Annotated in this window: 449 protein-coding genes, 5 tRNA genes and 8 pseudogenes (1 of these 462 running past the window's edge); 247 read left to right on the top strand and 215 right to left on the bottom strand. The window is 64.1% G+C overall.

Annotation, left to right across the window (positions count from 1 at the left end):
• From GRI47_RS12995 to GRI47_RS12985, 3 genes are all read left to right on the top strand, one after another.
• Positions 1-245 carry the end of a hypothetical protein gene (locus GRI47_RS12995; protein ID WP_160661776.1) on the top strand. 925 nt of this gene lie to the left of the window's left edge, so only the last 245 of its 1,170 coding nucleotides appear in the window; its start codon lies beyond the left edge, outside the window; its stop codon occupies positions 243-245.
• 184 nt (positions 246-429) lie between these two features.
• Positions 430-5,106 carry a glutamate synthase large subunit gene (gltB, locus tag GRI47_RS12990; RefSeq protein ID WP_237452797.1) on the top strand — a complete coding sequence of 1,559 codons (4,677 nt, stop codon included), beginning with the start codon at positions 430-432 and terminating at the stop codon, positions 5,104-5,106.
• A gap of 151 nt (positions 5,107-5,257) precedes the next feature.
• Positions 5,258-6,694 (top strand): glutamate synthase subunit beta, encoded by a 1,437-nt coding sequence (locus GRI47_RS12985; protein WP_160661775.1) that lies wholly within the window; start codon positions 5,258-5,260, stop codon positions 6,692-6,694.
• A 4-nt stretch (positions 6,695-6,698) separates the two neighbouring features.
• Here GRI47_RS12985 and GRI47_RS12980 read toward each other — a convergent pair whose 3' ends face one another.
• Positions 6,699-7,379, bottom strand: a complete 681-nt coding sequence (locus GRI47_RS12980) for a uracil-DNA glycosylase (RefSeq protein ID WP_160661774.1) — start codon at positions 7,377-7,379, stop codon at positions 6,699-6,701.
• A gap of 79 nt (positions 7,380-7,458) precedes the next feature.
• Here GRI47_RS12980 and GRI47_RS12975 point away from each other — a divergent pair, with 79 nt between their 5' ends.
• Genes GRI47_RS12975 through GRI47_RS12965 form a run of 3 tightly spaced genes read left to right on the top strand, consistent with a single transcriptional unit; the run spans position 7,459 to position 9,351 of the window.
• Positions 7,459-8,082 (top strand): ribonuclease D, encoded by a 624-nt coding sequence (locus GRI47_RS12975; RefSeq protein WP_160661773.1) that lies wholly within the window; start codon positions 7,459-7,461, stop codon positions 8,080-8,082.
• A 7-nt stretch (positions 8,083-8,089) separates the two neighbouring features.
• Positions 8,090-8,770: an LPS export ABC transporter periplasmic protein LptC gene (locus GRI47_RS12970; RefSeq protein ID WP_160661772.1), complete on the top strand. Its 681-nt coding sequence runs from the start codon at positions 8,090-8,092 to the stop codon at positions 8,768-8,770.
• 2 nt (positions 8,771-8,772) lie between these two features.
• Positions 8,773-9,351 carry an LptA/OstA family protein gene (locus GRI47_RS12965; RefSeq protein ID WP_160661771.1) on the top strand — a complete coding sequence of 193 codons (579 nt, stop codon included), beginning with the start codon at positions 8,773-8,775 and terminating at the stop codon, positions 9,349-9,351.
• A 16-nt stretch (positions 9,352-9,367) separates the two neighbouring features.
• Here GRI47_RS12965 and GRI47_RS12960 read toward each other — a convergent pair whose 3' ends face one another.
• The 4 genes from GRI47_RS12960 to GRI47_RS12945 are packed head-to-tail and all read right to left on the bottom strand — an operon-like array spanning position 9,368 to position 13,905.
• On the bottom strand, positions 9,368-10,408 hold the full coding sequence (locus GRI47_RS12960; protein ID WP_160661770.1) for a DNA polymerase III subunit delta: 1,041 nt from the start codon (positions 10,406-10,408) through the stop codon (positions 9,368-9,370).
• Positions 10,405-10,908, bottom strand: a complete 504-nt coding sequence (gene lptE, locus GRI47_RS12955; protein WP_160661769.1) for an LPS assembly lipoprotein LptE — start codon at positions 10,906-10,908, stop codon at positions 10,405-10,407. Before lptE ends, GRI47_RS12960 begins: the two co-directional genes overlap by 4 nt.
• Complete coding sequence (gene leuS, locus GRI47_RS12950; RefSeq protein WP_160661768.1) at positions 10,908-13,433, bottom strand: leucine--tRNA ligase; 2,526 nt, start codon at positions 13,431-13,433, stop codon at positions 10,908-10,910. Before leuS ends, lptE begins: the two co-directional genes overlap by 1 nt.
• Before the next feature lie 19 nt (positions 13,434-13,452).
• Entirely contained in the window at positions 13,453-13,905 is a 453-nt protein-coding gene (locus GRI47_RS12945; RefSeq protein ID WP_160661767.1) for a DUF3576 domain-containing protein, read from the bottom strand.
• Positions 13,906-14,312: 407 nt separating this feature from the next.
• Between GRI47_RS12945 and GRI47_RS12940 the strand changes: the two genes are divergently transcribed.
• Both GRI47_RS12940 and phbB read left to right on the top strand, forming a co-directional pair.
• The gene (locus GRI47_RS12940; protein WP_237452796.1) at positions 14,313-15,122 is read left to right on the top strand and encodes a hypothetical protein; all 810 of its coding nucleotides are present in this window, start codon (positions 14,313-14,315) and stop codon (positions 15,120-15,122) included.
• 173 nt (positions 15,123-15,295) lie between these two features.
• The gene (gene phbB, locus GRI47_RS12935; RefSeq protein WP_160661766.1) at positions 15,296-16,018 is read left to right on the top strand and encodes an acetoacetyl-CoA reductase; all 723 of its coding nucleotides are present in this window, start codon (positions 15,296-15,298) and stop codon (positions 16,016-16,018) included.
• A 139-nt stretch (positions 16,019-16,157) separates the two neighbouring features.
• On the opposite strand, the gene GRI47_RS12930 is transcribed toward phbB, so the two are convergent.
• Positions 16,158-17,222, bottom strand: a complete 1,065-nt coding sequence (locus GRI47_RS12930) for an endonuclease/exonuclease/phosphatase family protein (protein ID WP_160661765.1) — start codon at positions 17,220-17,222, stop codon at positions 16,158-16,160.
• A 93-nt stretch (positions 17,223-17,315) separates the two neighbouring features.
• On the opposite strand from GRI47_RS12930, the gene fumC reads away from it, so the two are divergent.
• Entirely contained in the window at positions 17,316-18,713 is a 1,398-nt protein-coding gene (gene fumC, locus GRI47_RS12925; protein ID WP_160661764.1) for a class II fumarate hydratase, read from the top strand.
• Here the strand turns inward: fumC and GRI47_RS12920 are convergent, their stop codons facing one another.
• Complete coding sequence (locus tag GRI47_RS12920; protein WP_237452795.1) at positions 18,714-19,505, bottom strand: helix-turn-helix domain-containing protein; 792 nt, start codon at positions 19,503-19,505, stop codon at positions 18,714-18,716.
• A gap of 44 nt (positions 19,506-19,549) precedes the next feature.
• Between GRI47_RS12920 and GRI47_RS12915 the strand changes: the two genes are divergently transcribed.
• Positions 19,550-19,834: a ribbon-helix-helix domain-containing protein gene (locus tag GRI47_RS12915; RefSeq protein WP_160661763.1), complete on the top strand. Its 285-nt coding sequence runs from the start codon at positions 19,550-19,552 to the stop codon at positions 19,832-19,834.
• Positions 19,831-20,655, top strand: coding sequence for an alpha/beta hydrolase (locus tag GRI47_RS12910; RefSeq protein ID WP_160661762.1), 825 nt, complete (start codon positions 19,831-19,833; stop codon positions 20,653-20,655). The genes GRI47_RS12915 and GRI47_RS12910 overlap by 4 nt, the downstream gene beginning before the upstream one ends.
• A gap of 10 nt (positions 20,656-20,665) precedes the next feature.
• Here GRI47_RS12910 and GRI47_RS12905 read toward each other — a convergent pair whose 3' ends face one another.
• The 9 genes and pseudogenes from GRI47_RS12905 to GRI47_RS12865 form a co-directional block, all read right to left on the bottom strand.
• The gene (locus GRI47_RS12905; protein WP_160661761.1) at positions 20,666-20,893 is read right to left on the bottom strand and encodes a hypothetical protein; all 228 of its coding nucleotides are present in this window, start codon (positions 20,891-20,893) and stop codon (positions 20,666-20,668) included.
• A gap of 69 nt (positions 20,894-20,962) precedes the next feature.
• Positions 20,963-22,246 carry a UDP-N-acetylglucosamine 1-carboxyvinyltransferase gene (murA, locus tag GRI47_RS12900; RefSeq protein ID WP_160661760.1) on the bottom strand — a complete coding sequence of 428 codons (1,284 nt, stop codon included), beginning with the start codon at positions 22,244-22,246 and terminating at the stop codon, positions 20,963-20,965.
• A gap of 122 nt (positions 22,247-22,368) precedes the next feature.
• Positions 22,369-24,144 carry a flotillin family protein gene (locus GRI47_RS12895; protein ID WP_160661759.1) on the bottom strand — a complete coding sequence of 592 codons (1,776 nt, stop codon included), beginning with the start codon at positions 24,142-24,144 and terminating at the stop codon, positions 22,369-22,371.
• Between the two features lie 19 nt (positions 24,145-24,163).
• On the bottom strand, positions 24,164-24,802 hold the full coding sequence (locus GRI47_RS12890) for a YqiJ family protein (protein WP_160661758.1): 639 nt from the start codon (positions 24,800-24,802) through the stop codon (positions 24,164-24,166).
• 170 nt (positions 24,803-24,972) lie between these two features.
• Complete coding sequence (locus GRI47_RS12885; protein WP_160661757.1) at positions 24,973-26,511, bottom strand: acyl-CoA synthetase; 1,539 nt, start codon at positions 26,509-26,511, stop codon at positions 24,973-24,975.
• A gap of 148 nt (positions 26,512-26,659) precedes the next feature.
• A complete protein-coding gene (locus tag GRI47_RS12880) occupies positions 26,660-27,349 on the bottom strand; it encodes a M23 family metallopeptidase (protein ID WP_237452794.1) in 690 nt (229 codons plus the stop codon).
• 130 nt (positions 27,350-27,479) lie between these two features.
• Positions 27,480-28,292 carry a DUF455 family protein gene (locus GRI47_RS12875; RefSeq protein WP_160661755.1) on the bottom strand — a complete coding sequence of 271 codons (813 nt, stop codon included), beginning with the start codon at positions 28,290-28,292 and terminating at the stop codon, positions 27,480-27,482.
• On the bottom strand, positions 28,289-28,765 hold the full coding sequence (locus GRI47_RS12870) for a peroxiredoxin (protein WP_160661754.1): 477 nt from the start codon (positions 28,763-28,765) through the stop codon (positions 28,289-28,291). The genes GRI47_RS12875 and GRI47_RS12870 overlap by 4 nt, the downstream gene beginning before the upstream one ends.
• Positions 28,762-31,467, bottom strand: a pseudogene (locus GRI47_RS12865) (bifunctional [glutamine synthetase] adenylyltransferase/[glutamine synthetase]-adenylyl-L-tyrosine phosphorylase); the annotation flags it as partial. The pseudogene GRI47_RS12865 and the gene GRI47_RS12870, both read right to left, overlap by 4 nt.
• A gap of 99 nt (positions 31,468-31,566) precedes the next feature.
• Here GRI47_RS12865 and GRI47_RS12860 point away from each other — a divergent pair.
• On the top strand, positions 31,567-32,556 hold the full coding sequence (locus GRI47_RS12860; RefSeq protein ID WP_237452793.1) for an agmatine deiminase family protein: 990 nt from the start codon (positions 31,567-31,569) through the stop codon (positions 32,554-32,556).
• A 58-nt stretch (positions 32,557-32,614) separates the two neighbouring features.
• Positions 32,615-32,743, top strand: coding sequence for a hypothetical protein (locus GRI47_RS15210; protein WP_272916524.1), 129 nt, complete (start codon positions 32,615-32,617; stop codon positions 32,741-32,743).
• Positions 32,744-32,763: 20 nt separating this feature from the next.
• On the opposite strand, the gene GRI47_RS12855 is transcribed toward GRI47_RS15210, so the two are convergent.
• The 3 genes from GRI47_RS12855 to GRI47_RS12845 all read right to left on the bottom strand — a co-directional run bounded on the left by GRI47_RS12855 (position 32,764) and on the right by GRI47_RS12845 (position 37,429).
• Positions 32,764-33,510 (bottom strand): sulfite exporter TauE/SafE family protein, encoded by a 747-nt coding sequence (locus GRI47_RS12855; RefSeq protein ID WP_160661752.1) that lies wholly within the window; start codon positions 33,508-33,510, stop codon positions 32,764-32,766.
• 9 nt (positions 33,511-33,519) lie between these two features.
• A complete protein-coding gene (gene thrS, locus GRI47_RS12850) occupies positions 33,520-35,535 on the bottom strand; it encodes a threonine--tRNA ligase (protein WP_160661751.1) in 2,016 nt (671 codons plus the stop codon).
• A 238-nt stretch (positions 35,536-35,773) separates the two neighbouring features.
• On the bottom strand, positions 35,774-37,429 hold the full coding sequence (locus tag GRI47_RS12845) for an alkaline phosphatase D family protein (protein ID WP_160661750.1): 1,656 nt from the start codon (positions 37,427-37,429) through the stop codon (positions 35,774-35,776).
• A 177-nt stretch (positions 37,430-37,606) separates the two neighbouring features.
• Between GRI47_RS12845 and GRI47_RS12840 the strand changes: the two genes are divergently transcribed.
• From GRI47_RS12840 to GRI47_RS12805, 8 genes are all read left to right on the top strand, one after another.
• Positions 37,607-37,792 (top strand): hypothetical protein, encoded by a 186-nt coding sequence (locus tag GRI47_RS12840; protein ID WP_160661749.1) that lies wholly within the window; start codon positions 37,607-37,609, stop codon positions 37,790-37,792.
• A 1-nt stretch (position 37,793) separates the two neighbouring features.
• The gene (locus GRI47_RS12835) at positions 37,794-38,384 is read left to right on the top strand and encodes a hypothetical protein (RefSeq protein ID WP_160661748.1); all 591 of its coding nucleotides are present in this window, start codon (positions 37,794-37,796) and stop codon (positions 38,382-38,384) included.
• Entirely contained in the window at positions 38,381-38,572 is a 192-nt protein-coding gene (locus GRI47_RS12830; RefSeq protein ID WP_160661747.1) for a helix-turn-helix domain-containing protein, read from the top strand. The genes GRI47_RS12835 and GRI47_RS12830 overlap by 4 nt, the downstream gene beginning before the upstream one ends.
• Positions 38,573-38,617: 45 nt before the next feature.
• Positions 38,618-39,376, top strand: coding sequence for an alpha/beta fold hydrolase (locus GRI47_RS12825; RefSeq protein ID WP_419957003.1), 759 nt, complete (start codon positions 38,618-38,620; stop codon positions 39,374-39,376).
• A gap of 17 nt (positions 39,377-39,393) precedes the next feature.
• The gene (locus tag GRI47_RS12820) at positions 39,394-40,275 is read left to right on the top strand and encodes a tetratricopeptide repeat protein (RefSeq protein WP_160661745.1); all 882 of its coding nucleotides are present in this window, start codon (positions 39,394-39,396) and stop codon (positions 40,273-40,275) included.
• Positions 40,272-41,255 carry an LLM class flavin-dependent oxidoreductase gene (locus GRI47_RS12815; RefSeq protein WP_160661744.1) on the top strand — a complete coding sequence of 328 codons (984 nt, stop codon included), beginning with the start codon at positions 40,272-40,274 and terminating at the stop codon, positions 41,253-41,255. The genes GRI47_RS12820 and GRI47_RS12815 overlap by 4 nt, the downstream gene beginning before the upstream one ends.
• A 128-nt stretch (positions 41,256-41,383) precedes the next feature.
• Complete coding sequence (locus tag GRI47_RS12810) at positions 41,384-46,156, top strand: NAD-glutamate dehydrogenase (RefSeq protein ID WP_160661743.1); 4,773 nt, start codon at positions 41,384-41,386, stop codon at positions 46,154-46,156.
• A gap of 43 nt (positions 46,157-46,199) precedes the next feature.
• The gene (locus GRI47_RS12805) at positions 46,200-47,426 is read left to right on the top strand and encodes an NAD(P)/FAD-dependent oxidoreductase (RefSeq protein ID WP_160661742.1); all 1,227 of its coding nucleotides are present in this window, start codon (positions 46,200-46,202) and stop codon (positions 47,424-47,426) included.
• On the opposite strand, the gene queG is transcribed toward GRI47_RS12805, so the two are convergent.
• Complete coding sequence (queG, locus tag GRI47_RS12800) at positions 47,410-48,462, bottom strand: tRNA epoxyqueuosine(34) reductase QueG (protein WP_160661887.1); 1,053 nt, start codon at positions 48,460-48,462, stop codon at positions 47,410-47,412. The genes GRI47_RS12805 and queG overlap by 17 nt on opposite strands.
• A gap of 44 nt (positions 48,463-48,506) precedes the next feature.
• Here queG and GRI47_RS12795 point away from each other — a divergent pair, with 44 nt between their 5' ends.
• The 4 genes from GRI47_RS12795 (at position 48,507) to msrB (ending at position 52,702) form a co-directional block, all read left to right on the top strand.
• Positions 48,507-49,493: an ABC transporter ATP-binding protein gene (locus GRI47_RS12795; protein WP_160661741.1), complete on the top strand. Its 987-nt coding sequence runs from the start codon at positions 48,507-48,509 to the stop codon at positions 49,491-49,493.
• Positions 49,490-50,689: an ABC transporter permease gene (locus GRI47_RS12790; protein ID WP_160661740.1), complete on the top strand. Its 1,200-nt coding sequence runs from the start codon at positions 49,490-49,492 to the stop codon at positions 50,687-50,689. Before GRI47_RS12795 ends, GRI47_RS12790 begins: the two co-directional genes overlap by 4 nt.
• Before the next feature lie 119 nt (positions 50,690-50,808).
• Positions 50,809-52,146 carry a cytochrome P450 gene (locus GRI47_RS12785; RefSeq protein ID WP_160661739.1) on the top strand — a complete coding sequence of 446 codons (1,338 nt, stop codon included), beginning with the start codon at positions 50,809-50,811 and terminating at the stop codon, positions 52,144-52,146.
• A gap of 61 nt (positions 52,147-52,207) precedes the next feature.
• The gene (gene msrB, locus GRI47_RS12780) at positions 52,208-52,702 is read left to right on the top strand and encodes a peptide-methionine (R)-S-oxide reductase MsrB (RefSeq protein ID WP_160661738.1); all 495 of its coding nucleotides are present in this window, start codon (positions 52,208-52,210) and stop codon (positions 52,700-52,702) included.
• A 29-nt stretch (positions 52,703-52,731) separates the two neighbouring features.
• Here the strand turns inward: msrB and GRI47_RS12775 are convergent, their stop codons facing one another.
• From GRI47_RS12775 to GRI47_RS12760, 4 genes are all read right to left on the bottom strand, one after another.
• Positions 52,732-53,358: a PilZ domain-containing protein gene (locus GRI47_RS12775; protein WP_160661737.1), complete on the bottom strand. Its 627-nt coding sequence runs from the start codon at positions 53,356-53,358 to the stop codon at positions 52,732-52,734.
• 146 nt (positions 53,359-53,504) lie between these two features.
• A tRNA-Leu gene (locus tag GRI47_RS12770) sits at positions 53,505-53,589 on the bottom strand.
• Between the two features lie 74 nt (positions 53,590-53,663).
• Positions 53,664-53,948, bottom strand: coding sequence for an integration host factor subunit beta (locus tag GRI47_RS12765; RefSeq protein ID WP_160661736.1), 285 nt, complete (start codon positions 53,946-53,948; stop codon positions 53,664-53,666).
• Positions 53,949-54,142: 194 nt separating this feature from the next.
• The gene (locus GRI47_RS12760) at positions 54,143-54,484 is read right to left on the bottom strand and encodes a GntR family transcriptional regulator (protein ID WP_160661735.1); all 342 of its coding nucleotides are present in this window, start codon (positions 54,482-54,484) and stop codon (positions 54,143-54,145) included.
• A 262-nt stretch (positions 54,485-54,746) separates the two neighbouring features.
• Between GRI47_RS12760 and GRI47_RS12755 the strand changes: the two genes are divergently transcribed.
• The 5 genes from GRI47_RS12755 (at position 54,747) to GRI47_RS12735 (ending at position 60,528) form a co-directional block, all read left to right on the top strand.
• Positions 54,747-56,435, top strand: coding sequence for a peptide MFS transporter (locus tag GRI47_RS12755; RefSeq protein WP_160661734.1), 1,689 nt, complete (start codon positions 54,747-54,749; stop codon positions 56,433-56,435).
• 236 nt (positions 56,436-56,671) lie between these two features.
• Complete coding sequence (locus tag GRI47_RS12750; protein ID WP_160661886.1) at positions 56,672-57,940, top strand: amidohydrolase; 1,269 nt, start codon at positions 56,672-56,674, stop codon at positions 57,938-57,940.
• Positions 57,937-59,310 (top strand): amidohydrolase family protein, encoded by a 1,374-nt coding sequence (locus tag GRI47_RS12745; protein ID WP_160661733.1) that lies wholly within the window; start codon positions 57,937-57,939, stop codon positions 59,308-59,310. The genes GRI47_RS12750 and GRI47_RS12745 overlap by 4 nt, the downstream gene beginning before the upstream one ends.
• Before the next feature lie 5 nt (positions 59,311-59,315).
• Positions 59,316-59,816, top strand: a complete 501-nt coding sequence (locus tag GRI47_RS12740; RefSeq protein WP_160661885.1) for an FKBP-type peptidyl-prolyl cis-trans isomerase — start codon at positions 59,316-59,318, stop codon at positions 59,814-59,816.
• 37 nt (positions 59,817-59,853) lie between these two features.
• Positions 59,854-60,528: an NnrU family protein gene (locus GRI47_RS12735; protein WP_160661732.1), complete on the top strand. Its 675-nt coding sequence runs from the start codon at positions 59,854-59,856 to the stop codon at positions 60,526-60,528.
• 1 nt (position 60,529) lies between these two features.
• Here the strand turns inward: GRI47_RS12735 and GRI47_RS12730 are convergent, their stop codons facing one another.
• The 7 genes from GRI47_RS12730 to rpe all read right to left on the bottom strand — a co-directional run bounded on the left by GRI47_RS12730 (position 60,530) and on the right by rpe (position 69,070).
• Positions 60,530-61,330: a crotonase/enoyl-CoA hydratase family protein gene (locus GRI47_RS12730; protein WP_160661731.1), complete on the bottom strand. Its 801-nt coding sequence runs from the start codon at positions 61,328-61,330 to the stop codon at positions 60,530-60,532.
• Positions 61,327-63,249, bottom strand: coding sequence for a 1-deoxy-D-xylulose-5-phosphate synthase (dxs, locus tag GRI47_RS12725; protein WP_160661730.1), 1,923 nt, complete (start codon positions 63,247-63,249; stop codon positions 61,327-61,329). Before dxs ends, GRI47_RS12730 begins: the two co-directional genes overlap by 4 nt.
• Positions 63,250-63,353: 104 nt before the next feature.
• Positions 63,354-63,821: a Fur family transcriptional regulator gene (locus GRI47_RS12720; protein WP_160661729.1), complete on the bottom strand. Its 468-nt coding sequence runs from the start codon at positions 63,819-63,821 to the stop codon at positions 63,354-63,356.
• Between the two features lie 61 nt (positions 63,822-63,882).
• Positions 63,883-64,554: a peptide-methionine (S)-S-oxide reductase MsrA gene (gene msrA / locus GRI47_RS12715; RefSeq protein ID WP_160661728.1), complete on the bottom strand. Its 672-nt coding sequence runs from the start codon at positions 64,552-64,554 to the stop codon at positions 63,883-63,885.
• 261 nt (positions 64,555-64,815) lie between these two features.
• Complete coding sequence (purH, locus tag GRI47_RS12710) at positions 64,816-66,405, bottom strand: bifunctional phosphoribosylaminoimidazolecarboxamide formyltransferase/IMP cyclohydrolase (protein ID WP_160661727.1); 1,590 nt, start codon at positions 66,403-66,405, stop codon at positions 64,816-64,818.
• A gap of 5 nt (positions 66,406-66,410) precedes the next feature.
• The gene (locus GRI47_RS12705) at positions 66,411-68,387 is read right to left on the bottom strand and encodes a heparinase II/III family protein (RefSeq protein WP_237452792.1); all 1,977 of its coding nucleotides are present in this window, start codon (positions 68,385-68,387) and stop codon (positions 66,411-66,413) included.
• Positions 68,384-69,070 carry a ribulose-phosphate 3-epimerase gene (rpe, locus tag GRI47_RS12700; protein ID WP_160661883.1) on the bottom strand — a complete coding sequence of 229 codons (687 nt, stop codon included), beginning with the start codon at positions 69,068-69,070 and terminating at the stop codon, positions 68,384-68,386. Before rpe ends, GRI47_RS12705 begins: the two co-directional genes overlap by 4 nt.
• Positions 69,071-69,384: 314 nt before the next feature.
• Between rpe and GRI47_RS12695 the strand changes: the two genes are divergently transcribed.
• Positions 69,385-69,888: a DUF2141 domain-containing protein gene (locus GRI47_RS12695; RefSeq protein WP_160661726.1), complete on the top strand. Its 504-nt coding sequence runs from the start codon at positions 69,385-69,387 to the stop codon at positions 69,886-69,888.
• A 9-nt stretch (positions 69,889-69,897) separates the two neighbouring features.
• Here GRI47_RS12695 and GRI47_RS12690 read toward each other — a convergent pair whose 3' ends face one another.
• Both GRI47_RS12690 and GRI47_RS12685 read right to left on the bottom strand, forming a co-directional pair.
• Positions 69,898-70,806 carry a hypothetical protein gene (locus GRI47_RS12690; protein ID WP_160661725.1) on the bottom strand — a complete coding sequence of 303 codons (909 nt, stop codon included), beginning with the start codon at positions 70,804-70,806 and terminating at the stop codon, positions 69,898-69,900.
• Between the two features lie 12 nt (positions 70,807-70,818).
• The gene (locus GRI47_RS12685; protein WP_160661724.1) at positions 70,819-71,889 is read right to left on the bottom strand and encodes a diacylglycerol/lipid kinase family protein; all 1,071 of its coding nucleotides are present in this window, start codon (positions 71,887-71,889) and stop codon (positions 70,819-70,821) included.
• A gap of 164 nt (positions 71,890-72,053) precedes the next feature.
• Between GRI47_RS12685 and GRI47_RS15080 the strand changes: the two are divergent.
• Together GRI47_RS15080 and GRI47_RS15075 are read left to right on the top strand one after the other, a co-directional pair.
• Positions 72,054-72,359: pseudogene (locus GRI47_RS15080) on the top strand (AAA family ATPase); the annotation flags it as partial.
• A gap of 142 nt (positions 72,360-72,501) precedes the next feature.
• Positions 72,502-72,708: a hypothetical protein gene (locus GRI47_RS15075; protein ID WP_237452833.1), complete on the top strand. Its 207-nt coding sequence runs from the start codon at positions 72,502-72,504 to the stop codon at positions 72,706-72,708.
• Here the strand turns inward: GRI47_RS15075 and GRI47_RS12675 are convergent.
• Positions 72,705-73,100: a hypothetical protein gene (locus GRI47_RS12675; RefSeq protein ID WP_160661722.1), complete on the bottom strand. Its 396-nt coding sequence runs from the start codon at positions 73,098-73,100 to the stop codon at positions 72,705-72,707. The genes GRI47_RS15075 and GRI47_RS12675 overlap by 4 nt on opposite strands.
• Before the next feature lie 358 nt (positions 73,101-73,458).
• Between GRI47_RS12675 and GRI47_RS12670 the strand changes: the two are divergent.
• Positions 73,459-73,680, top strand: a pseudogene (locus tag GRI47_RS12670) (nucleotidyltransferase); the annotation flags it as partial.
• Between the two features lie 36 nt (positions 73,681-73,716).
• Here GRI47_RS12670 and GRI47_RS12665 read toward each other — a convergent pair.
• Positions 73,717-74,256, bottom strand: coding sequence for a hypothetical protein (locus GRI47_RS12665; protein WP_054527112.1), 540 nt, complete (start codon positions 74,254-74,256; stop codon positions 73,717-73,719).
• Between the two features lie 51 nt (positions 74,257-74,307).
• On the opposite strand from GRI47_RS12665, the gene GRI47_RS12660 reads away from it, so the two are divergent.
• Positions 74,308-75,375, top strand: a complete 1,068-nt coding sequence (locus GRI47_RS12660) for a hypothetical protein (RefSeq protein WP_160661721.1) — start codon at positions 74,308-74,310, stop codon at positions 75,373-75,375.
• A 254-nt stretch (positions 75,376-75,629) separates the two neighbouring features.
• Here GRI47_RS12660 and GRI47_RS12655 read toward each other — a convergent pair whose 3' ends face one another.
• A complete protein-coding gene (locus GRI47_RS12655; RefSeq protein WP_156323767.1) occupies positions 75,630-76,145 on the bottom strand; it encodes a hypothetical protein in 516 nt (171 codons plus the stop codon).
• Between the two features lie 542 nt (positions 76,146-76,687).
• Between GRI47_RS12655 and GRI47_RS12650 the strand changes: the two genes are divergently transcribed.
• The 4 genes from GRI47_RS12650 to GRI47_RS12635 all read left to right on the top strand — a co-directional run bounded on the left by GRI47_RS12650 (position 76,688) and on the right by GRI47_RS12635 (position 80,996).
• The gene (locus GRI47_RS12650; RefSeq protein ID WP_255351898.1) at positions 76,688-77,008 is read left to right on the top strand and encodes a transposase; all 321 of its coding nucleotides are present in this window, start codon (positions 76,688-76,690) and stop codon (positions 77,006-77,008) included.
• A gap of 87 nt (positions 77,009-77,095) precedes the next feature.
• Positions 77,096-78,850 (top strand): copper resistance system multicopper oxidase, encoded by a 1,755-nt coding sequence (locus GRI47_RS12645; protein WP_054527110.1) that lies wholly within the window; start codon positions 77,096-77,098, stop codon positions 78,848-78,850.
• Positions 78,847-80,022 carry a copper resistance protein B gene (locus GRI47_RS12640; RefSeq protein ID WP_054527109.1) on the top strand — a complete coding sequence of 392 codons (1,176 nt, stop codon included), beginning with the start codon at positions 78,847-78,849 and terminating at the stop codon, positions 80,020-80,022. Before GRI47_RS12645 ends, GRI47_RS12640 begins: the two co-directional genes overlap by 4 nt.
• 392 nt (positions 80,023-80,414) lie before the next feature.
• Complete coding sequence (locus GRI47_RS12635; RefSeq protein ID WP_160661719.1) at positions 80,415-80,996, top strand: cytochrome b/b6 domain-containing protein; 582 nt, start codon at positions 80,415-80,417, stop codon at positions 80,994-80,996.
• 527 nt (positions 80,997-81,523) lie between these two features.
• On the opposite strand, the gene GRI47_RS12630 is transcribed toward GRI47_RS12635, so the two are convergent.
• A tRNA-Arg gene (locus tag GRI47_RS12630) sits at positions 81,524-81,600 on the bottom strand.
• 40 nt (positions 81,601-81,640) lie between these two features.
• A tRNA-Arg gene (locus GRI47_RS12625) sits at positions 81,641-81,768 on the bottom strand.
• Between the two features lie 104 nt (positions 81,769-81,872).
• Between GRI47_RS12625 and GRI47_RS12620 the strand changes: the two genes are divergently transcribed.
• From GRI47_RS12620 to GRI47_RS12575, 10 genes are all read left to right on the top strand, one after another.
• The gene (locus GRI47_RS12620) at positions 81,873-82,292 is read left to right on the top strand and encodes a hypothetical protein (RefSeq protein WP_160661718.1); all 420 of its coding nucleotides are present in this window, start codon (positions 81,873-81,875) and stop codon (positions 82,290-82,292) included.
• A gap of 77 nt (positions 82,293-82,369) precedes the next feature.
• Positions 82,370-82,912, top strand: coding sequence for an MmcB family DNA repair protein (locus GRI47_RS12615; RefSeq protein WP_160661717.1), 543 nt, complete (start codon positions 82,370-82,372; stop codon positions 82,910-82,912).
• Between the two features lie 113 nt (positions 82,913-83,025).
• Positions 83,026-83,709, top strand: a complete 684-nt coding sequence (locus GRI47_RS12610) for a sterol desaturase family protein (protein ID WP_160661882.1) — start codon at positions 83,026-83,028, stop codon at positions 83,707-83,709.
• A complete protein-coding gene (locus GRI47_RS12605) occupies positions 83,706-84,185 on the top strand; it encodes a DUF2141 domain-containing protein (protein ID WP_160661716.1) in 480 nt (159 codons plus the stop codon). The genes GRI47_RS12610 and GRI47_RS12605 overlap by 4 nt, the downstream gene beginning before the upstream one ends.
• 108 nt (positions 84,186-84,293) lie before the next feature.
• Positions 84,294-86,219: a PAS domain-containing protein gene (locus GRI47_RS15360; protein WP_202387520.1), complete on the top strand. Its 1,926-nt coding sequence runs from the start codon at positions 84,294-84,296 to the stop codon at positions 86,217-86,219.
• 39 nt (positions 86,220-86,258) lie between these two features.
• Positions 86,259-87,404 carry an App1 family protein gene (locus GRI47_RS12595; protein ID WP_160661715.1) on the top strand — a complete coding sequence of 382 codons (1,146 nt, stop codon included), beginning with the start codon at positions 86,259-86,261 and terminating at the stop codon, positions 87,402-87,404.
• Positions 87,401-88,399, top strand: coding sequence for an alpha/beta hydrolase (locus GRI47_RS12590; RefSeq protein WP_160661714.1), 999 nt, complete (start codon positions 87,401-87,403; stop codon positions 88,397-88,399). The genes GRI47_RS12595 and GRI47_RS12590 overlap by 4 nt, the downstream gene beginning before the upstream one ends.
• 10 nt (positions 88,400-88,409) lie before the next feature.
• Entirely contained in the window at positions 88,410-89,765 is a 1,356-nt protein-coding gene (locus GRI47_RS12585) for a M48 family metalloprotease (RefSeq protein ID WP_160661713.1), read from the top strand.
• Positions 89,766-89,781: 16 nt separating this feature from the next.
• Positions 89,782-90,486: a DsbA family protein gene (locus GRI47_RS12580; RefSeq protein ID WP_160661712.1), complete on the top strand. Its 705-nt coding sequence runs from the start codon at positions 89,782-89,784 to the stop codon at positions 90,484-90,486.
• Positions 90,486-91,448 carry a M48 family metalloprotease gene (locus tag GRI47_RS12575; protein WP_160661711.1) on the top strand — a complete coding sequence of 321 codons (963 nt, stop codon included), beginning with the start codon at positions 90,486-90,488 and terminating at the stop codon, positions 91,446-91,448. The genes GRI47_RS12580 and GRI47_RS12575 overlap by 1 nt, the downstream gene beginning before the upstream one ends.
• Before the next feature lie 18 nt (positions 91,449-91,466).
• On the opposite strand, the gene GRI47_RS12570 is transcribed toward GRI47_RS12575, so the two are convergent.
• Positions 91,467-92,078 carry an HD domain-containing protein gene (locus tag GRI47_RS12570; protein WP_202387518.1) on the bottom strand — a complete coding sequence of 204 codons (612 nt, stop codon included), beginning with the start codon at positions 92,076-92,078 and terminating at the stop codon, positions 91,467-91,469.
• An 83-nt stretch (positions 92,079-92,161) separates the two neighbouring features.
• Between GRI47_RS12570 and GRI47_RS12565 the strand changes: the two genes are divergently transcribed.
• From GRI47_RS12565 to GRI47_RS12540, 6 genes are read left to right on the top strand one after another with little or no spacing between them, the layout of a single operon-like run.
• The gene (locus GRI47_RS12565) at positions 92,162-93,406 is read left to right on the top strand and encodes a sensor histidine kinase (protein WP_160661710.1); all 1,245 of its coding nucleotides are present in this window, start codon (positions 92,162-92,164) and stop codon (positions 93,404-93,406) included.
• Positions 93,403-94,200 (top strand): LytR/AlgR family response regulator transcription factor, encoded by a 798-nt coding sequence (locus GRI47_RS12560; protein ID WP_160661709.1) that lies wholly within the window; start codon positions 93,403-93,405, stop codon positions 94,198-94,200. Before GRI47_RS12565 ends, GRI47_RS12560 begins: the two co-directional genes overlap by 4 nt.
• 22 nt (positions 94,201-94,222) lie before the next feature.
• Complete coding sequence (locus tag GRI47_RS12555; RefSeq protein WP_237452791.1) at positions 94,223-95,332, top strand: AI-2E family transporter; 1,110 nt, start codon at positions 94,223-94,225, stop codon at positions 95,330-95,332.
• A complete protein-coding gene (nadC, locus tag GRI47_RS12550) occupies positions 95,329-96,198 on the top strand; it encodes a carboxylating nicotinate-nucleotide diphosphorylase (protein WP_160661708.1) in 870 nt (289 codons plus the stop codon). Before GRI47_RS12555 ends, nadC begins: the two co-directional genes overlap by 4 nt.
• A 42-nt stretch (positions 96,199-96,240) precedes the next feature.
• Positions 96,241-96,678 carry a hypothetical protein gene (locus GRI47_RS12545; RefSeq protein ID WP_160661707.1) on the top strand — a complete coding sequence of 146 codons (438 nt, stop codon included), beginning with the start codon at positions 96,241-96,243 and terminating at the stop codon, positions 96,676-96,678.
• Complete coding sequence (locus tag GRI47_RS12540) at positions 96,656-97,399, top strand: ribonuclease T2 family protein (protein WP_237452790.1); 744 nt, start codon at positions 96,656-96,658, stop codon at positions 97,397-97,399. The genes GRI47_RS12545 and GRI47_RS12540 overlap by 23 nt, the downstream gene beginning before the upstream one ends.
• Positions 97,400-97,537: 138 nt before the next feature.
• Here the strand turns inward: GRI47_RS12540 and tadA are convergent, their stop codons facing one another.
• Positions 97,538-97,993, bottom strand: a complete 456-nt coding sequence (tadA, locus tag GRI47_RS12535; RefSeq protein ID WP_160661706.1) for a tRNA adenosine(34) deaminase TadA — start codon at positions 97,991-97,993, stop codon at positions 97,538-97,540.
• A 153-nt stretch (positions 97,994-98,146) separates the two neighbouring features.
• Here tadA and rpmB point away from each other — a divergent pair, with 153 nt between their 5' ends.
• The gene (gene rpmB / locus GRI47_RS12530) at positions 98,147-98,437 is read left to right on the top strand and encodes a 50S ribosomal protein L28 (RefSeq protein WP_067682990.1); all 291 of its coding nucleotides are present in this window, start codon (positions 98,147-98,149) and stop codon (positions 98,435-98,437) included.
• 22 nt (positions 98,438-98,459) lie between these two features.
• On the opposite strand, the gene GRI47_RS12525 is transcribed toward rpmB, so the two are convergent.
• The 4 genes from GRI47_RS12525 to xseA are packed head-to-tail and all read right to left on the bottom strand — an operon-like array spanning position 98,460 to position 102,130.
• Positions 98,460-99,485, bottom strand: coding sequence for an esterase-like activity of phytase family protein (locus GRI47_RS12525; protein WP_160661705.1), 1,026 nt, complete (start codon positions 99,483-99,485; stop codon positions 98,460-98,462).
• Positions 99,486-99,494: 9 nt separating this feature from the next.
• A complete protein-coding gene (locus GRI47_RS12520; protein ID WP_160661704.1) occupies positions 99,495-100,421 on the bottom strand; it encodes a peptidoglycan DD-metalloendopeptidase family protein in 927 nt (308 codons plus the stop codon).
• Entirely contained in the window at positions 100,418-100,648 is a 231-nt protein-coding gene (locus GRI47_RS12515; RefSeq protein ID WP_160661703.1) for a DUF2093 domain-containing protein, read from the bottom strand. Before GRI47_RS12515 ends, GRI47_RS12520 begins: the two co-directional genes overlap by 4 nt.
• 24 nt (positions 100,649-100,672) lie before the next feature.
• Positions 100,673-102,130, bottom strand: coding sequence for an exodeoxyribonuclease VII large subunit (gene xseA / locus GRI47_RS12510; protein ID WP_160661702.1), 1,458 nt, complete (start codon positions 102,128-102,130; stop codon positions 100,673-100,675).
• Here xseA and purD point away from each other — a divergent pair.
• On the top strand, positions 102,129-103,415 hold the full coding sequence (gene purD / locus GRI47_RS12505) for a phosphoribosylamine--glycine ligase (RefSeq protein WP_160661701.1): 1,287 nt from the start codon (positions 102,129-102,131) through the stop codon (positions 103,413-103,415). The genes xseA and purD overlap by 2 nt on opposite strands.
• 4 nt (positions 103,416-103,419) lie before the next feature.
• Here purD and GRI47_RS12500 read toward each other — a convergent pair whose 3' ends face one another.
• A complete protein-coding gene (locus tag GRI47_RS12500) occupies positions 103,420-104,442 on the bottom strand; it encodes an adenosine kinase (protein ID WP_160661700.1) in 1,023 nt (340 codons plus the stop codon).
• A 123-nt stretch (positions 104,443-104,565) separates the two neighbouring features.
• On the opposite strand from GRI47_RS12500, the gene GRI47_RS12495 reads away from it, so the two are divergent.
• Together GRI47_RS12495 and GRI47_RS12490 are read left to right on the top strand one after the other, a co-directional pair.
• The gene (locus GRI47_RS12495) at positions 104,566-105,273 is read left to right on the top strand and encodes an EI24 domain-containing protein (RefSeq protein ID WP_202387516.1); all 708 of its coding nucleotides are present in this window, start codon (positions 104,566-104,568) and stop codon (positions 105,271-105,273) included.
• Positions 105,260-105,721: a hypothetical protein gene (locus GRI47_RS12490; RefSeq protein WP_202387514.1), complete on the top strand. Its 462-nt coding sequence runs from the start codon at positions 105,260-105,262 to the stop codon at positions 105,719-105,721. Before GRI47_RS12495 ends, GRI47_RS12490 begins: the two co-directional genes overlap by 14 nt.
• 7 nt (positions 105,722-105,728) lie before the next feature.
• Here GRI47_RS12490 and GRI47_RS12485 read toward each other — a convergent pair whose 3' ends face one another.
• From GRI47_RS12485 to GRI47_RS12445, 9 genes are all read right to left on the bottom strand, one after another.
• Positions 105,729-106,085: a HesB/IscA family protein gene (locus tag GRI47_RS12485; protein ID WP_160661699.1), complete on the bottom strand. Its 357-nt coding sequence runs from the start codon at positions 106,083-106,085 to the stop codon at positions 105,729-105,731.
• Entirely contained in the window at positions 106,082-106,594 is a 513-nt protein-coding gene (locus GRI47_RS12480) for an SUF system Fe-S cluster assembly protein (protein WP_160661698.1), read from the bottom strand. Before GRI47_RS12480 ends, GRI47_RS12485 begins: the two co-directional genes overlap by 4 nt.
• Before the next feature lie 9 nt (positions 106,595-106,603).
• Positions 106,604-107,821 (bottom strand): SufS family cysteine desulfurase, encoded by a 1,218-nt coding sequence (locus GRI47_RS12475; RefSeq protein WP_160661697.1) that lies wholly within the window; start codon positions 107,819-107,821, stop codon positions 106,604-106,606.
• A complete protein-coding gene (locus tag GRI47_RS12470) occupies positions 107,818-108,591 on the bottom strand; it encodes a SufD family Fe-S cluster assembly protein (RefSeq protein ID WP_160661696.1) in 774 nt (257 codons plus the stop codon). The genes GRI47_RS12475 and GRI47_RS12470 overlap by 4 nt, the downstream gene beginning before the upstream one ends.
• Entirely contained in the window at positions 108,588-109,352 is a 765-nt protein-coding gene (gene sufC / locus GRI47_RS12465) for a Fe-S cluster assembly ATPase SufC (RefSeq protein WP_160661695.1), read from the bottom strand. Before sufC ends, GRI47_RS12470 begins: the two co-directional genes overlap by 4 nt.
• A gap of 130 nt (positions 109,353-109,482) precedes the next feature.
• Positions 109,483-110,481 (bottom strand): DUF559 domain-containing protein, encoded by a 999-nt coding sequence (locus GRI47_RS12460; RefSeq protein WP_337190695.1) that lies wholly within the window; start codon positions 110,479-110,481, stop codon positions 109,483-109,485.
• Positions 110,478-111,959 carry a Fe-S cluster assembly protein SufB gene (gene sufB / locus GRI47_RS12455; protein WP_160661694.1) on the bottom strand — a complete coding sequence of 494 codons (1,482 nt, stop codon included), beginning with the start codon at positions 111,957-111,959 and terminating at the stop codon, positions 110,478-110,480. Before sufB ends, GRI47_RS12460 begins: the two co-directional genes overlap by 4 nt.
• Before the next feature lie 226 nt (positions 111,960-112,185).
• The gene (locus tag GRI47_RS12450) at positions 112,186-112,590 is read right to left on the bottom strand and encodes an SUF system Fe-S cluster assembly regulator (protein ID WP_160661693.1); all 405 of its coding nucleotides are present in this window, start codon (positions 112,588-112,590) and stop codon (positions 112,186-112,188) included.
• Between the two features lie 350 nt (positions 112,591-112,940).
• Positions 112,941-114,776: a DUF885 domain-containing protein gene (locus GRI47_RS12445; RefSeq protein ID WP_419957000.1), complete on the bottom strand. Its 1,836-nt coding sequence runs from the start codon at positions 114,774-114,776 to the stop codon at positions 112,941-112,943.
• A 332-nt stretch (positions 114,777-115,108) separates the two neighbouring features.
• On the opposite strand from GRI47_RS12445, the gene GRI47_RS12440 reads away from it, so the two are divergent.
• The 3 genes from GRI47_RS12440 to GRI47_RS12430 all read left to right on the top strand — a co-directional run bounded on the left by GRI47_RS12440 (position 115,109) and on the right by GRI47_RS12430 (position 119,847).
• A complete protein-coding gene (locus GRI47_RS12440; protein ID WP_160661874.1) occupies positions 115,109-116,155 on the top strand; it encodes a quinone-dependent dihydroorotate dehydrogenase in 1,047 nt (348 codons plus the stop codon).
• Positions 116,156-116,165: 10 nt separating this feature from the next.
• On the top strand, positions 116,166-117,911 hold the full coding sequence (gene ggt / locus GRI47_RS12435; protein WP_160661692.1) for a gamma-glutamyltransferase: 1,746 nt from the start codon (positions 116,166-116,168) through the stop codon (positions 117,909-117,911).
• 130 nt (positions 117,912-118,041) lie between these two features.
• Positions 118,042-119,847 carry an AMP-dependent synthetase/ligase gene (locus GRI47_RS12430; RefSeq protein WP_202387512.1) on the top strand — a complete coding sequence of 602 codons (1,806 nt, stop codon included), beginning with the start codon at positions 118,042-118,044 and terminating at the stop codon, positions 119,845-119,847.
• Between the two features lie 16 nt (positions 119,848-119,863).
• Here the strand turns inward: GRI47_RS12430 and GRI47_RS12425 are convergent, their stop codons facing one another.
• The 7 genes from GRI47_RS12425 to GRI47_RS12395 form a co-directional block, all read right to left on the bottom strand.
• The gene (locus GRI47_RS12425) at positions 119,864-120,979 is read right to left on the bottom strand and encodes a calcium:cation antiporter (protein ID WP_160661690.1); all 1,116 of its coding nucleotides are present in this window, start codon (positions 120,977-120,979) and stop codon (positions 119,864-119,866) included.
• A gap of 67 nt (positions 120,980-121,046) precedes the next feature.
• On the bottom strand, positions 121,047-121,574 hold the full coding sequence (locus GRI47_RS12420; RefSeq protein ID WP_160661689.1) for a hypothetical protein: 528 nt from the start codon (positions 121,572-121,574) through the stop codon (positions 121,047-121,049).
• 93 nt (positions 121,575-121,667) lie between these two features.
• Complete coding sequence (locus GRI47_RS12415; RefSeq protein ID WP_160661688.1) at positions 121,668-122,075, bottom strand: (2Fe-2S) ferredoxin domain-containing protein; 408 nt, start codon at positions 122,073-122,075, stop codon at positions 121,668-121,670.
• Positions 122,072-124,258 carry an alpha/beta hydrolase family protein gene (locus tag GRI47_RS12410; RefSeq protein WP_237452789.1) on the bottom strand — a complete coding sequence of 729 codons (2,187 nt, stop codon included), beginning with the start codon at positions 124,256-124,258 and terminating at the stop codon, positions 122,072-122,074. The genes GRI47_RS12415 and GRI47_RS12410 overlap by 4 nt, the downstream gene beginning before the upstream one ends.
• Positions 124,259-124,317: 59 nt before the next feature.
• Positions 124,318-124,857, bottom strand: a complete 540-nt coding sequence (locus tag GRI47_RS12405; RefSeq protein WP_160661687.1) for a DUF2497 domain-containing protein — start codon at positions 124,855-124,857, stop codon at positions 124,318-124,320.
• Between the two features lie 66 nt (positions 124,858-124,923).
• Positions 124,924-126,411, bottom strand: coding sequence for a TolC family outer membrane protein (locus GRI47_RS12400; protein ID WP_160661872.1), 1,488 nt, complete (start codon positions 126,409-126,411; stop codon positions 124,924-124,926).
• A gap of 56 nt (positions 126,412-126,467) precedes the next feature.
• On the bottom strand, positions 126,468-127,100 hold the full coding sequence (locus tag GRI47_RS12395; RefSeq protein ID WP_160661686.1) for a protein-L-isoaspartate O-methyltransferase family protein: 633 nt from the start codon (positions 127,098-127,100) through the stop codon (positions 126,468-126,470).
• Between the two features lie 207 nt (positions 127,101-127,307).
• Between GRI47_RS12395 and GRI47_RS12390 the strand changes: the two genes are divergently transcribed.
• The 3 genes from GRI47_RS12390 to GRI47_RS12380 all read left to right on the top strand — a co-directional run bounded on the left by GRI47_RS12390 (position 127,308) and on the right by GRI47_RS12380 (position 130,953).
• Complete coding sequence (locus GRI47_RS12390) at positions 127,308-128,825, top strand: fumarate hydratase (protein WP_160661871.1); 1,518 nt, start codon at positions 127,308-127,310, stop codon at positions 128,823-128,825.
• A gap of 85 nt (positions 128,826-128,910) precedes the next feature.
• Positions 128,911-130,176: a sensor histidine kinase gene (locus GRI47_RS12385; protein WP_237452788.1), complete on the top strand. Its 1,266-nt coding sequence runs from the start codon at positions 128,911-128,913 to the stop codon at positions 130,174-130,176.
• Positions 130,177-130,215: 39 nt separating this feature from the next.
• On the top strand, positions 130,216-130,953 hold the full coding sequence (locus GRI47_RS12380) for a LytR/AlgR family response regulator transcription factor (RefSeq protein WP_160661684.1): 738 nt from the start codon (positions 130,216-130,218) through the stop codon (positions 130,951-130,953).
• A 121-nt stretch (positions 130,954-131,074) separates the two neighbouring features.
• Here GRI47_RS12380 and GRI47_RS12375 read toward each other — a convergent pair whose 3' ends face one another.
• The gene (locus GRI47_RS12375) at positions 131,075-131,419 is read right to left on the bottom strand and encodes a UrcA family protein (protein WP_160661683.1); all 345 of its coding nucleotides are present in this window, start codon (positions 131,417-131,419) and stop codon (positions 131,075-131,077) included.
• Positions 131,420-131,611: 192 nt separating this feature from the next.
• On the opposite strand from GRI47_RS12375, the gene GRI47_RS12370 reads away from it, so the two are divergent.
• The 4 genes from GRI47_RS12370 (at position 131,612) to GRI47_RS12355 (ending at position 133,961) form a co-directional block, all read left to right on the top strand.
• Positions 131,612-131,890: a hypothetical protein gene (locus tag GRI47_RS12370; protein ID WP_160661682.1), complete on the top strand. Its 279-nt coding sequence runs from the start codon at positions 131,612-131,614 to the stop codon at positions 131,888-131,890.
• A gap of 39 nt (positions 131,891-131,929) precedes the next feature.
• Complete coding sequence (locus GRI47_RS12365; RefSeq protein WP_160661681.1) at positions 131,930-132,784, top strand: diacylglycerol/lipid kinase family protein; 855 nt, start codon at positions 131,930-131,932, stop codon at positions 132,782-132,784.
• On the top strand, positions 132,774-133,658 hold the full coding sequence (locus tag GRI47_RS12360; protein ID WP_160661680.1) for a metallophosphoesterase family protein: 885 nt from the start codon (positions 132,774-132,776) through the stop codon (positions 133,656-133,658). The genes GRI47_RS12365 and GRI47_RS12360 overlap by 11 nt, the downstream gene beginning before the upstream one ends.
• A 102-nt stretch (positions 133,659-133,760) precedes the next feature.
• Positions 133,761-133,961 carry a hypothetical protein gene (locus tag GRI47_RS12355; protein ID WP_160661679.1) on the top strand — a complete coding sequence of 67 codons (201 nt, stop codon included), beginning with the start codon at positions 133,761-133,763 and terminating at the stop codon, positions 133,959-133,961.
• A 132-nt stretch (positions 133,962-134,093) separates the two neighbouring features.
• Here the strand turns inward: GRI47_RS12355 and rpsI are convergent, their stop codons facing one another.
• The 4 genes from rpsI to GRI47_RS12335 all read right to left on the bottom strand — a co-directional run bounded on the left by rpsI (position 134,094) and on the right by GRI47_RS12335 (position 137,155).
• Positions 134,094-134,714: a 30S ribosomal protein S9 gene (gene rpsI / locus GRI47_RS15065; protein WP_160661678.1), complete on the bottom strand. Its 621-nt coding sequence runs from the start codon at positions 134,712-134,714 to the stop codon at positions 134,094-134,096.
• Complete coding sequence (rplM, locus tag GRI47_RS12345; protein ID WP_160661677.1) at positions 134,714-135,193, bottom strand: 50S ribosomal protein L13; 480 nt, start codon at positions 135,191-135,193, stop codon at positions 134,714-134,716. Before rplM ends, rpsI begins: the two co-directional genes overlap by 1 nt.
• A 162-nt stretch (positions 135,194-135,355) precedes the next feature.
• Positions 135,356-136,117, bottom strand: coding sequence for a hypothetical protein (locus GRI47_RS12340; RefSeq protein WP_160661676.1), 762 nt, complete (start codon positions 136,115-136,117; stop codon positions 135,356-135,358).
• Between the two features lie 3 nt (positions 136,118-136,120).
• Positions 136,121-137,155 carry a COX15/CtaA family protein gene (locus tag GRI47_RS12335; RefSeq protein ID WP_160661675.1) on the bottom strand — a complete coding sequence of 345 codons (1,035 nt, stop codon included), beginning with the start codon at positions 137,153-137,155 and terminating at the stop codon, positions 136,121-136,123.
• Between the two features lie 140 nt (positions 137,156-137,295).
• Here GRI47_RS12335 and GRI47_RS12330 point away from each other — a divergent pair, with 140 nt between their 5' ends.
• On the top strand, positions 137,296-137,691 hold the full coding sequence (locus tag GRI47_RS12330; RefSeq protein WP_419956999.1) for a MerC domain-containing protein: 396 nt from the start codon (positions 137,296-137,298) through the stop codon (positions 137,689-137,691).
• Positions 137,692-137,710: 19 nt separating this feature from the next.
• The gene (thiS, locus tag GRI47_RS12325; protein WP_160661674.1) at positions 137,711-138,703 is read left to right on the top strand and encodes a sulfur carrier protein ThiS; all 993 of its coding nucleotides are present in this window, start codon (positions 137,711-137,713) and stop codon (positions 138,701-138,703) included.
• A gap of 6 nt (positions 138,704-138,709) precedes the next feature.
• Here thiS and GRI47_RS12320 read toward each other — a convergent pair whose 3' ends face one another.
• Complete coding sequence (locus tag GRI47_RS12320; protein ID WP_160661673.1) at positions 138,710-138,979, bottom strand: hypothetical protein; 270 nt, start codon at positions 138,977-138,979, stop codon at positions 138,710-138,712.
• 127 nt (positions 138,980-139,106) lie between these two features.
• On the opposite strand from GRI47_RS12320, the gene GRI47_RS12315 reads away from it, so the two are divergent.
• The 3 genes from GRI47_RS12315 to xth are packed head-to-tail and all read left to right on the top strand — an operon-like array spanning position 139,107 to position 140,749.
• Entirely contained in the window at positions 139,107-139,538 is a 432-nt protein-coding gene (locus GRI47_RS12315) for a CBS domain-containing protein (protein ID WP_160661672.1), read from the top strand.
• A gap of 42 nt (positions 139,539-139,580) precedes the next feature.
• Positions 139,581-139,925 carry a HesB/IscA family protein gene (locus GRI47_RS12310; protein WP_160661671.1) on the top strand — a complete coding sequence of 115 codons (345 nt, stop codon included), beginning with the start codon at positions 139,581-139,583 and terminating at the stop codon, positions 139,923-139,925.
• 38 nt (positions 139,926-139,963) lie between these two features.
• On the top strand, positions 139,964-140,749 hold the full coding sequence (gene xth, locus GRI47_RS12305; protein WP_160661670.1) for an exodeoxyribonuclease III: 786 nt from the start codon (positions 139,964-139,966) through the stop codon (positions 140,747-140,749).
• Between the two features lie 104 nt (positions 140,750-140,853).
• Here xth and GRI47_RS12300 read toward each other — a convergent pair whose 3' ends face one another.
• The 9 genes from GRI47_RS12300 to GRI47_RS12260 all read right to left on the bottom strand — a co-directional run bounded on the left by GRI47_RS12300 (position 140,854) and on the right by GRI47_RS12260 (position 146,981).
• Positions 140,854-141,447: a cell wall hydrolase gene (locus GRI47_RS12300; RefSeq protein WP_337190694.1), complete on the bottom strand. Its 594-nt coding sequence runs from the start codon at positions 141,445-141,447 to the stop codon at positions 140,854-140,856.
• A 295-nt stretch (positions 141,448-141,742) separates the two neighbouring features.
• Positions 141,743-142,075 carry a DUF1491 family protein gene (locus GRI47_RS12295; RefSeq protein ID WP_160661668.1) on the bottom strand — a complete coding sequence of 111 codons (333 nt, stop codon included), beginning with the start codon at positions 142,073-142,075 and terminating at the stop codon, positions 141,743-141,745.
• A 4-nt stretch (positions 142,076-142,079) separates the two neighbouring features.
• Positions 142,080-142,568 (bottom strand): PaaI family thioesterase, encoded by a 489-nt coding sequence (locus tag GRI47_RS12290; RefSeq protein ID WP_160661667.1) that lies wholly within the window; start codon positions 142,566-142,568, stop codon positions 142,080-142,082.
• 62 nt (positions 142,569-142,630) lie between these two features.
• Positions 142,631-143,212, bottom strand: a complete 582-nt coding sequence (gene hpf / locus GRI47_RS12285) for a ribosome hibernation-promoting factor, HPF/YfiA family (RefSeq protein WP_160661666.1) — start codon at positions 143,210-143,212, stop codon at positions 142,631-142,633.
• An 82-nt stretch (positions 143,213-143,294) separates the two neighbouring features.
• Positions 143,295-143,999, bottom strand: coding sequence for a DNA polymerase III subunit epsilon (gene dnaQ, locus GRI47_RS12280; RefSeq protein ID WP_160661665.1), 705 nt, complete (start codon positions 143,997-143,999; stop codon positions 143,295-143,297).
• A 45-nt stretch (positions 144,000-144,044) separates the two neighbouring features.
• Positions 144,045-144,650 carry a dephospho-CoA kinase gene (coaE, locus tag GRI47_RS12275; RefSeq protein WP_160661664.1) on the bottom strand — a complete coding sequence of 202 codons (606 nt, stop codon included), beginning with the start codon at positions 144,648-144,650 and terminating at the stop codon, positions 144,045-144,047.
• Positions 144,647-145,516 (bottom strand): shikimate dehydrogenase family protein, encoded by an 870-nt coding sequence (locus tag GRI47_RS12270; RefSeq protein ID WP_160661663.1) that lies wholly within the window; start codon positions 145,514-145,516, stop codon positions 144,647-144,649. Before GRI47_RS12270 ends, coaE begins: the two co-directional genes overlap by 4 nt.
• Positions 145,513-146,133: a Maf family protein gene (locus GRI47_RS12265; protein ID WP_237452787.1), complete on the bottom strand. Its 621-nt coding sequence runs from the start codon at positions 146,131-146,133 to the stop codon at positions 145,513-145,515. The genes GRI47_RS12270 and GRI47_RS12265 overlap by 4 nt, the downstream gene beginning before the upstream one ends.
• On the bottom strand, positions 146,130-146,981 hold the full coding sequence (locus tag GRI47_RS12260) for a pyruvate, phosphate dikinase/phosphoenolpyruvate synthase regulator (RefSeq protein ID WP_160661662.1): 852 nt from the start codon (positions 146,979-146,981) through the stop codon (positions 146,130-146,132). The genes GRI47_RS12265 and GRI47_RS12260 overlap by 4 nt, the downstream gene beginning before the upstream one ends.
• A 325-nt stretch (positions 146,982-147,306) precedes the next feature.
• On the opposite strand from GRI47_RS12260, the gene hemE reads away from it, so the two are divergent.
• The 3 genes from hemE (at position 147,307) to rho (ending at position 150,319) form a co-directional block, all read left to right on the top strand.
• On the top strand, positions 147,307-148,323 hold the full coding sequence (gene hemE, locus GRI47_RS12255) for a uroporphyrinogen decarboxylase (protein ID WP_160661661.1): 1,017 nt from the start codon (positions 147,307-147,309) through the stop codon (positions 148,321-148,323).
• Positions 148,324-148,386: 63 nt separating this feature from the next.
• Positions 148,387-148,830: a CopD family protein gene (locus tag GRI47_RS12250; RefSeq protein ID WP_160661868.1), complete on the top strand. Its 444-nt coding sequence runs from the start codon at positions 148,387-148,389 to the stop codon at positions 148,828-148,830.
• Positions 148,831-149,053: 223 nt separating this feature from the next.
• A complete protein-coding gene (rho, locus tag GRI47_RS12245; protein ID WP_160661660.1) occupies positions 149,054-150,319 on the top strand; it encodes a transcription termination factor Rho in 1,266 nt (421 codons plus the stop codon).
• A gap of 86 nt (positions 150,320-150,405) precedes the next feature.
• On the opposite strand, the gene GRI47_RS12240 is transcribed toward rho, so the two are convergent.
• Complete coding sequence (locus GRI47_RS12240) at positions 150,406-150,570, bottom strand: YegP family protein (protein ID WP_160661659.1); 165 nt, start codon at positions 150,568-150,570, stop codon at positions 150,406-150,408.
• 161 nt (positions 150,571-150,731) lie between these two features.
• On the opposite strand from GRI47_RS12240, the gene GRI47_RS12235 reads away from it, so the two are divergent.
• On the top strand, positions 150,732-151,199 hold the full coding sequence (locus GRI47_RS12235; RefSeq protein WP_160661658.1) for a MerR family transcriptional regulator: 468 nt from the start codon (positions 150,732-150,734) through the stop codon (positions 151,197-151,199).
• On the opposite strand, the gene GRI47_RS12230 is transcribed toward GRI47_RS12235, so the two are convergent.
• The 3 genes from GRI47_RS12230 to GRI47_RS12220 are packed head-to-tail and all read right to left on the bottom strand — an operon-like array spanning position 151,196 to position 153,908.
• Positions 151,196-151,597: a nuclear transport factor 2 family protein gene (locus GRI47_RS12230; RefSeq protein WP_160661657.1), complete on the bottom strand. Its 402-nt coding sequence runs from the start codon at positions 151,595-151,597 to the stop codon at positions 151,196-151,198. The two genes, GRI47_RS12235 and GRI47_RS12230, sit on opposite strands and share 4 nt — an antisense overlap.
• Positions 151,594-153,165: an FMN-binding glutamate synthase family protein gene (locus tag GRI47_RS12225; RefSeq protein WP_202387563.1), complete on the bottom strand. Its 1,572-nt coding sequence runs from the start codon at positions 153,163-153,165 to the stop codon at positions 151,594-151,596. Before GRI47_RS12225 ends, GRI47_RS12230 begins: the two co-directional genes overlap by 4 nt.
• 41 nt (positions 153,166-153,206) lie before the next feature.
• A complete protein-coding gene (locus tag GRI47_RS12220; protein WP_160661655.1) occupies positions 153,207-153,908 on the bottom strand; it encodes a dienelactone hydrolase family protein in 702 nt (233 codons plus the stop codon).
• Positions 153,909-154,024: 116 nt separating this feature from the next.
• On the opposite strand from GRI47_RS12220, the gene GRI47_RS12215 reads away from it, so the two are divergent.
• The 6 genes from GRI47_RS12215 (at position 154,025) to GRI47_RS12190 (ending at position 159,916) form a co-directional block, all read left to right on the top strand.
• Positions 154,025-154,294 (top strand): DUF6489 family protein, encoded by a 270-nt coding sequence (locus tag GRI47_RS12215; RefSeq protein WP_160661654.1) that lies wholly within the window; start codon positions 154,025-154,027, stop codon positions 154,292-154,294.
• 31 nt (positions 154,295-154,325) lie between these two features.
• A complete protein-coding gene (gene mnmE, locus GRI47_RS12210) occupies positions 154,326-155,603 on the top strand; it encodes a tRNA uridine-5-carboxymethylaminomethyl(34) synthesis GTPase MnmE (protein WP_160661653.1) in 1,278 nt (425 codons plus the stop codon).
• A 68-nt stretch (positions 155,604-155,671) separates the two neighbouring features.
• A complete protein-coding gene (gene mnmG / locus GRI47_RS12205) occupies positions 155,672-157,528 on the top strand; it encodes a tRNA uridine-5-carboxymethylaminomethyl(34) synthesis enzyme MnmG (RefSeq protein ID WP_160661652.1) in 1,857 nt (618 codons plus the stop codon).
• The gene (gene rsmG / locus GRI47_RS12200) at positions 157,525-158,154 is read left to right on the top strand and encodes a 16S rRNA (guanine(527)-N(7))-methyltransferase RsmG (protein WP_160661651.1); all 630 of its coding nucleotides are present in this window, start codon (positions 157,525-157,527) and stop codon (positions 158,152-158,154) included. Before mnmG ends, rsmG begins: the two co-directional genes overlap by 4 nt.
• Positions 158,151-158,927: a ParA family protein gene (locus tag GRI47_RS12195; protein ID WP_160661650.1), complete on the top strand. Its 777-nt coding sequence runs from the start codon at positions 158,151-158,153 to the stop codon at positions 158,925-158,927. Before rsmG ends, GRI47_RS12195 begins: the two co-directional genes overlap by 4 nt.
• A complete protein-coding gene (locus GRI47_RS12190) occupies positions 158,924-159,916 on the top strand; it encodes a ParB/RepB/Spo0J family partition protein (protein ID WP_160661649.1) in 993 nt (330 codons plus the stop codon). Before GRI47_RS12195 ends, GRI47_RS12190 begins: the two co-directional genes overlap by 4 nt.
• A 27-nt stretch (positions 159,917-159,943) precedes the next feature.
• Here the strand turns inward: GRI47_RS12190 and GRI47_RS12185 are convergent, their stop codons facing one another.
• Positions 159,944-160,783: a glycine zipper domain-containing protein gene (locus GRI47_RS12185; protein WP_160661648.1), complete on the bottom strand. Its 840-nt coding sequence runs from the start codon at positions 160,781-160,783 to the stop codon at positions 159,944-159,946.
• A gap of 139 nt (positions 160,784-160,922) precedes the next feature.
• Positions 160,923-161,417, bottom strand: coding sequence for a GAF domain-containing protein (locus tag GRI47_RS12180; RefSeq protein WP_160661647.1), 495 nt, complete (start codon positions 161,415-161,417; stop codon positions 160,923-160,925).
• 64 nt (positions 161,418-161,481) lie between these two features.
• Here GRI47_RS12180 and GRI47_RS12175 point away from each other — a divergent pair, with 64 nt between their 5' ends.
• Positions 161,482-162,945 carry a PQQ-dependent sugar dehydrogenase gene (locus GRI47_RS12175; RefSeq protein WP_160661646.1) on the top strand — a complete coding sequence of 488 codons (1,464 nt, stop codon included), beginning with the start codon at positions 161,482-161,484 and terminating at the stop codon, positions 162,943-162,945.
• A 1-nt stretch (position 162,946) separates the two neighbouring features.
• On the opposite strand, the gene GRI47_RS12170 is transcribed toward GRI47_RS12175, so the two are convergent.
• A complete protein-coding gene (locus GRI47_RS12170; RefSeq protein WP_160661645.1) occupies positions 162,947-164,686 on the bottom strand; it encodes an acyl-CoA dehydrogenase family protein in 1,740 nt (579 codons plus the stop codon).
• A gap of 49 nt (positions 164,687-164,735) precedes the next feature.
• Between GRI47_RS12170 and GRI47_RS12165 the strand changes: the two genes are divergently transcribed.
• Entirely contained in the window at positions 164,736-165,704 is a 969-nt protein-coding gene (locus GRI47_RS12165) for an L-threonylcarbamoyladenylate synthase (RefSeq protein WP_160661644.1), read from the top strand.
• Between the two features lie 115 nt (positions 165,705-165,819).
• Here the strand turns inward: GRI47_RS12165 and GRI47_RS12160 are convergent, their stop codons facing one another.
• The 7 genes from GRI47_RS12160 to GRI47_RS12130 all read right to left on the bottom strand — a co-directional run bounded on the left by GRI47_RS12160 (position 165,820) and on the right by GRI47_RS12130 (position 171,907).
• A complete protein-coding gene (locus GRI47_RS12160; RefSeq protein ID WP_160661643.1) occupies positions 165,820-166,158 on the bottom strand; it encodes a hypothetical protein in 339 nt (112 codons plus the stop codon).
• Positions 166,159-166,207: 49 nt separating this feature from the next.
• Positions 166,208-166,954, bottom strand: a complete 747-nt coding sequence (locus GRI47_RS12155; RefSeq protein WP_160661642.1) for a head GIN domain-containing protein — start codon at positions 166,952-166,954, stop codon at positions 166,208-166,210.
• 154 nt (positions 166,955-167,108) lie between these two features.
• Complete coding sequence (locus GRI47_RS12150; RefSeq protein WP_160661641.1) at positions 167,109-167,645, bottom strand: CarD family transcriptional regulator; 537 nt, start codon at positions 167,643-167,645, stop codon at positions 167,109-167,111.
• Between the two features lie 206 nt (positions 167,646-167,851).
• Positions 167,852-168,718: a YihY/virulence factor BrkB family protein gene (locus GRI47_RS12145; protein WP_337190693.1), complete on the bottom strand. Its 867-nt coding sequence runs from the start codon at positions 168,716-168,718 to the stop codon at positions 167,852-167,854.
• Positions 168,663-169,001: a ferredoxin FdxA gene (fdxA, locus tag GRI47_RS12140; RefSeq protein WP_160661640.1), complete on the bottom strand. Its 339-nt coding sequence runs from the start codon at positions 168,999-169,001 to the stop codon at positions 168,663-168,665. The genes GRI47_RS12145 and fdxA overlap by 56 nt, the downstream gene beginning before the upstream one ends.
• Positions 169,002-169,060: 59 nt before the next feature.
• Complete coding sequence (locus GRI47_RS12135) at positions 169,061-169,354, bottom strand: RNA-binding S4 domain-containing protein (protein ID WP_160661866.1); 294 nt, start codon at positions 169,352-169,354, stop codon at positions 169,061-169,063.
• Between the two features lie 21 nt (positions 169,355-169,375).
• Positions 169,376-171,907, bottom strand: a complete 2,532-nt coding sequence (locus GRI47_RS12130; protein WP_160661639.1) for a helicase-related protein — start codon at positions 171,905-171,907, stop codon at positions 169,376-169,378.
• 118 nt (positions 171,908-172,025) lie between these two features.
• Between GRI47_RS12130 and GRI47_RS12125 the strand changes: the two genes are divergently transcribed.
• From GRI47_RS12125 to GRI47_RS12100, 6 genes are read left to right on the top strand one after another with little or no spacing between them, the layout of a single operon-like run.
• A complete protein-coding gene (locus GRI47_RS12125) occupies positions 172,026-173,741 on the top strand; it encodes a M23 family metallopeptidase (protein ID WP_160661638.1) in 1,716 nt (571 codons plus the stop codon).
• Positions 173,742-173,792: 51 nt separating this feature from the next.
• The gene (gene hemB / locus GRI47_RS12120; protein ID WP_160661864.1) at positions 173,793-174,788 is read left to right on the top strand and encodes a porphobilinogen synthase; all 996 of its coding nucleotides are present in this window, start codon (positions 173,793-173,795) and stop codon (positions 174,786-174,788) included.
• Entirely contained in the window at positions 174,781-175,338 is a 558-nt protein-coding gene (locus GRI47_RS12115; protein ID WP_160661637.1) for a GNAT family N-acetyltransferase, read from the top strand. Before hemB ends, GRI47_RS12115 begins: the two co-directional genes overlap by 8 nt.
• Positions 175,331-175,888: a GNAT family N-acetyltransferase gene (locus GRI47_RS12110; protein WP_160661636.1), complete on the top strand. Its 558-nt coding sequence runs from the start codon at positions 175,331-175,333 to the stop codon at positions 175,886-175,888. Before GRI47_RS12115 ends, GRI47_RS12110 begins: the two co-directional genes overlap by 8 nt.
• Positions 175,870-178,110: a fused MFS/spermidine synthase gene (locus GRI47_RS12105; RefSeq protein ID WP_237452785.1), complete on the top strand. Its 2,241-nt coding sequence runs from the start codon at positions 175,870-175,872 to the stop codon at positions 178,108-178,110. Before GRI47_RS12110 ends, GRI47_RS12105 begins: the two co-directional genes overlap by 19 nt.
• Positions 178,107-178,673, top strand: a complete 567-nt coding sequence (locus tag GRI47_RS12100; protein WP_160661635.1) for a gamma carbonic anhydrase family protein — start codon at positions 178,107-178,109, stop codon at positions 178,671-178,673. Before GRI47_RS12105 ends, GRI47_RS12100 begins: the two co-directional genes overlap by 4 nt.
• On the opposite strand, the gene rhuM is transcribed toward GRI47_RS12100, so the two are convergent.
• The 8 genes from rhuM to GRI47_RS12060 all read right to left on the bottom strand — a co-directional run bounded on the left by rhuM (position 178,674) and on the right by GRI47_RS12060 (position 188,779).
• Positions 178,674-179,693, bottom strand: a complete 1,020-nt coding sequence (rhuM, locus tag GRI47_RS12095) for a RhuM family protein (RefSeq protein ID WP_160661634.1) — start codon at positions 179,691-179,693, stop codon at positions 178,674-178,676. It lies immediately after the preceding gene.
• 104 nt (positions 179,694-179,797) lie between these two features.
• The gene (locus GRI47_RS12090; RefSeq protein WP_160661633.1) at positions 179,798-180,448 is read right to left on the bottom strand and encodes a YoaK family protein; all 651 of its coding nucleotides are present in this window, start codon (positions 180,446-180,448) and stop codon (positions 179,798-179,800) included.
• A gap of 20 nt (positions 180,449-180,468) precedes the next feature.
• Positions 180,469-182,076 (bottom strand): cisplatin damage response ATP-dependent DNA ligase, encoded by a 1,608-nt coding sequence (locus tag GRI47_RS12085; RefSeq protein ID WP_160661632.1) that lies wholly within the window; start codon positions 182,074-182,076, stop codon positions 180,469-180,471.
• 204 nt (positions 182,077-182,280) lie between these two features.
• Complete coding sequence (locus GRI47_RS12080) at positions 182,281-183,312, bottom strand: ligase-associated DNA damage response exonuclease (protein ID WP_160661631.1); 1,032 nt, start codon at positions 183,310-183,312, stop codon at positions 182,281-182,283.
• Positions 183,313-183,458: 146 nt separating this feature from the next.
• Positions 183,459-184,961 carry an ABC transporter permease gene (locus GRI47_RS12075; RefSeq protein ID WP_160661630.1) on the bottom strand — a complete coding sequence of 501 codons (1,503 nt, stop codon included), beginning with the start codon at positions 184,959-184,961 and terminating at the stop codon, positions 183,459-183,461.
• The gene (locus GRI47_RS12070; protein WP_160661629.1) at positions 184,958-185,899 is read right to left on the bottom strand and encodes an ABC transporter ATP-binding protein; all 942 of its coding nucleotides are present in this window, start codon (positions 185,897-185,899) and stop codon (positions 184,958-184,960) included. The genes GRI47_RS12075 and GRI47_RS12070 overlap by 4 nt, the downstream gene beginning before the upstream one ends.
• 156 nt (positions 185,900-186,055) lie before the next feature.
• Complete coding sequence (gene clpA, locus GRI47_RS12065; RefSeq protein WP_160661628.1) at positions 186,056-188,443, bottom strand: ATP-dependent Clp protease ATP-binding subunit ClpA; 2,388 nt, start codon at positions 188,441-188,443, stop codon at positions 186,056-186,058.
• 135 nt (positions 188,444-188,578) lie between these two features.
• A complete protein-coding gene (locus GRI47_RS12060) occupies positions 188,579-188,779 on the bottom strand; it encodes a DUF1192 family protein (protein WP_160661627.1) in 201 nt (66 codons plus the stop codon).
• 120 nt (positions 188,780-188,899) lie between these two features.
• On the opposite strand from GRI47_RS12060, the gene GRI47_RS12055 reads away from it, so the two are divergent.
• From GRI47_RS12055 to GRI47_RS12035, 5 genes are all read left to right on the top strand, one after another.
• Entirely contained in the window at positions 188,900-189,886 is a 987-nt protein-coding gene (locus GRI47_RS12055; RefSeq protein ID WP_237452784.1) for an NAD(P)H-quinone oxidoreductase, read from the top strand.
• 117 nt (positions 189,887-190,003) lie between these two features.
• Entirely contained in the window at positions 190,004-190,948 is a 945-nt protein-coding gene (locus GRI47_RS12050) for a UDP-2,3-diacylglucosamine diphosphatase (protein WP_160661863.1), read from the top strand.
• 131 nt (positions 190,949-191,079) lie between these two features.
• Positions 191,080-192,072, top strand: a complete 993-nt coding sequence (locus GRI47_RS12045) for a glycosyltransferase family 4 protein (protein ID WP_160661862.1) — start codon at positions 191,080-191,082, stop codon at positions 192,070-192,072.
• Between the two features lie 130 nt (positions 192,073-192,202).
• Positions 192,203-192,925, top strand: a complete 723-nt coding sequence (locus GRI47_RS12040; RefSeq protein ID WP_160661625.1) for a DUF1013 domain-containing protein — start codon at positions 192,203-192,205, stop codon at positions 192,923-192,925.
• A gap of 113 nt (positions 192,926-193,038) precedes the next feature.
• Positions 193,039-194,751, top strand: coding sequence for a long-chain-fatty-acid--CoA ligase (locus GRI47_RS12035; protein WP_160661624.1), 1,713 nt, complete (start codon positions 193,039-193,041; stop codon positions 194,749-194,751).
• 50 nt (positions 194,752-194,801) lie between these two features.
• On the opposite strand, the gene GRI47_RS12030 is transcribed toward GRI47_RS12035, so the two are convergent.
• On the bottom strand, positions 194,802-195,188 hold the full coding sequence (locus GRI47_RS12030; protein WP_160661623.1) for a bactofilin family protein: 387 nt from the start codon (positions 195,186-195,188) through the stop codon (positions 194,802-194,804).
• A 10-nt stretch (positions 195,189-195,198) separates the two neighbouring features.
• Positions 195,199-196,335: a M23 family metallopeptidase gene (locus GRI47_RS12025; RefSeq protein ID WP_337190692.1), complete on the bottom strand. Its 1,137-nt coding sequence runs from the start codon at positions 196,333-196,335 to the stop codon at positions 195,199-195,201.
• A 272-nt stretch (positions 196,336-196,607) separates the two neighbouring features.
• Between GRI47_RS12025 and GRI47_RS12020 the strand changes: the two genes are divergently transcribed.
• From GRI47_RS12020 to wecB, 9 genes are all read left to right on the top strand, one after another.
• Positions 196,608-197,336: a nicotinate-nucleotide adenylyltransferase gene (locus GRI47_RS12020; protein ID WP_160661622.1), complete on the top strand. Its 729-nt coding sequence runs from the start codon at positions 196,608-196,610 to the stop codon at positions 197,334-197,336.
• A 109-nt stretch (positions 197,337-197,445) separates the two neighbouring features.
• The gene (rsfS, locus tag GRI47_RS12015; RefSeq protein ID WP_160661621.1) at positions 197,446-197,814 is read left to right on the top strand and encodes a ribosome silencing factor; all 369 of its coding nucleotides are present in this window, start codon (positions 197,446-197,448) and stop codon (positions 197,812-197,814) included.
• Between the two features lie 368 nt (positions 197,815-198,182).
• On the top strand, positions 198,183-198,602 hold the full coding sequence (locus tag GRI47_RS12010; RefSeq protein ID WP_160661620.1) for a 23S rRNA (pseudouridine(1915)-N(3))-methyltransferase RlmH: 420 nt from the start codon (positions 198,183-198,185) through the stop codon (positions 198,600-198,602).
• Positions 198,603-198,621: 19 nt separating this feature from the next.
• On the top strand, positions 198,622-199,869 hold the full coding sequence (locus tag GRI47_RS12005) for a murein hydrolase activator EnvC family protein (RefSeq protein ID WP_160661619.1): 1,248 nt from the start codon (positions 198,622-198,624) through the stop codon (positions 199,867-199,869).
• Positions 199,870-199,986: 117 nt separating this feature from the next.
• The gene (locus GRI47_RS12000) at positions 199,987-201,348 is read left to right on the top strand and encodes a S41 family peptidase (protein WP_160661618.1); all 1,362 of its coding nucleotides are present in this window, start codon (positions 199,987-199,989) and stop codon (positions 201,346-201,348) included.
• A gap of 16 nt (positions 201,349-201,364) precedes the next feature.
• The gene (locus GRI47_RS11995; RefSeq protein ID WP_237452783.1) at positions 201,365-201,865 is read left to right on the top strand and encodes a disulfide bond formation protein B; all 501 of its coding nucleotides are present in this window, start codon (positions 201,365-201,367) and stop codon (positions 201,863-201,865) included.
• Positions 201,852-202,400, top strand: coding sequence for a demethoxyubiquinone hydroxylase family protein (locus GRI47_RS11990; RefSeq protein ID WP_160661616.1), 549 nt, complete (start codon positions 201,852-201,854; stop codon positions 202,398-202,400). The genes GRI47_RS11995 and GRI47_RS11990 overlap by 14 nt, the downstream gene beginning before the upstream one ends.
• 92 nt (positions 202,401-202,492) lie before the next feature.
• The gene (locus GRI47_RS11985) at positions 202,493-203,056 is read left to right on the top strand and encodes a hypothetical protein (protein WP_160661615.1); all 564 of its coding nucleotides are present in this window, start codon (positions 202,493-202,495) and stop codon (positions 203,054-203,056) included.
• A gap of 74 nt (positions 203,057-203,130) precedes the next feature.
• Positions 203,131-204,246, top strand: a complete 1,116-nt coding sequence (wecB, locus tag GRI47_RS11980) for a non-hydrolyzing UDP-N-acetylglucosamine 2-epimerase (protein WP_160661614.1) — start codon at positions 203,131-203,133, stop codon at positions 204,244-204,246.
• 9 nt (positions 204,247-204,255) lie between these two features.
• On the opposite strand, the gene GRI47_RS11975 is transcribed toward wecB, so the two are convergent.
• Complete coding sequence (locus tag GRI47_RS11975; RefSeq protein ID WP_160661613.1) at positions 204,256-205,257, bottom strand: NAD-dependent epimerase/dehydratase family protein; 1,002 nt, start codon at positions 205,255-205,257, stop codon at positions 204,256-204,258.
• Between the two features lie 110 nt (positions 205,258-205,367).
• On the opposite strand from GRI47_RS11975, the gene wecC reads away from it, so the two are divergent.
• Positions 205,368-206,627, top strand: a complete 1,260-nt coding sequence (gene wecC, locus GRI47_RS11970; RefSeq protein WP_160661612.1) for a UDP-N-acetyl-D-mannosamine dehydrogenase — start codon at positions 205,368-205,370, stop codon at positions 206,625-206,627.
• Positions 206,628-206,659: 32 nt separating this feature from the next.
• Here the strand turns inward: wecC and fabI are convergent, their stop codons facing one another.
• Genes fabI through GRI47_RS11955 form a run of 3 tightly spaced genes read right to left on the bottom strand, consistent with a single transcriptional unit; the run spans position 206,660 to position 209,499 of the window.
• Complete coding sequence (gene fabI, locus GRI47_RS11965; protein WP_160661611.1) at positions 206,660-207,487, bottom strand: enoyl-ACP reductase FabI; 828 nt, start codon at positions 207,485-207,487, stop codon at positions 206,660-206,662.
• A complete protein-coding gene (locus GRI47_RS11960; RefSeq protein ID WP_160661610.1) occupies positions 207,484-208,518 on the bottom strand; it encodes a YihY/virulence factor BrkB family protein in 1,035 nt (344 codons plus the stop codon). The genes fabI and GRI47_RS11960 overlap by 4 nt, the downstream gene beginning before the upstream one ends.
• 3 nt (positions 208,519-208,521) lie before the next feature.
• Entirely contained in the window at positions 208,522-209,499 is a 978-nt protein-coding gene (locus GRI47_RS11955) for a DnaJ C-terminal domain-containing protein (RefSeq protein WP_160661609.1), read from the bottom strand.
• A gap of 118 nt (positions 209,500-209,617) precedes the next feature.
• On the opposite strand from GRI47_RS11955, the gene pdxH reads away from it, so the two are divergent.
• The 3 genes from pdxH to GRI47_RS11940 are packed head-to-tail and all read left to right on the top strand — an operon-like array spanning position 209,618 to position 211,967.
• Positions 209,618-210,226 (top strand): pyridoxamine 5'-phosphate oxidase, encoded by a 609-nt coding sequence (gene pdxH / locus GRI47_RS11950; protein ID WP_160661608.1) that lies wholly within the window; start codon positions 209,618-209,620, stop codon positions 210,224-210,226.
• Entirely contained in the window at positions 210,223-211,170 is a 948-nt protein-coding gene (locus GRI47_RS11945) for a cation diffusion facilitator family transporter (protein WP_160661607.1), read from the top strand. The genes pdxH and GRI47_RS11945 overlap by 4 nt, the downstream gene beginning before the upstream one ends.
• On the top strand, positions 211,167-211,967 hold the full coding sequence (locus tag GRI47_RS11940; RefSeq protein WP_160661606.1) for a PhzF family phenazine biosynthesis protein: 801 nt from the start codon (positions 211,167-211,169) through the stop codon (positions 211,965-211,967). Before GRI47_RS11945 ends, GRI47_RS11940 begins: the two co-directional genes overlap by 4 nt.
• Before the next feature lie 3 nt (positions 211,968-211,970).
• Here GRI47_RS11940 and GRI47_RS11935 read toward each other — a convergent pair whose 3' ends face one another.
• Complete coding sequence (locus GRI47_RS11935) at positions 211,971-213,083, bottom strand: serine hydrolase domain-containing protein (RefSeq protein WP_419956998.1); 1,113 nt, start codon at positions 213,081-213,083, stop codon at positions 211,971-211,973.
• 65 nt (positions 213,084-213,148) lie between these two features.
• Between GRI47_RS11935 and GRI47_RS11930 the strand changes: the two genes are divergently transcribed.
• The gene (locus GRI47_RS11930; RefSeq protein ID WP_160661604.1) at positions 213,149-213,505 is read left to right on the top strand and encodes a hypothetical protein; all 357 of its coding nucleotides are present in this window, start codon (positions 213,149-213,151) and stop codon (positions 213,503-213,505) included.
• Here the strand turns inward: GRI47_RS11930 and GRI47_RS11925 are convergent.
• Together GRI47_RS11925 and mnmA are read right to left on the bottom strand one after the other, a co-directional pair.
• Positions 213,472-214,425: a hypothetical protein gene (locus GRI47_RS11925; protein ID WP_160661603.1), complete on the bottom strand. Its 954-nt coding sequence runs from the start codon at positions 214,423-214,425 to the stop codon at positions 213,472-213,474. The genes GRI47_RS11930 and GRI47_RS11925 overlap by 34 nt on opposite strands.
• Positions 214,422-215,612: a tRNA 2-thiouridine(34) synthase MnmA gene (gene mnmA, locus GRI47_RS11920; protein WP_160661602.1), complete on the bottom strand. Its 1,191-nt coding sequence runs from the start codon at positions 215,610-215,612 to the stop codon at positions 214,422-214,424. The genes GRI47_RS11925 and mnmA overlap by 4 nt, the downstream gene beginning before the upstream one ends.
• 137 nt (positions 215,613-215,749) lie before the next feature.
• Here mnmA and GRI47_RS11915 point away from each other — a divergent pair, with 137 nt between their 5' ends.
• From GRI47_RS11915 to GRI47_RS11890, 6 genes are all read left to right on the top strand, one after another.
• Positions 215,750-216,085 (top strand): hypothetical protein, encoded by a 336-nt coding sequence (locus GRI47_RS11915; RefSeq protein ID WP_160661601.1) that lies wholly within the window; start codon positions 215,750-215,752, stop codon positions 216,083-216,085.
• Positions 216,082-216,381: a CtrA inhibitor SciP gene (gene sciP / locus GRI47_RS11910; RefSeq protein WP_160661600.1), complete on the top strand. Its 300-nt coding sequence runs from the start codon at positions 216,082-216,084 to the stop codon at positions 216,379-216,381. Before GRI47_RS11915 ends, sciP begins: the two co-directional genes overlap by 4 nt.
• A 123-nt stretch (positions 216,382-216,504) precedes the next feature.
• Entirely contained in the window at positions 216,505-216,771 is a 267-nt protein-coding gene (locus GRI47_RS11905) for a GlsB/YeaQ/YmgE family stress response membrane protein (protein ID WP_160661599.1), read from the top strand.
• Positions 216,772-217,034: 263 nt separating this feature from the next.
• Positions 217,035-218,240, top strand: coding sequence for an efflux RND transporter periplasmic adaptor subunit (locus tag GRI47_RS11900; protein WP_160661598.1), 1,206 nt, complete (start codon positions 217,035-217,037; stop codon positions 218,238-218,240).
• Positions 218,241-218,274: 34 nt separating this feature from the next.
• On the top strand, positions 218,275-221,712 hold the full coding sequence (locus tag GRI47_RS11895; protein WP_160661597.1) for an efflux RND transporter permease subunit: 3,438 nt from the start codon (positions 218,275-218,277) through the stop codon (positions 221,710-221,712).
• An 82-nt stretch (positions 221,713-221,794) separates the two neighbouring features.
• Entirely contained in the window at positions 221,795-223,000 is a 1,206-nt protein-coding gene (locus GRI47_RS11890) for a DUF445 domain-containing protein (protein WP_160661860.1), read from the top strand.
• 12 nt (positions 223,001-223,012) lie between these two features.
• Here GRI47_RS11890 and GRI47_RS11885 read toward each other — a convergent pair whose 3' ends face one another.
• The 5 genes from GRI47_RS11885 to sucC all read right to left on the bottom strand — a co-directional run bounded on the left by GRI47_RS11885 (position 223,013) and on the right by sucC (position 228,156).
• Positions 223,013-223,936, bottom strand: a complete 924-nt coding sequence (locus tag GRI47_RS11885) for a TonB family protein (protein WP_160661596.1) — start codon at positions 223,934-223,936, stop codon at positions 223,013-223,015.
• 14 nt (positions 223,937-223,950) lie between these two features.
• Entirely contained in the window at positions 223,951-224,889 is a 939-nt protein-coding gene (locus GRI47_RS11880) for an energy transducer TonB (protein WP_160661595.1), read from the bottom strand.
• 143 nt (positions 224,890-225,032) lie between these two features.
• Positions 225,033-225,962 (bottom strand): electron transfer flavoprotein subunit alpha/FixB family protein, encoded by a 930-nt coding sequence (locus GRI47_RS11875; RefSeq protein WP_160661594.1) that lies wholly within the window; start codon positions 225,960-225,962, stop codon positions 225,033-225,035.
• A gap of 28 nt (positions 225,963-225,990) precedes the next feature.
• Positions 225,991-226,737, bottom strand: coding sequence for an electron transfer flavoprotein subunit beta/FixA family protein (locus tag GRI47_RS11870; RefSeq protein WP_160661593.1), 747 nt, complete (start codon positions 226,735-226,737; stop codon positions 225,991-225,993).
• Between the two features lie 219 nt (positions 226,738-226,956).
• Positions 226,957-228,156, bottom strand: a complete 1,200-nt coding sequence (gene sucC / locus GRI47_RS11865; RefSeq protein ID WP_160661592.1) for an ADP-forming succinate--CoA ligase subunit beta — start codon at positions 228,154-228,156, stop codon at positions 226,957-226,959.
• A 127-nt stretch (positions 228,157-228,283) separates the two neighbouring features.
• On the opposite strand from sucC, the gene GRI47_RS11860 reads away from it, so the two are divergent.
• The gene (locus GRI47_RS11860) at positions 228,284-229,075 is read left to right on the top strand and encodes a 3'(2'),5'-bisphosphate nucleotidase CysQ (RefSeq protein ID WP_160661591.1); all 792 of its coding nucleotides are present in this window, start codon (positions 228,284-228,286) and stop codon (positions 229,073-229,075) included.
• An 84-nt stretch (positions 229,076-229,159) separates the two neighbouring features.
• Here GRI47_RS11860 and GRI47_RS11855 read toward each other — a convergent pair whose 3' ends face one another.
• A complete protein-coding gene (locus GRI47_RS11855; RefSeq protein ID WP_160661590.1) occupies positions 229,160-229,855 on the bottom strand; it encodes a YiaD family glycine zipper/OmpA-like lipoprotein in 696 nt (231 codons plus the stop codon).
• Between the two features lie 191 nt (positions 229,856-230,046).
• Here GRI47_RS11855 and GRI47_RS11850 point away from each other — a divergent pair, with 191 nt between their 5' ends.
• Positions 230,047-231,375: a CNNM domain-containing protein gene (locus GRI47_RS11850; protein ID WP_160661589.1), complete on the top strand. Its 1,329-nt coding sequence runs from the start codon at positions 230,047-230,049 to the stop codon at positions 231,373-231,375.
• Between the two features lie 139 nt (positions 231,376-231,514).
• Here GRI47_RS11850 and GRI47_RS11845 read toward each other — a convergent pair whose 3' ends face one another.
• The 9 genes and pseudogenes from GRI47_RS11845 to GRI47_RS14835 form a co-directional block, all read right to left on the bottom strand.
• A complete protein-coding gene (locus tag GRI47_RS11845) occupies positions 231,515-231,928 on the bottom strand; it encodes a DUF3035 domain-containing protein (protein ID WP_160661588.1) in 414 nt (137 codons plus the stop codon).
• Positions 231,925-232,485: a signal peptidase II gene (gene lspA / locus GRI47_RS11840; protein WP_160661587.1), complete on the bottom strand. Its 561-nt coding sequence runs from the start codon at positions 232,483-232,485 to the stop codon at positions 231,925-231,927. Before lspA ends, GRI47_RS11845 begins: the two co-directional genes overlap by 4 nt.
• Positions 232,482-235,457, bottom strand: coding sequence for an isoleucine--tRNA ligase (gene ileS, locus GRI47_RS11835; RefSeq protein ID WP_160661586.1), 2,976 nt, complete (start codon positions 235,455-235,457; stop codon positions 232,482-232,484). Before ileS ends, lspA begins: the two co-directional genes overlap by 4 nt.
• Before the next feature lie 233 nt (positions 235,458-235,690).
• The gene (locus tag GRI47_RS11830) at positions 235,691-236,617 is read right to left on the bottom strand and encodes a bifunctional riboflavin kinase/FAD synthetase (protein WP_160661585.1); all 927 of its coding nucleotides are present in this window, start codon (positions 236,615-236,617) and stop codon (positions 235,691-235,693) included.
• On the bottom strand, positions 236,614-237,114 hold the full coding sequence (locus GRI47_RS11825; RefSeq protein WP_160661584.1) for a dihydrofolate reductase: 501 nt from the start codon (positions 237,112-237,114) through the stop codon (positions 236,614-236,616). Before GRI47_RS11825 ends, GRI47_RS11830 begins: the two co-directional genes overlap by 4 nt.
• Positions 237,111-238,172, bottom strand: a complete 1,062-nt coding sequence (locus GRI47_RS11820) for a 5-(carboxyamino)imidazole ribonucleotide synthase (protein WP_160661583.1) — start codon at positions 238,170-238,172, stop codon at positions 237,111-237,113. The genes GRI47_RS11825 and GRI47_RS11820 overlap by 4 nt, the downstream gene beginning before the upstream one ends.
• Positions 238,173-238,384: 212 nt before the next feature.
• A pseudogene (purE, locus tag GRI47_RS11815) lies at positions 238,385-238,879 on the bottom strand (5-(carboxyamino)imidazole ribonucleotide mutase); the annotation flags it as partial.
• A 1-nt stretch (position 238,880) separates the two neighbouring features.
• Positions 238,881-239,570, bottom strand: a complete 690-nt coding sequence (gene gpmA, locus GRI47_RS11810) for a 2,3-diphosphoglycerate-dependent phosphoglycerate mutase (RefSeq protein ID WP_160661582.1) — start codon at positions 239,568-239,570, stop codon at positions 238,881-238,883.
• Positions 239,571-239,613: 43 nt separating this feature from the next.
• Positions 239,614-239,778, bottom strand: coding sequence for a hypothetical protein (locus GRI47_RS14835; protein ID WP_202387502.1), 165 nt, complete (start codon positions 239,776-239,778; stop codon positions 239,614-239,616).
• Between the two features lie 112 nt (positions 239,779-239,890).
• Here GRI47_RS14835 and GRI47_RS11805 point away from each other — a divergent pair.
• Positions 239,891-239,965 (top strand) — tRNA-Thr (locus GRI47_RS11805).
• A 185-nt stretch (positions 239,966-240,150) separates the two neighbouring features.
• Positions 240,151-240,570 carry a hypothetical protein gene (locus GRI47_RS11800; RefSeq protein WP_160661581.1) on the top strand — a complete coding sequence of 140 codons (420 nt, stop codon included), beginning with the start codon at positions 240,151-240,153 and terminating at the stop codon, positions 240,568-240,570.
• 209 nt (positions 240,571-240,779) lie between these two features.
• Here the strand turns inward: GRI47_RS11800 and rfbA are convergent, their stop codons facing one another.
• From rfbA to rfbC, 4 genes are read right to left on the bottom strand one after another with little or no spacing between them, the layout of a single operon-like run.
• Positions 240,780-241,649 carry a glucose-1-phosphate thymidylyltransferase RfbA gene (gene rfbA / locus GRI47_RS11795; protein ID WP_160661580.1) on the bottom strand — a complete coding sequence of 290 codons (870 nt, stop codon included), beginning with the start codon at positions 241,647-241,649 and terminating at the stop codon, positions 240,780-240,782.
• Complete coding sequence (rfbD, locus tag GRI47_RS11790) at positions 241,646-242,557, bottom strand: dTDP-4-dehydrorhamnose reductase (protein ID WP_160661579.1); 912 nt, start codon at positions 242,555-242,557, stop codon at positions 241,646-241,648. Before rfbD ends, rfbA begins: the two co-directional genes overlap by 4 nt.
• A gap of 48 nt (positions 242,558-242,605) precedes the next feature.
• Entirely contained in the window at positions 242,606-243,658 is a 1,053-nt protein-coding gene (gene rfbB / locus GRI47_RS11785) for a dTDP-glucose 4,6-dehydratase (protein ID WP_160661578.1), read from the bottom strand.
• Between the two features lie 10 nt (positions 243,659-243,668).
• Positions 243,669-244,235 carry a dTDP-4-dehydrorhamnose 3,5-epimerase gene (gene rfbC / locus GRI47_RS11780; protein WP_160661577.1) on the bottom strand — a complete coding sequence of 189 codons (567 nt, stop codon included), beginning with the start codon at positions 244,233-244,235 and terminating at the stop codon, positions 243,669-243,671.
• Positions 244,236-244,419: 184 nt separating this feature from the next.
• Here rfbC and GRI47_RS15290 point away from each other — a divergent pair, with 184 nt between their 5' ends.
• From GRI47_RS15290 to GRI47_RS11720, 12 genes are all read left to right on the top strand, one after another.
• Positions 244,420-245,703, top strand: coding sequence for a sugar transferase (locus tag GRI47_RS15290; RefSeq protein ID WP_202387498.1), 1,284 nt, complete (start codon positions 244,420-244,422; stop codon positions 245,701-245,703).
• Between the two features lie 30 nt (positions 245,704-245,733).
• On the top strand, positions 245,734-246,666 hold the full coding sequence (locus tag GRI47_RS15205; protein WP_160661575.1) for a WxcM-like domain-containing protein: 933 nt from the start codon (positions 245,734-245,736) through the stop codon (positions 246,664-246,666).
• On the top strand, positions 246,663-247,763 hold the full coding sequence (locus GRI47_RS11765; protein ID WP_160661574.1) for a DegT/DnrJ/EryC1/StrS family aminotransferase: 1,101 nt from the start codon (positions 246,663-246,665) through the stop codon (positions 247,761-247,763). The genes GRI47_RS15205 and GRI47_RS11765 overlap by 4 nt, the downstream gene beginning before the upstream one ends.
• 10 nt (positions 247,764-247,773) lie before the next feature.
• The gene (locus tag GRI47_RS11760) at positions 247,774-249,048 is read left to right on the top strand and encodes an O-antigen translocase (RefSeq protein WP_160661573.1); all 1,275 of its coding nucleotides are present in this window, start codon (positions 247,774-247,776) and stop codon (positions 249,046-249,048) included.
• A gap of 19 nt (positions 249,049-249,067) precedes the next feature.
• A complete protein-coding gene (locus GRI47_RS11755; protein ID WP_237452814.1) occupies positions 249,068-250,183 on the top strand; it encodes a glycosyltransferase family 4 protein in 1,116 nt (371 codons plus the stop codon).
• The gene (locus GRI47_RS11750) at positions 250,180-251,202 is read left to right on the top strand and encodes an EpsG family protein (protein ID WP_160661571.1); all 1,023 of its coding nucleotides are present in this window, start codon (positions 250,180-250,182) and stop codon (positions 251,200-251,202) included. The genes GRI47_RS11755 and GRI47_RS11750 overlap by 4 nt, the downstream gene beginning before the upstream one ends.
• 30 nt (positions 251,203-251,232) lie before the next feature.
• Positions 251,233-252,033 carry a 2OG-Fe(II) oxygenase gene (locus GRI47_RS11745; protein ID WP_160661570.1) on the top strand — a complete coding sequence of 267 codons (801 nt, stop codon included), beginning with the start codon at positions 251,233-251,235 and terminating at the stop codon, positions 252,031-252,033.
• 10 nt (positions 252,034-252,043) lie between these two features.
• Entirely contained in the window at positions 252,044-253,003 is a 960-nt protein-coding gene (locus tag GRI47_RS11740) for a glycosyltransferase family 2 protein (RefSeq protein ID WP_160661569.1), read from the top strand.
• Entirely contained in the window at positions 253,000-254,064 is a 1,065-nt protein-coding gene (locus GRI47_RS11735) for an acyltransferase family protein (RefSeq protein WP_160661568.1), read from the top strand. The genes GRI47_RS11740 and GRI47_RS11735 overlap by 4 nt, the downstream gene beginning before the upstream one ends.
• Positions 254,065-254,088: 24 nt before the next feature.
• Positions 254,089-255,192 carry a glycosyltransferase family 4 protein gene (locus tag GRI47_RS11730; protein ID WP_160661567.1) on the top strand — a complete coding sequence of 368 codons (1,104 nt, stop codon included), beginning with the start codon at positions 254,089-254,091 and terminating at the stop codon, positions 255,190-255,192.
• Positions 255,189-256,334 (top strand): glycosyltransferase family 4 protein, encoded by a 1,146-nt coding sequence (locus GRI47_RS11725; RefSeq protein ID WP_160661566.1) that lies wholly within the window; start codon positions 255,189-255,191, stop codon positions 256,332-256,334. Before GRI47_RS11730 ends, GRI47_RS11725 begins: the two co-directional genes overlap by 4 nt.
• Before the next feature lie 91 nt (positions 256,335-256,425).
• The gene (locus GRI47_RS11720) at positions 256,426-257,745 is read left to right on the top strand and encodes an alkaline phosphatase family protein (RefSeq protein WP_160661565.1); all 1,320 of its coding nucleotides are present in this window, start codon (positions 256,426-256,428) and stop codon (positions 257,743-257,745) included.
• A 50-nt stretch (positions 257,746-257,795) separates the two neighbouring features.
• Here GRI47_RS11720 and asnB read toward each other — a convergent pair whose 3' ends face one another.
• Positions 257,796-259,742: an asparagine synthase (glutamine-hydrolyzing) gene (gene asnB / locus GRI47_RS11715; RefSeq protein ID WP_160661564.1), complete on the bottom strand. Its 1,947-nt coding sequence runs from the start codon at positions 259,740-259,742 to the stop codon at positions 257,796-257,798.
• Between the two features lie 56 nt (positions 259,743-259,798).
• Between asnB and GRI47_RS11710 the strand changes: the two genes are divergently transcribed.
• The 3 genes from GRI47_RS11710 (at position 259,799) to GRI47_RS11700 (ending at position 263,642) form a co-directional block, all read left to right on the top strand.
• Complete coding sequence (locus GRI47_RS11710; RefSeq protein WP_160661563.1) at positions 259,799-261,229, top strand: right-handed parallel beta-helix repeat-containing protein; 1,431 nt, start codon at positions 259,799-259,801, stop codon at positions 261,227-261,229.
• 65 nt (positions 261,230-261,294) lie between these two features.
• Positions 261,295-262,353: an SDR family oxidoreductase gene (locus tag GRI47_RS11705; protein WP_337190691.1), complete on the top strand. Its 1,059-nt coding sequence runs from the start codon at positions 261,295-261,297 to the stop codon at positions 262,351-262,353.
• Positions 262,350-263,642: a nucleotide sugar dehydrogenase gene (locus GRI47_RS11700; RefSeq protein WP_160661562.1), complete on the top strand. Its 1,293-nt coding sequence runs from the start codon at positions 262,350-262,352 to the stop codon at positions 263,640-263,642. The genes GRI47_RS11705 and GRI47_RS11700 overlap by 4 nt, the downstream gene beginning before the upstream one ends.
• Positions 263,643-263,751: 109 nt before the next feature.
• Here the strand turns inward: GRI47_RS11700 and GRI47_RS11695 are convergent, their stop codons facing one another.
• The 5 genes from GRI47_RS11695 to GRI47_RS11675 all read right to left on the bottom strand — a co-directional run bounded on the left by GRI47_RS11695 (position 263,752) and on the right by GRI47_RS11675 (position 269,791).
• A complete protein-coding gene (locus GRI47_RS11695) occupies positions 263,752-264,102 on the bottom strand; it encodes a hypothetical protein (protein WP_160661561.1) in 351 nt (116 codons plus the stop codon).
• Positions 264,103-264,119: 17 nt separating this feature from the next.
• Entirely contained in the window at positions 264,120-265,385 is a 1,266-nt protein-coding gene (locus tag GRI47_RS11690) for a hypothetical protein (RefSeq protein ID WP_160661560.1), read from the bottom strand.
• Positions 265,385-267,607: a GumC family protein gene (locus GRI47_RS11685; RefSeq protein WP_160661559.1), complete on the bottom strand. Its 2,223-nt coding sequence runs from the start codon at positions 267,605-267,607 to the stop codon at positions 265,385-265,387. Before GRI47_RS11685 ends, GRI47_RS11690 begins: the two co-directional genes overlap by 1 nt.
• A 14-nt stretch (positions 267,608-267,621) precedes the next feature.
• The gene (locus GRI47_RS11680) at positions 267,622-268,335 is read right to left on the bottom strand and encodes a polysaccharide biosynthesis/export family protein (protein WP_160661558.1); all 714 of its coding nucleotides are present in this window, start codon (positions 268,333-268,335) and stop codon (positions 267,622-267,624) included.
• 67 nt (positions 268,336-268,402) lie between these two features.
• On the bottom strand, positions 268,403-269,791 hold the full coding sequence (locus tag GRI47_RS11675) for an O-antigen ligase family protein (protein WP_160661557.1): 1,389 nt from the start codon (positions 269,789-269,791) through the stop codon (positions 268,403-268,405).
• Positions 269,792-269,968: 177 nt separating this feature from the next.
• Here GRI47_RS11675 and GRI47_RS11670 point away from each other — a divergent pair, with 177 nt between their 5' ends.
• Genes GRI47_RS11670 through GRI47_RS11660 form a run of 3 tightly spaced genes read left to right on the top strand, consistent with a single transcriptional unit; the run spans position 269,969 to position 273,206 of the window.
• Positions 269,969-271,138, top strand: coding sequence for an acyl-CoA dehydrogenase family protein (locus tag GRI47_RS11670; RefSeq protein WP_160661556.1), 1,170 nt, complete (start codon positions 269,969-269,971; stop codon positions 271,136-271,138).
• Positions 271,139-271,182: 44 nt separating this feature from the next.
• A complete protein-coding gene (locus GRI47_RS11665; protein WP_160661555.1) occupies positions 271,183-271,650 on the top strand; it encodes a PH domain-containing protein in 468 nt (155 codons plus the stop codon).
• Positions 271,647-273,206 carry a PH domain-containing protein gene (locus GRI47_RS11660; RefSeq protein WP_160661554.1) on the top strand — a complete coding sequence of 520 codons (1,560 nt, stop codon included), beginning with the start codon at positions 271,647-271,649 and terminating at the stop codon, positions 273,204-273,206. Before GRI47_RS11665 ends, GRI47_RS11660 begins: the two co-directional genes overlap by 4 nt.
• Positions 273,207-273,221: 15 nt before the next feature.
• On the opposite strand, the gene GRI47_RS11655 is transcribed toward GRI47_RS11660, so the two are convergent.
• Complete coding sequence (locus GRI47_RS11655) at positions 273,222-273,551, bottom strand: GNAT family N-acetyltransferase (RefSeq protein WP_160661553.1); 330 nt, start codon at positions 273,549-273,551, stop codon at positions 273,222-273,224.
• A 69-nt stretch (positions 273,552-273,620) separates the two neighbouring features.
• Here GRI47_RS11655 and GRI47_RS11650 point away from each other — a divergent pair, with 69 nt between their 5' ends.
• Positions 273,621-274,616 (top strand): threonine aldolase family protein, encoded by a 996-nt coding sequence (locus GRI47_RS11650; protein ID WP_160661858.1) that lies wholly within the window; start codon positions 273,621-273,623, stop codon positions 274,614-274,616.
• Complete coding sequence (locus GRI47_RS11645; RefSeq protein ID WP_160661552.1) at positions 274,613-275,557, top strand: DMT family transporter; 945 nt, start codon at positions 274,613-274,615, stop codon at positions 275,555-275,557. Before GRI47_RS11650 ends, GRI47_RS11645 begins: the two co-directional genes overlap by 4 nt.
• Positions 275,558-275,567: 10 nt before the next feature.
• On the opposite strand, the gene GRI47_RS11640 is transcribed toward GRI47_RS11645, so the two are convergent.
• Positions 275,568-276,356: a Rossmann-fold NAD(P)-binding domain-containing protein gene (locus GRI47_RS11640; RefSeq protein ID WP_160661551.1), complete on the bottom strand. Its 789-nt coding sequence runs from the start codon at positions 276,354-276,356 to the stop codon at positions 275,568-275,570.
• 49 nt (positions 276,357-276,405) lie between these two features.
• On the opposite strand from GRI47_RS11640, the gene pepN reads away from it, so the two are divergent.
• The 8 genes from pepN to GRI47_RS11600 all read left to right on the top strand — a co-directional run bounded on the left by pepN (position 276,406) and on the right by GRI47_RS11600 (position 286,005).
• Entirely contained in the window at positions 276,406-279,060 is a 2,655-nt protein-coding gene (gene pepN / locus GRI47_RS11635) for an aminopeptidase N (protein ID WP_160661550.1), read from the top strand.
• The gene (pgeF, locus tag GRI47_RS11630; RefSeq protein WP_237452781.1) at positions 279,053-279,715 is read left to right on the top strand and encodes a peptidoglycan editing factor PgeF; all 663 of its coding nucleotides are present in this window, start codon (positions 279,053-279,055) and stop codon (positions 279,713-279,715) included. Before pepN ends, pgeF begins: the two co-directional genes overlap by 8 nt.
• Before the next feature lie 278 nt (positions 279,716-279,993).
• The gene (gene petA / locus GRI47_RS11625) at positions 279,994-280,575 is read left to right on the top strand and encodes a ubiquinol-cytochrome c reductase iron-sulfur subunit (RefSeq protein WP_160661548.1); all 582 of its coding nucleotides are present in this window, start codon (positions 279,994-279,996) and stop codon (positions 280,573-280,575) included.
• An 18-nt stretch (positions 280,576-280,593) separates the two neighbouring features.
• Positions 280,594-281,886, top strand: coding sequence for a cytochrome b (locus tag GRI47_RS11620; protein ID WP_160661547.1), 1,293 nt, complete (start codon positions 280,594-280,596; stop codon positions 281,884-281,886).
• Between the two features lie 34 nt (positions 281,887-281,920).
• On the top strand, positions 281,921-282,766 hold the full coding sequence (locus GRI47_RS11615) for a cytochrome c1 (RefSeq protein WP_160661546.1): 846 nt from the start codon (positions 281,921-281,923) through the stop codon (positions 282,764-282,766).
• Between the two features lie 79 nt (positions 282,767-282,845).
• On the top strand, positions 282,846-283,382 hold the full coding sequence (locus GRI47_RS11610) for an adenine phosphoribosyltransferase (RefSeq protein WP_160661545.1): 537 nt from the start codon (positions 282,846-282,848) through the stop codon (positions 283,380-283,382).
• 110 nt (positions 283,383-283,492) lie between these two features.
• Positions 283,493-285,361, top strand: coding sequence for a cation:proton antiporter (locus tag GRI47_RS11605; RefSeq protein WP_160661544.1), 1,869 nt, complete (start codon positions 283,493-283,495; stop codon positions 285,359-285,361).
• Positions 285,358-286,005, top strand: coding sequence for an OmpA family protein (locus GRI47_RS11600; protein WP_160661543.1), 648 nt, complete (start codon positions 285,358-285,360; stop codon positions 286,003-286,005). Before GRI47_RS11605 ends, GRI47_RS11600 begins: the two co-directional genes overlap by 4 nt.
• On the opposite strand, the gene GRI47_RS11595 is transcribed toward GRI47_RS11600, so the two are convergent.
• Genes GRI47_RS11595 through cysD form a run of 3 tightly spaced genes read right to left on the bottom strand, consistent with a single transcriptional unit; the run spans position 286,002 to position 289,569 of the window.
• The gene (locus GRI47_RS11595; protein ID WP_160661542.1) at positions 286,002-286,754 is read right to left on the bottom strand and encodes a 3'(2'),5'-bisphosphate nucleotidase CysQ; all 753 of its coding nucleotides are present in this window, start codon (positions 286,752-286,754) and stop codon (positions 286,002-286,004) included. The genes GRI47_RS11600 and GRI47_RS11595 overlap by 4 nt on opposite strands.
• The gene (gene cysN / locus GRI47_RS11590) at positions 286,751-288,667 is read right to left on the bottom strand and encodes a sulfate adenylyltransferase subunit CysN (RefSeq protein ID WP_160661541.1); all 1,917 of its coding nucleotides are present in this window, start codon (positions 288,665-288,667) and stop codon (positions 286,751-286,753) included. The genes GRI47_RS11595 and cysN overlap by 4 nt, the downstream gene beginning before the upstream one ends.
• Entirely contained in the window at positions 288,667-289,569 is a 903-nt protein-coding gene (gene cysD / locus GRI47_RS11585; protein ID WP_160661540.1) for a sulfate adenylyltransferase subunit CysD, read from the bottom strand. The genes cysN and cysD overlap by 1 nt, the downstream gene beginning before the upstream one ends.
• Positions 289,570-289,760: 191 nt before the next feature.
• On the opposite strand from cysD, the gene GRI47_RS11580 reads away from it, so the two are divergent.
• Positions 289,761-289,834: transfer RNA gene (locus tag GRI47_RS11580), tRNA-Gly, on the top strand.
• A gap of 9 nt (positions 289,835-289,843) precedes the next feature.
• Here GRI47_RS11580 and GRI47_RS11575 read toward each other — a convergent pair.
• The 15 genes and pseudogenes from GRI47_RS11575 to GRI47_RS11505 form a co-directional block, all read right to left on the bottom strand.
• The gene (locus GRI47_RS11575) at positions 289,844-290,185 is read right to left on the bottom strand and encodes a TrbC/VirB2 family protein (protein WP_337190690.1); all 342 of its coding nucleotides are present in this window, start codon (positions 290,183-290,185) and stop codon (positions 289,844-289,846) included.
• A 2-nt stretch (positions 290,186-290,187) separates the two neighbouring features.
• On the bottom strand, positions 290,188-291,165 hold the full coding sequence (virB11, locus tag GRI47_RS11570; RefSeq protein WP_160661539.1) for a P-type DNA transfer ATPase VirB11: 978 nt from the start codon (positions 291,163-291,165) through the stop codon (positions 290,188-290,190).
• Positions 291,162-292,211 carry a TrbI/VirB10 family protein gene (locus tag GRI47_RS11565; RefSeq protein WP_237452780.1) on the bottom strand — a complete coding sequence of 350 codons (1,050 nt, stop codon included), beginning with the start codon at positions 292,209-292,211 and terminating at the stop codon, positions 291,162-291,164. Before GRI47_RS11565 ends, virB11 begins: the two co-directional genes overlap by 4 nt.
• Positions 292,208-292,930, bottom strand: coding sequence for a TrbG/VirB9 family P-type conjugative transfer protein (locus GRI47_RS11560; RefSeq protein WP_160661538.1), 723 nt, complete (start codon positions 292,928-292,930; stop codon positions 292,208-292,210). The genes GRI47_RS11565 and GRI47_RS11560 overlap by 4 nt, the downstream gene beginning before the upstream one ends.
• Complete coding sequence (locus GRI47_RS11555) at positions 292,927-293,664, bottom strand: VirB8 family type IV secretion system protein (RefSeq protein ID WP_160661537.1); 738 nt, start codon at positions 293,662-293,664, stop codon at positions 292,927-292,929. Before GRI47_RS11555 ends, GRI47_RS11560 begins: the two co-directional genes overlap by 4 nt.
• Positions 293,661-294,851: a type IV secretion system protein gene (locus tag GRI47_RS11550; RefSeq protein ID WP_160661536.1), complete on the bottom strand. Its 1,191-nt coding sequence runs from the start codon at positions 294,849-294,851 to the stop codon at positions 293,661-293,663. The genes GRI47_RS11555 and GRI47_RS11550 overlap by 4 nt, the downstream gene beginning before the upstream one ends.
• A 4-nt stretch (positions 294,852-294,855) precedes the next feature.
• Entirely contained in the window at positions 294,856-297,231 is a 2,376-nt protein-coding gene (locus GRI47_RS11545; protein WP_160661535.1) for a VirB4 family type IV secretion/conjugal transfer ATPase, read from the bottom strand.
• A complete protein-coding gene (locus tag GRI47_RS11540; protein WP_160661534.1) occupies positions 297,210-297,497 on the bottom strand; it encodes a VirB3 family type IV secretion system protein in 288 nt (95 codons plus the stop codon). Before GRI47_RS11540 ends, GRI47_RS11545 begins: the two co-directional genes overlap by 22 nt.
• A gap of 356 nt (positions 297,498-297,853) precedes the next feature.
• Positions 297,854-298,225: a hypothetical protein gene (locus tag GRI47_RS11535; protein WP_160661533.1), complete on the bottom strand. Its 372-nt coding sequence runs from the start codon at positions 298,223-298,225 to the stop codon at positions 297,854-297,856.
• Between the two features lie 3 nt (positions 298,226-298,228).
• Positions 298,229-299,371 carry an RHS repeat-associated core domain-containing protein gene (locus GRI47_RS11530; protein ID WP_160661532.1) on the bottom strand — a complete coding sequence of 381 codons (1,143 nt, stop codon included), beginning with the start codon at positions 299,369-299,371 and terminating at the stop codon, positions 298,229-298,231.
• A gap of 6 nt (positions 299,372-299,377) precedes the next feature.
• A pseudogene (locus GRI47_RS11525) lies at positions 299,378-299,509 on the bottom strand (VirB3 family type IV secretion system protein); the annotation flags it as partial.
• A gap of 658 nt (positions 299,510-300,167) precedes the next feature.
• Positions 300,168-301,310, bottom strand: a complete 1,143-nt coding sequence (locus GRI47_RS11520; protein ID WP_160661530.1) for an RHS repeat-associated core domain-containing protein — start codon at positions 301,308-301,310, stop codon at positions 300,168-300,170.
• 33 nt (positions 301,311-301,343) lie between these two features.
• On the bottom strand, positions 301,344-301,565 hold the full coding sequence (locus GRI47_RS11515; protein ID WP_160661529.1) for a hypothetical protein: 222 nt from the start codon (positions 301,563-301,565) through the stop codon (positions 301,344-301,346).
• A gap of 10 nt (positions 301,566-301,575) precedes the next feature.
• Entirely contained in the window at positions 301,576-305,736 is a 4,161-nt protein-coding gene (locus GRI47_RS11510) for an RHS repeat domain-containing protein (protein WP_160661528.1), read from the bottom strand.
• A gap of 89 nt (positions 305,737-305,825) precedes the next feature.
• Positions 305,826-306,032 (bottom strand): hypothetical protein, encoded by a 207-nt coding sequence (locus GRI47_RS11505; RefSeq protein WP_160661527.1) that lies wholly within the window; start codon positions 306,030-306,032, stop codon positions 305,826-305,828.
• A 282-nt stretch (positions 306,033-306,314) separates the two neighbouring features.
• Here GRI47_RS11505 and GRI47_RS11500 point away from each other — a divergent pair, with 282 nt between their 5' ends.
• Both GRI47_RS11500 and GRI47_RS11495 read left to right on the top strand, forming a co-directional pair.
• Complete coding sequence (locus tag GRI47_RS11500) at positions 306,315-307,367, top strand: mannose-1-phosphate guanylyltransferase (protein ID WP_337190689.1); 1,053 nt, start codon at positions 306,315-306,317, stop codon at positions 307,365-307,367.
• A complete protein-coding gene (locus GRI47_RS11495; RefSeq protein WP_160661525.1) occupies positions 307,364-308,173 on the top strand; it encodes a class I mannose-6-phosphate isomerase in 810 nt (269 codons plus the stop codon). The genes GRI47_RS11500 and GRI47_RS11495 overlap by 4 nt, the downstream gene beginning before the upstream one ends.
• On the opposite strand, the gene panC is transcribed toward GRI47_RS11495, so the two are convergent.
• Complete coding sequence (gene panC / locus GRI47_RS11490; protein ID WP_160661524.1) at positions 308,170-309,021, bottom strand: pantoate--beta-alanine ligase; 852 nt, start codon at positions 309,019-309,021, stop codon at positions 308,170-308,172. The two genes, GRI47_RS11495 and panC, sit on opposite strands and share 4 nt — an antisense overlap.
• A 94-nt stretch (positions 309,022-309,115) precedes the next feature.
• Here panC and GRI47_RS11485 point away from each other — a divergent pair, with 94 nt between their 5' ends.
• From GRI47_RS11485 to GRI47_RS11465, 5 genes are all read left to right on the top strand, one after another.
• Complete coding sequence (locus GRI47_RS11485; RefSeq protein ID WP_202387496.1) at positions 309,116-309,964, top strand: division plane positioning ATPase MipZ; 849 nt, start codon at positions 309,116-309,118, stop codon at positions 309,962-309,964.
• Positions 309,961-310,263 (top strand): DnaJ domain-containing protein, encoded by a 303-nt coding sequence (locus GRI47_RS11480; RefSeq protein WP_160661522.1) that lies wholly within the window; start codon positions 309,961-309,963, stop codon positions 310,261-310,263. The genes GRI47_RS11485 and GRI47_RS11480 overlap by 4 nt, the downstream gene beginning before the upstream one ends.
• On the top strand, positions 310,260-311,663 hold the full coding sequence (pgmG, locus tag GRI47_RS11475; protein WP_160661521.1) for a phosphoglucomutase/phosphomannomutase PgmG: 1,404 nt from the start codon (positions 310,260-310,262) through the stop codon (positions 311,661-311,663). Before GRI47_RS11480 ends, pgmG begins: the two co-directional genes overlap by 4 nt.
• A gap of 22 nt (positions 311,664-311,685) precedes the next feature.
• Complete coding sequence (locus tag GRI47_RS11470) at positions 311,686-312,552, top strand: DUF2059 domain-containing protein (RefSeq protein ID WP_160661520.1); 867 nt, start codon at positions 311,686-311,688, stop codon at positions 312,550-312,552.
• A 70-nt stretch (positions 312,553-312,622) separates the two neighbouring features.
• Positions 312,623-315,097 (top strand): ligase-associated DNA damage response DEXH box helicase, encoded by a 2,475-nt coding sequence (locus GRI47_RS11465; protein ID WP_160661519.1) that lies wholly within the window; start codon positions 312,623-312,625, stop codon positions 315,095-315,097.
• A gap of 199 nt (positions 315,098-315,296) precedes the next feature.
• Here the strand turns inward: GRI47_RS11465 and GRI47_RS11460 are convergent, their stop codons facing one another.
• From GRI47_RS11460 to GRI47_RS11440, 5 genes are all read right to left on the bottom strand, one after another.
• Complete coding sequence (locus GRI47_RS11460; RefSeq protein WP_160661518.1) at positions 315,297-315,722, bottom strand: ExbD/TolR family protein; 426 nt, start codon at positions 315,720-315,722, stop codon at positions 315,297-315,299.
• 210 nt (positions 315,723-315,932) lie between these two features.
• On the bottom strand, positions 315,933-316,379 hold the full coding sequence (locus GRI47_RS11455) for an ExbD/TolR family protein (RefSeq protein WP_160661517.1): 447 nt from the start codon (positions 316,377-316,379) through the stop codon (positions 315,933-315,935).
• A gap of 54 nt (positions 316,380-316,433) precedes the next feature.
• Entirely contained in the window at positions 316,434-316,964 is a 531-nt protein-coding gene (locus tag GRI47_RS11450) for an ExbD/TolR family protein (RefSeq protein ID WP_202387490.1), read from the bottom strand.
• 119 nt (positions 316,965-317,083) lie between these two features.
• On the bottom strand, positions 317,084-317,896 hold the full coding sequence (locus GRI47_RS11445; RefSeq protein ID WP_160661516.1) for a MotA/TolQ/ExbB proton channel family protein: 813 nt from the start codon (positions 317,894-317,896) through the stop codon (positions 317,084-317,086).
• Positions 317,897-317,942: 46 nt separating this feature from the next.
• Positions 317,943-318,641, bottom strand: a complete 699-nt coding sequence (locus GRI47_RS11440; RefSeq protein ID WP_160661515.1) for a TonB family protein — start codon at positions 318,639-318,641, stop codon at positions 317,943-317,945.
• A 358-nt stretch (positions 318,642-318,999) separates the two neighbouring features.
• Here GRI47_RS11440 and GRI47_RS11435 point away from each other — a divergent pair, with 358 nt between their 5' ends.
• From GRI47_RS11435 to GRI47_RS11425, 3 genes are read left to right on the top strand one after another with little or no spacing between them, the layout of a single operon-like run.
• Positions 319,000-319,884 (top strand): hypothetical protein, encoded by an 885-nt coding sequence (locus tag GRI47_RS11435; protein ID WP_237452779.1) that lies wholly within the window; start codon positions 319,000-319,002, stop codon positions 319,882-319,884.
• Between the two features lie 58 nt (positions 319,885-319,942).
• Positions 319,943-320,383 (top strand): acyl-CoA thioesterase, encoded by a 441-nt coding sequence (locus GRI47_RS11430; protein WP_160661514.1) that lies wholly within the window; start codon positions 319,943-319,945, stop codon positions 320,381-320,383.
• Positions 320,376-321,698 carry a homoserine dehydrogenase gene (locus GRI47_RS11425; protein WP_160661513.1) on the top strand — a complete coding sequence of 441 codons (1,323 nt, stop codon included), beginning with the start codon at positions 320,376-320,378 and terminating at the stop codon, positions 321,696-321,698. Before GRI47_RS11430 ends, GRI47_RS11425 begins: the two co-directional genes overlap by 8 nt.
• On the opposite strand, the gene GRI47_RS14830 is transcribed toward GRI47_RS11425, so the two are convergent.
• The gene (locus GRI47_RS14830; RefSeq protein WP_202387487.1) at positions 321,658-322,293 is read right to left on the bottom strand and encodes a hypothetical protein; all 636 of its coding nucleotides are present in this window, start codon (positions 322,291-322,293) and stop codon (positions 321,658-321,660) included. The two genes, GRI47_RS11425 and GRI47_RS14830, sit on opposite strands and share 41 nt — an antisense overlap.
• Positions 322,294-322,416: 123 nt before the next feature.
• Here GRI47_RS14830 and glpX point away from each other — a divergent pair, with 123 nt between their 5' ends.
• Complete coding sequence (glpX, locus tag GRI47_RS11415) at positions 322,417-323,400, top strand: class II fructose-bisphosphatase (protein WP_160661512.1); 984 nt, start codon at positions 322,417-322,419, stop codon at positions 323,398-323,400.
• Positions 323,401-323,601: 201 nt separating this feature from the next.
• Positions 323,602-324,537, top strand: coding sequence for a ribose-phosphate pyrophosphokinase (locus tag GRI47_RS11410; protein ID WP_160661511.1), 936 nt, complete (start codon positions 323,602-323,604; stop codon positions 324,535-324,537).
• 41 nt (positions 324,538-324,578) lie between these two features.
• Here the strand turns inward: GRI47_RS11410 and GRI47_RS15285 are convergent, their stop codons facing one another.
• On the bottom strand, positions 324,579-325,580 hold the full coding sequence (locus GRI47_RS15285; protein ID WP_160661510.1) for a helix-turn-helix domain-containing protein: 1,002 nt from the start codon (positions 325,578-325,580) through the stop codon (positions 324,579-324,581).
• A gap of 218 nt (positions 325,581-325,798) precedes the next feature.
• Here GRI47_RS15285 and GRI47_RS11400 point away from each other — a divergent pair, with 218 nt between their 5' ends.
• The 13 genes from GRI47_RS11400 to GRI47_RS11340 all read left to right on the top strand — a co-directional run bounded on the left by GRI47_RS11400 (position 325,799) and on the right by GRI47_RS11340 (position 338,538).
• A complete protein-coding gene (locus GRI47_RS11400; protein ID WP_160661509.1) occupies positions 325,799-326,635 on the top strand; it encodes an inositol monophosphatase family protein in 837 nt (278 codons plus the stop codon).
• A 25-nt stretch (positions 326,636-326,660) separates the two neighbouring features.
• On the top strand, positions 326,661-327,428 hold the full coding sequence (locus GRI47_RS11395; RefSeq protein WP_160661508.1) for an SDR family NAD(P)-dependent oxidoreductase: 768 nt from the start codon (positions 326,661-326,663) through the stop codon (positions 327,426-327,428).
• A 16-nt stretch (positions 327,429-327,444) separates the two neighbouring features.
• Positions 327,445-328,185: an SDR family oxidoreductase gene (locus GRI47_RS11390; RefSeq protein WP_160661507.1), complete on the top strand. Its 741-nt coding sequence runs from the start codon at positions 327,445-327,447 to the stop codon at positions 328,183-328,185.
• Positions 328,186-328,320: 135 nt separating this feature from the next.
• Positions 328,321-328,524, top strand: a complete 204-nt coding sequence (rpmI, locus tag GRI47_RS11385) for a 50S ribosomal protein L35 (RefSeq protein ID WP_160661506.1) — start codon at positions 328,321-328,323, stop codon at positions 328,522-328,524.
• A 59-nt stretch (positions 328,525-328,583) separates the two neighbouring features.
• Positions 328,584-328,943 (top strand): 50S ribosomal protein L20, encoded by a 360-nt coding sequence (gene rplT / locus GRI47_RS11380; RefSeq protein ID WP_160661505.1) that lies wholly within the window; start codon positions 328,584-328,586, stop codon positions 328,941-328,943.
• Between the two features lie 85 nt (positions 328,944-329,028).
• Positions 329,029-330,132, top strand: coding sequence for a phenylalanine--tRNA ligase subunit alpha (gene pheS, locus GRI47_RS11375; protein ID WP_160661504.1), 1,104 nt, complete (start codon positions 329,029-329,031; stop codon positions 330,130-330,132).
• Positions 330,129-332,570 (top strand): phenylalanine--tRNA ligase subunit beta, encoded by a 2,442-nt coding sequence (gene pheT / locus GRI47_RS11370; protein WP_160661503.1) that lies wholly within the window; start codon positions 330,129-330,131, stop codon positions 332,568-332,570. The genes pheS and pheT overlap by 4 nt, the downstream gene beginning before the upstream one ends.
• A gap of 1 nt (position 332,571) precedes the next feature.
• Positions 332,572-333,321: an SDR family NAD(P)-dependent oxidoreductase gene (locus tag GRI47_RS11365; protein ID WP_160661502.1), complete on the top strand. Its 750-nt coding sequence runs from the start codon at positions 332,572-332,574 to the stop codon at positions 333,319-333,321.
• Between the two features lie 97 nt (positions 333,322-333,418).
• Positions 333,419-334,954 (top strand): peptide chain release factor 3, encoded by a 1,536-nt coding sequence (locus GRI47_RS11360; RefSeq protein ID WP_160661501.1) that lies wholly within the window; start codon positions 333,419-333,421, stop codon positions 334,952-334,954.
• A gap of 115 nt (positions 334,955-335,069) precedes the next feature.
• Positions 335,070-335,939, top strand: coding sequence for an alpha/beta fold hydrolase (locus tag GRI47_RS11355; protein WP_160661500.1), 870 nt, complete (start codon positions 335,070-335,072; stop codon positions 335,937-335,939).
• A 4-nt stretch (positions 335,940-335,943) separates the two neighbouring features.
• Positions 335,944-336,639 carry an endonuclease/exonuclease/phosphatase family protein gene (locus tag GRI47_RS11350; RefSeq protein ID WP_160661499.1) on the top strand — a complete coding sequence of 232 codons (696 nt, stop codon included), beginning with the start codon at positions 335,944-335,946 and terminating at the stop codon, positions 336,637-336,639.
• Between the two features lie 151 nt (positions 336,640-336,790).
• On the top strand, positions 336,791-337,129 hold the full coding sequence (locus GRI47_RS11345; protein ID WP_160661498.1) for a P-II family nitrogen regulator: 339 nt from the start codon (positions 336,791-336,793) through the stop codon (positions 337,127-337,129).
• A 26-nt stretch (positions 337,130-337,155) separates the two neighbouring features.
• The gene (locus GRI47_RS11340) at positions 337,156-338,538 is read left to right on the top strand and encodes an ammonium transporter (protein WP_160661497.1); all 1,383 of its coding nucleotides are present in this window, start codon (positions 337,156-337,158) and stop codon (positions 338,536-338,538) included.
• Positions 338,539-339,198: 660 nt separating this feature from the next.
• On the opposite strand, the gene GRI47_RS11335 is transcribed toward GRI47_RS11340, so the two are convergent.
• From GRI47_RS11335 to GRI47_RS11315, 5 genes are read right to left on the bottom strand one after another with little or no spacing between them, the layout of a single operon-like run.
• Positions 339,199-340,782, bottom strand: a complete 1,584-nt coding sequence (locus tag GRI47_RS11335) for a GMC family oxidoreductase (protein ID WP_160661496.1) — start codon at positions 340,780-340,782, stop codon at positions 339,199-339,201.
• A gap of 25 nt (positions 340,783-340,807) precedes the next feature.
• Positions 340,808-341,758, bottom strand: a complete 951-nt coding sequence (locus GRI47_RS11330) for a sterol desaturase family protein (RefSeq protein WP_160661853.1) — start codon at positions 341,756-341,758, stop codon at positions 340,808-340,810.
• Between the two features lie 10 nt (positions 341,759-341,768).
• Positions 341,769-342,170 (bottom strand): hypothetical protein, encoded by a 402-nt coding sequence (locus tag GRI47_RS11325; protein WP_202387481.1) that lies wholly within the window; start codon positions 342,168-342,170, stop codon positions 341,769-341,771.
• Between the two features lie 9 nt (positions 342,171-342,179).
• Positions 342,180-342,620 (bottom strand): protein tyrosine phosphatase family protein, encoded by a 441-nt coding sequence (locus tag GRI47_RS11320; protein WP_160661495.1) that lies wholly within the window; start codon positions 342,618-342,620, stop codon positions 342,180-342,182.
• On the bottom strand, positions 342,617-343,456 hold the full coding sequence (locus GRI47_RS11315; protein ID WP_160661494.1) for a TerC family protein: 840 nt from the start codon (positions 343,454-343,456) through the stop codon (positions 342,617-342,619). Before GRI47_RS11315 ends, GRI47_RS11320 begins: the two co-directional genes overlap by 4 nt.
• Positions 343,457-343,737: 281 nt before the next feature.
• On the opposite strand from GRI47_RS11315, the gene GRI47_RS15200 reads away from it, so the two are divergent.
• The 7 genes from GRI47_RS15200 (at position 343,738) to GRI47_RS11280 (ending at position 350,696) form a co-directional block, all read left to right on the top strand.
• A complete protein-coding gene (locus GRI47_RS15200; protein WP_160661493.1) occupies positions 343,738-344,517 on the top strand; it encodes a cold-shock protein in 780 nt (259 codons plus the stop codon).
• A 150-nt stretch (positions 344,518-344,667) separates the two neighbouring features.
• Positions 344,668-345,861 carry an aspartate aminotransferase family protein gene (locus GRI47_RS11305; RefSeq protein WP_160661492.1) on the top strand — a complete coding sequence of 398 codons (1,194 nt, stop codon included), beginning with the start codon at positions 344,668-344,670 and terminating at the stop codon, positions 345,859-345,861.
• Positions 345,858-346,814 (top strand): ornithine carbamoyltransferase, encoded by a 957-nt coding sequence (gene argF / locus GRI47_RS11300; protein ID WP_160661491.1) that lies wholly within the window; start codon positions 345,858-345,860, stop codon positions 346,812-346,814. The genes GRI47_RS11305 and argF overlap by 4 nt, the downstream gene beginning before the upstream one ends.
• Before the next feature lie 55 nt (positions 346,815-346,869).
• A complete protein-coding gene (hslO, locus tag GRI47_RS11295) occupies positions 346,870-347,811 on the top strand; it encodes an Hsp33 family molecular chaperone HslO (RefSeq protein ID WP_160661490.1) in 942 nt (313 codons plus the stop codon).
• A 96-nt stretch (positions 347,812-347,907) separates the two neighbouring features.
• Complete coding sequence (locus GRI47_RS11290) at positions 347,908-348,324, top strand: DUF3617 domain-containing protein (protein ID WP_237452778.1); 417 nt, start codon at positions 347,908-347,910, stop codon at positions 348,322-348,324.
• A 48-nt stretch (positions 348,325-348,372) separates the two neighbouring features.
• Complete coding sequence (gene queC, locus GRI47_RS11285; protein WP_419957002.1) at positions 348,373-349,071, top strand: 7-cyano-7-deazaguanine synthase QueC; 699 nt, start codon at positions 348,373-348,375, stop codon at positions 349,069-349,071.
• Positions 349,072-349,082: 11 nt separating this feature from the next.
• The gene (locus GRI47_RS11280; RefSeq protein WP_202387478.1) at positions 349,083-350,696 is read left to right on the top strand and encodes an MFS transporter; all 1,614 of its coding nucleotides are present in this window, start codon (positions 349,083-349,085) and stop codon (positions 350,694-350,696) included.
• 45 nt (positions 350,697-350,741) lie between these two features.
• Here the strand turns inward: GRI47_RS11280 and GRI47_RS11275 are convergent, their stop codons facing one another.
• The 12 genes and pseudogenes from GRI47_RS11275 to GRI47_RS11220 form a co-directional block, all read right to left on the bottom strand.
• A complete protein-coding gene (locus tag GRI47_RS11275) occupies positions 350,742-351,290 on the bottom strand; it encodes a superoxide dismutase family protein (protein WP_202387475.1) in 549 nt (182 codons plus the stop codon).
• A gap of 119 nt (positions 351,291-351,409) precedes the next feature.
• Positions 351,410-352,528: an OmpA family protein gene (locus tag GRI47_RS11270; protein WP_160661488.1), complete on the bottom strand. Its 1,119-nt coding sequence runs from the start codon at positions 352,526-352,528 to the stop codon at positions 351,410-351,412.
• A gap of 190 nt (positions 352,529-352,718) precedes the next feature.
• Positions 352,719-353,177, bottom strand: coding sequence for a DUF2793 domain-containing protein (locus GRI47_RS11265; RefSeq protein WP_160661487.1), 459 nt, complete (start codon positions 353,175-353,177; stop codon positions 352,719-352,721).
• Positions 353,178-353,201: 24 nt separating this feature from the next.
• Entirely contained in the window at positions 353,202-355,379 is a 2,178-nt protein-coding gene (locus tag GRI47_RS11260) for a GTA baseplate fiber-binding domain-containing protein (protein ID WP_160661486.1), read from the bottom strand.
• Positions 355,380-355,385: 6 nt separating this feature from the next.
• On the bottom strand, positions 355,386-355,805 hold the full coding sequence (locus GRI47_RS11255; RefSeq protein WP_160661485.1) for an NlpC/P60 family protein: 420 nt from the start codon (positions 355,803-355,805) through the stop codon (positions 355,386-355,388).
• Positions 355,802-356,617: a DUF2163 domain-containing protein gene (locus GRI47_RS11250; protein ID WP_160661484.1), complete on the bottom strand. Its 816-nt coding sequence runs from the start codon at positions 356,615-356,617 to the stop codon at positions 355,802-355,804. Before GRI47_RS11250 ends, GRI47_RS11255 begins: the two co-directional genes overlap by 4 nt.
• Positions 356,614-357,639, bottom strand: a pseudogene (locus GRI47_RS11245) (DUF2460 domain-containing protein); the annotation flags it as partial. The gene GRI47_RS11250 and the pseudogene GRI47_RS11245, both read right to left, overlap by 4 nt.
• Positions 357,573-357,803, bottom strand: coding sequence for a hypothetical protein (locus GRI47_RS11240; RefSeq protein ID WP_160661482.1), 231 nt, complete (start codon positions 357,801-357,803; stop codon positions 357,573-357,575). The gene GRI47_RS11240 and the pseudogene GRI47_RS11245, both read right to left, overlap by 67 nt.
• A complete protein-coding gene (locus GRI47_RS11235) occupies positions 357,796-357,987 on the bottom strand; it encodes a phage tail assembly chaperone (RefSeq protein ID WP_160661481.1) in 192 nt (63 codons plus the stop codon). Before GRI47_RS11235 ends, GRI47_RS11240 begins: the two co-directional genes overlap by 8 nt.
• Complete coding sequence (locus GRI47_RS11230; RefSeq protein ID WP_160661480.1) at positions 357,984-358,316, bottom strand: GTA-gp10 family protein; 333 nt, start codon at positions 358,314-358,316, stop codon at positions 357,984-357,986. Before GRI47_RS11230 ends, GRI47_RS11235 begins: the two co-directional genes overlap by 4 nt.
• Positions 358,313-358,720 (bottom strand): phage major tail protein, TP901-1 family, encoded by a 408-nt coding sequence (locus tag GRI47_RS11225; RefSeq protein ID WP_160661479.1) that lies wholly within the window; start codon positions 358,718-358,720, stop codon positions 358,313-358,315. The genes GRI47_RS11230 and GRI47_RS11225 overlap by 4 nt, the downstream gene beginning before the upstream one ends.
• Positions 358,717-359,769: a phage portal protein gene (locus tag GRI47_RS11220; RefSeq protein WP_160661478.1), complete on the bottom strand. Its 1,053-nt coding sequence runs from the start codon at positions 359,767-359,769 to the stop codon at positions 358,717-358,719. The genes GRI47_RS11225 and GRI47_RS11220 overlap by 4 nt, the downstream gene beginning before the upstream one ends.
• Before the next feature lie 301 nt (positions 359,770-360,070).
• On the opposite strand from GRI47_RS11220, the gene GRI47_RS11215 reads away from it, so the two are divergent.
• A complete protein-coding gene (locus GRI47_RS11215) occupies positions 360,071-360,577 on the top strand; it encodes a hypothetical protein (RefSeq protein ID WP_337190688.1) in 507 nt (168 codons plus the stop codon).
• Here GRI47_RS11215 and GRI47_RS11210 read toward each other — a convergent pair.
• Both GRI47_RS11210 and GRI47_RS11205 read right to left on the bottom strand, forming a co-directional pair.
• On the bottom strand, positions 360,570-361,943 hold the full coding sequence (locus tag GRI47_RS11210) for a DNA-packaging protein (RefSeq protein WP_160661477.1): 1,374 nt from the start codon (positions 361,941-361,943) through the stop codon (positions 360,570-360,572). The two genes, GRI47_RS11215 and GRI47_RS11210, sit on opposite strands and share 8 nt — an antisense overlap.
• Positions 361,930-362,445 carry a hypothetical protein gene (locus GRI47_RS11205; RefSeq protein ID WP_160661476.1) on the bottom strand — a complete coding sequence of 172 codons (516 nt, stop codon included), beginning with the start codon at positions 362,443-362,445 and terminating at the stop codon, positions 361,930-361,932. Before GRI47_RS11205 ends, GRI47_RS11210 begins: the two co-directional genes overlap by 14 nt.
• A gap of 278 nt (positions 362,446-362,723) precedes the next feature.
• Between GRI47_RS11205 and GRI47_RS11200 the strand changes: the two genes are divergently transcribed.
• Positions 362,724-363,377, top strand: coding sequence for a YqaA family protein (locus GRI47_RS11200; protein ID WP_160661475.1), 654 nt, complete (start codon positions 362,724-362,726; stop codon positions 363,375-363,377).
• The gene (locus GRI47_RS11195) at positions 363,374-364,084 is read left to right on the top strand and encodes an MIP/aquaporin family protein (protein WP_160661474.1); all 711 of its coding nucleotides are present in this window, start codon (positions 363,374-363,376) and stop codon (positions 364,082-364,084) included. Before GRI47_RS11200 ends, GRI47_RS11195 begins: the two co-directional genes overlap by 4 nt.
• Here the strand turns inward: GRI47_RS11195 and GRI47_RS11190 are convergent.
• The 4 genes from GRI47_RS11190 to GRI47_RS11175 form a co-directional block, all read right to left on the bottom strand.
• Positions 364,074-364,505 carry an OsmC family protein gene (locus tag GRI47_RS11190; RefSeq protein WP_160661473.1) on the bottom strand — a complete coding sequence of 144 codons (432 nt, stop codon included), beginning with the start codon at positions 364,503-364,505 and terminating at the stop codon, positions 364,074-364,076. The two genes, GRI47_RS11195 and GRI47_RS11190, sit on opposite strands and share 11 nt — an antisense overlap.
• 86 nt (positions 364,506-364,591) lie before the next feature.
• A complete protein-coding gene (gene spt, locus GRI47_RS11185) occupies positions 364,592-365,842 on the bottom strand; it encodes a serine palmitoyltransferase (RefSeq protein WP_160661472.1) in 1,251 nt (416 codons plus the stop codon).
• A gap of 7 nt (positions 365,843-365,849) precedes the next feature.
• Positions 365,850-366,098, bottom strand: a complete 249-nt coding sequence (locus GRI47_RS11180) for an acyl carrier protein (protein ID WP_160661471.1) — start codon at positions 366,096-366,098, stop codon at positions 365,850-365,852.
• A 146-nt stretch (positions 366,099-366,244) separates the two neighbouring features.
• Positions 366,245-366,613, bottom strand: coding sequence for a response regulator (locus tag GRI47_RS11175; protein WP_160661470.1), 369 nt, complete (start codon positions 366,611-366,613; stop codon positions 366,245-366,247).
• A gap of 51 nt (positions 366,614-366,664) precedes the next feature.
• Between GRI47_RS11175 and GRI47_RS11170 the strand changes: the two genes are divergently transcribed.
• The 5 genes from GRI47_RS11170 to GRI47_RS11150 are packed head-to-tail and all read left to right on the top strand — an operon-like array spanning position 366,665 to position 369,947.
• Positions 366,665-366,970, top strand: a complete 306-nt coding sequence (locus tag GRI47_RS11170) for a DUF3572 family protein (protein WP_160661847.1) — start codon at positions 366,665-366,667, stop codon at positions 366,968-366,970.
• Positions 366,967-367,596 carry an HAD family hydrolase gene (locus GRI47_RS11165; RefSeq protein ID WP_160661469.1) on the top strand — a complete coding sequence of 210 codons (630 nt, stop codon included), beginning with the start codon at positions 366,967-366,969 and terminating at the stop codon, positions 367,594-367,596. The genes GRI47_RS11170 and GRI47_RS11165 overlap by 4 nt, the downstream gene beginning before the upstream one ends.
• Positions 367,593-368,051: a RidA family protein gene (locus GRI47_RS11160; protein WP_160661468.1), complete on the top strand. Its 459-nt coding sequence runs from the start codon at positions 367,593-367,595 to the stop codon at positions 368,049-368,051. The genes GRI47_RS11165 and GRI47_RS11160 overlap by 4 nt, the downstream gene beginning before the upstream one ends.
• Positions 368,032-368,823: a glycerophosphodiester phosphodiesterase family protein gene (locus GRI47_RS11155; RefSeq protein WP_160661467.1), complete on the top strand. Its 792-nt coding sequence runs from the start codon at positions 368,032-368,034 to the stop codon at positions 368,821-368,823. The genes GRI47_RS11160 and GRI47_RS11155 overlap by 20 nt, the downstream gene beginning before the upstream one ends.
• A complete protein-coding gene (locus GRI47_RS11150) occupies positions 368,820-369,947 on the top strand; it encodes a GNAT family N-acetyltransferase (protein WP_160661466.1) in 1,128 nt (375 codons plus the stop codon). Before GRI47_RS11155 ends, GRI47_RS11150 begins: the two co-directional genes overlap by 4 nt.
• 29 nt (positions 369,948-369,976) lie before the next feature.
• Here GRI47_RS11150 and GRI47_RS11145 read toward each other — a convergent pair whose 3' ends face one another.
• On the bottom strand, positions 369,977-370,303 hold the full coding sequence (locus GRI47_RS11145) for an SEL1-like repeat protein (RefSeq protein WP_160661465.1): 327 nt from the start codon (positions 370,301-370,303) through the stop codon (positions 369,977-369,979).
• 310 nt (positions 370,304-370,613) lie between these two features.
• Between GRI47_RS11145 and dksA the strand changes: the two genes are divergently transcribed.
• The 8 genes from dksA (at position 370,614) to GRI47_RS11105 (ending at position 376,738) form a co-directional block, all read left to right on the top strand.
• Positions 370,614-371,072 carry an RNA polymerase-binding protein DksA gene (dksA, locus tag GRI47_RS11140; RefSeq protein ID WP_160661464.1) on the top strand — a complete coding sequence of 153 codons (459 nt, stop codon included), beginning with the start codon at positions 370,614-370,616 and terminating at the stop codon, positions 371,070-371,072.
• A 92-nt stretch (positions 371,073-371,164) separates the two neighbouring features.
• A complete protein-coding gene (locus GRI47_RS11135) occupies positions 371,165-371,530 on the top strand; it encodes a PilZ domain-containing protein (RefSeq protein ID WP_160661463.1) in 366 nt (121 codons plus the stop codon).
• 88 nt (positions 371,531-371,618) lie between these two features.
• A complete protein-coding gene (locus tag GRI47_RS11130) occupies positions 371,619-373,163 on the top strand; it encodes an ABC transporter substrate-binding protein (protein ID WP_160661462.1) in 1,545 nt (514 codons plus the stop codon).
• Positions 373,164-373,171: 8 nt separating this feature from the next.
• Positions 373,172-373,666: a DUF4112 domain-containing protein gene (locus tag GRI47_RS11125; protein WP_160661461.1), complete on the top strand. Its 495-nt coding sequence runs from the start codon at positions 373,172-373,174 to the stop codon at positions 373,664-373,666.
• A 25-nt stretch (positions 373,667-373,691) separates the two neighbouring features.
• Positions 373,692-374,483, top strand: coding sequence for a tryptophan 2,3-dioxygenase (locus tag GRI47_RS11120; protein WP_160661460.1), 792 nt, complete (start codon positions 373,692-373,694; stop codon positions 374,481-374,483).
• Positions 374,480-375,109, top strand: coding sequence for an arylformamidase (kynB, locus tag GRI47_RS11115; protein ID WP_160661459.1), 630 nt, complete (start codon positions 374,480-374,482; stop codon positions 375,107-375,109). The genes GRI47_RS11120 and kynB overlap by 4 nt, the downstream gene beginning before the upstream one ends.
• Complete coding sequence (gene kynU / locus GRI47_RS11110; RefSeq protein WP_160661458.1) at positions 375,106-376,326, top strand: kynureninase; 1,221 nt, start codon at positions 375,106-375,108, stop codon at positions 376,324-376,326. The genes kynB and kynU overlap by 4 nt, the downstream gene beginning before the upstream one ends.
• A gap of 133 nt (positions 376,327-376,459) precedes the next feature.
• The gene (locus GRI47_RS11105; RefSeq protein WP_160661457.1) at positions 376,460-376,738 is read left to right on the top strand and encodes a hypothetical protein; all 279 of its coding nucleotides are present in this window, start codon (positions 376,460-376,462) and stop codon (positions 376,736-376,738) included.
• Positions 376,739-376,858: 120 nt separating this feature from the next.
• Here GRI47_RS11105 and GRI47_RS11100 read toward each other — a convergent pair whose 3' ends face one another.
• Positions 376,859-377,452, bottom strand: a complete 594-nt coding sequence (locus GRI47_RS11100) for an HNH endonuclease (RefSeq protein WP_202387542.1) — start codon at positions 377,450-377,452, stop codon at positions 376,859-376,861.
• A gap of 204 nt (positions 377,453-377,656) precedes the next feature.
• Here GRI47_RS11100 and gluQRS point away from each other — a divergent pair, with 204 nt between their 5' ends.
• From gluQRS to GRI47_RS11075, 5 genes are all read left to right on the top strand, one after another.
• Entirely contained in the window at positions 377,657-378,496 is an 840-nt protein-coding gene (gene gluQRS, locus GRI47_RS11095; protein WP_160661455.1) for a tRNA glutamyl-Q(34) synthetase GluQRS, read from the top strand.
• A 9-nt stretch (positions 378,497-378,505) separates the two neighbouring features.
• Positions 378,506-378,736, top strand: a complete 231-nt coding sequence (locus GRI47_RS11090; protein ID WP_160661454.1) for an HIG1 domain-containing protein — start codon at positions 378,506-378,508, stop codon at positions 378,734-378,736.
• 18 nt (positions 378,737-378,754) lie between these two features.
• Positions 378,755-379,333, top strand: coding sequence for a cob(I)yrinic acid a,c-diamide adenosyltransferase (locus GRI47_RS11085; RefSeq protein ID WP_160661453.1), 579 nt, complete (start codon positions 378,755-378,757; stop codon positions 379,331-379,333).
• 74 nt (positions 379,334-379,407) lie between these two features.
• Entirely contained in the window at positions 379,408-380,277 is an 870-nt protein-coding gene (locus tag GRI47_RS11080) for a 3-hydroxyacyl-CoA dehydrogenase NAD-binding domain-containing protein (RefSeq protein WP_160661846.1), read from the top strand.
• Positions 380,278-380,342: 65 nt separating this feature from the next.
• Complete coding sequence (locus GRI47_RS11075; protein WP_160661452.1) at positions 380,343-380,723, top strand: hypothetical protein; 381 nt, start codon at positions 380,343-380,345, stop codon at positions 380,721-380,723.
• On the opposite strand, the gene mutS is transcribed toward GRI47_RS11075, so the two are convergent.
• Positions 380,720-383,356: a DNA mismatch repair protein MutS gene (gene mutS / locus GRI47_RS11070; RefSeq protein WP_160661451.1), complete on the bottom strand. Its 2,637-nt coding sequence runs from the start codon at positions 383,354-383,356 to the stop codon at positions 380,720-380,722. The two genes, GRI47_RS11075 and mutS, sit on opposite strands and share 4 nt — an antisense overlap.
• A gap of 138 nt (positions 383,357-383,494) precedes the next feature.
• Here mutS and GRI47_RS11065 point away from each other — a divergent pair, with 138 nt between their 5' ends.
• Complete coding sequence (locus GRI47_RS11065; RefSeq protein ID WP_160661450.1) at positions 383,495-385,756, top strand: NADP-dependent malic enzyme; 2,262 nt, start codon at positions 383,495-383,497, stop codon at positions 385,754-385,756.
• Positions 385,757-385,759: 3 nt separating this feature from the next.
• Here GRI47_RS11065 and GRI47_RS11060 read toward each other — a convergent pair whose 3' ends face one another.
• Complete coding sequence (locus tag GRI47_RS11060; RefSeq protein WP_160661449.1) at positions 385,760-386,428, bottom strand: SDR family NAD(P)-dependent oxidoreductase; 669 nt, start codon at positions 386,426-386,428, stop codon at positions 385,760-385,762.
• Between the two features lie 128 nt (positions 386,429-386,556).
• Here GRI47_RS11060 and GRI47_RS11055 point away from each other — a divergent pair, with 128 nt between their 5' ends.
• Positions 386,557-387,162, top strand: coding sequence for an outer membrane beta-barrel protein (locus GRI47_RS11055; RefSeq protein ID WP_160661448.1), 606 nt, complete (start codon positions 386,557-386,559; stop codon positions 387,160-387,162).
• Positions 387,163-387,373: 211 nt separating this feature from the next.
• Here the strand turns inward: GRI47_RS11055 and GRI47_RS11050 are convergent, their stop codons facing one another.
• Entirely contained in the window at positions 387,374-388,624 is a 1,251-nt protein-coding gene (locus GRI47_RS11050; RefSeq protein ID WP_160661447.1) for a HipA domain-containing protein, read from the bottom strand.
• Positions 388,625-388,630: 6 nt separating this feature from the next.
• On the bottom strand, positions 388,631-388,855 hold the full coding sequence (locus tag GRI47_RS11045; protein ID WP_008601437.1) for an XRE family transcriptional regulator: 225 nt from the start codon (positions 388,853-388,855) through the stop codon (positions 388,631-388,633).
• 504 nt (positions 388,856-389,359) lie between these two features.
• Between GRI47_RS11045 and GRI47_RS11040 the strand changes: the two genes are divergently transcribed.
• The 16 genes from GRI47_RS11040 to GRI47_RS10970 all read left to right on the top strand — a co-directional run bounded on the left by GRI47_RS11040 (position 389,360) and on the right by GRI47_RS10970 (position 405,434).
• Positions 389,360-389,602, top strand: a complete 243-nt coding sequence (locus tag GRI47_RS11040; protein ID WP_160661446.1) for a hypothetical protein — start codon at positions 389,360-389,362, stop codon at positions 389,600-389,602.
• A 215-nt stretch (positions 389,603-389,817) separates the two neighbouring features.
• Complete coding sequence (locus GRI47_RS11035) at positions 389,818-390,723, top strand: DUF7146 domain-containing protein (RefSeq protein ID WP_160661445.1); 906 nt, start codon at positions 389,818-389,820, stop codon at positions 390,721-390,723.
• A gap of 75 nt (positions 390,724-390,798) precedes the next feature.
• Positions 390,799-391,221, top strand: a complete 423-nt coding sequence (locus tag GRI47_RS14825) for a hypothetical protein (protein ID WP_202387588.1) — start codon at positions 390,799-390,801, stop codon at positions 391,219-391,221.
• A 59-nt stretch (positions 391,222-391,280) separates the two neighbouring features.
• Complete coding sequence (locus GRI47_RS11030; protein WP_047822024.1) at positions 391,281-391,550, top strand: type II toxin-antitoxin system Phd/YefM family antitoxin; 270 nt, start codon at positions 391,281-391,283, stop codon at positions 391,548-391,550.
• The gene (locus tag GRI47_RS11025; RefSeq protein ID WP_160661444.1) at positions 391,551-391,910 is read left to right on the top strand and encodes a type II toxin-antitoxin system RelE/ParE family toxin; all 360 of its coding nucleotides are present in this window, start codon (positions 391,551-391,553) and stop codon (positions 391,908-391,910) included.
• Between the two features lie 324 nt (positions 391,911-392,234).
• Positions 392,235-393,188 (top strand): CDF family Co(II)/Ni(II) efflux transporter DmeF, encoded by a 954-nt coding sequence (gene dmeF / locus GRI47_RS11020; RefSeq protein ID WP_160661443.1) that lies wholly within the window; start codon positions 392,235-392,237, stop codon positions 393,186-393,188.
• A 124-nt stretch (positions 393,189-393,312) separates the two neighbouring features.
• Entirely contained in the window at positions 393,313-393,687 is a 375-nt protein-coding gene (locus GRI47_RS11015) for a hypothetical protein (RefSeq protein WP_156843013.1), read from the top strand.
• Between the two features lie 63 nt (positions 393,688-393,750).
• Positions 393,751-395,004 carry a TolC family protein gene (locus GRI47_RS11010; RefSeq protein WP_156843014.1) on the top strand — a complete coding sequence of 418 codons (1,254 nt, stop codon included), beginning with the start codon at positions 393,751-393,753 and terminating at the stop codon, positions 395,002-395,004.
• An 11-nt stretch (positions 395,005-395,015) separates the two neighbouring features.
• Complete coding sequence (locus GRI47_RS11005) at positions 395,016-396,164, top strand: efflux RND transporter periplasmic adaptor subunit (protein WP_156843015.1); 1,149 nt, start codon at positions 395,016-395,018, stop codon at positions 396,162-396,164.
• A gap of 43 nt (positions 396,165-396,207) precedes the next feature.
• A complete protein-coding gene (locus GRI47_RS11000; RefSeq protein ID WP_156843026.1) occupies positions 396,208-399,471 on the top strand; it encodes an efflux RND transporter permease subunit in 3,264 nt (1,087 codons plus the stop codon).
• Between the two features lie 22 nt (positions 399,472-399,493).
• Positions 399,494-399,865 (top strand): SpoIIAA family protein, encoded by a 372-nt coding sequence (locus GRI47_RS10995; protein WP_156843016.1) that lies wholly within the window; start codon positions 399,494-399,496, stop codon positions 399,863-399,865.
• The gene (locus GRI47_RS10990) at positions 399,862-400,491 is read left to right on the top strand and encodes a cation efflux transmembrane domain-containing protein (RefSeq protein WP_156843017.1); all 630 of its coding nucleotides are present in this window, start codon (positions 399,862-399,864) and stop codon (positions 400,489-400,491) included. The genes GRI47_RS10995 and GRI47_RS10990 overlap by 4 nt, the downstream gene beginning before the upstream one ends.
• Positions 400,488-401,357 carry a hypothetical protein gene (locus GRI47_RS10985; RefSeq protein ID WP_156843018.1) on the top strand — a complete coding sequence of 290 codons (870 nt, stop codon included), beginning with the start codon at positions 400,488-400,490 and terminating at the stop codon, positions 401,355-401,357. The genes GRI47_RS10990 and GRI47_RS10985 overlap by 4 nt, the downstream gene beginning before the upstream one ends.
• Positions 401,357-402,310: a cation diffusion facilitator family transporter gene (locus GRI47_RS10980; RefSeq protein WP_156843019.1), complete on the top strand. Its 954-nt coding sequence runs from the start codon at positions 401,357-401,359 to the stop codon at positions 402,308-402,310. The genes GRI47_RS10985 and GRI47_RS10980 overlap by 1 nt, the downstream gene beginning before the upstream one ends.
• Before the next feature lie 92 nt (positions 402,311-402,402).
• On the top strand, positions 402,403-404,043 hold the full coding sequence (locus GRI47_RS10975) for an acetolactate synthase large subunit (protein WP_156843020.1): 1,641 nt from the start codon (positions 402,403-402,405) through the stop codon (positions 404,041-404,043).
• Positions 404,040-405,434 (top strand): aldehyde dehydrogenase family protein, encoded by a 1,395-nt coding sequence (locus tag GRI47_RS10970; protein WP_156843021.1) that lies wholly within the window; start codon positions 404,040-404,042, stop codon positions 405,432-405,434. Before GRI47_RS10975 ends, GRI47_RS10970 begins: the two co-directional genes overlap by 4 nt.
• Before the next feature lie 137 nt (positions 405,435-405,571).
• Here GRI47_RS10970 and GRI47_RS10965 read toward each other — a convergent pair whose 3' ends face one another.
• Entirely contained in the window at positions 405,572-405,970 is a 399-nt protein-coding gene (locus GRI47_RS10965; protein WP_082347972.1) for a MerR family transcriptional regulator, read from the bottom strand.
• A gap of 75 nt (positions 405,971-406,045) precedes the next feature.
• On the opposite strand from GRI47_RS10965, the gene GRI47_RS10960 reads away from it, so the two are divergent.
• Together GRI47_RS10960 and GRI47_RS10955 are read left to right on the top strand one after the other, a co-directional pair.
• Entirely contained in the window at positions 406,046-406,663 is a 618-nt protein-coding gene (locus tag GRI47_RS10960; protein WP_010240550.1) for a cation efflux transmembrane domain-containing protein, read from the top strand.
• 96 nt (positions 406,664-406,759) lie between these two features.
• Positions 406,760-408,712 (top strand): cytochrome c/FTR1 family iron permease, encoded by a 1,953-nt coding sequence (locus GRI47_RS10955; RefSeq protein ID WP_160661442.1) that lies wholly within the window; start codon positions 406,760-406,762, stop codon positions 408,710-408,712.
• Positions 408,713-408,729: 17 nt separating this feature from the next.
• Here the strand turns inward: GRI47_RS10955 and GRI47_RS10950 are convergent, their stop codons facing one another.
• The 9 genes from GRI47_RS10950 to GRI47_RS15195 all read right to left on the bottom strand — a co-directional run bounded on the left by GRI47_RS10950 (position 408,730) and on the right by GRI47_RS15195 (position 420,637).
• Positions 408,730-409,221 (bottom strand): hypothetical protein, encoded by a 492-nt coding sequence (locus tag GRI47_RS10950; RefSeq protein ID WP_224801916.1) that lies wholly within the window; start codon positions 409,219-409,221, stop codon positions 408,730-408,732.
• A gap of 29 nt (positions 409,222-409,250) precedes the next feature.
• A complete protein-coding gene (locus tag GRI47_RS10945; RefSeq protein ID WP_160661441.1) occupies positions 409,251-411,590 on the bottom strand; it encodes a heavy metal translocating P-type ATPase in 2,340 nt (779 codons plus the stop codon).
• Between the two features lie 13 nt (positions 411,591-411,603).
• Positions 411,604-413,145, bottom strand: coding sequence for a multicopper oxidase family protein (locus GRI47_RS10940; RefSeq protein ID WP_160661440.1), 1,542 nt, complete (start codon positions 413,143-413,145; stop codon positions 411,604-411,606).
• A 58-nt stretch (positions 413,146-413,203) separates the two neighbouring features.
• Positions 413,204-413,590, bottom strand: coding sequence for a copper-binding protein (locus GRI47_RS10935; protein WP_224801918.1), 387 nt, complete (start codon positions 413,588-413,590; stop codon positions 413,204-413,206).
• A complete protein-coding gene (locus GRI47_RS10930) occupies positions 413,569-416,736 on the bottom strand; it encodes an efflux RND transporter permease subunit (protein ID WP_156843025.1) in 3,168 nt (1,055 codons plus the stop codon). Before GRI47_RS10930 ends, GRI47_RS10935 begins: the two co-directional genes overlap by 22 nt.
• Positions 416,733-418,229: an efflux RND transporter periplasmic adaptor subunit gene (locus GRI47_RS10925; protein WP_119511744.1), complete on the bottom strand. Its 1,497-nt coding sequence runs from the start codon at positions 418,227-418,229 to the stop codon at positions 416,733-416,735. The genes GRI47_RS10930 and GRI47_RS10925 overlap by 4 nt, the downstream gene beginning before the upstream one ends.
• A gap of 8 nt (positions 418,230-418,237) precedes the next feature.
• A complete protein-coding gene (locus GRI47_RS10920) occupies positions 418,238-419,473 on the bottom strand; it encodes a TolC family protein (RefSeq protein ID WP_119511743.1) in 1,236 nt (411 codons plus the stop codon).
• 669 nt (positions 419,474-420,142) lie between these two features.
• The gene (locus tag GRI47_RS10915) at positions 420,143-420,451 is read right to left on the bottom strand and encodes a hypothetical protein (RefSeq protein WP_160661439.1); all 309 of its coding nucleotides are present in this window, start codon (positions 420,449-420,451) and stop codon (positions 420,143-420,145) included.
• Positions 420,452-420,514: 63 nt separating this feature from the next.
• Positions 420,515-420,637 carry a hypothetical protein gene (locus tag GRI47_RS15195; protein ID WP_263615426.1) on the bottom strand — a complete coding sequence of 41 codons (123 nt, stop codon included), beginning with the start codon at positions 420,635-420,637 and terminating at the stop codon, positions 420,515-420,517.
• 171 nt (positions 420,638-420,808) lie between these two features.
• On the opposite strand from GRI47_RS15195, the gene GRI47_RS10910 reads away from it, so the two are divergent.
• The 5 genes from GRI47_RS10910 to GRI47_RS10890 all read left to right on the top strand — a co-directional run bounded on the left by GRI47_RS10910 (position 420,809) and on the right by GRI47_RS10890 (position 426,692).
• Positions 420,809-421,267: a MerR family DNA-binding protein gene (locus GRI47_RS10910; protein WP_160661438.1), complete on the top strand. Its 459-nt coding sequence runs from the start codon at positions 420,809-420,811 to the stop codon at positions 421,265-421,267.
• A gap of 575 nt (positions 421,268-421,842) precedes the next feature.
• Entirely contained in the window at positions 421,843-422,268 is a 426-nt protein-coding gene (locus GRI47_RS10905; protein ID WP_237452777.1) for a CBS domain-containing protein, read from the top strand.
• A gap of 85 nt (positions 422,269-422,353) precedes the next feature.
• Positions 422,354-424,939 (top strand): NAD-dependent epimerase/dehydratase family protein, encoded by a 2,586-nt coding sequence (locus GRI47_RS10900; RefSeq protein ID WP_160661436.1) that lies wholly within the window; start codon positions 422,354-422,356, stop codon positions 424,937-424,939.
• 136 nt (positions 424,940-425,075) lie between these two features.
• Positions 425,076-425,738, top strand: coding sequence for a peroxiredoxin (locus GRI47_RS10895; RefSeq protein WP_160661435.1), 663 nt, complete (start codon positions 425,076-425,078; stop codon positions 425,736-425,738).
• 552 nt (positions 425,739-426,290) lie between these two features.
• Positions 426,291-426,692, top strand: coding sequence for a hypothetical protein (locus GRI47_RS10890; protein WP_156842684.1), 402 nt, complete (start codon positions 426,291-426,293; stop codon positions 426,690-426,692).
• A 358-nt stretch (positions 426,693-427,050) separates the two neighbouring features.
• Here the strand turns inward: GRI47_RS10890 and GRI47_RS14820 are convergent, their stop codons facing one another.
• The 10 genes from GRI47_RS14820 to GRI47_RS10840 all read right to left on the bottom strand — a co-directional run bounded on the left by GRI47_RS14820 (position 427,051) and on the right by GRI47_RS10840 (position 434,689).
• Positions 427,051-427,218, bottom strand: coding sequence for a hypothetical protein (locus GRI47_RS14820; RefSeq protein WP_182849628.1), 168 nt, complete (start codon positions 427,216-427,218; stop codon positions 427,051-427,053).
• A 162-nt stretch (positions 427,219-427,380) separates the two neighbouring features.
• On the bottom strand, positions 427,381-428,733 hold the full coding sequence (locus GRI47_RS10880; protein WP_156842685.1) for an MBL fold metallo-hydrolase: 1,353 nt from the start codon (positions 428,731-428,733) through the stop codon (positions 427,381-427,383).
• Positions 428,734-428,776: 43 nt separating this feature from the next.
• Positions 428,777-429,481 (bottom strand): NAD(P)-dependent oxidoreductase, encoded by a 705-nt coding sequence (locus GRI47_RS10875; protein WP_119511735.1) that lies wholly within the window; start codon positions 429,479-429,481, stop codon positions 428,777-428,779.
• A 108-nt stretch (positions 429,482-429,589) separates the two neighbouring features.
• Complete coding sequence (locus GRI47_RS10870) at positions 429,590-430,078, bottom strand: DUF6692 family protein (RefSeq protein WP_009823998.1); 489 nt, start codon at positions 430,076-430,078, stop codon at positions 429,590-429,592.
• Positions 430,075-430,539 carry a DUF305 domain-containing protein gene (locus tag GRI47_RS10865; protein ID WP_008603933.1) on the bottom strand — a complete coding sequence of 155 codons (465 nt, stop codon included), beginning with the start codon at positions 430,537-430,539 and terminating at the stop codon, positions 430,075-430,077. The genes GRI47_RS10870 and GRI47_RS10865 overlap by 4 nt, the downstream gene beginning before the upstream one ends.
• A 70-nt stretch (positions 430,540-430,609) precedes the next feature.
• Positions 430,610-431,026 (bottom strand): potassium channel family protein, encoded by a 417-nt coding sequence (locus GRI47_RS10860; protein ID WP_008603934.1) that lies wholly within the window; start codon positions 431,024-431,026, stop codon positions 430,610-430,612.
• Complete coding sequence (locus tag GRI47_RS10855) at positions 431,023-431,754, bottom strand: glutaredoxin family protein (RefSeq protein WP_156842710.1); 732 nt, start codon at positions 431,752-431,754, stop codon at positions 431,023-431,025. Before GRI47_RS10855 ends, GRI47_RS10860 begins: the two co-directional genes overlap by 4 nt.
• A gap of 130 nt (positions 431,755-431,884) precedes the next feature.
• On the bottom strand, positions 431,885-433,237 hold the full coding sequence (locus GRI47_RS10850; protein ID WP_009823996.1) for an APC family permease: 1,353 nt from the start codon (positions 433,235-433,237) through the stop codon (positions 431,885-431,887).
• A gap of 286 nt (positions 433,238-433,523) precedes the next feature.
• Positions 433,524-433,988, bottom strand: a complete 465-nt coding sequence (locus GRI47_RS10845; RefSeq protein ID WP_156842686.1) for a DUF411 domain-containing protein — start codon at positions 433,986-433,988, stop codon at positions 433,524-433,526.
• Positions 433,985-434,689, bottom strand: a complete 705-nt coding sequence (locus GRI47_RS10840) for a class I SAM-dependent methyltransferase (RefSeq protein WP_160661434.1) — start codon at positions 434,687-434,689, stop codon at positions 433,985-433,987. Before GRI47_RS10840 ends, GRI47_RS10845 begins: the two co-directional genes overlap by 4 nt.
• 133 nt (positions 434,690-434,822) lie before the next feature.
• Between GRI47_RS10840 and GRI47_RS10835 the strand changes: the two genes are divergently transcribed.
• The 17 genes and pseudogenes from GRI47_RS10835 (at position 434,823) to arsB (ending at position 447,838) form a co-directional block, all read left to right on the top strand.
• Complete coding sequence (locus GRI47_RS10835; RefSeq protein ID WP_009823994.1) at positions 434,823-435,119, top strand: hypothetical protein; 297 nt, start codon at positions 434,823-434,825, stop codon at positions 435,117-435,119.
• A gap of 3 nt (positions 435,120-435,122) precedes the next feature.
• Positions 435,123-435,557, top strand: coding sequence for a Spy/CpxP family protein refolding chaperone (locus GRI47_RS10830; RefSeq protein ID WP_008603940.1), 435 nt, complete (start codon positions 435,123-435,125; stop codon positions 435,555-435,557).
• Between the two features lie 6 nt (positions 435,558-435,563).
• Entirely contained in the window at positions 435,564-436,124 is a 561-nt protein-coding gene (locus tag GRI47_RS10825) for an RNA polymerase sigma factor (protein WP_160661433.1), read from the top strand.
• 55 nt (positions 436,125-436,179) lie between these two features.
• On the top strand, positions 436,180-437,988 hold the full coding sequence (locus GRI47_RS10820; protein WP_160661432.1) for a copper resistance system multicopper oxidase: 1,809 nt from the start codon (positions 436,180-436,182) through the stop codon (positions 437,986-437,988).
• Positions 437,985-439,301: a copper resistance protein B gene (locus GRI47_RS10815; protein WP_160661431.1), complete on the top strand. Its 1,317-nt coding sequence runs from the start codon at positions 437,985-437,987 to the stop codon at positions 439,299-439,301. Before GRI47_RS10820 ends, GRI47_RS10815 begins: the two co-directional genes overlap by 4 nt.
• Positions 439,302-439,325: 24 nt before the next feature.
• Positions 439,326-439,844 (top strand): YybH family protein, encoded by a 519-nt coding sequence (locus GRI47_RS10810; RefSeq protein WP_160661430.1) that lies wholly within the window; start codon positions 439,326-439,328, stop codon positions 439,842-439,844.
• Positions 439,845-439,871: 27 nt separating this feature from the next.
• Positions 439,872-440,603, top strand: a complete 732-nt coding sequence (locus GRI47_RS10805) for a PepSY domain-containing protein (protein ID WP_160661429.1) — start codon at positions 439,872-439,874, stop codon at positions 440,601-440,603.
• A gap of 230 nt (positions 440,604-440,833) precedes the next feature.
• Positions 440,834-441,505: a DUF2231 domain-containing protein gene (locus GRI47_RS10800; RefSeq protein WP_160661845.1), complete on the top strand. Its 672-nt coding sequence runs from the start codon at positions 440,834-440,836 to the stop codon at positions 441,503-441,505.
• Positions 441,506-441,519: 14 nt separating this feature from the next.
• Positions 441,520-441,927, top strand: a complete 408-nt coding sequence (locus GRI47_RS10795) for a hypothetical protein (protein ID WP_039388607.1) — start codon at positions 441,520-441,522, stop codon at positions 441,925-441,927.
• Positions 441,928-442,213: 286 nt separating this feature from the next.
• The gene (locus GRI47_RS10790; RefSeq protein ID WP_010240464.1) at positions 442,214-442,567 is read left to right on the top strand and encodes a hypothetical protein; all 354 of its coding nucleotides are present in this window, start codon (positions 442,214-442,216) and stop codon (positions 442,565-442,567) included.
• 71 nt (positions 442,568-442,638) lie between these two features.
• On the top strand, positions 442,639-442,908 hold the full coding sequence (locus GRI47_RS10785; protein WP_160661428.1) for a hypothetical protein: 270 nt from the start codon (positions 442,639-442,641) through the stop codon (positions 442,906-442,908).
• Between the two features lie 269 nt (positions 442,909-443,177).
• A pseudogene (locus GRI47_RS10780) lies at positions 443,178-443,384 on the top strand (single-stranded DNA-binding protein); the annotation flags it as partial.
• Between the two features lie 49 nt (positions 443,385-443,433).
• Positions 443,434-444,729, top strand: a complete 1,296-nt coding sequence (locus tag GRI47_RS10775; protein ID WP_160661427.1) for a DUF3363 domain-containing protein — start codon at positions 443,434-443,436, stop codon at positions 444,727-444,729.
• Between the two features lie 74 nt (positions 444,730-444,803).
• On the top strand, positions 444,804-445,235 hold the full coding sequence (locus GRI47_RS10770) for an antitoxin Xre-like helix-turn-helix domain-containing protein (protein ID WP_067679896.1): 432 nt from the start codon (positions 444,804-444,806) through the stop codon (positions 445,233-445,235).
• Positions 445,222-445,923, top strand: coding sequence for an RES family NAD+ phosphorylase (locus GRI47_RS10765; protein ID WP_054527877.1), 702 nt, complete (start codon positions 445,222-445,224; stop codon positions 445,921-445,923). Before GRI47_RS10770 ends, GRI47_RS10765 begins: the two co-directional genes overlap by 14 nt.
• A 100-nt stretch (positions 445,924-446,023) precedes the next feature.
• Positions 446,024-446,701 (top strand): annotated as a pseudogene (locus GRI47_RS10760) (type IV secretory system conjugative DNA transfer family protein); the annotation flags it as partial.
• A 66-nt stretch (positions 446,702-446,767) separates the two neighbouring features.
• On the top strand, positions 446,768-447,838 hold the full coding sequence (arsB, locus tag GRI47_RS10755; protein WP_054522831.1) for an ACR3 family arsenite efflux transporter: 1,071 nt from the start codon (positions 446,768-446,770) through the stop codon (positions 447,836-447,838).
• A gap of 12 nt (positions 447,839-447,850) precedes the next feature.
• Here the strand turns inward: arsB and GRI47_RS10750 are convergent, their stop codons facing one another.
• From GRI47_RS10750 to GRI47_RS10735, 5 genes are all read right to left on the bottom strand, one after another.
• A complete protein-coding gene (locus tag GRI47_RS10750; RefSeq protein ID WP_054522830.1) occupies positions 447,851-448,177 on the bottom strand; it encodes a YnfA family protein in 327 nt (108 codons plus the stop codon).
• 81 nt (positions 448,178-448,258) lie between these two features.
• The gene (locus GRI47_RS10745; protein ID WP_054522829.1) at positions 448,259-449,620 is read right to left on the bottom strand and encodes a dihydrolipoyl dehydrogenase family protein; all 1,362 of its coding nucleotides are present in this window, start codon (positions 449,618-449,620) and stop codon (positions 448,259-448,261) included.
• Between the two features lies 1 nt (position 449,621).
• A complete protein-coding gene (locus tag GRI47_RS15190; protein WP_272916523.1) occupies positions 449,622-449,852 on the bottom strand; it encodes a GDCCVxC domain-containing (seleno)protein in 231 nt (76 codons plus the stop codon).
• Positions 449,849-450,190 (bottom strand): heavy-metal-associated domain-containing protein, encoded by a 342-nt coding sequence (locus GRI47_RS10740; RefSeq protein WP_047819462.1) that lies wholly within the window; start codon positions 450,188-450,190, stop codon positions 449,849-449,851. The genes GRI47_RS15190 and GRI47_RS10740 overlap by 4 nt, the downstream gene beginning before the upstream one ends.
• A gap of 11 nt (positions 450,191-450,201) precedes the next feature.
• Complete coding sequence (locus tag GRI47_RS10735) at positions 450,202-450,564, bottom strand: mercuric transporter MerT family protein (protein WP_010240364.1); 363 nt, start codon at positions 450,562-450,564, stop codon at positions 450,202-450,204.
• A 59-nt stretch (positions 450,565-450,623) separates the two neighbouring features.
• Here GRI47_RS10735 and GRI47_RS10730 point away from each other — a divergent pair, with 59 nt between their 5' ends.
• Together GRI47_RS10730 and GRI47_RS10725 are read left to right on the top strand one after the other, a co-directional pair.
• The gene (locus GRI47_RS10730; RefSeq protein WP_010240361.1) at positions 450,624-451,046 is read left to right on the top strand and encodes a MerR family transcriptional regulator; all 423 of its coding nucleotides are present in this window, start codon (positions 450,624-450,626) and stop codon (positions 451,044-451,046) included.
• A gap of 139 nt (positions 451,047-451,185) precedes the next feature.
• Positions 451,186-451,590, top strand: a complete 405-nt coding sequence (locus tag GRI47_RS10725; protein ID WP_010240358.1) for a response regulator — start codon at positions 451,186-451,188, stop codon at positions 451,588-451,590.
• Here the strand turns inward: GRI47_RS10725 and GRI47_RS10720 are convergent.
• A partial coding sequence (locus tag GRI47_RS10720; RefSeq protein WP_160661426.1) for a sensor histidine kinase occupies positions 451,583-452,705 on the bottom strand: 1,123 nt, incomplete at its 5' end. The genes GRI47_RS10725 and GRI47_RS10720 overlap by 8 nt on opposite strands.

Raw genomic sequence — 452,705 nt, 5'->3', positions numbered from 1 at the left:
CGCTTTCGCTACCCGAACTGGTCGCGCGTCTCGAACTCGCGATCGATGCTCTGGGGGGTAAGACCGCCGCCGATCGCTCGACGCAAAAGGCTCGCGAGCAGGGGGACGAGGTGGTTTCCTTTCCGGGCAATGAAGCGCCGCGCGCAGATCAAAAGACGACAAATGCGGATAGCGGCGCCGGCGATCCCCAGGCGATGCTCAGGGCCGCTCTCGCCAAGCTCGACCAGGTGGGCAACGGCTCCTGACGCCCCTCCCCTGATCAGCTTTTGCCCCGCGAAATAATCCTTCGCCTCTCGCAGTTGCAAAAATTTCTTCCGATCGTCACAAGGGCTTTTCACGACATTTAAGCTGTGCCCGACCGGTACGGCGAGAACGGTCGAGTCGTGAGGTCGCATTCGCCTGCTTCCTCGCGCCCGACGGCCACGAAGGATGCGAGTGACGCAAGCGATGACGACCACCGGTTTCCCGCCGCCCGCCAGCGGGCTTTACGATCCGCGTAACGAACACGATGCCTGCGGTGTCGGCATGGTGGCGCATATCGCGGGCGGGAAAAGCCATTCGATCGTCACCCGCGCGCTGGAAATCCTCGCCAATCTCGACCATCGTGGCGCCGTGGGCGCGGACCCCTTGCTGGGCGATGGCGCGGGTATCCTGCTGCAATTGCCCGATCCGCTGTTCCGCCGCTGGGCCGAGCAGGAAGGCGTCGACCTGCCGATGCCGGGCCAATATGCGGTCGCCCAGTGCTTCCTCCCGCAGGACGAGGAGGCGGCCCGTTTCGTCGCCGACCAGCTGGAGAAATTCGCCGCCAAGGAAGGCCAGCGCGTGCTCGGCTGGCGCGACGTGCCGACCACGCTCGACGGGCTGGGCCAGGCGGTGATCGATTCCATGCCGGTGATGCGCCAATGCATTGTCGCGCGGGGCGAGAACTGCGCCGATCAGGACGCCTTCGAACGCAAGCTGATCGTGATCCGCAAGCAGACGCTCAATCCGCTGGCGAAACTGGCCGAAAAGCACGGCCTTCCCGATCTTCCCAAGGCCTATATCCCGAGCTTTTCCAGCCGCACCATCGTCTATAAGGGGCTGCTGCTGGCGAACCAGGTCGGCAGCTTCTACGACGATCTGCGCGACGAGGCCTGCACCTCCGCTTTCGGGCTCGTCCACCAGCGGTTCTCGACCAACACCTTTCCCAGCTGGCGGCTCGCCCACCCCTATCGCTTCACCGCGCATAATGGCGAGATCAACACGGTTCGCGGCAATGTGAACTGGATGAATGCGCGCCGCCGGACGATGGAAAGCGAGCTGCTCGGCGTCGATCTCGACAAGATGTGGCCGCTGATCCCGCATGGCCAGTCGGACACGGCCTGCCTCGACAATGCGCTCGAACTGCTGCTGGCGGGCGGCTACAGCCTCGCCCATGCGATGATGGTGCTGATCCCGGAAGCCTGGGCCAAGAACGACCTGATGGATCCGGGCCGCCGCGCCTTCTACGAATACCATTCCGCGCTGATGGAACCCTGGGACGGGCCCGCCGCGGTCTGCTTCACCGACGGGCGCCAGATCGGCGCCACGCTCGATCGCAATGGCCTCAGGCCCGCGCGCTATTGCGTGACGCAGGACGGCCACGTCATCCTCGCGAGCGAGAGCGGCGTGCTCCCGGTCGAGGAAGAGGAAATCGTCCGCAAATGGCGCCTCCAGCCCGGCAAGATGCTGCTGATCGATCTCGAACAGGGCCGCATCATCGAGGATGACGAGCTGAAGTCGCAGCTCGCCGCCGAACATCCTTACGAGGAATGGCTCGACCGCGCGCAGTACAAGCTGGAAGACCTCTCGCATATCGAACCCGAATTGTCGGAGCTTCCGAGTGCGAAAACCTCGCTGCTCGAACGCCAGCAGGCCTTCGGTTACACGCAGGAGGACCTCTCGCGCTTCCTCGAGCCGATGGCCGCGAATGGCGAGGACCCGGTGGGATCGATGGGCACCGACACGCCCATCGCGGTGCTGAGCGCGCGCCCGCGCCTGCTCTACGATTATTTCAAGCAGAACTTCGCCCAGGTCACCAACCCGCCGATCGACCCGATCCGCGAGGAATTGGTGATGAGCCTGATGTCGATGATCGGCCCGCGCCCCAATCTGCTCGGGCGCGAGGCGGGATCGCACAAGCGGCTCGAAATCGCGCAGCCGATCCTGACCAACGAGGATCTGGCCAAGATCCGCTCGGTCGAAGTCGCGCTCGACGGTGCGTTCCGCACCGCGACGATCGACACGACTTGGGATGCCAGCACCGGGGCCGAGGGCCTCGCCATGGCGATCAAGGAAATGTGCTGGGCCGCGACCGAGGCGGTGTTGCAGGACCACACGATCCTGATCCTGTCCGACCGCGAACAGGGGCCGGACCGCATCCCGATGCCTGCCCTGCTGGCGACCTCCGCCGTGCACCATCAGCTGGTGCGCCAGGGCCTGCGGATGCAGACCGGCCTCGTCGTCGAAACCGGCGAAGCGCGCGAAGTACACCATTTCTGCGCATTGGCGGGCTATGGCGCGGAAGCGATCAATCCCTATGTGGCCTTCGAAACGCTCGAAAACCTTCGCGCCACCAAGCTGCCGTATCTCGACGCGAAGAAGGTCGAGGCGAATTTCGTCAAGGCGGTCGGCAAGGGCATCTTGAAGGTCATGTCCAAGATGGGCATCTCGACCTACCAGTCCTATTGCGGCGCGCAGATCTTCGACGCGGTCGGGCTGGCGCAGGATTTCGTCGACGATTTCTTCACCGGCACCGCGACCACGATCGGCGGCGCCGGGTTGGCCGAAATCGCGGAAGAAGCGGTGCTGCGCCACGGCCAAGCCTATGGCGACAGCCCGCTCTACGAAGGGATGCTCGATGTCGGCGGGATCTACCAATATCGCCTGCGGGGCGAGGATCACGCCTGGACGCCGGAAACGGTCGCCAATCTCCAGCACGCGGTGCGGGGCGACAAGCCCGACAATTACGCCGCTTACGCCAAGGCGATCAACGAGCAGTCCGAACGCCTGCTGACCATTCGCGGGCTGATGGAGCTGAAACCGGCGGACCAGCCGATCCCGCTCGAGGAGGTCGAACCGGCGGTGGACATCGTCAAGCGGTTCAGCACCGGAGCGATGAGCTACGGCTCCATCAGCCGCGAGGCGCACACCACGCTCGCCATCGCGATGAACCGTATCGGCGGGCGCTCCAACACCGGCGAAGGGGGCGAGGAGCCCGACCGCTTCGTGCCGATGGACAATGGCGATTCGATGCGCAGCCGGATCAAGCAGGTCGCCAGCGGCCGGTTCGGCGTCACCACCGAATATCTCGTCAATTCGGACGATATCCAGATCAAGATGGCGCAGGGCGCGAAGCCCGGCGAAGGCGGGCAATTGCCCGGCCACAAGGTCGACAAGGTGATCGGCAAGGTGCGCCATGCGACCCCCGGCGTGGGCCTGATCTCGCCGCCGCCCCACCACGACATCTATTCGATCGAGGATCTCGCCCAGCTGATCCACGATCTGAAGAACGTGCAGCCCAAGGCGCGCATTTCAGTGAAGCTCGTCAGCGAAGTCGGCGTCGGCACCGTGGCGGCGGGCGTTTCGAAGTGCAAGGCGGATCACGTCACCATCTCGGGCTACGAGGGCGGGACGGGCGCGTCCCCACTGACTTCGCTGACCCATGCGGGTTCGCCCTGGGAAATCGGCCTGGCCGAGACGCAGCAGACGCTGATGCTCAACGATCTGCGTTCGCGCATCGCGGTGCAGGTCGATGGCGGGCTCAGGACCGGGCGCGACGTTGCGATCGGCGCGCTGCTCGGCGCGGACGAATTCGGCTTCGCCACCGCTCCGCTGATCGCGGCAGGCTGCATCATGATGCGCAAATGCCATCTCAACACCTGCCCGGTCGGCGTGGCGACGCAGGACCCGGTCCTGCGCAAGCGCTTCACCGGCACGCCCGAACACGTCATCAATTATTTCTTCTTCGTCGCCGAGGAATTGCGGGCGATCATGGCCGAGATGGGCTTCCGCACCGTTGAGGAGATGGTGGGCCGCGTCGACCGGCTCGATACGGCGCGCGTCCATCGCCACTGGAAGGCGCGCGGGATCGACCTGTCGCGCCTGCTCGCCCAGCCGCAGGTCGCCCAGGGCGTGCCGCTCCGGCATACGCTGACGCAGGATCACGGGCTCGGCGCCGCGCTCGACAACGATCTGATCGAGGCCTGCCGGGATGCGATCGACAACCGCACGCCGGTCACGATCGAACGGCCGATCCGCAACGTCAACCGCACCACCGGCGCCATGCTGTCGGGCCGGATCGCGGAACAGTATGGCCATGCTGGCCTGCCGCCCGAAACCGTCCGCATCGCCTTCACCGGGGTCGCCGGGCAGAGCTTCGGCGCATGGCTGGCCCACGGCGTCACGCTCGACCTGACGGGCGATGCCAACGACTATGTCGGCAAGGGCCTGTCGGGGGGCCGCATCGCGGTTCGTCCGCCCGATAACGCGCCCCGCACGGCGGACGAGAACATCATCGTCGGCAACACCGTCCTCTATGGCGCGATCGCGGGCGAGGCCTATTTCGCCGGCGTCGCGGGCGAACGCTTCGCAGTCAGGAATTCGGGCGCCGTCGCGGTGGTCGAAGGCACGGGCGATCATCCATGCGAATACATGACCGGCGGCGTGGTCTGCGTGCTCGGCAAGACGGGCCGCAATTTCGGCGCGGGGATGAGCGGCGGGATCGCCTATGTCTACGATCCCGACGGCACTTTCGAACAGCGCGTCAATCCGGCGCAGGTCGATGTGTTCGCGGTATCGACGGACGAAGTCGAAGGCGCCGAAAAGAGCTGGGGCCAGCCGCAGCAGCGCGGCCTCTCGGTCGAGAATAACGGGATGGGCGATCCGCTCTATCACGATGCCGAGCGGCTGCGCATTCTGGTCGAACGCCACCAGCTGCACACCGGCTCGAAGCTCGCGACCAGCCTGCTTGAGGATTGGGACGCGGCGCTGCCGAAATTCAAGAAGGTGATGCCGCGCGATTACGCCAAGGCGTTGAAAGCGCTGGAAGACGAACGCGAACAGGCTGCGATGGAGGCGGCGGAATGAGCCCGTCCTATAGCCCTTGTCGTCATCGCGAGGAGCGAAGCGACGCGGCGATCCAGAGCGGTACGGCAAGGCGCTGGATTGCTTCGTCGCCTTCGGCTCCTCGCAATGACGAGGAGTTTGATCATGGCGTTTTTTGTTTGGGATTCATCTGATGGGCAAGGAAACCGGCTTCCTCGAATACGACCGCGAGGATCGCACCTATGCCGATCCGCAGGAGCGGCTGACGCATTACAAGGAATTCACGATTCCCCATGCGGAAGGCGCGCTGCGCAAGCAGGCCGCGCGGTGCATGAATTGCGGGATTCCGTACTGCCATAACGGCTGCCCGGTGAACAACATCATCCCGGACTGGAATCACCTCGTCTATGAAGACGACTGGAAGAACGCGCTCGCCGTCCTTCATTCAACCAACAATTTCCCCGAATTCACCGGCCGGATCTGCCCCGCCCCGTGCGAGGCGGCCTGCACGCTCAACATCGTGGACGAGCCGGTGACGATCAAATCGATCGAATGCGCGATCGTCGATCGCGGCTGGAAGGAAGGCTGGGTCGAACCGCAAATTCCCGAAAAGCAGACCGGCAAATCGGTCGCAGTGGTCGGCAGCGGCCCCGCTGGCCTCGCCTGCGCCCAGCAATTGGCGCGCGCGGGCCATGCGGTGACGGTGTTCGAGAAGAGCGACCGGATCGGCGGATTGCTGCGCTACGGAATTCCCGACTTCAAGATGGAGAAGCACCTCATCAACCGCCGCGCGGTGCAGATGGAGGCCGAAGGCGTCCAGTTCCGCACCAGCGCCGAGGTGGGCGTGGAGGTCAGCTTCCAGGCCTTGCAGGACAATTTCGACGCGGTGGTGCTGGCAGGCGGGGCGGAAGAGCCGCGCCGGCTCGACATTCCGGGGGCCGAGCTTTCGGGCGTGCGCCTGGCGATGGAATTCCTCACCCAGCAGAACAAGCGCAATGCGGGTGACGACGAAGTACGCGCCGCGCCGCGCGGCACGTTGAGCGCCAAGGGCAAGCACGTCATCGTGATCGGCGGCGGCGACACGGGAAGCGACTGTGTCGGCACCTCCAACCGCCAGGGCGCAGCCAGCGTCACGCAGCTCGAAATCATGCCCAAGCCTCCCGAAAAGGAGGACAAGGCGATGACCTGGCCGCACTGGCCGCTGAAGCTGCGCACCTCGTCCAGCCACGAGGAAGGGGCGGAGCGCGACTGGGCGGTGCTGACCAAGCGCGTCGTCGGAGAGAATGGCGACGTCACCGGCCTCGAATGCGTGCGGATCGAATGGGACGGCCGCTCCTTCGAGGAAGTGCCGGGCAGCGAATTCACGCTGAAGGCGGATCTCATCCTCCTGGCCATGGGCTTCACCGGTCCCAAGCGCCGCGGCCTGCTCGACAAGGCGGGCGTCGCATTGTGCGAGCGCGGCAACGTCAAGGCCGATACCCAGCGCTACGCCACCGATCAGGACGGCGTCTTCGCCTGCGGCGATATGCGGCGCGGTCAGAGCCTGGTCGTCTGGGCCATCCGCGAAGGCCGCCAATGTGCAAGAGCGGTGGACGAAGCGCTGATGGGCGTGACGGACCTGCCGCGTTAGGTTCTCACACCCGCCAATCGACCGCGCCGCGTCCCTTTTCCTCGAGAAACGCGTTCGCGCGGCTGAAGGGGTGTGAGCCGAAGAAGCCGCGGCGCGCGGAGAGCGGGCTGGGATGCGGGCTTGCGATCACGAGATGGCGCGGCGCTGCGATCTCGGGAATCGTCTTGCGTTTCGTCTGCGCGTGGGCTCCCCAGAGGATGAAGACGCTCGGCTCGGCGCGCGCCGCGACCGCTCTTACGCAGGCGTCGGTGATCGCTTCCCACCCCTTCCCCGCATGGCTGCCTGCCCGCCCCGCCTCGACCGTCAAAGACGTGTTGAGCAGCAGGACGCCTCGCTCGGCCCATCGGGTCAGGTCGCCATGCGACGGGGGCGCGATGCCGAGGTCGCTTTCCAGCTCCTTGTAGATATTGCGCAGGCTCGGCGGGATTTTGACGCCTTCGGGCACGGAGAAGCTCAGGCCCATCGCCTGGCCCGGCCCGTGATAGGGGTCTTGCCCCAGGATCACGACCTTCACCGCGTCGAGCGGCGTCAGCGCGAGCGCGCGCAGGCGGGTGCCGCGCGGGGGATAGATCGGTTTGCCCGCCGCCTCCTCGGCGCTCAGCCAACCGCCCAGACGCCGCGCCTCCCCGCTCGCCAGAACGGGATCGAGCGCGGCGCGCCAGCTTGCGGGAACGGGGTCGGACATCCCCGCTTCGATACGGTGCGCAGGGCCCACGATCCAGCGCCCCTTTCCCTCAATCCCCGATGCGCCTAAGGCCCGCTGCATGGCCGTATATTTCCACGAAGAAGACCTGCCCGCCGATGTCGTCCTTGAAGGGCCCGTCGCGGTCGATACCGAGACCATGGGGCTGATAACCCCGCGCGACCGCCTGTGCGTGGTGCAGATCAGCGATGGCGGGGGGGACGAACATCTCGTCCGCTTCAATCCCGACAGCGAATACGAAGCGCCCAATCTGGCCGCCATTCTGGGCGATCCCGATCGGGTGAAGCTCTATCATTTCGCCCGCTTCGATCTCGCCGCGATCGAACATTATCTCGGCGTGACCGCCGCGCCGGTGTTCTGCACCAAGATCGCGAGCAAGCTGGTGCGCACCTATACCGATCGCCACGGCCTCAAGAATCTGGTCGAGGAATTGCTGGGCGAGAACCTCTCCAAGCACCAGCAGAGCTCCGACTGGGGTGGCCCCGTCATCACCGAGGCGCAGCGCGATTACGCGGCATCGGACGTGCGCTATCTCCACCGGCTGAAGGACGAGCTGGAAAAGCGGTTGAAGCGCGAAGGCCGGATGGAGCTGGCGCAGGCCTGTTTCGATTTCCTGCCCCATCGCGCGCGGCTCGATCTCGCCGGCTGGCCCGATCACGACATATTCAGCCACGCCTCCGCATAGCCCCGCGATGGCGAGCGTAGAGGCCACCGGCCGACGCCGGATCGAAACCGAACAGGCAGCCGAGAGGCGCAGCCGCCGCCAGCATTTCGCCGCGCCCGGCGGACGGCACGACCGTCTGGTCGGGTTCCTTGCCAAGGCCCTGCCCATGGCGGTCGGCGTGGTCGCCGCACTGATGGTCATCACGCCGCTGAGCCCGCGCGGGGAGATCAGCTTCCTGCTCGATCGCAACAAGGTCGCCGTGATCGACGAGCGGCTGCGCGTCGACAATGCGCTGTATCGGGGCCGGGACGATAGCGGGCGCCCCTTCTCGCTGACGGCGGGCGAGGCGGTGCAGCGCTCCAGCCTCGAAGGTATCGTGCGGATGGACGATATGCGTGCCCGCATCCTGTTGCGCGACGGGCCTGCCCAATTGCTGGCGCCCGGCGGAGCCTACGATATCGATGCCGCCGCGATGCGCGTGCCGGGCGCGGTGCGGATGACGGCGGCGGACGGGTATTCGATGCTGCTGCGCGATGTGCTGATCAGCCTTTCCAGCAAGACCGTGGTGGGAACCGGGGGCGTCTCCGGCGCTATTCCCGCAGGGACCTTTTCCGCCAACGAGTTGGAAGCCGATCTCGACGCGCGCACCGTCGCGCTCGAAGGGAATGCCAGGCTGCGGATGATACCCGGCCGATTGAGGATGCCGTGACGATGACGACCAGGACCACCTCACTAACGAAGACCGCCACGCGCTGGGCAATCGGCGGATTCGCCGCCACGATCGCGCTGATGGCGGGCATCCAGTCGAACGCGCAGGCGCTCGCGGGCCATAATTCCAACGCGCCGGTCGATTTCGCGGCCAACCGGATCGAATTGCAGGATCGCCAGAACCGCGTCGTCCTGTCGGGCAATGTGGTGATCGAACAGGCCGGATTGCGGCTGACGGCGGCGCGCACGCTGGTGAATTATTCGGACGCGGGCTCGCTCAGCATCCAGCGCATCATGGCGACCGGCGGCGTGGTGGTGACGCGCGGGGACGAACGCGCGGCAGGCGACAACGCCGTCTATGATTTCAACCGCCGGATCATCACCATGGCGGGGAACGTGCGCCTCAAACGCGGCAGCGACACCTTGAACGGCGGACGGCTGGTGATCGACCTGCGCAGCGGCGTCTCCAGCGTGGACGGCGCGGCGAGCGGATCGTCCAGCGTGGCGGGCGAGGATGGCGGCGTCACGACCACCAATACGGGAGGTCGCGTGACGGGGACCTTCTCGGTTCCCCAGGACTAGGCCCCCAGAACAGGCCCTATCGCCGCCCCGGCCTGCGCGCCATGCCCGCCAGCGCCTGCGACAGCAGCAGTTCCGCCGCCTGGCTGTTCGCCAGCAATTCGCGATGCAGTTCGACCAGCCGGGTGGTCAGGCGATCGAGCCGTGCGCCGCGCCAATAGGCGAGCTGGGTGCGGATATCGCGCTCTTCCTTGAAGAAGATGCCGAGCGAGGCCTTTTCCCCGCGATTGAGTTCGTCGAGATTCTGGCGCGGGCCGAGCCGCGCGGCGATCTTCGCCAATTGCGCGGCGCGCCGTTCGAAGGCCAGCAACAGCCCGACCGGGTTCAGCGAAACCTCGCGCATCCGCTTCAACTCGCCCGACAGCTTCGCCTGTTCGCCCGAAAGCACGGCGTTGACGAGCGGCATGAACCCGTCCTCCTCGCTGCTCGCGCCGATCAGGTCGAGATCCTCGGCGCTAGCCTGGCGCGGCGCCTGGGGCGCGGCGTCGAGATAGAGGGCGAGCTTGGTGACTTCCGACTGCGCCAGCCGCACGTCGAGGGCAGCGGCGCGCGCGATCCGCTCGGCCAGCGCGCCGGAGAGAGTCACCCCCGCCGCATCGCCCATCGCGCGCACCTGATGGGTGACGCTTTCGAGATTGGGCGGGTAGAACATCGCCACCACCGCATCCTTGCGCTTTTCGAGCAGCTTGGCCGTGCGCGATTTATCGGTGGCGGAGGTGGCGACGACCACGACCGGGCAGGCCTCGCCCGCGCCCATGTCGCCCGTTTCGGTCAACAGTTTGAGCGCGTCATGGGCCTCGTCCCCCGAGACACGCGCGTAAATGTGGCGCTTGTCGCCGAACAGCGAGGAGGAGCGCGCCTCGTCGCCCAGCAGCGCCGGATCGGAGCGCAATTGCGCGCCCGTCATCTCGACCCGCTCGCCCGCCTCTGGCAGCATGGCGATGAGCGCCTGCGCCGCAGCCGAAGCGCCCGCCTCGTCCTGTCCGCAGAAGAAGAAGATCGCCGCATTGCGCGCCGCGTTGGGCGCTTTCGACGCGAAGTCTTTCTGCGTGAGTTTCACTCGGCGACCCGCGCAGGGCCCTCGCGCAATCGCAGGGCGATCCGCGCCACGATCCGGTCGGCGACCTCGCGCGAGAGATTTTCGAGCGCGGTCTGTTCCGCCGCGATCACGGCATATTCGCTGGAGACGACATCGATCCCCGCATCGCTGCCCGCCGTCGCGTCGAGCAGGATCTCTCCGTTCGAGACGTCGACCAGCTGATAACGGGCGCGCAGGGTCCGTCGCTCGCGCGAGACGGTGTCGTCGCCGAGAACGCCAAGACCTTCGAGCTGGTCGTCCAACCGCACGTCTAGGCGATAGCGGGCTGGCGCATTGCCTCCCGCGCCCAGCCGGTCGACCAGTTCGTTGCGCACCAGCCAGCCGGCGCGGCCCGGTATCGCGGGCACTTCGACTGCCGCGAGGCCCTGCGCCACCGCGCCATTGCCGCCACCCGCATACATCGGCTGGAGGCCGCAGGCGGAAAGCCCGAGAAGGGCGAGGGAGGCGAAGATGGCGCGCATCAGGTGACGATATTGACCAGCCTGTCGGGCACCACAATCACCTTGCGGATCGCCGCGCCGTCGATCGAGCGCTGCACCTTGTCGCTGGCGAGCGCCAGTTTTTCGAGATCGTCCTTCGACGCGCCCTTCGGCGCGGTCAGCGTGTCGCGCAATTTGCCCATGTGCTGGACCGCGATGGTGACCTCGTCCTCGACCAGGAGAGCGGGATCGACCTCGGGCCAGGGCGCATCGGCGACGAGGCCCGTCTCGCCGAGATTGGCCCAGGCTTCCTCGGCCAGATGCGGCATCATCGGCGCGACCAGTTGCACCAGCGTGCGGATCGCGGCGCTGCGGCTGGCGGACGGGGCCGCTTTCTCGACCGCGCCGGTCAGTTCGTAGATGCGCGCCACCGCCTTGTTGAAGCCTAGCGATTCGACATCCGCTGCCACCGCCGCGATCGTCTGGTGGGTCTTGCGGTCGAGCGGTTTGTCCGCGCCGCTCGCGCCTGCGTCATATTGGCCGAACAGGCGCCACAACCGATGGACGAAGCGCGAGCAGCCTTCGATCCCGGCTTCCGACCACGGCAGGTCGCGTTCGGGCGGGCTGTCGCTCAACATGAACCAGCGCACCGCATCCGCGCCGTAGCGGTCGATGATCGTGTCGGGATCGACGACGTTCTTCTTCGACTTCGACATCTTGATGACGCGGCCGATCTCGACCTCGCCGCCGTCGCTTTTCAGCAGCGCCCGCTGCGCCTCGCGGCTGATCTCGTCGGGCGCGTAATAGACCGTCTTGCCCCCGTCGCGGCGCGAATAGGTCTCGTGCGTCACCATCCCCTGCGTGAACAGGCTGGCAAAGGGCTCGGTCACGTCGATCAACCCGATGCGATTGAGCGCGCGGGTCCAGAAGCGGGCGTAGAGCAGGTGCAGGATCGCGTGTTCGATCCCGCCGATATACTGCTCGACCGGCAGCCATTTGGCGATCTCGTCACGATCGAAGGGCTTGTCCTTGGGCTGGCTTGCGAAGCGGAGGAAATACCAGGAGGAATCGACGAAAGTGTCGAGCGTGTCGGTCTCTCGGTTCGCCTCGCCACCGCATTTAGGGCAATCGACGTGCTTCCATCTCGCGTGGCGTTCCAACGGATTGCCAGGCGTCTGGAAATCGACGTCCTCGGGCAAAGTGATCGGCAGGCTGGATTTGGGCGCCGGAACCACACCGCACGAATCGCAATGGATGAAGGGGATCGGCGTGCCCCAATAGCGCTGGCGCGAAACGCCCCAATCGCGCAGGCGCCAAACGGTCTTGCCCGCGCCGCACCCCTGCTGCTCGATCCGGGCGATGATTTCGCGCTTGGCGTCATCCACGCTCATTCCGTCGAGGAAGTCGGAATTGACGATCACGCCCTCTCCGCTCTCCGCCTCGCCAGTGACCGGCTGGTCCGCATCTTCGATGCTGGCGGCGACGACGCGCGGGATCGGCAGGCCGTATTTGGTCGCGAATTCGAAGTCGCGCTGGTCGTGTCCGGGCACGCCCATCACCGCGCCGGTGCCGTATCCCATCAGCACGAAATTCGCGATGTAGACCGGCAGGTCCGCCCCGGTGAACGGGTGCTTCGCGGTCAGGCCGGTGTCGAAGCCGAGCTTTTCCGCCGTCTCCAGCTCCGCCGCGGTCGTGCCGCCCTTCTTGCACAAAGCGATGAAGTCCTGCGCCGCCTGACTGTCGAGCGATTGCGCCACCGGATGATCCGCCGCCACGGCGACGAAGCTCGCCCCGAAGATCGTGTCGGGCCGGGTGGTGTAGACGGGCAGCGTGTCACCGTTCGACAGGTCGAAGCTGAACTCCAGCCCCTGCGACTTGCCGATCCAGTTTTCCTGCATCAGCCGGACCTTGTCGGGCCAGTTCTCGAGACCGCCCAGCCCTTCGAGCAATTCCTCGGCGAAGTCGGTGATCTTGAGGAACCACTGGCTGAGCTTCCGCTTCTCGACCTCGGCACCCGAACGCCAGCCCTTGCCGTCGATCACCTGCTCATTGGCGAGCACGGTCATGTCGACCGGGTCCCAATTGACCTCGCTCTCCTTGCGATAGACGAGGCCCGCTTCGTAGAGGTCGAGGAAGAGCGCCTGTTCGTGGCCGTAATAATCGGGCTCGCAGGTCGCCAGCTCGCGGCTCCAGTCGAGCGCGAAGCCGAGGCGCTTCAGCTGCGCCTTCATGTGTTCGATATTGTCGCGGGTCCAGCCGCCGGGGTGGACGCCCTTTTCCATCGCGGCGTTTTCCGCCGGCATCCCGAAGGCGTCCCAGCCCATCGGGTGCAGCACCTCGTGCCCGACCGCCTTCTTGTAGCGCGCGAGCACGTCGCCCATCGTGTAATTGCGGACATGGCCGATATGGATGCGCCCGCTGGGATAGGGGAACATCTCGAGCACGTAGCTCTTCGGCCTGTCGCTATCGCTGTCGGCGCGAAAGGTCTGCGCCTCGTCCCAGCGGGCCTGCCAGTTCGCATCCGCAATAGCCGGATCGAAGGGCGCGCCGAAGCCCGTCTCGCTCATCGTCTGGCCCCCGATCGGATCAGCCGGCGATCGTCTGGCGGCGGAATTCGCGCGCCTTCGTCAGGATGATGTCTTCCAGCTTCTGTACCGTGGCGGCCTGCACCGGCGCATCGACCCAGCTATTGCCCTGCGCGACCTGGCGGCTGGCAGCAACGCGCAGCGCATCGGCGCGCAGATCGGTGTCGAGGATGGTGACCGTCATCTTGACCCGCTCGCCGGGGTTTGACGGGTTCGCATACCAGTCGGTTACGATCACGCCACCCGCGCTGTCCGCCTGGAGCAGCGGCGCGAAGCTCACCGTTTCGAGCGCGGCGCGCCACAGATAGCTGTTCACCCCGATCGTGTTGACCTGCGCCGCGGCAAGGTCGGCAACCGGGCGCTCGCGCCCTCCGCAGGCGGCAAGCGCCGCAGTGGTGCCCAGCAGCAGGGCGGCGCGGGCGATGATGCGGGGAGATGCGGAAAGACGGGTCATGCTGATCCTTGGTCTGTCGGTCGGACGCTTAATTTAAGACCGGGGCTCTATAGACTGGGTGGCGAGGGGAGCAAGCTTTGGGGCACGCTGTCCCGTGCTGCCCGCCCGTTTCTGCCCGCCCATTTCTGAGCGCCTGTGCCGTGAACCGATTGTGAATTCCAAGACCGAACAGAAGGCGGCTTCGCGTCCGGTCCCCTGGCACATCGGCAAGTCGCCCAACCTGTTGAGACATTGCAACACAGAATCAGTCACATCGGCCTCCCGACCGGATTCGGCTGGCGGCAGGGCCCGCGCGTTCCTATCACATGATTCGCGAGGAGTGCCGCGCGGCGGGTTTTCAGGAACCGTTCAGCCGCATCGGCGTCTAAGCGAACGAAACCCGGCGCTTTTTCATTGGCAAATTCGCTATGGGTTTCAGGTTGATAGGGGCAGAGGTAGCGACCGTGACGATCAAGCGGCAGGGCAGCAAAGGCAAGGGGCGTTTCGTCCCCGCTGCGCTCGTGGCCGCTGGACTCGGTCTCGCGCTTCCCACCGCCGCCGCGCTTGCGGTCGGGCAGAGCGCCACTGTCGCAGACGCTTCGATCTCTGGCGAATCGCTCGATTTCCTGCCCTTCACACCGGCGCGGCTCGATCCCGGCCTGGTCCGCGAAGTGGCCTCGTCCATCGGCGTCGATGCGCTGCGCTTCACGCCCGCCGCCCGCCCGGCGCGCAAGGACCGGACGCTGACCGTCGCCGTCCGGGTCGATAATGCGACCGCGCGGGCGATCTCGGTGCGCAAGCCGCTCGAACGCCTGAGCGAACCGGGCCTCGGCACCACAAATTCGGTCGCGGTCGATTCGACGCGGTACAATCTCGGCATCGCGCGCGGCTATCAAGGCTTCGCCCAGCCCAAGCCGGTGGAACTGCCCGCTGGCGTGCGCGATCTGACCATGCCCGATCTCGAACGCTTCTCGCTCGAGAAGACCACGCGGGACAAGCCGGATCGCTTCCAGCCGCGCGTCGCGCTCGAATCGGTCCAACCCAGCGGCCCGACCCCGCGCGTGCTCGATTCGCGCAGCAGCCGGAGCGTGGAAGTGGGCGGCGCCTATCGCGTCGTCGGTAATCTCAACGTGACCGCGGGGGTCCGCCTCTCGCAGGAACGGGACCGCCTGACTCCGCTGACCGATGGCGTCGAGGACAGCCAGGCGGTCTATGTGGGCACGCAGCTGCGCTTCTGACCCGTCACGGTTCCGATCCGGCCAGCCGGATAGCGGTGCTTTTCCAGTATCACGTATTTCTCCGCCGACTGCGATTATCCCGGTTGTCGAGCGCGCAAGCGTCGGCTTAAGGTCTCCCTGACGCTACGGAATGGAGGGGCAGGAGCGGCCCTTCACAATAAGGGAGAGCGCGAATGGGAAGAGTGGCCATCGTTACGGGCGGAACGCGCGGCATCGGCAAGGCGATTTGCGAACATCTTAGCGAGGACGGCTTCACCGTCGTCGCCAATTACGCCGGAAACAGCGAAGCGGCGCAGCGATTTACCGACGAAACCGGGATCAAGGCCTATCGCTTCGATGTCGGCGATCACGAGGCGGTGATCGAGGGCTGCAAACAGATCGAGAGCGAGATCGGCCCGATCGACGCGGTGGTCAACAATGCCGGCATCACGCGTGACGGCACGCTGCTGCGCATGACCTATGAGGACTGGCAGGATGTCATGCGCATCAATCTCGGCGGCTGTTTCAACCTCGCCAAGGCGACATTCGAGGGGATGAAGGAGCGCGGCTGGGGCCGGATCATCAATATCGGTTCGATCAACGGCCAGGCCGGGCAATACGGCCAGGTGAACTACGCCGCCGCCAAATCCGGCATCCACGGCTTCACCAAGGCGCTCGCCCAGGAAGGCGCGCGCTACAAGATCACCGTCAACGCGATCGCACCCGGCTATATCGACACCGACATGGTCGCCGCCGTGCCCGAGCCGGTGCTGGAAAAGATCGTCGCCAAGATCCCGGTCGGCCGCCTCGGCCAGGCGAGCGAAATCGCGCGCGGCGTCAGCTTCCTGTGCAGCGAGGAAGCGGGCTTCGTCACCGGATCGACCATGAGCATCAATGGCGGCCAGCATATGTATTGACGGTGGCAGGCGAGCAGGCCCGTCCTGCTCGCCGGTGGCGCCGTCGGCGCCAGCCATCGGCTCGGCCGACGGGTTGTCGGTATAGCCGACAAACCCGTTCGACGTCAGGGCGGCGGCTTCGCCGTCGCCCTCGTGGCCACTATCTTGATGGAACGATCCCCACCCCGTCCGGCATATCCGAATCGGGAGCCATCGGATCGACGCACACCCGTGCCATCAGCGGCAGATGGTCCGATCCGACATTCTCGCCGATCTCCAGCCAGTCCACCTTGACCCCGTCCTTCACCATGATCTGGTCGAGCGGCCAGCCGATAAGGGCGTAGTCCGCCGGGAAGGTCGGGAAGCTGCCGCGTCCGGCGCGCGGATCGAGATACTTGCCTTCCTCGCGAAACCGCTCGGTGGTGCGCGACCAGGGTACGTCGTTGAAATCGCCGATCGCCAGCACATTGCCCAGCCCGTCAGGCGTCAGCGCACCGGCGCGGGCAATGGTCGCGTCGCGCTCTTCGGTGCTTTCGCCCGGACGCGGCGGGCGCGGATGCAGGCCGACGAGCTCGAACCGCGCACCGTCGCCCATCCGCAAGGTCGCATAGAGCGAGGGCGTCCCGCTCTCGGGATCGACCGGCATTTCCGCCCGGTCCACGGTCAGGCGAGTGGCGAAGATCATCCCATATTTGTTGTCGAGCGGGCGCGAGAGGCGATAGCCGAACCCCGCCAATTGCGGTTCGAGCGCGCGCGCCCAGACCGGGTCCGTCTCCATCAGGAGCAGGATATCGGGATCGAGTCGCTCGATCAGCGCGGCTGTCTCGGCGTGGCGATCGTTCGACTGGAGGACGTTGAAGGAGAGCACTTTGGCGCAGCTCATCCCGTCGATTGCGTCCGGCAGAGGAACCTGCGCGGGCGCGAGCATCGTATAGGGCCATAGCCGCGCGAAATTGACCAGGGCCGCGCCGCCGCACAGCGCGACGGCGATCCAGCGGCCCTTTCCGGCGAACAGGGCCGCCAGCACCGCGACCAGGCCGGTGAGATAGATCATCGGCTCGCGCACGAAGTCGAGCATCCGCACGATGCCGCGATCGGTCGGCCACAGGGACAACAGGGCCAGCGCCAGCAGCAGGCCAGCGACGCCGGCCGCGATTTTCGCTCTCAGATCGGATGTTGCGATTGGTCTGCCCCCTGTCCCGTGGCGACGCTCTAGGCTCGCCATCGGGCCAGGTCCACCAGTGGGGGGAAGAAAAGCGCGGACCGGGATCGGCTGCGATGCGTTGGCCGGGTAGGACGAGACCAGAAAGGACGCGCAATGGCCGCCACCCGCCGCGAAACCGACAGCATGGGCGCGATCGAAGTGCCCGCCGACAGCCTCTGGGGCGCGCAGACCCAGCGCAGCCTCCAGAACTTCGCCATCGGGGAGGAAAAGATACCGCGCGAGATCGTCCACGCGTTGGGCATCGTCAAACAGGCGGCGGCGCGCACCAATCGCAAGCTCGGGACGCTCGATGCCGTGCTCGCCAACACGATCGAGGATGCGGCAGAGGCCGTGGCCGCAGGCGACATGGACGCGCAATTCCCCCTCTCCGTCTGGCAGACCGGATCGGGCACCCAGTCCAACATGAACGCCAACGAGGTGATCGCCAATGTCGCCAGCGAGGCGCTGGGCGGCACGCGCGGCGACAAGGCGCCGGTCCATCCAAACGATCACGTCAATATGGGCCAGTCCTCGAACGATACCTTCCCCACCGCGCTGCACATCGCGGCGGCGCGGATGGTGACCGACCGTCTCCTGCCTGCCCTCCATGCCATGCAGGCCGATCTCGAAGACAAGGCCGCGAAGTGGGACGATATCGTCAAGATCGGGCGCACGCACACGCAGGACGCGACGCCGCTGACGCTGGGGCAGGAATTTTCCGGCTATGCCGCTCTGGTGGCCGACGGAGTCGCCCGGATCGAGCTGGCCCTGCCGGGCATCCTGAAACTCGCCCAAGGCGGCACGGCGGTCGGCACGGGGCTCAATGCGCCGAAGGGGTTCGCCGAAGGGATCGCGGAGGAGATCGCGGAGCTGACCGGCCTTGCCTTCGAAAGCGCACCCAACAAATTCGCCGCCCTGTCGGGGCAGGACGCGCTTCTGTTCCTCCACGGCGCGATCGAGGCGGTGGCGATGAGCCTCTACAAGATCGCGAACGACATCCGCCTGCTGGGGTCCGGCCCGCGCTCAGGGCTGGGCGAGCTGGCGCTGCCCGCGAACGAGCCGGGCAGTTCGATCATGCCGGGCAAGGTCAATCCGACGCAGGCCGAAGCGCTGACGCAGGTCTGCGTGGCTGTCCACGGCAATCAGGCGACCCTGTCCTTCGCCGCGAGCCAGGGCCAGTTCGAACTCAACACCTATCGCCCGCTGATGGCGCATGTGTTCCTACAAAGCGTGCGCCTGCTCGCCGATGCGAGCGACAGCTTCACGCGGCACCTGCTCGCAGGACTGGAGCCGCGCGAAGATAACATAGCGCGCGGGGTCGATAATTCGCTGATGCTGGTGACGGCGCTGGCGCCCGAGATCGGCTACGATGCGGCGGCCAGGATCGCCAAGACCGCCCACGAAAACGACCAGACCCTGCGCGAGGCGGCGATTGCCAGCGGCAAGGTCAGCGAAGAGGAATACGACCGGATCGTCCGGCCTGAAACGATGCTCGGGCCGGACCGGAACTGATTACTCGATGATATAGGAGACGACCCGCCATGCGCCGCCTTCGCGCTCCAGCGTGACGGTTTCGACCGCGTCGGGCTTGCCGCCGAAATCGGTGCGGAATGTGACCACGCGATACCCGTTCGGCGGCGCATAGACCTCCTGATAGCCCGTCGCTTCGCGCGAAGAGACGGCGCCGAGCGGGATGCGGACCTTGTCGGACGCATCGCTCCATATCTTGAGCGTGTTTCGGCTGCGGAACTGCGATCCGGTTGCCGCGTAGCTCGCCTCCCAGTCATAGGCATCGACATCGGCGAGAAATTCGCGCGCCGCGGCTTCGGTCGCATGGTCGAGGGCAATCCTCTCCGCCGAACTGTCGGGAGGGGTTGGGTCATGCGTGATGCCAGACCCGGCAAGGGCAAGGGCGACGAGAGCGGTTAAAGCCGACATGACGAAGAGACCTCCGATTAAGCGTCGGCGTCCGGGGCGGGCGCCGTTCGATAGATCGGTGTCTGAGCCAGCCCCGCCGCTCGATGCAGCCCCCAAACTCTCGCCTGCAAGAAATTCGGGGCCTTCATCGGCGAGCAGCATCCGCGCCGCTTCCTTGCTGCTGGTGACGCCCAGCTTGCGCCGCGCATCGCGCAGCCGCCCGTTCACCGTATGCACCGACAGGTCGAGCGCGCGGGCCGAGGATTTGGCATCGTGCCCGCGCAGGATCAGCCGCAGCGTCTCCTTCTCCTTCGGCGTCAGCGCCTCGGTCGCATCCTCGCTCATCGGTTCGCGATAGGCCCGCGCGGGCAGACGCCGCCACCCCAAAAAATTGGTATGTGCGCCATGCCGCCGCCGGTTAGGATAGGGCGATGGACATCCCCTATCATCCGCCGGTCAAACGCTCGCTGGCGATCCACGGGCATCGCACCTCGATCAGCCTCGAACCGATATTCTGGGACCTGCTCAAGCGGGCAGCGCAGGAGGAGGGCCTGGCCCTCGCCGCGCTGGTCGCGCGCATCGATGCCGAGCGGATTCAGGCCGAAACCCCGCCGGGTCTGGCTGGCGCGATCCGGGTGTGGCTGGCGGCGCGGATCATCGCCGGTTCATCCCCTGAGGCGGATTCGGGCGGTTCGATTGGGGAGATCGAACAATGAGGCTTTCGGTTCTTTTCGCAGCGATGGGCGCCGCGCTGGCTCTGGCCGGATGCGCCGGAGCGATCCGCGACCGGATCTATTTTCCCGCCTCGCTCGCGGAAACGCCGGTGACCTTCGCCGGGGAAACGCCGCAGGATGTCACGGCGCGTACGGGCGACGGGCTGGATCTCGCAGGCTATTACTGGCCCGCAGCGAGCGGGACCGACACATTGGTCGTCTATTTCCACGGCAACGGAAACAACCAGCTCGTCGGGGCCGCACGCGCCGAACCGCTTCGGAAAGGCGGACACGGCGTGCTGGTCGCGTCCTATCGCGGGTATGGCGGCAATCCCGGCTCGCCGTCCGAGACAGGGCTGTTTGCGGATGGCGAAGCCTGGATGGCGAAAGCGCGCGAACTGGCACCGGGGGCGAAGATCTACCTGTTCGGCCATTCGCTCGGCGGGGCGGTGGCGCTGGAAATGGCGGCACGGCACGAGGTCGCTGGCGTGGCGACGCTGGGCATCTTCGCGCGGCTCAAGGATCAGGCGCCGGCCATCGCGCGCGGCATCCTGCCCGACCGATATGACAATGTCGCCGCGATCCGGCGGGTTAGCGAGCCGGTCCTGCTGCTGCACGGAACCGAGGACGATGTCGTTCCGATCGCGGCGGGCGAGGAACTGGCGAAAGCGGCTCCCAATGCCACTCTCGCGCGTATGACCGGCGCAGGCCATGAGGTCGATCTGGCGCAAATTGCCGATCGACTGTGGGAGGTATGGAGGCCGTGGTACATCTCATACGAAAAGGGCGACGCCGCAGCGCCGCCCGATATTTCGTCGAAGTGATGACGAACCGTCAGTATTTCGCGGTCGCGTCGCTTGCCGGGTAGGTCTCGTCGAGAGCCTCGTCGGTCCGGCTCATCGTATCGCCCGGCGTGCGGGTTGCCTCCGATCCGGCATCGCGGAATGCGCCGTCCGGCTGGCCGCTGGCGAACGCGACGCCGTTATTTTCGGCGACGTTCTTTTCGTAATATTTGTATCCGGCGTAACCGACGGCGCCGAGTGCTGCGAGCTTCAAAAGCATGGGGTAACCCTTTCGTGTCTGTTCACCGTCTCAACGGCGCAACACGCTAAAAGGTCCTGCCAATTCAGCCTATTCGTCGCCGACCCGTTCGATATCCGCGCCGACCAGCGAAAGTTTCTCCTCCAGCCGCTCATACCCCCGGTCGAGGTGATAGATGCGGCGCACCACCGTCTCGCCCTCAGCAGCGAGCGCGGCGATGATGAGGCTCATGGAAGCGCGCAGATCGGTCGCCATGACCTCGGCGCCGGTCAGCCGCTCCACCCCGCGCACGATCGCGGTGCGTCCCTCGGTCTCGATATCCGCCCCCATTCGCGCCAGTTCGGGCACGTGCATATAGCGGTTCTCGAAGATCGTTTCCTTGAGGACGCTGGTGCCTTCCGCCTTGCAGAGCAGGCTCATCAATTGTGCCTGCATGTCGGTGGCAAGGCCCGGATAGGGCGCGGTCGAGAGGTTCGTAGCCTTCAGCGGACCGTCGGCGGAGACGCGGATGCCGCCCTTCACCTCCTCGATCGCGACTCCGATATTGCGCAGCGCGTGGAGCGTCGCCTGCATCTCGCTCGCATTGGCACCGTCCAGCGTCACGTCGCCGCCCGTGATCGCGGCGGCGCAGGCATAGGAGCCCGCCTCGATCCGGTCAGCCATCACCTTGTAGGTCGCGCCGTTCAGTTTCTTCACGCCGTGGATCGTCAGATCGGACGTGCCGATCCCTTCGATCTCGGCGCCCATCGCGACGAGGAGATTGCAGAGATCCACGATCTCGGGCTCGCGCGCGGCGTTGAACAGCCGGCTGGTCCCGTTCGCCAGCACCGCCGCCATCAGCGCGTTCTCCGTCGCGCCGACCGAGACGACCGGGAAATCGAAATCGCCCCCCGGCAGGCCGCCATCGGGCGCCGACGCCTTCACATAGCCCGCCGCCAGCTCGATATGCGCGCCGAAGGCTTCCAGCGCTTTCAGGTGAAGGTCGATCGGGCGATTGCCGATGGCACAGCCGCCGGGCAGCGACACCGTCGCCTCGCCCGTGCGGCCCAATAGGGGCCCGAGCACCAGGATCGAGGCGCGCATCTTCCTGACAAGCTCATACGGCGCGACGTTCGATGTGATCCGCATCGCTTCCAGCGTAACCACCCGCCCGAATTCCTCGGGCCGCTTGCCGGGGATCGTGTGGCTGACGCCGAACTGTGTCATCAGATGCTGGAACCCGTCGATATCGGCGAGGCGCGGGAGATTGCGCAGCGTCACCGGCTCTTCGGTCAGCAGCGCGCAGGGCAGCAGGGTGAGAGCGGAGTTCTTGGCGCCGGAGATCGGCATGGTGCCGGCAAGGCGATTGCCGCCGCGAATGATGAGCTTGTCCATGATGGAGCGTTTACCGCATTCGCCTGCGCAGGCAAGGCGCGCCCATCAAGAGCGAGCGCCATCAGCGCGCGGAACGAAAGGCCGGGGAGCGCGACCGAACTCGCGCTCCCCTAAGCCTCGGTTCAAGCGTCGGCGGGCTCGCGATCCTCGCCCTGCGACTTGTCGCCCTTGTCCGCTTTGCGGTCCGAGCCAGCGCCGCGCTGGCTGGCGACCAGCGCCTTGGCATCCTTCGGCGCGGCATCGCCGGTGAAGGTGTCGCCAGCGTCTTCGTCGAACGCAGCCCCTTTGACGAGGCCGGAGAGGTTGGACCCGTCGAGGCCCAGTTCCTTCATCAGCCCGTCGAGGACGGGAGCCTGTGCGCGATAGGCGAGCGCCGCGCTGACCGCGTCGGTAGCGAGATTGCCGGAACTTCCCGCGCCCGGCGAGCCGCCCTGCCCCTTTCCGCCGCCATTCGTCAGCCCGTCGACCTGGACGATCTTGATCGAATCGATCGCCTCCATCGGCTTGGCGCTTTCGCGGATGACTTCGGGGAGGACCTTCAGCAGAGCGAGTTTCGTCTGCAGGCTGATCTGCTCCATCGAGAGGATGTTCGCCGCCTCATTGATGGCGCGCTGGCCCGCAGCCTCGACTTCGAAGCGCACGCGCGCGGCTTCGGCGCGCAGCTTCTCGGCCTCCGCCTCGCCCTCGGCTTCGCGACGGGCGGCTTCGGCGCGGTTCTGGGCCGCGTCCTTCTCAGCCTCTGCATCGACGCGGATCTTGATCGCGTCACGCTCGGCCTGCTTCGAGGCTTCGATCAGTTCGATGCGCTTCTGGCGCTCGGCGATCTCGGTCTCGCGGCTGGTGGCCACCTGTTCTTCCGCAGCGACCGCCTTGGCACGTGCCTCGTCGGCATTGGCCTTGGCCTGGCTTTCCTCGCGGCTCTTGTTCTGGACCGCGATCTGCTGTTCCTGCCGCGCGATTTCGAGCGCGCGCTGCTGGTCGATGCGGGCTTCCTCGACCAGGCGATCGGCCTCGATCTGCTGGGCGTCGACTTGCTTCTTGGCCTCGATCCGCGCGGCATCGGCTTCGCGCGTCCGCTCCGCCTGGGTGCGGGCGATTTCGGATGCCTGAGCGGCGCGGCGCACTTCGACCTCGCGCTCCTGCTCGAGCCGGGCATATTCGGTGTCGCGGCTGATCTCGAAACTCTTCTGCGCGGCTTCGAGGTTCTTGGTTTCCATCTGGACGCGCGTGTCCTGCTCGATGTCGTTCCTGAGCTTCTTGCGCGCCTCGATCTGCTCGGTCAGCTTGGTGAGACCCTCGGCGTCGAAGGCGTTGTTGGCGTTGAAGTGTTCGATCGAGGTTTGGTCGAGCCCGGTCAGCGAGACCGATTCCAGTTCGAGCCCGTTCATCGCGAGATCGTTGGAGCTGACCTGCTGCACCTTCTGGACGAAATCGGCGCGCTGTTCGTGCAACTCGTTCATGGTCATGCCCGCCGCGACCGAGCGCAGCGCGTCGACGAACTTGCCCTCGACCAGGTCCTTGAGCATTTCGGGCTGCATGGTGCGTTGGCCCAAAGTCTGCGCGGCCATGGCGATCGCCTCGCTATCGGGCTTCACGCGGACGTAGAATTCGGCCTTCACGTCGATCCTGAGGCGATCGAGCGTGATCAAGGCCTCGCCATCGCGGCGCACCACGCTGAGGACCAGCGTGTTCATGTTGACCGGCATGGTTTCGTGGAAGACGGGAAGCACCAGCGCGCCGCCATTCATAACGACCTTCTCGCCGCCGACGCCGGTCCGCACGAAGGCGATTTCCTTCGAGGCGCGGCGATACATCTTCAAAAGGAAGGTGATCACGATGAGCGCGAAGATCACGCCCCCGACCAGCACCACCAGAGACGTTCCGAACAGGTCTTCCATCAACACCCCCTAGTTGAAATCAGTTTGGCGACAGGCGGCGCTCGGCCAGCGCGGTCGCGTAGAATTGGTCCTTTTCGCGGCGGACGAGCAGGACCTCGTCGCCCGAATGCAGTTCGCTCGATTGCTCGTGCGGCTCCACCATCACGTAATGCGCCTGCCCATGCACGTCGCGGACGCGGGCCCGCGCGGGCGATCCGGCGCGTGCGACACCATCGGTGATCGTGGCGCGGCGACCGATCAGGCTTTCGGTGCGCACGGCGGTCGTATGATCCTTGGGCAACACCGCGCCGAGCGGACGCGCGAGCACGCCCGTCACCGGCAGCGCCGCGCCCCCCGCGATCACCGCCGCAAGCCAGGAATAGAGCGGCGCGCCGGTCAGGTTCTCCGCCAGTTCCTGCACGCTGAGGCCGATACCGGCGAACATCAGCAGGAACAGCGCAAGCCAGATCGTCAGGGGCACGCGTCCCAACCCGAGCAGGGTCAGGAACCCTTCCATCATACCCGGCTGGAGCGCGGCGTCGCCGTCCGCGCCGGTCTCGAGATCGAAATCGGCGTCCCCGCCCCAATCGCCGAGGCCGAGCAGCTGGACCAGCGCCAGCAGCACCATCAGCCCCATCGCGATGGCGAAAGGCAGGTTGTGCGGTTCGAGCAAAGTCATGATTCCCCCCTCTCGCTTATGGGCCTGAACACCCGCTTCCACCACCGAAACGAGCGCATCGGCCTACTGTGTTAGCGATGTGGATCACCTAGCAGAAATCGGTCATTTTCCGTAGGAATATGCGACGAACGGAGTTCGATTTTCGCACCCGAAAGGCGGCTTCGCGGCGCTCAGGCGCCCGCCTGCGCACGGGCGGCAAATTCGTCGCGCAATTCGCGCTTGTAGAGCTTCCCGTTCGCCTCGCGCGGCAGTTCGCTGCGGAATTCGAACAGGCGCGGCATCTTGATCCGGCTCAATTCCGGTTCGAGATAGGCGCGCAATTCCGCTTCCAGCTGCTCGCCGGCCTCGTCCATCGTCACCGGCTGGACCACGGCGACGACCTGTTCGCCCAGATCGGGATCGGGCGCGCCGATGACGGCGGCGTCCATTACCTTGGGATGGCTGACGAGAAGGTTCTCAACCTCCTGGGGATAGACGTTGACCCCGCCGCTGATGATCATGTGGCTCTTGCGGTCGGTGAGGTAGAGATAGCCCTCCGCATCGACATGGCCGATATCGCCCAGCGTCATCCAGCCTTCGGGATGCATCGCCTCCGCCGTCTTGGCGGGATCGTTGTGATAGGTCGGCAGGATCTCGTTCTCGAAATAGATCAGGCCGTCCTCCCCCGGCGGCAGTTCCGCGCCGTCCGGCCCGCAGATATGAAGCTTGCCGAAGATCGCCTTGCCCACCGTTCCGGGCCGCTCCAGCCATTCCTGCGCCTTGACCAGCGTCATCCCGATCCCTTCGGACCCGGCGTAATATTCGTTTACGATCGGCCCCCACCATTCGATCATCGCCTGCTTCACCGGCACCGGGCAGGGCGCTGCGGCATGGAGCGCGCGCTGATGGCTCGACAGGTCGTAGCCCGCGCGCCGCTCCGGCTCCAGTTTCAGCATACGGACGAAATGGGTGGGCACCCACTGGCTGTCGGTCACGCTATAGCGCTCGATCGTCTGAAGGGCGGCTTCGGGGTCGAATTTCTCCATCACGACGAGCGTGCCGCCGAGCCTGTGGACGGTGGTGCCCCAGCCGAGCGGCGCGGAGTGATAGAGCGGAGCGGGCGAGAGATAGACCGCCGAACCGTCGGCAGGCACGCCCGCCCCCATCACCGCGAGGCCGACAAGGGGAACCGGCGCCTGGACATCGTCGCTGTCCGGCGCGCGCGGGCGCACACCCTTGGGGCGCCCGGTGGTTCCGCTGGAATAGAGCATATACTGGCCGGGCGACGGGTCATCGAGTGGTGTGTCCGACTGTCCGGCGAGAGCGGCGGCGAGATCTTCCTCCCCCTCCCCGTCCAGCACCAGGAACTCGCATTGCGGGCAGAGCGCGCGCAGAGCCTCGATCCGATCCGCGAAACGGGCCGAAGTGACCAGCAGCCGCGCGTCGGAATCATTCAGGATATAGGCGATTTCCGGCGCGGTTAGCCGGGTGGAAATCGGCACCATCATCGCGCCCGATCGCTGCGATCCCCAGACCAGCTGGAGATAGAGCGCGTTGTTCTCCATCAGCAGGCCGAAATGCGCACCCTTGCCCACGCCGCGCGCGCGCAACAGCCGGGCGAAGCGATTGGCGGTCTCATCCAACGCGCGATAGCTGACCGTCTCGCCGCTGCCCGCCATGATGATGGCCGGATGGTCCGGGCGCGCCTGTGCGTGCGCGATGGGATGCATGTCTCTCTCCCGCAAAGGCGCTCCCGGCTTGTCCCGGTGCACGCGATCTGGTTGCAGGCCGAAACCTAAACCATGGATCGGAAGGGGGCAAAGCAAAAGGCGGCCGGGGTTGCCCCCAGCCGCCTTTGGTGCCGAATGGTTTCTTCGCTTATTCGGCGGAAAGCAGCGCCAGAGCGTGATCGCGGTGATCGTCCGATGCGACCATGTAGGGCGACGGATCGACCGCGACGCCATCGACGCGGACTTCGTAATGCAGGTGCGGGCCGGTCGAACGACCGGTCGAACCGACATAGCCGATCAGATCGCCCTTCTTCACCTTGTCGCCCGCCGACACGACCATGTCGGACAGATGGGCGAAGCGCGTCTGGAGCGAGGCGCCGTGTTCGATCGAAATATACTTGCCGTAGCTCGAGAACCAGTCGGCCTTGCTGACGAAGCCGTCCGCCGTGGCATAGACCGGCGTGCCGGTCGGCGCGGCGAGGTCGACACCCTTGTGGCCGCGCATCCCGCCCAGCACCGGGTGATTGCGCATCCCGTACCCGCTCGAAAGCCGCGCATCGGTCAGCGGCATGGCGGAGGGAACCGAGACCGGCGTGGTCGCGATGCCTGCCGAAACCTTGTCCATGCGTTCCCAGCTGGCAAACAGCTGTTCGAACTGGCGATCGCCGTCAGCGGTGGTGACGGTGGATCCGGCCGTGTCCTTCGCCGGCATATCGACCGCCGGAACCATCGCAGCGGAGTTCGCGCTTTCGGCGGCGGCGGGCGCGGCGGCCATCAGGCCGGCGGCACCCAGGCCGAGTGCGAGCGTCCGCAAAGCGTGGTTGAAAAGCTTCGTCATATGTGACCCGTCCATATTTCGAAGGCCGTAAAGGCCCCGATCGGCTCCCAATCCCGTGGATCACCGATCTATTTTCATCACCGCCGGAACCCCCCGACGTCTCGTGCATTCTGGGGTGGCGGAGAGAAGTTTACGAAGCAAGTGCGCCGTAGAACTCTAGCGACAAACCGGCTGATCGACGCGCTGAGTCGTTGAATGGCGGTTTGATAACCCCTGCAAAATGGCTTTCGACCAATTTTCGCCACAATTCCGGTGGGTTTTCGCCGCGCGCCGCCGCGACGCGCGAAAAGTGCTTGGTGCCCAGCGACACATGGCGGATTTCGTCGTCAAGGATGCGTTGCAGGATCGCGGCGCCGCGCGAATCGCCCGATGACGCCACGCGGTCGCGAGTCGCGGGCGTGACGTCGAGGCCTCGCGCCTCCAGCACCATCGGCACCACGGCGAGCCGCGCCCCGACATCGCCCGCCGTATCACGCGCCGCCTGCCACAACCCGTCATGCGCGGGCAGCGCGCCATAGTGCGAACCGAGCGATGCGAGCTTGCGATCGAGCAGGGCGAAATGCATCGCCTCGTCCGCCGCGACACCGAGAAAGTCCGACGCGAACGCCTCGCCCATCTGGCCGCCGAAACGCCCGACGATATCGAGCGCCAGATCGATGGCGACGAATTCGATATGGGCGAGGGCGTGCCACAGGGCGATCCGCCCCCGCTCCGACCCACCCTTGCCGCGCTTGGGCATCTGCGAGGGCGGCAGCAGATCGAGATCGTCGGGCCAGGCGGGGCGATCGGGCATGGGCGCGGCGTCATCATCCCCCAGATCGAAGCGTAAACGTCCCAGCCGCCAGTCCCGCGCCACCTGCCGCGCAGCGAAGACTTTCGCGCTCGCCTCTCCGGTCAGCAGCGCCGCGCGGATCGCGTGCGACAAGCCGGGTCGTTCGCTCACGCCTCGCGCGCCGCGGCCAGCACCTCTTCGGCGTGGCCCTTCACCTTCACCTTCGGCCAGACGCGCAGGATGCGCCCATCCTCGCCGATCAGATAGGTCGTGCGGACCATGCCCATGAAGGTCTTTCCGTACATCTGCTTCTCGGTCCAGATACCGAGCGCGTCCGACATGCCGCCTTCCTGCGCATCGGTCGCGAGATCGACGGTTAGATCGTGCTTGGCGATGAAATTCCTGTGCTTCTGGCTGGAATCCTTGCTGACGCCCAGCAGGGCCACGCCCGCCGCGTCGAAATCGCGCCGCAGCGCGGAGAAATCCTTTGCCTCGGTGGTGCAGCCGGGCGTGTTGTCCTTTGGATAGAAGAAGAGCACCAGTTTGCGCCCCTCGAAGTCGGACGGCTTCACTTCGCTACCGTCGATCGTTTCGAGGGCGATATCGGGCAGAGTGTCGCCGGGGCCGAAAACCGTGTCCGTCATGTGATCTCCAATTCTGTGTTGAAAACGCGCGCCCAGTGGTCCGCGACGCAGGTCCGCGCCCGGTCGAGCGCGGCCAGAACGGCGGGGAAATCGTCGCATCTGACGAGGCGTGCCAGAACCTGCCGCGCTTCCCCGCCGGGCGGCTGCTGATCGGGCGCGAGCAGGCGTGCGCCAACGAGCAGGCGCGTGAGGAAGCGATGCGCCTCGCGCAGATCCTCGTCCACCAGCCCTCCTCCGGCCAGTTCTTCCAGCGCCGCGGTCAGATCGGGCGTCAGCGCGGTGCGATCGCGCAATTGCAGGAAGTGGACGAGGAATTCGAGATCGACCAGCCCGCCGCGCAGCAGCTTGGCGTCGAGCGGACCCTTGGAGGCTTTGTGCGACGCCATTTCGCTGCGCATGGCGAGGACGTCCTCGCGCAATTTTTCGGGATCGCGCTGTATAGTGGCGATCTCGCGCACGATCCCCTCGATCTGCGCGCGCGCCGCGTCCGATCCGGCCACCACGCGGCTCCGCATCAGCGCCATGTGTTCCCAGGTCCAGGCATCCTCGCGCTGATAGCGGGCAAAGCCGTCGATCCCCACGGCCAGCGGCCCCTGCGCGCCCTGGGGCCGCAACCGCGTATCCACCTCGTACAGCGCGCCCTCGGCAGTCGGGACGCTCAGCGCGGCGCTGACCCGCTGGGCGAGGCGGTTGAAATAGAGCGTCCGTCCCAAGGGGCGGCCCCCATCCGATTCCGCTCCGATCGCGCCGTCCGTGAACAGATAGACGATGTCGAGATCGGACGCATGGGTCAGCGCCCCTCCGCCCAATCGCCCGAGGCCGAGCACCACCAGCTCGCCATCCAAAAAGCGGCCATGACGGGCTGCGAATTCCTCCTGCGCCGCATCGAGCGCGACGTTGAGCGCCGCCTGCGCCACGCGCGACAGGGCGCTGGCGACATCGAGCGGGTCCTGCTGCGCCTCGATCAATTGCATCCCCAGGGCAAAGCGCTGTTCGCCCGTGACCACGCGGATGCGATCGAGCTTGCGTTCGTAATCGTCGCCCCGCTCGCCCCGCGCCATCCGGTCGTTGAGAGACGCGACATCGCCGGGAAGGTCGAAGGCCGAGCGGTCGATCAGCGCATCGAGCAGGTCCGGCCTGCGCGCCAGTTCGTCGGCAAGCGGCGGGGCGAGCGTCAGGCAGTCGACCAGCAGCTGGAACAGGCCGGGACGCGCTTCGAGCAGGCGGAAGAGGTTGATCGCGCTGGGCAGTTTCTCGAGCAGGGTCTCGAACCGCGCGAGCGCGTGGTCGGGCGCCTCGCTTTCGGCGATTGCCTCGATCAGGTCGGGCAGGATCGCCTCGAACGCGCTGATCGCCGCCGCGCTGCGCAGCGCGCGATAGCGGCCATCGCTCCAGCGCGCGATCCGCTGCGAAACGGTTTCGGCATCGGTGAAACCCAGCTCTTCCAGCCGATTCGGCGCGGCGGGAGAGGCAGGCGCGCCGCCATCTTCCGCGATCAACTCGCCGAACAGCTCCGCCACGGGGGCGCAGGTCCTTGCCACCAGATCGACCAGAGCCGCGCCATTTTCAAGCCCATGCAGATGCGCGACATTCTCCAGCGCTTCGCCTTCGGGAAGGCTGTGCGTCTGGCGGTCCGCGACCATCTGAAGTCTGTGTTCGATCGTGCGCAGCCGGTCATAGGCCTCGCCCAATATGCGCGCGGTGTCGGGCGGGATATGCCCCGTCGCCGCCAGCGCGTCGAGCGCGGCGCGCGTGCCCCGCCCCCGCAGCGAGGCATCGCGCCCGCCATGGACCAGCTGATGGGTCTGGGCGAAGAATTCGATTTCGCGAATGCCGCCGCGCCCGAGCTTGAGATTGAAGCCCGGCCCCGCCTCTGTCGGCCCCGAATGGCTGTCGCGGATGCGCGCGGTCAGCCGCCGGATTTCGTCGATCGCGCCGAAATCGAGGCTGCGCCGCCATACGAAGGGGCGGATCGCATCGAGGAAGCGCTCGCCCGCCGCGATGTCGCCCGCCGCCGCCCGTGCGCGGATGAAGGCGGCGCGCTCCCATGCAAGCGCCGAGCTTTCGTAATGCGTCGTCGCCGCGCCGATCGGGATTGCCAGCGGGCTGACTTCGGACGCCGGACGCAAGCGCAGGTCGACGCGGAAGACATATCCCTCGGGCGTGGTCTCGGACAGGAGCCGCACCGTTTCGCGCGCATAGCGCTGCGCCGCCTCGCCCGGCTCGTCGCGCTCGCGAAGGGGCAATGTGTCGGGATCGTAGATCAGGATCGGATCGATGTCCGAACTGTAATTGAGTTCGCCCGCCCCATGCTTGCCGAGCGCGAGGCCGATCATGCCATCGGGCGCGGCTCCCGGCACACGCCGCGCGATCGAAGCCGCGATCGCCGCGTGGAGCGCGCGGTCGGCAAAGGTCGACAATTCGCGCATCACGCGATCGAGTTCGAGCCCTCCGGCGAGATCGCCCACTGCCAGGGCCAATGCCAAAGCCAGCCGTTCGCGCCTCAACGCGGCGCCGGTGTCCTCGATATCCTCGCCCGCCGCCTTGGCCGCGAGCAGCGCCTCCTCGATTTGGCCCTTTTCCAAAAGCGCCTCGATCGCGGGCAATCGCTCCAGCGCGCGCGACAGGAACGGGGAATGCGCGCGCGCCCGCGTTAAGGCTCCGGCCCAGTCGGGAGAGGATGAGAGTGCGGCGGCCATCGCCCGATCGCATGGACGCCGCGCGCTTGCCCCGCAAGGTGCGAGGTGCGAGAGGGCGCCCGCCCGTCACCCTCTTTGCCCGCCCATTACCGGAGCCTGCCGATGCCTCTCGATACCCCGATCATGCCGCCCGAATGGGCGAAGCAGGACTGGCTCTGGATCGGCTTCCCCCATGCTGCGGATGAATGGCCTGACGTTCTGGGCCGCGCGCAGGAACAGATCGCGGCATTCGCCAATGCGGTCGCGGAAAGCGGGCAGGCGGTCCGCCTGCTGGTGCGCGACGCCGCCAACGAAGCGCGCGCGCGCCAGCTGACGAGCGCGGCGGTCACGCTGGAGCGGCGCGCATACGGCGATGTGTGGCTGCGCGATACCGGGCCGCTGGTCTTGAGCGACGGCGATGCGCGTGTCGCACGGCGATTCCAGTTCAACGGCTGGGGCGGCAAATATCTGATGGAGGGCGACCAGACGATCGGGGCCGAACTGGCCGAGGATGCGGGCCTCCCGCTCGAAATCGCGGACTGGATTCTCGAAGGCGGGGCGATCGACGGGGACGGAACCGGCCTCGTCGTGACGACCGAGCAATGCCTGCTCAATCCCAACCGCAATCCCGATCTCTCGCGCGCGGATATCGAGGCGCGGCTGAAGCGCGATCTCGGCTTCACGCGCGTGCTTTGGCTGGGCGACGGGCTGGTCAACGACCACACGGACGGGCACGTCGACAACCTCGCGCGCTTCGCGGCGCCGGGCCGGATCGCGCTGCCGCAGGCGACGGGGAAGGACGATCCCAATGCCGCGATCTATGACGACGCTGCGCAGAGGATCGAAGCGGCGGGAGTCGAGCTCGTCCGCATCCCCTCCCCCGGCCTCGTGACCAGCGGCGATCATGTCGAACCGGCGAGCTACGCCAATTTCGCCATCACCTCGAACCTCGTCGTGGTGCCCACCTTCGGCAGCCCCTATGACGAGGACGGGGTGGCGGCGATCGGCGATCTGTTCCCCGACCGCGCCACCATCGGCCTGCCCGGCGATGCGGTGCTGGCGGGCGGCGGCGGCTTCCATTGCGCCAGCCAGCAGATGCCCGCGGCGAGATAGGGGCTGGCGGAATGGCGCGCTTAAGACTTTTTTAGCATTCTCGCGCGACAACGGGAGCATGGCCAAGGCTATCGCTCTCGTCCGCACTCCTTTCGCCGCGCTGCGTCCCACGGACCTGCTGCGCTCACTGATCATCGGCGCCTGCGGCCTCGCGCTCGCCTTTGCCGGGCCGATCCTGCCGCTCTGAGCGGCTTCAGCCGGCCACCTTCACCCAACCGCTTTTATCAGCGCCGCCACCGCCGCCGCGCCCAGCACCGCGCCCACGCAGATCCGCCAGGTCCGGTCCGCGATCCGGCCCGAAAGCCTGTCGCCCAATCTGTTGCCGAGCAAGACGGCCGGGAACAGCAGCGCCGCGAGCAGGGCCAGATTCCATTCCAGCACACCGAGCGCCGTGCCGCTGACGAGGCCCGCACTCGACGCGCAGGTGAAGATCAGCAGCATCGAGGCCTTGGCCGTCTCGCGCGGGATGTCGCGCCCGACATAATAGGGCACGACCGGCGGCCCCGGCATCCCGGCATAACCGGTCATCAATCCGCTCAAAATACCGACACCGCCGGTCGTCGCCGGGTGATGATCCAACGCGCCCCGTCGCGGCAGGAGGATCGCGACGAAGGCCGACAGGGCGATGAAGGCAATGACGACTCGCGCGATGGCGGGCGTGGTCAGGCTGAGCGCATAGAGCCCCAGCGGCGTCGTCACCGCGACGAGCGCGATGATGACCCATGCCGACTTTTCCGCATTCCGCAGCAGCCTGCGGATTTCCGACAGACCGATGAAGACCGACAGGAAATTGGTCAGCAGCACCGCATGGACGGGCGAAAGCGCCAGCGCCAGGATCGGCACCAGCAGGATCGCCATCCCGAACCCGGTCAATCCGCGCACGAAGGCCGAGCCGAACGCAGCGAGTAGCGCGGCGATGATCGCCGCCGTGCCATATCCGGCCAGCAGGTCCATCGCGAAGGCCTAGCCCTGTTTCAGATCCGGCGGAGTCGCGGCGTCCTTCAGCATGGCGATCGCTTCGTCGAGGGGCATCACCTTCTGCTGCTGTTCGCCCAGAGTGCGGACGGCGACAGTGCCTTCCTCCGCCTCGCGATTGCCGACGACGAGGAGATGCGGGACCTTGGCGTGCGAATGTTCGCGAACCTTGTAGTTGATCTTCTCGTTGCGCAGGTCGCTTTCGACGCGGATGCCCGCCGCTTCCAGCTTGGCCACGACCTCCTTCGCATAGTCGTCCGCATCCGAAACGATGGTCGCGACCACGGCCTGGACCGGGGCGAGCCAGACGGGGAGGCGCCCGGCGAAATGCTCGATCAGGATGCCGATGAAGCGTTCATACGACCCGAAGATGGCGCGGTGGAGCATGACGGGGCGATGCTTCTCGCCATCCTCGCCGACATAGCTCGCATCGAGCCGGTCGGGCAGCACGCGGTCGCCCTGGATCGTGCCGACCTGCCAGGTCCGCCCGATCGCATCGGTCAGGTGCCATTCCAGCTTGGGGGCATAGAACGCGCCTTCGCCGGGCAATTCCTCCCAGCCGTACTCCGCGTTCGCCATGCCCGCTTCGGCCACGGCGTCGCGCAATTCCTGTTCGGCCTTGTCCCAATCGGCCTCGCTGCCGAACCGCTTTTCGGGGCGCAGCGCGAGTTTGACTTGATAGCTGAAGCCGAAATCCTTGTAGACCGCATCGGCCAGCGCGCAGAACTTGCGCACTTCCTCCACCACCTGCTCCTCGGTGCAGAAGATATGCGCGTCGTCCTGCGTGAACTGGCGCACGCGCATCAGGCCGTGGAGAGCGCCATGCGGTTCGTTGCGGTGGCAGCAGCCCATTTCGCCCAGCCGGATCGGCAGGTCGCGATAGCTGGTGATGCCCTGCTTGAACACGAGGACATGCGCCGGGCAGTTCATCGGCTTGATCGCCATCCAGTCGGCGTCCTTCGCCACCGAGGGATGCGATCCGGCGCCGCTATCGTCGACTTCGGGCACCATGTCGGGCACCGCGAACATGTTCTCGGCATATTTGCCCCAGTGGCCGGATTGCTCCCACTGGCGCACATCCATCAATTGCGGCGTCTTGATCTCGCGATAGCCGCCATTGTCCATCCTGCGGCGCATATAGGCTTCGAGCTCGCGCCAGATGCGATAGCCCTTGGGATGCCAGAAGACCGATCCGTGCGCCTCTTCCTGCAAATGGAACAGGTCCATCTCGCGGCCCAATTTGCGGTGGTCGCGCTTGGCGGCTTCCTCCAGCCGCGTGAGATGCGCGTTCAGCTGCTTCTTGTTGAGCCAGCCGGTGCCGTAGATGCGCGTCAATTGCGCATTCTTCTGGTCACCGCGCCAATATGCGCCCGCGACGCGCATCAGCTTGAAAGCGTCGGGGTCGAGCTTGCCGGTCGAGGCGAGGTGGGGGCCGCGGCACATATCGAGCCAGTCCTCACCCGACCAGTAAACCGTCAGCTCCTCGTTCTCGGGCAATTCCTTCGCCCATTCGGCCTTGAAGACCTCGCCCTCGCTCTCCCACTTTTCAATCAGCTGCTCGCGGCTCCAGACCTCGCGCTTCAGCGGCTTGTCGGCCTTGATGATGCGGCGCATCTCCTCCTCGATCGCGGGAAGGTCGTCCATCGAGAACGGGTCGCGATTTTCCGGCGCCTTGACGTCGTAATAGAAGCCATCGTCGGTCGAAGGGCCGAAGGTGATCTGCGTGCCGGGATAAAGCGACTGGACCGCTTCGGCGAGGACATGCGCGTAATCGTGGCGCGCGAGTTCGAGCGCGTCTTCCTCGTCGCGCGCCGTCACCAGCGCCAGCTCGGCATCGCCGTCGAAGGGGCGGTTGATGTCGCGCAGCTCACCATCCACGCGCGCCGCGATCGCCGCCTTGGCAAGGCCGGGGCCGATCGCGGCGGCGACATCGGCCGGGGTCGATCCGGCCTCCATCTCGCGCACGGACCCATCGGGCAGGCTGATCTTAAGCAATTCCGTCATCGTCACATTCCCTCGCTGCCGGGGGCCATGGCACAGCGGCGCGCCCGGTCAAGCCGCGGCGTATCGTGGAGTAGGATCGGGAAGGACGCCGCACCACCCGACCGGGACCGTGGGCCGGGAAGCGGGCGAGGCGTCAGCCTGCGCGCGCGCACCCCGGCGCGGTGGTAGTCGAAATAGAGGTGCGAGCATTCGTCATGCGCGGCAGATAGCGGCTGCAGGCCGTTTGCTCAAGCCGGTGTCACACCGCCTCGAGCCGCTTCTGCCCCGCCAGCGCGGTGATCCGCTTGGTTCCAGCCAGCGTGGTCCCTCTCCGCTTCGCGCCCATCAGGCGATATTCGCTGGTCGCGCTGCCCGGCGTCAGTTCCACCGCCATGTAGCCGCGATGCGACGCGTCCATCCATTGCAGCTCGGGATTGAAGCGTACGGTCTCGCGCTCCAACTCGGCTGTCGGCACGTAAGTTACGTAGTTCTCAAGCCCCGGCGAGGTGACCGACTGGCCGCCGAATTCGACGCCCACCTGCGCCCCGTCCTGCGTAAGATCGAAGGCCCAGGCGTTATGGGTATCGCCCGCCAGGCTGACCAGGTTGGCATCCGCTTCGAGCGCGGCGCGCAGCACCCGCTCGCGCGCGGCGGGATAGCCGTCCCACGCGTCGAGGTTGAGCGGCAATTCGTTGCGCGAGGCCATTGCGCCCGCCTCGACATAGCGGCGCGTGCGCTCGGCCATGTCGGACGGGAGGTTTTCGGCAAGGCGCGGCGCGGTGGCGAGCTTGCCCATCAGCACCTGCTGGACGAGGACCTGCCACGGCTTGCCCGCCCGCGCCGAGCGCATCAGCCCTTCGGCAAGCCAGGCCTGTTGCCGCGCGCCGAGCATTTCGCGCGCGGGATCATTATAGACACCGCCGCGGAACGCCACGAGCGCCGCCGACGCGCTTTCGGGTGTTACCTTGCCTGACAGGATCGAGGCGTAATCGAACTGTTCGGAACGCGCCTCCAGCCGGGTTTCCAGGCGGAACAGCGTGGCGAGATCGCCGATCTCGTAGGCCGCCCAGGGCGCGTCCGACACCGGCATCCATTCGCGATAGGCGCGCATCGCCGCTGCCTTGCGGACGCTCCACGGCCCTTCGGTTTCCGGCTGGTGGTTTTGCGCCCCACCCTTCCAGCTGTCATTCGCGCTTTCGTGGTCGTCCCAGCCCGAAATCATCGGATAGACCTGATGCAGCCGCTGGAGATCGCGATCGCTGCGATACTGGGCATAGCGCATCCGGTAATCGGCCAGCGCCACGATCTCGCGTGGCGGATCGGGCTGGCGCATGGCGAAATCGGGATTGTCGTAGGTCCCCGGCCCGTATTCGTAGAAATAATCGCCCAGATGCAGCGCGCAGTCGAACTGGTTCGATTCCGCCGCATGGGCATAGGCGTTGAACCAGCCGAAGCCCATGTTCGAACACGAGAACACCGCCATGCGGAAGCGCGATGTCGGCCCCACGGGCAGAGTCCGCGTGCGGCCTTCGTCGGACTGCGTCCCGTCGGGCGCGGTGAAGCGGTAATAATACCACTTGCCCGGATCGAGCCCGGTAACCTGCGCCTTGCAGCAGAAATCGCTGGTCGGGGAGGCGGTAGCGCGCCCTTCGGCGACCACGCGGCGATTCGCGTCCGCCTCCATCACCCGCCAGTCCAGCTGCGTATCCTGACCCGCGACGAAGCGCGTCCACAGCAGGACACCGTCCGCCCCCGGCTCGCCACTGGCGACGCCATGGGTGAAACCGCGCTGGGCGCTCAGCTGGGCGGAAAGCGGTGCCGACAGCGCGCCTGCCGCCAGAATGCCCCCTTTCAGGACATGGCGACGGTCGAGCGCGGGAAGCAGGGCGGCGGCGGGCGGTTCGGTCGGGAACATAGTGGCGATCTCCTCGATGGCGGGGCGTGGACCCGCTTCGTGACAGGATCAAGACCGATGCGCGCCGAGACGCAGATACGCGCCACGACAAGGGAACGCGCCATTATGGAAAGTGAGCTTGACAATAACTACAGTCGGACGTAAAGCGTCATTGACACACAGAAAAGGACCCTTGCCATGACGACCACACGCTCCGCCCTTTTGCTCGCCGCCGCGATGATCGGAATCGCCCTCCTCGCCATCGTGGATGTCGTGCCGGAGAGACTGGCGCAGTTCGCACCGCTCGCGCTCCTGGCGCTGTTCCCGCAGGCATGGCTGGGCCGGTCGCGCGTTTGCGGGCGCGCCGTCAAAGCCGAGCGCTGACATGGCCACCCGGTCAAAGCCGGTGCGGATCGGCTTCGCGATCTCGGCGCTCCTGTCGGCCCTTTCTATCCTGATGCTCGCCGAAACATCCGCGATCGAGCGCGAGACGGCCTGGATCCTCGCGATCCTTCCGGTCTCGCTGATCGCGCTCGCTTTGTTCGCGGGCGCGCGCGCCGGGTCGACCAAGCCCGCCGCCTCGCAACGCTATTTTCTGCGCATCGGGGGTCTGATGGCCTTTTACCTCGTCAGCCTCTTCGCCGCCGAGATCCTCATCGAGGATCACGGCCTGACGGGGGCTCCGGCCGTCATCCTCGCCGTGCTGCCCGGCCTCGCCTTCGCGGGCGTGGTGTGGGTGTTCGGCGCGCTGATCGTCGAGGAGAAGGACGAATTCATGCGCCTGCTCCATATCCGCCAGGGCCTGATCGGCACCGGCATCGCGCTGACCTGCGCGGCGGTATGGGGATTTCTCGAAACCTACGGCTTCGTGCCCCATGTCGCCGCCTTCTGGTGGCCGACCATCTGGTGCTTCGGGCTGGGCCTCGGCGCGTTCGCCAACAAGATCGCCTATGGTTCGTGGGGAGAGGTCCGGTGAAGAACCGCCTCAAGGTGCTGCGCGCCGAACGCGACTGGAGCCAGCAGGACCTTGCCGAGCGGCTGGAGGTCAGCCGCCAGAGCGTCAACGCGATCGAGACGGGCCGCTACGACCCCTCGCTCCCGCTCGCCTTCCGCATCGCCGATATTTTCGGCCTCGCGATCGAGGACATCTTTCTGCGGGAGTGATCGCGGGCGGGCCGGGCGCTTGCATTGCCTCGCCCTCGTCCCGAGATGGACGGGATGAGCGTATTGACCGAGTATTTCGACGGACCCCAGGGACGGCGCATCGCCTATCGGCACATTCCCGGAAACGGCCCGGCCCTGGTGTTTCTGCCCGGCTATATGTCCGACATGGCGGGCAGCAAGGCGACTGCGCTGATCGACTGGGCGCGCGAGACGGGGCGCGAATGCCTGCTGCTCGATTATTCCGGCTGCGGCCAGAGTGACGGCGCGTTCGCGGACGGAACCTTGTCCCGCTGGCGCGACGAGGTGGTGGCGCTGGTCGAGGATCGGATCGCGGGCGATGTGATCCTCATCGGATCGTCGATGGGCGGCTGGCTGATGCTGCTGATGGCCGAGGCGCTGGGGGATCGGATCGCAGGCCTCGTCGGGATCGCCGCCGCGCCGGATTTCACCGAATGGGGATTGGACGCCGACCAGAAGGCACAACTCGAGCGCGGCGAGACCGTGTTCGAGGACAATCCCTACGGCCCCGACCCGACGCCGACCCATCCCGGCTTCTATCGCGACGCGCAGGCCTTGTGCCGCCTCGATGGTGCCATCGCGCTCGATAGCCCCGCGCGCCTGATCCACGGCCAGCGCGATGCCGACGTGCCGTGGGAGATCGCCCTGCGCCTCGCCGACAGATTGCGTTCGGACGACATACAGGTGACGCTGGTTAAGGATGGCGACCACCGCCTCTCGCGCCCGCAGGATATCGCCCTGCTGCTGCGCGTCATCGGCGATCTCGCCGCGCCTTCCCCTTCCTGACGATCGGACCCGCCCCGATGATCACATCCATCCTCTCGCTCATGCTGGCCCAGGTCGGACCCAATCCGAACGTCTCGGAGCCGATCACCCCGCCCGAAGTCGCCGAACAACGCCGCCAGACCGCCGAGCGCGAGCGACAGGCGACGGCAAGCGTCGCAGCGCAGAACGCCGCCGCGCCCTCGCGCCTTTCGGAATGCCTCGCCAGCGCGGCGCAGGACGCGGAAACGGGCGAGGCGTTCGCCCGTGCGTGGCTGGAAACCGCCACGCCCGAAGACCGCGCGCTCGCCCTGCATTGCCTCGGTCTGTCGCTTGTCAGGCAGGACCGTTTCGCCGATGCGCGCGAGGCCTTCGATAATGCACGCGAGGCGGCACCCGCTACCAATCCCGCCTATCGCGCCCGACTGTCGGGCATGAGCGGCCATGCCGCGCTGGCACAGGGCCAGGCCGATCTGGCCGTACCCGCCTTCGAACGCGCAATCATGGATGCGGACAGCGCCGCCGATCCCGCGCTGACCGCCGGACTCAACACCGATCTCGCCCGCGCTTTGGTCGCCGCGGGCCGGGCGCCGGATGCCGTTGCCGCGCTCGCCGCGGCGCGCGACGCCGATCCCTCGAACGCGCAAGCCTGGCTGTTGTCGGCCACTCTGGCGCGGCGGCTGGAACGCTTGGGCGAGGCGCAACGCCATATCGAATACGCCGCCACGCTCGCCCCGCGCGATCCCGCGATCGGGCTGGAAGCCGGCGTCATCGCCGCCATGGCAGGCCGCGAAGACCAGGCGCGCGCCAGCTTCGCCTCCGTGATCGAAGTGGCGCCCGACAGCGTCGAGGCTGGGCGCGCCCGCACCTATCTGACCCGGCTCGACGGGGGCGCGCAGCAGGAGGGGCCGAGCGGGCGATGACCGATTATTCCGTTCTCGATCTTGTCCCCGTGCGCGAAGGCGGCACGGTTTCGGACGCTCTCGCCGCCGCTACCAAGCTGGCGGTCGCCGCCGAACAGGCGGGGTGCAAGCGGTTCTGGGTGGCCGAGCACCACGCGATGGACGGGATCGCGGGCGGTGCAACCTCGGTCGTGCTCGCGCATATCGCGAATGCCACCAGCACGATCCGCATCGGATCGGGCGGGATCATGCTGCCCAACCACACGCCCTTCCAGATCGCCGAACAGTTCGGCACGCTCGCCGCGCTGTTTCCCGGCCGGGTCGATCTCGGCCTCGGCAGGGCGCCGGGCGCAGGGCCGGAATTGCAGCGTGCCCTGCGCAAGGATCTGCACCGCGCCGCCGAGATGTTCCCGCATGACGTGGTCGAACTGCGCGCCTTCCTGAGTGCCGAGGACGAGACCGCGATCCGCGCCACGCCCGGCCATGGTTCCGATGTCGAGATGTGGATGCTGGGATCGAGCCTGTTCGGCGCGCAGCTCGCCGCGCGGCTCGGCCTGCCTTACGCCTTTGCCAGCCATTTCGCGCCCGACCATCTCGACGGCGCGCTGGAAATATACCGGCGCACCTTTGAACCCAGCGAGGCGCTCGACAAACCGCACGTCATGGTGGCGATGAACCTGTTCTGCGCCGATAGCACGGCGGAAGCCGAAATGCTCGCCAGTTCGCAGCTGCAATCCTTCGTCCGCCTGCGCACGGGCAAGCCCGGCAAGCTGCCCCCGCCTTTGCCCGACTATCGCGCCTCGCTCGACCCGCGCGCCCGCGCCATCGTCGACCATGTCGGCCAGGCGAGCGCGATCGGCACGCCGGACGAGGTTGCGAGCCAGGTCAACGCCTTCATCGCGCGCACCGGCGCCGACGAGGTCGTCTTCGGCGGGGCGACCTTTGACCCCGAGGCGCGCACCCACTCACTCGCGCTCGCAATGGGCGCGCTGACCGCCTGACTCTCTATGTCGGACACGCTTGCGGCGCGGTTCGGAGAGGCCTAGGGGCCGCTACGTAAACCCGCGCTGGAGAGAGCGCGTCAGGAGAGATCGGGCAGCCGTTTTCGGCCCGCCCGCCGAGAGGTTCTATGGGTTCCAAGCAAGCCGCCCCGCAACAAACCGACGGGCAGGCGCCCGCCATCGATTCCAAGCTGGTCGATAGACTGGCAGGCCGGATGCGCGATTCGCTGCTTCCGGGCGATGACCCCATGGACAAGGACCGCCTGCACGAGGCCGCGCGATTCGTTCTCGAAGCAGGGGCCGCGCGCGAAATGAACCGCTCCGCGATCGCGCTCGAATCCCTGAGCGAGGAGCGGCGCTTCATGCGCATCGCCATCGTCAATGACGACATGCCCTTCCTCGTCGATTCCACCGCCGCCGCCATCGCCGCCGCCGGGCTTTCGATCGACCGGCTGGTCCACCCCGTCGTGCCCGTGGAGCGCGCGCAGGATCGCCGCCTCGAAACCATTCTCGATAGCGATCCCGACGACGCCTTCTACGAATCGATGATCTATATCGAGACCTCGCGCGTCGATGCCCGCCAGCGCCGCGAATTGCTCGCGAGCCTCAAGGAAACGCTGGGCGACGTGCGCGCCGCGGTGCAGGACTGGCCGAAATTGCAGGCCGCCATGCGCGCCGATGCGGATGCGATCGAGAGCGAGGGCCCGGAAGGCGAACAGGGCGCGGAGGTGCTGCGCTGGCTCAACGAAGGGATGCTCACCCAGCTCGGCCACATGGTTCGCACCCGCGGCGGCGACGTCGAGGACGCGCTCGGCATCTGCCGCAAGAGCGCGCGCGAGCTGCTGGCGGAAAATTCCTACGAACGCGCCTTCGCCTGGTTCGAGGACAAGCAGAACACCCGCGTCCCGCTGATCATCAAGGCGAACCGCGTCGCCAACGTCCATCGCCGCGTGCCGCTCGACCTGTTCATCGTCCCGCGCTGGGAAGCGGGCAAGGCGGGCAAAAAGGTCGCCGCGCTCTCGATCCATGCGGGGGTCTGGACCAGCGCAGCCTTGGCCGCACCGCCGCGCTCGGTGCCGCGCCTCAAGGACCTGCTCGCCTCGATCGCGGAACGGCTCGATTTCGATTACGGGGGCCATGCCGGCAAGGCGCTGGTCCATGCCCTCACCGCGCTGCCACACGACCTCCTCGTCGGGTTCGCCGAAAAGGATGTGGAGCGCATCGCCACCAATATGATGGCGCTGGTCGATCGCCCGCGCCCCCGCCTCGCTCTGGTCGAAGCGCCTTTGTCGCGCCATCTCTTCGCCTTCGTCTGGTTGCCACGCGACATGCTGGCGACGCAGGTTCGCCTCGAAATCCAGGCCTTGCTGGAAACCGGCGCCGAGGCCCGGATGCTCGACTGGAGCCTTGAGGTCGAGGGCGGCAACCTCGCCATGCTGCGCTTCGTGCTCGACATTCGCGATGGCGCGGCGAATTTCGACGCCAAGGCGCTCGACGATCAGTTGCAGACGATGCTGCGCGGCTGGACCGAGGCGGTCGAGACCGAACTCGCCACGCACCTCGAGGGCAGTCGCGCCGCCGCGATCGCCCTGCGCTTCGCCGAAGCCTTTCCGACTCCCTATCGCGGCCGCTTCGGCGCCCAGGAAGCCGCGCTCGACATCCTGCGCCTGCGCGGGCTGGGCCATCACGCGCTCGGCGAACAGGGCGGGGACGAGCATGGCCGCCAGCGCGGCGCCCGCCTCTATCGCGATCCCAGCGGCACGGCCCACGCGCTGCGCCTCAAACTGTATCAGGCCGAAGGCAGCCTGCCCCTGTCGGACGCGGTCCCGGCGCTCGAGAATTTCGGCTTCCACGTCCAGTCCGAAATGCCGACCTCGCTCGACGAGGGAAAGCTCGGGACGATCCACGACTTCACGCTCCGCCTCAATCCGGCGGTCGAGGCGGATGCGCTGGTCGAACGTGCCGAGACGATCGAGGATGCGATCGCCGCTGTCCTAAACGGCGAGGCGGAGAACGACTGCTTCAACCGCCTGGTCGCCGAAACCGGCCTGACCGCGCGCGAGGCGAACTGGCTGCGCGCCTTCTATCGCTATCTGCGCCAGACCGGCATGGGCTTCACGATCTATACGGTGGTCGATGCGCTGAGCGGCGCCTCCGACGTCACCCGCGCGCTGATCGCGCTGTTCACCGCGCGCCACGATCCCGCATTCGGTGCGGGGCGCGAAGAGGCGATCGCCGCTGCCGAAGCCGCGATCAAGCGCGGGCTGGGCAAGGTGCAGGCGATCAATGACGACCGCCTTTTGCGCCTCTATCGCGCGCTGGTCGATGCGATCCTTCGCACCAACGCCTTCGCGCCTGCCGCGCAGGAGGCGCTGGCGTTCAAGATCGATTCCAAGCTCGTCCCCAACCTGCCCAAGCCGGTCCCCTGGCGCGAGATCTTCGTCTATTCGCGTCGGGTCGAGGGGATTCACCTGCGCAGCGGGGCGGTGGCGCGCGGCGGCCTGCGCTGGTCCGACCGGCGCGACGATTTCCGCACCGAGATCCTCGGCCTGATGAAGGCGCAGCGCGTGAAGAACGCGGTCATCGTGCCGACGGGGGCCAAGGGCGGCTTCTACCCCAAGCAATTGCCCGATCCTGTGATCGACCGCGATGGCTGGGCGGCGGAAGGCCAGGCCAGCTACGAAGTCTTCATCCGCACGCTGCTGTCGGTCACCGACAATATCGTCGACGAGACGGTGGTCCATCCCGAAGCGGTCGAAATCCTCGATGGCGACGATCCCTATTTCGTGGTCGCGGCGGACAAGGGCACGGCGCGCTTCTCTGACGTCGCCAACGGCATCGCGCAGAGCCGCGACTTCTGGCTCGACGATGCCTTCGCCAGCGGCGGCTCCAACGGGTACGACCACAAGGCGATGGGGATCACCGCCAAGGGCGCCTGGGTCTCGGTCCAGCGGCATTTCCGCGAAATGGGCGTCGACGTGCAGAGCGAACCGATCGAGGTGGTCGGGTGCGGCGATATGTCGGGCGACGTGTTCGGCAATGGGATGCTGCTGTCGCAGGCGATCAAGCTGGTCGCCGCCTTCGACCACCGTCACATCTTCATCGATCCCGATCCCGATCCCAAGGCCAGCTTCAAGGAGCGCCAGCGCCTCTTCGACCTGCCGCGCTCGAGCTGGGAGGATTACGACGCCAAGCTGATTTCGCGCGGCGGCGGGGTGTTCCGGCGCGATGCGAAGACCATAACCCTTTCGAAGACCGCGCAGAAGACGCTGGGCCTCAAAGAAGCGACGCACGAGCCCGACGCGGTCATCTCCGCGATCCTCAAGGCGCAGGTCGATCTCATCTGGTTCGGCGGCATCGGGACCTACATCAAGGCCGAACGCGAGAACAACGTACAGGTCGGCGATCCCGCCAACGATGCGGTGCGCGTGGATGCGGGCGAGGTGCGCGCGAAGGTCATCGGCGAAGGCGCCAATCTGGGCGTGACGCAGGCGGGGCGGATCGAATTCGCGCTCACCGGAAATGAAGGGGCTGGCGGACGCATCAACACCGACTTCATCGACAATTCGGCGGGCGTCGATTGTTCGGACAACGAGGTCAATATCAAGATCGCGCTGGCCGCGGCGCGGCGGGCGGGCAAATTGTCCGAAGCGAAGCGCAACGCCCTGCTCGAACAGATGACCGACGAGGTCGCCGAGCTGGTTCTCGAGGACAACCGGATGCAGGCGCTCGCTTTGTCGATCGCCGAAACCGGTGGTTCGCGCGCCGCCGAAGCGCAATTGCGCCTGATCGAGAAGCTGGAAGAGGGCGGCAATCTCGACCGGCGCACCGAAGGCCTTGCCGACGACGAGACGCTTGGCCGCCGCGCGAGCGAGGGGCTGGGCCTGACGCGGCCCGAATTGGCCGTCCTCCTCTCCTCGACCAAGCTCGTCTTGCAGGACGCGATCGAGAAGAGCCCGCTTTCGCACGACGAGGCGCTCGAGCCGATGCTGCTCGCCGCCTTTCCCGAGCCGATGCAGAAAAAGTATCGCGAGGAAATCCTCGGCCACCGGCTGCGGCGCGAACTGGTGGCGACGAAGCTTGCCAACCGGATCGTGAACCGCATGGGGATGGTCCATCCCTTCGAACTCGCCGAAGAGGAAGGCGCCACGCTCGACCAGGTGGCGGCGGCCTTCGTCGTCGCGACCCGATTGTTCGACATGGAGGCGCTCTGGTCTGAAATCGACGCGGCCGAGATGCCCGAAAGCGCGCGGCTGCGGCTGTTCGACCAAGCGGCGCGCGGCCTGCGCATCCAGATGGCCGACCTGATCGGCGCGGGCGTGGGCAGCGGCGATTTCGGCGCGGTCCTCGACGAACTCAGCCCAGGCGTCCACCGCCTGAGCGAGGAGACCGAGAACCTCCTCGCCGAGGAAACCCGCCAGCAATCCGACAAGCTGATCGACGACATGGCCGCGATCGGCGCGCCCGCCCCGCTGGCGGCCCGCGTCGCGCATCTGTTCGAAATGGACGGCGCGGTCGGCCTCGCCAAGCTCGCCCGCGATCAGGAGATCGAGACCTGTTCGCTGACGCGCGCCTTCACCGAACTGGGCGCGGCGCTCGGCCTCGACTGGGCGCAGGCGACGGCGGCGATGATGAACCCGTCGGATGTGTGGGAACGGCTGCTGGTCGCGGGTCTCGCCCGCGATTTCCAGCAGATGCGGATCGACTTCCTCCGCCGCCTCTCGCGCAGGAAAGGCGCCAAGGACGATATGCCGGCGATGATCGAGAAATGGACGGGCGAGAATCAGGTCGCGGTGCGGCAGTTCCGCACCATGGTGAACCGCGCCCACGCCCAGACTCCGGTCGCGCCCGCCGCCCTCGCCCAGATCGCCAGCATGGCCCGCAACCTTCTGGGACGATAGGCACGGCTTGACCGCGCGCGTGCAAACGGCAATCCCCGCCCGCATGGAGAGAGCCGATATCGTCATCGTGGGTTCGGGGCATGGCGGGGCGCAGGCCGCCATCGCGCTGCGCCAGCAGGGGCACGAGGACACGATCCTCATGCTCAGCCGCGATCGCACCCCGCCTTACGAGCGCCCGCCGCTTTCGAAGGAATATCTCGCGGGCGACAAGCCGCTGGACCGCATCCTGATCCGCCCGCCCTCCTTCTGGGAGGACAAGGGCGTCGCGGTCGAGCTGGGCGTCAACGTGTCCGAAGTCGATGCGATGGCGCGCGAGGTGGTCCTAGGAGACGGACGCCGGATCGGATACCGCAAGCTGATCTGGGCGGGCGGGGGCGATCCGCGCCGCCTGTCCTGCCCCGGATCGGACCTCGCGGGCATCCATTCGGTGCGCCACCGCATGGACGTCGATGCCATTCGCGCCGATCTCGAAATCGGCGCGCGCCGCGCCGTGGTGATCGGTGGGGGTTATATCGGCCTCGAAGCAGCGGCGGTTCTGCGCAAGCTCGATTGCGAGGTCACGATTCTCGAGGCGCAGCGCCGCGTCCTGAATCGCGTCGCGGGCGAGGAGTTGAGCGCCTTTTACGCAGCGGAACACCGAAGCCAGGGCGTCGATCTGCGGCTGGAAACCGCGGTCGAACGGATCGAGGGCAAGGACGGGCGAGTCGCGGCCGTCATCACCGACAAGGGCGAGGCGATCGCCTGCGATATCGTGGTGGTCGGGATCGGCATCGTCCCCTCGGTCGGCCCGCTGATCGGCGCGGGCGCGGCGGGATCGAACGGCGTCGATGTCGACGCATATTGCCGCACCAGCGTGGACGATATCTATGCCATCGGCGACTGCGCGGCCCATGCAAACCCGTTCGCCGACAATGCCGTGATCCGCCTGGAATCGGTGCAGAACGCCCACGACATGGCGACCTGCGCCGCGAAGGCGATCATGGGCGACAAGCAGCCTTATGAAGCGGTGCCATGGTTCTGGTCGAACCAGTACGATCTCAAATTGCAGACCGTCGGCCTTTCGCTCGACCATGACGAGGCGGTGCTGCGCGGCGATCCCGAAGCGCGCAGCTTCTCGGTCGTCTATCTGAAGGAAGGCCGGGTGATCGCGCTCGACTGCGTCAATCGGGTCAAGGATTACGTGCAGGGCAGGAAACTGATCGAAGCGCGGGCCGAGATCGAACCGGAGCTGCTGGCGGACGATACGGTCCCGCTCAAGGAACTGCTCTGAGCCGCGCGGCGGCCCAGTCCGCCGCGTCGCGCACCACCGGATCGGGATCGCCGCGTAAGCGCTCGACCTGCCCCAGCAAGTCCGCATTGGCGCTGTTTCCCGCCGCATAGAGGCAATTGCGCACGAACCGGTCGCGCCCGATCCGCTTGATGGGGGAACCGGAGAAGAATTGCCGGAAGCCCGCATCGTCGAATTGGAGGAACTGGGCGAGGCGCGGGGCCACCAGCTCCTCGCGCGGGGCGAGTTTGAGAGGGCGGTGCGCAGTCTCGGCGAACTTGTTCCAGGGACAGACCGCCAGGCAATCGTCGCAGCCATAGATCCGGTTGCCGAGCGCCGCGCGGAATTCTTCGGCCACCGGGCCCTTGTGCTCGATGGTCAGATAGGAAATGCAACGCCGCGCATCGAGGCGGTAGGGCGCGGGAAAGGCGTCGGTCGGGCAGGCATCCTGACATTTTCGGCACGATCCGCAAAGGTCGCGCCCCGATGGATCGGGCGCGAGATCGAGCGTCGTGTAGATCGCGCCCAGAAACAGCCAGCTGCCGTGATCGCGGCTGACCAGATTGGTGTGCTTGCCCTGCCAGCCGATCCCCGCCGCCTGCCCCAGCGGTTTCTCCATCACCGGCGCGGTGTCGACGAAGACCTTCAATTCGCTCTCCGGCTCGCGCGCGATCATCCAGCGGGCGAGCGCCTTCAGCGCCTTCTTAACGACGTCGTGATAGTCGCGCCCCCGCGCATAGACGGAGATGCGCGCGGCTTCGGCATCGCCCTCCAGAGCCAGCGGATCGCCATCGGGCGCATAGCTCATGCCGAGGGCGATCACGCTGCGCGCGTCGGGCCAGAGGCCTTGCGGGGAGGCGCGCTGGTGCTTCCGCGCCTCCATCCATTCCATCGAGCCATGGCGCCCGTCGCCCAGCCACTCCTCCAGCCGCTCTCCATTCAAAGGATCGGTCGCCGCGCTCGCGAAGCCGCAGGCGGCAAAGCCCAGCGCGCTTGCTTCGGCGCGCAGATCCTCCTGAAAAGACGCGGCGTTAACCAATCTGCTGTTGCTCCGGTTCACGCGTGCCGGTTACCTGCACCCGGATGGCAACCCAAGCGCAAACTCCCAGGCACGAGACTTTGGCGATCGAAGCAAGCGGCCTCGTCAAGCGCTTCGATGATACGCTGGCGGTGGATGGGATCGACCTCTCTGTGCCCGAGGGCGCCATCTACGGCATTCTCGGCCCGAACGGTGCGGGCAAGACGACGACCCTGCGAATGTTGCTCGGCATCATCGAGCCGGACGAAGGCATCAGGCGCATCTTCGGCCATGACCGCCCGCACGATATCGCGCGCCTGATCGGCTATCTTCCCGAAGAGCGCGGCCTCTATCCGGCGATGAAATGCGACGAGGCGATCGCCTTCATGGGCGCCTTGCGCGGCCTGCCGCTGGACGAAGGGCGCAGGCGCGGACGCGACCTGATGGAGGCGCACGGGCTCGGCCACGCGGTCGAGCGCCAGATCCGGCAATTGTCGAAGGGCATGGCGCAGACCGTCCAGCTGCTCGGCACGCTGGTCCACCGCCCCCGCCTCGTGGTGCTCGACGAGCCGTTCAGCGGCTTGGACGCGATCAATCAGGGCAAGCTCGAAACGATGATCCGCGCCCTCGCCTCTGACGGTGTCACCGTGATCTTCTCGACTCATGTGATCCACCATGCCGAGCGATTGTGCGACGATGTCGCGATCATCGCGGGGGGCAAAGTGCCCTATGCGGGCTCGGTCGACGCCGCGCGCGATCGGATTCCGGCGCAGGTGCGGCTGGAAACGCGCCGTGCGGAGGGGGAATGGCGCACCGCGCTGCCCGCTGACGCGCGGCACGATCCCAAGAAGGACGGGCCCAGGAAAGATGGCAGCCATTTCTGGTATTTCCCTCTGCCTGCGGGCGGGATCGAGGCGCTGCTGAAACGCCTCATCGAAGGCGAGGCAGGGGTGCTGTCGCTTTCCATCGAACGCGCGGGGCTGCATGACGCCTTCGTCGAAATCGCAGGCGCCGCGGCGGCGAAGGCGATGAAGGACGAGGTGCAGCCATGACCGCCTCGCGCCTCTCGCTCTGGCAGGCCGCCTGGGTGATCGCCCGGCGCGACATGCGCGCGATCCTGTTCAGCAAGGCCTTCCTGCTGTTCCTGCTCGGGCCGGTCTTCTTCGGAGGAATCAGCCTCGGCGCGGGAATGCTCGGCGCGAAGGCGGCGGGCAGCGCCGAACCGCCCCGGCTGGCCGTGATCCTGTCACCGCAGGAAACCACCGATCTGCGCCGCGCCTATGCCGAGCTGTCCCCGCTGGTCGACCTGCCCATCGTCGAAGCGGTCCGGGCAGAAGATGCGCCCGATCCGCGCGCGTTGCTGACCGATAAGACACGCAATTTCGGTGCGGTTCTGACCGGATCGCTCGCCGCCCCGCGCCTCACCGGGACAGCGGACCAGATCGAACGCTGGCGCGGTCGCGTCGCCCTGTTGGCGGCGCGCGCGCAAGGCGACAGCGCGACCTATCCCGAAATCGCACTCGATCCCACCAGCACCAGCGTCGCCAGCGCGCGCACCGCGCAGACCGGGACCGCCACCGCCGGGATCACCCTGCTGTTCTTGCTGACCATGCTGCTGGCCGGGATGGTGCTGTCCAACCTCGTCGAGGAGAAGGCCAACAAGATCATCGAGATCCTTGCCGCCGCGATTCCCATGGATGCGGTGTTCGTGGGCAAATTGTTCGCCATGCTCGGCGTCAGCTTCGTGGGGCTGGCGGTGTGGGGCGCGATTGCTGGGGTCGCGATCCTGCTCGGCGGGGCGGCGATCCCTGCGCTGGTGGCACCCGCAGTCGGCTGGCCGCTCTTCGTCGCGCTGTTCGTGGTCTATTTCGCGCTCGCCTATCTGTTGATCGGGTCGATCTTCCTGACCGTTGGCTCGATGGCGGCGACAGTGCGCGACGTGCAGACCCTGTCCATGCCCGCCACCATCGCGCAGCTCGCCGTGTTCTTCCTCGCCACGTTCGCGATGACCGATATCGGATCGCCGATGGAGCTGTTCGCCTGTATCTTCCCGCTCTCCTCGCCTTACGCGATGGTAGGCCGCGCGGCGCAATCGGCGGCCTTGTGGCCGCATCTGCTGGCGCTCGTATGGCAGGTCATGTGGGTCGCGATTTTCGTGCGGATCGGCGCGCGCCTGTTCCGGCGCAAAGTGATGAAATCGGGGCCCGCTGGGCGCAAGCCAAAAAGGAAGCGCGCGCCTGCCGCCTGACCGCTTTGTGACCGGGTTGGGTTTTCAATCGCAACCCTGTTGACACCGATGTCAGTTGCGGCAGGATGCGTTCCTCAGATGCGCGACCGCTCGGGAGTCGCCGCCGACGGAGAGAGACCATGGCCACCGCCCCCATTCAGCGGCCGCAAGTCCGCCGCGAACCGAGCGCCTACGAAGCGCTCAAATCGCATTTCGACCAGCATCCCGAGCATCGCCCGCATCATCCGCACAAATGGGATGTCAGCCGCAGCGACATCTACGCCGAAAACACCTGGCATCCGATCTTCCGCGAAATGCGCGAGGCGGGGCCGCTGCACTACATCCCCGAAAGCCCCTTCGGCCCCTATTGGGCAGTCGTCGGCCACAAGGCGATCCAGCATATCGAGGCGCTGCCCGAGACGTTCTCGTCGAGCTGGGAATATGGCGGGATCACCATCCTCAACCGCCTGAGCGAGGAGGAACTGGCCGAGAGCGGCGTCGATCGGCGCGAGCTGCCGATGTTCATCGCGATGGATCGCCCCGAACACACCGGCCAGCGCCGCACCGTGGCGCCGAAATTCACCCCCAGCGCGATGACCGCGATGGAGGACGAGATCCGCCAGCGCACCGGCGAGGTGCTCGACCGCCTGCCCCACGGCGAAACCTTCGATTGGGTCGAAGAGGTCTCGATCGAGCTGACGACGGGAATGCTCGCCATCCTGTTCGGCTTTCCCTGGGAGGATCGCCGCCTGCTGACCTTCTGGTCCGACTGGTCGGGCGATACCGAGCTCGCCTCGGTGCGCGACCTCGACATGATGCGCTGGGAAATCCTCCACGAAATGGGCGCCTATTTCCAGTCGCTCTGGGCCGAGCGGATGCAGGACCAGGAGCCGGGCGACGATCTCATCTCGATGATGATCCATTCCGAGGCGATGAGCCAGATGCGGCCCGAGGAATTTATGGGCAATCTGGTGCTGCTGATCGTGGGCGGGAACGACACCACCCGCAATTCGATGAGCGGCTTCGTCTACCAGCTCGACAAGAACCCCGACCAGCGCCGGAAATTCGAGGAAGACCCCTCGGTCATCCCCAATGCGGTGCAGGAAATGCTCCGCCTGCAGACGCCGCTCGCGCATATGCGCCGCACCTGCACCGAGGATACCGAGGTGTTCGGCCAGACCATCAGGAAGGGCGACAAGGTGGTCCTGTGGTATCTCAGCGCCAATCGCGACGAGGAGGTGTTCGACGATCCCGATGCGCTCGACCTCACCCGCGACAATGCGCGGCGGCATATCGCCTTCGGATACGGCATCCATCGCTGCGTCGGCGCGCGGCTGGCGGAATTGCAGTTGAAGATCCTGCTCGAGGAAATGCACAAGCGTCGCCTGCGCGTCGACGTGGTGGGCGATGTCGAGCGGGTGCGGGCGAATTTCGTCCATGGCTTCCGCAAGCTGGAAGTCCAGGTCTCGACATTCTGATCACCGCGGGCGTTTCGGCGATCAAGCCCCGGTTCAGGCCCGTTCGCCTAAGGTAACTTCCATGACCAAAACCTTCACCACGCATCGCCGCGGCCTGTTCGGCCTTTTCGGAACCGGCGCGGCCACCGCCGTCCTCGCCGCCTGCGGCAGCGGGGCGCAGGCCAAGAGCTTCCCCGTCGCGCGCAGCGAAGCGGAATGGAAGAAGCGCCTGACCAAGGCCGAGTTCTACGTCCTGCGCCAAGAAGGGACCGAGCGCCCCTATTCCAGCCCGCTCAACGAGGAAAAGCGCAAGGGTGTGTTCGCCTGCGCGGGGTGCGGCAACGCGGTCTATTCCTCGCGCACGAAATTCGACAGCGGAACGGGCTGGCCGAGCTTCTGGGACGCGCTGCCCGGCGGGGTCGGCACCAGCCGCGATTTCAAGCTCGGCTATCCGCGCACCGAAGTCCATTGCGCCGATTGCGGCGGGCATCTGGGTCACATTTTCGATGACGGCCCGAAGCCGACCGGCAAGCGCCACTGCATCAACGGCGTGGCGATGGACTTTCGGCCTGCTTGATCTGGCCGCCCGAACTGAGGGACCTGATTTTATTCGGACAACAGGACCGGGCTCTGGATCGAAGCGGCCATGCGCGCGAAATCGGCCAGTGAGAAGGTCGTGTCGAAGGCGAGGCCGTATTCGGGCGCCCGGCGCCAGCGCACCTTGGCCCGAATCTCGGGAAGCTCGCTTCCGGTCAGCTTGACGGTCTGGGCGATGGCGAGCGGCATGTCGCAATCGAGGCACGCGCCCTGTTGCGAGAGGTTGCGCGTGATCGCCTGGCCGCGCCCGGTCAGGCAAGCGACTTCGACCGGAATTTCGATATTCAGGCGCAATTGGCGTTTGGGGTAATTGGTCGTTTCGCGGATCAGGGTTTCGACCGGAACCGGATTCAGGAAGGTGAAGCTGCCTTCGCGCCCCTCCGAGCGGACCTTCTGCAATTCGAACCCTTCCCCATTGGGGAGTTCAAGCGCCATCCGGTCGCCGCTCGGCAGGCGGTGGAAGGTGCGCAACGAGATCCCGGTGGCGGACACGTCGCGAATCACGCACACGAATTCGCCCGAGCCGCAAATGAGCTTCGCCGAGCGAATCAGCGAGGTATAGCGCGTCGCGCCCCGCTGATCGCGCGTCTGCGGGTGGTCTCCCGCCGCTTCGAAATCCGTTTCGGGATAGCCCATCGTCCCGCAAGCCCCTGTTTTCGCGCAAATCACCAGCCTGCAAGATGCGGCCGATCAGACGACCATCACCTAACCAAGCTAGGTTAAGATGGAGTAAGCGCGGGGGGATATGCGCAATTTACGCTATCGCAGGGCCCATAGCATCATGGTGCGGGTGGCGGGACTCGAACCCGCACGTCCAAAGGACAAGGGATTTTAAGTCCCTGGCGTCTACCATTCCGCCACACCCGCCGGCGCGTCTCGCCTAGCGCGGGCGGGCGCGCTCTGCAATCAGGCTGGCCGCAGGTTCGGGAAAGGTGGCGCGCCTATTCGTCGTCGTTGAGGACGCGGCGCATTTCCTTGCCGGGGCGGAAATAGGGCACGCGCTTCGCCGCGACCTGGACCTGCTCGCCGGTGCGGGGATTGCGTCCCGATCGTGCTGCGCGCTCACGCGTGGAAAAGGCGCCGAACCCACGCAATTCGACGCGCCCGCCTTCGGCCAGGCGCTGGCCGATTTCGTCGAAGAATATATCGACCACCTGCTCGACCTCTTCGGCCTTGAGGCCGGGATTGTCCTTGGCAAGTGCATTCAACAATTCGGATCGTATCATCTATCGCTCCCAGCGGACCAGACCGGCTCCGCCCACGTCATCCAAGCTTGCGACCCGTCAACCACCAGCGCGGGTGCCTTGCAAGCGCATCCCTTGGCGGTTTCCCGCGCTGATACGCTTTGCGGGTGAACTTGGCAAACCGGATGGTGCCACTGCACCACACGTCTTTTCCCGGCCCTGCTCACGCACCCTTTTTACGCAGGGGAGAGCAGATCCGCCATATCGAGCCCCAGGCGATCGATCCGGTCGCGGATCGCGGGCCATTCCTCTTCGATGAAATGGCGCCGCTCGGCCACTCTCAGCCGCTCGGTCGCGCCTTCGACCACATACATGCCCACGCCGCGCTGCACTTCGACGAGGCCATCCTGCTGGAATTGCTGATAGGCTTTCGCGACCGTCAGGGGATTGGCCCCCTGTTCGGCAGCCAGCGCGCGCACCGATGGGAGCATCGCGCCTTCGCGGTAGCGCCCATCGAGGATCGCGGCGGCGATCAGGTCTCGAAGCTTGAGGTAGACGGGCTTGGACTGGGTGTTCATCGAAGATTTCCAATGGCGATCGCGCGAACTGCATCAGTGCCATAATACAGCGTCGCGCGCAAGGTTCCCGTATTTTATGTATTTTACGGCAAATTGCGAGCGCAGGCACCTTCCCGGTCTGGCTCGCTGCGCAGGAAATCTGTTGCCACTGTAACTAAGGCTTCACATGCGCGCCGAACCCGTTAGGTTGCGCAGCTCTTCGGGGAGGAGCCACCGCGCAACGACGCGACGCGCTCCGGTAGATTAGGGATACGGGATACTCATGGTCGAAGGGCTATTCTTCACATTCGGTTCCACATTCGAAATGTGGGCTTTCAGGATCGCGGTCATCGCGCTGGCATCCTTCCTGATCGGCGGCGTGGTTCTCGTCACCCGGCCCCAGGAAGAGGTGATCGGCCATCCCAAGGGCCTGTTCCTGCTGTTCATGGCCGAAATGTGGGAGCGCTTCTCGTATTACGGGATGCGCGCGCTGCTGATCTTCTATCTCGTCCAGCACTGGCTCTTCACCGACAGCGAAGCCTCGATCATCTACGGCGCCTACACCGCGCTGGTCTATATCACGCCCGTGGTCGGCGGCTATCTGGCCGATCGCTATATCGGTCAGCGCAAGGCGGTGCTGTTCGGCGCCGTCCTGCTGACGCTGGGCCACTTCTTCATGGCCTTCGAAGGCGATGGCGGGCAGGCCGATCCGGTCATCAACGTCTTCTGGATGGCTCTGGCGCTGATCATCGTGGGATCGGGCTTCCTCAAGGCCAATATCTCCGTCATCGTCGGCCAGCTCTACACCCGCACCGACGTGCGCCGCGACCCGGCCTATACGATCTTCTACATGGGGATTAACGTCGGCGCGGCGACCGCGTCGATCATCTGCGGCTATCTCGGCCAGACCTATGGCTGGCAGTACGGTTTCGGCCTCGCCGGCTTCGGGATGCTGATCGGCCTCATTTTCTTCGTGCTCGGCAAGCCGCTGCTCATGGGCAAGGGCGAACCCAAGGATCCGGCCAAGATCAAGGGCGGCAAGGAATTTGCGATCTATGGCGCGGGTATCGCCATGGTGCTGCTGTGCTGGGCCGCGATCCAGTATCAGGAAATGGTCGGCTACGTCCTCGGCACGTTCGGCGGCGGCCTGGTGCTGTACGTGCTGTTTACGGCCGTCACCAAGCTGCATCCCGAAGAACGCGACCGCATCTTCGCGGCCATGTTCCTCATCCTGACCTCGATCGTGTTCTGGGCGCTGTTCGAACAGGCCGGGTCGAGCCTCAACCTGTTCACCGATCGTCACGTCGATACGCAGGGCGTCAACGCCTCCATGTTCCAGTCGGTCAACGCGATCTACATCGTGCTGCTGGCCCCGGTCTTCGCGTTCGTCTGGCAAACCCTCGCCCGCAAGGGGAAGGAGCCGTCGACACCGCTCAAGTTCGGCCTTGCCATCATCCAGGTCGGCCTCGGCTTCTTGGTGCTCGTCTGGGGTGCCGAAAGCGTGGGCGTGAACGTGCCGACGCCCGTCGTCTTCATCTTCCTGATCTACCTGCTGCACACTACCGGCGAGCTGTGCCTGTCGCCTGTCGGTCTCTCGGCCATGAACCGGTTGGCCCCGTCGCACATGGCCTCGCTGATCATGGGCACCTGGTTCTTCGCTTCCGCGACGGGTAACTTCGCCGCGGGCCTGATCGCTTCGGCGACCGGTGCGGAAGGCGTTGGCGAGGAAGCGGGCAAGCAGGTCGTCCTCGGCGTCTATTCGACTGTCGGCTGGTATGCGGTCGGTATCGGCGTGGCCGTCATGGTGCTCAGCCCGCTGATCAAGAAGCTGATGCATCTCGACACGATCCGCGACGACACGGTCGGCGACGACCTGGAAGGTCAGGCGGGCGCCGGTCTCGAACCGCAGGAAGCGGGTATGCACCCGTCGACCAATCCGCAGGCGCCGGGCGTGCACGAGCAGAACCGCTGATGCATCTCGCCGCCATTCGTCGCATAACGGACGAACGGACTTGACCGATACGGGGCCGGGGCGCGATGCTCCGGCCCTGTTGTTTCAGGCCCCGAAAAAGGGGCTCAGGGGAATGGGGTTTCATGGCCAGATATCTGAAGACGCCGCTCGCCGCGTTGGGGCTGCTCGCCGCCGCCGCGCTCGCCGGGTGCAGCACGACCGGAACCGATAGCGATACCGCCTCAGCCAGCGTGTCCATGACGGCGGATGGCCGGGCACCCTACGCCTCCACCTATCGCGCCTATCCCGGCCGCCCGACCGCGCTGGTCGGCGCGACGATCTATGACGGGCGCGGACAGCGGATCGACAACGGCACCGTCCTTTTCCGCGATGGCAAGGTCGTCGCCGTGGGCGATGCCTCGCTCGCGACCACGGGATACGACCGCATCGACGGGGCGGGCAAGTTCGTCACTCCCGGCGTGATCGACATCCACTCGCATCTCGGCGACTACCCCACGCCCAGCGTCGATGCGCATTCGGACGGGAACGAAGCGACCAGCCCGATGACGCCCGAAGTCTGGGCCGAACATTCGGTCTGGCCGCAGGACCCCGGCTTCACCCGCGCGCTTGCCAATGGCGGCGTGACGTCGCTCCAGATCCTGCCCGGCTCCGCCAACCTCACCGGCGGGCGTTCGGTCACGCTCAAGAACGTATCCTCGCGCACGGTGCAGGGGATGAAGTTTCCCGGCGCGCCCTATGGGATGAAAATGGCGTGCGGCGAAAACCCCAAGCGCGTCTATGGCGGCAGGGGCCGGATGCCCTCGACCCGCATGGGCAATTTCGCGGTCAATCGCCAGATGTGGCTCGATGCGAAGGCCTATGACGGCAAGAAGCGCGATCTGGGCAAGGAGACGCTGAAGGGCGTGCTCGACGGCGACATCCTGATCCACAACCACTGCTACCGCGCCGACGAGATGGCACTCGTCATGGATATGGCCAAGGAGATGGGCTACAAGGTCACCGCCTTCCACCACGCGGTCGAAGCCTACAAGATCGGCGATCTGCTGCGCGAAAACGACGTGTGCAGCGCGATCTGGGCCGATTGGTACGGTTTCAAGATGGAAGCCTATGACGGCATCTTAGAAAACGCGGCCTTCCTGCGGCAGGCGGGGGCCTGCGTCGTCATCCATTCGGACGATGCCAACGGTATCCAGCGCCTCAACCAGGAAGCCGCCAAGGCGCAGGCCGCCGGGCGGCGCGCGGGCATCGACATTCCCGATGCGGAGGTCGTCGGCTGGTTCACCTACAACGCCGCCAAGGCGATGGGGATCGAAGAGATGACCGGTAGCCTGGAGCCGGGCAAGATGGCCGATGTCGTGCTGTGGAACGGCGATCCGCTCTCGGTCTATTCGCGGCCCGAAAAGGTCTGGGTGGATGGCGCGCTGATGTTCGACGCGATGGACAGGAAGCGCCGACCGGTGAGCGATTTCGAGCTCGGCCAGCCGGGTGAAGGAGACGTGAAATGAACAGGGTCTCGCTCCTTCTCGCCAGTGCCGCCGCTGCGCTTGCCGGGCCTCTCGCCGCGCAGGATTTCGCGATCACCAACGCCACCGTCGCGACCGGCGACGGCAGCGATCCGGTCGAGAACGCCACCGTCGTGGTGCGCGGCGGCCGGGTGGTCGCGGCGGGCACCGGCGTGGCCGTTCCTGCTGGCGTTGAGACGATCGACGGCGCGGGCAGCTGGGTCACCCCCGGCCTCGTCGCCACCGTCACCTCGCTCGGCCTGTGGGATGTCGGCGCGGTCAGCGAATCGAACGATACCAATGCGGGCAACTCGCCCTTCAGCGCCGCGCTCGATGCCGCGCCCGCGATCAACCCCAATTCGCAGCACATCCTCGTCCACCGCGCCGCGGGCGTGACCCGCGCGGCGAGCGTGACCATGCCCGCAAGCTCGATCTTCGGCGGGCAGGGATCGATCATCGATCTCGGCGCGGACATGAACCCGATCACGCGGGCCCGCGCTTTCCAGGTCGTGACTCTGGGTGAAAGCGGGGCGCGTCTTGCAGGCGGCAGCCGCGCGAGCAGCCATGCACTGTTCCGCAACGCTTTGCGCGAAGCGAACCAGTTCGGCGAAGACGGACAGATCCCCGGAATGGCCTCGCGTCCGGCGGAACAGCGCACGGGTGACGATCTGCCGATCGATCCGCGCCTCGCCGACAACCAGACCGAGCGCGGCGACGATTCGCTCCTGACCCGCTTCGATGCCGCCGCCTTGGTGCCGGTGGTGCGGGGCGAACAACAGCTCTACGTCATGGTCGAACGCGCTTCGGATATCCTCGCCACGCTGGCTTTGAAGCGCGATTTTCCGCGCCTCGACATGGTATTGGTGGGCGCAAGCGAAGGCTGGCTGGTCGCCCGCGAGATCGCGGCGGCCAATGTGCCGGTCATCGCCGACGGGCTGGACGATCTGCCGACCAATTTCGAGGAACTGGCCTCCACCCAGTCCAATATCGGCCGCATGGTCAAGGCGGGCGTGCGCGTGGCGATCAATGCCGCCGCGATGGAGAACCCGCGCAATCTCAACCAGTATGCGGGCAATCTCGTGGCCTTGTCGCGAGTGCCGGGTGCGGACGGGCTGAGCTGGGGTCAGGCTTTCGCCACCATCACATCGGTCCCCGCGCAGATCAGCGGATTGTCCGGTCGGGCCGGGATGCTGGCGCCCGGCGGCATGGGCGATGTCGTGATGTGGGACGGCGATCCGCTCGAAGTCGGCTCCATGCCCACGCGGGTCTTCATCGACGGGGTCGAACAGCCGCTCGAAAGCCACCAGAGCCGCCTCAAGGACCGCTATCGCGATCTCGACACCAGCGATCTTCCGAAGGGCTACGACTGGTGAGTGAGATGCGCTCCACGATCCTCGCTCTCACCGCCGCCTTCGTGGCGGTTGGCGGCTATGCGGCCTTCGCCCAGAGCGCGCCTGAATCCGGGCCAGACCGGTCGCAGGACATCGCCTGGATGAACGCACAGCAGGCCTATCTGTCGGGACTGAAACCGGCGGATGGCTGGCGCTTCCTCGATGGGGGCCTTCGCTGGCGCCGCATCGCGGGCGACGGCAGCGGCGCGCATCCCAGCGTCGCGGACACGGTGACCGTTCATTACGAAGGCAAATTCACCGATGGCGGCGTGTTCGACAGTTCCTACCAGCGCGGCGAGCCCGCCACCTTCCCGCTCGGCCGCCTGATCCCCGCCTGGCAGGAGACCATTCCGCTGATGGGCGTGGGCGACACGATCGAAATCGCCGTGCCCGCCGATATGGGGTACGGCCCCAAGGGGAAGGGCCCGATTCCGGGCGGCGCGACGCTGCTCTTCAAGGTCGAACTGATCGACATTCCCGGCGATTGACCGGGAGGCGGGTCGCGGAACCAATGGAGACAGGCCCATGGACCCGTTGACCTCACTCGCCGCCGCTTCGATCGCCTTCGTCGGCACGCATTTCGCGCTGTCCCATCCCTTGCGCGCCCCTATCGTCGGTGCGATCGGCGAAGGGGCGTTTCGGGGGCTCTACAGCCTCGTTGCGGCGGGCTGCATGATCTGGATGTATCTCGCCTTCAAGGCCGCGCCCGGCGCGGATCTGGGCGGCAGCGGCGAGATCGGATGGGCGATCGCCACGCTGCTCACCCTACCTGCTCTGGTGCTGTTTCTCGGCTCGCTGAAAGGCAATCCCGCCCTCCCCGCGCCCGGCGCGCTCAGGGCGGCGGCGCGCGATCCGGCGGGTGTCTTCGCGGTGACGCGCCATCCGATGATGTGGGGCTTCGCCCTGTGGGCCGTCGCGCATCTGATCTTGTGGTGGAGCTGGCGGACGGTGATCGTGGCGCTCGCCATCCTGATCCTCGCCCTTGTCGGCGCGCGTCTGCAGGACCGGAAGAAAGAGCTTTTGATGGGCACCAGCTGGACCGGATGGGAGCGCCGCACCAGCTATTGGCCGCGTTGGAACGGCCTCGTGCGCGTCAGCCCGATCCTCTGGCTCGTCGGAATCGCCGCATGGCTCGGCTTGACCTGGCTGCATATCGGCGCGGGTGGCATCCCCGCGGGGATCTGGCGCTGGATCGGGTAAGTCAGGCCCCGGTAAAGCGCGGCGGCCGCTTCTCGATCAACGCATCGACCCCCTCGGCATGGTCCGCCGTACTGTGCATCAGCGCCTGCGCATTCGCGGCCATTTCCAGCGCGGTGTCGTAACTGGTTCCGCGCCCCTGCCGCATCAGGGTCTTCGCCTGTCGCAAGGCATGGGGCGGCATAGCAGCGACCTTCTCTGCAAGCGCCCGCGCCTCGTCCATCAGCGCCTCGGCCTCCACGACGCGGCTGACGAGACCCCAATTGACCGCTGTCGGCGCATCGATAAGGTCGCCGGTATAGAACAGCTCCGCCGCCCGCGCCTCGCCGATGATGCGCGGCAGGATCCAGGTCCCGCCATCGCCGGGAATGATCCCGAGCTTGAGGAAAGTGACGCCGAACTTCGCCTTGTCGCTGGCGAGGCGCATATCGGCGAGACAGGCGAGATCGCAGCCCAGCCCGATGGCAGGCCCGTTGACCGCTGCGATCAGCGGGACGCGCAATCCGTAAAGCGCACGCAGCACCTTGTGGATGTTGTTGCGATACCCATCCGCGATCTCGGGAGCCGTGCCGCCGAAATTGCCGGTCTTCTCCTTCATCGCCTTGATGTCACCGCCCGCGCTGAACGCCCGCCCCGCCCCGGTAAGGATCACGCAACGCACGCCCATATCGGCGTTGATCGCATCGCAGGCGGCGGCGAATTCATCCCCATCGCCCGCCGCCCCGAGCGGGTTCATCGTATCGGGACGGTCGAGGGTTAGGGTGGTGACGTGCCCTTCGCGCTCGATCCGCAGGAGGTCGCTCAAGCCCGCGCCTCTTCCACGCCTGCCGAATTGTAGCGCAGCGCGGCCAGCACCGTATCGACGATCTGCGGCGCATTGAGGCCCGCCTCGTCATACTGCTTCATCGGATCGTCCTGATCCTGGAACATGTCCGGCAGGCGCATGGTGCGCACCTTGAGGCCATTGTCCGTCAGGCCGGTGTCGCTGGCGAAGGTGAGGACATGTGCGCCGAGGCCACCCACGGCGCCTTCCTCGACCGTGACAACGACCTCGTGGCTGCGCATCAGTTTCTCGATCAGATCGGTGTCGAGCGGCTTGGCGAAGCGCATGTCGGCGACTGTGGTGCTGAGCCCCTTGGCCTCCAGCTGGTCGGCGGCCTTCTTCGCTTCTTCGAGCCGCGCGCCCAAGGACAGGATCGCGACCTTCGATCCTTCCCGCACCACGCGGCCCTTGCCGATTTCGAGCTTCTGCGGCGTTGCGGGCATCTCCACGCCCACGCCGTTGCCGCGCGGATAGCGGAAGGCGATCGGCCCGTCGTCATATTCGGCGGCGGTGTAGGTCATGTGGACCAGCTCCGCCTCGTCCGCAGCTGCCATGACGACAAAATTCGGCAGCGTTGCCAGATAGGTCACGTCGAACGATCCGGCATGGGTGCTGCCGTCCGCGCCGACGAGGCCCGCCCGGTCGATCGCGAAGCGCACGGGCAGGTTCTGGATCGCCACGTCGTGCACCACCTGGTCGTAGGCGCGCTGGAGGAAGGTCGAATAGATCGCGGCGAAGGGGCGCATCCCCTGTGCGGCGAGACCCGCTGCGAAGGTCACGCCGTGCTGTTCGGCGATGCCGACATCGAAGGCGCGGGTGGGATGCGCCTTGGCGAACAGGTCCACGCCCGTGCCCGAAGGCATGGCGGCGGTGATGGCGCAGATGCGATCGTCGGTTTCGGCGAGCTTGGCCAGCGTCTCGCCGAACACGTTCTGATAGGCGGGCGGCCCGGCCTTGGACTTGGCCTTTTCGCCCGTTACCACATCGAATTTCGGCACGCCGTGATATTTGTCGGCGCTGTTTTCGGCAGGGGCATAGCCCTTGCCCTTGGTGGTCACGACATGGATCAGGACCGGACCCTGTTCGCTGTCGCGCACGTTTTCGAGCACCGGGATGAGGTGTTCGAGATTATGCCCGTCGATCGGGCCGACATAATAGAAGCCCAGTTCCTCGAACAGGGTGCCGCCGGTCGCCATGCCGCGCGCATATTCCTCGGCCTTTTCGAGCCCGCCCCACACGCGGCGGCCGAGCTTCTTGGCGATCTTCGAGGCCATCGTCCGCAGGCCGAGATATTCGCTGCTCGACACCATGCGCGCCAGATAGGCGGAGAGGCCGCCCACGGGCGGCGCGATCGACATGTCGTTATCGTTGAGGATCACGACCAGGCGATTGCCCGCCTGTTCGGCGTTGTTCATCGCCTCGTAGGCCATCCCGGCGCTCATCGCGCCGTCTCCGATCACCGCAATGCCGCGACCGGGCTTGTCCTGCAGCTTGTTCGCCATGGCAAAGCCGAGCGCCGCGCTGATCGAGGTGCTCGAATGCGCCGCGCCGAAGGGGTCGTATTCGCTCTCGCTCCTTTTGGTGAAGCCCGAAAGCCCGCCGCCCTGACGCAGGGTGCGGATACGGTCCCGCCGCCCGGTCAGGATCTTGTGCGGATAGCATTGGTGGCCGACATCCCAGACGAGCTTGTCCTGCGGGGTATCGAACACGTAATGGATCGCCACGGTCAGCTCGACCACGCCGAGCCCCGAGCCGAGATGCCCGCCGCTGGTGCTGACCGCGTCGATCATCTCACTGCGCAATTCGTCGGACAGCTGGCGCAGCTGGTCCTTCTTGAGCTGGCGAAGGTCGGAGGGAAGATCGACAGTGTCGAGCAGGGGGGTCTTTGGCGGTGAATTCATAACGTTCACCCTTAGACCCGCCATCCGGCCCTGTCGATAAGGCGAGCTGTCGGCGCGGCGTGAGCAATTCGTGAGCGGGCGGTGAAGCCGCGCTCAGCCTTTCGTCATGCGGCGCAATTGTCGCATAACCCACGCAATTCCACCACCGGGCGGACATCGGCGAAGCCCGCATCGTGGCCCGCCGCGCGCAGCGCACCCGTTACGCGCTCGTCATCGAGATGCGTGGCCTTGCCGCAATCGTCGCAGATCAGGAAGATACAGTCGTGCCGGCAGCCGGGATGGGTGTTGACGAGATAGGCATTGGCGCTCTCGATCCGGTTGGCGAGGTTGCTGCGCACGAACAGGTCGAGAATGCGATAGACGCTGTTGGGCGCGACCCTTTTGCCGCGCGATCGCGAGAGATTGTCGGCGATGTCGTAGGCGGAGGCGGGGATTTCATGGCGCGCGAGTTCCTCGAACACGGCCTGGCGCATCCCGGTCCATTGCTCGCCCGCTTCGGTCAGCGATCCGCGCGCGGCCTCGACCAGCGCGTCGCCGGAGTGTTCTTCATGTCCGTGGTCGTGATGCGTCATGCGCGAGACGTAAGCTGCACAAGGCCCGCCTGCAAGTCGCGCGCGCTCCGCCCGGCTTTGCTCAGTCGCGCTGGAAGCTCGCGCTGTAGACCCCCGGATAGAGCCGCTTGAGCGCCGCGATCTTGGGCGCGTCCCAGCGCTGGATATAGCCGTGGTTCGGATTCTTCGCGGCGAAGTCCTGATGATAGGTTTCAGCCGGATAGAAGGCCTTTGCGCGCACCACATCGGTCACGATCGGCTGCGACCATTTCCCGCTTTTTGTCATCTGCGCGAGATAGGCCCTGGCTACGGCGAGCTGTTCGTTCGACATCGGCACCAGCTTGGCATCGTAATGCGCGCCGCGATCGGGGCCCTGGCGGTTCTTCAGCGTCGGATCGGCAATGACCGAGAAGAAGATGCGCAGCAATTGATCGTAGCGGATGACGGAGGGGTCGTAGGTGACCTTCACCGCTTCGACATGGTCGGTGATGCCCGACGATACGAGATCGTAGCTCGCCTGACGCTTCGTACCGCCGTGATAGCCCGAGACCGCGCTTTTCACGCCCTTCACATGGCTGAACACGCCCTCGACACCCCAGAAGCAGCCGCCCGCGAAGATCGCGGTCTTGAGGCCGCTTTCCCTGGCGGTGCGCTCCGCCTGCGGCGCCGCGACCACGCCTTCGGCGGCGTTGGCAACGCCGCACCCGGCGAGAGTCAGGCTCGCAGCGAGGAGGAGGGCAGCGTGTCGTCTCATGCGAACAGCGTGGTGACCGCGTGGCCGAGGCCGGGATTGGTCAGCGCGACCGCAATCCCGCCCAGCAGGAAGCCGATGCCGAAATTGCGATAGAGGTCGGAGGTGAAGAGGGGCATGGTGGTTATCTTTCTCGTGTCTTGCCCATGTGGGTACACGCGCCGGGATTGCCACCCGGTTAATCGAAGCTGCAATGTTGATGAACGCGCGGCGAGGCGACCCGTCAGGGCGGCAGGTCGTCCGCGCGTCACTCAGAGGTGGGGATCAGTGCCGGAAGTGGCGCATCCCGGTGAAGACCATCGCCAATCCGTGCTCGTCGGCAGCGGCGATGACATCCTCGTCGCGGATCGAGCCGCCCGGCTGGATGATCGCGGTCGCGCCCGCTTCCGCCCCTGCCAGCAAGCCATCGGCGAAGGGGAAGAAGGCGTCCGACGCGACCGCGCTGCCCTTGGTGCGCGATTCGGCCCAATCATAGGTTTCGGCAGCTTCCCTGGCCTTCATCGCGGCAATGCGGCTGGAATCGCGGCGGTTCATCTGGCCCGCGCCGATCCCGGCAGTCGCACCGTCCTTGGCATAGACGATGGCGTTCGACTTGACGTGGCGCGCCACGGTCCAGGCGAACAGGCAGTCCTTCAGTTCCTGCTCGCTCGGCTGGCGCTTGGTGACGATCCTGAGATCCTCTTCCGAAATCGCGCCATTGTCGCGCGTCTGCACCAATAATCCGCCCGCGATCACCACCTGGGTGACGCCGGGGCGGCGCGGATCGGGAAGGCCGTCGGTGATGAGAAGGCGCAGATTCTTCTTCTTCGCGAAAGCCGCACGCGCCGCCTCGTCCGCACCGGGGGCGACGACGACTTCGGTGAAGATCTGGCAGATCGCCTCGGCAGTCGGGCCGTCGAGCGGCACATTGGTCGCGACGATCCCGCCGAAGGCCGAGACGCTGTCGCATTCGAGCGCGGCATTCCACGCATCGAGCAGATTATCCCGCTGCGCGACACCGCAGGGGTTGGCGTGCTTGACGATCACGACCGCCGGATCGCCACCCGCGAATTCCGCCGCCAGTTCGAGCGCGGCATTGGCGTCGTTGTAATTGTTGTAGGAAAGCTCCTTGCCCTGGACCTGTTCGGCCTGCGGCAAGCCCTTGGCGACGACGCGCTGCGGCACGTACAGCGCGGCCTTCTGGTGCGGATTCTCGCCATAGCGCAATTCGCCCGCGAGACTGCTCGCCATCGCGCGCTTGGCCGGGAACATCTCGCCCTGATCGGCATAGGCGAACCATTGCGAAATCGCCGCGTCATAGGATGCGGTGGCGGCAAAGGCCTTCGCCGCCATGCGCTTGCGGAAATCGTATCCGGTCGCGCCGTCCTGCGTTTCCAATTCCTCGATCAGCGTGTCGTAATCGGCGGGATCGGTGAGGATCGTGACGTAGCGGTGGTTCTTCGCGGCGCTGCGCACCATGCTCGGCCCGCCGATGTCGATATTCTCGATCACTTCGTCCCGCTCGGCACCCTTCGCCACGGTCGCTTCGAAGGGATAGAGATTGACCACGACCAGATCGATCGCGCCGATATCATGTGCTTCCATCGCGGCGGCGTGATCCGCATCGTCGCGCACGGCGAGCAGGCCGCCATGCACCTTGGGATGCAGCGTCTTGACGCGCCCGTCCATCATCTCGGGAAAGCCGGTCAATTCGGACACGTCCTTCACCTCGAGCCCGGCATCGCGCAAAGCCTTCGCCGTGCCGCCGGTCGACACCAGTTCGACGCCGCGCGCCGCGAGGCTCTTGCCCAGTTCCGCCAATCCGCTCTTGTCGGACACCGAAAGCAGCGCCCGTTTGATCGTCACGTCCGTCACAAAATCTATCCCATTTTCTTGAGCAGCCAGGGGAAGGAGCCCCCGCCGCGCGAGGTCAGGCCCTCGACCACCAATTGCTGGATCGGCTGCGGGCGGCCTTCGCCATCGACCCACAGGCTCTCCTCGATACCCAATTCGCCTTCGACTCCGCCAAGCCGCAATTGCCAATAGCTGCCATCGGGCAGGGCCAGGCCGGCGCCGCGCCGGTCCTCCGCCAGCATCAGCTCGATATGCGGGCCGATGTGGAACCGGATGGCGAAGCCGATCTTGCCGCGCTGGCCGCGTTTCTTGGCGGGTTCGAGGATATCCTCGCCGCGCAATTCCCCGCCATCGCTCGACAGCATCAGGATGCGGCGATGAATCAGGCCGAAGCGCGAGGCATAGCCGTCATGGCTCGCCTCCAGCCGCTCCGCCTTGCGCTTGCCGCTATCGACGAGAGAGCGGGTGAAATCGACCTCCTCGACACCCTTGCCGATCTGGCCCTTGATCAGGATCGCGGTGCTGTTGGCATCGTCCAGCACCAGCGTCGAATGCGCGGCCGTGGCGCGCAGGCCCTGTTCGATGCGCACCGGGACCTGCCCGCCCGCCAATTCCGCGCCGCCGCAATTGACCACGATGCGCTGGTCGCCATGCGAGAATTCGAAGGCCAGCGTGGACGCGCAGCCGAAGCGGGCATGGCGCGGGCGCGGCGGCGGGGCGGCGTCGAACTGGAGGACGCTGCGCGCGCCCCCCGATATCTGGCCGCTCGCCAGCTGATAGCCCCATTGGCGGCAATCCCTCGCCGGACGGGCGCGCACACCGCTTGCCGCGATCAGCGCCTCGACAGCGGCTGCGGGCGTCGCCGCCGCGCCCTGCCACGATCCAAGCCCGCCATCGCCATGACGCAGCGCCAACAGAGGCGGCACCAGCAGACCGAGCATCGCCTCGATCGCAGGCGGAGGCGTGCGCCCCACCGCATCGTAACAGGCGGTCAGATCGACCAGCAGAGCGATCGCATCCATCTGCGCGAGCGGGCTGCGCGACAACACGCCGCCATCATCGCTCACCGCCTCGCCCAGAGCGTGCAGCATCCCCGCCTCGCCATAAACGCGCCGCGCGCGCCCATCGGGCAGCAGCAGGCCGGCAGCCACGATCGCGCACCAGCCGGTCAGCGCGCCGAAGCGATCTTCCGCCGATTCGACATGGCGATCGAGCCAGCGCGCGGTCTGGACCATCGCTTCGAGCAATTGCGGGCGCAGCGCGGGTTGTTCGCCCGCGAGAAGGAAGGGCGCGTGCACCAGCCACGCGATCAGGCGCTGACCGGCACGCTCCACCGTCCAGGCGGGGCCCTTGGTCCCTTGCGGATTGGCATCGAGCCAGGCGCCCAGAATACGCTCCGCCACCGCGGCGCATTGTTCGCGCGGGGCGCAGGCTGACAGGTCGCGCAGCCAGCCGAACCCATGGACGCGGCGCGCGAAGGGCGGCGTCAGGCGCGCGGCGGGGCCGAACTCCATCTGCGCGATCGGCGCGCGTACGCCGTTGACGAGGAAATGCCCGGCTCTGAGCGCCATGCCCGCGCCGCGCTCGCCGATCCCGCTTTCGCCCGATAGCGGGCTCTGGACTGTCGCCAGCAGGCGCGGCTTTGCGGGCTTGCGCAGGGGAGACGCCAGCAGGGTCGGCGAAATGCCCACGCGATAGGCCCAGCGCAGCATGGCATCGAGCGGGCCGGTGCGAGGCGGCGCGAAATCGGCAAGCGCGAGCGCGCGGCTGGGTTCGATCTGCGCGGTGTCGTCGGCGAACCCGGCATCCCGACCACCGACCGGATCGGCAACCAGAGCGTGGGGCTCGCTGCCCTCGAAATCGTCGAAGGGAAAGGCGCTCTGCGCGCGGCTCTTCTCGTCCCCGGCACCGTCCCTGCCATCCTCCCCACGCGCAGGGCCGGATACCGCTTCGCCGGATCGCGCGCGTTCGGCTCGCCCCATGGTCAGCGAGCCGTCGCTCATTGGGCGCTTTCCCCGGCGGCCTTGAGCGCGGCGATATTGCGCGCATAGCAGTCCGCCCCGCCCTTGAAGGTGGCCGACCCGGCGACGAGGACATCCGCCCCCGCCTCCACGCACAGCCTCGCGGTTTCGGCATTGACGCCGCCATCGACCTCGAGATGGATTGTGCGGCCCGAACGCGCGGCCTCCCGGTCGATCCGTTCGCGGATGGCCGCGATCTTGGCGAGCTGCGAATGGATGAAGCTCTGCCCGCCGAAACCGGGATTGACGCTCATCACCAGAACGAGATCGACGAGGTCCATCAGATTGTCGAGCACCTCGACCGGCGTGCCCGGATTGAGCACCACGCCCGCCTTCTTGCCCAGCCCGCGAATCGCCTGAAGCGTGCGGTGGATGTGGGGCCCGGCTTCGGGATGGACGGTGATGATGTCCGCCCCCGCCTCGGCAAAGGCCTCCAGATACGGGTCGATCGGGGCGATCATCAGATGGACGTCGAACGGCTTGTCCGTTTGCGGGCGCAGCGCCTTCACCACCGCCGGGCCGATCGTAATATTGGGGACGTAATGCCCGTCCATCACATCGACATGGATCCAGTCCGCGCCCGCCGCGTCGATCGCGCGCACTTCGTCTCCCAGCTTCGCGAAATCGGCGGAGAGGATCGAGGGGGAAATGAGCGGCGCGGCCATAACGAACTCGGACAAGCGGTCTGTGGACGATCCGGCACGAGGGGCATTGGGCCGACGCGGAAACCGGATACGCGGGCGTGCGCGCTCGATAGGAGCGCGGGGGGCCACATCGCAAGCGGTTACCGTATCCTTATCCACCGGATCGACAGGAACGCGCCCCAGATCGAGCTGTGAAGGGCCTGGTCCGTTTGCGAGGCAAATTCAGCCGCAATTCAGCGCCCGCTTGCTAGTTACGGCCCATATCCAGCGCATCACCGGCTCCCGATCGCCTCGGCGAATGGTCGGCGCGCGCGACACGAACGAACGGAATGTCCATGTCTTTTCTTCACTCGACCAAGCGCGCGGCCCTGCTTGCCGCAGGGGTGATGGCCCTGACGGCGCTCGGTTCCGCCACGCCCGCATCGGCGCAATATGCGCAGGAATTGCGCCACGACCCCGCGCGGTGCAGCAGCGGCTCTGCCGTGTGGGTCACTATCGAAGGGATCAGACCGGGCGGCGGCACGCTGCGCGTCCAGTCCTATCGCGCGACGAAGGGCGACTGGCTCGAGTCGGGTCGCTGGCTCAACCGGATCGAACTGCCCGCCCGCGCCGGATCGATGCGGGTCTGTATGCCGCTGCCCGCCAGCGGCCATTACGGGATCGCGGTGCGGCACGACGTCAACAATAACGGCAAGACCGACCTGTCGACCGATGGCGGCGCGATGTCGAACAACCCTTCGCTGAACATCTGGAACCTCGGCAAGCCGAGTTACAAGAAAGTGGGCTTCGATGTCGGGCGCGCGCCCACATCGATCGCGATCACTATGCGCTATCGCTAAGTTTGGGCGCTATCGCTGACGCGAACCCGCGCGGCGGCGCTTGCGCCACAATTCCCAGGCCGCACCCGGCATGGCGAGAAGGGGATGGCGCGCGCGGAACGGCGTAACCTCGAGCGCGATTCCGGTATGGCGTTCGAGCTTCCACGCGCCATAGGCCGCCGCATTGTCGAAAGTGGTCGTGGCCTTGGCGAGCCGCAGGATGTTGAGCGGTTTTCCGAGCCGCCTGCGCTTCTTCCACCAGGCCAGAATCGCACGGCGCGGCTGGGGCTCCAGTTTGGGGGCGAGTTCGTCCCCGTCGCGCGCGAAGGCGATCCCCGCATCCTCCCAGGCAAGCGGCAAGAGCCCTTCGAAATGGGCGGCGTTGGCGGCGAGGATCGAATCCTCGCGCCCCGGCGGTTCGACACGAAATTCGGCAGCGTAGGTCGCCCGGAACAGCGCCTTCCAATAGGCGCTCGCCGATGCTTTCGATGGCCCCAGAGCTGCTGCGAGCCGCCCGGCCGTGCGCGCCGCGCCCGCCACGGCGGCAATGACCTGTCCGCGCGCCCCGTCGTTCCTCGCCCAGACCAGCGCGCTCGGCTGAACGAAGCGCGCCCAGATCGTGGTGTCGCGCGACTGGCCTCCCGCCGCCCTCGCGAAGCATTCGAGCGACAAGGTCGCCGTCTTGGCACGCAACGTTACGCCATCGACCACCCGCTCGTGATACCCGACGCGCGGCCAGATCCGCTCCTGCTGGCGCCCCGGAAGCAGGAGATAGAAATCGAGCACACCCTCGAGCGATCCGGTGCGCAGGTTCGACCCGTAAAACAGCACCGCATCGGCCCCCTCGTCCTCGGCGAGGGCCTTGGCGAACGCGGCCACCTCCTCGCGCACCGACGCGGCGAGGCTGTGCGTGATGCGGGTTTCGAGCGTCTCGCTCACGCGCTCACGCCCTTATGCGCTCACGAAGGTCAGCTCGGGCCCCTGCGCGACCAGATAGCGGCCCGCGGGAAACGCCTCGCCATCGAGGATGAACTGGTCGCCGATCTCGAATTCGAACGAATCGACGTCGCGCTGGTGATAGCCGCCGCGCTCCAGCCAGCCGGGGCGCCATCCGGCGAGGATCAGCGGCAGGCTCGCCATCATGCGTCTGCGCGCGCGATCGAGCACGGCGAGCTTCAATCCTGCGCGCTTCGTGCCGAACATCTTCAGGCCCAGCGGCATCCGGTGAAGCGTCGAGGCCATCAGGATCATCCGGCGCGCGGGGTCGCCATGGCCCGAATGCGCGAGAATCTCACCGCCGGGAAACTGCCGGACCGTCATTTCGACCCCGCGCCGCCAGGGATTGTCGTTCGCGCCGAACATGCCCTGCACCACGCCCCAGGCGCTCGTCATGCCGACCGCCAGACTGTCGAACAGACCCATGGAGTGCGCCTCCTGCCCCGCGCGCACGCCGAGAGTAAACGCTCCCGCGCCAAGGATGAAGCCGCGCACGGGCAGACGCTCGCTTTCCGTATCGAGCGCGCTGATGTCGAGCGGGCGGCGGGTCACCCGGCTGCCGGTATGGAAGGCGTCGATCGCCTGCGCGAGCGACCAGTCGGGCGGCGCACCGATATCGACGTTCAGCGCATTGGTCTTGCCCTTGGGCAGCACGGCGAGGACCGGCCAATCGTCACCGAACACGCCCGCGCCGCAGGTCAGCACGTCGCGCACCGTGCCATCGCCGCCGCTGATGATGAGGTAATCGACCCCGCGCGCGGCGAAATCGGCGAGGACTTCGATGATCTTCCCGCGCTTTTCAGGCGTCGCCAGAATCACGCGCTCGCGGTCGCCGATCGCGAGGTCCTGGCCCTTGTTGCGATGGCTGCGCGGATTGTAGATGACGCCGACGAGCGGCCCGTCCGCATTCGCGTCGCCACGCCGCCCGGACGCATCCGAGCGCCCGACCGCAGCCGCGCCCCCACCCGACCCGCGTCGCGAGTCCTGGTCCGGCATGTCGCCGAATTCGTGGATGGAGCTGTTCATCGAACCATTCGTGCCTGAAAACCCGCCGGGACAGACCCGATTTCGCGCACAATTGCAATGCCGCGCCAACACCCGACCCTGATCGCAACGCGCCCGATGCGGTGTAAGGGGTTCCGTCGGCCACCCCCTCCAGCTTCTAGGATGAGTCCTATTACCGCCTCTGCGTGGACATAGGCAGCCATACCGCCCGCACCGCTACCGCCGCCGAGCTGCTCGGCCAAGCGGGCGATGTCGAACGCAGGTGCGAGGCCTGGATCGTGGACGAGGCTTCAATGCTCTCGGCCCGCGACAGCGAGGCGCTGCTCTCCCAGGCCCGCGAGGCCGAGGCCCGTCTGATCCTGGTCGGCGACGTGCGCCAGCTCGGCAGCGTCGAGGCAGGCCGAGCCTTCGGGCAGCTCCAGGAGCATGGCATGCCCACCCACGTCCTCGACCAGATCGTGCGCCAGACCAACACCCACACCAGGAAAGCGGTCGAGGCGATCCTGGCAGGCGAGGCGGCGCCCGCGTTCGAGGCCATCGACAAGGGCGGTGGACGGATCGTCGAGCAGGGCGACGATGCACTGCGCTATGTGGCCATGGCACTCCGCCCAAGGCGCTACCGCCGATCGCGTGATGGCGCATCTGGAGAGCTTCCGCGCCAATACCGTCGATGCTCCGGCGGTCTATGTCGCCATCAGCAGGGCGAAGGATGCGGTCGCGCTCTACACCGACAGCCGCGCCAGGCTCACCGAAGCGCTCGGTCTACGCGATGGCGCACAGATCGGGGCGATCGACGAGGCGCGGCGGGAGGCGGAGATAAAAGATTTAGTCCACGATTAGATAGGAGAGAAACGGCCATTACAACGGCCATCTCCACATATCTCTAACGTCAGGTCGCGTATCTCTCCATGATAATACCAGGCTGATACTTGCGCTTCTTTTTCCCCGTTTCTTGCGCAGTCAGCAAAGATTATGTGCGACTTCGACTTATGCTCAGAGGGAAGCAGGGTCATCGCATTTTCCTCCTGAACACAAAGTGCAATCGCATTTTGCACCACACTCTTTTGCAGCAGGATTGCTTGGCTCCTGTCCTCGCCGGACTTTATATAACAGCTCTCATCCTTTGCGCAATTTACCAATCGATCACGCAGTAATTCGCGAGAAGGAACGTCAGTTCCAACGCAGCTGGCCAACATCGCAAGTATAGGGATAGTTGCCGGTGCGAGATTCATGGCCTAATCCTATTTGCGGGATTAATTCTACCCTGAAAATTGCCAGTGATCGTTCGATTTGGCTTTGCGAAATAGGTTCCTTGCGGACCAACTGCTCCCATCACTCGTGTGACGCCGTCACGGAATGCATTTCGACCACCTCCATCGAAATTCCAATTCATCGTCTGCACAGGGATCGTGCCAGTCGCATTTATCTCGTAATGTGTTTCAGTCGCGACAATATCACCGGTCCACTCGATGGCATAATTCCCAATAGCATTGTTCGGGTCAGCGATTGTTGTGAATGTAACTGGAACTGGTTCTCCCGTGGCTAACGAAGCTTTCGCTGCGAGCGAGAGTGACGACCCCGCAATGTTTCCGTTCACTGCATCGCTGGCCGCGCGACACAAAAAAGGATCGCGCGCGGTTCGAGAAACTTAAGGAAGCCTACGTAAAGGCGCGCTATTCGAAACACTACCGCATCACCAAGGATGAACTCGATTGGCTCGGCGAGCAGGTCGAGGAGCTGGGCCGGGTCGTCCACGAGGTCTGCACTGAGCGCCTCGGAAAGCTCAAGGCCGAGTTGGACGCAACAGGCTAGGTGGAAAGGACGTCCTGCATTCCCACTAGGGGTAGTCTAGCTCTTCTTTTTCCTGCCTTTAGCGTTGGTAGCTTTCAACACCTTCTTTGCCTTTGGCACCTTCGAGCTTGTGAGTTTTTCTCCGCCAAGCACGAACTCGGGCTCCCACGGGATGACCAGCTCGTTCACGATTTCACGCGATAGATTGACCAGTTCACGCATCTCCCGCTTGCTTGCGAACGCGCCTTGGTGAACGATGGCATTGCGCTTCTTGTTCAACCGCTCGGAGCGCTTTTTGAGCTTGCCGAGCGCCTTCTTTCGCACCTCGTCTCGCTCCGCCGGAATGATCAAGCGGCCAAATTTCCCATCGATGCCGTTTGCCCACCTCAGTAGCGAATCCACAAACTCCGACGAGAATTTGCTCTCGCTTTCGAAGCGCTTTCGTATGGCGATGTTGGCAGCAATCTCAGCAGCAGTTGCAGCCCTTACGATCGCTGCTGACCACTCCTTCCGGCGCTCGAGTATCCCGTCGATCTTCTTCCACTGAGACCGAAGCTTTTCGAGATCATCACGATCATCATAAGGTGTCTTGCCCATGTATCGCTGATCGCATGAGCGTCACGGAATTAACAGTGCTAGAAAGTCTGCATGAGCGACAAAGAAACAAAGATCACGTTTGGCGGACGCCAGGCGCGCGCCCTCTGCAATATGAGTCATCCGGCGCGCCTCGACTTCATTTCCGAAGGCCTTCCAATCATACTTCAAAGCGCGCAGGGCTTTTGGCGAGCAGCTGAGGCATTGGCGGACGGCCCGCGCGAGGCAGCAGTGCTCACAGGCCTCGCTGAAGAAGAGGCAGCGAAGGCGCTTATCCTAATCGATCTGGTGCGTTGCCCGGTGCCCGAGGTTGGCAAGCGGATCGGTCGGATCGTTAAGAAGACGCTCTACGATCATCTTTCTCGTATGATCTATGCCAATGCCCAGTCATGGCGGCCAACAAACATCGCCCAGCTGCAGGAGTATGTCGACAACGAGCGACAAGGCCACCTTCTCGAAGGAGGCATGAGCGAATACATCGTTCCTAATTGGTCGCTCTATCTGCGTGAGAGTACAATGTATGCCGACATCGAGGTCCACGAAGAAGGGATACCGCAATGGAATGATCCCAATCGCTGGGGCGGATCCACGGTGACTATGCGCCCCATCGCATTGCAGATTGTCGAAGCCCTTGAGGCGCTGGGGGTTCTAACCCGTGCAGGCCTTCAAGCTACAGACCAGGACCACGGGAAGCACGATATCTCGCCTGCGGCTGCGCAAGCTGACCGCGCTCGATTGCCTGTGACGATGCCCCGTAAATCCGATAGCGACATGTGCCGCGAGCGCTACAGCACCGCCTCATTGCAGAGCGATGCCGGCGCCGATGAGCACGGAAGACTGCGCGGCGTATCAGACCTCAACCGCTACTTCGCAGACCAGCGCATGTTAGCGTCGAATACTGTCCCGATACCTGGTATGGAGGAGAAATGGCGATGGCGAATACTTCCGGAAAATCGAAGCCAAATAAGACCGCGAGATAAAAGCAGCGCCGTCGGCCCGGGCTGCAGGTGGTTGGTTTTGTTGAGGTTTTACCGACGGCTCCCGAACATCCCTGGCGGCGGTCGGCGCAGATTGTCATGGGTTTTCAACGGACCAAGCGACGGCGCCCGCGCTCAGGGCTGAAGTGGCACAGACAAAGCGGGAGAGATTAGTCAGGGATTACAGGATGTTGTAGCGCGGCTGAGCCGGTCTGTGCCGCAGATTCCGTAATGGTACGCTAGCGGCACAGAAGGTGCGCACCGCCAAATCAGCGACAAATCACTGATCTAACGCAGCTTCATCAACAGCAGGCGCTGTGTACGGTGTGGGCCCTAAAGTTTCCCACATTTCGAAAGGCGATCCGGTGACAAATCCGGTTCGTTCAATAGGGCTGCAATCTACTCAGTCGCAGTTGAAAGTGGCTCGCTTAGTTGAAGCACGTCCTCCAAATTCTGGTATGCTCGATGTGGCAAGTGAGCCTTGGCCCATTCCAGTCCGGCAAACTGAATGTCAATTTCGCATCGACTCTTTGGCCATAGCAGGAAGCGGTGCTGTAGTTCGCCGTTGTTACCCAGATCGAATTCAACGAAGCGTATACGAGTTGATCTAAAGTCTAGAGCCGTGCCGAGGTCCTCGCCAAAATAGCGAAATGAGCTGCTCGCATACGCAAGAGAGAGCACAAAATACCCATGCAGATTGTCTCCCGCGATCAAATCTAATTTCAATTCAGCTTCCCCAGATTGCACTAGCAACCGGTCAACCAGCGCCCCACGTAGATCAAATTCTCGTACGAATTTTACCAAAGGTATCCCGCATTGATCAGACGCGAGCTTGACCACTCTCAAGTGCTCTGACGATATCTTGTCGGTTTCAACGTCATCTAGCGTAGACCAGTCATGGGTGAAAAAACGCATTGGCAGTTACCTCGGTGGTTTCCAGCCATTCCCGACAAGCCAGTTCCGGACAGAATTGTTCACCTACCAGATACCGTGCTTCCAAGTGCCATCGCGATTAAGAGCGCGACCATCCTTCAATTCGATATGATCCTTCTCATACGGCCCTCGCCCCTTGTCCACTCGATCAATTTCTCGTGGGACTTGGCCACGCTCCACTTGCCGTTGAATGTTGCCCGCTGAGCTTGGCGAACCCCTTACTGTGCCCGCAGCAGCAGCTGCAGTGCCACCGGTCATCGTCAAATCGACATTGTAGAGCTGCTTGAAGGCAGATTCGACACTGTTGGCAAGATCGCGACCGAAAGTAAGATCGCTTTCCTTGCCGATGACGCTCGTGCGGGTCGAAACGGAACCGTCGGAATTGGTCGTCTTTGTTCGCAGGAAGACTTTGTCGACGCCGTCGTCTGTCTGCGACGCCGTGCAGGATTGTACTTTCCCATCCTCAACCGAACAGGAGACAGTAATCGATTCCCCTGTCGGATCAGTCCCATTATCCGGACCGTTTGCGATTACAAGGGCGCGGCACTGATGATCGAGGCCTTGCCCAAGGTCAACGCGTTGCTGGCCGACCGGGGTGCGATGCCGACTGGTTCCGCGATGCCTTGGCCGAGCGCGGCATTGCCGCCCGTATCCCGTCAAAAGCCAATCGAAGGGTACCAATCCTGCACGATCCGGTGCTCTACCGCCAGCGCCACAGGATCGAGAACATGTTCGGCAAACTCAAGGACCGGCGCCGCATCCACACCCGATACGACCGATCCGCCCACACCTTCATCTCCGCCATCTGCATCGCCGCAGCCGTCATCTTCTGGCTCAATCAATGAGTCCTGAGCCTAGAAAAAGATGAGGGTTAGTCCGATCCTCCGCGTATGTGTTAAGTGAATGGCATTTTGAGACGAGGGGCTGGTACTATGATCACCGTTAATCGACGCAAACTTCTTGGGGCAGGAGCTACCGGAATGGGTCTGCTGGGCCTGGCCGGTGCGGTTCCGGCTTGGGCTCGCGGTGGTGACCTGCTTTCCGGGGTTGCTCGCAAGGGCTTTGATGAGGTGAGCGGCTCCAACATAGACCTGACAGTTGCCCGCTCGGCTTTCTCCACTGGCAACAGGCGTGGCGGCGCGATTGCCGTCAATGGGAGCATCCCGGGGCCGCTCCTCCGCCTGCGTGAGGGGACCACCGTCCGCCTCAACGTTCACAACCAGCTAGAGGAAGATACCTCGATCCATTGGCACGGGCTCCTGGTCCCCTTCCAGCTCGATGGTGTGCCAGGCGTTAGTTTCCCCGGCGTCAAGCCGGGTGAGACCTTCACTGCAGAATTCCCCGTGCGGCAATCGGGCACGTACTGGTGGCATTCGCACAGCGGCCTGCAGGAACAGGCGGGTCATTATGGTCCGATAGTTGTCGATCCGGCAGGACCCGATCCGGTGCAGGCGGACCGCGAATATATCGTGGTGCTGAGCGAATTCAGCGAGACAGATCCAAATGTGCTTTACGACAAATTGAAAAAGAGTGCTGATTATTTCAACTACGAGCAACCAACATGGACGGATGACTACCCGCTTAGTGGAGCACAGAGAAGGAATTGGGCAAGGATGCGAATGTCGCCCGTTGATATATTAGATATTACGGGATCCACGTTCACTTATCTCATCAATGGCCACGGACCGGCGGACAATCTTGAATTCAACTTCCAGCCCGGCGAACGCGTTCGATTGCGTTTCATAAATTCTGGTGCCGCCACCTATTTCAACATCCGTATACCCGGTCTCCCTATGACCGTGGTTCAGGCCGATGGGCAAAATGTCGAGCCGGTCGAAGTGGATGAATTCCAGATAGGCATTGCAGAAACTTATGATGTGATTGTGACCCCGGGCAATGACGCCGCTTACACGATGGTAGCTGAATCGATGGACCGGTCTGGCATGGGGGTTGCGACACTAGCGTCTGCGCCCGGCGCGCGCGCAGCGATTCCACCGCTGCGCGACCCGCCGTTGCTGACCATGGCAGATATGGGCATGGGCGGCATGGCCGGTATGGCTGGTATGGGGGGCGGCTCAGAAAGCATGCCCGGAAATTCGAGCGGCCAAGGAGCGGCCCGACCGGGAATGCGCGATACGTCCAGATTGCCAGCGGACGTCGAGGTGGGCCCGGGGCTTGCAATGGTGTCAGCAAACCCTGTCGACCGCACCGGAGACCCAGGCGTTGGCCTTTCCGATGTCCCGCACCGAACGCTCAACTATCGCAAACTGCGCGCGCTCACCCCCAATGCTGACCGGCGGATTCCCTCGCGGCGGATGGAACTCCATCTCACCAGTAACATGGAGCGCTACATGTGGTCGTTCGACGGCAAGAAGTTCTCAGCCGTCTCCGACGACCCGATCCGCTTTGCCTATAATGAACGCGTGCGTGTCAAGCTGATCAACGACACGATGATGACGCACCCGATCCATTTGCACGGGCATTTCTTCGAACTGGTCAATGGCGCGCCCGCCGACCGGCAGCCGCTGAAGCACACGGTCAATGTCCAGCCCGGCGGTAGTGTGGAGTTTGACCTGACCGCTGACGAACCCGGTGACTGGGCCTTTCACTGCCATATCCTCTATCATTTGGTCGCCGGGATGTTCCAGATCGTCACCGTTGCCAATCCTGCCGGAGACGAAGCATGAAGACTTTTGTTGTAAGCACGATCGTATCGCTCGCTGCGGGAACCGCGTTGGTATCGCCGGTATCGGCACAGCAGCACACCGGGCATGACATGGCTCAGCCACAGCAGAGTGCGGGGCAAGCAGCGCAGCAATGTGCTCAAGAGGCACAGCGCCATCGCGCAATGGGCCACACCGTCCCGGATGGCGCCTGCAAACCTAAACCTGAAGCTGAGGTCGAAATGGATCATGGGAGCATGGATCGTTCGCAGATGAACCACGGTGCGATGCCTATGGCCGAAGGGCAAACGGGCATGGCGATGCCCATCAACCAATCCGGGCAGCAGGTCCCAAGGATGGATCACGGCACAATGACCGATGCTCCAGCACGCGCGCAGGGCATGCAGGGTATAGACCACTCCGCTATGCAGATGAATTCCGGCGCTGACATTCCTCTACTTCCTCCTCCGCCCGAAGCCGGAAGCGGGCCTGCCCGCGCGGCGATTCCGATCTGGGGCGAGGAAGCCATGAACGAAGCCCGGCAGGAACTGATCCGCGAGACCGACGGCGGCAAGCGACTGTGGATCCAGGGCGACCGCCTCGAATATCGTGCGCGCGAAGGCACGGATGGCTATTTGTGGGATGTTCAGGGCTATTATGGCGGCGACATCGACAAGTTCTGGTTCCGATCTGAAGGCGAAGGTGCGTTCGGCAATAAAGTTGAAAGTGCCGAGGTTCAGGGACTGTGGAGCCGGGCCATTGCCCCCTTCTTTGATTTCCAGGCAGGTATCCGCCAGGATTTGACCGGACCGAAGCGGACCTATGGTGTGGTCGGCTTTCAGGGTTTGGCTCCCTACAAGTTCGATATTCTCGGAGCAGCGTTTCTCTCTAACACCGGAGATATCACCGCTCGTTTCGAGGCTGAACTGGACCAGAGAATTACCCAGCGTCTGATTCTCACGCCACGGGTGGAGGTTAACCTTGCCGCTCAAGACGTGCCCGAATTGGGCATCGGCGCCGGCATCGACCGGATCGAACCGGGAATTCGCTTGCGGTATGAATTCGTACGCGAATTTGCACCCTATATCGGCATCGCTCAGGGTTGGAAAGTTGGCAGAAGCGCCGATTTTGCACGCGCGGCTGGCGAAGACCCGAGCGTGACGAGCTACGTAGTTGGTCTCCGGTTCTGGTTCTAAGTTTGAGAAACAACAAATGAAGACCGTCACATCTGCTTGGGCCTGGGCCGGTGCTGGATACACTTCCGAAGGTGGGGTTAGGGATCGTCCGGAGCGATCTTTACGAATCCCCCATGACCGTTGCGCTGACATCGTGCGGCCTGTTCACTTTTGGCGGGGCGACATCTCTCCTATTCATATGGCGCTGAAAGGAGGGCAAAGCGTTTATAGCGACCAGAATGAGTTTGCTGGTTTTCGAGGTCGCCTGCGCGCTCCTAACAGGTCGGGGACGCTGGCATATCTCACTGCGACAATTAGCGATTGGCAGCGTCGCTGCAACTGCACCGTTTGCAATAGGAAGCTGGTCGGCCAGGCTATCGGCTGACGGACATCCCACGAGAGGAAATTATCGTATGAAAGTAGAGAAACCAGGTAATACACAGTACTATTCGAACCTGACGCGCTTTCTTCATCTAGTTACGGTAATGGCGGTCACCGCAGCGCTTGTCATCAGTTTGTTCATGACTTATCCAAAGGGCGGAAAGCCGGGTGATTTCTGGTTTGAAGTGCATGAAAAGGCCGGACTGGTCGCTCTCGGCGGATTGGTCCTGTTCTGGCTATGGGCCGTCTTCCGGCGCCGCGAACCTAGTCTTGGTGACTGGTTCCCTTATCTATCTGGTCGTCGGCTTGCCGCATTGTGGGCCGATACCAAGGCGCATCTGGCGATCCTTCGGGGCGGCAAGCTGCCGATCAGCGATGATCAGCCGCTGGCCAATGCCTTCCATGGCCTTGGCGCATTAATCGCTCTTGCCTTGGCGGCGACGGGCACGCTTGGTTATTTCTACGACCAGAGCTGGGCGCTTGGGGTGCACGAGGCACTGGGCCTCCCGATGTGGATATATTTCGGCGGACATGTGTTGATGAGTCTGGTGCATGAATTCGCGCATGATCCAGTGCTAAGGAACATGTTCATCTTTCGGTCCCGCAAACCGTGATGAAATCGGCTCGTGTCACGCTCGACCTCACCAGTAGCGCGCATGACGCGGAAGAGACCCCGGTCCTCGAACATATCGAGGGCCGAAAACCAATCAGCGAGGATGCCGCAGAACTGGCGAAAGACCAAAGGACGTTTGGGGCCGAATGTGGCGAACCAGACCGCATCGATTTACGGGTCCGGTAGTTCTCCAATTGTTGATGGCTTCTGGTTCCCTCCTGGGAACATTCATAGAAGACTGGCCTCGCCCGCGCTCTCGTCGCACGGACGAAAGGCCAAGTCTTTTCCGGCGGGAAAGCCCAGAAATCCGCCAAAAGAAACAGTCGGGAAGCTCAATTAGAATCGACGCTCGCAGCCCCTTTTGACAAAGCACACCGGACGCAGTGGTCGATGTGGGATTTCATGCGTTCAATCGTAAGAACGGGTAGTCCTCAAGTGGTACGTCAAAGCTTGTGATTTCCATGCGCGATGAGATAGCGAAATTAGCATCTTATCGCTTTGTACGCTTGCTACTTAATACCAAGGAAATGGCGCACCCGACTGGATTCGAACCAGTGACCTTCGCCTTCGGAGGGCGACACTCTATCCAGCTGAGCTACGGGTGCCTCGTGCTTACGCGATGCTTACGCGGAAAGGATTGCAATGTGAACCCCATCAAGTGAGCTTTTGTAAGTTATTGAAATTTAATACATTACCTCTAAAAATTGTTATTCATCAAGCCTTGACACCTGCCTTCGGAGGGCAGCGCTCTATCCAGCTGAGCTACGGGTGCCGAGCGGCGGGCCTCTAGCAAAGGCGGGGGCCGGGCACCAGAGGCTTCGTTCGCGCGCCTCGATCTTAGCGTTTCGGTAAGCCTGTTCGCGCTAACGATAGCAGCATGTCCGCGATCAACCATGAATTCGATCTGGCCGGGGCGACCATGCTTCCGCCCCTCGGCGCAGTGTCCGGCAAGAGCCTCCATAGCGAGCGCGCCGTTCTTCTGGCCGCCCGCTGGGAAGCGATCCATGCGGCCGGCGATGCCGTGGCCGAGCTGGCGCAGCTGCGCCGCGAGAGCATGAGCGGCGCCATCGCGCGGTTTCCTGCGCGGGCAGCACAACTGACGGGATGGCGCGGCGAAGAGGTCGCGACGCGGATCGAGGATCTCGCCTTCGTGATGCAGACCGGGCTTCGCGCGCTGATCGTGGCGGCGGGAACGGGATGCGACACCACGCCTGCGGCCCTGACGCTGTGGCGCGAATTCCATGCCGCGCGCGCTGACATCCTTACGATCGCGGAACCCGACCGGCTGGCGGCCTGAGTCTGACACCTGCCTGACTGAGCCTGCTTGATTGGGCTCGCTTGACTGGGTTCACATTTTGTTCCAGCCAGAGCGGTATGTCCGAATCAGCCGCACTCGCTCGATCGCACGAGCTATCGAGCCCCACTCCCGATCCCGACACCATTCCGGTCGCGCGCCCGGTTGCAGGCGACGTGTGTCGCGGAATCATGCGCCTGTTCGCGCGCAACGATATCTGGTGTCTGCCCGAAATGCCGCTGCGCAACGGGCGCCGCGCCGATCTGATGGGCGTCGATGCGAAGGGCCGGGTGGTGATCGTCGAAGTGAAGGTGCAGCGCGGCGACCTCATGGGCGACGGCAAATGGCCCGACTATCTCGACCATTGCGACCGGTTCTTCTGGGGTGTCCCGCCCGGACTCGATCGCGGCCCGCTTGACAGCGAGGAGTATCGACCGGATTGCTGCGGCGTGATCGTGGCGGACGGATACGATGCGGAAATCGTGCGTCCGGCGCCCCTTCATCCGCTGGCTGCGGCGCGGCGCAAGGTGGAGATCGAACGCCTGTCGCGCGCGGCGCTGCGTCGGCTGACCGTCGCCGCCGATCCCGAATGCGCAGCGTGGGGAACCGGCGATATCGCCTGAAGTCAGCGCGCCCCGATATGACCTCTCTGGCGAGCTAACCCCTTCTCCGCCCGGCTGGATTGGGGCATAGCGGGATCGTGACCCTTCTCGCCATCCTCGTTTCCGTCCTGTCGATGACAGCGATCGTCGCCGCGCGCTATTTCGCGTCGAGCGGCCTGTTCGCCTGGATCAGCGCGCGGCGGGTGCCGGGCATTCACGACAGGCTGGGTCCGCAGATGCGGCGCGAGATCCGCTGGTCGCTGGTTTCGGCGGCGATCTTCGGGATACCGGCGGGCGTGGTCGCCTGGGGCTGGCAGGAGCGGGGCTGGACCCGGATCTACGAGGACTGGAGCGCCTATCCGCTGTGGTATGCGCCCGTGTCGGTATTTCTCTATCTCTTCGCGCACGATACCTGGTTCTATTGGACGCATCGCTGGATGCATCGCCCCAAGGTGTTTCGCGCGATGCACGCGGTCCACCATGCCAGCCGCCCGCCCACGGCCTGGGCGGCGATGAGCTTCCACCCCTACGAGGCGCTGACCGGGGCGGTGGTGATCCCGGCCCTCGTCTTCCTCGTCCCGATCCATGTCACCATGCTCGGGGTGGTGCTTGCGGTCATGACCGTGATGGGGGTAACCAACCATATGGGGTGGGAGATGTTTCCCCGCCGCCTGGTTCACTCCAAGTTAGGCGGTTGGCTGATAACGGCCAGCCATCACCAACGCCATCACGAAGAGTATCGATGCAATTACGGACTGTATTTCCGCTTCTGGGACCGTCTGTGCGGAACCGACCGGGGTCTGAGCCCGAACGCATGAGGCCGCGCGGCGGGTTTGCGCTGCTGGCCCTGCCGCTCGCGGCGTTTCTGACGGGCGGGGCGGCACCCCAAGCTGCCAGGGAGGCGGACCGGCATTCCGGCACGACCGTCACGGTGGCGGTCAGCGATCTCAGGAATGCCAAGGGTGTCGTGCGCGCCTGCATGACGCGCGATCCGGCGCGTTTCCCCAAATGTCGCGGCGATGCGAACGCCTATAGCGCCATCGTGGACGCCCAGAGCGGGGCGATCACGCTGCGCTTCTCCGACGTTGCGCCGGGTCGCTATGCGGTGGCGCTGCTTCACGACGAGAACGCCAACGGCAAGGCCGACCGCGCGATGGGGATGATGCCGAAGGAAGGCTTCGGCTTCTCGCGGGATGCCAAGGTGAAGATGGGCCCGCCGGCATTCGACGAGGCCGCCGTCGAGATCGACCGGGCGCCGCGCACGCTGCCGATACGGATGCGCTATATCCTCTAGCGGCGGCGCGCGCGCTATGCGGGCCATCCCGCCTGCGCTTGCCCCCTGCGCAGCGGCGTGTTTAAGCGTATCTTTACCACGCACGCGCAAAACGAGCCTCTGATTGCAGTGGATTCTGGGGCGATACCGGCGATGGACAGGCTTGGCGGCGAATTCGGCGCGCATGACGGGGATTTCGGACCCGACCGATTCGGCGATTCGAGCGATCCCGCAATGGATCCCTTGGCCGATCCCTTCGATCTCGACGTGCTCGATCTCGATGATTGCGACGAGGATGAGGATTTCGACCTCGCCCCGCCTAGCCCGGTGGGGCAGGACGAGCGGCGGATGCAGGTTCGCGCCTATAATCTCTGGGCGAGCCAGCTTGGCGATCAGGCCTTCCCGGCGATCGACGCGCTGGACCCCGACACGATCGAGGATTTCGGCCCCTATTCGGTCCTGCTCGATTTCTCCGACGGGCTGGACGATCCGGTCCTGCGCCATATCGGCGCCGAACTGGCAGAGGAATGCAGCGCCGACGCCACGATGCAGCGCCTGTCCGACGTGCCCAGCCGATCCCTGCTAAGCCGGATCACCGACCATTACATGCAGATCCTGGCGAACCAGGCTCCGATCGGTTTCGAGGCCGAATTCCTGAACGAACGCGGCAACACCGCGCTCTATCGCGGCATCCTGCTGCCCTATTCGAGCGAGCCGCATGGCGATCCCGCGACGGGAGAGGCGAAGATCGATTTCATCTACGGCGTGATCAATTGGAAGGAACTCGCCGACCAGGCGACGACCGACGAATTGTTGCTCGAGATCGGACAGGCGCTGGAAGGGTATGCGCCGCCGCGAGCGGTGGAAACCGTGCTCGAACTCGACAGCCTCGCGCCGAGCGAGGATAGCTTGGATCAGACCGACACTTCGCTTCCGCTTCCCGCCTTCGGAACGGCGCCGGTCAAGCGCCCCGCTCTGCCGACGCCGGACTACGCGGCGGAGGCGGCGGAAGAGGCGGCCCGAGAAGCAGCGAGAGAGGCGGGTTCGCCCGAAGATATGTCCGGGGACGGTATCGACGAGGACGACGACGACACCTGGACGATCGGCGAGCGCGCCAGCGATTACGGTCTGGCCGAGGATTGGGACGAACCCGAATACGAGGATGTCGACGGCGTCGTCGATCCGCTTGCGGACGATTTCGCCGGACCCGGCCTCGCCTCGCTGGTGACGCGCGGCACGCGGCGCGCGAGCGAAGTCATCATGCCTTCGCTTCCGATCGTGGCCGATCTTGACGGCGAGATCGACGGCACGGCGTCAGACCTGCCCACCGCGCACATTTCCAGTGCCCCGATACCGCAGGCGTACGAACCGGAGCCTGTCGAATTGGCCCAGCCCGCGTCGGAAACGCCGGAACCGGAAGCCCTGGAACCGAGCGAGCCCGACCTTGCCGACGCCGACGGTCTCTACGACTGTCTCGCCGAGGCGCGCGAGCTGGCCTATACCGCCCGCTCCAGCGAGGATCGCAGCCGCACCGCGCTCTATGCCGCGGTCGGCAGGGCCTATGATTTCAGCCTCGAAGCGCAGGCCGACCCGGACGGGTTCGCCGAACTCGTCGCCGATAGCGGCCTGACGATGCAGGATCGCGCGCCGATGACCCCGGTGGTGAAGCTGGTCTTCGGGTCCGATTACGACAAGACGCGCCTGACCGAATACGCCGCCGTCCTCGCCCATGCGCACCGCGCCAAGCTGGCGCGCGGCTCGCTCTCGCGCTTCCTCATGGAAGCCGAAGGCGGGTTGAAGGGCGTGGTGCGCGAGGAACGCCGCCTGCGCCGCGAAGAGGCCGGGAAACCCGCGCTCGACGCAGCCGCCGTGCGCGCCGAACTCGCCGAACTGCTGCGCCGGATGGACCCGATCGCGCTATCCGACCTCGCCCCAGCCGGGCCGGAATTCGCGCTGGTGATGATCCGCCGCGACGAGACCGGCGTGCTCGACCTGATCGGCGAGGTGCCCGAGGATATCGCGCTGATCGAACGGGCCGCGCGCAAGCTCGCCTGACCCTTCACAGTCCGCCCGGCGACGGCTAGCGCGCGGGCCATGCCCATTGGACCGTTCCGCGCCCCGCCGATCCGCATCCAGCCCTATTACGGCTTCCGCAATCGCGAACGGCTGACGATATCGTGCCGTGCCCTGCGATCGGGCAAGCGCGATGCCGGAGCCCGCTTCCAGCCGAGCGGGCGCTGGCAGGCCCTGCGCACGATGGTCGCCCAATTCGCCTCGCGCGAGGTGCCGGACATCGCGGTCGAACTGGAAATATGCGATCGCGACGGGACCGCGCACCGCAATCGCGCGGTGACGGATGAAGAGGGCTACGCCCATTTCGACATCGCGCTCGATCCGGCGCAGGAGCTTTCGGAAACGACCGTCTGGGAAGTCGTCACCTTCCATTGGGAGAATCGCGATGGGAGGCAGGCGGTCGATGGCCATGTCCTCGTGCCCGGCCGGGACGCGGCGCTGGGCGTCATCAGCGATATCGACGATACGGTGATCGAGACCGGGATCACCGGCAATCTCGGCGCGATCGCGCGCAATTGGCGGCGCGTGCTGATGCAGATGCCCGACCAGCGCCTGCTCGTGCCGCAGGCCGACGTCTTCTACACCGCGTTGGGCGGGGGTGCGGTGCTTGAGGATGGGGAAGGCGCGGCGGGCGAGCGCCTGCCCGCGACGCACCATCCCTTCTTCTATGTCAGTTCCAGCCCGTGGAACCTGTTCTCCTATCTCGTCGCCTTCATGAAGAGCCGCCATTTGCCGCTCGGGCCGCTGATGCTGCGCGATTGGGGGCTGAACCGCGACACGTTCGGATCGGGCAGCCACGGCGCGCACAAGACGCAGGCGATCCATCGCATCATCGAGAGCTATCCCGCGCTGCGCTTCGCCCTGATCGGGGACGACACCCAGGGCGATCTGACCGCCTTCGCCAAGGTGGTCGCCGATCATCCGGGCCGCATCCGCGCCGTCTTCATCCGCCGCGCGGGCGATCCCTTCACCCCCGAGGAACGCGAGGCCAAGGCCACGATCGAATCGGCCGATGTGCCGCTATGGCTGGGTGACGATTACGAGACCGGCCACGAATTCCTGCGCTCTATCGGGCTCGCCAGCGATGGCGAGGCAGAGGAGATCGTGCGCATGGTCGACAGGACCGGACAGGGCGATCCGGGCAGTACCGAAAAGGGGGCACCATGAAGGCAGCACGCAGGAGACCGGGAAAGATGGGCTGGACGCTGATCGCAATTCTGGTGCTGGCACTGGCGGGCTTCGCCTTATGGCGATGGGCGCTGGCAGCGGGATCGGCGGCGACGCTCGACTGGATCGATGCGCGCTTTCCCCGCGAAACCGGGATCGAGCTGGTGGCGCAGGGCAAGTATGGCCCCACGGACGCGCAGCGGGCGGAGATCTGGGTGCCCGAAGGCGCGGCGCCCGCGGGCGGCTTCCCCCTCGCCGTGTTCGTGCATGGCGGCGGCTGGCATTCGGGCGCGCCGGAAGACTATCGCTTCGTCGCGCGCAGCTTGGGCGAGCGGGGCATCGCCACCGCGCTGGTCGGCTATCGCCTGGTGCCGGACGGGCGCTATCCCGTCATGCTGGAAGACAGCGCGGCGGGCTTGGCCTGGGTGCGGGACAAGGCCGCGACCGCCAATCTACGCGCCGACCAGGCGATCCTGATCGGCCATTCGGCGGGTGCCTATAACGTGCTTATGCTCGGCTTGGATCCTCGATACCTGCGCAGCGCAGGCATACCGCGCGAAAGCCTGGCGGGCGTCGTCAGCATGGCGGGGCCGGCGGATTTCTTCCCCTTCGACACCGATTCCTCGCGCAATGCCTTCGGCCATGTCGCGGACGGGCGAGCGACCCAGCCGGTCACGCAGGCGACAAGAAAAAATCTCGCCGGTGCGCCGCCATTCCTGTTGATGCACGGGACCGCCGACGAGACCGTGCGCCCGTATAATTCGCGCAATCTCGCCGTCGCCATCGAAGAAGGCGGTGGCATGGTCGATCTCGTCGAATATGACGGGATGAGCCATGCCGGGATCGTGATGGCCCTTTCGAAACCGTTCGCGCAGAACGGCACGGTGCTCGACCCGATCCTCGCTTTCATCGCCGATCATGCGGATGCCCGGAAGCAGGGGAAGGCGCAGAGGGTACCGCAGGCTTCAGTTCCGGTTCAGGGCGAAACCCGCTAGCAGGGCCGCAATGCGCGCTCTTTCCTTCCTGCTCGCCTTCGTCGCTCTCACGCTTGCGAGCGCCCAGCCGGTCGCCGCCCAGTCGATCCTGCGCGATGCGGAGACCGAGGCGTTCCTGCGCGACATTTCGGAACCGCTGGTCGAGGCGGCGGGGCTGGAGCCCGGAAACGTCGACATCGTCCTCATCAACGATCCCAGCGTCAACGCCTTCGTGGCGGGGGGGCAGGCAGTCTATATCCATTCCGGCCTGATCGAGGCGGCGGACAGCGCCAACGAGGTCCAGGGCGTGATCGCGCACGAATTGGGCCATATTACCGGCGGCCATGTCGTCCGCTTCGGCGAGGGGATGAAGGCGGCGAGCGGGATCACCCTGCTCTCGCTGCTCGCCGGGATCGGCGCCGCGCTCGCCGGGGCCGGGGATGCAGCGATGGCGGCCATGATGATGGGGCAGCGCGCCGCGATGGGCCAGTTCCTCGCCTTCACCCGCGTCCAGGAAAGCAGCGCCGACATGGCGGGCGCGCAATATCTTGCGGATGCGGGGATCACCGGGCGCGGATCGCTGAGCTTCTTCGGCAAATTGCAGAACCGCGAATATCGCTATGGCTACAGCCAGTCCGACGATGCTGCCTTCACGCGCACCCACCCGCTATCGGGCGATCGCATTTCGGCTCTGCGCGGCGTCTATGAAAAGGACCCCGCCTGGGACGCGCCGCTGAACCCGGAATGGGAGAGCGAATTCGCGCGCGTGAAGGCCAAGCTCAAGGGCTATATCGCCGAACCGCGCTACACCTTCCGCGATTATCCGCAGACCGACCAGACCGTGCCCGCGCGCTATGCCCGCGCCTACGCCTATCACAAGACCGCGCAGGTCGATCGCGCGCTGGCCGAAACGGATTCGCTGCTCGCCGTCGACCCCGACGACCCGTATTTCCTCGAATTGAAGGGCCAGGTCCTGCTCGAATCCGGGCGGCCGGAAGAAGCGCTCGCGCCGCTGCGCAAGGCGACCGAACTGACGCTCTCCGATCCGCTGATTTCCTCGATGTTCGGCCACGCTCTGATCGCAACCGAGGATAAGAGCCATTTCGAAGAGGCGGAACAGGTGCTGCGCGCATCGGTCACGCGCGATCGCTACAACCCCTTCGCCTGGTATCAGCTGGGCATGGTCTATGCCGCGCAGGGCGATCTGCCGCGCGCCCGCCTCGCCAGCGCGGAACAGCAGGTGATGAGCCGGCAATACGCGATGGCGCTGCGCAGCGCGCAGGCGGCGGAGGCGGGCCTTCCCGACGGGTCGCCCGATTGGCTGCGGGCGCAGGATGTGGGAATGCAGGCACGCGCCCTGCTGGAACAGCAGATGGACAAGCGCTGAGGGGCTAAGACAGATTATGCGGCAGTATTTCCTGACGGCGCTGATCGCGCTGGTCGCTGGCTTTGCCGGGGCGGCTGTGTGGTCGTTTACCGGACTGGGCCATGCGCAGACGCGCCAGTATCTCGTATCCAATCCCGATATCCTTCCCGAAATGGCGGAAGCCTTCCAGGCGGGGCAGGCGCAGGAGCGGCTGGCGGGGGTCCGGGAAGAGGTGGTCGCGCCGTTCCCCGGTGCCGTGCTCGGCAATCCCAATGGGTCGCGCACGCTGGTCAAATTCACCGATTACGGTTGCACCTATTGCAAGGCCAGCGAGCCCGACATCGCCCGCCTGATCGCCGACGATCCGCAAGTGAAGGTTGTGGTGCGCGAATGGCCGATCTTCGATGGGAGCGAGGAGGCGGCGCGCATGGCGCTGGCCGCGGCGATGCAGAGCAAATATCCCGCCTTCTACAAAGCGATGTTCGCGCTCGGCCCGCCAACCCCGGCCACGGTCGAGGCAGCGGCCAAGACCGCTGCGCTGGATCTCGACCGCGCCCGCGCCGATGCTGCGAGCGACCGGGTGAGCGCGGAACTCGCCCGCAACATGGCCCTGGCGCGCGAGCTGGGCTTTTCCGGCACGCCGAGCTGGGTCGCGGGTGGCCGCGTGCTGGAAGGCGCGGTCGGGTATGACGCGCTGGCCGATGCGCTTGCAGATGAAAGCGGTTCGGCGGCAACCAGCTGATGCTCTTCCGCGCGGCTCTCTTCTTCGCTCTCCTGGCCGTAGGGATCGCGCCCGCATCCGCGCAATCCCAGAAGCTCAGCGAGATCGAGGCCTTGCAGGCGCGCGACATCCAGCTGTTCCGCATCGGCTGGAAACTCGCCACTGGCAACGCGCCCTATTGCGCCGATGCGCGGCCCGCTATCGGCGCGCTGTTCCATGACGCCGCCTCCTACGGGAAGCCCGACAGGGTCCGCGCGGAACTGGGGCTTGTCGGCGATATCGCGGTGCAGGCCGTCGCGCCCGGATCGCCCGCCGCCGCCGCCGGGCTGACGCGCAATGCCACACTGCTCGATCTGAACGGGGCGATCCTCTTTGACGCCTTTCCGCCGAGCGATCCCCGCTGGCAGCGCATGGTGAGCGTCAACGCCGCTATCGACGACGCGCTGGCCGAGGGTCCGGCCCGGTTCGGCTGGGCGAGTGCGGGCGAAACCCCAACAAGCGCGACGATCGCGGGCGTGCCCGCCTGTCCGAGCCGGTTCGAAGTGCTCGACGGGGGCAAGCGCGCCGTCGCCGATGGCAGCCGCGTGATCTTCGGGCGCGATTTCGCCGGGTTCGCCTATGCCGAAGATGAATTCGCCGCCGCCGTGGCGCACGAACTGGCGCACAATCTCCTCCGGCACCGCAAGATGTTCGATGCGGTCGGACGCAGCCAGTCGCTGGTCCGCCTGACCGAACGCGATGCCGACCGGATGATGCCCTGGTTGCTCTACAATGCCGGATACGATCCGCGCGCTTCGGTGCGCTTCATGACGCGCTGGGGCCCGAAATATGGCGGCGGGCTCCTGAGAGACCGCAGCCATGACGGATGGGACGAGCGCGTCGAGTTCATCGAGGCGGAAATCGCGACCATGGAAGCCGCGCTTGCCGAAACCGGCAAAGCGGACTGGTCGCAGCATTTCGTCCCGATGGCGAAACCGGAATAAACGGCCCGATCAGGCCGCTTATTCCTCCGCGATCGCCTTGGCGTATAGCGACGCCAGCGGCTTCGCCATCACGCGGCGCACCATCGGTTCGAAGAACTCGAGGGGCTCGCTCTCGTAATCGGGATCGAACGCCGCCTGATCGTATTTCTCGCAGAATTCGCGGCACGCTTCGAAATGCGGATTGTCGCGGAACGCATCGCGCGCGTTCTTGTCCATCCCGAGATGATGGAAATAGTAATAGCCCTGGAATGCGCCGTGGTTCTGGCAGATCCAGTGCAATTCCTCGCTGACGAAGGGCTTGAGGATCGAGGCGGCGACTTCGGGGTGGTTGTAGCTTCCCAGAGTATCGCCGATATCGTGCAGCAGCGCCATGACGACATAGCTTTCGTCCCGCCCGTCGCGATGGGCGCGGGTCGCGGTCTGGAGCGAATGTTCGAGGCGGCAGACCGGAAACCCGCCGAAATCCCCGTCGAGCAGTTTCAGATGATCGAGCACGCGGTCGGGCAATCCCTTGGCGAAGGCGCGATATTCGCCGCCGATGATCGCCCAGTCCTCCTTGGTGCCTTCCTTCATTTCGCGGAATTTGGCCCGTTCCGCCATCGCGTGGGGCACCTGTTCGCTCACATCCATCGCATCTCTCCCTCGCTCCGGCTGGAAAGCGACAGTCTAGCGGCTGGTCAGCCTCGCGGCAAATGGTCTAAAGCGAGGGGATAATGGCCGTCCTGCCCATCCAGCCGACCCCGTTCTTCGCGGACAAGAACCGCGCGTTCTGGTTGCTCCAGAGCGCGGGCTGGGGCGGCGCCTTCCTGCTGCGCGCGATCACGGGCCTGGTCGGCGGGCAGGACTGGAGCTTCCTCGTCAATGTCGCGATCGAGGCGGTGACGGGCTTTTCGATCAGCCTGGTCCTGTCGGTCATCTACCAGCGGTTGATCTCGGTCCGACCTTTGGTCACCTGGGCCTCGACCGTTCTGGTCCTGCTGGTGGGCGTCGCCATCTTCACCTTCATCATCGCCTGGGTCACCAGCCTGACGCGCGCGAGCTTCGATGGCGATTTCGTCGCGCTCTATATCGGCTTCCTGATCTGGCCGCTGGCGCTCCTGGGCGCATGGTCGGCGCTCTATTTCGCGATCAACTACTTCCTTCAGATCGAGGAGCAGGCCGACCGCTTGGAGCGGCTGGAAATGCAGGCCACCAGCGCGCAGCTGGCGATGCTGCGCTATCAGTTGAACCCGCATTTCCTGTTCAACACATTGAATTCGATCAGCACGCTGGTGCTGTTGAAACAGACCGCGCCCGCCAATGCGATGCTGACGCGCCTGTCCAGCTTCCTGCGCCACACGCTCGTCACCGAACCGGGAGGGAAGGTGACGGTGGAACAGGAGGTGGAGATGCTGAAGCTCTATCTCGACATCGAGCGGATGCGGTTCGAGGATCGGTTGCAGACCGAGTTCCGGCTGGAACCGGGCGCGGGCGATGCCTGTATCCCCTCCATGCTGCTGCAACCGCTGGTCGAAAACGCGATCAAATACGGCGTCTCCCCGCAGGAGGAAGGCGCGATGATCTCCGTGGTGGCGCAGATCGTGGGCAGCCGTCTGCGCGTGACCATCACCGATACCGGGCCCGGCATCCATCACAATGTCCGCGGCGATTCTGGGCGCGGCGATCCGGACCGCGCGGATGGCGGCATTCCGACAGGGATGCTCGACCGGTCGCGCCGCACCACCTCCACCGGCGTCGGCCTCGCCAATATCCGCGACCGGCTGGCGCAGGCCTATGGCGAGGATCACCGGTTCGAAATCCGCTCACCCGATAGCGGCGGCTTTGCCGTCATGATCGAAATTCCCTTCGAATCCGCCGAAGACACGGCGGCTTCCCCCTCTTCCACCCCCCAGGCCCGGCAAGCGGTCTCGCCTTCGAGACTTGCCGCCCTGCCTTCCGAGAAAGCCTCCCCCGCATGACCATCCGCACGCTCATCGTCGACGACGAGAAACTCGCCATCCAGGGCCTTCAGGTGCGCCTCGAACCATTCGACGATGTCGAGGTGATCGACACCTGCCAGAACGGGCGCGAGGCGATCCGCGCGATCAAGACGCAGAAGCCCGACCTCGTCTTCCTCGACATTCAGATGCCCGGCTTTGACGGCTTCTCGGTCGTCCAGGGCGTGATGGAGATCGACCCGCCTCTGTTCGTCTTCGTCACCGCCTATCAGGAACACGCCATCCGCGCCTTCGAAGCCAATGCCGTGAATTACCTGATGAAGCCGGTGGACGAGGACAAGCTGGCCGACACGATCGAGCGCGTGCGCGTGCGCCTGTCGGAGAAGAAATCGTCCGAGGAGGCGGAAAAGCTGATGAACGTCCTCTCCGAAGTCGCACCCGAGGCGGCGGAGGAATTCACCGGCGAGGACGGCGATGCCGCGGGCCGTTACGAGAAGCTGATCAACGTCAAGGATCGCGGGCAGATCTTCCGCGTCGAGGTCGGCACGATCGAACATATCGAGGCGGCGGGCGATTACATGTGCATCTATACCGGCGACAATTCGCTGATCCTGCGCGAGACGATGAAGGACCTCGAGCGCCGCCTCGACCCGCGCAAGTTCCAGCGCGTGCACCGTTCGACCATCGTCAATCTCGATCAGGTCCGGCAGGTGAAGCCGCATACCAATGGCGAATGCTTCCTCGTCCTCGATTCGGGAGCCGAGGTGAAGGTCAGCCGCAGCTATCGCGACGTCGTCGCCCGGTTCGTGCACTGAGCCGGGGCAGCAGGGGGCGGACATGACGATTGAAGGTGACCGGAAAATGCGGGCGCGCCGCATCGAACGGGGCGGGTTCGTCCTGTTCCTGGCGCTTGTCACGGTCGGGCTGATCTGGGTCGCATGGCCGTTCGCCTCGGCGATCCTGTGGGCCGCGCTCGCCGCGATCATCTTCCAGCCCCTGTTCGCCCTGTTCCAGCGGCATCTGGGGGGCAGCAACCGGGCCGCCATCCTGACCCTGCTCGCCGTGACCGTCCTCGTGATCGTACCCGCGATCTGGATCGGAAACATCATCGTCGATCAGGCGACCCGGCTCTATCTCGCCTTGCAGACCCAGCAGATCGATCCCGCCGCCGCCTTCGACCGGGTGCATAATGCGCTTCCGCTAAGCTGGCAGCGCATGATCGATAGGGCCGGGTATGGCGATTTCGGCGTGCTGCAACAGCGGGTGTCGCAATTCACCGAAGAAGCGTTGATGATCGCGGGCCGCTCGGCCTTGTCCATCGGCGGCAGCGCGTTTTCCTTCGTGCTCTCGCTCGGCGTGGGCCTTTACGTCCTCTACTTCCTCCTGCGCGACGGGCAGCGCATCGGCCCCGCGATCCGCGACGCGCTCCCGCTCGAACCCCAAATGGCGCATGAGCTGGCAGACCGCTTCGCGATCGTGGTGCGCGCCACCATCAAGGGGTCGGTCGTCGTCGGGCTGGTCCAGGGCGCTCTCGGCGCGATCACCTTCGCCATCGTCGGAATGCCCGCCGCCGCGCTGTTCGGCGTGCTGATGGCGATCTTCTCGCTGCTGCCCGCGCTCGGCCCGGCGATCGTATGGATCCCGGTCGCGATCTACCTCGCGGCGATCGGCGAATACTGGCAGACGGCGGTCGTGATCGGTTCGGGCGTCGGCGTGATCGGAATGGCCGACAACATCCTGCGCCCGATCCTGGTGGGCCGCGATACGGGCATTCCCGACTGGGTCGTGCTGGTGACGACCTTGGGCGGCATCGCCACGCTGGGCCTCAGCGGCATCGTCGTCGGCCCGCTGCTCGCCGGACTGTTCCTGACCGGATGGGCGATCATGAGCGAGCAGCGCGGCGTGGCCCACCATCCCGATCCGCTCCCCGAAGGAGACGATGTATGACCGACACCGCCTGGACTCTCCCCGGCTTCGACCTCGACCGTTTCGTGCGCGAAACGCTTGGCGAGGATCTGGGCGATGACCTTCCCGGAGGCGGTCGTGACGTCACCAGCGAAAGCGTGATTCCCGGCGATGCGCGCTTTTCCGGGGTCATGGACAGCCGCGATGCGATCCGGGTGGCGGGCCTGCCAGTGGCCGCCGCCTTCTTCCGCGCGCTCGACCCCGATATGGAGATCGCGATCCTGGTCGAGGAGGGCGCCGCGATCGCACCCGGCACCGATCTCATGCGCCTGACCGGCAATGCCCGCGCCATGCTGACGGCGGAGCGCAGCGCGCTCAACACCGTCCAACACCTTTCCGGCATCGCCACCATGGTCGCTGAATACATCGCCGCCATGGACAATCCCGCCTGCACCCTGCTCGACACTCGCAAGACCATTCCGGGCCTGCGCCATCTCGAGAAATATGCCGTGCGGATGGGCGGCGGGTCGAACCACCGCATGGGGCTGTGGGATGCCGCGATGATCAAGGACAACCACGTCCTCGTCGCCGGATCGGTGGGCGAGGCGGTGCGCCGCGCGGTCGACGCCGGAGTCGCGGAGATCATCTGCGAGGTCGACCGCATCGACCAGATCGAACCCGCGCTGGAAGCCGGTGCGACCCGGCTGCTGCTCGACAATATGGAGCCGCCCACTCTGCGCGAGGCCGTGTCGCTGGTGGCGGGCCGCGTGCCCACCGAGGCGAGCGGCGGCATCGCGCTCGACACGATCCGCGCCAAGGCGGCGACGGGGGTCGATTACGTCTCCGTCGGTCGCCTGACCCAGAGCGCGCCCGCCGCCGATATCGGTCTCGACTTTACGCCCCTGTGAAACCGCGCCATGGCTACGGCCTGACAGGGGGAGAAGGCCATTATGAAACCGGCAGAGATCAGGAATTTCGACTGGCTTTATCTCGGCTCCATCGCCGTGGGCGTGCTGGGCTTCGCGCTCAATTACGGCACTCTTGCCGAGAGTGTCAGTGCGGAGCTGACCGCCAGCGGGATGGAAGGCGCGGCGAGCGGATTCCTCATCGGCAGTATGCTGGTCGGCGTGGCGATCAACGTGGTGCTGTGGTTCCTGATTTCGGTCCTGCGGATCGGCTTCGTCAAATGGATCCTGATGCTGTTCGTCGCCTGGGGCCTGCTGTCGTTCGGCACTTCGATCGCGAGCGGGCAGGCGACGGCGCTGAACCTCGCCTTCGGGGCGATCAGTTCGATTATGGTGGTCGCGGCGGTCTATTTCCTGTTCCAGCCCGAAGCGACCACCTGGCTGGCGCAGAAGCGCGGCGATGATGGGGCGGCTGACGAATAGCATCCGGCGGCGCGGGGCCCTCGCCCTGGCTCTGGGGTTTGCAACAGCCTCGCTCGCGCTTGCCGCGCCGGTATCGGCACAGGCCTATCAGTGTTCGCTGCCCCGGACGGCGAGCGTGCCCACCATCGCGCGCGACGGACCGGAACGGCAGATGCCCGTCACCGGCTATACGCTGGCCGTGAGCTGGTCGCCCGAATGCTGCCGCACGCGGGATGGCGATTCGGGTCAGGCGCGGCAATGTTCGGGGCGCAGCGGGCGTTTCGGCTTCGTCCTCCACGGTCTGTGGCCCAACGGCGCGCGCGGCTGGCCGCAATGGTGCGGGACCGAGGTGCGACCGACCGGGCCAGAGATCGCCACCCAGCTCTGCCGCAGCCCGTCCGCGCGCCTCGTCGCCCGCCAATGGGCCAAGCATGGCGCCTGCATGACCCGAAGCCCGCGCACCTATTACCGGGTCAGCGCGATCCTCTATGACGGGCTTCGCTGGCCCGATTTCGACCGCCTCTCGCGCAAGCCCGACCTGACGGCGGGCGATGTGCGCGACTGGTTCGCCGCCGCCAATCGCGGCTGGCCGTCCGGCGCGGTGGGCATCAAGCTGAACGCGCGCGGCTGGCTGGAGGAATTGCGGCTCTGTTACGACCGCCGGTTCATGCCCGCGCGCTGCGACAGGGGGCGGTTCGGGCCTGAGGACGAAGCAGCGGTGAAGATTTGGCGGGGGTTGTAGGCGCTCACAGAGGCGCAGGGGCACGGGTGGGCTCCCGCGAGATTAGCGATCGAGCGCTTGCGAAGACTGATGATCGAAGGCGGCAAAGCCGCAGCCATCTTCGTCTCTGTGCCTCCGCGCCCCTGTGAGCGCAAAAAATCAACGCAACCGCTTGAAGAACCCCCGCAACAGCTCGCCCGCCTCGCGTTCTCCCATGCCGGAATAGATTTCCGGCCGGTGCAGACATTGCGGCTGGTCGAACACCCGCGCCCCATGTTCGACCGCCCCGCCCTTGGGGTCGCTCGCCCCGTAATAGAGCTTCGCGATGCGGGCATGGGCGATGGCGCCCGCGCACATGGCGCAGGGCTCGAGCGTGACCCACAATTCGCAATCCGTAAGCCGTTCGTTGCCGAGCGCGCGCGCCGCCGCTCTGATCGCCACGATCTCGGCGTGGGCGGTGGGATCGTGATGCCCCCGCGGCGCATTGCGGCCTTCGCCGATCACCTGTCCGCGATGGACCACCACCGCGCCGACCGGCACCTCGCCAGCCCCAGCCGCCTCGCGCGCGAGCGTGAGGGCCCTTGCCATCGGTTCGGGGGTCGGCCATCCACGCATCGCGGCTCCGCCCTAGCCCGCCCGGACCTGTCCGGCAAACGCTTGACGATTCGCCTGTCGCTGGCTATGCGCGCCGCTTTCCGGGATACCGGTGTTACTTGATCGCCTGCGGGGCAGTTTCCGCACGCATCCATTCGAACGAGAGATTTGATCATGTCGCGCATCTGCGAACTGACGGGCAAGGGCCGCCAGGTCGGCCACAATGTGAGCCACGCCAACAACAAGACCAAGAAGGTCTTCCTGCCGAACCTTCAGAACGTCACGCTGATGAGCGAGAAGCTGGATCGCAGCTTCAAGTTCCGCGTCTCGACCCACGGCCTGCGCTCGGTCGAGCACAATGGCGGGCTCGACAACTGGCTGATGAAGACCAGCGACACCAAGCTGTCGGATCGCGCGCTCAAGGTGAAGCGCGAGCTCAAGAAGGCGACCGCCGCGGCCGCCTGAGGCGCCGTTCGCTTTTTGTCTTTTACCGACTGCGTGAAGGGCGCTCGGGGCTTCCGGGCGCCTTTTCGCGTGTCTGCGCCGCTGGGGAATACAACAGCCGAACCAGCAGCGAACGCTGGAAGGCGGAGAAATTGTCGTCCGAAACCAGCCAGAGGATGGCTGTGCCGTCCGCCAGTTCGGCCGCCGCGATCCCTTCGAAATTGTCGTTCGGCATACCACGCGGCAGAGAAAGCACCTCTTCTGGCCGCCAGACGGTGCCCGGTTCAAGGCTGGCCGGATCGAGCCGCACGATCGCGCTGACGAAGCGCGGGGGAAGGCCCCATTCGACCCGGCGGAGCAGGACCAGCACCTCGCCCGACGGCACTTGCGTCATGTCTACGGGACGAAAGCCCTCGGGCGCGGCGAAGCGGAATTTCGCGCCCTTCGCGCCTGTGGTGGGATCGCCGGGGAACACGACGCCGCGATTATAGGTCTCGCCCCGGCGCACGACCTCGGCGATCGCAACGAAGCGCCCGTCCGCCAGCCGCGCGAAGGATTCAGGGCCGGAGTTCGAGCGCCATTTCGCCATGGCGGCGGGCTGGACACGGCGGATCGGCGCCAGATCGGGCGTGAGGGCCTCGATCGCATTGCTGCCTTCATAGGCCGCCCAGATCCGCCCGCTCGCAGGATCGTGGGTCAAGGCCTCCGCGTCCGCGTCGCGCTTGTCCCGCTCGGCAGTGCCGGTAATAGCGAGGAAGCGGGCCTCCATCGCCCGCGTGCCCGGACGATCGATCGCCAGCAACCCGCCTGCATCGCTGGCTGCCAGCAGGGAATTGTCCCCGCGCGCGATCAAGGCCGAATAGCCGCCGAGGCTGCGGCTCCTGCTTGCCATCGCCCATGCTCCGGTCAGCAGCAGCGGGCCCTGACGCCGTGCATCCGGTGCGATGTCGACGGGCGTGAAGACGATGGCGGCACCCGGATCGATCGGGCGCACCTCGCTGCGCCACACCGTCCCCGGTGCCAGACCGAGCGCCACGGCCACGGCGAGGAAGGCGCGCAGCGGGCGCAAACAGTGTCCCTAGCGGTCGACGAAGAGCAGCGGATCGAGCCGCGCGCCGTGCCAGGTCAGCCCCCAATGGAGATGCGGTCCAGTGGCGCGCCCGGACGCGCCGACATCGCCGATATGCTGGCCCTGGCGCACCTTCTCGCCCTCGCGCACCAGAATGCGCGAACAATGCAGGAATGCGCTGTTGAGACCCTGACCGTGGTCGATGATGAGCAATTGGCCTTCGAGCGAGTAATCCTCGACCGCCAGCACCACCACGCCATCGGCGGGTGCGACGAAGGGCGTGCCGGTCGGCTGCGCGATGTCGAGACCGGAATGGTAGCTGCCCGGCTCGCCACGATAGATGCGCTGCGATCCGAACCGGCCCGAGATCCGCCCCCGCACCGGCCAGACGAAATCCTGGCGCCATCCTTGGGCGCCGGTGCGTTTCTGGCGCGAGAGATAGATGGCTTCCAATTCGGGATTGCGCCGCGCCATGAAAGCCGCCGACGCGCCGCCCGGCGTGCGCGCGACGTTCACGCGCTCGATATTCCAGTCACGCGGAGACACGGCGACGGGACTGGCGATCACGCGCCCATCGGCCAGAACTGCGGTGAGGCGCGCCTGCGGCCTCGAATCGCGATCGAAGGCGGCGAAGAAACGGCCTTCCTCGTCGAGGATCAGGTCCTGATCGTCCAGTTTCGCCGAAACCGCGCCACCGGGGGCAGTGCCGCGAATCCAGCCACCCTGGGTCAATTCACCGTCGAAAGTGAATACGGGCGCGCGGGCCGGGGTGGGTGCGGGCGTCGGAACGGGAGTCGGCGTAGGTGTGGGCTGAACACGAACCGGCTGGACCGTCTCGGTCACCGGCCCTGTAACCGGCGGCGCGCTGTCGGAGGCGACGCATCCGGCCAGCGCGAACAGCGACAGGCCGAATAGCGCCCTCAAACCCGAAATCACGAATCGGCCCGCTGAGCCGTCCCTTGGGCCATCCGCTTTGCGGCCATTTCCGCGCCGGCATAGGCTTCCTGGTGGTGGACGCTCCAATAGCGTAGCTCTTCCAAGGGGACCGCCTGGCCGCTGACCGCGCAGAACACATGAGTGCCCGCGCGCAGCACGCGAAAGCCGTTGGGGCCATATTGCAAGCGGGCTTCGCCGTCGCTTCGATCTCGGGAGGACATCAACATGGGTCGCTCCCTAGCAAGCCGCGCTCATCCGAACAAATCTTCCTGACCCGGCGAAGCGGCGCTTTGCCTTTTAGGGCGTTTGACGGGCGGGGCGGCCGGCGCTCCTGCCGGGACCGCTGCCAGATCGCCATCGCGGAACTTGAGCGTCAGTGCCGCTTCCTTGCCCGCCGCCGCCCGGTCGGTCAGCGTCCGGCCATCCGCCCCCGTCACCCTGACATAGCCGCGCGCCAGCACCGCATCGGGATCGAGCGAGCGCATCACGCGCACCGTACCCGCCAGCCTTTCGCGCGAATCGGCGATGCGGCGCTCGACGAGCACCGGGGCCAAGCGCAACGTGGCAAGATCGCGCCCGGCATCGCGCAGATTGCGATGCAGCACGGCAGGCGTCAGCCGCAATTCGCCGAGCTTCTGCCGTCCCGAAGCCGCACGATCGAGCAGCCCCCGTTTCAACCGCTCGCCCGCTTCGTCCAGCCTCTGCGCCTTGGGCTGGAGCAGGGCTTCCAGCTTCGGCATCCGCTGGACCCGCGCCTCCAGCCTCTCGCGCCCCAAAGCGACCGGACGGGCGGCGCATTGGCGCTGGCGATGGCCGAGATCGGCGAGCATGACGGCGAGGTCGGCCCTGACCGGCACCGCCCGCTCCGCCGCGGCGGTCGGCGTCGGCGCGCGGACGTCGGCGGCGAAGTCGGCCAGCGTGGTATCGGTCTCGTGCCCGACCGCGCTGATCGTGGGGATCGTCGATCCAGCGATGGCGCGGACCACGATCTCCTCGTTGAAGCTCCACAGATCCTCGATCGAGCCGCCCCCGCGCGCCACGATCACCAGATCGGGCCGGTCGGGATGGTCCCTATCCATCTCGGAAAAGCCCCGCACCGCGCCTGCAACCTGCTCGGCAGCGCCCTGCCCCTGCACGAGCACCGGCCACACGATCACGCGGCTGGGAAACCTGTCTGCCAGCCGGTGCAGAATGTCGCGAATCACCGCGCCGGTGGGCGAGGTCACCACGCCGATCGTGCGCGGCAGGAATGGGAGCACGCGCTTGCGTCCCTCGTCGAACAGGCCCTCCGCCGCCAGACGCGCGCGGGTCCTTTCCAGCAGCGCCAGCAGCGCGCCCTCGCCCGCCAGCTCCATCCGCTCGATCACGATCTGGTATTTGGAGCGTCCGGGATAGGTCGTCAGCTTACCGCTCGCGACGACCTCCAGCCCGTCCTCGGGCTTGAAGGGCAGGCGCTGCGTGTTGCCGCGCCACATGACGCCGTCGATCACCGCCTTCTCGTCCTTGAGCGCGCAATAGAGATGGCCCGAGGCCGCCCGCTTCACCCCCGACAATTCGCCGCGCAGCCGCACGAAGCCGAAGCGATCCTCCACCGTGCGCTTTAAGAGGTTCGATATCTCGCTGATCGAATAGGCCTGGGCGTTGTCGCCGTCATTCTCCCGCGCTACCAGCCCGGCGTCAGTTTCGTCGTCTGAGAGGTAATCGGCCATGAATATCCTGTTGCTGGGCTCGGGCGGGCGCGAACATGCGCTGGCGTGGAAGCTGGCGCAATCCCGGCTGGTGGCTGGCGAAGGCGACACGCTGTTCGCCGCGCCGGGCAATCCGGGGATAGCGGATCATGCCCAGCTCGTCGCCCTCGACATGGGCGATCATGATGCGGTGGCGCGCTTCTGCGCCGAGAACACGATCGGCCTCGTGGTCGTCGGGCCGGAAGTTCCGCTGGTCGAAGGGCTGGCCGACGCGTTGCGCGATTCCGGCGTGCCGGTATTCGGACCGTCCAAAGCCGCCGCGCAGCTCGAAGGCAGCAAGGGCTTCACCAAGGATTTGTGCGAGCGGGCCGATATCCCCACCGCGCGTTACATCCGCGCGACATCGCTCGAGGCCGCCTGGGGCGCGCTCAAACGCTTCGATCCGCCCTTCGTCCTCAAGGCCGACGGGCTGGCCGCGGGCAAGGGCGTGGTGATCGCGGAAACGCGCGAGGAGGCGCAGCACGCCCTGTCCGACATGTTCGACGGCAGGTTCGGGGCTGCGGGCGCGGAAGTCGTGATCGAACAGTTCCTGACCGGCGAGGAAGCGAGCTTCTTCGCCCTGACCGACGGGACCCATATCGTCCCCTTCGGCACTGCGCAGGACCACAAGCGCGTGGGCGAAGGCGATACCGGGCCCAACACTGGCGGGATGGGCGCCTATTCCCCCGCCCCGGTGCTGAGCGCCGAATTGCAGGCCCAGGCCATGCGCACGATCATCGAGCCGACTGTTACCGCGATGCGCGAGGCCGGAACGCCGTTTTCGGGCGTGCTCTATGCCGGGCTGATGCTGACCGAGAGCGGGCCGCAATTGATCGAATACAATGTCCGCTTCGGCGATCCCGAATGCCAGGTGCTGATGATGCGGCTGGAGAGCGATCTCGGCGAGATCATGCTCGCCTGCGCCGAGGGAAGGCTGGGCGAGATCGAACCGCCGCGCTTCAGCGACGATTTCGCGCTGACGGTGGTGATGGCGGCGGAAGGGTATCCCGGCACGCCCAAAAAGGGCGGCACGATCGATCTCGGCCATTCCGAAGCGCACGGGGCCAAGGTGTTCCACGCGGGCACGGCCCATGACGGCGAGAGCCTGACTGCGACTGGCGGGCGCGTCCTCAACGTTACCGCGCGCGGGGCGAGCGCCGGCGAGGCCCAGGCCGCCGCCTATCACGCGGTCGATGCGGTGGATTTCCCCGACGGTTTCTGCCGCCGCGACATCGGCCAGCGCGAGGTCCGGCGCGAACGGGGGTGAGGCGTCATCCCAGCCGCTTCTCAACCAGTGCCTTGAGGTCGGCTTCGCTGCGGGCGCCGTAATGCGAGATGATTTCCGCCGCGCAGACCGCGCCCATGGTGAGGCAGGTCTCCAGCGATTCGCCGCGCGCATGGCCGGTCAGGAAACCCGCCGCGAACAGGTCGCCCGCGCCGGTGGTGTCGACGACCTTGTCGACCGGCTCGGCGGGGACTTCGGCGCGGGTTTCCCCCTGCACCGCGACCGCACCCCTGGCGCTGCGCGTGGCGACGACGGTTGGGATCTTGCCGCTCAATCTGGCGAGGCCCGCGTCGAAATCGCTCTCGCCCGTCAGCGTCGCCAGTTCGGTTTCGTTGACGAACAGGATGTCGATCTGGCCCTCGTCGATCAGCGCGCGGAAATCGTCGCCATGGCGATCGATCACGAAGCTTTCGCTGGCAGTGAAGGCGACCTTGCGCCCCGACTTACGCGCCACCTCGATCGCGCGGCGCATGGCGCGGCGCGGCTCTTCCGGGTCCCAGAGATAGCCTTCGAGATAGAGGATGCCCGCGCTCGCGATCAGATCGTCGTCGAGCGCTTCGGCGGGCAGGAACTGCGTCGCGCCGAGAAACGTGTTCATCGTCCGCTCGCCATCGGGCGTCACGAAGATGAGGCAGCGTGCGGTGGGGAGGCTGTCCTCGCCACCCTCGGCCGGGCGAGCGGGAGTCTCGTAAGCGACGCCGATGGCGCGGATGTCGTGGGTGAAGACCTCGCCCAGCTGATCGTCCGCCACCTGGCCCACGAAGGCGCATTTCGCACCCAGAGCCGCCATGCCCGCCAGCGTGTTCGCCGCCGATCCGCCGGAGATTTCCTTCGCCGGGCCCATCGCCTGATAAAGCTCATCGGCCCGCTCGGTGTCGACCAGCGTCATCCCGCCCTTGTTCAGACCGAGCTCGCCGATCAGCGCATCCTCGCACGGGGCCATCACGTCGACGATGGCGTTGCCGATGGCGATGACGTCGTATTTGGTCGGGGCGGCGGTGTCGGTCATGAAAACTCCAGTGAAAACGGCATTACGTCGCGCGCGGTTAGCCGTTCGGCGGATCGAGGCCAAGGGCGCGATTGACTTGGGGTCTGCCCTCTTCCACTCCGCGCCGCTGATGACGAGCCTGCAATGACGAGCCTGCCCCGGGCCCTTGCCCTGTCGATCGCCCAGCTCGGCGACCGCGCGATCCTGCGCGTGCTGGCGAAGTCGGCGGCGCTGACGCTGGCGATCTTCGCGGCGCTCGGCGCGGCTCTGTGGTGGGCGCTCGATGCGGCGATCGAGGAGTGGATCGTCGCCACCCTGCCCGCCGATTACAGCGACGGGATCGCGGGGGTGGTCGCACTCGTCCTTGGCCTGCTCGCCGCGTGGTTCCTGTTCCGCGTGGTCGCGCTCGCCGTGATCCAGCTCTTCGCCGACGAGATCGTGCAGGCGGTGGAGGCGCGTCATTATCCGCAGGCCGCGATCAGCGCACGCACGCTGCCCTTGCGCGAGGATATCGCCAATGGCGCGCGCGGCGCGGTGCGGGCCATCGCGTTCAATCTCGTCGCCCTGCCCTTCGCACTGGTCCTGCTGGTCACCGGGATCGGCACCGCATTGCTGTTCTGGTTCGTCAACGCGCTGCTGCTGGGCCGTGAGCTGACCGAGATGGTCGCGCTGCGCCATGCCTCATCCCGAACCGCTGGGGCATCATCGGTGGGCGGCCTCACGCGCTTTTGCCTCGGCGGCGTGGTCGCGGCGCTGCTCGCGATCCCCTTCGTCAACCTGCTCGCCCCGGTGATCGGCGCGGCGAGCGCCACGCATCTGTTCCATGGGAGGCCGCGCCATGCGCCGGTTTGAATTCGCTCGCCTGTCGGCATCCGTCGCCGCTCTGGCCCTCATCCTGTCGGGCTGCGTCACCGCCCCGCCTGCGGGGACGCCCGCAACCGGTGGAGAGGCGCAGCGGCCCCGTCCAACCAATCCGCCGCCGATGACCGTCCCGACTCCCGCGCCGAGCGTCCGACCCGGTGCCTTCATCCCCCCGAGAGTGATGAATATGCCCGGCCTCGAGGGCGTGATCGGCAGCAATGCCGCCGCGCTGGCCGCGGTCTTCGGGACGCCCCGCCTGCAAGTGCGCGAGGGCGATGCGCTGAAACTGCAATTCACCGGTGAGGCGTGCGTGCTCGACGTCTATCTCTATCCGCTGACGCAAGGGGCAGAGCCGACCGCCACCTATGTCGATGCGCGGCGGGCGAGCGATGGGCTGGATGTGGACCGGGCGCGCTGCGTGGCGGCGCTGAGGCTCTAGGCCTGCTTCACACCATGAAGCTTTCGCCGCATCCGCAGGCGCCCTTGGCGTTGGGGTTTTCGAACACGAAACCGGCGGTGAAATCGTCCTCGCGCCAGTCCATCGTGCTGCCGACCAGATAGAGCAGGCTCGCCCCGTCGATGTAGAAAATGCCGCCGGGGGTTTCGATCTTCTCGTCGAATTTCGCTTCCTCGGTCACGTAATCGACCGAATAGGCGAGGCCGGAACAGCCCCGGCGCGGGGTCGACAGCTTGACGCCGATCGCACCGTCGGGCGCGCGCGCCATCAGATCGGCCACGCGCTGTTCGGCAGAGGCGGTGAGGTTCACCGCAGCGGGGCGTTCGCGGGTTTTCGTCTCGGTCATAGCATTCCCAGTTCGAGGCGCGCTTCGTCGGTCATCTTTTCCGGGCTCCACGGCGGGTCCCAGACGAGGTTCACCTCGGCATCGCGCACGCCGGGCACGCTGGCGGCGCGCAGTTCGACCTCGCCCGGCATACTCTCGGCGACCGGGCAATGCGGGGTCGTCAGCGTCATGGTGACGACGACATCGCTGTCCGGGCCTACCTCGACCCCGTAGATCAGGCCGAGATCGTAAATGTTGACCGGGATTTCCGGGTCGTAGATCTCCTTCAGCGCCGCGATGACCTTCTCGTAAAGCTCGCCGCCGGGTTCGCCCGCGCCAACGCTTTCGGGCTGTTTCTTGAGGAACCCTTCGAGATAGTCGCGCTTGCGTTCCATCTTCTCGCGCGGGGCTTCCGCGTCGGGATCGACCGCATCGGACACGCGCGCACGCGGGGGCTTCGCCGACGAAACGACTTGCTCGGTCGGCGAGGGCGCCGCGATAAAGTCCTGATCCTTTTCCGTGGTGCTCATACGAAAATCCTAGCCGAAAATCTTGAGTGTGCGCTCGATCCCGCGCAGCAGCGCGGCGATGTCGCTCTCGTCGGAATAGAGGCCGAAACTGGCCCGCGCGGTGGCGGGGACTCCCAGATGCTCCATCAGGGGCTGCGCGCAATGATGCCCGGCCCGGATCGCGACGTCTTCTTCGTCCAATATGGTGCCGAGATCGTGCGGGTGAACCCCCTGAAGCGCGAAAGAGACGATCCCCGCGCTTTCCTCCGGCCCGAACAGCGTGACCGAATTGAGGCTGCGCAATTCCTCGCGCAAGGTGCGGGCGAGCGCGGCTTCGTGCGCGAACAGCCGGTCCGGCCCCTGCTCCGCGACATAGTCGATCGCGGCGTGCAGCGCGATCGCTTCGGTGATCATCGGCGTGCCCGCTTCAAAGCGCTGCGGCGGCGGGGCATAGGTGGTCCCGTCGAACGCCACCTTGTCGATCATCGCGCCCCCGCCCTGCCAGGGCGGCATCTCTTCGAGCAGTGCCTTGCGGCCCCACAACACGCCGATCCCGGTCGGCCCGTAGAGCTTGTGGCCGGAGAAGACGTAGAAATCGCAAGCCAGCGCTTTCATGTCGAGCGCCATGCGCGGTGTGCTCTGGCATCCGTCGAGCAGCAGTTTCGCGCCCACGGAATGCGCCAGATCGGCGGCGGCGCGCGCGTCGAGGACCGATCCGAGCACATTCGAGACATGCGCCAGCGCGACCATCCGGGTGCGCGGCGTCAGTATCGCCTCGAGCGCGCCGAGATCGATCCGCCCGTCCTCGGTCAGCGGGCAGACGTCGATTTCGGCGCCCGTTCGCTCGGCGATCATCTGCCAGGGGACGATGTTGGAATGATGCTCCAGCATGGAGAGGACGATCCGGTCCCCCTCGCCCAGATTCGCCGCACCCCAGCTCTGGGCGACGAGGTTGATCCCCTCGGTCGCCCCGCGCACGAAGACGATCTCGTCCTCGCCCTCCGCCCCGATGAACTCCGCGACGCGCCGCCGTGCCGCTTCGTAGCCGAGCGTCATCTGCGCGCTGCGGCCATAGACGCCGCGATGCACCGTCGCGTAATCCTCCCCCAAAGCGCGCGTCATCGCGTCGATCACCTTTTGCGGCTTCTGCGCGGATGCCGCCGTGTCGAGATAATGCCACGGCCTGCCGTCCGCCGTCAGGAGGCCGGGAAAATCCGCCTTGCGTGAAAGGACACCCGCTTCGCTCACAGATGCCGGTCCAGCTTGCCCAGCGCGACATCCATCAGGCGCTCGCTCTCAGCCTCGTCGTCCAGAGCCACGAAGGCATCGCCCAGGAAGGCGCGGACCAGCAGCTTGCGCGCGGTTTCCGGCGGCAGGCCGCGCGCCGCCATGTAATAGCGCGCCTGTTCGTCCAGCTGACCGACCGTGGCGCCGTGGGCGCATTTGACGTCGTCGGCATAGATTTCGAGCTGGGGGACCGAGTTCACGCTCGCCCCCTTTTCCAGCAGCAGGCCCTTGAAGTCCTGTTTGGCATCGGTCTTCTGCGCATCGCGCGCGACGTCGATCCGGCCGAGAAAATTGCCCGTGCCCTGCCCCCAATGGACGCCGCGCACCACCTGATTGCTGGTGGCGTTGGGGTGATCGTGCGCGATCCGCGTGACGAATTCGCGCGTCGTGTCGCGCCCGCCCACCGTCACGCCGCCGAATTCGAAATGCCCGCCTTCCTCGATCATCACGACCATCTCGACCCGGCCCAACCGGCCCGAGGCGATCACGCCGAAGATCTCGCAGGTGGCGTTACGGCGCACATCTATGCGCAGGCGGTGCAGTTCGGTTGCATCGCTGACCGCATCGCCCTCATCGGCGATCACGATGGTGTCACGAAAGGTCTCGCCCTCCGCGACCTCGATATCGCGCCACTGGTCGAGCGTGCGGAGGTCCATGCCCTCCAGCGCATCCGTGTCCGAATAGCGCCAGGCTTCGTCTTTCCGTGTCGGGAGAATGATCGCTTCGCTCACGCCACCTCCGCCATCACCGCGTCATAGCCTTCGGCCTCGAGCCGCTGCGCAAGGTCCGCCTCGCCCGTCTTCACGATCCGCCCCTGCGACAGGATGTGGACGAAATCCGGCTTCACGTAATCGAGCAGGCGCTGGTAATGCGTGATCAGCAGCACGCCCTTGTCGGGCTTGCGCATGATCGCGTTGATGCCGTTGCCGACCGTCTTCAGCGCATCGATGTCGAGCCCGCTATCGGTCTCGTCGAGCACGGCCAGCTTCGGGTCGAGGATGCCCATCTGCACCATTTCGGCGCGCTTCTTCTCGCCGCCCGAAAAGCCGACATTCACCTGCCGCTTGAGCATGTCCATATCGAGCTTGAGCAGCGCCGCCTGTTCCTTGGCGTGTTTCAGGAATTCGCCGCCGGTCAGCGGCTCTTCCTCGCGCGCCTGACGCTGGGCGTTCAACGCCTCGCGCAGGAACTGGACGTTGGAGACGCCGGGGATCTCGACCGGATACTGGAAGCCGAGGAAAAGGCCAGCCGCCGCGCGCTCGTGCGGGTCCATTTCGAGCAGGTCCTCGCCCGCGAATTTCACGCTGCCGCCGGTCACTTCGTAACCGGGCCGACCGCCCAGCACATAGGCGAGCGTCGATTTGCCCGCGCCGTTGGGGCCCATGATGGCATGAACCTCGCCCGCATTCACGGTGAGCGAGAGGCCGTTGAGGATTTGCTTGCCCCCGTTCACATCAGGGATTTCGGCGTGGAGGTCTTTGATTTCGAGCATCAGAGTTTCTCTACAATTTTCGTCATTGCGAGGAGCCGCGGGCAACGCGGCAATCCAGGGGCGGATCGCGCACCGCTCTGGATTGCTTCGCTCCGCTCGCAATGACGGGAGGATGGTGAGGGGAAGCGCATCACCGCCGACCCTCGGGGCGCTCCTGGCGCTTGTTGGGCCGCGAATAATGCTGGTTGGGATTGGCCGCGGCATGGGCGCGCGCGGCCTCTTTCTTGTCGGCGATGCGGCTGCGCATGCCTAGCGTGATGCGCTGGAGCACGCTTTCGATGTCCGTCAGAATGTCGGAGGCGGCGATTCGCATCACGCGGATGCCGACCGCCTCGAGGCTCTTGTCACGGCGTTTTGCCAGCGCTTCGTCCGCGCCCTCCTCGTCCACCATGATCGCCATGCCGAGATTGTGGCAGTTGAAGTCCACGATCGCGCTGCCGACCACGGCGAACCGCTTGAAGGTGTAGCGGCCCATATCCGCCTTGGCGAACTTCTCGGCGAGCGCCTTGTGCGCTTCGGAGGAATGGCGCCGCAACTCGCGCGCCTGTTCGTGCAGAACGTCGAGCCGCTTGTCCGAAATCTTCCACCCACGGCCCTTCTTTTTGAGCGCGGGGGCGGTGTCGTCGGTTTCCGACGGATCGCGGAGCTGGAGGGTTTTACGCTGCGCAAGCCCCTCCCCTTCAGGGGAGGGGTTGGGGTGGGGGCTGTCACCAACGTCGAGAGCGGCAAGCATCGTTTGCAGAACGCCATCCGAGTTATTCATGACGTCGTCATTGGAAAGGTGAAGGACGGCCAAGCCCATCTCAGCCAGATACTCGTCCCGGCGCGCATCCTTTTCGGGATCGTCATGCGTATCGCCATCGACCTCGACGACGAGCTTTGCCGCCGGACAATAGAAATCCACGATGGCATGGCCGATGACCTCCTGACGCCGGAACTTGAAACCATTCAACTGGCTGTTGGAAAGATTACGCCACAAGCGCTTTTCCGGCTCGGTCGGGTTGCTGCGCATTTCGCGCGCACGATCCTTCAGCGTTGCGAGCTGTTCGGATGACAGCCCCCACCCCTTGCCCCTCCCCTGAAGGGGAGGGGTTTTCGGATCGGCCCCTTTATCGACGAGAGCGCTCACCCCACACTCCCCTCGAGCGAGATCGCCAGCAGCTTCTGCGCTTCGACCGCGAATTCCATCGGCAGCTGCTTCATCACCTCTTTCGCGAAGCCGTTGACGATCAGCGCGATCGCCTCTTCCTCACCCAAGCCGCGTTGCTGGGCGTAGAACAGCTGGTCGTCCGAGATTTTCGAGGTGGTCGCCTCGTGCTCGATCTGGGCGCTGGGGTTCTTGACCTCGATATAGGGCACGGTGTGCGCGCCGCATTTCTCGCCGAGCAGCAGCGAATCGCATTCGGTGCGGTTGCGGACATTGTCGGCATTGGCGGCCACGCGCACCAGGCCGCGATAGGTGTTGTTCGACTTGCCCGCCGAAATCCCCTTGGAGATGATGGTCGAACGCGAACCGCGCCCGTTATGGATCATCTTGGTGCCGGTATCGGCCTGCTGGTGATTGTTCGTCACCGCGACCGAGTAGAATTCGCCCACGCTGTCCTCGCCATTGAGCACGCAGCTGGGATATTTCCAGGTGACGGCGGAGCCGGTTTCGACCTGGGTCCAGCTGATCTTGGACCGCGCGCCTTGGCACAGGCCCCGCTTGGTGACGAAATTGTAGATCCCGCCCACGCCTTCGCTGTTGCCGGGATACCAGTTCTGGACGGTCGAATACTTGATCTCGGCATCGTCCATCGCGACCAGTTCGACGACGGCGGCGTGCAGCTGGTTCTCGTCGCGCATCGGCGCGGTGCAGCCTTCCAAATAGCTGACATAGCTACCCTTCTCCGCCACGATCAGCGTGCGTTCGAACTGGCCGGTATTTTCCGCATTGATGCGGAAATAGGTCGACAGCTCCATCGGGCAGCGCACGCCTTCGGGGATGTAGACGAAGGTGCCGTCCGAAAAGACCGCGCTGTTGAGCGTGGCGAAGTAATTGTCGCGCTGCGGCACGACCTTGCCGAGCCATTTTTTCACCAGCTCGGGATATTCGCGAATCGCCTCGCTGATCGAGAGGAAGATGACGCCCGCCTTCTTCAATTCCTCGCGGAAGGTGGTGGCGACGCTGACGCTGTCGAACACGGCGTCCACCGCGACCTTGCGCGCGCCTTCCACGCCCGCGAGCACTTCCTGCTCCGCGATCGGGATGCCCAATTTGTCGTAGACCGCCTTGATGTCGGGATCGAGCTCGTCGAGCGATTCCAGCTTCGGTTTGGCCTTGGGCTCGGCGTAATAATAGGCGTCCTGATAATCGATCTCGGGATAGCCCAGTTTCGCCCAGTCGGGCTCTTCCATGTCCTGCCACAGGCGGAAAGCCTTCAGCCGCCAGTCGAGCATCCATTCGGGCTCTTTCTTCTTGGCGGAGATGAAGCGGACGGTGTCTTCGTCGAGACCCTTGGGCGCGAATTCGGTGTCGATGTCCGAATGCCAGCCGAATTCATACTCGGCGGCGCGCGCGGCCGCATCGCGGGCGTCCTGGTCCTGTATTTCTACGGTGTCGGTCATGCTGAAGCCTTGAGATATTGAGGCGCTCGCGAAGGCGCGAAGGCGCGAAGAGAATGCGTTCGCGCCAAAGGCGCAGAATGAGTGACGCTCACAGAGGCGCAGAGACACAGAGAGAATGGTGCGCGACGGGCCCCCGTGCCTCTGTGCCTCTGTGAGTGCAAGATTGTAAGGCGGCTCCGCCGCGCAGTAACCATAGCGCCTTTACGCCTTTGCGATCGCCCGACCATCACGCCACCTCCGCAGAAAGCCGCGTCAGCGGAATGTCCGCCAGCGCACCGCGCAGGGCGGTGTTGATGACGGGCCAGTGCGGGCGGACGCTGCAATCATGGCCGATCGTGCAATCCTGCCCTTCGACGCAGGCGGTCAGCGCGATCGGGCCTTCGACCGCCTCGACGATGTCGGCGACGCTGATCGCGGCGGCCGGGCGCGCGAGCTGCAATCCGCCGCCCGCCCCGCGCACCGAGCGCAAGAGACCCGCCGCGCTCAATTTGCTGACGAGCTTCTGCACGGTGGGGACCGGAAGGCCGGTCTCCGCCGCCAGTTCCGCCGCGCTCGTCCGCCCGCCACCGCAATGGCGCGCGGCGGCGTGCATGGTGACGACGGCATAGTCGGCGAGATTGCTGAGGCGCATAGGGGCCAAATCGGAGCAATGCGGTCCGATTTCAACCAAAACCCGATTGTTGCGAGTCGTTATTATGTTTGTGTTCCGCATCCCCTCCGGGATGCGAAATCCTCGCTCCCTACGGTCGCTGCGGGCGGGCAGTCGCCCTTGCGGACCCTGCGGGTCCGAGCTCCGCGACCAAGCCCACAGGCCGGGAATGGTCCGGTCCGCGACCAGCGGACTTTTTTATGCCAAGACCTACTCGTCGATTTCGTCATTGCGAGCCCGGCGCCAGCCGGGGGAAGCAATCCAGGGCGGCCACGCGCGACGCCTCTGGAATGCTTCGTCGCCTGCGGCTCCTCGCAATGACGAGGCCGCGTTCAGCTCTCCCCTTCGATCCAGGCGTCGACATTCTCTTCCATGATGGCCAGCGGGACGGGGCCGCTTTTCAGGATCACGTCGTGGAAAGCGCGGATGTCGAAATCGTCGCCCAGTTCGCTCTGCGCCCTCTCGCGCAGTTCCATGATCTTAAGCTTGCCGATCATGTAGGCGGTCGCCTGTCCCGGATAGACCACGTAGCGTTCGATCGCCTTTTCGATGTCGCCGGGCGGGTTGGGGGTGTTGTCTGTGAGATATTGGATCGCCCGTTCGCGGCTCCAGCGCTTGTGGTGGATGCCGGTATCGACGACGAGGCGGCAGGCGCGCCACAGCTCCATGCCCAGCCGTCCGAAATCGGAATAGGGATCGGTGTAGAAGCCCATATCCTTGCCCAATTCCTCAGAATAGAGGCCCCAGCCCTCGCTATAGGCAGTGACTCCGCCGAAGCGGCGGAAGGGCGGAACGTCGCCCAATTGGGTCTGGATCGAAAGCTGGAGATGGTGGCCCGGAAGCCCCTCGTGATAGGCGAGCGCTTCGAGCTCGTTCCGGCTCATGTCCTTGAGATTGTAGAGATTGACGTAATAGGTCCCCGGCCGCGATCCATCGGGTGCGGGGCGCTGGTAGAAGGCCTTGCCCGCGCTCTTTTCGCGGAAGGCCTCGACCGGCTTGATCACCAGCGGATCGCTCGGCAGCGTGTTGAAGAAGTCCGGCAGGCGGGCCTCCATCGCGTCGAGCTTAGCCTCCGCATCCGCCAGATAGGCTTCGCGCGTATCGTAATAAAAGCGATCGTCGGTGCGAGTGTATTCGAAGAAATCCTGGAGATCGCCTTCGAACCCGACCTCGCGCATGATCTTGCGCATCTCGTCATGAATGCGCTCCACCTCGCGCAGGCCGATCGCGTGGATCTGGTCGGCGGTCAGATCGGTGGTGGTGTAGTTCTTCAGGAGAGCCGAATAATAGGCGGCTCCGTCGTCGAAGCGCCAGATCCCGTCATCGGTCGGCGCCATTGCCTGCTGGCGCTGCATTTCGGCGAGCAGGCGCTGATAGGCGGGACGCGCGCTGTCGTTCCAGGCCGTCTTCGCCCCTGCCATGAGCGCCACGCTCTGCGCCTCGCCCAGATCGAGCTTTCCGACCTTGCCGGCGAAATCCTCCAGCACGGCATTGTCGTCGCCCGCATTCAGCAGGTTCTCGATATCCGAGATGACGTAAGGATAGACCCAGTCCGGCGGCATCACGCCCTTCGCGGCCCGTTCGCGCGATTCGGCGATGAGCGTGTCGATCACCGGGCCGAGCCCTTCGATCCGGCTGACGTAATCCGCCGCCTGATCCGCATTGGCGACCGAGTGGATATTGATGAGGAAGGCGGGCAGCTGGCTCTGCGCACCATTCATCTGATCGAAGATGTACCCGTTCTCGCGGAAGGGGAACAGCATGGCGCTGTTGTCCGCCTGATAGTCGAACAGGCGATAGGACAGCGTGTCCTGCGGCGAGAGGTCGATCGGCGAATAGGTCGCGCGCATCGTTTGCGCGGTCAGCTGCTGCAGGCGCTCCTCGGCGATTGCGGCCGCATCGGAAAAATCGCCCCAGCGCCCGTAATCCTCGTCACGAATGCCGCGATAGGCCTTGGACAGCGGCGACAGCGCGAGTTGCGCCTGGTCGTAGCGTTCGAAGAAAGTGCCGATATCGGCGCTGGCCTGCGGTGCGCTTGCTTGCGCTGCACCGGTCGCAGGCGTGGGGGCCGGTTCGCCCATGGTGGTCGCGCACCCTGTCAGCGCCATGGCGCAGACTCCGGCCAGATATCCCTGCAATGTCCGCTTGTTACCGCTCGCCGTCATCATGCTCTCCCGAAATGAATTTTCGAAGCGCTAGCGCGGAGCGGGCGGGTTTGGCCAGCCCAAAGCAGGTGGGGCGGACAGGAAGCTGGCCCAAAAAGAAAGGGGCGGACCCGCCATGAAGGCGGAACCGCCCCTCGAAAGGAGAGAACCCGCCGCACAAAGCGCCGAGCCCTTCGGGTCGCAAACCCGCACCTACACGAAGGTGTGTCGCCCGAATAGGACAGATGCGACATGCGCGCGCCCGAAATAGTGACAAATGATGTCAGATTGATCCGTTTCGGTGTTGTTTTCGCATCGTCTCGACAGGTTTCGGACAAGGGGGCATAGCGATGGCGATGCTGTTCGATCTCCTGCGCCCCGCGATATTCGCACTCGATCCCGAGCGGGCCCACGGCCTGACCGTGGCTGCCCTGAAAGCCAAGCCCGCGGGCCCGAAGCCCGTGCCGGGCGCTCTGGCGTGCGACGTGGCGGGGCTGACCTTTCCCAATCCGGTCGGCCTTGCCGCAGGCTTCGACAAGAACGGCGAAGTCCCGGACGCGATGCTGGGGCTGGGGTTCGGTGCCGTCGAGGTCGGTTCGATCACGCCCCGCCCGCAGGAGGGCAATCCCAAGCCCCGCCTGTTCCGCCTGACGGAGGATCGCGCGGTCATAAACCGGATGGGATTCAACAATCGCGGCGGCGAGGAAGCGGCAGCCCGCCTGTCTGCCCGCAAGCATCGTGGCGGGATCGTCGGCATCAATGTCGGCGCGAACAAGGACAGCGCCGATCGCGTGGCCGATTATGCGGCGATGACGCGGCTGATGGCGCCGCTCGCCAGCTATCTCGCGATCAATATCAGCAGCCCCAACACGCCCGGCCTGCGCGCATTGCAGGACGAAGGCGCGCTTGTCGGCCTGATCGAAGGCGTGATGGAAGCGCGGGCCGAGGTCTGCCGAGCCGAGGCGAATACCCCGCCGGTTTTCCTGAAGGTCGCGCCCGATCTGGAACCCGCCGATATCGACGCGATCGCCCGGATCGCCCTCGACACCGGGCTCGGGGCGCTGATCGTCTCGAACACCACGATTTCCCGCCCCGACCTCTCTTCACGGCACCGCGAGGAGACGGGCGGCCTGTCCGGCGCGCCCTTGCGCGAGCTTGCTCTCCAGCGAATCCGCGATTTCCGCGAGGCGACCGGTGGCGCCATCCCGCTCGTCGGCGTGGGCGGCATCGCCAATGCCGAGGACGCCTGGGCGCGCATCCGCGCCGGGGCCAGCCTGGTGCAGCTCTACTCCGCCCTCGTCTACGAAGGACCCGGCCTTGCGCGCCGGATCGTGGGCGACCTTGAAAGGCTTATGCGGCGCGACGGCTTCGCTGCGATTGCCGAAGCGGTCGGAAGCGAATAGCGATGTGTCTATGATCAGATCCGCCACCCGCACCCTCGCCGCCCTGCTGGTCCTGACCGGTGCCCCTGCCGTCCATGCGCAGGAAGCCGCCAGCCCCGCTGACGTCCCTGGCGACCTCCCCTTCATCGGCAGCGTGAGCGCCGCCGATCCGCGCGCCGAGGCGGCGGGGATGGCAATGCTCAAGCGCGGCGGCAGCGCCACCGACGCCGCGATCGCCACCATGCTGGCGCTCACCGTCGTCGAGCCGCAGAGCAGCGGGATCGGCGGCGGCGGCTTTCTGGTTCGCGGCGCGGCTGACGGGTCGGTCGAGACGGTCGACGGACGCGAGACGGCCCCGATGGGGGCGACGCCCGACTGGTTCCTGAACGCCGACGGATCGGTCCCGCCCTTCATGGAGAGCGTGCTGAGCGGCCTCAGCGTCGGCGTGCCGGGCAATATCGCGCTCGCCGCACAAGCGCATGGGCGGCACGGGAAATTGCCCTGGGCGGTCCTGTTCGAACCGGCCATCAAGCTGGCGCGGGACGGGTTCGCGATCAATGTGCGGCTGGCGCAATCGCTCGCCCAGTCGAGCGACCGCGCCGCTTCGAGCGCGGGCGGGCGCGCGCTGTTCTACGATAACCAGAACCGTCCCCTCCCCGCCGGGACGCTGGTCCGCAATCCCGATCTGGCGCGCACCTTCGAAGCGATCGCCGAAACAGGCCCGGAGGCGTTCTATCGCGGACCCATCGCGCGCGGAATCGCCGAAACCGTGGCGAGCGCAACCCCTCGCCCCGCCCCGATGACCGAGGCCGACATCGCCGGTTATGAAGCGAAATTGCGCGACGGTGTCTGTGGTCTTTATCGCGGCTATCGCGTCTGCGGGATGGGGCCGCCGTCTTCGGGCGGCGTGGCGGTGTTGCAGATACTCGGCCAGCTCGAACGGTTTGACCTGCGCGCGCTCGGCCTCGGCAATCCGGTGACCTGGCACCTGTTCCTCGAATCCCAGCGCCTCGCCTATGCCGACCGCGAACTCTACCTCGCCGACAGCGATTTCGTGTCGGTCCCGGTCGCGGGCCTGATCGATCGCGCTTATCTGGCGGAGCGCAGTGCGTTGATCTCGCCCGACACGACCATGGCCGAAGCGCTTCCGGGCGTGCCCCGCGGAGCGCAGAGCGCGCTGGCCGACGGGGACGAGCCCGAGGAACGCGGCACCTCCCACATCGCGGCGGTCGATGCCATGGGCACGATGATCAGCTACACCTCGACCATCGAAGGCGCGTTCGGATCGGGGCTGACCGCGAACGGGTTCTATCTGAACAACGAACTGACCGATTTCAGCCGCTCGCCCACTGTCGACGGCAAACCGGTCGCCAACAGAGTCGAGCCCGGCAAGCGCCCGCGCAGCTCGATGGCGCCGACCGTAGTCTTCGACCCCGAAGGGCGCCCGGTCCTCGCGATCGGCGCGGCGGGCGGATCGACCATTCCGGTGACGACCGCGCGCGCCATCATCGGCGCGATCGATTTCGACCTGTCCTCGCGGCAGGCGCTGGCCCTCCCCTTCACGATGGCGTTCGGCGACAGCGTCCTGGTCGAACAGGGCAGCTGGCTCGAACGGCGCGTTCCTGCGCTCCGGGCGCTCGGGCACGAAAACATCTCGCTGCGCGAGGCGCCGATCAAGGCGGGCGCGATCAAGCGCGAGGGCGCGATCTGGGAAGCGGCGCGCGACCCGCGGCTGGAGGACGTGCTCTTGGTGCCGCGCGCCACGCCGCTGCCCTAGCAGGCCCTACCCCAGCAGGCTTGCCGTAACGAACCCTTCTTCGTAAACCCGCGCGCTGAAGCGGTCGCGCGAACGGACAAGACATCCGGGCCGGACGCTCGCGAAGCGATCTGCGAGGAGGGACGAGCCTTTGGTGCTGGACGATATCGATGCCGCCAACAATCTGGTCGAGCTGTTTCTGAAACGTGCCGACGAGAATGGCGACAAACCGTTTCTCGGCGCGAAAAGGCAGGGCAGCTGGCAGACGATCAGCTGGCGCGAGGCGGCGGACCAGGTCTGCGTATTGGCGGAAAGCCTGCGGGGTCTGGGTCTGGTGGATGGGGACCGGGTCGCCCTGGTCAGCGAGAACCGGCCCGAATGGTGCATCGCCGATCTCGGCATCATGGCGGCAGGCTGCATCACCGTGCCCGCCTACACCACCAATACCGAGCGCGACCACCAGCACATCCTCGACAATTCGGGCGCGAAGGCGGTCATCGTCTCGACCGACAAGCTCGCCAAGCCGCTGATCCCGGCGATCTTCCGCACGGGGATCGCCAACCACATCATCCCGATCGACGAGGTGCGCGGCTATCAGGGCGGGAACCTGGCCTGCCACGGGTGGAGCCAGATGATTTCCGGCGATGCCGCTGCGGCGCGCAGCGCGGTCGATGCGCGGCTGAAGGGGATCGGGCGCGGCGACACCGCCTGCATCATCTACACCAGCGGCACCGGTGGCGCACCGCGCGGCGTGTTGCAGCATCACGGCGCCATCCTGTGCAACGTGGCGGGAGCGGGCGAGATTCTGGTCGAGGATTTCGGGATTGCCGAAGACGAACGGTTCCTGAGCTTCCTGCCGCTGAGCCACGCTTACGAGCATACTGGCGGCCAGTATCTCCCGATCGCGGTCGGCGCCCAGATCTATTACGCCGAGGGGCTGGAAAAGCTCGCCGCCAATATCGAGGAAACCCGGCCGACGATCATGGTCGTCGTCCCGCGCCTGTTCGAAGTTCTGCGCACACGGATCATGAAACAGGTCACGAAACAGGGCGGCGCGGCGCAGCGTCTGATGGAAGGCGCGCTCGCGCTCGGCCAGCGGCGGGCGGACGGCAGGCGCAAGCTCGGCGATGGCGCGCGCAACGTGGTCTATGAAAAGCTGTTGCGCCCCAAGATCCGCCAGCGCTTCGGCGGGCGGTTGAAGGCGATGGTATCGGGCGGCGCGCCGCTCAATCCCGAAGTCGGCGTGTTCTTCGATTCGATGGGCCTGACCCTGCTTCAGGGTTACGGCCAGACCGAGGCCGGGCCCGTCATCAGCTGCAATCGCCCGCGCGCGGGCATCGCGATGGAAAGCGTCGGCCCGCCCATGCGCGGCGTCGATGTGCGGATCGCGGAAGATGGCGAGATCCTGGTGCGCGGCGAACTCGTGATGCACGGATATTGGCACAACGATGCCGAGACCGAGCGGACGATCAGGGACGGCTGGCTCCACACCGGCGATATCGGCCATCTCGACGCCAAGGGCCGGATCGTCATCACCGATCGCAAGAAGGACATGATCGTCAACGACAAGGGCGACAATGTCGCGCCCCAGAAGGTCGAAGGGATGCTGACGCTCCAGCCCGAGATCGGGCAGGCGATGGTGGTGGGCGACAAGCGGCCCTACATCGTCGGCCTGATCGTTCCCGATGCGGAATGGATGCTGGAATGGTGCCAGGCGCAGAACAAGAAATTCGACTGCAAGCAGGTGGCCGACCTGCCCGAATTCAAGGCCGCGATCCGCGCTGCGGTCGACCGGGTGAACAGGGATCTGTCGGTGGTCGAAAAGGTGCGCCAGATCGTGCTGGCGGACGAACCCTTCACGATCGAGAACGAGGAAATGACCCCCTCGATGAAGATCCGCCGCCACAAGATTAAGGAACGCTATGGCGAGCGGCTGGACGCGCTCTATCGCGGATGAGCGCTATTAGGAGCGCCTAGGGAACGATCGTCACGAACAGATAGGTCGCGAAGATCACGAGGTGGATCACGCCCTGGACGATGGTGGTCCGGCCCCTTCCCAGCGTCAGCGTCGCCACCAGCAGGGTCAGCGCCAGCAGGACGGTCGAGCGCATCGACAGGCCGAGTTCGAGGTCCAGCCCCAGGAACAGGGCGACCATCGCGACGGTCGGGATGGTGAGGCCGATCGTGGCCAGAGCCGATCCGATGGCGAGGTTGAGGCTGGTCTGCACGCGATTGGCCCGCGCCGCGCGGACGGCGGCGAAGCCTTCGGGCGCGAGCACCAGCATGGCGATCAGAATCCCGACAAGGGCGCGCGGCGCGCCGAGCGAGGCGACCACCGATTCGATCGTGGGCGACAGCGCCGTCGCCAGCAGGACGACCGCCGTGAGGGCCGCGATCAAAAGCAGGCCCGCCACGAGCGCGCGTCGCCTCGTGACCTCTGCAGCCTGGTCGTCCCTTGCCGTTTCGGGCTGTTCGTGCAGGAAATCCTCCCGGTGGCGGATCGTCTGCGCCATCACGAACGTGCCGTAGATCACCAGCGATACGATCGCGACGAACAGCAATTGGGTGTCGTTGTAGAACGCCCCGCCCGCGCTGATCGTGTAATTGGGCAGGATCAGCGTGAGAACGGCCAGGGTAGCGAGCATGGCCAGCCCCGCGCTCACGCCCGACTGGGTATAGCTCTGCGCGAAATGCCTTCGCCCGCCGACCAACAGGCACACGCCGACCACGCCGTTGATCGTGATCATGATCGCTGCGATCAGGGTATCGCGCGCAAGGGCCTGCGCCTGCGCGCCCTCGCTCAGCATGATCGACACGATCAGCGAACATTCGATGACCGTGACGGCCAGCGCCAGCACCAGCGTCCCGAACGGTTCGCCGAGATATTGCGCGAGAGTCTCCGCATGGAAGACCGCCGAGGTGATCACCGCGCAGAGGACCAGGACGACCGCGACCAGCAGCAGGCTCGAGCCAGGAAGGGGGGCAAGCGCCACGCCGAGACCCAGCACCGGAATCGCGATCGACCAGATCGGCGGGGCCAGAAAGGGCGTCCGGGCCGTGGTTTGCAAGGGTTCGGGCGCGCCATCCATGCCCGCGCCATAAGCGAGGCGTGGTGGCGCGACCAGACCTAAGACGCGACCAGTATTAAGAGATGAATCAGGCGGCGGCTTCCGCGATGTATTCGGGGTAGAAGCCGGGCGCGCGGTCGGACCAGCCCGGTGCGGTCGCCGCGGTCTCGCTCAGCGACTGGAGCAGCAGCTTGCGGCGCTGGGGCTGGATCTGCGGCAGCGCGGCGGCGGCGCAGAAGGCGCTCGGCAGCCAGGGCCGTGCCTCGGGCCCGAGCAGGCGTTCGTAGAGGAAGCGGAAGCTCGAAAAGCAGTCGATCCGCTCCTGCGCCAGGTCGAAGGCGGCGACGCGGGTCAGCTTGCCGATGAAGCCTTCGACCGCATCGAAGCCGGTCTCGTTCGGGATCGCGTGGCGCAGCGCCTTCAGTTCCTGATAGGCGACATACTGGCTTCTGATCGCCGCGTTCTCGCGCGCATTCCTGCCCCAGACGCGGAAGGCATCGCATCGGCCCAGCCCGATATCGAGGCTGCGGCGGATGTAACGCTGTTCGGCGGCGGTGAAGCTCGCAAATTCGCGCATTTCGGCGATGGTGACGGACGCTGTCTTCGCAATGGCCATGTGAAGGGCCCTCCCTGTTTGCGAGAGACAGGTTTCGCCCATGATGGTTAATTTCGCGTTAGCCTTGAAAAAGGTTCGAATCAGTCCCGCCCGCTAGTCTTGGCCGCGCAGGCGGAACTCCTCCACCGGAACGCCGCCGATCAGATGCTCCTGAATGATGCGTTCGAGCGTGCTGGGCGTGCAGGAATGATACCAGACCCGGTCGGGCCAGACGACCGCGATCGGCCCCATGGTGCAGACCTGAAGGCAGTCCGCCTTGGTGCGCTGGATTCCGCCGGTCGCATCCGGCCCCTCGCCCTTTTTCGGGCCCGCCAGCTTCAACTGCTTCAGCCGCGTCTTCAGGAAGCTCCAGGCCGCCTTGCCCTCGTCACGCGAACAGCATTTCTGCTTTTCAGACAGCGCGCACAGGAAGATGTGCCGCTCGACCGTTTCGCCGCCGATCTTGGACAAAGCGCGCTCCGCCTTGCGCAGATGCCTTTCGGCCTTGTCGTCGCGACTCATTCGGCAGCCGTGCCCTCAGGCTTCAGCCAGCGATCCAGCCAGGCGAACACGGTATCGTGCCATTGGCGCGAATTCTTCGCATTCAGGACCCAGTGGTTCTCGTTCGGGAAGACGAGCAGCTGGCTCGGGATATTGCGCTCCTGCAAGGCGGTGAAGCTCTGGATCCCTTGCGTATAGGGAACGCGGAAATCCTTTTCGCCCGTGATGACCAGCATCGGCGTCTGCCATTTGTCGACGTGGTTGACCGGATTCCACTTCTCGTAAAGCGCGGATTGTTCGGCATAGGTGCCGCCGAAATCCCAGCGCGGAAACCACAATTCCTCGGTGGCGTAATAGAAGCTGCGCATGTCGAACAACCCGTCATGCTGCACCAGGCAGTCGAACCGGTCGGACCACTGGCCCGCGATCCAGTTCATCATGTAGCCGCCATAGCTCGCACCCATGGCGCAGGCGCGCGTGCCGTCGATCTGCGGATCGAGTTCCAGCGCGGCGGCGAGGCCCTTCTGCAGATCTTCCAGCGGCTTGCCGCCCCAGTCGCGGCGGATACTGTCGGTAAAGGCCTGACCGTATCCGGTGGACCCGTGGAAATCGACCGAGATCACGGCATAGCCCTGGCTGGCGACGACGCGCGGATTCCAGCGTGTCGACCAGCCGTCATTGAAGGATCCCTGCGGACCGCCATGGACGTAAAGGATGGCGGGCATCGGCCCGGCCTGGTTCGCCAGCTTGGTGATCTGGCCCCAGACCGTATCCCCATTCGCGCCCTTGAAGCTGAAGCGTTCGACCTCGACCGGAGCAAGCGCGGCGACGCGCTGCGTGGTGATTTCGGTCAGCGGCACGGCCTGGCCATAACCTTGCGAGAGATACAGTTCGGACGGCGCCGCGATCGAATCGCGCGTGAACAGCAGGCGATCGTCGACCAGCGGCATCACATTGGCGATATGCGCTTCATTGCCTGCCATCAGGTCGAGCTTGTCGATCGCGCCGGTCTGCGGATCGATGCGGAAGGCGGGCGTATCGAGCACGTCCTGCGCGGTGGCGATCAGATAGCGGCTGTCGGGGGTCCAGGCGAGCGTGCCGAAGCTGCGGTCGAAATCCTGCGTCAACGGCGTGACCACGCCCGTCTTCACGTCACGCAGCATCACCACCATCCGGTCCGCCTCGTAAGTCGGGCGGGCCATGGCGACGTAGGCGAGATACTGGCCGTTGGGCGAGGGCGTCGGCAGCGCGTCATAGGCCTGGTTCGCGGCAGTCAGATTGACGGGCGGTTTGCCGCTGAGGTCCGAGAACCAGATATCGAGATTGGTCGAGGCCGGCTCGGCCCCGTCGGCTTCGCGCGCGACGAAATAGAGGCCCGACCCGTCGGGTGCCCAGGCGATATCCTCACTGCCGCCGAACGGCTTGGTCGGCGTGTCGCCCGAAGGTCCGCCCGCGCCGATCGGTCCGTCCACCGCGACGCCGCTACCGGAGGTCCGGCCCTGCGCGAGATCGAACACGAAGACGCGGCTGACCGTGCCGGGCGTCTCCCAACTGTCCCAATGGCGCACGAAGCCTTCGTCGCCCTGATAGAGCCGCCCGTCGCCGGGACCGGTCAGATGCGCGGTCCCATCGGTCTCGCAGCCGAATTGCGGGCAGCCGCGCGCGACTTCGGCCCAGACCGCGAGCTTGTCGCCCTTGGGAGAGACGGCGAAACCATCGACAGCGGTGTCGAAACTGCTGACCTGCGCGGGCGTCCCCACGCGCCCCGCGGGCGTCACGCTGGCGCGCCAGACGCGCGCGCGTTCGTCGCCCGAAGCGGTCGGCTTGCGGTCCGAGAGGAAATAGAGCTGACCGTCCGGCCCGAAGCTGAGGCCCGACACCGGGCCGCCGAAATCGAGCCGGACCGGCTGCGCGCCCTCGCGCGTCAAGTCGAGCAGGTAGGGCACGCCGGTGCGCGCATAGCTCGCGGGATCGGTATCGGTGACGGTGTAGACCGCCAAGCGCCCATCCGCCGACACGGTCGGCGCGCCGAGGCGCGGCAGGGTGATGAGGTCCTGCGCGCTCATCGGTGCGGGTGCGGTGGCCGCCGCCGGGGCGCTTTGCTGGGCCGAAACGGGCGCTGCGATAGCGAGAGCTGCGGCGCTGGCGGTGAGACTGGCGGCGAGAAGGGCGAAACGGCTCGCCGGGCGTGAAAACATGGTCATGCGCGCGATGTTAGCCGCGCGCGATCAACCGGGCAAAGACAATCGATTCAGCTGGCCGCTCAGCTGCGCTTGCCCGCGATCCGCGTGATCTCGTCCTTGACCAGCTTTTCGACCATGGGCGGCAGATTGGTGTCGAGCCACTGGGCCAGCATCGGGCGCAGCATTTCGCGCACCAGACCTTCCAGCGAGGTTTCGCCCGAGCGCACGATCTGCGGGCTCGCGCCGGGTTCGGACAGCATGGCGAGTGCGGCGAAATTGGCCTGGATCGAATTGCGCATGGCTTCGGTGGTCAGCGGCGCGTCCTCGTCATGATCAGCCGAATCCCGGTCGTCATCGTCCTGAGAGTGGACCCGCGAATGGGCCCGCGAAGGAGAGTGCGCGACCATCGCGTCTTCGTCGAGTTCGAGGATCTCTTCCGCTTCCTCGGCATCGCTGGGTTCGATGGGCTCGGCCCGTGCATCGGAACGCCTATCCGAATGCGGACCGGACTGGGCGCGATTGCGCCGCTCGGCGATGGCGCCTTCGCGGTTGTCGCGCGCGATCACTTTCTTGATCGAGTCGAGGATTTCCTCGACCGAAGGTTCGCCCGGTTGCTGCACTGCCCAATCCCCCTGACCTGCTCCACCCGACGAAGCCGAATCGCCGACCGCCGAATCGCGTATCCTTCAATACCCGCTTTCGGCCGACATTTCATCCGTCTCGAGCGCGGGCTGAGCGGGCACCTCGGCAGTGGCGGCGGGAATCGCGGCGGTCGATGTGCTCATCGCCTCGGGATCGGGATCGCGGCTCCAGTCCCACCAGGTGCCGCTGACGCGATCGTAATTGGCGACCGGATCGTAGAGCACGCCTTCATCGGCAAGGCCCAGATCGCGCGCTTCGGCGCGGCCCATCGCGGCGAGCAGCGAGAACGCAGCGACATAGGCGTTGCGCCGCGCGGTCACGAGATCGACGCGCGCGTTCAGCAATTCCTGTTCGGCGTTGAGCACTTCGAGAATGGTGCGATTGCCGATCGAGTTTTCCGCCCTCACGCCTTCGAGGCTGAGCGATGCGGCGTCGACCGCGGTCTGCGAGCTTTCGATGATGGCGAGCGAGGCCTGCCAGCTCGAATAGGCGGCGCGGACCTGCGCGATCACGTCACGCTCGGCGGCGATGACCTGTTCGAGCGCGGCGGAAGCGCGCGCCTGCGCCTGGCGTTGCAGGGCGGCGGGTCGCCCACCTTGGAACAACGGGATCGAGACGGTCACGCCCGCCTGCGCCGCCGTGGAGGTCTGCGGACTGGCGATCACCGGGCCGGTCGGGTTGTCGGGATCGACCGCGTTCGGCACGCTGCCGAGGAAGTTCTGGTAATCGTATCCAGTGAAGACCGAAACGCGCGGCAGGCGGGTCGATCCGGCGACGTCGATATCGTAACCGGCGGCCACGGCACGTTCGCGCGCGGCGATGAGGTCGGGATTGGCGACCAGCGCCACGTCCACCGCGGTCTCGACACTGGCGGGCAGGCCGGGCAGCGACGGCGGCGGGGCGAGATCGGTCGGCGCTTCGCCGACAAGGGCGATATACTCCTCGCGCGCGGCGATCAGATTGGCCTCGGTGCTGCGCAGATTGCCCTGCGCCAGCGCCAGCCGCGATTGCGACTGGGCGACATCGGTGCGGGTCAGGTCGCCGATCTCAAACCGGTCGCTGGTCGCCTGCGTGTTGACGCCCAACACCTCGACCTGATTGCGCGCGAGGCTGACCAGCGCCTGCCCGCGCAACACGTCCATATAGGCGGCGACGACGCGGCTGAAGACGGCGCTTTCCGTCCCGCGCAGATCGGCGCGGCCGGCCTCGACCCGCTGGTCGGCGGCGCGGATGCGGTTCTTGATCGCACCGCCCGAATAGATCGGTACGCCGAGATCGACGCCCAGATTGAAGGCGCGGTCGGGGGTGAAGAAGCTGGTCGAGCTCTGTTCGATGAATTCGGTTACCGAGCCATTGGCATTGGCCGAGGGGCGGCCATCGGCGCGCTCGACCTCGACCTGCGCGTCGGTCGCGCGCAGAGTGGCGCGCGCGGCCATCAGTGTCGGATTGTTGATATAAGCCTGCGTCAGCGCTTCCTGGAGCGTGTCGGCATAAGCGGGCGTGGCGACGGCGCAGAGCGGCGCGCAGCCCATCGCCAGGGCGATCAGGCTGGCCCGGCGGCCCCGACGCGACACCCCTCCCCGCATGGTCAGAACGTCCAACCGACCGGCTTGTCGAACTGGCCGAGCCGGGGAATGCCCGTTTCGGCAAGCGGAAGCAGGCCGAGCGATCCGGCCACCTTGCGACCCGTGGCAAGGCGCGTGACGCCCCGCTCCACGAGGCCAGTGACCACGCGGCCGCCATCGGCCAGCATACCCGCCAGTCCGGCGGGAAGATGTTCGATCGCCCCGTCGATCAGCAGCAGCGTGGCGCCCGATTGCGTCACATCGCCCTTCGCGGCACTATCGGCGTCCAGAGTCTCGACACTGGTGACCAGCGGGCGCACCAGTTCAGCGAGATAGCCGCTACCCCCATCGACCACGACGACGACATCGTCCGCGCGCGGCGCGGCTTCTTCGAGCATCATGCCGTGGAACACGGGGGCGGGGAGGAACCCACCATTCTCGAGCCGGATCGCGCGATCCATATAGGCGGTGCCGCGCGCGCTGGCGGGCACGAACTCCTCACGCGCCACCGCGCCCATCCGTTCGAGCACGAAGCGCTGGTTGACCCCGCTGGTGCGCAGCTGGCTATCGATCATGGCGCGGCGCGCGGCGGCGAAATCAAGGGCGCGTTGCCGCTCTTGGCTCTGGCTTGCGGGCTGTTCGGCGGTGACGGTCATCGGCGCAATCTCTGTCGTCTCGAGCTGGGGATACGCGCCACTGTATTACACAAACAACACAGTGGCGCAACGCTCGTTTTCCTTAAGCGCATGGCCGCGCGGGGCCAAGCGCTTTGACCATTCGCGTTTTCCGCGCCAAGGCACACCCGCCAATCTGCGAAGAGGAACGATACCGCGATGAACGACAAGTCGGGAACCGAACGGGCGATGGTGACCATCCGCGAGGACGATCTGATCGACAGCGTCGCCGACGCGCTGCAATTCATCAGCTATTACCACCCGATGGATTATATCCGCGCGCTGGGCGATGCCTACGAGGCGGAACAGGGCCCGGCGGCGAAGGACGCGATCGCGCAGATCCTGACCAACAGTCGGATGTGCGCCGAAGGGCACCGCCCGATCTGCCAGGATACCGGCATCGTCAACGTGTTCGTCAAATGGGGTCAGGACTGCCGCCTCGATTCGACCCGCGCCTTGCAGGACATCGTCGATGAAGGCGTGCGCCGCGCCTACAACCACCCCGACAACAAACTGCGCGCCTCGATCCTCGCCGATCCCGCCTTCACCCGCCGCAACACGCGCGACAACACGCCCTGCGTCCTCTCGGTCGAGATGGTCCCAGGCAACACGGTCTCGATCGACGTCGCGGCGAAGGGCGGCGGCAGCGAGAACAAGTCCAAGTTCAAGATGATGAATCCCAGCGACAATATCATCGACTGGGTGGTCGAGCAGATCCCCTCGATGGGAGCGGGCTGGTGTCCGCCGGGGATGCTGGGGATCGGTATCGGCGGCACGGCGGAACATTGCGTGCGGCTCGCGAAGCAATCGCTGATGGAGCCGATCGACATGGCGCAGCTGAAACAGCGCGGGCCGCAGAACGATCTCGAAAAGCTCCGCATCGACATCTTCGACGCGGTCAATGCGCAGGGGATCGGCGCGCAGGGGCTGGGCGGCCTATCGACCGTGCTCGACGTCAAGATCCTCGACTGGCCCTGCCACGCGGCGGGCAAGCCGGTGGCGATGATCCCGAACTGCGCGGCGACCCGCCACGCCCATTTCACGCTCGACGGATCGGGGCCGAGCTATCTCGAAAAGCCCGACCTCGACCAGTGGCCCAAGGTCAACTGGCAGCCCGACGCCGCGGCGAAGCGCGTCGATCTCGACAGTCTGACCAAGGAAGAGGTCGAAAGCTGGGAGCATGGCGATCGCCTGCTTCTGTCGGGCAAGATGCTGACCGGGCGCGACGCGGCCCACAAGCGCATCCGCGACATGGTCGAAAAGGGCGAGGAGCTGCCGGTCGAATTCGCGGGCCGCGCGATCTATTATGTCGGCCCGGTCGATCCGGTCATGGGCGAGGTGGTCGGCCCCGCCGGCCCCACGACCGCTACCCGGATGGACAAGTTTACCGAGACGATGCTCGATCTCGGCCTGCTCGCCATGATCGGCAAGGCGGAGCGTGGTGCCGACGCGGTCGAGGTCATCAGCCGCTTCAAGGTGGCCTATCTGATGGCGACCGGCGGTGCGGCCTATCTGGTGGCGCGCGCGATCAAGGAAGCGAAGGTTGTCGGGTTCGAGGATCTCGGCATGGAGGCGATCTACGAATTCACGGTCGAGAATATGCCCGTGACCGTGGCGGTCGATGCACGGGGCAACAACGTCCACACGCTCGCCCCGGCGAAATGGCGCGAGAAGATCCGCGAGGATAAGCTGCTGCCCATCGGCTGAAGCCCCACCCGCTTCGACCAACCGCCGTCGCCTCTCGACAGCCGCGCTGGAGAATCGAACCTTTTGCGCGCAGAAGACTGTCGCTTTGCCTTTTGACACATCTTACGCCGATCCTGCATCGGAAACGCCATCGCGCCTGCCGGTGCGCACGGTCCTGTGGTCGATCTTCGGCCTGTGGGTCGCCTATTTCCTGATCTTCACCGCGCGCGGCATGGTCGTGGGGCTCGAATCCGATATCGAAGTCGTGCTGCGAAGGGCGCTGGTGACCCTTGCAGGGATGACCGCGACAGTCGGATTGTGGATCGTCCTGCGCCTGTTCGATCACCGGACCCTGCCCGTCCAGATCGGCGCGGCTGTCCTGTTGGCGATCCCCACCTCGCTCGCCATCGCGCAGACCAATATCTGGGTCTTTTCCGGGCTCCAGGAACGCCTCCAGGCGCGCATGGCGGCAGAGCGCGGCTTCTCGATCAGCCGCGACGAATTCGGCAATTTCGTGATCGAAGGCCCCGCCGCCTCGGTGCCGGGCGATGACGGCATCGGTGACCCGCCGACCATGCCGCGCGGGCGGATCGTCGTTCCCAATGACGAGGATCGCGAACGCTGGCTGATCCTGATCGAAAGGGCGCTCAGCCAGTTCTTCCTCCTGATCGCCTGGGCCGCGCTCTATTTCGCCCTGCTTGCCGGCATACGCGCCAAGGATGCCGAGCGTAGGGGCGAACGCTTTCGCAGCGCGGCAAAGGCGGCGGAGCTGCGATCCCTGCGCTATCAGGTGAACCCGCATTTCCTCTTCAACGCGCTCAATTCCCTCTCCGCGCTGGTGATGACCGACCGTCAGGCCAAGGCGGAGGAGATGATCCAGACCCTGTCGGGCTTCTATCGCCACAGCCTGGCGGAAGATCCCACCGCCGACGTCTCGCTGGAGGACGAATTCGATCTCCAGCGCCATTATCTCGACATCGAACAGGTCCGCTTCCCGAAACGGCTCAAGACCGAATTCATCCTGCCCGACGCGCTCAAGGGATACCGCGTGCCGGGCATGATCCTGCAACCGCTGGTGGAAAATTCGGTGAAATACGGCGTGTCGCAAAGCAGCCGTCCGGTCACGATCACGCTCGCCGCGCGCGAGGAATACGGGCGGCTGGTGCTGAGCGTCAGCGATGACGGGCCGGGGATCGCGAGCGCTTCGGATCAGGGGCAGGCCGCGCAGGGCGGGTTCGGCATCGGTCTCGCCAATGTGCGCGACCGGCTGGTGGCGCGCTTCGGAGACCTCGCCACGATCAGTTCGGGCGAGACATTGGACGGATACGAGACCGAATTGCGGCTGCCGCTGGTGAGCCACGGGCGGGATTAGGGCCGAGGGCCGAAAGCCGAAAAAAGGGGGAACAGGACCATGGCAGAAACCTCGAGCGAGAAGCTGCGCACACTCATCGTCGACGACGAGCCCTTGGCCGTGGAGCGGATGCAGGTGCTGTGCTGCAAGATGGACGATATCGCCGTGGTCGGCACGGCCAGCGACGGGGCGGCGGCTTTGCGACTGGTCGATGCGCTGCATCCCGATCTCGTCCTGCTCGACATGACCATGCCCGAGGTCGACGGCCTGTCGGTGGCGCGCAGCCTTGCGAAGAAAGCGACTCGCCCCGCCGTGGTGTTCGTGACCGCGCACGACAATTACGCGGTCGAAGCCTTCGATCTCGATGCGGTCGATTACGTGCTGAAGCCGGTCAAGAGCGAGCGGCTGGAACGCGCCATCGCCCGCGCCCTGTCGCGCCGCAACGAAGGCGCGCGCAGCGAAAGCGAATGGCTCGACGAATTGTGGATCCCCCACCGCTCGGAGCTGATCCGCCTCGAAACCGCGCAGGTCGATCGCATCGATGCGGAGCGCGACTATGTCCGGCTCCATGTCGGCGATCGCTCCTATCTGCTGTTGCAGACGATCGCGGGCCTCGAGGACCGGCTCGACCCCGCAAAGTTCATCCGCGTCCACCGCTCCACGATCCTGCGCCGCGATCGGATCGTCGGGCTGAAGCATGACGGGCTCGGCGTCTGGTCGGTCGAACTGGAAGGCGAGGAGCCGGTGAGGATCGGACGCACCTATCTGCCCAAGGTCAAGGCGATGGCGGGGCGCTGAACCCTTATCCGAGCGTTTGGCCAGGGCAGACGAGAAAAGGCCCCGGCCGGAGCTGCTGGTCCGACCGGGGCCACGAGATGGCGAGCGGGATGGCAACGGGATGTGTCGCCGATCTTGGTGGTCAGCCGCCCAGCTGCCGCTCCTGCTTTACGGCCGCGACCTGACTGGCGGCCCGCGCCTTCACTTCGGCGACACAGACGCGCATCTTGGCATTGTCGACGATCCGCGTGCCGGTGCGCTGCCGGCCGTCTCCGCAGATATGGCGCGCGGCGCTGTCGATCCGCCGGTCGAGCGCGGATTGCCCCTGCGGGCTGGTCAGATCGAGGTCGGCGTAAGCGACATCCACGCTCACGGTCTTGGCCGCGGCAGGTGCGGCGCTGGCCGCCAGTGCCAGTCCACAGGCCGCGGCGAGGGGTGCGGCAAGGGGCGCAACAGTCGAAGCGAGGGTTCCAAAACGGCTCTTCATACAATCCTCCTGGGTTGCGGCGCGCCCGGAACGTAGGGGTTGGGGAAGGCGCGCCGCAGACACAGAGATGATCGATTACGTGCGTAGGCGCATTGCGGGATCGACCGGCGGGCCGCCGTTCCGATCGAGCGCGGACCGTCGCGGACGAACGACCTCTGGCGATCCGCCAGCGACACGCCTAACCCCTGGTCGATGGCGTTTGTGCTGACCTTCCTGCTCGGAATCGCGAATTTCGCGGCGCATAAGGCCGTGCTCGAGAGCGGCCACCCCATGATCGCGCGAATCCCCCTGATGCGCTCTCGCCCGTTCGGAGATCGATTCGGGCCGGTTTCGCTGATCCTCGAATTCATTCTCCTTTTCGCCACGATGCTGTTCCTGTCGGAGGGCTATCATGCGATCGCATGGGTCTATGCGCTCTACAGCCTGTCCAATATCGCCAGCGCCTGGGCTTTGCTGACCGGGCGGATATGATCCGCTGGAACCACGCGGGCGATGGCGCGCTTGGCTGACATGGCTTCGATCGACACCATCTGGCTGGTGCTCAACGCACGCAGCGGCAGCAATGAAGACGGCGCGATCGAAGATCTGCGCGAACACTGCGCGCGCCGAAACCTCGAACTCGCGCGCGAAATCTGCTTTCCCGACGAGGATCTGCCGGCGGCGGACCAGCTCGACGCGGCGGGCGTCAAATGCCTGGCGGTGTTTACCGGCGACGGGACGCTGAATGCGGCGATCACCGGGCTTTACGGTTGGTCGGGAGCGATCCTGGTGCTGCCCGGCGGGACGATGAACCTGCTCAGCCGCAGGATGCATGGCGAGGCGTCATGCGAGGAAATCCTCGACCGGATCGCCAATGGTGCGTTCCGAAATGTCCGCCCCCAGGTTGCTCGCTGCGATGCGGGCGATGCGCTGGCGGGATTGTTGAGCGGGCCGGGCACGGCCTGGGCCAGCGTGCGCGAAGCGATGCGCGACCTCGACATCGCCGCGCTGGCGGAAGAGACCGGGGATGCGCTGGCCGAAACCACCGGCGGGGCCTTCATCCGCATGGCCGAGCCTCCGCTGGGAAGGCGCGAGGGCTATCCCATGATCGAATTCACCCCCAGCCATCGCGGCCTTCAGCTCGATGCCTATCACGCGAAGGATCCCGGCGATTTCCTGCGCCAGGGCTGGGCGCTGCTGCGGCGGCGGTTCCGCGAGGGTCCGCATGACCGGCTGGGTCTGTTCGACGAACTGACGCTGGAGAATTGCGAAGGTCAGCCGATCGAAGTCCTGCTCGATGGCGAGCCCGCAAGCCTCGGATCGCGCGCGACATTTTCCGTGGCCGCCTGCGAAGTCGATCTGCTAGCGACCGCGCATGGCTATTGATCCCGCGCCCGCACACTCGACCGCCAGCACGCTCGTTTTCCATCTCTCCGACATCCATTTCGGACTGGTGGACGAGGAAGCGATCGCCTGGGTGAAGCGCGAGATTGCCGAGCGGCGGCCCGATGCGGTTGCCATCACCGGCGATCTGACCATGCGCGCGCGCCATCGCGAGTTCGAGGCCGCGACGCGCTGGATTCGCTCGCTCGACGTGCCGGTCACGGTCGAGGTCGGCAATCATGACCTTCCCTATTTCAACCTGATCGAGCGGTTCTTCACGCCGTATAAGCGCTTCAAGGGCGTGGAGAGCGTGGTCGAGAAGGAGCTCGACCTGCCCGGCCTTGCGATCGTGCCTTTGAAGACGGCGGTCCGCGCCCAGCCGCGTTTGAACTGGTCGAAGGGGTGGGTGACCGATGCGGCTCTGACCAAATGCCTCGCCGCGATCGACGCGCTGCCGGACGGGGTCAGGGCGCTGGTCGCGGTCCACCATCCGCTGCGCGAGGTGGGGACGAGCGGCACGGCGCTGACGCATAACGGGCAGAAGGCGCTGACGGCGCTGGCGCAACGCCCGGTCATCGGGGTCTTGAGCGGGCACGTCCACGATCCCTTCGATCTGGTGCAGGAAACCGTCCACGGCCCGGTGCGGATGATCGGCGCGGGCACTCTGTCGCAGCGCGTCCGTTCGACGCCGCCCAGTTTCAACGAATTGCATTGGAATGGCGAGACGCTGAAGGTGCGCGCCCGCAATCTGGGGGATGTGCGCACGCGCGACATGCAGATCGACGACGTGCCCGAAGATGCGATGCCGCCCCGCCAGCCGGGCGAGCCGGTCGCGCCGATCGGCAATGTGCCGCCCACCGATCCGCCGGTCCACTGAGCCATCGGTGCATACGGGCGGGCCGGTGTAATCAGGCGGGCGTCAACCCGATCCTAACCAAACCCGATTATGTCGAGCCTTCGTAACCACGAAAGGCAGATCATGTCTGAACTCGTCAAAGCCTTGCCCTGCGGGGCCTTGCTGGCTTGGATCACCGCGCTCTTCATCGGCCATGCCGGAGGTTTGGGGGGCACGCTGGCTGTCGAACAGATGCAGGTGATGGAGCAGTCGTTCTACTGGTCGTGGCCGATATTCCTGGGCGGAACCGCGCTGGCCTGGGGGATTATGGCGCTTCAGGCCTGAGGGCTACTCGCGGACAAGCCCGCCGCGCGGCCCGATCCGGACCGTTCCCACCCCGAAATCTCGCAAAGAAAAAGGCGGCCCCGCTTGTGCAGGACCGCCTTTCCTCGGTGATCGAAAAGATCGCTGTAAGGCTTAGCGCTTCGAGAACTGGAAGCTGCGGCGAGCCTTGGCGCGGCCGTACTTCTTGCGTTCCACCACGCGGCTGTCGCGGGTGAGGAAGCCGGCGGCCTTGACGGTGCTGCGCAGCGTCGGTTCGTACTTGGTCAGCGCCTGGCTGATGCCGTGCTTGACCGCACCGGCCTGGCCCGACAGACCGCCGCCGCGCACGGTGGCGATGACGTCGTACTGGCCTTCACGATCGGTGATGGTGAAGGGCTGGTTGATGATCAGGCGCAGGGTCGGACGCGCGAAATAGACTTCCTGGTCCTTGCCGTTGACGATGACCTTGCCGCTGCCGGGCTTGAGCCAGACGCGCGCGGTGGCGTCCTTGCGGCGGCCAGTGGCGTAGGCGCGGCCCTGCTTGTCCAGCTCCTGCTCGCGCAGGGGAACTTCGGCGCGCTGCGCGATCTCGGCGGAATCGCCCTGCGGGGCATCGCCGGCGATGTCCTTGAGGTCGGCGAGGTCGGAGACGCTGTTCTTCGCGTCGGCGCCTTCGTTCCCGCTCGTCGCGCCCTTGGTCGCGGCGTCAGCAGGCGTATCGGCAGCGCCGTTTTCGGCTGCTTTGGTGTCGGGCGTGGTGTTGTCGTCGGCCATTATGCGGCAGCCTTGTTCTTGCGGTTCAACGAAGCGACGTCGAGCGTCTGCGGCTGCTGGCCTTCATGCGGGTGTTCAGTCCCGGCATAGAGGTGGAGCGCCTTCATCTGCGCCCGGCCAAGCGGCCCGCGCGGGATCATGCGCTGCACGGCCTTTTCCAGCACGCGCTCGGGGAAGCGGCCTTCCAGCACCTTGGCCGGAGTCGTTTCCTTGATGCCGCCGGGGTGGCCGGTGTGCTTGTAATAGATCTTGTCGGTCATCTTGCGGCCGGTGAACTTCACCTTGTCCGCATTGATGATGATGACGTGGTCGCCGCAATCGACATGGGGGGTGAAGCTCGGCTTGTGCTTGCCGCGCAGGTGATTGGCGACGATCGCCGCGAGGCGCCCGACGACGAGCCCTTCGGCGTCGATCAGGTGCCATTTCTTTTCGACCTCTGCCGGTTTGATCGACCGGGTGGCCTTGGTGAGAGCCTTCATGGCGCTGTTCCGTCCTGTATGTTGTCTGGCCCCGGCGCGAAGCCGAATCCGTTGAGCAGCGAATCCGGGCGAACCGGATACCGCGATGCGGCGCGCAAATGGCTTCGGATCGCCCGCAAGTCAAGCAAATCCGGGGATGCTGGATACGGTATAATAATACCGCTAGGGGGCGGCCGCCTCTGCTTCGAGGGTCCAGCGGTCGCGCGAAAGCCGCGTATCGGGGCCTATCTGTGTCAGGATGCGGCGCTCGAAGCGGTCGAGCAGCCCGGTGTGCGGATCGGCCGCGGCCTCGGTTTCGATCACGATATGCGCCGGTTCGCCCCCGGTCTCCATCGGACGGTCCTCGCGCGTCGAGCCGGGCGTGGGAAAGAACAGGTCGCTGGGAACCCGGCTCAAGAGGAGGGCGGCGCGATTGGACACCTCGGCCAGGAATTGGCGCGCGGCCGGAATGCGCGGATCGCCTGCGGGCAGGGCCTCGAACAAATCGAGCGCCAGGGCGGCTGCCGTCGCGATCTCGGGCGATCCCTTTCTCTCGCCGCGCGGAAGGATCAGGCCGTTCGCATCGAGAGTGGCGGGGAGGAAGCCGGTTTCCTGCCGCCGCTCCTCGATCGCGGCGAAGGCGCCGAGCGAAGGCGGCGCCTCGACGCTGGCCGAAATCTGCGATCCCGAAACGCCCAGGCCGCGCCCGACCTTTTCGAACCGGCAGGCCCATGCGCGGCGCACGATGATCGCCTTGCCGCCGACGATTTCCCGTTCGAGTTCGCGATGGAGGGTGAAGGCGAGGCCGGGTGCGATTTTCGGGCCAATCGTCGCAGCCCCGGCAGGCCGGGTCGACAAGGCGAAGATCGGCAGGCCAAGGATCGGCGCGATCGCGAAACCCGCGACCGTGCGCAGAACATCGCGCCGGTCCGAGCCTCGTGTCACAAATCAGGCCTTGCGGCCAAGCGCGTGCGCACCCCAGGCGAAGCTCGCGGTCAGGAGCGCGCCCACCACCTGATGCGCCACGGCCAGCCAGAGTTCGACGCCGCTCATCACCGTGGCGATGCCGAGCAGGATCTGGGTGCCCAGAAGCGCATTTATCGTGATCGCGGCAGGGCGCGCGATCGGCTTCACGCGCCGCGCCATCACGATCAGCGCCACGAACGCGATCCACGCCCACCAGCGATGGACGAAATGGATCAGGAAGGGGTCATGCGTCAGCGCGTGGACCATGCCGCCCGTTGCATCGAATTCCGGCACCAAGCGGCCCTGCATCAGCGGCCAGGTGTCGGAGGCGAGCCCGGCATTGAGGCCAGCGACCCAGGCCCCCAGGAGAAGCTGGACGAACAGGATCGCGCCAACCCAGCTCGCCGTGACGGTCCAGCGCGATCGCGGCCTGTCCTCAAGGCCCAATTGCCGCAGGTCGAGCGCGGTCCAGACAAGGCCGCCAAGCGTGAAGAACGCTGTCAGCAGATGGATCGACAGCCAGAAATGGCTCACATCGGTCATCGTGCCCGCAAGCCCGCTCCTGACCATGAACCAGCCGAACACGCCCTGGAGACCGCCAAGCGCGAGCAGGGCGACCAGCCGATGCCTGTATCCTTGCGGGATCGCGCCCTTCACCCAGAACCACGCCAGCGGCACGGCGAAGGCCAGTCCGATCACGCGGCCCAGCAACCGGTGGAACCATTCCCAGAAATAGATGAACTTGAACGCGGCCAGATCCATGCCCGCCGGCCCCGTCACGTTGATATATTCCCCGGTCCGGCGATAGAGATCGAACTCGGCCTGCCACGCCGCCTCGCTGAGCGGGGGAATGGCGCCGGTGATCGGCTTCCATTGCGTGATCGACAAGCCGCTCTCAGTCAGGCGCGTGATGCCGCCGACGGCGACCATCAGGACGACGAGAGCCGCGACCACCAGCAGCCAGTTGGCGATCGCGATCGGGCGCGAAGGCGCGGATGAATGCGGTTTGGGTGCCATGCGCGCCCCATTGCTGCGCGGCGCCGCGCTTCGCAAGTGCATTTGCTGCACCGCGCAGGCGCTTGCCTGCAATTTTGGCACGCAATCCGAGCGCCCGAATATCGGGGCGACCCCTTGCATAATGTTACACCGTCACATACATGACCGCCATGGTGGAACGCCCCGTCTCTCCGATTCGGCGCCGGCTCGATCGCGCCGGTATCGTCCTGTCGGGGCTGTGCGCCGTGCATTGCGTGGTCAGCATCGTCATCGTCGCGGGGCTTGGCGCCGGACTCGGTATCGGCGGCGAACTGTTCCTCAATCCCGACATCCACCGGATCGGCCTCGTCCTCGCGGTCCTGATCGCTGCCGTGGCGATCGGTTGGGGCGCGCTGCGCCATCGCAAGGCGGCTCCCTTCGTGATCGCGATGACGGGCCTGACCTTCATGGGCGGGGCGCTGGCCGTGCCGCACGGGCAGAAGGAGGCGATCCTGACCATTATCGGCGTCGCGCTGGTCTCGCTTGGCCACATCCTCAACTTGCGCCAGTCGCATTGAGGCTTATGTCGCGCGGATCATGACCGCGCCTCTTTCCCTGACCGTCAACGGCGAGACTCGCCGCACCTCCGCCACCACCGTCGCCGATCTCGTCCGCGAGCTCGAGCTCGATCCCGCCAAGGTGGCGGTCGAGCGCAACGGCACGATCGCGCCGCGCAGCGAACTCGAACAGCATACTCTCGCAGACGGCGACACGCTGGAGATCGTCCACTTTGTCGGGGGAGGCGGCGATCATGACGCGCAGGACGACAGCTGGACCGTCGCGGGCCGCACCTTCCGGTCGCGCCTGATCGTCGGCACGGGCAAGTACAAGGATTTCGCCCAGAACGCCGCCGCTCTCGAAGCCTCGGGCGCGGAGATTGTCACCGTGGCGGTGCGGCGCGTCAATGTCAGCGATCCCAAGGCGCCGATGCTGACCGATTTCATCGATCCGAAGAAAGTCACCTACCTCCCCAACACGGCCGGATGCTTCACCGCCGACGATGCGATCCGCACGCTGCGCCTGGCGCGCGAGGCGGGAGGCTGGGACCTCGTGAAGCTGGAAGTGCTCGGCGAGGCGCGCACGCTCTATCCCGACATGCGCGAGACGCTGAAGGCGACCGAGGTGCTGGCGAAGGAAGGCTTCCTTCCGATGGTCTATTGCGTCGACGATCCCATCGCGGCGAAACAGCTGGAAGAGGCGGGCGCGGTGGCGGTGATGCCATTGGGCGCGCCGATCGGATCGGGCCTCGGCATCCAGAATCGCGTGACCATCCGCCTGATCAAGGAAGGGGCCAGCGTCCCCGTCCTGGTCGATGCGGGCGTCGGCACGGCGAGCGATGCGGCGGTCGCCATGGAGCTGGGCTGCGACGGGGTGCTGATGAACACCGCCATCGCCGAAGCGAAGGACCCGATCCGCATGGCCCGCGCGATGAAGCTGGCGGTCGAGGCGGGGCGCGACGCCTATCTGTCCGGCCGGATGGCGACGCGCAAATATGCCGATCCCTCCAGCCCGCTGGCGGGCCTGATCTAGAAACCGTCAGTCCTCTATCGAATCGTCGTGCCCGGTCCCGGCGGAGAGGAAAACCAGCCCCATCAGCGCGCTCGCCAGCAGCATGGTGAAGCCGATCCCCAGCGCGATCGCGATGTAATAATGGACCGACGCCTCGCTGTCCCCGTCATAGAGGACGGCCAGCGCCAGCGCGACCACGCCTACCGTCACCAGCAGCATGAAGCGCATGATCCGCCGGTATCGCGCCCACGCGAAGGCAGCGGTTTCGGGATCTTCGAGCGGGGACTTGCGAGCCATGCGCCCTGCAATGGGCAATCCCGGCCCCCGGTGCAAGCGTCGGGCGCGCCCGTCGCTTAGCCGCGATTCGCCTTTTTCCCGCGATGATGGCATTCTCCCGGTTCATTGGGGTTGAGGGAGAACGCGGATGAATATCGGAAATCTGATCGAGGGCCGGGCCAGCTCGGCCATCGTGACCTGCACTGTCGACCAGACGATGCGCGATGTCGTCGCCTTGCTGGCGGAACGGCGGATCGGGGCCCTCCCGGTGATGGAGGAAGGCCGGGTCGCGGGGATCTTTTCGGAACGCGATGTCCTCTATTGCCTCGCCAAGGACGGAGCCGCCGCGCTCGATCGTCCGGTCCGCGAAGCGATGACCGCGCCCGCCATCACGGTCGACCGCATGACCGAAATCGACGGCGCGCTGGCGCTGATGACGCGGCGGCGCATCCGCCATCTTCCCGTGCTCGACGGCGAGACATTGTGCGGCTTCATTTCGATCGGCGATCTGGTCAAATCCAAGATCGATCAGGTCGAACACGAGGCGGCGCAGATGCGGCAATATATCCAGACCGCCTGAGACGCGCTTGAGGGCGGGGCTCCGGCTCCCTACATCGGCAGCATGGCCGAACCCCTCTCCCTCACCCGCCTGACCCTGACCCAGGCCGCCGCCGACCGTGTCGCGGCGATCGCCGCCAAGCAGGGCGCGCCCGCGATCCTGCGCCTCTCCGTCGAGGGCGGGGGCTGTTCGGGCTTCCAGTACAAATTCGGCCTCGCCCCCGAAGCCGAGAGCGACGACATGGTGAGCGAGACCGGCGACGTCCGCCTGGTCGTCGATCCGGTCAGCCTCGATCTCGTCGCGGGCAGCACGGTCGATTTCGTCGAATCGCTGGGCGGCGCGGCCTTCCGCGTCGAAAACCCGCAGGCGGCGGCGGGCTGCGGATGCGGTACCAGCTTCGGGATTTGAATTAGACGCGAAGGCCGGTTTCGGGCAGACGAACGCCCATGCGTATCGCCAGTTTCAACATCAACGGGATCAAGGCGCGCCTGCCGCGCCTGAAGGAATGGCTTGCGGAGACGCGGCCTACCGTCGCCTGCCTGCAGGAGATCAAGACCCAGGACGAGGGCTTCCCGGCTTCCGAGTTCGAGGAGATCGGCTATCACGCGATCTGGCACGGGCAGAAGAGCTTCAACGGCGTCGCAATCCTCGCCGACGGAGTGAAGCCGGTCGAAACGCGGCGCGGCCTTCCAGACCTGTTTCCCGAAGACGGGGAGGACGATCACGCCCGCTATCTCGAAGCCGATATGAACGGCGTCCGGGTGGGGTGCATCTATCTGCCCAACGGCAATCCGCTTCCAGGCCCCAAATTCGAATACAAGCTGCGCTGGATGGAACGGTTGCGCGCGCACGCCGCCGATCTCTGGGCGCAGGAGATCCCCACCGCCCTGGTCGGCGATTACAACGTGATCCCCGAGGACAAGGATGTCTGGTCACCCAAGGCAATGGCGAGCGATGCGCTGATGCAGCCCGAATCGCGCGACGCCTATGCGCGGATGCTGGCGGATGGCTGGACCGATGCCATCGACACGCTCAATCCGCGCGGCGGGGTGTGGACGTTCTGGGACTATCAGGCGGGCGCGTGGCAGCGCGATCACGGGTTTCGGATCGACCATCTGCTGCTCAGCCCCGAACTCGCCGACCGGATGACGGCGGCCGGCGTCGACAAGGAGTATCGCGGGCGCGAGAAGTCCAGCGACCACACGCCCGTATGGGTCGAACTCCAAGACTGACCTCGATCGCGATCGGTCGCGTCAGCGACCGCAAGCGCAACCGCGCGCCGGCCGTCAGGCCGAAGCCAAGCGAGCCGGACGGCTCGCGCCCGGCGCCTGAAATCTCACCGATAGAAAATATGCGAATCGATCGTCGCGCGGGCCACTTTCTTGCGGCTCCAGCTCGGGCGGACATATTTGGCGTGGAAATAGAGCGAATCGTCTGCCGCGCTATCCCATAACCCGCGATGGGCGATGCGCGCGATGGCCTTGGCCCGCGTCCAGGCAGCGCTGGATGTCCGCGGCTGCGGCATCCGGCCATTCTTCACGAAGCTGAATTGCGAGCGCTGGTGCACGACCGAGCAGTAACTTTCGGGAAACTGGCCCGATTCCGCGCGGTTGATGATGACCTGCGCGACGGCGAGCTGGCCGTCGAGCGGTTCGCCGCGCGATTCGAAATAGACCGCGCCTGCGAGGCACTGCAGCTCTTCGGAGAGCGCGCCGTCGGTGGGCGTCATGGCGACGAGTTCGCGCAAGGAGGAAGCGCGCGGGGTCTCGTCACTGGAGGGGAGGGCGGGCTCGGTCTCCGCCGTCTCGGCGGGAATTTCCTGAGCCACTTCCTTTTCCACGAAGACCGGAGCGGTTGCGGGGACGATTTCGTCCGTCACTTCGGTCTGGGGAAGGATGATCGCCGGGGCGGAATCCGATTCCTGTGCCACGGCGCCGGAACCTTGGGCCCCGGCAAACGTAAGAATTGCAGCAGCGGCGATACCCGCGCCTGCGGTAAGCGATCGTTTGAACATGAAACCGATACATTCGGCGGTGAATACCTGTCGCAGGCTGGGATCAGTCGCGCGTTCTCTGCGTCGTTGAGCGATCCGTTACGGGCCTGCCGGCCATTCCCCGACTGCGTGCTAGCCATCGGACCCCATGCCCAACGACCGCCTACGCAAGCGAAGTCGGCGGCCAACTAGTCACATCCGAAACCGAGTCAACCTCTAGCAGGCCGATCGGTCAGCAGGACGCGATGAAGCGTTCGGGATTTTCGATATCCAGTTCGATCTGCCAGGTATCCGGGTCCTGACGCACGCGGCGGGCGAGGTATTCGTCAAAATATCCCTTATTTTCAGTATCTTGATGCTTGGTCGCGACGAATTTCCGCGACCCGTCAAGCTGGGGCATCCGCTCCCACAGTGTTGAATTGTGGCCTTTATGTGTCGCAATCAGGCAAATCGCGCCCGCGTCGCGCTCCCCCTTGTGCAGCACCGTCGCGAACCCGCCCGCCGCCTGGACCGCGCGGATCAGCCCGGCGACTTCGACATGGGCGGGCAGGCGCGCATCGTCCATCGGGCTATTGTGCGTAACCGGGCAGGCCGGAAAGCGCGATGCGCGAGCGCATGAAGGTGCCCGTTCCGCGTCCGATCTCGTCCCCTTCCGCATCGACCAGCCGCGATTCGGCGACGAAGACGCGGCGACGCCCGCTGATCCAGCGCCCTTCCGCGATCACGCGCCCGGTCCGCACCGGTTTCGTGAAATGGAGGTTGAACGATGTCGTGAGCAGGAAGCGGTCCGTCACCAGCGTGTTGGCCGCATAGAAGGCCGCATCGTCGAGCATCTTGAAATAGACCGTCCCGTGGGCGGCACCCGCCGCGTGGAAGACGTCCTCGGTGATATCGAAACTGATCCGCGCGCGCCCCTCGCCCTCGATCGCCAGTTCGGAGGCGAACAGGGTGTTCACCGGCGCCGAGCGATACAGCCGCTCGAGCGCGCGGTGATGCGATGCGGCGCCTTCGCTGGGCTTGGGCGTGAAAGCGGGGGAGGGTGGTGTGTCGTCGGCCATGACCCTTCCCCCGTGCCCCGGAACGCCTCTCGGACGCAAGGTTTCGCGTCAGATCAGGTGGATCAGTCGGCCCGCTTCGGCTCGACCCATCCGATCGTCCCGTCGCGGCGGCGATAGACCATGTTGTGTCGGCCCGTGCCCGCATTCTTGAAGAACAGCGCGCCGGTATCCCGCAGGTCGAGCATCATCACCGCATCGGCGACGGTGGCTTCGGGAATGTCCGCCGTGGTCTCGGCGACGATGGGCGGTGCGTTCTCTTCCTCGCGCTCGTCCGCCTGATCGGGTTCGGGCGCGGCGAAGATCGTGTAGGCGGCCTCTTCCTCCGCCATGGCGTGGGCGGCCTGGCTATGGCGGTCCTGCACCCGGCGCTTGTAGCGGCGCAGCTGCTTCTCGACCTTGGTGAGCGCCTGGTCGAAGCTCTGATGGACGTCATGCGCCTCGCCATGGCTCTTGAGGATCAGGCCCTTGTTGACGTGGGTGACGATGTCGCAGGAAAACGCGCCGGACCCAGCCTTGCCGAAGGTGACGTGCGAGCTGAGCGCGCGGCTGAAATATTTCTCGACCATGGCCTGCAGCCGGTCGGACACATGGTCCTGCAAGGCGGCGCCGGTTTCGATCTGGTGGCCCGAGACGCGGATATCCATATTATCGTTCTCCTTGCTAAACGTCGCCGATCCCATTGGCCGGGGCATCCCGCCGTCCCGGGATACGCCGGATATTCCTAACTCACTTCAGCCAAAGCGGTGCCTTCATCTTGCCGACGAATTCGGCGTGGCGCGCCAGTTCGGCGGCGGACGCCGCGTGCGGACGCGGTTCGCGGCGCGCGCCGGTCGGTGCCTGGCGCAGCTGGAGGGTCGCGGGCTGGTGCGTATCGCCCGACTGACTTGATGCGGCATCGGCCGCCAGCTCCAGCCCGATCTGCCGCCCGCCGCGCAATTCGACATAGACCTGCGCCAGCAATTCCGCGTCGAGCAGCGCGCCGTGCTTGACCCGGTGGCTGCGATCGATCCCGTAACGCGTGCACAGCGCGTCGAGCGAGAGCTTGGCCCCCGGATGCCGCTTGCGCGCCAGAGCCACGGTGTCGACCATCCGCCCGGTATCGACCGGGGTCAGCCCGCACAGTTCCAGCTCGTTGTTGAGGAAGCCGAAATCGAAGCCCGCATTGTGCGCGACCAGGGGATCGTCCCCTATGAAAGCGAGCAGATCCGCCGCCCCATCCCGGAACAGCGGCTTGTCGGACAGGAAAGCGGCGGAGAGGCCATGCACCGCTTCGGCGCCTGCGGGCATATCCCGTTCGGGATTGTAATAGGCGTGGAAACTGCGCCCCGTGGGCATCAGATTGACGATCTCGATACAGCCGATTTCCACCATGCGATCCCCGGTCCTTGGATCGAGGCCGGTGGTTTCGGTGTCGAAGACGATCTCGCGCATTGCGATATCTATCGGACGGGGCGGGCCTGATTACAAGGGGCCGGATTACAAGGGGCCGGTTGAGCCGCGTAGGCGTTCGATCAGCGCCAGCACCTCGGCCTCGGTCTCTTCGAGCGATACGCCCGTATCGACGACATGATCGGCGCGGGCGCGCTTCTCCGCATCGGGAGTCTGGCGCGCGAGGATGTCGGCGAATTTCGCTTCGGTCATGCCGGGCCGCGCGAGCACGCGCCTGCGCTGCGCTTCTGCCGGAGCGGACACGACCACCACGCGATCGACCGCGTCAACGCCGCCTTTCTCGAACAGGAGCGGAATATCGAAGATCACCAGCGGCGCATCCGCGTGATCGCGCAGGAAGGCCGCGCGCCGCTCGGCCACGGCGGGATGGACGATTTTCTCCAACCGGGCGAGCGCAGCATCGTCGCCGAAGACCCTGGCGCCCAATGCGTCGCGAAGGACGCCGTGGGGCCCGGTGCTGCCGGGAAAGGCGGCCTCGATCGCAGGGACCAGCGCGCCGCCCGGCCCCTGCATCGCGCGAACCTCGCGGTCGGCGTCGAAGACGGGGATACCGGCGGCGGCGAACATGGCCGCGACTGTGGACTTGCCCATCCCGATCGACCCGGTGAGCCCGATGACGAGCGGCCGGGTCATCGCGTCAGCAGCGCGCGCAGGTCCGCGTCGTGCTCGCGCGGGGCGGGCTGGCCGAAGAAGAGTTCGAACGCCTCCGCCGCCTGCCCGATCAGCATGGCGCGCCCGTCGATCGTGGCGAAACCGGCGGCGCGAGCATTCTTGAGAAATTCGGTCTCCACCGGATCCGTGACGATGTCGTAGGCGATCGAGCGGGGCGGGGCATGGCTCCAGTCGAAGGCGAGGGGCGGCTGCCCGCGCATTCCCAGCGGGCTGGCATTCACGATCAAGTCGCAGCACCCCTCGCGGTCGTCGAAGGCGAAGTCGGTGGGGGACGCGAAATGGGCGAGATCGGCGGCGTGGTGTTCGCCATCCGGCGCCAGTTCGTCGAGCAAGGCGCGGGCTTTCTTCGGATCGCGGCCTGCCAGGACTAGAGTGAAGCCTTCGCCCGCCAGCGCCGTCACGATCGCCCGCGCCGCGCCGCCGGTGCCGAGAATGCGCGCCATGCGGAAATAATGCTGGCGGGCGAGCAGGGGGCGGAGCGGTTCGAGAAAGCCTGCCGCATCGGTGTTATGGCCGGTCAGCACTCCATCACCATCGCGACGGATCGTGTTCACCGCTCCGATCGCGGCGGCGGGTTCTTCAATCGCGTCGAGCGAAGGTTGGACCAGCTGCTTGTGCGGCATGGTGACGTTGCATCCGCGCCAGGCCGGATCTGTCCGCCGCGATGCGAGGTAATCCCCGATGCCATCGGGTTTGACCAAGGTGGCGTGATAATCCGCCGCGATCCCGAGTTTTTCGAGCCAGAAGCCGTGGATCGCGGGCGATTTCGACTGGGCGATCGGATCGCCGATCACTTCCGCATAGGGCCCGGAAAAAGGAACGGTCATGAAACCAGCGCGCCTTCCTCGCGCAAAGCGGCCAGCACCCGCAGAAGCGGCATTCCGAGCACGGTGAACTGATCGCCCATGATCCGTTCGAACAGGTGGACGCCCGGTCCTTCGATGCGAAACACGCCGACGCAATAGGACACGGCGGGCCATTCCGCGTCGAGATAGGCGGCGATGAATTCCTCTGACAGGTCGCGCACCATCAGCCGCGCGAAATCGCCGCCGATCCAGACAATACGTCCATCGCGGGCGAGGGCCGCCGCGCTGTGCAGCGTCATCACCTTGCCGGAGAAGAACCGCAAATGCTCCGCCGCCTCTTCGCGGCTCGCGGGCTTGTCGAAGCGCTGTCCCTCGACCTCGACCAGCGAATCGCTGCCCAGCACCAGACGCTCAGGGTTTTCGGCCGAAACCGCCGCCGCCTTCGCCGCCGCCAGCGCCTGGGCGATCTCGGCAGGCTCGCCATCCGCCATCTCGGCCTCGAGCGCCCGCTCGTCCACATCCGCCGGAATCGCTTCGAACGCGATCTGCGCCGCGCTCAGCATCGCCTTGCGCGAGGCGCTGTTCGACGCGAGCAGGATTGTTTCACGTGAAACCATGCCGCTGACACTATCGCTCATATCGGTTTCAACCCTTCGAACTGCCCGTCACTCGCCCTGCGGCTGCGTTCGCCCAGCAGCTTGATGATCGCCGCCGCGGTCTCCTCGATCGAGCGGCGGGTGACATCGATCACCGGCCAGCCCTTGTCAGCGAACAGGCGCCGCGCGAAGGCGATCTCCTCGCGCACCCGCTCGTGATCGACGTAATCGGTGGTGGTCCCTTCGTTGAGGCTCAGCAGGCGATTGCGCCGGATCTGGACCAGACGTTCGGGCGCGCTGGTGAGGCCGACCACCAGCGGCATTTTCAGCTCGAACAGGGATTTCGGCGGCGGGCTTTCGACCACCAGCGGGATATTCGCGACCTTGTACCCGCGATTGGCGAGATAGATGCTGGTCGGCGTCTTTGAGCTGCGCGACACGCCCGCCAGCACGATGTCGGCCTCTTCCCAATCCTCCCACCCTACCCCGTCATCATGCGCGATCGTGAACTGGATCGCCTCGACCCGCTCGAAATAGGCCTTGTCCATCAGATGCTGGCGACCGGGCTTGCCATGGGCTTCCTGGCCAAGCGCGGTTTCCAGCGCCGACGTCACGCCGTCAAGCACCGGCACGGCCGACAGACCGAGCGCGCGGCAGCGCTCTTCCAGCCTCTCCCTGGTCTCGGGATTGACGAGCGTATAGAGGACGAGGCCCGCATCCGCGGCGAGATCAGGCATGATCCGGTCGAGATGCTGGCGCGAGCGGACCATGGGCCAGAAATGGCGCACCACATCGGCATTCTCGAACTGGGCGAGCGCGGCCTTGGCGATCATCTCCAGCGTTTCCCCGGTGGAATCGGAGACGAGATGGAGGTGAATGCGCGTCGTCACGTGTGGTCCGGCCTTCCGCTCAGCCTGTGGAGAAGACCGGCATAAACCACGGGACGAACCTGCCGACAAGTTCGGGAGAGGATTCGATCCCCGCTACCGGCCGATCCGCCCCGCCACTTGCCGACAGGATGGGAGGGATGTCGACAGGCTGGGGATAGCGGGGAGAGTTTGGATTTGACTCAATGGGGCCCGCGAGTCGCATTCGGCCCAAGTCTGGTCAGGTCGGGAGAAATCGGGCAGGGGCGGGATATGCCCGCTTTCCACAGGGCCAACAGACTCCATCAAACCTTATAATAATATTGTATTATTGGATTGGACCTACCCGATGCCCGGTCTCCTGCTCGATACGCTGAACGGAAAACGTGGGCCCCGCGCGCCGGTCTGGCTCATGCGCCAGGCGGGGCGATATCTGCCCGAATATCGCGAATTGCGCAGCCAGAAGGGCGGTTTCCTCGAACTCGCCTATGACAGCGAGGCGGCGTGCGAAGTGACCTTGCAGCCGATCGAGCGGTTCGGCTTCGACGGGGCGATCCTGTTTTCCGATATCCTGATCGTTCCGCACGCTCTGGGGCAGCATCTCGAGTTTCTGGCAGGCGAGGGACCCAAACTCTCGCCGACGCTGCTGGAGACCGCTCTCGACGCTCTGGAGCCGCATCCCGAGCATTACGAGCCGATCTACGAGACGGTGCGCCGTTGCCGGGCGAGGCTGGGCGCGGAGACCACCATGCTGGGCTTCGCCGGTTCGCCCTGGACGGTCGCGACCTACATGATCGCGGGTGAGGGCAGCCGCGACCAGCACGAGGCGCGCGCTCTCGCCTATCGCGATCCCGAACGGCTGCGCGCGATTCTCGACCGCATCGTCGAGCAGACGGTGACCTATCTGCGCGGCCAGATCGATGCCGGTGCCGAAGCGGTGCAATTGTTCGACAGCTGGGCGGGCAGCCTCGCGCCCGACCAGTTCGAGAAGCAGGTTATCGCGCCCAATGCCGCGATCGTCGCGGCTTTGAAGCAATCGCATCCCGATACGCCCGTGATCGGATTTCCCAAGGGCGCAGGCGAAAAACTGCCGTCCTATGCGCGCGAGACGGGGGTCGATGCGGTCGGCCTCGATGAAACGCTCGATCCGGTGTGGGCGGCGCGCGAACTGCCCGCGGGGATGCCGGTGCAGGGCAATCTCGATCCGCTGCTCCTGCTTGCGGGGAACGGAGATCTCGAAACGCGGGTGCGCTTCATTCTCGATGCGCTTCAGGATCGGCCGCATGTCTTCAATCTCGGTCATGGGATCGACCGGCGCACGCCGATCGAGCATGTCGAGCGCCTGCTGGCGGCGGTGCGCGGCTAGGCGCGATCTCTCGCTGAATCTCCCCCTTGGCGCATGGCGCCAGCGGTCCTAGATGGGCTGGCGATGCAGGAATTTTTCTCCATGACCTATCTCTGGCTGAAGGCCGGGCATATCATCTTCATGGTGTTCTGGATGGCCGGCCTGTTCATCCTGCCGCGCCAGATGCTGTATCTCCATCCCTACGATGCGGACTCGCCCGAAAGCGCGGTGTGGCAGGACCGGATCGGCAAATTGCGCCGCATCATCCTGACCCCCAGCCTTATCGTCGTCTGGCTGCTCGGCTTCGCGCTGGCGGGCACGATCGGCGCGTTCTCGCAAGGCTGGTTCCATGCCAAGCTGCTGCTGGTGCTGCTGCTGACGGGATACCACATGTACATGGTCGTCCAGGCGAAGAAGATGCTGAAGGGCGAACGCCCTTTGAGCGAGAAGCAATTGAAGCTGTTCGGCGAGGTGCCTGCGATCCTGCTGGCGCTGATCGTGGTGCTGGTGATCGTCAAACCGTTCTGATTCGTCACTCTGATCAATCGCCCTGATTCCTCGCCCCACCGCTTTCGCGATTGACGGGTGCGGGCGGCGGACGTAATTCGCTTATCTCCTATTCGGCTGAGGCCTTCGCGGGACAATCGCGCTGGCCGGGTCTGCTTTCCCCAAGCCCGTCCGCCCTTCACCGGCTGCGGACACACGACCTTCAGGGCCATTTCCAAGCTACCCTTATAATTCGAGAAAACTGATGCATCTCAAGGATTTGAAAGAAAAGACCCCGGCCGACCTCGTCTCGATGGCGGAGGAACTCGGCGTCGAGGGCGCGAGCACGATGCGGCGGCAGGATTTGATGTTCTGCATCCTGCGCGAACTGGCCGAGGATGAGGAATACGAAGAAAAGATCATGGGCATCGGCACCATCGAGGTGCTTCAGGACGGCTTCGGCTTCCTGCGCTCGCCCGAAGCCAATTACCTCGCCGGGCCGGACGATATCTACGTCTCGCCCAACCAGGTGCGCAAATGGGGCCTGAGGACCGGCGACACCGTCGAAGGCGAAATTCGCGCACCCAAGGAAGGCGAGCGCTATTTCGCCCTGACCAAGCTCTACAAGGTCAATTTCGACGATCCCGAAGCGGTGCGGATGCGCACCAATTTCGACAATCTCACCCCGCTCTATCCCGAACAGAAGCTGTCCTTGGACACGCTTGATCCGACGGTAAAGGACAAGAGCGCGCGGGTGATCGACATCGTTTCGCCGCAGGGCAAGGGCCAGCGCGCGCTGATCGTGGCGCCACCGCGCACGGGTAAGACCGTGCTGTTGCAGAACATCGCCAAGGCGATCACCGACAATCACCCCGAGGTCTTCCTCCTCGTCCTGCTCGTCGATGAACGACCTGAGGAAGTCACCGACATGCAGCGTTCGGTGAAGGGCGAGGTCATTTCCTCCACCTTCGACGAGCCTGCCAATCGCCACGTCCAGGTCGCCGAAATGGTGATCGAGAAGGCGAAGCGCCTGGTCGAACACAAGCACGATGTCGTCATCCTCCTGGATTCGATCACGCGCCTCGGCCGCGCTTACAACACTGTGGTGCCCAGCTCGGGCAAGGTGCTGACCGGCGGTGTCGACGCCAATGCGCTCCAGCGGCCCAAGCGCTTCTTCGGCGCGGCGCGCAATATCGAGGAGGGCGGCTCGCTCTCCATCATCGCCACCGCGCTGATCGATACCGGCAGCCGGATGGACGAGGTGATCTTCGAAGAGTTCAAGGGCACCGGCAACTCGGAAATCGTCCTCGACCGCAAGGTCGCCGACAAGCGCATCTTCCCCGCGCTCGATGTGGGCAAGTCCGGCACCCGCAAGGAAGAGCTGCTGGTGGAGAAGGACAAGCTGTCGAAGATGTGGGTCCTGCGCCGCATCCTCATGCAGATGGGCACGATCGATGCGATGGAATTCCTCCTCGACAAGATGAAGGATTCCAAGACCAACGAAGACTTCTTCGCGACGATGAACCAGTAAGCGAAAGGGCCGCCCCGTGAAACAGGGTGGCCCTTTCCAGTCAGATCAACCGGATTTGGTTGAACCGCAATTCGTAAGGTGTATCGTTATCGACGGTACACAGGTGTGGAACCATTGGTGCCCTTCACGAGATTGATCGCGTGGTCGCAGTCGCGTTCGTTGACATAGGCTTCGCCCGACGCGATTATCTCGTGATTGGCTGCTTTGAGACGCCAGCGCCAACCGCCGGACTGATATTTCTCAAAATACATCGTTGCCTCCTTCCTAGCGCCGCATTTGGCGATGTCTCTTGCTGCGCTCAATATCTTGTGCCTGCAATAGCGTGAGACCCACCAAAAGTTGATTGATCCCTGAATAAGTGTGGCAACTCTTGCCAATCCGCGCGATTTTAAACATAGTTCTGAGCAGAACTATGAAATCAGAAATTGTGGATGCACGTCGAGCTGCAAAGATTTGTGGTTTCAAGACGGTTGCGATGCTCGATTACCTCGAGCGTTCGGGTGTTTTTGTTCGGAGAAAGGTTAGAGAAAAGCGTAGGGGTAAAGGGCGAGCTTACACTTTTCGCGACTTGCTTGTTCTGAAGGTTTTTGCGCAGCTTCTTCAGAACGGAGCTTCGGTCCAAGCACTGAAGAAAGCGCTGCTGGAATTTCAAGATAAAAAGTGGGATGCTGACCGTGCGAGCTTCTCGCTTGGCGATGAAAAGATTCGCTATCTCACAATCAGCGCGGGTGAACTTTTTTTAACTGATTCAAATAGAAATCTCTTCGATATGACGAAGCAGGGTCAAATGACCTTCGGTTTTATTTTGGATCTTGATCGCCTTCATACCGAGCTATGTTCAGATCTTGATCAACATGAATTCAGTTTCAAATTAACTTAGCCCTTCATCCGCTCCAGCTGCGCGGCCATCATCTCCCAGACCTTATTCACCGCCTTCAGCGGCCTGACCATCACCTTGAAATCGAGGATATGGCCCTCCGCACCGAAGCGGATGATGTCGACGCCGTTGACGTGGATCCCGTCCATCTCGGTTTCGAATTCGAGCATGGCGGTATCGCCGTCCACAATCTCGCGGACATAGCGGAAGGTGTCATTTCCCAGCGTCTGCCCGGCGGCGGCCAGATAGGCTGTGACGATCGGGCGGCCTTTCTGGGGGGTGTGGACCACGGGCGAGTGGAAGACGGCGTCTTCCGCTATCATCGCGCCGAGGACGGCCGCGTCATTGCCCCCATCGACCGCCGCGTGCCAGCGGCGCAATCCTCGTTCGGCCGACATCATGCTTCCTTGAAACTGTCTATCCGCGCTGCGTCCCAATAGCGTTGATAGGGCGTCGAGTCCGGATCGTCGAGCAATTGGCCGGGCGCGAGGAAGGTCTGGATGCGATCCACGCTGTCCGCGCGGGCCGAATCGAGACGTTCCGAGATATGGCGCGGTTCGATCTGCCAGGGATTTTCGAGGCCCATGGCGATGACCATTTCGCGAAAGGATTCGAGCGTACTGCGCTGGAACCGGGCCACCCGCTCGCTCTTGTCGGTCACCACCAGGCCCCGCTGGCGCGTGCTGTCCTGCGTGGCGATTCCGGTGGGGCAGTGGTCGGTATGGCATTTGAGCGACTGGACGCAGCCCAGCGCGAACATGAAGCCGCGCGCCGCATTGCACCAGTCCGCGCCGAGGCCGAGATTGATTGCGATGCCCGCGCCCGAATACACCTTGCCCGATGCGGCGAGCTTGACCTGCGGTTTCAGATTCGTGCCCACCAGCGCGTTACGGACTAGGATCAGCCCTTCGCGCAAAGGCATACCGACGCGGTTGGAGAATTCGACCGGTGCCGCACCCGTGCCGCCCTCCGCTCCGTCCACCACCAGATAGTCGAGCACGATCCCCGTTTCGCGCATCGCCTTGACGAGCGCGAACACTTCGTGCGGCTTGCCGACGCACAGTTTCGCGCCGACGGGCTTGCCACCCGAAAGATCGCGCAGCCGCGCCGCCCATTCCAGCAGTTCCACCGGCGTCGAAAAGGTCGAGTGCGCGGCAGGGCTGACGCAATCCTGCCCAGCCGTGACCCCGCGTGCTTCGGCGATTTCCTCGGTCACCTTCGAGCCGGGAAGGACGCCGCCATGGCCCGGCTTGGCCCCCTGGCTCAGCTTGATCTCGACCATCTTGACCTGGTCGATCTGCGCGGTGTCGGCGAATCTGTCGGGATCGAACGCGCCATCATCCTTGCGGCACCCGAAATACCCGCTGCCGATCTCCCAGACGAGATCGCCGTTATGTTCGCGGTGATAGCGCGACAGGCCACCTTCTCCGGTATCGTGGTAGAAATTGCCCGCAGCCGCGCCCTTGTTCAGCGCCTTGATCGCGTTGGCGGACAGCGATCCGAAGCTCATCGCGGAAATATTCAGAAGAGCGGCGGAATAGGGCCGCTTGCACTGATCGTTGCCGACATCGACGCGCCATTCCTTGGCAATGCCCTCCTTCGGCGCCATCGAATGGGCGAGCCACTCATATTCGTCCGAATAGACGTCCAGCTCGGTGCCGAAGGGATGCGAAGCGAGCTGGCCTTTGCTGCGCGCGTAGACCAGGGCCCGTTCATTGTGGTTGTAGGGGCGCCCGTCGATATCGCTTTCCACGAAATAGGCCTGGGCGAAGGGGCGCAGATCCTCCGCGATCCAGCGGATATGGGCGAGGATCGGGTAGTTGCGCCACAGGGTATGGCTTCGCTGCGTGAAGTCGTAGATCGCCAGCGCCAGCAGCGGCAGGGACAGAGCGAGCCCCCACCGCCATGCGGGCACCGTCAGCGACAGGGCGACCAGCAGGACGACCAGGAGTGTCGGACCAAACCGCATGAACAGTTCGGACGATGGGCGCAGCTTAGCCGGGTTTGTCATCAGGCCTCCAGATGTTCGGCGAAGAATTCGGCGGTACGCTTGTCGGCAAGCTCCGCATTCTCCTCATTGCGACGCTTCCCGAACTCGGTCGCGAAGCCGTGGTCCATCCCCTCGTAATCGTGCAGCGTCACCTTGGGGTCCGGATCAAGTCCCTCATGCATCTTTGTCTGCGTCTCCTTGTCGACAAACCCGTCCTCGGTCGGGATGTGCAGCATCAGCGGATTGGCGATCGCGTCCTTCTCGCGCAGCAATTCATCCACGCCGACCGCGTAATAGCCGACCGTCGCATCCGAATCGGTTCGCGCCGCCGTCATATAGGCGAGCCGCCCTCCGAGGCAGTAACCGACCGCGCCGACCTTCTTCCCCCCACTCTCCTCGCGCGCCCATTTGATCGTTGCCTCGATATCGCGGACGCCCGTGTCCTGGTCAAATTTCTGCATCCAGTCGAGCGCCTGTTGGAATTCGGGCTCGACATCGGGATCGAGTTCGATGCCGCGCTCCATCCGCCAGAACAGGTCGGGCGCGACCGCGAGATACCCGGCTTCGGCGAGCTTGTCGGCCTTGCGGCGAATGCCGGCATTCACGCCGAAGATCTCCTGGATCACCACGATCGCGGCCTTGGGTTCGTCCGCCGGACGGGCGACATAGGCCTTGAATTCGCCGTCGCCGTTCAGGGTGGGGATGTTGGTGGTCGTGCTCATTGGGATGTCCCTCGCTGCTGTGTTTCACGATTGATGGACCGGTTCGACGAGGTGAAACTTGCTTCCCCCGCCTCCCCGACCCAGATAGGTCTCAGAAAGCTAACGGAGGAAGCGCGATGAAGGTCCATGTCGAAATCGATTGTACCCCGGAAGAGGCCCGGAGCTTCATGGGCCTGCCCGACGTGGGCAAGGCCAACGCCGTCTATGTCGACATGATGTCCAAGGCGATGTCGGGTGTCTCGGACACTGAGAAGCTTCAGGAATATGCTCGCCAGCTCGCGCCGATGGGGCAGGCGGGATTCAAGCTGTTCCAGAGCTTCATGGAAGGGGCGCAGGCCACTCGCGGGCCGGTTTTCTCGAAGCCGGGCGGCGATAGCCCCAGCTGAGCTTGAGAACCGCGTCGGCGGGGCGGGAAGGATGAGCGATACGATCTTCGCCGTGTCGAGCGGCACGCCGCCCTGCGCGATCGCGGTGGTGCGGATCAGCGGCCCCGATGCGGGCGATGCTATCGCAAGGCTCGCGGGGGCACTCCCTGAACCGCGGCGGGCGTCTTTGCGGACATTGCGGGACGCGAACGGCGGCTTGCTCGATTCGGCTCTGGTGCTCTGGTTCCCTGGGCCGCGCACGGCGACGGGCGAGGATCTGGCGGAACTGCATTGCCATGGTGGCCGCGCGGTGATCGCGGCGATCCTGGGCGAATTGGCGGGCTTCGAAAATCTGCGCCATGCCGAAGCGGGAGAGTTCACGCGCCGGGCCTTTGCGAATGGTGTGCTCGACCTCGCCGAAGCGGAGGGGCTGGGCGATCTGCTTGCAGCGGAAACCGAATTGCAGCGGCAGGCGGCAACGCGGGCGTTTTCCGGGGCGATCTCGCGGCAGGCCGAGGCATGGCGGGATCGCGTCCTTTCTCTCGGCGCCCAGGTCGAAGCCGTGCTGGATTTTGCGGATGAGGACGATGTCGAGGATTTGCCCGACGCCTTCTTCGCCGAAACGAGCGATCTGGCGGGGCAGATGGCGCAGTGGCTCGAGCGGCCGCCGGTCGAACGCTTGCGCGACGGCGTGCGCGTCGTTCTGGCCGGGCCGCCCAATAGTGGGAAATCGAGCCTTTTCAACGCGCTGGTCCGCGATGCGGCGGCGATCGTCTCTCCCATGGCGGGAACGACGCGCGATGCGATCGAACGTCCGGTCGCGCTCGGCGGCGTACCGCTGGTTCTGGTCGACACCGCCGGACTGCGGGACGACAGCGGGGATGCGATCGAGCGAATCGGGATCGAACGGGCCGGAGCGCAGCTGGAGCGCGCCGACATCGTCCTCTGGCTTGGGCCGGAGGGGGAGGGACCTAAGGGAGCGGTCGAGGTTGCGGCGCGAGCCGACGCCGAGGATTTCGAAGCCAAGCGTTCGGCCTCGCACACGGTATCGGTTGTTACCGGTTCGGGCATGGATGCGCTCGAAGCCGATGTCGTCGAACGCGCGCGGAGCGTTCTGCCCAAACCGGGTGAGGCCGCTCTGAATGCGCGGCAGCGGCGGCTGGTCGGCGAGGCGGTTCAAGCCCTGCAATCGCTCCGGCCCTCTCAGGATTTGCTCACGATGGGCGAGGAATTGCGCATCGCCCGCCGCGCGTTCGATGCGTTGCTGGGCCGCGCCTCGACGGAAGATATGCTCGATGCACTGTTCGGACGGTTCTGCATTGGAAAGTGATGTTTCACGTGGAACACGCGGACAGGAACGGCTTTGACCGCGCGGCTGCTCCCTTCTATTAGCGACTCATGGCGCAATTCGACATCATCGTGATCGGCGGAGGACACGCCGGTGTGGAAGCGGCTGCGGCCGGCGCGCGCATGGGCCTGTGTGTTGCCCTCGTGACCTTCGACCCGGCCACGGTCGGCGCGATGAGCTGTAATCCCGCTATCGGTGGATTGGGGAAGGGCCATCTGGTGCGCGAGGTTGACGCGTTCGATGGCGTGATCGGCCGTGCGGCGGATGCGGGTGCGATTCATTACCGGATGCTCAACCGTTCGAAAGGCAGCGCGGTCTGGGGGCCGCGTGTCCAGGCGGACCGGCGGCTGTTCAAGCGATCCGTCCAGAGCCAGCTGGCACAGCTTTCGACTTTGACGAGCGTCGCGGGCGAAGCTGCGGGCCTGCGGTTTTCGGGTGGGCGGGTTTCAGGCGTCGATCTGGCCGATGGGACGGCGCTCGAAGCACCCAGCGTTATTCTTTGCACCGGCACCTTTCTGGGCGGCGTGCTGTATCGCGGGGAGGTGAGGCAGGAAGGCGGACGCGTCGGGGAAAATGCCGCGCAGCGTCTCGCCGACCAGATGCGAAGTGCCGATCTCCCGATGTCGCGCCTCAAGACCGGCACGCCGCCGCGTCTCGACGGGCGAACGATCGATTGGGCGCGTCTGGAGGAACAGCCTTCGGATGGTGAAGACTGGACCATGTCCTCGCTGACATCGGCGCGGCAAAACCCGCAAGTCTTCTGCGCGATCACGCGGACCAATCGCGAAAGCCACGATATCATCCGCGCCAATCTCGATCGCTCTCCGCTTTTCAGCGGTGCGATCGCGGGGCAGGGGCCGCGCTATTGCCCGTCGATCGAGGACAAGATCCATCGTTTCGGCGATCGGGAGGGGCATCAGGTCTTCCTCGAGCCGGAAGGGTTGGGCACGCATCTCGTCTATCCCAACGGGATCAGCACCTCGCTTCCCGAGGATACCCAGCTCGGGATGCTGCGCAGCATGGAGGGGTTGGAAAAAGTCGATATGGTCGTTCCCGGCTATGCGGTGGAATACGATCATATCGATCCACGTGCCTTGTCGCGCGATTTGCAGGTGCGGGCCATGCCCGGCCTCTATTGTGCGGGGCAGATCAATGGGACGACGGGTTATGAGGAGGCGGCAGCACAGGGCCTCGTCGCGGGTCTGAATGCGGCGGCGCACGTTCTTGATCGCGAACCCCCGGCACTCGATCGCGCCAATTCCTATATCGCCGTGATGGTGGACGATCTCACTCTTCATGGGGTGAGCGAGCCTTATCGTATGCTCACCTCGCGTGCCGAATACCGTCTGCGCCTGCGCGCCGCCAATGCCGACACGCGGCTGACGCCCATGGGTCTCGCTCTTGGGTGCGTTGGACAGGAACGGGCCGCCTGGTTCGAGCGGCGGCAGGAGCGCCTCGAACAGGCACGAAGCGACCTCGATAGGGAGTTGTCTCCGCGCGAACTAGCGGCGGTTGGCGTTGCAGTCGATCCGGTCGGTGCGAAGCGCAGCGTCAGTGACTGGCTCCAGCACCATGCAGTGGAGCCAAATGCCCTGACACCTCTCATGCCAAGCGATTGGGACTGGAGCGATCCGGTGGTCACGGAAGCGACCGAGGACGCGGCCTATGCGCCCTATCTCGCGCGACAGGAGGCCGAGTTGAGAGATTTGCGCGCCAACGACCACGTCGCTCTCCCGGCTGATTTTTCCTATGCGGAGGTTGCCGGACTGTCGAACGAGATGATCGAGCGTCTCACTCGCGCCCAGCCGGAGACGCTTGCGGCAGCTGCCCGCGTCCCGGGCATCACGCCCGCGGCCCTCGCCGCTCTGCTGGTCCGGGCGCGCCGGATTGAAAGCCGCGCGGCATGATCGAAAGCGAAGCCGAGGCGCGCGCTTTCGTCGCGGCGCGATGCGACGATCGGGCGATGAGAAAGTTCGAGCGCCTCATCGTCTTGCTGCGCGAGGAAAATATGCGTCAGAACCTCGTTGCGGCGCGCAGCTTCGACGAAGTCTGGCTGCGTCACATTGCCGATTCGGTCCAATTGCTCGACCACGCCGGGTCCGAACGGTCGGTCTGGCTCGATCTTGGGACCGGAGCAGGCTTCCCCGGCATCGCGTTGGCGATCGCGCGGCCCGACCAGCATTTTCATCTCGTCGAGTCGCGCAAGAGACGGGTCGAATGGCTTGCGAGTGTCAAAGCCGATCTCAAGCTCGAAAACTGCACGATCCACGGCGCCCGTCTGGAGCATGTCGAAAGCTTCGACGCGGATTGCATAACGGCGCGCGCCTTCGCTCCGTTGCCGCGTTTGCTAGACTTATCCGCTCGCTTCTCCACAAAGGAGACGCGCTGGATATTGCCCAAGGGGCGGTCGGCGGCGCAGGAAGTGGGCGCGCTTCCGAAAAAGCGGCGCGCGCTGTTTCACGTGGAACACTCGCAAACCGACGCGCAAGCGGGCATCATCACGGGATCGGGACGAATAGAGGCCAAGCCATGATCACCATTGCCATCGCCAATCAAAAGGGCGGGGTGGGAAAAACCACTACCGCCATCAACATCGCCACCGCGATGGCGGCGACCGGCTGGAAGACGCTGCTGGTCGATCTCGATCCGCAGGGCAACGCATCAACCGGTCTCGGCATTCCCAATAGTGCTCGAACCGTGTCGAGCTATGACCTGCTGCTGCAGGAAGCCACGCTCGATCAGGCGGCGCAGCGGACCGACGTTCCCGGCCTCGACATCGTCCCGGCGACCCAGGATCTCTCCGGTGCGGAGGTCGAACTGGTCGGCGTCGAGGATCGCACAGCCAGGCTCGATCAGGCCATATCGGCGCGCAGCGGCTACGACATCTGCTTCATCGATTGCCCGCCCTCTCTCGGCCTATTGACGCTCAACGCGCTCGGCGCGGCCGATACGTTGCTTGTCCCGCTGCAATGCGAGTTCTTCGCGCTCGAGGGTCTCAGCCAGCTGCTTCAGACTGTCGAGCGCGTGCAGGAGCGGTTCAATCCCGATCTGGGCATTGTCGGCGTCGTCCTCACCATGTTCGACCGCCGTAATCGCCTGACCGATCAGGTCGCCGACGATGTACGCGATTGTCTCGGCAAGCTCGTTTTCGAATCGGTGATCCCGCGCAATGTCCGCCTGTCCGAGGCGCCGAGCCATGGCTTGCCCGCGCTGATCTACGACCACGCTTGCCCGGGAAGCCGCGCCTATATCGCGCTGGCGCGGGAGTTGATCGGCCGATTGCCAGAGGAAAGGAAGGCCGCATGAGCGAGGATTTTGACGACGACAAGCGGCCCGGCTCGACCGTCGCGGAGCGGGTAGCCATCCGCAAGCGCAAGCTCGGTCGTGGCTTGGGCGCGCTGATGGGCGAGACGCGCCGCGAGGAGCCGGTGGCGGCGTCCGCTGGTGGCGCTACATCCTCGTCCCCTTCAGATAGCGATGAGGGCCAAGGCTCATCGCGCGAAGGCCTGCGCTCGATCCCGATTGCGTCCATTTCGCCCCTGCCGAACCAGCCCCGCACCCATTTCGACGAGGATGCGCTGGCCGAACTCGCTGCCTCGATCGCGACACGCGGGGTCATCCAGCCGATCATCGTCACGCCGGAAGGTAACAATCGTTACCGCCTTGTTGCCGGGGAACGGCGCTGGCGCGCGGCGCAGAAGGCGCGGCTCCACGACATTCCCGCCATCGTGCGCGAACTGGATACGCGCGAAATCACCGCCCTCGCGCTGATCGAGAACCTGCAGCGCGAGGATCTGAACGCGGTCGAGGAAGCGCGGGCCTATCATCGCCTGTCCGAACAAGAGGGGATGACTCAGACCGATCTCGCCAAGATGGTCGAGAAGTCGCGCAGCCATGTCGCGAATATCATGCGCCTGCTCGCGCTGCCCGCTCCGGTGCTCGATCTCGTCGAGGGTGGAAAGCTTTCAATGGGTCATGCCCGCGCGCTGATCGGAAACGACGACGCGGTCGCGATCGCCGAGCAGGCGGTCAAGGCGGACTTGTCCGTACGCGAGGTCGAGCGCCTGGCGCGCGGCAACGCTCCGGCAAAGGCTCGGCGGACGAGCGCCCCGTCCAATGGTTCGGCGCCCGCCGATGCGGATCTCGAAGCCGTGCAGCGCCATTTGGAGGAGTTCCTCGGCCTGCAAGTGCGGATCAAGGCCGACGATCCGGGCAAGGGAACGGTGAGCATCCGTTACCGGACGCTCGATCAGCTCGACCTGGTCTGCCAGCGCCTGACGGGCGGAGAAATCTAGGCTGGCCCCTCAACAGGGCGCGCAGGCTCAGTCCGAATAGACGGGCTGCTGCGCGACCTGAATCGTTACGGGCACGAGGAAATACTGCTGCCCCGGCACAGTCGTAGTGGTCGACGCTGCGGTCAGGCTCGCGCGGGCGAGGTAATCGTCAAGATAGGCCGCGCAATAGCCGCCATCGTCTCCATAGCCTGACTGGTAGCGCCGCGCATCGTTGCGATCGTCGATCGCATCGCCGACGACCGATCCGGCGAGTGCACCGGTCCCCGCGCCGATCAAAGTCCCGCCGAGGCGATTGCCACTCCCGGCAACCCGGTTACCGATGAGACCACCTGCCGCTGCTCCGGCGAGCGTTCCGATCAGACGCGCGCGATCGCTGTCTTCATAGGTTCCTACGCGTGCTCGGCATTCCGCCAGCCAGGCCTCACGGTCGAAAGTGACCAGCTGGCCGCCGCCCGGAAGATAGCCCGAGCGCGGCGCGGTCGCGTAAGCGTAAGTGCCCTGATAGACCGGACCGGAATAGGCCGTCGAACGATAGGCTTCATCGGCCCGACGCGCCGGAATCGAGCGCACCGCACCGCGCGGGCCAGCGCTCTCCACGACCGTGCTTTCGACGACCGGGCCCCCGATCGGCTGCACCACCGGATCGTAGGTGAACACCGGCTGCACCCTATCGGGCATCGGAACCACGACCGTCATGGTGGGAGCCGGCGCTTCGACCGTTTCCGTGACCACGGCGTCACCGGGCACGGCATAGAGGTAATCGCCGTCCTCGTAGAAGATCGTCTGCGCTGCCGCGCCGGTGGCGGCGAAGCCCGCTCCCCCGGCGAGGGTGGCGGCCAGGGCAGCGGCGATTGTGCGTATGGTCATGCTGGTCTTCCTTTCGCGAGCGCGAGTCCCCCGCTTTCACGCGGCGATTGCGCGTCGCGATACCATTACGCGGCGATCGGGTCCAAACCGGGAGAGGCGCGCTGTCCCTGTTTGGGGCAATGCGCGCTGGAAATCTGCATCAGATCCGCGCGGCGAGCATCCGCGCCAGCGCCTCGATCCCGTCGCGGTCCTCTTCGTCGAACCGTGCCGCGCGCGGACTGTCGAGATCGATCACCGCGATCACGTCGCCATCACGCAGGACCGGTACGACGAGTTCGGAAGCGGTTTCCGAATCGCAGGCGATATGGCCTGGAAAGGCGTGAACATCGGGGACGAGTTGCGTCTCCCCACTCGCCGCCGCAGCGCCGCACACGCCCTTGCCGCGCGGGATGCGGATGCAGGCGGGGCGCCCGGCGAACGGGCCGAGCACCAGTTCGCCATCCTCGGACTTCGGATCGGTGCGGTAGAATCCCGTCCAGTTCACATCGGGCAGGAATTCCCACAACAGCGCCGCGACATTGGCCATATTGGCGACACCGTCCGTCTCGCCCGCCGTCAGCGCGTCGGCGGCGGAGAGGAGATCGCGATAGAGTTCGGGCTTCGGCGTGCCGTCGGCGGGGCGGAAATCGTACATGGCGGGCAAGCTAGGAAGCGCGCGCCATTGCCGCAAGGCGCCGGGGGGACTAAACCGCCTACCCATGAAAACGCGCACCAAAATCCTCATCGGCCTTCTGGTTGTGGTCCTCGCCATCGCCGTGGCGGTCTTTGTCGTAACGCGGGGCGACACCGCCGATCTCACGGTCGACGAGGTCGCGGGCACCGATCCGACCTTGCAGGAACCCGATGCCGAGACGATCCCCACGGTGAAGATCGCCGAGCCAGTCGGCTGGGCGGCGGACGAGGTGCCAACCGCGGCCGAGGGGTTGACGGTGATGCGTTTCGCCGAGGGGCTGGATCATCCGCGCGTCATCCATACGCTGCCCAATGGCGACGTGCTGGTCACGCTCACCCGCGCTCCGGCGAGCGAGGGCGATGGCGGGTTTTCGATTACCAATTTCATTGCCGGTCTCCTGTTCGAGAAAGCGGGCGCCGCCGGGCCTTCGCCCGACGAGCTGGTGCTGCTGCGCGATGCGGATGGCGATGGGCGGGCCGAACAGCGCGCCACGCTGACCGACGAACTCGCCTCGCCTTCGGGCATCGCGTGGAATGACGGGACGCTCTACGTCGCCAATCACGATGCGGTGCTGGCCTTCCCGTACGAACTCGGCGCGACGAGCCTGGGCGCGCCGCGCAAGCTGATGGATCTGGCGCCGGGCGGCAATCACTGGATGCGCAATATCGCGCTGCATCCCGATGGCGATCGTCTCTATGTCGCGGTCGGCTCGGCTTCGAATATCGGCGAGAAGGGCATGGAGGCCGAAGAAGGCCGTGCCCTGATCTGGGAATATAATCTCAAAACGAACACGCAGCGCGTCTTCGGTGCCGGTCTGCGCAATGCCAACGGTCTCGATTTCAATCCCTGGTCGGGCGAATTGTGGACCACGGTGAACGAGCGCGACATGCTCGGATCGGACCTCGTGCCCGACTACCTCACCAATGTTCCCGTGGGTGCGCAATATGGCTGGCCGTGGGTATACTGGCGCAACAAGATCGACGAGCGGGTGGACGCGCCGATGCCCGCCTATCTCACCGAATATGCCCGTCGCCCCGAATATGCGATGGGGCCGCACGTTGCGGCCCTGGGTCTCGCTTTCACGAAGGAAGGCGCGCGCATGGGCCCGCAATTCGGCTCCGGCGCCTTCGTCGCGCGGCACGGGTCGTGGAACCGCAAGCCCGCCGCAGGCTATGACGTGGTCTATGTCGCCTTCGACGAGCGCGGCAATCCGCAGGGCAAGCCCGTTCCGGTCCTCACCGATTTCCTTACCGGCGAGGGGACCACGCGCGGCCGTCCGACCTGGGTCGGCTGGGCGCAGGATGGTGCTCTCTTGGTGAGCGACGATACCGCCGGGATCATCTGGCGCGTCATGGCCCCCAATGCGCAGCCCGCAGGCGCGATCGAGCGTCAGACGGCCCGTTCGCTCCCTCCGCAGCGCGAATTGACCGGCGATCTGCGCGCGACCTTCGGCGAGGACGATTTTGCGCGCGAGGAACCCGCGCAGTAAGTCAGGCCAGCAGCGCGCTGCTTTCCAGCGAATAGAGCAGCTCCGCGCCCGCGATCGCGCTGGCCTTCAGGCCCGCCGCTTCGGGCACGATGCGTTCGAGGAAGAACCGCACCGTCACGGGCTTGGTGGTGGCCAGCGCAGGCGAAGCGCCCTCTGCCACGGCATCGCGCTGCTTCACCAGCTGCCACCCGGCGACGAGGACGGCCATCATGGTGCAGAAAGGGACGCTGCCCGCCAGTTTATCGTCGAGCGAGGCGTCCTCGCGCATCCAACGCGCGACGCCCGCGCAATCGCCCGCGAGCGCGAACAGGGTCGGTTCCTCGGCACAATCGCGCGCGATCTCTTCGAGGAAGCCGATCAGTGCCTCGCCGCCCTCGAGGCCAAGCTTGCGCGTGACGAGATCGGCGGCCTGTATCCCGTTGGTGCCTTCATAGATCGGGGCGATCCGGGAATCGCGCCAATGCTGGGCCGCGCCGGTTTCCTCGACATAGCCCATGCCGCCATGGACCTGAATGCCGAGGCTGGCGACTTCGGTGCCTGCGTCGGTGCCCCATGCCTTGATCAGCGGCACGCAGATCTCGCCGTGCGCCTTGGCCGCCTCGTCGCCCAGAGTGCCGCGATCGGTCTGTCCGGCGGTGTAATAGAGCAGGGCGCGCATCCCTTCGGTCAGCGCCTTCATGCGCAGGATCATGCGGCGCACATCGGGATGTTCGAGAATGGCGACGGGCTGCTTGTCGCCCGATCCCGCGCGAGCGGACTGGATGCGTTCGGCGGCGTAATCGGTCGCCTGCTGCGTCGCGCGCTCGCCGATCTGGACGCCCTGATTGCCGACATTGATGCGCGCATTGTTCATCATCGTGAACATCGCCGCGAGCCCGCGATTCTCCGCGCCGACCAGTTCGCCCACGCATTCGCCATTGTCGCCATAGCTCATGACGCAGGTGGGCGAGGCGTTGATGCCGAGCTTGTGCTCGATGCTGACGCAACGCAGATCGTTGCGGGCCCCAAGCGAACCATCGGGTTTCACGTGGAACTTCGGCACGACGAACAGCGATATCCCGCGGCTGCCCTCGGGCGCGTTCGGTGTGCGCGCGAGGACGAGGTGGATGATATTCTCCGCCAACTCGTGCTCGCCCCAGGTGATGTAGATCTTCTGGCCCTTGATCGACCATTTGCCGGCGTGTTCGCCGTCCTCGATCGGGTGGGCGGTCGTGCGCAGCGCGCCGACATCGGAACCCGCCTGCGGTTCGGTCAGGTTCATCGTGCCCGACCATGCGCCGCTGACCAGTTGCGGGAGATACTTCTCCTGCAACTCGCGCGAACCGTGATGCTCCAGCGCCTCGATCGCGCCGACGCTGAGCATGGGGAGGAGGTTGAACGCCATATTGGCGGTGCCGAGATTTTCGAGCACATTGCAGGCGAGCGTGAAAGGCAGGCCCTGGCCACCGAACTCGCCGGGCGAGGCGATCGCGTTCCAGCCCTGCTCGACATAATGCTTGTAGGCTTCCGCGAACCCGTCGGGCAGGCGCACAACTCCGTTTTCTAGCTTCGCGCCCTCCAGGTCGCCCGTGCGGTTGAGCGGCGCCCATTCCCCTGCGGCGAACTGGCCGACGCCTTCGACGATCGCTTCGACCATGTCGGGTTCGGCCGCGGCGAAGCGTTCGCTCTGGGCCAGCTCCTCGATTCCGGCATTCACGCGGATGGCGAGCAACTGGTCCTGGGTGGCGGGAGAATAGGTCACGGGGGAAAGTCCTCTTGGCTTGTCGCGAGCACAGATATAGCGCCAACGCATGAGCGGCAAATACGCTACGGAAACGATCCTCGCCGACCGACACGGAATCGCGCGCGCGGCTGAGGTGCTGCGCGAAGGCGGTCTGGTGGCGGTGCCGACCGAGACGGTCTACGGCCTCGCCGCGCGCGCCGACAGCGATGAGGCGGTGGCGCGCATCTACGAAGCGAAGGGGCGACCGAGCTTCAATCCGCTGATCGTGCATGTGCGCAATGGGGCACAGGCGCGCGACTATGCCGAACTGCCGCACAATGCGGGCATCATCGCCGATCATTATTGGCCCGCGCCGCTGACTTTGGTCGTGCCTCGCAAGCCTGACGCGAGGCTGGCCGCGGCAGTGACGGCGGGCCTGGACACGGTCGCGCTGCGCAGTCCGAACCATCCCGTAATGCAGGCCCTGCTAGCCGAATGTGCGTTTCCGCTGGCCGCGCCCTCCGCCAATCGCAGCGGTTTCGTCAGCCCGACCAGCGCCGCGCATGTCGCCGCCACGCTGGATGGGCGGATCGACCTGATCCTCGACGATGGGCGCCCATGCAAAGAGGGACTTGAATCGACGATCCTCGCCATCCGGGCGGATGGGCGTTGGGAGGAATTGCGGCCCGGCCCGGTCGATCTCGACCGATTGCACCGGTATTACCGGGACAGCGCGCTACCGATCGGCGAAGCGAAGGGCGGGATCGAAGCGCCCGGCCAGCTCGCCAGCCATTATGCGCCGGGAAAACCGATGCGGCTGAACATTTCTTCGGGCGAAGTCGCGCCAGACGACTTCGTGATCGGATTCGGCGCGATCTCCGGCGATTCCACCCTGTCCGCGCGCGGCGATCTGAGCGAGGCCGCAGCGCGCCTCTATGCCTGCCTCCACGAAGGCGCGCGCTCTGAAAAACCGCGCATCGCGGTCGCGCCAGTGCCGGAAGAGGGAATCGGTATCGCGATCAACGACCGGCTGCGCCGGGCGGCGACGCCTACCTGAGAGCCATTCAACTCGTCATTGCGAGCGCAGCGAAGCAATCCAGGGCGGACCGTGCCGCCCCTGGATTGCCGCGCGGCTTCGCCGCTCGCAATGACGATGGTACGGTGTTGCGCGTTCAGTCTTCCGGTTCGGCCGGGAGCGAGCGGATGAGCAATTGCATCTCCGCATAGATGTCGCGCGCTTCGGCGCAGGCGCGGCGATCGCCGTCTTGGCAATCCTCCATCCGGTCTTCATAACGGCGTTCCAGCTTGCCCAGGCGCTCTTCGCGCTGCCGCAATTCGCGCCCGCGCTTCTCGTCACGCTCGGACTGGCTGGTCGTCGCAAGGTCGACGCCCTTGCTCACGGCCTTCACCGGCGCCGTCGCGACGTCGACCAGAGTGCCGACACAGCCCGACAGAGCGATGGACAGGATCAGCAGCGACGATGCTGCGCGGACGGAAGCGGGACGGGGCATGGCAGGGACCTTTCCGACCGACCTCTACACCGATCCCGTGAAAGCGCCATTAATCGCTGCGCACCGTGCGGCAGCGCACGCTGCCCGAGCCCATCTTGCTGACCGAACATTCCGCATCGCCGGTAACGGTTACGTCGCCCGATCCCATAATGCTGGCATCGACCTTGCCATCGGAATGGAATTCCGCGCTGCCCGATCCGACGACCGAGACGTCCGCGCTGCCTGCGCGCAATTGCGCCATCCGCCCCGATCCCGACCCGGCAATCGTCAGGTCCAGCCGGTCGGCCGTGCCGGCGCCTTCGAAACCGCCCGATCCCGCGATCGTCAAATCGAGTTTCTGCGCCGCGATTTCGCCCGCGCGTACCAGGCCCGACCCGGCAATGGTCGCCTCGACATCGCCGGTCAGCCGCTGCGCATCGACCGTGCCCGATCCGGCCAGGACGATGGCGGCGAGGCTCGGCGTGGTGACGCGGACATCCGCCTTGCCGATCTTGCTCCCGGCATTGCGTTCGCGGGCGATCGCCAGCGACCCATCCTCGAGCGAGAAGCGCAGCGCATCCACCGCCCGCTGATCGCCCGACACCGCGATATCGAACGCGCCGCCCTCGACCACCGTGACATTGTCCGGCCCTGCCAGCACGAGTTCGGTCGGCGCCGCGCCGCTGCGGTCGAGTTCGGCGAGCGGGACGCCCTCGCTATCCCCGAACCGGACATTGCCGTTGCAGCCCGCAGTCGCCACCGCTCCGAGAGCCAGAACCGCCACGGGCGCCACGCGCCGGATGAGAGTGTGCAGCATGTAATATCCCCTTCTGTTCGTCCGCTATGCGTGTTGTCGACATAATACAGCAAGCGACGGTCCGCAAGCGCGGGTCATGCGAAAGGGGCCGCTTCCGGTGTCGGAAACGGCCCCTTCGTCGAGCTAGATCGGATGTTCGCCGAAGCGTGCGGCGTTACGCCTCTTCGGGATTGTCGTAATATTGCGGCGCGTGTTCGCGCAGCACGTCGAGGATCTTTTCCAGCGCGGCCGGCTCGTCGGTCTTTTCCATGGCGGCCAGTTCGCGTGCCAGGCGGCTGGAGGCCGCTTCGAAGATCTGGCGTTCCGAATAGCTCTGTTCGGGCTGGTCGTCGGGCCGGAACAGGTCGCGCGTGACTTCCGCGATCAGGACGATTTCGCCCGAATTGATCTTGGCTTCGTATTCCTGCGCGCGGCGGCTCCACATGGTGCGCTTGACCTTGGGCTTGCCCTTCAGGGTCTCCATCGCTTCCTTCAGGGTCTTGTCGCTAGACAGCTTGCGCATACCGATCGATTCGACCTTGTTGACCGGAACGCGCAGCGTCATGCGCTCTTTCTCGAAGCGGAGAACGTAGAGATCGAGCTGCATTCCGGCGATCTCTTCGCTCTGCAATTCGATCACACGGCCCACGCCGTGCTTGGGATAGACAACGTAATCGCCAACATCGAAGGCATCATCGGCCTTGCTCGCCATGCGCAAATCCTTTCGTCCCGGGCAGGGTTTGGAGGGACAGCATTGCGAAAGGTCCGTACCGCGGGCATACATGCCGCGGGCGAAGACCGGATCGGAATGCTTGAGGGGGTACCTGCCCTTTCAATCGAGTGCACCCGTCCGGCGGCAAACCGGCGGGGTTGTTGCATTATATAGCACGTCCTCGCCTTTATTGCGAGTCCGTGTAATCAAGTGTCGGAACGGGACGCTTTCGCACGCACCGCAGCGTATTCTGCAGCAAGCAGCAGGAAATAGCCGGTGAGGTAGAACCAGGTCAGCAGGATCACCACCGCGCCGAGCGAGCCGTAGGTCGCCCCGTAGCTGCCGAAATTGGCGGCATAGATGCCGAAACCGATCGTCGCGACCAGCCATAGGACCGAAAACAGCGCGGCGGCGGGCTTGATAGCCGACCAGGGGAGGGGGTGGCCACAGGGCGCATAGCGCAGCAGCATCGCGCTGCCGCCCATACCGGCCAAGAAGACGACCAGCGGGCTGACAAAGCCTGACACGCGGGCGGGCAGGAATCCCAGCGCCGCGATCGCACCCGCCGTCACCGCCAGCCCGACCACTGCGCCCGCCGTCAGAGCGAGGGCGACGATATTGGCGCGCAGGAAGCCGCGCCGGTCTTCGACGTTCAGCGCGATGGCGAGGCCCGTCATCAGCGATTTCGCCCCGTTGCGCGCGCTGAACAGCGAAAGCACGAGGGCCAGAAGGAGGCTCAGGATCTTGCCGCCGTCATTGCCCTCGGTCATCCGCTGCAATTGATCTCCGATCAGCTGGGCGGCGGATTGGGGCAATGTCTGGGCGAGCGCGGCAATGTGCTTGGCCACGGTCGCCGGATCGGCGAAGATCCCGTAGGCCAGCACCACCGTCGCCAGCAGCGGCACGAGCGCCAGTAGCGCGTAGAAGGCGATCCCCGCGGCGACGATGCCGATCTCGTCGTCACCGCCCGCCGCGAAGGCAGCCTTTCCATCCTGTATGAAACGCTGAAGGATCGGCTCAGTCGCCTTCGCCCGGTTCGGGGCTGAAATAGGTTTCGAACTTGTCCTCTTCACCCTTGTGCTCGTCGGCGTCCTCGGGCGGGTCCTTCTTCTGCGTGATATTGGGCCATTCGGCGCTGAACTTGGTGTTCAGCTCCAGCCACTTTTCGAGGTTGTCCTCGGTATCGGGAAGGATCGCTTCGGCCGGGCATTCCGGTTCGCACACGCCGCAATCGATGCATTCGCTGGGATTGATGACGAGCATGTTCTCGCCTTCGTAGAAGCAGTCGACCGGACAGACCTCGACGCAGTCGGTGTATTTGCATTTGATACAGGCGTCGGTGACGACGTAGGTCATGGGAATGCCATCCTTCAAAGGTGTCTGAGGTCCGGCCTATGGGGATTTGGGCTTGCCGGTCAAGAGGTGCGGTTACCGGCATCCTCGCAAGCGGCATCTCCGGCAGGGTTCAAGAGACGATAACAGGCCTGCGCCTCGCGCGGCGATCCGCGCCGGTCCGGCAGGCTGAGGATTTCGATCAACGCGACCCGGCTGCCGAGCGGCACGGTCAGCACGTCGCCCGGTTCGACCGGCTGGCTGACACGAGCGACGCGGGTTCCGTTGCGGCGCAGATGGCCGCTTTCGACGAGGGCCGTGGCACGGCTGCGAGTGCGCACGAAGCGCAGATGGCAGAGCAGCCGGTCGATCCGCATCCCGCTCAAACGAGGCGGTTCCTAGCGCACCAGATCGGCGAGCGCGGCAAAGGCACTCCCCTCGCGGGGGCGGACCGGCTCGCTGCGCTGCTGCTTGCGGCGCGCTCCAACTGGCCTGGGCCGCCATTCCCAGCGATCGGGGCGCGGGGGACCGAACGCGCCTTCCTTGAGCGCCCGCGCGCGCTGGACGCGGAAGCCGGCCTGGCCGAGCAGGCGGACGGCGTTGTCTTCCTCGAGGCCGATCGAGATCGGCAGCGCGAGGTCGAGCACGAATTTCCTGCGCCGGTCCTGCTGCTTGCCGCTCCCTTGCGCCTTGACGCGCGTTTCGTGCGCGGCGCGGAATATCTTTTCGGCGAGGTCGATGCGGATCGCCTGGCTCCCTGCATGGCGATAGCCCGAGGGGAGTTTCTTGCGGTCGGCAACCACCGGCAGCATCGCCTCTTCGAGCGGGCGGCGATCCGTCCCGATCGCGCTCAGCAGGCGGCGCGGCGCGGGCTTGAGCAGCGCAGGCGCAAAGATGTCGAGCGCGCCGAAAGTGACGCCAATCCGCCGCAGGAACGGGCGCATTTCCTTCGGCAGATGCTCGATCCCCGCCTGTTCGCGGGTGACGAAGCCATGCCCCGCGAGGAGATTCAGCAGCAACGCGCGCGCCTGCGATCCGGCCTCGGGGTCGCTCGCCGCGCGGTGCAGTTTCTCGAGCGGATCGAGCGGGGCGAGGACAGTGTCGAGCCACGATTCGAGCGCGGCGAGCAGCGCCTTGCGCGGATTTTCGGGCAGCGCCGCGACCTCGCGGGAAGGCACCAGCAAAGGCCGCGCCTGCCCTTCCTTGGCTTCGAGCTGCGCCAGCACCTGCCCGTTCCACCGGATCGCACCCTTGGCCAGCTCGACTTGGTCCGCGACGCCCTTGGCGACCATCGCCTCGACCTGCTGGCCGAGCAGGCGGGGCAGCGCCTTTTCCGCCGCCGCGAGCAGCATCCGCCGATCCTCGTGCCGCGCGCTCGGATCGACGGTGAAGCGCAGCCCTTCGACGCGGCCGAGATGCTCGCCGTCGACGCTCACCGCGCCATCCTCCGCAATCGCGATCGGCAGCGCCGATGCGTCCTGTCCCAAAGATTTCATCAGGATCGTCGTCCTCCGATTGACGAAGCGTTCGGTCAGCCGCCCGTGCAGGGCGTCCGACAATTTGGCCTCCACCGCATGGGCGCGGGCCGCCATCTCGTCGCGCGCCAGCACCCAGTCGGGCCGCTGGCAGATATAGGCCCAGGTGCGAATCGCCGCGATCCGCCCTTGCAGCGTATCGATATCGCCCGCCATGTTGTCGAGTTCGGATATCCGCGCCGCCGCATAATCCGCGCCGAGATAGCCCTGCTGCAAGTCCTGCCACAGCCGCGCGACGAAGCGGGCGTGCACGTCCGGCCCCCGCGCGCGGAAATCGGGGAGCGAGCACGCCTCCCAGAACCGCCGTACCTGTCCCGGCCCGCGGATCGCGGCGGCGAAGGGCTCTTCCGCCAGCCGCTTCAGGGTCGCGAGGTCGATCGCTTCGGGCGCGGCGCGCAGCATGGCGTGTTGCGGCGGGCTTTCGAGATCGCCGATCAGCGTGGCAATGCTGTCGAAGCGCGGTTCCGCCTCGCGCCAGTAGAGATGCGTCAGCGGCGCGAAGCGATGCTCCTCGATCGCGTAGATCTCGTCCTCGGTGAATTCGGGCGCGGGTGCGTTCCGCCCGCCTTGTCCTGCCAGCGTACCGAACGTCCCGTCGCGCTGGTGGCGACCGGCGCGCCCCGCGATCTGCGCCATTTCCGCCGGGAACAGGCGCCGCATCCTGACCCCATCGAATTTGGTGAGGCCGGCAAAAGCAACGTGGTTGACGTCGAGATTGAGGCCCATGCCGATCGCGTCGGTGGCGACGATGTAATCGACCTCGCCGTTCTGGAACAATTCGACTTGGCGATTACGCGTCTCCGGGCTCAGCGCGCCCATCACCACCGCCGCCCCGCCGCGAAAGCGTCGCAGCATTTCGGCAACGGCATAGACCTGCTCGGCGCTGAAGGCGACGACCGCGCTTCTGGGCGGAAGGCGCGAGAGCTTGCGCGGGCCGATATGCGACAATGTCGAAAAACGCGGCCGCTCGCTGACCTCGACCTTGGGGATCAGCGCCTTGACCACCGGCTCCAGCGTCGCCGCGCCCAGCAGCATCGTCTCCTGCCGCCCGCGCAGGTTCAACAGCCGGTCGGTGAAGACATGGCCGCGCTCGCGGTCGGCGCCCAATTGCGCCTCGTCCAGTGCGACGAAACTGACGTCGAGACTGCGCGGCATGGCTTCGACCGTGCAGCACAGATAGCGGGCGTTTTTGGGCTCGATCCGTTGTTCGCCGGTGATGAGCGCCACCTGGTCGTCGCCCTTGATGGCGCGCACCCGGTCATAGACCTCGCGCGCCAGCAAGCGCAGCGGAAAGCCGATCGCTCCGCTCGAATGGCCGCACATCCGCTCGATCGCGAGATGGGTCTTGCCCGTATTGGTCGGCCCCAGAACCGCCTTGATCGCCTGATCGCTCACCGGTCCTAGATGGCAGCGGGGCGGGCGGGGCACAACCGCCTGTCGCGAAAGCCAATCGCTTCGCCGCTGACGCGGAGCCCTTCGCCGCGAATTAAACCGGGCTTAACTTTGAAATGGCATGGAAATCGGCCAGAGGCGCCGCGCTTTCGGGCGAGGTGCCGCAGGCTGGGCCACAGATGTGGCGGAGGGACGATTGTTCAGAACGCGGGAGGACGATGCGCCGACGCTCGGCGGCGAGAGCGGGTGCGGGGGCAGGCGCCTGCCCGCCGCGGCCCTCGCGCACGACCAGATCGCGCCGTCCGCGCCCTCCGTCCCGCTTCGCAAGACACCTCATTGGCGCGATCGCCTGTCGCAGCGCCTTTCGTCGTTGGACCTCGCGCCCGATCTCGGGCGGGGGATCGGCAGCCCGCGCTGGCTGCGCGGTGTGGGCACTCTGATCGGATTGTCCTCCGCCGCGATCGCCTTCTGGCCCGCCTTCGGACCGCTCGAGGCGGCACCGGTGCGCCTGACCGAAGCCGAGCGCGATTCCTATCGAAGCCAGACGATCACGCCGCTGGCCCTCGGCGCCGATACCGGCAGCCGCATGGGCGCGACGGCGCTGGTCCGCCCGCTTGCCGCCGCGCCCGAACGCCCGCGCATCGAACTGGTCGCGACCCTAGCGGCAGGGGACAGTTTCGAACGGATGCTGCGGCGTGCGGGCGTCGGCGCGGGCGATGCGCAGCGCATCGTCACATTGGTCGGCGGAGCCATGCCACTGTCGGATATCGAAGCGGGCACGCAGGTCGATATCGTCCTCGGGCGGCGCAGCGGCGCGGACAGTCCGCGCCCGCTCGAAGAATTGCGCTTCCGCGCGCGCTTCGATCTCGAACTCGCCGTGGGGCGGACGGACGGCAATGCGCTTGCTCTCAGCCGCGAGGCGATCCGGGTCGACGATACGCCGCTGCGCATTCGCGGTACGATCGGATCGAGCCTCTATCGCTCGGCCCGCGCGGCGGGCGCTCCGGCGAGCGCGGTGCAGGCCTATCTCAAGGCGCTGGGCGAGCAGATCGACGTGACTAGCGATCTTGCCGCGAACGACACATTCGACATCATCCTTGCGCACCGCCGCGCCGCCACGGGCGAGCGGCAGGCGGGGCAATTGCTCTATGCGGGAATCGAGCGGGGCGACAAACCGCGCGTCCAGCTGATGCGCTGGGGGAACGCCAATAACGGGGCCAATAACGGTGAGGGCCGCTTCTTCGAAGCGAGCGGCGTGGGCGAACAGCGCAGCGGCCTCGTCGCTCCCGTGCCGGGGCCGATGAGTTCCAGCTTCGGTATGCGGCGTCATCCGATACTCGGCTATAAACGGATGCATTCGGGCGTCGATTTCCGTGCCCGCAGCGGCACGCCGATCGTGGCGGTCACCGATGGCCAGGTGACAGGCGCGGGCCGGATGGGCGGATGCGGCCAGGCGGTACGTCTGCGCCACGGTGGCGGCATGGACACCCGCTATTGCCATATGAGCCGGATCGCGGTGAGCGCGGGCCAGAGCGTAAGGCGCGGGCAGGTGATCGGCTATGTCGGCTCGACCGGCCTTTCGACCGGGCCGCATCTCCACTACGAGATGTATCGCAGCGGTCGCGCCATCGACCCGGCAAGCGTGCGCTTCGTCACCCGCGCGCAACTGACCGGGGCGGAGCTCGCGCGGTTCCGCGAGACGCTGGCGAAACTGAAGACAGTCGGACCCGGCGCCGCGCTTGCCGCGCTGGAGCCGACCGCGACCGAGCGCGCCGCCGCAGCTCCGGTGCGCGAGATCGACCGGCTGGAAGCGCCCAAGCCCGTTCAGGCGCCCTGAAGCTTCCACCGCGATTGCGGCCCCGCCGCTATTTTGGCAGAGCGCACGGCCATGATCGGCAGCTATCCCAACACCCGCCTCCGCCGCGCCCGCGCCCATGCCTGGAGCCGCGCGATGCACCGCGAAACCGCGCTGACCCCGGCGGATCTGATCTGGCCGCTCTTCGTCACCTCGGGCAGCGGGATCGAAGAGCCCATAAAAAGCCTGCCCGGCGTCTCGCGCTGGTCGGTGGACGGGATCGTGACGCGCGCCAAGGAAGCGGTGGATCTCGGCATCCCTTGTATCGCCCTGTTCCCCAACACGCCGTCCGATCAGCGCAGCGAGGATGGCGCGGCGGCCTACGATCCCGACAATCTGATGTGCCGCGCGATCAAGGCGGTGCGCGATGCCTGCGGGAGCGATGTCGGCATCCTCACCGATGTGGCGCTCGACCCCTATACCAGCCACGGTCAGGACGGCTTGCTCGACGGACAGGGCTACGTGACGAATGACGACACGGTCGCGGTGCTCGTCGACCAGGCGCTGAATCAGGCGGAGGCGGGCGCGGATATCGTCGCCCCGTCGGACATGATGGATGGGCGCGTGCGCGCGATCCGCATGGCGCTGGAGATGGGCGGTCACCCGAATGTCCAGATCATGAGCTATGCCGCCAAATACGCCAGCGCCTTTTACGGCCCGTTCCGCGACGCGGTCGGCTCGGGCGGGCTGCTCAAGGGCGACAAGAAAAGCTACCAGATGGACCCGGCGAACGGCGACGAGGCGCTGCGCGAGGTCGCGCTCGACATCCAGGAAGGTGCGGACAGCGTGATGGTGAAGCCGGGCCTCGCCTATCTCGACATCATCTGGCGCGTGAAGGAGCGGTTCGACGTTCCCGTCTTCGCCTATCAGGTCAGCGGCGAATACGCGCTGATCGAAGCGGGCGTGGCGGCGGGCGTGGGGGATCGCGACGCGCTCGTCATGGAGAAGCTGACCGCCTTCAAGCGCGCGGGCTGCACGGGCGTGCTGACCTATTACGCGGCCCATGCGGCGCGGCTGCTGCATGGCTGAGTTCTTTCACGAGACCGAGCGGCTGATCCTGCGTGACTGGCGCGAGGGGGACTGGGCCCCTTTCTGGACCGGGACCAACACGCCCGCCGTGATGCGCTGGCTGGGCGGAGTCGCGGACGAAGCCAAGCGCGCGGCGGTCAAGGATCGCCTGCTCGGCTATCGTGCGCATCACGGCCATACGTTCTGGGTGGTGGAGCGCAAGGATGACGGCGCGCTGCTCGGCTTTTGCGGCTTGAAACGCACCAACCAGAAAGGCGGCCCGCTCGGCGCGATGGAAGTGGGCTGGCGGTTGCGCGAGGACGCCTGGGGTCAGGGCTATGCCAGGGAGGCCGCCAGCGCCTCGCTCGATCTCGCGTTCGACCGTTTCGGGGCGGAGGAGGTCGTGGCGCTGACGGTGACCGGCAATCGGGCGAGCTGGGGCCTGATGGAACGCCTCGGGATGCAGCGGCGCGAGGATCTCGATTTCGACAACAGCGAATTCGATGCCGAGACCGGGCGGATCATCGTCTATTCGATCGCGAAGAGCGCCTGGCAGAAACCGGATGCCTGACATCGTGCTCGAGACCGAGCGACTGGTCCTGCGCACGATCGGGGAAGGGGATGCCGAAACGCAGTTCCGCGTCCTCAACACGCCTGCGGTCATGCGGCATCTGGGCGGGCCGCTCGAACTGGCCGATATCGAGGCCAAGCACGCCAAGACGATGCAATTGCACGCCCGCGAAGGCTTTTCCTTCCTGTTCGGAATCGAGAAGGCGAGCGGCGATCTGATCGGGCATTGCGGGTTGAAGCGCGTCGATAGCGAGAATGCGAAGAACCCCGGCGACATGGAGATCGGCTGGCTGGTGCGCGAGGATCGCTGGCGTCAGGGCTTCGCGCGCGAAATGGTGGAGGCGGTGCTCGAATGGGCATTCACGCGCCACGCGGCGCCGCATGTCGTCGCGCTGACGAGCGAGGCCAATGTCCCGAGCTTGAGCCTGATGGAGCGGATCGGAATGCGCCGCCGCATGGATCTCGATTTCGACGATCCGCGTTTCCCGCCCGAGGACAATCCGACCATCCTCTACAGTCTTTCGCACGGGGAATGGCGGAACCGCGCATGATCGCCCGCCCGCTTTTCGTCGCGACCGTGCTGGCGGGCAGTTTCCTGCTGTTCCTCGTTCAGCCTCTGGTCGCGCGCATGGCGCTCCCGCAACTGGGCGGCGCCCCCGCGGTCTGGAACAGCGCGATGCTGGTCTATCAGGCGCTGCTGCTGGCCGGATACACCTATGCCCATGCGATCGCGCGTCTGCCGCTGAAGCGACAGGCTCTGATCCATCTCGCGGTTCTCGCGCTGGCGGGGCTGACGCTGCCCATCGCGCTCGCCGATCTCGCACCGCCCGCGTCGCAAGGTTTTGAGGCGCTGTGGGTGCCGCTCCTGTTCGTCCTGACCATCGGCCCGGTTTTCTTCGCCGTGTCGGCCCAGGCGCCGCTGATGCAGCGCTGGTATGCGGCGGACCCCGATGCGGGCGATCCCTATTGGCTCTATGCCGCGTCCAATCTGGGGAGCTTCGCCGGATTGCTCGCCTATCCACTGTTCCTCGAACCGAACCTGCCGCTGGGATCGCAGAGCTGGGTGTGGAGCGCGGGCTATGTGCTGCTCATCGGGCTGGTCGCGGCGGCGGCCTGGATGCGGCGCGATGCGCCCGTGGGTGACGAGTCAGTGATTTCTGACAGCGAGGCCGAACCGATCGGCTGGCGCCGCATCGCGCTGTGGCTCGCGCTGTCCGCCGTCCCTTCGGGCCTGATGCTGTCGACGACGACGCATCTCACCACCGATATCGTCGCGATGCCGCTTTTGTGGGTGATCCCGCTTGGCCTCTATCTGTTGAGCTTCGTCTTCGCCTTCAACGAGCGCAGCGCGCTGGGTTATACGCTCGCCCGCGTGGCGCCGGTCGTGGTCTTGCTGGCGGGGGGCATGGCGATGGTGAGCCAGAACGCGGCCAGCCTCTCGATCGGCTTCGCCACCGTGCTGATGCTGTTCGTGCTGGCGACCGCGCTGCACCGCCGCCTCTATTTCGAACGACCGAGCCCGCGCCGCCTGACCCTGTTCTATCTCGTCATGAGCGCGGGCGGCGCGCTGGGCGGTGCGTTCACCGCATTGGTGGCGCCGCTGGTCTTCGACTGGGTGTGGGAGCATCCCATACTCGTCCTCGCGGGTGCCGCCCTGTTGCCCGACCGGCCCCTGGTCGCCTGGATGGAGCGGCTGGGACTGACCGGGCCGCAAAGGAAAATCGCGGTCGCCGCGCTGCTGATCGCGGCGGCGGGCATCGCAGTCCTCATCAACCGCTGGGTGATCGCGCAGGACGATACGCTCGTTCTGACGGGCATGATCGCGGTGGCGCTGTGCGGCGTCCTCCTGCTGGGGCACGGACGCGCCACGGTGCTGGTCCTCGCCGCGCTGATGCTGGGGCGCGGCGGCTATCAGACGCTGGCGACATCGCTCGAAGGATCGCGCGACCGCAGCTATTTCGGCATCTACACGATCCGCGACTTGCCGGAAGAGGGCAAGCGCTCGCTCGTCAGCGGGACGACTTTGCACGGGCTCCAGTTCACCGCGCCCGACCGCCGCCGCCGACCGACGACCTATTACGGCCCCGATTCGGGCGTCGGCGCGGCGCTCGCCGAATTGCCCGATATTGCCGGACCCTCCGCGCGCGTCGGCGTGGTCGGGCTGGGGGTGGGCACGCTCGCCTGCTATCGCCAGCCGGGGCAGAAATGGGATTTCTTCGAGATCGACCGCACCGTCCTGTCCTATTCGCGCGACGAGACCTTCACCTTCCTTTCCGATTGCGCGCCGGACGCCACGATCCATCTGGGCGATGCGCGCATCATGCTGGATCGCTATCGCGACAGTATGAGCGCAAACAATCGCTTCGATGCACTCGTGATCGACGCCTTCAGTTCGGACGCGATACCCCTCCATCTCGTCACCGACGAAGCCTTCGGCATTTATCGCCGCACGTTGGCGGAGGATGGCTTGCTGCTCGTGCATATCTCCAACCGCTTCATCGATCTCACCCCGATGATGGCGGCACTGGCCGAACGCAACGGGATGATCGCCGTGCTGCGATCGCATCAGGACCCGCCCTTCGCGGACGGGATATCGCCCTCGCTCTGGGTGGTGATGACGCGCGATCCAGCGGGCCTCGCCAAGCTTTTGTCCGCGCGGCCCGACCTTTCCTGGCACCGCCTGCCGCCGCCCGCCGAACGCGTATGGACCGACGATTTCGCCAGCATCCTGCCTTTCATCCAGTGGCAGAATGTGCTGGGTAGCGGGTCATGACCCTCGCAAGACCCGGCGTCCGCATCGTGCCCATCCACGGGAAGACACCCAGGATCCACGACAGCGCCTTCGTCTCGCCCGGCTGCACGCTGATCGGCGATATCGAGATCGGGGCGGACAGCTCGATCTGGTACAATTGCGTGCTGCGCGCCGATGTTTTCACGATCCGCATCGGGGAACGGACCAATGTGCAGGACGGCAGCATCCTCCATTGCGACCCTCCGCGTCCCGGCGATCCCGATGGCAGCCCGCTGGTGATCGGGGACGATGTGCTGATCGGCCATATGGCGATGGTCCATGGCTGCACGATCCACGATCGCGGTTTCGTCGGTCTGGGCGCCATCGCGATGAACAAGGCGGTGATCGGCAGCGACGCGATGCTGGCCGCTGGCGCCATGCTGACCGAGAACAAGGTCATGGGCGAGCGCGAATTATGGGCGGGCCGCCCGGCGAAGAAGCTACGCGATCTCGACGATGCGGCGGTCATGGGAATGCGCGCTGGCGTGATGCACTACACCCAGAACGCGAAGGACCACGCGGCGGCGATCTCCGACGCCCCCTAATTACGACCGTTTTGTCAGCGCTTTCTGCGCAGCTTTTATTTCCGCTATGGCCGCGTCCGCCTCTTCATGGCGCAGGCGTTTCTGTTCGGCCTTGAACTTTCCATATTCGCGTTCGGCGTGGCGCTTGGCTTCGGTCATTTTCACCCGCCCGCCGCTTCGCAGGAGGTTGCGTCCGAGGCTAAAGAGTTGGCTGTCCAGGAGCGAGGAAGCTTCCCGCATCGTATGGAGTCGACCGAGATCCATCTGATCTTCGAAGATATCTAGGAGAATGACCGTAAGGCGATTGAGTTCTCTGACCTCGCTCTCTCCGAGATAGTTCTTGGAAACGATGACATCGGATTTCCGAATATTCTCGTTAGGCCAATTGGTGAGCCCCATATTCGGTTCGGAAGCATCGGCCCTCAGCCGAAGTATCTCGGCAGGAGTGTTCGAGCAGACCGCGTGGACCAGCTTCGCTTGCGTGTGACGATAGAATTCTTGCCAGGTCGCGGATTGCTTGTCGTAGTCCTGGCACATGGTGCAAATCTGTCGAAGCTCTCTATAGACATTCGCTTCGTCTGACCGAATGTCCCGGATGATCTCCTTGAGTTCGGCAATCCGATCCCGGTTCTTGGGCGATTTGAGGCGTGGGGCATCGATCACGAAACCCTTGGTCGCAAACTGGACGAGCTTGTCGGTTGCCCATTTTCGGAACAGCGTCGCTTGCCGGGAGGCTACACGGTAACCGACCGAAATCACGACATCTAAGCTGTAGAGGGTCGCTGGCCTCCCGTGACTTCTGTGCAATTTTTGCACAGAAGTCTCCTCTTCGAGCTCACCTTCATCAAATATGTTACTGATATGTTTGGTTATTGTTGATCGATCCCGACCAAAAAGCTCTGCGATCTGAGCCTGCGTCATCCACAAGTTATCGCCCTCGTAATTGAGTTCGACGTGAGTCCCGGAGCCATCGCCGTAGATTAAGAAACGATCACCCGTTTCTTCGTCCTCGATCAAATGAACAGGTTCTTGATCCGGCATGGCATCCTACCTTTTGAACAGAGGAAGAACATACCGTCTGCGAACGGAGAAGCAACTGAGTGGGCTGATTTATCGTTGTAACGCCTCGAAGTCGCGCCGCGCGACTAAGCGGGGTGGGCTTGGCCTTTCTCGGTCCGCCAGGCGAGCACCAGCAGCAGCGCATTGGCACCGACCGCGACCGCGGGGCCGATCGCGCCGTCGAAGGTGTGCAGCCACGTTCCCAGCACCGCGCCCCCCAGCAGGCACAGCCATAGCGGCCCGTAACCCGGCTTGATCCGGTCATCGCGCTTCATCCAGCGCGCGGCGAAATTCTGCCCGATACGGACCAGCGCGCCGGTCATGTAGGTGACGCCCGCTGCGGAGCTGTCGTCGCGCAGGAAGACGTTGTTGACCACTCCCATCGCAAAACCCGCCGGGATCAGGAAACCCAGCGTACTGCCCAGCGCATAGGCCACGGCTGCCGCCGATATCAGCGCCAGCGAGGTCGCCAGCAGCAGCGTGCGCGGCCAGACCCGGCTGGTCCAGCCGATGGCCGCGCCCGCGCTCACCCCGCCGAGGAAGCAGGCGATCAGTCCGGCGGGGAGCAGCACCGACCCGATTCCGTCGAGCGCGTTCACGCCCAACTGGGTCGTATTGCCCGACATGAAGCTGACGAAATACCCGTTGGCGATCAGGAAGCCGGTTGCATCGAGCAGGCCGGCAAGGCCCGACAGGCCGAGCTGGAGCGCGCGAAGCGAAGGGCGGGTCTGCGGCATCGCCCCGCCAAAGCACTCCCTCAATCGCGGATCAAGGCCTTGAGCGCTTCGATCCTATCCGCTTCGTGCACCGGCTTGTCCCAGCGGATGCGGTGGATGCGGGGAAAACGCATGGCGAGGCCGGATTTGTGGCGCTTGCTTTCATGCACGCTGTCGAAGGCGACTTCGAAGACGAGCGATTTGTCGGTCTCGCGCACCGGGCCGAAGCGATTGACCGTGTTCTGGCGCACATGGCGGTCGAGCTTCTTCAACTCCTCGTCGGTGAAGCCAGAATAGGCCTTGCCGACGGGGAGCAGGTCCGCGCCCTTGTCGGGATCGCCGTCCCAGCATCCGAACGTGTAGTCGGAATAGAAGCTCGATCGTTTGCCGCTGCCGCGCTGGGCGTACATCAGCACGCAATCGACAAGGAGCGGATCGCGCTTCCACTTGTACCAATATCCCACGCGCCGCCCGGCGATATAGGGGCTGTCCTTGCGCTTCAGCATGAGGCCTTCGATCGCGTCGTCGCGGCTGCCTTCGCGGATCTGGGCAAGGTGTTCAAAGTCGCGTGCCTCGACCACGCGGGAGAGATCGAAATGCGTATCGGGCAGGCGCGCCATCAGCGCTTCCAGGCGTTTGCGCCGCTCGGTCCACGGCAGCGCGCGCAGATCCTCGCCGTCGATCAGCAGCGCATCGTAGAGCCGCACGAAGGCGGGCGCTTCGGCCAGCATCTTTTTCGACACGGTCTTGCGCCCCAGCCGTTGCTGCAAGGCGTTGAAGCTCGCCGCGCCGCCTTGCGTGACATCGTTGGCTTCACCCCCCTGATGCGACCCGCGCACCAGCAATTCGCCATCGAGCACGGCGGGGAAAGGCAACACGTCGAGCAGTTCAGGGAAAGTGGCCGAGATATCGTCGCCCGAGCGCGAGAACAACTTGGTCTCGTCCCCGGCGCGGACCAGCTGAACGCGAATGCCGTCCCATTTCCACTCCGCGACGTAATCGGCGAGGTCGACCACCGTCTCTTCGAGCGGATGAGCGAGCATGAAGGGGCGGAAGGTCGGCAGGTTCGCCATGTCGGGCGGCGCCTCGCCATGGGCGGCCCAGGCGAACAATTTGGGAAAGGGCGGGGTGAGGCCGTGCCAGTATTCCTCGACCTCTTCCACCGAGACGCCGAAGGCCTGCGCGAAGGCGGTCTTGGCAAGGCGGCTCGATACGCCGATCCGCATTCCCCCGGTGGCAAGCTTCAACAGCGCATAGCGCCCCGACGCGTCGAGCCGGTCGAGCAGGTTCGGCAAGTCGACGAACACGCTCTTGCGGTTCATCCCCTCGAGCAGCTCGACTGCTTCGCTGACGCTTGGAGGAGAGGGGGGGTGCTCGGGAGCGGGCCACAACAGGCTCGCCGTTTCAGCGGTATCGCCCACGAAATCACGGCTGAGCGTCCACAGGACCGGATCGACCCGGTCCTTGAGCAGGTTTCTAATCGTGGAGGATTTGACCGCGGGAAAGTCCAGCCCGTCGGACAGCGCAGCCAGCGCCCAGCCGCGATCGGGATCGGGCGTCGCGCGCAGATACTCCGCGATCAGCCGCAATTTCTCGTTGCGACTGCGCGTATAGACCAGCGCGTCGATCAGGGCGGCGAATTCCTCCATCAGCGCCGCGCTCGGCTGATTTCATGCGGAGATTTTGTCTGCGCCGCAGGCGCTTTCAGAAATATACGCTCACAGAGGCACAGAGGCACGGAGAATACTTGGTGCTTTCTCTGTCCCCCTGTGCCCCCGTGAGCGCCTAAACGACAGGTAGCGCCCGCGGCGCAGACAAAGTCCCTCCGCGTCTCCCTGTCTCCGCGCGAACCCTCAGTCATCCTCGTCCTCGTATCCGACCATGGCCAATGCCCGCGCCCGCCTTTGATGCAGCTGGCACCAGCGCAGCAGCGCATCCTCGCGCCCGTGGGTGATCCAGGTCTCGACCGGGTCGACCTCTTCGATGGTGCGCGTCAGCTCGCCCCAATCGGCGTGGTCGGAGATTATCAGCGGCAGTTCGACATTGCGCTGGCGGGCGCGCTGGCGAACGCGCATCCAGCCGCTCGCCATGGCGGTGATCGGATCGGGCAGGCGGCGGCTCCAGCGGTCGTTGAGCGCGCTTGGCGGCGAGACCACCACGCTGCCGCGCATCTCGTCCTTGGTATGATCCGCGACCAGCCGCAGCTCGCCGAGATCGACACCGTGTTCCTCGTATAAGCGGCACATCTTCTCCATCGCGCCGTGGAGATAGATCGGATCGTGATGCCCGGCGGCGCGCAGTTCGGCGATCACCCGCTGCGCCTTGCCCAGCGCATAGGCCCCGACGAGGACGCAGCGATCGGGATGGGCGGCCAGCCGGTCGAGCAGCTTCGCCATCTCCTCCGCGATCGGGGGGTGGGTGAACAGCGGCAGGCCGAAGGTCGCCTCGGTGATGAAGATGTCGCAGGGGACGACCTGGAATTGTGGACAGGTCGGATCGGCGCGACGCTTGTAATCGCCGGTGCACACGATCCGCTCGCCCGCGTGTTCCAAGAGGATCTGCGCGCTGCCGAGAACGTGGCCGGCGGGAAAATAGGTCGCCTGCACGTCGCCGGGCAGGGTGATCGTCTCGCCATATTCGACCGGGACGGCCTTGTGCGGAATCTCGCCCGCTTCGTCCTGCGCCCCGGTGCGATAGCGCAATTCCATGATCGCCAGCGTTTCGGGCGTGGCGACGGTCTGCCCATGCCCGCCGCGCGCGTGATCGGCATGGCCGTGGGTGACGAGCGCGCGTTCGACGGGGCGCGAAGGATCAACCCAGGCGTCCGCCGGAACGACATGAATGCCCCACGGTTCGGGCCTGATCCACGAGAAGGGGGCGGACATGCCCGATTCAAGCGCGGGGGCCCACAAGCGTTCCCGTCAGGAGGTTGCGCGCACGAGAAACGCGTTCCCGTCAGGAGGTTGCGCGCACGAGAAACGCGTTCCCGTCAGGAAGTTACGCGCTCAAACAACCCGTTCCCGTCAGGCGGTTACGCAGGCGTACGGCGAAACCGCTCGACGATCTTCTTGAGGCTCGGTTTCTGGCCGGTTGAGAGTAGGCTGGCGCGGAACAGGCGGCCGATCAGGACCAGTTCCAGCACGATCGTCGCAGCGAGCAGAATGCCCGATCCGACCATCTCCCACCATTCGATGCCCATGCCCAGCCGCGCCATGACGGTGAAGGGCGTCCATAACGGCACCCAGGTCAGAACCTGCACCATCCAGCCCGAATTGCCCGCCAGGATCGCCTGGATCAGGAAGGTGATCGGCAGCAGGATCAGGAGCAGCACCGGCATTAGATAACCCTGCGCCTCGCTCATCGAATCGACCATCGCACCGATCGCCACGAACAAAGCGGAGATCAGGATATAGCCCGCGATGAAGAAGAACAGGATCGCAGCGATGATGCCGGGGCTGGAGACCGGCTCCAGCGCAGGGCGGATCATGTCCGATATGGCGCCCTGCGTCGCATAGGCGGCCGCGCCCGCACACGCGCCCCAGACGAGGATCATCAGCAATCCGACGCTGAGCGAGCCGAGCAGCTTGCCATACATCAGATCCTCGGGCCGGATGCAGGCGAGGAGGGATTCGAGCAGCTTGTTCGACCGCTCCTCGACCGAACCCTGCAACATCCAGCTGCCCGACAGCATCAGGCTCATCATCAGGATATAGGCGAGCGCGAGCGGCACGATCGATCGCACCAGCAGCGTCTCGCGCGCGCCGCCGCCGGGGGGCGGAGTGTCGACCGCGATCACCGGGGCCGCGCTCTGCACTGCCGCCGCGTCGGCGCGCGAGACGCCCTGGCTGGCGAGCAGGCGCGCGCGAAGATCGCCCGTCAGGACTTCCTGCATGGTCGATACGAAGCTGCCGCGCGGCTGGTCGGCGGAGAACAGCTGGATGCGCGGGTCGGCGGGATAGCTCTCGCCGATCAGCACCACGATCTCGGGCGCGGTGTCGTCATCCGCGTCGAACAGCGCGCGCGCCGCCTCGCCGAACGCGTCGCCCTGAGCGCTCGCGAGTTCGGCCGGGGCAGGCTCGAAGCTGTAATCGGGCGCGTCGGGCTCGAATTCCGGCACGCCTTCCGGGCGCACCGCGTCGATCTTCGCGAGCGCCGCATCGAGCCCGCCGGCTGCTTCAAAGGCGGCGATATCGGCGCCGGTATACCAGCGATCATGCTGCGCCCAGGGGGCCTGGGGGTCGGCGGCTTCGAGATCGTAGCGCTGGACGTAGCGCGAGAGGTCGCGCAGCAGCCATTGCGCATCCTCGGCCGCGAAGCGCGCTTCGAGCGCATCGGCGGTCTGCCCGCCCGAGCGGTCCACCACGACGACCCGCGTCGGCTCGTCATCCTCCAGCGTCTCGGCGAAAAGGGGACCGATGGCGAGCGCCACGGGCAGGATCAGCAGCGTCAGCCAGAAGCTCTTCATCTTCAGGATCTGGCGAATCTCGCGCGCGGCGACGAGGAGGATGCCGTTCATCGAAGCGGCCCGGTTCATGCCGCGATCTCCTTTTCGGTGCGGGCCGGGGCGGGTTCCTCGCCCACCATCCTCACGAAGACGTCATGCAGGCTGGCCTGATGTTCGTCCCACCGGCGCAGCGCGATGCCGTGAGTGGTGCAATATTCGAGGATGTCGGCAGCGGGCACGCCCGGTTCGAGATGCAATGTCCAGTCGTGCCAGCCATCCTCGAGACCGTCGCCCGAAGCCGCCCGCGCGACGCCGGGAATGCGCGACAGATCCTCCTTCGCGCAGGCGACGAGCCGCGCAGGCAGGGCGGCGCGCGCCTCTTCCAGCGTGCCTTCGAAACGCTTGCTGCCCTTCTTCAGCAGCAGCAGCCGATCGCACAGCCGCTCCGCGTGCTGCATCACGTGAGTCGAAAAGATCACCGCCGCGCCGCGTTCGGATGCGCGCAGGATCTCGTTTTCGAGCAGGCCCTGATTGACCGGATCGAGGCCGGAGAACGGCTCGTCGAGCATCAGCAGTTCGGGATCGTTGACCAGCGACGTCGCTAGCTGGACCTTCTGGGCCATGCCCTTGGACATATCGCCGATATCGCTCTTGGCGCGGTCGGCCAGGTCGAAACGGGACAGCAATTCCATTCCGCGGCGGCGCGCTTCGGTCGAATCCATGCCCTTCAGCCGCCCGAAATAGACGATCGTGTCGATCGCGCTCATTCCGGCATAAAGGCCGCGTTCTTCGGGAAGGAAGCCGATCGCCTGCGCGTTGCGGCGGCCGGGCGCGCTGCCGAACACCTGGATGCTACCCGAGGTCGGGCGGATGATGTCGAGCACCATGCGCAGGGTCGTGGTCTTGCCCGCGCCGTTTCCGCCGAGAAAACCGAAAATTTCCCCCGGCGCGACCGAGAAGGACAGATCGTCCACCGCCAGAACGCCGTCGAAGCGTTTGACGAGATTCGAGACTTCCAGAACCGACATGCGCGCACCCCCAATTGCGTATCCGGGGCCTAAGACGGCAGCGCGTTCTCTGCAACCGGACGGCCCGGCAAACCCGTTCAAATGCAAACGGGGGCCGACAAACGCCGACCCCCGCTTTGTCCCGTCATGCGAGCGGTTTGCCGGTCGCTGTGGCGATCAGGCTTCGCTGTCTCCGCTCTCATTGGCATCTGCGGCAGGTTTGGCCGACGCACCCTTTTTCTTCTTCGCGGCGGGTTTCTTCGCCGCCACTTTCTTCGCCTTGGGCGGAGCGGGCGTCAGCTCGAAACTGGGCTTGCCGTCCTTGATCGTGACCTGGACCTCGCCCCCATCGGCGAGCTTGCCGAACAGCAATTCCTCGGCCAGCGGCTGCTTGATCTTGTCCTGGATCAAGCGGCCCATCGGGCGCGCGCCATAGAGGCGGTCATAGCCCTTGTCGGCCAGCCAGTCGCGCGAATCCTTGTCGAACTGGATATCGACATTCTGTTCGGACAATTGCAATTCGAGCTGGAGGATGAACTTGTCGACCACGCGGCCCACCGTGTCCTTGCCGAGATAGGCGAAGGGCACGATCGCATCGAGGCGGTTGCGGAATTCGGGCGTGAACATCCGCTTCACCGCTTCCTCGCTCGCATCCTCCTTCGAAACGTCGCCGAAGCCAATCCCGCTGCGCGCCATGTCGGCGGCGCCCGCATTGGTCGTCATGATCAGTACGACATTGCGGAAATCGACCGTCTTGCCGTGATGATCGGTCAGGCGGCCATTATCCATCACCTGCAACAGGATGTTGAAGAGGTCCGGGTGCGCCTTCTCGATCTCGTCCAGCAGCAGGACGCAATGCGGGTTCTGATCGACCGCGTCGGTCAGCAATCCGCCCTGGTCGTAGCCGACATAGCCCGGAGGCGCGCCGATCAGGCGCGACACGCTGTGCCGCTCCATATATTCGGACATATCGAACCGCTTCAGCTCGATGCCCATGATCGAGGCGAGCTGGCGCGCGACCTCGGTCTTGCCGACGCCGGTGGGGCCGGAAAACAGGAACGAGCCGATCGGCTTGTCGGGATCGCGAAGCCCTGCGCGGCTCAACTTCATCGCGGTCGACAGGCGATGCACCGCCGAATCCTGCCCGAACACGACATGCTTCAGATCGCGTTCGAGATTTTCGAGCGCCTTCTTGTCGTCCTTCGAAACCGATTTCGGGGGGATGCGCGCCATCGTCGCGATCACCGCCTCGATCTCGCGGCTGGTGATCTTCTTCTTGCGACGGCTGGGCGGCACGAGCATCTGCATCGCGCCGACCTCGTCGATCACGTCGATCGCCTTGTCGGGCAATTTGCGGTCGTTGATGTAGCGCGCGCTCAGTTCCACCGCCGTCTTCAGCGCGTCGGCGGTGTAGGTCACCTTGTGGTGATCCTGGAACGCGGTCTTGAGGCCCTTCAGGATCTTGATCGTATCCTCGACCGTGGGCTCGTTCACGTCGATCTTCTGGAACCGGCGCAGCAGGGCGCGGTCCTTTTCGAAGTGGTTGCGGAATTCCTTGTAGGTGGTCGAGCCGATGCAGCGGATCGCGCCGCTCGACAGAGCTGGCTTCAAGAGGTTCGACGCATCCATCGCCCCGCCGCTGGTCGCGCCCGCGCCGATCACGGTGTGGATCTCGTCGATGAACAGGATCGCGTGCGGCATCCCTTCGAGTTCGGTAACGACCTGCTTCAAGCGTTCCTCGAAATCGCCGCGATAGCGCGTTCCGGCGAGCAGCGCGCCCATGTCGAGCGAATAGATCACGGCCTCGGACAGCACCTCGGGCACTTCGCCTTCCACGATCTTGCGCGCCAGCCCTTCCGCGATCGCGGTCTTGCCGACGCCGGGATCGCCGACATAGAGCGGGTTGTTCTTGCTGCGGCGGCACAGGATCTGGATCGTCCGGTCGACCTCCGGCCCGCGACCGATCAAGGGATCGACCTTGCCGCTTTCCGCCTTCTTGTTGAGATCGACGGTGAACTGGTCGAGCGCGGTTTCCTTCTTGGCGTCCTTGCCCTTCTCGGCCTCCGCCTCGGGTGCGGCGTCTTCCGCGCTGCCCTGCGGCGTGCGGACCTCGCCCGGGCGCCCGCCCTTGCCGATGCCGTGGCTGATGAAGCTGACCGCATCCAGCCGGCTCATATCCTGTTGCTGGAGGAAATAGACGGCGTAGCTGTCGCGTTCGGAAAACAGCGCGACCAGCACGTTCGCGCCGGTCACCGTGTCCTTGCCCGAAGACTGGACGTGCAGGATCGCGCGCTGGACCACGCGCTGGAATCCGGCGGTCGGCTGGGGATCGGCATCGTCGTCGTCGCTGCGCAGCGACTGGTATTCCTGTTCGAGATATTGCCGCACCACCGCGGTCAGTTCGGACAGGTCGACTCCGCAGGCATTCATGACCTGCGCCGCGTCCTCGTCGTCGATCAGCGCCAGCAGCAGATGTTCGAGCGTGGCGTATTCGTGCCGCCGCTCGGACGCATCGGCCAGAGCCTGGTGAAGGGTCTTTTCGAGGTTTTGGGCGAAACTGGGCATTCAGGGGTCTTTCGCTGGGTTTTCCGCCGGAAAAGGCGGGAAGGACAGTCTACACGGCGCGGATGAGCCGCGGCTGTATCGTCGATGGAATATGGGAAGCATTGCGGCGATTGTGAGGCCCCGCATCGCTCCCGCTCAATCCTTTTTGCCGAACAGCGCGTCGGCGGCGGCGCGATGCGCCTCGGCATGGGCGCTGTGGCGGCGCACGCGGGCGATCTCGGCTTCGAGGAGTGCGATCCGCTCGGCCAGCTCGCCCTGCGAATAGGGCGCGAGGTCCTCCTTCGCCAGCAAAGAGGCGGCGTCGCCTGCGCGTCGGGGCCGGTCGTCTTCGTCCATCGGTCCCCATTCTCGCAAGCAAGGCCGGTTGCTGTCAAACGAATCGCGCGATAGACGAAGGCGCCGGGGCGAGAAGTTGCAGAAATGGGGATAGCGATGGTTGCGAGCCTACCCGAACGGATGACCGCCATCGGGTTCGACGAACCCGGCGGTCCCGATGTGCTGGTGGCGAAGGACTGTCCGGTGCCCGAACCCGGCGCCAACCAAGTGCTGATCAAGGTCAGCCATGCAGGCGTCAACCGGCCGGACGTGATCCAGCGCCAGGGCCTCTATCCGCCCCCTCCGGGTGCTTCGCCTCTGCCCGGTCTGGAAGTGTCGGGCACGGTGGTCGCGATCGGAGAAGGCGCGCCGCCCGAAATGCTGAACCAGCCGGTCTGCGCCCTGGTTTCGGGCGGGGGCTATGCCGAATACTGCCTCGCCCATTCGGGCCATTGCCTGCACGTGCCCGATCGGATGCCGATGGACGAGGCGGCGGCGATCCCCGAAACGCTGTTCACCGTGTGGCACAATGTCTTCGAACGCGGCTGGGCGCGCGATGGCGAGACTCTGCTGGTCCATGGCGGGACCAGCGGGATCGGCACGATGGCGATCATGCTGGCCAAGGAATTCGGCCTCACCGTGTTGACGACCGCAGGCAGCGACGAAAAATGCGCCGAAGCGCGCGAGATCGGCGCCGATCTCGCGATCAATTACAAGACGCAGGATTTCGTCGAGGCGGTGCGCAAGGCCACCGAAGGGCGCGGCGCGGACGTGATCCTCGACATGGTGTCGGGCGATTACGTGCAGCGTAATCTCGATTGCCTGGCCGAAGACGGGCGGCACGTCACCATCGCGGTGCTCGGCGGGATCAAGGCCGAGATCAACATGGCCAAACTGATGAGCCGCCGCCAGACGATGACCGGATCGACGCTCCGCCCGCGTTCGGACGAATTCAAGGCTCTTCTGGCCGACGAGATCCACAACCATGCCTGGCCGCTGTTCGAGGACGGCACCATCCGTCCGATCATGGACGAGACCTTCCCGCTCGCCCGCGCGGCGGATGCGCACCGGCGGATGGAGGCGGGCGATCATATCGGCAAGATCGTGCTGAAGGTCGCGGCGGACTGACGCCAGATCGACGCCCAAATGAAGCAATGTCCCGGTTCGGTCACGTGACTGCGGTTCGCCTGTAACATTGCCGCGCTAGGCTTGCTCCCGAATGGTGGGAGACACGCCGTGACCGAACTGCCCAAGAAAGACCTGCCTGGGGACATCGAAAAATTCGCCGCTCTGGGGGCGAATATCGCCAGCTTTCCGGCGATACAGCCCGCCGTGCCCGAACGCGTGATCGGCGAAAGGCGCAAATTCCGCACGATCTGGATCAGCGACGTCCATCTCGGCACCAAGGGGTGCAATGCGAACCTGCTGATCGACTTCCTCGACCATACCGACAGCGAGACGATGTATCTGGTCGGCGACATCATCGACGGGTGGCGGCTGAAGAAGAAGGTCTATTGGCCCGCCTCGCACAACGACATCGTCTGGCGCATCCTCAAGCGTGCCAAGCGCGGTACGCGGATCGTCTATATCCCCGGCAATCACGATGAGATGGTGCGCCCCTTCGCGGGCATGAATTTCGGTGGTGTGGAGATCGCGCGCGCCGCCTTCCATGACACGGCGGACGGGCGGCGCCTGATGGTGCTGCATGGCGACGAATTCGACACGATCATGCTCGCCCATCGCTGGCTCGCCTTCTTCGGCGACGCGCTCTATCACGCGGCGATGGGTCTGAACCTGTGGGTCAACGCGATCCGCCGCCGCTTCGGCCTGCCCTATTGGTCCTTGTCGAAAGCGGCCAAGCACAAGGTCAAGAACGCGGTCGAATTCATCTCCAAATACGAGGAGGTGGTGGCACGGGCGGCGGGCGAGCGCGGCGTGGACGGCGTGGTCTGCGGCCATATCCACACCGCCGACATGCGCGATTTCCAGCACGAGGGCGAGACCGTCCAGTATTACAACGACGGCGACTGGGTCGAAGGGTGCAACGCGCTGGTCGAACATTTCGACGGGCGGATGGAAATCCTCCACTGGGCCGAAGAGGTGGCGCAGCGCGATGCGGCCCCGGTGCCGGAATCGGCGTCGGAATCTGCGTCAGTGGAGGAATCTGCCGCATCGCGGGAAGCGGCGTGAACGCACCCACGCGCCTGTGGGTGGAGGGCAGGACGAATATCGAACCGACCGCTTCGGCCGCCTTTCCATCACACGCGTCTTCCCATGGTCCGCGCCGCATCGCGATCGTCACCGATGCGTGGCTGCCGCAGATGAACGGCGTGGTCCGAACGCTGACCACGACCTGCGACGTGTTGCGCGCGCAGGGCCACGAAATCCTGACGATCTCGCCCGACCAGTTCGCGAGCTTCCCCTGCCCGACCTATCCCGAAATCCGCCTCGCCCTCGCCGCGCCCGGTGCGGTCGCGCAGAGCCTGCGCGCCTTCGCGCCCGATGCCATCCACATCGCCACCGAAGGGCCCCTGGGGCTCGCCGCGCGGCGCTATTGCGTGGACAGTGGCACGCGCTTCACCACGGCCTATCACACCCAGTTCCCCGATTACGTGGCGCAGCGCACGCGCCTGCCCGCCGCATGGTTCTGGCGGTATATCCGGTGGTTTCATGCCCCCGCCCAGCGCATCCTGGTCGCGACCGAAAGCATAGCGGACGAGCTGCGTGCCCACGGGCTCGACCAATTGCACGGCTGGAGCCGCGGCGTCGATCTCGCCTGCTTCACTCCCGATGCGCCGCCCCCGCCGGAATTCGCCGCGCTGGAAGGGCCGATCCAGCTCTATGTCGGGCGAGTCGCGCCGGAGAAGAATCTCGAAGCCTTTCTCGCCGGCACCTATCCGGGGAGCAAGGTGGTGGTAGGAGACGGGCCCGCCCTCGAAACCCTGCGCGCCCGTTACCCGCACGCGCATTTCCTCGGGCGGCGTAGCGGACGCGCGCTGGCGGGATGCTATGCCGGAGCGGATGTCTTCGTCTTCCCCAGCCGGACCGACACGTTCGGCCTGGTCATGATCGAAGCGCTCGCCTGCGGCACGCCGGTCGCGGCCTTCCCCGTCCCCGGCCCGCGCGACATCGTGACCGACGCGGTCGGCGCGCTGGCCGACAATCTCGACCGGGCCATCTCCGCCGCGCTGTTCTGCGACCGCAGGGATTGCGCGCGCTACGGGGCGAGCTTCAGCTGGGAGGCGGCGACCGCGCAATTCCTCGCCGGGCTGGCGCCGCTCGACCAGTCGGCCGATCAATCGGCGACGGCCTGAACCCCGCTTCCGCTCCCCCGGAGCACGCCGCGCTTGCGGACGGGGACGGTTCGGCCTACATGATAGGGGCAGTGGCCGCTCCGCAAGGGGCGGCCCTTCCTATTTCAGGTCATCAGAAAAGGCGCCGAAAATGGCCGACCAACCCAAGCCCCTCATGCCGCATGCGACCGCCACCTGGCTGGTCGACAACACCGGCCTCAGCTTCGAACAGATCGCGGAATTCTGCGGCCTGCACATCCTCGAAGTCCAGGCCATGGCGGACGATCTGGCAGGCGCGAAATACACCGGGCGCGATCCGGTCCATGCCGGCGAATTGACGCAGGGTGAGATCGAGAAGGGCCAGGCGGACAGCAGCTATGCGCTCAAGATGCAGCGCGCGCCCGTCGCGGTCAGCCGCACCAAGGGCCCGCGCTACACGCCCGTGTCGAAGCGGCAGGACAAGCCTGACGGCATCGCCTGGCTGCTGCGCAACCACCCGGAGATTTCGGACGCGCAGATCGGCAAGCTGATCGGGACGACCCGCACCACGATCGGCGCGATTCGCGATCGCACGCACTGGAACATCCAGAACATCCAGCCCAAGGATCCGGTGACGCTGGGCCTGTGTTCGCAACGCGAATTGGACGCGGTCGTCGCCAAGGCGGCCAAGAAGGTCGCGAGCGAGGAAGGGGACGAGGCCGAGACCGTCGCGCCCGCCTCCACCGAAGGCACCAGTGATCGCGAGCGCCTGATCGAGGAATTGCGTGCCGAACGCGCCGAGGAACAGAAGGCAGCCGCCGAAGCCGCGCAGGAAGCGGAAGCCGCCGCCTGGCTCGAAAACAAGCGCGCGAGCGAGGCCGAAGGCGAGGGCTGACGCCTTCGTTCTGAAGATCGATGAGGGGCGGAAAGGCGGGGGCGCTTTTCCGCCCTTTTCGTTTGCCACCTTTTTCCTTGTCAGCGAGCGTCGGAATGCGCCATGCTACTGACATGTCTGTCAATAAGCGCTACCCGCTCCCCTCCGCCGATTACGGCCACGCGCATCCCTGGAACAGCGCGATCCATGCCGAGCCTTTGCCTGCGATCTTCGAGCGGCAGGCGCAGGCGATCCCGAACGCGGTTCTTGCCGAATTCATGGGCCGCGATTTCACTTATCGCGAACTCTATGCCGAGGCGCGCCGCTTCGCCGCCGGGCTGATCGAACGCGGGATCGCGCCGAAGGATCGCGTCGGCCTGTTTCTGCCGAATGTGCCCGCCTATGTCGCCGCCTATTACGGGGCGATGATGGCGGGCGCGGTGGTGGTCAATTTCTCGCCGCTCTACACGGCGGAGGAACTGGCCGCGCAGGTTGAGGATTCGGGCACGCGCCTCTTGGTAACGCTTGATTCGCCGATGCTGCTGCCGACCGCAGTGGAGGTGCTGGACCGCTCCTCGCTGGAAACCTTGGTCGTCACCCGGCTGGCCGATGCGCTCCCGAAATTGAAAAGCCTGGCGCTGCGCACGCTCGGCCGCAAGCAGATCGCCTCGGTGCCCTCGCGGCCCGATGTCAGCCTTTGGAGCGATGTTCTTCTCGAGTGGAATTGGGCGATTTGGCTGGATGGCAAAGAGCCAGACTTGCCCGATCTCTCCGCCGACGATCTCGCTCTGCTGCAATATACCGGGGGTACGACCGGCACGCCCAAGGGCGCGATGCTGAGCCACGCCAATCTCGCCAGCAACGCGATCCAGGTCGACATGATCGACCCGTTCGATCCAAACGAGCCGGACAGCGTGCTGGGCGCCCTGCCGCTGTTCCACGTCTTCGCCAACACCTGCGTGCTGAACCGTACGGTGGTGAAGGGCGGGCGGATCGTGATGCTGCCGCGCTTCGATGCGGGGCAGGTGCTGAAGACGATCACCAACAGCCGCCCGCGCGCCTTTCCGGGTGTGCCGACGATGTTCCAGGCGCTGCTCGACCACCCCGATTTCGCGAAGACCGATTTCTCCTCGCTCCGCATCTGTATTTCGGGCGGCGCGCCGTTGCCCGCACCGGTGCGCGAGAAGTTCGAGAAGGGGACCGGCGTGCGGCTGGTCGAAGGATACGGCCTCACCGAAAGCGCGGGCGTCGTCTCGACCAATCCCTATGAAGGGATGCGCAAGCCCGGCACGATCGGCCAGCCGATTCCGGCGACGCAGATCCTGCTGCTCGACAAGGAAGACCCGACCCGCCTCGCGCCCGATGGCGAGCCGGGCGAACTGGCCGTGCGCGGCCCGCAGGTGATGTGCGGGTACTGGAACAAGCCCGAGACCCAGGCCGACGCCTTCGCGCGCTTCAACGGCGAAGATTGGCTGCGGACCGGCGATGTCGCCACGATCGACGAAGAGGGTTTCCTCGCCATCGTCGACCGGATCAAGGACATGATCGCGGTGGGCGGCTTCAAGGTCTTCCCGAGCCAGGTCGAGCACGTGCTGTTGCAGCATCCCGCGATCAAGGAAGTGCTCGTGATCGGCGTTCCCGACGAGTATCGCGGCGAAGTGCCCGCAGCCTATGCAGTGCTCAACGAAGGCGAAAGCGCGACGGGCGAGGAGCTCGCCGCCTGGCTCAACGGCCGTATCGGCAAGCACGAGCGTGTCAGCCGCGTGGTGCTGCGCGACGATCTGCCCAAGACGATGATCGGCAAACTCGACCGCAAGGCGCTGCGCGCCGAGGTTCTGCCCGGCTGACGTGGCGCTGACGTAACGAGGGGAGGCCCGCTCCCCTCGCCGAAATCATCTCAGTTGGCGACCGCCAGCTTCGGCTCTTCGGTCTTGGCAGGCTTGGCGGGTTTTGCCTCACCGCGCGGAGCGAAGCGCCCCTGGACCTGCGCGCCCTGTTCGATCGTCAGCGCATCGTAATGCACGTCGCCGTCGATGCGGGCGGTCTTGAGGATCGTGAGTTCGCGCGCGGTGATCGATCCGGTCACGCGGCCCGCCAGACGCGCGGTTTCCGCCGTGACGCCGCCGTTTATCGTGCTGCCTTCGCCCTGGACCAGCGCGGAACAGGCGATGTCGCCTTCCACATTGCCGTCGACGTGAAGGTCGGCGGAGGCGGTGATGTTGCCGTGCACGGAGATATCGGTGCCGAGCACCGAGAAGGTGGAATTGCCGTTGCGGGGGGTCATGGCTCTCTCGTTATTGCTGCGCGCTCGTAGCGTCGCTGCGGGCTTTTTCGAGAACATCGGGGGCTCTCTCCAGGAAGGTGCGGGGGTTGACGGCGCGCCCGTTCAGGCGAACCTCGAAATGCAGGTGCGATCCGGTGGAACGCCCGGTGCTGCCCATCGACGCGATGCGATCGCCGGCGCCGACTTCGGCACCGCGCTTCACGCCGAAGGCGGACAGGTGGGCGTAGCGGGTGACGAGGCCGTTGCCGTGATCGATCTCGACCACGTTTCCGTATCCCGACTTCACGCCGACGAAGCTGACCCTTCCATTGGCGGCGGCCTGGATCGGCGTGCCGATAGGCCCGGCGAAATCGAGCCCGCTATGCATCGCGCCGCCGCCGGTGAAGGGATCGCGGCGGAAGCCGAAGCCCGAGGACATGCGCACGACCGATGCGGGCATCACCTGGGGCACCGAATCGAGGCTCAGTTCGAGCGCACCCATGCGGGCGAGCGAAAGGCCCAGCCGTTCGAAGCGCGGATCGATCGGACCGCCGCTGGCGCTGGCGAATTTCTCGAGAGGACCACCCATCGCCTCGCGCTCGGCCTGGCGAAGCACGGTGGCGGGGTTGAGGCCGAGTTCGCGCAGCGCCGCTTCGGCGCGCGCCGAGCGGGCTTCGGCGAAGCGGGTCATTCCGTCGACGAAGGCGAGCTGGCGCGCCTCGATCCGGGCGAGGGCCGCGGCTTCGGGGATCGCGGCGCTGACCTTGCCGACCATGGCCTGCGTCTCGGCGGTATCGCTGGCGACCGCCTTGCCGTCCCGAGCGTTCAGGTCGGACACCTTCACGTCTTCCGGCAGGGCTGCGACCATGTCCTCGATAAAGGCCTGGCGGCGTTCGAGATCCTCGGCGACGGTGTCGATATCGTCGCGATAAGTGGCGAGGCGTTCTTCCGAATCGGCGACTTTCGCCGCGCGCGTCATCAGCGCGGCGCGCTCGGCAGACGTCTCGTACTGGCTGTACGCCATCGCGCCGACGCTGCCGGTCAGTCCAATCAGCGCGGCACCGACGAGCGCGGCGGCGCCCATTTGGAGGCGCGAGGAAATCTTGACGAAGCGGACCTGGCCGTCCGAGCGCATGAAGAATTCGCGTTCCGGGAATAGAGCGCGCACGCGCTCCGACCAACCGCGAGCGGTATCGTTTCTGTTCAAAGCGATCCCATCCTGTGTAGTCTTAAGTACGATCCGGCGGCGTCCCTAGCGGGCGATCCGTAAGATTGCGAATCGAGGGCGCCGAAAATGGCCGAATCGACAGGTTCGCGGGACGAAGCGTTTTCGTTCCCGAAAAATTTGCGAAAATTGTGGGAACGAATCGTGATTCCACGCTTTTCGCCGTGTTTTTGCCCGCCACTGACATCGATCGAGGCCGGTGGTAACAGGCCCGGATGCTTCCCAACGCTTCTCCCAGCACCGATCGCCCGCGCAAGGCTCTACCCCGGATCGGCCTGTTGGGCGGCAGCTTCAACCCGGGCCATGGCGGCCATCGCCGCATCTCCCTGTTCGCGGCGCACGCCTTGGGGCTCGACGAGGTGTGGTGGCTGGTGTCGCCCGGCAATCCGCTGAAACCGAAAGAGGGGATGGCGCCGCTCGCCGCGCGCTACGCCTCGGCGGTGCGGCAGGCGCGCCGCGCACCGATCCGCCCCACCGCGATCGAGCGGGAGCTGGGGACGCGCTATACTGTCGATACCCTGGCTAGGCTGGTGCGCCGCTATCCCAAACGCGAATTCGTGTGGCTGATGGGGTCGGACAATCTGGCCCAGTTCCACCGCTGGCGTGACTGGCGCCGCATCGCGCGGACGATGCCGATTGCGGTGATCGCGCGTCCGGGCTATGATGGCGCTGCCTTCGCGAGCCCCGCGATGGCCTGGCTGCGGCGTTATCGCATACCCGCCGCCGGTTTCGCGAACAGGTCCCGATGGAGCGCTCCGGCACTGGTGATCCTGCGTTTCGACCCTGACCATCGTTCGGCGACGGCCCTTCGCCGCGCCGATCCCGATTGGGCGGCGCGCGACGCTGGGGCCGCCGGATACGCCGGATATGGGCAGATGCGCGATCGTCTGACCCATCGTCCGATTCCCGCAGACATCGCTCGCGGGAAGGCCGCGCACCCGTGACGCGCCCGTTTCAATTTTCCGCAATCTCCCATTTCGAGGAATACGACATCCCTTCATGCCGCAAGTCCAACCCCCTTCCGCGACCGACGCAAGCGCCCAGGCCCTTGCGATGAGCGGCCCTGAATCCACCGACAAGAGCGCGCTGCTCGATCTCGTCCTCTCGCATCTCGACGACGATCAGGCGCAGGATGTCGTCACCATCGACCTCGAAGGCAAAAGCTCGATCGCCGATTACATGGTGATCGCCTCGGGCCGCTCGACGCGCCAGGTCGCCGCGATCGCCACCAAGCTGGCGGAAAAGGTCAAGCAGGCGGGTTTTGGCCCGGTGAAGCTGGAAGGCCTGCCCGCCGCCGACTGGGTTCTGCTCGATGCGGGCGACGTGGTGGTGCACCTGTTCCGCCCCGAAGTGCGCAGCTTCTACAATCTCGAACGCATGTGGGCCTTCGGCGACGCGCCGCCCGTTGCCGGGCGGGCGTAGTTTGCCTTTCGCTCGCGCCTCCGCGCGAGCGTCCTCGGTGCTATTCCCTTCGCTTCGCTTCGGGGCACCTGCGGGGCGGCCGCTTGGCCTTGCGGCCCGCTGGTCGCGGACCGATCCCGTCAAAACATCTTGGCTTGGTCGCGGAGCTCGGACCCGCCAGGGCCCGCAAGCGCGACCGCGCGCCCGCACCGCCGTAGGCGCGAGGATTTTGCGCGTCGGATGGCGTGCAGAAAACAAAGCTTTCCTTGGCTTGATCCCGCTTCGCGACTAGCGAAGCGCAAGGGCGACCGCCCGCCCGCAGGCGCCTGGAGCGCAGCGGAGGAACAGCGCCAAGGACGAACCGGCGGAGGCCGGTTCGAAATACAGAAATGCTCCTGCATATCATCGCTCGCGGAAAGATCGCTCGCTCCCCTGAAGCGGAGCTGGTGGCTCGGTATGAGAAGCGGATCACCTGGCCGATCCGAGTAACCGAACTGCCCGAAACGGGCGGCAAGATCCCCGACCCTTTGAGCCCGCATCGTACTGTCCTCCTCGACGAGCGGGGCAAGGACCTCACCTCGCGCGAATTTGCGGGCGTCTTGGAGCGCTGGCGCGACGAAGGCGTGCGCGAGGCGCGTTTCGTTCTGGGCGCGGCGGACGGGCATTCGCGCGAGGAGCGCGAGGAAGCTGACCTGCTTTTCGCGTTCGGGAAGGCGACCTGGCCGCACCTGCTCGCGCGCGCCATGCTGGCTGAGCAATTGTACCGCGCGACCACCATCGTCGCCGGTCACCCCTATCATCGCGACTGAGATTGCGGCATCTGACGTCATGATGCGCCGCTGGCTCACCCTTGCCATCCCTCTCGCCGGTCTTGCCGGGGCGGTCGGCCTCGCCGGTCTGCCTGGCCCTATCACGGCGCAGAGCGGGCTGGACTCCCGCTTCGCCAACGCCCCCGAAGCGCAGCGCGCGCTGGAGCGGGCCGAGCGCCGCGCTGCCCAAGCGCAACAACGCGCCGCCAGTTTCGACGCCCGTGCCGCCAGTGCCAGCCAGGCTTCCGCCAAGGCGCAGGCCGAGGCTGCCGCGCTTGCCGCGCGGGTCCAGCAGGCCGAAGCGCGGATCGGGGTCGCGGAAGCCGAGCTGGCGCTGGTCCAGTCCGAACGGCGCGCGCTCGACCTGCGGCTTGCCGAGCAGCGCGAGCCGATCGTGCGGCTTACCGGCGCGCTTCAGATGCTGGTGCGGCGCCCTCTTTCGCTCAGCGTGCTGGCGCCGGGATCGCTGCGCGACACGGTCTATCTCGGCGCGGTGTTGGACAGCACGGTGCCGCTCGTGCGCGAAGGCACGGCAGAACTGCGCGCCGAACTCGATCGCTCGCTGGCCCTGCAAAACGAGGCGCGAACGGCCCTGGCGGAGCGTCGCCGCGCGGAACGCGGCCTTGCCGAACGGCGCAGCGAACTGATCGCCATGGCGCAGCGCGAACGCCTTGCCGCAAGGCGCGCGCGGGGCGCGGCGGATCGCGAGGAATTGCGTGCGCTGGCGCTGGGCGAACAGGCGCGCGATCTCGACGGGCTGGTCGAGCGGCTGGACGAGATCGGCACGCTGCGCGACCGGCTCGCGGCCCTGCCGGGACCAATCCTGCGGCCAGCCGATCCCGGCGCGCGGTCTTCACCCGCGATCGAGGACGCTCCCTCGCCCACCCCGTCAGCCACCGCGCCGCCATCCGATTATCGCCTGCCGACCGACGGGCGGCTGACTGCCGCCTTTGGATCGGTAAGCGCCGATGGTGCGCGCGCCAGCGGGCTTTCGCTCGTCCCGCGCCCCGGCGCGCAGGTGGTGGCGCCGGGAACGGGCCGCGTGGTCTTCGCAGGGCCGTATCGCGGATTCGGCCGCATCGTCATCATCCAGCACCCGAATGGCTGGACCAGCCTCGTCACCGGGCTGGGCGATCTGGTGACGCGGGTGGGGCAGGACGTGGTCGCGGGATCACCGCTGGGCCTCGCGGATATGGACGACCCCACCGTGACGCTCGAATTGCGGCGCGGCGGCGATCCGGTCAATCCGCTTGATCATATCGGGTGAGCGCCGGGGAGGGGCGAAGCGGGCATCGGCGGTCGCGAACCGCTAATCGTTCCTAATCTGGTATTCAGGCCCGGTGCGCGATAGTATGGCCAGCAAACAGGATTGGACCGCACCCAGATGAAATTCGCCGAACTCGCCCGCAGCGCCGCGCTCGTCACCGCGCTTGCGCTGATTCCCGCCACCACGGCGGGGCTCGCCCAGGTCGAAGGGCGCGCGGGGCCGGAGTTTTCCAAGGTCATCGCGGTCTATCAGCGGATCAAGGCGAGTTATGTCGACGAGGTCGACGACCAGACGCTGATCGACGGCATGATCGACGGGATGCTGACCGCGCTCGACCCGCATTCGGCCTATCTCGACGGGTCCGATCTCCAGCGGCTCGAAACCATGATCGACGGCAATTATTCGGGCCTCGGCCTGTCGGTCATCATGGAGGACGGGGCGGTCAAGATCATCTCGCCCTTCCGCGGCAGCCCGGCGGACAAGGCCGGGATCAAGGCGGGCGATTTCATCACCCACCTCGACGGCAAGCTGATCTATGGCGGCGAGCTGGACGATGCCGTGGCGCAGATGCGCGGGCCTGCCGGCACGGCGATCCGCCTCACCGTCTTCCGTCCGGGCCGCGACCAGCCCTTCGACGTCACCGTGACGCGCGGTGTGATCGAGCTGGAGCCGGTGACGCATGAATTGATGGACGGGAATATCGGCCACATCATGGTCAACGAATTCTCGCGCGATGTCGGCGCCGACGTGCTCGCCTCGTGGGAGGCGTTGCAGCAGGAGGCGAGCGGGCGGTTGAACGGCCTCGTGCTCGACATGCGCTCCAATCCCGGCGGTTCGCTGGACGAGGCGGTGGCGCTGTCCGACCTGTTCCTCGACGATGGCCGCATCGTGTCGCAGCGTGGCCGCGTGCGGGGCGAGAATATCGTCTACAACGCCGAAACCGTGTTCCGCGGCGATATCGCCAAGGGCGTGCCGATCGTGGTCCTGATCGATGCGGGCTCGGCCTCCGCCTCCGAAATCGTGGCGGGCGCCTTGCAGGATCATCGCCGCGCGGTCGTCATGGGCGATCGCAGCTTCGGCAAGGGCAGCGTCCAGTCGCTCCTCCCGCTCGGCAGCGATGCCGCGCTCAAGCTGACGACGGCGCGCTATTACACGCCCTCGGGTCATTCGGTGCAGGAAGGCGGGATCAAGCCGGATATCGCCGTGCCGCAGCTGTCCGATCCCGACCTTGCCGAGCGCTCGCGCTTCATCATGCGCGAATCCGATCTGCGCGGCCATCTGGTCAACGAATTGGGGCTGGAGGATTCCGCGCTCGAAACGGATAAGCGCGACGATCCGCGCTTCAAATTGACCGCCGAGGAGTTGAAGGAGCAGGGGATCGAGGATTTCCAGCTGCATTACGCGGTCGATACGCTGCGCCGGGCGACGCCGAACGCCATGGCGACTGCGGCGCGCCAACCCGCAGCGAAGCGAAATTGAAGCCATGGCGCCAAGCATGACAGCGCCGGTCCGCCCCGTGCCCGGCCGGGTGAAGCTGGCCCAGCTGCTCGCGCTGGCGGTCCCGGCGCTGTTGCTGGGCGGGGCCTATATTTCGGAATATGTCTTCGGGATGCATCCGTGCGAGATGTGCTGGTGGCAACGCTGGCCCCATTTCGCGGCGATCGCGCTGGCGCTCCTGTCCTTCGCTGTGCCCTTGCGCAAGCTTCTGACCGGGCTCGCCGCGCTCGCCATTCTGGTCTCGGGCCTGATCGGCCTGTTCCATGCGGGCGTCGAGTACAAATGGTGGGAGGGAATCACCGGCTGTGCCACCATCGCCGCCAGCGAGGGCACAAGCGCGCTCGACGCGATCATGAACGCGCCGATGATCCGCTGCGACGAGGCGCCGTGGGACCTGTTCGGTATCTCGCTCGCGGGCTGGAACTTCCTCATCTCGACCGCGAGCGCGCTCGCAATTCTCGTCCTTCTCGTTCGGAGCGCACGCAATGTCGCACGATAGATCGAAGCATCCCCCGCTGCGCCCCGAGATCGAACGGATGATCCGTGTCGACCAGGCGGGCGAATTCGGCGCCACGCGCATCTACAAGGGCCAGCTCGCCGTGATGGGCAATCGCGGGCCGGATTCGGCGGAAATCGCCGGAATGGCCGAACAGGAAGAGGGGCACCGCGCCCGCTTCGATGCGATGATGGCCGAACGCGGGGTCAGGCCCACCGCGCTGCAACCCTTCTGGTCGATCGCGGGCTATGCGCTCGGCGCGGGCACGGCGCTGCTTGGCCCGGAAGCCGCGATGGCCTGCACCGCCGCGGTCGAGGAAGAGATCGACCGGCATTATTCGCAGCAGCTCGACCGTCTGGCGGAAACCGGCGACGAGCCCGAGCTTTCGGCGATGATCGAGGAGTTCCGCGAGGACGAGCGCGAACATCGCGATGCGGCGCTGGCCGCAGGGGCCGAACGTGCGCCCGCCTATCCGGTGCTGTCGGGGCTGATCAGGCTGGGGTGCCGCGCCGCGATCAGGATTTCCGAGCGCATCTGAGCCGGAACCGCGCCGCCCCTTCGCGCGCTTCATTCGCAGTTCACGGCGCTTCCCCTCTATCGAAGCGCATCTGTTTTGGAGAGACTAACGCCATGATCCGCCGCCTTGCCGCACCCCTTCTGGCCGCCAGTGCCGCATTCGTCGCGCTTCCCGCCGCCGCGCAGGACGAGGCGGGCGACAAGGTCAATATGGTCATCGTCTATGGCGAGGACGCCGCGCCCGAGCCGGTCGGGGACGAGATCGTCGTCGTCGCGCGCCTGCCCGAAGCGGACCGCTTCCGCATTCCCGAGAACCTGCGCTACAGCGACAATCCGGCGAACAATTCCTGGGCCTCGCGCGTCGAACGGCTCGATATCGTCGGCGATTTCGGCATCCTGTCCTGCTCCGCCGCCGGAGCGGGTTCGGAAACCGGCTGTACCCAGGCGATGATCGAAGCTGCCTATGCGGACCGCGCGAACGGCTCCTCGGTGCGCTTCGCCCAGCTGATCGAGGCCGCGCGTCAGGAACGCCTCGCCACGATCGACGAGGATGCCGCTGCCGAGCAGGAGCGGGTCGAGGCGATCGAGGATGCCTATATGGAGCGCCTGCGGCAGGAGCGCGACGCGGAACTGCCGGATGAGGCCGCGACCGATACGTCGCTGCCGCAACCCCAATAGACGAGCGGGGCAGATCGCCGCACAGCGAACGGGGTATTCCGGCCCTTAACCATTGCGCGCTATAGGCACCGGCCATGGCGTCCAAAATCCTCACCGTTTTCGGCACAAGGCCCGAGGCGATCAAGCTTTTCCCGCTGATCCACGTGCTGGAGCGTGACGATCGCTTCGTCTCGCGCACCTGCATTTCGGCGCAGCATCGCGCTATGCTCGATCAGGTTCTGGCGATCGCCAATATCGCACCCGATCACGATCTCGACCTTATGACGCCAGGCCAGACGCTCGACGAGCTGACCGCTCGCGCCCTCACCGGGATCGGCCGGGTCCTCGATATGGAGAAGCCCGACTGGGTCGTGGTCCAGGGCGATACCACTACAGTGATGGCAGGCGCTTTGGCGGCCTATTACCGGCAGATCCCGGTCTGCCATGTCGAGGCGGGCCTGCGATCGGGCGATATCCACCATCCCTGGCCCGAAGAGGTCAATCGCAAGGTCGTCGGCAGCTTCGCCGCCCTCCATTGCGCGCCGACCGAGACGGCGGCCGCCGCGCTCAGGCGCGAGAATGTCGATCCCGCGAGCGTGCACGTCACCGGGAACACGGTGATCGACGCGCTCCACTGGGTGACGACGCGCATCGAGAACGAGCCCGCGCTGGCCTCCGGTCTCGCCGAGCTTGAAAAGCGCTTCGCTGGCAAGCGGATCATCGGCATGACCAGCCATCGGCGCGAGAATTTCGGCGAGGGGATGCGCGGCATCGCCGACGCGGTGAAGCGGATCGCCGCGCGGCCCGATGTGGCGGTGATCTTCCCGGTCCATCTGAATCCCAATGTCCGCGAGGTGATGAATGCGGAGCTTGCGGGGCTGGACAATGTCGCGCTGATCGAACCGCTCGACTATCCCCATTTCGCGCGCCTGCTCGATATTTCGTATCTCATGCTCAGCGACAGCGGCGGCGTGCAGGAAGAGGCGCCCGCGCTCGGCAAGCCGGTCCTCGTCATGCGCGAGACGACCGAGCGGCCCGAGGGTGTCGAGGCGGGCACGGCCCTGCTCGTCGGCACCGATCCCGATCGGATCGTGGCAGAAACCACCCGCCTGCTCGACGATGAAGCCGCCTATGCCGCCATGGCCCGCGCTCACAATCCGTTCGGCGATGGCCAATCGGCGACGCGGATCTGTGATTTGCTGGCGGGCTAGCCGCGAGTCTCACCCCAGCGCGTGGTAGCGCTTGAACCAGTCCACGAAACGCGGAAAACCGTCGGCTGCCGAAACCCTCGGCTCGAAACCCAGATCGTCGCGGATCGGATCGATATCGGCATAGGTCTGGGGCACGTCGCCCGGCTGCATGGGCAACATCTCGATCTCGGCCCTGCGACCGCAGGCCTCCTCGATAATACCGATGACATCCATCAGCTGTTCGGGGCGGTTGTTGCCGATATTGTAGAGCGCGTGGGGCGCGACGCTGCCGCCCGGTTTCGCAGCCCCGTCATCGGCGGGTGGCGCATCGAGGCTGGCGATCACGCCTGCGACGATGTCGTCGATATAGGTGAAGTCCCGCCGCATCCGTCCTTCGTTGAACACCTTGATCGGACGGCCCGACAGGATCGCGTCGGTGAACAGCCACGGCATCATGTCCGGCCGCCCCCATGGGCCATAGACGGTGAAGAAGCGCAGCCCCGTCAGCGGTATGCGATAGAGATGCGCGTAGGTCTCGCTCATCAGTTCGTCTGCCTTCTTGGTCGCGGCATAGAGCGAATAGGGATGATCGACGCGGTCCTCGACACTGAACGGCACCTTGTCGTTGCCGCCATAGACCGAACTGGAGCTGGCATAGACCATATGCGCGATTCCGCGATGGCGCGCGATTTCGAGCAGGTTCAGATGGCCCATCACGTTCGCCTCGACATAGGCGCGCGGATTCTCGAGCGAATAGCGCACGCCCGCCTGCGCGCCGAGATGGACGATCCGGTCGAAGTCCTGATCGGCGAGGTACGATTCGAGAGCGGTGTGATCGGCGAAATCGGCTTCGATCGAGACGAAGCTGTCGCCCGCCGCGTTTTCGACGCGGGCGATGCGGTCACGCTTCAATTGCACAGGGTAATAGGCATTGAAGCTGTCGAGCCCGATGACCCGCTCGCCCCTCGCGCAGAGCTGTTCGGCAACCGCCGCTCCGATGAACCCCGCCGCTCCGGTGACCAGAACCGTCATAATCGCGCCCTTCGAGCCAATCCGGCCTCGCTATGAAAAATCGCTGCGGTTACTGCAATGTTTACCCGCCGGGGGCTAGGGGCGGCGGAAACGGTATGGGAATTTAGACGATGCGCGGTGATACGAAGCCGACAGTGTGCGTGATCGGGCTGGGCTATATCGGCCTGCCCACAGCGGCGATAATCGCGCGGGCGGGCTGCCCGGTCCACGGGGTGGACGTGACGCAGAGCGTGGTCGACACGATCAATCGCGGCGAGATCCATATCGAGGAAGTCGATCTCGACGGTCTGGTGCAGGCCGTGGTTCAGCGCGGAATGCTGAAGGCCTCGACCGAAGTGGCCAGCGCGGACGTGTTCGTTGTCGCCGTGCCCACTCCCTTCGCCAAGGACGGGGCGCACACGCCCGACATTAGCTACGTGCTCGACGCCACGCGCAAACTCGCGCGTGTCCTGAAGAAGGGTGATACGATCATCCTCGAATCGACCTCGCCGGTCGGCACAACCGAACAGATGCGCGACGTTATCGCCGAAGAGCGGCCCGATCTCGCACTGCCGGGCCTTTGCGAAGGCTCGCCCGATGTCTCGATCGCCTATTGCCCCGAACGCGTCCTGCCGGGCCGTATCCTCGAGGAACTGACGCATAACGACCGTTCGATCGGCGGGATTACGCCGCGCTGCGCACGCAAGGCCCTCTCCTTCTACAAGCGGTTCGTGAAGGGCGAATGCGTCGTCACCGATGCGCGCAGCGCGGAGATGACCAAGCTGGTCGAAAACGCCTTTCGCGACGTGAACATCGCCTTCGCCAACGAACTCTCGATGATCGCGGACCGTCAGGGGCTCGACGTCTGGGAAGTGATCCGCCTCGCCAACCGCCATCCGCGCGTGAACATATTGCAGCCGGGCCCCGGCGTCGGCGGCCACTGCATCGCGGTCGACCCCTGGTTCATCGTCCATGGTGCGCCCGAGGAAGCCAAGCTGATCCGCCAGGCGCGCGAGACGAACGACGCGAAGATGCATCACGTCCTCGACCGGGCAAGCGCGCTGATTGCCGAGCATCCGGACGCGAAGATCGGCTGCCTGGGCCTGGCCTTCAAAGCCAATATCGACGATTTCCGCGAAAGCCCGGCGCGCTTCGTCGCTGCCAATTTGGCGCGGGAATACGGCGGCCGCGTTCGGATCGTGGAGCCCTACGCCGCCGAACTACCGAAGGAATTCGATGGCACGGGTGCGCAATTGATCGACATCGATGGTGCGCTGGAAGAATGCGGCGTGCTGATCGTGTTAGTGGACCACGATATGTTCAAGGCAATCCCGCCTGAAGAGCGCGCCGAGGCCGCCGTTTATGATACGCGGGGGATTTGGGCGGCCTGAGCTTCGAGCTCTCTGTCAGGCGAGCGGGTAGTTCACCGATCGAGCGCGATATCCGGCGCATTTTCCTGTTTCATGCCCACCACATGATAGCCTGCGTCCACGTGGTGCGTCTCACCCGTCACGCCCGATGACAGGCGCGAGAGGAAGTAGAGGCCGGCACCGCCGACATCCTCGATCGTCACGTTGCGGCGCAAGGGCGAGTTCAGCTCGTTCCATTTGAGGATGTAGCGGAAATCGCCGATCCCGCTGGCGGCGAGGGTCTTGATGGGCCCCGCGCTGATCGCGTTGACGCGGATGTTCTGCGGGCCGAGATCGTTGGCGAGATACTGGACGCTCGTCTCCAGCGCGGCCTTGGCGACGCCCATGACGTTGTAATGCGGGATCACCTTTTCGGCGCCGTAATAGGTCAGCGTCAGGATCGATCCACCGCCCGTTCCATCCTCCCGGAGGGGCGGCATCATCTCCGCCGCCCGCTTCGCCACCGCGACGAGGCTGTAGGCCGAGATGTTCATGGTCATCAGGAAATTGTCGAGGCTGGTATCGACATATTTGCCGCGCAGCTCGCTCTTGTCGGAAAAGCCGATCGCGTGGACGACGAAATCGATCGTCTCCCAGCGCTGCTTCAGCGTGTCGAAGGCGCGGTCAAGCGCCTCCATGTTCGCCACGTCGCATTCGAAGACGAAATCGCTGCCGAGCTGGGCGGCGAGGGGTTCGACGCGCTTCTTGAGCGCTTCGCCCTGATAGGAGAAGGCCATTTCCGCGCCCTGGTCGGCCAGTTCCTTGGCGATGCCCCAGGCCAGCGACTTGTCGTTGGCGAGGCCCATGATCAGCCCGCGTTTTCCGGCCATCAATCCGCTCATGCTTCGTCCTTCTCCAATTCCCGTTCGTTCGCCATTTCGCGTTCGAGCGCGCGGCGGCGATCATCGTCACTATGCCCAAGGAAATTGATCTCCTCCTCGGGCGTTTCGGCCAGGGCCGCATTCAGTTCGGCCCCGATAACCACTCCAAGCCCGACCAGCCAGAAGAAGAATAGCGCGACCATGATTCCGGCAAGGCTTCCATAGGTCAGATTGTAAGTGAAGAAGCTGCGCAGCACCATCGGCAGCAGGGTCGTCACCGCCACCCACCACAAAGTGGTGAACAGCACGCCCGGCCATTTGGGATAGCGGCGCGAGCGATAGCGGGCGGGCGTCAACGTGAAGAAGATGAGATAGAGCGATCCGAACAGGCCGAAGGCGGGCACGATGCGCGACAGGCGCAGTGCCTGGACCCAGTCGACGAGGTTGGGGAAATAGGCATCGATCACCTGCTGGGCCGCGCCGATCACGAACTGGGCGATCAGCGACAGCATCAGCAGCAACACCGCGCCAAGGATCACCCCGCTCGAAAACAGGCGGTATTTCCAGAACGCATGAGTCAGTTCGGTGCCATAGGCCCGGCGCAATATGTCGCGGATGGTCTCGATCAGGCTGCCGACCGTCCACAGCGCGACGAGCGCGCCCAGCCATAGCAGCCAGCCGCTGCGCGCCTCGATCACGTCGCGCGCGACCGGCTCGATCACGTTTCCGACGACCGGGGGCAGGGCGTAGAGGACGGCGTTGATGCTCGCCGCGCGCTCGCTCTCCTCGCCGATCAGCGAGAACAGGGCCGAGCCGAGGATAAAGAAAGGGAAGATCGAGAACATCGCCAGATAGGCGAGATTGCCCGCATGGATGAAGCCGTCATTGAAGGTGCCGATCGCCGCGCGCTTCGTCACCGCCCAGGCGCGTGTGCCCGGGCCGATCTTGTCGACGACATGCTCCTGCAATTTCTCGGCATATTTGCGCCGCGCTTCCGGCGAAAGGGAGCGGACCTCGCGGTGCTCCGGGGGCGGGAGTTTGGCAGGCGGCAAGAATTAAGCCCCGAGGCCGGCCCGTGGATCGCCCTCGTCCTTCCACCCCTCGAGCCGCTTGGCGAGTTCGCCAAGATCGTCGGGCAGCTGGATTTCGAGCGTGACCAGCTGATCGCCGCGCGCGCCGGATTTGGTGGTGAAGCCCTTGCCCTTCAAACGCAGCTTGGTGCCGCCGCTGGTGCCGGGCTTGATCGTCATCATCACCGGGCCATCGACGGTGGGGACGCGCACCTTGCCGCCATTCACCGCCTCGTCGAGCGTGATCGGGAGGTCGAATTTCACGTCCTCGCCCTCGCGGCGAAACAGTTTGTGGCTCTCGATATCGATCGTCACCAGCCCGTCGCCCGCGCCGCCGGGGCCCTGTTGACCCTTGCCCTTGAGGCGCATCTGCGTGCCGCTCTCGACGCCCTTCGGCAGTTTCAGATCGATCGTCTTGCCATCGGACAGAGTGATGCGCTGCTGCTTCAGGGTCGCGGCATCCACGAAGGGGACGCGCAGGCGATAGGCGATGTCGGCGCCTTTCTGCGGGGGCGGGGCGCGGCGCCCCTGTCCGAAGGGATTCCCGCCGCCCATATTTGGGCCCATATTGGGATTGCCGCGCTGGCGGCCGCCGCCGAACAACCCGTCGAAGATATCGCCGAGATCGACTTCCTCGCCGCCGCCGAAGCCCTGGAAATCCTGCGCGCGAAAGCCGCCGCCCGCATTGGGGTTGAAGCCGCCGCGGCCGCCGCCTCCCATGCCTGCGAACGGATTGGCCGGATTGCCGTCCGCATCGATCTCGCCCCGGTCGAAGCGGGCGCGCTTGTCCTTGTCGGACAGGAGATCGTAGGCGTTGGTGACTTCGGAGAACCGCTCCGCCGCTTTCGGATTGTCCTTATTGCGGTCGGGATGCAGCTCCTTGGCGAGCTTGCGATAGGCGCTCTTGATCTCCGCTTCGGAGGCGGTGCGCGCGACACCGAGGATGGAATAGGGATCGGCCATGCTGTGTCAGCTAGGTGGGGCAGCGCCCGAGGGCAAGCGCGCACCGGTTTTGAAGGGCGGCTTTTCACCTGCGCGCGGTGCCGCTAGGGCGCGGGCATCGCAGCAGGAGGATCGAGCAATGGAACGAGACCGCAGCGCCATTGCGCAGACCGATCCCTTCGCCCTGTTCGAGGAATGGTTCCAGCAAGCGCGGGAATCCGAGCCCAACGATCCCAACGCCATGGCCTTGGCGACCGCGACGCCCGAAGGCGCGCCGTCGGTGCGGATGGTCCTGCTGAAGGATCGCTCGCCGGACGGGTTCACCTTCTACACCAATGCCCAGAGCCGCAAGGGCGAGGAAATCCGCGCCAATATGCAGGCCGCGCTGCTGTTCCACTGGAAGAGCCTGCGCCGCCAGATCCGCATCGAAGGGCCGCTGAGCGAGGTCAGCGCCGAAGAGGCCGACGCCTATTTCCATTCCCGCCCGCGCGATTCGCAGATCGGTTCGGCGGCGAGCGACCAGTCGCGCCCGCTGCCCGATCGCCAGACCTATCTCGACCGGATCGAGGAGCTGGCGCGCCTTTATCCCGAAGGCGATGTGCCGCGCCCCGCGCATTGGACCGGCTTTCGCCTGCGCCCGCGCCGGATCGAATTCTGGCTCGACCGTCCCAACCGCCTCCATGACCGCCGCCTGTTCCAACGCGTCGACCCGCACGCGGACTGGGCCGACACGCTGCTCTATCCGTGAGGCAGAACACCCCGCCCGATCGCGCGCTCCTGACGCGCAGTGCCGCCGCCGCCTCGATCACGGTTGCGCTGCTTCTGGTGGCGCTCAAGGCGTGGGCGAGCTGGCGGACGGGTTCGACCGCCATGCTCGGCAGCCTCGCCGATTCGACGCTCGACCTCCTCGCCAGCGGGATCACGCTGTTCGCGGTCTGGTTCGCCAGCAAGCCTGCCGACCACAATCACCGCTTCGGCCACGGCAAGGCGGAGGCGGTGGCTGCGATGGTCCAGGTCATGCTGATCGCGGTGTCGGCGGCTGGCATCGCGCTGCGGGCGGGGGAACATCTGCTCGGCGGGCAGGAGGTCGAGGCGGCGGGTGAAGGCATCGCGGTTTCGGCCATCGCGATTCTGGCGACGTTGGGATTGCTCGCCTGGCAGCGTTACGTGATTTCGCGCACGCGGTCGGTCGCGATTCGCGCCGATTTCGCGCATTACCAGTCGGACCTGCTGCTGAACCTCGCCGTGATCGCGGCCTTGGTGCTCGACACCGTTCTGGGCCTGAGCGGCGCCGATCCCGTCTTCGGCCTGCTGATCGCGGCCTGGCTGGTGCGCAGCGCCTGGCGCGCGGGCAGCGAGGCGATCGAGCATCTCATGGACGCCGAATGGCCCGAGGACAAACGGCGGCGCCTGATCGAGGTGGTGGCGGGCCATCAGGGGTTTTCGCGTCTCCACGATCTCAGGACGCGCACGGCGGGCGATATCGACATCGCGCAATTCCATATCGAGATGGACCCCGACCTGACCGTGCGCGAGGCGCATGACATGCTGGAGCGCGTCGAACACGATCTCGAAGCGGCGTTTCCCGGCCTCGAACTGTTCGTCCATATCGATCCGCGCGGCCAGATCGACGATCCGGGCAACACGCTCGTCGAAGCCAACGAATTCGAGAAACTGGAGAAGCGCCCATGATCCGCCTGCCCTATTGGCATGTCGATGCCTTTGCCGACCGGGCTTTCACGGGCAATCAGGCGGCAGTGATGCCGCTGGACGCATGGCTGGACGACGCGACCCTGCTGTCGATCGCGGAAGAGAACAATTTCGCCGAGACCGCCTTTCTCGTGAAGGACGATACGGGCGAGGCGGACTGGGAATTGCGCTGGTTCACGCCGGCGATGGAAATCCGCCTGTGTGGCCATGCCACGCTGGCGAGCGGCCATGTCCTGCTCGGGCGGGACGGGGGGAATACCGTCACCTTCCGCACCCGCAAGGCGGGCGTGTTGCAAGTCGACCGCAGCGAATCGGGCTATGCGCTCGCCCTGCCCGCGATCCGCACCGAAAAATCCGCGTGGGACGAGGCGGCGGCGCTTCTTGGCGGCCCGGTCGAGGAAGTCTGGCGCAATCCCGATGGGTACGAAGTGTTCCTCTATCCCGACGAGAACGCGATCCGCGCGCTCGATCCCGACTTTCGCGGCCTCAAGGCGCTGGGCACCAATCTCTTCATCTGCACCGCGCCGGGCACTGAGACCGACATAGTCAGCCGCGTCTTCGTGCCCGGCGGCGGGATCGACGAAGATCCGGTCACCGGCGGCGCCCATGCGGTGTTGACGCCGTTCTGGGCCGCACGATTGGGACGCCTCGAACTCACGGCGTTTCAGGCCTCCGCCCGCAGCGGGAAGATGACCTGCCGTTTGGATGGCGACCGTTCCGTTCTGAGCGGCGACTGCGTCACCGTCGTCGAAGGGACCTTCCTGCTGCCACAGGAATAAGGCTCAGCTTTCGGGATAGAGCTCGATCACGTCGGCGGCCTGTTGCAGCATCGCCTTGCGCTGGGCTGCGTCGGAATGGCCGAGCCGGACCATGGTCAGCTTCTTGCTCGGCGATATCAGGACATACTGGCCCATATGGCCGATCATCGCGAACAGCGAACGCGGCGCGCGATCTGGGAAGAGCGGATGCTCGGCCCCGGTCATCCCCTTCACCGGTCGGTTGAGCCAGGTCTGAAAACCGTATTGGGCCGATTCCGGGCTCGGCGTCACCATCTTCTCGACCCATGCGCGCGGGACCAGCTGGGTGCCGCGATACGAGCCCTTGTTGCGCAGAAAATCGCCGAAGCGGGCATAATCGCGCGCCGTCGCGTGCATCAGGCTGCCACCGATCAGCGTGCCCGCCGCGTCGAATTCCGGCACGATCGACGTCAACCCCAGCGGTTCGAACAGCCGCGCCTGGAGATAGGTGGCGACGGCGCGGCGGCGGATATCGGGATCGTCGCTGTCGGTCAGCGCGCGGGCGGCGATATCGGCGAGGATCACGGTGGTATTGCTCGAATATTCGAACTTCGATCCGGGCTCGGCCTCCAGAGGCTGCTCCTCCGCCCAGCGCGCCATGTCGTCGCGCCCGTCGAGGAACAGCATCCTGACCTCGCTCGATTCGGTGGGGACCGGCCCCGCCTCGGTGTGATCGAGGCCCGAGCGCATCTGCAAGAGGTGACGAAGGGTTATCTCGCTGCGCGGATCGCCGGGGCGCTGCCAGCCCGGAACCGGCGCCGGTTCGTCCAGCCTCAGCCGTCCATCGGCTACCAGCATTCCGATCATCACCGCCGTGATCGTCTTCGCCATCGACCAGCTGACGAAGCGCGTGTCCTTGTCGTAACCGGGCGCATAGCGTTCCGCCGCGATCGTGCCGCCATGCATCAGGACGACCGCGCGGGTTTCGCCCAGCCCCTCCATCGTGAACAGATCATCCACCTGCCGGGCGAGCTGGCGGGTCGGCGCACCGGGATTTTCCATGACCGCGCCAAGCGCTTCCTCGCTCAGCGGCGGTTCACCCACCGGCCCGGCATCGCCGCACCCCGCAAGGCCGGAGGCAAGGGTTGTGGCAAGCATGACGGAGGCGATAAGGGGGCGGGGCCGCGAAAACATGCGGCGTCACTCGCACGGAGATTTCCCGCTTGGCAACGCCTAATTCCCCTTCACGCGCCAGCACCCAGAAACGCCGGGCCTGGCCCTGGATCGTGGTGGCGGCGGTCGTGCTGCTGGCGCTGGGATGGTGGTATGCGCGCGACACTTTCAGCGGCGATGCCAAGGCGGGCACGGCCTATGCCGCGCGCGTCGCCTGCTCGTGCCGCCAGGTCGCGGGGCGGACACTGGAGGATTGCGAGAAGGATCTGATCGCGGGGATGGAAATGGTTTCGTTGAGCGAGGACGAGGAGACGCGCAGCGTCACCGCCAGCATCCCCCTGATGGCCAGCGCGACCGCGCGCTACAAACAGGGCTATGGTTGCGTGCTCGATCCCTGGGAGGATTGAGGCGGTTCGAGGCGGCAGTCGAACAGGTTCGGCGGCGGAGGCATGGGCGGGCTTTCGGGGATCGGCGGCGGGCATTGCCGATCGGGCGTCCCCAGGTCACGGCAAGCGCGGCTGGCGGCTTCGCTCTGTCGTGCCGTCAGTCGGCTTTCCCGGCGATATCGCTCGATCCGCGCGCGCTCTTCGGCGCTGCACAGCCGCTTGCGCTTGATCGTGGCGAGCCTGCGCATCTCGGTGACGCCGCAGGCGCGTGCGATACGGGGCGAGGCCGGGACGGGCCGATCCATCGAACAGCCGACGCCGACGAACTGACCCTCCGGCTCGCCGACGCGGATTTCGAATTCGGGCACCGCATCGCGCAGGCCGACGGCGAGATAGCCTTCCGCATCGCGGTGGACGCTTTGTATGCCAAGCACCAGCGGTCCGGGCTTGTCGGACCCCTCGTCCTGGAAGCGCAGGCAACCGTCGACCAGCACGATTCGCCCCGGATAGACGGGCGGTCCTTCGAGCGTGCAGATTGTCATGGCGTCGGCATCGCGGTTCTCCCAGCGCTCTTGCGGGATGCCGCGCACATACCGGCCCACATCCGTCGCGATCGGCTCGGGCGGGAGATGCCCCGCAACGCGGCCCGCCGGACCGGCCTCGGCCAGAACGACCGGTGCGGTGCTGACGGTGCCGTATCCCGATGGTTCGACCGTCATGCCCACCGTCGGGGGCGCGTCGGGCCTAGCGTCGGGCCTGGCGTCGGGCCTCGGGGCGGGTCGGATCAGGTCCGTCACCAGCCGTGGCGGCGGTCCGAACTCGCCGTGCCACCATCGCGCCGGGACGAAATAGAGGACGAACGGCAAAGCGACGAAGGAGACGAGCAGCAACAGCGCCAGCGGCGGAACAGGCTTCCCGCGCGGCGTGGTCGGCTTCTTCACGCAGATTCGGTCGAATCGATCCAGCCGCCGCCGACCACGCGCTCATCGTGATAGAGGACCGCCGCCTGGCCGGGCGCGACTCCGTATTCGGGGCTGGCGAAGCGGATCGTTACGGTCGCATCGTCGCCGAGCGGGCCGTCGAGCGTCACGGGAACGGGCTTGGCGAGGCTGCGGACCTTGGCGGTCAACTGCCCTGACGGGATGGGGCCGATGCGGTTGGTCTCGACGATCCGCGCCGAACCGACCGCGAGCAGGCGCTTCGGCCCGACACGGACCTCGCGGGCGTCCGCATCGATACCGACGACATAGAGCGGTTCGGGCTGACCGCCGATTTCCAAGCCCCGGCGCTGGCCGACCGTGTAATGGACCACGCCCCGGTGCTCGCCCAGCGTCCCGCCCGTTTCGGCGTGGACGATCTTGCCCGCCACGCCGCCTTCGGGGCGCAGCTTCTTGACGATGCTGGCGTAATCGCCGTCGGGCACGAAGCAGATGTCCTGGCTGTCGGGCTTGGCCGCGTTGCGCAGGCCCGCTGCCTCGGCCAGTTCGCGCACTTCCGACTTGGGCAGGCCGCCGAGCGGGAAGCGGAGATAGTCGAGCTGGCTTTCCGTCGTCGCATAGAGGAAATAGGACTGGTCGCGCGCCGGATCGTGCGCGCGGTGCAATTCCGGCCCCGCCTCACCCATCACCCGGCGCACGTAATGGCCGGTGGCGAGGCAGTCCGCGCCAAGCTCGCGCGCCATTGCGAACAGGTCGGTGAATTTCGGCCCCATATTGCAGCGGATACAGGGCACCGGCGTCCGCCCGGCGAGGTATTCGTCGGCGAAGCTTTCGACCACATCCTCGCGAAAGGCGCTTTCGTGATCGTGGACGTAATGCGCGATGCCCAGCCGGTCCGCCACGGCGCGCGCATCGGCGATGTCGTCGCCCGCGCAGCAGGCCCCCTTGCGCCCCGTCGCCGCGCCGTAATCGTAGAGCTGCAAGGTGATCCCGATCACGCGCGCGCCGCTCGCCGCCGCCAGCGCGGCGACGACCGAGCTGTCGACCCCGCCCGACATCGCGACCACGATGGTGCACTCGCTGGCAGCGCGCGGCAGGTCGAACAGGGCGGCAGCGCGTTCGGGCGAGAGCGGGGGCGCAATTTCGCCACTGGCGGGCTCGGTTGGCAGGGCACAGAAGGGGGCGTTCATGACGGACCGGGCCTTACACGCCCGCGCCGATTTGCGAAACCGCCCGCGCGCCGCCTCTTCCGATCGGTTGGGCCGGGGTGCGGGCATCGGGCGATGTTTCACGGATCGTTTACCACGTGGCCCTATACGCTGAGACCATGTTCGAGGGGCACATCAAACATCTGGGGCTGGACAAATCCGACGAATCGTCGGTTTTGCGCCATATGCGCTGGACCGATCTGGTCGCGCGGCTTGAAGCGACTCGCGAATTGCGCGCGGAGCTCAAACGCTCGCACTCGTCCAGTTTCAGCGCGTTCAGCGCCCATCTCGGCGAAGCGCCGGGGGAAGATGAGGGCAACGCTGGAAAAGACCGGACCGGCGAAAACGGCAAACGGGGCATTAACCAGGATGTTTTAAGCCATGGCAAATTCAGCCGGCGTAGACCGGTTGCAGTCGCGAACGACGCGGCGCATGGCGATAGAGACGATACATGATGCAAAACCAGGATATCCGGCCGGCACAGGTCATTGGCCCGCTTGGCGAGCCGCTTACTCTGGCGGATCTTCCCTCGCCCACGACCAAACGCTGGGTCGTGCGGCGCAAGGCCGAAGTCGTCGCGGCGGTCAATGGCGGCCTGCTGACGATCGACGAGGTGCTGGAACGCTATGCCCTCACGCTCGAGGAATTCGCATCGTGGCAGCGCGCGGTCGACCGGTCGGGGATGCAGGGGCTTCGCGTCACGCGCATCCAGCACTATCGCGATCTCTACGAGCGCCAACTGAAATACTGATAGTTTTCCGCCATTTGGCCTTTTGAAGGGTTCCCCGGCACGATTGCCTGGGAACCTTTCGCCGTTTTGGAGCCTGTTCAGACATTGCCCCCGCGCCCCAGCGGAAGGAACAGGAGGACTATTATGGGTTGGATTATCGCTCTTATCGTCGGCGGCGTCGCAGGATGGCTCGCCAGCATGGTCATGAATCGCGATGCCTCGATGGGCATTTTCTGGAACATCGTCGTCGGCTGCATCGGCTCGGTCATCGGCAACGCCATCGCTGGCCCGCTGCTGGGCGTCGGCGGTAGTGTGCAGGAATTCTCGCTGACCGGCCTTCTCATCGCCATCGTCGGCGCGATCGTGCTGCTCGCGATCGTCAATCTGATCCAGCGCGGCCGCGTGCGGTAATCGCACCCGCGCCTTAAGGCCTTATAAAACAGGGCGGCGGTCTTCGCGGACCGCCGCCCTTTTCGTGTGCCCATCGCCCCGTGCCGCTCGCCGTTCGCAGGAGGGGATGGCCCCCCTGTCGAGCATCGCATTGCCCTGCGCACGCCCGCGGAGTACGGCGGCAGGCACTATCGAGGCGGCGCGGCGGGGTTGCGAAGACTTGCGGCTGCTGACTTATCCGTATAACACACCCGCTATCGAAGCGAGGCTGGACGAGCGATCCGATGAATTACGAAACCACCGTGAAGGGCTCCGACAGCCGACCGTATCAGGGCGAGGGCGATGCGCCGCTCGACGATACGATTGTTGACGACACTGCCGACAAGGGAAAGAGCCGGCGCACGCTGATCCTGATCGTCCTGCTGATCCTGGTCGCGATCGCGGGCTTTTTCGCCTGGCGCAGCTTCGGCGCGGACAGCGCGCCGGTGGCGGATCGCGATTCGCAATTGCCGACCGTCACTGTGATCGCGCCCGGCCAGACCACGGTCGAAGGCACGATCACCGCGACGGGTACGCTCGCCGCACGGCGCGAGACCCCGGTCGGCGTGGTCGGCGAAGGGGGCCGGGTGGTCTCCGTCGCGGTCGAAGCGGGCGACTGGGTGCGCCAGGGCCAGGTCCTCGCCACCATCGACCGTTCTGTCCAAAACCAGCAGGTCCGCAGCGGCCGCGCCCAGATCGAGGTCGCGCGCTCGGAAGCCAATCTCGCCCAGGCCAATCTCGATCGCGCGCTCCAACTGGTCGAGCGCGGCTTCGTGTCGAAAGCCGATGTCGACCGCCTGACCGCCACGCGCGACGGCGCGGTGGCGCGTCTCCGCGTCGCCGAAGCGCAGGTGGGCGAATTGCAGGCCCGGAACGACCGGCTGAACATCGTCGCGCCCGCAGCGGGCCTGGTGCTGGATCGCAATGTCGAACCCGGCGCCGTGGTCGGTGCGGGGTCGGGGGCGCTGTTTGTCCTCGCGCGCGGGGGCGAGATGGAAATGCTGGCTTCGGTCGGCGAAACCCAGCTCGCCAGCATCGGTCCGGGTGCCCCGGCCACGGTCACGCCGACCGGCTCGGACCGCTCCTTCACCGGCCGGGTCTGGCAGGTTTCGCCCGTGATCGACGCGCAGAACCGGCAGGGCACGGTGCGCATCGCCCTGTCCTATGCCGAAGGCCTGCGTCCCGGCGGCTTCGCCACCGCCGAATTGCAGAGCGGCACCGTGGTCGCCCCGGTCCTGCCCGAAAGCGCGGTCCTCTCGGATGACGAGGGCGCCTATGTCTATGTCGTCGATTCCGACAATATCGCGCAGATCCGCCGGGTCGAGACCGGCATGGTGACGCCGCAGGGGATCGTCATCGATAGCGGCCTGACCGGGCGCGAACGCATCGTGCTGCGCGCCGGGGGCTTCCTGACCGAGGGCGAAAGCGTTCGCCCGCAGCTGGCGCGCTGATGCCCGGCACGCACCAGCCCGAGCGAGAGACAGTATGAATTTTCGCAATATCTCCGCCTGGTCGATCCGCAATCCGGTGATCCCCCTTGTGGCGTTCACCGCGCTGCTCCTCGCGGGGATCCTCAGCTTTGCGCAAATGGATGTCGTCAACAATCCCGACGTCGAATTTCCGGCGGTGAGCGTCTCGATCTCGCAACCGGGCGCCGCCCCGACCGAGATCGAGAACCAGATCACCCAGCGGGTGGAATCGGCGATCCGCTCGATCAACGGGGTCAAATCGCTCAATTCCACGGCGAGCGAGGGCAATTCCAACACTTTCGTCGAGTTCGAGATCGGCACCGATCCGAACGACGCGGCGGTCGAGGTCGCGAATGCGATCGACACCATCCGGGGCAGCCTGCCCGACGGGATCCTCGAACCGCGCGTGCAGAAGCAGGAGATTTCCGGCGGCTTCCTGGCGATCTACGCCGTCGAGGCCGACGACATGACGATCGAACAGTTGAGCTGGTTCATCGACGACACGATCGCCAAGCGGCTGCTGTCAGTCGAGGGCATGGCCGAGGTCAACCGCTTTGCCGGGGTCGATCGCGAGATCGAGGTGATCCTCGATCTGCCGCGAATGCAGGCCTATGGAATCACGGCGAGCCAGATCAATCAGGTGCTGCGCCAGACCAATATCGACGCGGCGGGCGGCGCGACCGAGGTCGGCGGCACGCGCCAGTCGGTGCGCGTCCTCGGCAGCACCGAAACCGCCTATGAACTGAGCCAGCGCCAGATCCAGCTCGGCAACGGCACCTCGGTGCGGCTGGCCGATGTCGCCACCGTGCGCGACGGCTATTCGGAGCGGACCTCGATCAGCAAGGTGCGCGATCGCGAGGTCGTCAATTTCGGCATGAGCCGCGCCAAGGGTGCGTCCGACGTCACCGTCTTCGCCGCCGCCGAAGAGGAAATCGCGGCGATCGAGGCGGAAAATCCCGGCATCCACTTCATCCCCCTGTTCAACACGGTCGAATACACCGAGGAACAATATACCAGCTCAATGCGCGCGATGATCGAAGGCGCGATCCTGGCGGTCGTGGTGGTGTTCTTCTTCCTGCGCGACTGGCGGGCGACCGCGATTTCCGCCGTGGCGATCCCCCTTTCCGCGATCCCGACCTTCTGGTTCATGGATCTGCTGGGCTTCAATCTGAACACGCTGTCCCTTCTCGCGCTGGGCCTCGTCGCGGGCGTGCTGGTCGACGATGCGATCGTGGAGATCGAGAACATCGTGCGCCATATGCGCATGGGCAAAAGCGCCTATCAGGCCAGTATCGACGCGGCCGACGAGATCGGCCTGCCGGTGGTGGCGACCAGCTTCTGCATCGTCGCGGTGTTCCTTCCCGTTGGCCTGATGCCGGGCATTCCGGGCCAGTTCTTCAAGAATTTCGGCATCACCGTCGTCATCGCGGTGCTGATGTCGCTCGCCGTCGCGCGCATGATCACGCCGATGCTGGCGGCCTATTTCCTCAAGGCGCACGGCCATGCCGAGCATGGCGAGGGCCGCCTGATGGACCGCTATATGCGCGTGCTCCACTGGTCGCTCGACCATGACAAGGCCAAGCGGATGCGCGCTTCCTATGCCGATGTGGCGGCGCGCCCGTTCTATTATGCGCTGTCGATAATCGCGGCGCTGGCGGCGGCCTTCTTCGTCATCACGACCTTCTTCATGGCCGATGGCGGGGACATGGTCCTGAATTTCATGTTCGGGATGCTGTCGCTGCTGATCGCGGTGCCGCTGGCATTCTTTATCGGGCTGCTCGTCACCGCGTTGATCGGCGGAGCGCTGGGATCGCTCAGCAATAGCGGAACGGGGTTCCTCGCCTGGAGCAAGTTCATGCTGAAGCGCCTGTGGGCGCGGCTTTTCGACCATCGGGTGTGGATGCTGGGCGTCGGTTTCGCCGCTCTTATGCTGACCGGCCTGCTGTTCGCCATCACCCCCTCGCAATTCCAGCCGCTGACCGATAGCGACAACAGCCGGATCGAGATCGAGATGGTGCCCGGCACCACGCTGGAGACGACCGAGCGGGTGGCCGATCGGGTCGCTGCGCTGCTCTACGAACAGCCCGAGGTCGAGATCGCGCTGGAACGCGTGCGCGAAGGGCAGGCCACGATCTACGTCACGCTGAAGGAAGATCGCGACAAGAAATCGGTCGAGTTCGAACGCGACCTCGCGCCGACATTGGCGCAGATTCCCGATGCGCGCGTGCGCTTCGCGTCGCAATCGGGCGGCTTCGGCAGCGGGCGCGACATCACGGTAATGCTCGCCGGGTCCAATCCCGACCTGCTCGAGGAAACCGCGGCGACGCTGGTCGAACAGATGAAGGGGATCGATCTCCTCGTCGCGCCGCGCATCAATGCCGACATCAACCGGCCCGAACTGATCATCGAACCGCGTCCCGACCTCGCCGCCGAACTCGGCGTGACGACGGCGGCGATCAGCCAGACGATCCGCATCGCGACTTTGGGCGAGATCGAGCAGAACGCCGCGCGCTTCTCCCTGTCGGATCGCCAGATCCCGATCCGGGTCAAACTGCCCGAACAATCGCGCGAATCGCTGACCACGATCGAGAACCTGCCCGTCCAGACCCGCAATGGCGGCAGCGTGCCGCTGGCGCGCGTTGCCGATATCAGCTTCGGTTCGGGGCCGACGACGATCCAGCGCTACAACCAGAACCGCCGCGTTCTGGTCGGCGCCGATCTCGGCCAGGGCGTCATCAAGGGCGATGCGCAGAAGCTGATCGACCAATTGCCGATCCTTCAGAATCTTCCGCAGGGCGTGATCCGCGATGTCGTGGGCGAGGACCAGTGGCAGCAGGAAATGATCAGCAGCCTGATCGTCGCCATCGTGGCCGGGTTCTTCCTCGTCTTCGCGGTGCTGGTCCTGCTCTACAAGCGCGTGATGAGCCCGCTGGTCAACATGACCTCGCTCCTGCTCGCGCCGCTGGGAGGGATTCTCCTCGTCTGGATCACCGGCCAGCCCCAATCGATGCCGGTCTATATCGGGACGCTGCTCTTGCTCGGGATCGTGTCCAAGAACTCGATCCTCCTTATCGATTTCGCGATCGAGGCGATGGCGGATGGCCAGCGCAAGTTCGAAGCGATCATGGATGCGGGCCACAAGCGCGCCCAACCGATCGTGATGACCACCGTCGCCATGACGGCGGGCATGGTTCCGGTGTCGCTGTCGGGCTATATCGGCTCGGGCGACGGCGCCTCGCGTGCGCCGATGGGGACGATGGTGATCGGCGGGCTGATCATGTCGACCCTCCTCACGCTGCTGATCGTGCCCGCGGGCTTCAGCCTCGCCGACGGGATCGAACGGCGGCTCGGCCCGTGGCTGCGCAATCGCTTCCTGACCTATCGTCCCGGAGACGAAAGACGCGATGAAAGACGCGATGGCGGAACCGGACCGGAGACTGCTCCTGCCGAGTGATCTTCCCGGCGGGCGCATGAGCCCTTCCGGCCTGCGACGCGTGGTGCGCGACGAGGTGGTGACGCAGGATCGCGCGCGCCGGATGCGCTGGACCGCGACCGGGCTGCTTGTCCTGATGGCGGTGGTTTTCGTGCTGTCGGGCCGCTATCTCGACGCGCATCCGGCCTGGGGCTTCGTCCACGCTTTCGCCGAAGCGGCGATGGTGGGGGGGCTGGCCGACTGGTTCGCGGTGACTGCCCTGTTCCGCCATCCGCTCGGGCTGCCGATCCCGCACACCGCGATCATTCCCGAAAACAAGGACCGCATCGCCGACACCATGGCGGGCTTCCTGCGCGAGAACTTCCTCACCGCGCAGGTCGTCGCGCGCCGCATGGGGGTGATGAACCTTGCGGGCGCGGTGGGAAGCTACCTCTCCGATCCGGCGGCGACGCGCGATTCGCGCATTCGGGCAGGCGCGGGCGAGCTGGTCGTGGAAGTGCTCGAATCGCTCGATCCAGAGCGTCTGGGCACGCAGGTGCGCGCAGGGCTGGCCGCGCAGCTCGAAAAGCTCGAGATCGCGCCGCTGATCGGCGGAATGCTCGACGCGATGATCGCCGACGGTCGCCACAAGCCGCTGATCGACAAGATCATCCGCTGGGCGGGCCTCGTCCTCGAAGACAATGAGGAATTGGTGCGCGACATGGTCTCGAAGCGCGCCAATGCGGTGCTGCGCTTCACCGGCCTCGACGAGAGATTGGCGACATCGATGATCGACGGTCTCTACAAGCTGCTGGCCGAGGTGCTGGTCGATCCCCAGCATCCGCTTCGCAACAAGATCGAGGAGGGCTTGCAGGATCTCGCCCATGGCCTGCGCCACGATGCCGAAATGCAGGCGCGCGTGGAGCGGATGAAGACCGAGCTGATCCACAATCCGGCGGTCGGCGAATGGTGGCAGGGCGTGTGGGAGCGCGTGCGTGCGCGGCTGATCGACAGCATCCGCCAATCGGGCGAGACCGGCGGCTATATCGGCGAGACGCTGGCGGAACTTGGCGCGGCCCTACGCGACGATCCGCGGCTCCAGCAACAGATCAACCGCTTCGCGCGCCGCACGGCGGTGGGCGTGGCCACGCGCTATGGCGACCAGATCGTCCAGCTGGTGTCGGAAACCGTGCGCCGCTGGGACGCGCGCACTCTGACCGACCGGGTCGAAGGCGCGGTGGGCCGCGATCTCCAGTTCATCCGCATCAACGGCACGCTGGTCGGCGGGCTGGTGGGCGTGACGATCCACCTGGTGAGCGGATTGTTCTGAGCGCCCTTTAAGTCAGGATTGGCCGGGCCAGGTATAGTCCGGGCCGGCCCGCATCGTGTAGCGCAGCCGGGTGGTGTAAAACGAGGCCATGGGGCGCCCGGCCTCGTCCATCGCAGGCTCGAAGATCGCGCGCTTTTTCACGTCCGTGCAGGCCGCGTCTCCGAAGCTTTCGGCGACGGTCATATTCGTGACCACGCAATCCGTCACCGCACCGCTCGCATCCACCATGATGCGAAGGTGCAGATCGGCCTGTTCGCCATTGCGCAGCGCGCGTTGCGGATATTTGTCGATCAGAATGCGCTCTATCACGGGCGCGTTCGTCAGTCGGGGAGCGACCGCGCGTTCCGCCTGCCGCTCCATATCCACGCCCCACGAGGCAACGAGATCGTCCATGCACGCATTCATCGAGCGATAGAGCGGCGCAAGCTGACCCGTTTCGAGTGCGATCGTGCCGACTCTCGGCGCGTCGATCTCCAGCGAGGCGAGCCCGTCCACCCGATCGGGGTCGAGCCGGGGAAGGCCGCGTTCCCGCCCATTATCGTCGATGGCGGGTTGCGGGCGGTCGGTCCTGTCGGTCTCGACCTCGCCATCGCTGGCCAGCGCGTTCCCATGCCCATCCAAGGACATCCCGCGAACCGAGAGAGGCGTCCATTCCCCGGCCGAACCGTATCGCCACGACGCTTGCGAATTCTTCTGCAATTTCCTCAGCGGCTTGCCCGCGACGATCCAGCGCAGCTCGGCATCCGGCGCGTATTGTTCGAAGAACAGCACAGTCCGCTCGTCGCCTTCGCCGAAGAAGCGACCGATGCGACAGCGCTCCTTTTCGTATTCGAGCACCCATTTGCTCGACGGGGCGAGCGAAAGCGTATCCGCCGCCGCAAGGGGCGATGCCGAAAGGGGAGCGACGCAGAGCAGCGTCAGAATTAGAGTCCGCATGACGAGTTTCCCGCTCAGCCTGGCATGCGATAGAGGATGCGGGTGACGTAATAGGTGGGCACCGCCGTGCCCGCCGCATCGGTGGCCGGAGTGAATTGCGCGTTTTCACTGAAGATCGTGCAGGGATGGCGGCGCATATCGAAATCTTCCGCCAAGGTCTGGTTGATCAGGGCACAATTCTCGACGCTGCCATCGGCCCCTATCGAGAGGCGCAGATGGAAATCCGCCTGGGCGCCCTTCCGCAGGGCCTTTGACGGATAATTGCGGATGATCTGACTGACGACATCGTTCGGATTGAGGAAATCGGGTTGCCGCACGACCTCGCGCTGGCGAGCGACATCGAAGCCCCAATGTTCGACCAGATTGGCCATGCAGAGATTCATCGCTTCGAGCGGCTTTTTCATATCGCCGAGATTGAGGCGGACATCGTCGGCCTTGCTGCGGCCTATGTCGAGATAGGTGATCCCTTCCGCCCCATCGGCATCCAAATGCGGCAGTCCGCGCGGATCGGACTCGTCATAGGGTTGGTCCCATTCGTCACCGTCCTGCGCCTCTTCCGCTTCCTCGTGGGACACGATCGACGAAACCGAGCGGACCACCGTCCCGAAATCGCCGAAGGTCGACGGCAGGTAGTCGAACTCTTGCGCGTCGCCATCGGGGCCGAAGGCGAAGGACGCCGATCGCCGCGATCTGTATGTCTTGACCGCGTCGCCCGCCACCAGCCAGGAAACGCTCGCCGACGGATCCCACTGTTCGAAAAGAAGCAGGGTCTTGCGATCCTCCGTACCGAAGGTGCGCGCCAGGCGGCAGTTGTTTTCGCCGAGGTCCAATTGCCAAGGAGCCAGTGGTTCCAGCACCGTAGGTCCGTTATCAGCCTGCGTCGCGAAAGCGGGTGGAGGTGGCGCGGCGAGCGTCAGAAGCGCTGCGCCAGCGAGAACGGCTCGAATCGTCATCTTTCAACCCCCCGGTAATTCGAACGCAGACTGCCTTCCTACCAGCGTGTTTTGCAACGATTTTTCGAATCGGCCGTGGCGGACATACGAAAAAGGCCGCCGGATCGCTCCAGCGGCCTTTTCATTACGTGACGAAGAGAGCCTCAGAGCTTCTCGGTCAGTTCCGGCACGATCTTGTAGAGATCGCCGACCAGGCCGATATCCGCGACCTGGAAGATCGGGGCGTCCTCGTCCTTGTTGATGGCGATGATGGTCTTTGAATCCTTCATGCCGGCAAGATGCTGGATCGCGCCCGAGATGCCGATTGCGATATAGACTTCCGGGGCCACGATCTTGCCGGTCTGGCCAACCTGGTAATCGTTGGGGACATAGCCCGCATCGACCGCCGCGCGGCTGGCGCCGACGCCCGCGCCGAGCTTGTCGGCGAGCGGCATGATGTATTCCTCGAACGTTTCCGCATCCTTGAGGGCGCGGCCGCCCGAGACGATCACCTTGGCGCTGGTCAGTTCTGGACGTTCGCTCTCGGCGATTTCCTGGCTGACGAAGCTCGACAGACCCTCGCCGGTCGGGCCGGAAACCTCTTCAATCTCGGCAGAGCCGCCCTCGGCGTCGGCCTTGTCGAAGGCGGTGCCGCGCACGGTGATGACCAGCTTCTCGTCGCTCGATTCGACCGTGGCGATGGCGTTCCCGGCATAGATCGGTCGCGTGAAGGTTTTCTCGCCCTCGACCGAGAGGATGTCCGAGATCTGCATCACGTCGAGCAGCGCGGCGACGCGCGGGGCGACATTCTTGCCGGTCGTCGTGGCGGGCGCGACGAAGGCGTCATGGTGGCCCATCAAATCCACGATCAGCGGCGCGACATTCTCGGCCAGCGCGTGTTCGTAGGCCGCATCGTCGGCGAGGTGGACCTTGCCCACGCCCGCGACCTTCGCGGCCTGTTCCGCCACCGCGCGGCAATTCGCGCCGGCGACCAGCAGGTGGACGTCGCCCAATTTGCCCGCAGCGGTCACCGCGGCGAGCGTGGCGTCGGCCATAGTGGCGTTGTCGTGTTCGACCCAAACGAGGGTTTTCATAATCCTATTCCTTCTCGTTCAGCGTGGTTCAGGCGATGCCCATCGCCTTGATCTTGGCGACCAGCTCGTCGACATCCGCGACCTTTTCGCCCGCCTGGCGAACCGGCGGCTCGGAGACATTGGTGGTCTTGAGGCGCGGCGCGATATCGACGCCGTAATCGGACGGGCTCTTGGTATCGAGCGGCTTCTTCTTCGCCTTCATGATGTTGGGCAGCGAAGCGTAGCGCGGCTCGTTGAGGCGCAGATCGGTGGTGACGATCGCGGGGATCGACAGCTTGACGGTTTCGAGGCCGCCATCGACTTCGCGCTTCACGGTGACGCTGTCGCCTTCGACCTCGACCGTGTTGGCGAAGGTGCCCTGGGGGCGACCCATCAGCGCGGCGAGCATCTGGCCGGTCTGGTTCGAATCGTCGTCGATCGCCTGCTTGCCGAGCATTACGAGGCCGGGCTGTTCCTCTTCGGCGATGGCCTTGAGGATCTTGGCGACGGCGAGCGGTTCGACCTCGTCATCGGTCTCGACCAGGATGGCGCGGTCGGCACCCATGGCGAGCGCGGTGCGCAGCGTTTCCTGCGCCTTGGCCGGGCCGATGCTGACGGCCACGATCTCTTCCGCCTTGCCCGCTTCCTTGATGCGGATGGCTTCTTCGACCGCGATCTCGTCGAACGGGTTCATGCTCATCTTCACGTTGGCGAGGTCGACGCCCGACCCGTCCGCCTTCACGCGCGGCTTCACGTTGTAATCGATCACCCGCTTGACGGGGACGAGGATTTTCATGGGATTTCCTTCCTCTCGAACAATTTGTCGCTCTTCTAGCTCGCGTTTACGTAAACGTCAAGTCGCAGTCGCGCAGAAAAGCGCGCTCCCGCAAGATACGGACGGGATAGGCGCGGCGTTCCCGGCCTGGAAATCGCCGCTGGCTCGCGGATACGAAAAAGGCGGGCGCCCTGATGGGAAGCCCGCCTTGATTTCGTCGTCAGTCGAAGGTCGAAAGCCTTACGCCGCCTTCTTGACCTCGGCCACGATCTTCTTCGCGGCGTCACCCAGATCGTCGGCGCTAACGATGGGAAGGCCGCTGTTTTCGAGGATATCCTTGCCCTGCTGGACGTTGGTGCCTTCGAGGCGGACCACTAGCGGGACCGACAGGTTCACGTCCTTCGCCGCCTGGACGATGCCGTTGGCGATGACATCGCACTTCATGATCCCGCCGAAGATGTTGACGAGGATGCCCTCGACCGCCGGGTCCTTGAGGATGATCTTGAACGCCGCGGTCACCTTCTCGGTCGTCGCGCCGCCGCCGACATCGAGGAAGTTCGCCGGGAAGGCGCCGTTCAATTTGATGATGTCCATGGTCGCCATGGCGAGGCCGGCACCGTTGACCATGCAGCCGATATTGCCGTCCAGCTTGATATAGGCGAGGTCGTATTCGCTCGCCTCGACCTCGGCGGGGTCCTCCTCGGTCTCGTCGCGCATCTCCTCCACGTCCTTGTGGCGATAGAGCGCGTTGCCGTCGAAGCTCATCTTGGTGTCGAGCACCGAGAGATTACCCTGCTTGTCCTCGACCAGCGGATTGATCTCGAGCATTTCCATGTCGAGGTCCATGAAGGCGGTGTAGAGCTGCTTGGCGAGCTTTTGGGCCTGCTTGTTGCTGTCGCCTTCCAGCTTCAGCGCGAAGGCCACGGCGCGGCCATGGTGCGGCATGAAGCCCTGTGCCGGGTCGATCGTGATCGTCGTGATCTTTTCGGGCGTTTCGTGGGCGACATCCTCGATATCCATGCCGCCTTCGGTCGACACGATCATCGCGACCTTGCCGCTGGCGCGATCGACCAGCATCGAGAGATAATATTCATGCGCGATGTCGACACCGTCGGTCACATACAGGCGATTGACCTGCTTGCCTTCGTCGCCGGTCTGGATGGTGACGAGCGTGTTGCCGAGCATTTCCTTCGCGTTCGCTTCGACCTCGTCGACGCTCTTCGACAGGCGCACGCCGCCCTTCGCATCCGGGCCGAGTTCGGTGAACTTGCCCTTGCCGCGTCCGCCGGCATGGATCTGGGCCTTCACGACATAAAGCGGTCCGGGCAGGTTCTTCGCGCCTTCGACGGCTTCTTCCACGCTCATCGCGGCATAGCCGGTGGGCACGGCGATGCCGTATTTCGCGAGCAGTTCCTTGGCCTGGTATTCGTGAATGTTCATGTCGGCTACAGCGTCCTTGGCGCGAGAATGCGTGGGGGAGGAAATCGAAACAGGTTTGCCGCGCGCCTAAGCATGGATGGACGCGCTTGAAAAGTGGCCAATCCGGGTGCACCTGCCTGGGGCCCCCATGATTGACGCCCAACGCCTCGAATCGATCACTGCCGAAGCGGGCCGGATCGCCCACGCCCTGTGGCCGGGCGCGGGCCATGATCTCGATTCGTGGGAAAAGGAACCCGGCGCTCCCGTCTGCGAGGCGGATATCGCGGTCGACACCTTCCTGAAACGCGAACTGGGCCAATTGCTGCCGTCCGCCGGGTGGCTGTCCGAAGAGACCGGGGACGATCATGCGCGGCTCGACCGATCGCTGATCTGGCTGGTCGATCCGATCGACGGCACGCGCGATTTCATTCGCGGGCGTACGGGCTGGGCAGTTTCGGTCGCGCTGGTGAGCGCGGGACGGCCCTTGCTCGGCATTTTGAGCGCACCTGCACGGGACGAGACATGGATGGCGGTGGCGGGCAAGGGCGCCTGGCGCAATGGCGAGCCGCTCAGGGCCTCGACGCGCAAGCAATTGGCGGGTGCGCGCGTTCCCACCGATTCGCTGCCTCGGATTGATCGCGATCTGACCATGGTGGACAAGCCGAATTCGATCGCGCTCAGGATCGCGATGGTCGGGGCGGATGAGGCGGATCTCGTCGCGACGCTGCGCTGGGGCTTCGAATGGGATGTCGGCGCGGCGACCCTGATCGCCCGCGAGGCGGGTGCGGCGGTGAGCGATGCGTTCGGCCACACGCTCGACTTCAACAAGCGCGATCCGCGTGCCTTCGGCGTCGTCGCCTGCGCGCCCGCGATCCACACCGCCGCGATCGAGCGCCTTGCGGGCCGTGCGGCGAAGATTGGCGGCGACAGGGATCTTTAAGGCCTTTCCCGTCGCATAGTCGGCACCAAAAAAGGGCCGATCCGAAGACCGGCCCTTTCCAGTTTTCCGCAAGTGCGGGGGAACTTACATACCCTGCTGGCGCGCGGCGTTGACGTCCTGCGCGTCGAAGGGAATGATCTTGATTTCGACCCGGCGATTGAGCGGGTTCGCCACATTGTCGCCCGTCTGAACCTTCAGCTGCGTCTCGCCGAAGCCCATCCAGCGGATGCGCGAGGAGGCGACGCCCTGCGAGATCAGGTAATTGGCCACGGCCTGCGCGCGCTGGTCCGACAGGCGCTGGTTCGCTGCCGAGGAGCCGACCGTGTCGGTATAGCCATATACGTCGACCAGGCTGTTGGGATACTGGCGCAGGCTGCCCGCGACATTGTCCAAGAGGTCGCGGAAGGCGGGCGAGATCGTCGCGCTGCCGGTGGCGAAGGTCACGCCGTCGGGCAGGTTGACGAGGATCGCTTCGCCGCCATCGACCGAGGTGACGTCCACGCCGGTCCCGGCGGTGCCTTCGCGCAGTTCCTTGATCTGTTCGTCCATCCGGTAGCCGACATAGCCGCCTGCCGCCGCGCCACCGACCGCGCCGATGATGCGTCCGGTCTTGCCGCCGATCACGCCGCCGAGCAGCGCACCCGCGCCAGCGCCCAGCACGCCGCCCACGGCGGTGCGCGAAATCTTCTGTTCACCCGTATTGGGATCGGTGACGCAGCCCGACACGCCCAGCAGCGAGACGGACGCAAGAGCGGCGACGACGAATTTCGATCGTTTCATGGGTAAGTATCCTTCTTATATGCGGGCACCGAACGATCCGGCCACCCCCTCATCACGTGAATGCACGGACGCGCCCACCATCGCGTCTGACCCCACCAACCGACGACACGCGCGCTCGTTCCACGCCCATGCGATCGTTCTTCGATGCGGTTGGGCTGGCCTTCGGCCCCAAAAGTGCTAGCGCGGATCGCGTGACACCCTTTCCCTGGACCGACCTCGTCATCATCGCCGGGCTCATCGTGCTCAACGGTGTGTTCGCCATGTCCGAACTCGCCATCGTCTCCGCGCGCACGGGTACGTTGCAGACCCGCGCCCAGAAGGGCAACCGCGCCGCGCAGACCGCGCTCGAACTGGCGGCGGATCCGGGCAAGTTCCTCTCGACCGTCCAGATCGGGATCACCCTGATCGGCATTATCGCCGGTGCCTATTCCGGCGCCAGCCTGGGCGAGCCGGTGGGCGAGCGGCTGGCGGCGGCGGGCTTCCCGGCGAATTACGCGGACCAGGCGGGCTTCGCGCTCGTCATCGCGCTGACCACCTATGCCAGCCTGGTGATCGGGGAACTGGTGCCCAAGCAGGTCGCGCTGCGGGCCGCGGTGCCGATCTCGATCATCATGGCGCGCCCGATGAAGATCCTGTCGAAAGTGGCCGCGCCGCTGGTGTGGCTGCTCGATGCTTCGTCGGGCCTGCTGATTCGCCTGCTCGGCGTGCGCCCCGGCGGACAGAGCGCGGTGACGGCGGAGGAACTGCACATGCTGTTCGCCGAAGCGACCCGTACTGGGGTAATCGAGCACGAACAGCACCAGATGCTGCAGGGCGTGGTGCGGCTGGCCCAAAGGCCGGTGCGCGAGGTGATGACGCCGCGCAACCAGCTCGACTGGATCGACGCCGATGCCGATCTCGAAACCATCCGCGCCGACATCGCCGACAGTTCGCATTCGCTGATGCCGATCGCCGAGGGGTCTCCCGACAAGGTGATCGGCGTCGCCAAGGTGCGCGAGATCCTGGCGCTGATGGTGGCGGGCGAAACAATCGATTTGCGCGCCATCGCCCGCAAGGCCGAAGTCGTGCCCGACCAGCTGGACGCAGTCGATGCGCTGCGCGTGCTGCAACAGGCCGATGTCGCCATGGCGATGGTGCATGACGAATACGGCCATCTCGACGGGATCGTGACCCCGGTCGACGTTCTCACCGCGCTGGTCGGCGATTTCGCCAGCGATCAGGAGCATGGCGAGGCACCGGGCGTGATCGAGCGCGAGGACGGCTCGCTGCTGATCTCCGGCTCGCTCTCCGCCGATGCCCTGGGCGACCGGCTGGGCCTCGACTACGGCGACGACCGCGAATTCGCCACCGCTGCCGGGTTCGCCCTCGCCGTGCTCAAGAAGCTGCCCGAGGAAGGCGAGGTCTTCACCGAACAGGGCTGGCGCTTCGAGGTCATCGATATGGACGGGCGCCGGATAGACAAGTTGCTGGTTAGCGAGGACGCGCCGAGCGGAGCGGTAGAGGTTGGCGGGGACGGGTAGAGGTTTCTTGTGTTTCGAACCGGCCTCCGCCGGTTCGTCCTCGGTGCTGTTCCCTCCGCCCCGCAGGTGCCCCGTCGCAGAGCGACGGGATCAGCACCGAGGACGCTCGCGCGGAGGCGCGAGCGAAACACAATAAAGGTTATCCCGCCGGGATAACCGCACTAGCCCCGCGTCCGTCGCCTTCGGGGGCGGAGATGATGTCGCGGGTGATCGAGCCCTTGGCGACCGTGTTGGTGTCGGGATCGCCCACCGCGCTGCGGATGCCCGGAGCGGCGGCGCCGGCGCGATCGAGCGCGCTGGTTTCGACGCTGCTGCGCGGCGCGGGACCGCCGAACAGCGCTTCCAATGCCTGTTCCTGCGCGGTGCCTTCGGCGGGGCGCGGGGCACCCGCAGTCGGCGGCACGAGGTTGAAATCGGGCGGGACGACCAGCGGCGCCTGGCGCTGCACGGCGAATTCGTCGGGCCGGTCGCGTTCGAGGAAGCCGCCGCCGGCACAGGCGGTCAGCAGGGTGGCCGAGGCGCCCAGCAGGGCGAAGGTGAGGGTCTTGGTCATGGCTTGGTCTCCGCTGAGCGAGCGTGCGTATCGGAATGGGAAGCGGTCGCACTGTCGGCCATTATCTGACCGGCAGTGTCGCGCACGAAAAAGGCGCGGGCAAGGATAATCATCACGCCGATGGTGATCGCGGCATCGGCCACGTTAAAGATCAGGAAGGGGCGGAAATCGCCGAAATGGAGATCGGCATAGTCGATCACGTATCCGTAATCGTAGCGATCCTTGATGTTGCCGAGCGCCCCGCCGAGGACCAGCGCGAGGCCGAGAATGTCGCCGAACTTCTCCTCGCGGATCATCCAGACCGTCACGACCAGCGCGATCCCCGCCGTCACGGCCACCAGCGCCCAGCGCATTTCCGGGCTGGTCGCCTCGAACATACCGAGCGAAACGCCGAAATTCTGAGTCCAGCGGAGGTCGAAGAACGGTACCAGCTCGATCACCCCGCGCTCACGCAGCATCAGCGGGCCCTTGACCCAGTATTTGATCGCCTGATCGACGGCGAAGATGGCGAAGGCGATCAGGATGCCGATCGCCTGATTGCGGCGGGCCTGCGTCATGAGGATGCTCCTTCGGCATCAAGCTCGGCGACGACCGCCTCGCAGCGATCGCACAGCGCGCCGTCTTCGGCCACGCTCGGCAGCAGGCGCCAGCAGCGCCCGCACTTGTCCTCGGATGATCGGCTGGCAGTCACGTCGGTCACGGCGGCGCTATCGCTGCGGGTGACTGACGCGGTGATGAACGCTTCGGCGAGATCGGTGTCGGAAAAGCCTTCGGGCACGCGGTCTGCGGGAACGGTGACGTCGGCTTCGAGGCCGGAACGGACGATCTTTTCACGCCTTAACGGCTCGATCGCTTCCATCACATCCTCGCGCAACGCGCGCAGCGCCGCGAAGCGCTCGCTCAGATCGTCGTCACGCCAGTCGGGCAAGTCGCGCCAGGTTTCGAGATGGATCGAGCCGCTTTCGGGGAAACGCGTGCCCCAGACCTCTTCGGATGTGAACACCAGCACCGGCGCGGCATAGCGGACGAGGGCGTGGAACAGCGTGTCGAGCACGGTGCGATAGGCGCGTCGCTCGACCCCGTCCGGCGCATCGCAATAGAGCCGGTCCTTGCGGATGTCGAAATAGAAGGCCGACAGGTCCTCGTTGCAGAAATCGACGAGCGTGCGGACATAGCGGTCGAAATCGTAGCCCTTCGCCGCTGCGCGCAACGTGCCGTCGACCTCCTTCAGACGCGCCAGCACGTAGCGTTCGAGCTGCGGCATGTGTTCGGGCGCGACGGCCTCGCTCTCGTCGTAACCGGCAAGCGCGCCGAGCAGATAGCGGAAGGTGTTGCGCAGCCGCCGATATTGGTCGCCCACGCCTTTCAGGATCTCGTCGCCAATGCGGTGATCCTCGGTGTAATCGACCGACAGGGCCCAGAGGCGGATGATGTCCGCCCCGTATTGCTCCATCACCTTCAAGGGATCGATCGTGTTGCCGAGCGATTTCGACATCTTGCGCCCGTCGCTCGCCATGGTGAACCCATGGGTCAGCACGGCATCATAAGGCGCACGGCCGCGCGTGGCGCAGCTTTCGAGCAGGCTCGACTGGAACCAGCCGCGATGCTGGTCCGACCCTTCGAGATAGAGATCGGCGGGCCAGCGCTGGTCGGGCCAGCGGGTGCCGTCGAGCGTGAAGGCATGGGTGCAGCCCGAATCGAACCAGACGTCGAGAATGTCGGAGACCATCTCGTATTCGTCGGAATCGTGGTCGGGACCAAGGAACTCGTTCTTGCGCTCCTCGCGCCAGGCGTCGACGCCTTCCTCGGCGACCGCCGCGACGACGCGGGCGTTCACTGCCGGATCCTGGAGATACGAGCCGTCTGGCCGCACGAACAAAGTGATCGGCACGCCCCATGCGCGCTGGCGGCTGAGCACCCAGTCCGGGCGCCCTTCCACCATGGAGCGGATGCGGTTGCGCCCGCGCTCGGGGACGAAATGCGTGTCGCCGATGGCGTTCAGCGCGAGGCTGCGCAGCGTGTGCTGGCTGGTGTGCTCGTCAGCGGGGTCCATGGCGCCGCCTTCGCCTTCCCAGCGCTGCTCCTTGTCCACCTTGCGCGGTGCGACGCCTTCGAGCGGGCGGTCCATCGGCACGAACCATTGCGGCGTGCAGCGATAGATGACCTTCGCCTTGGACCGCCAGCTGTGGGGATAGGAGTGAGGGTAATTCTGGCTCGCGCTCAGCAGCGCGCCCGCGTCGCGAAGGTCCGAACAGATCGGCCCGTCCGGAGCGTTGAAGTTGGGATTGATGACCGCGCGGCGGCGTTCCTTGCCGTCCGCATCCAGATCGCCCGCACCCAGCCACGGCCAGTCATCGCGATAGCGCCCGTCATCCATGACCGCGAAGACGGGTTCGATGCCGACCGTCTTGCACAGGTCGAAATCATCCTCGCCATGATCGGGCGCCATGTGGACGAGGCCGGTGCCGCTATCGGTGGTAACGAAATCGCCGGGCAGCATGGGACGCAGCGTCTCATAGAAGCCGCCGAGCTTGTGCATCGGGTGGCGGACCTTGGTTCCGGCGAGGTCGGAGCCGTTACCGCGCCATATTTCCCGAATGTCGGCTTTAATGTCTTCTCCCGTTTGGCGAGCGATAAATTGTTCACGTAAACTTTCGGCAATCAGCAACCGGAAGTCCATCGATCCCTCGCCCGGACTCGCACTAATGCCGGGCGCGTAGAAGCTCGTTTTGAGAAGAACGTATTCAACCTCCGGTCCATAGGCCAAAGCCTGGTTCACCGGGATCGTCCACGGCGTCGTCGTCCAGATCACGGCGTGCGCGCCGACCAGTTCATCTACCGGCGATTCCACGATCTCGAACGCCACGTCGATCTGGGTCGAAGTGATGTCCTCGTATTCGACCTCCGCTTCGGCCAGCGCCGTTTTCTCGACCGGGCTCCACATCACCGGCTTCGCGCCGCGATAGAGGTTTCCGGCTTCGACGAACTTCATCAGCTCGGCAACGATGGTCGCTTCGCTTTCGAACTGCATCGTCAGATAGGGATGGGCGAAATCGGCCATCAGGCCGAGCCGTTCGAGCTGGCCCTTCTGCACCTCGACCCATTTCGCGGCATAGTCGCGGCATTCCTGGCGGAACTCGGCGCGCGGCACGTCGTCCTTGTCGCGCTTCTTCTTGCGGTATTGTTCCTCGACCTTCCATTCGATGGGCAGGCCGTGGCAGTCCCAGCCAGGCACGAAGGGCGCGTCCTTGCCCATCATGCCCTGCGTGCGCACCACCATGTCCTTGAGGATGCGGTTCAGCGCGTGGCCGATATGCATGTCGCCATTGGCGTAGGGCGGGCCGTCATGGAGGATGAACTTCTCCGCGCCCCGCCGCGTCTCGCGCAGCTTGTCGTAGAGGTTCTCGTCCTGCCAGCGCGCCAAAATGCCCGGCTCCTTCTGCGGGAGGCCGGCTTTCATGGGAAAATCGGTCTTCGGCAGGAAGACGGTGTCGCGGTAATCGCGCGTGCTGGGATCGGCTTCGGACATAGGGTTGCGCCGCTAACCCATAAGGGGCGTGTAGGAAAGGGTTTCGAAGCTTGGGCCGGTCGGCGCCGTGGGCGCTATCGGTTTCACGCGGAGAGCGCGGAGGGAAGAGAGACGCGGAGAAAGGGTTTGAGCCGCAGGCTCCGCCGATCATCGGAAGACGAAGCGCGGCTGCGCCGCGATTACGACACCCCTGCGTCTCCAATGTCCTTCACGCTCTCTGCGAGAAACGAACTCTACGCGAGCAGCCTCCGCGCCTCGTCGCAATCCCTCGCCATCTGTTCGGTCAACTCGTCGAGCGTATCGAACTTCGCTTCGCCGCGCAGGAAGTGGTGGAACGCCACCTCGATCTCCTGTCCGTAGAGATCGCCCGCAAAATCGAAGAAATAGGGTTCGAGCAATTCCTTGGGCGGTTCGAACTGGGGCCGCATTCCGACATTGGCCGCGCCTTTCAGCTCCTGCCCCGTGGCGAGGATGCGGCCCGTCACGGCGTAGATCCCGTATTTCGGGCGCAGATAGGTCTCCAGCGTCAGATTCGCGGTCGGATAGCCGATTTCGCGGCCTCTTTTGTCGCCATGCTGGACCACGCCGCGCACGGCGAAGGGGCGGGTGAGAAGCCGCGCGGCTTCCTCGGGATCGCCTTCGCGCAGGGCCTCGCGCACCCGGCTGGACGAGATCGCGCGCCCATCGTCGATCACCGCGCCTACCGTGCGGCTCATAAGGCCGTGCTCCGCGCCGAAGCCCTGGAGGAGCGCGACATTCCCCTTGGCGCCCTGGCCAAAGGTGAAATCCTCGCCCGAGACGACGCCATGCGCGCCCAGCCTATCGAGGAGGACCTGCGTGATGAAATCCTCGGCGCTCGTACCCGCCAGCTCGCCGTCGAAATGGAACACCAGCATCGCGGTCGCCCCGGCGGCGAGATAGAGTTCCTGCCGCTGCTCCAAAGTCGTCAGGCGGAAGGGCGGCACGTCGGGCCGGAAGAAGCGCACCGGATGGGGATCGAAAGTGGCGATGATGGCGGGGCGCCCCTCGCTGCGCGCCCAGTCGATCGCTTCCTTCGCCACCGCTTGATGGCCGAGATGGAAGCCGTCGAAATTGCCGAGCGCGATGATCGCGCCGCGCAGGGATTCGGGCACCGTCTCGCGATGGTCGAGCCACCTCATGCCGCCGCATCCTCGCGGCACTCGTAGGTGACGAAGGAATAGGCGGGCGCACCGCCTACCCCGGCATGATCCTCGCGCGCGACGATCTCCCATCCGGCGGGCAGGGGGCGCATGAACACGTCGCCGTCGAAATCGGAGTGGATCTCGGTCAGTTCGGCCCGCGTGGCGAGGGGCAGGAAGACATCGAAGATCGCCGCGCCGCCGATGACCGAAGCGGGCTCGCCGTCGAGCAGCGCGACTGCCTCCTCGACCGAGCGGACGACGTCCGCGCCCGCGCTCTCCCAGCGCTCGCGCCGGGTCAGGACGATGTGGCGGCGCCCCGGCAACAGGCCGGGAAGGCTCTCGAAGGTCTTGCGCCCCATCACCATCGGCTTGCCCATCGTCAGCGCCTTGAAGCGCTTGAGATCGGCGGGCAGGTGCCAGGGCAGCGCCCCGTCCTTCCCGATCGCGCCATTGGCGGCGCGGGCATAGACCAGCGTGAATTGCGGATGGCTCACGCGCGGGTGATCCGGGTCACATGACCCATCTTGCGCCCGTCACGCGCCTTGGCCTTGCCGTAGAGATGCAGGTGCACGTCAGGCTCGCCCAAGAGCTCATGCGCCGTATTGGCCTCGGCACCGATCAGATTCTCCATGCGGAGCTGCGGCGCGATCGTATCGGTCACGCCGAGCGGGAGGCCCGCCACCGCGCGCATATGATTGGCGAACTGGCTGGTGGCCGCGCCCTCGATCGTCCAATGGCCCGAATTGTGGACGCGCGGGGCCATTTCGTTGAAGACGGGGCCGTCCTTGGTGGCGAAGAATTCGAGCGTCAGCACGCCCACATATCTGAGGGCGTCTGCCACCTGTCGCGACAGGGCGCGCGCTTCCTCGACCTGCCTCTCCACCATCTCGCCAGCGGGCAGGACAGATGCGTTCAGGATACCGTCTTCGTGGATATTGCGCGAACTGTCCCAGAAGCGGATCGCGCCATCCTGGCCGCGCACGAGGATGACGGAGAACTCGGCCTCGAAGGTCACGAAGCCTTCGTAGATCGCGGGTTGCGAGATCGCGCCGACGCCATCGGCATCGCGCATATCGCGCAAGCGCCACTGGCCCTTGCCGTCATAGCCCTCGCCGCGTGTCTTCAGGATTCCCGGCGTGCCGATCTGCTCCATCGCTGCAACGAGGTCAGCCCGCGAATCGACGGCGGCATGGGGGGCGGGGCGCCCGCCAAGATCGGCGACGAAGCGCTTTTCCGCGAGCCGGTCCTGCGCGACCTCCAGGGCCTTCCTGGGCGGAAACAGGCGATCGCTCGGCAGCGCGTCCATCACCGCGAGCGGGACGTTCTCGAATTCCAGCGTGATCGCATCGCATTGCGCGGCGAAGGCGGCGAGGGCGGGCCGGTCGCTCCAGTCATTGGTGAAGAAATCGTCGCACACGGGCGCGGCGACATTGTCGCCCTCGGGCGCGAATCCCACGCAGCGATAGCCCAGCCGCGCGCCTTCGATCGCGAGCATCCGGCCAAGCTGGCCCCCGCCGAGAATGCCGATTGTGCTGCCGGGCTTCAATGTCATTTCGAACGAGGGGGATGTTTGGAAGCGAAAGCCGAGATGGAGCCGTAATGCTCCTTTACGCGCGATTGCACCTTTCGCATCATGTCAGAACCCCGCTCTGGCCAGCCGTGAGCCTCAAACATTTGAGGGTACCCACCAAAATGCTCGTTCGCGATCCGACTGATCGCTTTCGCGTCACCACCCGGCGAAAACCTTTCCGTCGAATTGGTGTCGACAGGCCGTTCCGCCACGGCATCGCTGCGCGCCTGGCGCCAGGCCTTCAGCCGATCCCTCAGCGCCGCATCGGTCCCGGCCAGGATCGCTGCCGCCAGAAGCCCGGCATTGGTCGCGCCCGCCTCGCCGATGGCGAGCGTGCCGACGGGCACTCCGGCGGGCATCTGGACGATCGACAGGAGGCTGTCCTGCCCATTGAGCGCCTTGGACTTCACCGGCACGCCCAGCACCGGCAGATGCGTCATCGCCGCGATCATGCCGGGCAGGTGCGCCGCGCCGCCCGCGCCCGCGATGATGACCGCGATCCCCTCCTCCTCCGCCGCGCGGGCGAAATCGACCATGCGATCGGGCGTGCGGTGGGCGGAGACGATGCGGATGTCGGTTGCGACGCCGAGTTCCTCGAGCACCTCGGCGGCGCATTGCATGGTCGGCCAGTCGGACTGGCTGCCCATGACGATGGCGACCGTGTTCGCGATTTCACCGGCACCGCTCATCTCAGGCATCCTTCAGATAATAGCGCTCGCCCGAGGGGCGCAGATCGTCGCCGAATTCGTAGACGATCGGCTGGCCGGTCGGGATTTCGAGGCCGGTGATCTCGTCGTCCGAAATGCCCGACAAATGCTTCACCAGCGCGCGCAGACTGTTGCCATGGGCGGAGATAATCACCGTCTCGCCCGCCGACAATTGCGGCAGGATCACGCTTTCCCAGTAGGGCAGGACGCGCTCTATCGTCAGTTTGAGGCTTTCGGTGTCGGGCACCGGGATCCCGGCATAGCGCGGATCGCCCGACAGATCGAACTCGCTGCCCTTGTCGATCGGCGGGGGCGGTACGTCGAAGCTGCGGCGCCAGATATGCACCTGCTCGTCGCCATGCTTGTCGCGGGTCTGTTGCTTGTCGAGCCCGGTGAGGCCGCCATAATGGCGCTCGTTCAGGTGCCAGTCCTTCGTCACCGGGATCCACAAGCGGTCGCACGCTTCCAGCGCCAGGTTCAGCGTCTTGATCGCGCGGGTCTGGAGCGAGGTGAAGGCGATGGTCGGCAACACATTCTTCTGCGCCAGCAATTCGCCCGCCGCCGTCGCTTCGGTGACGCCTTTCTCGGTCAGGCCGACATCCCACCACCCGGTAAAGCGATTGGCGAGATTCCACTCGCTCTGGCCGTGACGCACGAGGATCAGTTTGGACATCGGTTTTCCCAGATAGCTGCTTTGGACGATCGAGCGCCGCTCGTTAGCGCTCACCCTGCGGTTTGGGAAGCGAAGGGTCCGATTCCGGCGCGTTCGCGCTCATATCGCGGGCCTGCGATTTGCGGCGCCTCAGATTTTCGCGCAGCTTCGCGGCGAGCCGTTCTTCGCGGGTGGGGGCCTCGCCGCCGATGGTCCTGTCCTTCGTCATTGCGCAACCTTTTGCGATTAAGCCCGCAAATCGCAAGCGCGGCTTGACTTTGGCGGCCCAACTGCCAATAGCGCGCGCCTCGCCATCGGGTATGTGTCCCGGCGGCCCGGACGCTGCTGTAGCTCAGTGGTAGAGCGCACCCTTGGTAAGGGTGAGGCCGGGAGTTCAATCCTCCCCAGCAGCACCATTTTCCCCCTGAGAATGATGCGGTCCGCGTCCTGCCTGATCTGGTTAATCCGGGCCGCAATCCTATCGGCCTATCTCAAGAACATGCTTTATCGTCGAGCGTCACCCTCGGACAGCTGGTTGCGGCGGTGTTTCGCGATCGATTAGGGTTGGTAAACCCGGCCAATTTGCTAGATTAGGCCCACGATGAAAAACGCTTTCCTGTTTTCGCTGATCGCCACTGGCGTTCTGGGCGCATGCTCCGCCGGCAAACCGGCAACCGAGGAGAGAAAAGTTTCGCAGCAGAAGACATTCTCGGCAGAAGACAAACGTATTGCGAGCGTACTTTCCATCGGGAACGACGAAATCAGTTCGACCGTGTCTCCGCAGTACCGCGCGACCTTGTGCAGCCTGTCGCTCCAGGCGATCGAAGACGGGATGCGCAGCACCCTGTCGGATGAACAGCGCCAGGCCTTCGCGCAGGCACAGGCTCTTTACGATCAACGCTCCGCTGCTGGCCTGTCCCAGGACGACCGAGAGCGGACGGTGGAGGAAGTGGAAGCGGCCTATCCGAACCCGATCGACCGGGCCCGTTTCGCGATCGGGTGCTTGCAGGATCTGGCGTAATCGGTCGGTTCCCCGATTTCGGCAAAATCGTGTTTCAGAGGCTCGCTAAGCTGCTCGCGACCGCAGTCTATGCTCAACTGAACTTCCAGCTTCGGAGCCCTCACCTCTTGAAAGCAGCCGGGAGCGCCAATCGCCCCTTTGTGATGAGGGCAAAACGTTCGGAAGGTCACAATCTTCCCGCACCGCTTCCGTGCGAACCGGTTGAGCGGCTAACGCCTCTCCACCGACCTCAAGATCGCGCGGCCATACGCGGTCTTGCTGAAACGTTCGCCCGCTTCGCGTGCAGTGTCGGCTGAAATGAACCCCATGGAAAAGGCGATTTCCTCAAGGCATGCGATTTGAATTCCCTGACGGTGTTGGAGCGTTCGGACGAACTCGCTCGCTTCGAGCAGGCTGTCATGCGTACCCGTGTCGAGCCAAGCATAACCGCGGCCCATCTGTTCGACGAAAAGATCGCCAGCTTCCATATAGAGGCGGTTCAAATCGGTAATCTCGAGTTCGCCGCGTGCGGACGGCTTGAGATTGCGGGCCATCTCTACGACACGGTTATCATAGAAATAAAGACCGGTAACGGCTGAGTTCGACTTGGGATTGTTCGGCTTCTCTTCGATCGTAATTGCGCGCCCGTCAGGGCCCAGCTCCACGACGCCATAGCGCTCGGGATCGTCGACCTGATAGGAGAAGACGGTCGCCCCGTCCGATCGGGCGACGGCACTCGCCAGCAGCTCAGATAAGCCGGTTCCGAAGAAGATATTGTCACCCAGGACGAGGGCGACATTGTCATCGCCGATGAAGTCGGCCCCGATTGTGAAGGCTTGGGCAAGCCCTTCCGGTCGGGGTTGTTCAGCATACGAGATCGACAGGCCAAGGCTCAATCCGTCGTCGAAAAGCCGCCGATAATTTTCCAGGTATTCGGATGATGAGATGATCAGAACTTCGCGAATCCCCGCCAGCATCAGCACGCTGAGCGGATAGTAGATCATCGGTTTGTCGTAGACCGGAAGGAGCTGTTTGTTCACCGCGAGGGTCGCTGGATGGAGCCGGGTGCCGGATCCGCCGGCAAGGATAATGCCTTTCATGAGTGTCTCTCCGTGGCGTTTATGGTTTGAGCGCCAATCAATTCGTCGAGAATATCGGCGAGGGCCGCCTTCCAATCTCGTGGCGTAATACCGAAAGCGGTTTCGATGGCGCGATGGCTCAACAGCGAATTGGCTGGTCGCCTGGCGGGGGTGGGGTATTCAGCCGTAGTGATCGATTCGACTTCAGCCACGGCACCTCCGCGACGAGCGGACTGGCGAAAAATCTCTTTCGCGAAATCCGCCCAGGTCGTTTCGCCTGCGTTCGAAAAGTGGAACGTACCGGTGGGTGCGCTGGTATCCTCGATCAGGCGAAGGGTGATAGTTTGCAGCGCGCTGGCGAGATCTGCTGCACTTGTAGGCGCGCCGCGCTGATCCGCGACAACGCGCAAGGTTGGATTGGCGGCTGCCACTCGCAGCATCGTTTTCACGAAATTGCTCCCATGCGCGGAAACGACCCACGCGGTGCGCACTACGGCATGACGTGCGCCCGAAGCGCATACCGCCATCTCTCCCCCCAGCTTCGAAGCGCCGTAGACGCTCACGGGCCCGGGGGCATCATCGACCTCCCAGGCGCCTTGCTTGTCGCCCGCGAAAACATAATCAGTCGAAACCTGGACCAGGGGAATGCCCGCCTCTGCGCAAGCCTTGCCGAATGCTGCTGGAGCCGTCGCGTTGACCGCCCAGGCGATGGCGGGATCGCTTTCGGACTGATCGACCGCTGTGTAGGCGGCACCATTGATGATCGCGGCCCAATCGCGTGCTGCGACTCTGGCTGCGATCGCGGCAGTATCGGTTAGATCGAGGTCGTTCCTGTCGATCGCGACAAGCGTAACGTCGGATGGCCAGGTCGCGCGCTGGAGCTCGGTGCCGAGTTGCCCTCTCGCTCCGGTCAAAAGAATTTCACGCATTCCGTTGATACTTCGCAAGGACATTAGGAAAATTAGTGTCGCTTGGTATCACTTGGAAATCCCGCGTCGCTCGGCGGCTTTCTCTGCCACTAGCGGACGCCACCAATCCTGATTCTCAAGATACCAGCGTACAGTCTTCTCGATACCCGTCTCGAAAGTCTCTTCGGGGCGCCAGCCCAATTCCTCGCCAATCCGCGTCGCGTCTATCGCGTATCGTTTGTCATGACCCGGACGATCGGCGACGGACGTGATCTGCTCGGCATAGTTCTTGCCGTCGGCTCGTGGTGCGAGCCGATCCAGGATCGAACAGAGAGCCCGAACAACTTCAATGTTCTGCTTCTCATTGTGGCCGCCGACATTGTAGGTACGCCCCGGCGTTCCGCGCTCGAATACGGTGCGCAGCGCTTTCACGTGATCCTCCACGTAAAGCCAGTCGCGCACTTGATCTCCGGCGCCGTAGATTGGCAGCGGCTCACCATCAAGCGCTTTGGCGATCATGAGCGGTATCAGCTTTTCGGGGAAGTGATAGGGTCCGTAATTGTTCGAACAGTTAGTGATGAGTATGGGGAGTCCATAAGTGTGGCCCCACGCACTCACAAGATGATCGCTGCCCGCCTTCGACGCCGAGTAGGGGGAGCGGGGATCGTAAGGCGTCTCTTCCGTGAAGAGCCCGGTTTCACCAAGGCTTCCATACACTTCGTCGGTCGAGATGTGGTGGAAGCGGAAGTTCTCGCGCTCTGCCGCGTCGAGCGCCTGCCAGTAGGCGCGTGCTTCCGAAAGCATGACGAACGTTCCCACGATATTCGTATCGATGAATGCCCCCGGCCCATCGATCGACCGATCTACGTGGCTCTCTGCGGCGAGGTGCGTGATCACGTCCGGTCGAAATTCGGCGATCGCGGTGCGGACTGCGTCTGCGTCGCAAATGTCACCCTGCACAAATCGATAGCGATCGGATTCAGCCACTACGCTGACTGTCGATGGATCACCGGCGTAGGTCAGCTTGTCGAAATTCAGCACCTCGTGCTGCGTGTCGCGAATGAGGTGGCGGACCAGCGCCGAGCCTATGAAGCCGGCCCCGCCGGTTACAAAGATAAGCATGATTGATCTTTCACGAAATCGGTTCGAGCGGATATCCGTCGTACAAGAACGGGCTATCGAACGTTGAAAGGGTGGGTTGGTGTCGATCTTTCTCAGAAAGCTCGGGGGCAGCGCCCGGTGGAAGCGGCCAATCGATGTTCGCACTGTCCCATGCAATCCCACCGTCCGCCCCGGGAGCGTATGTGTCAGAACATTTATAAACGACTTCGCAATTCGGCTCAAGTGTTAGGAAGCCGTGCGCGAATCCTACCGGGACGAACAATTGATCCCCGTTCTCGGCGCTGAGTTCGGCGCCCACCCAATGGCCAAAGGTGGGCGAGCCCGAGCGCACATCGACAGCGACATCGTAAATCCGCCCGCTGACGCACCTCACGAGCTTGTCTTGTGCGCGTGGCGGCGCTTGAAAATGCAGGCCGCGCAAGGTGAATATCGGTTTGGAAAGCGAGTGGTTGTCCTGCACGAATACGACATCGATACCCCGATCGGCGAATGAATCGCGATTGTAGGTTTCGGTAAACCAACCGCGTGAGTCGCCATGACGGCGGGGATGTATGAGCTGAGGGAGCTGATGCGACATGAGGCAGGTGCGATAGCGAGATATTGCGTGGGGGACAATCGGGTGTGGCGCGTATTTGATGGTTCGAAAACCGGGCTGTTAAGCGTGGTAACCGCCGATAATTCGTTATATAGTTGCATCGCGGCTCGCCAGTAGCTAGGACGCCGCAATCGCGAGCGGACCGCACCGGATGTGGTCGTGCAGAGTGGATTTTCTTTTGACTGGCGTTCAACCTCTACGACCGATTTTCTGGGCTCGGATACGATTCCAGGCAACCATCGGGATCGTGCTTGCTGCGGTGCTTCCTGCCATCGGCGGCATCTTGTTTTACGGTATCGGGACTGCTGATATCGGCCTGCGGAATACGTTGATCGGCACATCGATTGCAATCGTGATCGGCGCTTGGTTGACGCGCAACGTCGCGACATATCCCGGTTCGGAAGCCCTGGCTTCGGCGCTTTCGTCTTTCAGCCTAGCATTCGGCGTTCTGCTGATCGCTTTCGTGCTCGGTCGCATTTCCTATAATCGTACGACTTTGCTGCTGGGCTATTCGCTTACTTTGGGATGGTTTTTCCTCGTCGGCGCGTTGGTTCAGCGCCGCCAGCAGTTGCATATTGGGATACTGCCGTTCGGCGACATGGGCCAGCTTCCCAAATTCCCGCATGTCACCTGGCGAGTTCTGGAATCGCCAGAAGCTTCGACTGCTGGGCTCGATGCTATCGCGGCGGACTTACGGATTGATCTTCCGAGCGAATGGGACAGGAAATTGGCCGATTATGCCTTGGCCAATATGCCCGTCTATCACGTCAAGCATCTGATGGAATCCCTGACCGGCATGGTGGAACTGGAGCATCTTTCGGAGAACAGCTTCGGATCGCTCACCCCGCGGCATGATTACATGATCTTGAAGCGATCCATCGATTGGCTGGTGGCGCTCGCGATGGGGGTTCTCCTCTTCCCCTTCCTTCTCCTTGTCGGTCTTCTTGTGCGCCTGGATTCACCGGGGCCTGCTCTGTTCCGGCAGGAGAGGATCGGATATCAGGGCAGGCCCTTTACCGTTTACAAGTTCCGCACCATGAAGATCTCGGCATCCAATCCGAGTGCGGTGCGTGATCTCGCCATCACTCGCGACCGCGACAATCGCATCACTCCGATCGGAAGATTCTTGCGCAAATCGCGGATCGACGAACTTCCGCAAATCCTGAATGTCCTCAAGGGCGAGATGAGCTGGATCGGCCCGCGTCCCGAAGCTTCGGTTCTGTCGCAGTGGTACGAAGCGGAAATACCGTTCTATCGGTATCGCCACGTCATTCGACCGGGAATCGCCGGCTGGGCACAGGTCTGTCAGGGCCACGTGGCCGATGTGGATGATGTCCGAAGCAAGCTTCATTACGATTTTTATTATATCAAACAGTATTCGCCGTGGATCGATCTCTTGATTGTGGTGCGGACGATCCGAACCATAATCACAGGCTTTGGCGCGCGCTGACGCTGACGCGATTTTATCGAGGAATGATTTATGGCCTCACTCACCCATCCGACTGCCGACGTCCAGGCATCGTCCATAGGTGACGACACGCGAATTTGGCAATTTTGCGTCATTCTGCCGGGCGCCACAATCGGCCGGGGATGCAATATTTGCGCTCATGTGCTGATAGAAAACGATGTGGTTCTGGGCGATAACGTAACTGTAAAGAGTGGAGTTCAACTTTGGGACGGGGTGACTGTGGAGGACGACGCATTCCTCGGTCCTAACGTAACATTTACCAACGATTTAAAGCCGCGTTCCAAGCGGTATCCAGAAAGGTTCGCACGCACCTTCGTCCGCCGGGGTGCGTCGATCGGGGCTAATGCCACAATTCTGCCAGGCATCACCATTGGCGAAAACGCGATGGTTGGAGCGGGCGCAGTGGTGACGCGGGACGTACCCGATTTTGCTACCGTAATCGGCAATCCCGCTACGATCATTGGCTACACGAACACCAAAGCTTCTGCGTTGGCGGTGGATGGTGCGCCCAATGAGGGAAACGAAGCAATTAGCATAGTGCCCGGCGTTGAGTTAATCTCGCTTCGTGTCGCTGCCGATATGCGAGGCAAGCTGACTGTTGCGCAAGAGGGACAAGGCCTACCATTTCTTCCGCAGCGTATTTTTATGGTTCATGATGTGCCCAGTCGTGAAACCCGTGGAGAGCACGCGCATCATGAATGCCATCAGTTGCTGATTTGCGCACATGGCCAATGCGTTGCGATCGCCGACAACGGGTTCGTACGTCAGGAATTTCTTCTCGACGCAAACGCCAAGGCGCTTTACATGCCGCCGCGCATTTGGGGCACGCAATATCGTTACAGCAACGATGCAGTGCTGCTTGTTTTGGCCTCGCACCCATACGATCCAGCAGATTACGTTCGCGACTATCGCGAATATCTAGAATTGATCGGAGTATCCGAGTGACCGACGTCCCGTTTCTGGATCTCAAGAAGATTACGGGTGCCGCGCGAGAGGATCTGATCGAAGCCGCTGCCCGCGTGATCGATTCCGGCTGGTTCGTTCTAGGTGAGGAAGTGCGGCGTTTCGAAAGCCAGTTCGCCGCTTATTGCGAGACAAGCCGGTGCGTGGGCGTTGCAAATGGATTGGACGCACTTACCCTGGGGCTTCGTGCGATGGCTATCGGCCCGGGCGACGAAGTGATCGTTCCGTCAAACACGTATATAGCAACATGGTTGGCGGTCAGTCATCTTGGTGCGACACCAGTGCCGGTCGAGCCGGACGAGCGGACTTATAATCTCGACCCGCATCGGATAGCATCCGCCATAACTGAGCGGACTAAGGCGATCATGCCGGTCCATCTTTACGGGCAGCCCGCCGATCTCGATTCAATTCGCACAGTCGCTGGCCGGCACGGACTGCAGGTTTTGGAGGATGGTGCGCAGGCGCAGGGCGCACGATACCGGGGCAGACGCCTGGGTGGCGGCAATTCGATTGTCGCTTGGAGCTTTTATCCTGGTAAAAACCTTGGCGCACTTGGCGATGGCGGCGCGGTCACGTGTGGAGACGTTGACCTCGCAGATCGATTGGCGACGTTTCGTAACTACGGATCCCGCACCAAATATCACAACGAAGTAATCGGCTATAACAGTCGGCTGGACGAGATTCATGCCGCGTTTCTCCAGGTCAAACTCGCTAGGCTGGACGCGGAGAACGATCGTCGCCGTGCCATCGCCGGGCGATATCTGTCGGATATGCAGTCGAGCGGCCTGTTATTGCCCTTTGTGCCTGACTGGGCCGAGCCGGTGTGGCACGTTTTCGTGGTCCGCCACCCCGCGCGCAATGATTTCGCTCAGCGTTTGGCGAGAGAAGGCATAGGGACCGTTATTCATTACCCGGTCCCGCCACATCTCCAGCCGGCCTATGCATCTCTCGGGCTTGGGAAGGGCAGCTTCCCTATCAGCGAGGCAATTCACGATGAGGTGATAAGTCTTCCCATCGGACCGAGCATGTCCGAGGAACAGGTGGATCATGTCATCGACGCTGTAAACCGGCTCGCCTGAAGGCGATCCCATGTCACTAATTCGCACCAGCGCCCTGAATGGAATGGCGACGGTCGTGCGGATGGCGTCGGCAATTGTCATCAACAAGGTGTTGGCGGTGCTCGTCGGTCCCTCCGGCTATGCAGTAATCGGACAATTCCAGAATTTGTTCTCGGTGGTGGTCACCTTTGCGACCGGCGCGATAAACACCGGGGTTACAAAGGGGACCGCTGCCTACGGGACCGATCCTGACAGACAGCGCGTCCTCTGGCGGACGGCTGCAACGGTGGTTCTTGGTGCATCTTTGGTTGTTGCCATCGCTGTGGTTGTCTTCAGCCGCCAATTGGCCGAGGGGTTTCTCGGCGGCGCCGATCGGGCCGGGGTGATGATCTGGGCTGCCATCAGCATAATTCCGATAAGTTTCAACGCATTGTTACTGGCGATCATGAACGGGTTGAAGGACGTTCGTCGCTATGTGCTGAGCAATATTGCGGGATCGATCCTAGCGTTGCTTCTTACCGGGGGTCTTGCTTGGTATCGCGGCCTGGAAGGCGCGCTGATCGCGCTGAGCTTGAATCAGGCTGTCGTCATCGTCGTTACGGTTATGCTGGTGCGTCGTTGCGAGTGGTTCGAACCGCGCAAATGGTTCGGGGCGTTGAATAGTCGCGAGTTGCGCGGCCTCGGTAGGTACACCCTAATGGCAGCGACCACTGCGATCGTTGGTCCGGTCAGTTTGTTGCTTGTGCGCTATATCCTTATCGAACGTTTCGGGTTCGCCTTTGCGGGGTACTGGGACGCGATGTGGCGGATCAGCCTTATTTATCTGACGCTGATCACCACCACCTTGACGCTCTATTACCTGCCTCGAATAGCCGAGCTTCGTGATTGGGAGGAGTTGCACGCCGAACTGCGTCAAGTCCTACGTCTCGCCGTTCCCGCTGTCGCAGTGCTCGCGCTAGGGATTTTCTTCCTCAGAGATATCGCCATTGCGCTTCTGTTTTCAGACAGCTTTGCCCCAATGGAGCAGTTGTTCGCCTGGCAATTATCCGGCGACGTGTTGAAGATCACCGCATGGGTTTTCGCTTTTTTGATGATTGGGCGTGGCTTGGTGGTGGAGTTCATCCTCACCGAAATCTTGGGAGCGCTTGTTTTCGTTCTGGCGACCTGGCTACTGACCCCAGTAATGGGATTCACCGGTGTTGCGGCGGCCCATTGCCTCAATTACGCTATATATCTGTTGGTCGTCGCTTGGCTGACCGTTGGGACGCCTGACCGGCGAAAGCGTCTCTTGGCAATAACCGAGTAAGACTGAGGATCTGCCGTTGATGCGCATTTTGATACCTGTTTTGGGATTTGCTCGCGCTGGCGGCTATCGAGTGCTGTCCGAATTGGCGAACGCATGGCTACGAGCCGGCCACGAAGTCTCGTTCGTTGCCCCCGCCACGAGCGGGCAGCCATATTTTCCCACGCAAGCCTCGATCCATTGGGTCGATGAAGATGGCCGAAATGTTGATAGCCCACACGGTAAGGGCGAGACAGGCTTAGGCAATCTACGGGCACTCTTCGCCGGCATTCGTCGGCTCCACCACGATTTCGATGTGGTCCTTGCCAATCACAGCCTTACTACGTGGCCCACAGTGCTTGCTCGGGTGCCTCGTGGAAAACGGTTCTACTACATTCAGGCGTACGAGCCGGAATACTACGTGTTGGAACGCCGTCCGCTGTTATGGCTGCTTTCGCGCCTGTCCTACGCACTGCCGCTAACCCAGATAGCCAACGCTTCGATTTATCGACACGCGTTGGTACGGCCTTTCGCCATCGTACCCTTCGGCATCGATCTGAGCCTGTTCCGCCCTAAGCTTTCGTCGCAAAGGCAGCCGTCCGAGCCGCTGATAATAGGGACCATTGGACGCAGTGAGCCGCAAAAAGGCGCACTTTACGTCCTGAAGGCGTTCGAGGAACTCTATGCGAGCGATCCGCGTCACCGCTTGCGGATCGCTTACGGCAACCTTCCGGCTGGCTGGTCGCACCCTGCGGCCGAAATTGTCGTACCGTCAAACGATGCCGAGCTTGCGGAATTCTATCGGTCCATCGACGTACTGGTTGCAGCCGGTACGGTGCAGCACGGTGCGCCTCACTATCCTGCCCTTGAAGCGCTAGCCAGCGGGGCAGCGTTGGTCACTACCGGCTTCGAACCAGCAACCAGCGAAAACGCCTGGATTGTCCCCAATCGCGATGCAACTGCGATTGCCGAGGCAATCAGGGAAATCTCTACGCGGCCGGACGCGGCCTCGCGGCGCTCGAATTCGGGATACGAAGCCGTACAAGCCTTCGGCTGGGATGTGGTTTCCGCCAAGATGCTTGATGTATTTGCCAAGGATCGCGAAAATGCTGGGCTTGATCCTCGATCCGAAAAAACGCAGAAAGAAAACAGGTCGTGACATCAGCATCAGCTCAAATGGTTGATGTCCAAAAATCACCACACCTGGGTTCGCGCGAACTGTCTGCGTTGATCCTCGTCGTAGCGTGGGGGTTCCTGTCCTATGCCGCTGCAACACGTTTGTTTGGGCTTGGTCGCGACTACATCGAATACCTGTCCTTTTATCAAGCCGTCCCAGTCTACCTTTCGACCAGCACGCAAAGATTTGAGCTGGGTTTCAGCTTCGCTGCATGGCTGTTCCGATATGTAATAAATGTCGACTATCCGTGGTTTGCGTTTGCAATCATAGCCACATCGCTTGGGATAAAATTCTTCCTATTTTGGAAATATTTGCGGTACCCCCTGATTGGGGCAGTCTACTATCTGGTGACCTTCTATCCGATCCATGAATACACCCAAGTGCGAACGGCCCTGGGATTGGCTCTAGGGTACCTAGCACTTCATCTTGCATACGAGCGGCGGTTTGTAAGGGCGGTGATTGCGATCGCAATCGGTGCAACCTTTCACGCCAGCGTGGTAATTCTATTGCCCATGTATCTTGCTGCCACTTACGGTCGAAAAAGTTTCCCAGCTCTGTCTGTTGTGTCAATTCTGATATTGGCGGTCGGTTTGTCTGATTCCTTGCGCAGTAGTGCAATCAGCTTTTTCTCCGACATAAATCCGCTTTTGGCTGCTTACGCACAGAACCGCGAATTTAATGAGATCAGCATCTTTTCCTTAAATAATATCGGACTTCTACTAGCAATATTTCTAGGGTTTTTTGCTGGTTGGCAGAAAGAAAGCCGTTATCATTCTCTGTTTTTTGTAATCTCCATAGGTGCGATTTTAGTTGTTATTGGCCTATCCGGCGTTCCGATGGTCGCTCAGAGGGTCAAGGAGGTTCTGTATGTATCCACAATTTTTGTCGCGCACCGCTCAGTTTTCTCCTATAGGAATATACCAGCAGTAATGATGCTTTGGCTTACTGGGGGATTGCTTTTTTATTTGAATTTGCATTCAGATGTTTTGGGCGGATATTAGTTTCCGAGTAAACAATTTTAGGAGTTGGCCATGCCCAATGCTGCCGAATTTAGCGGAATGATCCGCCAGTCCGCATTCGAGGAGTCTGAGCGCAAAGGCGTTGAATTCAAAAGCGGGCATCCGTTCCCGCATCTCGTGATCGACAATTTCCTCACGCAGGATTTTGCGGGCAGACTTCACGACGAAGCGCGTCAGACGGTTGCGGACAAGGATGCAAGCAATGGCATTACCCAGTCTCTGAAAGTGGCCTGCACTGATTGGAGCGAGTTCGGGCCCCTAACGCATAGACTCATTTCCTATCTTAATTCGCGATCTTTCCTCGATTGGTTGGAGCCGGTCGTCGGGATTGAGGGGTTGTTCGGTGACCCAGGTCTGGAGGGTGGTGGTATCCATATGACCAGGCGTGGCGGGTTTTTGAAGATGCACACCGATTTCAACTGGCACGATGATCTGGAAGCGGACCGCCGTATTAATATCTTGCTTTATCTCAATAAAGACTGGATTCCTGAATATGGTGGAGAGTTGCTGCTTGCTGATCTCGAGCAGAAAGACGTTCGTTCGATCGAGCCGATCATCAACCGCCTGGTGATCTTCAATACGAACGATCTTACGCTGCATGGTCATCCAGACCCTCTGAGCTTCCCTGACGATTACCCGCGCACCAGCATCGCGTTGTATTATTATTCGCACGGTAAACCCGACGGCGAGCGTATTCGCGGGAAGTCGACTACGACGCGCTACCTTCCTCGCGACAGCAAGGATATCAGTCTGAGAAGCGGTTCGATGAGGGCTCGCCTGGGTTATCTTGCGCGCCGCTTTTTCCGGCTATAGAGGCCAGCTGATGGAGATTGAGGAAACGAGCGGAGCCGAGCCGGGACCGGACTTGAACCTTGATTCCAAAGCCGTAGATATAATCGTGGTCAATTGGAATGCGGGTGAGCAGCTGGCCGCTTGTCTGGATTCAATCGCGCGTCATGCTGATCAATTGGTCAGATCCGTCATCCTGGTCGACAATGGATCAACGGATGGGTCAGCCGATATCGCGATCGAAGGGCTCCCCCTCAAGACGATCAAAAACGGCGACAACCTTGGTTTCGGCCGCGCATGCAACATTGGTGCTGCGCACGCGCGTGCCCCGTATATGCTGTTTCTCAATCCCGATGCCGCCCTGCTTCCGGACAGTCTCAAGCACACTGTCTCGTTTCTCCAACATCCTGAAAATCGCCAGGTCGGTGTACTCGGAATTCGCCTTGTCGATGAAAACGGGGATGTCCAGCGGCACACGACGAACCGGGCAAGTCCACGCACGATGTTCACACACGAACAACGGGCGGTGCAGTTCGATCATCTCGATAGCCGATCCGTCGACCATGTTATCGGCGCATTTTATCTGATCCGATCCGAGATATTTAGAAAACTGGGTGGATTTGACGAGCGCTTCTTCGTTTATCTTGAAGATGTCGACCTATCAGCGAGAGTGCAAGATGCCGGATGGGGCATCCATTACCTCGCGGATGCCACGGCCTATCATAAGGGAGGCGGCACGTCTGATCAGGTTAAGGCGAAGCGGCTTTTCTATTCGATGCGGAGCCGCATACTCTACAGTTTCAAACATTTCACCCCCATCCAGGCCATGGCGGTTATGGCCACAACCTTGCTGGCTGAGCCGGTCCTGCGGCTCGGAAGGGCGATGAAGCGGCGGTCCCGAGCGGAGATGGGGGAAACTTTGCGCGCCTTCATCTATCTTTACCGCGATTTACCCGAAATAGCGCGGGCTGCTGTACGCGGGAATAAAAAGTGACGTTTGAAAATCCGGGCCGGGCCCCCGCCGGATCTGCGCAACGCGCAGGGCGGGTATTGAACATATTGCAGGCGGGAAGAGCTCTGGCAGCGTTAGCTGTTGTAATCCATCACGCCAATATCTCCGCGACTAATCTCATCGGCGGCGCTCCTCGATTTTCCGAGTTTCTCGGTTATGGGGCGCTGGGCGTTGATTTCTTTTTCGTTCTATCCGGCTTTATTATTTATTACAGCAGCGCCGATTCTCGTCCCGATCGAGAGTGGGTGATCGGATTTCTTCTGAGGCGCGGCATCCGCATTTATATTCCCTACTGGCCGCTGGGTATCGCAGTAGCGTTGTTTTATCTTTCAGTTCCAGGCATCGGAAGTCCCGGCCATCAGTTTGGTTGGTTCTCGACACTGACGCTGCTCCCCACCGATAAATTGCCAGCGCTGCTGCCGGCCTGGACGCTTCAGCATGAAGTCTTCTTCTACCTCGTCTTCGCTATGTTGATTTGGATGCGTTCGCTTTGGATCGGTCTCGCTGTATGGACGCTCGCTATGGCGCTTTTGTGGTATCCGAATGGACCCGAGAGCAATGTCATGCTGGCATCGATGAACATCGAATTCGTCGCGGGCATTATGGCTGCCTTTCTAGTGATGAGGGACAAAGTCCCGACTTTGTTGTTCTCGGGGTTGGCGATTGGTTTCTTAGTCTTCTATTTCGTTGGCGGGCCAAGTACGAATTCCCTGGTTTTCGGGATGGGTGTGGCGTTTCTCGTAGCGGTTGCTGCCTCATTTGAGCTTCGGGGGCGCATTCACATTCCAAGCTTTGTCCTTTTGCTGGGCAACGCTTCTTACGCGATATACCTGATCCACAATCCCTTACTCGCCGTTACAACGCGCCTTGTGCGGGCGATGGACCTGACATGGGGCATGGCGATGGCTGTCGGGATCGCGGCTTCAACGGCTGCCGGCATCGCCTATTATTTCGGTTATGAGCGACCTTCTCTCCGTTTCGCGCATCGAAAACTGATAGCGCCGCGCATGGCTATAGAGCGCGCTTCACCATCGAAGAGCTAGGCGAGGGGCGCACTGCAACGCATTATGAAAAATGGCGTCATGTCTTCAATGCCGGCGAAGCGCGTTCTCGCGCTGGCTAAATATGGTCCGCGCGCGGCGAGCACCCGTCAGCGGCTTCTTCAGTACGCGCCGTTTCTAGCCCGACACTACCTGGATATCGAACTTCAGCCCCTGCTAGACGACGATTACCTGCAAGGCTTGATGCGCGGGGAGCGGGCGTCCCAAGCTCTGGTGATGAAGGCCTATGGTCGCCGCCTTGCCGGCATTGTGTCGATGGGTCGGTATGATCTTGTCTGGGTCCAGTACGAGCTTTTCCCTTACCTGCCATTGATCGACGGTCTTGCCGCGCGTCTGGCAAAAGTTCCGATCGTCTACGATATCGACGATGCGATCTTTCACATGTACGATACCCATCGCTCTCCGGTTGTGAGGCAACTCTTGGGCCGCAAATTGCTGCCGCTGGTCCGACAAGCGGCGATCTGTGTGTGCGGCAACGAGTATCTGGCGGATTACGTCACATCGGCTGGTGGCAACGCACTGGTTGTGCCTACAGTGGTCGATACTGACATTTTCAAGCCTTCGATCGAGGGAAGCGACAACCGCCCGCTGACGGTTGGATGGATCGGTTCACCTTCCACCTGGCGCTATGTCGAACCTCTGCTGCCAACACTGTTGCCTGCTTTGTCTCGTTTACATGCGCGCTTCCGTGTCGTTGGCGCGGGCCCAGCTGCGAAGGGAATTGCGGGAATCGACGCTGTAGAGTGGTCCGAGTCGAATGAAGTAGCCGATCTGCAGGCGATGGATATCGGCTTGATGCCGGTGCCGGACGAGCCATGGGCCCGGGGGAAGTGCGGTTACAAACTGATCCAGTACATGGCGTGCGGTGTGCCAGGGATCGCCTCGCCGGTCGGAGTGAATCGGGACATCATCGATCACGGTGTCGATGGCTTGTTTGCGCGGACCGAGGCAGAATGGACGCACGCTCTTGATCAGCTCGCGCACGATTCTGCCCTCAGGCAGCGGATGGGCGAAAAGGGGCGCGCAAAAGTGATGAACCATTATTCGCTTCAATCGCAGCAGCCCATCGTGCTCGATGCATTTCGAGCTGCAATCGAGGCGGGATCATGAGCGGGCATCGGGAGGTCCGATCGGCTGCGATCATCACCAGTATCGCGTTTTCTATAGCCAATTTCCGCGGCCCGCTGATCCGGCGCATGATCGGGCAGGGGATCAAGGTGTATGCGCTGGCACCCGACTACGATGTGCAGACACGCGCGGCGGTGCGCGAACTCGGCGCCGAACCTGTCGATATTTCGCTGGAGCGCACGGGATTGCGGCCTGCCCGTGACTTGGTGGACATGGTAAAGCTTGCCGTCACGCTGCGCCGCATTGGCCCGGACCTCGTCTTCGGGTATTTCATCAAGCCAGTGATCTATGGGACGCTGGCAGCCTGGTTGGCGGGGATCGGGCGCCGCTATGCCCTCGTGGCGGGCCTCGGGTATGTTTTCACTCCCGATGGCGCGCGCGACACGCTAAAACGCCGGGCCCTTCGAGCTGTTGCGTCGCTCCTTTACCGCCTAGCGTTTCGTCTGTGCAACCGGGTCTTCCTGCAAAATGGCGACGATTTAGAAGTGCTGTGCAGCCGCGGCCTGTTGTCCCGTAAGAAGGCCGTGCTTATCAGCGGCTCCGGAGTCGATCTCGCACGGTTTCAGCCAAGCGAACCGGTGTCCTCGCCGATCACTTTCGTCTTGGTCGCTCGGCTTTTGCGCGAAAAGGGTATCGTCGAATATGCCGAGGCAGCACGTGCCATCAAGGCAAGTGGAAGCGATGCGCGCTTCCTTCTCTTGGGTGATACCGACAGCAATCCCGGCGGTTTGGAACGCTCTGTGGTGAAGCGGTGGGTTGCGGACGGGATAGTCGAGTGGCCCGGCCAGGTTCCGGACGTCCGGGTCTGGCTTGCGCAGAGCAGCGTCTTCGTCTTGCCATCCTATCGCGAAGGCAAGCCGCGCAGCACCCAGGAAGCGATGGCAATGGCGCTTCCAGTGGTCACCACCGATGCGCCTGGCTGCCGGGACACGGTGGAAGAAGGAGTAAACGGCTTCAAAGTACCCGTGCGCGACGCACGAGCGCTGGAGGCGGCGATGCGCCGCTTCATCGACGATCCCAGCCTGATCTTGCAAATGGGCCAAGCGAGCCGAGCTGCAGCCAAACGTTTGTTCGATGTCCACCGCATCAACGATGCGATGATGGCGGCCATGGAACTACCCTGATCGCCATTCGGCGCAAAGATGGTCAACCTCGCTTCCGCTGACCGTGACGAGGTGATAGGAAGCGCCACGTGTCGTCCGCGAATAACCCCAGGTGAACCAGGTGCAAAAGCTTCTTTTTCTTGAACTCAATGAAATCAATTTCGAGTTCTTGCAGAAATATATCGGCAAGGGGAATTTGCCTAATTTTCGGGAGTTCCTCGCGCGGCACGGCTTCGAGGAAACGCATTCCGAGCAGACCTACGAGGAGCTGGAACCCTGGATTCAGTGGGTCACGGCGCATACCGGCCTTACCTATGCCGAACACGGCGTGTTCAGGCTCGGCGATATTGTGGATACCGATATTCCGCAGATTTGGGAACAGCTTGAGGAAGCGGGGCTCAAGGTTGGCGCGGTCAGTCCGATGAACGCTAAATATCGCTTGCGCGACCCCGCTTTCTTCATTCCAGATCCCTGGACTGACACGAGCGTTCGCGCCGGGAGCCTCGATACGCGTTTCTTCCAGGCCATTCGGCAGGCGGTGAATGAGAATGCAACGGGCGGATTGGACAAAAAGTCGGTTCTGAACTTCGCCTTGGGCGGGCTGCGCAACGCGTCGCCCGCGAACTATCCTGCCTATCTGAAGCTGGTAGGCGCGGCTCGCGGCAAGCCCTGGTCGAAGGCTCTGTTTCTGGATCAGGTCCTTACCGACATGTTCGTCCGTCTGGTGCGCGAAAAAACCCCCGATTTCGCCACGCTTTTCCTAAATGCCGGCGCGCATATCCAGCACCATTACATGTTCAACGCGGCCGTTTACGATGGTCCGCACCGCAATCCCGCTTGGTATATCCACCCCGACAGCGATCCGTTGCTGGACGTTTACCGGCTTTACGATCAAATTCTCGGCCAGGTGAAGCGGGCGTTTCCTCAGGCGCGGATCATGCTCGCGACCGGTCTCCATCAAACTCCCTACGAGAAGACCGCTTTTTACTGGCGCTTGACCGATCATGCCGCGTCGCTGCGCGGCCTCGGCGTTCCCTTCCAATCAGTGGAGCCGCGCATGTCGCGCGACTTCCTTATTGCCTGTAGTTCGATGGAAGAGGCGGCCGAGGCGGAGCGCAAATTGCTGGTCGCCAAAACGGAAGACGGCACACCGATCTTCACCGTGGACAATCGTGGCGAAGACCTGTTCGCGATGCTGAGCTATCCAAACGACATTCCCGCAGGCATGGCTGTGGTCGCCGGTAACGAACGCATCGAAGATTTTCGCAGCCATGTCGCATTTGTGGCCATTAAGAACGGCGAGCATCACGGTGTGGGCTATTTCAGCGACAGCGCCGAGATCGGGGGCGGCTTGAAAGGGAGTTTTCCCCTAACCGAAATCCCGAATCGCATCCGTTCGGCGCTCGAGGTGGAGCAACGGCAGGTCGCCTGACGATGTCGCTGCTCCACAAGGGCAGGGGAGGAGGCTAGTCATACCACCTGCTATCCGATTTGCGTGACGGGCGGGAAATCTTGCTCTTGCAGCCAGGCCTGGAACATAAGCACGCACCAGATCTGAGGCACGAGCGCCTTGTCCCCACGCAGGAAACGCGACCAAGTGTCCGCGACCAAAGCCGGGTCCAGTATGCCTTGTTCTGCCAAAGCGGAAGGATCGATAAGCGCTTCCGACCAGTCGCGAAGCGGGCCTTCGAGCCAATCCCCGATCGGGATCGCGAAGCCTGCCTTGGGCCTGTCGATCAGAGAGGCGGGGACGTAACGATAAAGCACGTTGCGCAAGATATGTTTGCCACGACCGTTCCAGATTTTTGCCGACAGGGGAACGCGCCAGGCGAATTCCATGACTCGATGGTCGAGAAATGGAATTCTTCCCTCTAGGCTGACGGCCATGCCGGCCCTGTCCACCTTGGTCAGAATATCGTCAGGCAGGTAGGTCTTCGCATCCATGAAAAGCATGGTGTTTCGAAAATCGTCGAATGCGGGTGCGGAAATGCTCCTATCGCGATCGCTATCGCCGACGCCGATCACGGGATTTGCACCTGGTCGCCACTGCGACACCAGTTGCGCGTAGAATTCTGTCGGTTCGCGAGCGCGCAGGACCGCTCCAATTTTGGGCAACCGTTCGGAAAGACCGGCGACACGGCGGCTCAACCCAGTGGCGTTCGCGAGCCTGTAGGCGTTCTTGCTGGTCAGCGCTGCCCCGACGCCTCGACGCACGAAGTCGGGCAAGCGAGCGCTTCCCTCCCAGATGCGCGCGCCTAGGACGTGGCGATTGTATCCCGCGAAGAGCTCGTCACCGCCATCTCCTGTCAGAGCGACCGTAACTTCCGGGCGAGCCAGCGCGTTCACGAGATAGGTGGGTATTTGGGACGAATCGGCAAACGGTTCGTCCCAGATGGCGGGGAGCTTGGGAATGGTTGCCCGCACATCGGCCAGATCGACCTGCAATTCCAGATGATCGGTCCCCAAGTGTTCAGCAACAGCGCGCGCGTAGCCGGATTCGTCGTAAGCGCGCTGTCCGAAGCCGATGGAGAACGTGCGCACCGGGCGTGTCGATTGAGCCTGCATCAAGGCCGTTACAGCCGACGAATCAACCCCGCCGGACAGGAACGCGCCGAGCGGCACGTCCGCCTCCATCCGCAGACCGACGGCGTCCCTCAACAAAGCATCCAGGTCGTCCACCAGATCGGGGGTATCGGGAAGCGGATCGTTCGCCCCATCGCGCGCGATGGCTGCCAGATCCCAGTAACACTCAGGGTCCGGTCGCTCGTAGCCACCGGCCGTCACTTCCAGCAAGTGAGCGGGCGGTAGCTTGCGAATGCCGTGCCAAATACACATCGGCGCAGGAACGTATCCAAACCGCATCATGGCCGCTGCGGCTGCGCGATCCACCACCCGTTCGAACCCGGGATGAGCCGTGAGCGCCTTCAGCTCTGAAACGAAAAGAAACGTGCCGTTCTGCCAACCATAGAAAAGCGGCTTTTCTCCTGCCCGGTCCCGCGCCAGCGTCAATTTGCCTTGCTTGCGATCCCAGAGGGCAAACGCGAACATGCCATTCGCCTGATCCAGCGCCTTGCGGATCCCCCACGCAGCGACACAGGCAAGGAGAACCTCCGTGTCCGAATGACCGCGCCATTCGGGAGCATTGCCCCCTTCTTCCAGTCTCCTGCGAAGTTCGGCGTGATTGTAGATCTCGCCGTTATAGACGAGGACGTAGCGCCCGTTCGCGGAAAGCATCGGTTGATGCCCTGCTGGGGAGAGATCTATGATCGCCAAGCGACGATGACCCAGCGCGACGCCTTGATCCGGGTCGAACCAGTGGCCGTCGTCATCGGGCCCGCGATGGGCGATCGCGTCAGTCATCGCCCGCAGCGTAGTTCGAGGATCGATATCCGGCGTCTTGGCGGTCAAAAAGCCCGCGATTCCACACATTTCTTTTTCTCCAATCGGGCGCCCCCCATAAATGTGCCCGCTAGGTGCTGCAATGCATGAGGGACATCATGTCACGAACCACAGTCTCCAATTCCCTTTCCCGTCTTGTCTGCGATCGGCGCCGCGCGCTGATCGGACTCCTCTCAGGACTTGTCGTGGTCCCCTCATCCGCATCGTGCAAATCGCGAGCGGGCGAGATTGTCCTGCCTGATCTTCGGCGGCGAAGTGATACGGACGATAGCGCCGCGTTTGCGCGAGCGCTCGAATTGGGAGCGCCTGTCTATTGTCCTGCTGGCCGAGGTTCAGGTTCGGATGGCGCCTACGTTCTCAGCTCCGTTCCCCTCATTTCGGATACGACGATCCGGGGCGACGGTTCGTCCTCGATCTTGCGACTCGCGCCGGAAGCTCGAAGCGTTTTCATCGGTCTGAGCTCTCCGGATACACCACTCGAGAATGTCGCACTGTCCGATTTCAGGATTGAAGGTAGAGTCACGGAAACGGGCTTCAAAGAACACTGGAACCTGATTTCTTTGGCAGGGATCAGCATCCTTCGGATCGAGCGCGTCGAATTTATAGGTTTTGCAGGAGACGGCCTGTATCTTGGCGCCGAGCATCAAGGAGTGGCCCGCGAACCCCGGATGATTCGCGACATCCTGGTTCGGGACTGCCTATTCGATGGTGTAAACAACGACAATCGTAACGGGATTTCGGTGACGGGTGGCGAAGCCATCACCATCGATGGTTGTCGCTTTCGGAGATGCAGTCGCCCCGACATGCCTGGACCGATCGATTTCGAGCCCGATGCCTTTCCGTTCTACAAGCTCGCGCGCTTGCGCGTGACGAATTGCGACTTCGAAGCGTGTGGAGGAAATGTCGGCCAAGTCTCGATCGTAATTCCGCCAGTCGTTCCTCCACCGCGCGACGTTTTGATTTCCGGCAACAGGTTTCGAGGATATCGCGGGACGGGCGGCGACGTAGCGGTGACGATCAATCGCCAACCGGATTCCGCGACTCCCGCGATGCGATGTGTGATCGAAGACAATGTTGGGATCGACGGCCATGGAGGGGTCCAGATATTTTCCGGCAAGGACATCACCGTCCGGAATAACCGCTGGGCCGATTATGCGGGACGAAGCCTGTTCGGCTACAACGAGTCGACGGCAGGCGTTTTGGACGTGACCGTAATGGGAGATCAATTCGTTCGTTGCGGCTGGCGCGACGGTATCGCTGTAGCGGTGTACAAGGGCGACGGAATAGCTCTCGAAGGATTGCTCTTCCGAGAGACTGGGAACGGCACGCCGGGGGCAGCCCCCCTCTACCTGGGACCAGGCCGGATCAGGCGGTTGTCGCTGATCGGGAACGATTGGCGCGGCAATCCAGCTTCGGCCGGTCTGGTCATCGTGGAGCGAGGCGCCGACTATCTGCCCGGGACCACGCGGGTCGCCGGAAACCTTGTTGCCGAAGGACGTTCTCTTCCCGCCTTTTAGCGTATGTGACTGGTAGTTTCCGATAACTGCGACTAGGTGGGCTCGGCCTCAGATAGGGAACGAACGTGGGTAATCGACCAGAATGGGTTGCGAGCGATCCGGCGCTTAACGAGAAGATCAAGGCGACGCGCGGCCTTTGGTTGGTGACGGGCGCGGCCGGCTTTATCGGTTCCAATATCGTCGAAACCTTGCTGCAGCTTGGTCAGAATGTGCGTGCAATCGATAATTTCGCGACGGGTCATGCGAAAAATCTCGCCGAAGTGCGACGGATGGTTGGCGAAGATAGCTGGTCCCGTTTCGAATTCATCGAAGGCGATATTCGCGATCCGGACACGTGCCGTGCCGCGTGCCGTGAGGTGTCCTACGTCTTGCACCAGGCTGCCCTGGGTTCGGTCCCGCGCTCACTAGACGATCCGCTGACCACCAACGAGGTCAACGTTTCAGGTTTCCTGAATATGATCGACGCGGCACGGCGCGAAGGTAGCGGCGTTCGCTTCGTTTATGCAGCCTCCAGCTCGACATATGGAGATGAACCCAATCTTCCCAAGATCGAAGATCGCATCGGTCGCCCCCTGTCGCCATATGCGGCCACCAAAGCCTTCAACGAGGTCTACGCCGATGTCTTCCGTCGAAGCTACGATCAAAAGGCGATCGGCTTGCGCTATTTCAATGTGTTCGGGCCGCGACAAGATCCGAACGGCGCGTATGCGGCGGTTATCCCCTTGTGGGTGAAGGCGATGATTGAAGGCGCAGGCGTGCGTATCAACGGCGATGGCGAGACTAGTCGCGACTTCTGTTTCGTGACGAATGCGGTCCAGGCGAATATCCGCGCCGCTCTGGCGCCCGACGAGGCGTGGGGCGAAGTCTACAACGTCGCCGTGGGACAGCGGACGTCGCTGATTGACCTGCATGGTGCTATCGCGCAAACGCTGTCCGAGCTGGGCGTCTCGGCCAGCGACACGGTTGTACACGGGCCTGCGCGCCCGGGCGATGTGCGCCACAGCTTGGCCCACATCGGCAAGGCGGGCCGACTGCTGGGATATCGCCCTACCCACGATCTTCGAACCGGGCTGCGCGATGCGATGCCTTGGTACATTGATCTTGTATCGAAAGAAGCGGAATGAAAAACGAGAGTGAACGTATCGCAGTAATCGGTCTGGGTTATGTCGGGCTTCCGGTGGCGGTTGCTCTGGCGGAAAAATACCGTGATGTCTTAGGATACGACGTCTCGGAGCGACGGGTGGAATCCCTGCGCGCGAAGCATGACTGGACCGGCGAAATCGAGAACGAGCGGCTCGCATCCAGTAGTCTACAGGTGACTGCGGATCCCACCGAACTTGCGGGATGCACTTTTTTCATCGTCACCGTCCCCACCCCGATCGACGATGCCAACGAGCCCGACCTTACCCCTGTGGAACAGGCGTGCCGATCCATCGCGCCCTACCTTTCCGCAGGCGCTACTGTCGTATTCGAATCCACGGTCTATCCCGGTGTTACGGACTCGGTCTGCGCTCCGTTGCTTGAAGAGCATTCCGGCCTTGTCAGGGGGCGCGACTTCTTTCTCGGCTATTCGCCAGAACGCATCAATCCCGGCGACAAGGAACATCGGCTCGACAACATTCCCAAGATCATCGCGGCGGAAGACGAGGCAACGCTCTCTCGCTTGCGAGCCGTTTACGGGGCGATCGTCAATGCGGGGCTACATGAAGCCCCCTCGATAAAAGTTGCGGAGGCGGCGAAAGTCATCGAGAATACCCAGCGGGATTTGAACATCGCGCTGATGAATGAACTGGCTCTGGTTCTGGATCGGATGGACATCCGTACCCGGGACGTGCTCGAGGCGGCGGGGACCAAGTGGAACTTTCTTCGCTTTTCTCCCGGCTTGGTGGGAGGGCACTGCATTGGCGTCGACCCTTATTACCTCACTCACGCCAGCGAAAAGGTGGGTTACAATCCCGAAGTGATCCTGGCAGGACGGAGGGTCAATAACAGCATGGGTGCGTTTATCGCGCATAAGACATTGTCGATGATCGAAGATGGCAAGAACGCCCTCTCGCGCCCTCAACCTCGCGTCGGGATTCTCGGATTGACGTTCAAGGAGAATGTCCCAGACCTGCGCAATTCACGGGTTCCCGACGTGATCGAGTTTTTAAAGAAGGCCGGGGCCGAAGTGCTGGTTCACGATCCGCGTGCTAATCCGGATGAAGCGCAACACGAATATGGCGTCGAATTGCAGAGCGCCGCTTCGCTCGAGGACCTCGACGCTTTAGTGTTCGCAGTTGCCCATGATGAGTTCGGTGAATGGATCGAAGATCTTTCCCAACGATTGCGGCCCGATGGAGTGGTCATAGACGTGCGATCGTTCGTCCAGCGCGATCGTTTGCCTTCCGATATCCGATACTGGTCTCTCTAACGCGCAATCGCGGCTGGTTGATACAAGGTAGGAAAAAATTGCCCGGATGAGCCAGCAGGCGCTGGCCGAATAATCGCACGAACCAGCGAAACAGGCTCGGTCCCCGGCTTTACGAGCGTGGGCGCGTCCTGACGCTTTCGCGGGCTCTCTTATCTGCGCGCTCGAAGGGCGAAGTGGCGTTCGCCATCGGATCGTAATCGCGGTCCACGCGGTTGCGCAATCTGTTGCGCAACCGGTTCTCGATCCGATTGTCGATCCGTCCGAGCGGTTCGACGTTGGGCGCCGCGTCCCCGCGCTCCTGCCGTTGGCCGATCTCGCCGGCGCCGGCATCAGCGGTGCGCGCCGACGCCAGCAGACCTTCGTCTTGGCTCTGCGGTTCCGCCAGCCTGGAACCCGGATCGATTGGCAGCGACTGCGCCATGGCCGGTCCGCCAAATGCAACCGACGCGCCGAACAGCATGGTGAAAGCCTTTATAATCATCCGGGCACCAGTTGAGCATTTAAAATTTGGCCGCTGACACCCATGAGATCGTCAGTTGAACGGGCTACCAGCGAAAGAGTCTGCACTTCGCACCCTGACGGAACGGTGAAACGGCCGACGAACCGGCCGCCGTCCTGATTGGAGTTCGGTAGCATCACTCGACCGAGTTGGCGTCCATCCTGGCACACAAGAGTCCAATAAGGGCGAGAGCGTTCTGGCTGTTCGACGCCTCTGCTTCGGCCTTCAATGCGATAAGTCCCGGCGGGAAGCAATTGCAACTGGCTGACCAGCGTGCCGCCGGTGCTGGGCGGCGCCGAGAAATCGAGCAGCCCCCCGTCACCTTCGCGAAGAATCGCTGCCGAAAGGCGGGTATCCGTCCCGACCTGCCAATCGAAGACCGCGCGTACCGTGGCCTCGAGCGCGAATTTCGGATCACGCGATCGATCGCGGCGGACACCGGAACGGAATGTACGATAGTAGGTCCACGCTTCATCCCGCTCATTCCGAGCCATCAGAACGTTGACGAGATTTGCGCGCAGATCGTTGGATGGCGTCAATCCTATCTGGCGCCCTTCGCGGAACAGGGCGATGGTCCCCGAAGGCTCGCTCCCGCTATCGGCAGCGTAAGCGATAAAGCCATTCTTCCAGACCGGATCGGTGGCCAAGATGGCCAGCAGGGCCGATCTGATACGCGGCTCGCTCAATGCCTTTGTAAGAGTAGGGTAGAAGATATCCCCAGCATCTTTGGATGTCCGAAGGGCAATGTCGTAATTGCGTATCGCCCCGACGATATCCCCCCGCCCGACCGCTTCTTCAATGGCCCAGACGCGCGGTCGCAATTCGCGCCGGGACAGTGCAGTGGAATAGGAGAAAATACGGTCGGTTTCTTCCGTATCGCCGCGCAATTGCGCCTGAAAGCCGAGTACTGTCAGGGCATCGGCCGCTGTCGGTTCGGCGAGCAAAGCGCGGCGCGAAAGATTGGCCGCCAGAGAGTTCGATTCGCTTTTCAGGCCGCGCGTGAAGGTATCCTGCGCGTACTCCGCGAGAATTATCCCGTTTCCGGGAGCCATCGCATGGGCGCTTGCGGGATCGCCCTTCGCGACCACATGCGCTAGGCTGCTGGTGACGCCCATATATCCCAGCACGGCGAACCCAACCGCCAGTGCGCTCCGCTGGAACCATTCGCGATGCGAGCGGCGCGGCGAGGCAGTGGGTCCGCGACCGGAGCCCTTCCTCATGTCTTTGTGAGTGCGCAGGGCCATCAAGCGCTTTTTGTTTCCGCGTCGCGTCCGTAACCATACCCGTATTCATAACCATAGCCGTAATGGGCCTTGCGGGCTTCGAACTTGGTAAGGACAGCACCGAATATGCGCGTGTGGGCCGCCTGAAGACGACCGAGCGCCGTCTTGACCTGCGTCGAGCGGATGCTGTGCGATTCCACGGCGTAGATCACGCCCTCGACATGACCGGCGATGAGCGGCGCGTCTGCCAAGCCCATAACGGGCGGGGAATCGACAACGACATGGTCATAGTCTTCGTGAAGGCGATCGATGAGCAATCGCATACGGTCGCCAGTGAGCAGTTCTGCGGCGTTTGGCGGGATCGGCCCGGCACTCATCGCATCGAGACTGAGGTCCTTCATATGGAAAATCGACGATTTGTAGTCTTCGGCGCCGGCAAGAAAATTGCTGACGCCATGATCGTGATCGACATTTCCAAGATGGTGAACCGAAGGCGAGCGCATATCCCCATCGATGAGGATCACGCGCTTGCCCGATCGCGCCAGCATCGTCGCAAGGGCCAGCGAGGTGGTCGATTTCCCCTCGGCCGGCCGCGTCGAGGTGACGGAGAAGGAGCGCGGTATCCCGTGTTCGGTGGTGAAAGCGAGATTGGTCTGGACCGCGATATAGGCGTCCACCAATTCCGACTTGCGGTCCAACAGCGCTTCGCGCGGCGTTTCGTGCTCTTCGGTCTTCGGAACGGTTCCGAGCAAAGGCAGTCCAAGCCGCCTTGGGACCTCGGACGGATCGGCTATCGCTTCGTCGAGTTGTTCGAGTCCGAAGGCGAGCGCGGCGCCGAGGCCGACCCCGGCTAGAATGGATACGAACAGGTTGATCAACAGTCTTGGGCTGGAAGGCTTTTCCGGAACGTTGGCGGTATCGACGATTGCGATATTGTTGACGCCGACTCCGGCGGCCACGCCGAGTTCTTGAAAGCGTTGCAAAAGGCCGTCGTAAAGCGCGCGGTTGGTATCCACCTCTTGCTGATAAATATTATACTGGATCGACCGCCGGCGGACATCGAGAAATTCTTCCGTGAGCGCGGTAACACGCTGACGGAGCGCTTGTTCGCGCGCCTCCGCCTGACGATATTCCGCCCGCACTGAACTCGACACGCGTGACTCTTCGCGGGCAATGGCCTGATCGAGAGCATCGATCTGCGATTGGATGGCGCGGGCTTGGGGGTAGCCGGGTTCAAAACGAACCATCAGCTCCTGGTACTGGGCGTTCAGTTCCGCCCGGCGTTGCCGGAGATTGTTGATAGCGTTGTTGCCAAGCGCTTCGACCGAACTGCCGCCCCCGCCGGCACGGCGGAAGCGGGATTCCGCTGCGATCCGGTCTGCTGTGGCCTCATTCAATGCATTGTTAAGAGAGGCAAGATTGTCGACAACGATAGAACGCTCTTGCGTTGTCGTTCCGTCACCGCCGGTTTCCGACGGCAGATTTACGATCTGCTGGTCGGAAGCATAAGCGACCAGACGGCGTTGGGATTCGTCCAATCGCTCCTTGTATTCCGTCAGCTGCTCCTGAAGTGCATCGCGGCCGTAGGAGGTCGCCTGAACCTTCCGTTCAAGATTGGTTGTGATAAAATTTTCCGCCCAAGCATTGGCGACACGCGCGGAAAAAACCGCATCGGGACTTGTCATGCTGATGTCGACCAGGCGCGACAGGCGGGTGGGATCGATGCTGACATTTTCCAAAAGGATATCGGCTGCTTCGCGCTGACGTTCCGCCCGGCCCTGCGCGAGATATCGTCCGTTGGAAATCTCGAAAGCCGGATTGTCCGCTCCATCGAAACCAAACATGTCGAAGAACTCTGGATCGTCCACTAGTCCCAGTTCGTTCGCCACGCGCTCAGCGAGGGAGCGGGCGCGGAGCAGACCGTATTGAGTCTGGTAGAATTCCTGGTCGGCAACGCTGGCTTCGCGTTCCACGCCCTCGATATTCGTGACCCGATCGGCTTCGCGGGAAATCTCGACCGTCGATGTCGCGGTGAATTGCGGCGTCATCAACAAGGTGACGATGAGACCTAGCAGAACGCATACGGCAATAGCGCCCAAGATCACCCATCGCCAGCGACGCGCGATCCGCAGATACTGTTCGAGTAACGACGGTCCGTCAGCGTCCGCCGGCCGCGGGTTTCTAGCACCATGCGCGTCACTTACGGGCCCGAGGCGATCGGAAGGGGAAGAAAATGTGCTCATAAATCCAATCGGAACTATCTCTGCAGCAGGGCAATTACTGGCGAAGCGAGCAGAGGGGCCAAGCCTACAAAATCACGGAACAAACGGCGCTGTGGACTGTCGCCGACGACCACCAGATCGTTCGCATACAACGAGGGGTCATCATACAGGCCGCGGCGGATCGCACTTATATTGTAGAGGCCGGCGACGCGTTGGCCGTTGACCGTGCGCAGAATGACGACATCGTCTGCGTCGGCGAATTCAGTGAGCCCGCGCGCAGAGGCGATCGCGCGTAACAAGGTCATCTGATTCGTCACAGGATAGAGGCCGGGTTCCACCACCTGCCCATCGACCGTGACCACCTGACTGACGGAACTTACGATATTCACCGTGACGTCGGGGTTGCGCACATAGCGTCCCGCCAACTGCCTTTCGATGTCCAAGGCCAATTCCGCCGCCGTCTTGCCGCCGGCATCGATTGTGCCGATCAGCGGCATAGCGATACGCCCGCCTGCATCGACCTGCATCTCTCGACTGAGTTCGCCCACGCCGAACACGTTGACCAGGATCGTATCCAGAGGTCCGACTAGAGCGATGCGGTCTTCGGCTACCAGATCGTCACGATTGGGGACCGGCAGCGCGGCCTGCCCCGTGATTACGGTCAAACCTGGCGTTGACTGGATAGATGGCTGGCCACCGCACGCTGCCAGCATACACGCCGCTGCGGCCAAACCAATGAAGTTACGCATAGGAGATTATATCCACTCGAAAGATACATCGCGAGCGCTATAGAATGAGCGCGCATGAACGTAAAGTTTAGGGGGGGGGCGGGTTGCGGGTCTTAGAGGCTTGGTGAGATGACTGAGAGCCTACGTGCAGCCAAATCGCTGCAATCATGATCACGGCCATGATCATCGGCGTGCGTCCGGGATAATCCGGCACGCTGGCCAGCATGGTAAGGATCAAGGCGACAGTGCCGACACCTGCCAAACCGCGGCTGCCTTCGCCTCGGCGCCACGCCTTGAACGCTGTGACAGCGATCCACACGAACACCGCAGTCAGAAGTGCAACCCCCGCGATTCCACCGTCGAGAATGACCTCCAACCAATCATTATGCGCTCGATTGAAATATTGCGGTTGTAGCAGGGAGTCGGGCTCGCCGATGCGGTAGACCGGATCAAACGTGCCGAAGCCCGAGCCTACGGGAAAATAGCGAGTAAGTGCCTCTATGATGTAAGGGAAAGCTTGTGATCGCAAATCCTCGGCAGCGTTGAGCTCGAAGGCGCGATCGATGGAAACGGCGCGCCCCAAAGAAAAAGACAGGATTACGGCGCCGACCATTGCCAGAAAGACGAACGCAAGAACGGTTAAGGCCATCCAGCGCGGCAAAGCTCGCAATTCCTGCAACAACACAGAACGCGTCAGAAACAAGCCGGTCGCGATCGCGAGGATGGATAGCAGGAAGCCTGCCCGCGAGCCTGTCGCAAGCGCTATCAATAGGAAAAGTGGAAGCACCCCGATAGCGACAATCGGTTTCCATTTCTTGTCATGATCGCCGCGTAAACCCCAGACAAGAGCCAGCAAGCATCCGATCGCTACAAACAGTGCGAAATGGTTCCGGTTTGCGAAATTTCCGGATACCGCAGCGTCCTGATAATTGATCAGCGGGTTGTCGAAATTCGCGCCCGAAAACTGGAGCAGGCCCAGTAGGCAGCCAGCGAAGATAAGCGCCAACAGGAGTGCCGCGATTCGCCAATGTTGCTCGCGCGTCAATTGTGCACACAGTATGAGTACCAGAGTAGGCACGACCAGCGATCCCAGTGCATTGACAGTCGCGCTCGGCGAAATCGACAGGGGCCGCCAAGGTTGTGGCTGATCGCTAACTTCGGCGGCGCCTTTCAGCAGCTCGCGACCGGGTAGGGCGGTCCAGACCTCTGGTGGCAGCGGCACGAGCTGCAAGAAGACCAGCAGGGCCGCCAACCCAAGAAAAATTGCGACCGGCTTGACCCGACGCCATTCGAAGCGCGCCGAGAAAAGAACGAAAACGATCAGGAACGCCCAGGCGAAAAACCGCACCACAGCCTGTCCGGCCACATCGGCGCGCGATGCGCCGCCCGCGATCCAAAGGATCACCAGGAATACGCAGAGCAGCCAGAAGGACAGGCGCGCGCTTAAATCGGCAGGGGATGCGGGGCTGCGGGGCATGCGCGCCGTCTAACGAATAAATGTTTAGAGGCAAAGCCATGTCGTCGCATAGTTTATCACCGGTACGATTGGTTCGGTCGCCTTCAACTGACCACAGCGATCTGACTTCGGCGCCGATCGCAAGCCCTCTCGACTTCGCCGCCTGCGGGCATCATGCAAGGCGCAAGGGAGAGATAGATGGATTTCCGACTGACCGAGCAGCAGCGCGAGCTTCAGGATGCCGCGCGCGCTTTTGCGCGGAAGGAATTGCCTGATCTGGCGCGCGAAATGGATGAGAAGGATTTCTCCGTCCCCGCCGAAATGGTGCGGCGCTATGGCGAGATGGGGTTTCTCGGCGTGAATCTCCCCGAGCAATATGGCGGGCTGGGCCTCGGCCATCTTGAGGCGCTGCTGGTGCTGGAACAGTTCGCGCATGTCTCCAACGCGGTCGCGTTCCCTGTATTCGAGGCGCTGGTGGGGCCGGTGCGCACGATCGAGCGATTCGGATCAGAGGATCTGAAGCAACGCATCATTCCCGAAGTCGTCAGCGGCGAGGCGACCGTCGCCGTGTCCATGTCCGAACCCGATGCGGGCACCGCGCTGACCGACCTTGCGACCCGCGCCCGCGAAGACGGCGACCATTATTTGCTCGACGGGAGCAAGCGCTGGACCAGTGGGGCGGGCCACGCGCGCTATTACGTGGTCTATTGCCGCCTGTCCGATGCGCCCGGCGCCAAGGGGATCGGCGCGCTGCTGGTCGACAAGGAGATGCCGGGTGTCAGCTTCGGCAAGCGCGAGGAATTGATGGGCTTTCGCGGGATCGAAACGCGCGACATCGCTTTCGACGGCGTGCGCGTGCCCAGGGACAACCTGATCGTCGGCGCGGGCGGATTCGGGAAATTGATGAGCGCCTTCGGCCTCGAGCGCTGTGGGAATGCGACGCAATCGCTGGGTCTTGCCGCGGGCGCGCTGGAGCAAGCGACCGCCTACGTTCAGGAGCGCACGGCGTTCGGCAAGCCGATCGTCGATTTTCAGGCGGTACAGCTGCGGCTCGCCGACATGGCGATGCGGGTCGAGGCGGCGCGGCTCCTGATCTATCGCGCCGCGGCCAACGCCGCGCACGAGGAAAGCGGGCTGCCCAGCGTCTACGAAAGCAGCATCGCCAAATGCTTCGCGAACGAGATCGTGCGACAGGTGACCGCCGACGCAATGCAGGTGATGGGCGGATACGGCTATCACAAGGAATACGGGATGGAGCAGCGCGTGCGGGACGGTTTCGCCTGGGGCATAGCGGGCGGCACCACCGACGTTCAGAAGACCAATATCGCCGCCGCGATGGTGGGACGCCGCTTCGACCAGAGGCGCTGAAACGCATATTGCCCCGGCCGGGTGTATTAAATAGATAGAACGCCATGGACGCCGCTTCAGATCTGACTCCGCTCGACCCTGCCTATCGCACCGTGCTGCGGATCGTCGCGAGCATCTGGGCGGCGGTGTTCCTGATCGCGGCGAGCGTGGCGGAATTCGCGATCCCAGGCTGGCACGGCGTGGTTCTGATTCCGGTCCTGATCGTCAGCATATTGCTCATCCTGCGCGTGCCGCAGCGGCGCTGGTCGGCGCGGGGCTATAGCATGGCGGAAGAGCGGCTGAGAGTGGTGCGCGGGCTCCTCTTCCATTCAGACACGGTCGTTCCCTTCGGGCGCGTGCAGCATATCGACGTCGATCAGGGCCCGCTCGAACGCGCCTATGACATCGCAACGCTGACGGTCCACACGGCGGGCAGCCACAACGCCTCGGTCACGCTGCCGGGGCTGAAGCACCAAGACGCGCTCGCCCTGCGCGACACGATCCGTGCGGCGATCCGGCGCGACACGCAATGACGGCGGAGGCGACCAGGGAAGCGGGCGTGGAGGCAGGCGGGGCCAGCGCGCCGCCGACATCCGAGGACGCGCGGCGGACCGATGGATTGAGCTTCGCGGTGCGCGGCGTGACCATGCTCGGCCAGCTGGTCCTACCCCTCGGCTTCCTCGCCTTCTCGATCGCGAAGGACGACAGGGCGGGCGCGCTCGCCTATTTCGCGCCGATCGTCACCGCCATCATCGCGTTCAATTTCGCCATCGCCTATGCCAGCTGGCGACGCTTCACCTACACGGTGGGCGAAGCGGACATCCGGGTCGAGAGCGGCCTTTTGTCGCGCAGCGCGCGCGCCGTGCCCTACGAGCGGATCCAGGATGTCAGCCTGGAACAGAAATTCCTCCCCCGCCTGCTCGGCCTGACCGAGGTCAGGTTCGAGACCGGGGCGGGCGGCAAGGACGAGATCACTCTGCGCTATCTTTCGGAAAGCGAGGGAGAGCGCCTGCGCGAACTGGTGCGCAGCCAGAAGCTGGGCGAAACCGTGGGCGCCCTAACCCCGCGCGATACGCCGCACGAAACGCCGAGCGAACCGCCTGTCCTGTTCGCGATGGGGCCGAAGCGCGTGCTGACCTTCGGCCTGTTCGAGTTTTCACTGGCCGTCGTCGCGGTGGTTGCGGGCGCTGCGCAGCAATTCGATTTCCTGCTCGATTTCGACATCTGGGAATGGCGCGAATGGCAGCGCCTATTGGCTGGTCCCGGAGGCTGGCTGCTGGCTTTGGGCGTGGTCGGGCAGGTCATCGCAGGGGCGCTTGCGATCGCGTCCCTGCTGCTGCTGAGGCTTGTCACCGGCCTGGTGCGCACGGCCCTGCGCGAATGGGATTTCCGGCTGGAGCGGACCGACAAGGGGCTGCGGCGGCGGCGCGGATTGCTGACGCGCACCGATGTCGTCATGCCGATCCACCGGGTTCAGGCGCTGCGGATCGGAACCGGGATCGTGCGGCGGCTGTTCGGCTGGCACCGCTTGAGAGTGGTCAGCTTGGCGCAGGATACCGGCGGCGCGAATCACGATGCCGCCCCGTTCGCGCAGATGGGGGAAATCGCGCCGATCGTGCGCGAGACCGGTTTTCACCTGCCAGGCCGTGACGCGGAGTGGCAGCGCGGTTCGAAGCAGTATCGCATCGACAGGGTGATTATCGCGGCCCTGCTCCTGATCCCGCTGGCGGTGGGATGCGCCGTGTTCGTGAACCCGCCGCTGTGGATCGGCCCGCTATTGGGACTCGCCTGGATCGCACTAGTCGAAGCGTTCCACTTTTCGCACGATCGCCACGCGCTCGATCCCGATCAGCTCTATTCGCGGCAAGGCTGGCTTTCGCCGAAGCTGGCGATCGCGTCGCGGGTGAAGCTGCAATCGGTCGAGATCGCGCGCGGCCCGATTGCGCGGAGGCGCGGTTATGCGACGCTGCATCTGGGGCTGGCAGGCGGCCAGATGGCCATTCCCGGCCTACCCATAACTCGCGCCGAAACATTGCGGGAGGCGGTGCTCGCATCGATCGGGAAAAGGGATTTCAGCGACTTGCTGTGATCCGAGGTGCGATCCTCAAAGCGAGGCTTTCAGATCGCTCCATTCGGGATGGTCGCGAAAGGCCTGGGCGACATAGCTGCAGGCGGGCACGATCCTGAAGCCGTCCTTCTGCGCATCCGCGATCAGCGCCTTGACCAGCTCCTTCGCGATACCGCGCCCCCGCAATTGCGTCGGCGTGAAGGTGTGGTCGGCGACGCGCACATCCTCCCCCTGCGCTTCGCCGTCGCGATACCAGGTCAGCTCGGCTTCCGCTTCGCTGTCGGCGGCGCGGGCGACGTAGCGACCACGCAGCGTCTCGCCCTCGCCCAGATTTTCGCGGCTGATGGTGACGGCTTGATCGGCCATGGGGAAGTCTCCTTGAAGGGTGGCAGTCTCTCGCTTGCGCTCAACGCGCGTGGCTCTACAGGCGTTCCGATGCTGTTCCTGTCCGACAACGCCGCCTCCGTTCACCCCAAAGTGTGGGAGGCGATGCGCGCCGCCGATGGCCCCGATTCGCCCTATGACGGGGACGGGCATTCGCAGGCGCTGGACGCGAAATTCTCGGCTGCGTTCGGGCGTGACTGCACGGCCCTGTGGGTCGCCACGGGGACCGCCGCGAACTGCCTCGCGCTCGCCACCCTGTGCCAGCCGCATGGCGGCGTGGTCTGCCACGAGGAAGCGCATATCGAGGCGGACGAGGGCGGGGCGCCCGGCTTCTTCCTGCATGGGGCCAAGTTGCTGCTGGTGCCGGGCGAAAGCGCGAAGCTGACCCCCGAAGCCGTGCGCGCCGCGATCGATCCGATCCGCGACGATGTCCATCAGGTCCAGCCGCACGCGCTCTCGATTACGCAGGCGAGCGAATACGGCGTTTCGTATCGCCCTGACGAGGTGGCGGCGCTCTCTGCCCTCGCGAAGGAGCGCGGGCTGGGTTTCCATATGGACGGCGCCCGCTTTGCCAATGCGACCGCGTTTCTCGGCTGTTCGCCGGGCGAGGCGGCGGGGCCGGTCGATGCGCTGAGCTTCGGCTGCGTCAAGAACGGGGGGATGAGCGCGGAAGCGATCCTGTTCTTCGACGAATCGCTCGCCGATGTCGCGAAATACCGCCGCAAGCGCGCCGGGCACCTCCAGTCGAAGGGCCGCTTCCTCGCCGCCCAGCTCCACGCCATGCTAGACGGCGACCTCTGGCTCGAAAACGCGCGCGCCGCCAATGCGGCGGCTGCCGAGATCGCGACCAGCTGCGGTGAGCGGCTGATGCACCCCGTCGAGGCGAACGAGCTGTTCGTTCGCTTGTCGCCCGATGAGCGCGAGAGCCTGCGCGCGCGCGGTTTCGAGTTCTACGATTGGGGCGCGGATGCCGCGCGCTTCGTTACCGCCTGGAATACGCGCGAAGAGGATGCCCGCGCGCTGGCAGAGGCGATCGCCGCTTTATGAGCGCAGGCTCGGACGACAAAACGCTTTTCAGCCCACGCAATCTCGGCGCCTTCCTGCTCGTCAGCGTGATCTGGGGCGGGACCTGGCTGGTCATCAAGGACCAGCTCGGCACCGTGCCCGCGCAATGGTCGATCACCTATCGCTTCGTCGTCGCCAGCCTGGGAATGTTCGCGCTGGCGAAGCTGCGCGGCGAATCGCTGGCGCTGGCGAAGGGGGGGCAGCGCTGGGCGATGCTGCTGGGCATCACGCAGTTCACGCTCAATTTCACCTTCGTCTATAATGCGGAACACTTCATCACCTCCGGCCTCGTTGCGGTGATGTTCGCGCTGCTGGTGGTGCCGAACGCCTTGCTGGGGCGGTTCTTCCTCGGCCAGCGGATCACGCCCGCCTTCGTGCTGGGGTCGAGCATCGCGGCCGTCGGTGTCGCCTTGTTGTTCGCGCAGGAATACCGCGCCTCGCCCGCGACGCTGGGCGAGGTGCTGCTGGGCGCTGGGCTGGCGGTGGGCGGCATCCTGTCCGCCAGCGCCGCCAATATCGCGCAGGCGATGGAAGGGGCCAAGCGCCAGCCGCTCCTGACATTGCTCGCCTGGTCGATGCTGTGGGGCGTGGCGATCAACGCCGCGCTGGCGCTCGTCACGGTCGGCCCGCCCAGCTTCGATGCGCGCCCGTCCTACGTGCTCGGTATCGTCTATCTCGGCCTGCTCGGCTCGGTCGTCACCTTCCCCTTGTATTACGGGCTGGTGCGCAAGGTGGGAGCGGGGCAGGCGGCCTATACCAGCGTGATCGTGCCGGTCGTCGCGATGGTGCTGTCGACCCTGTTCGAAGGGTATCGCTGGGGCCTGTTGCCCGCTGCCGGGGCCTTGCTGGTGCTGGGCGGCATGGTGGTCGCGCTGAAAGGGCGTTCGGCGGTTCCGCCCAGGCGCGCGACGCCGGAACCTTAAAGCCCCCCCTTTAAAGCTCAGCTTCGAGGATCGCCTTCAGCCCTTCGCGATAGGTCGGATAGAGCGGCTCCCACCCCAGCACGCGCTTCGCCTTCCCGTTCGCGACCCTTCGGTTCTCCGCGTAGAAGCCGCGTGCCATCGGACTGAGATCGGCCTCGTCCAAGGTCTGCAAGGGCGGCGGTGCGGAGCCCGTCAGGCGGCAGGCTTCCTCGACCACCGCGTTCTGGCTCGTCGGAAGGTCGTCCGACAGATTATAGGCCCCTGATGGCGCGCTGCTGGCGATCGCCGCCATCACGCCTCTCACTATATCCTCGACATGGACGCGGCTGAAGACCTGGCCCGGCAGGTCGATGCGGTGCGCGCGGCCCTGATCCAGCCTTTCGAAAATGCTGCGCCCTGGTCCGTAAATGCCCGGCAGGCGGAAAACCCGCGCGCCCTTCTCCAACCAATGCGCATCGCATTGTGCCCGTGCGGTGCGGCAGCCTTCGCCGGTCGGGGAGCTTTCGTCCACCCAGGCGCCGCCCGCATCGCCATAGACGCCCGTCGAGGAGAGGTAGCCGAGCCACGTATCACCGAGCAGGTCGCCATAACGGTCCAGCACCGGATCGGTATCGTCGGCGGGCGGGACGGAGGACAGCACATATTGCGCCTGCGCCAATGCGCTCGCGACGGCCTCGCTGTCGTCGAAATCGACATCCCCCGCGCTGCCCGTGGCCGAAACCGTGAAACCTTCGGCGCTTGCCGCTTGCGCGATGCGCTTGGCCGTGTAGCCGAGACCGAAAATGAACAAACGCGCCATGGTCGCGTTCTACCTCCCGAAGCGCACAAGCCAAGGATATTGAGCCCATATGGACATCGCCCTCACGCCCGCCGACGCCGAAGGTAATCCCGAAATGGCGGATGCCGCCGTCCAGCCGCATTCGCCGCCGACGATCTTTCGCGAGGATTACGCGCCCTTTGCCTGGCTGGTGCCGACCACGCGCCTGGAATTCGTCCTTGGGCTTGAGAATACGCGCGTGACCGCCACGCTCGATGTCGAGCGCAACCCCGATGCCGACCCTTCCCCCACGATCCGCCTCAATGGCGACGGGCTGAAACTCATCTCGCTCGAATGCGACGGGGGCGAGTGCGAAGGGCATATGATGGATGGCGACGATCTCGTCGTCACTCTGCCGGGCGAGAAGCACACGCTGACCATCGTCACCGAATTGGATCCCGGCGCTAATTCGCAGCTGATGGGCCTCTATGCCTCGAACGGGATGCTCTGCACCCAGTGCGAGGCGGAAGGGTTCCGCCGCATCACCTTCTTCCCCGACCGCCCCGACGTGCTCAGCACCTATACCGTGCGGATCGACGCGCCCGAGGACCAGTTCCCGATCCTGCTCGCCAACGGCAACCGCACCGGATCGGGCAAGAGCGAGGATAGGATGCACTGGTCCGTCTGGCACGATCCCTGGCCCAAACCCTCCTATCTCTTCGCGCTCGTCGCGGGCGATCTGGTCGCGCGCAAGGACAGCTTCACGACGATGGGCGGGAAAGAGGTCGATCTGGCCATCTGGGTTCGCGACGGCGATCTCCAGCGGACCGAACACGCGATGGAATCGCTGAAACGTTCGATGGAATGGGACGAGAAAGTGTTCGGGCGCGAATACGATCTCGACGTCTTCAACATCGTCGCGGTGTCGGACTTCAACATGGGGGCGATGGAGAACAAGGGCCTCAACGTCTTCAACACCAAATACGTGCTCGCCGATGCGGACACGGCGACGGATGGCGATTTCGACGCGGTCGAGGGCGTGATCGCGCACGAATATTTCCACAATTGGTCGGGCAATCGCGTGACCTGCCGGGACTGGTTCCAATTGTCGCTGAAGGAGGGCTTCACCGTCCTGCGCGACCAATTGTTCAGCCAGGACATGGGCAGCGCGCCGGTCAAGCGGATCGAGGATGTGCGCATCCTGCGCAGCGTCCAGTTCCCCGAGGATTCGGGGCCGCTGGCGCATCCCATCCGGCCGGACAGCTATCGCGAGATCAGCAATTTCTACACCGCGACCGTCTATAACAAGGGCGCCGAAATTATCCGCATGATGCGCAGCATGGCGGGCGAAACGCGCTTTCGCGAAGGGACCGACCTCTATTTCGACCGCCACGATGGCGAGGCGGCGACCTGCGAGGATTTCGTCAAGGCGATGGAGGATGGCGCCGGCCTCGATCTCGCGCAATTCCGCCTGTGGTACAGCCAGGCGGGCACGCCGAAGGTGAGCGTCACGACCAGTCTCGAAGGATCGACTGCAATCGTCGACCTGTCCCAGGAAATCCCGGCGACGCCCGGTCAGGACGAGAAGCAGCCGATGCCGATCCCCCTGCGCATCGCCCTGTTCGATCGCGAAACCGGGACGCATCGCGGCGAGGAGCTGATCGTGCTCGACAAGGGGAAGGTCCGCTTCACCTTCGACGGGTTCGACACCGAACCGGTGCTCTCGATCAATCGCGGCTTCACCGCGCCGGTCGGGATCGAGCGCGATATCGCCCGCGCGGATCTCGCCTTCCTCGCCGCGAAGGATGACGATCCCTTCGCCCGCTACGAGGCGTTGCAGGACCTCGTCACCGGCCATCTGGTCGAAGCGGTCGGCGGCGGCCTGTCCGATTCGACGCGCGACGAAGCGCGCCGTGCGATCGCAGATGCTCTTGAAGCGATCCTCGCCGACGAGGCGCTCGACGACCAGATGCGCGGCGAATTGCTGATCCTGCCGAGCCAGACCTATCTCGCCGAACAGATGCTGGTCGCCGATCCGGGGCGCATCTTCGAGGAGCGCGAGGGGTTGAAGGCGTGGCTGGGCAAGGCGCTCGCCAGCAATTTCGATGCGCTTTACGAACGCGCCGCCGCCGCGCCCGGCGGCCGCGAGGCCGAAGCCGTCGGCGCGCGCAAGGTGAAGACGCTCGCTCTGTCCTATATAGCCGCGGCGGACCCGGATCGGGCGGAAACGCTGGCGACGCGGCAATACGATGCGGCCGACACCATGACCGACCGGCAGGGCGCGCTGATGGTGCTGAGCGGCCTCGAAGGCCTCGCGCGGACCGATCGGCTGGCGGCCTTCTACGAGCGCTATCGGGACAATCCGCTGGCGCTCGACAAATGGTTCGCGATCCAGGCATCCTCGCTGCACCCAAATGTGGTCGAGCAGGTCAAGGCGCTGGCCGAGCATCCCGACTTCACGCTGCGCAATCCCAACCGGGTGCGCTCGCTCTATATGGCGTTCGCAGGCACGGCTCAGGGATTCCATGCAAGCTCGGGCGAGGGCTATCGCATGATCGCGGACCTCATTCTCGCGCTCGACCCGATCAATCCGCAGACCGCCGCGCGCTTCGTGCCGCCGCTCGGCCGCTGGCAGCGGATGGAGCCGAACCGGGCGGCGCTGATGAAGGAGCAGCTCGAACGGATCGCCGCCGCGCCCAAGCTGTCGCGCGATACCTATGAACAGGTCACCCGTTCGCTTGGCTAAGTTGCTGACATCGGACCTCCTGAAGGGCATTCCGCACGGCTTCTCGACGCGCGAGGGCGGCACGGCGGCCGACCTCCTGCCGGACGCCCCGCTGATACTGGCGAAGCAGGTGCATTCGCCCGATGTCGCGGTGGTCGAAGCGCCGTGGGACGGCGATCCGCCCGAGGCGGATGGGCTCGTCGCTGCGAAATCCGGCCTCGTTCTCGGCATCGTCACCGCCGATTGCGCGCCGGTCCTTCTTGCCGACATGCAGGCGGGCGTAATCGGCGCGGCCCATGCGGGCTGGCGCGGGGCGCAGAGCGGGGTAATCGCCAACACCGTCGCGGCGATGGTCGATCTCGGCGCCGAACCCTCGCGCATCGTCGCGGCGGTCGGTCCCTGTGTCGCCCAGTCGAGCTACGAGGTCGATGCGCCCTTCCGCGCCCATTTCGATCCCGAGGACGCACGCTTCTTCGAGACCGGTCGCGAAGGTCACTGGCAGTTCGACCTGTCGGGCTATGTCGCCGAGCGCCTGCGCAAGGCGGGCGTGGAGCGCGTCGAGCTGCTCGGGCGCGACACCTATGGCGATGCGGAGACTTTCTTCAGCTTCCGCCGCGCCACCCATCGCGGCGAACCCACCGGGGGGAGGCAGATTTCGCTTATCGCCCGTGCCTGAGCCCGACTTAGCGTGTCTGAGCCTGCCGTAAGGGCAGGAGCCGACGCGTGCCTGCTTGCCGAAAATGGCGGTTGGCAAGGTGGGATAGAGCGTTTACAGGCCGCGCTAACCGGCATTACCGGGGGTGCGCCGCGCCCCTGAATGCGCGGCGTGAATTGACCTGTCATTGAAAAGGGGCCTGCCCCTCGCGGTCGATTGGCGCCGGATGCCGGTGGGGCAATCCAGTCCGGTATCCTCCGGGCGCGCGAAACGAGACGAGACAGGCAGGCAACGCTCTGATGGCAGATAATGCTGCAACCACCGCTGCGAACACCGATACGCAGGTCGAAACCGCGGCGGGCGAATTCCGCCGTCGCGACTTCATCAATGTCGCCGCCATCAGCGCCGCCGGCGTTGGCGGGGCCGCCGTTCTGCTGCCGCTGATCAGCCAGATGGCACCGTCCAAGGACGTGCTCGCCGAAAGCACCACCGAACTCGACGTCTCCGCGATCGAGCCGGGGCAGGCGATCAAGGCGGTGTTTCGCAAGCAGCCGCTGTTCGTGCGCCGCCTGACGCCTGAGGAAATCGCTGCAGCGGACGCCGTTCCGATCGGCGATCTGCGCGACCCGCAGACTCTCGCGGAGCGGACCAAGGAAGGCCATACCGACATGCTCATCACGATGGGTGTCTGCACCCATCTGGGCTGCGTACCGCTGGGTGCCGCGGAAGGCGAGAACAAGGGTGAGTTCGGCGGCTATTTCTGCCCCTGCCACGGCTCGCATTACGACACTGCGGCCCGCATTCGCAAAGGCCCGGCGCCGACCAATCTCGTCGTGCCGGATTACGAATTCACCACGGACACCACCGTGGTCGTCGGCTGAGAGACAGGATAGAAGATCATGAGCTTTCCCTGGGCGAAACAGTATCAGCCGACCAACGGCCTGACCAAATTCCTCGACGAGAAGCTGCCTGTGCCGCGTCTTGTCTACAATGCGGTCGGCGCGGGCTATCCGGTGCCGCGCAATCTCAGCTATTTCTGGAATTTCGGCGTTCTCGCCGGATTCTTCCTGATGCTCCAGATCGTGACCGGCGTTGTGCTGGCGATGCATTACGCTGCCAATGCCAGCGTCGCCTTCGCGACGACCGAGCACATCATGCGTGACGTCAACTGGGGCTGGCTGATGCGCTACGCGCACGCCAATGGCGCCAGCTTCTTCTTCATCGTGGTGTACATCCACATCTTCCGCGGTTTCTTCTACTCCTCGTACAAGGCCCCGCGCGAGATGATCTGGCTGCTGGGCGTCGTGATCTTCCTGCTGATGATGGCGACCGCCTTCATGGGCTATGTGCTTCCGTGGGGCCAGATGAGCTTCTGGGGCGCCAAGGTGATTACCGGCCTGTTCGGCGCGATTCCCCTCGTGGGCGAGCCGATCCAGGTGTGGCTGCTGGGCGGTTTCGCGCCCGACAATGCCGCCCTGAACCGCTTCTTCTCGCTGCACTTCCTTCTGCCCTTCGTGATCCTGGGCGTGGTGATCCTGCATATCTGGGCGCTGCACATTCCGGGATCGTCCAATCCGACCGGCGTCGAAGTGAAGAGCGAGAGCGACACCGTGCCCTTCCATCCGTATTACACGGCGAAGGACGGGTTCGGCCTGGGCGTCATCCTGCTGCTTTTCTTTGCGATGGTGTTCTTCCTGCCGAACTATCTGGGCCACCCCGATAACTATATCGAGGCGAACCCGCTTTCGACGCCGGCGCACATCGTCCCCGAATGGTATTTCTGGCCGTTCTACGCGATCCTGCGCGCCTTCACCTTCGACTTCATCCTGCCTGCCAAGCTGTGGGGCGTGCTGGGGATGTTCGCGGCGATCCTGATGTGGTTCTTCCTGCCCTGGCTCGACAAGTCGCCGGTGCGCAGCGGCCATTATCGCCCGCTGTTCCGCAAGTTCTTCTGGTTCGGCCTGATCCCGGCCATGGCGGTGCTGTTCTATTGCGGCGGCGCTCCGGCAGAAGAGCCCTACGTGATGCTCAGCCAGATCGCGACCGCCTATTACTTCCTGCACTTCCTGGTGATCATCCCGATCGTCAGCCAGGTCGAGAAGCCCGAACCGCTGCCCTATTCCATCACCGAAGCGGTGCTGGGTTCGGACAAGAAAGCCGTCCTCGGCGAAAACACCGAGCCCGCGGTTTGACGCGACGCAAAGCTACGAGAGAAGAGACTTTCGCATGATCCGCATCATCGCCATCCTCGTCGGCCTGGGTTTCGCCTTCGTCGCGCTCATCTCCTTCGTCGTCGGCGCCTATACCGCCGCGACCGAAGAAGCGCCGAGCACGCACCTGCCTTACGAGCACCCGCAAGACGTCAACTTCTCGTTCGACGGCCCGTTCGGCACCTGGGATTACGGCCAGCTCCAGCGCGGCTACAAGGTCTACAAGGAAGTCTGCTCGGCCTGCCACAGCCTGAAATTCGTCGCTCTGCGCAATCTCGGCGAACTCGGTTACACCGAAGCGCAGGTGAAGGCGGAAGCCGCGACCTGGACCGTGCCCGGCATCGATCCCAATACGGGTGAAGCCAGCACGCGCCCCGGCGAACCGACCGATTATTTCCCCAAGCCCTATCCCAACAATGTCGCGGCCGCGGCGGCGAACAACAATGCCATCCCGCCGGATCTCTCGCTGATCACCAAGGCGCGCGCCGACGGGACGAACTATGTCGCCTCGCTGCTCACCGGCTATCGCCCGCCGTCCGAGGAACTGCTCGCGGAGCATCCCGAGGCCGCGCCTGGTCCGGGCCTCTATCACAACGTCTACTTTCCGAACATGAACCTCGCCATGGCGCCGCCGCTGACCAGCAATGGGCAGGTGACCTATGACGACGGGACCGAAGCGACCATCGGCCAGATGGCGACCGACGTGGCTGCCTTCCTGACCTGGACGGCCGAGCCGACGCTGGTGAAGCGCAAGCAGACCGGCTGGCCGGTGCTGATCTTCGTCCTGTTCGCGACGATCCTCGCCTGGTTCTCCAAGACCCAGATCTGGGCGGCGGTTAAGCCGAAGAAGACCAAGGCCTGATCGACATCGCGAATATCGAACTATCCGGCCTCCCGCGCTTCACGGCGCGGGAGGCCCTCTGCTTTCAGGCGGTCGCGCAGTGACGCCCGCCGAGCTTCAGGCGCTGATCCGTACCGTGCCGGATTTCCCTGCGCCGGGAGTCCAGTTCCGCGACATCACGACGCTCATTGCCCATGGGGATGGCCTGAAGGCGAGTGTCGCCCATCTTGCCGCCCATGCGCGTGATGCCGGGGCGCAGGCGATCGCGGGCATGGAAGCGCGCGGCTTCATCTTCGGTGCGGCGGTGGCGATCGAACTCGGTGTCGGCTTCGTGCCGGTCCGCAAGCCGGGCAAGCTCCCGGTCGAGACCATCGGTATCGATTATGCGCTCGAATACGGGGTGGACCGGCTTGAAATGGACCCGAAGGCGGTCGCGCAGGGTCAGCGCGTGGTGCTGGTCGACGATCTGATCGCGACCGGCGGCACGGCCTGTGCCGCGGCAAAGCTGCTGCGGCAGGCGGGGGCAATCGTGGACCATGCGGCTTTCGTCATCGACCTGCCGGACCTCGGTGGCGCGAAAAGGCTTGCGGAGATCGGGGTCTCCGTCTCCGCGCTCATGGATTTCGCTGGCGAGTGATGCGCCCCTTAAACCACGCAAGAAACAGCATTTTTGTCTTGCAACATCTTGGCCAGTCGCGTCCATTATCGCGCGTGCAGGCACGAACAGGGGGCATCGCGGCCTAGGCCATGGAAGAACAAGCGATCGTGATCGCCCTTGTGGGCATATTGGGCATCGGGTCCCAATGGGTGGCCTGGCGCACAGGATGGCCGGCGATCGTGCTGATGCTGGCGGCGGGATTCCTGGCGGGGCCGGTGTTCGGCCTGTTCGATCCCGAACACGCCTTTGGCGAATTGCTCGAACCCATGATTGCGGTCGGCGTCGCGCTGATCCTGTTCGAAGGCGGGCTGAGCCTCGATTTCCGGGAGCTGCGCCATTCGGGCCAGGCGGTCTGGCGCCTCGCCACGGTGGGCGTGATCGTGGGCTGGTTCCTGGGTGCGCTCGCCGCGCATGAAATCGCGGGGCTGGTCTGGCCGGTCGCCGTCCTGTTTGGCGGCATATTGGTGGTGACGGGGCCCACCGTCGTCATCCCGCTGCTTCGCCAAAGCTCGGTCCAGCAGCGTCCGGCGACGATCCTGAAATGGGAAGCAATCGTCAATGATCCGACCGGCGCACTGTGCGCGGTGATCGCCTATGAATATTTCCGCAAGGTCGCGGAAAGCCCCGGCGCCTCGCTGATCGAGGTGGTCCCGCCACTGATCATCGCGGCGGTGCTGGCGGGCCTGATCGGCTATGTCGCGGCGGTCATCATCGCCTGGGCCTTCCCGCGCGGCGCGGTGCCGGAATATCTCAAGGTTCCGGTGATCCTGACCGCAGTGATCGCGGTGTTCGTGATTTCCAATCTGATCGAGCACGAGGCCGGCCTCGTCGCCGTCACCGTGATGGGCATCGCGCTGGCGAATATGAACGTGTCGAGCCTTCGGAGCATTCATCCGTTCAAGGAAAATGTCGCGATCCTGCTCGTCTCGGGCATTTTCATCGTGCTGTCCGCCTCGCTCAAATGGGAGGACCTGTCCTATCTCAACTGGCGGTTCGGCGCGTTCCTGGTGGCGCTGCTGTTCCTGGTCCGCCCGCTGACGATTATCATCAGCCTTCTGGGCAGTTCGATTCCCTGGAACGAGCGCCTGTTCCTCGCCTGGATCGCCCCGCGCGGCATCGTGCTCGTGGCGATTTCCGGCCTGTTCGCGCTGCGCCTGACCGAATTGGGCTTCGGCGACGGAAATGTCCTGATCGGCTTGAGCTTCGCCGTCGTCGTGGCGACGATCGTGGCGCACGGCTTCACCATCGACATTGTTGCGCGGCTGCTCAAGGTGAAGGGGCAGACCCGCCCCGGCCTGCTGATCGTGGGCAGCACGCCGTGGACCATCGCGCTCGCCGAACAGATGCGCGATCTTAAGACGCCCGTCACCGTGGTCGATTCGAGCTGGCAACGCCTCGCCCTCGCGCGAAGAAAGGGCGTGCCCTATTATCACGGCGAAATCCTGAACGAGGCGACCGAGCACAATCTCGATCTGAGCCCGTTCCAGACCCTCGTCGCGGCGACCGATAACGAGGCCTACAACACCCTCGTCTGCAACGAGTTCGCGCATGAGGTCGGGCGCGATTCGGTCTATCAATTGGGCGAGGCGGGGGACGAGGACGATCGCCATGCCCTGCCGGAAGCGCTACGGGGCCGCGCGCTGTTCGAATCGGGCTGGGGCGTGACCGAGGTCAGCGAACGCCAGCAACAGGGCTGGGTCTTCCGCAAGACCAAGCTGTCGGAGGAATTCGATTTCGAAGCTGCGCGTGAGAAGCTGCCCGATGGCGCGCACATGCTCCTGTTGCTGCGGGATAACGGGCGGATGCGCTTCTTCACCCACGCCGCGCGGCCCGAACCGCGCGCGGGCGACATCATCATCAGCTTCTCGCCCCAGGCGCGCACCGCAGAGGACAGCGCGGCGAAGAAGGCCCTCAAGAAAGACAAAGAGAAAGGCGGGCCCAAGCCCGAACCAGCATGACCGATCCGTTACCGCGCGCTTCGACCGTCCGCCTGATGACCGGCCTCGGCCTCGCCCTTGCTCTTACGACGGCGCTGGCCGCCTGCGGTTCCGATGCCGAGCGCGCGCCTGCTCCCGAACCCAGCTCGACCGCAACCGGGGTGCAGAATTCGATCATACGTGACGATCTCGCCGATTCGGAGCCTCTGCCCCCGCCGCCGCTCGCGCCGCTGGATGGGCGCATCGGCTTCCCCGAAGGCGGGGCGGAGCTGTCCGAATCGGCGACCGCCGACCTCGATACCCTGTTGCAATCGCCCCAGATGGAGGCGGGCGGGCCGATCGTCCTGCGCGCCCATAGCGATGCGAGCGGTCCGGGCGATGCCAATGAGCGCGCGTCCCAAGCGCGCGGCGAGGCGGTGCGCGATTATCTGGTCGAAAACGGGATCGACAAGGACCGGATCACCATCATCGCCTTCGGAGAGCAGAACCCGATCGCGCCGAATGCGAAGCCCGATGGGACACCGAACGAACAGGGGCGTGCCGCCAACCGCCGGGTCGAAGTGCATGTCGCGCTTCCGGGCGCTTCGGAAGAAGCCGCGCCCGAAGAGATCGAGAAAGCCGAACCCACCGTGGCGGAAAATCTCTCTCGCGCGAGTGCCGATTAAGCGATCGCGTCGAGAATAGGCCCGGCCAGCTCCGGCCGGCAGATCAGCAGATCGGGCAGATAGGTGTCGCGAGCGTTATAGCGCAACGGGCTGCCGTCGAGGCGCGAGCAATGCAGGCCATGGCCCAGCGCCACCGCAACCGGCGCGCAGCTGTCCCATTCGTGCTGGCCGCCGGAATGGAGGTAGATTTCCGCCGCCCCGCGCACCACGGCCATTGCCTTCGCACCGGCAGAACCCATCGGCACGATCTCCGCATCGATCGCCGCCGCCGCCTTGTCGGCTTCGACTGGCGGACGGGATCGACTGACCACCATGCGGGGGCGGCCCGTTGTCGGATCGCGCAATAACGGCTGGTCTGACCGCAACACGCGCTGTCCTGCCATCCCCGGCAACGCCACCGCACCAAGGCTCGCCACGCCATCCACAGCGAGGCCGACATGAACCGCCCAGTCGGGTCGCCCCTCGCCATATTCGCGCGTCCCGTCCACCGGATCGACGATCCAGACACGGCGTTTGCCGAGCCGTTCGGGCGTGTCGCGCGTCTCCTCGCTCAGGATACCGTCATCGGGGCGCGCATCCCTGAGCGCCGCCATCAGCAGAGCATTGGCGCGCCTGTCGCCTTCGTCCCCTAGGGCGCGGCCGGAAAACTCGCCCTGTTCTCGCAGCGCCAGCAGCAATTCGCCCGCTTCGTAAGCGAGCCGTGCCGCAAGATCGTCATCGGTTTCCGGCTGCTGCTCGATATCGGTCATTTCAGCGGCATGATCCGCGACACGATGTAATCGGCCGCATCTTCGGGCGTCATGTCCACCGTGTTGACCCGGATTTCCGGCGCCTGGGGTTCCTCGTAAGGGCTGTCGATCCCGGTGAAATTCTTGAGATTGCCCGCGCGCGCCTTCTTGTAGAGGCCCTTCACGTCGCGCTGCTCCGCCACCTCCAGCGGCGTATCGACAAAGATTTCCACGAACTCGCCCTTGGGCAGCATGTCACGGATCATCTGCCGCTCCGCGCGGAAGGGGCTGATGAAGGCGGTGAGGACGATCAGACCCGCATCCGCCATCAGTTTCGCGACCTCGCCGATGCGGCGAATGTTCTCGATCCGGTCGGCCTCGGTAAAGCCCAGATCCTTGTTCAGCCCGTGGCGGATATTGTCCCCGTCGAGCAGGAAAGTGTGGCGATTCATCAGCGCCAGCTTCTTCTCGACCTCGTTGGCGATGGTGGATTTGCCCGAGCCGGACAGGCCGGTGAACCACAGCACGCGCGGGGTCTGGTTCTTGAGCGCGGCGTGATCCTCGCGCCCCACGCTGGTGGCCTGCCAGTGGACGTTCTGCGCCCTTCGCAGCGCGAAATGGAGCATCCCCGCCGCGACCGTCTGATTGCTCACCTTGTCGATCAGGACGAACCCGCCCAGCGTGGGGTTCACATTATAGGGTTCGAACACGATGCGCCGCTCGGTCGTCACTTCGGCGACGCCGATCGCATTGAGGCCGAGGCTGGTCGCGGCCAGCTTCGCCATGGTGTTGACGTTGATCTCGTATTTCGGCTCGGCGACGGTGGCGGTGACCGTCTGCGTGCCGAGCTTGAGCCAGTATCCGCGCCCCGGCTTCAGCGGCTGCGCATCCATCCACACGATCGTGGCTTCGAACTGGTCGGCGACCTCGGGCGGATCGTCCGCCGATGCGATCACGTCTCCGCGCGAACAATCGACCTCGTCCGTCAGCGTCAGTGTGATCGAATCGCCCGCCTGCGCCTCGGCCCGGTCCCCGTCGAAACCGGGGATCGCCTTGACCGTGGTGGTCGATCCCGAGGGGAGGATGCGCACTGCATCGCCCGGCGCGATCCGGCCGCTGGCGATCTGGCCCGCAAAGCCGCGAAAATCCTGGTGCGGGCGATTGACCCACTGGACCGGCAGCCGGAAGGGCGCATCCTGCCCCGCATCGCCGCGCACCGGGATCGCTTCGAGATGGCTGATTAGGGTCGGACCGTTCCACCACGCCATCGCGTCCGATCTGGTCGCGATATTGTCGCCGCTCACCGCCGCCAGCGGGATCGCGGTGATACGATCGATCCCAAGTTCTTCGGCAAAGGCGCGGTATTCGGCCTCGATTGCGTCGAACCGGTCCTGGCTGAAATCGACGAGGTCCATCTTGTTGACCGCCAGCACCATCTCGCGAATGCCCAGACGGTGGCACAGGAAGCTGTGGCGGCGCGTCTGGGTCAGCACGCCCTTGCGTGCATCGATCAGGATGACGGCGGCATCGGCGGTGGAAGCGCCGGTGACCATGTTGCGCGTATATTGTTCGTGGCCCGGACAATCGGCGACGATGAACTTGCGCGCCTCGGTCGCGAAGAAGCGATAGGCGACGTCGATCGTGATGCCCTGTTCGCGCTCCGCAGCGAGCCCGTCGACGAGGAGCGCGAAATCGAGCTCCGCCCCGCGCGTGCCCGATGCCTTGCTGTCCGCCTCCAGCGCTTCCAGCTGGTCGGCGAAGACCCGGCGGCTGTCATAGAGCAGGCGCCCGATCAGCGTCGATTTCCCGTCATCCACGCTGCCGCAGGTGATGAAGCGCAGCATGTCCTTGTCGCGATGGGACTCGAGATAGGCGCCGATATCCTCGTCGATGAGCGCGTCGGCGCGGTAGGAAGTGTCGTCCGATCCGTGCATCAGAAATACCCCTCCACCTTCTTGCGCTCCATCCCCGCACCCGAATCGTCCTTGTCGATCGCGCGGCCTTGGCGTTCGCTGGTGGTGGTCAGCAGCATTTCGCGCACCACGGCTTCGAGTGTGTCCGCCTCGCTCTCGACCGCGCCGGTGAGGGGATAGCAGCCGAGCGTGCGGAACCGGATCGAGCGCATCTGCGGCGTCTCTCCCTCGCGCAGGGGGAAGCGCTCGTCATCGACCATCAGCAGCATCCCGTCGCGCTCCACCGTGGGGCGGGGCTGCGCCAGATAGAGGGGCACGATCTCGATATTCTCGGCCATGATATATTGCCAGATGTCGAGCTCGGTCCAGTTCGACAGCGGAAAGGCACGCAGGCTCTCGCCCGGCGCCTTGCGCAGATTGTAGAGGTTCCAGAGTTCTGGCCGCTGGGCCTTGGGGTCCCATGCATGGCTGGCGCTGCGGAAGCTGACGACGCGTTCCTTGGCGCGGGATTTCTCCTCGTCGCGCCGTGCGCCGCCGAACGCCGCATCGAACCCGTAATGGTCGAGCGCCTGCTTCAGCCCTTGCGTCTTCCACATATCGGTGTGGAGAGGCCCGTGATCGAAAGGGTTGATACCCTGCTCCTTCGCCTCGGGGTTCTGCCAGACGAGCAGCTCCATCCCCGCATCCTTCGCCGCCTTTTCGCGCAGATCATACATCGTGCGGAATTTCCACGTCGTGTCGACATGGAGCAGCGGGAAAGGCGGCGGGGCGGGATGGAAGGCCTTGCGCGCGAGATGCAGCATCACCGCGCTGTCCTTGCCGACCGAATACAGCATGACGGGCTTGGCCGCCTCGGCGACGACTTCGCGCAGGATATGGATGCTTTCGGCCTCGAGCCGATCGAGATGGGTGCGGCTGGTCATGATCGAGGGGCGAGGTAGGAGCGGGCCCGGCGCGACGGAAGAAACATTTCGTGTCGCACGGACAAGCGCCCGGTGATCGGCCAACGCGGATCTGTCGGTGCAAACCGGTCGAAGCAGACCAGCCGTAGCAAACCGGTTGACGGCGCGGCGCCAGCGATGGCAAAGGCGGCTTCTGCCATCGCGCAAAGCGGGCGGGTATAGCTTAGTGGTAAAGCCCTAGCCTTCCAAGCTAGTTATGCGGGTTCGATTCCCGCTACCCGCTCCAAAATTTTCCTTAATCCCGCCTGATCGAAGCGCTCGCATAGGGATCGTAGGTCGCTTGGGGTAATGGCTGGCGTCGATCGCTTACATTGGGTGCTTGGTTCGGAATGGGTGCCTCCGTGCCGTTCTGCCAGAGCCCGGACAGGCCGCCCGCGATCATCGGCGCTCCCAGCAGGACGAAGCAGCCGAGCACGACGCGTGCTCCCATGCGGATGGGCATCCGGCCCGTCAGCGCGGCGAACCCGACCAGCGCCACCGCGATCACGCACAGACCGACAGCGAGGCTGCCCGTAGCGAGATCGGTCAGCCAGCTTACGGCATCGGCGAGGGAGCTGGTGGCGGGGGCTTCGAACACGGTCAGTCCGCCACCATGATCTGCTGGACCCGTCGTTTCCCGCCGCGCCGTTCGAGCTGGACGAAGACATCCACGCTCTGGAGGATGTAATGGCGCACATCCTCGCGCCGCAGGGGCGACCCTCCCTGAAGCACCAGCAGCACCAGCTGCTCGATGGCGCGATGGGGGCTGTCGGCGTGGATCGTGGTGATCGATCCGGGATGGCCGGTATTGATCGCGCGCAGGAAGGTGAAGGCTTCCTGGCCGCGCAATTCGCCGAGAATGATGCGATCGGGCCGCATCCGCAGGGCGGCGATCAACAGATCCTCCGCGCTCGCATCCGCTTCTCCCAGCTTTCCGCGCACGGCGATCAGGCCGACCGCGTTCGGATGCGCGACCCGCAGTTCCTCGGCATCCTCGATCAGGATCAGGCGCTCGGTCATGGGGATTTCGGCGAGGAGGGCGTTGAGGAAGGTGGTTTTGCCCGTGGAGGTGCCGCCCGAAACCAGGATGTTGCGGCGCGCCCGCACCGCGTCGCGCAGGACCGTCTCGGCCTCGTCTGCCGCGATCGTGCGATGCGTACGCCCGGCGAAGGGTTCGACTTCGGCGCCGCCGGTCAGCGCAGAAAACGCCCCGCTATCGGCCCAATCGGTCAGCGCCATGTCGGAGGCGATGTGGCGGCGGATCGCCAGCGCATGGCCGCCGCGGGTGGCGGGTGGGGCGACGATCTGGACACGCGATCCGTCGGGCAGCGTCGCGGAGAGAAGCGGATGGCTGCGATTGATCCCCTGCGCGCCGAACGCGGCGATCTGGCGCGCCAGCCGGGCGAGGTCGGGCTCGGCGAGGCCCGTCACCTCCTGTCGTTCGATCCTGCCGCCCAGGCTCTCGATCCAGATCTCGTTGGGGCGGTTGACGTAGATGTCGGTGACGTCGCTTCGCGCCAGCACCGGCGCCAGCGGCGCTAGGAAGCTGTCGAGATAGTAGCCGGTTTCAACCGTCACGAATCGACGCTCGAGAAATCGAGGTCGCGCGCGACGAAGACCGAGACACTTGTGCCATGGCGGACCTTAAGGACCGGCTTGATATCCTGCGGGCCGCTGCGCCCGGCGATGGTCTGGCTGCTTCTGGGAAGCGCCACCACGACGCCTCCGGTCGCTTCGCGGGTGGCGACGCCGACACCGATATCGAGCACCGACTGGAGGATCGCGCCGCCGAAGCGTTGCAGGAACTTCCCATCGACCTTCCCCTTCACGCCCGCGCGCCCGAGCGGATCGGAAGCTGGGGAATCGAGCGCGATCGTCACGCCATCAGGGCGGATCAGCCGGGTCCAGCGGATCAACGCCCGGTTCTGGCCCTGTTCGATCCCGCCTTCATACTCGCCATAGAGCCGCGATCCGCGATGGATCAGCACGCGCGATCCGTCGAACGCATGGATGTCGCGCTGGATGAGTGCGCGCACCGCGCCGGGCCGGGTGGAATCGAGCGCGGTTTCCAGCACGGCGGGCAGGACCGTGCCCTGCGGCACCGTGAAGGACGGATTGCGCAGGCGACCTGCCGAAATGCGATCGGCGGCCTCGCTGGCCGCATCCGCCGGAGCATCCGAGAGCGCGGGCGGGGATGTGGGTGAAGGCGGCACCTGACGAGGGACGAAGGCTTCGCGATAGGGTGCGGGATCGGCGGGGCGAGGGGGCAGCGGTGCAGGAGGCGGCGCCACGGTGCGCGGGGCCGGGGGCTGGACTGGTGGAGCGACCGGGCGGGCAGGGGATAACGGATCACGCGGTATCGCGCGGATATAGCGGGTTTCGTCCAGGTCGGCGTAGTCGTCGCGTATGACGAGAGGCGGCGGCGCGACGATGCGCGCATTCTCGCTACCCGCTGCGGTCACGCGCGGTGCCTGTGAAGCCTCGCGGCTGGCGCTCATCGCGGTGAACACCCCGATCCCACCGGCAAGCAGGATCGCCAAAAAGACCCACAATCCGATATTGCCCCCGCCCGATCGCTGGACCACCGGCATCGGGTCCTGCGGGTTGCTCGCGCCTGCGTTCATCGCGCAGCGTCCGCTTCCTCGGCGCGGCGCGCGGTCGCCTTGTCCTTGTCGATGCGGAAGACCAGCCGTTCATAGACCCGGTCGATTTCGAACGCGTCCCCGCGCATGTATCCGTTGACGACCTCCTCGTCGCCGGTGGGCCCGATCGCGAAAATCGCGGGCAGTGCCTGGCCGGGCGCGAAGAGGATGCGGGTGCGCGTGCCGTCGTCACCTATCGCCTGCGGCTGCACCGACCGGTCGCCACGCAGGCGATAGGTTCTCATTGGAGCGAAAGCGGGCTGAGCGTCGGTTTGAGACCGGGAAGGGCCGATCGGCTGTGCCACCGGCCCGGTCCCACTATCGAGCACCTGCACTAGCAGCGCGGCGTTAAGATTGTCCCCGGTCTGGAGCATGAACAGATAGTGCCGCCGGTCGGTCGTCACTGTGAGCGCGCTCTCCGCATCGGGAACGCGCGGGGTGACATGGAAGCTGTCGCGCTCGGGCGAGATGCGCAGATCCCACTGTTCGGGAAAGGCGAGGCTGTCGGCCACGATCCGTTCGCCCGGCTGGAGCACGACGGTCAGCCCGGTCATCGGCAGGGCGGTCAGGATAATGCGTTGCCCGTTCTGCCAGGTCACGGTCTGGAGGCGCGGATTGGTCGGGCCGGGATCGGGCAGGATCTGCGCCGTCGCGGGCAGGGCGAACAGCAGCGCGGCAGAAAGGATCGCGAGACGCATCATCGCTCCGTCCCGTTCCTTTCGACGGGCACGGCGACGACCGTGGGAGCCGCTTCGGGCAGAGTCTCGGCATCCTTGCGATAGCGCGTCACCTGGAAACCGAGCGGATTGGTCAGGCGATCTTCGGCGCTCATCTCGGCGCCGGAATACTGCCAGGTCAGCACTGCCGCCCAATATTGCGGAGCCTGATCGCGGCCCGCCGGATCGGTGCGGGTGGTGGTGAAGCGCACCAGCGACCGGTCGGCGGCGAGGGAGGACACACTCCTGATCTCGACCTTGATAACGGCCCGGCGCGGCAAATTCCCGAAGGGATTATCGGGCGAATTGGGCTGCATCATGCGAAGGTATCGCTCGCGCGCCTCGCCCGCCGACCAGAGCGCGACGCGGGTGTAGTCGCGGGCCAGGCTGTCGATATCGTAGCTTTCGCGGGCGATCACATATTGGACGAGGAAGGACCGCGTGAGGGCCGTATCGGCGCTGACCGTCTGCACATCGAGCGGGGCAAGCGCTTCGACATGGCCGGTCTGGCGATCGACCAGTAGCGTGTGGGGCTCGACCGTTTTCAAAGGCAGGAGGATGACCAGCGCGATCGCCAGCAGCAGCGCGATCGCGGCGGAGACGCTGGCGACGATCCAGGCGGTGCGGCGCGACCGCTCGATATCCTGCGTGACGCTGCGCGCCCAGCTGTCCTCGACGGCGACATCGCCGGTATGGAAATCGGTTTCGAATCTGGTCATCGGCTGCGATCCCGCTCGCTCGCCGCGCGCGATCCGCGATAGGCGCTGCGCCGCCAGCTATTGCCGAGGCGGTCCGAGGATGGGGAGACAGCGGTGGAAGCGGCGCTGGCAGGGGCGGCGAGCTGGCGGATGTCTGTTCGGCTCGACGAGCTGGTAGAGGTCTCACGCCTCAGAGTGGTTTCCATGCTGTGCGATATCCGTTCGGCGCGTGATGGCAGCGCCTGTGTTTCGCTGCTGGGGCCTGCCGGAGCCCGCATTGCTCCCGGCCCGCGCATTGCGATCACCGGCATTGCGGGCAGGGTCAGCCAACCGCGCTGCCAGGCGATCCGGCCCATCAGCCAGATCATCCCCAGCTTCACGAGGGCGAAGGCGAGCGTCATGGCGAGCAGTTCGGTCGGCGCAGACGGCGCGGCATATCCGAGCGTGCGAAGGCGCAGCGCGTCGGCCAGCCAGGGTTCGAGCACGGACAGCTCGACAGCGGTCGCGATCGTCACCGCCACCATGCCCGTCAGCGCGAGCACAAGGCATCTGATCCAGCCCGAAAAGACCCCGCGCGTCGCGTCGAACAAGAGCAAAGCCGCTGCAAGCGGAGCGAAAGCCAGCAGCAATCCGGCCGCGATGCGCAGCAGGGCAAGCGAGCCGATCAGCCCCGCGATCCAGACGACGCGCGCATAGCCGAAGCCGCCATCATCCTCGATCGCAACGCCGCCGAAGCGCGATCCGGGATCCTCGCTTTCGACGAATTGTCCGATCTGGCGACCCGTCCCAAGCTCGGTCAATCGCACCATGGCGCTATCGGCCTGTTGGAGCCGGTCGGTCAGCCCAGCGTTCTGCGGCGCGACCAGCGATCCGCCCATCGTCCCGGCGATTTCGGCAGGCGCGTCCAGCACCGCGTTGTGGATTACTGTGCGGAAGGCGGGCCAGGAAAAGGCGAGCGTTAGGACGATGCCGATTTTGAGCACGTCCAGCACCACGTCGCGCGCTGCGGGTGTCGGGCCGAACAGCAGGCGGATACCGAACAGCGCGACGAATAGCGTCAGCAATCCGGTGACGACCAGCGAGGCCGTCGAGCCGGGCTGGCCCAGTGCATCGTAGCCGTAGGCGCCGAGATAGCGCGACTGGCAGTCGATATGCTCGATCAAGCGAGAGACGAACCGGTCGCCGGTCAGGATTGCGGGACAAGCCATTCCCTTACGCCGCCCGGTCCAAAAGCGGCTGCATCCAGTCCGCCGGATCGGTGCCGTGCGTATCCGCGATCTCGTCGAACAGGCGTACCGTCGCCTCGCGGCCCGACAGGATCGTCAGCAATTCGCTTTCTCCCGTCAGGTCGAGCCGCGCGACCACGCTTTCCTTGCCGTGGCGGATCAGGAAACAATGCGAAGCGTCGGGCAGGGTGCGCACGAGATCGTATTCGTGGCGGCTGAGGCCGAAGCCGTTGATGTAATCCTCCGCCCGCGCCTTGGGGTTGATCATGAAGATCTGGGTCGCCGCCTGTTCGATGATGGCGCTCGCGATCCGGCTTTCGAGCGCGTCCTGCGCGCTCTGGGTCGCGAAGCCGACGATGCCGTTCCTTTTGCGGATGGTCTTTTCCCAATCCTTGATGCGCTTGACGAAGATGTCGTCGTCGAGCGCCTTCCACCCCTCGTCGATCACGATCACGGCGGGCGTCCCGTCGAGGCGCTGCTCCACCCGGTGGAAGAAATAGAACATCGCGGGCGTGCGCGTGGCGGGATCGTCGAGGATCGCGGTCATATCGAAGCCGACGGTTTCCTGCCCCAGATCGGTCGCATCGCGGGCATTGTCGAACAGCCAGGCCCGCTCGCCCGGACCCCACCACGGCTTGAGCCGTGCATAGAGGTCGCCGCCATGCGGGCGGTCGCCGCCGCGGAAGAGTTCGACGAAATGGCGCAGCCGCCTGCGTTCGATGGGCTGGAGAAAGCTGGTCTCCACCGCCTCGCGGATCTGTTCGGCCTCCTCGCCATTGACGCCGCTTGCGAGCAGGCCGAGCCATTCGTTGAGGAAGGCGCGGTTGGCGGGCGTGTCTTCGAGTTGAAGCGGATTGAGGCCCGATGGCTCGCCCGGACGCAGCCGGTCGTAGCTGCCGCCGATCGCGCGGATGAACAGTTCCGCACCGCGATCCTTGTCGAAGAAGATCGTTCTCGGCCGAAACCGCCTCGCCTGCGCGAGCAGGAAATTGAGCACCACCGTCTTGCCCGATCCCGATGGGCCGATGATCGTGAAATTGCCCAGATCGTGCTGGTGGAAATTGAAGAAATACGGCCCCGCCGCCGTCGTCTCGAACAAAGTCACCGCCTCGCCCCAATGGTTGCGCCGCGCCCGCCCGACCGGGAAATTATGGAGGCTCGCGAAGCCTGCGAAGTTCGTCGTGGAGACCAGGCCGCGCCGCGCGATATAGCGGAAATTCGCCGGAAACTGCGCCCAGAAGGCAGGCTCCAGCGCCATGTCCTCGCGCACGGCGGTGATTCCCAGGTCGGCGAGCAGCGCGATCACTTCGGCAACCTGACGGTTCAGCAGGCCGAGATCGTCGGCATGGATCGCGATGGTCGTGTGATGCTCGCCGAACCCTGCGCGCCCCGCCGCGACCTCGTCCTTGGCGAGGCCGAGCTCGTCGCGCAGCGACACCGCCTCGTCCTCCGCCGAGCGCATCCGGCGCAGCGCCAGATTCATCCGCCCCAGCGCCTCGCGCCGTTCGACGAAGGCGAAGCTCTGGCTCATCGTCATTTCGAACGGCAGCCGCGTCAGCTCGTCGAACATCCCCGGCATGGTGAGCGAAGGCCAGTCCTTGATCGAAACCAGCGCGCCGAAGCCCCGCTCCAGATGCCCCGCAGGCGCCAACTCCACCGTATCGCGCCCGAAGCTGATGCGCCGCGCGGGCAGGTGGTGGCCGATATCGCCATGCGGGACGACCATGGGCCGCATCGTGCCGTTGACGAGATATGACAGGAATTCGAGCGGTTCGGACCTTGTCCCGTCCGCGCTTTCATACGTGCCGAGCAGGCGCGGATCGTATGCGCCCAGCGCCGCCACCAGCGCGTCGCGCGCATTGTCGAGCGCCTGCTTCTCGCCCGCGATCAGCTCCGCATCGCGCTGCGACGTGCGGGCGAACCAGCCGCGCATCCGGTCCGCGATCCCAACCCGGCCCTGAAGGGGGCGGCGCACGACCGTCAGGAACAGCTCGTTGACGTAGAGCTGCTTGCCCGCCAGCCGCGCGCGCCAAATGTCGTCGAGCCGCTGGGAGAATTGATCCGGAAAGGACCCATCCAGCTCGGCATCGGCGCGGCGGCGGACGAGATGGTGGTAGATCGCGAAGCGCGACGTGCCGATTGCGCGCAGCATCGCATCGCGCAATTCGGCCCGGTAATCGAGCTCGTCCCCATCCGCCGTCTCGAACAGCAATCCGTCCAATCGCACAGTCTGCATCAGCAATCCGTCGCGCGTCTCGATCGTGTGCGCGTCGATATGGCGCGCATAGGGCAGATGCGCCCCCGCCGGCATCTCGCGCGCGGCCACCTTCGGATCGCGGGTCAGGGGCGGTAGGAATTGCATCGCCAGAGATCGTGGTTTTTCACGCGCGGACACGTGCGCATCCGCGTGATCCAGAGGTCGAAGAAGCGCGGCTCGTTGAGGCAGGCGAGCAGGCCCGCCCCATGCACCACGAGCGCCACCAGCAGCACCCACCAGGCGCGAAAGATCAAAAACAGCTCGACCGCGATCACGGCGTTGATGACGAAGAAGCTGTAGGTCACCCCCGCAAACATCTGCGGCCGCGTGAGCGCAGTGAACAGCGTATCGCGACGTATCTGCTCAGCCATGATGGTGCGACGACCCTCCCGTCAGGTGTGGGTGGAAGGTTCAAGGAAACGGGCGCGATTACAAGCGAGGGGCGGGCGCAGATGGGTCCGAATGCGATGTTTAGCGACGCTTCTCGTCCGAGCTATGTTCGTCTGTGTGGAGGTGGCGACACTAGCAACTTCGAACGAAACTACCGGATTATTAAGGTTGGAGGCTTGGACGCGGTGACGCAACATATGGTTCGCGCCGTTTAAGCCGGCGATCATATCCATCCTGCCATAAGCGAAGAAGACGTCGGCCAAGGGCCTATGCAGTGACAGCCCCCCATCGGATCGCAAGCCGAAGAGCTAGAGGCGGGAGTAGCTTGGATCGCATATCAAAACTCAAATCGGAAATGATCAGCTGCGTCCTTACCATCAAAAAACCACTTCGCTACCACCTTATCATCTTTCACAAAGCGCACTCCATCAATGGCTGGGACAAAAGGAGCCTCACTTAAAATAAAGTCTGTACATATTTCCACACCATCAATTTCCAACATCCTATAATCTCCTTCTTCCAATATGTAACTATTCTCACTATTTGATTTGAATATCTTCAATGAGTGCATCTCGCCGATTTCAGACATTTCAAAAGTAATTTCCAGCCTGTAAAATATGTGTTCTTTTAAAACAATACTTTGTACGTATTCTCCGGAACTAAGGCTATTTGGAATTAACAATGAGCTGGAATAAATAGAAAAACTCATTTCTCAACATCCATCGACAGGGTTAAAGTGTACATTCTCGTATTTCGCATCTTCCAACGCGCCTGCTTCGATATCTATGCTAAAATTTTCTCCGCTATTTTGACGCAGAGTGAAGCCCGCTGAACTTGTTAACAATGCATTTTTGGCTTTTCCTCCAGGAGTCACTATTCCTCCATTCCTTAGGTTGAGAGCGAGAAAGTGCGCAACCGCTGCGGATTTTCCTCCTGGGAGGCCACTCAACACCTTACCTTTTCCTTCTTTAGGCTTGTCGCCATAAGTTGGTCCGGACTTGGTTTCTCCCCCTTCTCTTTTTAACGAACAGACAAAACTGATTCCCTCAATCGCTGTAAGCTTTGAGAGGTTTGATGCGGTATCTGCAAGTGTCTGCACGAGGCTCGCGATCGGACCTGGTAGCGGAATGCCGGTGTTGTTAATGCATTGACTGTAAGTTTCTTTCCGAAATGAGACGGTGATTCTTCCATCATCGTCTAACGAACCCGTCGGAATCATAATAGTCCAAGAAATCTCGTTTTCGCACAAACCAAATGGATCCGTAAAGTTCACCGGATCCCCACCGACGTAATTGTACATGTTCATGCCATCGGCGTAGCCGATCGGGTCGGTCTGCATGAACCGGCCGAGGGTGGGCGAGTACATACGGGCTTTGTAATAGTAGAGGCCGAGCTCCGGCAACCAGGTCTGTCCCGTATAGCGGAACCGGCCCAGTCCCGCGCCGCCCGGAATGCCGTATTCGTCGTAGCTGTTGATGCCGAGCAGTGCGCCCGAGGCGTTCGAGACGGCGGTGACCGAGCCGCGCTCGTCGGTGTGGAGGTAGCGGCGATCGCCTGTGCCCGCGCCTTCGTACCAGACCAGTGGATTGTCGATGCCGGGTCCGTGGACGTAGCGGCGCATCATCTGGTTGGCGCCGTTATATTCGGCGATCATGTCCACCCCGTCATAGGCGAAGCGGGTGTCTGTCGACGGGCCGGTATAGCGATAGAGCCGCCCGATCGGATCGTAGACCAGCGATCCCGATCCTGTCGCATGCGAATAGCTCGTCAGGAAGTTCTCGCTCGAATAGCCAAACGCGTCGCTGCCCGAGCTCGTCAGATTGCCTCGCGCGTCATAGCCCGTTGGAAGCTGCATCTACCCGGCGCGAAAGATCAGAAACAGCTCGACCGCGATCACGGCGTTGATGACGAAGAAGCTGTAGGTCACCCCCACAAACATCTGCGGCCGCGTGAGCGCAGTGAACAGCGTATCCCGGCGTATCTGCTCGGCCATGATTGTCCGGCGACCCTCCCGTTAGGTGTGAGCGTTGGCTTCAGGAAAATGGGCGCGATTACAAGTGAGGGGCGGACGCAGATGGGTCCGAATGCGATGTTTAGCGAGGCCTTCTCACCGAGCCGCCCGATCTCGTCGTGAACCGGCTGGCCGGAGCTAATTAGATGCAGATAGCTCGTCAGGAAGTTCTGCTCGAATACCCGAAAGCGTCCCCGCGTTGGCTACTTTCCCGGCAGTAAGGTGTGGCCAAAAGCGATGCTTATCGTTCGCTCGCTTACAGATGCAAGCGGCAACATCAACATGGAAAGCCCATCAAGACCGCACAGTTATCAAAAACTCAAAATGAAGAAATCTTTGATGTTTATGATATGAAATGTTTAATGCGCTTCGAAATCTGCAATTCCGGGCTACGACCACTGTTTCTTCATGAAATTATAGGTTAATCCTAGAGAGAAAATTCCTCAATAATTTAAATGTGAAAACCATAATCCAAGATAGGAAAGCCATCCCAGAAACGATAAGGGCATCTCGCAGATTACTTTTATCAATATTTGAGAGATATTTAACAAAAAATAAAAATGCTACTATTGTTAATCCTATAGATGCCAACTTCATTGAATGAAGTATACCCGCGTATTGCGATGGATTTGTTGTCATTTTAGCATCCCGTTTCTCCTAAGATTGCAGTCCACGAATGCCTGCCGCCATTTCCAATATATCCTCCAAGTCCAGCCCGCGCACTTCCAGTCAAGCTTGGGTCGACAGGGCGGCCACCAGGACCAGTTGACGTCATGATCTCTCCTCCGCTACCCGCCGCCGCGCCCACTGCGAGCATGGTGTCTTCCGTATGACCACTTGCTAAGTGTGATCGAGACGCTCCAATCGTCCCATTGTATCCTACACCCCCATATAGGCCTAGCCCCATCATGCCCGCGATACTCGCCCGGGCAAAAATTTGCCCATTTGAATGTGCACCATGCGTAACACCAAATTCGACGTTACCAGTAAAGCCAACGCGTCCTAAAAATATAGTGAAACCGGTTCCTAAAGATATGAGGCCTACATTAAGAGCGCATGGCACATCTTCCTCTTCTTCGTCTGGCTCAATTGCGACAGTTAGGAATTCCCACCCATTGAACCGGTCGGGAAGGACGTAATCACCAAGACCTGGCTGCAACCTTACCCAAGCGTAAAATTCCTCACGAGAATAACATCCGTCGGCGACTGAGCATACGTCTTCCTCCTCCAATCGTTTGCCTTTGACAACAATTGTGTCCAGCCCTGTCGGATCGATCCTGTTCACCGGATCCCCGCCGACATAATTATACATGTTCATCCCATCGGCGTAGCCGATCGGGTCGGTTTGCATGAACCGGCCGAGGGTGGGCGAGTACATACGGGCTTTGTAATAGTATAGGCCGACCTCGGGCAACCAGGTCTGACCCGTATAGCGGAACCGACCAAGTCCCGCGCCGCCCGGGATGCCGTATTCGTCGTAGCTGTTGATGCCGAGCAGCGCGCCCGAGGCGTTCGAGACGGCGGTGACCGAGCCGCGCTCGTCGGTGTGGAGGTAGCGGCGATCGCCTGTGCCCGCGCCTTCGTACCAGACCAGCGGATTGTCCACGCCGGGCCCGTGGACGTAGCGGCGCAGCATCTGGTTGAAGCTGTTATATTCCGCGATCAGATCGACACCATCATAAGCGAAACGGTAGTCGGTTGAAGGACCGGTATAGCGATAGAGCCGCCCGACCGGATCGTAGACCAGCTGGCCCGAGCCGTTGGGATGCGAATAGCTCGTCAAAAAATTCTCGCAATGGAAAGTCCCAAATTAAAGCTAATCAGCGTTTCGCAGGAAGCAAATTGCCAGATAAATAAAATAAAAAAGGGGAGCGTAAAGAATTGTAATTGATATAACAAAAACTGCATAATCTTCAGGATATTCTGGACTTTTAATCCGGTATGACTCTAAAAATCCTGCGCCACCCCAAGCAGCACCGAATGCGGCCCAAAAAAGGCTAATAAATATCAAAGCAGACATTAAAAGAAGTTTTCTCACACTTTTTATCCTATTTTTTACTTCTCCAGAGCGCCTCATTTTGGGCATCTTCGTAAGCCTTGTTGCCAAAATACCTAACAGCTGCGTAATAAGTTATTGCTGCGCCTTTGCAGATGGGACTTTGTACCGTGCATTCAATAGCCATACCAACTAAAAATCGAGTGTCGCAATTTCTTTTACTTGCTCCAAGGGTGCCGTAGCAAATGTCGTGAGAAGAGCAGGATTTGAAGATGTCGGGTATCAAATCACCGGATCCAGTCCCGCAACCATTAGCTGCTAAGGGTGGAGGAGTACCATCCCATGAAGATGGATCAGGATCAATGCACCCAGCGGCGTTGCAGGGGAGTGCATTTGGCGGCGGAGGCGCCGACCCGCTGCTTCCGCCCAGACCGCTAGCGTATCTGCCAAATAACTCTCCATAACCCATAGGATCTGAAGTTCCACCGCCGGGCCTAACTTCGATAGTATTGCTCCATGTGCCGCCTTTCGCTTCACATTCTTCCTGAGCCGCCTCAACGGTTGCACCGTCTTTCGGAACATAGGTTTTCCCATTCATCTTGCATGTGAATAGCCCGAATGGATCCGAAAAATTCACCGGATCCCCACCCACATAATTGTACATATTCATCCCATCGGCGTAGCCGATCGGGTCGGTTTGCATGAACCGGCCGAGGGTGGGCGAGTACATACGGGCTTTGTAATAGTATAGGCCGACCTCGGGCAACCAGGTCTGACCCGTATAGCGGAACCGACCAAGTCCCGCGCCGCCCGGAATGCCGTATTCGTCGTAGCTGTTGATGCCGAGCAGTGCGCCCGAGGCGTTCGAGACGGCGGTGACCGAGCCGCGCTCGTCGGTGTGGAGGTAGCGGCGGTCGCCTGTGCCTCCCCCTTCGTACCAGACCAGCGGATTGTCGACGCCGGGCCCGTGGACGTAGCGGCGCATCATCTGGTTGGCGCCGTTATATTCGGCGATCATGTCCACCCCGTCATAGGCGAAGCGGGTGTCTGTCGACGGGCCGGTATAGCGATAGAGCCGCCCGATCGGATCGTAGACCAGCGATCCCGATCCTGTCGGATGCGAATAGCTCGTCAGGAAGTTCTCGCTCGAATAGCCAAACGCGTCGCTGCCCGAACTCGTCAGATTGCCGCGTGCGTCATAGCCCGTCGGGACCGATCCCACCTGCGTGTATTGGTTGAGCCCATTGGTCGTGTAGAAGCGATCGGCATTAGCCAGCTGGTCGAAATTGTAGCTGTCGTTCGACTGGGTCGTCTGCGCGATCTGGCTTGCCGGATTGTACGAAAAGCCGCGCGTGTTGTCGCCATTGCTGCCCGCCAGATCGGTGACGAGCGAGCCCAAGCGCCCGACCGGGTCGAATGCCACCGATTGCGTGGTGCCGTTGGCGAAAGTGATGAAGCTGGGATCGCCCGCGCTGTCGTAATTCCAGGTCGCGAGTGCGGTGCCACCATATTCGCGTAAGTAGCGGATCGATCCGTCGTCGAGATAATCGTAGGTGACGTAGAACCCGTCCGCCCAGGTCATCCGCGTCCTTCGTCCGGCGGCATCGTATTGGTAGCTGGTGGTCCCATAGGGCCCGGACTGCGACGTGTTGCGGCCGAGGGCATCGTGCCCGAAGCTCAGCGTCTGGCCGTTCAGCACGGCCTGGGTCAGCCGGCCCATCAGGTCGAAGGCGTAGCTCGCGTCCGATTCGCTGCCGGGCAGGTCCTTGGCGGTGAGGCGGTTCAGCGCATCGTAGCCGTAAGTGATCACCTGCCCGTCGCGCTGGCGGCGGCTGGTGACGTTGCCCGCATTGTCGTAGCCCAATTGCTCGTAATCGTTTGGATTGGATGCGTTCTTCGATCCCGCATAGGGGAACTGGGTCTGCGAGAGCCGGTCGAACGCGTCGTAGACATAGGTCGTGCGGTTGCTCTCCCCATCGGTCAGCGTCTGGGTAAGGCCGTTCAGCGTGAAGGTCGCGACGTAATCATTGCCGACCTCCGCCGTGCCGACGCCGCTTTCGACGCGCACGATCCGATCGTCGCCATCGTAGTGATAGCGGGTGATGCGGTCCGGGCCCTGACTGCCTTGGGTGGCGAGCGAGCAGGCGCCGGGCAGGCTGGCATAGGTCGCCGGGTTCATCCTGACTGCGACGCAATCGAGGCGGTTCTGCGCGTCGTAGCTGTATTGGGTGAGGCTGTAGATCTGGCCGCCCGAGACGAGCCGCTGCTGCACGCGGCGCCCGTTCGCGTCGATGATGTTCTCGACCCGTTGGCGCACGGTCATTCCGTCGAGATTGCCTTCCGCCGTGCCGGTGGTGGTGCCGACATCGGCATAGAGGACCTGTCCCGCACCGTCATAGGTGTAGCGGATGGCCTGACGCGGCATGGCGCCCGATCCGTCCGGGTCCGGCCCGATCGTGCCGCGGCGCCGGTCGCGCTGGTCGTAGAAATGGTAGCTGGTGTCGCCGCTGCCCGGCAAAGGCCCGTCGACGGTCAGGACATTGCCGCGCGCATCGTAAGTGAACTGGCTTGTCGATACGATCGCGCCATTGCCGCTCGCCACCGTGACGGAGACGGGATAGCGGCCCTTCGAATCGTACTGCAGCGTCGTCACCCGCTCATCTGCGGAGCCTGAGCAGCTGGCCGCCGAGCTGCATTCGCGCTGGCGGGTCAGCTTATGCTTGCCGTCGATCACCGTGTATTCGAAAGAGGTCGTCGGACGCTGGCCCGATGCGTCTGCAGGGCCGCGGACTTCGGTGAGCCTTGGCGTGCCATTGTAGTAATAATCGGTCTGCTTGCCGCGCGCATCGACCGTATAGGTCGGCTTGTTGCAGGCTACGGGATACGGCCCACAGTCCAGACCGAACCCTGCATAGGTGTTGATCTCGCCGCCCGTCTTGCCGACGATCTGCGTCCGGGTGACATTGCCACGCGCATCCCGATGATAATGCATGTAATTGCCTTCGGGATAGGTTGTGCGCTGGAGCAGCCCGCTCGGATAATAGGTGTTGGTCACGCTCGCGCCGCGCGCGTCGGTCACCGTGCCGGGGCGCCCGACGCTCGGATTGGTGACTACCTGTCCATCGCCGCCGCTTGCATCGCTCTTTGCAACCACCGTGTTGCCGCCCGACGAGCTCCAGCTGTAATTCGTGGTCGCTCCATCGTCGGTGACGGACGTCACCTTGTTCGTGCTATCGCGCGTGACGAAGAGGGTTTCGCTGCTGCGTCCCGGCTTCTGAATCGAGAGATTGGCGCCGTTGTTGGTGATTCGCCAATCGCCCGACTGGCTGTTGGCGATCACGAGGACGTTGCTGGCGGGCCGTTGATACGTAACCGTCTGCGATCCAGCGCTGCCGGGCCCGCTGGAGGTGTTGAAGAATTCGACCGTCTTGCGGTTGTAATAGCTTTGCGGAGGAAAGCCGCTGTGATCATTGGACTGATTGGTCTCGTACGTGAACAACATCGTGTAATCGGCGTTGCTGGTCACGGTGAAGAGTCGGAACGGTGTGTAGCAGTCTTCTGCGTTGCCCTCGAGACCTCCGCCAAACCCTTCGCCCGGAAGAACCGGCTGCCCGTTCTGGTAGCAATTGGTATATAAATCCCAGTTGAGCGAATAGACCACGCCGTTGGGGCGACGCACTTCGACCGGCAGGCCGCAGCTATCGCCGTCCGTGCTGCAACCCGGCCCGCCATATTGCGACGGTGTATTGGGATAGAACGACATGGATGAAGGGGAATTGTAGGTGATCTCCACTCCCTGGGGCGAGCGATAGGTCCAACTGCCACCGTAACCAGACAGAGTCCCGCCATTGGCTTTCGCCGAGACCCAACCGGAACCGGTATCGGTGAACTTCTCCGAAATCTTGCCCAGGCTGACCGTCGCCACTGTGCCGTTGTTCGACAGCTGGAGCGTGCCGGTCCAATTGTCCTGAAGGCCCGTATCGCCGTAATAGCGGACCATCGCGATGGCGCCGTCACCCGACCCGATGCTGCCTTCGAGGATGTCGAGATAATAGCGCCCATTGGTCAGATCGACGCCGTTCTCGTCGGTCGCGACCCACGGTTCGACCGGCGCGGCCAGCTTTTGCGCCGCGATCGGCGCCGACAGGCCCGCGCAAAGAATGGTCGATGCCAGCAGGCCGATCCTGGCGGCGCGCGCGTTCGAAAGTTTCATGAAATGATCCCCTGATTGAAGGCGATCGCAAAGGTGGGCCGCCCTTTGCGAGGCGCCCGGACCCGTGCTTGCGATCCTGTTTTGAGAGCTCAGCGGCCGGTGGTGCGGACCCGCTTGCGATTGTCGGCCTTGTCGTGCTCGTAATCCGTGGCGGCACCGTGGTTAGTTCCGCCCGAATGCTGGACTTTCACGAGCCGTCCCTTCGAATCGTAAGTATAGGCCGTCATCTGGGATGCGTGGCCCGGCGCGGCTATGGAAAGAAGCGACAAGGCTGATGTCGCGAAAATCAGTTTCATGCTGTTACCCTCCGATTGGTACAAGCATGAACTCGATTAGGATTTGGTCAAGTTATAGGAATTTAATATAGATCCAAAGCATGGATCATTTTCTGTATTATGATGTCAATATTACATTATTGTAATATTGATGACGGTTGTTCTAAGCGCCCGTTTTGTTGGGGCTTTTTCTGTCTCTGACAAATGCGTGGGAAAAATCCAGGTCTCGCCTGAGCGTTTTAGGTGAACCTTGTCGGTTATCCCTGATTGCCCACGCCACGCGAGGTGGATATGCAATTGCACGTGACGGAACTTATCGCGCCTGTAATCCTGTGCGGCGGTGGCGGAACACGGCTCTGGCCGCGCAGCCGGACCGCTCGGCCCAAGCCGTTTCTGCCGCTTATCGGGATCGAAACGCTTTTCCAGCAGGCGCTCTCGCGCACTCGGAATCGTTCCGTCTTCGGTGCGCCGGTGATCGTGACCGGGAGCGCGCATCTCGAGCATGTTGAGCGCCAGGCGGACTCGGCAGGGATATCGATCCTGGTCGAGCCGAGCGCGCGCAACACCGCCGCCGCTATCGCGCTGGCTGCGCACCGCCTCGCGCCCGACCGGGTGATGTTGGTATGTCCCAGCGATCACCACATCGCCGACGCCGCCGCCTTCGTCGCGGCAGCGCAGCAGGGCGCCTCGCTCGCCAGGGAAGGCTGGCTGGTTTCTTTCGGTATCCATGCCGATCGTCCCGAAACCGGTTTCGGCTATATCAGGCGCGGCGAACCTATCGCATCGACCGGCGGCTTTCGGATCGATCGCTTCGTGGAGAAGCCCGACCGGACCCGTGCGCAGGCCTTTCTCGACGAAGGCGGGTATGACTGGAATGGCGGCATCTTCGCCTTCACCGCCGGTCGTTTCCTCGCAGAGCTCGAAGCCCACCGGCCGGACATTGCGCAGGTCGTTGCGCGCGCGGTCGCGGAGGGAACTCAATCCGGTGATTTCTTCACCCCCGATGCCGAGCTGTTCGCCGCCGTGCCGAGCGAATCGATCGACTATGCGGTGATGGAAAAGACCGACCGAGCCGCCGTGGTGCCGGTGGATATGGGATGGTCCGATATTGGCAATTGGCAGGTGCTGCGCGACGCGCGCACGGGCGATGCGGATGGCAATCGAGTTTTGGGCCGGGCCGAACTGGTCGATTGCCGCAATGTCCTCGTTGAAACCGACGGGCCGCGTGTCTCCGTGATCGGGTTGGAGGATGTCTGCATCGTCGTCGACGGAGACGAGGTGCTGGTGACAACCGTGGACGGGGCGCAGAAGGTCGGGAAACTGGCGGGTGCGCAGAACCAAAGCGGGGCGGCATGAGCGCGCGGCTGACTACCCGAACGGTCGAAAAACCGTGGGGCGTGGATGATCTGCCCGAACCCTTCGTGACGCCGGAAGGCAAGCGCATCGGGGAGATCTGGTTCGAACCGCCTGCGGCGCTCAAGGATCTGCTCGTCAAATATCTCTTCGCCAGCGAGAACCTGTCCGTTCAGGTTCATCCCGACGACGCTCAGGCCCTGGCGGCGACCGGCAGACGTGAAGGCAAGGAAGAATGCTGGCTGATCACCGCGTGCGAACCGGGCGCGCGGATCGGTATCGGTTTCGAGGCGCCGCTCGACGCCGAAACGCTCAAATCCGCCGCTCTCGACGGATCGATCGAGGCGAGAATGGCGTGGTTCGATGTCGAGCCAGGCGATTTCTTCTACATTCCCGCCAACACGGTCCATGCGATCGGTGCGGGGTGCAGCCTGATCGAAATCCAGCAGAACAGCGACATCACCTATCGCCTGTACGATTACGGGCGACCGCGCGAACTGCATCTCGACGAGGCGGTTGCCGTCGCCAAGGGTGAACCGCATCCTGCGGGTTTGCGGCGCCGCGTGGCGGAAACGGGTGAGATTACGCTGGTGGAGGGCCCCTTGTTCCGGCTGGACCGGCTGGATGGCGCGGCCTCGCCTGAGGTGAAGGCGCGGTATGAGGGCGCCTTTCTCGTCATCCCGGTTTCAGGAAGCGCCACGATCGAGGGTGAAACGGTCGCCGCCGGGCAATGCGCGCTGGTTGGCGACTGGTCGTCGCTTTCGATCGGAGACGACGCCAAAATCCTGATTACGCAACCGGTTCTCTAGACCGCCAGATTGTCGATCAGCCGCGTACCGCCGATCCGCGCGGCGGCGAACAGGCGGGCATTGCCGTTATCGCTCTCAAGCGGAGCAAGACTGTCCGCATCGCGCAATTCGGCATAATCGACGCTTTCGAAGCCCGCCACGCGCAGCGTTTCCTTCAGATTGCTGAGAGCGCGCGCGGCATCGCCGCCATCTTCTATCAAACCCGCCGCGTCCTTCATCGCGCGGGGGAGGGCGGCGGCGCGGCGGCGATTTTCGGGCGAGAGATAGGCGTTGCGGCTGCTCATCGCGAGCCCGTCTTCTTCGCGCACGATCCCGACGCCGTGAATGGCCGAAACATGCGGAAAGGTCAGGTCGAGATCGCGCGCCATGCGCCGGATCACGGCGAGTTGCTGCCAGTCCTTCTCGCCGAACAGCGCCATGTCGGGCCGGACCTGGTTGAAGAGCTTCAGCACCACAGTCGCCACGCCGTCGAAATGGCCCGGCCGGTCCGCGCCGCACAGCCCTTCGCTGACGCCGCCGACCGAGACATTGGTCGCGTAACCTTCGGGATAGACTTCGCCCGGAGGCGGTGCCCACAACAGGGCCACGCCCTCTTCTGCGAGCAGCTGGCTGTCACGTTCAAGCTGGCGGGGATAGGCGTCGAGATCCTCGTTCGGTCCGAACTGGCGCGGATTGACGAAGATCGAGGCGACGACATGGTCGGCGCGCGCTCTCGCCTCGCGGATCAGTGTCAGATGCCCTTCGTGCAGCGCGCCCATCGTCGGCACCAGGGCGATCGAGTCACCGCCTTCTTCGCGCAGTCCGGCGATGGAGCTTCTCAACATTTCGAGCGTTGTCGCGGTTTGCACGGGGTCACCCTTCGGTTATGGCCGAAGCCGCCCTAGCCGGACCGGTCGGGGCGCGACAATACTCGACGCACGAACACGGAAAGCAGCGCCCATTTTGTCCCAGCAACGCGCCCATCGCATCGTCTTCGCCAACGAGAAGGGCGGGACCGGCAAATCGACCACGGCGGTCCATGTCGCAGTGGCGCTTTCCTATATGGGCAAGAAGGTCGCCGCGCTCGATCTCGATCCGCGCCAGCGCACCATGGATCGCTATATCGAGAACCGCGAGGCCATTCAGGAAAAGCGCGGGATCGAATTGCCCAGCCCGGTCTGCGAGGTGTTCCGCCACAAGACCGAACAGGCGCTGGCGCTCGCGATGGAGCGGATGGACGCGAACGCCGATTTCATCCTCATCGACACGCCCGGTCGCGACGATCCGCTGGCGCGCGCGGCGGCGGAACAGGCCGATACGCTGGTCACGCCGATGAATGACAGTTTCGTCGATTTCGACCTCATCGGCCAGGTCGATGCCGAAACGTTCAAGGTCAAGAAACTGTCCTTCTATGCCGAGCTGATCTGGGAAGCGCGCCTGAAACGCTCGCGCATGGGAATGGAACAGCAGCGGCGTGAGCTCGACTGGGTCGTGGTCAGGAACCGCATCGGCTATACCGAGGCGCGCAACATGGCGCGCCTGGAAAAGGCGCTGGCCGAAATGTCCAAGCGGGTAGGCTTCCGCATCGCCAAGGGCCTGTCGGAGCGCGTGATCTATCGCGAACTGTTCCCTTCGGGCCTGACCCTCTTGGACAAGGGGCATCTCGGCGATCTCGGCACCAGCCATCTGGTCGCGCGACAGGAATTGCGGGGCCTTATCGCCAGTCTTCGCCTTCCGGGTGTCGGCCTGCCGGATGCGGGCGCGCCGGAAAAGGGCGCCCCGGACAAACGCACGCAGGATCAGGCCGCATGATGCGCTGGCTGGTGATCGCGGCGCTGCTGGCGATCGCCTGTCGCTGGCTGTTCGGCAAATGGCCCTGGGATTATCTGCGCGGTGCGCCCTCGCAAGACAGGGAACTGGCCCGCGCCCGGCGTTTGCTGAGCGTACCCGCCGATGCCGATGCGCCGCGTATCCGAGAGGCCCATCGCCGCCTCGCCGCACAATTCCATCCCGATCGAGGAGGCAGTACGGCCCGCCTCGCCGAAATCAACGCCGCGCGCGACCTGTTGCTGAACCGGATCGACGCCGACCCTACGGAGCCACGCAAATGACCCACAACTTCGATTCCACCGTGCTGCGCGAATACGACATTCGCGGCATCATCGGCGAAACTCTCGGCGCGGACGATGCGCGCGCCATCGGGCGCGGTTTCGCAACGCTGTTGCGGCGTGCCGGCGGCCAGAAGGTCGCTGTGGGCTATGATGGCCGCGTCAGCTCACCCATGCTCGAACACGCATTGGTCGAGGGCTTGACGGCGAGCGGCTGCGATGTCGTGACGATCGGTCTCGGCGCGACGCCGATGCTCTATTACGCCGAAGCCTCAGGCGAAGACGTGGATGGCGGCATTCAGATAACCGGCAGCCACAATCCCGCCAATTACAACGGCTTCAAGATGGTGTTTCAGGGCCGTCCGTTTTTCGGCTCCGACATCCAGAAGCTGGGCGAAATGGCCGCCGCGGGCGATTGGGACGATGGGTCGGGCAGCGTCGAGAGCCGCGCCATCCTGGGCGAGTATGTCGAGCGCCTGCTGATGGGCCTCGGCGATGTCGACCGCGCCGCGCTTGCCGATCTGCGCGTGGGATGGGATGCGGGCAACGGCGCCGCCGGCCCCGCGCTGGAAATGCTCGCCGCGAAACTGCCGGGCGAGCATCATCTCCTCTACACCGATGTCGACGGCAATTTTCCCAATCATCATCCCGATCCTACGGTCGAGGAGAACCTGGCCGATCTGCGCGCGCTCGTCGCCGAGAAGAACCTCCATTTCGGAGTCGCTTTCGATGGCGACGGGGACCGGATCGGCGCGATCGACGGCGAGGGCCGGGTGATCTGGGGCGATCAGTTATTGATGATTTACGCAGAGGACACGCTCAAGACCCGTCCGGGCGCCACGGTGATCGCCGATGTGAAGGCGAGCCGCGCCCTGTTCGAGCGGATTTCCGAATGCGGGGGCAAGCCGCTGATGTGGAAGACCGGACATTCGCTCGTCAAATCCAAGATGAAGGAGACGGGATCTCCGCTGGCGGGCGAGATGAGCGGCCACGTCTTCTTCGCCGACGAGTATTACGGATATGACGATGCGCTCTATGCAGGCGTGCGCCTGATCGCGGCGAGCGCGCGCCTCGGCCGATCGGTGACCGAATTGCGCGGGGCCATGCCCGCCATGGTCAACACGCCCGAATTGCGCTTCCAGGTCGATGAAAGCCGCAAATTCGCCGCGATCCGCGAGGTGGAGGAGCGGCTGGCGAACAGCGATTCCGATGTCGACGGGACCGATGGAGTGCGGGTTACGACGCCTGACGGGTGGTGGTTGCTGCGCGCATCGAACACGCAGGACGTCCTCGTCGCCCGCGCGGAAAGCGACAGCGAGGAAGGGCTGGCCCGCCTGATGGCGCAGATCGACGAGCAATTGGCGCTGTCCGGGCTCGAACGCGGCGAGAGCGTGGGGCACTAGATTTAAGACGAGGGGGATTGTCATGAAGAATATCGGTGTGTCGCTCGTTCTGGGCGTCCTTTCCCTGGCCCTGTCGGCGCCTGCCATGGCGCAGGACATCGTGATGGGAGAGATCGAGGGCGAGGTCGCCATCGACGATGCGGAAGCCGACGGGGCGATGGACGAGGCTGCCGTGCTCGCGATGATGAGCGGGCTGTTCCAGGCCGAACCGCTCACTGCCGAACAGGAAGCGCGTCTCCCCGCCGCCACCGCCATCGTGGCGACGATGATGCCCGAGGGTTTCTATGGCGAAATCATGCGTGACATGATGGAAAAGACCATGCGCCCGATGATGGCCATGTTCTCCGAGCCCGATTTTCTCCTCGCCAGCAGGCTCACGCTCGACGAAGCGGCGCTCGCGGACTTGAGCGATGCGGAGAAGCAGGAGCTTCTGACCATGCTCGATCCGGCGTGGGACCAGCGGGCCGACACCATGGTGGATGCGCTGGTCTCGAATATGGGCGGCGCGTTCGCGGCGGTGGAGCCTCCCGTCCGCGCGGGACTGGCCAAGGCCTATGCTGTCCGGTTCGACGAAGCGCAGCTCGCCGATATCTCCGCCTTTTTCGCCACCCCGACCGGGGGCGAATTCGCGCGTCAATCGATGGCACTGTTCGCGGACCCACAGGTCATGGGCGCCACGATGGAGGCTATGCCGGAAATGATCGGCTCGTTCACCGAGATGGAAACCGCGATGGAAGCCGCGCTGGAAAGCCTGCCGGCGGAGCGGGACTATGCCGACCTGTCCATGGCGCAGCGGGCGCGGATGGCCGATCTGCTGGGCGTGGAACCGGACGCGCTGGACGATATGGTGATCCCGCATGGAGAGGGCGAAGAGCCCGAAGCGGAGTAGTATCGACCTTCAAATTGGCGCCGGGAGGTGGCGGGGCGGAACACCGCGCCCCATCCGGCGCTATCTCTGGGTGAGCACGCCCCCGATACCGCCTGAAATCGAAGCCTGGTTCGCTGGCCGCGACTGGCGCGTGCGGCGCCATCAGGCCGAAATGCTCGCGGCGAGCGATGCGGGACGCCACGCTCTGCTCGTCGCGGATACGGGCGCGGGCAAGACGCTGGCGGGGTTCCTGCCGACGCTGGCCGCCTTCTGCCCTTCGCGGTTGGAGGGGGAGGCACCGCCCGAGGGGCTCCACACGCTCTATGTCTCCCCCCTCAAGGCGCTCGCCCATGACGTCCAGCGCAATCTGATCGCCCCGATCGAGGAAATGGGGCTGCCGATCAGGGTCGAGACGCGCAGCGGGGATACGCCCTCCGACCGCAAGAAACGCCAGCGCACCCGGCCGCCGCACGTCCTCCTGACCACGCCGGAAAGTCTCTCGCTCCTGCTGAGCTATCCCGACAGTTTCGACATGTTCGCGGGGCTGAAGCGCGTGGTGATCGACGAGGTCCATGCCTTTGCCACCGGCAAGCGCGGCGATCTGCTGGCTCTGGCCCTGTCCCGCCTGCAGGCGATCGCGCCCGCCATGCAGCGCGCGGCTCTGTCTGCCACGCTGGCGAACCCGGAAGGGTTTCGCGAATGGCTCGCGCCGCTCGAAACCGGCGATGCGAGCGAGCTCGAGGCGGTCGCGATGGTCGAAGGGGAGGTGGGTGCGCCCGCCGAGGTCGAAATCCTCCTGCCCGTCGAGGAGCGCGTGCCCTGGGGCGGCCATGCCGCGACCTGGGCGATCCCGCAGCTTTACGAAGCGATCAAGGCCAATCGCACCACGCTGATCTTCACCAACACGCGTTTCCTCGCCGAATATATCTTCCAGCATTTGTGGGATGCGAACGAGGCGACCTTGCCGATCGGCATCCATCACGGCTCGCTCGGCAAGGAAGCGCGCCGCAAGGTCGAAGGGGCGATGGCGCGGGGCGAATTGCGCGCGCTCGTCGCGACCGCAAGCCTCGATCTGGGGGTCGATTGGGGGGATATCGATCTGGTCGTGCAGATGGGGGCGCCCAAAGGCTCCTCGCGCCTGTTGCAAAGGATCGGGCGTGCAAACCACCGTCTCGACCAGCGCAGCCGCGCCCTGCTGGTGCCGGGCAACCGCTTCGAATTCCTCGAAGCGACCGCGGCGAAGGAAGCGGTCGACGAAGGGCAGAGAGATGGAGAGGAATTTCGCCCCGGCGGTCTCGACGTGCTGGCGCAGCACGTGATGGCCTGTGCCTGCGCCGCGCCGTTCGACGAGGCGGCGCTGCTCGCCGAGATCCGCTCCAGCCTCTCCTATGCCTGGGTGGACGAGGAGGCATGGGGCCGCGTGCTCGAATTCGTCGCGACGGGCGGCTATTCGCTGCGCGCCTACGACAAGTTCAAGCGCATCGTGCGCGACAGAGAAGGTATCTGGCGGCTCGCCCATCCCGAACAGGCTGCGCGCCATCGCCTGAATGCGGGCATCATCATCGATTCCGAAATGCTCGACGTGCGCATCAGCGCAGGGGGCAATCGCGGCGGTCGCTCGCTGGGTAAGGTTGAGGAACGCTTCGCCGCCTCGCTCTCTCCCGGCGACACCTTCGCCTTTGCGGGCATGAGCCTCGAGGTGGTGAAGCTTCAGGATATGGAGATCCTCGTCCGGGCGTCGAAATCCTCCGCCATGATCCCGTCCTATGGCGGGCAGCGCCTGCCGCTGACCACCCACCTCGCCAACCGGGTGCGCGAAATGCTGGTCGATCGGGCCGGATGGGCGCGCTTTCCCGACGATGTGCGCGAATGGCTGGAAGTGCAGGACTGGCGCAGCCGGATGCCTGGACCGGACCAATTGCTGGTCGAGAGCTTCCCGAGGGCGGGGCGGGAATACACGGTCTATTACACCTTCGAAGGCTGGAACGCGAACCAGAGCCTGGGAATGCTGATCACGCGGCGGATGGAGGATCGCGGCCTCATGCCCGGCGGCTTCGTCGCCAATGATTATTCGCTGGCGGTGTGGGGGCTGAAGCCGGTGAAGGACCCGCTGCCCCTGCTGTCGCCCGATATCCTGCAGGACGAATTCATCGAATGGGTGCAGAATTCGCACCTCTTGCGACGCGCTTTTCGTGAGGTCGCGGTGATCGGCGGCCTTGTCGAGCGGCAGCATCCCGGCAAGCGCAAGACGGGCAAGCAAGTGACCTTTTCGACCGATCTGATCTACGACGTGCTGCGCAAATACGAGCCGGACCATGTCCTGCTGGAAGCGGCCTGGGCGGATGCGCGCACACGGATGACCGATGTCGGTCGGTTGGGCGATCTGCTCGATCGGGCGGGCGAGCAATTGGTCCATGTCGAACTCGATCGCGTCAGCCCGCTGGCCGTGCCGGTCATGGTGATGATCGGGCGCGAGGCCACGCCGCAGGGTGCGGTGGACGACGAATTGCTGTTCGAGGCGGAAAGCCTGGCGGGCGAAGCGATGCGGGTGGAGAATTTCGAATAAGCGGTGTGCATCCGGCGTGAGGTGCCAGGGCCGATTGGATGGCTGCTGTAATCGCTAATTGGGGTGATCGGTGTGGATCGGTGGGGCGGACACGCCTGCGACCATGACGCTGCGGATCGGGGAACCCTATTAGTGGGTCAGCGCCCGGTCGGTGGGTCAGGTGAGGTGAACGGTTGCCGATCCCCGCAGTCCGTCCACGTCAGAACTGGCGATAGCGCTCGTTCCCGACGAAGCCGAACTTGGTGACGCCGCTCGCCTTGATCGTCGCGAGCGTACGGGAGGATGCGGCGTAGCTGGCATTGGCCGCCGGTTCGAACTGGAGCTCGGGCTCTACCGGAAGATCGCGGGACACGCTCAGCAATGTGGTGAGCTGGCGCTGATCGATCGCTTCGCCGTTCCAGTAGAGCTGATCGCCCCCGTCGATGACGATCTTGTTCCGCGTCGGCTCGAGGTCCGGGAGCGGACAGGTCTCGCAGGCAGTCGGGAGGTCGAGATCAACCGAATGGGTCGCGGCGGGGATCACCATTATGAACATGATCAGCAGCACCAGCAGGACATCGATCAGGGGCGTCGTGTTCATCTCGCCCATCGGCTGGGCGTCGGATGCGGAACGCGTCATGGCCATGCAGTTTCTCCCCGGTCTTTCGCCATGAGATAACATAACGCGAGGCAAGGAGCAAACGATGTCCGAAGTGGTCGTCTTTGGGCTGCACTCTGTGCCGTTTGCGACTTGGCTGGACGCAGTTGCGCAGTCTGTCCCATCGCAGCCTGATGACGGGCAACAAAAAAGGCGGCCGAAGCCGCCTTTTCCGTGAGTTCTTGCGAAGCGCGATGCTTACTGCGCGCCGACGCTTCCGAAGGTGCGATAGCGCTCGTTGCCGACGAAGCCGAACTTGGTCACGCCGCTCGCCTTGATGACGTTGAGGACGCGGGCCGACAATTCGTAGCTTGCGAGGGCCTCGGGCTCGAACTGCAATTCGGGCTCGGGCACGATCTCGCGCGTGAGGTTGAGATTGCGAACCAGCTCCGCCTCGCTGAGCGTGTCGCCGTTCCACAGGATCTCGTCCGTCTGGGTCAGCACGATCTTGTTCTTGATCGGGTCGATCTGATCCTCGGGCGGAGGGTTCGGATTGGGCTGCGGCAAATCGATATTCACCGCGTGGGTGGCGACCGGAATGGTGATGATGAACATGATGAGGAGCACGAGCAGGACGTCGATCAACGGCGTCATGTTCATCTCGATCATCGGGGCGCCATCGTCCTTACCGCCTGACATTGCCATGATGGGTTACTCCTGAAACTCTTTGAAACGCGAAACCTGGGTCGGACGGGCGGATCAGCCGTTCGGGTCGACCGGGTTCGAGATGAAGCCGACTGTGGGATAGCCCGCCGCCTGCACGTTGTAGATCGCACCTGCGACGCACGACCACGGCGCATTCACGTCACCGCGGATGTGCACCTGCGGGATGAGGTCCGGGTCCTGGCGGATCTGTTCCGCACCGCCCGCGCGCTGGACGATGGCGTCGAGGCGTTCGAACGCCTGATCGTACAGTTCCTGCGAGGTCACGGGGGTGATGTTGTTGAAATAGACGCGGCACTGCCCGTCGCGCGACGCACCGGCATAGCCGGGCTCACCGGCGCTGAGGCCAGCCGCATCGGTCGTGCTCACCGTGAGAAGCAGGTTCTCGACCTTGTCTTCGGATTCGACCGATTCGAAGATCGGGATGCGAAGCTTCTCGATCGTCTGGATCGCGACCGGAACCGCGATCAGGAAGATGATCAGAAGCACCAGCATCACGTCCACGAGGGGGGTGGTGTTGATGTCCGACATCGGGGTCTCGACACCGCCGCCTACTGCAACCGCCATGGTTTATCCTATCCGTTGCGTTGTTTCATGGGTTCAGGAGAACCCTTAAAGGGCCCGGCCCAAAGGACCGGAACGGGCCGATGCGATCCTGACGATACGCACCGGCCCGTCAGACCGGATTACTTCCGGGTGGTCGTGGTCGTCGTGGTCGTGCCGGTCGTCGCGGGCTTGGCAGCCGTCGCCGTCGTGGCCGACTTCGCCGCAGCCTGCGTCGAGGTGGCGGTCATCACCGCCGGACGCACCGCGCCGTTCGAGCTGATGTTGGCCAGCAGATCGGTCGAGAAGCCCGAAAGACGCTCCGCGATGCGCTTGTTGCGGCTCTGGAGCCAGTTGTAGGCAAGCACGGCGGGAACCGCGACCAGCAGGCCGATGGCGGTCATGATGAGCGCTTCACCGACCGGGCCGGCGACCTTGTCGATCGAGGCCGAACCGGCGAGGCCGATGTTGATGAGCGCGCGGTAGATACCGATAACCGTACCCAACAGGCCGACGAACGGCGCGGTCGCGCCGACGGTGGCGAGGAAGGGCAGGCCGCCTGCGAGACGCGCGTTGATCGACGCTTCCGATCGCGCGAGCGAGCCGTGCAGCCAGTCATGCGCTTCGAGGTTGTCGCCCATCTTGGTGTGGGTTTCGCGAGCCTTCACGGCATCGTCGACCAGCTGGCGCCATGCGCTGTTCGAATCGAGCTTCTTGGCGCCTTCGTCGAGCGTGTTGGCGCGCCAGAACTGCGAACGCACGGTGTCGTACTGGCTCATGATCTTGCGCTGTTCGAACAGCTTGGTGAACAGGATGTAGAACGAGCCGACCGACATGATGACCAGCACGGTGAAGATCGACCAGGCGATGATGCCGCCCTGTTCCATGGCTTCCATGAAGCCGAACTGGTTCTGGGGGGCAGCTTCGCCCGCAACGGCAAGAAGGTTAGTAATCATAGCGAGTTATCCTCTTGAAAATCGTTATTGCTGTAGCGACGCTGCATCAATCGGGCAGGACGTAGCGAATGGATTGTGTGGTCGTCGCGGAAATCGGATTCCCGGCGGCGTTCAAGGCGGGATTGTACCGTGCGTAACGCTGCATCCCGCGGCACGCGGCATCGTCCAGCGAACTCGAACCCGAGCTTCCCGTAACCGAACATGATTCCACCCGGCCATTGGCGCCTACGGTGATCCGCATGGTCACGGTTCCCGCTTCATCACGCCGCAGGGCGGCAGAGGGATAGTCCCCCTGGATCTGCGCTGCCCAGCGACCGGCGTTCTGCGGCGACACGCCACGTGCCTGCGAAGGCGGGGGCGGGGGCGGCGGAGGCGCGGGCGGCGGAGCCGGCGGCGCGATCGGCGCGGGCGGCGGAATCCGGATCGCCGGCGGTGCGGGCGGAGGAATCGTCGTCTGCGTGCGGATGTCCGGCGGACGGGTCGACACGTTCACCGGCGGCGGCGGGGCCACTGGCGGCGGCGGCGCGGTATCCGGCTGCGGCTCGGGGGGCGGGGGCTCCTCCTCCGGCTCAGGCGGGGGCGGGGGCTCTTCCACATCGATCGTGGTTACGCGTTCGAGCACCTTGGTAGCAGCCTCGTAGGCGAGGCCGGTGACGAGCGCATAGCCTAGGGCAATGTGGATGAGGGCAACAATAATAATCGCGATTACGCGATTGCCGCTCATCTGTTGGTCAGCATAAGCCATTCGGTCGCATCACTCCATCGTCCGTACCGGGTGAACCCGGCGGCCATTCACCCGAGACGCGCAAGCGCGACCCGGATGGTCGTATGGTCTTCCGCCGACATCCTTCCCTGCAAACCCCCAAACGACGAGAGCCGCTCGAGGTTTCCGAAAAGGTCCGCTGCGGACCCGCCGGGGTCATTTTCTAACTTTATCCCCGGACCGCCGGTTCCTGTAGCCATGGTGGCGGTAGGGGGCAATCGCTTTATCCGTTAACGCCTAATTCACCGCATTTCGCCTTGTGTTAGGCTCAAAATGTGCGCCTTTCTAAGTGGGCCGCGCTCTCAATGGTCGTTATCCCGGCCCAAGCATTGGAACACTCATGACTTTCCTCCCCATCCGCCTTCGTCGCACAATGCTCGCCGGTTGTTGCGCGATGCTATGCGCCATTCCGGTTTCGGCACAGCCCACGACAGGCCAGACGCCGGCGGCCGAAATGGCGGGAGCGAGCGGGCCGACCTATGCCGATCTCGTGGAACTGGCCGAAGGCACGCCGCTCGTTATGAAGGCGCGAGTCAAGGACCAGGCGGTTCTGAAGCCCGAACGCGCGCCGAATCTCGCGCCGGGCTTCGCGCGCCTCTATGTCGAGGCGCAGACCCAGGCCCTTCTGGCAGGGAATGTTCCGGTGGGCGAATCGCTGCGTTATCTCGTCGATGTTCCGCTCGATGCGAAGGGCAAGGTGCCCAAGTTCAAGAAGCAGGATGTCCTTCTCTTCGCCCGGCCCGTGCCGGGGCGGCCCAATGAATTGCAGCTGGTCGATCCCCGCGCGCAGCTGGCATGGACGCCCGATCTCGAATCGCGCCTGCGTCCGGTGCTCCAGCAGCTTGCCGGTGCGGATCGCCCGCCGCAGGTGACGGGGGTGCGGGACGCGCTTTCGATCGCCGGGACGCTTGTCGGCGAATCGGAAACCCAGCTGTTCCTCGATACCGAGAATGACGGGCCGGTTTCGATCACCGTCGTGCGCCGTCCGGGGATGGAGCCGCGCTGGGGTGTGTCGTGGACCGAGATCGTCGACCAGGCGGCGCGCCCGCCGCGTGCGGGGACGCTGGAATGGTATCGCCTCGCCTGCGCGCTGCCGCGCACTCTGCCCGCCGAAGCCAATCTGTCGCGCGATGCCCAGAGCCGGGCGCGGGCCGCAGAGGATTACGCTTGGGTCATCAGTCGCCTCGGCCCCTGCGAGCGTCGGCGCGATTCGAACCGCAGCTAGGGCCGGGACAAGACAAACTGGCTCCCATGCCTTGGCGCGCTCGGCTAGGCGCCGCGCCATGGCCCATCCGTTCTCCCACCGTTTCCGCGTGCGCTATGCCGAGGTCGATCCCCAGGCGGTCGTCTTCAATTCGCGCTATCTCGAATATGCCGATGTCGTCGTGTCGGAATTCTTCCGCGCCCGCCGGGCCGAGGGAATGCCCGATCTCGAATTCCATATCCGCAAGGCGGAGGTCGATTATCTGCGCCCGATTCGGCTCGAAGAGCTGATCGAGGGCCGATTGCGGGTCGAGAGGATCGGCAATTCGAGCATGGCGATGCGGATCGAATTGCACGGAACGGCACAAGGGGAAGGCGCGGACGATCTGCGCGCCGTGATCGCGCTCGTCCAGGTCCATGTCGATCTCGACAGCGGGGAGGCTTTGCGCATTCCCGACAGCTTGCGGCAGGCCTTCGCGCCTTTCCTTGGCGAGTCAGCGAAGGAGAAGGTCGATGCTTGATTCGGAGGCGAAACCGCTGCGCATCGCGCTTGCCGGGCTGGGCACGGTGGGGGCGGGCGTTCTGCGCCTGCTGGAAACCAATCGCGCCGTCGTCGAAGCGCGCGCGGGCAGGCCGTTCGAGGTCGTCGCCGTCAGCGCGCGTGACCGCCATCGCGATCGCGGCGTGGACCTTTCCCCCTATGCCTGGTGCGACGACATGACCGCCCTAGCCGAGCGCGACGATGTCGACGTGGTGGTCGAGCTGGTCGGCGGATCGGACGGACCCGCGCTTGCACTGGCGCGCCGCACGCTGGATGCTGGCAAGTCGCTGGTCACCGCCAACAAGGCCATGGTTGCGCATCACGGGATGGCTCTGGCCGAGGCGTCAGCGATCGGTGGCGGCGCGCTCAAGTTCGAAGCGGCGGTCGCGGGCGGTATCCCGGTGGTGAAAGGATTGCGCGAGGGGGCCGCGGCGAACGCGATCGAGCGCGTCTCGGGCATTCTCAACGGCACCTGCAATTTCATCCTGACGAATATGGAAAAGAGCGGCGCGGATTTCGACGCCGTCCTGTCGGAGGCGCAGGCCAAGGGCTATGCCGAGGCCGATCCTGCCTTCGACATCGAAGGCGTGGACGCGGCCCACAAGCTCGCCATCCTCGCCGCGATCGGATTCGGCGCGCGCATCGATTTCGATTCGGTCTCGGTGACGGGGATTACCGAAGTGCGCGCCGCCGATATCGCGCGCGCCCGCACGCTAGGCTTCGTTATCCGCCTGGTCGGGATCGCCGATTGCGATCTGGCGGAGGATGGCACGCCGCGCCTGCTCCAGCGCGTCAGGCCCTGTCTCGTCCCCCGGCACCATCCGCTCGCCCATGTCGACGGGCCGACCAATGCGGTCGTCGCGGAAGGAAATTTCTCCGGTCGCCTGCTGTTTCAGGGCGCGGGCGCGGGCGACGGGCCGACGGCGAGCGCGGTCGTCTCCGATCTCATCGATATCGCGCGCGGCGATATCGGCGCGCCGTTCTCGGTCCCGGTGTCGGACCTCGTGACGATGGCTCCCGCCGATCCCGGCCACCGCGTGGGGCGCGATTACATCCGCTTCACCGTGCGCGACCGGCCCGGCGTCCTCGCCGAGATCACCGCCGCGACGCGCGACGCCAATGTCTCGATCGAAAGCCTGATCCAGCAGGGCCGCGACGAGGACGGGGGCGAAGTGCTGGTGGCCATGGTCACCCATGAAGGGCAGGAACGCTGCGTCGCCAAGGCGCTCAACCTGCTCGAAGGGTCGGACAGCCTTACCGCGGCGCCGCTGGTGCTTCCGATCCTGCGGGACTGACGGCGGCCTCCCCCTCGTCGGCGAAATCCGGCGGGGGCGGCAGGTCGAGCGTTTCGGCGTTCTGCGCTGGCGAGGGCGGCGGGGCCGGCAGGCGCGGACCATCGCGCCCCAGGGGAGGCAGGCCGCGCGCGATCCGGTCCGCATCCGATCCCGGCGGCGCATCGGGGAGGGCGGCGAAGTCGACCACGATCGCGGGCGGCGGCGGGCATTTCTGCAAACCCGGAATGCACAGGCTCCCCACGGTCGGCGCTCCGCGAAAGATGCCCGGTCCGGCGACATCCACCGGATCGGCCCCGCGCGTTTCGGCGGCATAGCGTTCTTCCCAGGCCTTCTTGTCGAATCCGTAGGCGGCGGTATCGTCCGGCGACCGGCGGCAGACGACGATCTCGCCCGAGATCAGCGTCGCCTCATCGGTCTCGCTGCAATTCTCAAGCTCGCCTTCCGCATTCTCGCTGGCGATCTCGCGGCTCTGGGTGAGAAGATCGATCCGTTCGGGCGGACTAGCCTGCGTAGGCGGCGCGATCGGTTGAGCCTGCTGGGCGGAAAGGGCGGCGGGCGCGGCAAGAAGCAGGCAGGCGATCGAAGACAGCGGCACCCTTCGCCCGATCCGGCCGGATCGGGACGGTATGCACACCAGCCTTGGCCTCGATTGTCTCGACAAGCCCATCCTCCCTGTCTACTCCGCGGCGCAGAGACCGCTTTGGGGACTGAACCGGCCATGAATTCGAAGACCGACACCGCTCGCAATCCGCTCGACCGCATCCTCGTGCTCGAAATGGTCCGTGTGACCGAGGCTGCGGCTGTCGCTGCGTCGAAACTGATCGGGCGGGGCGATGAGAAGGCCGCCGATGCCGCCGCGGTCGAAGCCATGCGTCAGGCCTTCGACGAGCTCTACATGGATGGCACCGTCGTGATCGGCGAAGGCGAGCGGGACGAGGCACCGATGCTTTACATTGGCGAAAAGGTCGGCGGCGCACCGGGCAAGGGGCCGAAGATCGACATCGCGCTCGACCCGCTGGAAGGCACCACGATCACGGCCAAGGCCGGTCCGAACTCCCTCGCCGTGCTGGCGGCGGCGGGCGAAGGCGACCTCCTGAACGCGCCGGACGTCTATATGGACAAATTGGCCGTCGGCCCCGGCTATCCCGACGGAATCATCGACCTCGCCAAGTCGCCGACCGAGAACGTGAAGGCGGTGGCGGAAGCCAAGGGCGTCGCGCCGGGCGACATCATCGTCTGCGTGCTCGACCGGCCGCGCCATGCCGATCTGATCGCCGAATTGCGCGCTTTGGGCTGCGGCGTCGTGCTGATCGGCGACGGGGACGTCGCTGGCGTGATCGCGGTGACCGACGAGGACACCACGATCGACATGTATATGGGCCAGGGCGGCGCGCCCGAGGGCGTGCTGGCGGCAGCGGCGCTGCGCTGCGTGGGCGGACAGTTCAACGGGCGCCTCGTCTTCCGCAACGAGGATGAAAAGGCCCGCGCGGCCAAGTGGGGCATCGACGATCTCGACCGCATCTATACGCGCGACGATCTGGTGAAGGGCGACTGCATCTTTGCCGCCACCGGCGTGACCAGCGGGTCGCTGCTCGAAGGCGTGAAATACCGCCGCGACGGCAAGATGACGACCGAGAGCGTGGTGATGCGCGCCAGCTCGGGCACCGTGCGCTGGATCAAGGGCGAGCATCAGGCGAAATAGGCATGGGTGAGCGCCGGTTTTGCCGCTATCGCGACGGTTCTCGCACGATCTTCTAAAGGGCCTGCGCTGGATCAAGGGCGAGCATCAGGCGAAGTAAGCCCCATGCAGGCGGATTGGGGGCAAAACCCGCCTCCATGTTGCAATACGATGTCGCTCGGCTAGGCGGGCTGCGAACCGCGCTACGTAAGGATTCGCTCCCACATGAAGATCATGGCCGCCAATTCGAACCTGCCGCTCGCCCGCGCGATTGCGGCCTATCTCGAAATGCCTTTGGTGGACGCGGGCGTGCGCCGCTTCGCCGACGAGGAGATCTTCGTCGAGATCCACGAGAACGTGCGCGGCGAGGACGTGTTCGTGGTCCAGTCGACCAGCTTTCCGGCCAACGACAATCTGATGGAATTGCTGATCTGCATCGACGCGCTGAAGCGCGCCTCGGCGCGGCGGATCACGGCGGTCGTCCCCTATTTCGGCTATGCGCGCCAGGACCGCAAACCCGGCCCGCGCACGCCGATCTCGGCCAAGCTGGTCGCGAATCTCATCACCCATGCGGGCGCCGACCGGGTGCTGGCTGTCGATCTCCACGCCGGGCAGATCCAGGGCTTCTTCGACATTCCGACCGACAATCTCTACGCCGCGCCCGTGATGGCCGCCGATATCCAGGCGCGGTACGGCGATCAGGATCTGATGGTCGTCAGCCCCGATGTCGGCGGCGTGGTGCGTGCCCGCGCGCTTGCCAAGCGGCTCGACAACGCCCCCCTCGCCATCGTCGACAAACGGCGCGACCGGCCGGGCGAATCGGAGGTCATGAACATCATCGGCGAGGTGCAGGGGCGCCACTGCATCCTGATCGACGATATCGTCGATTCGGGCGGGACACTCTGTAATGCGGCCCAGGCCCTGCTCGATCAGGGCGCCAGCAGCGTGGCCGCCTACATCACCCACGGCGTCCTGTCGGGCAGCGCGGTGGCGCGCGTCGACAAATCGGCGCTGAAGGAGCTCGTGATCACCGATTCGATCCGCGCGACCGACGATGCGATGGATTCGGACCGCATCCGCATCCTCACCATCGCGCCGTTGATCGGCGAGGCGGTGCGCCGGATCGCGGACGAAAGTTCGGTCAGCTCGCTCTTCGACTGATCGCGTAACCGGGCGCGTCGTCGGGAGCTTTGGGGCCACGGCTACAATTCGGCCAGCGGATCGCGCCAGGGCGCGGGCTGGTCGGGATCGAGCCGCTGCAAGGCTTCGATCCGGCGCGACTGGCGGATTTCGAGATTGAGCAGCAGGAGCGGATTGGCCTCTTCGCGCAACTGGCGCGGGGTCCGGTCGAAGAAGTGGCGGATCTCGCGGATCTGGTGCGACTGGTCGTAATAGCGCAGCTTCATCTCGGCCTCCTCTTCGTTCTGCGCGACGCCCAGCAGCGCTGCCGCGAGATCGAGCGCGCGGGCGCGCCGCATCACCTGTTTCGGCGTCAGGCCGTAAGCCTTGCGGACCACCCGCTCCACCGTGCGGGTTGACACGTCGTTCGCCTCGGCGAAGTCCTGCAGAGTGAAATCCGGCTGCGCGAGCGTGCAGGCTTCGAATGCGAGCGCGATGCGATCGGGACCGGCAGGCTCCACCGCCGCGAGATATCGGCGAAATTCGCGCGCAAAGGTGTTGTACCAGGCTTGCGGGCTGGCGGTGAAATCGAACAGCGACGCGAAATGGCCGCGACCGGTCAGCTGGTCGTAATCGAGCACCCGGTCGATCATTTCGCTCTGTGCCGGGGCGCTCAGCGCTTGCGCGCCGCCGACGCCGAGATAGATGCTGATGACCTTGAACGGCCCGTCGACCGTGATCGACATGACCGCGCTCTGCGGCCCGAAATACAGCGTCATCCCGCGCTCTCCCGGTGCGAAGACGCGCGGGCCATCGGCGGTCTGGGCCGACCAGGTGCCGCCGTGAAGCACTCTGATCGCGGCGTGGTCGCTCAATATGCCGCCCTCGAGGACGCCGCCTGTCGGCATGTCCGCATGGGTGGCGGCGAACCAGCTCAGCCACGGTTTCAGATCGGCGTCGGGAGCGACGTTCAGCGCGAGCGCATTGCCGTCGCGCGCACGCCCGGTCCGACCGACGAGTGGCGCGGATGCGGTCTCGTCGAGCTTGTCGCCCTCCCTTTCCTCCGCCGCACGTCGCGTGGCCACTGCAACCCCCGTTAGATTTCGCCCGAATTAAACCAGTTATATCAGGGCACCATGTAAAAGCGTGCGACCGCGTCAAGTCCTTACGTGTATCAGTGTACTGCGACAGCGTTCAGGGACGCGAAAAAGTTCCGGGCGACCGCGCAGCGCTGCGGCGTGACCGATGGCGCGCCATGCGGTTCGAGGCTTGTCACTGCCGTGTCCGCTGCTAGGCGCGAGACATGGTTTTATCGCAGAACGCCGCTCCGACCGCAGACGATCTCGCCCTTGCGCACCGCCTGGCCGATGCGGCGGGAGAGGCGATCCGGCCCCTGTTCCGGGGCGATTGGGAAAGCGAGCGCAAGGCCGACAAGTCCCCCGTGACCGAGGCCGATCGCGCCGCCGAGGCCGCGATCCGCGCGATCCTGGAAAAGGAACGGCCCGAGGACGGGATATTGGGCGAGGAATACGGCCTGACCCGCGAGAATTCCGGGCGGCGCTGGGTTCTCGATCCGATCGACGGGACCATCAGCTTCATGGCCGGACGGCCGATCTTCGGCACGCTGATCGCACTGATGCAGGACGGCTGGCCCGTGCTCGGCGTGATCGACCAGCCGGTCGCGCGCGAACGCTGGGCAGGGATGCTCGGCCAAGGGACGACCTTCAACGGCAAACCGGTGACGACGCGCACCTGCCCCACGCTCGACGGTGCCGTGCTCGCCACCAGCAGCCCGCATTATTTCGGGCGCGAGGAGGCGGACGGATATATGAAGCTCGCGGGCGCGGTCGGCGGCAATGCGCGGCAGGCGACCATCGTCTATGGCGGCGATTGCTACAATTACGGCCTGCTCGCGAGCGGCCATCTCGACATCGTATGCGAGGCGGGCATGGCGATCCACGACTATGCCGCACTGGTCCCGGTGGTCGAAGGGGCGGGCGGCACCATGTCCGACTGGCAGGGCAATCCCCTCGACGCCGACAGCGACGGGACCGTCCTCGCCCTCGGCGATCCGGCGCGGCTGGACGATGTCCTGGAAGCTATGGGCGATCCCGCGGTCTCGCACTCGCACGGGCACTGACCAGCACGGCGGTCGTTGGCCGGGCATGGACACTCTTCTCGTTACCGGAGCGGGCAACGGCATAGGCCGGGCCACGCTGATGCATTTCCACGGGGCCGGCTGGCGCGTGATCGGTCTCGACCTTGATGACGCCGCGCTGGAAGAACTGCGCGAGGCTTTGCCTGAGGAAACGGCGCTGCTGATCGCCTGCGATGTCGGGAAGGAGGATGCCGTCGCCACTGCGTTCGAGACAATCGGGGACTGGCTCGGCGAGGACGCGCTCCACTGCCTCGTCAACAATAGCGGGATCGCCGACCCGTATTGCGGGCCGCTGGAAGATCTCGCGCTGGAGAAGTGGCAGGGCTGGATCGACGCCTCGCTGACCGCCGCCTTCCTCGTCAGCCGGTCCGCGATTCCCTTGCTCAGGCGGGCCGCCGAGACGGGCGACAGCGCCAGCATCGCCAACATATCCTCGACCCGCGCGGTGATGAGCGAGCCGGAAAGCTTTGCCTATGCCGCGGCGAAGGGCGGGATCGATGCGCTGACCCATGCGATGGCGGTCACGCTCGGCCCGAATATCCGCGTCAACGCGATCCGCCCCGGCTGGATCGAGACCGGACCGTGGCAGAAGAGCGCGGAACGCACGCATCCCGACCACCGCGCGGTCGACCGCGAACAGCATCCCGTGGGCCGGATCGGAGAGCCGCAGGACATCGCGCGCGCGGTCGAATATCTCCACACGGCGGGCTTCGTCACCGGGCAGCATCTGAACGTCGATGGTGGCATGACGGTCAAGATGATCTACGAACATTGAGAGAGCGGGCATCGAGATGAGTGGCAGGCTGAAGGGCAGGCGTGCGCTGGTGACCGGCGCGGCGCGCGGGATCGGCTTCGCGATCGCGCAACGGCTGGCGGACGAGGGCGCCGAGGTTTTCCTGAACGGGCGCGACCGCGATGCGCTGGAGGATGCGGCGGTGCGGATCGGCGGGGCGGCGCAGGCGCTCCCCTTCGACGTGGCCGACGATGCCGCCACCGCCGCCGTATTCGAGAGGCTGGGGAGGGACGGGCTGGACATCCTCGTCAACAATGTCGGCCAGCGCGACCGCCGCCCGCTCGCCGAACTGACCCGCGCGGACATGGCCGCCCTGCTGGACGTCAACCTCGTCGCGCCCTTCGACCTCGCCCGCCGCGCTGCCCTTGTCATGCGCCCGAGAAACTATGGCCGGATCGTCAACATCACGTCGATCGCCGCCGACATCGCGCGCGGAGACGTGCTTTATACGGCGAGCAAGGGCGGGCTCGACGCGCTGACCCGCGCGCTGGCAGCCGAACTGGGCGGCAGCGGGATCACCGTCAATTCGGTCGCGCCGGGCTATTTCGCCACCGAGGCGAACGCGGAGATGGTCGCGGACGACGATGTCGCCGCGCATCTCCAGCGCCGCACGTCGCTCGGCCGCTGGGGCCAGCCGGAAGAGGTCGCGGGCGCGGTCGCCTATCTCGTCTCGGACGAGGCGGGCTATATCACCGGCCATTCGCTCGCGGTCGATGGGGGCTATCTGAGCCATTTCTGATTTGGCACTTCCGACTTGCGTTTGGGCCGTAAAACGCTATGTCGCGCGCCTTCACTGACACGTGATTCATCTGCCTGCCTGGCGACAAGGGCTGCCAGGGCCGGTTCGGACGTGTCTCTGCCATAGGAGATGAAAATGCCCAAGCTGAAGACCAAGAGCGGTGTGAAGAAACGCTTCAAATTCACCGCCACCGGCAAGGTCAAGCATGGTGTCGCGGGCAAGCGCCACCGTTTGATGAGCCACAATGCGAAGTATATCCGCCAGCGTCGCGGCACCGAAGTTATGGCCGACTGCGATGTCGGTCACATCAAGCAGTGGGCGCCCTACGGCCTCAAGTGACGCATTGGCTGCGCGGCCTCGTCGCTGCGCGCCTCTCAAGATCATAAGGATATACTGATATGCCTCGCATCAAACGCGGCGTCACCACGCGCCAGAAGCACAAGCGGCTCCTAGACCAGGCCAAGGGCTATCGCGGTCGCCGCAAGAACACCATCCGCGTCGCGCGCCAGGCGGTCGAAAAGGCCGGCCAGTACGCCTATCGCGACCGCAAGGTTAAGAAGCGCACCTTCCGCGCCCTGTGGATCCAGCGCATCAACGCCGCCGTCCGCGCCGAAGGCCTGACCTATTCGCAGTTCATGCACGGTGTGAAGCTCGCCGGGATCGAACTCGATCGCAAGGTCATGGCCGATCTCGCCATGAACGAGGCGGGCGCGTTTAGCAGCATCATCAAGCAGGCGAAGGACGCGCTTCCCGCCTGATTGCGTGATTGAATTAAGAGGAAGCGCCATTCCCGCATCTGCGGGGGTGGCGCTTTTTCGTTGTCCCTCCTAATCGAGCGCCACGATGAGCACCGAACACGAACAACAGGTCACCGACACGCTGGAGCGGCTGCATCGCGCCGACAGCGTCGATCAGGTCGAAGCGATCCGCGTCGAGGCGCTGGGCAAGCAGGGCTGGATCAGCCAGCTGATGAAGACTCTGGGCAAGATGAGCCCCGAGGAGCGGCAGCAGGAAGCGCCCCGTATTCAGGGCCTGCGCTCACGCGTCGCCGACGCTGTCGAGGATCGCAAGGCGCTGCTGGAGGCGGCGGCGCTGGAAGCGCGATTGGCGTCCGAAACCTTGGACCTGACGCTGCCCGCACCCGCCACGCCCAAGGGCAGCGTCCACCCCGTCAGCCAGGTCATGGACGAGCTGGCGGAGATTTTCGCCGATCTCGGCTTCTCGGTCGCCACCGGACCCGAGATCGAGGACGACTGGCACAATTTCACCGCGCTCAACATGGCCGAAACACACCCCGCGCGCGCCATGCACGACACATTCTATTTTCCGGATACGGATTCCGAGGGGCGGCGGATGTTGCTCAGGACGCATACGAGTCCGGTCCAGATCCGCTCGATGGTCGCAAACGGCGCGCCGATCCGCATCATTGCGCCGGGCCGCGTCTATCGCAGCGACAGCGATGCCACGCACACGCCGATGTTCCACCAGATCGAAGGCCTCGTCATCGATCGCGACATCCATCTCGGCCATCTGAAATGGACGCTGGAGACCTTCCTCAAGGCCTTCTTCGAGCGCGACGACATCGTGCTGCGCCTGCGCCCGTCCTATTTCCCTTTCACCGAACCCAGTGTCGAGGTCGATGTGGGCTGGCAGGACGTGAATGGCAGGCGGATTCTGGGCGGCGACGGCGATGCGCCGGGCCATGGCTGGATGGAATTGCTGGGCAGCGGCATGGTCAATGCCCGCGTGATCGAATTTGCCGGGCTCGACCCTAAGGAATGGCAGGGATTCGCCTTTGGCGCCGGCATCGATCGCCTCGCCATGCTGAAATACGCGATGGACGATCTGCGCGCCTTCTTCGACGGCGATAATCGCTGGCTGACGCATTACGGCTTCTCGCCCTTCGACCAGCCGACCCTGTCCGCCGGTGTAGGAGCACGGGCATGAAATTCTCGCTCGAATGGCTGAAATATTTCCTCGAAACCGATGCGTCGGTTCAGGACATTGCCGCCACGCTCAATCGTATCGGCCACGAGGTCGAAGGGATCGAGGACCCGGCGGAAAAGCTCGCCGGTTTCCGCGTGGCCGAAGTGCTGACCGCCGGCCCGCACCCCGACGCCGACAAACTGCAGGTGCTGAGCGTTTCCACCGGCGGTGCGGAGCCCTTGCAGGTCGTGTGCGGCGCGCCGAATGCGCGTGCGGGCATGAAGGGCGTGCTCGGCCTGCCCGGTGCGGTCGTGCCCGCGAACGGGATGGAATTGCGCAAGAGCGCAATCCGCGGCGTCGAATCGAACGGGATGATGTGCTCGGTGCGCGAACTCGAACTGGGCGAGGAGCATGACGGGATCATCGAATTGCCCGATGATGCCCCGGTCGGCGCGGCGTTCGCCGATTACAGCGACGTTTCGCCCGTGTTCGACGTGGCGATCACGCCCAACCGGCCCGATTGCATGGGCGTGCTCGGCATCGCGCGCGATCTCGCGGCGGCGGGGCTGGGGACATTGAAATCGGTCACGGCTGAACGGGTCGAAGGCGAAGGCGTCGCGCCCGATATCCGTATCGAGGACGAGCAGGGTTGTCCGGCCTTCTACGCCCGCACCATTACGGGCGTGACCAACGGCCCGAGCCCGGCCTGGATGCAGCGCCGCCTCAAAGCCGCGGGCCAGCGGCCGATCAGCGCGCTGGTCGATTGCACCAATTACCTGATGCTCGCCTTCGGGCGTCCGGCGCATGTCTACGATCTCGCCAAGCTGTCCGGCCCGGTCGTCGCCCGCAAGGCGCGCGAGGGCGAGACGGTCGAGGCGCTGAACGAGAAGACCTATACGCTCGATTCCAGCATGACCGTGATCGCCGACGACACGCAGGTCCACGATATCGGCGGGATCATGGGTGGGGAGCATTCGGGTGCGACCGACGCGACCACCGACGTCCTCCTCGAAATCGCCTATTTCGATCCCGAGGCGATCGGCGTGACGGGCCGCAAGCTCGGCATTGCAAGCGATGCGCGCACACGATTCGAGCGCGGCGTCGATCCGGCCTTCCTCGATGAGGGGCTGGATATCCTGACCAGCCTCATCCTCAAGACCTGCGGCGGGACGCCCGGCGCGGTGACGCGGGCGGGTCAGCCGCCGGTCGAGCCGAAGCGGGTCGGTTTCGATCCGAAGCTGACCGCGACGCTCGGCGGTGTCGAGGTCAATCCGGTTGAGCAGGCCCGAATTTTGAACTCGCTCGGATTCTTGATCGATGGGCTGCCAGACGAACAAGTAGGTCAGCAGGTGGCGGCTCAGAAAGCCGATAGTGGCAAAACATGGCAGGTCACCTGCCCGCCGCGCCGCCACGATATCGAAGGGCCTGCCGATCTGGTCGAGGAAGTCGTGCGCATATACGGCCTCGACAAGGTCTCAAGCGTCGCTCTTCCGCGCGCGGAAGGCGTGGCCAAGGCAACCGCGTCTCCGCTCCAGCTGACCGAGCGCAAAGTGCGCCGGGCGGCGGCGGCGCGCGGGCTGAACGAGGCGGTGACCTGGAGCTTCCTGCCGGTGCGGGAAGCGGAGCATTTCGTCGACGGCGCGGATCTCTGGGTGCTCGACAACCCGATCAGCGAGGATCTGAAGGCGATGCGCCCCTCGCTGCTGCCGGGCCTGTTGATGGCGGCACGGCGCAATGCGGATCGCGGCGCCGACACCTTGCGCCTGTTCGAGATCGGCAGGCGCTATTTCCGTGGGCCAAACGGTGCGAGTGACGAGAAACCGACTCTGGGTGTCGTGTTGGCGGGCGAGAAGACGCAGCGCGGCTGGAGCGACGGCAAGGCACAAGGCTTCGATGCCTATGACGCCAAGGCGGAGGCTCTGGCCCTGCTCGAAGCGGCGGGCGCGCCGGTCGACAATCTGATGGTATTCGGGGAAGCCGGGGCGCAATTCCATCCCGGCCAGTCCGCCACCCTGCGCCTCGGGCCCAAGAACGTGCTCGCCCGCTTCGGTGCGCTGCATCCGGCAACGGTGAAGGCCTTCGACCTCGATGGGCCGGTGGTCGCAGTCGAAATCTATCTCGACGCGATCCCGGCGAAGAAGAATGCCGGGTTCGCCCGCGCAGCCTATGCGCCGCCCGCCCTGCAGGCGATCACGCGCGATTTCGCTTTCCTCGTCCCCGCCGATCTCGCAGCGGGCGATCTGGTCAAGGCGGTGCGAGGCGCGGACAAGCAGGCGATCGTCGATGCGCGCGTCTTCGACGTGTTCGCTGGCGCGGGCGTGCCCGAAGGCAAGAAATCGCTCGCTATCGAAGTCACGCTTCAACCGGACGAGAAGAGCTTCACCGAGGCCGAGATCAAGGCATTGTCCGACAAGATCGTCGCCGCTGCGAACAAGCAGGGCGCGGAGTTGAGAGGCTGATATGACCAGGACCGCATTCGTTACCGGAGCCACCGCCGGGATCGGGGAGGCGACCGTGCGCGCATTGGTCGCGGGCGGCTGGCGCTGCGTCGCGACCGGACGCCGCAAGGAACGGCTGGGCGCGCTGGTCGACGAGCTGGGCGCGGACAAGGTTCATCCGGCGGTGTTCGATGTGCGCGACGAGGATGCGATGGATCAGGCCATCGCCGCGCTTCCCGGCGCCTTTGCCGATATCGACCTGCTGGTGAACAATGCCGGGCTCGCCCAGGGGCTGAAACCCGCGCAGGAGGCCGATCTGGGCGATTGGCAGACCATGATCGACACCAATGTGACGGCGATGGTCAGGCTGACGAGGAAGCTCCTGCCCAAGCTGATCGAGCGCAGGGGCGCGATCATCGCGCTGGGCTCGGTCGCGGGGAATTACGTCTATCCCGGCGGCAATGTCTATGCCGGGTCCAAGGCCTTCGCCAACCACTTCACCCTTGCCCTGCGCGCAGACCTCCACGGCACCGGCGTGCGCGTGACGAGTATCGAGCCGGGCATGGTCGAGACCGAATTCACCCTCGTGCGCACGGGAAGCCAGCAGGCGTCCGACGATCTCTATCGCGGATCGAACCCGATGACGGGCGAGGATATCGCGATGATGATCAAATGGGTGGCCGAACTGCCGCCGCATCTCAATATCAATCGATTGGAACCGATGCCGGTCAATCAGGATTTCGCGGGCTTCCGGGTGGCGCGGGAGGATTAGCCTTCCGTCATCCCCGCGCATGCGGGGATCCAGAGCCTCAAGCGCCATGCCAGCTGGATTCCCGCCTGCGCGGGAATGACGATGACAGAGTACGATCATGACCCCTACCGCCCACAATTCGCGCCGCACCTTCGCCATCATCTCGCACCCCGACGCGGGCAAGACGACGCTGACCGAAAAACTGCTGCTGACCGGCGGGGCGATCCACCTCGCGGGCGAGGTCAAGGCGCGCGGGGCGGCGCGGCGGGCGCGGTCCGACTGGATGAAGATCGAACAGCAGCGCGGGATTTCCGTGACCAGCTCGGTCATGACATTCGAGCGTGACGGGATCACCTTCAACCTACTCGACACGCCGGGGCACGAGGATTTCTCGGAAGATACCTATCGCACACTGACAGCGGTCGATTCCGCCATCATGGTGATCGACGCGGCCAAGGGTATCGAGCCGCAGACGAGGAAGCTGTTCGAGGTCTGTCGCCTACGCAGCGTGCCGATCATCACCTTCGTCAACAAGGTCGATCGCGAGGGGCGTCCGGTCTTCGAACTGCTCGACGAGATCGCGGATATGCTGGCGCTCGATGTGAGCCCCCAGGCCTATCCGGTGGGGATGGGCGGCGAATTCCAGGGCGTGCTCGATTTTGCGACCGGCCGGGTCGCGCGGCCCGAGGGCCCGTCGAAGGAATTCAAGGGCAAGCGCGAGGCCGATGTCGAACTGCCCGAGAAAGTGGCGGAGAATGTCGAGCTGGCGCAGATCGGCTATCCCGAATTCGATCTCGACGCCTATCGCAACGGCGATCTGACGCCGGTCTATTTCGGATCGGCGCTGAAGAATTTCGGCGTCACCGAACTGATCGAGGCGATCGCGGAATTCGCGCCGCCGCCGCGTCCACAGCCCGCAGGCGAGGATACGGTCGGGCCGGAGCGCGATGAAGTCACCGGCTTCATCTTCAAGGTCCAGGCCAATATGGACCCCAATCACCGCGACCGGATCGCCTTCATGCGGCAGGTTTCGGGCACGTTCAAACGCGGCATGAAGCTGACGCCGAGCGGCCTCGGCAAGCCGATCGCGATCCATTCGCCGATCCTGTTCTTCGCGCAGGACCGCGAGCTGGCCGATACGGCGGAGGCGGGCGACATCATCGGCATCCCCAACCACGGCACCCTGCGCGTCGGCGACACGTTGAGCGAGACCAACAAGGTCCGTTTCACCGGCCTGCCCAATTTCGCGCCGGAAATCCTGCGCCGCGTCCAGCTGCGCGATCCGACCAAGACCAAGCAGCTGAGGAAGGCGCTCGACGATCTTTCGGAAGAGGGCGTGATCCAGGTCTTCTATCCCGAGATCGGCGCGCAGTGGATCGTCGGCGTGGTCGGCCAGTTGCAATTGGACGTGCTCGTCTCGCGCCTGTCGGCGGAATACAAGGTGGAGGCTGCGCTCGAAGCCGCGCCCTTCGCCACCGCGCGCTGGGTGTCGGGCGATGCCAAGGCCCTCGACCAGTTCGAAAGCTTCAACCGCGCCAATCTCGCCAAGGATCGCGACGGGGACCTCGTCTTCATGGCCAAGAGCCCGTGGGATGTCGGCTATCAGGAAGAGAAGAACCCGGAGCTGAAATTCTCGGCGACGAAGGAGCGATAGGACCTTTCGTCATTCCCGCGCAGGCGGGAATCGAGCAAGGCTTGGCGGTCTATGGGCTTGGGTCCCCCGCCTGCGCGGGGATGACGAACGGATTGGAGGCGGATAGATAGCACGGATGACTCTCACCGGACCCACTTCGCAGACCTTCGTCTCGCAGCGCCTGCGCCTCAATTACCTCGACTGGGGCGATCCCGAAAAACCGCTGCTGATGCTCGTCCATGGTGGGCGCGATCATGCGCGCAGCTGGGACTGGGTGGCGGAAGAACTGCGCGAGGACTGGCACGTCGTCGCCTTCGACCATCGCGGCCACGGCGATTCGGACTGGGTGAGCGATGGGAATTATCAGGTTCAGGACATGGTCTACGACCTTGCCCAGCTCGTCCATCAACTGGGCGACCGTGAGGTCACCATCGTCAGCCACTCGATGGGCGGCAATGTCGCGCTGCGCTATGCCGGGACCTTTCCCGACAAGGTCCGCAAGATCGTCGCCATCGAAGGGCTCGGCCCCAGCCCCAAGCGGCAGGAGGAAATGCGCGCCGATCCCTATCCGCAGCGCATGGCCGAATGGATCGAGAAGAAGCGCGCCGCCGCCGCGCGAAGCCCACGCAAATACGAAACGATCGAGGCGGCGTTTGCGCGCATGATCGAGGAGAACAGCTACCTCACCGAGGCGCAGGCCCGCCATCTGACGCTGCACGGAGTCACCCGCAACGAGGACGGCACCTATAGCTGGAAGTTCGATCCGCATCTGAATGTCTGGCATGTCGAGGATGTCGCGGACGAATTCCTCCACCAGACCTGGGCCGCGATCAGCGCGCCCACCCTGCTGCTCTATGGGGCGGACAGTTGGGCCTCCAACCCGGAAGGCGACGGGCGGCTGGAGCATTTCGCGAATGCGCGGGTGATCGAGTTCGAGAATGCGGGCCACTGGCTCCATCACGACCAGTTCGATCGCTTCATGAAAACCTTGCGCGACTTCCTCTGAGCGCGTGAAGCTCACTTTCGCCAGCTACAACATCCACAAGGCCGTCGGCGTCGATCGCAGGCGCGACCCCGACCGGATCATATCCGTGCTGCGCGAAATCGATGCCGATGTCATCGCCTTGCAGGAAGCGGATCTGCGCCTCGGCGAGCGGGCGAGCGTGCTGCCCAAGGCGCTGCTCGACGATACCCCCTGGCGCGTGGTTCCTTTGGCGAAGCGACCGCGCAGCATCGGCTGGCACGGCAATGCCATCTTGGTGCGGCGCGATATGGATATCGAGAGCGGCGAGGCGCTGGACCTGCCGACGATCGAGCCGCGCGGCGCGGCAAGTGCGGTGCTGCGGCACGACGGTGCGATCTTTCGCATCATCGGCACGCATCTCGACCTGTCGGGTCTGCGCCGCCGCGCCCAGGTCCGCGCGCTGCTGAAATTCGTGAGCGAATGCGAGGGCGACTGCCCCACCGTGATCGCGGGCGATTTCAACCAATGGGGCCGCAGCACCGGCGCGATGCGCGAATTCGGCGATGGTTGGACGCTCGTCACGCCCGGAGCGAGCTTCCCCAGCCGCAAGCCGATCGCCCGGCTCGACCGGCTGGTCGCCTCCGCCCATTTCCGCGTGATCGCAAGCGGCGCGCATCATACCGCCCTGTCCGCGATCGCATCGGACCATCTGCCTGTCACGGTGGCGCTAGAGCTGCCTTAAATTTAGGCACGAGCTTATTCGTTAAACAAAGGTTATCGAAACGCGCAGGCGCAGTGCGTTGTTATTGCGCGGTTTCAGGGTTTGGCACACGTTTTGCTGCACTTGCGAGAGCCGGGAACGGGCCCGGCCTTTGACAAGGGGGATGCGCGACGTGAAATACATCATCGCCGTCATCAAGCCGTTCAAGCTCGACGAGGTGCGCGAAGCGCTCGGCGCGATCGGTGTTGCTGGCATGACCGTTTCGGAAGTGAAGGGTTTCGGGCGCCAGAAGGGCCAGACCGAAATCTATCGCGGCGCCGAATATTCGACCAACATGCTGCCCAAGGTGAAGCTGGAGATCGCCGCGAGCGACGATCTGGCGCCCCAGGTCGTCGAAACGATCCAGCAGACCGCCAGCACCGAAGCCATCGGGGATGGCAAGATCTTCGTGCTCGACCTCGCCGCCGCGACGCGCATCCGCACCGGCGAAACGGGAGACACCGCGCTATGACCTGCGTCACGAACATGGGAGTCACCATGATCCGCACACCTTTCGTCCGCGCCGCTTCGATCGGCACTGCTCTTCTGGCCGGGGCATCCTCGGCCATCGCGACGGCGCAGGAAGCCGTTCAGGAAGCGGTTGACGGCGTCACCGGATCGCCCATCGCCGGCGCGACCGCGGAAGCCGCCGCAGCCGTGCCCAATCCCGGTAACAATGCCTGGATGATGACATCCACCATTCTGGTCCTGCTGATGATCCTGCCGGGCCTCGCGCTGTTCTATGGCGGCCTGACGCGGTCCAAGAACATGCTCTCCACCCTGACGCAGGTGGGCGCGACTGCCGCGCTCGCGATGCTGATCTGGGTGATGTGGGGCTATTCGACCGCTTTCGGACCCGAAGGCAACGCCTTCTTCAGCTGGGGCAACGCCTTCCTGACCGGCACCAATGCCGACAGCACGGCGGCGACCTTCAGCGACGAGGTCATCAGCGAATACGTCTTCATCAGCTTCCAGATGACCTTCGCGGCCATCACCGCAGCCCTCATCCTGGGCGCCACGGCGGAGCGGATGAAGTTTTCCGCCATGATGGTGTTCGTGCCGATCTGGCTGACCATCGTCTATTTCCCGATCGCGCACATGGTGTGGGCGACCGGCGGTCTCCTGTTCGATGCGGGCGCGCTCGATTTCGCGGGCGGCACCGTGGTCCACATCAATGCCGGTGTCTCCGGCCTGGTGCTGGCCATGATGCTCGGCAAGCGTCGCGGCTATCCCGCCGAACCGATGCCGCCGCACAGCCTCGTGATGACCATGATCGGCACGGGCCTTCTCTGGGTGGGCTGGTTCGGCTTCAACGCCGGGTCGGAACTCGAGGCCGACGGTGTCGCCGGTCTGGCCATGATCAACACCTTCGTCGCCACCGCGGCAGGTGCGCTGACCTGGATGGTGATCGAGAAGCTGGCCGGCCACAAGGGCAGCGCGCTGGGCTTCTGTTCGGGTGTGATCGCGGGCCTCGTCGCCGTGACGCCCGCAGCGGGCAATAGCGGCCCGTTCGGCGCGATCCTGCTCGGCATCGTTGCCTCGGCGGTCTGCTACTTCTTCGTCGCCAAGGTGAAGACCAAGTTCGGCTACGACGACAGCCTCGATGCTTTCGGCATTCACGGCATCGGCGGCGTGGTCGGCGCGATCGGCACCGGCATCGTGGTCCAGCCCTTCATCGGCGGACCCGGCGATGGCGAAGTCGGCACGCTGGCGCAGGTTCTGATCCAGCTCGAAGGCGTGGTCGTCACCATCGTCTGGGCGGCGGTCGGCACCTTCATCGCCGGCATGATCGCCAAGCTCGTCACCGGCCTGCGCGTCTCGGAAGAGGACGAGGTCAACGGCCTCGACATCGCCGAGCACGGAGAGCGGGCCTACAACTGAGTATCACCGAATTGGCGGGGCGTGGGGTTTCTCTCTCCTCTCTCTCCTACCTCTCTCCCCGCCAACCCTTGTTCCTCCTGCGAACATGAGACTGAGGGCCGAGGCGATGCCTCGGCCCTTTTTTTGTTTGGTTTTGTGTTGCGAACCCGCCTCCGCGGGTTCGTCCTCGGTGCTGTTCCCTTCGCTTCGCTACGGGGCACCTGCGGGCGCGCGGTCGCGCTTGCAGTCCGCTGGTCGCGGACCGGACCATTCCCAGCTTTAAGCCTTAGTCGCGGAGTACGGACCCGCCAAGTCCGCAAGGGCGACTGCCCGCCCGCAGCGCCGATAGGCGCGAGGATATCGCGAGCGCGGACGCGCTTGCGCAAAACAAAAACTCTCGGACCCGCCGGGTCCGCAAGGCCGACTGGCCGCCCGCAGCGCCGTCAGGCGCGAGGATATCGCGAGCGCGGACGCGCTTGCGCAAAACAAAACCTCTACGCTCGTTCCCTGGTGCCCGCGCTCTCGGCTTGGCCACCCGACATCGAGAGCGACCCTCCCAACCTCGTCATCCCCGCGTAGGCGGGGATCCAGCTAGCGCGGCTGATGCAGGCCTGGACCCCCGCCTGCGCGGGGGTGACGGGTTTTATGAGACCATGCGCACCACCACGCAGGACCCTGAATTCATCCCAGCGCGTACTTCACGAAATCCGCGCATCTTTCGCCGATCATGATGCTGGGCGCATTGGTGTTGCCGCTGACGAGCCTTGGCATCACGCTCGCATCGGCGACCCACAGCCCCTCGATACCGCGAACCTTCAGCTTGGGATCGACCACGCTGTCCGCATCCGACCCCATGCGGCAGGTGCCGACCGGGTGATAGACCGTGTCGGCGCGGTTGCGGATGAGGTCGTCGAGCGCCGCATCGTCGTCGAGATCGACCGGATAGCGGTCCTTCGGTTCGAACGCCTGCATCGCGGGCGCATCGACGATCCGGTGCGACAGGCGCACGCCCTTTCTCAGCACGGCGAGATCGCGGTCGTCGTCGAGGAAATTCGGATCGATCACGGGCGCATCGCCCGCGCGCCTGCTGGCGAGCCGCACGCTCCCCCGGCTTTCGGGGCGCAGGACGCAGGCATGGAGCGAGAAGCCGTGCCCCTTCACCTTGGTCCGCCCGTGATCCTCCAGCATGGCGGGAACGAAGTGCCACTGGATGTCGGGCGCGGGCGCATCGTGCATCACAGTCCAGAATCCGCCTGCCTCGGCATAGGGGGTGGTCATGATCCCGGTACGATGGCGGCGATGCTCGATCAGCGCCTTGGCCATCCGCATCGTGCCCTTCAGGCTGTCGCCGAAAAACCCGTCATCATGGCTTTCCCAGCTCGAGACGTAGTCGATGTGGTCCTGAAGGTCCGACCCGACCGCATCGCAGGCGCGCTGCACCGTAATCCCATGCTCGTTAAGGTGATCCCCCGGCCCGATGCCCGACAGCATCAGGATCTGCGGCGAATTGAAGGCGCCCGCGCTCATCACCACACCCCCGCGGGCGCGCACGGTGCGCTGGCGGTCGCCAGCCGAATAGGTCACGCCGGTAACGCGCCCATCGTCGATTTCCACCTTCTGGACGGTGACCCCGATCCGCACGTCGAGATTGCGCGATTTGCGCAGCGGTTCGACATAGCCGCGCGAGGCCGACCAGCGCTCGCCATCCTTCTGGGTCACCTGATAGAGCCCGAAACCTTCCTGCTTCGCGCCGTTGAAGTCGCGATTCTGCGGCAATTGGAGCTGCGTCGCGGCCTCGACGAAGGCATGGCTGCCGGGATTGACCGCGCTCTGGTCACTCACCCACAGGGGGCCGGATGCGCCGTGATACTCGTCGGCCCCGCGCACATTGTGTTCGGCGCGCTTGAAATAGGGGAGCACGTCATCATAGCTCCACCCGTCGCACCCCAGCGCGGCCCAATTGTCGTAATCGTAGCGGTTGCCGCGGATATAGATCATGGCGTTGATCGCCGACGATCCGCCCAGCCCCTTGCCGCGCGGCTGATAGCCTCGCCGTCCGTTCAGCCCCTTCTGGGGCACGGTTTCGTAGCGATAATTGATCTTCGGCCCGGTGAAGGCGAGCATGGCGGGGGTCTTTACCCCGAACGTGTCGTTGCGCCCGCCCGCCTCAAGCAGGCAGACGCTGTACCCAGCCTCGGCCAAACGGCCCGCGACCGCGCAACCGCCGCTGCCGCCGCCGACCACGATGACGTCGAATTCGTCCATTTTCTCTCTCCCTCGAGGAGAGAGGTTAGGTAGGCTTTCCCGTCTCGGCAATCGCGTTTTCGACTGCAACCTTGTTTGCGGCAACCTTATTGGCGGCTGGCGATCGCGCGATCCAGTCCGCGCGGATCTGGTCCGAGGTCTGGCGGCTGCCGTCATGGCTCCAGCCCGGTTCGCGCAGGAGATAGGACAGCTTATGCCGCCACGGCGCGCGGCGAACATCCTCGGCGATGCCGATCCATTCGTGGAACACAGCCCAGATCAGATTGAAGCTGCCGAGCTGTTTGACGATCCCGTAGCGGATTTTTTCGTCGTCGCGTTCGGCCTCGAACGTGCCGAACAGCCGGTCCCAGATGATGAAGACGCCCGCATAATTGCGGTCGAGATAGCGGGGGTTGGTGGCGTGGTGGACGCGGTGGTGGCTGGGCGTGTTCATCACCGCTTCGAACCAGCGCGGCATCCTGTGGATCGCTTCGGTGTGAATCCAGAACTGGTAGATGAGGTTGAAGCCCGCGCAGATCGCGATCATCCCCGGGTGGAAACCGATCAGCACCAGCGGCAGCTTGAACGCGAAGCCCAGCGTCAGGAACCCGGTCCAGGTCTGGCGCAGCGCGGTCGACAGATTGTAGTGCTGGCTGGAATGGTGGTTGACGTGGCTCGCCCAGAACCAGCGCACCCTATGGCCGAAGCGATGGACCCAGTAATAGGCAAGATCGTCGAGCACGAAGCACAGGGCGAAGGCCCACCAGCTCCACCCGATATCGAACAGGCGGAACTGCCATGCCCACAGGAACAGGGCGAGGAAGAGGCCGCCGGTCAGCAACCCGGCCACCGTGCTGCCCAATCCGAAGGCGAGGCTGGTGAGCGTGTCGCGCGGCTCGTAAGCCTCGCGCCTTTTGCGCCAGGCCCAGATCATCTCGATCAGAACCAGCGCGACGAAGCCGGGCACGGCGAGTTCGGTGGGCGAGAAATCCGGCATGACCGCGCGATCATAGGCGCGCGATCGCATCTCTCCAAGCTTCGGGCTGATCGATAGCCAGCCGCACCACGCCATAGCGCCGCTCGCCGCTGTCGACGATCAGCGCGCCGTCCTCGATCCGCGCGCTCGCCATGTCGCCGAGCAGGCGTCCGGCGAAATGCGATCCGTGCTGGCGCAGGAGGAGGATGCGACCCTCATCATCGCGAAGGAGAGCAGCTTCGCCACCCCGATCTCTGGCCACCGCGATCGGCACGAATCCGTCCAGCGCCTCGGCGCCTGCCTCGCGGGCCGCATCGTCGCTATCAAGCCTGCGCCGTGGGCCCAGCTTCAGTGACCAGGCAATGCCCGCCAGCAGCAATATCGCACCGAGCGAGCCCGCAAACTGCAGGAGATCGGGCGGAATGTCCGTCATTCGCCGCCTTCAGGATCCGGCGCGCGCGGCAAGCTGCTCCATCGCCGGGCGGACCGGGGAGACATCGTAGCCGGCCTGCGCCGCGTCGCCTGCAATCCCGTCGAGGTCGCGGCCCTTATGCGCCTGGGCAAGCGACCAGAGCAAGGTCGAGCGTGTGCCGGTGCGGCAGAAGCCCAGCACCGGGCCGGTCGCCTGGTCGAGCACGGCGGACAGCTTCTCGACATCATCCAGCCCGAAGCCGTTCGGTCCGATCGGGATCGCGGTATAGGCAAGGCCCGCCTCTTCCGCGGCCTTGCGGATCGTGTCGCCCGCCGGTTGATCGGCCGCTTCGCCATCGGGGCGGTTGTTGACCACCGCGACGATACCCGCCGCCTTCGCGCGGGCGATATCGGAAGGTTCGATCTGGCCGGCGGCGAAGAAACCATCGGCGATCGGTTTGAATTCACTCATGCTGCGTTCTCCCTAGCGGCATTGGTCATGGCGGCGCGCTTTTTCCTGCGGCGGTTACGCTGGACGATGTTGAGGATTTCGACCCCGACCGAGAAGCCCATCGCGGCGTAGATATAGCCCTTGGGCACGTGGAATCCGAACCCGTCCGCGATCAGCACGACGCCGATCATCACGAGGAAGGCGAGCGCGAGCATCACCAGCGTCGGGTTCTTCTCGATGAAGCGCGCCAGGGGATCGGCGGCGATCATCATGATCGCGACGGTGATGACGACGGCGGCAACCATGATCGGAATATCGTCGGTCATGCCCACGGCAGTCAGGATCGAATCGACCGAGAAGACCAGATCGATCGCCACGATCTGCGCGATCACGGTGCCGAAGCTGGCCTTTACCGCATCGCCCACCGTGGGCGTCTTGTCCGGCGTCTTGTCGAGCAGATCGCCCGAATCGTCTTCCGGCTCCATCGAATGGTGGATTTCCTTGGTCGCCTTCCACAGCAGGAACAGGCCACCGACCAGAAGGATCAGGTCGCGGCCCGAAAAGGCGGTATCGAAGCTCGGCTCGCCATAATCGTTGGGTGCGCCCTGGATGCCGAGATCGAAAAGGGGCGTCTGCAACGTCACCAGCCAGCCGATCAGCATCAGCATCCCGATCCGCATGACCAGGGCCAGAGACAGGCCGATTCGACGTGCGCGCTGCTGTTGATGCTCGGGCAGTTTATTCGACAGGATCGCGATGAAGATCAGATTGTCGATCCCGAGTACGACCTCGAGCGCGATGAGCGTCAGCAGAGCGAGCCAGGCCGCCGGGTCCGACAAGAGCGAGAGAATGTCCATGAATTGCAAATGCCTGCCCTGATGCGGTGATGCAATCGCCAAACGCGCAGGCTTATCAAGCTTCCCAAAGTTAGCGCGACGCTTGCCGATACTATCCCGAAAGTGCGCGATTTCGTTCATCTGCGCTAAATCGTTCGCGTCCCGTTCGATTTGCCGCTATGGGGGAATCGATAATGGGGCGGATTTGCCTTTTCGGGCATCGCCGCCCCGCGCCGGTTCGCATTCGCGGCCCTCGATCCGGCGCACTCACGACGGGGCGGCGCAAAGGTATGTTTTGAATTATGGGTTACGATAAAGGCCGTCGACGGGGACGGGACAAGCGCGACGGAATCGGCGAAGATTACGATCCCTTCGGCGGCCCTCCGGGGGGCGGTTTCGGCGGTGACGATCGCGGCGGTTACGGCGGCGGCGGTTACAGCGGCGGCGGTGGCGGCGGCTATCGCGGCGGCGGCGGTGGCGGCGGTTACCGTGGCGGAGGCGGCTTCGGCGGTGACGATCGTGGCGGCTTCGGCAGCGGCGGCGGCGGTGGTTTCCGCGGCGGTGGCGGTGGCGGCGGTGGAAACCGTATGCCCGCACAGGTCGTCGGCACCGGCAAGGGAACGGTCAAGTTCTTCAACGCCCAGAAGGGTTTCGGCTTCATCCAGCAGGATGGCGGCGGCGAAGATATCTTCGTCCACATCAGTGCCGTCGAACGCGCCGGCCTCGAAGGCCTGGGCGAAGGCCAGGAACTGGAATTCAATCTCGTCGATCGCGGTGGCAAAGTGTCGGCGCAGGATCTTCAGATCGTGGGTGACGTGGTGCCCGCTGGCAATGCCGGTGGCCCGCCCAAGCGCGAAGTGACGGGTGAGAAGGCGACCGGGACGGTCAAGTTCTTCAACGCGATGAAGGGCTTCGGCTTCCTGACGCGCGACGATGGCCAGCCCGACGCGTTCGTGCACATCAGCGCGGTCGAGCGTTCCGGCCTCGCCGGGATCAATGAAGGCGAGCGTTACACCTTCGATCTCGAAGTCGACCGACGCGGCAAGTACTCGGCGGTCAATCTGGTCCCCGCTTCCGACTGAGAAGCGGACCGGGCTGGTCCCGCTCCCGGTTTGACCGGGCAGGCGTGAGACCATAGAACGCCGAGCAAACGAGAATGGCGGTTCCTCTCGGGGGCCGCCATTTCTCGTTCGGGAGCCTATCGAACCAATCGAATTTTACCGGAGAACCCCATGTCGATTTCGCCGCTGATGCCCGTCTATCCCCGCTGTGGCGTGCGCCCCGTTCGCGGTGAGAACTGTCATCTGATCGACGAGGACGGCACGCGCTATCTCGATTTCGCCAGCGGCATCGCGGTCAATCTCCTTGGCCATTCGCATCCCGCCCTGATCGGCGCGATCCAGCGTCAGGCGGAAACGCTGATGCACGTTTCCAATCTCTATGGCAGTCCGCAGGGCGAGAAGCTGGCGCAGAGCCTGGTGGATGCGACCTTTGCCGATACGGTCTTCTTCACCAATTCGGGGGCCGAGGCGGTGGAATGCGCGATCAAGACCGCGCGCGCCTATCACCAGCACGCGGATGGCGATGCCAACCGCACCGAGCTGATCACCTTCACCAACGCCTTCCACGGCCGCACCATGGCGACGATCAGCGCCTCCAATCAGGAAAAGATGCACAAGGGCTTCCAGCCCCTTCTGCCCGGCTTCGTCTATTGCGAGTTCGACGATCTCGAGGCCGCCAAGGCGCTGATCGGGCCGAAGACGGCGGGCTTTCTGGTCGAACCCATCCAAGGAGAGGGCGGCATCCGCCCGGCCAGCCAGGAATTCATGAGCGGCCTGCGCGCCCTCTGCGACGAGCACGATCTGATGCTGGTGCTGGACGAGGTCCAGTGCGGCGTCGCGCGCACCGGCAAGATGTATGCCCATGAGCATTACGGGATCGAGCCGGACGTGATGGCCAGCGCCAAGGGCATTGGCGGCGGCTTCCCGCTCGGCGCCTGTCTCGCCACCGAGAAAGCGGCGCGTGGCATGGGATTCGGCACGCATGGATCGACCTATGGCGGCAATCCGCTGGCGATGGCGGCTGGCCAGGCCGTGATGGACACGGTCGCCAATGACGAATTTCTCGCCGAGGTTACGGCCAAGGGCGAACGGCTGCGGGCACGGCTCGAACAATTCATCGGCAATTATCCCGACCTGTTCGATTGCGTGCGCGGCATGGGGCTGATGCTGGGCATCCGCATGAAGGTGGAAAGCCGGCCCTTCTTCGTCCACCTGCGCGACAATCATAAGCTCCTGACTGTCGCGGCGGGCGATCAGACCCTGCGCGTCCTGCCCCCGCTGGTGGCGGACGAGGCCGAATTCGACGAATTCCTCGACAAGCTTTCCGCCGGCGCGGCGAGCTACGATCCGGCGGTGGCTGCATGACGGGCGGCGCACTCGACCTCGCGCCCTCCGTGCGCAATTTCCTCGACCTGTCGGATGCGGGCGGAGATGTGATTGCCGCGATGATCGGCGATGCGGTGGACCGCAAGGCGGCGCGCAAGGGCTGGCCGAAGGGGAAGCCCGACGCGGATGCGCCGCTGGCGGGTCATGTGCTGGGGATGATCTTCGAGAAAGCCTCCACCCGCACCCGCGTCAGCTTCGATATCGGGATGCGGCAATTGGGCGGCAGCGCGCTGATCCTCGACGCGGGCACCAGCCAACTGGGCCGGGGCGAGAGCATCGCCGACACTGCGCGTGTCCTCAGCCGGATGGTGGATGCGATCATGATCCGCACCGACGATCATGCGAAGGCGGAAGAGCTAGCCCACCACGCCCACGTGCCCGTCATCAACGGCCTGACCGATCGTTCGCATCCCTGCCAGATCGTCGCCGACCTGCTGACGCTGGTCGAACACGGAAAGGCTCTGCCAGGCCTCGAGATCGCCTGGTTCGGCGATGGGAACAACGTGCTCCATTCGATTCTCGAAGCGGCGGGGCTGATGAAGTTCAACGTCCGCGTGGCGACGCCTCAGGGCTATGAGCCGGAAGCGGAGTTCGTGGATATGGCGCGCGCGGGCGGAGCCACGATCACGCTGACGCAGGATGCTCGCGCGGCGGCCGAGGGCGCGGACGTACTCGTCACCGACACCTGGGTGTCGATGGGCCAGACCCATGCCGAGGACAAGCTCAAGGCCATGGAGCCCTTCAGGATCGATGCGCCGCTGATGGGCGTGGCGAAATCCGATGCCCTGTTCCTGCACTGCCTTCCCGCCCATGTCGGCGACGAGGTGAGCGAAGAGGTCTTCGAAGGATCGCAATCCGTGGTCTTCGACGAGGCGGAGAACCGCATCCACGCGCAGAAATCCATTTTGCGCTGGTGTTTCGGCCAGATCTGAAGCGGGTTTGCGTGATGGCCTTTCCAGCGGAGGGATCGGTCACCATATGGGGTGGATGACGGACAAGACCCCCGCTCCCACGCATTCCCCCGAACCCGCTGACAAACCCGCGCTGCCCGAGATTTTTGCCGGTCAGGTGCTGGGCTTCATGATTCCGTCGCAACACGCGCGCGGTCGTGCCGTGCGGCTGGATGCCGTGTTGGACGAGATTCTCTCGGCGCACGATTATCCGCCGCCGATCACGCATCTGCTGGCAGAAGCGCTGGTGCTGATCGCGCTGATCGGATCGCTGCTGAAGGAGGAGGGCGCGCAAGTCACCATGCAGGCCCAGACCGATGCCGGTCCGGTGAGCCTCCTCGCCTGCGATTACAAGGACGGTGATCTGCGCGGCTATGTCGATTTCGACGCCGATCGCCTGACCGAACTGGGTGCGAACCCGTCGCTATATGCGCTGTTCGGGAAAGGCTATCTCGCGTTGACCTTCGACCTGCCGGGCGAGCGGGGCCGGTATCAGGGCATCGTGCCGCTGGAAGGCGATAGTCTCGCGGATGCCTGCCAGAGCTATTTCATCCAGTCTGAGCAGGTCCCCACGCTGATCCGCGTCGCGATCGCGTCGGGAACGGATGGATGCACGGCTGCGGGGCTGCTGGTACAGCACCTGCCCGATGGCGAGGAAGGGCGCGAACGCCTTCATGTCCGGCTGGACCACCCGGAATGGGAACACGTCGCGGTGATGGCCGGATCGATCAAGCACGAGGAACTGCTCGACCCGGCGCTGTCGATGGATGCGATCGTGTGGCGGCTGTTCCACGAAGAGGACGAGGTGCGCGTGACCCGCGGCCCCGTGCTGGCGCGCGGATGCCGCTGCACGGCCGAGCATTACGAGAAACTGCTGGCGCGCTTTCCCGAAAGCGATCGTCAGGAGATGCGCAACGAGGACGGGATCATTCTCGTCGATTGCGCATTCTGTTCGCGGAGCTTCCCGATCGCGGCCTGACGGCCTGTCGAAGCGAGACGCTTTTTCATCGATCGAGAGGACAATCGACGCGATTTCGCCTACAAGAGTGGGGTGGTCGCGGATCGGAGAATGGCCATGGCCAAACCTTTGCGCATTCTTGGCACTTGCGGCGCGCTGATGCTCGGCATCGTGACCGGGGCAATGACGTTCGCGCCTGCAACGGCGCAGTCTTCGCTCGGCATGTTGTCGAAGCTCGATCGCGGATTATGGGAAGTCACGACCCGCGGCGGCAGGTCGGTGCGCTCGATCTGCGTGCGCGACGGAAGCGAGCTGGTCCAGCTTCGCCATCGCGGCGCAGCCTGCAATCGCTTCGTCGTCGAAGATGCTGCGAACGAGATCACCGTCCAATATACCTGCCGTGGCGACGGATATGGCCGCACGAACATCCGGCGCGAAACGAATGCACTGGCGCAGATCGACAGCCAGGGCATCGAAGGCGGCAGGCCGTTTCAGTTCGCGGCCGAGGCGCGCCGCGTCGGTGCCTGCCGCTGAGACTTGTGGCCGCAGTCCCACCGGCGTAGCGCCGCCTGCATGACCGATATGCCAGACAATCCGAAAGCCGCCGTGATCCTGCTCTCGGGCGGGCTCGATTCGATGGTCGTCGCCGCCCTGGCGCGCGAGCAGGGTTACGCGGTGCACGCGCTCAGTGTGGATTACGGACAAAGGCACCGTCGCGAGCTTCAGTCCGCGCGCGATATCGGCAGGCGTTTGGGCGTGACCCGTCACGTCGAACTGCCGCTCGATCTGCGCCAATTCGGCGGTTCGGCGCTGACCGACGATATCGCCGTGCCGAAATCGGGGGTGGAGGACGATGCGATCCCCGTGACTTATGTGCCCGCGCGCAATCTCGTTTTCCTGGCCCTGACCACTGCTTTCGCGGAGGCGAGCGGCGCGGGCGACATCTTCATCGGGGTGAATGCGCTCGATTATTCCGGTTACCCGGATTGCCGCCCCGAATTCATCGCCAGCTTCGCCGAGACGGCACGTTTGGGAACGAAGCAGGGCGTCGAGGGCAGACCCTTCACGATCCACGCGCCGCTGCAATTCATGACCAAGGCCGATATCGCGCGCGAGTGCCACAGGCTCGGCCTCGATCCCGCCTGGAGCTGGTCGTGCTACGATCCCGCGCCCGAAGGAATCGCCTGCGGCGTATGTGATTCCTGCCGTTTGCGGCGAAAAGGCTTTGCCGAGGCGGGCCTAACCGATACCACTCCTTACAAACAGGACATGACGGGATAGGGAGAGAAGGCTTGAGCGAGATCGAAGAGGTCGTGCAGCCGGAAAAGGCGCCAGTCGATCCGAACGCCAAGGTGCCTTCGTATAGCTGGTATGCGCTGGGCGTGCTGGTGCTGGTCTATGTGCTGAATTTCATCGACCGGCAGATCCTCTCGATCCTCGCAAACGACATCAAGGCCGATCTGGGCGTCGCGGACGATTATCTCGGCTTCCTCTACGGCACCGCCTTCGCCGTCTTCTATGCCCTGTTCGGTATTCCGCTCGGCAAGCTGGCCGACAGCTGGAAGCGTGTTCGTCTGATGGCTGTTGGCCTGACCTTGTGGTCGGCGATGACGGCGCTGTCCGGCTTCGCCAAGAACGCGGGCACCCTGACGGCGGCGCGGATCGGCGTGGGCGTGGGCGAGGCGACCGCCAGCCCTTCGGCCTATTCGCTGATTTCGGACTGGTTCCCGGCCCGCCTGCGTGCGACCGCCCTCGCGATCTATTCCTCCGGCCTCTATATCGGCGGCGGCATCTCCATCTGGATCGGCGCGCTGGTGGTGGAGAACTGGAACGCGGCCTATCCCGATGGCGGGCCTCTCGGCCTCGCCGGATGGCAGGCGGCCTTTCTCTCGGTAGGTATTCCAGGCCTGTTGCTGGCCTTGTGGGTTATGACCCTTCGCGAACCCGTCCGTGGCGCGATCGATGGGATGCCGACACCTGAAAATCCGCACCCCTTCAAAGGGTTCGTGGAAGAACTTTTGCAGGTGATTCCGCCCTTCACCCTGCTGGGCGCCGCACGGCGCGGGATGGGCGCTCTGGCCATCAACGTGGTCGCGGCGATCGGTTTCGGGGCACTGGCCATGGGTCTCTCACGGCTGACGGCGGGCGCGACCTCGTCGCTCGTTCCCGGCGTTGCCGACCAGTGGCTGTTTCTCGGCGTCGGCTATTACGCGGTCTTCAGCTGGGCCGTGGCGCTGCGTTCGCGCGACCTGCCGACCTTCCGCCTGACCTGGGGCTCGCCCGCCTTCATGACAGTGGTGCTGGGATACGGCACGGTCGCTTTCATGTCCTATGCCGCGTCCTATTGGGGTGCCCCCTATGCAGAACGGAATCTGGGTGCGGCAAAGACCGAGCTGGGGTGGCTGTTGGGAATGCCCGCCGCACTCGCCGGTTTCCTTGGCGTGATCCTGGGCGGGCGGATGGCCGATTTCCTGCTCGAACGCTTCCCCAATGGGCGCGTCATGGTGATCCTCTTCGGCCTGGTCGTTTCGATCCCGCCGGTGGTGGTCGCCTATACGACCGATAGCCTGCCCGTATTCTACATCGCGAGCTTCCTGGCGCAGATGATCTCCGCTTCGGCGTTGGGTGCCGCGGCTGCGAGCAGTCAGGCGCTGGTTCTGCCGCGTATGCGCGGCATGGCGACGGCGATCTTCTTCCTGTCGACCACGCTTATCGGGCTGGGTATCGGACCCTTCCTGGCGGGTTATGTCTCGGCGGTGAGCGAAGGCGGATTGAGCACGGGGATGCTGACGACCCTCTCGGTCGCGCCCATCGGCCTCGTCATGCTGCTGCTGGCGCTCAAACTGGTGCCGGCGGCGGGGTCGAGCGTAGTGGAACGGGCACGCGAAGCAGGCGAGGCGGTCTGAGACCACTTCGCCCGCTCACTTCTTTAAACTGGCTGATTGCAGCGATCAGCTGCGGACAAGTACGCCACAGGCCACGCGCGATCCCGCATCGCCCGCTGGATCGGACCGGTAATCGTCAGGTCCGGCGTGGATCATGACCGCCGTGCCATCGGTATCGAAAATCTGCGCCAGCGCGTCAGCGCGCACATTCGGGATTTCGACCGTGGCGGTCACCGTTCCATCGCTGCCGACCTGAAGATTGGTCAGATCGCCGAGATGAGGCCCTTGCGCCGACAGGCGTCCGTGGCTGCGGTCGCCGGGATTGAGGTGGCCGCCTGCGCTGGTGAAGTCCGGCGCGTCGCATCGGCCGGTCGTGTGCAGGTGGAAACCATGGGCACCGGGCGTGAGCCCGCGAGCCTGCACCATGATCGAATAGCCATCGCCCGAGCGCATCAGCATCGCCGTTCCGGCGGGGCTTCCATTGGCAAAGGCAAGACTGGCCGTTCCGATCGTATCTCCAGCCATGCCTTGGGTATCGGACATGGTGGTGCAGGCAGCGGTTCCGGCCAGCAAGACAAGGCTTCCGGCAAATGCGGCGAGGGGGCGTATCGTCATGGTGGGGTGCTCCGTGGCGAGTGAGGAAAAAGCGCGCTTTGCGCCAGCTTACCTGGGAGCAACGAAAAAGGGGCCGGATTGCTCCGGCCCCTCAATCATTTCAACGCTAGGCGTTGGACTTACATGCCCGAACCCGGACCGTAGGTGATTTCCACACGACGGTTCTGCAGTTCGCGGACGCCGTCGGCGGTCGGAACGCGCAGGTTCGTTTCACCGAAGCCTTCGCTGGTGATACGGCCACCCGGGACGCCACGTGCCGTCAGATAATCGCGGACCGAAGCGTTACGACGCTCGGACAGGCCGACGTTGTACTGGGCCGAGCCCGAAGTGTCGGTGTAGCCGGCGAGCATGACCGAAGCCATGCCGCAATTGGCGTAGGCCGAAACCGCGTTGTCGAGGATCGTCGCTGCTTCCGGCGTGATGTCCGACTTGTCCCAGTTGAAGAAGACGATGTACGGACCCGACTCACAGGTCGGCTGCGGGGGAGGCGGCGGCGGCGGGGGCGGCGGCGGCGGCGGCGGCGGCGGCGGCGGGGGAGGCGGCGGCGGAGCCACGACTGCCGGAGCGCCGAAGTTGTAGGTCAGCGTGCCCATCAGCGAGTGCGAACGGACATCTTCCTGGAACGAACGACCCAGAGCGTCCGTCAGCAGGACGTTCTCGGCGGTGAACATGCGATACTTCAAACCGACGTCGATGTTCTCGGTCAGCGGAGCGCGGATACCCGCGAGGATCTGCCAAGCGAAATCGGTATCGGAATCGTCGATGCCCGAAGGGTCACGCTGGACGACACGCGCGTCGAGGCCGGTGCGAGCAACGCCAACACCACCGCCGACAAAGCCCTGAAGACCGTCATCCGGACCGAAATCCGCAAGACCGTTCACCATGAACGCAAGCGAATCGATCTGGCCGCTGGCGGGATAGACACCCGGAGCGGCACGAACGTTCGAGGCGAGGAAGCCAGTGGTTCCGACGCGGACCTGATCGATATTAGCTTCAGCATAGCGTGCTTCGGCTTCGATACGGACCGGGCCGAAATCGTAACCAACGAAGCCGCCAGCGTCGAAACCAACATCGTAGTCAATGCTGGTGACGTCACCAGTTTGGCCGATATCGAAATCCGTGTCTTCGACGATCATCGGACCTGCTTCCACGCCGACGTACCAAGCGCCGTCACGTGCAAGGGCAGGCGATGCCAAGGCCGTAGAGGCCATCGCCATTCCTATGACGAGTTTCCGCATTATAAAAATCCCCTTATTGCGAATTTAAGCCACCGAGTGGCAGGTTATCTAACTTTTCCCCTCACGGGTGGCAAGCCGGACTTAGGCGGGAACTGTTGCAAGATAGTCGCTAAACCGCGCCAGTCCTTTACAATTCGGTCGAAATGTCCGTCTCGGTAGCTGCAAACGGGTCCTGCCTAATCAAGTTCCCTCAATTCGCCGGAAGAATGCCGAGACTGCGAAGACAGAGCAAAAGTGTTGCAATAGCGCCACGGGCTTCGGTATCGATGTTCGCCCCACCGGCGGGGTCGGGGACCGATTGCGGATCGCTCCAGCCGTCGCGCCAGAGCCTCATCGCGGCCTGTTCCCTGTCATAGATTCGCATTCCCTCGAAAGGCGACTGGAACACCCAGTGAGTCTCCTGAGAGATCGCGAGGCGATCCTCCTGCCCGCTCCACTCGCCGCTGGCTGGTCCCACCACCAGATACGTGTCGCCAGCCGAATGGCTGGTCGGAGGGGCTGTGCGACGTGCCAGGACCACCGGCTGAGCCACCGCATCCAGGCGCGCGAGGGCCTCGTTCACGAACACCTCCTTCTGGGCCTGGCCCGGATAGAGCAGGGGAAGTGAATGGCGCGGGGTGCGCGCATCGAGCGCGATCGGATCGGTCATCAGGTAATTCCTCGATTATGCGGATCAGGGGAGGGTTTTCAACGCGAGTGGGCGTGATCGGGCGAGAGTGCCCACCTGCCGGACCCATATCGTTCCGCCCGGCAAGGCTGCGGCAAGATCGGCCCGTTCGGACCCGGTGATCGTGAGCGAGGGTGTCGAGGTCTGCCACAGGGCGACCGGTGCATCGACCGGCCCCACGCCGACCTCGTAGAGTTCGCTCGCCTCGACGAGGGGAATTTCGGTTCCCTCGCTCCAGCGCCAGGCGCCGCGAGCCCGGCGCGTCCAAGCGAGGTCCAGCCCGCCATCGGACATGGGTGTGACGCGAGGATGGACGGGCGAGGGCGGAGCCGCAGCCGTGCCGCGTGCGCGGATCGGCGCATAGACGGGATCGTCCTCCGCACTGCCGATCGCCGCGAGCCGGGTGATGGAAGCGACCTGCTCCGGTTCCAGCGAGATTATGCGCTCGTCGAGCAGCGCCATCGGCGTTCCTGCATCGTGACCGAGGCGCGCGGCATGTTCGGTTCCAAGGCGCCCGCGCAGCAACCCGTTTAGAGCCCAGCGTCGGGGCCCGGTCTGTCGCGCGTCCAGGAATTGGACGATCTCTTCGCCCAGTATCAGCCGGTTCCGCCCCAATGCGACTGCCGCCATCGCGGCCGGGGCGAGCAGCATATCATCGCTGGCCAGTTCGAGTTCCAGCGGCGTCCCTGTCTCGACCATCAAGGATGGCGACCCGCTTAATGGCTCCACCAGAGTGCCGACCACTGCGGGCGGACCGGCACCGGGGCCGAGCGGTACGAGTGTCCCGGCGCTATCGGCGTAGAGCGCGGCGCCCGCCCACCGGCCTTCGCTCGCGCTGAGAGCCACGTGGACGCTGCCGGTGTCCGGCGATCCGTGGCCGTCCCAGGGCAATTCGAAGGCGTCGAGCAGCGTCATGCTCGCGGACCGGTCGAGGGGTGCCCAAGGCAGGCCATGGCTGGCGGGTGCGGACAGGTCGCTTTGCGGGTGAGCCAAGCGATGCAGCTCGATCTCGACGCCCTTTTCCCGCCACTCCCAGGCCATCACCGCCCAGATACCGGAGCGCCCCGGAACGCGCAGGCGGGCGCCGGGAAACACCGACGGGTCGAGTTCCGCCAGCCGGACGAAATGGCGCGAGCGGGCTTCTGCCTCGCGGCGCTGAATCGCACGGGCGAGCTGACGGGCACCTTCGGCATGGCTGGCCACGGGCAGGTCGATTACGTCCTGGCCGGTCCGTTCGGGTCGAGCCACGGCGCGCTGGACACCGGGAAGATAATCGCGCTCGACATCGTAATAGCGCACGCCTGCAAAGCTGGCTGGAGGCGGCGCGACGCTTTCGCTGCGCGTGCCTCCTTGCGCTCCGAAATCGCCCTCGTCCCAGCTCGCCGCGGGCCCGAGGACAGCCGCCGTTTGAGCCGAGGGCGGCGCGGCGATGCGCAATCCGTCCGCCGCTGCGATCGGGACCATCGGGATGACGGTATCGAGAAAGGCGAGCGTCTGGATCGGCGCCTCGCCGGTCTGGGTGAAACCTTCGACCTGCGGCAGCACGAGCGCGGGATCCGCTGAAATCCCGGCGGCGTGCGCCAACGCGCCGACCGCCGCCGATCCCGTTCCGCTGAACACCTCGTAGCTCAGCGCGGGAATGCGATTGCCGAAATCGGCGAGCTGGAGATCCTCAAACACCAGATAGGCAATGCCGCGAAAGGCGGGACACTGCGCACCGAGCGCCGCCTGCATCAGGGGATCCGGCAGCTGGTCGCCATGGCCGAGATGGACGCGCAGGCGCCCGCCGGTCTTCAGATCGCCCGCCGCGCCGCGCAGCAGGTTCCCGTCCGCCCAGATGCGCCCGACCGCGTCGATCGGATGGCAGGCGAGCGCGACGGCGAAGCTGGTGGAATAGGAATAGGTCGTCGTCCTGGGCTTGCCCTTGCCCCCGGTCGTTTCGCCATGCTCCTTGAGGTCGGTCGCCCAGATGATTGTGCCCGCCGTCCGCATCCGCCCGATATGGCGCGGGATCGGCTGGCCGTAGCTCGATGTGGTGACCTTCAGCTCGTCGAGCCGAGGGCCCTCGCCCCTGGGGCTGCCGATGATCGCGCCGTCGATCTGCCGTCCGGCCAGCGCGCCGAGCGCGCCGCCCAGCGGGCCGCCGACCAGCGTGCCGACGGCGCCGAGGACCAGGGTTGCCATCGTGATCTACTCCAGTGGAAGCTGCCAGGCGCGCAGGATCGGCGAGCCGGAGCCGGGTTCGGTGAGAAGGGGTTGCAGGACGACCCGGCGCAGACCGGCATGGGCATGGACGATCGTGTCGGGTCCGACCGCGATCGCGAGGTGATGCTGGGCGGGCCCGGGCCTCAAAAGAAGGACGTCACCCCGCTGAGCCCTGCCCTCGCAAGGCGTCAGTCCGGCTTGCGCCGCGAAGGGAAGGAAGGGGGCGATGTCGGCATTGCGCAGGGCATATCCTGTCGGTGCCGAAACGATTGCGCCGCTGCGGGCGAGCGCCGCCGCCACCAGACCCACGCAGTCGAGCCCGTATCGGCTATCGCGACCGAAGAGGCGGAAGGGCACTCCGACAAGGGTTTCCGCCGCCTCGGCAAAGCGTTCTCGCCGGTTCATCGCGGCATCGGATAGTGCGTCAGCAGATCATTGCCCGGCAGATGCGGCTCGCCCTGGAAATTGACGGCGTTGGCGAAGCGGGCGGCGCAGGTCGCGATGGTGTGATCGCATCCCTCGCGCAGGATCGCGCGATGGCCGGGCACCGTGCCGGGATCGATTGCGCGGTCGAGCACCAACCCATCCCCGTCTACGGCGATCACGGTCGCCGAAAGGCCGGTCTGCGGTCCGTCGACCCATCGCACTTCTCCCTCGGCGAAGCGGGTGGGGTCCGCAACCGCGAAGCTGACGCGGTCCGCATCGCGGTCGATCGCGGTGGCGATGGCGCGGTGGGTGAAACGCGCGGGCGACAGAGTGCAGCCGCGATCGCAGAAGCGGGCGCGGCATCCCGGACTGGTGCGCGGGATGGTGTCGCGCGCCAGAACGGCTTTCGCCGAACGCAGGCGAGCGGTGAAACTGCCGCTCTCGCGCCCGACGCTTTCGATCGTGCCGCGATAGAGGATCTCGGCCGCCCCCGTTTCCCAATCGATCGCGCCCACTGCCACGCGCGCCCCGTCATAGCGACCGCTGGCCAGATCGCTTTCCGTGATCATACCATGCGACAGCGCGCCTTCGATCTCGGCGGCATCGTCGGAGAAATCGACCGTGCGGCGGATCGCGGACGGGACCATGCCTGGCCCGGCCCGATGGAGCAGGCCGTCCGCCCAGATATCCCGGTCATGCGTGGTGAAAGCGAGCGCGACGCCATCGCGGCGGTGCACCCGCCAGAATGTCGCCACGGTATCGAGCGGGCGATCGAAGAAAATGCGGGTCATGCAAAGGTTTCCTCCCGCAATTCGACCAACGGGATCGACGGCGCTTCCCCGGCAGCGAAATTGAGGCCGGATACGTCGATCCGATCCTCCGCGAAGCGCACCGGCACGTCGAACAGGAAGCCCGCCCGGACGATTGCACCCACCAAAGGTGCGGTGTCGAGAAGGATCATGCCGTTTTGGCCCAGCGTCCAATCGCTCGTCGGAACCCCATCGACGCTGACGAGGATCGAACCGGCGACCGGGCGCGTGATGCGGCGGACCTGCTCGTCATAGGTCTTGATCAGCGCGAATTCGGACGCGAGGCCGTCGCCCGTGGCGATGATTTGATCGAAGGCGGTGGGTGTGCCCGTCATCGCGCGCGAGCTGAAATCGAACGGATCGCGCAGGCGGAACCCGCGCGCCGGGCCGTGGCGGGCACGGAAGAAGGCGATCAGCGTGCCGAGTTCCTCTTCCGAGCGGATTCCCGGCCCGACATCGAAGCGCAGCCGCGCATCGGACCACAGGGCATTGCGGCGCTCGTGCCCCGACGCGGTGAGGGCGACCGAGGTCGAGAATTCCGGGCTGACCGAAGCGTCCCGGCCCAGCGCGAGCGGGTAGGCGACATCGTCGAATGGCGTCATGGGGTTCTCCTCATTGTCCTCGGGTCGCGGCAGCTGCGTGTATCCGTCGCGCGCGACCTGCGGCAGCGCCCAGACATAGCGGCGGGGAACGCCGCGCTCGCGCGCCTCGTCGAGGCCCCGGTCGATCCGCCGCCAGTAGAGATCAGCATTCTCGGCCAGCAGGACGAAGCCCGACAGGTAATCCTGGTTCTCCAGCGGATAGCCGAGCCGCGCCTGCACCAGAGCATAACCCGCTCGCCGCGCGGCGGTGGCGCCATCGGTCAGCCAGTCGTAATCTTCCAGTTGTAGCCGGTCGAAGGCAGGATGGGCCCAGCCGACGGGCAGGTTCACCCGCTTCAATTCGGGCATTTCGGGATCGAGAACGGTCGGCGTGAAGGCGAGCAGCAGGATTTCCGCCTCCCCTTGCGGATCGCGGACAGCAATCCGCGTTCGAGCACGTCGCCCGCACGGGCGAAGCCATCGAGCAATTGCCCGTCGAAGCTCGCCCGCATCCGCGCGACATCGCTGGCGAACCCGGCGGTGTCGGCGCGAATTTCGACCAATAGCGGGGCCAACTCGTCATCCATGGCGATCCCTTTCGATCATGGCCGCGATCTCTTCGCGGTCGGGCGGGGCGGCAACGCCGGGTTGGGCGTCGATGCAGGCGGCGAGTTCCGCGGGCGTCGCGGCCCAGAACACTGGCGGCGTCCATCCCAGTGCCCGCGCTGCGAGCCCGGAGAGGCGCAGCGCCGTCTCGGAAAAGCGCGTCACCCGGTGCCCTTCAGGATCTGGCTGAAGAGGACGCGCAGCGGCGCCGTGCAGCGGGCAAGGCCGAGCGCCAGCACCGCTTCGCCGACCTGTTCGCGCGGCACGGCGCGATCGGCGAGGCAGTGCCAGAACAGCGCCGCGATCTCGGCGAGCTTGAGCTGGCCCTCGCCCGCGCGTTCGACCAGTGCGAACAGCGGGCCGAGTTCCTCTTCGGCCCGCACCAGCGCGTCGAAACTCGGGCGCAGGAGGCAGGCGCGACCTAGAACGGGTATCGAAGCCTCGCCGCGTAGTTGGTTCGCGCTACCGCCTTCGGCTGCTTGAGCGCGGGTCACGACGGCACCACCGCACCGCTGCTTTCCAGCTGCATCGCATAGGTTCGCTCGCCGTTGAAATCGCCCGAATAATCGAGCCGCTGGACGAGGAATTGCCCGCGCATCTTCGCGCCGTCCTCGAAGCTCAATTCGTACTGGTCGAGCGTTCCGGCAAGGGCATGGGTGCGCACCCGCGCCTCGGCATCCGAGCCGAGGAAGATTCCGCTCGCCGAAACCGAGACCGAGCGCGTGCCCGCCCCCGACAGCAATTCGCGCCAGCCGCCCGAGCCCTTGTGCGTAACGACCACGGTGTCGCCATTGACGCTCATCTGTGTCGTGCGCAGCCCTGCGACGGTTTCATAGGCGGGCGTGGGCGCGCCATCGCCGATCTTGAGAAGGAAGGCGGCGCCTTTCTGTGCGGTCATGAGTAGGTCTCGCGGTCGAGATCGACGCGCAGGCTCGCGCTGCTGAACCACGGCTCCAACCCCTGGACGAGGCCGTCGAGCACGCGCTTCGCCAGCGGCAGCAAAGTCAGGCGCCACAGCGCGCGATTGGCCTCGCGGTAATTGGAATAGGTGTTGTCGCCGGGAAGCCCGAGCAGCATAGGCGGCACACCGAAGGCGAGCGCGATGTCGCGCGCCGCGCCCGCCTTCAGGGCCGCGAAATCCATATCCGCCGGGCTCAGCGACATGCTCTGCCAGCTCAGGCCCCCTTCGAGCAGCATCGGCCGCCCGGCATTGCCCGCGCCCTGAAAGGCCTGCGCGAGTTCGGCCTTAAGCCGTTCGAACTGATCGGCTGTGAGGCCCGCGCCATCGCCGGTGTCATAGACGAGCGCGCCCGAAGGCCGCGCGGCGTTCATCAGCAGCGCGCGGTTCCACTCGCTCGCCGCATTGTGCACCGCGACCGCGCCGTGCGCGGCGGCGAGGCAGCCCGCGCCGTAATGATCGTCGGCGGGGTGGAAGCCCTTCAGATGAACGATTTCGGGCCACCCGTCAGCATCGGCCAGGGCGAGGTCGATCGCCTGTTCGCCGACGCGGTAGCGATAGAGCGCGGGCCAGCCATCCGCGCCCGCCACCACCTCGACCCGCTCGGGCCTCAACGGATGGAGATCGATCGGATCGCCCGCCGCATCCTTCACCACCTGGAGATAGGCATTGCCATGCAGAAGCAGCTGCGCGGCGACCGTCTCCAGCAGGGGCTGCGACCCGCAGGCGCATTGGACGAGGCGTTCGAGCGCGGGCGTGTCGCAGGACAGCGGCGCGCCGCCGATCCCCTCCGCCACGATCCTGACGCTGCGCTGCGCCACCGGATTGGCAAGATAGGCCTCGCGGATGGCGGTGGGGTAGTCGAAGCCGGGGCGGGAGGGGGAGGTGTCGAACACCGTGCTCCAGGGCGCGACGAAGCTCCCTGAGACAGGCACGCGAACATCGCCCCCGCCCTTGAAGGCGGAGACGAGGGTGGTGAGGAAGGACATGGAATCGACCTTTCGGATTATGGCCCCGCGCCCGACGATCGCGACGCGGACCGCAAGAGATCAGGGTATGCTCAGCTTTTGCTCATGACCCCGCCCGGGCGGCGGCGCAGGGAACGCCGACCATTTTTCGCGAGGCCGCATGATTGAATTTCGATTGCCATCCAGCGAGCCTTTTCGGTCGCAGAGCATCCTCGCACTGAGGCTCCTGGCCGTATGCGTCGCAATCGCGCTCTTCGCTGGGTTCGTGTCGTCTTGGAGCAGCGGGAACGAGTTTCTGCTTTTCCTGATCGCGGTCCCGATCGTGCTGTTGATCGTTGTTGTCGGCTGCGGCGTTTTGATCTTCGAAGCAGTGAGCCGGTGCCGCAAATACGACACCCGCCTCCTCATGGGTTTCGGGCTCGCCCTCGGGCCCGCCATGGCCGTGACCGCTATCGTCTCGTTTCTTCCGGCGGCTTGGGCAGCCGGATGGCTTGGCGATCTCTCCCGCCTCGCGCTGGAACATAACCGATATGAAGCGATCGTCGCGGAATACAGCGCTTCCCCACGCTCGGAGTGGTTTGCCGAACGGTACGGGATAACTTTCAGCGTCGACCCCGGACCGCCGGTACGCGTCGCATTCAATCCGGGCGGGTTCCTCGATAACTGGTCCGGCATCGTTCATGATCCGAGCGGCGAGGTCATGCTGGCCGACGGTTTCGACGAGCAGGGGCGGTTTCATGCTCCCGATCGCATCACCAAGATTTTCGGCGGCGATCTGGTGAGCTGCCGCTGGCTCTGGGGCGACTATTACACCTGCTCCTTCACATGACGCATCGCACCCGCGGCTCACCTCCGCCCTTCTTCAACGCCAGCTCCGTCAGCGCCCAGACCAGTGCGTCGGCGCGGTCGGGGGAGCGGCCGGGGCCTTCGTAGGCGCCGCCTGCCAATAGCCCGCACATCTGGTCCTCCAGTTTCGCGAACAGGCCGACATGGCGCACGCGGCCCCGTTCGTAGAGCGCGGCGACGGGTTCGGCGCGGGCGGCCTTGCCCCGGCTCGCATGGACCAGCGTGATCGGCAGCGAGACATCCGCCGCGCGCAGGACGCTTTCGACCATCGCGCCGCCCTGATTGGCTTCGGCGATCACGCGGTCGGCGCTCCAGTGTTCGGCGGCGCGGGCGACCGCGCGGGCCCAGCGTTCGGGGCTGGCGCGTTCCACCGACATGTCGGCGAGCACGCGGGCGATCCCGTCACTGCCCATCGCGCAGACAACGATCCCGCAGGCATCGCCCTTTGCCGAGGCGGGTGGATCGACGCCGATCACGATGCGGGTGAGCGCCGCCGAAGGCGCGCTTTCGCGGCAGGTCTCGATCAGCGCGCGGTTCCACAACGCGCCTTCGCTGGCCTCGACCATCTCGCCGTCCAGTTCCTGCCGCCCAAAACCGCTTTGCGAAAACTGTTCGATCATGCTGGCGAAATAGTCGGCGGGCAGGATCTCGCGATTGTCGACCGTCTTCCCGCGCGCCACCACCACCTTGCCGCGCTTGGCATCGGCGAGCAGCAGGCGCATCAGCGGCGCGTTGCGCGGGGTCGTGGTGGCGAGGACGCGCGGTGTCTTGCCGAGGCGCATGGTCAATTGGAGATTGTTCCAGCTCGTCATGGCGCGCTCGCTCGCATTATCCCATTTGGCGATCTCGTCGCACCAGGCATGGCTGTGCTGGGGGCCGCGCAGGCTCTCCGGTTCGGCGGCCGAATAGAGGAAGGCCTGCGCCCCGTTCTCCCAGGTCAGCCGTTTCAGGCTCGGCTCGAAAACGGGGGCGAGCGCGCCGGGCGCGGCGGCAAGAATGCCGCTATCGCCCTCGACCATGACGGAGCGGACCTCGGCGAGGCTCGCCCCGATCAGCGCGATGCGCGCCGCGCCGTCATTGCGCGCCACGTCCCTGATCCATTCCGCGCCCGCGCGGGTCTTGCCGAAGCCGCGCCCGGCGCAGATCAGCCAGGTGCGCCAGATCTCGCTGGCCCGGTCCTGCGGAGGCAATTGCTCGTCGCGCGCCCAGCCTTCCCAGTAATAGCTGCCCAGAGCGGCGAGTTCGTGCGGGGCGAGCTGGGCGGCGAGAGTCTCGCGATCCGCCGCGCCGCTCGCATCCATGCGCCGCAGCCACGATCCGCGCGACAATTCGCGCCTAGGCCGCGCCATCGCGATCCTCCGTCCGGTCCGATCCGGCTTTCAGCGCCTTCGCAGCCTTGCGAGCCTCGGCCCGCGCCTTGGCGATCGCCCTGTCGCCCGCCTTCCTCTGGGCGCGCAGGGCATCGATCTTGGCGTTGATCGCGGCGATCGTGGTGACCTCGCCCGCCAGCGTGCGGCGCCCCTTCTCGCGCGCCACCGCCTCGCGATGGGCGGTCAGGCATCGCAGAGCGCCCGCCGTGTCGAATTTGCGTTTCGCGGCTTTCGAACCTGCGGTCTCCCCGTTGCGGAGATGTTCGAGCAGCTGCATTTCGAGATTGTCGTATCCCTCGCACAGCGCCTCGAACCAGCGCCGGGCGAACTCCGCATCCTCGCGCCTGGTCTTGTAGACCCAGCTGAGGCTGATCTGCGCCGCGTCCGCCGCGGCGCTGATATTCGATGTCTCGCCCAGCGCGGCGATGAACCGGTCGCGCCAGTTCCTCGGCGCGCCGGTCTTTGAGCGCTTGCCTGCCATAGATTCCGTCCCGAAAGTCATGCGAAAGCGAGGCACGAAAAAGGGCAGCGCCGTTTCCGGCCCGCCCTTCCTTCGCCTGATCGCCCGCCTGTCGCCATGCCTCGTGGGGCAGAGCCGGTGCGGGGCGAATCACACTATCGCGATGTTCCGTTTCTCTAACCGGAGAACGTCACGATGTCAAGGATAAAACACCATATAGGTTAATTTGCCCGCGCTTGCCGCCATGGCACGGTTCCTTTACAGGCGCGCGAACGCTCGCTTTCCCGGATGATAGTCCCATGCTGATGAAGCCCCTGCGCGGTCTCTACGAATGGACCATGGACAAGGCCGCGCATCCCCACGCCGTGTGGTGGCTGGCGCTGTTCTGCTTCATGGAGGCGAGCTTCTTTCCCGTTCCGCCCCACCCGCTGCTGGGGCTGATGTGCCTCGCCGAACCGAAAAAGGCGATCCGTTTCGGCACCGTGGCCACCCTGTCCTCGGTCGCGGGCGGCCTGCTCGGCTATGCGATCGGCTGGGGGTTGTGGGACAGCGTGGGCGCGCAATTGATCGCGCTGCTGGGGATGACCGACAGCTTCCCGGTCGCGGCCTGTTACCTGCGCGAATTCGATTTCGAGGCGATCCTGATCGCGGGCGCGACGCCGGTGCCGTTCAAACTGCTGACGATCGCCTCGGGCTTCGTCGGCATGAACCTCGTAACCTTCGTGCTCGCCAGCATCGTCGGGCGGGGGATGATCTTCTTCACCGTCGGCGTGCTATTCCGCGTGTTCGGCGCCCCGATCAAGCGCTTCATCGACGAATATCTCGGTCTGGTCACGATCGCTTTCGTCGCGCTGGTCGTGGGCGGCGTTTTGCTGCTGACCATGGTCGGCAGCGGCAAGGAAGATCCGGCGGACGCCTGCTCCGGAGCGACCTATGAGAGCCTGGGGCTTTGAGCGCCGAGCCGTTCGAGCCTGACCTTAAAAGGCGGCTCGCGGCCGAAGCGATCGGGAGCTTCTTCCTCTTCGCGGGCGTGCTCGGTTCGGGCGTCATGGCGGAGATGCTTAGCGGCGGGAACGTTGCCATCGCGCTGCTCGCCAACACGATCGCGACGGGGGCGATCCTTTATGTGCTGATCGCCATGCTCGGCCCCTATTCGGGCGCGCATTTCAATCCTGCGGTGACGCTGGCCTTTGCGCTCCGGCGAGAATTCCGCTGGAAGGACGCGCTGCCTTATGTGGCCGTCCAACTGATCGGCGGCTTACTTGGTGCGTTCGCCGTCCATCTGATGTTCGACCTGCCGATCCTGCAAGTCTCGACCAAAGCGCGAACGGGGATCGGACAACTCGCGGGCGAAGCGATCGCCAGCTTCGGTCTCGTTTTCACGATCCTGGTCACGCTGCGCCGACTGCCCGCCTCGGTCCCGGCGAGCGTGGCGTTGTATATCGCCGCGGCCTACTGGTTCACCTCGTCGACGAGCTTCGCCAATCCCGCGATCACCCTGGTGCGAAGTCTCAGCGACACTTTCGCCGGGATCGCTCCAGCGGACGTCTTGGGCTTTATCGCCGCGCAGATCGTGGGGACGTTGCTGGCGGTCGTCGTGGGCGGATGGCTTACCGCCGATCCGCCCACAATCGAAGGTTCAAGCGACCTCAGCCGGTGAATTCAGTCTCCAACGTAATCTCGCAGGTCAAAAGCTTGGAGATCGGGCAGCCCTTCTTGGCTTCGGCGGCCAGCTCCTCGAATTTGGCCTGATCGAGGCCGGGCACATTGCCTTTGAGATGCAGGGCCGACTTGGTCACGCTGAACCCGTCGCTATCCTTTTCGAGACTGACTTTCGCCTCGGTTTCCAGCGTGCCGTCTTCGTGCCCGGCATCGGCCAGCTTGAAGGCCAGCGCCATGGTGAAGCAGCTGGCATGGGCCGCCGCGATCAGTTCTTCGGGATTGGTGCCCGCGCCGTCTTCGAAGCGGGTGTTGAAGCCATAGGGCTGGTCGGACAGCGCGCCCGACTCGCTCGACACATGGCCCTTGCCCGATTTGCCGAGGCCTTCGTATTTCGCACTGCCGGATTTGACGATGGTCATAAAAATCTCCTTGTTCAGGAGATCAGACGATCGGCAAAGCGCGCAGTTCCGTGGCTTTTCCGCGCCTCTTCTGCGCGGAAGACGGCTCAGATGATCCCGACCGCCTTGCCCGCCTTCTCGAAGATCGCGAGGATCTGCTCGACCTCCTCGCCCGAATGTTCGGCGCAGAGCGAGCAGCGCAGCAGGGTCATGTTGGCGGGCGTCGCGGGCGGGCGGGCGAGGTTTACGTAGAGGCCGTTCTCGATCAGCGCCTCCCACATCGCGGCGCCCTGTTCCAGATCGGGCATGATGACCGCGATGATCGCGCTTTCGGGCTCCTCGGTGCCCAGCTCAAAGCCGAGATCGCGCAGGCCCTTGTGGAGGGTGCGCGAATTTTCCCAGAGATGCGCGCGCTTGTTCGATCCGTGCATGAGCTTGCGGATCGAGGTCGCCGCGGTGGCGACCACGCTGGGCGGAAGCGATGCGGTGAAGACATAGGGTCGGCAGACCAGCCGCATGATCTCGAACTTGGGGTGGTTGGAGACGCAGAAGCCGCCCACCGTGCCCACGCTCTTCGAGAAGGTGCCGATCACGAAATCGACCTTGTCGAGCACGCCCTGATCCTCGGCCACGCCACGCCCGTTCTCGCCGATGAAGCCCATCGAATGCGCCTCGTCGACGAGGACCATCGCGCCGTGTTCCTTGGCGATGCGGATCATCTCCTTGAGCGGGGCGGTGTCGCCCAGCATCGAATAGACGCCTTCGAGCACAACGAGGATGCCCGCGCCTTCGGGAATGCGCTTCATGCGCTTTTCCATCGCCTCGATATCGTTGTGCTTGAAAGGCACGATCTCGGCCTTGCCCATCGCGCAGCCGTCCCAGATGCTGGCATGGGAATCGATGTCGAGCACGACGTAATCGCCCTTGCCCGCGATCGTGCTGATGATGCCGAGATTGGCCTGGTATCCGGTGGAAAAGACCATGGCGTGGTCCATCCCGTAAAATTCGCGCAGCGCGTCCTCGCACTCCTTGTGGCCCTGATAGGTGCCGTTGAGCACGCGGCTGCCAGTGGTGCCCGACCCGAAATCGGCGAGCGCCTGCTTGCCCGCCTCGATCACGTCGGGATCGAAGGTCATGCCCATGTAATTATAGGTGCCGAGCAGGATCGTCTCGCGCCCGTTGCAGATCGCGCGGGTGGGGGAGAGGACCTGCTCCATGACGAGGTTGAACGGATCCTCGCGCCCCTGCGACAGCAATCCCTCGCGCATCGCGATGATGTCGTCGAATTTGGAGAACAGGTCCGTCTCGCCGCCATCTGGCTCCTGCGGACGGTCGGGCTGGGCGATGCCTTCGCTCATGATCCGCTCAGCCCCGCTCTGCCTGAAGCTTGTGGACCGCATCGACCAGCTGGCCATAGGTCTCGATCTCGGCCTGCTGGTTCATCGAGATGATGATGTCGAATTCGTCCTCGATCGCGGCGACGAAATCCATCACCGTCAGGCTGTCGAATTCGAGATCGTTGGCGAATGTCGTGTCGTCGGTGATCGTCACGCCCTTCTTGTTGAAGGGTTCGATCAGCGTGCGGATGCGGGTGTCGATTTCGGCGCGGTCCATGAAAAAGGTCCAGTTCGATAAGAGGGCGCGAAGGGTCGCGTCGGTTGGCGGCGGGACAAGCGCAAGGCTGCGGGACTTGTCAAGCGCGCTCGCATGGTGCGCCACGGCAAATGGTTGAAATTGTTGGCAGGTGGATCACCCGCCGATCACTCGCCCAGCAGACTGCGGACCGCCGCCATGAACGGGCCGATCGAGACCGGCTTGGAGAGATAGTCGCTGGCGCCCGCATCGCGGATGCGCTCCTCGTCGCCCTTGCCGGCATAGGCGGTCACGGCGAGGATCGGCGTCTTGGCGAGCCGCGCATCGGCCTTCAGTCCCGCGATCAGCTCGACGCCGGAGACGTTGGGAAGCTGGATATCCATGATCACAAGGTCGGGCTGGAACTTCGCCGCCGTCGAGAGCACGTTCTGCCCGTCGGCGACCGGCACCACTTCGTGCCCGTTCACTTTCAGCACGTCGCAGAAGAGTTTCCGGTTGAGATCGTTGTCCTCGACAACCATTATCCGCTTGGCCACGGCTGAGCTCCTATCCGCTGCCGCCCCTAGAGACTTCCCCGGAGACTGACAATTCTTCGCAATTCGCCTTCCCCCGCTGCCGGTCCTTCTGATGGCGCGACGCCCGAGGACCGCGCCAGCGCGCTCGCCCTTGCAGCGCTCGGCTGGGCGCTCGGGGATTCGCGCCGCGCGGAACGCCTGCTCGACCTGACCGGGCTGACGGCGGACGAATTGCGCACCGGCCTCGGCGATCCGCGCGTGTTGGGCGCGGTGCTCGATTTCCTCGCCAACCACGAACCCGATCTGATCGCCTGCGCCGAAGCGCTCCAAACCGAGCCTGAGGCGCTGATCCACGCTGCACGAGTTTTGAATTCATGAGCCGCCCCCTGATCATCTCCGATTGCGACGAGGTGCTGCTGCACATGGTCGCCCATTTCCGCGACTGGCTGGGCGAGGAACATGATATCGATTTCGCCATGGACGGCGACTTCGGCAATGCCCTGACTCGCCGCGAAACCGGCGACGTGGTCGCGCAGGAAGAGGTCTGGGCGCTGCTCAACGGGTTCTTCGATACCGAGATGGACAGCCAGCAGCCGATCGAAGGCGCGCTCGATGCGATCGACACACTGTCGAAAGACGCGGACGTGGTGATCCTCACCAATCTGCTCGACAAAAGGCAGGACCGTCGCAAGGCGCAATTGCTCGCCCACGGGCTCGATGCGCGGGTTTTCACCAATCAGGGCCCCAAGGGCCCGGCGCTGCGCCGCATCGTCGACGAATACCAGCCGAGCCGCACCATCTTCATCGACGATCTGCCCCAGCACCACCAATCCGCGCGCGAGACTTTCGGCAAGGACATCACGACCTTGCATCTCGTCGGTGAGCCGCTGATCGCGCCGCATATCGCCTGCGCGCACACAGCCGGGCACGCCGATGCCCGGATCGACGACTGGGCCAGCGCCTTGCCCTGGCTGAAGGATCAACTTGAAAAGGAACCCGCATGACAATCGCAAATCGCCTGAAGGAACTCGGCATCACCCTGCCCAAGGCCGCTGCCCCCGTGGCGAGCTACCAGCCGCTCGTGGTGGAGGGGAACTGGTGCTATCTCTCCGGGCAATTGCCTTTCATCGACGGCGAACTGGTGACGGGGAAGCTCGGCGCGGATGTCGGCCTCGAACGCGGCCAGCAGGCGGCGCGCGCCTGCGGGCTGATGATCTTGGCGCAGCTCGAAGCGCACGACCTGCTCGAACGCGTCGAGCGGGTGGTCAAGCTGGGCGGCTTCGTTGCCAGCGTGCCCGATTTCACCGACCAGCCCAAGGTGGTGAACGGCGCATCCGACCTGATGGCGGAAGTCTTCGGCGACAAGGGCAAGCACGCCCGCAGCGCGGTCGGCGTGCCCGTCCTGCCGCTGAACGCTGCGGTCGAAGTGGACGCGATCCTTGCTCTTTCGGGCGCTTGACCGGCTGCTGACCCGCGCGCCCGATCCGGCCCGCGTGGCGTGGATCGGGCAGGGGACCTATGCCCATCGCGGGCTGCACAAGCCCGGCGTGCCCGAAAACTCGCTCGCCGCCTTCGCGGGCGCGATCGCGGCGGGATACGGGATCGAATGCGACATCCAGCGCAGCCGCGATGGCGAGGCGATGCTGCTGCACGATTGGGAGCTGGAGCGGCTGACGGGCATGACCGGGCCGATCGCCGCGCATTCCGCCGAGGAACTGGCGCAGATCGCCTATCTCGACAGCGAACACCGGATCGCGCGCCTGTCCGACCTTCTCGAACTGGTCGCGGGCCAGGTGCCGATCCTGATCGAGATCAAGTCGCGCGCCCGCTACAACGTCGCCAAGACCTGCCGCGCAGTGCGCACCGCGCTGGAGGGCTATTCCGGCCCCCATGCCGTGATGAGCTTCGATCCGCGCGTGGCGCGCTGGTTCCGCGCCCATACGCCGCGCACGCTGGTCGGATTGGTGATGAAGGAAACCGAGGACGGTTCGACGCCGCATCGCTGGCAGCGGCATCTCGCCTTCTGGACCGCGCGGCCGGATTTCGTCGCCTACGACATCCGCGCTCTCCCCAATCGCTTCGCAACCGATCTGCGCGCGAGAGGATTTCCGCTGCCGAGCTGGACGGTCGACACGCCCCACAAGGCGGAGCGCGCCGCCGAACACGCCGATGCGGCGATCGCGGAAGGCAATGGCTTCCCCTCGCTGGACGAAGAGCCCCGCGCGGCATGAGCGATCTGGTCGCCAAAATTGGCGGATCGGTCGGGGCGTTCCCGCAAGCTGAATGGGACGCGCTGGCGGGCGGCAATCCCTTCGTCAGCCACGCCTTCCTGACCGCGCTCGAGGATTCGGGCAGCGTGGGTCCGGGCACCGGCTGGCAGAGCGCGCCGATCGTGATCGAAGATCATGGTGGCCATTTGCGCGCCGCGCTCCCCGCCTATCTCAAGGGCCACAGCCAAGGCGAATACGTCTTCGATCACGCCTGGGCCGACGCCTATGAGCGCGCGGGCGGGCAGTATTACCCCAAATTGCAGATCGCCGCGCCCTTCACCCCTGCAACCGGGCCGCGCCTGCTGCTGTCGGACGAAAGCCTCGCGCGTCCGCTGCTCTCGGCTGCCGAGCAATTATGCGCGCAGAACCATTTCTCGTCCGCCCATGCGACTTTCATCGAAGCCGGGCAGGTCGATCTGTTCGAACGGGCCGGCTGGATGACCCGGCGCGATATCCAGTATCACTGGCGCAATCGCGGTTACGAGGATTTCGACGGTTTCCTGGGCGAACTCGCCTCGCGCAAGCGCCGCGCGCTGAGGAAAGAGCGCGCAGCGGCGCAGGCCGAGGTGCGGATCGAGCGGCTGCGCGGTGACGCGATCCGGCCCGAACACTGGGATGCGTTCTGGATATTCTATCAGGACACCGGCGCGCGCAAATGGGGATCGCCCTATCTGACCCGCGAAGCCTTCGATCTGTTTTCCGAGCGGATGGGCGACGCGCTGCTGCTGATCCTCGCCTTCGATGGCGACGAGCCGATTGCAGGCGCGCTCAATTTCATCGGCCCGGAAGCCTTGTATGGCCGCTATTGGGGCTGCACGCGCGACGTGCGCTTCCTGCATTTCGAGCTGTGCTATTACCAGGCGATCGACGCGGCGATCGAACTCGGCCTCGCTCGTGTGGAGGCGGGCGCGCAAGGCGGCCACAAGCTGGCGCGCGGCTATGAACCGGTCGAGACCGTCTCCGCACACTGGATCGCGGATCCCGGCTTTTCGGCGGCGGTGGAGGATTTCCTCGAACGCGAACGCCAGGGCGTCGCCGTCGAGAAGATGCATCTGGAAGAGCTGACGCCCTTCAGGAAAGGGTAGGGCCGAAACCCCTAAGGTTCAGGCTGAAATCAGGCCGCGCGGCGCTCGATCGCGAGCCATTCGCGCGCCCGGCGCTGGGCCTCGGCGATTTCGCGCGCGGTCATTTCCTCGGAGATGTCGGCGCGGCAGAGCGAGGCTTCCACATGCCCGCGCGATGCGGCGATGTTGAACCATTTATGCGCCTCCACGAGGTCGCATTCGCATCCGTGGCTGGCGGTCGAGAAGGCGACGCCGAGATCGTAGATAGCATCGAGACTGCCACCGGAAAACGCGGCGAGGCATTCGGCCACCAGCGCATCCGCTTCCGGCCCCTGGAGAACGGCGCCCTGTCCGCCGTCGATCGAAGTGAAGTGCATGGCTCTTCCCCCTGTTTATGCCGGCAACCCTATTGCCGGGCATCCCCAATCTGCGGGATTATAGTCAACAAAGGGTTAATGCTCTTCTTGCAATTCAAAGCGCAGATAAAGCGGAGCGGGCCGGTCCGCCCGAAGCCGTACCGGAATGGCGGGGATTGCCGCTTGTGCCGAATCCGGCGCCGCCCTATAGGCCGCGCCCGACGGACCTCGCTTTCGGGGGGCCGGGGCCGGGAGCCGGAGAGGGCTCGCGGAATGGGCCGGGTTTCGCGGATGGTGGTGGTCCGCCCGTCAGGGTAGGATAGAGGTGCCGATGGTCGCCACTTTAGCTGTGGATCAGGAAAAGCTCGCCAGGATCAAGCGATCCGTCGGCGATGATTATGTCCCGAGCGATGACGAGGAGTATATGGGCGAGCAGCAGCTCGACTATTTCCGTATGTTGTTGCTCGAATGGAAGAAATCCATTCATGACGCGGCGGAGAACACGCTGCAATCCCTTCAGGACGGCCCCCTGCGCGAGGCCGATCTCAACGACCGTGCCTCCAGCGAAACCGATTGGGGTATCGAGCTGCGCACGCGCGACCGCCAGCGCAAGCTGATCGCCAAGATCGACAGCGCGCTGCGCCGGATCGATGCGGGCGAATACGGCTATTGCGAGAAGACCGGCGATCCGATCGGCTTGCGCCGCCTGATCGCCCGGCCCGTGGCCACGATGACGGTGGAGGCGCAGGAAGCGCATGAGCGCCGCGAAAAGATCTCGCGCGACGACTGATCGTTTACGGCAAGCCAAAGCCGCGGCTTACCATTTGTTGAGAGTTTGCTCCTAGCACGGGGAGCGAAGCGCCAAGAGGAAGATTATCTGCCATGTCTGCAGTCGACACACGGAATGTCAGCCGGGACAGCCTGTTTCTGATGGCCGACATCACTGTCGATGGCAGCACTCATCCGGTCCGGGCCAAGGTGCGCAACCTGTCGGCGGGCGGCATGATGGCCGATGGCGATTTCACGGTCGAACGCGGGATGCGCCTGGTGGTCGATCTGCGCCATGTCGGGCACGTCACCGGGACGGTCGCCTGGGTGCAGGACAGCCGCATCGGTATCGCCTTCGACAAGGAGATCGATCCCAAGCAGGTGCGCGCGCGGATCGGCGTAAGCGAATCGACCGTGCCTGCTCATATCCGCACCGCCCCCGCCTTCACCGATCCGCAGATCGGCAAGCGCCGCCTCTGACCCCTGCGGTCGCGGGTTTGGCGTGAAACCCGGCCAAGGCTTCGTCTTCCGGCTATCGCGTTGCGGTGCTATCAGCGCCGCTCCCTTCATGATCGCCCGTCGCCGCCTTTTCCCTTTAAGCCCTTTCGCTCGCCACGCCCTTTTCGCGGCGGTCATCAGCCTCGCGCTCGCCGCCTGCGGCCCGGCGCGAGACGATGGGGTGGTCGATGTCGCGATCGTCGGCTCGGACGAGGGGATGCGCACGCCCGGCCTTCGCCTGCCCTTCGCCGCCCAGCATCTGCGTGCCGCCACCGCGCAAGGCCTGGTGCGGCTGGATGCGACCGGCCTGGTCGTGCCGGGAATCGCGGAACGCTGGATCGTCACCGATGACGGGGCGAGCTATATCTTCCGCATTCGCGAATTCGATCTGCCGGGCGGCGGGCGGCTGACCGCTCAGGCGGTGCGCGATTCGCTGCGGCGGACCGTGGCGCGGCTCGAAGGGACCTCGCTCGGCCTCGATCTCGAACGCGTGCGCGATATCCGCGCGATGACCGGGCGCGTCGTCGAAATCCGGCTCGACGGACCGATGCCGGAGCTGCTGCAATTGCTGGCGCAGCCCGAACTCGGCCTCGCGGTGGGTGATGCCCCGCTCGGGCCGATGCGGATCGTCGATCCCGACGAGGGTGGGGATAGCGAGCCGCTGGAGGGGATCTATCTCGCCGCCATGCCGCCCGAACTGCGCGGCCTGCCGAGCCAGCCCGACTGGGACGAGGGTGTGGAGCCAGTGCGTCTGGTCGCCACCGATGCCGCCGCCGCGGTCGAGGGATTTTCGCGCGGGGCCTATGATGTGGTGCTGGGCGGCAGCATCGTCGATTTTCCCCTTGCCGAGGTGGGGCCGCTGTCGCGCGGGACAATCCGCCTCGACGGCGTGGCGGGCCTGTTCGGCCTCGACATCCGCACCCGCACCGGCTTCCTTGCCACGGCTGAGAACCGCGAGGCGCTGATCATGGCGATCGACCGGCCCGGCCTGATCGAGGCCTTCGGTGTCGGGGGATGGACGCCGAGCGAGCGTATCGTGCCGCTGGCGCTGCCGTCGCAGACCGCAGCCGAGATCATCGATGCGGGCACGCCTTCATGGAGCACGCTCGGTCTCGACCAGCGCCGTGCCGAAGCGGCCTCGCGCGTTGCGGCCTATGCCGGTTCGGGTGAGGGCGGGCAGGTCACCCTACGCATCGGTATGCCCCGGGGTCCTGGCGCGGACCTGCTCTTCTCAGCCATCGAATCGCAATTCGCCGCGATCGGCGTCGCCAGCGTGCGGGTCGCGATGGACGATGCGCCCGACCTCGCCTTTCGCGAGCGCATCGCCCGCTATGGCGGCGCGCAATGGTTCCTCAACCAGTTCGACTGCACCGTCAGCCGTGCGGTCTGTTCCGAAGACGTCGACTTCCTCCTCGAACTGGCGCGCGACGCACCGAGTGCCGCTGAACAGGCCAGCTATCTCGCCGAGGCGGAAGCGGCGCTGGTTGCGCTCTCGGTCTATATCCCCTTCGGCCCGCCGATTCGCTGGTCGATGGTGCGCGGCGGAGTGACCGGCTTTGCCGACAACCCCTGGGGCCTCCATCCCTTGTTCCCGCTTTCCGGCGCCCCCATCTAGGCCGGCGTATGACGAGCGACGACAGACCTCTCGACGGTGCGGCGCCCCGGCGTCCGGTTCCCTATCGGCCCGATCCCTCCGACACGCCGCCGGGAGCGGAGCGCCTCCGGCCTCTGGGGATCGATCTGCCCACCGGCAACGATCCGGTCTCGATCCGCCGCCGGGTCGAAGCGCTCGAACAGATTCTCGAGCGTAGCTTCCGCCTTCCGGGCACGAACTATCCCATCGGGCTCGATGCGATCGTCGGTCTGATCCCCGTGGTGGGCGATCTGATCACCGCTGCGATGGCCTCCTATATCGTGTGGGAGGGCAAGAATCTCGGTATGCCGAAATGGAAGCTGTGGCGCATGGGCGGCAATATCGCGGTCGACACTCTGATCGGTGCGATCCCGCTGGTGGGCGACGCGTTCGACCTCGCTTTCCGCTCGAATACGAAGAACCTCAAAATCATCCGCAAGCATCTCGACAAGCACCATCCGGCGGCGCGCACTCTCGACCGCTAGGTCCGCGCCCGCTAGGCGAGGGGACATGGCGCAAGACGTAACCTATTCCTCCTATCTCGATCTCGATCGCATTCTCGCGGCGCAGCATCCCGTGTCGGGCGCGCATGACGAGATGCTGTTCATCATCGTCCACCAGGCGAGCGAATTGTGGCTGAAGCTGTGCCTGCATGAATTGCACGAGGCGCGCGAATGCGTGATCGCGGACGATCTGCGCCCGGCCTTCAAGATGCTCGCCCGTGTGGCCCGCGCCCAGGGTCAGCTGATCCAGAGCTGGGACGTGCTGAGCACGATGACGCCGCACGATTATTCGACCGTCCGCCCGCATCTCGGCGGATCGAGCGGGTTTCAGAGTGCGCAGTACCGGATGATGGAATTCCTGCTGGGCGGTCGCAATCCCGACATGGTGACCATGCACGAGGCGGTGCCCGAGGTAGCGAAGCAGCTGCGCGCCGAACTCGATCGGCCGAGCATCTATGCCGAGGTCGTCGCCCTGCTTGCGCGGCGCGGCTTCGCCATCCCCGATAGCGTGCTGGCCCGCGATCATGTCGACAGCTGGGACCACAGCGACGCCGTCGAAGCGGCCTGGGCGACGATCTATCGCAACCCCCAGGAGTATTGGGACCTTTACGAACTGGCGGAGAAGCTGGTCGATCTCGAATATCATTTCCAGCGCTGGCGGTTCGGGCATCTCAAGACGGTGGAGCGGATCATCGGCTTCAAGAAGGGCACGGGCGGCACGCCCGGCGTGCCCTATCTGGCGGGGGTCCTCAAACAGGCCTTCTTCCCCGAACTCCTGAGCGTGAGGACCGCGATATGAGCCAGCGGCGCATCTGGGACATCAGCCAGACCCTGCGGCCCGACCTGCCGGTCTGGCCGGGCGATACCGCCTTCGGCTTCGAACGGACGTGGCGGATGGAGGATGGCTCGCCCGTCAATGTCGCGCGGATGACGATGAGCACGCATTCCGGCACCCATGCCGACGCGCCGCTGCATTATGCGGCGGATGGATCGGACGCGGGCGATATGGACCTGTCGCCCTATCTCGGCGAATGTCTCGTGGTGGATGCGCGCGGCGTGTCCAACGCAATCGACATTGGCGACCTGCCGCATATCGACAGCGCGGACCGCGTGTTGTTCCGCACCTGGGACACGTTTCCGCATGGTACATGGCGCAGCGACTGGCTGCCGATCGCGCCGGAAACGGTCGAATGGCTCGCCTTGCAGGGTGTCCGCCTGATCGGGACCGACGCACCCAGCGTCGATCCCGAGGAGAGCAAGACCATGGCCGCCCATCTCGCCGTGCTGGAACACGACCTGCGCATCCTCGAAGGGCTCGTCCTCGATGACGTTCCCGAAGGCCGCTACGAACTGACCGCCCTGCCGCTCAAGATCGCGGGCGGCGATGCCGGATTATGCCGCGCGATCCTGAGGGAATTGCCATGACGATCGACCGGGCGAGAGAACTGGATGCCGCCGATCCGCTGGCGTCCTATCGCGATCGTTTCGCGCTGCCCGCCGAGACGATCTATCTCGACGGCAATTCGCTTGGATGCCTGCCCAAGGACACGCCTGCGCGCATAGCCGAGGTGGTGGGCGAGGAATGGGGCCGCGACCTCATCGGCAGCTGGAACACGGCGGACTGGATCGTGATGCCCCAGCGCATCGGCGGCAAGATCGCGCCGCTGATCGGGGCCGCCCCGCATGAGGTGATCGCCTGCGATTCGGTCAGCGTGAACCTGTTCAAGCTGATCGCGGCGGCCTTGAAGATGCAGCCGGGCCGCAAGACCGTGCTGAGCGAGCCGGGCAATTTCCCGACCGATCTCTACATGATCGAAGGCCTCGAGAAGCAGGGCCTCGCGACGCGCCGCCTGGCCGAGCGCGACCGGATCATGGAAGCGCTGGACGAAGACGTCGCCCTGCTGCTCCTGACCCACACCCATTACAAGACAGGCGCAGTCTTCGATATGGCGGAACTGACCCGAGCCGCGCACGACAAGGGGGCGCTCGTGCTCTGGGACCTGTCGCATTCGGTCGGCGCCATGCCGGTCGATCTCAATGGGTGCGAGGCGGATTTTGCGGTCGGCTGCGGCTATAAATATCTGAACGGAGGCCCAGGTGCGCCGGCCTTCGCCTATGTCGCCGAGCGCCATCATGCCTCGCTCGCCCAGCCGCTGACCGGGTGGATGGGGCACGCCAGACCCTTCGAATTCCTCGACGATTACGCGCCTGCGCCCGGCACCGATCGCCTGTTATGCGGAACGCCGCCCATCCTCGCCCTTGCCGCGCTGGAGGTCGGTGTCGACCTGATCGCCGAAATCGGGGTCGAGCGGCTCTTCACCAAGTCGCAGGCGCTGTCCGAATTCTTCCGCGAATGCCTGTCGGAGCGGGGGATCGCTCTCGAACTCGTCAGCCCCCACGACCCGGACCGGCGCGGCAGCCATCTGAGCTTCCGGCACGAAAACGCCTATGCCTTGAGCCAGGCGCTGATCGCGCGGGGCGTGGTCGGCGATTTCCGCGATCCCGACATATTGAGGCTCGGCTTCGCGCCCGCCTATCTGCGATTCGAGGACATGGCCGAAGCCGCGCGAACATTGGCCGACATCCTCGAGACCGGCGAATGGAAGCGACCCGAATACAGCGAGCGATCTGCCGTAACCTGATGGCATTCCGCAGGAAATAGGGGCGGATGGCGAACGCTTCGTCGCAAAAGCCGTTTTCTCGTTTGACGCGCTATCTTAATTTCGCCACATTTGCGCCATCTGTCAGTATCGACAGGATTAAAGGGGAATTTTCATGAAGTTCAACAAAATCGCTCTCGTCGCTTCGGCTTTCGCGTTCGCAGCTCTCGGCGGTTGCGCCGAAAGCGAGCAGGAAGCGCAGGAAGACCTGGCCGAGCAGCAGTACGAAGCGCAGGAAGACGTGCTTGAAGAGCAGGCCGACCTCGCCGAAGCTCAGGGCAACGAAGCGCAGGAAGAAGCTCTCGACGCGCAGGCCGACGCCATGGGCGAAATGGGCGACCAGGCCGAAGACGCCGTGGAAGCCGGTGCGGACACCACCACCACCGCGCAGTAAGCCTTTCGGCCTGCCGATCCGGCAGGTTCAGGCAATCGGGCGGCGCCAGTCTTCGGACCGGCGCCGCCTTTGTTTTGAGAAAAGAGGGGAGCGATCCACCGCACCGGTTCGCAGCGCCCGCTACTCTTCCAGTTCGATGTCCCAATAAAGCCAGTCCCGCCACGTCTCGTGCAGGTAATTCGGCGGGAAGGCCTTGCCATGCTGCTGCAATTGCCAGTGGGTCGGCCGGATCGGCTCGGCATAAAGCTGCATCCCCGCCTGTTTCGGCGTGCGCCCGCCCTTCTTCATGTTGCAGGGCGCGCAGGCGGTGGCGATATTCTCCCAGCTGGTCTTGCCGCCCAAACGGCGCGGTAGGACATGGTCGAAGGTAAGGTTCGCCTGGCTGCCGCAGAACTGGCAGGCGAAGCGATCGCGCAGGAACAGGTTGAAGCGGGTGAAGGCGGGAAATTCCGACGGCTTCACATACTGTTTCAGCGCGATCACGCTGGGGATCTTCATATCGAGATTGGGCGAATGGACGCTGCGGTCGTAGCTTGCGATCACATCGACCCGGTCGAGGAAGATCGCCTTGATCGCGGTCTGCCACGGCCACAGGCTGAGAGGATAATAGGATAAAGGCGTGTAATCGGCGTTCAGGACCAGGCTGGGGCAGGATTGCAGGCTGCTCGCCGGATCGTCGCCGACACTGCGGAACCGCGCCGCCCGTTCGAGCAGGTCGGCCCTAAACACGGCCGCTCTCGAACTGGCCGCTTATGGATCGGCGGCTTTCACACTGGGTATCTGAAACGAACACGCGCTCCTCCCCGATGGATGTGAGAATGCACTCGCAGGAAAAAGCGTCAACCCTGTTACGGACAGCCTATCCACAGGCTTGTCCCCGCTTGGCGGGGCCGGGCCGGACAGCGTAGGAAGCGGGTCATGCCGGTCACGCGCTTCGCCCCTAGTCCGAACGGGATGCTCCATCTCGGACACGCCTTTTCCGCGATCACCGCTCACGATCTGGCGGGACAAGGCGGACGCTTCCTGTTGCGGATCGAGGATATCGACGGTGCCCGCTCGCGGCCCGAACTGGCGGATGCGTTCCGCGCCGATCTCGCATGGCTGGGCCTTTCGTGGGGGGAGGTCGCGCCCCAATCGGCGCGGCTGGCGAGCTATCAGGAGGCGGCGGACCGGTTGCGCGAGGAAGGATTGCTCTATCCCTGTTCGTGCACGCGCGCCGAGATCATGGCCGAAGCGATCGGCACGAGCGCAATGGGGCCGGTCTATGGCGGGCACTGTCGCTTGCACGGCCCGAAACCCTGCAGAGCCGTCTCGTGGCGGCTCGATGTCGAAAAGGCTCTGGAGCGGACCGGGCCGCTCACCTGGTTCGATGCCCGCGCGGGCGAGATCGCGGCGCGGCCCGAGACTCTCGGAGATGTGGTGCTGGTCAGGAAGGACGAGCCCGCCAGCTATCATCTGGCCGCAACGCTCGACGATGCGGCGGACGGCGTCACGCTGGTGACGCGCGGCATGGACCTGTTCGAAGCCACGCACATCCACCGCCTGCTCCAGGCCCTGCTCGACCTGCCCGTGCCGCGATGGGATCATCACCGTCTGCTGCTCGATGAAGATGGGCGCAAGCTTGCCAAACGGCGCGGCTCGCCCTCGCTCGCCGATCGGCGCGAGGCGGGCGGGAATGACAGGGAGGAGGGCCTGTTGCTTGCCGAACAACTGCGCTTGCACCGATTTCCGGCTGGCATTTCGCTCGGCAATCCCTAGATTTCAGGCATGACCACATTCCTGATCCTCCTGCTCGTCCTCCTCATGGGTCTCACCCTGTTCTCGCTGATCAGGGGCGTGGTGGCGTTCCTGAAGACGACCAAGATCGATCTTGAGACGGGGCAGGGCGAAACGGCGACCGATATGCAATTGTTGCAGAACAAGATGATGTTCAACCGCATCAAATATCAGGCGCTCGCGGTGGTCGTGGTGGTGATCCTGCTCGCCGCGACACGCTGATCGCGGCACCGCGATCCGATGGTCAAACTGAACAAGATCTACACCCGTACGGGTGACGACGGCACGACGGGTCTGGTCGACGGATCGCGCCGCCCCAAATCCAGCCCGCGCATGGCGGCGATCGGCGATGTCGACGAAGCGAACAGCGCGATCGGTCTCGCCGCCGCTGCGTTTGGCGAAGGTCGCGAGGCGGAGGCGCTGTTCCGGATCCAGAACGATCTGTTCGATCTCGGCGCCGATCTCGCCACGCCTGCGGGCGAGAGCGAGGATTTCGCGCCCTCCGAAATGGTCCTGCGCGTCGTAGCCGGGCAGGTCGCCTGGCTCGAAAGCGCGATCGACGATGCGACCGCGCAGCTGGAGCCGCTGACGAGCTTCATTCTTCCCGGCGGCAGCGAAGATGCGGCGCGGCTTCATCTGGCGCGCGCTATCGTGCGCCGGGCCGAACGCGCGGTGGTCGCCCTGGCGGACAGCGAGCCGGTCAATCCCCAGGCGCTGGCCTATATCAACCGGCTGTCGGACTATCTCTTCGTCGCCGCGCGGCTTGCCAATGAGCGGGGCCGGGCGGACGTGAAATGGGTGCCGGGCGCGAACCGCTAGGCGCCGCTGGCAATCCCCCCTGTCCTTCGCTAGTGCAGCGCGATTGTTGCAGTCGCGAGGATGAAGCAGGCATGATCGATACAGTCGCCGTGATCGGCGCGGGCCAGATGGGATCGGGCATCGCCCAGACCGTGGCCGCGCAGGGAATGAAGGTCCTGCTCGCCGATATCGACCTCGCCACGGCCGAGGCCGCACGCACCGGTATCGACAAGGCGCTCGGCAAACTGGTCGGTAAGGGCAAGCTGGAGATCGCGGACGCCGAGGCGACGCTCGCCCGGATCGAGGCGGTGGCCGATTACGCGCCGATGGAGCAGGCCGATCTGATCATCGAAGCCGCGACCGAGAAGGAAGCGGTCAAGAAGGCGATCTTCGAAAAGGCCGGCGAGCGGCTGGCCGCGGGCGCGATCATGGCATCGAACACCAGCTCGATCCCGATCACCCGCATGGGCAATTACGCGCCCGATCCGGCGCGCTTCATCGGGTTGCATTTCTTCAATCCGGTCCCGGTGATGAAGCTGATCGAAGTGATCCCCGGCCTCGCCACCGCCGAAACCACGACCGAGCGGACCTGCGCCTTCGCGCGCAATCTCGGCAAGGAAGTCGTTCTGAGCCAGGACGAACCCGGCTTCGTCGTCAATCGCATCCTGTTGCCGATGATCAACGAGGCGGTGTTCGTGCTCGGCCAGTCCACGGCGGGGATCGAGGATATCGACAAGGGCTGCCGGTTGGGGCTGAACCACCCGATGGGGCCGCTGCAACTGGCCGATTTCGTCGGGCTCGACACCTGTCTCGACATCATCCGCGTGCTTCACGACACGACCGGAGACACCAAGTATCGCCCGGCGCCGCTGCTGGTGAAATATGTCGAGGCCGGCTGGCTCGGCCGCAAGACCGGACGCGGCTTCTACGATTATTCGGGCGAGGAGCCGGTGCCGACGCGCTGATCGGCTGATCAGGCGGGAACAGGGCGCGCGCGCCGCTCGTTCATGCGGAAAGGAGATTTTCCGCGATGAGCGATACGAACAAGAAGCCCGACAATCCCCTGAACGTCGATGGTGTCGGCGAAAGCCAGGAAGCGCGTCAGGCCGATCTCGCGCCCGAAACCCATAATGACGAGCAGGACGATCACCGCGCGCAGGCGCAGGAGATTGCGCAGGACGCACAGGAGCAGACGCCCAAGACCGGCAGCCCGACCGAAAGCGTGAAGAGCGACAATTCTTCCGGCCTGATGGGCGATTCGACGCAGGATACCGTCGATCACATGCGCGACATGGAAAGCTCGGGCCGGGTCGATATGGGCGCCTATCGCGGCGAGCCCAATCACGACGACAATGTCGATAAATACGGCAAAGGGCACAAGCCCGACGGCCTGCGCGGCGACGGGACCTAATCGCCCTCGCGCTCGCTCTCTCTCTGGGCCTCCGCCTTGAGCGCGTAGAGTGCGTCGAGCGCGTCGCGCGGCGCCAGAGCATCGATATCCAGTTCGAGGAGCCTGTCCCGTAGCGCGTCGCGCTGCGGTTCGGGCTCTTCCTGCATGGCGGCGAAGAGCGGCAGATCGCCGAGGCCTGCCGCAAGCCCGCCAGTCTTCTCGCGCGCCTTCTCCAACCGATCGAGCACGGATTTCGCGCGCTTCAGAACCGGCGGCGGCACGCCCGCCAATCGGGCCACCGCGATCCCGTAGCTGCGATCGGCTGGCCCCTTCGCCAGTTCGTGCAGCAGCACCAGATCGCCCTTCCACTCGCGCGCGCGGACGTGGTGCAGGCTCAACGCATCGCAGCTTTCGGCGAGGCGGCTGAGTTCGTGATAATGCGTCGCGAACAGGCAGCGGCATTGCAGCGTCTCGTGCACCGCCTCCACCACCGCCCAGGCCAGCGCCATCCCGTCATAGGTCGACGTGCCGCGTCCGACCTCGTCGAGGATCACGAAACTGCGCGTCGTCGCCTGGGCGAGAATGGCGGCGGTCTCGACCATTTCGACCATGAAGGTTGAGCGCCCGCGCGCCAGATTGTCCGACGCGCCGACGCGGCTGAACAGCCGGTCCGCGATCCCGATCCGGGCCGCTTGCGCGGGCACGAAGCTGCCCGCCTGCGCCAAAAGGAGGATCAGAGCGTTCTGCCGAAGGAAGGTCGATTTACCGCCCATGTTCGGTCCGCCGATCAGCCACAAGCGATCCTCGGGGCCGAGCGTGCAATCATTGGCGACGAAGCGATCCCCGCTCTTCGCCAGCGCTGCCTCCACCACCGGATGGCGCCCACCGGTAATGTCGAGGCAGCGTTCGTCGAGGATCTCGGGCCGCGCCCAGCCGCCTTCCGCCGCGCGTTCGGCGAGGGCCGCGCTGACATCCACGCGGGCGAGCGCCGCCGCCGTCGCCGCAATGGCCTCGCGCGCCGCGACGACCTCCTCGACCAGAGTCTCGAAATGCGCGTCCTCCGCGGCGAGAGCGTGCGCGCCCGCCTCGGCGATGCGCGTCGCTTCTTCGTGGAGGCCGAGCGAATTGAACCGCACCGCGCCCGCCATGGTCTGACGGTGCGTGAAGCCGCTATCCGCCGCCATCAATTTGTCGCCATGCTTGGCGGGGACCTCGATGAAATAGCCCAGCACCTTGTTGTGCTTGATCTTGAGCGTGGGCGTGCCGGTCTCGTCGCGGTATTTCGCTTCGAGCGCGGCGATGGCACGGCGCGCATTGCCGCTGGTTTCGCGCAGGGCGTCGAGAGCGTGATCGTATCCGCTGGCGATGAAGCCGCCCTGGCCGCGCTCGGTTGGCGGGGCGGGGACGAGGGCGCGTTCGAGATGATCGGTCAACGCACCGTGGCCGCCGAGCCGCTCGGCCTGATCCGCGAGCAGGGCCGCGAGATCGGCGCTGCTCCGCAACAGGTCGCGCACGCGCCGTGCTTCGGCCAACCCGTCGCGGATCTGGCCGAGATCGCGAGGGCTCCCGCGCCCCGCCACCAGCCGCCCGAGCGCGCGTCCGATATCGGGCGCCCCGCGCAGGAGCGCGCGCAGATCGGCGCGCAGCAGGGGATCGTCGTGCAAATGGCGCACGGCCAGCAGGCGCGCTTCGATCGCGGCTCGCTCGGCGAGCGGGGCGGACAGGTCTTCGGCCAGCTGGCGCGATCCCGCCCCGGTCGAACAGCGATCGACACAGGCGATGAGGCTGCCCGCGCGCGCGCCGTTCTGCGCTTCGAGAATCTCGAGGCTGGTCCGCGTCGCCGCATCCATCGCCAGTTGCGCCGCGCCCGAGCGCGCGACGGGGGGAAGCAGCAGCGGCAGATTGCCGCGCCCGGCATGGTCGAGATAGGCGATCAGACCGGCGGCGGCAGCCAGCATGGGACGCGAGAAATCGCCCATCGCGTCGAGCGTGGCGACCTTGTGCAGCGCTTTCAGCCGCGCTTCGCCCTCTTCGCTGCGGAATTCCGTACGGTCGCGCCGGGTCGCATCGGACGGCGCCGCCTCCCAGTCCTCGGGCGCCACCACCTCGCGCGCGCCCAGCCGCGCCAGAGCGGCTTCGACCGCTTCCGGCGCGCAGTCTTCCAGCACCATCCGACCCGTCGAGATGTCGCAGGCGGCGATCCCCACCGCCTCGCGCAAGGGGGCCAACGCAACCAGAACATTGGCGCTGCGCGGATCGAGCAGCGCTTCCTCGGTCAGCGTGCCCGCCGTGACGAAACGGACGATGTCGCGCGCGACCAGCGCCTTGGAGGATGGCGTCCCTTCGCGCTTGGCGCGCGCCTTGGCCTCGTCGGGCGTTTCGACCTGTTCGGCGATCGCCACCTGCTCACCCGCCTTGATAAGCCGGGCCAGATACCCTTCCGCCGCATGGACCGGCACCCCGCACATCGGCACGGGCTCGCCCCCGCTTTCGCCCCGGCTGGTCAGCGCGATGTCGAGGATCGCGGCGGCGCGGCGCGCATCGTCGAAGAACAATTCGAAGAAGTCGCCCATGCGATAGAACAGCAGCGCGCCTTCGGCCTGGCGCTTTAGCGCATGATATTGCTGCATCATCGGAGTGTCGCTGCTGGCCATGCCCGCGCTCGTGCCAAGCCCTGACCGATTCGGGAAGCGGTGCCCGGAGGCTTTCCCCGCGCTTTCCCAGCGCTTCCCCTAGTGCTTCCCCGCTTGCGCGGTTAGGGCAACCGAAGATTTGCAGATTCAGGAGCCCTCATGGCGGACGAAAAACAAGCCGGTTTCACTGCGCGCGAAGCGCTGTTCTACCACGAGACGATCCGCCCCGGTAAGATCGAGATCGTCGCGTCGAAACCGATGGCGACGCAGCGTGATCTTTCGCTCGCCTATTCGCCCGGCGTCGCCGCTCCGGTGGAGGAGATCGCCAAGGACCCCGCCAACGCCGCGAAATACACCGCCCGCTCGAACCTCGTGGCGGTGATTTCGAACGGGACCGCCATTCTCGGCCTCGGCAATCTGGGCGCGCTCGCCTCGAAGCCGGTGATGGAAGGCAAGGCGGTCCTCTTCAAACGCTTCGCCGACGTCGATTCGATCGACCTCGAACTCGATACCGAAGATCCCGACAAGTTCATCGAGGCGGTCGCGTTGATGGAGCCGAGCTTCGGCGGCATCAACCTCGAAGACATCGCCGCGCCCGAATGCTTCATCATCGAACAGGCGCTGCGCGAACGGATGAACATCCCCGTCATGCATGACGACCAGCACGGCACCGCGATTATCGCGGCGGCGGGGTTGATCAACGCGTGTGAGGTGACGGGCCGCAGGCTCGAAGACTGCAAGATGGTGGTGAACGGCGCCGGTGCCAGCGCGCTTGCCTGCACGGCGCTGGTCAAAGCGATGGGGATCAAGCACGAGAACGTGATCGTGTGCGACCGCACCGGCCCGATCTATCCCGGCCGCGCCGACGTGGACCAGTGGAAGAGCGCCCATGCGGTCGAGACCGAGGCGCGTAGCCTCGAAGAAGCGCTCGACGGGGCGGATATCTTCCTCGGCCTGTCTGCCGCGGGCGCGCTGAAGCCCGAATGGGTCGCCAAGATGGCGGACAAGCCGATCATCTTCGCCATGGCCAATCCCACCCCCGAGATCATGCCCGAAGAGGCCAAGGCCGTGCGCCCCGATGCGATCATCGCCACGGGCCGCTCGGACTATCCCAACCAGGTCAACAATGTCCTCGGCTTCCCCTTCATCTTCCGCGGCGCGCTCGATGTGCGGGCCACCGCGATCAACGAGGAGATGAAGATCGCCGCCGCGCAGGCGATCGCCAAGCTGGCGCGCGAGCGCGTGCCCGAAGAGGTCGCCGCCGCCTATGGCGTGACGCACCAGTTCGGCACCGATTACATCATCCCCGCCCCCTTCGATCCGCGCCTGATCGAGGTCGTGTCGAGCGCGGTCGCCAAGGCGGCGATGGATAGCGGAGTGGCGCTGGACCGGATCGAGGATTGGGACGAATACCGGATGAGCCTCAAGGCCCGGCTCAATCCGACGACCGCTGCGCTCACCAATATCTACGAGCTGGCCCGCAAGCAGCCGCGCCGGATGGTCTTCGCCGAAGCGGAGGAGGAGGTGGTGCTGCGCGCCGCGATCCAGTTCCGCGATTTCGGCTATGGGACCCCGATCCTGGTCGGCCGCACCGAAAAGGTGCGCGAGAAGCTGGTCGAGCTGGCGGTGGACGATCCCGACGACTGGATCATCGAGAATTCCAAGCTCTCGGACAAGGTCCCCGCCATGGTGGACTATCTCTACAAGCGCCTGCAGCGGCGCGGCTATACCGAGCGCGATGTCGGCCGCATGGTCAATCAGGAGCGCAACGTCTTCGCCGCGCTGCTCGTCGCATTGGGCCATGGCGACGGGATGATCTCGGGTCTCACGCGCACCTTCGCCCAGACCGCGCGCGAGATCGGGCGCGTGCTCGATGCCAAGCCCGGCGCGATCCCCTTCGGCATCCATATGATGATCGGCAAGAACCACACGACCTTCATGGCCGACACCACGATTAACGAGCGCCCCACGGCGGAGGAGCTGGCCTATATCGCCCGCGAAACGGCGCAGGTCGCGAAGAGGATGGGCCACGAGCCGCGCGTCGCCTTCCTGTCCTATTCGACCTTCGGGAATCCGAGCGGCCAGTGGCTGGAGAATATCCGCAATGCGGTCGCGCTCTTGGACGCGGAGAATCCCGGCTTCGAATATGAAGGCGAGATGGCGCCCGACGCCGCGCTCAATCCCAAGGTGATGGCGCTCTATCCGTTCAGCCGCCTGTCGGGTCCGGCGAATGTGCTCATCATGCCGGGGCTCCAATCCGCCAATCTGAGCGCCAAGCTGCTGCGCGAACTGGGTGGGGACGCGACTATCGGGCCGATGATGATCGGGATGGAAAAGCCGGTCCAGATCGCGCCGATGACTGCGATCGCGCCCGACGTCCTGACGCTCGCCGTCCTGGCGAGCGCCGGGGTCGTGGGGTAAACATTAGAACGGCAAGTCTTCGCCCTTGTAGTCGACATAGCGGTAGCCTGCGCCGCCGCTGTTCTCGACCACATCGGCGAGGCCGCTGACGCTTTCATGGACCGTCAGCTTGGCGTTGTCGCCGCCCATGTCGGTCTGCACCCAGCCGGGATGCAGGGAAAGGACGGCGATGTCGCGCTCCTTGGCGTGCTGTTCGGCGATACCCTTGGCGAGCATGTTCTGCGCGGTCTTGCTGGTGCGATAGAGGTCGTAGCCGCCCGAACTGTCCTCGATCGATCCCATCAGCGAGGACATGAAGGCAAGCGATCCGCCATCCTTTATCGTCGGCAGCAATTCGCGCCCCGCGCGCGCCGGACCGAAGGCATTGGTCATCATCACATGCGCGACCTCGTCCGACGTCGCGCGGGCGGCGTCCTGATGCTTGGCGCCGGTGATCCCGGCATTGACGATGATCGCGTCGACCGAGCTATCGGAAAGGCCGAGATCGGCATAGCTCTCGGGCTCGGTCACATCGGCGGTTACGATGCGCAAATTCTCGCCTTCGAGCGCGTGGAGATCGTCGCTCCGGTCGCGCTCGCTGGCGACGACCTTCCAGCCGCGTTCGAGAAATTCGCGCGCGAGGCCGAGGCCGATGCCGCGCGAGGCGCCGAGGATGAGGACGGTCTTGGACATGAATGATCTTCCCTTTAGCTGTGCCCGAAAAGCGCTGGAAAGCCGCGAGCGTTCCGCCGGTTCATCGCTTCGCAACCGTAGGAAGGCCAAGGCGCGCCCGACACGGGATCGATTACGAAAGGACGATTATGAAACTCCCCCTGATTCTCGCTCTATCCGCCACGGGCCTGGTCGTGGCCTCACCAGCCGCTGCCCAGAACGTGGCACCCGGCGGCCTCTATGTCGGCGCGCTTGCGGGCTACGAAGGCCTCGATGTGGATGCGCAGGACGGTTCGGCGAGCGCCAGCGCCGATTCGGCTGTCTATGGCGTTTCGGCGGGGTACGACCTGTCGCTCGGAGGCGGCTTCGTGGGTGTCGAGGGCGAGGTTTCGACCAGCGACGGTTCGACCGATTTCCCCTCCAATTTCAACTCGGCACGCGACGGGCTGGAAGCGAACGGCCAGTATTACATCGGCGCGCGGGCCGGTTTCGCGCTGACGCCCGGCATCGCGGCATACGGCAAGGTCGGCTACACCGCGCTCGACACAAAGGCCTTCACCAGCGCCGGTTCGCTGGACGAGTTGGAAGAGAATGCAGGTGGCATACGCTTTGGCGGCGGGGTGCAGGTGCAATTGCCCGGCCCCCTCGAAGCGCGCGTCGAATATCGCCGTTCGCGCTACGAGGATGTGGTGGACAGCCAGTTCGGCGATCTGACCACAGATCAGGTCGTGGCGGGGATCGGCCTCCGGTTCTGACGATAGCGGGGCGGTCCGCCATGGGCCGCCCCGTCATTTCCGGCGGAAGCGGAAATACCAGACCTTAGTGGTCATACTATCGTATGACCCTGATATATAATCATTAATCAGCATTTTTTGATGCCCATTTTCTCGGCTAGCAATCACCGGGTAATCACCATGCCAAATTTGATAAGCACGCACCCCCATGGACGGACTTCTGCGTTTGCGATCATGACGCGGGTGCTGCCAATCGGAAGCAGGTTGCGAAACGCTTGCGATCAGCCGCGCTTATCCCTGCTTCTGTGAATAGGTGTTCCCACCGTGTCGCTACGATTCTCCTCATGTCTTCGGCGATTGCGTTCGCGTCATCATGGCTGAGGTCGAAGACCGCGGCACCGGCGAGAGCATTCTCGATCGTTGCAGCGCGGCCTTCCGGCCCGACGCCGAGGACGAGCCGGCGCTCCAGTCCCAGCTGCGGCTTCGGCACTACATCGTAAAGCGGCGAAAGCCGCCATCCCTCACCATCGAACAAGAAGCCATGATTACGCAGGTGATCATCATCATTGGTGACGAGGATATTGAGCAACATACGACGAAATAGCTCGTGTAGATCCTGAAGTACTTTGGTTCCGAATTGCCGGATCGCTCCTGCGAGATCGGCATAGCTGAAGCTGCTGACCTCGCTCTCATGCGCCCCGAGCATTGTGAGCCCCGAAGCAAAGGGCCTGCGTTCCAGCCAGTTGCCGTGAGGAATCCGATCGAACCGCTCGATCAGATAGATGTCGCGATCAAGGACACAGCGGAAGTCGAGTGGCGGCACATCGAGACCACATTCGCTGGCAAGCCGCATTGTCGCCAGTTCGACCCGGCATTCGGGGAAGCTGTCTCCCCGCTTCTGAAATTTCGCGATCCAGGGTTTGTCGCCGATTTTTGTAGCAGCCTTCGGCCGGGCGCCGCCCAGAGATGACCCGGCGGCTAGCAACGCCCTCAAGTTCTCGTCGAGTTCGTCGACATGCTGCGCTCGTTCGGCGGCTTCTGCTAGCTCTGCGAGCGTGAACTCTTCGCCCGGAGCAGGGCCGTCCCCCCATGGTGTAATTCTCTCAGGCTGGGCGGACGTCGGCCCAAAGGCGAGCGCACCCACGCGATGTTCGCCCGAGGCCAGAATGAGATCGATTTCGCTCGGCAAGCGATCGCCCATCGCCTTGTACATTAGGTATTGGCCCCAGCCGTCAGGAGCAGCATCCCGAATGCCACCGAACACGGCAAAGCCTTCTTCCGTCCTGAATGTTCGAGAAGTTCCAGCTTCGTGCAACGGCAGAGCTACAGGATCGACCGCAATACGGTCAGGGCGTTCCAGATAACGCCGCCCGTAAGCGAAGGTAGCAAACTGGTTGCGCGGTTCGTCGGTCATCGTGAGAAGGCCTGCCGGAACAGGCCCCTCCTCAAGATGCACGAAGACATAGGTGCGGATGGTCGTCACGGCTTGCTAGAAATCCAGATCATCGTCGCTGACAGCGTGGGTCTTCTGGGGCAGGCGGGACAAATCCTCGCTGATGCCAGCCCGGTCACTGTCTGGGGTTACCAGCTCGGCAAGGCGCTGTGTCATCCCCAGGACATGCAGGGCGCTCGCCAGAACCGCGAGGCCCACGGTAGGATCTCCCGCTTCGAGGCGTTGCAGCGTTTGAACCGAGACGATCATGCGCTCGGCCATTAAACGCTGAGGAAGTTTTCTCCGGCGGCGAGCAAGGGCGATATCCTTACCTAGCCGTGTAATCGCACGTTGGCTCTGGGGCGGTAGTCCGCTAGCAGCTCGAGACGAACGGGGCATGGTCCGATATATGACATATCATGCGAAATTCCGCAAATAGAAATGATATGTCATGTTTTTGTGCTCTTTCGCTTGAAGCAGATTTACCGAAGGAAGATGCTTCACCGCCTCCTGCACGAGGCTTACAATGACCATGACTGAGTGGAGAGGCGCTGGTGAGCGGTCGCTAGGCCGCGGCTTGACCATCGTACTTCAAAAGTCGCTGTGCAGTTGCGCGAATTGTCTCAGCGACTATATCGCAAACGTCACGCATGTCGGCACAAGCCGACAGCTTCGGAAGAATTCCGAGGTCCCGTCCTCCAGTTGGAGGTTAACCGGCGGACCCTGCAGAGGGTTCGCCGAATTTCGTTCGAACGCTCTCGCAGGTCCAACCCGATGGAGCATCGAATGCATTATTCAGACGAGGAAATCGAACGCGCGAAGACATTATTCGCTCGTGAAAATGATCAACCCGGCCATAGCAGAATGGCGGTTGCCGCGATGGCGGGAATGAGCAAGCCCGGCAAAATCAGCCATATCACTCATCGACGGACTTGGCGGGACTACCTTTCGAAGGCACGACGCGATTTGCAAAAGGAAAGATCGGACTGGAATTTTCGATTAGGTAACGTGTCGCATGATCTAAACTGACCAGGTCGTGGGGCAGCAATAAGGATCAATGGCGCTAGTGAGAAGTCACTACGAATAATCGGTAGACCTCGCGGGTGAGCGGCGATGTCGATGTGACGCTCAAATCGACGGGCTCGCAGTGCAGACGTGAATCCCCTCCGACCTGTTCTTACAACACAGAAGGGCTGGAGGGGAGGAGGGCCTTTGTGAGCGAGCCGAAAGGATCGCGATGTGCCATGTCCCACCGATATTCCACCAAGATAAGCTCTTTGGAAGAAGCCGCCCGCCGCATCTGTGAAAACCGGGGCGGCAAATGGTCCGGCACAAAAGGCATGGCCTGCTGCCCTGCGCATGACGACCGTACGCCGTCACTCGGTGTGTCGCTCGGCCAAAAAGCGATCCTTTTCCATTGTTTTGCGGGATGTGATCAGCAGAGCGTGCTGGCTGCTCTGGTGAGTGAAGGTGTACCGGCGTCAGCCTGGTTCTCGGGAGGTGCAATCGAGCCCACGATGGACACTGGTCCTGCAGCGAAGCCTTCGGCCGCTGCCTTGCGCATCTGGCGCGACGCACAGCCGTTACGCGCGAGTCCAGCAAAGTCCTACCTCGAGAGCCGCGGCATCCTCGCAGCATCTCCGGCGCTCCGCTTCCATCCACGAACGCCTCTTGGTCCGAAGGGACGCACCCGTTTTTTGCCGGCCATGATTGCGGCGGTCAGCCTCGACGTGGGGCCGATCGCCATCCATCGCACGTTCCTTTCGGGCAATGCCAAGGCCGATTTCGACAAACCGAAGCGCGCGCTCGGCGCGCTCGGCGAAGCAGCTGTCCGCCTCTTCGCTCCGGCCTCCGGCAAGCTTGGCCTTGCCGAGGGGGTCGAGAGCGCGATGTCGGCCTATGCTCTCACCGGCATTCCCGTCTGGGCGACCTTGGGCAATGAGCGCTTCGGCCTCGTCAGCGTACCCGAGAGCGTGACCGAGCTTCACCTTTTCGTCGATCACGATGCTGGCGGCGAGCTGGCTGCGTCGCGTGCCCTGGCCGCTTATGCCCGCGATGCGCGGACGATCCACGTTCGCAAGCCGTCGTCACGCGACACAGACTGGAACGATGAACTGACAGCATGGCTGCGCCGCAAGGCGGCGCGGTAGAGGAGAGTGGGCTTCTCGAATTCCTGATCCGGCAGAGGGCGTGTCCCGATGCCCTCATCAGGAGGACGAATTGCCATGTTTCAATCAGATCTGTTTCCCGCCGGCGAGCAGATGCCGGCAGTGCCCCTGGCCCACGCCATTGGGGCCAGGATTGCCGCGCTTCTTGCGTCGGGGCGTCATCTCACCCGTACCGACATTTCCAGCCTGTTTGCCGAAGAGACCGGTGCACAAGATTGGGGATCTACGATGCCTATGCCGATGCCTGGGCGATCATTCACCGCAACCTCGAAGCCGCGCTCGAAGCAACCCGAGTGGTCGACGAGGACAGCGGCGATAGGCGGCGAACAGCGCCTTGAACTGACCGGGTTCTCGCCCGATCGCCTCGACTGGTACAAGAACAAGGGCTGCTTCACCGAGATCATCCGCTACCGCACGCGGCTGTTCGTCCCGGTGTCGAGGGCAGGCCAGATACTCCCAGGCATCGCAATCGGGCATTGAGCTTTGCAATTGCCAAGTCGTGGACTATATAAAGACCAAATTCAGTCCCAAGGTGTTCTATGAAGCTGGACCAGCGCATCAAACCGATCAGCTATCTGAAGGCCCACAGCGCCGAAATTATCCGGGAGATTGGAGATGGCGGCGGGCCACTGGTCATCACGCAGAATGGCGAAGCCAAGGCAGTTCTGCAGGATGTCGCCAGCTACGAGCGCGCACAGGAAACGCTCGCTCTGCTAAAACTTCTGGCGCTCGGACAGGCCGATGTTGCCGCTGGTCGGACCCGCCCGGTGGCAGGCCTTGCGGAGCGCGTACGGGGTAAGTCAAACTGAATGATGACGGCCGCGTTAGCGATCAAGATCACCTCCGGTGCGGAGCGTGATCTTGCGGGTATCTGGCAGCGTCGCGTGGCGCAGCGCGGGCCGGATGGCGACGATGGTGCGGACGCACTGCTGGATGACCTCGTCGCGTCTATCGAGTCCCTTTCCGACAATCCTCAGAAAGGACCGGTTCCACCGGAACTTGAGGCTCTCGGGATCACCGAATTCCGGCAATTGTCGCGCTCTCCCTTCCGCATCATCTACGGATATCAGCCCGAGCCAGCACCCGGTCAGGTGACTGTGTTCGTAATTGCTGATGCGCGTCGGGATTTTCGGACGCTTCTCGAAGAGCGCTTGCTCGGCAGCGGATAGATAGAGTCTCCGCTCAACAGGTCAGGGTCCGAATGAAACTGAGCGCTGCCTCCGATTGCGCTTAAGTTTCCCCTTCTCTCCTCCCCTTTCCGGGCAATGGCGTGACTGAACGGCTAGTGATCGACGCCAAGACGCGCCGGATCACTGTGGTCGATCGCAGGACCGTGACGTCCGGATCCAAGACTAAGGGATAATAGTCTGTTGGTCGCTGCAACATGTCTACCATCGGTTGGCTGCGGCGACCATCTCAGACAATTGTCATCGATTGCCTTTTCGGTTGGAGAGGGGATTTCTTGGGAAGGCATCTCGGGTTATCAGCCCCGCATGCACCACGCCGACTCCAATCCGCTCGCCCATGATCACAACTTCCTGAGCGCCTCGCACGACGCCCATGACCGGAGCACGCGTTATGTCGTTGCCTTGACCGCCGCGATGATGGTGGTCGAGATCGTCGCTGGCCTGTGGACCGGATCGATGGCGCTTCTAGCCGATGGTATCCACATGGCGACCCATGCAGGTGCCTTGGGCGTCGCGGCCTTCGCCTACTGGTTTGCCAGGCGCCATGCGAACAACCCGCGTTTCACATTCGGTACCGGCAAGGTGGGCGACCTCGCCGGCTTCGCGAGCGCGCTTGTCCTCGCCATCTTCGCAATCGGGATCGCGGTTGAATCGGCTCAAAGGTTCGTCAGCCCGCTCACGATTGCCTATACCGAGGCGATCTGGATCGCCGTGCTCGGCCTTGTGGTGAACCTCGCGAGTGCCTGGCTGCTTGGTGCCGATCATCACCATGGGCATGATCACGACCATCATCATCACCACCACCATGCGCATGCCGATAACAATCTGCGCTCCGCCTATTTCCACGTGCTTGCCGATGCCCTGACCTCGGTCCTGGCTATCGTGGCCCTTCTCGCCGGCATGTACCTCGGCTGGGCATGGATGGACGCGGCAATGGGGCTGGTGGGTGCATTCGTGATCGGGCGCTGGTCATGGTCACTGCTGCGCGATACCGCTGCCGTGCTTGTGGACGCCGAAGCGGCCTCTCAACGGTACACAGAGGTGCGCGAGGCGCTCGAGGACCGGGACGCCGCGATCGGCGATCTGCACATCTGGCGGATCGGCCCTGGCAAGTATGCGGTCATCGCCTCGCTCATCGCCGGTGATCCGCTCGCGCCCGACCATTATGCGAGCCGACTTTCAGAGCATGCGGAATATGTGCACGTCACGATCGAAGTGCATCGCTGTGAGCATCCCCATCCCGAGCTTCGCGCAGCCTGATCGTCCCGTTCTTGCAAGGCCGAAACAGTATTCGAGGACTGTTATACTGTAACAAACGACTTATACTTCATTGTATTACGGAGCTTGCAATCTTGATCCGGTTTGCTAGGAGCCGTCGGAATCCATGACCACAAGCTATCGTCGCCTTGTCCTGCATCCTTTTGTCGTCCTGCTCATGCTGGTCGCGATGGTGTTCGTGACCGCGGCGGATGCTGCTGCTTGCGGCGCCGAAGTGGCGCCCGGAAGCACGCCCGTTCTGGCTTCGCTCGACAGCGCGTCCGCGTCATCCGCAGCTACCGACGAAGTTCCGGGTGATTCGGATGCGCCGACCGAGCAACACGGCATGTGTGGGCACGGCCATTGTCATCATGGGGCAAGCTTTGCCAGCACCGTGCAGAAGGATTCGGTCCCTCATTTGGTTGTGGTTCCCGATGCGCCTCCCTCCGAGGCGCTCGCTTCCGACATTACCGACCGACTGAAGCGCCCTCCTCGCGCCTGACGACCGTCACCGCGCTGCATGCCGCAGCGCAGTTCGGATTGTCAGCAGAGGAATTTTCGGAAAATGTTAGCCATTCATTGGCGAGGAGTCCTCCTTGGAGGGCTGTTCCTCGCCGCTCATGCCACGACCGTGGCGGCGCAGGAGCGTGAGCTTCTGACGCTCGAAGACGCGCTGAGCCGCTCAGGTGTCACGGGCGAAGTCGATGAAATCTCCGCGAACCCGCGTATGGTGGGACCGCGCGCCGAAGCGGATGCCGCTCGCTCGCTCGTCGGACAGGCGCGTCTCCGACCGAACCCCGAAGTTTCGTTCGAGGTCGAGAATATCGCCGGAAGCGGCGCTTTTTCCGGACTGCGGGCTACCGAATACACGCTTGCGGTGGGGCAGCGCCTTGAACTTGGCAACAAGCGGGGGACCCGGGTCGAAGCTGCCCGGGCGCAAGCACAGCTTGCAAACCTTCGCGCCGACCTGTCCGATGTCGAACTCGGCTACCTCGTCCGCGAGCGATATGTCGCAGCGGCGGCCGCTGCATCGCGCGTGGAACTGGCCCGCGATGTGGTCGAACGGAACGAAGAGCTCGCTCGCATTGCAGGACTGCTGGTCGAAGTAGGCCGTGAGCCACCTTTGCGCGCCTTGCGTGCAGAGGCGGCTCTGGCAGAGGCGCGCGCCGAATTGCAAGCGTCTCAAGCGGCCAGTCTCGCGGCGCGCACTGCTCTCGCGTCTCTCTGGGGCGTTCAGGACGTGCCCCCTGTAGTCCCGGCGGACTTTCCGGACATCCGGCCACCTGGAGTTGCACTGGCTGCGGCGAGAGGGCTCCAGTTGCGGGTGGCGCGCGCCGAAAGCAGGGCTGCTGCGGCAGATATTGATCGTGAGCGCAGCTTGCGCGTTCCCGATCCGGTCGTCTCGGCCGGTGTGCGCCGTTTCGAAGAAAGCAACGACAACGCATTCCTTGTAGGCGTCTCGATCCCGCTTCCGTTCAGCAATCGCAATCAGGGCAATATCGCGGCTGCAGAAGCGAGGCTTCGCGCCGCAAATGCACGCGAGGCCGTGGCACTGGCGGATTTTGAACAATCGGTAACCCGGGCGCGGGCGCAGTATCTCGCTGCTGAGGCGCGCGTCGAAACGCTTTCCCGGACATCGCTGCCCCAGGCCGAAGAGGCGCTGCGGCTTGTCCGCATCGGCTACCGCAACGGCCGCTTTCCGTTGATCGAGGTGTTGAGCGCTGCCGAAGCGCGCGATGCAATTCGTGAAGCCCTGATCGCTGCCCAGCAGGACCGGGGGCAGGCTGCTGCTGAATTGATCCGGCTGGCCGCACAATGAGGAATATTCAAATGAACCGCAAGAAACTGGCGATCATCGCCGGAATCGTCATTTTCGCTACAGCTTTGCTTCTGATGCTTTGGCCTGACAGTGAAGTCGATACCGGTGGCGTCGAAGAAGCAGCCGAAACAGAATTGCCGGAGGGCCTCGTTCTGATCGGCGAAGAACAGATTCGGGCTGCCGAAATTGTAATCGGTACAGTACGTTATGGTGCATCCGTCGACCTGGTATTTCCGGCCACGGTAGCCGCTAGTCCGACCGCAAGTGCGCGTATCGATGCGCGCGCATCGGGTGTGGTACGCACTGTGGGCAAGACGCTTGGTGATTATGTCCGCCAGGGCGAGACTGTTGCACGGATTGAAAGCGCCGATGCTGCTGCGCTCGCCTCGCAGCTCAGTGCAGCTCGTGCTCGCGTGACCGAACTGTCGTCGGCATTTGATCGTGAACATCGCCTTTTCGAGGCGAATGTTACCGCACGGCAGGATCTGGAAGCCGCGCGCGCCAATCTCGATGTCGCCCGTTCCGAATTGAACCGGGCCCAGGCCGCGGTCAGCGCTGCCGGGGTAAGCGGTGACGGTCGCTCGCTCGCCGTCACCAGTCCCCTATCCGGACGCGTGACGGCTGCGCCAATCGTACTTGGCTCCTTCGTCGATGCCGGCGAGGAACTGTATCAGGTCGTCAATCCGAACGGTCTCCAGGTCGAAGTCGCGCTACCGTCGGAAGATGCCTCGCGCATCCAGCCCGGCGATGAGGCAGCACTGATTGTTGGCGATGGTCGCGAGATCGGCGCGCGCGTACGCTCTGTCACGCCTTCGCTCGATCCTGAAAGCCGAAGCGCGACAGCTGTCCTCAGCATCTCGCGCGCTGTTCCAGGTCTTCAGCCTGGCTCGTTCCTTCAGGCTCGCATCCGCCCTTCGGGAGAAGTGGATCAGACCCTTATCGCGGTTCCTGAAGATGCCGTGCAGGTGCTTGAGGGCCGCGATGTGGTGTTCGTCCGGACTCGCCGCGGGTTTCAGGCGCGCGAGGTGGAAACGGGCAGCCGATCCGCCGGGATGGTGACGATCCTGTCCGGCCTCGAAACGGGTCAGCGTATCGCGACCGCCAATGCCTTCCTGCTGAAAGCCGAGCTCGAAAAGGAGGGCGCAGAACATGGCCATTGATCAAACGTCGTCCCATTCGGACGAGAATAGCCATCACCATGGCCTGATCGGGATGATCCTCGATGTTGCCGTGCGATTCCGCTGGGCGATTATCGTCCTCACCATTTTCGCGGCAATCTATGGCGCATTCAATCTGTTGCGCCTGCCGATCGACGCGGTGCCGGATATCACCAACACACAGGTGCAGATCAATACCAGCGCGGCTGCGCTTTCGCCTTCTCAGGTGGAGACGCAGGTGACCTTTCCAATCGAAACCGGGCTTGCCGGGATCGAGGGATTGGAGATGACCCGATCGATTTCGCGCAACGGCTTCAGCCAGGTCACCGCCATCTTCGAGGAAGGCACCGACATCTACTTTGCTCGCCAACAGGTGAACGAACGTCTCGCGCCGATCGGCGCCTCGCTGCCTGAAGGGGCGGAGCCGACCATGGGGCCAATTTCCACCGGGCTTGGCGAAGTGCTCATGTATACAATCGAATACGAGCATCCCGGCGGCAAGGGAGCGACCACAGGCGGCCGGACTGGGTGGCAGAGAGATGGCAGCTTCATAACCGAGCGCGGCGACCGGCTGGAAAGCGAGGTCGCCAAGGCTGCCTATCTGCGTACTGTGCAGGACTGGGTCGTGGCACCCCTCATGCGTTCGATCGACGGCGTGGCCGGGGTCGATTCAATCGGCGGTTTCGAGAAGCAATTCCTCGTTCAGCCCGATCCGGCACGGCTTACAGGCTACGGCCTGTCTTTCGACTCCCTGATCAATGCGCTCGAGGCCGCCAATCTCGCGGCGGGCGCCAATTTCGTGGACCGGGCCGATGAAGCCCTGCTCGTTCGCGTCGATGCGCGACTGGGCGGAATCGCCGATATCGAGGAGGCTGTCGTCGCGACGCGCGAGGGTGTGCCCATCCGCATCGGCGATGTAGCGAATGTCGAAATCGGGGGCGATCTGCGCACGGGGGCTGCTTCGCTGAATGGCGACGAAGCGGTCGTCGGCACTGTGTTGATGCGCAGCGGTGAGAACAGCCGCACCGTATCGGCTCAGGCGGCAGACCGACTGGAAGAGGTGCGCGCATCGCTACCCGACGGCGTGGTGGCAGAAATTGTCTATAACCGCTCTTCGCTTGTCGATGCGACGATCGCCACGGTCGAAAAAAACCTGGTCGAGGGCGCCTTGCTGGTTATCGCGGTGCTGTTCCTCCTGCTCGGCAATATCCGGGCCGCCATTATCGCGGCCCTGGTCATCCCGATCTCGATGCTGATGGCGGCCATCGGCATGAACAGGCTGGGCGTCTCGGGCAATTTGATGAGCCTCGGCGCGCTCGACTTCGGCCTGATCGTCGATGGCGCGGTGATCATCGTCGAGAACAGTGTCGCGCGGCTTGCCACGCGCCAGCATCGCGAAGGCCGGCTGCTCAGCCTGGGCGAACGCCTTACCGAGACGCGGCTTGCCGCGCAGGAGATGATCAAGCCGACGGTCTACGGACAGGCAATCATTTTGCTGGTCTATGCGCCGCTGCTCACCTTCACCGGGGTCGAGGGCAAGACGTTTTCGCCAATGGCGATTACGGTCATGCTCGCGCTGGCTTCGGCCTTTGTGCTGTCACTCACCTTCGTGCCCGCGATGATTGCGGTCCTGCTTAACAAGAAGCTGACCGAGAAGGAGGTGAAACCGATCCGTATGGCAAAGGATCGCTACGGTCCCGCTATTCGCAAGACCATTGCGCGTCCTTGGCCGGTTATCGGTGCTGGTGCTGGCCTGTTTGCTGTCGCGGCAATAATGTTCGGCTTTCTTGGCAGTGAGTTCACTCCCCAGCTCGACGAGCGCGACATAGCGGTGCAATCGCTTCGGATTCCTTCGACCTCACTCGAACGATCCTTGGCGATGCAGCGGCGGGTCGAAGACAGGCTCGAGGAGTTTCCGCAGGTCGAGCTGGTCTTCTCGCGAACCGGTACGGCAGAAGTCGCCAGCGATCCCATGCCGCCCAACGCATCGGATGCCTATGTCATTCTGAAACCGCGTGAGGAGTGGCCAGACCCGGATTTGCCAAAGGATGAACTCGTTGGCGAGATGGAGAGTGCACTTGGCGGTCTTGTCGGGAACCTGTACGAGTTCAGTCAGCCTATCGAACTACGTTTCAACGAACTGATCGCAGGCGTACGCGGCGATGTGGCGGTCAAGCTGTACGGCGACGATCTCACCGCACTGACCGAAGCGGCGGGCGACGTTGCAGGCGTACTTCGCGGTGTCGAGGGTGCGGCCGATGTAAAGGTGCAGCAGGTGACGGGCTTTCCGACGCTCGACATCGCTTTCGATCGTCCCACCATCGCGCGGTACGGTCTCACGGTCGAGGACGTGGCGCAATCCGTTGCCATCGCCCTTGGCGGCCGACCGGCGGGCCTGGTGTTCGAAGGCGACCGCCGCTTCGATGTCGTCGTACGCTTGGCAGACGCAACGCGCGACGATTTCGACCAGCTAGGAGCCCTGCCGATCGTCCTCGAAAACGGCGTCACGGTTCCGCTGCGAACGCTGGCCGATTTTGAGGTCGTCGATGGTCTCGCCGAAGTCCGGCGCGAACAGGGTCGCCGGCTCGTCATCGTTTCCGCCAACGTCCGCGAACGCGATCTCGGTTCCTTTGTCGAAGAAGCGCAGGAAGGTGTTTCGGCCCAGGTCGATCTGCCCCCTGCCTCCTTCATCGAGTGGGGCGGGCAGTATCAGAACCTGCAGGAAGCGCAGGCTCGGCTCGCGATCGTGGTGCCCATCTGCTTCGCCGTTGTCCTGCTCCTGCTGTACATGGCGCTTGGTGGATGGGTTCCGGCCCTGGCGGTGTTCAGCGCCATCCCGATGGCCTTGGCGGGCGGTGTGTTTGCCCTCGTGTTGAGAGGCATGCCCTTCTCGGTATCGGCGGCGGTCGGCTTTATTGCCCTGTCGGGTGTGGCTGTGCTCAACGGTCTCGTCATGATGACCGCGATCCGGCAGCGTCTTGAAAGTGGTATGCCACTTGATGACGCGATCGCAGATGGCGCGCTCGCGCGCCTGCGACCGGTGTTGATGACCGCGCTGGTGGCCTCACTCGGCTTTGTACCCATGGCTCTTGCAACCGGAACAGGGGCCGAAGTGCAGCGTCCTTTGGCTACGGTCGTCATTGGCGGCCTGATCACTGCGACCGCACTCACGCTGTTCGTCCTTCCCGCGATCGCGCGGCTCGTACTGCACAGTTCCGACGACGAGCGAAGCTGGCGCGAGAAGTGGTGGGACCGTCTGCGTCGCAATGTGACGAGCGATGAAGAGCGCGAACTGAAGGACATCGCATGACCGATCGGGAAAGGAGAATACGGTGCTGGCACTGAAGGAAGAGAACGGACTGCTCTGGATACGCGCCGGAGGCAGGCTGGAGGATGAAGACTATAACCGCTTTGTTCCCCAATTCGAACGTATCGCGGAGCGCGAGGCCGGCACCGTCCCGATGGTAATCGAGCTCGCGCCTGATTTTTCGGGCTGGGACCTCGGAGGTCTCTGGCGCGATCTCAAGTTCGACGTCCGGCATAAGGATTGTTTCGGCCGGATCGCCATAATCGGTGACAGCAAATGGGAAGAGTGGGGCACGGAGATGTCATCGTCGCTCTTCCGCGCCGAAATGAAGTTCTTCCAACCATCACAGCGTAGTCATGCCGAAAGCTGGGTACGAACCGGGGAGGACGCAGCATGAGTGGCGGTCATGAGGTCGATGTCGGGTCGCCTGAAAAGCGCAAGACCCTGTGGGTTGTCCTGTGGCTTAACGTGGCCATCGCGATCGGCTTTTTCGCGGTCGGGTATTTTGCCGATTCCAACGCGCTGTTGGCAAACGGCCTCGATAATTCATCGGATGCAATCGTCTATGCGCTCAGCCTGCTTGCGCTAACCCGCTCGCGGACCTGGAAGCGCGGAGCCGCGCGCTTCTCCGGCATCATGCTGCTGATCTTCTCTGCTGGGGTCATTTTCGATGCTTACCGTCGGTTCGTGGAAGGTTCCGATCCGGGCGGCATGCTGATGATGGCGATGGCGTTCGTCGCGGGATTGGTGAATCTCTACTGCCTGCGCCTGTTGCAGAAGATGGAGAACAAGGACGTCAATATGCGGGCGGCGACAACGTTCAGCTTCAACGACTTCATCTCCAATGGCGGGATCATCATCGCCGGCATCGTTGTGCTGATTACCGGTGCCAACTGGCCCGATCTGGTGGTCGGAATAGCGGTCGCCTGCATAGCGCTCTACGGCGGAGTGCAGATCCTGCGCGATACGCATATGGATGTGCATGAGGAGGCGGGGACCGTCCACGGCGAGAAAAGGAATTGACGCTATTCGATACTTTGTTTGCCGCGCAGGACCTTTCGCGGGTCCTTGTCCTGGCGATGCTAGCAGGCATCGGGGTCATGATTGGCGGCAAATTGGCGAAAGGCAATTGGAACTTCCTGCATCCGCTCCTGCCAGGCGGCGTTTCGGGTGCCTTTACAGCCCTTGCCGTCTTGCTAACTCTTCCGCTGGGACAATCCCCTCTCACCCGCTGGGCACTCACTGGTTTGATGCTGGCGGGCGGGCTGCTACTTCTGCTTTTCAGCGAGCTTGGCCGATACGCAAGACTCAGACGGGGTGATGACGGACCCGAGCGATGTTTCGATAGGCCAACCCTGGTTCGTCGCATCTCGGTGTCGATTGCGTTCGAAATCCTGCCTTACAGCGTTCTCTTGGGTGCTGCCGCTGCGGCATCCGCGACGACAGCAGTGGCGGTGTCTGCAGCGCTTGTTTTTGCGAACCTGGAAATAGGACGCCAGGCGATCGATGAATACCGATCCGCCCAAGTGAGCAGGATGGACCAGCTTGCGCTACTTGTCCTCTTTTCCCTGCTTTTCATCGGCATCGCTCTCTTGACCTTTTGGGCGCTGCACGGATTCACCGACAGCGGGCGAGGTTGGCTAGCGGCTATTATCCCGGGCTTTCTTATAGTTGCATCGGCGCGCGCGCTGCTTCGCATGGGAACCGGATCGGTCGCCGCCAATCACATGACGCTCCCGGCATTTGTCGGAGGATTCGCCCTGCTCGGCCTCGCGATCTCGGCGCTTGGAGAACTGTCGCGCGAACTCGATGTTTCGAACAGCACGTTCCAGCATTCCCCCGCGCAGTCCGTTACGACGACCAAGAGAAGAGAAAAAGGAGGCAGGTAATGGCACAATCCGGCGGTCATGCCGGGCACAGTCACGGCGAAGAGAACATGAGCGACGGCCGCCTTGTATTGGCCGTCGCCCTCAACGTCCTGCTGACTGTTGCCCAGATCATCGGGGGGATATTGTCGGGTTCGCTCGCACTGATCGCCGATGCGCTGCACAACTTCAGCGACGCGGCATCGCTTGGACTGGCTCTGTTTGCGAGGCGGATCGGGCGCCGGCCAGCCGACAAGCTTATGACCTTCGGCTATGCTCGTGCGGAAGTCGTGGCAGCTCTCATCAATCTGACGACTTTGCTTATCATCGGCTTCTATCTGCTCGTCGAGGCGATCAACCGTTTCGCAGACCCTCAACCCGTTGAGGGGTGGACCGTAATCTGGGTCGCCGGGATAGCGTTGGTGATCGACGTGGTTACGGCGGTGATGGTCTACGCCAGCTCGAAAAACTCCCTCAACATGAAAGCCGCCTTTCTGCACAATGTGTCCGATGCGCTGGCTTCGGTCGGTGTGATCGTGGCTGGCGTACTCATTCTGCGATACGAACTTTATATCGCCGATCTGATCATCACCGTGGTCATTGCTGCCTATGTGATCTGGCAAGGCGTCACTTTGTTGCCTCGCACGGTGCGGCTCTTGATGGGTGCGGTGCCGGACGAAAGCGAGTTCGATCGCATTGTGTGCGACCTGCGTGACACAGAAGGCGTGGCCGACGTCCATCACGTCCATATCTGGAGCATCAGCGAGCATTATCGCGCGCTTGAGGCGCATATCGTTCCTGCCGAATCTTCGTTGCAGGCTTTCGAGGATGTGAAGGCGCGGGCTCGCGGTATGCTCGAGACGCAGCACGCCATCGCCCATGCAACGTTCGAAGCCTGTCTCGCTGCGGACTGTGATCCGGACATGATCCCGGACCATCAGGTCGAGAAGAACCATCACCATGACCACGACCATTGACAAGCGCGGCGATCGGGTCGGTCGCTGTGGGCAAGCAGCTTGGTAGCGCACGGCATGAACCGCCCTGCAACTCGTAAAATGAGGACCAACGAATGAAAGCATCCGATCTCATGGTCGCCGCACTCGAAGCCGAGGGAGTCGAATATGTTTTCGCCGTTCCAGGCGAAGAGAACCTGGATCTCCTGGAATCGCTGCGAACTTCCGCCATCACGCTGGTTCTGGCCCGTCACGAACAGGGCGCTGGCTTCATGGCGGCGACCTATGGCCGCCTGACCGGCAAGGCAGGTGTGTGCCTGGCAACGCTCGGGCCTGGTGCCACGAACCTGACCACACCGGCGGCCTATGCCGCGCTCGGGGCCTTTCCGCTCGTCATTATTACCGGGCAGAAACCGATCAAGACCTCGAAACAGGCCCAGTTCCAGATTGTCGACGTCGTTTCCCTGTTTACGCCGCTCTGCAAGGCTTCGACCCAGATCGTGAACGGCAATCGCATTCCCTCGCTCGTTCGCGAAGGGTTCCGTCTGGCGCAGGAAGAAAGACCCGGAGCCGTCCTCCTGGAACTGCCCGAAGATATCGCTGAAGAGGAAACGATCGAACCGGTCATACCGCCGCATGACAGGCGTTATGCGGTCGCCGGAGATGCTGCGCTCGACGAAGCGGCCCGGCGTATTCTTGCTGCGGAACGGCCCTTGCTATTGATCGGAGCTGGAGCGAACCGCCGCCGCGCTTCGAAAGCGTTGCGCAAATTCGTGTCTGATACCGGCTTTCCCTTCTTCGACACCCAGATGGGCAAGGGCGTGGTCGATGAAGATAGCGAACTCTATCTGGGCACTGCGGCGCTATCGTCGGGCGATTATGTTCACTGCGCGATCGAGAAGGCCGATCTGATCGTCAATATCGGTCACGACGTGGTGGAGAAGCCGCCCTTCTTCATGGAGCCGGACGGTCAGACCGTCATCCATATCAATTACAAGGCGGCTGAAGTCGATCAGGTCTACTTCCCGCAGCTCGAAGTCATCGGCGACATCGCCGGATCGGTCGAGCGGCTGGGAAGCCGCCTCGATGGCAAGCTGCAGTGCGACCGCAGCTATTATACCGCCCTGCATCACGAGATTGCTTCGCACATCTCCGAGACCAGCGACGACGAACGTTTTCCGATGGTCCCCCAGCGCGTGGTTGCCGACGTACGCAGCGTAATGGCGCGCGATGATATCGTTGCGCTCGACAACGGCATCTACAAGATCTGGTTCGCCAGAAACTACATCGCCCACGAGCCTGGCACCATCCTGCTCGACAATGCATTGGCGACGATGGGCGCGGGCCTTCCATCGGCCATGATGGCTGCGATGCTGGCGCCGGGGCGCAGAGTGCTCGCGGTATGCGGCGATGGCGGGTTCATGATGAACTCGCAGGAACTGGAAACGGCCGTCAGGCTTGGACTGAACCTTGTCGTTCTCGTTCTGAATGATGCAGCATACGGGATGATCCGCTGGAAGCAGGACCAGCTTGGCTTTCCGGACTACGGCCTGACCTTTTCCAATCCCGACTTTGTCACCTACGCACAAAGCTATGGAGCGACCGGCCACCGTGTCGAGCGAAGCGCGGATCTGGTTTCGGTCCTGAACGCCGCATTCGAGGCTGGCGGCGTGCACCTTGTCGACCTGCCCGTCGATTATTCCGAAAACAAGAAGGTGCTGATCGACGAACTCGGCGCAAAGGTGTGCGAGCTATGAAAACGATCGTTCACAATCCCTTCGACCGCTCGCCGATTGCAGAAGTAGCGCTTGTCGACTGGGCTCAAATCGATGAATGGCTGAATGAAGCGCAGTTGCTCCACCGCGACCGCCATGGCTGGCTTGCCGTGCACGAGCGTATCGCCATCCTCCGGCGGGCTGCGGATATCATGCGCGAACGAGCCGAGGATCTGGCTCTCCAGATCGTCAGGGAGGGCGGCAAACCGCTGGTCGATGCGCGCGTGGAAGCCAGTCGCGCAATCAACAGCGTCGACTTGTGCGTTCAGGCGCTCAGCGATGGCGGCGGTCACAAGATCCCCATGGACCTGACAGAAGCGGGTGCGGGAAGGACGGCATATACATTCCGCGAACCGATCGGTCCTGTCGTGGCGATCTCGGCATTCAATCACCCCCTCAACCTGATCGTCCATCAGGTTGGACCGGCGGTAGCAGCCGGGTGCCCCGTTCTCATCAAGCCTGCGCTGGAAACGCCTCTGTCATGCCAGAGCTTCGTGAGCATTCTTCATGAAGCCGGCCTGCCCGAGGCCTGGTGCCGGTTCGCACCTTGCGGCAACGATATTGCCGAAAGAATGGTAACCGATCCGCGCACGGAGTTCTTCTCATTCATCGGTTCTGCGAAGATCGGCTGGATGCTTCGCTCGAAGCTGGCGCCGGGAACCCGCATTGCTCTCGAGCACGGCGGCGCGGCGCCGGTAATCGTGGACAGCGGCGTGGAGCGCGCAGCAGTGATCGCCTCGTTGCTCAAAGGCGGGTTCTATCATTCGGGTCAGGTCTGCGTTTCCGTGCAGCGCGTGTACGTCCCTGCTGCAGAATTGAAAGACTTCGCTCATGACCTAAGGCGAGCTGCCGAAAAGCTGGTAGTGGGCGATCCCGCCGATGCTGAGACCCAATGCGGACCCCTGATCCGAACGGAGGAAGTTGACCGCGTCGAACGCTGGGTCGATGAAGCCATCGCAGCAGGAGGCACCCTGGTGTGCGGGGGAAGCCGTCTGAGTGACACTCTTTTCTCCCCGACCGTCATTGTCGATCCTCCCGAAAGTGCCAAGATATCCCGGGAAGAAATCTTCGGCCCCGTGATCTGCGTGTATGGCTATGACGATATCGACCTGGCTATCGAGCAGGCCAATGCCCTGCCTTACGCCTTTCAGGCCGCTGTATTCAGCGATCGGCTGTCAATCGCCAATCATTGCATACAGTCTCTGGCGGGATCGGCTGTGATGGTGAACGACCATACGGCATTCCGCGTGGACTGGATGCCTTTTGCAGGGCTGCGCCGCTCCGGGCTTGGCGTCGGCGGGATCCCCTACACTATGGCGGATATGAGCATTGAAAAAATGGCCGTCTGGAACTGGCCTGCGGCGGCATCATAGCCCGTTCGACAGACCCGGGATGGCGACACGGGCAGCTTCGCACTCGTCGGCCTTTCCCGAAGTTAAGTCTCTTATGGGCGGCCGACAAAAGCCGTGCATTGGCGAGCCTGACCGAACTGGCGCACGAGGCGCGGACATCAAGGCTCGGCGGTACCCGCAAGTGCATCGATGATGCGGCAATCGCCTACAGTGTCTTGCTCGCAGGCAGCGATCATACGCCCAAGTTCCGTCCGCAACGCCTCCAGGCTCGCGATCTTGCGCTCGACCTCGCCGAGATGGCTTCTGGCCAGAGCGTCGATGCCCGCGCAGGACCGGTCGGCATCATCGGAGAGATCGAGCAATTCCCTGATGCGTGCCATGGAGAAGCCGAGATCACGCGCGCGCCGTATGAAGTTAAGGCGCGCTTCCTCTGCTGGTCCATAATCGCGATAATTGGCCTGCGTGCGTGGAGGGGCAGCGAGGATACCCTCACGCTCGTAGAAGCGGATTGTTTCGGATTTGACGCCGGTTATCCGGGCAAGTTGACCAATTCTCATGACAAAGGCTCCTGTCGCTTGACCTTGTAGTTACTACAAGGTGCATAGGGCGGATTGACGCAAGGAGTCGAGTAAATGGGAAAGACCTGCTGCGGCCCCGATGAGGCCGGTGCAAACAACAACGATCCGACATGGCGGCGCATTCTGTGGATCGCACTGGGCCTTAATGCAATCATGTTCGGCGTGGAGATCGTGGCAGGCATTGCTGCGGATTCGCGCGCCTTGCAGGCCGACGCGCTCGACTTTCTCGGTGATGCGGCAAACTATGCTATCAGTCTCGGTGTAGCGGGGATGGCGCTCGTCTGGCGCGCGCGTGCGGCTCTCGTAAAGGCGGCGACCATGCTGGCTTTCGGCCTGTGGGTGCTCGGCTCGGCCATCTGGGGTTTCTTTGTCGGGGCGTCGCCCGACCCGGGAACGATGGGCGCCATCGGTTCTCTTGCTCTGGCGGTAAATCTCGCCGTCGCCGCGATGCTGTTCCGGTATCGCTCGGGCGATGCGAACATGCGCTCGGTGTGGATCTGTTCGCGCAACGACGCGATCGGTAATATCGCCGTGCTGGCGGCAGCGATTGGCGTTTTCGGCACCGGCCGTGCGTGGCCCGATCTGGTTGTGGCGAGCATCATGGCAGGACTGGCGGTGTGGGGAAGTGCCGAAGTCTCCAAACAGGCCCGTGGCGAACTGCGCTCTACCTAAACTCCAGAATATCCCCGCGATCGGGGGTTGGAGGAAATACATTTCCGTCTACACCCTGCTATTGCGAATTAATTGCAACAGATATAGAGACCCCTCATGCATCGCATCGTCTCCGCCACCGTCCATCCGGCACTGCGGCTCATTCTGCTGGCGCTTGCGCTGTGTCTGTCCGTCACCGCGAACGCGGAAGAACCCGACGTGCGAACCACCTGGCGTCTGCTCGATTATATCGCGGTCGACTACGCCTCCGCCGTTTCCGAGGGACGTGTTGCCGACGAATTCGAATATCGCGAAATGGTGGAGTTTTCCGATGTCGTGGCGCGGCAGATCGCTGCATTGCCGGATACTAAAGACAATCAAGCACTCATCCGCCGATCGGACCAGCTGCGAGCTCTGATCGCCAATAAGGAACCCGCCGAGCGAGTTGGGCGCTTAGCGCGCGCGCTGGCAGCCTCGTTGCTGACAGCCTACCCGGTTCCGCTTGCCCCTTCGCAAGCGCCCGACCTTGACCGCGCCCGCACTCTCTTCGCGCAGAACTGCGCCTCGTGTCACGGCGCCGCCGGAAGTGCGCCACCGGCCGCAATGCAGGCACTTGATCCCCCGCCGATCGACTTCACCGATATCGACCGGGCGCGGCAGCGCAGTGCGTTCGGGCTTTACCAGGTCATCACGCAAGGGCTGGAAGGAACGTCCATGGCCAGCTTCGCATCGCTGTCCGACGAGGATCGCTGGGCGCTTGCATTCCATGCCGGCAGCATTGCTTTTGAAGATGTGGCCAAGGGCGAGCGTATTTGGCGGGAAGATGATGGCATACGCCAGCTTGTCCCCGATCTCGAGACGCTCGCCGCGCTCACACCGGAAAGTCTGGCCGAGCAGATCGGCGAGGACCGTGCGCTCGCCGTCATGGCCTATCTTCGCGCCAATCCCGATGCGGTGGGACAGGCAAATGACGCAGGTTCGCTCGCCTTCGTTCGCGATACGCTCGATCGCAGCCTGTCAGCTTATCGGGCTGGCAACCGAGAGGAAGCGCGGCAGCTTGCCCTGTCTGCCTATCTCGACGGGTTTGAACCCCTGGAGGCCCTCCTGGCAACGCGCGATGGCGGTTTGATGCGGGAGGTAGAACAGGCGCTCGGGCAATTCCGGGCCGGAATAGAGTCCGGTGCGAATCCATCCGAACTACAGCAACTAAGGGCTCGCATCGATAGTCTGCTGGCAAGAGCCGAGGAAGCGTTGGCTCCTGAGGCGGCCAGCGAAATCTCGACCTTTCTCGGGGCGTTCACCATTCTCCTGCGCGAGGGGATCGAAGCAATTCTGGTTGTGATCGCCATGATCGCCTTTGTGAAAAAGTCGCAGCGCTTCGAGGTATTGCCCTATGTCCATGGTGGGTGGATCGCTGCTCTTTTCGCAGGTGTCGCCACCTGGGTCGTAGCAACCTACTTCGTAAGCATCAGCGGGGCGAGCCGCGAGATGACCGAAGGGATCGGCGCGCTGCTTGCGGCTGTCATTCTCGTATCGGTCGGGATCTGGATGCATGGCAAATCCCAGGCCGAGGAATGGCGGCGCTATATCCAGGAAAAAATGGGCAAGGCGCTTTCGCGCGGATCGGCATGGTTTCTCTTTGGTCTTGCATTCGTGGTCGTCTACCGGGAAGCGTTCGAGACTATCCTGTTCTACGCTGCCCTGTGGAACCCGCAGAGCAGCGGCATCATACTGGCAGGTGCCTTGTCCGCAGTAGCGCTGCTGGCGCTCATTGCATGGGCCATGCTGCGCTACAGCCGCAAACTGCCGATCACCCAGTTCTTCCGCTACAGTGCTATCCTGATTGCGATCCTTGCGGTCATTCTCGCGGGCAAGGGCGTGGGCGCTTTCCAGGAGGCCGGAGTTCTTTCCGCCACTTTCATTGCCGGCTTGCCGCGCCTCGCCGAACTCGGCTTCTTCCCGACTGTCGAGACGATCGGCGCGCAATTGCTCACGCTGCTGGCCCTGATTGCCGGATTTCGGGTAAGTCGATCACCATCGGGACCGCAGCCGGCAGCTGTCGAGGGATAGGAGATCCCGGTTTGCGATCAGCGGGGTCCGGTGCCGAGACGGCGCGCGAGCCACAAGGTGGCCGTGGGAACCGCGACCCACATCACGATCGGTACCAGGCCGATTTTGGTCCCGGGCACAAGCGGCATGATTGCACTATAGGACCACCCCCAGTCGGCACCGACAGCCAGCACTTCGACCATGGCAGTAATGGCCAGGCCGATTCCCAGGAACACGACAAAACGCGAGATCGGCCAGTCTACGAGCCACGGCGTTTTACCACTGCCGACAGAGGCGCCGAGATAAGCGGCCACCATGATCCCGGCATCGCCGAACGAGGCCAGGCCGCAGCGACGTGCTGCCTCGGCAGGCGACAGACCTCCCGACTGGTAGAAAGGAAGCTGGAGCATCTCCCAGGCGAAAGCGATGAGAATTCCGAAGATGGCGATCCAGAGTGCGGGATGCGCACCGCGCCATTCGCGCGATTCCTCAGAGATTTGGTCCTGATCCTGCATCGTCTGATTCGTCACTCCTGCGATCTCCGTCCCGTCCCCATCGCTCAGGTATCGAATTTGGGAAGAGCGAGGCCGCGCAGGCGCAGGGCGTTGCCGATCACCGATACCGAAGACAGGCTCATCGCTGCGGCCGCGATCATCGGGTTCAAAAGCAACCCGGTCCATGGATAGAGGACACCTGCTGCGACCGGTATGCCGAGCGCATTATACGCAAAGGCAAAGAACAGGTTCTGCCTGATGTTGCGCATAGTGGCCCGAGACAGGACGAGCGCCTGAACAACGCCGACGAGGTCGCCGCGCACCAATGTCACGCCCGCGCTTTCGATCGCGACATCGGTACCCGTTCCCATCGCGATGCCGACATGCGAAGCGGCAAGCGCGGGTGCGTCGTTTATGCCGTCGCCGGCCATAGCGACCCGGCGACCCTCGCTCTTCAACTGCTCGATCTTGCGATGTTTGTCCTCGGGCGAGACGTTCGCTTCGACTTCGTCGATACCGACCTGGCTTGCTACCGCACGCGCGGTGGCTTCGCTGTCGCCGGTAAGCATCACGATCTTGATGCCGCGCTCATGCAACGCGGCAATAGCGGTGCGGCTGGTTGCCTTGATCGGATCGGCGACCGCGATAAGGCCTGCCGGTGCCCCGTCCACGGCCACGAACATCACCGTCTGTCCGAGGCTTCGGCCTTCGTCCGCCGTTGACCGCCAGCCTTCTTCGAGCGCCCCCATACGCTCCATCATCTTTTCATTCCCGATCGCGACCAGGCGCTTGTCGACATTTGCCTGGATACCTTCGCCGGTCACGGATTCGATATCGGAAGCGTCGAGAATGGCAGCGCCCCTGTTTTGAGCCCCTTCCACGATCGCGTGGGCGAGCGGATGCTCGCTTCCTCTCTCAACGGCAGCGACAAGGCTCAGCAATTCCTGCTCGTCGAAATTTGGCTGCGGTTTTACGTCGACAAGATCAGGCTTGCCCCGGGTCAGCGTTCCGGTCTTGTCGACGACCAGCGTATCGATCTTTTCCAGCGTTTCGAGCGCTTCGGCGTTCTTGATCAGGATCCCGTGCTGCGCGCCCTTGCCGGTACCGGTCATGATCGACATCGGCGTCGCCAGTCCGAGCGCGCAGGGACACGCGATGATCAGAACGGCGACCGCGTTGACGAGCGCGTAGGCAAGGGCCGGTGCCGGTCCCCAGATGGCCCAGACGACAAAACTCACGATAGCGACAAGGACGACGATGGGTACGAACCATCCGGTGACCTGGTCGGCGAGCCGCTGGATCGGTGCCCGGCTGCGCTGCGCCTCCGCCACCATCTGCACGATCTTCGAGAGCATGGTGTCCGCGCCGACCTGCGTCGCGCGCATGGTGAAGCTGCCGGTCTGGTTGACAGTGCCCCCGATCACGGGATCGCCAGCGCTTTTCTTGACGGGAATGGGTTCGCCACTGATCATGGATTCGTCGATGGCACTGCTTCCATCCTCGAGCGTGCCATCGACGGGGACCTTGTCGCCCGGACGCACGCGCAGCAGGTCCCCCGACGTCAATTCATCGAGCGGTACTTCGCGCTCGTCCCCGCGACCGAAGATCTTCATCGCGGTCGGGGGTGCGAGTTCGAGAAGCGCTCGCAAGGCGCTCGATGTCGATCCGCGCGCCTTGAGCTCGAGCACCTGCCCGAGCAGCACGAGGGTCGTGATAACCGCTGCGGCCTCGTAATAGACGCCGACCCGGCCCGCATGATCGCGGAATGCCTCGGGAAAGATGTCCGGGGCGAGGGTTGCCACAAGGCTGAACAGATAAGCGATGGCAACGCCGAAGCCGATCAGGGTGAACATGTTGAGGTTCATGGTTCGGACTGATTGCAGCGCGCGGGTGAAGAAGGGCCAGCCGCCCCAAAGCACCACCGGAGTGGCCAGCAGAAGCTGCAGCCACTGCGCGGAAGCGGGTTCGATGATCTGATCGAACGGTCGCGACGGGATCATGTCGCCCATCGCATAAGCGAAGAGCGGCAGGGTGAAGAGCGCGCTCCACCAGAACCTTCGCCGCATGTCGACCAGTTCGGGATCGGGACCCTCGTTCAAGGTGACCGTTTCGGGTTCGAGGGCCATCCCGCATATCGGGCAGGAGCCCGGCCCCGGCTGCCGGATCTCCGGATGCATCGGACAGGTGTATATCGTACCTTCCGGGACATCCTCGACAGCATCGAGGTGCGCCTTTGAAAGATACATCTCCGGATCCGCGCGGAACTTGTCGAGGCAGCGCGAGGAGCAGAAGTAATGGTCGCCACCCTTGTGTCGATCGATGAAGCGGGCGCCGTCCATCTTCACGCTCATTCCGCAAACGGGGTCGGTCGCCGTACCCTCGATCGCATTGTGCCCATCGCTCATCTGTCGTTCTCCCCTAACTGGCCGTGACCACGAACTGCCCCATCATGCCTGCGTCCTCGTGCTCGAGGATATGACAGTGATACATGTAGGGAGTGTCGGGATCGGTATTCTCTTCGAACCGTAGCAGCAGCCTGACCTGTTCACGCGGGTTGACGATAACGGTGTCCTTGAAGCCCGCCTCTTCCGCCCGCGGAGGCCGGCCGTCCCGGTCGAGCAAGCGGAACTGCACGTTATGAATATGAAAGGGATGCGCCATCATCGATGCGTTGGCGATTTCCCATATTTCCCACTGACCCACCGGTACGCGCTGATTGATGACATCCATGTCCATGGTCTGGCCGTTGATCGACATACCCCGACCCATCATGCCCATATCGAGTACGAAACGGCGGCTGCGAACGGCGAGCGAGGGGTCTGGCGCGGCTAGCGCGGCGAGGGTGGGCGGGAGCATCACTGGAGTCGACGAGCCGGAGGGGCGCATATCGAGGATGGAAAATGTGCGGCCCTGCCTCTCGCGACCGGTCCGGTTTCCCATCATTCCGCCGCCCATCATACCCCCGCCTTGCCCGCCCATCATGCCCATGGCGTTAGCAGGGCTGCTGGCAATCAGCCGGAGCGGGCGCCCTTCGGAAAGATCGACGATCACTTGTGCGCGTTCGCCTGGGGCAAGGGTAAGACTGCGAACCTCGCTTGGCGCGGCAAGCAGGCCGCCATCGCTTGCGATGAGTTGCATCGGACGATCACCTTCGAGCGAGAAGGTGTAGAACCGCGCATTCGATCCATTGAGAAGCCGCAGGCGCAGCGGACCGGCGGCCGCCTCGAAAACGGCATTGGCCGTTCCGTTCACATAGATGCGCTCACCCATCACCCCCATCATCCGCGAGTGCATATCGAGCGGGTAAACAAGGCGGCCCGCGCCGTCGATCACGCGATCCTGCACGACGAGCGGTATGTCATCTACACCGTACCGGCTCGGCAGATCGAGGCGATCCTCTTCCTCGTCGCGCACGTAGATCGGGGCAGCAAGTCCGGTATAGACCTGTGGTCCGGCCCGGCGATGCAGATGCGAATGATACCAGTATAACGAAGCGCGCTGGCGTATTTCGAAGGACGGGCTCCAGCGCTCACCGGGCCGTATGAGCTGGTGCGGCCCGCCATCCGCTGTGGCGGGAAGTTCGAAACCATGCCAGTGGACGGTCGCATCTTCGGCAAGCTTGTTGTCGATGTGAAAGCGAACCTGTTCGCCGCGGCGCATTTCGAGGGTGGGCCCGAGATAGGATGCATCGATGCCGATTGTCGGAGACGGAGTGTCGGACACGAATTCTTTCTCGCCAGGTGTGAGGGAGAGGCGAAAGACACGCTCGCCCCGTTCGATCGTTCCGGCCTGTAGCCGAGGTATGGCAAGAGGTTTGCTTGCACCTGATCGATCGAGCGACATCCTGCTTTGCGTATCGCAGCCCAGCAGCGGCAGCGCCGCGAAACCCGTCGCCGCGAGACCGGCGCTCTTCATGAAATCGCGCCGATCCTGAAAGTTGGGCCTGTCGATATCGGGCATATTCACCTGTTTTTGCGTGGGAGGCACCGGCGCAACCGAGCGCCTCCCACCCTTCATGCTATCGCGGCGTTACCGAGGTAACGACGCTGCCTTCGGTTCCAGTACGAAATTTAAAGGCTATTCCCTCACCGACACTGACCTGTTCGAGGATTTGCGCGTCGGCTTCGAATGCCATGGTCATCGCGGGCCACCCGATACTTTCGACCGGACCATGCTCGATGGTCACAGTGCCCGCCTCGGAATCGATGGCTGTAACCGTTCCCTCCGCGCTGGCGCTCTGCTCGCCGCCGGTCTCCTCCGCCATCGGCATTTCGCCTGACATGGGCATGCTGTCCGAGTTCGCCATGTCGTCTGACATCATGGTCTCTGAGCTGTCGTCTGCAGCGTCGCAGGCTGCAAGCGCCAGCGGTGCCGCGAGCAGGATCATATAGGTTGGGGTACGCATTCTTCTTCTCCTTGAGGGTTGGCCGGTTTTTCCGGACGGGGGCGCCGCAACAACAGATAGGCGGCGGGAAGCAGGAACATGGACAGGAGCGGCGCGGTAATCATACCGCCGATCATCGGTGCCGCGATCCGGCTCATCACCTCCGAGCCAGCTCCGGTACCGATCAAGATCGGGAACAGACCCGCAAGGATCACCGCTACGGTCATCGCCTTGGGTCGGACACGCAAGAGCGCCCCTTCGCGGATCGCCTGATCCACTTCCTCGGCGCTCAAATCGCCACTTCGTTTCTCGAGGGCTGCCTTGAGATAGATCAGCATGATCACGCCGAACTCGGCCGATACACCTGCCAGGGCAATGAATCCGACGGCAGTTGCGACCGACTGGTTGTAGCCCATCAGATAGAGGAGCCAGTAGCCGCCTGACAGGGCGAATGGCAGCGTACCCATGATAAGCATTGCCTCGTCCCACCTTCTGAAGATCAGATAGAGCAGCAGGAAAATGATGACGAGCGTGGCGGGTACGACGATCTGCAGCCGTTCGTAGGCGCGGGTAAGGTACTCGAACTGACCCGCGTAGGACAGGCTGACGCCCGCCGGAAGATTGACGCTTGCGGCGACCGCTTCTTGGAGGTCGGCAACCACCGATGTAAGATCGCGGTCGCGCACATCCACATAGATGTAGCTGGTCAATCGTCCCTGTTCGCTCTTGAGCATGGGGGGGCCATCGCTGACGCCGATCCGTGCGACCGTGCCGAGCGTAATCTGTTGTCCCGACGGCGTCAGGAGGGGCAAGGTTCGCAATTCGTCCACGCTGTCGCGAATTTCACGGGGGTAGCGCACATTGATCGGATAGCGCGCCAGACCTTCAACAGTCCGCGCGACATTGGCCCCACCAATAGCGCCCGAGACGATCTGCTGGATATCGGAGATGTTGAGGCCGTATCTCGCCGCTGCGGCGCGATCGATGTCGACATCGACGTAGCGCCCGCCGGAAAGCCTCTCGGCCAGAGCCGAACTGACGCCGGGAATCGTCTTTGCCACACCCTCGACCTCGAGCGCCACCCGTTCGATCTCTGCAAGATCCTCGCCCGAAACCTTGACCCCGATCGGGCTCTTGATCCCGGTCGCCAGCATATCGATGCGGTTACGGATAGGGGGTACCCAGACATTGGCGAGACCGGGCACTTGAACGACCCGGTCGAGCTCTTCGATCAGCGCATCAGTCGTCATGGCTTCGCGCCATTCCTCCCGCGGCCGGAACCGGATCGTGGTCTCGAACATGGTGAGCGGAGCCGGGTCGGTAGCCGTATCTGCACGGCCGGCCTTGCCGAAGACTGTTTCGACTTCCGGTACCGATTTGATGAGGCGGTCGGTGCGCTGCAGCAGCGCCGAGGCCTCGCCTGGCGATAGACCGGGAAGGGCGCTCGGCATGTAGAGCAGATCGCCCTCGTCGAGCGGCGGGAGAAACTCTCCGCCGAGCTGCGAGAAGGGGATCAGCGTGGTGAGGAAGATCGCGCCTGCAACCGCGAGCGTGGCTTTTGGCCAGCGCATCACCCAATTAAGGCCCGGTCGGTAAATCCTGGTCAGCCAGCGATTGAGGAAATTGGAGTCTTCTGACGGTATCTTACCCCTGATCAGCCAGCCCATCATCACCGGAACCAGTGTAACCGACAGCAGCGCAGCCGCCGCCATGGCATAGGTCTTGGTGAAGGCAAGCGGTGCAAACAACCGGCCTTCCTGGGCTTGTAGGGTAAACACGGGCAGGAACGACAAGGTTATGATCAGAAGGCTGAAGAACAGCGCCGGTCCCACTTCCTTCGATGCATCGGCGATGATCCGCCAGCGTTCCTTGACCGAAAGCACCGTGTCGGGATTTTCATGCTCCCATCGCTCGAGATGCTTGTGCGCATTTTCGATCATCACAACGGCTGCATCGACCATGGCGCCGACCGCGATAGCGATCCCGCCCAGCGACATGATATTGGCATTCACCCCCTGGAAACGCATCACGATGAACGCCGCGAGCACGCCCAAAGGCAGGGTGATGATGGCGACAAGTGCCGAACGTGCGTGCCAGAGGAACAGCGCGCATACGATCGCGACGACGATGAACTCCTCGATCAGCTTGGTCGTCAAATTCTCCACCGAGGCGTCGATAAGCTGCGATCGGTCGTAGGTGGTGACGATCTCGACGCCCTCGGGAAGGCTCGCCTGCAATTCGTCCAGCTTTTCCTCGACCGCCTGGATTGCGCTGCGAGCGTCCGCGCCCTGTCTGAGAACGATGATGCCGCCGGCGACCTCTCCTTCGCCGTTGAGCTCGGCAATGCCGCGGCGCAGCTCCGGCCCGACCTGGATTGTGGCGACATCGCCAAGGGTAACCGGAACCCCGCCAGTTGCAGTCCTGAGGGGAATCTCGCGGAAATCGTCCAGCGTCGTCAGATAGCCCGACGCGCGTACCATGTATTCGGCCTCACCCATCTCGACGATCGAACCGCCGGCCTCCTGGTTGGACGACTGGATGGCGTTTACGATCTCGGCATGCGTGACGCCGAACGATGCCATCCGGTAAGGTTCGAGCACGATCTGGTATTGTTTCACCATACCGCCGACACTCGCGACTTCGGCAATGCCGGGGATCGTCTTGAGCTCGTAGCGCAGAAACCAGTCCTGCAGGCTGCGCAGCCCGGCAAGGTCATGACCGCCCGTGCGATCGACAAGCGCATATTCGTAAATCCACCCCACGCCCGTCGCATCCGGACCGAGCGTGCTCGTAACACCCTCGGGCAGGCGGTTCTGCACCTGATTGAGATATTCGAGCACCCGCGACCGTGCCCAGTAAAGGTCGGTACCGTCCTCGAAAATGATATAAACGTAGCTGTCGCCGAACATCGAGTAGCCGCGTACGGTCTTCGCTCCCGGCACCGACAGCATGGTCGTGGCCATCGGGTAGGTCACCTGGTCCTCGACAATCCGGGGCGCCTGGCCCGGATAGTTGGATCGGACGACAACCTGGACATCGGACAGATCGGGCAAAGCATCGACCGGAGTTGTGCGGACGGCCCAGAACCCGCCAAGGGTCACAGCTATGGCGGCGAGGACGATGAAAAGCCGATTGGCGATCGAGGCATCGATAATGCGCGCGATCATTGCCCGGCACTCCTGATGGTCTCGATACGGGGGCCGGCGTCCTGCTGGGTGAAGGTAAAGCGCACTCTATCGCCTTCCTCGAACCCGCTGATCTGCGCTGCATTCTTCGTGCGGAAACTCATCGTCATGGCGGGCCAGTCTAGCCGCGGGACAGGTCCGTGCCGCAGCGTGACGGAGCCATCGGCAATCTTCTCGATCGTCCCCATTGCGCTGAATGTCACTGGTTGGTCTTCACCGTCCCGGTTCGGACCTGCCTCATCGATCGCACGAACATCAAGTCCTGCCAGGCTTGCCTCGGAATCGAGCAGGAACTGGCCCGAGGTCACGACCTCTTCGCCTTGCGAAAGGCCGGCCAGCACTTCGGTCCTGCCTCCCGCCTCACGGCCGATCCGGACTTCGGCAGGCATGAAGCCGCCCTCGTCCTGCTTGATCATGACGATGGTGCGGCGCCCGGTCCGGATCACCGCTTCGGAAGGAACCAGCAGAGCGCGCCGGGTGTCGGGGGTCAGCGAGACCTGCGCGAACATGCCCGGCTTGAGCCGTCCGGAAGGATTGGGCAATTGTGCGCGGACGGTGATTGTCCGGCTGGCATCCTGTGCGCTCGGCAAGATCGCGATGATCGGTCCGGAAAATCTCTCATCGGGAAACGCGGTCAGGGTTGCACTGACAGGTTGGCCGACCCGGATATTCGCTGCTTGTGTTTCGGGCACCGATGCCTCGAGCCAGATCGGCGAGAATCCGGTTATTTCCGCCAGGGTCTGGCCTGCCATCACGGTCATGCCGGGTCGCACGCCGAGCATGGTGATGGCCCCGCCGGTCGGCGCGGTGACCGTGATCGTCGCCTGCGCGCGGCCGGTCCGGCCCACCGATGAAATTTGCCCATTCGACATGCCGAGCAGCCGCATCCGCTCGCGCATGGCCTGTGCAAGCTGTTCATCGCCGCTGTTCAGGACGGCCAGATATTCCTGCTGCGCTCCTCCCCATTCGGGTACGAGAATATCGGCCAGCGGCGCGCCTCGGCTCACCACATCGTCTGGAGCACGCCCATAGGTTCGTTGTACAAAGCCGCCAGCCCTTGGCTGGACAATTGCAACGTCCCGCCCATTGTAAGCGAGAACACCGGTAACGGACACGTCCGGCTCAAGTACGCCGTATTCGGCCTCGGCGGTGCGGATGCCGAAGTTCTGGACAAGCCCCGCGTCGATCTGAACCCCGGAGGTGGCCTCCTCGCCAGCGCATTTGGGAACAAGTTCCATATCCATGAACGGCGATTTTCCAGGCTCGTCGAAACGCTGTCCCGGCACCATCGGATCGTACCAGTAAAGCACGTCCTCACATTCGGCGCTGGATGATCCCCCGTTGCCATTTGCCTGACTTCCGCTCTCACCCCGCTGCGATAACCCGTATCCTGCGGTGACGCTGATCAGGGCGACCGTTGCCGCCATCGTCCAGGATTTCTGGCGCGGCGACAGTTTGTCCCACGCGGCTCCCATTTTGGCTCTCATGGCTGGAACTCCGTATAGGTCAGTCGCAAGGTCGTCGCGGCTTCAACTGTCGCCTCCTCACGCTCAAGGATCTCGATTTGTAGGAGCGCCAGCGCCTTGATCGCTTCGATGACGTCCAGCAGTTCGGCGCGGTTTGCCGCGAAGCTGGCCCTTTCGAGATCAGCCCGGCTTTGGGCGAGGGGTAGCAACTCCTCCGTGGCTCGCTGCCACTGGCGGTATGCGCTGCGCCAAGCGGCAAGGTCGGCCTCGAATTGCGCTTGCAGTTCGCGCAAGCGATCAAGCTGAATTGCTTGCGCTGCGCTTGCTTCGGCTTCAGCAGCGGCAATCCTCGGGTTCTGCCGCCTGCCCGCAAAGATGGGGAGCGTAATCGAGCCCATGACCGAGACGACATCACCGAACATCGGATCGCGCCTGCCATAGCTGACATTGATGCCGAAATCGGGCCGCTTCTCCGACCGGGCAAGATCGATCCTCGCATCTGCCTGTCGAACCTGTGCGATAGCGAGAATGATATCGGGATTAAGCTCTAGGGTCGCCCGGAGTCGCTCGGCATCGACATCCGCCGCGGGGATAGCCCCGGTGGCAACTGCGCCTTGCACAGCAGCATATCGCGCCAACATGGCCCGTGCCGCGTCAAGGTCGCCTTCTAGGCGGGTCCGCATGTCCTCGACTTCCAGTACCGCACGGCGAATTTCGAGGCTCTCAGCCGGCCTGGCCGATCCCGCCGCAACGGCGCTCCGCGCCAAGGGCACCAGCCTTTCGATCTGCCTAAGTGCCTCATCGATAACATTCAGAGCCTGTTGGGTGTACGCGAGCGAAATCCAGGCCTCGCCTGCTCCAAGCCGAGCCGTGAGCTGCGCGCGGGTCAACTGCGCGGAAGCCAGATCTATATCGGCCACTGCCATGCGCGCTCTCGCATGGCGCTCCGCGAGATTGGGTATGTCCTGCTCCACACCGACCTGGATCTGGGTGGGCAGCTGCCGGTCGATCTCGAAGGCTGCCGGGCCTGCCACCGGAAGGTTCTGAATCCCAGCGCGGAGGCGAGGATCTGGTAGTTCGTCAGCTGCATCAGCGACGCTGCGACGTGCCTCGAGCTGCAACTCCCGCGCTCGCACCTGCGGCTGTTCGCTAACGGCCGCTCTCAATGCCTCCTCGTAGCCGATTGACTGCGCGTAACTAGCTGGCGCCAAAGCCAGCAGGACCGGAAATGCGGTCCAGCAAATTTTCTGCATGATTTCTAGATTCCGCTAGAGCGCGCGATATAAGCGCGGACGGAACAAACGACCATCGCTAGGCGCGACGGAAAATTCGTTCAGCTTCAGTATGCAGGGCAGTCCCTGGCAATACTCAGAATTGCTCTTGCGGGGGCGGCGGCTCGGGTCCTTGATCAACGAGAGCCGGAGAATATGCGGCAAATGGGGTGAACAACGAACGCACAGCAATTTTCGTACGTTCGCCTGATGGGGCTGTGATCATGGCCAGTGGAGCGATACAACCGAGGACCACAAGGCAATCCAGGCGAAGATTTTTGCACGGTCCGGGTTGGTCTTCCGAAGCGGTCGTAGCACCAGTCTCCATGCGCATCTCGTTACACGCCGCCTCGCTTCCCGCCGGTGCTTGCGGCACCGCCGAGGCATGAGCGGCCGACTGGACAAAGAGTCCGCAAGCAATCAGAAAAATTCCAAGAGAGCGCAGTAACTGCATCATCTAACTCTACGGGCGCAGCCGAGCCTCGACAAGCCTTCGGGATCTGTTGTGGTAGAAATCATAAATACGGTCCGCTTGCATGGGACATGAGATCAGCAGGATTCACCGATCATTGTTCGGATGGTGCCTGCCCCGCAGGGAGGGGGCAGGCTTAGGCGAAGACAATCTGGCAAATTGACGTGTGGTGCTCAGGATTACCCTGCCTCTTCATTCGACATCTGTTCCTGTTTCATCTTCATCATTTCATTGCAGTTGCGCATCATGTCCATCATTTGAGCGCGCATTTCCGGATCGTTCATCATCGCCATCATTTCAGCGCGCATCTCGGGGTTGTTCATCATCGCCATCATCCCGGACATGTCACCATCCATGTCCGACATTTCGCCCTGCATTGCACCATGCTCGTGGCTGCTCTCTTGGCCTTGCGAGCTCTCTTGTGGAGCGGGCTGATGATCGACTTGGGATTGCGCGGCCGCAGCTGTTGCGAGACCGGCGGTCGCCAAGGCTCCGAGCGCCGCTAATTTAAAACTATTAATAAAAAAGTTCCTTTCATTGTTCCGATAAGTTCAGCTTTGCGTCGTCATGCGCAGGAACTGGAAGCGCGCGAACTTGCCGCTCAGGTCACCTGCCTGGGTCATCCGCACATATCTGGCTTGCATTTTTTCCAGGGCGGTGCGGCTTCTGGGCATGTCGGCGTCAATGCGCGGGAGTGCGCTTTCTTCTTATAACCTTTCTCCGCGAATCGAACATTACCCAAAAGATAGGGCTTCCCATCATGGGAAGGTCAAGAGGGGCGTCAGAATAAAAATTGTCGGCGCAGGCTGTTTGCTTTCCTATCGTGGGAAAGTTATCCAGCATGCATGAGCCAACTGCACACAATTGGTGAGGCCGCCGCAGACAGTGGCGTGTCGGCCAAGATGATCAGGCATTATGAGAAAATCGGTCTGATCGGAGCGGCCGAACGCACCGAAGCTGGCTATCGGCTTTACGGCCCTGCCGAAATACATACGCTGCGGTTCATCCGCCGCGCCCGCAACCTTGGCTTTTCGGTAGATGATATCGGCGAATTGCTCGGTCTGTGGCACGACGAGAAAAGAGCCAGCAAGGATGTCCGGGAGGTTGCCGCCGGACACTTGGGTGCTCTGCGCGCCAAGGCGGCAGAAATTCTTTCCATGATCGACGCTCTTGAGCATCTTATCGCGGGTTGCACGAACGATGACCGGCCAGATTGTCCTATTCTCAAAGATCTTTCCAACGATGCCAATCCTGCCTTAGCAAAAGAAGTCGGTCACAAGTTCGGATACCAGCGGGTCTGCTAAAAACAGAGTTGGCGCTGGTCTGTTCTCATGGTTCGCTTCATTTTGGGTTGGACCAGCAATTGGCTGAGGACGCGTCCGACATTTGACCGGCGAGACACATAAGACTCCTGGAGCGGGCCCGAAGGTGCTGCGTCGTTGTTCGCAAAACCTCAAGCTTGGCCAGTTTCGCGATTGCAGTTTTTTGCCAAGGCGTGGTCTGCCCGTTTGCGAAGTTTAATTCGCAACAAATCTCGGTGTCAGCTCTATTGAGTGGAACATATCCATTCGCTGAAACGATCTTTTCTCCAAGCTCCCGACCTTTTCCCATTCAGCCAATATGAGGGGTTGGAGCAGATGGCTCGTACTGTAAGCGTGACCCATCAGAGACGCACCAAGATCAGCACCTGCGCGACCTCCTTGTGCGGTCCAGGTCGGCACCGAGTTCGCCAATTCGTCGCATGGAGGGGGCTTGACCTTCCAACGATGGGAACCGTTACCTTATGATTTTCTATGATTTGAGCGAAGCTGCCCTGACGGGAAATGCTTTTGCACAGACCGACCGATGAAGGAGTGGAATTATGCATGTTAAGGACATTATGACGAAGGATCCCGCCTGCTGCGACAAGGATGCGAGCGTACAGGATGCAGCGAAGCTCATGGTGGGAAACGACTGCGGAGAGATTCCTGTTGTTGATGACCAAGGCGGTCTGGTGGGTGTCGTCACAGATCGGGACATTTGCTGTCGCGTCGTAGCTGAAGGCAAGTCGCCCGACACCCCGGTGGGGGACATCATGACCCGTTCGGTTGTCACTGTCACGCCGGATACCGAGGTAGATGCATGTTGCTCCACGATGGAGAGCAACCAGGTCCGGCGCGTTCCCGTGATTGATGACGAAGGGAATTGCTGCGGCATGGTTTCCCAGGCTGATATTGCACGGTCCGGTGCCGATGCAAAGACCGCAGAACTCGTCGAGGAAATCTCCAAGCCATCTCAGGAAAAGGCCTCATCGGGTTGTTGCTAGTCCGAGGGCAGCTGCAGGACCGTCCTCCCGCGAGGACGGTTCTGTCTTGAAGAGTAATCCCAAGATCAACGCGATGGAGTAGATTATGGCTAGAGGCGTCGTCCTGATAACCGGTGCAAGCGGATACATTGGGCGCGCTTTGGTTGATCGGTTGAGCGACCAGTACCGCATCATCGGCCTCGATCGCTCGGTCGCGAAAGACGTTCCCGGACTAGAAGCCTCATACGCCATCGACCTCGCGGACGAAGCGTCGGTTGTCGACGCCTTGACCAATGTGCGTGCCGCGCATTCAAACACGATTGCAGCTTGCATTCACCTGGCTGCCTATTTCGACATCACGGGCGAGCCAAACCCGCTGTACACCAATGTCAATGTTGAAGGGTCGCGCAGGCTGATTACGGCACTGCAGGACTTCGATGTCGAACAGTTCATCTATGCAAGCTCGATGCTTGTACACGAGCCCAAACCGCTGCCGGGCGTACGTATCGACGAATCCAGTCCGCTTGGACCGACGTGGCCTTACCCTCAATCGAAGGTCGATGCGGAACAGGTACTGCGCGAGAACCGTGGCGACATTCCGGTTGTATTCTTGCGGTTTGCGGGGGTTTACGACGACGAGGGGCACTCCGCCTTTCTCGCCGAACAGATTGCCGGTGTCTATGAGCATCGCGTGTCGGCGCATCTGTATCCGGGGATGTTGTGCGCTGCACAATCGGCACTGCATCTTGACGATCTGACCAAGGCGGTCGAGCAGACTATCGCTCATCGCACTGACCTCGAGGGCGAGATGCCGATACTTGTCGGCGAGCCCGAAACGCTGGGCTATGCCGAGATACAGGACATCGTTCATTGCCAGATCCACGGCAAGGAATGGACGACAGTGCGCATTCCAAAAAGCGTGGCGAAACTGGGCACGTGGATCGAGGAAGAAGTCCTCGGTCATGACGGATTCGTCAAGCAGTGGATGGTCGATGACGCAAACGCTCACTACATTCTCGATATCTCCCGCGCCCGGAAACTGCTGGGGTGGGAACCAGAGCACTCGCTCCGCGAAACGCTTCCGACCATCATCGACGCGTTGCAAGCCGACCCGCAGGACTGGTACGAAACGAACAAGCTGAACACGTCCCGCGTGGCCTGGCATCCAAAGAGTTCGGATGCAGCGAAGACCGAACCGGCGCGACCTCAATCGCAAGACACCGATATAGCGCATGATGGGCACCAGATGGACGGCGACATGAACAATATGGACGGCGATATGCAGCATATGGACGGACCCCAGCGCGGTACCCGCTGGACGCAGTTTGCTGTCATCGGACTCGGCCTCTGGCTTGCTGCAAGTCCTGGTGTTTATGACGTCGTATCCGCCGATACTGCGCGTGCTTCGGTCGTAGCGGTCACTCTCGAGCGGGGTTTGCCGTCGATCGAATGGCGGGCCAACGCTCTTGCTCTGAGCGATATGCTGAGCGGGATCGCATTGATGATCTTCGGCGCGATGTCGCTTTCGAAGCGCACCGCCTGGTTGGGGCAGTGGGCGACGGCCTTTGTCGGCATCTGGCTGCTTTTCGCGCCCTTGTTCTTCTGGAGTCCGAGCGCGGCCCAATATCTGACCAATATGCTTGTCGGTACATTGGCGATCGCATTCTCGGTGCTGGTGCCAATGATGCCCGGCATGAGCATGGAAGGGATGATGGACAAGAAGTCCATCCCGCCCGGGTGGACCTACAGTCCCTCGACCGATGCCCAGCGATTCCCGATTGTTGCGATGGGCATCATCGGCCTTCTGATATCGCGCATGCTTACCTCCTACCAGCTTGGCCATATCGATGTGGCGTGGGAGCCGTTTTTCTCCGGATCGCTTGGCGATCCCAAGAACGGCACCGAGGAAATCATCACGTCGGATGTATCCAAGGCCTGGCCGATCCCGGATGCCGGACTAGGGGCGGTCAGCTATGTGCTCGAGATCCTAATGGCGGTCATGGGAACCCGCACGCGCTGGCGCACGATGCCGTGGATGGTTACCTTCTTCGGCATTCTGGTCATTCCGCTCGGTGTGGTCAGTATCTATTTCGTGATCATTCAGCCGATAATGATCGGGACGTGGAGTACGCCGGCTCTGATTGCTGCGCTTGCGATGCTCATCATGATCCCGTTCTCGCTCGATGAAGTCATCGCCATGGGACAGTATCTCTACTGGTCGAAAAAGGAAGGCAAGTCACTCGTTCGTACCTTCTTCAAGGGCGGCGCAGTGTCAAACGGTGAAATCGACGATACCGACTATATGACCGACGCGCGTTCGATCTGGACGAACACGGTGCGCGGCGTGACCTTCCCGTGGACCCTGGTGGCCAGCACGGCTCTGGGAGCGTGGCTGATGCTGACAAGGATAACGCTTGGCAGCGAGGGGGCGATGGCCAACAGCGATCACGTGGTGGGTGCTTTGGTGATTACGGTGGCAATCATCGCGACCGCGGAAGTCGCGCGCGCCCTGCGCTTCATCAACGCTGCATTCGGTGCCTGGCTGGTCGCAGCGCCCTTCATGCTTGCAGGGGCTTCGGCTGCCGGAACGGTGGCCTCGGTTGGGGTCGGACTGCTCTTGATCGGACTGAGCCTGCCTCGCGGTAAGCGAAGCGGTGAGCATTATGCGGGCTGGGATCGGTTTGTCGTATGACCGGTTGACCCGAGCAAAGCGGATCTGGCGCTCTTCCTTTAGGAACAGGATGAAGACGAGGTCGGACCCGCATTCTTCTCAGAGCATCGCTAGAAATGTGCCCTGAGTACCCACAAAATAAGTAGGAGTATTTTACATGACCCTTTCAATTGGCTCGACAGCCCCCGATTTCACAGCCCAGACCACACAAGGAAACATTCACTTCCATGATTGGATGGGTGACAGCTGGGCAATCCTCTTTTCCCATCCCAAGGCATTTACACCGGTTTGCACGACCGAGCTTGGTTATATGGCCGGGCTTGGCGAGGAATTTGCCAAACGCAACACCAAGATTATTGGCCTTTCGGTCGACAGCAGCCAGGATAATCGCGATTGGCTTCCCGATATCGAGGAGGTGAGTGGAAATAAGGTCGACTATCCCGTGGTCGGCGACAGCGACCTACAGGTCGCCAAGCTTTATAATATGCTGCCGGCCGACGAAGCGGGTAATGCGGAGAGGCGAACCGCAGCCGATAACGCCACCGTCCGCGCTGTCTATATCATCGGGCCAGACAAGAAAATTCGCGCCGTGCTGCTTTATCCGATGAGCAGCGGGCGGAATTTCGATGAAGTGCTCCGGCTGCTTGATTCGGTGCAACTCACCGAACGCAAGGGTGTAGCGACGCCGGTCAATTGGCAGAAGGGTGATGATGTGATTATTCCGCCTTCCTTGTCGGACGAAGATGCGAAAGCCAAATATCCCGATGGCTGGGACGAAAAGAAACCGTATTTGCGTGTGATCCAAGAACCGATCGACTAATTGCGCGAACAGGTTGCCAGCAATTGCATGTCGGCGTGAATATAGCATGCTCATGCTAGAATTTGAGCGCGTCGCCACACCGGCGAGTGGATCTATCTGTTCGATATATAGATTGGCAAGAAGCGTAAGCGATTAGGTGTACGGTAAAACCAAATCCGGTCCCGATCGGTTTTCTCCTCGTTAATCGAATGGCGGCCCCACCTCCCCCTGAACCCTGCGGATCGCAGGTGTCCCGGGGCCGTTCAGGAACCCCGCGCTTCACCCAACCCTGGCGCGGGGTTCCGTCTTTCAGGTACAATAGCTGTTGAGCGCGGCTATGTTGGTCAAAGGACTGCGGCGTCCGCCGAGCTTGGACACCTCAGCTGCGTGACGGGGTTGAGGAGCTGTCAGTGTGACGCAATTGACCTCGACCTTCAATTGGTGGAGGGCTATGCCACATCGGCGAAATACAATGAACCCTCGCGTGTGAAGCCTCTGTTCGAACGAGTACTATGGCAGACCTATTTGAAGACTTCATATGGGTAAGGGCCGTTCGTGGTTGCTAGTCGCTTGATGGCCGAACCGACTCATGCTGTCGAACCACTACCTTTGCACGACGGCAAGACGACCGTTGTGAGCGTCATAAGCAGTTCGGCTGCTGTTTTGGCAGCTTGCTCTTGCTGCATTCTACCGATGGTGCTGGTTGCCGCCGGGCTGAGTGCGAGCCTGAGCAGTGTTTTGGCGCCTCTGGGTTCGCTCCATTGGCCAATGACCGCATTTTCGATGATTGCGGTGGCGGCTAGTTGGCTCATTGTTCTGCGCAAACATCGGCACACGAGTCATTGCCACTCCCGGGCCGCAGTTAAATGGCTCAAGAACCGTCAGATAATTTTGCTCCTGGTTGCAACCGTGATGAGCTTCATCGCGGCCGCCTGGGGCTATTTCGAGCCAACTCTCATGAAAGCATTTATGTAATCCGAGGTTCTGAGAGAACGACACTCGGATTGGCTCCTTTTACTGCGATAGCGAAACTTTGCGGGGATCTATAAAGCGCGACCGGACAATGAGGGTTCAGACGATCTTCTGCGCGCAACGTCCTACAGACAAATGCGCCTTGGCAATGTTCGAGGGTAAGCATTTTCGGAATCGAGCGAAAAAAAGCGGTCTTAATTGCGACAGGTTCAAAAAAGCTCCCCAATCCCGAAGGACTCCAATTCGATTGTCATCCCGATGTGGTTCTGATGATAGCCTCCCCGGTTCGTTCAAATGATTGGGAATGCGGATAGCGCGCAATAGCCCGCACATGGCTCCGCGGTGGCCAAGGCAATCCAACCTATCCCTGCGGTGATTTCCCGCCGAGCTCGTGCAGTCGCTCGACAGCATCTTCAGAGCAATTTCCGCATTTCAGATTGGTAGGCACGGCCACGTCGATTTTTTCAAGGTAGGGCAGGTCCAGCACGGCCCTGATCTGCTGAAATTCGAAAAAGTGAGACATCGCCATTCAAGCGGGGGTTGCGTTTGCCTGCCTGTATGATCGTCGAGACGCGCCCCCCTGCACAATCAAGCGCAGGATAGACCAGCGTGTCTTCCGGTAGGCCAAACAGCTTTCGCGCACGGCCCTGAAGGGATCGCGGGTTGGCCATTTTCGAGGTTTTCCAGCTTTTTAGCCCTGCGCGTTTGTCCATGCGCCCATGGAGCCCAGATAGACGTCGAGGTGTTTGAAGCCTTGGCTTGCGAGCCAGCCCGCTGCTACGCTCGCCCTCATGCCGCTGGCGCACATCAAAGTGTAATGACGGTCGCGATCGAGCTCTTTCCAGCGGGTGTTGAGCTCGCCGACATAGACATGTTCGGATTCATCGATGCTGCCTTGCTGCCGTTCGTCAAGGGCGCGCACGTCGAGCAAGGTCCAATCTTCGCTGTCCTCAGCGAGCCTGCGTGCGACTTCCTCGGTGTCGATCATGGCAATACTTTGCATCGCTTTGCCCTGTGCGGCGGCTGGGATCACGCCGACATAGCCGCCGACAATATTATCGAGACCAATGCGCACCAAATGCGCCATAGCTTGAGCGAGCTCGTCTTCTTCGGAAGCGATTAGGGCTATCGTGTCGCCTTCGCTGATGAACCACCCGGCAAAGGCGGGTATCATTCCCACTGGAAGGCACACGGCACCCTGCATATGACCGGCGGCATAGGCGAGCGGCTCGCGTACATCGACCAGATGATCGGCGCCGCTCTCGCCGAGGTCTTCCAGCCCCAGAAGCCTTGGCCGCATGACTCGCGGCGCGGCATTGGCGCCTTCGAGATTGAGCCGCTCCATTAGCCGAAAATAAGGTGGCTGGTAATGATGCTCTTCTACCTTCGCCTTGATGAACTCGTCGCGGTCAGCAATGCGCAGCCGCGGGTTGTTGCGCCGCTCATGGCCGATTGTCGAGAATTCCCGGTCTGCCATTCCGGACCCGCAAACCGATCCGGCACCGTGCGCCGGGTATATGATTGTCTGGTCACCCAGAGCGCAAATCTTTTGCAATGAATCGTACAGGAGGCCCGCGACCTCCCGCGCGCGCTCGGGATAGAAATCGGTTCGGCCGACGTCGCCCACGAAGAGCGCATCGCCGGTGAACACGCCGACCGGTCCTTCGGGATAATCGTCGTCGTGAAAGACGAAGGCGAGATGATCGTCGGTGTGACCGGGGGTTTCGAGCACTTCGACCCTGATCTTACCGATCTCGAAAACGTCGCCCTCTCGCGCGGTGTCGGCGAACACAACCTCATCCGCAGGGTTTGGACCGTGCAGAACGCGGGCACCGGTCATTTTGGCCAGTACCGGCGATCCCGTGATGAGATCCTCATTCCTGTGCGTTTCGAAGATATGCGTGATCTCCAGCCCTTCGGCGCGGGCTCGCTCGAGATATATCTCGCAGTCGCGGCGCGGATCGATGACCGCTGCCTTGCCCTGCGAACCGATCAGATAGGAAAGGTGCGAAAGGCCGGGGGTCTTTATCTTCTCAAGCAGCATATCTTACCTCGTTGTTGGAATGTTTCCGCAAGTCCGCATCGATCTAGTCGATCCCGAGTTCGGCCTTGAGCGCCGAGACGTTCTCGAAGCGGTCTTCTTCTGGCCGGGCGATAGCGGGTTTAGCGTTGACCCAGGTGTTCTCGCAGACGAATTCGAGCATCGCTGCCGCGAGGTCGGCGTGCCTGCAGCGAAAGCAATCTTGGGCAAGGCGCTCGTCGGTAATGACGGCTTCACCCGTATAGGGTTCGTCGAGGAGCCAGCCCGGTCGCGCAGCCGTCCATTTCAGGCCTTTCGCGCGCTCCAGAAGATCTTCCATGGCGCGCATCTGTTCGAGAATATTGTGCAAGGCTGGTCTTGCTGTGAGCTCGAACCATGCAGGAACGCTGGGCTGCGGCTCTACGAACGCCGCCGATATCACGACGATCCGGGAAATGCCGGTCGCCGACATCGCTTCCACAAGCCTGCGGGTTCCCTCCGTGTAAAGCGGAGGCGGATCGATCGCCGTGGATGGGCTAAATCCTATACCGAGTGCGGAAATAACAGCACGGCAACCTTCGAGCTCGCTGCTGAAGTCGTCATTGAGTACATCGCACTGGAGGTACTCGACGTTGTCGACCCGGTCCGATGGTTCGGGCAAGGTGTGCTCGAACGCTCGAACTTCGATGCCCTTGTGAACCGCATGGCGCAGTATTTCCGTGCCGGTCTTTCCTCCGGCACCGAAGACCGCAAGGGGGGCTGCATCGCTCACAGGCTCAGCTTCCACTGTAGCACCTCATTATAAATTCGGCCGCGCGTGCCGGGCCGAACATGATCATAGAGCGGGCACCGACGCACGCTGGCGCCCGCTCGCTCGTGTTCACGCCTCGCTGTTGCCGCAGGTCGTGTACCCCCAGAACCCGAACTCGTCCTTCATCCGAGGTCCGGCGACGATGAGTTCCTGCATCTGCAGGCCCGCGTCTCCTTCGTCATCGAGAAGGCGCGTGCGGATACGAAGCTCACCATTCGCATACTCACCCGAGGCGCTTGCTGTGACAGGGATCAGCTTGCCGTTGATCTTGATCGCGCCGCCACCGCTGTTGTCGTAGACGAACGACGGAAACGCGACCTCAGTCAGGCGAAACTGACACGTGTTCTCGGCTCCCAGCGTGGCGAGGTCCGCGTCGCTCATGGTCTCGGGCAGCATGAGGCCCGGGCTGAGGTTGGCAAGAGCGCTCGCAGCACTCTCTATCGGCGCCGCAGTTGCCGGGGGATCGAGCTGTGCTTCGCGATCATTGCCGACCGCGGTATTGGTGTTGCAGGCCGCCAGAGGGAGGGCTGCAAGCGTCAGGATTGCGATCTTGTTCATTGCTGCATCTCCTCGGGCAGGCGTTCTTCGGTGCGCGGACCGTTTTCCTCGATGTCCTGGATGAGATATTTCATCTCGGCGATCTCGCGCCGCTGCGCGACGATGATGGCCTGCGCGAGTTCGCGAACCCGCGGATCCTTCAGGCTCGCCCTCTCGCTAGTCATGATCGCGATCGAGTGGTGCGGGATCATCGCGGCCATGTATTCGGTATCGTCCACCGTGGTCTGGCTGCGTACGAGCCATAGCGCGAGCGCGAAGACGACGGCTCCGACACCCAAGATGATGAAGTTCTTGGTCCGGTCCTTGTACATGCCCCACATGAAGAGAAGCATGACCACCATCATCATCGCGCCCATGACGAACATCATCCAGAAGCGCGTCTCGCTCCAGAAAACGTCGTCCATGTCGAAGCTGTTGGCATACATCAGGAAGAACATGATCACGGTCGAGGTCGATACCATTGCCATGAACCGCCAGTAGTTGCCGCCCCCTCCACCTTTTTCGTGTGCATCGTGCCTAGCTTCAGCCATATCAATTCTCCTTTTCGCTCATGGTTTGATAGACATATTGGGCGGTGCAACTGATCATCAGGAACCCGGTAAGGGCGGCGATGCCGGAAATGGCGCGCATGTGCCCGGCGGGCAGAATATCGCCGAGACCGACCGTCGAGATCGTGATCAGCGCGAAGTAGTAATAATCCATCCAGCTGTTGATGACGTCCTTCTCGAGCCCGCCAAGGCCCCAGACGGAAGCGAGATACATTCCGCCCGCGAATATGCCGGCGATGACCAGATGGCTGAGAAGAACGAGGCTGGAGCCTGCAAGCAGCCGGAAATGGCGTGGGTCCTTGCCTGGCGGAGAAACGGCTTTCGCCCCGCGCAGCATCAACATGTGGAAGTAGAGAGAGATCGCGAACAGCGCGAAACCGAGAAGCAGTGCCCAAATCATAGCGAGACCCAACCCAGGGCCTTGGCACCCATCCAAAGACCCATACCGATCATGAACAGGTTCTCGGTCAACGATACGAAGCCGAGCGGCACGTTGCTGCTTCCGCCGACGCAAGCGCATTTCAACTCGCGCTTGTCGATGTAGACCGCCTTGAACACGCTGACCGCGCCGACCGTCCCTATGAACAGCGATACCGGAACCGAGACGATCGGAAGCGCGTGCGCGACCATTAATATTCCAGCCAAACCCTCACCGAACGGATATAGAAATCCATATCCTACCCAGCGTCGCGCCAGCAGATCGTAGTTGAGGAACATGGTCGAGAAGCTGCGCACGTCCTGCAACTTCTGGATCGCGAGCAAGGCCATCGATAGGCTGACAAACCATTCGACCGCTTCCACCGTGAAAATCGTGTCGAAAACGTACCAGCTAATTGCCAGACCCAGGAGGAAAGCGACGCCGAAAATGGCAATGACGGGCTGGTAGCTGGTCTCGTCATCACCGGCTTGCGTTCTTTTCTTGCCGACATGCTCACGGACATCGTCGTAACCTCCGATGCGCTTCCCGCCGATGAAGGTTTGGGGGGTGGTTTCTACCCCATGCTGCTCTTTGAACGCATCGGTCTCCTCGCGCGTTTTCAAATGGTGGTCGTCCACCTCGAAACCTTCGCGTTTGAGCAAATCGACCGTTTTCAATCCATACGGACAAACGTGGTCCGGCATGACCATTCGGTAAACGGTGGCAGTTTTAGTCGTCACGATATGCTCCGTCTTGAATTTCTTTTGATCCGCGAACTTGGCGCCTCGATCCTCGTCGGCTTTTGGTCGCTGCCTTTGCGCTCGTGTTCTACTAACGGGGTCACCGCCTCTCTTCCGCCGGTCTTTCTGAAGCGGAGTCCATCGCTTGCGAACGCCTGGACAAATAGAACCATTCGGCGATGAAAACGGCGGCAATGCCTGCGACCGCATAGGCGACGACCGCAGGGTCGGTTTTGAGCTTGGCGAAGGCAAAAGCTGTCAGGACTACGCTGTCCGCCACGAGTGCCGACCATAGCACCCAGGCACGCGCACCGATCTCTTCCCGCAAACCGCGCAGCACGCCCCAATGCACAAGCATGTCCATTACGAGATAGAAAAATGCTCCGAGCGAAGCGATCCGCGACAGATCGAACAGGACCGCGAGCGTGCCGGCAATCACTACGGTATAGACCAGCATGTGACTGCGGATCGGTCCGCTCATGCCGAAATGGCTATGCGGGATCATCTTCATCTCGGTCAGCATCGTCAGCATTCGCGAAACGGCGAAAACACTGGCGATGACACCCGAGGTCGTGGCTGCGATCGCGATTGCGACTGTGAAATAGAAGCCAAGCTCTCCGAGCGCGGGGCGCGCAGCTGCCGCAAGAGAGTAATCGCGCGCTTCGGCTATTTCTGAAGTGCTGAGGCTGGCGCCGACCGCCACCGCGACGAGAAGGTAGACGACCACGCATACTGCGATCGAAATGATAATGGTTCTGCCGACATTCCGATGCGGATCGATGATTTCGCCGCCGCTGTTGGTGATGGTGGTGAAACCCTTGAAAGCGAGGATCGAGAAAGCGACCGAAGCGAGCAACGCGTCGAGGCCCGAAAGCGCGACCGGCTCTGCGAAGGCACCGCCTGAAAATCCGGTGGCCCAGATCGCCGCAATTGCGAACAGGGCGATGCCGCCGATCTTGATTGCCGACATAATGAGCGAAAACCCGCTGACCGATTTGTTGCCGGCAGCATTCACGAAATAGGCGAAAACGATGAGGGCCAGTGCCGCGACGGAGACCAGAATGCCGCTGCTTTCGAGCCCAAAGGGCCGCAAGGCATAGGTCGCGAAGGTCCGAGCGACCAGGCTTTCGTTGATGACCATCGACAGCGCCATCAGGAGCGATGCCGATGCTGCAACGACGCCCGGTCCGTAAGCCTTCTGAAGGATCATCGCGATGCCGCCAGAGGAGGGCCAGCGGTTCGACATCTTGATGTAGCTGTAGGCGGCAAGCGAGGTAACCAGCGCGCCGACTATGAAAGAAAGCGGAAATAACGGTCCAGCCAGTTCGGCAATCTGGCCGGTCAGTGCGAAGATACCTGCGCCAATCATGACGCCGGTCCCCATCGCGACACCGCCCAGCAACGTTATCGAGCCCGCATTCTCGCTATGTTGATCGTCGCCATCTGTCTGCAAGTCTTTCCCCTGTCTATGTCATCCCGTCCGAGAAGCATCACGACAAGCAGTACGTTGGGCAGAGGTTCACCCCTTAAAAAGATCCAGCATTTCTGACCGAGCTTTTGACTATCGCATTTCTCCTATTTCGTGCGTGCTGCAATCATACAAATTGGAAGGGTCCGGGACTGTGGGGGCAGCCAGCCCGGACCCGGCGAGAAGTTCGACAGGCTTCTGTGTCGCTTCCCGCAATTAGTCCTCATCGCCTGCAACCTTTCATGCCGACGCATGGAGTGGCTTCACCCCCTTACGGAAAGGACGCGAAGACGCTCTGTCCGGTTGGGCCAAAGGCGATGACGTCGTAAGGCTGGATCCGGTTTCCGGCCTCCATGCCGGGCGATCCCAGAGGCATTCCCGGAACCGCGAGGCCGGCAACGCCGGCGGGCCGTTCGCGCAAAAGCTTGGCGACGGCTTCTGCAGGCACGTGACCTTCGATGATGTATCCATCGACCTCCATCGTATGGCATGACCATAACTCATGGGGTACGCCCCGCGCGGTCTTGATCGCCGCCATGTCGTTGCTGTCGACCGATGCCACCTTCGTGTTCATCCCGTCTTCGACATGGCCTGCCCAGTTGAGACAGCACCCACATCCTGGATCCCGGAACATCGTATAGGTCGCTGCCTGAGCCACGTTCGAACAGGCTGCCAGCACGAGCAAGGCCGCGCCGCTAATCGATCGCCGGAGCAGCGAAGGCTTTTTCAAATTCATTGTGCAATTCCTTTCTTGTATCCGCGCCATAGCGAGATCGTCCCGGTTGCCGTCGGGAACCGTTGGAGCAGGCATGGCTCGGTGAAGATTTCGGCGAACAGTTTTTCGACTTCGCCGTCGGCGCTGGGCTGCGTGTCGCTTATGCCGTCAAGAGACTGGACGGTCGCCCGGAAGAGGCTCCGCATGAGTGGGCTATCCTGCTTCATATAATCGGAGATCAACACGGTTCCGCCTGGCACGAGCAAGCTTTCGATGGTTTCCAGGATTGTCTGCTTCTTGCGCAAGGGGACCTGGTGCAGGACGAGGCTGCTGACGATCTTGTTCGGCTGCCACCCTGCGGGTAGCTCGAGGCTTTCGAGAAAGCCATTGTGCCATTTCACGAGATCGGCTCCCGCGCCAAACTTGCGCCGCGCAAGCGCGAGCGCATCCGGGTCGGGTTCGACACCGATCAGACCCGCTTCCGGACAATCCGTCATCAAGGCCTTGAGAAGAGTGCCGGTTCCGCTGCCAACATCGATCACCCGGTCGCCGGGGACAAGGTGCAGCTCTTCGACAATCCTTTGTCGCCAGAGATGTTCGCGGGTGAACAGACCGATCGCCCGGTCGTAAAGGGGCGTCAGAAAGCTCTTGCCAAGAAGAGGCGTAAATTCGCCGTGATCTTCAGGTGCGGTGATATTGTTCACGAGCTGGTTCCCATTCATCCCGGCTTCGACCCGATTCTGACAGACCCGTCTCGATTACGTATGGTGGTGGACATTCCCTCAAAAAAAGAAGTTTAAGGGATTGTGCAGGCGAGCGCGTATAGGACACGTGCAACCCACAGGAGTTTTTCGGATGCGTGACAATCACTCTCTTGATGCGGTGCTCGGAACCCTTTCCGCCACCGGCACCAGCGAGGTCCCCGCCGACTTCATGGATGGCGTTTGGCAGCGCGCCGGACAGCTTGGCGAAATCGCCGACCGACGCCGCCGGACGGCTCTGTTCGTCGGTCTGTTCGTCGTCGGGCTTGGAGCTGGCGCCGGAACGAGCGGTTGGCCCGGCGGCTATGGCACGTCTTCCGCGTCATTTGGCGAGAGTCTTATCCTCGGCGAACAGCTGTCCCCATCGGCGCTCCTCCATGTGGAGCAATAGGGTTTGAAGACGACGCATATCGTTCTCGCGGTGCTTCTCGCAGCACTTGCAGGATGCCTCGGCGCGATTGCCGCGGACCGCTGGGCCAATCACGAGGCTGGCTCCGGCCTCCACGATTTCGTGCACGACGAACTCACCCTGACGGCCGACCAGGAGCAGCGTCTCGATGCGCTCGAGGCTCGTTTCGCTGTCGAAAGGGCACGGCTCGAAGGATCGGCGCGCGCAGCCAATGCCCGGCTCGCCCAGGCGATGGAAAATGAGCACGAGTACGGTCCCGAGGTTTCGGCCGCGATCGACGAGGTGCATGCGCGTATGGGCGATCTGCAGAAAGCAACGGTACGGCATGTCTTCGACATGCGTGAAATTCTCGAACCCGAGCAGCAACGCCAGTTCGACCGCAAGGTCTCCGACGCCTTGACCCGCGACCCTCGCGACTGAAGCGCCATGTCGGGGGCGGGCGACAATCCGGATGAGGCCCTTGTTTCGCAGGCGAGGGCTGGAAACAAGCGGGCTTTCAGCCAACTCGTCGAGCATGAAACTGGTCGGCTTCTCGCGCTCGGGACACGCATGCTTTCCTCTCCTTCTCAGGCCGAGGACGTTGTTCAGGACAGCCTCGCTTCGGTGTGGCTGACGCGCCATCGGCTTGATCCGGACAAGCCGATCGGACCCTATCTGACAACCGTCGTCCTCAACCGCTGCCGGGACCGTTTGCGCAGGCGCAAGGTCGCGGGCTTTTTCGGACTGTCGGGTGATGACGAACTCCATTCCATCGCCGACGATTTGCCTGGTCCTGAAGCGTTGGCCGTTTCCAGGGAAGAGCTCAATCTCGTTCAGGCCGAGATCGCGCGAATGCCTGTAAGGCTGCGCGAAGCGCTTATGCTCGTGACCATCGAGGGGCGTAGCCAGGCCGAGGCGGCCGATCTTCTCGGAACGACCGAAAAGGCCATCGAAACCCGCGTATATCGCGCGCGCAACAGGCTGAAGGAGCGCTTCGAAAAACTTTGAGGGGTTGGCTGGGCGCGCGCGTAAGTAACGGTAAACGCCAAGTCAGGAGCCCTTTATGATCGCCGTCAATCGACGCAAGTTTCTCGGAGCCGGAGCAGGAGGAATGGGTCTGCTCGGCCTTGCCGGGGCGATGCCTGCCTGGGCACGGGGCGCGGACATCCTCGCAGGTAACGCCCGCAAGGGGCTGGACGAGATATCCGGCCCCAATATCGACCTCACCGTTGCCCGATCGGCCTTCGCGACCGGCAACAGGCGCGGCGGCGCGATCGCCGTCAATGGCACGATCCCCGGTCCGCTGTTGCGATTGCAGGAAGGCACGACCGTCCGGCTCAATGTCCATAACCAGCTCGAGGAAGATACCTCGATCCACTGGCACGGTCTGCTCGTGCCGTTTCAGCTCGATGGAGTGCCTGGCGTGAGCTTTCCCGGCGTCAAACCGGGAGAGACCTTCACCGCCGAATTTCCGGTTCGCCAGTCGGGTACCTACTGGTGGCACTCGCATAGCGGCCTGCAGGAACAGGCCGGGCATTACGGCGCGATCGTGATCGACCCCGCCGGACCCGATCCGGTCCAGGCCGACCGCGAATATATCGTGGTGCTGAGCGAATTCAGCGAAATGTCGCCCCACACGATTTTCGACAAGCTCAAGAAGGGCGAAGGCTACTTCAACTACAACCAGAACACCTGGACCGACGATTACCCGCTTTCGGGCGAGGATCGCCGGATGTGGGCGAAAATGCGCATGATGCCGACGGACATCCTCGACGTGTCGAGCGCGGCTTATACCTATCTTCTGAACGGCCATGGCCCGCTCGACAATCTGGAATACCTCTTCCGCCCGGGCGAACGCGTGCGGCTGCGCTTCATCAATGCCGGCGCCATGACCTTCTTCAATATTCGCATTCCCGGCCTGCCGATGACCATCGTTCAGGCGGACGGGCAGAACGTCGAGCCGGTTGAGGTCGACGAGTTCCAGATCGGCGTGGCCGAGACCTATGACGTCGTCGTGACGCCGGGCGCGCAACAGGCCTACACGCTGGTCGCTGAGTCGATGGACCGCTCGGGCATGGGTATTGCCACACTCGCGAGCGCACCCGGCGCGCGCGCCGCCATTCCGCCGCTGCGCGATCCGCCGCTCCTGACCATGGCCGACATGGGCATGAGCGGCATGGACCACGGCTCGTCTGGCGATGCCGGCATGTCGGGTATGGACCATGGAAGTGGCGGCGACATGGCGGGGATGGACCATGGTTCGTCCGGCCAATCCGAGATGGCAGGCATGGCCGGAATGTCGGGCATGCAGATGCGCGATACCTCGCTCCTGCCACCCGATGTGAAGGTCGGTCCCGGTCTCGACATGGTCTCGATGAACCCGGTCGACCGTATGGGCGATCCCGGCGTCGGTCTCGCCGATGTGCCGCATCGCACGCTCGACTATCGCAAGCTGCGCGCTCTGACGCCGCACCGCGAGGGCCGCACGCCGTCACGGCGAATGGAAATTCATCTGACCGGCAATATGGAGCGCTACATGTGGTCGTTCGACGGCAAGAAGTTCTCCGCCGTCTCAGACGAGCCGATCCGTTTCGCCTATAACGAGCGCGTGCGCGTGAAGCTCGTCAACGACACGATGATGGCGCACCCCATTCACTTGCACGGTCATTTCTTCGAGCTGGTCAATGGCGCGCCGGCCGATCGTCAACCGCTCAAGCACACGGTAATCCTGCAGCCGGGTGGCAGCGCGCAGTTCGACCTGACGGCGGACGAGCCGGGCGACTGGGCCTTCCACTGTCACCTTCTCTACCACATGCATGCCGGGATGTTTCAGATCGTCACGGTCGCCAATCCCGACGGGAGCGAAGCATGAAAATTCGTATTGTCAGCCTGCTCGCATCGGTCGCAGCCGGCTCAGTTCTCGCCTCCCCGGCGGCGGCGCAGCATGCCGGTCATTCGCCGACGGAACCGCAGCAGAGTGTCGAGGCGCAGGCCGACGCCAAGACAAAGTGCGAACAAGAAGCCGAGCGCCATCGCGCAATGGGGCATCCGGTTGCAGATGGAGCATGCGAACCGGCTGCCCAGCCTGAAGCCGCCATGGACCGCTCCGAGATGGATCATTCAACCATGGATCATGGTTCGATGACCGCTCGGGACGGTCATTCTGGCATGACAATGCCGATGGACGCTGCCCGTCCACAGGCATCGCCCGAAAGTCATGACGGAATGGATCACGGCTCGATGCCGCAGGGCAAGCCCGCCGAAGGTGCGATGGATCATTCGCAGATGAACCACGGCGAGATGGGGCAGGCGAACGCAGACAGGTCGTCGATGGACCATGGGCAGATGGATCACAGCCAGATGAACCATGGGCAGACGCCTTCGCAGGACATGCAGGGCATGGACCATTCGGCGATGCAGATGGGCGCGGACGATGATATCCCGCTGCTGCCGCCTCCCCCCGAAGCCGGGAGCGGCCCAGCGCGCGCGGCGGTCGCCATCTGGGGCGAGGAAGCCATGAACGAAGCGCGCCGCGAGCTTGTCCGCGAGACTGACGGAGGAATGCGCTTCTGGTTTCAGGGCGACCGGCTCGAATACCGCGCCCGCGAGGGGAAGGATGGATATCTGTGGGACATCCAGGGATATTATGGCGGCGACATCGACAAATTCTGGTTCAAGTCCGAGGGTGAGGGCAGCTTTGGCGAACCCATAGAAGGCGCCGAGGTCCAGGCGCTCTGGAGCCGCGCCATTGCGCCCTTCTTCGATTTCCAGGCGGGTGTTCGCCAGGACCTCACCGGTCCGGAGCGCACGCACGCGGTTATCGGCATACAGGGTCTCATGCCGTACCGTTTCGAGGTCGATGCTGCGGCCTTCGTGTCCACCAAGGGCGATGTGACCGCGCGGATCGAGGGCGAACTCGACCAGCGCATCACGCAGCGGTTGATCCTCCAGCCCAGAGCCGAACTCGCGCTTTCTGCGCAGGACATTCCCGAGCTGGGCATCGGTGCCGGGCTCGATCGGATCGAGGCGGGCCTGCGTCTTCGCTACGAGTTCGCGCGCGAATTCGCACCCTATGTCGGCGTTTCGCAAGAATGGCGCATCGGCGACAGCGCGGATTTTGCGCGGGCCGCCGGAGAGGATCCGAGCGTCACCAATTATGTCGTCGGTGTGCGATTCTGGTTCTGAAATCTCAAAAAGGATAAAACTTCCATGACCAAGACTTTGACGCGCATCGCGGCGACTGCGTTTGTTGCCGCGCTGATACCGCTGCCAGCCTTCGCGCAGCAGATGGACCACTCTTCTCATGCGAACCATCAGATGCACGCGATGGACGCCTCGGCGGAGGATGTCGCGGGCGCTGAAGAAACCCTCAAGGCCTATCGCACCGCTCTTGAAGCGCGCGACGCGCAGGCAATGCGCGCGCTCTTCGCCGAGGACTCGGCGATCTTCGAGAATGGCAAGGCGGAAGGAAGCTTTGCCAATTACATGGAGCACCATTTGGGCCCCGAGCTCGACGCGATTGTGAGCTTCACCTTTACCGACCCCACGCTGACCGTCACCCGGATGGGGCACATGGCCCATGCCTATGAGACGTATGGCTATCGCATCGAACTTAGCGATGGCCGGGTGATCGAGCGCGACGGCGTGGCGACATCGGTGCTTGCTCACGATGCGGACGGGTGGAGAATCGTCCAGTACCATTCCTCGTCGCGCGCGCTGCGCAACTGATTACGGCTTTCGAAGAGGTAGCACCGGTTGGCAACGCCGTCGCTGAAGCTGCGCCTGCATGTGCTCGGCAGCAAGATCCACAAATGGCTGGCGATTTTCGTCGGTGTCCAGGTTCTCTTGTGGATGGGAACCGGCGCCCTCATGTCGTTTCTCAACCTGGAAGAAGTTCGCTCCGAACATGTCGTTTCGCGTGAACAAGAGGCGCTGCCTGCCGATGCCCCGCTCCCGGCCTGGGTCGCAAACGACGGTACTCTTGCGGCGGTGTCGACGCGTTCGCTCGACGGCGATGCCGTGACCGAGGTCCGAAAGGTCGACGGTAGCGTGAGCCTTCACGATCCGGTGACAGGGCGCAAACTCTCCCCCATCTCGGCTCCGACGGCAAGATCCATCGCGTTGCGCGCATGGACCGGACCGCGCACGACGATCGAAGGCGCGCGGCTCGTTCACGAACCGGTGGGGACCGAGTTTCGCGGCCCTTTTCCGGCCTGGCAGGTCACCTATGCTGACGAGGCTTCGACGCGCCTCTACATCGATGCCGCCAGCGGCACGCTCGGGGCGGCGCGTAGTGATACTTGGCGCCTGTTCGATTTCATCTGGGGCCTGCACATCATGGACTGGACCGAGCGCGATCGCATCAACAGTTGGTGGCTTCTGCTGTTCGGCATTGGCGGCACGATCATAGCCCTGTCGGGTTTCGTCCTGCTTGCGAACCGGATGCCGCGGCTGCGTCGTCGCACAAAGAAGAGCAAACTCGCCTGAGCCCATGGGGCTAATGCGCGTGGGCGAACGCCTTAACCCGTGCGCCAGGCCGAACGGGGCCAGGAGCCGACTGCGTTCGACAATCGCGATGGTGCCGCCATCAGACGTGATACGGCGGACGCACATCTGTCGCGCCAATACCATCAAATTAATGTGAGGGGCAGGCGGCTGCGGTGCGTATCAGGCACATAGGTCGCACTTTAACTGCAGGGTCGGGAGACATACGAGACATGAAAGCCCCCTCATTCTTGGCGCTGCTCGTCGCAAGCCTGCTCTTCGTCGGACCCGTTCATGCTCATGGCGACGAAAAACATGGCGAAGAGGCGAGCGCCGCGCCTGCTGCCACCAATGGCGATGCGCACGACCAGGCGGCCATGGCGCAGATGGGTGAGACTGCGGATGCTGGCGAATCCTCTGGCGCGCACGATGAAGCGGGCGGAGGTCATGACGAGGCCGTTGGCCATGCGGATGAGGGCGAAGCCGGCGTCATGGCCGTACTGAAGAAGCTGCATCCGGCAACGATCCATTTCCCGATCGCCTTGTTTCTCATGGCTGCGGCCACCGAATTGTTCGTGATGCGCCGGAAAGGAGCGGGCCTGGAAAGTGCGGTGCGCGTGCTTGCCTACGGCGGGGCCATCGGCGCGGTGGTCGCAGTCCTGTTCGGATGGATTCACACCGGGCTGTGGTTCGGCGGCGACACTGTCATGCAGGTGCATCGATGGAACGGTATGCTGATCGCGGTTCTCGGTATTGCGATGGCCTATCTCGCGAGCAGGCCGAGCCAGAGCCGCGCCTGGTTGCGCGCGTCGATCTTCTCCATGGCGGCGCTCGTTCTCATCCAAGGCTTCCTTGGCGGCGAGCTCGCGCATGGGGCGAACCACCTCGGTATTTCCTGGCTCTGAAGGAGTTGAAGAGCATGCGTACTTCCAGATTGAATGTAGCGATCGGGTTTCTCGCGATCTCGCCCTTGATGTCCGCTCTTGCTGCCTGCGACGAGGCGCAGGAGAGCACACCGATCACCGAGGTTTCGACTATGGGCGAAGCTGCGGTGGTGGCTGGTACGGCACCTGAAGCGGGTCTTGCAGACCCGGCAGCCTCTCCCTCCGAAGGTGAGGCAGCGACTGCGCGGCAGGACGCTACTTCGGCAGATGATGCCGCCACGCCCGCCTCACGGCGCGCCGCCTCGCCCGCTTCACGCGCAACTGCCACACCCGCCGCGCCAGCAACGCGCCCGCAACCCGCGAGCGAGGCGACTCCGCCCGCCGATCCCCATACGGGCCATGACATGTCCTCGATGGCCGATCACGACATGGAAGGTATGTGATCGGACGCGTTTCCCGGTGACCCGGCAATTCAGGAGATATCCTCGGCAAGAAATCGCAACGAACAACGCAAGATCAGGAAAGGACGGCCCCGCCTCCCCCCGACGCCCTGCGGGTCGCAGGTGCCCCCAAGGGGTCGTTCAGGAACCACGCGTGAAGACCAACCCGACGCGCGGGGTTCCGTTTGCCCGGCTTCGCTGTCGCCGTGCCAAGCGCATCCCGGTAGGGCTTTGTGTTATGTGAGCAGCGTGCAGACGATCGCCTCGTTGGTTATGAAAGGAACCGCATATGTCGGAAACGGGAAAAGCCGGGGCGCTGTCGCGCTGGGAAGACGAAGGCGGGGCATTGCCCTGCGGGCCGCAGGAAGCGCTCGCTGCCGACTGCGAGAAATGGGATATTCCGCCACTTTCCGATGCCGAGATCATCCAATTGCGCATCAGGGTGATCGCCCTTGAGAACATGGTGCTCGGCCTTCTGTCGAAGGCCAGCGCCGATCAGCTTGCAGCAATCGAAGAAATCGCGGAATTCATATCCCCTCGTGCCGATGCGAAGCCGCATCCGCTTACCCTGCATGCCGCCACCCAGATGGAGCACTTCGTCGAGCGCGCCCGGCGGCTTCGCGAGCAACCCACCGCTGATTGAGCGACGCTTGACCGGGCCACGAATGCTGGCCTTCCTCGCCGCGGCCCGACCGATGATCCGAAAAGAGTGCGATGGACCTCGATACGCTTCTCATGCGCTATTTTGGCACTGCCGATCCTGGAGCGGTTGGCGCAGAAACCTTGGCCTCGGGGATCGAGCGATGCCAGGTCGATCTCGGTCTGGAGCAGGACCGGGGAAAACGCTTTGCCCTGTGGGCCATGCTCTACCTGCTCGGGTCTGCCCCCGACCTCGACGTGGCCTTCGAGAACGAGGAAGACCGGGAAGCAGCCCGCAACTTCATGGATCTCCTGGCGGTATCGGAAGGCAATGAGGTAAGCTGATTGCAGCAGGGTCTTGGCACCTTCAGACCCGCACCCGATACCCATCCGGCTTTCTTCGCGAACAGTCCTGAACCAGGTCAGCTGAGGAGCCGCAACCCGTTCCTTTCCGGCCGTGTTGGCGGCTTCGCCGCCTGCCCGCACCCCCCGTCATGAACAGGTTTCCCTTCGGCCCTTCAGGCCTGCGGTGCAGTCCTCCCATGCCCTGCTTCTTCTGGATGTTCGCAAGCCGGAGATGGTCTCCGGTTTGAGGAACTGAAGGAACTTATCTCATGACCAATATCGCAATCCTCACCGGCCGTATCGCCCGCGATCCGGACACCCGCGAAACCAAGGGCGGAACCAGCGTTACCGGGATCACTGTCGTCACCGATCGTCCTGCACGCGACAAGGACGGCAAGACCTACAAGGACGAGAACGGCTACACCGCCAAGGACAGCGAATTCCACCGTGTGACCTGCTTCAACGGCCTGCGAAGACGACCGGCATCACTTCCGCTTCATCGTGTCGCCGGAAGACGCGAGCGAGATGGCTGACCTGCGCGCTTTCACGCGCGAACTGCTTGAAGATATGGCGAGCGACCTCGACACCAGCCTCGACTGGGTAGCGGTCGATCACTGGAATACCGATAACCCGCACGTCCATGTTCTGGTCCGCGGAGTTGCCTCGGACGGCAGGGATCTGGTGATCGATCGCTCTTATATCAGCGAAGGCATGCGTGCCCGTGCCCAGGAGCGCGTCACTATCGAACTCGGGCCGCGCAGCGAGCGCGATATTCAGCTAGCGCTTCGCCGCGAGGTCGATGCCGAGCGCTGGACCTCACTCGACCGCCGGCTGCAAAAGCAACGCGACGATCTCGGCGTGGTCGATTTGTCCCCCGAAGTCGATGCGACACGCCGCAGCAACCGCGCATTCCTTATCGGCCGCGCACGAACGCTCGAACGCATGGGATTGGCCGAGCGGATCGGGGCGGCGCGCTGGACCTTGGCCGCAGATCTCGAACCGACCTTGCGCGCGCTTGGCGAGCGCGGCGACATCATCAAGACCTTGCACAAGGCGATGAGTGAACGGGGCGTACAAGTTGCCCCTGCAGCCTTCGCGCTGCATGGCGAAGACGAGAACCGCCGAGTCATCGGCAGGTTGGTCGAGCGCGGTTTCCATAACGAGCTGACAGGCGAGGCTTATGCGATCGTCGAAGGAGTGGACGGGCGTGCGCATTATCTGCGTTTTCCCGATCTGGACCAGACAAGCGATGCAGCACCCGGCGCAATCGTCGAGACAGGCGAATGGACCGACCGCAACGGGCGACGGCGCAGCAGCCTGCTGGTGCGTTCGGACCTGCCGCTCGAGCGGCAGATTGACGCGCGCGGGGCGACCTGGCTCGACCGGCAGCTGCTGTCGGCACGAGCCGCGTCGCTGGGAGGCGGCTTCGGCAATGAAGTCCGGAAGGCTCTTGACGAGCGCCGTGACTGGCTCGTCGATCAAGGTCTTGCGAAGCGACATGGTAGGAGCGTGACCTTGGTGCGCAACCTGCTCGGAACGCTCCGCAAGCAGGAACTGGACGCGGCAGGTAAAGCGCTGGCTGCGCGTCATGGTCGTCTGGCAAATCCGGTAACGGAAGGTGATCACATTTCCGGCATCTACCGCGAGCGCATTTCGCTGGCGTCGGGTCGCTTCGCCATGATCGATGACGGAGTGGGTTTCCAGCTCGTGCCCTGGAGGCAAGACCTCGAGCGGCATCTTGGAAAAGAAGTCGCTGGCAAGGTCCATGTGCGAGGCGGTGTCGACTGGAACTTTGCGCGTTCGCGCGGTCCGGCGGTTTGAGGAGCACCGGCATCATAACGGAAATCTTGACAAACGCACCATATGATGCTTATAAACGCATCAGGAGATGCGATATGGTAAGTGCAGCGATTCAGCATGCCGAAGCTCCCCCGGGGCTTCAGACCTTTGCAAGCGACGGTGATCGCAGCCGCCTCACCAGCGCTGCGGTAAAGGCCGTGCTGCGCCTCATCGAGGCCTGGGGTGCGAGCAACGCTGAGGGCGCTGCGCTGCTCGGCGTGTCCGAAAGTACCTGGGACCGGATGAAAGCCGGAACCTGGGAGGGCTCGCTCGGTCAGGACCAGCTGACCCGCGCGTCGGCGCTGATCGGTCTGTTCAAGGGACTGCATCTGCTGTTCGCCAACGACATGGCCGATCGCTGGCCAAAGCTCGAAAACAGGGCCCCGTTGTTTGATCGCCGCTCGCCCATCGGGGCGATGATCGAAGGCGGCATTCCGCGCATGCTGGAGACCAGACAATATATCGACGCGCTTCGTGGCGGGCTCTGAGGAGGCAGGCGAGCCGCCGCAGATCCGCGAAGCGTTCGAGCGGACTGTCCGGCTCGTTTCCAGCGCGCGCTTGCGCGAAGCGGTCATGGCTCCACTTGCCGACAGTGATGCCGAGCTTGCGCTGCTCGCTGAAATCGAGGGGGCGACGAGTTCGCGCCTGATCGCCGAAGAGCGCGGGTTTGGCGGGCTGACAGCCGACGAACTGGTTCACGGCGTGCCGCATGCCAGGTTCATCAATGCGAGCTTTGCCTACGCCAAACCGCGCGAGCCCAATCGCTTCAACCCCGCGAACCGCGGCGCATGGTATGCCGCGCTCGATGTCGAGACCTGTATTGCCGAGGTCGGCCATCACCTGACACAGGCGCTCGCCGATGCCGGCGATTTCGATGCCGTTGTCGAATATGGCGAGATGATTGCCAGCATGGCGGGCGTCTTCATCGATTTGCGCGAGCAGCCCGGACACCCGGCCCTCGATCCGGACAAGACGAAAGGCTATCCTGTCGGCAATGCTCTAGCGGCGCAGGCACGCGCAGCCGGTCATAACGGCATTATCTATCCCTCTGTGCGCCATGCGGATGGAACTTGCATCGCGGCCCTGTGGCCCAACGTCGTGCAATCGGTCGCGCAAGGGGCGATGTACCGCCTGACCTGGTCCGGTAACCCGGACTATAGTCGGGAAGCAATCTAGCCGTACGCCGCTTTTGCTACGCCAACCTGCGATCACGCAGCTTCCGACTTGAATATGCAATGCAAAGCCGCCGTGCTGTCCTTCACGAAAGGAGCCAGCCTTGTCGGCAACCCGGATATTGTGGGGTCAGATACTCGTCGTCTTTGCTCTCACGCTCGCAGGTGTGTGGGCGGGTACTCAATGGACGGCGCACGCGCTCGGCTATCAAGCACAATTGGGCGCGCCGTGGTTCAGTGTCTCCGGAGCGCCCGTCTATCCGCCTTATGCCATCTTCTGGTGGTGGTTCAGCTACGAAGCCTATGCGCCGCGCATCTTCGAGATCGGCGGAATGATTGCCGCATCGGGCGGTCTCGTGTCGGTGGCGGTCGCGATCGGCATGTCGGTCTGGCGCGCCCGAGAGATCAGGAACAGCGCGACCTATGGCTCGGCGCGCTGGGCGACCCGTTCCGAAATATCACGCGTGGGCCTTCTGGCAGGCAAGGGCGTCATTATCGGCCAGCATGCCAATCTCTATCTTCGTCACGACGGGCCCGAACATGTGCTCTGCTTCGCACCGACGCGCAGCGGCAAAGGTGTAGGCCTTGTCGTCCCGACGCTGCTGACCTGGCCCCACTCGGCGATCGTGCATGATATCAAGGGCGAGAACTGGGAGCTGACCGCAGGCTTCCGCTCCCGGTTCAGTCGCACGCTTCTGTTTGATCCGACCAATGAGGCGTCGGCAGCCTATAACCCGCTGATGGAAGTGCGACGCGGCATCAACGAGGTGCGCGACGTGCGCCAACAGGACGTAAGACGGCTCGATGCTGCCTGAGTTGCAGGCTGTTGGCCACGAGGCGGATGAACAATGACCGCTGCAGCTGCTGACATGGACGCCCGCGCGGCGGGGCTAGGCCTGTTCGAGAAATGGCTTTCGGTCTGGGTCGGCGGCGCGATCCTCGCCGGGATTGCGCTCGGCAATGCAGCGCCAGAGCTATTCGCCTCGCTAGCGGGCATCGAATACGCCTCGGTCAATCTTGTCGTCGCAGTACTGATCTGGGCGATGATATTCCCGATGATGGTGGCGGTCGATTTCGGCGCGGTGCGTCGCGTCGGTGACAAGCCAAAGGGCCTGATCATCACGCTGGTAGTGAACTGGTTCATCAAGCCTTTCACGATGGCTGCACTTGGCGTGTTGTTCTTCGAGGTCGTCTTTGCCGACCTGATCGCGCCTGCCGATGCCCAGCAATACATCGCCGGGCTGATCCTGCTGGGTGCGGCCCCTTGCACCGCGATGGTCTTCGTATGGTCGCAGCTCACCAGGGGCGATCCTGCCTATACGCTGGTGCAAGTCGCGGCGAATGATCTCATCATGATCGTGGCCTTCGCGCCCATTGTCGCGCTGCTGCTGGGCGTGACCGACATTGCGGTCCCGTGGGAGACGCTGCTGCTCTCGGTCGCGCTCTATGTGGTCGTGCCGCTCGCAGCCGGTGCCATTGTGCGGCATCGGCTTCTCGCGACCCATGGCGGCGATGAAGCGGCGGTGTCCGAATTCACGGGGCGCATGAAGCCGCTCTCGATCATCGGCCTGCTGCTGACGGTGTTGCTGCTGTTCGGCTTCCAGGCGGAAACCATTGTCGCCCGACCGCTGTTGATCGCGCTGATTGCAGCGCCCATTGTTGTCCAAAGCTACGGCATCTTCTTCATCGCTTATGGCTGGGCCAAAGCGTGGAAGGTCCCGCACGCAGTAGCCGCGCCCTGCGCTCTTATCGGCACGTCCAATTTTTTCGAACTGGCGGTGGCGGTTGCGATCGGCCTGTTCGGCCTAGGGAGCGGAGCTGCTTTGGCTACGGTGGTAGGCGTCCTCGTAGAAGTGCCTGTCATGTTGTCGCTGGTAGCGATCGCCAATCGGACGCGTGGTATATTCCCGTTGGCTTGATGCGGATGTGCCTCATACCGGTCTGGGGGCGAGCAAGATGACGCCGGCGCCTACAAGGCAGATCGCCACGCCCAGAGTGTCCCACCGATCGGGCTTCACGCCTTCTGCGATCCAAAGCCACAAAAGCGCGGACAGAATGTAGACCCCGCCGTAGGCAGCATAAGTTCGACCTGCATGCTCGGCATCGACCAGCGTTAGCAAATAGGCAAAAAGGACGAGTGAAGCCACGCCCGGAACGAGCCACCAAGCCGACTTGTCCATACGCAACCACGCCCAGAAAGCGAAACAGCCCGCAATTTCAGCAATTGCAGCACCGAGATATGCGAGAAAGGTCATCATCTGACCTCTATCGAGATTTCGACTGTCGATCGCAAACGGGATTACCCGGTTGATGGCTTTACTGGACCAAGCGAGGCGCAACTACGATAGCATGGAGCCAAGATCGGAGCCCACGCTCGGATACACCGATACCATTTTCTTGAGATCGCTTGTTGTCAGTCCAAGTCGGATGGCCAAACCGAAGAAATTAATGATTTCGCCATATTCGGGTCCGAGCAGATGGGCGCCCAGGATAGTGTCGCTGTCCTTATCGATTATAACCTTGGTTGCAGCGCAGCTTTCGCCAACGCGAAGGTTGGAATACCAGTCGCCGGTGTCATTCTCGACGACGCGGATATCGTGCCCGGCCTCTCGTGCATCCTGTTCGAGCATGCCAACGCGGGTTAGCTCCGGTACGGTAAATACAGCGCTCGGAACTCCCGAATAATCCGGCTTGGTCCGGTTGCCCTTGAGCATATTGGACGCAGCTACCTTGCCCTCGAAAACCGCGACAGGCGTAAGCGGGGCACCCTGCGTATCGGCGGCATCCCCGGCAGCGTAGATTTTCGGGTTGGACGTGCTTTGCAGGTAGGCGTTGACCGCAACGCCCTTGTCACCTGCCTCGACATTGGCTGCGGCCAGATCGAGCTGATCAATTGCCGCGACGCGGCCCGCGCCTTGGACGACGAGATCGGCGCGCAAATCTTTCGTTTCGCTACCCGTTTCTACCGTGACAAGAAAGTCCGTCCCGTCCTTCTTGATGGATTTGAGTGACGTGCGCCGTCGCAGTTGGACGCCGACTTCCTCGCCTCGCGCGACGAGTCTTTCAACAAGATCGGCATCGAAACCTTTAAGCGGTCTCTCGCCGCGATCGATCATGCACACCTCGCTGCCGGCGCGTGCTGCGATATGGCCAAACTCGAACGAGATGAAGCCGCCGCCGATGAACAGGATGCGTTCGGGCAGCGCATCGAGCCGCATGAACTCGGTGCTGTCGGTAAGGTGTTCGGAGCCGGGAACATCTATCGTCCGCGGCTTGGCACCCGTTGCGATCAGGAAATGGTTTGCCTGAAACTGCCCCTCGCCGTCGATTTCGACGGTATCTTCGCCGACGAAGCGCGCTTTCCCGTGAAGGGTAGTGACGCCGTTGCTCTCCAGACCGTTTTCGATCCGACCGGGCATTTTGTCGGTGAACGTCTGCGTGAAGGCGACCAGATCGGGCCAGTTGATGGCGATGTCGTTCGGTTCGATGCCCTTGCCGTGCATGAGCCGCGCTGCGTCGATGATTTCCGCCCCGCGGCGGAGCATTTTCTTCGGATCGCAGCCGCGCAGGGCGCAGGTGCCGCCATAAGGCAGTTCGTCGACCACCGCGACCGACCAACCGGCTGAGGCGCATTTGTTGGCGGCATTTACGGCCGCCATACCAACACCCAGCACTATAAGATCGAAGTTTCGCGTACTCATCTTATCGTCCTCCGCAACATGTGGTGCCCGTGCCATCGGCACGCGTTTCCTGGATTGGCGGGCAGGGGATGGTGCCGAATGAGCAGAAGACGCAGCAATCGCCCGCATTGGGGCGGAGTTTCACACCGCAACCATTGCAATCGTAGAAAAACCAGCAGGCATCCGTCGGCATTCTTTCGAGCTTTTTGTACCCGCAAGTAGGGCATGTGATCTCGGACTTCAGTTCGATCATAGCGCGCTCTCTGAAAGGATCGCCGGATATCCGGCCTCGGTCGACGCCGCGGCGATCGCGCTTGTGGTTGTTCGCTCAGGATCGAACTGCGCAGTCGCCGTCCTGGTCTCGTAATCGATAGTCACCTCGTGCACGCCTGCCACGCCTTCCATCGCGCGCCGAACCGTTATCGGGCAGGTCGCGCAGGTCATATTCTCGACCGCAAAACTTGCCGATTGCAGATGCGCGGAATTTTGTTGAACCCGTTCGTCGGAGTTTGGCGGAAACAAGGTCGCTGCCCAGATACCCGCTCCGGCCAGTCCCAGTATCGCAACTGCGACGATCATCGTCTTCTTCATCTTTCGAACTCCTAGTAGAATTGCGGCGCCCACCACTCGACCGTGGACGAGGCAGCGACCAATACGGTCGCCAGCCACAGGGAGCTTTTGACGAGCAGGTTTGCTCCGGGCCGCGCGCAATATGTTCCGTCTTCGCAAGGTTCGGCTTGCCGAAAATAGACGTGCCGGAATCCAAGGGCCAAAAAGACAACCGCAATGGCGATAAATACCCATTTGTACGGTTCGAGCGCAGTGAGATTGCCGATCCACGCGCCGCTGATGCCAAGGCTCAGCAATAACAGCGGGGCAATACAGCAGGACGAGGCGAGTATCGCGCCGAGCGTCCCGCCGCTCGCCCATAAGCGCTGCGCGTTCTTGTGCATTTGATCGACCATGGAAACCAATGTACTCCCTGTAGTAACTACAGGTTCAAGCACTAATTGGCATATGGCTCATGACAGCATCGCAAGTGATCAAACGGGGAGAACTGGCCAGACGGTCGGGCTGCAACCTTGAGACAATCCGCTACTACGAGAACATCGGTCTGCTTCAGCCTCCCGAGCGTACGGCAAGCGGGCACAGGCTCTATCCACCCGGCGACCAGGCGCGGCTCGGCTTTATCTTGCGCGGCCGCGATCTGGGTTTTTCGATCGAGGAGCTCAAAAGCCTGCTCAGCCTCGTTGATTCGCACCCCTACAGCTGCGGCGAGGTTCGGGATCTGACCAATAACCATCTGGCCAGCGTGCGAGCTAAAATTGCTGATTTGACTAGGTTGGAGCGCACGCTAGCCGATGTATCAGCCCGCTGCGAAGGCGGTGATGTTCCGGAATGCCCCATCATAGATACGCTCTTTGGTCGTGGTCCTGGCGCCCGATAGTGAAGCTATGCCGTCGGAACGGGTGCGCGTCTTGAAGCTATTTCGATCGAAGCCGGATGCGACGAGGCGAGGGAACGAATATGCGCCCTGTCCGTCCCCTCACTACAGAGCCTCGTCATTTAACTTTTGATAGCTTTCCATGCCGACCACCATTCTGATTGTCGAAGACGAATTCCTCATAGCTGTCGAAATGGAGGCGGTGGTTCACGATCTCGGTCATGAATCCGCAGGCATAGCCGACGACATGCAATCGGCATTGGCAAAGGCTTCAGACGCGATCGATGTGGCGCTCGTCGATGTCAATCTGGCCGATGGAGCCACTGGTCCGAGGATCGGCGAGAAGCTTGCTGCGGATTTCGGGATCGAGGTTATTTTCGTAACCGCCAATCCCGCACAACTCGGCGAAGGGGTGAGCGGAACGCTGGGCGCGCTGGAAAAACCGGTCGATCTTAGCATTCTCAAGCAGGTTCTCGACTATGTCATTGCGGTCCGGAAGGGCGAAAAAATCGATCCGCCAGCCCGTCTTAGGCTCTTCTTTAACTAGGCTCCTGCAACCTGCTTTTTCGGACATCCATGACGAGTTCAACGCCATCGTCATGCCAGGTTCTCTCGTAATTGCCTCCTAGCTGTTGCTTCACGGCCAACTCGATGAGGCGACTTCCGAAACCCGTTTGAGGCTCACTCGCCTTGTCGATGTGAGCTCCGTGTTCCCTCCAGCGGAAGCGGACCATCTCGTCCTCGGTTGAAAGGTCCAGCGAAATCCTTCCCTCGGGATTGGACAGAGCTCCGTACTTCATCGCGTTGGTAGCCAGCTCGTGGAACACCAATGCAACCGGCGTGGCGGCGCGGCTTTCGACCGCGATATCGGGGCCGGAAATAGCAATCCTTCTTTCGGAAAAGGCAGGATAGGTCTCGAAGATCGTCGCAAGCAGCGTGGCGAGGGTCACTTCTTTGCCCTCGGGCTGGGACTTTTCACTGTGCGGCCGGACGAATTCGTGCGCGCGCCCCAGCGCGGAAATCCGGCCTAGCAAGTCGCGCGACGCTTCGCCGAACGCTTCATTTGCGCGCGCAGTCAGGCTGATCAAACCGGAAACAATCGCGAAGATGTTCTTGATGCGATGGCTGAGCTCCTGGCTCAGGATTTCGTTTTGGAGGGCGGTGCGCTTCTGCTCGTCGATATCCGTGCAAGTGCCGATCCAGCGCTGGATATCACCCTGCTCGTTGAGGATCGGCAGCGCACGACCGATCATCCAGCGATAATCACCGCTGTGATGCCGCAGGCGATATTCAACCTCGTACGGTTCGCCGGTAGCGAGGCTGTGATTCCATTTCTTCCATGAGTCGGCCTGGTCATCCTCATGGAACATCCCGGCCCATCCTTCGCCGTCGGTTGATCCGACAGGGACACCCGTGAATTCATACCAGCGCGCATTGTAATAATCGTGGGAGCCGTCGGGAAGAGTCGACCATACCATCTGCGGCATGGTGTCGGCGAGCGCATGGAAAGCGGCTCCGGCGGATTGCAGCGCATGCTCTTTAGCCAGGGGCAAGACATCCGGCGCCGAAGAGGATTCGCGGCTGCCAAGCTGGAAATTCGTGATGACTTTTGCATTCATAGCCAGCTTGTGACCTTCCCGGGATGAACAGAATCGGACCGAT

Origin of the sequence: Qipengyuania pelagi, from assembly GCF_009827295.1 — a bacterium.
Taxonomy (GTDB): Bacteria; Pseudomonadota; Alphaproteobacteria; order Sphingomonadales; family Sphingomonadaceae; genus Qipengyuania; species Qipengyuania pelagi.
Note: the sequence above shows the minus strand (reverse complement) of the source record. Positions and strands in the feature narration are given on the sequence as shown.

Bases quoted from the DNA above. Each gene is read 5' to 3' on its own strand.
- gltB (WP_237452797.1), top strand. From the start codon at position 430: ATGCGAGTGACGCAAGCGATGACGACCACCGGTTTCCCGCCGCCCGCC.
- GRI47_RS12985 (WP_160661775.1), top strand. From the start codon at position 5,258: ATGGGCAAGGAAACCGGCTTCCTCGAATACGACCGCGAGGATCGCACC.
- GRI47_RS12980 (WP_160661774.1), bottom strand. From the start codon at position 7,379: ATGTCCGACCCCGTTCCCGCAAGCTGGCGCGCCGCGCTCGATCCCGTT.
- GRI47_RS12975 (WP_160661773.1), top strand. From the start codon at position 7,459: ATGGCCGTATATTTCCACGAAGAAGACCTGCCCGCCGATGTCGTCCTT.
- GRI47_RS12970 (WP_160661772.1), top strand. From the start codon at position 8,090: ATGGCGAGCGTAGAGGCCACCGGCCGACGCCGGATCGAAACCGAACAG.
- GRI47_RS12965 (WP_160661771.1), top strand. From the start codon at position 8,773: ATGACGACCAGGACCACCTCACTAACGAAGACCGCCACGCGCTGGGCA.
- lptE (WP_160661769.1), bottom strand. From the start codon at position 10,908: ATGCGCGCCATCTTCGCCTCCCTCGCCCTTCTCGGGCTTTCCGCCTGC.
- leuS (WP_160661768.1), bottom strand. From the start codon at position 13,433: ATGAGCGAGACGGGCTTCGGCGCGCCCTTCGATCCGGCTATTGCGGAT.
- GRI47_RS12945 (WP_160661767.1), bottom strand. From the start codon at position 13,905: ATGACCCGTCTTTCCGCATCTCCCCGCATCATCGCCCGCGCCGCCCTG.
- GRI47_RS12940 (WP_237452796.1), top strand. From the start codon at position 14,313: ATGGGTTTCAGGTTGATAGGGGCAGAGGTAGCGACCGTGACGATCAAG.
- phbB (WP_160661766.1), top strand. From the start codon at position 15,296: ATGGGAAGAGTGGCCATCGTTACGGGCGGAACGCGCGGCATCGGCAAG.
- GRI47_RS12930 (WP_160661765.1), bottom strand. From the start codon at position 17,222: ATGGCGAGCCTAGAGCGTCGCCACGGGACAGGGGGCAGACCAATCGCA.
- fumC (WP_160661764.1), top strand. From the start codon at position 17,316: ATGGCCGCCACCCGCCGCGAAACCGACAGCATGGGCGCGATCGAAGTG.
- GRI47_RS12915 (WP_160661763.1), top strand. From the start codon at position 19,550: ATGGACATCCCCTATCATCCGCCGGTCAAACGCTCGCTGGCGATCCAC.
- GRI47_RS12910 (WP_160661762.1), top strand. From the start codon at position 19,831: ATGAGGCTTTCGGTTCTTTTCGCAGCGATGGGCGCCGCGCTGGCTCTG.
- GRI47_RS12905 (WP_160661761.1), bottom strand. From the start codon at position 20,893: ATGCTTTTGAAGCTCGCAGCACTCGGCGCCGTCGGTTACGCCGGATAC.
- murA (WP_160661760.1), bottom strand. From the start codon at position 22,246: ATGGACAAGCTCATCATTCGCGGCGGCAATCGCCTTGCCGGCACCATG.
- GRI47_RS12895 (WP_160661759.1), bottom strand. From the start codon at position 24,144: ATGGAAGACCTGTTCGGAACGTCTCTGGTGGTGCTGGTCGGGGGCGTG.
- GRI47_RS12890 (WP_160661758.1), bottom strand. From the start codon at position 24,802: ATGACTTTGCTCGAACCGCACAACCTGCCTTTCGCCATCGCGATGGGG.
- GRI47_RS12885 (WP_160661757.1), bottom strand. From the start codon at position 26,511: ATGCATCCCATCGCGCACGCACAGGCGCGCCCGGACCATCCGGCCATC.
- GRI47_RS12880 (WP_237452794.1), bottom strand. From the start codon at position 27,349: ATGACGAAGCTTTTCAACCACGCTTTGCGGACGCTCGCACTCGGCCTG.
- GRI47_RS12870 (WP_160661754.1), bottom strand. From the start codon at position 28,765: ATGACGGACACGGTTTTCGGCCCCGGCGACACTCTGCCCGATATCGCC.
- GRI47_RS12860 (WP_237452793.1), top strand. From the start codon at position 31,567: ATGCCTCTCGATACCCCGATCATGCCGCCCGAATGGGCGAAGCAGGAC.
- GRI47_RS15210 (WP_272916524.1), top strand. From the start codon at position 32,615: ATGGCCAAGGCTATCGCTCTCGTCCGCACTCCTTTCGCCGCGCTGCGT.
- GRI47_RS12855 (WP_160661752.1), bottom strand. From the start codon at position 33,510: ATGGACCTGCTGGCCGGATATGGCACGGCGGCGATCATCGCCGCGCTA.
- thrS (WP_160661751.1), bottom strand. From the start codon at position 35,535: ATGACGGAATTGCTTAAGATCAGCCTGCCCGATGGGTCCGTGCGCGAG.
- GRI47_RS12845 (WP_160661750.1), bottom strand. From the start codon at position 37,429: ATGTTCCCGACCGAACCGCCCGCCGCCGCCCTGCTTCCCGCGCTCGAC.
- GRI47_RS12840 (WP_160661749.1), top strand. From the start codon at position 37,607: ATGACGACCACACGCTCCGCCCTTTTGCTCGCCGCCGCGATGATCGGA.
- GRI47_RS12835 (WP_160661748.1), top strand. From the start codon at position 37,794: ATGGCCACCCGGTCAAAGCCGGTGCGGATCGGCTTCGCGATCTCGGCG.
- GRI47_RS12825 (WP_419957003.1), top strand. From the start codon at position 38,618: ATGGACGGGATGAGCGTATTGACCGAGTATTTCGACGGACCCCAGGGA.
- GRI47_RS12820 (WP_160661745.1), top strand. From the start codon at position 39,394: ATGATCACATCCATCCTCTCGCTCATGCTGGCCCAGGTCGGACCCAAT.
- GRI47_RS12815 (WP_160661744.1), top strand. From the start codon at position 40,272: ATGACCGATTATTCCGTTCTCGATCTTGTCCCCGTGCGCGAAGGCGGC.
- GRI47_RS12810 (WP_160661743.1), top strand. From the start codon at position 41,384: ATGGGTTCCAAGCAAGCCGCCCCGCAACAAACCGACGGGCAGGCGCCC.
- GRI47_RS12805 (WP_160661742.1), top strand. From the start codon at position 46,200: ATGGAGAGAGCCGATATCGTCATCGTGGGTTCGGGGCATGGCGGGGCG.
- GRI47_RS12795 (WP_160661741.1), top strand. From the start codon at position 48,507: ATGGCAACCCAAGCGCAAACTCCCAGGCACGAGACTTTGGCGATCGAA.
- GRI47_RS12790 (WP_160661740.1), top strand. From the start codon at position 49,490: ATGACCGCCTCGCGCCTCTCGCTCTGGCAGGCCGCCTGGGTGATCGCC.
- GRI47_RS12785 (WP_160661739.1), top strand. From the start codon at position 50,809: ATGGCCACCGCCCCCATTCAGCGGCCGCAAGTCCGCCGCGAACCGAGC.
- msrB (WP_160661738.1), top strand. From the start codon at position 52,208: ATGACCAAAACCTTCACCACGCATCGCCGCGGCCTGTTCGGCCTTTTC.
- GRI47_RS12775 (WP_160661737.1), bottom strand. From the start codon at position 53,358: ATGGGCTATCCCGAAACGGATTTCGAAGCGGCGGGAGACCACCCGCAG.
- GRI47_RS12765 (WP_160661736.1), bottom strand. From the start codon at position 53,948: ATGATACGATCCGAATTGTTGAATGCACTTGCCAAGGACAATCCCGGC.
- GRI47_RS12760 (WP_160661735.1), bottom strand. From the start codon at position 54,484: ATGAACACCCAGTCCAAGCCCGTCTACCTCAAGCTTCGAGACCTGATC.
- GRI47_RS12755 (WP_160661734.1), top strand. From the start codon at position 54,747: ATGGTCGAAGGGCTATTCTTCACATTCGGTTCCACATTCGAAATGTGG.
- GRI47_RS12750 (WP_160661886.1), top strand. From the start codon at position 56,672: ATGACGGCGGATGGCCGGGCACCCTACGCCTCCACCTATCGCGCCTAT.
- GRI47_RS12745 (WP_160661733.1), top strand. From the start codon at position 57,937: ATGAACAGGGTCTCGCTCCTTCTCGCCAGTGCCGCCGCTGCGCTTGCC.
- GRI47_RS12740 (WP_160661885.1), top strand. From the start codon at position 59,316: ATGCGCTCCACGATCCTCGCTCTCACCGCCGCCTTCGTGGCGGTTGGC.
- GRI47_RS12735 (WP_160661732.1), top strand. From the start codon at position 59,854: ATGGACCCGTTGACCTCACTCGCCGCCGCTTCGATCGCCTTCGTCGGC.
- dxs (WP_160661730.1), bottom strand. From the start codon at position 63,249: ATGAATTCACCGCCAAAGACCCCCCTGCTCGACACTGTCGATCTTCCC.
- GRI47_RS12720 (WP_160661729.1), bottom strand. From the start codon at position 63,821: ATGACGCATCACGACCACGGACATGAAGAACACTCCGGCGACGCGCTG.
- msrA (WP_160661728.1), bottom strand. From the start codon at position 64,554: ATGAGACGACACGCTGCCCTCCTCCTCGCTGCGAGCCTGACTCTCGCC.
- GRI47_RS12705 (WP_237452792.1), bottom strand. From the start codon at position 68,387: ATGAGCGACGGCTCGCTGACCATGGGGCGAGCCGAACGCGCGCGATCC.
- rpe (WP_160661883.1), bottom strand. From the start codon at position 69,070: ATGGCCGCGCCGCTCATTTCCCCCTCGATCCTCTCCGCCGATTTCGCG.
- GRI47_RS12695 (WP_160661726.1), top strand. From the start codon at position 69,385: ATGTCTTTTCTTCACTCGACCAAGCGCGCGGCCCTGCTTGCCGCAGGG.
- GRI47_RS12685 (WP_160661724.1), bottom strand. From the start codon at position 71,889: ATGAACAGCTCCATCCACGAATTCGGCGACATGCCGGACCAGGACTCG.
- GRI47_RS15075 (WP_237452833.1), top strand. From the start codon at position 72,502: ATGGCGCATCTGGAGAGCTTCCGCGCCAATACCGTCGATGCTCCGGCG.
- GRI47_RS12675 (WP_160661722.1), bottom strand. From the start codon at position 73,100: ATGAATCTCGCACCGGCAACTATCCCTATACTTGCGATGTTGGCCAGC.
- GRI47_RS12665 (WP_054527112.1), bottom strand. From the start codon at position 74,256: ATGGGCAAGACACCTTATGATGATCGTGATGATCTCGAAAAGCTTCGG.
- GRI47_RS12660 (WP_160661721.1), top strand. From the start codon at position 74,308: ATGAGCGACAAAGAAACAAAGATCACGTTTGGCGGACGCCAGGCGCGC.
- GRI47_RS12655 (WP_156323767.1), bottom strand. From the start codon at position 76,145: ATGCGTTTTTTCACCCATGACTGGTCTACGCTAGATGACGTTGAAACC.
- GRI47_RS12645 (WP_054527110.1), top strand. From the start codon at position 77,096: ATGATCACCGTTAATCGACGCAAACTTCTTGGGGCAGGAGCTACCGGA.
- GRI47_RS12640 (WP_054527109.1), top strand. From the start codon at position 78,847: ATGAAGACTTTTGTTGTAAGCACGATCGTATCGCTCGCTGCGGGAACC.
- GRI47_RS12635 (WP_160661719.1), top strand. From the start codon at position 80,415: ATGAAAGTAGAGAAACCAGGTAATACACAGTACTATTCGAACCTGACG.
- GRI47_RS12620 (WP_160661718.1), top strand. From the start codon at position 81,873: ATGTCCGCGATCAACCATGAATTCGATCTGGCCGGGGCGACCATGCTT.
- GRI47_RS12615 (WP_160661717.1), top strand. From the start codon at position 82,370: ATGTCCGAATCAGCCGCACTCGCTCGATCGCACGAGCTATCGAGCCCC.
- GRI47_RS12610 (WP_160661882.1), top strand. From the start codon at position 83,026: ATGACAGCGATCGTCGCCGCGCGCTATTTCGCGTCGAGCGGCCTGTTC.
- GRI47_RS12605 (WP_160661716.1), top strand. From the start codon at position 83,706: ATGAGGCCGCGCGGCGGGTTTGCGCTGCTGGCCCTGCCGCTCGCGGCG.
- GRI47_RS12595 (WP_160661715.1), top strand. From the start codon at position 86,259: ATGCCCATTGGACCGTTCCGCGCCCCGCCGATCCGCATCCAGCCCTAT.
- GRI47_RS12590 (WP_160661714.1), top strand. From the start codon at position 87,401: ATGAAGGCAGCACGCAGGAGACCGGGAAAGATGGGCTGGACGCTGATC.
- GRI47_RS12585 (WP_160661713.1), top strand. From the start codon at position 88,410: ATGCGCGCTCTTTCCTTCCTGCTCGCCTTCGTCGCTCTCACGCTTGCG.
- GRI47_RS12580 (WP_160661712.1), top strand. From the start codon at position 89,782: ATGCGGCAGTATTTCCTGACGGCGCTGATCGCGCTGGTCGCTGGCTTT.
- GRI47_RS12575 (WP_160661711.1), top strand. From the start codon at position 90,486: ATGCTCTTCCGCGCGGCTCTCTTCTTCGCTCTCCTGGCCGTAGGGATC.
- GRI47_RS12570 (WP_202387518.1), bottom strand. From the start codon at position 92,078: ATGGATGTGAGCGAACAGGTGCCCCACGCGATGGCGGAACGGGCCAAA.
- GRI47_RS12565 (WP_160661710.1), top strand. From the start codon at position 92,162: ATGGCCGTCCTGCCCATCCAGCCGACCCCGTTCTTCGCGGACAAGAAC.
- GRI47_RS12560 (WP_160661709.1), top strand. From the start codon at position 93,403: ATGACCATCCGCACGCTCATCGTCGACGACGAGAAACTCGCCATCCAG.
- GRI47_RS12555 (WP_237452791.1), top strand. From the start codon at position 94,223: ATGACGATTGAAGGTGACCGGAAAATGCGGGCGCGCCGCATCGAACGG.
- nadC (WP_160661708.1), top strand. From the start codon at position 95,329: ATGACCGACACCGCCTGGACTCTCCCCGGCTTCGACCTCGACCGTTTC.
- GRI47_RS12545 (WP_160661707.1), top strand. From the start codon at position 96,241: ATGAAACCGGCAGAGATCAGGAATTTCGACTGGCTTTATCTCGGCTCC.
- GRI47_RS12540 (WP_237452790.1), top strand. From the start codon at position 96,656: ATGATGGGGCGGCTGACGAATAGCATCCGGCGGCGCGGGGCCCTCGCC.
- tadA (WP_160661706.1), bottom strand. From the start codon at position 97,993: ATGCGTGGATGGCCGACCCCCGAACCGATGGCAAGGGCCCTCACGCTC.
- rpmB (WP_067682990.1), top strand. From the start codon at position 98,147: ATGTCGCGCATCTGCGAACTGACGGGCAAGGGCCGCCAGGTCGGCCAC.
- GRI47_RS12515 (WP_160661703.1), bottom strand. From the start codon at position 100,648: ATGTTGATGTCCTCCCGAGATCGAAGCGACGGCGAAGCCCGCTTGCAA.
- purD (WP_160661701.1), top strand. From the start codon at position 102,129: ATGAATATCCTGTTGCTGGGCTCGGGCGGGCGCGAACATGCGCTGGCG.
- xseA (WP_160661702.1), bottom strand. From the start codon at position 102,130: ATGGCCGATTACCTCTCAGACGACGAAACTGACGCCGGGCTGGTAGCG.
- GRI47_RS12500 (WP_160661700.1), bottom strand. From the start codon at position 104,442: ATGACCGACACCGCCGCCCCGACCAAATACGACGTCATCGCCATCGGC.
- GRI47_RS12495 (WP_202387516.1), top strand. From the start codon at position 104,566: ATGACGAGCCTGCCCCGGGCCCTTGCCCTGTCGATCGCCCAGCTCGGC.
- GRI47_RS12490 (WP_202387514.1), top strand. From the start codon at position 105,260: ATGCGCCGGTTTGAATTCGCTCGCCTGTCGGCATCCGTCGCCGCTCTG.
- GRI47_RS12485 (WP_160661699.1), bottom strand. From the start codon at position 106,085: ATGACCGAGACGAAAACCCGCGAACGCCCCGCTGCGGTGAACCTCACC.
- GRI47_RS12480 (WP_160661698.1), bottom strand. From the start codon at position 106,594: ATGAGCACCACGGAAAAGGATCAGGACTTTATCGCGGCGCCCTCGCCG.
- sufC (WP_160661695.1), bottom strand. From the start codon at position 109,352: ATGCTCGAAATCAAAGACCTCCACGCCGAAATCCCTGATGTGAACGGG.
- sufB (WP_160661694.1), bottom strand. From the start codon at position 111,959: ATGACCGACACCGTAGAAATACAGGACCAGGACGCCCGCGATGCGGCC.
- GRI47_RS12450 (WP_160661693.1), bottom strand. From the start codon at position 112,590: ATGCGCCTCAGCAATCTCGCCGACTATGCCGTCGTCACCATGCACGCC.
- GRI47_RS12445 (WP_419957000.1), bottom strand. From the start codon at position 114,776: ATGATGACGGCGAGCGGTAACAAGCGGACATTGCAGGGATATCTGGCC.
- GRI47_RS12440 (WP_160661874.1), top strand. From the start codon at position 115,109: ATGCTGTTCGATCTCCTGCGCCCCGCGATATTCGCACTCGATCCCGAG.
- ggt (WP_160661692.1), top strand. From the start codon at position 116,166: ATGATCAGATCCGCCACCCGCACCCTCGCCGCCCTGCTGGTCCTGACC.
- GRI47_RS12425 (WP_160661690.1), bottom strand. From the start codon at position 120,979: ATGGATGGCGCGCCCGAACCCTTGCAAACCACGGCCCGGACGCCCTTT.
- GRI47_RS12420 (WP_160661689.1), bottom strand. From the start codon at position 121,574: ATGGCCATTGCGAAGACAGCGTCCGTCACCATCGCCGAAATGCGCGAA.
- GRI47_RS12415 (WP_160661688.1), bottom strand. From the start codon at position 122,075: ATGAGTCGCGACGACAAGGCCGAAAGGCATCTGCGCAAGGCGGAGCGC.
- GRI47_RS12410 (WP_237452789.1), bottom strand. From the start codon at position 124,258: ATGACCATGTTTTCACGCCCGGCGAGCCGTTTCGCCCTTCTCGCCGCC.
- GRI47_RS12400 (WP_160661872.1), bottom strand. From the start codon at position 126,411: ATGGGCTGCGCGCCGCTCTGCGCCGTCGCCACGCCCGCTTATGCCGAC.
- GRI47_RS12395 (WP_160661686.1), bottom strand. From the start codon at position 127,100: ATGACCGTCACCGCCGAACAGCCCGCAAGCCAGAGCCAAGAGCGGCAA.
- GRI47_RS12390 (WP_160661871.1), top strand. From the start codon at position 127,308: ATGGTGACCATCCGCGAGGACGATCTGATCGACAGCGTCGCCGACGCG.
- GRI47_RS12380 (WP_160661684.1), top strand. From the start codon at position 130,216: ATGGCAGAAACCTCGAGCGAGAAGCTGCGCACACTCATCGTCGACGAC.
- GRI47_RS12375 (WP_160661683.1), bottom strand. From the start codon at position 131,419: ATGAAGAGCCGTTTTGGAACCCTCGCTTCGACTGTTGCGCCCCTTGCC.
- GRI47_RS12370 (WP_160661682.1), top strand. From the start codon at position 131,612: ATGGCGTTTGTGCTGACCTTCCTGCTCGGAATCGCGAATTTCGCGGCG.
- GRI47_RS12365 (WP_160661681.1), top strand. From the start codon at position 131,930: ATGGCTTCGATCGACACCATCTGGCTGGTGCTCAACGCACGCAGCGGC.
- GRI47_RS12360 (WP_160661680.1), top strand. From the start codon at position 132,774: ATGGCTATTGATCCCGCGCCCGCACACTCGACCGCCAGCACGCTCGTT.
- GRI47_RS12355 (WP_160661679.1), top strand. From the start codon at position 133,761: ATGTCTGAACTCGTCAAAGCCTTGCCCTGCGGGGCCTTGCTGGCTTGG.
- rpsI (WP_160661678.1), bottom strand. From the start codon at position 134,714: ATGGCCGACGACAACACCACGCCCGACACCAAAGCAGCCGAAAACGGC.
- rplM (WP_160661677.1), bottom strand. From the start codon at position 135,193: ATGAAGGCTCTCACCAAGGCCACCCGGTCGATCAAACCGGCAGAGGTC.
- GRI47_RS12335 (WP_160661675.1), bottom strand. From the start codon at position 137,155: ATGGCACCCAAACCGCATTCATCCGCGCCTTCGCGCCCGATCGCGATC.
- GRI47_RS12330 (WP_419956999.1), top strand. From the start codon at position 137,296: ATGACCGCCATGGTGGAACGCCCCGTCTCTCCGATTCGGCGCCGGCTC.
- thiS (WP_160661674.1), top strand. From the start codon at position 137,711: ATGACCGCGCCTCTTTCCCTGACCGTCAACGGCGAGACTCGCCGCACC.
- GRI47_RS12320 (WP_160661673.1), bottom strand. From the start codon at position 138,979: ATGGCTCGCAAGTCCCCGCTCGAAGATCCCGAAACCGCTGCCTTCGCG.
- GRI47_RS12315 (WP_160661672.1), top strand. From the start codon at position 139,107: ATGAATATCGGAAATCTGATCGAGGGCCGGGCCAGCTCGGCCATCGTG.
- GRI47_RS12310 (WP_160661671.1), top strand. From the start codon at position 139,581: ATGGCCGAACCCCTCTCCCTCACCCGCCTGACCCTGACCCAGGCCGCC.
- xth (WP_160661670.1), top strand. From the start codon at position 139,964: ATGCGTATCGCCAGTTTCAACATCAACGGGATCAAGGCGCGCCTGCCG.
- GRI47_RS12295 (WP_160661668.1), bottom strand. From the start codon at position 142,075: ATGGACGATGCGCGCCTGCCCGCCCATGTCGAAGTCGCCGGGCTGATC.
- GRI47_RS12290 (WP_160661667.1), bottom strand. From the start codon at position 142,568: ATGGCCGACGACACACCACCCTCCCCCGCTTTCACGCCCAAGCCCAGC.
- hpf (WP_160661666.1), bottom strand. From the start codon at position 143,212: ATGGATATCCGCGTCTCGGGCCACCAGATCGAAACCGGCGCCGCCTTG.
- dnaQ (WP_160661665.1), bottom strand. From the start codon at position 143,999: ATGCGCGAGATCGTCTTCGACACCGAAACCACCGGCCTCGATCCAAGG.
- coaE (WP_160661664.1), bottom strand. From the start codon at position 144,650: ATGACCCGGCCGCTCGTCATCGGGCTCACCGGGTCGATCGGGATGGGC.
- GRI47_RS12270 (WP_160661663.1), bottom strand. From the start codon at position 145,516: ATGACCGTTCCTTTTTCCGGGCCCTATGCGGAAGTGATCGGCGATCCG.
- GRI47_RS12265 (WP_237452787.1), bottom strand. From the start codon at position 146,133: ATGAGCGATAGTGTCAGCGGCATGGTTTCACGTGAAACAATCCTGCTC.
- hemE (WP_160661661.1), top strand. From the start codon at position 147,307: ATGCCCGGTCTCCTGCTCGATACGCTGAACGGAAAACGTGGGCCCCGC.
- GRI47_RS12250 (WP_160661868.1), top strand. From the start codon at position 148,387: ATGCAGGAATTTTTCTCCATGACCTATCTCTGGCTGAAGGCCGGGCAT.
- rho (WP_160661660.1), top strand. From the start codon at position 149,054: ATGCATCTCAAGGATTTGAAAGAAAAGACCCCGGCCGACCTCGTCTCG.
- GRI47_RS12240 (WP_160661659.1), bottom strand. From the start codon at position 150,570: ATGTATTTTGAGAAATATCAGTCCGGCGGTTGGCGCTGGCGTCTCAAA.
- GRI47_RS12235 (WP_160661658.1), top strand. From the start codon at position 150,732: ATGAAATCAGAAATTGTGGATGCACGTCGAGCTGCAAAGATTTGTGGT.
- GRI47_RS12230 (WP_160661657.1), bottom strand. From the start codon at position 151,597: ATGATGTCGGCCGAACGAGGATTGCGCCGCTGGCACGCGGCGGTCGAT.
- GRI47_RS12225 (WP_202387563.1), bottom strand. From the start codon at position 153,165: ATGCGGTTTGGTCCGACACTCCTGGTCGTCCTGCTGGTCGCCCTGTCG.
- GRI47_RS12220 (WP_160661655.1), bottom strand. From the start codon at position 153,908: ATGAGCACGACCACCAACATCCCCACCCTGAACGGCGACGGCGAATTC.
- GRI47_RS12215 (WP_160661654.1), top strand. From the start codon at position 154,025: ATGAAGGTCCATGTCGAAATCGATTGTACCCCGGAAGAGGCCCGGAGC.
- mnmE (WP_160661653.1), top strand. From the start codon at position 154,326: ATGAGCGATACGATCTTCGCCGTGTCGAGCGGCACGCCGCCCTGCGCG.
- mnmG (WP_160661652.1), top strand. From the start codon at position 155,672: ATGGCGCAATTCGACATCATCGTGATCGGCGGAGGACACGCCGGTGTG.
- rsmG (WP_160661651.1), top strand. From the start codon at position 157,525: ATGATCGAAAGCGAAGCCGAGGCGCGCGCTTTCGTCGCGGCGCGATGC.
- GRI47_RS12195 (WP_160661650.1), top strand. From the start codon at position 158,151: ATGATCACCATTGCCATCGCCAATCAAAAGGGCGGGGTGGGAAAAACC.
- GRI47_RS12190 (WP_160661649.1), top strand. From the start codon at position 158,924: ATGAGCGAGGATTTTGACGACGACAAGCGGCCCGGCTCGACCGTCGCG.
- GRI47_RS12185 (WP_160661648.1), bottom strand. From the start codon at position 160,783: ATGACCATACGCACAATCGCCGCTGCCCTGGCCGCCACCCTCGCCGGG.
- GRI47_RS12180 (WP_160661647.1), bottom strand. From the start codon at position 161,417: ATGTACGATTTCCGCCCCGCCGACGGCACGCCGAAGCCCGAACTCTAT.
- GRI47_RS12175 (WP_160661646.1), top strand. From the start codon at position 161,482: ATGAAAACGCGCACCAAAATCCTCATCGGCCTTCTGGTTGTGGTCCTC.
- GRI47_RS12165 (WP_160661644.1), top strand. From the start codon at position 164,736: ATGAGCGGCAAATACGCTACGGAAACGATCCTCGCCGACCGACACGGA.
- GRI47_RS12160 (WP_160661643.1), bottom strand. From the start codon at position 166,158: ATGCCCCGTCCCGCTTCCGTCCGCGCAGCATCGTCGCTGCTGATCCTG.
- GRI47_RS12155 (WP_160661642.1), bottom strand. From the start codon at position 166,954: ATGCTGCACACTCTCATCCGGCGCGTGGCGCCCGTGGCGGTTCTGGCT.
- GRI47_RS12150 (WP_160661641.1), bottom strand. From the start codon at position 167,645: ATGGCGAGCAAGGCCGATGATGCCTTCGATGTTGGCGATTACGTTGTC.
- fdxA (WP_160661640.1), bottom strand. From the start codon at position 169,001: ATGACCTACGTCGTCACCGACGCCTGTATCAAATGCAAATACACCGAC.
- GRI47_RS12135 (WP_160661866.1), bottom strand. From the start codon at position 169,354: ATGCGGATCGACCGGCTGCTCTGCCATCTGCGCTTCGTGCGCACTCGC.
- GRI47_RS12125 (WP_160661638.1), top strand. From the start codon at position 172,026: ATGGAAATCGGCCAGAGGCGCCGCGCTTTCGGGCGAGGTGCCGCAGGC.
- hemB (WP_160661864.1), top strand. From the start codon at position 173,793: ATGATCGGCAGCTATCCCAACACCCGCCTCCGCCGCGCCCGCGCCCAT.
- GRI47_RS12115 (WP_160661637.1), top strand. From the start codon at position 174,781: ATGGCTGAGTTCTTTCACGAGACCGAGCGGCTGATCCTGCGTGACTGG.
- GRI47_RS12110 (WP_160661636.1), top strand. From the start codon at position 175,331: ATGCCTGACATCGTGCTCGAGACCGAGCGACTGGTCCTGCGCACGATC.
- GRI47_RS12105 (WP_237452785.1), top strand. From the start codon at position 175,870: ATGGCGGAACCGCGCATGATCGCCCGCCCGCTTTTCGTCGCGACCGTG.
- GRI47_RS12100 (WP_160661635.1), top strand. From the start codon at position 178,107: ATGACCCTCGCAAGACCCGGCGTCCGCATCGTGCCCATCCACGGGAAG.
- rhuM (WP_160661634.1), bottom strand. From the start codon at position 179,693: ATGCCGGATCAAGAACCTGTTCATTTGATCGAGGACGAAGAAACGGGT.
- GRI47_RS12090 (WP_160661633.1), bottom strand. From the start codon at position 180,448: ATGCCGCAGACCCGCCCTTCGCTTCGCGCGCTCCAGCTCGGCCTGTCG.
- GRI47_RS12085 (WP_160661632.1), bottom strand. From the start codon at position 182,076: ATGGAGGAATTCGCCGCCCTGATCGACGCGCTGGTCTATACGCGCAGT.
- GRI47_RS12080 (WP_160661631.1), bottom strand. From the start codon at position 183,312: ATGTCCGCCCCCTTCTCGTGGATCAGGCCCGAACCGTGGGGCATTCAT.
- GRI47_RS12075 (WP_160661630.1), bottom strand. From the start codon at position 184,961: ATGAACCGGGCCGCTTCGATGAACGGCATCCTCCTCGTCGCCGCGCGC.
- GRI47_RS12070 (WP_160661629.1), bottom strand. From the start codon at position 185,899: ATGTCGGTTCTGGAAGTCTCGAATCTCGTCAAACGCTTCGACGGCGTT.
- clpA (WP_160661628.1), bottom strand. From the start codon at position 188,443: ATGCCCAGTTTCGCCCAAAACCTCGAAAAGACCCTTCACCAGGCTCTG.
- GRI47_RS12060 (WP_160661627.1), bottom strand. From the start codon at position 188,779: ATGGACGAAGACGACCGGCCCCGACGCGCAGGCGACGCCGCCTCTTTG.
- GRI47_RS12055 (WP_237452784.1), top strand. From the start codon at position 188,900: ATGACCGCCATCGGGTTCGACGAACCCGGCGGTCCCGATGTGCTGGTG.
- GRI47_RS12045 (WP_160661862.1), top strand. From the start codon at position 191,080: ATGAACGGCGTGGTCCGAACGCTGACCACGACCTGCGACGTGTTGCGC.
- GRI47_RS12040 (WP_160661625.1), top strand. From the start codon at position 192,203: ATGGCCGACCAACCCAAGCCCCTCATGCCGCATGCGACCGCCACCTGG.
- GRI47_RS12035 (WP_160661624.1), top strand. From the start codon at position 193,039: ATGTCTGTCAATAAGCGCTACCCGCTCCCCTCCGCCGATTACGGCCAC.
- GRI47_RS12030 (WP_160661623.1), bottom strand. From the start codon at position 195,188: ATGACCCCCCGCAACGGCAATTCCACCTTCTCGGTGCTCGGCACCGAT.
- GRI47_RS12020 (WP_160661622.1), top strand. From the start codon at position 196,608: ATGCTTCCCAACGCTTCTCCCAGCACCGATCGCCCGCGCAAGGCTCTA.
- rsfS (WP_160661621.1), top strand. From the start codon at position 197,446: ATGAGCGGCCCTGAATCCACCGACAAGAGCGCGCTGCTCGATCTCGTC.
- GRI47_RS12010 (WP_160661620.1), top strand. From the start codon at position 198,183: ATGCTCCTGCATATCATCGCTCGCGGAAAGATCGCTCGCTCCCCTGAA.
- GRI47_RS12005 (WP_160661619.1), top strand. From the start codon at position 198,622: ATGATGCGCCGCTGGCTCACCCTTGCCATCCCTCTCGCCGGTCTTGCC.
- GRI47_RS12000 (WP_160661618.1), top strand. From the start codon at position 199,987: ATGAAATTCGCCGAACTCGCCCGCAGCGCCGCGCTCGTCACCGCGCTT.
- GRI47_RS11995 (WP_237452783.1), top strand. From the start codon at position 201,365: ATGACAGCGCCGGTCCGCCCCGTGCCCGGCCGGGTGAAGCTGGCCCAG.
- GRI47_RS11990 (WP_160661616.1), top strand. From the start codon at position 201,852: ATGTCGCACGATAGATCGAAGCATCCCCCGCTGCGCCCCGAGATCGAA.
- GRI47_RS11985 (WP_160661615.1), top strand. From the start codon at position 202,493: ATGATCCGCCGCCTTGCCGCACCCCTTCTGGCCGCCAGTGCCGCATTC.
- wecB (WP_160661614.1), top strand. From the start codon at position 203,131: ATGGCGTCCAAAATCCTCACCGTTTTCGGCACAAGGCCCGAGGCGATC.
- GRI47_RS11975 (WP_160661613.1), bottom strand. From the start codon at position 205,257: ATGACGGTTCTGGTCACCGGAGCGGCGGGGTTCATCGGAGCGGCGGTT.
- wecC (WP_160661612.1), top strand. From the start codon at position 205,368: ATGCGCGGTGATACGAAGCCGACAGTGTGCGTGATCGGGCTGGGCTAT.
- fabI (WP_160661611.1), bottom strand. From the start codon at position 207,487: ATGAGCGGATTGATGGCCGGAAAACGCGGGCTGATCATGGGCCTCGCC.
- GRI47_RS11955 (WP_160661609.1), bottom strand. From the start codon at position 209,499: ATGGCCGATCCCTATTCCATCCTCGGTGTCGCGCGCACCGCCTCCGAA.
- pdxH (WP_160661608.1), top strand. From the start codon at position 209,618: ATGGAACGAGACCGCAGCGCCATTGCGCAGACCGATCCCTTCGCCCTG.
- GRI47_RS11940 (WP_160661606.1), top strand. From the start codon at position 211,167: ATGATCCGCCTGCCCTATTGGCATGTCGATGCCTTTGCCGACCGGGCT.
- GRI47_RS11935 (WP_419956998.1), bottom strand. From the start codon at position 213,083: ATGCTTGCCACAACCCTTGCCTCCGGCCTTGCGGGGTGCGGCGATGCC.
- mnmA (WP_160661602.1), bottom strand. From the start codon at position 215,612: ATGAACGCCCCCTTCTGTGCCCTGCCAACCGAGCCCGCCAGTGGCGAA.
- GRI47_RS11915 (WP_160661601.1), top strand. From the start codon at position 215,750: ATGTTCGAGGGGCACATCAAACATCTGGGGCTGGACAAATCCGACGAA.
- sciP (WP_160661600.1), top strand. From the start codon at position 216,082: ATGATGCAAAACCAGGATATCCGGCCGGCACAGGTCATTGGCCCGCTT.
- GRI47_RS11905 (WP_160661599.1), top strand. From the start codon at position 216,505: ATGGGTTGGATTATCGCTCTTATCGTCGGCGGCGTCGCAGGATGGCTC.
- GRI47_RS11900 (WP_160661598.1), top strand. From the start codon at position 217,035: ATGAATTACGAAACCACCGTGAAGGGCTCCGACAGCCGACCGTATCAG.
- GRI47_RS11895 (WP_160661597.1), top strand. From the start codon at position 218,275: ATGAATTTTCGCAATATCTCCGCCTGGTCGATCCGCAATCCGGTGATC.
- GRI47_RS11890 (WP_160661860.1), top strand. From the start codon at position 221,795: ATGCGCTGGACCGCGACCGGGCTGCTTGTCCTGATGGCGGTGGTTTTC.
- GRI47_RS11885 (WP_160661596.1), bottom strand. From the start codon at position 223,936: ATGCGGACTCTAATTCTGACGCTGCTCTGCGTCGCTCCCCTTTCGGCA.
- GRI47_RS11880 (WP_160661595.1), bottom strand. From the start codon at position 224,889: ATGACGATTCGAGCCGTTCTCGCTGGCGCAGCGCTTCTGACGCTCGCC.
- GRI47_RS11875 (WP_160661594.1), bottom strand. From the start codon at position 225,962: ATGAAAACCCTCGTTTGGGTCGAACACGACAACGCCACTATGGCCGAC.
- GRI47_RS11870 (WP_160661593.1), bottom strand. From the start codon at position 226,737: ATGAAAATCCTCGTCCCCGTCAAGCGGGTGATCGATTACAACGTGAAG.
- sucC (WP_160661592.1), bottom strand. From the start codon at position 228,156: ATGAACATTCACGAATACCAGGCCAAGGAACTGCTCGCGAAATACGGC.
- GRI47_RS11860 (WP_160661591.1), top strand. From the start codon at position 228,284: ATGATTGACGCCCAACGCCTCGAATCGATCACTGCCGAAGCGGGCCGG.
- GRI47_RS11855 (WP_160661590.1), bottom strand. From the start codon at position 229,855: ATGAAACGATCGAAATTCGTCGTCGCCGCTCTTGCGTCCGTCTCGCTG.
- GRI47_RS11845 (WP_160661588.1), bottom strand. From the start codon at position 231,928: ATGACCAAGACCCTCACCTTCGCCCTGCTGGGCGCCTCGGCCACCCTG.
- lspA (WP_160661587.1), bottom strand. From the start codon at position 232,485: ATGACGCAGGCCCGCCGCAATCAGGCGATCGGCATCCTGATCGCCTTC.
- ileS (WP_160661586.1), bottom strand. From the start codon at position 235,457: ATGTCCGAAGCCGATCCCAGCACGCGCGATTACCGCGACACCGTCTTC.
- GRI47_RS11830 (WP_160661585.1), bottom strand. From the start codon at position 236,617: ATGAGGTGGCTCGACCATCGCGAGACGGTGCCCGAATCCCTGCGCGGC.
- GRI47_RS11820 (WP_160661583.1), bottom strand. From the start codon at position 238,172: ATGACATTGAAGCCCGGCAGCACAATCGGCATTCTCGGCGGGGGCCAG.
- gpmA (WP_160661582.1), bottom strand. From the start codon at position 239,570: ATGTCCAAACTGATCCTCGTGCGTCACGGCCAGAGCGAGTGGAATCTC.
- GRI47_RS14835 (WP_202387502.1), bottom strand. From the start codon at position 239,778: ATGACGAAGGACAGGACCATCGGCGGCGAGGCCCCCACCCGCGAAGAA.
- GRI47_RS11800 (WP_160661581.1), top strand. From the start codon at position 240,151: ATGAAAAACGCTTTCCTGTTTTCGCTGATCGCCACTGGCGTTCTGGGC.
- rfbA (WP_160661580.1), bottom strand. From the start codon at position 241,649: ATGAAAGGCATTATCCTTGCCGGCGGATCCGGCACCCGGCTCCATCCA.
- rfbD (WP_160661579.1), bottom strand. From the start codon at position 242,557: ATGCGTGAAATTCTTTTGACCGGAGCGAGAGGGCAACTCGGCACCGAG.
- rfbB (WP_160661578.1), bottom strand. From the start codon at position 243,658: ATGCTTATCTTTGTAACCGGCGGGGCCGGCTTCATAGGCTCGGCGCTG.
- rfbC (WP_160661577.1), bottom strand. From the start codon at position 244,235: ATGTCGCATCAGCTCCCTCAGCTCATACATCCCCGCCGTCATGGCGAC.
- GRI47_RS15205 (WP_160661575.1), top strand. From the start codon at position 245,734: ATGGCCTCACTCACCCATCCGACTGCCGACGTCCAGGCATCGTCCATA.
- GRI47_RS11760 (WP_160661573.1), top strand. From the start codon at position 247,774: ATGTCACTAATTCGCACCAGCGCCCTGAATGGAATGGCGACGGTCGTG.
- GRI47_RS11755 (WP_237452814.1), top strand. From the start codon at position 249,068: ATGCGCATTTTGATACCTGTTTTGGGATTTGCTCGCGCTGGCGGCTAT.
- GRI47_RS11745 (WP_160661570.1), top strand. From the start codon at position 251,233: ATGCCCAATGCTGCCGAATTTAGCGGAATGATCCGCCAGTCCGCATTC.
- GRI47_RS11740 (WP_160661569.1), top strand. From the start codon at position 252,044: ATGGAGATTGAGGAAACGAGCGGAGCCGAGCCGGGACCGGACTTGAAC.
- GRI47_RS11730 (WP_160661567.1), top strand. From the start codon at position 254,089: ATGAAAAATGGCGTCATGTCTTCAATGCCGGCGAAGCGCGTTCTCGCG.
- GRI47_RS11725 (WP_160661566.1), top strand. From the start codon at position 255,189: ATGAGCGGGCATCGGGAGGTCCGATCGGCTGCGATCATCACCAGTATC.
- asnB (WP_160661564.1), bottom strand. From the start codon at position 259,742: ATGTGTGGAATCGCGGGCTTTTTGACCGCCAAGACGCCGGATATCGAT.
- GRI47_RS11710 (WP_160661563.1), top strand. From the start codon at position 259,799: ATGAGGGACATCATGTCACGAACCACAGTCTCCAATTCCCTTTCCCGT.
- GRI47_RS11700 (WP_160661562.1), top strand. From the start codon at position 262,350: ATGAAAAACGAGAGTGAACGTATCGCAGTAATCGGTCTGGGTTATGTC.
- GRI47_RS11695 (WP_160661561.1), bottom strand. From the start codon at position 264,102: ATGCTGTTCGGCGCGTCGGTTGCATTTGGCGGACCGGCCATGGCGCAG.
- GRI47_RS11690 (WP_160661560.1), bottom strand. From the start codon at position 265,385: ATGGCCCTGCGCACTCACAAAGACATGAGGAAGGGCTCCGGTCGCGGA.
- GRI47_RS11685 (WP_160661559.1), bottom strand. From the start codon at position 267,607: ATGAGCACATTTTCTTCCCCTTCCGATCGCCTCGGGCCCGTAAGTGAC.
- GRI47_RS11680 (WP_160661558.1), bottom strand. From the start codon at position 268,335: ATGCGTAACTTCATTGGTTTGGCCGCAGCGGCGTGTATGCTGGCAGCG.
- GRI47_RS11675 (WP_160661557.1), bottom strand. From the start codon at position 269,791: ATGCCCCGCAGCCCCGCATCCCCTGCCGATTTAAGCGCGCGCCTGTCC.
- GRI47_RS11670 (WP_160661556.1), top strand. From the start codon at position 269,969: ATGGATTTCCGACTGACCGAGCAGCAGCGCGAGCTTCAGGATGCCGCG.
- GRI47_RS11665 (WP_160661555.1), top strand. From the start codon at position 271,183: ATGGACGCCGCTTCAGATCTGACTCCGCTCGACCCTGCCTATCGCACC.
- GRI47_RS11660 (WP_160661554.1), top strand. From the start codon at position 271,647: ATGACGGCGGAGGCGACCAGGGAAGCGGGCGTGGAGGCAGGCGGGGCC.
- GRI47_RS11655 (WP_160661553.1), bottom strand. From the start codon at position 273,551: ATGGCCGATCAAGCCGTCACCATCAGCCGCGAAAATCTGGGCGAGGGC.
- GRI47_RS11650 (WP_160661858.1), top strand. From the start codon at position 273,621: ATGCTGTTCCTGTCCGACAACGCCGCCTCCGTTCACCCCAAAGTGTGG.
- GRI47_RS11645 (WP_160661552.1), top strand. From the start codon at position 274,613: ATGAGCGCAGGCTCGGACGACAAAACGCTTTTCAGCCCACGCAATCTC.
- GRI47_RS11640 (WP_160661551.1), bottom strand. From the start codon at position 276,356: ATGGCGCGTTTGTTCATTTTCGGTCTCGGCTACACGGCCAAGCGCATC.
- pepN (WP_160661550.1), top strand. From the start codon at position 276,406: ATGGACATCGCCCTCACGCCCGCCGACGCCGAAGGTAATCCCGAAATG.
- petA (WP_160661548.1), top strand. From the start codon at position 279,994: ATGGCAGATAATGCTGCAACCACCGCTGCGAACACCGATACGCAGGTC.
- GRI47_RS11620 (WP_160661547.1), top strand. From the start codon at position 280,594: ATGAGCTTTCCCTGGGCGAAACAGTATCAGCCGACCAACGGCCTGACC.
- GRI47_RS11615 (WP_160661546.1), top strand. From the start codon at position 281,921: ATGATCCGCATCATCGCCATCCTCGTCGGCCTGGGTTTCGCCTTCGTC.
- GRI47_RS11605 (WP_160661544.1), top strand. From the start codon at position 283,493: ATGGAAGAACAAGCGATCGTGATCGCCCTTGTGGGCATATTGGGCATC.
- GRI47_RS11600 (WP_160661543.1), top strand. From the start codon at position 285,358: ATGACCGATCCGTTACCGCGCGCTTCGACCGTCCGCCTGATGACCGGC.
- GRI47_RS11595 (WP_160661542.1), bottom strand. From the start codon at position 286,754: ATGACCGATATCGAGCAGCAGCCGGAAACCGATGACGATCTTGCGGCA.
- cysN (WP_160661541.1), bottom strand. From the start codon at position 288,667: ATGCACGGATCGGACGACACTTCCTACCGCGCCGACGCGCTCATCGAC.
- cysD (WP_160661540.1), bottom strand. From the start codon at position 289,569: ATGACCAGCCGCACCCATCTCGATCGGCTCGAGGCCGAAAGCATCCAT.
- GRI47_RS11565 (WP_237452780.1), bottom strand. From the start codon at position 292,211: ATGAACGCAGGCGCGAGCAACCCGCAGGACCCGATGCCGGTGGTCCAG.
- GRI47_RS11560 (WP_160661538.1), bottom strand. From the start codon at position 292,930: ATGATGCGTCTCGCGATCCTTTCTGCCGCGCTGCTGTTCGCCCTGCCC.
- GRI47_RS11555 (WP_160661537.1), bottom strand. From the start codon at position 293,664: ATGACCAGATTCGAAACCGATTTCCATACCGGCGATGTCGCCGTCGAG.
- GRI47_RS11550 (WP_160661536.1), bottom strand. From the start codon at position 294,851: ATGGCTTGTCCCGCAATCCTGACCGGCGACCGGTTCGTCTCTCGCTTG.
- GRI47_RS11545 (WP_160661535.1), bottom strand. From the start codon at position 297,231: ATGCAATTCCTACCGCCCCTGACCCGCGATCCGAAGGTGGCCGCGCGC.
- GRI47_RS11540 (WP_160661534.1), bottom strand. From the start codon at position 297,497: ATGGCTGAGCAGATACGTCGCGATACGCTGTTCACTGCGCTCACGCGG.
- GRI47_RS11535 (WP_160661533.1), bottom strand. From the start codon at position 298,225: ATGAGTTTTTCTATTTATTCCAGCTCATTGTTAATTCCAAATAGCCTT.
- GRI47_RS11530 (WP_160661532.1), bottom strand. From the start codon at position 299,371: ATGCAGCTTCCAACGGGCTATGACGCGCGAGGCAATCTGACGAGCTCG.
- GRI47_RS11510 (WP_160661528.1), bottom strand. From the start codon at position 305,736: ATGAAACTTTCGAACGCGCGCGCCGCCAGGATCGGCCTGCTGGCATCG.
- GRI47_RS11505 (WP_160661527.1), bottom strand. From the start codon at position 306,032: ATGAAACTGATTTTCGCGACATCAGCCTTGTCGCTTCTTTCCATAGCC.
- GRI47_RS11495 (WP_160661525.1), top strand. From the start codon at position 307,364: ATGAGCGCGCGGCTGACTACCCGAACGGTCGAAAAACCGTGGGGCGTG.
- GRI47_RS11480 (WP_160661522.1), top strand. From the start codon at position 309,961: ATGATGCGCTGGCTGGTGATCGCGGCGCTGCTGGCGATCGCCTGTCGC.
- pgmG (WP_160661521.1), top strand. From the start codon at position 310,260: ATGACCCACAACTTCGATTCCACCGTGCTGCGCGAATACGACATTCGC.
- GRI47_RS11470 (WP_160661520.1), top strand. From the start codon at position 311,686: ATGAAGAATATCGGTGTGTCGCTCGTTCTGGGCGTCCTTTCCCTGGCC.
- GRI47_RS11460 (WP_160661518.1), bottom strand. From the start codon at position 315,722: ATGGCCATGACGCGTTCCGCATCCGACGCCCAGCCGATGGGCGAGATG.
- GRI47_RS11455 (WP_160661517.1), bottom strand. From the start codon at position 316,379: ATGGCAATGTCAGGCGGTAAGGACGATGGCGCCCCGATGATCGAGATG.
- GRI47_RS11450 (WP_202387490.1), bottom strand. From the start codon at position 316,964: ATGGCGGTTGCAGTAGGCGGCGGTGTCGAGACCCCGATGTCGGACATC.
- GRI47_RS11445 (WP_160661516.1), bottom strand. From the start codon at position 317,896: ATGATTACTAACCTTCTTGCCGTTGCGGGCGAAGCTGCCCCCCAGAAC.
- GRI47_RS11440 (WP_160661515.1), bottom strand. From the start codon at position 318,641: ATGGCTTATGCTGACCAACAGATGAGCGGCAATCGCGTAATCGCGATT.
- GRI47_RS11435 (WP_237452779.1), top strand. From the start codon at position 319,000: ATGACTTTCCTCCCCATCCGCCTTCGTCGCACAATGCTCGCCGGTTGT.
- GRI47_RS11430 (WP_160661514.1), top strand. From the start codon at position 319,943: ATGGCCCATCCGTTCTCCCACCGTTTCCGCGTGCGCTATGCCGAGGTC.
- GRI47_RS11425 (WP_160661513.1), top strand. From the start codon at position 320,376: ATGCTTGATTCGGAGGCGAAACCGCTGCGCATCGCGCTTGCCGGGCTG.
- glpX (WP_160661512.1), top strand. From the start codon at position 322,417: ATGAATTCGAAGACCGACACCGCTCGCAATCCGCTCGACCGCATCCTC.
- GRI47_RS11410 (WP_160661511.1), top strand. From the start codon at position 323,602: ATGAAGATCATGGCCGCCAATTCGAACCTGCCGCTCGCCCGCGCGATT.
- GRI47_RS11400 (WP_160661509.1), top strand. From the start codon at position 325,799: ATGGTTTTATCGCAGAACGCCGCTCCGACCGCAGACGATCTCGCCCTT.
- GRI47_RS11395 (WP_160661508.1), top strand. From the start codon at position 326,661: ATGGACACTCTTCTCGTTACCGGAGCGGGCAACGGCATAGGCCGGGCC.
- GRI47_RS11390 (WP_160661507.1), top strand. From the start codon at position 327,445: ATGAGTGGCAGGCTGAAGGGCAGGCGTGCGCTGGTGACCGGCGCGGCG.
- rpmI (WP_160661506.1), top strand. From the start codon at position 328,321: ATGCCCAAGCTGAAGACCAAGAGCGGTGTGAAGAAACGCTTCAAATTC.
- rplT (WP_160661505.1), top strand. From the start codon at position 328,584: ATGCCTCGCATCAAACGCGGCGTCACCACGCGCCAGAAGCACAAGCGG.
- pheS (WP_160661504.1), top strand. From the start codon at position 329,029: ATGAGCACCGAACACGAACAACAGGTCACCGACACGCTGGAGCGGCTG.
- pheT (WP_160661503.1), top strand. From the start codon at position 330,129: ATGAAATTCTCGCTCGAATGGCTGAAATATTTCCTCGAAACCGATGCG.
- GRI47_RS11365 (WP_160661502.1), top strand. From the start codon at position 332,572: ATGACCAGGACCGCATTCGTTACCGGAGCCACCGCCGGGATCGGGGAG.
- GRI47_RS11360 (WP_160661501.1), top strand. From the start codon at position 333,419: ATGACCCCTACCGCCCACAATTCGCGCCGCACCTTCGCCATCATCTCG.
- GRI47_RS11355 (WP_160661500.1), top strand. From the start codon at position 335,070: ATGACTCTCACCGGACCCACTTCGCAGACCTTCGTCTCGCAGCGCCTG.
- GRI47_RS11340 (WP_160661497.1), top strand. From the start codon at position 337,156: ATGATCCGCACACCTTTCGTCCGCGCCGCTTCGATCGGCACTGCTCTT.
- GRI47_RS11335 (WP_160661496.1), bottom strand. From the start codon at position 340,782: ATGGACGAATTCGACGTCATCGTGGTCGGCGGCGGCAGCGGCGGTTGC.
- GRI47_RS11330 (WP_160661853.1), bottom strand. From the start codon at position 341,758: ATGCCGGATTTCTCGCCCACCGAACTCGCCGTGCCCGGCTTCGTCGCG.
- GRI47_RS11325 (WP_202387481.1), bottom strand. From the start codon at position 342,170: ATGACGGACATTCCGCCCGATCTCCTGCAGTTTGCGGGCTCGCTCGGT.
- GRI47_RS11320 (WP_160661495.1), bottom strand. From the start codon at position 342,620: ATGAGTGAATTCAAACCGATCGCCGATGGTTTCTTCGCCGCCGGCCAG.
- GRI47_RS11315 (WP_160661494.1), bottom strand. From the start codon at position 343,456: ATGGACATTCTCTCGCTCTTGTCGGACCCGGCGGCCTGGCTCGCTCTG.
- GRI47_RS15200 (WP_160661493.1), top strand. From the start codon at position 343,738: ATGGGTTACGATAAAGGCCGTCGACGGGGACGGGACAAGCGCGACGGA.
- GRI47_RS11305 (WP_160661492.1), top strand. From the start codon at position 344,668: ATGTCGATTTCGCCGCTGATGCCCGTCTATCCCCGCTGTGGCGTGCGC.
- argF (WP_160661491.1), top strand. From the start codon at position 345,858: ATGACGGGCGGCGCACTCGACCTCGCGCCCTCCGTGCGCAATTTCCTC.
- hslO (WP_160661490.1), top strand. From the start codon at position 346,870: ATGACGGACAAGACCCCCGCTCCCACGCATTCCCCCGAACCCGCTGAC.
- GRI47_RS11290 (WP_237452778.1), top strand. From the start codon at position 347,908: ATGGCCAAACCTTTGCGCATTCTTGGCACTTGCGGCGCGCTGATGCTC.
- queC (WP_419957002.1), top strand. From the start codon at position 348,373: ATGCCAGACAATCCGAAAGCCGCCGTGATCCTGCTCTCGGGCGGGCTC.
- GRI47_RS11275 (WP_202387475.1), bottom strand. From the start codon at position 351,290: ATGACGATACGCCCCCTCGCCGCATTTGCCGGAAGCCTTGTCTTGCTG.
- GRI47_RS11270 (WP_160661488.1), bottom strand. From the start codon at position 352,528: ATGCGGAAACTCGTCATAGGAATGGCGATGGCCTCTACGGCCTTGGCA.
- GRI47_RS11265 (WP_160661487.1), bottom strand. From the start codon at position 353,177: ATGACCGATCCGATCGCGCTCGATGCGCGCACCCCGCGCCATTCACTT.
- GRI47_RS11260 (WP_160661486.1), bottom strand. From the start codon at position 355,379: ATGGCAACCCTGGTCCTCGGCGCCGTCGGCACGCTGGTCGGCGGCCCG.
- GRI47_RS11255 (WP_160661485.1), bottom strand. From the start codon at position 355,805: ATGAACCGGCGAGAACGCTTTGCCGAGGCGGCGGAAACCCTTGTCGGA.
- GRI47_RS11250 (WP_160661484.1), bottom strand. From the start codon at position 356,617: ATGACCCGCATTTTCTTCGATCGCCCGCTCGATACCGTGGCGACATTC.
- GRI47_RS11240 (WP_160661482.1), bottom strand. From the start codon at position 357,803: ATGGATGACGAGTTGGCCCCGCTATTGGTCGAAATTCGCGCCGACACC.
- GRI47_RS11225 (WP_160661479.1), bottom strand. From the start codon at position 358,720: ATGACCGCACAGAAAGGCGCCGCCTTCCTTCTCAAGATCGGCGATGGC.
- GRI47_RS11220 (WP_160661478.1), bottom strand. From the start codon at position 359,769: ATGTCCTTCCTCACCACCCTCGTCTCCGCCTTCAAGGGCGGGGGCGAT.
- GRI47_RS11210 (WP_160661477.1), bottom strand. From the start codon at position 361,943: ATGGCGCGGCCTAGGCGCGAATTGTCGCGCGGATCGTGGCTGCGGCGC.
- GRI47_RS11205 (WP_160661476.1), bottom strand. From the start codon at position 362,445: ATGGCAGGCAAGCGCTCAAAGACCGGCGCGCCGAGGAACTGGCGCGAC.
- GRI47_RS11200 (WP_160661475.1), top strand. From the start codon at position 362,724: ATGCTGATGAAGCCCCTGCGCGGTCTCTACGAATGGACCATGGACAAG.
- GRI47_RS11190 (WP_160661473.1), bottom strand. From the start codon at position 364,505: ATGACCATCGTCAAATCCGGCAGTGCGAAATACGAAGGCCTCGGCAAA.
- spt (WP_160661472.1), bottom strand. From the start codon at position 365,842: ATGAGCGAAGGCATCGCCCAGCCCGACCGTCCGCAGGAGCCAGATGGC.
- GRI47_RS11180 (WP_160661471.1), bottom strand. From the start codon at position 366,098: ATGGACCGCGCCGAAATCGACACCCGCATCCGCACGCTGATCGAACCC.
- GRI47_RS11165 (WP_160661469.1), top strand. From the start codon at position 366,967: ATGAGCCGCCCCCTGATCATCTCCGATTGCGACGAGGTGCTGCTGCAC.
- GRI47_RS11160 (WP_160661468.1), top strand. From the start codon at position 367,593: ATGACAATCGCAAATCGCCTGAAGGAACTCGGCATCACCCTGCCCAAG.
- GRI47_RS11150 (WP_160661466.1), top strand. From the start codon at position 368,820: ATGAGCGATCTGGTCGCCAAAATTGGCGGATCGGTCGGGGCGTTCCCG.
- GRI47_RS11145 (WP_160661465.1), bottom strand. From the start codon at position 370,303: ATGCACTTCACTTCGATCGACGGCGGACAGGGCGCCGTTCTCCAGGGG.
- dksA (WP_160661464.1), top strand. From the start codon at position 370,614: ATGGTCGCCACTTTAGCTGTGGATCAGGAAAAGCTCGCCAGGATCAAG.
- GRI47_RS11135 (WP_160661463.1), top strand. From the start codon at position 371,165: ATGTCTGCAGTCGACACACGGAATGTCAGCCGGGACAGCCTGTTTCTG.
- GRI47_RS11130 (WP_160661462.1), top strand. From the start codon at position 371,619: ATGATCGCCCGTCGCCGCCTTTTCCCTTTAAGCCCTTTCGCTCGCCAC.
- GRI47_RS11125 (WP_160661461.1), top strand. From the start codon at position 373,172: ATGACGAGCGACGACAGACCTCTCGACGGTGCGGCGCCCCGGCGTCCG.
- GRI47_RS11120 (WP_160661460.1), top strand. From the start codon at position 373,692: ATGGCGCAAGACGTAACCTATTCCTCCTATCTCGATCTCGATCGCATT.
- kynB (WP_160661459.1), top strand. From the start codon at position 374,480: ATGAGCCAGCGGCGCATCTGGGACATCAGCCAGACCCTGCGGCCCGAC.
- kynU (WP_160661458.1), top strand. From the start codon at position 375,106: ATGACGATCGACCGGGCGAGAGAACTGGATGCCGCCGATCCGCTGGCG.
- GRI47_RS11105 (WP_160661457.1), top strand. From the start codon at position 376,460: ATGAAGTTCAACAAAATCGCTCTCGTCGCTTCGGCTTTCGCGTTCGCA.
- gluQRS (WP_160661455.1), top strand. From the start codon at position 377,657: ATGCCGGTCACGCGCTTCGCCCCTAGTCCGAACGGGATGCTCCATCTC.
- GRI47_RS11090 (WP_160661454.1), top strand. From the start codon at position 378,506: ATGACCACATTCCTGATCCTCCTGCTCGTCCTCCTCATGGGTCTCACC.
- GRI47_RS11085 (WP_160661453.1), top strand. From the start codon at position 378,755: ATGGTCAAACTGAACAAGATCTACACCCGTACGGGTGACGACGGCACG.
- GRI47_RS11075 (WP_160661452.1), top strand. From the start codon at position 380,343: ATGAGCGATACGAACAAGAAGCCCGACAATCCCCTGAACGTCGATGGT.
- mutS (WP_160661451.1), bottom strand. From the start codon at position 383,356: ATGGCCAGCAGCGACACTCCGATGATGCAGCAATATCATGCGCTAAAG.
- GRI47_RS11065 (WP_160661450.1), top strand. From the start codon at position 383,495: ATGGCGGACGAAAAACAAGCCGGTTTCACTGCGCGCGAAGCGCTGTTC.
- GRI47_RS11060 (WP_160661449.1), bottom strand. From the start codon at position 386,428: ATGTCCAAGACCGTCCTCATCCTCGGCGCCTCGCGCGGCATCGGCCTC.
- GRI47_RS11055 (WP_160661448.1), top strand. From the start codon at position 386,557: ATGAAACTCCCCCTGATTCTCGCTCTATCCGCCACGGGCCTGGTCGTG.
- GRI47_RS11045 (WP_008601437.1), bottom strand. From the start codon at position 388,855: ATGGCCGAGCGCATGATCGTCTCGGTTCAAACGCTGCAACGCCTCGAA.
- GRI47_RS11040 (WP_160661446.1), top strand. From the start codon at position 389,360: ATGCATTATTCAGACGAGGAAATCGAACGCGCGAAGACATTATTCGCT.
- GRI47_RS11035 (WP_160661445.1), top strand. From the start codon at position 389,818: ATGTCCCACCGATATTCCACCAAGATAAGCTCTTTGGAAGAAGCCGCC.
- GRI47_RS14825 (WP_202387588.1), top strand. From the start codon at position 390,799: ATGTTTCAATCAGATCTGTTTCCCGCCGGCGAGCAGATGCCGGCAGTG.
- GRI47_RS11030 (WP_047822024.1), top strand. From the start codon at position 391,281: ATGAAGCTGGACCAGCGCATCAAACCGATCAGCTATCTGAAGGCCCAC.
- GRI47_RS11025 (WP_160661444.1), top strand. From the start codon at position 391,551: ATGATGACGGCCGCGTTAGCGATCAAGATCACCTCCGGTGCGGAGCGT.
- dmeF (WP_160661443.1), top strand. From the start codon at position 392,235: ATGCACCACGCCGACTCCAATCCGCTCGCCCATGATCACAACTTCCTG.
- GRI47_RS11015 (WP_156843013.1), top strand. From the start codon at position 393,313: ATGACCACAAGCTATCGTCGCCTTGTCCTGCATCCTTTTGTCGTCCTG.
- GRI47_RS11010 (WP_156843014.1), top strand. From the start codon at position 393,751: ATGTTAGCCATTCATTGGCGAGGAGTCCTCCTTGGAGGGCTGTTCCTC.
- GRI47_RS11005 (WP_156843015.1), top strand. From the start codon at position 395,016: ATGAACCGCAAGAAACTGGCGATCATCGCCGGAATCGTCATTTTCGCT.
- GRI47_RS10990 (WP_156843017.1), top strand. From the start codon at position 399,862: ATGAGTGGCGGTCATGAGGTCGATGTCGGGTCGCCTGAAAAGCGCAAG.
- GRI47_RS10980 (WP_156843019.1), top strand. From the start codon at position 401,357: ATGGCACAATCCGGCGGTCATGCCGGGCACAGTCACGGCGAAGAGAAC.
- GRI47_RS10975 (WP_156843020.1), top strand. From the start codon at position 402,403: ATGAAAGCATCCGATCTCATGGTCGCCGCACTCGAAGCCGAGGGAGTC.
- GRI47_RS10970 (WP_156843021.1), top strand. From the start codon at position 404,040: ATGAAAACGATCGTTCACAATCCCTTCGACCGCTCGCCGATTGCAGAA.
- GRI47_RS10965 (WP_082347972.1), bottom strand. From the start codon at position 405,970: ATGAGAATTGGTCAACTTGCCCGGATAACCGGCGTCAAATCCGAAACA.
- GRI47_RS10960 (WP_010240550.1), top strand. From the start codon at position 406,046: ATGGGAAAGACCTGCTGCGGCCCCGATGAGGCCGGTGCAAACAACAAC.
- GRI47_RS10955 (WP_160661442.1), top strand. From the start codon at position 406,760: ATGCATCGCATCGTCTCCGCCACCGTCCATCCGGCACTGCGGCTCATT.
- GRI47_RS10945 (WP_160661441.1), bottom strand. From the start codon at position 411,590: ATGAGCGATGGGCACAATGCGATCGAGGGTACGGCGACCGACCCCGTT.
- GRI47_RS10940 (WP_160661440.1), bottom strand. From the start codon at position 413,145: ATGCCCGATATCGACAGGCCCAACTTTCAGGATCGGCGCGATTTCATG.
- GRI47_RS10935 (WP_224801918.1), bottom strand. From the start codon at position 413,590: ATGCGTACCCCAACCTATATGATCCTGCTCGCGGCACCGCTGGCGCTT.
- GRI47_RS10930 (WP_156843025.1), bottom strand. From the start codon at position 416,736: ATGATCGCGCGCATTATCGATGCCTCGATCGCCAATCGGCTTTTCATC.
- GRI47_RS10925 (WP_119511744.1), bottom strand. From the start codon at position 418,229: ATGGGAGCCGCGTGGGACAAACTGTCGCCGCGCCAGAAATCCTGGACG.
- GRI47_RS10920 (WP_119511743.1), bottom strand. From the start codon at position 419,473: ATGCAGAAAATTTGCTGGACCGCATTTCCGGTCCTGCTGGCTTTGGCG.
- GRI47_RS15195 (WP_263615426.1), bottom strand. From the start codon at position 420,637: ATGCCCAGAAGCCGCACCGCCCTGGAAAAAATGCAAGCCAGATATGTG.
- GRI47_RS10910 (WP_160661438.1), top strand. From the start codon at position 420,809: ATGAGCCAACTGCACACAATTGGTGAGGCCGCCGCAGACAGTGGCGTG.
- GRI47_RS10905 (WP_237452777.1), top strand. From the start codon at position 421,843: ATGACGAAGGATCCCGCCTGCTGCGACAAGGATGCGAGCGTACAGGAT.
- GRI47_RS10900 (WP_160661436.1), top strand. From the start codon at position 422,354: ATGGCTAGAGGCGTCGTCCTGATAACCGGTGCAAGCGGATACATTGGG.
- GRI47_RS10895 (WP_160661435.1), top strand. From the start codon at position 425,076: ATGACCCTTTCAATTGGCTCGACAGCCCCCGATTTCACAGCCCAGACC.
- GRI47_RS10890 (WP_156842684.1), top strand. From the start codon at position 426,291: ATGGCCGAACCGACTCATGCTGTCGAACCACTACCTTTGCACGACGGC.
- GRI47_RS14820 (WP_182849628.1), bottom strand. From the start codon at position 427,218: ATGGCGATGTCTCACTTTTTCGAATTTCAGCAGATCAGGGCCGTGCTG.
- GRI47_RS10880 (WP_156842685.1), bottom strand. From the start codon at position 428,733: ATGCTGCTTGAGAAGATAAAGACCCCCGGCCTTTCGCACCTTTCCTAT.
- GRI47_RS10870 (WP_009823998.1), bottom strand. From the start codon at position 430,078: ATGAACAAGATCGCAATCCTGACGCTTGCAGCCCTCCCTCTGGCGGCC.
- GRI47_RS10865 (WP_008603933.1), bottom strand. From the start codon at position 430,539: ATGGTATCGACCTCGACCGTGATCATGTTCTTCCTGATGTATGCCAAC.
- GRI47_RS10860 (WP_008603934.1), bottom strand. From the start codon at position 431,026: ATGATTTGGGCACTGCTTCTCGGTTTCGCGCTGTTCGCGATCTCTCTC.
- GRI47_RS10855 (WP_156842710.1), bottom strand. From the start codon at position 431,754: ATGGTCATGCCGGACCACGTTTGTCCGTATGGATTGAAAACGGTCGAT.
- GRI47_RS10845 (WP_156842686.1), bottom strand. From the start codon at position 433,988: ATGAATTTGAAAAAGCCTTCGCTGCTCCGGCGATCGATTAGCGGCGCG.
- GRI47_RS10840 (WP_160661434.1), bottom strand. From the start codon at position 434,689: ATGAATGGGAACCAGCTCGTGAACAATATCACCGCACCTGAAGATCAC.
- GRI47_RS10835 (WP_009823994.1), top strand. From the start codon at position 434,823: ATGCGTGACAATCACTCTCTTGATGCGGTGCTCGGAACCCTTTCCGCC.
- GRI47_RS10825 (WP_160661433.1), top strand. From the start codon at position 435,564: ATGTCGGGGGCGGGCGACAATCCGGATGAGGCCCTTGTTTCGCAGGCG.
- GRI47_RS10820 (WP_160661432.1), top strand. From the start codon at position 436,180: ATGATCGCCGTCAATCGACGCAAGTTTCTCGGAGCCGGAGCAGGAGGA.
- GRI47_RS10815 (WP_160661431.1), top strand. From the start codon at position 437,985: ATGAAAATTCGTATTGTCAGCCTGCTCGCATCGGTCGCAGCCGGCTCA.
- GRI47_RS10810 (WP_160661430.1), top strand. From the start codon at position 439,326: ATGACCAAGACTTTGACGCGCATCGCGGCGACTGCGTTTGTTGCCGCG.
- GRI47_RS10800 (WP_160661845.1), top strand. From the start codon at position 440,834: ATGAAAGCCCCCTCATTCTTGGCGCTGCTCGTCGCAAGCCTGCTCTTC.
- GRI47_RS10795 (WP_039388607.1), top strand. From the start codon at position 441,520: ATGCGTACTTCCAGATTGAATGTAGCGATCGGGTTTCTCGCGATCTCG.
- GRI47_RS10790 (WP_010240464.1), top strand. From the start codon at position 442,214: ATGTCGGAAACGGGAAAAGCCGGGGCGCTGTCGCGCTGGGAAGACGAA.
- GRI47_RS10785 (WP_160661428.1), top strand. From the start codon at position 442,639: ATGGACCTCGATACGCTTCTCATGCGCTATTTTGGCACTGCCGATCCT.
- GRI47_RS10775 (WP_160661427.1), top strand. From the start codon at position 443,434: ATGGCTGACCTGCGCGCTTTCACGCGCGAACTGCTTGAAGATATGGCG.
- GRI47_RS10770 (WP_067679896.1), top strand. From the start codon at position 444,804: ATGGTAAGTGCAGCGATTCAGCATGCCGAAGCTCCCCCGGGGCTTCAG.
- arsB (WP_054522831.1), top strand. From the start codon at position 446,768: ATGACCGCTGCAGCTGCTGACATGGACGCCCGCGCGGCGGGGCTAGGC.
- GRI47_RS10750 (WP_054522830.1), bottom strand. From the start codon at position 448,177: ATGATGACCTTTCTCGCATATCTCGGTGCTGCAATTGCTGAAATTGCG.
- GRI47_RS10745 (WP_054522829.1), bottom strand. From the start codon at position 449,620: ATGAGTACGCGAAACTTCGATCTTATAGTGCTGGGTGTTGGTATGGCG.
- GRI47_RS15190 (WP_272916523.1), bottom strand. From the start codon at position 449,852: ATGATCGAACTGAAGTCCGAGATCACATGCCCTACTTGCGGGTACAAA.
- GRI47_RS10740 (WP_047819462.1), bottom strand. From the start codon at position 450,190: ATGAAGAAGACGATGATCGTCGCAGTTGCGATACTGGGACTGGCCGGA.
- GRI47_RS10735 (WP_010240364.1), bottom strand. From the start codon at position 450,564: ATGGTCGATCAAATGCACAAGAACGCGCAGCGCTTATGGGCGAGCGGC.
- GRI47_RS10730 (WP_010240361.1), top strand. From the start codon at position 450,624: ATGACAGCATCGCAAGTGATCAAACGGGGAGAACTGGCCAGACGGTCG.
- GRI47_RS10725 (WP_010240358.1), top strand. From the start codon at position 451,186: ATGCCGACCACCATTCTGATTGTCGAAGACGAATTCCTCATAGCTGTC.